Annotated in this window: 388 protein-coding genes and 3 riboswitches (1 of these 391 cut by a window edge); of the genes, 213 read left to right on the forward strand and 175 right to left on the reverse strand. The window is 64.4% G+C overall.

Annotation, left to right across the window (positions count from 1 at the left end):
- The first annotated feature begins 315 nt into the window (after nt 1-315).
- From ACKWRH_RS14165 to ACKWRH_RS14175, 3 genes are read left to right on the forward strand one after another with little or no spacing between them, the layout of a single operon-like run.
- On the forward strand, nt 316-1,494 hold the full coding sequence (locus ACKWRH_RS14165) for a polysaccharide biosynthesis/export family protein (protein ID WP_445221046.1): 1,179 nt from the start codon (nt 316-318) through the stop codon (nt 1,492-1,494).
- Nucleotides 1,495-1,553: 59 nt separating this feature from the next.
- The gene (locus ACKWRH_RS14170) at nt 1,554-2,072 is read left to right on the forward strand and encodes a hypothetical protein (RefSeq protein ID WP_445221047.1); all 519 of its coding nucleotides are present in this window, start codon (nt 1,554-1,556) and stop codon (nt 2,070-2,072) included.
- Entirely contained in the window at nt 2,072-2,926 is an 855-nt protein-coding gene (locus ACKWRH_RS14175) for a lytic transglycosylase domain-containing protein (RefSeq protein ID WP_445221048.1), read from the forward strand. Before ACKWRH_RS14170 ends, ACKWRH_RS14175 begins: the two co-directional genes overlap by 1 nt.
- A 48-nt stretch (nt 2,927-2,974) precedes the next feature.
- Here ACKWRH_RS14175 and ACKWRH_RS14180 read toward each other — a convergent pair whose 3' ends face one another.
- Both ACKWRH_RS14180 and ACKWRH_RS14185 read right to left on the reverse strand, forming a co-directional pair.
- The gene (locus ACKWRH_RS14180) at nt 2,975-3,238 is read right to left on the reverse strand and encodes a FecR/PupR family sigma factor regulator (protein ID WP_248882181.1); all 264 of its coding nucleotides are present in this window, start codon (nt 3,236-3,238) and stop codon (nt 2,975-2,977) included.
- A complete protein-coding gene (locus ACKWRH_RS14185; protein WP_445221049.1) occupies nt 3,189-3,848 on the reverse strand; it encodes an RNA polymerase sigma factor in 660 nt (219 codons plus the stop codon). Before ACKWRH_RS14185 ends, ACKWRH_RS14180 begins: the two co-directional genes overlap by 50 nt.
- A 309-nt stretch (nt 3,849-4,157) precedes the next feature.
- Between ACKWRH_RS14185 and ACKWRH_RS14190 the strand changes: the two genes are divergently transcribed.
- The 9 genes from ACKWRH_RS14190 (at nt 4,158) to ACKWRH_RS14230 (ending at nt 14,814) form a co-directional block, all read left to right on the forward strand.
- A complete protein-coding gene (locus ACKWRH_RS14190) occupies nt 4,158-5,951 on the forward strand; it encodes a ShlB/FhaC/HecB family hemolysin secretion/activation protein (RefSeq protein WP_445221050.1) in 1,794 nt (597 codons plus the stop codon).
- Nucleotides 5,952-7,892, forward strand: a complete 1,941-nt coding sequence (locus ACKWRH_RS14195) for a DUF2341 domain-containing protein (RefSeq protein WP_445221051.1) — start codon at nt 5,952-5,954, stop codon at nt 7,890-7,892.
- 4 nt (nt 7,893-7,896) lie between these two features.
- Nucleotides 7,897-8,301, forward strand: a complete 405-nt coding sequence (locus ACKWRH_RS14200) for an ExbD/TolR family protein (protein WP_027534659.1) — start codon at nt 7,897-7,899, stop codon at nt 8,299-8,301.
- A gap of 9 nt (nt 8,302-8,310) precedes the next feature.
- The gene (locus ACKWRH_RS14205) at nt 8,311-9,030 is read left to right on the forward strand and encodes an energy transducer TonB (RefSeq protein ID WP_445221052.1); all 720 of its coding nucleotides are present in this window, start codon (nt 8,311-8,313) and stop codon (nt 9,028-9,030) included.
- Between the two features lie 52 nt (nt 9,031-9,082).
- On the forward strand, nt 9,083-10,906 hold the full coding sequence (locus ACKWRH_RS14210; protein WP_445221053.1) for a putative porin: 1,824 nt from the start codon (nt 9,083-9,085) through the stop codon (nt 10,904-10,906).
- A gap of 2 nt (nt 10,907-10,908) precedes the next feature.
- A complete protein-coding gene (locus ACKWRH_RS14215; RefSeq protein WP_445221054.1) occupies nt 10,909-11,502 on the forward strand; it encodes a hypothetical protein in 594 nt (197 codons plus the stop codon).
- Nucleotides 11,499-12,527: a peptidylprolyl isomerase gene (locus ACKWRH_RS14220; protein ID WP_445221055.1), complete on the forward strand. Its 1,029-nt coding sequence runs from the start codon at nt 11,499-11,501 to the stop codon at nt 12,525-12,527. Before ACKWRH_RS14215 ends, ACKWRH_RS14220 begins: the two co-directional genes overlap by 4 nt.
- Before the next feature lie 208 nt (nt 12,528-12,735).
- The gene (locus ACKWRH_RS14225) at nt 12,736-14,187 is read left to right on the forward strand and encodes an undecaprenyl-phosphate glucose phosphotransferase (RefSeq protein WP_445221056.1); all 1,452 of its coding nucleotides are present in this window, start codon (nt 12,736-12,738) and stop codon (nt 14,185-14,187) included.
- A 264-nt stretch (nt 14,188-14,451) separates the two neighbouring features.
- The gene (locus ACKWRH_RS14230) at nt 14,452-14,814 is read left to right on the forward strand and encodes a helix-turn-helix domain-containing protein (RefSeq protein WP_445221057.1); all 363 of its coding nucleotides are present in this window, start codon (nt 14,452-14,454) and stop codon (nt 14,812-14,814) included.
- A gap of 41 nt (nt 14,815-14,855) precedes the next feature.
- On the opposite strand, the gene fcl is transcribed toward ACKWRH_RS14230, so the two are convergent.
- From fcl to ACKWRH_RS14245, 3 genes are all read right to left on the reverse strand, one after another.
- Nucleotides 14,856-15,833, reverse strand: coding sequence for a GDP-L-fucose synthase (gene fcl / locus ACKWRH_RS14235; RefSeq protein ID WP_445221058.1), 978 nt, complete (start codon nt 15,831-15,833; stop codon nt 14,856-14,858).
- Nucleotides 15,814-16,884 carry a GDP-mannose 4,6-dehydratase gene (gene gmd, locus ACKWRH_RS14240; protein WP_445221059.1) on the reverse strand — a complete coding sequence of 357 codons (1,071 nt, stop codon included), beginning with the start codon at nt 16,882-16,884 and terminating at the stop codon, nt 15,814-15,816. The genes fcl and gmd overlap by 20 nt, the downstream gene beginning before the upstream one ends.
- A 69-nt stretch (nt 16,885-16,953) precedes the next feature.
- A complete protein-coding gene (locus ACKWRH_RS14245; protein WP_445221060.1) occupies nt 16,954-19,272 on the reverse strand; it encodes a polysaccharide biosynthesis tyrosine autokinase in 2,319 nt (772 codons plus the stop codon).
- 912 nt (nt 19,273-20,184) lie between these two features.
- On the opposite strand from ACKWRH_RS14245, the gene ACKWRH_RS14250 reads away from it, so the two are divergent.
- Together ACKWRH_RS14250 and ACKWRH_RS14255 are read left to right on the forward strand one after the other, a co-directional pair.
- Nucleotides 20,185-21,639: a sensor histidine kinase gene (locus ACKWRH_RS14250; protein WP_445221061.1), complete on the forward strand. Its 1,455-nt coding sequence runs from the start codon at nt 20,185-20,187 to the stop codon at nt 21,637-21,639.
- On the forward strand, nt 21,636-24,623 hold the full coding sequence (locus ACKWRH_RS14255; protein WP_445221062.1) for a bifunctional [glutamine synthetase] adenylyltransferase/[glutamine synthetase]-adenylyl-L-tyrosine phosphorylase: 2,988 nt from the start codon (nt 21,636-21,638) through the stop codon (nt 24,621-24,623). The genes ACKWRH_RS14250 and ACKWRH_RS14255 overlap by 4 nt, the downstream gene beginning before the upstream one ends.
- On the opposite strand, the gene ACKWRH_RS14260 is transcribed toward ACKWRH_RS14255, so the two are convergent.
- Genes ACKWRH_RS14260 through ACKWRH_RS14280 form a run of 5 tightly spaced genes read right to left on the reverse strand, consistent with a single transcriptional unit; the run spans nt 24,580 to nt 30,548 of the window.
- Nucleotides 24,580-24,813 carry a formate dehydrogenase subunit delta gene (locus ACKWRH_RS14260; RefSeq protein WP_014496689.1) on the reverse strand — a complete coding sequence of 78 codons (234 nt, stop codon included), beginning with the start codon at nt 24,811-24,813 and terminating at the stop codon, nt 24,580-24,582. The genes ACKWRH_RS14255 and ACKWRH_RS14260 overlap by 44 nt on opposite strands.
- Complete coding sequence (fdhD, locus tag ACKWRH_RS14265; protein ID WP_445221063.1) at nt 24,803-25,630, reverse strand: formate dehydrogenase accessory sulfurtransferase FdhD; 828 nt, start codon at nt 25,628-25,630, stop codon at nt 24,803-24,805. Before fdhD (ACKWRH_RS14265) ends, ACKWRH_RS14260 begins: the two co-directional genes overlap by 11 nt.
- Nucleotides 25,631-25,634: 4 nt before the next feature.
- The gene (gene fdhF / locus ACKWRH_RS14270) at nt 25,635-28,508 is read right to left on the reverse strand and encodes a formate dehydrogenase subunit alpha (RefSeq protein ID WP_445221064.1); all 2,874 of its coding nucleotides are present in this window, start codon (nt 28,506-28,508) and stop codon (nt 25,635-25,637) included.
- 10 nt (nt 28,509-28,518) lie between these two features.
- The gene (locus ACKWRH_RS14275) at nt 28,519-30,075 is read right to left on the reverse strand and encodes a formate dehydrogenase beta subunit (protein ID WP_445221065.1); all 1,557 of its coding nucleotides are present in this window, start codon (nt 30,073-30,075) and stop codon (nt 28,519-28,521) included.
- Nucleotides 30,072-30,548 (reverse strand): formate dehydrogenase subunit gamma, encoded by a 477-nt coding sequence (locus tag ACKWRH_RS14280; protein WP_135215011.1) that lies wholly within the window; start codon nt 30,546-30,548, stop codon nt 30,072-30,074. The genes ACKWRH_RS14275 and ACKWRH_RS14280 overlap by 4 nt, the downstream gene beginning before the upstream one ends.
- Nucleotides 30,549-30,771: 223 nt before the next feature.
- Between ACKWRH_RS14280 and ACKWRH_RS14285 the strand changes: the two genes are divergently transcribed.
- Nucleotides 30,772-31,665: a LysR family transcriptional regulator gene (locus ACKWRH_RS14285; protein WP_014496684.1), complete on the forward strand. Its 894-nt coding sequence runs from the start codon at nt 30,772-30,774 to the stop codon at nt 31,663-31,665.
- A gap of 106 nt (nt 31,666-31,771) precedes the next feature.
- Here the strand turns inward: ACKWRH_RS14285 and ACKWRH_RS14290 are convergent, their stop codons facing one another.
- The 16 genes from ACKWRH_RS14290 to ACKWRH_RS14365 all read right to left on the reverse strand — a co-directional run bounded on the left by ACKWRH_RS14290 (nt 31,772) and on the right by ACKWRH_RS14365 (nt 50,968).
- Entirely contained in the window at nt 31,772-34,102 is a 2,331-nt protein-coding gene (locus ACKWRH_RS14290) for a PAS domain-containing sensor histidine kinase (RefSeq protein ID WP_445221066.1), read from the reverse strand.
- Between the two features lie 228 nt (nt 34,103-34,330).
- Nucleotides 34,331-35,704 (reverse strand): cation-efflux pump, encoded by a 1,374-nt coding sequence (locus tag ACKWRH_RS14295; RefSeq protein WP_445221067.1) that lies wholly within the window; start codon nt 35,702-35,704, stop codon nt 34,331-34,333.
- A gap of 249 nt (nt 35,705-35,953) precedes the next feature.
- On the reverse strand, nt 35,954-36,925 hold the full coding sequence (locus ACKWRH_RS14300; RefSeq protein WP_445221068.1) for a quinone oxidoreductase family protein: 972 nt from the start codon (nt 36,923-36,925) through the stop codon (nt 35,954-35,956).
- Nucleotides 36,926-36,950: 25 nt separating this feature from the next.
- The gene (locus ACKWRH_RS14305; RefSeq protein WP_445221069.1) at nt 36,951-37,946 is read right to left on the reverse strand and encodes an NAD(P)H-dependent flavin oxidoreductase; all 996 of its coding nucleotides are present in this window, start codon (nt 37,944-37,946) and stop codon (nt 36,951-36,953) included.
- 317 nt (nt 37,947-38,263) lie between these two features.
- Nucleotides 38,264-38,914, reverse strand: a complete 651-nt coding sequence (locus ACKWRH_RS14310) for a hypothetical protein (RefSeq protein WP_445221070.1) — start codon at nt 38,912-38,914, stop codon at nt 38,264-38,266.
- 50 nt (nt 38,915-38,964) lie between these two features.
- Nucleotides 38,965-39,156 (reverse strand): hypothetical protein, encoded by a 192-nt coding sequence (locus ACKWRH_RS14315; RefSeq protein ID WP_212482795.1) that lies wholly within the window; start codon nt 39,154-39,156, stop codon nt 38,965-38,967.
- 268 nt (nt 39,157-39,424) lie between these two features.
- Nucleotides 39,425-40,831 (reverse strand): hypothetical protein, encoded by a 1,407-nt coding sequence (locus tag ACKWRH_RS14320; RefSeq protein ID WP_445221071.1) that lies wholly within the window; start codon nt 40,829-40,831, stop codon nt 39,425-39,427.
- Nucleotides 40,832-41,377: 546 nt separating this feature from the next.
- Entirely contained in the window at nt 41,378-42,151 is a 774-nt protein-coding gene (locus tag ACKWRH_RS14325) for a fumarylacetoacetate hydrolase family protein (RefSeq protein WP_445221072.1), read from the reverse strand.
- 11 nt (nt 42,152-42,162) lie between these two features.
- Complete coding sequence (locus tag ACKWRH_RS14330) at nt 42,163-43,182, reverse strand: 2-dehydropantoate 2-reductase (protein ID WP_063984530.1); 1,020 nt, start codon at nt 43,180-43,182, stop codon at nt 42,163-42,165.
- A gap of 98 nt (nt 43,183-43,280) precedes the next feature.
- Complete coding sequence (locus ACKWRH_RS14335; protein WP_063984529.1) at nt 43,281-43,709, reverse strand: CBS domain-containing protein; 429 nt, start codon at nt 43,707-43,709, stop codon at nt 43,281-43,283.
- Between the two features lie 177 nt (nt 43,710-43,886).
- Nucleotides 43,887-45,224 (reverse strand): oxalate/formate MFS antiporter, encoded by a 1,338-nt coding sequence (gene oxlT, locus ACKWRH_RS14340; RefSeq protein WP_445221073.1) that lies wholly within the window; start codon nt 45,222-45,224, stop codon nt 43,887-43,889.
- Nucleotides 45,225-45,486: 262 nt separating this feature from the next.
- Nucleotides 45,487-46,782, reverse strand: a complete 1,296-nt coding sequence (oxlT, locus tag ACKWRH_RS14345; protein ID WP_445221074.1) for an oxalate/formate MFS antiporter — start codon at nt 46,780-46,782, stop codon at nt 45,487-45,489.
- 427 nt (nt 46,783-47,209) lie between these two features.
- Nucleotides 47,210-48,709, reverse strand: coding sequence for a tripartite tricarboxylate transporter permease (locus tag ACKWRH_RS14350; protein WP_445221075.1), 1,500 nt, complete (start codon nt 48,707-48,709; stop codon nt 47,210-47,212).
- A 58-nt stretch (nt 48,710-48,767) separates the two neighbouring features.
- Nucleotides 48,768-49,265 carry a tripartite tricarboxylate transporter TctB family protein gene (locus ACKWRH_RS14355; protein ID WP_445221076.1) on the reverse strand — a complete coding sequence of 166 codons (498 nt, stop codon included), beginning with the start codon at nt 49,263-49,265 and terminating at the stop codon, nt 48,768-48,770.
- 87 nt (nt 49,266-49,352) lie between these two features.
- Nucleotides 49,353-50,357: a Bug family tripartite tricarboxylate transporter substrate binding protein gene (locus ACKWRH_RS14360; protein ID WP_445221077.1), complete on the reverse strand. Its 1,005-nt coding sequence runs from the start codon at nt 50,355-50,357 to the stop codon at nt 49,353-49,355.
- 473 nt (nt 50,358-50,830) lie between these two features.
- Nucleotides 50,831-50,968 carry a hypothetical protein gene (locus tag ACKWRH_RS14365; protein ID WP_445221078.1) on the reverse strand — a complete coding sequence of 46 codons (138 nt, stop codon included), beginning with the start codon at nt 50,966-50,968 and terminating at the stop codon, nt 50,831-50,833.
- Nucleotides 50,969-51,321: 353 nt separating this feature from the next.
- Here ACKWRH_RS14365 and ACKWRH_RS14370 point away from each other — a divergent pair, with 353 nt between their 5' ends.
- Entirely contained in the window at nt 51,322-52,653 is a 1,332-nt protein-coding gene (locus ACKWRH_RS14370) for an Hsp70 family protein (RefSeq protein ID WP_445221079.1), read from the forward strand.
- Between the two features lie 169 nt (nt 52,654-52,822).
- On the opposite strand, the gene ACKWRH_RS14375 is transcribed toward ACKWRH_RS14370, so the two are convergent.
- Nucleotides 52,823-53,266 carry an SRPBCC family protein gene (locus ACKWRH_RS14375; protein WP_028151484.1) on the reverse strand — a complete coding sequence of 148 codons (444 nt, stop codon included), beginning with the start codon at nt 53,264-53,266 and terminating at the stop codon, nt 52,823-52,825.
- A 172-nt stretch (nt 53,267-53,438) separates the two neighbouring features.
- A complete protein-coding gene (locus ACKWRH_RS14380) occupies nt 53,439-53,876 on the reverse strand; it encodes a DUF2147 domain-containing protein (RefSeq protein ID WP_038941930.1) in 438 nt (145 codons plus the stop codon).
- Nucleotides 53,877-53,902: 26 nt separating this feature from the next.
- Here ACKWRH_RS14380 and ACKWRH_RS14385 point away from each other — a divergent pair, with 26 nt between their 5' ends.
- Nucleotides 53,903-54,583 (forward strand): DUF2975 domain-containing protein, encoded by a 681-nt coding sequence (locus tag ACKWRH_RS14385; protein ID WP_445221080.1) that lies wholly within the window; start codon nt 53,903-53,905, stop codon nt 54,581-54,583.
- An 11-nt stretch (nt 54,584-54,594) separates the two neighbouring features.
- Complete coding sequence (locus tag ACKWRH_RS14390) at nt 54,595-54,837, forward strand: helix-turn-helix domain-containing protein (RefSeq protein WP_445222397.1); 243 nt, start codon at nt 54,595-54,597, stop codon at nt 54,835-54,837.
- 150 nt (nt 54,838-54,987) lie between these two features.
- Here the strand turns inward: ACKWRH_RS14390 and ACKWRH_RS14395 are convergent, their stop codons facing one another.
- The gene (locus tag ACKWRH_RS14395) at nt 54,988-55,677 is read right to left on the reverse strand and encodes a hypothetical protein (RefSeq protein ID WP_445221081.1); all 690 of its coding nucleotides are present in this window, start codon (nt 55,675-55,677) and stop codon (nt 54,988-54,990) included.
- 536 nt (nt 55,678-56,213) lie between these two features.
- Between ACKWRH_RS14395 and ACKWRH_RS14400 the strand changes: the two genes are divergently transcribed.
- The 3 genes from ACKWRH_RS14400 to ACKWRH_RS14410 all read left to right on the forward strand — a co-directional run bounded on the left by ACKWRH_RS14400 (nt 56,214) and on the right by ACKWRH_RS14410 (nt 57,042).
- On the forward strand, nt 56,214-56,423 hold the full coding sequence (locus ACKWRH_RS14400) for a cold-shock protein (RefSeq protein ID WP_028151479.1): 210 nt from the start codon (nt 56,214-56,216) through the stop codon (nt 56,421-56,423).
- A gap of 97 nt (nt 56,424-56,520) precedes the next feature.
- A complete protein-coding gene (locus tag ACKWRH_RS14405) occupies nt 56,521-56,763 on the forward strand; it encodes a transcriptional regulator (RefSeq protein ID WP_445221082.1) in 243 nt (80 codons plus the stop codon).
- Nucleotides 56,764-56,808: 45 nt separating this feature from the next.
- Nucleotides 56,809-57,042, forward strand: coding sequence for a hypothetical protein (locus tag ACKWRH_RS14410; RefSeq protein ID WP_445221083.1), 234 nt, complete (start codon nt 56,809-56,811; stop codon nt 57,040-57,042).
- A gap of 225 nt (nt 57,043-57,267) precedes the next feature.
- Here the strand turns inward: ACKWRH_RS14410 and ACKWRH_RS14415 are convergent, their stop codons facing one another.
- Nucleotides 57,268-57,450, reverse strand: a complete 183-nt coding sequence (locus tag ACKWRH_RS14415; RefSeq protein ID WP_445221084.1) for a hypothetical protein — start codon at nt 57,448-57,450, stop codon at nt 57,268-57,270.
- Between the two features lie 305 nt (nt 57,451-57,755).
- Between ACKWRH_RS14415 and bioB the strand changes: the two genes are divergently transcribed.
- The gene (bioB, locus tag ACKWRH_RS14420) at nt 57,756-58,742 is read left to right on the forward strand and encodes a biotin synthase BioB (RefSeq protein ID WP_445222398.1); all 987 of its coding nucleotides are present in this window, start codon (nt 57,756-57,758) and stop codon (nt 58,740-58,742) included.
- Nucleotides 58,743-59,057: 315 nt separating this feature from the next.
- Here the strand turns inward: bioB and frc are convergent, their stop codons facing one another.
- The 3 genes from frc to ACKWRH_RS14435 form a co-directional block, all read right to left on the reverse strand.
- Nucleotides 59,058-60,335, reverse strand: a complete 1,278-nt coding sequence (gene frc, locus ACKWRH_RS14425; RefSeq protein ID WP_445221085.1) for a formyl-CoA transferase — start codon at nt 60,333-60,335, stop codon at nt 59,058-59,060.
- Nucleotides 60,336-60,481: 146 nt separating this feature from the next.
- Nucleotides 60,482-62,215 carry an oxalyl-CoA decarboxylase gene (gene oxc / locus ACKWRH_RS14430; RefSeq protein ID WP_039150953.1) on the reverse strand — a complete coding sequence of 578 codons (1,734 nt, stop codon included), beginning with the start codon at nt 62,213-62,215 and terminating at the stop codon, nt 60,482-60,484.
- A gap of 74 nt (nt 62,216-62,289) precedes the next feature.
- Complete coding sequence (locus ACKWRH_RS14435) at nt 62,290-62,985, reverse strand: GntR family transcriptional regulator (protein WP_162136472.1); 696 nt, start codon at nt 62,983-62,985, stop codon at nt 62,290-62,292.
- A gap of 348 nt (nt 62,986-63,333) precedes the next feature.
- On the opposite strand from ACKWRH_RS14435, the gene ACKWRH_RS14440 reads away from it, so the two are divergent.
- From ACKWRH_RS14440 to ACKWRH_RS14490, 11 genes are all read left to right on the forward strand, one after another.
- Nucleotides 63,334-65,463: an acetate--CoA ligase family protein gene (locus tag ACKWRH_RS14440; protein WP_014496657.1), complete on the forward strand. Its 2,130-nt coding sequence runs from the start codon at nt 63,334-63,336 to the stop codon at nt 65,461-65,463.
- Between the two features lie 176 nt (nt 65,464-65,639).
- Nucleotides 65,640-66,482 (forward strand): IclR family transcriptional regulator, encoded by an 843-nt coding sequence (locus ACKWRH_RS14445; RefSeq protein ID WP_445222399.1) that lies wholly within the window; start codon nt 65,640-65,642, stop codon nt 66,480-66,482.
- A 114-nt stretch (nt 66,483-66,596) separates the two neighbouring features.
- Nucleotides 66,597-67,565: a Bug family tripartite tricarboxylate transporter substrate binding protein gene (locus ACKWRH_RS14450; protein ID WP_445221086.1), complete on the forward strand. Its 969-nt coding sequence runs from the start codon at nt 66,597-66,599 to the stop codon at nt 67,563-67,565.
- Nucleotides 67,562-68,044 (forward strand): tripartite tricarboxylate transporter TctB family protein, encoded by a 483-nt coding sequence (locus ACKWRH_RS14455; protein WP_445221087.1) that lies wholly within the window; start codon nt 67,562-67,564, stop codon nt 68,042-68,044. The genes ACKWRH_RS14450 and ACKWRH_RS14455 overlap by 4 nt, the downstream gene beginning before the upstream one ends.
- Complete coding sequence (locus ACKWRH_RS14460; RefSeq protein ID WP_161535723.1) at nt 68,044-69,543, forward strand: tripartite tricarboxylate transporter permease; 1,500 nt, start codon at nt 68,044-68,046, stop codon at nt 69,541-69,543. Before ACKWRH_RS14455 ends, ACKWRH_RS14460 begins: the two co-directional genes overlap by 1 nt.
- Before the next feature lie 54 nt (nt 69,544-69,597).
- A complete protein-coding gene (locus ACKWRH_RS14465; RefSeq protein ID WP_445221088.1) occupies nt 69,598-70,398 on the forward strand; it encodes an NYN domain-containing protein in 801 nt (266 codons plus the stop codon).
- An 84-nt stretch (nt 70,399-70,482) separates the two neighbouring features.
- Nucleotides 70,483-72,285, forward strand: a complete 1,803-nt coding sequence (locus tag ACKWRH_RS14470) for an adenine deaminase (RefSeq protein ID WP_445221089.1) — start codon at nt 70,483-70,485, stop codon at nt 72,283-72,285.
- A 152-nt stretch (nt 72,286-72,437) separates the two neighbouring features.
- Nucleotides 72,438-74,228, forward strand: a complete 1,791-nt coding sequence (gene gcl / locus ACKWRH_RS14475) for a glyoxylate carboligase (protein WP_445221090.1) — start codon at nt 72,438-72,440, stop codon at nt 74,226-74,228.
- A gap of 11 nt (nt 74,229-74,239) precedes the next feature.
- Nucleotides 74,240-75,025 (forward strand): hydroxypyruvate isomerase, encoded by a 786-nt coding sequence (hyi, locus tag ACKWRH_RS14480; RefSeq protein ID WP_445221091.1) that lies wholly within the window; start codon nt 74,240-74,242, stop codon nt 75,023-75,025.
- Nucleotides 75,026-75,037: 12 nt separating this feature from the next.
- Nucleotides 75,038-75,925: a 2-hydroxy-3-oxopropionate reductase gene (locus tag ACKWRH_RS14485; protein ID WP_445221092.1), complete on the forward strand. Its 888-nt coding sequence runs from the start codon at nt 75,038-75,040 to the stop codon at nt 75,923-75,925.
- 113 nt (nt 75,926-76,038) lie between these two features.
- Complete coding sequence (locus ACKWRH_RS14490; protein WP_212094931.1) at nt 76,039-76,422, forward strand: DUF1236 domain-containing protein; 384 nt, start codon at nt 76,039-76,041, stop codon at nt 76,420-76,422.
- Between the two features lie 61 nt (nt 76,423-76,483).
- Here ACKWRH_RS14490 and ACKWRH_RS14495 read toward each other — a convergent pair whose 3' ends face one another.
- The 3 genes from ACKWRH_RS14495 to ACKWRH_RS14505 all read right to left on the reverse strand — a co-directional run bounded on the left by ACKWRH_RS14495 (nt 76,484) and on the right by ACKWRH_RS14505 (nt 78,110).
- Nucleotides 76,484-76,846, reverse strand: a complete 363-nt coding sequence (locus ACKWRH_RS14495; protein ID WP_445221093.1) for a VanZ family protein — start codon at nt 76,844-76,846, stop codon at nt 76,484-76,486.
- Between the two features lie 77 nt (nt 76,847-76,923).
- Entirely contained in the window at nt 76,924-77,532 is a 609-nt protein-coding gene (locus tag ACKWRH_RS14500) for a thiamine pyrophosphate-dependent enzyme (protein ID WP_445221094.1), read from the reverse strand.
- 11 nt (nt 77,533-77,543) lie between these two features.
- Nucleotides 77,544-78,110, reverse strand: a complete 567-nt coding sequence (locus tag ACKWRH_RS14505) for a thiamine pyrophosphate-binding protein (protein ID WP_445221095.1) — start codon at nt 78,108-78,110, stop codon at nt 77,544-77,546.
- Nucleotides 78,111-78,354: 244 nt separating this feature from the next.
- Here ACKWRH_RS14505 and ACKWRH_RS14510 point away from each other — a divergent pair, with 244 nt between their 5' ends.
- The 3 genes from ACKWRH_RS14510 to ACKWRH_RS14520 all read left to right on the forward strand — a co-directional run bounded on the left by ACKWRH_RS14510 (nt 78,355) and on the right by ACKWRH_RS14520 (nt 80,324).
- Nucleotides 78,355-79,404 (forward strand): hydroxyacid dehydrogenase, encoded by a 1,050-nt coding sequence (locus tag ACKWRH_RS14510; protein WP_445221096.1) that lies wholly within the window; start codon nt 78,355-78,357, stop codon nt 79,402-79,404.
- 116 nt (nt 79,405-79,520) lie between these two features.
- Complete coding sequence (locus ACKWRH_RS14515; RefSeq protein WP_445222400.1) at nt 79,521-79,970, forward strand: flagellar basal body rod protein FlgC; 450 nt, start codon at nt 79,521-79,523, stop codon at nt 79,968-79,970.
- 141 nt (nt 79,971-80,111) lie between these two features.
- On the forward strand, nt 80,112-80,324 hold the full coding sequence (locus tag ACKWRH_RS14520) for a hypothetical protein (RefSeq protein WP_282518698.1): 213 nt from the start codon (nt 80,112-80,114) through the stop codon (nt 80,322-80,324).
- A 3-nt stretch (nt 80,325-80,327) separates the two neighbouring features.
- Here the strand turns inward: ACKWRH_RS14520 and ACKWRH_RS14525 are convergent, their stop codons facing one another.
- From ACKWRH_RS14525 to ACKWRH_RS14550, 6 genes are all read right to left on the reverse strand, one after another.
- Nucleotides 80,328-80,906 carry a GNAT family N-acetyltransferase gene (locus tag ACKWRH_RS14525; protein WP_445221097.1) on the reverse strand — a complete coding sequence of 193 codons (579 nt, stop codon included), beginning with the start codon at nt 80,904-80,906 and terminating at the stop codon, nt 80,328-80,330.
- A gap of 6 nt (nt 80,907-80,912) precedes the next feature.
- A complete protein-coding gene (locus ACKWRH_RS14530; RefSeq protein ID WP_445221098.1) occupies nt 80,913-83,270 on the reverse strand; it encodes an Orn/Lys/Arg decarboxylase N-terminal domain-containing protein in 2,358 nt (785 codons plus the stop codon).
- A gap of 97 nt (nt 83,271-83,367) precedes the next feature.
- Entirely contained in the window at nt 83,368-85,572 is a 2,205-nt protein-coding gene (locus ACKWRH_RS14535; RefSeq protein WP_445221099.1) for a xanthine dehydrogenase family protein molybdopterin-binding subunit, read from the reverse strand.
- 6 nt (nt 85,573-85,578) lie between these two features.
- Nucleotides 85,579-86,595 carry an FAD binding domain-containing protein gene (locus ACKWRH_RS14540; RefSeq protein ID WP_445221100.1) on the reverse strand — a complete coding sequence of 339 codons (1,017 nt, stop codon included), beginning with the start codon at nt 86,593-86,595 and terminating at the stop codon, nt 85,579-85,581.
- Nucleotides 86,592-87,083 (reverse strand): (2Fe-2S)-binding protein, encoded by a 492-nt coding sequence (locus ACKWRH_RS14545; protein ID WP_445221101.1) that lies wholly within the window; start codon nt 87,081-87,083, stop codon nt 86,592-86,594. The genes ACKWRH_RS14540 and ACKWRH_RS14545 overlap by 4 nt, the downstream gene beginning before the upstream one ends.
- 144 nt (nt 87,084-87,227) lie before the next feature.
- Nucleotides 87,228-87,707 (reverse strand): Lrp/AsnC family transcriptional regulator, encoded by a 480-nt coding sequence (locus ACKWRH_RS14550; protein ID WP_028150288.1) that lies wholly within the window; start codon nt 87,705-87,707, stop codon nt 87,228-87,230.
- Nucleotides 87,708-87,848: 141 nt separating this feature from the next.
- Between ACKWRH_RS14550 and ald the strand changes: the two genes are divergently transcribed.
- Nucleotides 87,849-88,964 carry an alanine dehydrogenase gene (gene ald / locus ACKWRH_RS14555; RefSeq protein WP_445221102.1) on the forward strand — a complete coding sequence of 372 codons (1,116 nt, stop codon included), beginning with the start codon at nt 87,849-87,851 and terminating at the stop codon, nt 88,962-88,964.
- 3 nt (nt 88,965-88,967) lie between these two features.
- Here ald and ACKWRH_RS14560 read toward each other — a convergent pair whose 3' ends face one another.
- The 4 genes from ACKWRH_RS14560 to ACKWRH_RS14575 all read right to left on the reverse strand — a co-directional run bounded on the left by ACKWRH_RS14560 (nt 88,968) and on the right by ACKWRH_RS14575 (nt 93,835).
- Nucleotides 88,968-89,603, reverse strand: coding sequence for a 2-hydroxychromene-2-carboxylate isomerase (locus ACKWRH_RS14560; RefSeq protein ID WP_445221103.1), 636 nt, complete (start codon nt 89,601-89,603; stop codon nt 88,968-88,970).
- A gap of 193 nt (nt 89,604-89,796) precedes the next feature.
- Nucleotides 89,797-91,707 (reverse strand): flavin-containing monooxygenase, encoded by a 1,911-nt coding sequence (locus tag ACKWRH_RS14565; RefSeq protein WP_445221104.1) that lies wholly within the window; start codon nt 91,705-91,707, stop codon nt 89,797-89,799.
- Complete coding sequence (locus tag ACKWRH_RS14570) at nt 91,704-92,345, reverse strand: TetR/AcrR family transcriptional regulator (protein WP_445221105.1); 642 nt, start codon at nt 92,343-92,345, stop codon at nt 91,704-91,706. Before ACKWRH_RS14570 ends, ACKWRH_RS14565 begins: the two co-directional genes overlap by 4 nt.
- Nucleotides 92,342-93,835 carry an AMP-binding protein gene (locus tag ACKWRH_RS14575; protein WP_445221106.1) on the reverse strand — a complete coding sequence of 498 codons (1,494 nt, stop codon included), beginning with the start codon at nt 93,833-93,835 and terminating at the stop codon, nt 92,342-92,344. Before ACKWRH_RS14575 ends, ACKWRH_RS14570 begins: the two co-directional genes overlap by 4 nt.
- Nucleotides 93,836-94,008: 173 nt before the next feature.
- Between ACKWRH_RS14575 and ACKWRH_RS14580 the strand changes: the two genes are divergently transcribed.
- The 7 genes from ACKWRH_RS14580 (at nt 94,009) to ACKWRH_RS14610 (ending at nt 100,298) form a co-directional block, all read left to right on the forward strand.
- Nucleotides 94,009-95,268, forward strand: a complete 1,260-nt coding sequence (locus ACKWRH_RS14580; protein ID WP_445221107.1) for an ABC transporter substrate-binding protein — start codon at nt 94,009-94,011, stop codon at nt 95,266-95,268.
- A 90-nt stretch (nt 95,269-95,358) separates the two neighbouring features.
- A complete protein-coding gene (locus ACKWRH_RS14585; protein WP_445221108.1) occupies nt 95,359-96,261 on the forward strand; it encodes a branched-chain amino acid ABC transporter permease in 903 nt (300 codons plus the stop codon).
- Nucleotides 96,258-97,277: a branched-chain amino acid ABC transporter permease gene (locus ACKWRH_RS14590; protein ID WP_445221109.1), complete on the forward strand. Its 1,020-nt coding sequence runs from the start codon at nt 96,258-96,260 to the stop codon at nt 97,275-97,277. Before ACKWRH_RS14585 ends, ACKWRH_RS14590 begins: the two co-directional genes overlap by 4 nt.
- A gap of 2 nt (nt 97,278-97,279) precedes the next feature.
- A complete protein-coding gene (locus ACKWRH_RS14595) occupies nt 97,280-98,035 on the forward strand; it encodes an ABC transporter ATP-binding protein (RefSeq protein ID WP_445221110.1) in 756 nt (251 codons plus the stop codon).
- Entirely contained in the window at nt 98,032-98,745 is a 714-nt protein-coding gene (locus ACKWRH_RS14600; protein WP_445221111.1) for an ABC transporter ATP-binding protein, read from the forward strand. The genes ACKWRH_RS14595 and ACKWRH_RS14600 overlap by 4 nt, the downstream gene beginning before the upstream one ends.
- Before the next feature lie 165 nt (nt 98,746-98,910).
- Nucleotides 98,911-99,129: a hypothetical protein gene (locus tag ACKWRH_RS14605; RefSeq protein ID WP_063984492.1), complete on the forward strand. Its 219-nt coding sequence runs from the start codon at nt 98,911-98,913 to the stop codon at nt 99,127-99,129.
- Nucleotides 99,130-99,239: 110 nt separating this feature from the next.
- Nucleotides 99,240-100,298 carry a YeiH family protein gene (locus ACKWRH_RS14610; protein ID WP_445221112.1) on the forward strand — a complete coding sequence of 353 codons (1,059 nt, stop codon included), beginning with the start codon at nt 99,240-99,242 and terminating at the stop codon, nt 100,296-100,298.
- Nucleotides 100,299-100,428: 130 nt separating this feature from the next.
- On the opposite strand, the gene ACKWRH_RS14615 is transcribed toward ACKWRH_RS14610, so the two are convergent.
- The 5 genes from ACKWRH_RS14615 to ACKWRH_RS14635 all read right to left on the reverse strand — a co-directional run bounded on the left by ACKWRH_RS14615 (nt 100,429) and on the right by ACKWRH_RS14635 (nt 105,057).
- Nucleotides 100,429-101,301 (reverse strand): ABC transporter ATP-binding protein, encoded by an 873-nt coding sequence (locus ACKWRH_RS14615; RefSeq protein ID WP_445221113.1) that lies wholly within the window; start codon nt 101,299-101,301, stop codon nt 100,429-100,431.
- On the reverse strand, nt 101,298-102,209 hold the full coding sequence (locus ACKWRH_RS14620) for an ABC transporter permease (protein WP_445221114.1): 912 nt from the start codon (nt 102,207-102,209) through the stop codon (nt 101,298-101,300). Before ACKWRH_RS14620 ends, ACKWRH_RS14615 begins: the two co-directional genes overlap by 4 nt.
- Nucleotides 102,206-103,627, reverse strand: coding sequence for an ABC transporter substrate-binding protein (locus ACKWRH_RS14625; RefSeq protein WP_445221115.1), 1,422 nt, complete (start codon nt 103,625-103,627; stop codon nt 102,206-102,208). The genes ACKWRH_RS14620 and ACKWRH_RS14625 overlap by 4 nt, the downstream gene beginning before the upstream one ends.
- A 165-nt stretch (nt 103,628-103,792) precedes the next feature.
- Nucleotides 103,793-104,569 (reverse strand): Crp/Fnr family transcriptional regulator, encoded by a 777-nt coding sequence (locus tag ACKWRH_RS14630; protein ID WP_445221116.1) that lies wholly within the window; start codon nt 104,567-104,569, stop codon nt 103,793-103,795.
- 191 nt (nt 104,570-104,760) lie between these two features.
- Complete coding sequence (locus ACKWRH_RS14635) at nt 104,761-105,057, reverse strand: gamma-butyrobetaine hydroxylase-like domain-containing protein (protein ID WP_445222401.1); 297 nt, start codon at nt 105,055-105,057, stop codon at nt 104,761-104,763.
- A gap of 207 nt (nt 105,058-105,264) precedes the next feature.
- On the opposite strand from ACKWRH_RS14635, the gene ACKWRH_RS14640 reads away from it, so the two are divergent.
- From ACKWRH_RS14640 to mmsB, 16 genes are all read left to right on the forward strand, one after another.
- A complete protein-coding gene (locus ACKWRH_RS14640; RefSeq protein ID WP_445221117.1) occupies nt 105,265-106,038 on the forward strand; it encodes a ferredoxin--NADP reductase in 774 nt (257 codons plus the stop codon).
- A 100-nt stretch (nt 106,039-106,138) separates the two neighbouring features.
- Nucleotides 106,139-107,881: a fumarate reductase/succinate dehydrogenase flavoprotein subunit gene (locus ACKWRH_RS14645; protein ID WP_445221118.1), complete on the forward strand. Its 1,743-nt coding sequence runs from the start codon at nt 106,139-106,141 to the stop codon at nt 107,879-107,881.
- Between the two features lie 31 nt (nt 107,882-107,912).
- A complete protein-coding gene (locus tag ACKWRH_RS14650) occupies nt 107,913-108,146 on the forward strand; it encodes a 4Fe-4S dicluster domain-containing protein (protein ID WP_008141081.1) in 234 nt (77 codons plus the stop codon).
- Nucleotides 108,147-108,148: 2 nt separating this feature from the next.
- Entirely contained in the window at nt 108,149-109,126 is a 978-nt protein-coding gene (locus ACKWRH_RS14655; RefSeq protein WP_445221119.1) for a HEAT repeat domain-containing protein, read from the forward strand.
- Nucleotides 109,127-109,258: 132 nt separating this feature from the next.
- Nucleotides 109,259-110,431 (forward strand): fumarylacetoacetate hydrolase family protein, encoded by a 1,173-nt coding sequence (locus ACKWRH_RS14660; RefSeq protein WP_445221120.1) that lies wholly within the window; start codon nt 109,259-109,261, stop codon nt 110,429-110,431.
- 459 nt (nt 110,432-110,890) lie between these two features.
- Nucleotides 110,891-111,856 carry a galactofuranose ABC transporter, galactofuranose-binding protein YtfQ gene (ytfQ, locus tag ACKWRH_RS14665; RefSeq protein WP_445221121.1) on the forward strand — a complete coding sequence of 322 codons (966 nt, stop codon included), beginning with the start codon at nt 110,891-110,893 and terminating at the stop codon, nt 111,854-111,856.
- A gap of 116 nt (nt 111,857-111,972) precedes the next feature.
- Nucleotides 111,973-113,517, forward strand: coding sequence for a sugar ABC transporter ATP-binding protein (locus ACKWRH_RS14670; RefSeq protein ID WP_445221122.1), 1,545 nt, complete (start codon nt 111,973-111,975; stop codon nt 113,515-113,517).
- Nucleotides 113,514-114,506 (forward strand): ABC transporter permease, encoded by a 993-nt coding sequence (locus ACKWRH_RS14675; protein WP_445221123.1) that lies wholly within the window; start codon nt 113,514-113,516, stop codon nt 114,504-114,506. Before ACKWRH_RS14670 ends, ACKWRH_RS14675 begins: the two co-directional genes overlap by 4 nt.
- On the forward strand, nt 114,503-115,483 hold the full coding sequence (gene yjfF / locus ACKWRH_RS14680; protein ID WP_445221124.1) for a galactofuranose ABC transporter, permease protein YjfF: 981 nt from the start codon (nt 114,503-114,505) through the stop codon (nt 115,481-115,483). Before ACKWRH_RS14675 ends, yjfF begins: the two co-directional genes overlap by 4 nt.
- On the forward strand, nt 115,480-116,232 hold the full coding sequence (locus ACKWRH_RS14685; protein ID WP_014496607.1) for a FadR/GntR family transcriptional regulator: 753 nt from the start codon (nt 115,480-115,482) through the stop codon (nt 116,230-116,232). Before yjfF ends, ACKWRH_RS14685 begins: the two co-directional genes overlap by 4 nt.
- Complete coding sequence (locus ACKWRH_RS14690; protein ID WP_445221125.1) at nt 116,229-117,155, forward strand: Gfo/Idh/MocA family protein; 927 nt, start codon at nt 116,229-116,231, stop codon at nt 117,153-117,155. The genes ACKWRH_RS14685 and ACKWRH_RS14690 overlap by 4 nt, the downstream gene beginning before the upstream one ends.
- A gap of 2 nt (nt 117,156-117,157) precedes the next feature.
- Complete coding sequence (locus ACKWRH_RS14695) at nt 117,158-118,234, forward strand: aldose epimerase family protein (protein ID WP_445221126.1); 1,077 nt, start codon at nt 117,158-117,160, stop codon at nt 118,232-118,234.
- Nucleotides 118,234-119,112, forward strand: a complete 879-nt coding sequence (locus tag ACKWRH_RS14700; protein WP_445222402.1) for an SMP-30/gluconolactonase/LRE family protein — start codon at nt 118,234-118,236, stop codon at nt 119,110-119,112. Before ACKWRH_RS14695 ends, ACKWRH_RS14700 begins: the two co-directional genes overlap by 1 nt.
- Nucleotides 119,113-119,185: 73 nt before the next feature.
- On the forward strand, nt 119,186-120,259 hold the full coding sequence (gene chvE / locus ACKWRH_RS14705) for a multiple monosaccharide ABC transporter substrate-binding protein (protein ID WP_014496603.1): 1,074 nt from the start codon (nt 119,186-119,188) through the stop codon (nt 120,257-120,259).
- 219 nt (nt 120,260-120,478) lie between these two features.
- Nucleotides 120,479-122,056 (forward strand): multiple monosaccharide ABC transporter ATP-binding protein, encoded by a 1,578-nt coding sequence (mmsA, locus tag ACKWRH_RS14710; RefSeq protein ID WP_445221127.1) that lies wholly within the window; start codon nt 120,479-120,481, stop codon nt 122,054-122,056.
- On the forward strand, nt 122,053-123,243 hold the full coding sequence (gene mmsB, locus ACKWRH_RS14715; protein ID WP_085399414.1) for a multiple monosaccharide ABC transporter permease: 1,191 nt from the start codon (nt 122,053-122,055) through the stop codon (nt 123,241-123,243). Before mmsA ends, mmsB begins: the two co-directional genes overlap by 4 nt.
- A gap of 90 nt (nt 123,244-123,333) precedes the next feature.
- Here the strand turns inward: mmsB and ACKWRH_RS14720 are convergent, their stop codons facing one another.
- Nucleotides 123,334-123,501, reverse strand: a complete 168-nt coding sequence (locus tag ACKWRH_RS14720) for a hypothetical protein (protein WP_212482727.1) — start codon at nt 123,499-123,501, stop codon at nt 123,334-123,336.
- A 130-nt stretch (nt 123,502-123,631) separates the two neighbouring features.
- On the opposite strand from ACKWRH_RS14720, the gene ACKWRH_RS14725 reads away from it, so the two are divergent.
- The 15 genes from ACKWRH_RS14725 (at nt 123,632) to ACKWRH_RS14795 (ending at nt 138,818) form a co-directional block, all read left to right on the forward strand.
- On the forward strand, nt 123,632-124,207 hold the full coding sequence (locus ACKWRH_RS14725; RefSeq protein ID WP_445221128.1) for a cytochrome c oxidase subunit 3 family protein: 576 nt from the start codon (nt 123,632-123,634) through the stop codon (nt 124,205-124,207).
- 2 nt (nt 124,208-124,209) lie between these two features.
- Nucleotides 124,210-124,470, forward strand: coding sequence for a cytochrome C oxidase subunit IV family protein (locus tag ACKWRH_RS14730; protein WP_445222403.1), 261 nt, complete (start codon nt 124,210-124,212; stop codon nt 124,468-124,470).
- Nucleotides 124,471-124,578: 108 nt separating this feature from the next.
- On the forward strand, nt 124,579-125,031 hold the full coding sequence (locus ACKWRH_RS14735) for a c-type cytochrome (RefSeq protein WP_445221129.1): 453 nt from the start codon (nt 124,579-124,581) through the stop codon (nt 125,029-125,031).
- A 63-nt stretch (nt 125,032-125,094) separates the two neighbouring features.
- On the forward strand, nt 125,095-126,441 hold the full coding sequence (locus ACKWRH_RS14740) for a cbb3-type cytochrome c oxidase subunit I (RefSeq protein ID WP_445221130.1): 1,347 nt from the start codon (nt 125,095-125,097) through the stop codon (nt 126,439-126,441).
- A gap of 59 nt (nt 126,442-126,500) precedes the next feature.
- The gene (locus ACKWRH_RS14745) at nt 126,501-127,313 is read left to right on the forward strand and encodes a CbbQ/NirQ/NorQ/GpvN family protein (protein ID WP_445221131.1); all 813 of its coding nucleotides are present in this window, start codon (nt 126,501-126,503) and stop codon (nt 127,311-127,313) included.
- Between the two features lie 10 nt (nt 127,314-127,323).
- Nucleotides 127,324-129,240, forward strand: coding sequence for a nitric oxide reductase activation protein NorD (locus ACKWRH_RS14750; protein WP_445221132.1), 1,917 nt, complete (start codon nt 127,324-127,326; stop codon nt 129,238-129,240).
- Nucleotides 129,241-129,309: 69 nt separating this feature from the next.
- Entirely contained in the window at nt 129,310-129,972 is a 663-nt protein-coding gene (locus tag ACKWRH_RS14755) for an HAD family hydrolase (RefSeq protein WP_445221133.1), read from the forward strand.
- A 6-nt stretch (nt 129,973-129,978) separates the two neighbouring features.
- Nucleotides 129,979-130,929 carry a sugar-binding transcriptional regulator gene (locus ACKWRH_RS14760; protein ID WP_445221134.1) on the forward strand — a complete coding sequence of 317 codons (951 nt, stop codon included), beginning with the start codon at nt 129,979-129,981 and terminating at the stop codon, nt 130,927-130,929.
- A 370-nt stretch (nt 130,930-131,299) separates the two neighbouring features.
- On the forward strand, nt 131,300-132,553 hold the full coding sequence (locus tag ACKWRH_RS14765; RefSeq protein WP_445222404.1) for an ABC transporter substrate-binding protein: 1,254 nt from the start codon (nt 131,300-131,302) through the stop codon (nt 132,551-132,553).
- Between the two features lie 95 nt (nt 132,554-132,648).
- Nucleotides 132,649-133,521 carry a carbohydrate ABC transporter permease gene (locus ACKWRH_RS14770; protein WP_445221135.1) on the forward strand — a complete coding sequence of 291 codons (873 nt, stop codon included), beginning with the start codon at nt 132,649-132,651 and terminating at the stop codon, nt 133,519-133,521.
- A gap of 3 nt (nt 133,522-133,524) precedes the next feature.
- Nucleotides 133,525-134,355 (forward strand): carbohydrate ABC transporter permease, encoded by an 831-nt coding sequence (locus tag ACKWRH_RS14775; protein ID WP_282518647.1) that lies wholly within the window; start codon nt 133,525-133,527, stop codon nt 134,353-134,355.
- Nucleotides 134,356-134,370: 15 nt separating this feature from the next.
- Nucleotides 134,371-135,378 carry an ABC transporter ATP-binding protein gene (locus tag ACKWRH_RS14780; RefSeq protein WP_445221136.1) on the forward strand — a complete coding sequence of 336 codons (1,008 nt, stop codon included), beginning with the start codon at nt 134,371-134,373 and terminating at the stop codon, nt 135,376-135,378.
- A 40-nt stretch (nt 135,379-135,418) separates the two neighbouring features.
- On the forward strand, nt 135,419-136,192 hold the full coding sequence (locus tag ACKWRH_RS14785; protein ID WP_028155637.1) for an SDR family NAD(P)-dependent oxidoreductase: 774 nt from the start codon (nt 135,419-135,421) through the stop codon (nt 136,190-136,192).
- 38 nt (nt 136,193-136,230) lie between these two features.
- A complete protein-coding gene (locus ACKWRH_RS14790) occupies nt 136,231-137,877 on the forward strand; it encodes an FGGY-family carbohydrate kinase (protein ID WP_445221137.1) in 1,647 nt (548 codons plus the stop codon).
- Nucleotides 137,878-137,882: 5 nt separating this feature from the next.
- Nucleotides 137,883-138,818, forward strand: a complete 936-nt coding sequence (locus ACKWRH_RS14795) for a carbohydrate kinase family protein (protein ID WP_445221138.1) — start codon at nt 137,883-137,885, stop codon at nt 138,816-138,818.
- Between the two features lie 12 nt (nt 138,819-138,830).
- Here ACKWRH_RS14795 and ACKWRH_RS14800 read toward each other — a convergent pair whose 3' ends face one another.
- Entirely contained in the window at nt 138,831-139,718 is an 888-nt protein-coding gene (locus ACKWRH_RS14800; protein ID WP_063984460.1) for a LysR family transcriptional regulator, read from the reverse strand.
- A gap of 124 nt (nt 139,719-139,842) precedes the next feature.
- On the opposite strand from ACKWRH_RS14800, the gene ACKWRH_RS14805 reads away from it, so the two are divergent.
- From ACKWRH_RS14805 to ACKWRH_RS14835, 7 genes are all read left to right on the forward strand, one after another.
- Nucleotides 139,843-141,264: an amidase gene (locus tag ACKWRH_RS14805; protein ID WP_445221139.1), complete on the forward strand. Its 1,422-nt coding sequence runs from the start codon at nt 139,843-139,845 to the stop codon at nt 141,262-141,264.
- A gap of 84 nt (nt 141,265-141,348) precedes the next feature.
- A complete protein-coding gene (locus tag ACKWRH_RS14810) occupies nt 141,349-142,299 on the forward strand; it encodes an ABC transporter permease (RefSeq protein ID WP_445221140.1) in 951 nt (316 codons plus the stop codon).
- Nucleotides 142,296-143,189: an ABC transporter permease gene (locus ACKWRH_RS14815; protein WP_445221141.1), complete on the forward strand. Its 894-nt coding sequence runs from the start codon at nt 142,296-142,298 to the stop codon at nt 143,187-143,189. The genes ACKWRH_RS14810 and ACKWRH_RS14815 overlap by 4 nt, the downstream gene beginning before the upstream one ends.
- A gap of 2 nt (nt 143,190-143,191) precedes the next feature.
- Nucleotides 143,192-144,205, forward strand: a complete 1,014-nt coding sequence (locus tag ACKWRH_RS14820; RefSeq protein WP_445221142.1) for an ABC transporter ATP-binding protein — start codon at nt 143,192-143,194, stop codon at nt 144,203-144,205.
- Nucleotides 144,202-145,206, forward strand: a complete 1,005-nt coding sequence (locus ACKWRH_RS14825; protein WP_445221143.1) for an ABC transporter ATP-binding protein — start codon at nt 144,202-144,204, stop codon at nt 145,204-145,206. The genes ACKWRH_RS14820 and ACKWRH_RS14825 overlap by 4 nt, the downstream gene beginning before the upstream one ends.
- A gap of 54 nt (nt 145,207-145,260) precedes the next feature.
- The gene (locus ACKWRH_RS14830; protein ID WP_445221144.1) at nt 145,261-146,757 is read left to right on the forward strand and encodes an ABC transporter substrate-binding protein; all 1,497 of its coding nucleotides are present in this window, start codon (nt 145,261-145,263) and stop codon (nt 146,755-146,757) included.
- 279 nt (nt 146,758-147,036) lie between these two features.
- A complete protein-coding gene (locus ACKWRH_RS14835; protein ID WP_445221145.1) occupies nt 147,037-148,677 on the forward strand; it encodes an amidase family protein in 1,641 nt (546 codons plus the stop codon).
- A gap of 343 nt (nt 148,678-149,020) precedes the next feature.
- Here ACKWRH_RS14835 and ACKWRH_RS14840 read toward each other — a convergent pair whose 3' ends face one another.
- Together ACKWRH_RS14840 and ACKWRH_RS14845 are read right to left on the reverse strand one after the other, a co-directional pair.
- The gene (locus tag ACKWRH_RS14840; RefSeq protein WP_445222405.1) at nt 149,021-150,805 is read right to left on the reverse strand and encodes an adenylate/guanylate cyclase domain-containing protein; all 1,785 of its coding nucleotides are present in this window, start codon (nt 150,803-150,805) and stop codon (nt 149,021-149,023) included.
- A gap of 118 nt (nt 150,806-150,923) precedes the next feature.
- Complete coding sequence (locus ACKWRH_RS14845) at nt 150,924-151,889, reverse strand: helix-turn-helix domain-containing protein (protein WP_445221146.1); 966 nt, start codon at nt 151,887-151,889, stop codon at nt 150,924-150,926.
- Between the two features lie 371 nt (nt 151,890-152,260).
- Here ACKWRH_RS14845 and ACKWRH_RS14850 point away from each other — a divergent pair, with 371 nt between their 5' ends.
- Both ACKWRH_RS14850 and ACKWRH_RS14855 read left to right on the forward strand, forming a co-directional pair.
- Nucleotides 152,261-152,788: a cupin domain-containing protein gene (locus tag ACKWRH_RS14850; RefSeq protein WP_445221147.1), complete on the forward strand. Its 528-nt coding sequence runs from the start codon at nt 152,261-152,263 to the stop codon at nt 152,786-152,788.
- A 372-nt stretch (nt 152,789-153,160) separates the two neighbouring features.
- On the forward strand, nt 153,161-154,459 hold the full coding sequence (locus ACKWRH_RS14855) for a glycosyltransferase (protein ID WP_445221148.1): 1,299 nt from the start codon (nt 153,161-153,163) through the stop codon (nt 154,457-154,459).
- Nucleotides 154,460-154,516: 57 nt separating this feature from the next.
- On the opposite strand, the gene ACKWRH_RS14860 is transcribed toward ACKWRH_RS14855, so the two are convergent.
- Nucleotides 154,517-155,143 carry an alpha/beta hydrolase gene (locus ACKWRH_RS14860; RefSeq protein ID WP_445221149.1) on the reverse strand — a complete coding sequence of 209 codons (627 nt, stop codon included), beginning with the start codon at nt 155,141-155,143 and terminating at the stop codon, nt 154,517-154,519.
- Nucleotides 155,140-156,078, reverse strand: coding sequence for a ring-cleaving dioxygenase (locus ACKWRH_RS14865; RefSeq protein ID WP_445221150.1), 939 nt, complete (start codon nt 156,076-156,078; stop codon nt 155,140-155,142). The genes ACKWRH_RS14860 and ACKWRH_RS14865 overlap by 4 nt, the downstream gene beginning before the upstream one ends.
- 129 nt (nt 156,079-156,207) lie before the next feature.
- Between ACKWRH_RS14865 and ACKWRH_RS14870 the strand changes: the two genes are divergently transcribed.
- Nucleotides 156,208-157,104, forward strand: a complete 897-nt coding sequence (locus ACKWRH_RS14870) for a LysR substrate-binding domain-containing protein (RefSeq protein ID WP_445221151.1) — start codon at nt 156,208-156,210, stop codon at nt 157,102-157,104.
- Between the two features lie 444 nt (nt 157,105-157,548).
- Here the strand turns inward: ACKWRH_RS14870 and ACKWRH_RS14875 are convergent, their stop codons facing one another.
- Together ACKWRH_RS14875 and ACKWRH_RS14880 are read right to left on the reverse strand one after the other, a co-directional pair.
- Nucleotides 157,549-160,260 (reverse strand): ATP-binding protein, encoded by a 2,712-nt coding sequence (locus ACKWRH_RS14875; protein WP_445221152.1) that lies wholly within the window; start codon nt 160,258-160,260, stop codon nt 157,549-157,551.
- The gene (locus ACKWRH_RS14880) at nt 160,257-161,288 is read right to left on the reverse strand and encodes an ABC transporter substrate-binding protein (protein ID WP_445221153.1); all 1,032 of its coding nucleotides are present in this window, start codon (nt 161,286-161,288) and stop codon (nt 160,257-160,259) included. Before ACKWRH_RS14880 ends, ACKWRH_RS14875 begins: the two co-directional genes overlap by 4 nt.
- 295 nt (nt 161,289-161,583) lie before the next feature.
- Between ACKWRH_RS14880 and ACKWRH_RS14885 the strand changes: the two genes are divergently transcribed.
- From ACKWRH_RS14885 to ACKWRH_RS14895, 3 genes are all read left to right on the forward strand, one after another.
- Nucleotides 161,584-162,339 (forward strand): hypothetical protein, encoded by a 756-nt coding sequence (locus ACKWRH_RS14885; RefSeq protein WP_445221154.1) that lies wholly within the window; start codon nt 161,584-161,586, stop codon nt 162,337-162,339.
- Nucleotides 162,340-162,410: 71 nt separating this feature from the next.
- Complete coding sequence (locus tag ACKWRH_RS14890; protein ID WP_445221155.1) at nt 162,411-179,360, forward strand: leukotoxin LktA family filamentous adhesin; 16,950 nt, start codon at nt 162,411-162,413, stop codon at nt 179,358-179,360.
- An 11-nt stretch (nt 179,361-179,371) separates the two neighbouring features.
- A complete protein-coding gene (locus ACKWRH_RS14895) occupies nt 179,372-181,060 on the forward strand; it encodes a ShlB/FhaC/HecB family hemolysin secretion/activation protein (RefSeq protein ID WP_445221156.1) in 1,689 nt (562 codons plus the stop codon).
- 164 nt (nt 181,061-181,224) lie between these two features.
- On the opposite strand, the gene bluB is transcribed toward ACKWRH_RS14895, so the two are convergent.
- Genes bluB through cobU form a run of 3 tightly spaced genes read right to left on the reverse strand, consistent with a single transcriptional unit; the run spans nt 181,225 to nt 183,147 of the window.
- Nucleotides 181,225-181,857: a 5,6-dimethylbenzimidazole synthase gene (gene bluB, locus ACKWRH_RS14900; protein WP_445221157.1), complete on the reverse strand. Its 633-nt coding sequence runs from the start codon at nt 181,855-181,857 to the stop codon at nt 181,225-181,227.
- 4 nt (nt 181,858-181,861) lie between these two features.
- Entirely contained in the window at nt 181,862-182,644 is a 783-nt protein-coding gene (cobS, locus tag ACKWRH_RS14905; protein WP_445221158.1) for an adenosylcobinamide-GDP ribazoletransferase, read from the reverse strand.
- A complete protein-coding gene (gene cobU / locus ACKWRH_RS14910) occupies nt 182,641-183,147 on the reverse strand; it encodes a bifunctional adenosylcobinamide kinase/adenosylcobinamide-phosphate guanylyltransferase (RefSeq protein WP_445221159.1) in 507 nt (168 codons plus the stop codon). The genes cobS and cobU overlap by 4 nt, the downstream gene beginning before the upstream one ends.
- 121 nt (nt 183,148-183,268) lie before the next feature.
- On the opposite strand from cobU, the gene cbiB reads away from it, so the two are divergent.
- Together cbiB and cobD are read left to right on the forward strand one after the other, a co-directional pair.
- On the forward strand, nt 183,269-184,210 hold the full coding sequence (gene cbiB, locus ACKWRH_RS14915) for an adenosylcobinamide-phosphate synthase CbiB (protein ID WP_445221160.1): 942 nt from the start codon (nt 183,269-183,271) through the stop codon (nt 184,208-184,210).
- 11 nt (nt 184,211-184,221) lie between these two features.
- Nucleotides 184,222-185,187, forward strand: a complete 966-nt coding sequence (cobD, locus tag ACKWRH_RS14920; RefSeq protein ID WP_445221161.1) for a threonine-phosphate decarboxylase CobD — start codon at nt 184,222-184,224, stop codon at nt 185,185-185,187.
- Here cobD and ACKWRH_RS14925 read toward each other — a convergent pair.
- Both ACKWRH_RS14925 and cobO read right to left on the reverse strand, forming a co-directional pair.
- On the reverse strand, nt 185,176-186,624 hold the full coding sequence (locus ACKWRH_RS14925) for a cobyric acid synthase (protein WP_445221162.1): 1,449 nt from the start codon (nt 186,622-186,624) through the stop codon (nt 185,176-185,178). The two genes, cobD and ACKWRH_RS14925, sit on opposite strands and share 12 nt — an antisense overlap.
- A 39-nt stretch (nt 186,625-186,663) precedes the next feature.
- Complete coding sequence (cobO, locus tag ACKWRH_RS14930) at nt 186,664-187,299, reverse strand: cob(I)yrinic acid a,c-diamide adenosyltransferase (protein WP_445221163.1); 636 nt, start codon at nt 187,297-187,299, stop codon at nt 186,664-186,666.
- A gap of 40 nt (nt 187,300-187,339) precedes the next feature.
- Nucleotides 187,340-187,561, forward strand: a riboswitch (cobalamin riboswitch).
- Between the two features lie 96 nt (nt 187,562-187,657).
- Here cobO and ACKWRH_RS14935 point away from each other — a divergent pair.
- From ACKWRH_RS14935 to cobJ, 7 genes are read left to right on the forward strand one after another with little or no spacing between them, the layout of a single operon-like run.
- Nucleotides 187,658-188,032, forward strand: a complete 375-nt coding sequence (locus ACKWRH_RS14935) for a DUF1636 family protein (protein ID WP_445221164.1) — start codon at nt 187,658-187,660, stop codon at nt 188,030-188,032.
- On the forward strand, nt 188,029-189,078 hold the full coding sequence (gene cobW, locus ACKWRH_RS14940) for a cobalamin biosynthesis protein CobW (protein WP_445221165.1): 1,050 nt from the start codon (nt 188,029-188,031) through the stop codon (nt 189,076-189,078). The genes ACKWRH_RS14935 and cobW overlap by 4 nt, the downstream gene beginning before the upstream one ends.
- Nucleotides 189,078-192,326 (forward strand): cobaltochelatase subunit CobN, encoded by a 3,249-nt coding sequence (gene cobN / locus ACKWRH_RS14945; RefSeq protein WP_445221166.1) that lies wholly within the window; start codon nt 189,078-189,080, stop codon nt 192,324-192,326. Before cobW ends, cobN begins: the two co-directional genes overlap by 1 nt.
- A complete protein-coding gene (gene cobG, locus ACKWRH_RS14950) occupies nt 192,323-193,486 on the forward strand; it encodes a precorrin-3B synthase (protein ID WP_445221167.1) in 1,164 nt (387 codons plus the stop codon). The genes cobN and cobG overlap by 4 nt, the downstream gene beginning before the upstream one ends.
- Entirely contained in the window at nt 193,486-194,115 is a 630-nt protein-coding gene (locus ACKWRH_RS14955) for a precorrin-8X methylmutase (RefSeq protein WP_445221168.1), read from the forward strand. Before cobG ends, ACKWRH_RS14955 begins: the two co-directional genes overlap by 1 nt.
- A gap of 2 nt (nt 194,116-194,117) precedes the next feature.
- A complete protein-coding gene (locus ACKWRH_RS14960) occupies nt 194,118-194,849 on the forward strand; it encodes a precorrin-2 C(20)-methyltransferase (protein ID WP_445221169.1) in 732 nt (243 codons plus the stop codon).
- On the forward strand, nt 194,846-195,580 hold the full coding sequence (gene cobJ / locus ACKWRH_RS14965) for a precorrin-3B C(17)-methyltransferase (RefSeq protein ID WP_445221170.1): 735 nt from the start codon (nt 194,846-194,848) through the stop codon (nt 195,578-195,580). Before ACKWRH_RS14960 ends, cobJ begins: the two co-directional genes overlap by 4 nt.
- Here the strand turns inward: cobJ and ACKWRH_RS14970 are convergent.
- A complete protein-coding gene (locus ACKWRH_RS14970) occupies nt 195,556-196,302 on the reverse strand; it encodes a cobalt-precorrin-6A reductase (protein ID WP_445221171.1) in 747 nt (248 codons plus the stop codon). The genes cobJ and ACKWRH_RS14970 overlap by 25 nt on opposite strands.
- Before the next feature lie 10 nt (nt 196,303-196,312).
- Here ACKWRH_RS14970 and cbiT point away from each other — a divergent pair, with 10 nt between their 5' ends.
- The 8 genes from cbiT to cobT all read left to right on the forward strand — a co-directional run bounded on the left by cbiT (nt 196,313) and on the right by cobT (nt 203,507).
- Nucleotides 196,313-197,494 (forward strand): precorrin-6Y C5,15-methyltransferase (decarboxylating) subunit CbiT, encoded by a 1,182-nt coding sequence (gene cbiT / locus ACKWRH_RS14975; protein ID WP_445222406.1) that lies wholly within the window; start codon nt 196,313-196,315, stop codon nt 197,492-197,494.
- Nucleotides 197,491-197,859, forward strand: a complete 369-nt coding sequence (locus tag ACKWRH_RS14980) for a cobalamin biosynthesis protein (RefSeq protein ID WP_445221172.1) — start codon at nt 197,491-197,493, stop codon at nt 197,857-197,859. The genes cbiT and ACKWRH_RS14980 overlap by 4 nt, the downstream gene beginning before the upstream one ends.
- On the forward strand, nt 197,856-198,638 hold the full coding sequence (gene cobM, locus ACKWRH_RS14985; RefSeq protein ID WP_445221173.1) for a precorrin-4 C(11)-methyltransferase: 783 nt from the start codon (nt 197,856-197,858) through the stop codon (nt 198,636-198,638). Before ACKWRH_RS14980 ends, cobM begins: the two co-directional genes overlap by 4 nt.
- Nucleotides 198,638-199,948 carry a cobyrinate a,c-diamide synthase gene (locus ACKWRH_RS14990; protein WP_445221174.1) on the forward strand — a complete coding sequence of 437 codons (1,311 nt, stop codon included), beginning with the start codon at nt 198,638-198,640 and terminating at the stop codon, nt 199,946-199,948. The genes cobM and ACKWRH_RS14990 overlap by 1 nt, the downstream gene beginning before the upstream one ends.
- Nucleotides 199,945-200,676, forward strand: coding sequence for a uroporphyrinogen-III C-methyltransferase (gene cobA / locus ACKWRH_RS14995; protein ID WP_063984425.1), 732 nt, complete (start codon nt 199,945-199,947; stop codon nt 200,674-200,676). The genes ACKWRH_RS14990 and cobA overlap by 4 nt, the downstream gene beginning before the upstream one ends.
- 45 nt (nt 200,677-200,721) lie before the next feature.
- A riboswitch (cobalamin riboswitch) is annotated at nt 200,722-200,939 on the forward strand.
- Nucleotides 200,940-200,976: 37 nt separating this feature from the next.
- Nucleotides 200,977-201,654: an energy-coupling factor ABC transporter permease gene (locus tag ACKWRH_RS15000; RefSeq protein ID WP_445221175.1), complete on the forward strand. Its 678-nt coding sequence runs from the start codon at nt 200,977-200,979 to the stop codon at nt 201,652-201,654.
- A 40-nt stretch (nt 201,655-201,694) separates the two neighbouring features.
- Nucleotides 201,695-202,444: a precorrin-6A synthase (deacetylating) gene (gene cobF, locus ACKWRH_RS15005; protein WP_445222407.1), complete on the forward strand. Its 750-nt coding sequence runs from the start codon at nt 201,695-201,697 to the stop codon at nt 202,442-202,444.
- A 10-nt stretch (nt 202,445-202,454) separates the two neighbouring features.
- Complete coding sequence (gene cobT, locus ACKWRH_RS15010; protein WP_445221176.1) at nt 202,455-203,507, forward strand: nicotinate-nucleotide--dimethylbenzimidazole phosphoribosyltransferase; 1,053 nt, start codon at nt 202,455-202,457, stop codon at nt 203,505-203,507.
- Between the two features lie 6 nt (nt 203,508-203,513).
- Here the strand turns inward: cobT and ACKWRH_RS15015 are convergent, their stop codons facing one another.
- Entirely contained in the window at nt 203,514-204,086 is a 573-nt protein-coding gene (locus ACKWRH_RS15015; protein ID WP_445221177.1) for a histidine phosphatase family protein, read from the reverse strand.
- Nucleotides 204,087-204,157: 71 nt separating this feature from the next.
- Nucleotides 204,158-204,359, forward strand: a riboswitch (cobalamin riboswitch).
- A gap of 117 nt (nt 204,360-204,476) precedes the next feature.
- Here ACKWRH_RS15015 and ACKWRH_RS15020 point away from each other — a divergent pair.
- The 12 genes from ACKWRH_RS15020 (at nt 204,477) to ACKWRH_RS15075 (ending at nt 222,566) form a co-directional block, all read left to right on the forward strand.
- Entirely contained in the window at nt 204,477-206,825 is a 2,349-nt protein-coding gene (locus ACKWRH_RS15020) for a TonB-dependent receptor domain-containing protein (RefSeq protein WP_445221178.1), read from the forward strand.
- A 12-nt stretch (nt 206,826-206,837) separates the two neighbouring features.
- Complete coding sequence (locus tag ACKWRH_RS15025) at nt 206,838-208,259, forward strand: PepSY domain-containing protein (RefSeq protein WP_445221179.1); 1,422 nt, start codon at nt 206,838-206,840, stop codon at nt 208,257-208,259.
- A gap of 121 nt (nt 208,260-208,380) precedes the next feature.
- Nucleotides 208,381-209,121: a maleate cis-trans isomerase family protein gene (locus ACKWRH_RS15030; protein ID WP_445221180.1), complete on the forward strand. Its 741-nt coding sequence runs from the start codon at nt 208,381-208,383 to the stop codon at nt 209,119-209,121.
- An 11-nt stretch (nt 209,122-209,132) separates the two neighbouring features.
- On the forward strand, nt 209,133-210,542 hold the full coding sequence (gene hydA, locus ACKWRH_RS15035) for a dihydropyrimidinase (protein ID WP_445221181.1): 1,410 nt from the start codon (nt 209,133-209,135) through the stop codon (nt 210,540-210,542).
- Nucleotides 210,543-210,721: 179 nt separating this feature from the next.
- On the forward strand, nt 210,722-212,155 hold the full coding sequence (locus tag ACKWRH_RS15040; protein WP_038934240.1) for an NAD-dependent succinate-semialdehyde dehydrogenase: 1,434 nt from the start codon (nt 210,722-210,724) through the stop codon (nt 212,153-212,155).
- A 153-nt stretch (nt 212,156-212,308) separates the two neighbouring features.
- Complete coding sequence (gene pdxR / locus ACKWRH_RS15045) at nt 212,309-213,856, forward strand: MocR-like pyridoxine biosynthesis transcription factor PdxR (RefSeq protein WP_445221182.1); 1,548 nt, start codon at nt 212,309-212,311, stop codon at nt 213,854-213,856.
- 425 nt (nt 213,857-214,281) lie between these two features.
- The gene (locus tag ACKWRH_RS15050; protein WP_445221183.1) at nt 214,282-216,291 is read left to right on the forward strand and encodes a hydantoinase/oxoprolinase family protein; all 2,010 of its coding nucleotides are present in this window, start codon (nt 214,282-214,284) and stop codon (nt 216,289-216,291) included.
- Entirely contained in the window at nt 216,288-217,868 is a 1,581-nt protein-coding gene (locus ACKWRH_RS15055; protein ID WP_445221184.1) for a hydantoinase B/oxoprolinase family protein, read from the forward strand. The genes ACKWRH_RS15050 and ACKWRH_RS15055 overlap by 4 nt, the downstream gene beginning before the upstream one ends.
- A 10-nt stretch (nt 217,869-217,878) precedes the next feature.
- Nucleotides 217,879-219,174, forward strand: coding sequence for an aminotransferase class III-fold pyridoxal phosphate-dependent enzyme (locus tag ACKWRH_RS15060; RefSeq protein ID WP_445221185.1), 1,296 nt, complete (start codon nt 217,879-217,881; stop codon nt 219,172-219,174).
- A complete protein-coding gene (locus tag ACKWRH_RS15065) occupies nt 219,171-220,853 on the forward strand; it encodes a long-chain-fatty-acid--CoA ligase (RefSeq protein WP_445221186.1) in 1,683 nt (560 codons plus the stop codon). The genes ACKWRH_RS15060 and ACKWRH_RS15065 overlap by 4 nt, the downstream gene beginning before the upstream one ends.
- Before the next feature lie 106 nt (nt 220,854-220,959).
- Complete coding sequence (locus ACKWRH_RS15070) at nt 220,960-221,892, forward strand: N-carbamoyl-D-amino-acid hydrolase (protein ID WP_445221187.1); 933 nt, start codon at nt 220,960-220,962, stop codon at nt 221,890-221,892.
- 5 nt (nt 221,893-221,897) lie between these two features.
- Nucleotides 221,898-222,566 (forward strand): flavin reductase family protein, encoded by a 669-nt coding sequence (locus ACKWRH_RS15075; protein ID WP_445221188.1) that lies wholly within the window; start codon nt 221,898-221,900, stop codon nt 222,564-222,566.
- On the opposite strand, the gene ACKWRH_RS15080 is transcribed toward ACKWRH_RS15075, so the two are convergent.
- Nucleotides 222,563-223,225: an aspartate/glutamate racemase family protein gene (locus tag ACKWRH_RS15080; RefSeq protein ID WP_445221189.1), complete on the reverse strand. Its 663-nt coding sequence runs from the start codon at nt 223,223-223,225 to the stop codon at nt 222,563-222,565. The genes ACKWRH_RS15075 and ACKWRH_RS15080 overlap by 4 nt on opposite strands.
- A 56-nt stretch (nt 223,226-223,281) precedes the next feature.
- Here ACKWRH_RS15080 and hydA (ACKWRH_RS15085) point away from each other — a divergent pair, with 56 nt between their 5' ends.
- The 13 genes from hydA (ACKWRH_RS15085) (at nt 223,282) to ACKWRH_RS15145 (ending at nt 238,836) form a co-directional block, all read left to right on the forward strand.
- Nucleotides 223,282-224,751 carry a dihydropyrimidinase gene (gene hydA, locus ACKWRH_RS15085; RefSeq protein ID WP_445221190.1) on the forward strand — a complete coding sequence of 490 codons (1,470 nt, stop codon included), beginning with the start codon at nt 223,282-223,284 and terminating at the stop codon, nt 224,749-224,751.
- Between the two features lie 16 nt (nt 224,752-224,767).
- Nucleotides 224,768-225,742: an NAD-dependent epimerase/dehydratase family protein gene (locus tag ACKWRH_RS15090; RefSeq protein ID WP_445221191.1), complete on the forward strand. Its 975-nt coding sequence runs from the start codon at nt 224,768-224,770 to the stop codon at nt 225,740-225,742.
- 1 nt (nt 225,743) lies between these two features.
- Nucleotides 225,744-226,493 carry an SDR family oxidoreductase gene (locus tag ACKWRH_RS15095; protein WP_445221192.1) on the forward strand — a complete coding sequence of 250 codons (750 nt, stop codon included), beginning with the start codon at nt 225,744-225,746 and terminating at the stop codon, nt 226,491-226,493.
- Complete coding sequence (locus ACKWRH_RS15100) at nt 226,490-227,926, forward strand: NAD(P)-binding domain-containing protein (RefSeq protein ID WP_445221193.1); 1,437 nt, start codon at nt 226,490-226,492, stop codon at nt 227,924-227,926. Before ACKWRH_RS15095 ends, ACKWRH_RS15100 begins: the two co-directional genes overlap by 4 nt.
- Nucleotides 227,927-228,033: 107 nt before the next feature.
- Entirely contained in the window at nt 228,034-229,653 is a 1,620-nt protein-coding gene (locus ACKWRH_RS15105) for an ABC transporter substrate-binding protein (protein ID WP_445221194.1), read from the forward strand.
- 28 nt (nt 229,654-229,681) lie between these two features.
- The gene (locus ACKWRH_RS15110) at nt 229,682-230,716 is read left to right on the forward strand and encodes an ABC transporter permease (protein ID WP_445221195.1); all 1,035 of its coding nucleotides are present in this window, start codon (nt 229,682-229,684) and stop codon (nt 230,714-230,716) included.
- The gene (locus ACKWRH_RS15115; protein WP_445221196.1) at nt 230,713-231,561 is read left to right on the forward strand and encodes an ABC transporter permease; all 849 of its coding nucleotides are present in this window, start codon (nt 230,713-230,715) and stop codon (nt 231,559-231,561) included. Before ACKWRH_RS15110 ends, ACKWRH_RS15115 begins: the two co-directional genes overlap by 4 nt.
- Entirely contained in the window at nt 231,558-233,228 is a 1,671-nt protein-coding gene (gene nikE / locus ACKWRH_RS15120) for a nickel ABC transporter ATP-binding protein NikE (protein WP_445221197.1), read from the forward strand. The genes ACKWRH_RS15115 and nikE overlap by 4 nt, the downstream gene beginning before the upstream one ends.
- 141 nt (nt 233,229-233,369) lie before the next feature.
- Entirely contained in the window at nt 233,370-234,974 is a 1,605-nt protein-coding gene (locus ACKWRH_RS15125; protein ID WP_445221198.1) for an ABC transporter substrate-binding protein, read from the forward strand.
- Nucleotides 234,975-234,991: 17 nt separating this feature from the next.
- Nucleotides 234,992-235,933 carry an ABC transporter permease gene (locus ACKWRH_RS15130; RefSeq protein WP_028148437.1) on the forward strand — a complete coding sequence of 314 codons (942 nt, stop codon included), beginning with the start codon at nt 234,992-234,994 and terminating at the stop codon, nt 235,931-235,933.
- Nucleotides 235,930-236,853, forward strand: coding sequence for an ABC transporter permease (locus ACKWRH_RS15135; protein WP_445221199.1), 924 nt, complete (start codon nt 235,930-235,932; stop codon nt 236,851-236,853). The genes ACKWRH_RS15130 and ACKWRH_RS15135 overlap by 4 nt, the downstream gene beginning before the upstream one ends.
- Nucleotides 236,854-236,872: 19 nt before the next feature.
- On the forward strand, nt 236,873-237,862 hold the full coding sequence (locus tag ACKWRH_RS15140; RefSeq protein ID WP_028148435.1) for an ABC transporter ATP-binding protein: 990 nt from the start codon (nt 236,873-236,875) through the stop codon (nt 237,860-237,862).
- Entirely contained in the window at nt 237,859-238,836 is a 978-nt protein-coding gene (locus ACKWRH_RS15145) for an ABC transporter ATP-binding protein (RefSeq protein WP_445221200.1), read from the forward strand. Before ACKWRH_RS15140 ends, ACKWRH_RS15145 begins: the two co-directional genes overlap by 4 nt.
- 6 nt (nt 238,837-238,842) lie before the next feature.
- Here the strand turns inward: ACKWRH_RS15145 and ACKWRH_RS15150 are convergent, their stop codons facing one another.
- The 11 genes from ACKWRH_RS15150 to ACKWRH_RS15200 all read right to left on the reverse strand — a co-directional run bounded on the left by ACKWRH_RS15150 (nt 238,843) and on the right by ACKWRH_RS15200 (nt 249,703).
- Nucleotides 238,843-239,130: a YciI family protein gene (locus ACKWRH_RS15150; RefSeq protein WP_445221201.1), complete on the reverse strand. Its 288-nt coding sequence runs from the start codon at nt 239,128-239,130 to the stop codon at nt 238,843-238,845.
- 66 nt (nt 239,131-239,196) lie between these two features.
- Nucleotides 239,197-240,171, reverse strand: a complete 975-nt coding sequence (locus ACKWRH_RS15155; RefSeq protein ID WP_445221202.1) for a sugar ABC transporter substrate-binding protein — start codon at nt 240,169-240,171, stop codon at nt 239,197-239,199.
- A gap of 42 nt (nt 240,172-240,213) precedes the next feature.
- Entirely contained in the window at nt 240,214-241,191 is a 978-nt protein-coding gene (locus ACKWRH_RS15160; RefSeq protein ID WP_014496503.1) for an ABC transporter permease, read from the reverse strand.
- On the reverse strand, nt 241,188-242,138 hold the full coding sequence (locus ACKWRH_RS15165) for an ABC transporter permease (protein ID WP_445221203.1): 951 nt from the start codon (nt 242,136-242,138) through the stop codon (nt 241,188-241,190). The genes ACKWRH_RS15160 and ACKWRH_RS15165 overlap by 4 nt, the downstream gene beginning before the upstream one ends.
- On the reverse strand, nt 242,131-243,657 hold the full coding sequence (locus ACKWRH_RS15170; protein WP_445221204.1) for a sugar ABC transporter ATP-binding protein: 1,527 nt from the start codon (nt 243,655-243,657) through the stop codon (nt 242,131-242,133). The genes ACKWRH_RS15165 and ACKWRH_RS15170 overlap by 8 nt, the downstream gene beginning before the upstream one ends.
- On the reverse strand, nt 243,654-245,048 hold the full coding sequence (locus ACKWRH_RS15175) for an FAD-linked oxidase C-terminal domain-containing protein (protein WP_445221205.1): 1,395 nt from the start codon (nt 245,046-245,048) through the stop codon (nt 243,654-243,656). Before ACKWRH_RS15175 ends, ACKWRH_RS15170 begins: the two co-directional genes overlap by 4 nt.
- Before the next feature lie 54 nt (nt 245,049-245,102).
- On the reverse strand, nt 245,103-245,987 hold the full coding sequence (locus tag ACKWRH_RS15180; protein WP_445221206.1) for an intradiol ring-cleavage dioxygenase: 885 nt from the start codon (nt 245,985-245,987) through the stop codon (nt 245,103-245,105).
- 14 nt (nt 245,988-246,001) lie between these two features.
- Nucleotides 246,002-246,904, reverse strand: coding sequence for an NAD(P)-dependent oxidoreductase (locus tag ACKWRH_RS15185; RefSeq protein WP_445221207.1), 903 nt, complete (start codon nt 246,902-246,904; stop codon nt 246,002-246,004).
- A gap of 21 nt (nt 246,905-246,925) precedes the next feature.
- The gene (locus ACKWRH_RS15190; protein ID WP_445221208.1) at nt 246,926-248,299 is read right to left on the reverse strand and encodes an amidohydrolase family protein; all 1,374 of its coding nucleotides are present in this window, start codon (nt 248,297-248,299) and stop codon (nt 246,926-246,928) included.
- A gap of 4 nt (nt 248,300-248,303) precedes the next feature.
- Nucleotides 248,304-249,383 (reverse strand): maleylacetate reductase, encoded by a 1,080-nt coding sequence (locus ACKWRH_RS15195; protein WP_445221209.1) that lies wholly within the window; start codon nt 249,381-249,383, stop codon nt 248,304-248,306.
- The gene (locus ACKWRH_RS15200; protein WP_441268575.1) at nt 249,380-249,703 is read right to left on the reverse strand and encodes a Dabb family protein; all 324 of its coding nucleotides are present in this window, start codon (nt 249,701-249,703) and stop codon (nt 249,380-249,382) included. Before ACKWRH_RS15200 ends, ACKWRH_RS15195 begins: the two co-directional genes overlap by 4 nt.
- Nucleotides 249,704-249,811: 108 nt before the next feature.
- Between ACKWRH_RS15200 and ACKWRH_RS15205 the strand changes: the two genes are divergently transcribed.
- The 10 genes from ACKWRH_RS15205 to mdlC all read left to right on the forward strand — a co-directional run bounded on the left by ACKWRH_RS15205 (nt 249,812) and on the right by mdlC (nt 262,866).
- The gene (locus ACKWRH_RS15205) at nt 249,812-250,735 is read left to right on the forward strand and encodes a LysR family transcriptional regulator (RefSeq protein ID WP_028147172.1); all 924 of its coding nucleotides are present in this window, start codon (nt 249,812-249,814) and stop codon (nt 250,733-250,735) included.
- A 13-nt stretch (nt 250,736-250,748) separates the two neighbouring features.
- Nucleotides 250,749-252,194, forward strand: a complete 1,446-nt coding sequence (gene xylB, locus ACKWRH_RS15210; RefSeq protein ID WP_445221210.1) for a xylulokinase — start codon at nt 250,749-250,751, stop codon at nt 252,192-252,194.
- A gap of 130 nt (nt 252,195-252,324) precedes the next feature.
- Nucleotides 252,325-253,848, forward strand: a complete 1,524-nt coding sequence (locus ACKWRH_RS15215; RefSeq protein ID WP_445221211.1) for a sugar ABC transporter ATP-binding protein — start codon at nt 252,325-252,327, stop codon at nt 253,846-253,848.
- The gene (locus ACKWRH_RS15220; RefSeq protein WP_445221212.1) at nt 253,841-254,878 is read left to right on the forward strand and encodes an ABC transporter permease subunit; all 1,038 of its coding nucleotides are present in this window, start codon (nt 253,841-253,843) and stop codon (nt 254,876-254,878) included. The genes ACKWRH_RS15215 and ACKWRH_RS15220 overlap by 8 nt, the downstream gene beginning before the upstream one ends.
- A 121-nt stretch (nt 254,879-254,999) precedes the next feature.
- Entirely contained in the window at nt 255,000-255,947 is a 948-nt protein-coding gene (locus ACKWRH_RS15225) for an ABC transporter substrate-binding protein (RefSeq protein ID WP_445221213.1), read from the forward strand.
- A gap of 163 nt (nt 255,948-256,110) precedes the next feature.
- Nucleotides 256,111-256,578, forward strand: a complete 468-nt coding sequence (locus ACKWRH_RS15230; RefSeq protein ID WP_445221214.1) for a MarR family winged helix-turn-helix transcriptional regulator — start codon at nt 256,111-256,113, stop codon at nt 256,576-256,578.
- 46 nt (nt 256,579-256,624) lie between these two features.
- Entirely contained in the window at nt 256,625-258,334 is a 1,710-nt protein-coding gene (locus ACKWRH_RS15235) for an FAD-dependent oxidoreductase (RefSeq protein ID WP_445221215.1), read from the forward strand.
- A gap of 79 nt (nt 258,335-258,413) precedes the next feature.
- Nucleotides 258,414-259,739 (forward strand): MFS transporter, encoded by a 1,326-nt coding sequence (locus ACKWRH_RS15240; protein WP_445221216.1) that lies wholly within the window; start codon nt 258,414-258,416, stop codon nt 259,737-259,739.
- A 34-nt stretch (nt 259,740-259,773) separates the two neighbouring features.
- On the forward strand, nt 259,774-261,222 hold the full coding sequence (locus ACKWRH_RS15245) for an aldehyde dehydrogenase (RefSeq protein ID WP_445221217.1): 1,449 nt from the start codon (nt 259,774-259,776) through the stop codon (nt 261,220-261,222).
- Between the two features lie 36 nt (nt 261,223-261,258).
- The gene (gene mdlC, locus ACKWRH_RS15250; protein ID WP_445221218.1) at nt 261,259-262,866 is read left to right on the forward strand and encodes a benzoylformate decarboxylase; all 1,608 of its coding nucleotides are present in this window, start codon (nt 261,259-261,261) and stop codon (nt 262,864-262,866) included.
- Here the strand turns inward: mdlC and ACKWRH_RS15255 are convergent.
- From ACKWRH_RS15255 to ACKWRH_RS15265, 3 genes are all read right to left on the reverse strand, one after another.
- Entirely contained in the window at nt 262,863-264,392 is a 1,530-nt protein-coding gene (locus tag ACKWRH_RS15255) for a glucosamine inositolphosphorylceramide transferase family protein (RefSeq protein ID WP_445221219.1), read from the reverse strand. The genes mdlC and ACKWRH_RS15255 overlap by 4 nt on opposite strands.
- 29 nt (nt 264,393-264,421) lie before the next feature.
- Nucleotides 264,422-265,594 carry a glycosyltransferase family 4 protein gene (locus tag ACKWRH_RS15260; RefSeq protein WP_445221220.1) on the reverse strand — a complete coding sequence of 391 codons (1,173 nt, stop codon included), beginning with the start codon at nt 265,592-265,594 and terminating at the stop codon, nt 264,422-264,424.
- Between the two features lie 230 nt (nt 265,595-265,824).
- Nucleotides 265,825-267,171: a lipopolysaccharide biosynthesis protein gene (locus tag ACKWRH_RS15265; protein WP_445221221.1), complete on the reverse strand. Its 1,347-nt coding sequence runs from the start codon at nt 267,169-267,171 to the stop codon at nt 265,825-265,827.
- 472 nt (nt 267,172-267,643) lie between these two features.
- Between ACKWRH_RS15265 and ACKWRH_RS15270 the strand changes: the two genes are divergently transcribed.
- Complete coding sequence (locus tag ACKWRH_RS15270; protein ID WP_445221222.1) at nt 267,644-268,867, forward strand: FAD-dependent oxidoreductase; 1,224 nt, start codon at nt 267,644-267,646, stop codon at nt 268,865-268,867.
- A gap of 28 nt (nt 268,868-268,895) precedes the next feature.
- Here the strand turns inward: ACKWRH_RS15270 and ACKWRH_RS15275 are convergent, their stop codons facing one another.
- Entirely contained in the window at nt 268,896-270,032 is a 1,137-nt protein-coding gene (locus ACKWRH_RS15275; protein WP_445221223.1) for a GNAT family N-acetyltransferase, read from the reverse strand.
- A 230-nt stretch (nt 270,033-270,262) separates the two neighbouring features.
- Here ACKWRH_RS15275 and ACKWRH_RS15280 point away from each other — a divergent pair, with 230 nt between their 5' ends.
- Both ACKWRH_RS15280 and ACKWRH_RS15285 read left to right on the forward strand, forming a co-directional pair.
- Nucleotides 270,263-271,549 (forward strand): O-antigen ligase family protein, encoded by a 1,287-nt coding sequence (locus tag ACKWRH_RS15280; RefSeq protein ID WP_445221224.1) that lies wholly within the window; start codon nt 270,263-270,265, stop codon nt 271,547-271,549.
- 21 nt (nt 271,550-271,570) lie between these two features.
- Nucleotides 271,571-272,596 (forward strand): glycoside hydrolase family 5 protein, encoded by a 1,026-nt coding sequence (locus tag ACKWRH_RS15285; protein WP_445221225.1) that lies wholly within the window; start codon nt 271,571-271,573, stop codon nt 272,594-272,596.
- A gap of 53 nt (nt 272,597-272,649) precedes the next feature.
- Here the strand turns inward: ACKWRH_RS15285 and ACKWRH_RS15290 are convergent, their stop codons facing one another.
- Genes ACKWRH_RS15290 through ACKWRH_RS15310 form a run of 5 tightly spaced genes read right to left on the reverse strand, consistent with a single transcriptional unit; the run spans nt 272,650 to nt 278,726 of the window.
- A complete protein-coding gene (locus tag ACKWRH_RS15290) occupies nt 272,650-274,014 on the reverse strand; it encodes a four-carbon acid sugar kinase family protein (protein WP_445221226.1) in 1,365 nt (454 codons plus the stop codon).
- Complete coding sequence (locus ACKWRH_RS15295; RefSeq protein ID WP_445221227.1) at nt 274,011-275,219, reverse strand: ribulose-bisphosphate carboxylase large subunit family protein; 1,209 nt, start codon at nt 275,217-275,219, stop codon at nt 274,011-274,013. Before ACKWRH_RS15295 ends, ACKWRH_RS15290 begins: the two co-directional genes overlap by 4 nt.
- A gap of 15 nt (nt 275,220-275,234) precedes the next feature.
- Nucleotides 275,235-275,774, reverse strand: a complete 540-nt coding sequence (locus tag ACKWRH_RS15300; protein WP_445221228.1) for a VOC family protein — start codon at nt 275,772-275,774, stop codon at nt 275,235-275,237.
- Between the two features lie 19 nt (nt 275,775-275,793).
- A complete protein-coding gene (locus ACKWRH_RS15305) occupies nt 275,794-277,704 on the reverse strand; it encodes a TRAP transporter large permease (protein WP_445221229.1) in 1,911 nt (636 codons plus the stop codon).
- Between the two features lie 5 nt (nt 277,705-277,709).
- A complete protein-coding gene (locus tag ACKWRH_RS15310; protein ID WP_445221230.1) occupies nt 277,710-278,726 on the reverse strand; it encodes a TRAP transporter substrate-binding protein in 1,017 nt (338 codons plus the stop codon).
- A gap of 136 nt (nt 278,727-278,862) precedes the next feature.
- Here ACKWRH_RS15310 and ACKWRH_RS15315 point away from each other — a divergent pair, with 136 nt between their 5' ends.
- Complete coding sequence (locus ACKWRH_RS15315) at nt 278,863-279,918, forward strand: LacI family DNA-binding transcriptional regulator (protein ID WP_445221231.1); 1,056 nt, start codon at nt 278,863-278,865, stop codon at nt 279,916-279,918.
- Between the two features lie 295 nt (nt 279,919-280,213).
- Here the strand turns inward: ACKWRH_RS15315 and ACKWRH_RS15320 are convergent, their stop codons facing one another.
- Nucleotides 280,214-280,945, reverse strand: coding sequence for a DUF3750 domain-containing protein (locus tag ACKWRH_RS15320; protein WP_445221232.1), 732 nt, complete (start codon nt 280,943-280,945; stop codon nt 280,214-280,216).
- 121 nt (nt 280,946-281,066) lie between these two features.
- On the opposite strand from ACKWRH_RS15320, the gene ACKWRH_RS15325 reads away from it, so the two are divergent.
- Both ACKWRH_RS15325 and ACKWRH_RS15330 read left to right on the forward strand, forming a co-directional pair.
- On the forward strand, nt 281,067-281,327 hold the full coding sequence (locus tag ACKWRH_RS15325; RefSeq protein WP_071917581.1) for a hypothetical protein: 261 nt from the start codon (nt 281,067-281,069) through the stop codon (nt 281,325-281,327).
- A gap of 347 nt (nt 281,328-281,674) precedes the next feature.
- Nucleotides 281,675-284,779 (forward strand): DEAD/DEAH box helicase, encoded by a 3,105-nt coding sequence (locus ACKWRH_RS15330; protein ID WP_445221233.1) that lies wholly within the window; start codon nt 281,675-281,677, stop codon nt 284,777-284,779.
- A gap of 12 nt (nt 284,780-284,791) precedes the next feature.
- Here ACKWRH_RS15330 and ACKWRH_RS15335 read toward each other — a convergent pair whose 3' ends face one another.
- The 12 genes from ACKWRH_RS15335 to ACKWRH_RS15390 all read right to left on the reverse strand — a co-directional run bounded on the left by ACKWRH_RS15335 (nt 284,792) and on the right by ACKWRH_RS15390 (nt 296,880).
- Nucleotides 284,792-285,766, reverse strand: coding sequence for a tripartite tricarboxylate transporter substrate-binding protein (locus tag ACKWRH_RS15335; RefSeq protein ID WP_166097625.1), 975 nt, complete (start codon nt 285,764-285,766; stop codon nt 284,792-284,794).
- A 26-nt stretch (nt 285,767-285,792) separates the two neighbouring features.
- Nucleotides 285,793-286,506: a GntR family transcriptional regulator gene (locus ACKWRH_RS15340; RefSeq protein ID WP_445221234.1), complete on the reverse strand. Its 714-nt coding sequence runs from the start codon at nt 286,504-286,506 to the stop codon at nt 285,793-285,795.
- Between the two features lie 23 nt (nt 286,507-286,529).
- A complete protein-coding gene (locus tag ACKWRH_RS15345; protein ID WP_445221235.1) occupies nt 286,530-287,270 on the reverse strand; it encodes an SDR family oxidoreductase in 741 nt (246 codons plus the stop codon).
- 19 nt (nt 287,271-287,289) lie between these two features.
- Nucleotides 287,290-288,060 carry an SDR family oxidoreductase gene (locus tag ACKWRH_RS15350; protein ID WP_445222408.1) on the reverse strand — a complete coding sequence of 257 codons (771 nt, stop codon included), beginning with the start codon at nt 288,058-288,060 and terminating at the stop codon, nt 287,290-287,292.
- A gap of 15 nt (nt 288,061-288,075) precedes the next feature.
- Nucleotides 288,076-288,456 carry a carboxymuconolactone decarboxylase family protein gene (locus ACKWRH_RS15355; protein WP_445221236.1) on the reverse strand — a complete coding sequence of 127 codons (381 nt, stop codon included), beginning with the start codon at nt 288,454-288,456 and terminating at the stop codon, nt 288,076-288,078.
- 35 nt (nt 288,457-288,491) lie between these two features.
- Nucleotides 288,492-289,727, reverse strand: a complete 1,236-nt coding sequence (locus ACKWRH_RS15360) for an ABC transporter substrate-binding protein (protein WP_028155747.1) — start codon at nt 289,725-289,727, stop codon at nt 288,492-288,494.
- A 34-nt stretch (nt 289,728-289,761) separates the two neighbouring features.
- Nucleotides 289,762-291,012: an ABC transporter substrate-binding protein gene (locus tag ACKWRH_RS15365; protein WP_445221237.1), complete on the reverse strand. Its 1,251-nt coding sequence runs from the start codon at nt 291,010-291,012 to the stop codon at nt 289,762-289,764.
- Nucleotides 291,013-291,044: 32 nt separating this feature from the next.
- Nucleotides 291,045-291,752 carry an ABC transporter ATP-binding protein gene (locus ACKWRH_RS15370; RefSeq protein WP_445221238.1) on the reverse strand — a complete coding sequence of 236 codons (708 nt, stop codon included), beginning with the start codon at nt 291,750-291,752 and terminating at the stop codon, nt 291,045-291,047.
- A complete protein-coding gene (locus ACKWRH_RS15375) occupies nt 291,739-293,511 on the reverse strand; it encodes a branched-chain amino acid ABC transporter ATP-binding protein/permease (protein ID WP_445221239.1) in 1,773 nt (590 codons plus the stop codon). The genes ACKWRH_RS15370 and ACKWRH_RS15375 overlap by 14 nt, the downstream gene beginning before the upstream one ends.
- Nucleotides 293,512-293,513: 2 nt before the next feature.
- The gene (locus ACKWRH_RS15380) at nt 293,514-294,449 is read right to left on the reverse strand and encodes a branched-chain amino acid ABC transporter permease (RefSeq protein ID WP_445221240.1); all 936 of its coding nucleotides are present in this window, start codon (nt 294,447-294,449) and stop codon (nt 293,514-293,516) included.
- 112 nt (nt 294,450-294,561) lie between these two features.
- Nucleotides 294,562-295,956, reverse strand: a complete 1,395-nt coding sequence (locus ACKWRH_RS15385; protein ID WP_445221241.1) for an MmgE/PrpD family protein — start codon at nt 295,954-295,956, stop codon at nt 294,562-294,564.
- Between the two features lie 30 nt (nt 295,957-295,986).
- A complete protein-coding gene (locus ACKWRH_RS15390) occupies nt 295,987-296,880 on the reverse strand; it encodes an NAD(P)-dependent oxidoreductase (protein WP_445221242.1) in 894 nt (297 codons plus the stop codon).
- Nucleotides 296,881-297,180: 300 nt separating this feature from the next.
- On the opposite strand from ACKWRH_RS15390, the gene ACKWRH_RS15395 reads away from it, so the two are divergent.
- The 11 genes from ACKWRH_RS15395 to ACKWRH_RS15445 all read left to right on the forward strand — a co-directional run bounded on the left by ACKWRH_RS15395 (nt 297,181) and on the right by ACKWRH_RS15445 (nt 306,547).
- Complete coding sequence (locus ACKWRH_RS15395; protein WP_445221243.1) at nt 297,181-298,485, forward strand: MmgE/PrpD family protein; 1,305 nt, start codon at nt 297,181-297,183, stop codon at nt 298,483-298,485.
- A gap of 28 nt (nt 298,486-298,513) precedes the next feature.
- Entirely contained in the window at nt 298,514-298,900 is a 387-nt protein-coding gene (locus ACKWRH_RS15400) for a carboxymuconolactone decarboxylase family protein (protein WP_027575101.1), read from the forward strand.
- Between the two features lie 22 nt (nt 298,901-298,922).
- The gene (locus ACKWRH_RS15405; RefSeq protein WP_445221244.1) at nt 298,923-299,756 is read left to right on the forward strand and encodes an N-acyl homoserine lactonase family protein; all 834 of its coding nucleotides are present in this window, start codon (nt 298,923-298,925) and stop codon (nt 299,754-299,756) included.
- A 69-nt stretch (nt 299,757-299,825) separates the two neighbouring features.
- Complete coding sequence (locus tag ACKWRH_RS15410) at nt 299,826-300,554, forward strand: GntR family transcriptional regulator (RefSeq protein WP_445221245.1); 729 nt, start codon at nt 299,826-299,828, stop codon at nt 300,552-300,554.
- Nucleotides 300,555-300,606: 52 nt separating this feature from the next.
- A complete protein-coding gene (locus ACKWRH_RS15415) occupies nt 300,607-301,563 on the forward strand; it encodes an ABC transporter substrate-binding protein (protein ID WP_445221246.1) in 957 nt (318 codons plus the stop codon).
- 5 nt (nt 301,564-301,568) lie between these two features.
- Nucleotides 301,569-302,324: an ABC transporter permease gene (locus ACKWRH_RS15420; protein ID WP_445221247.1), complete on the forward strand. Its 756-nt coding sequence runs from the start codon at nt 301,569-301,571 to the stop codon at nt 302,322-302,324.
- The gene (locus ACKWRH_RS15425; RefSeq protein ID WP_041956016.1) at nt 302,303-303,109 is read left to right on the forward strand and encodes an ABC transporter ATP-binding protein; all 807 of its coding nucleotides are present in this window, start codon (nt 302,303-302,305) and stop codon (nt 303,107-303,109) included. The genes ACKWRH_RS15420 and ACKWRH_RS15425 overlap by 22 nt, the downstream gene beginning before the upstream one ends.
- A 7-nt stretch (nt 303,110-303,116) precedes the next feature.
- Nucleotides 303,117-303,926, forward strand: a complete 810-nt coding sequence (locus tag ACKWRH_RS15430; protein WP_445221248.1) for an ABC transporter permease — start codon at nt 303,117-303,119, stop codon at nt 303,924-303,926.
- Nucleotides 303,927-303,935: 9 nt separating this feature from the next.
- On the forward strand, nt 303,936-304,595 hold the full coding sequence (locus tag ACKWRH_RS15435) for a polysaccharide deacetylase family protein (RefSeq protein ID WP_445221249.1): 660 nt from the start codon (nt 303,936-303,938) through the stop codon (nt 304,593-304,595).
- A gap of 3 nt (nt 304,596-304,598) precedes the next feature.
- Entirely contained in the window at nt 304,599-305,468 is an 870-nt protein-coding gene (locus ACKWRH_RS15440; RefSeq protein WP_445221250.1) for a fumarylacetoacetate hydrolase family protein, read from the forward strand.
- Between the two features lie 35 nt (nt 305,469-305,503).
- On the forward strand, nt 305,504-306,547 hold the full coding sequence (locus ACKWRH_RS15445) for a 5-methyltetrahydropteroyltriglutamate--homocysteine methyltransferase (RefSeq protein ID WP_445221251.1): 1,044 nt from the start codon (nt 305,504-305,506) through the stop codon (nt 306,545-306,547).
- Nucleotides 306,548-306,705: 158 nt separating this feature from the next.
- On the opposite strand, the gene ACKWRH_RS15450 is transcribed toward ACKWRH_RS15445, so the two are convergent.
- Nucleotides 306,706-307,713, reverse strand: coding sequence for an alpha/beta fold hydrolase (locus ACKWRH_RS15450; protein WP_445222409.1), 1,008 nt, complete (start codon nt 307,711-307,713; stop codon nt 306,706-306,708).
- A gap of 296 nt (nt 307,714-308,009) precedes the next feature.
- Here ACKWRH_RS15450 and ACKWRH_RS15455 point away from each other — a divergent pair, with 296 nt between their 5' ends.
- Nucleotides 308,010-308,873, forward strand: coding sequence for an alpha/beta fold hydrolase (locus ACKWRH_RS15455; RefSeq protein ID WP_445221252.1), 864 nt, complete (start codon nt 308,010-308,012; stop codon nt 308,871-308,873).
- Nucleotides 308,874-308,978: 105 nt separating this feature from the next.
- On the opposite strand, the gene ACKWRH_RS15460 is transcribed toward ACKWRH_RS15455, so the two are convergent.
- Nucleotides 308,979-309,737 (reverse strand): SDR family NAD(P)-dependent oxidoreductase, encoded by a 759-nt coding sequence (locus ACKWRH_RS15460; RefSeq protein ID WP_445221253.1) that lies wholly within the window; start codon nt 309,735-309,737, stop codon nt 308,979-308,981.
- A gap of 166 nt (nt 309,738-309,903) precedes the next feature.
- On the opposite strand from ACKWRH_RS15460, the gene ACKWRH_RS15465 reads away from it, so the two are divergent.
- Genes ACKWRH_RS15465 through ACKWRH_RS15490 form a run of 6 tightly spaced genes read left to right on the forward strand, consistent with a single transcriptional unit; the run spans nt 309,904 to nt 315,769 of the window.
- Nucleotides 309,904-311,163 carry an extracellular solute-binding protein gene (locus tag ACKWRH_RS15465; protein ID WP_445221254.1) on the forward strand — a complete coding sequence of 420 codons (1,260 nt, stop codon included), beginning with the start codon at nt 309,904-309,906 and terminating at the stop codon, nt 311,161-311,163.
- Nucleotides 311,164-311,165: 2 nt separating this feature from the next.
- Complete coding sequence (locus ACKWRH_RS15470) at nt 311,166-312,107, forward strand: carbohydrate ABC transporter permease (protein WP_445221255.1); 942 nt, start codon at nt 311,166-311,168, stop codon at nt 312,105-312,107.
- A complete protein-coding gene (locus ACKWRH_RS15475; protein WP_085403202.1) occupies nt 312,100-312,948 on the forward strand; it encodes a carbohydrate ABC transporter permease in 849 nt (282 codons plus the stop codon). Before ACKWRH_RS15470 ends, ACKWRH_RS15475 begins: the two co-directional genes overlap by 8 nt.
- 22 nt (nt 312,949-312,970) lie before the next feature.
- Nucleotides 312,971-314,068 carry a Gfo/Idh/MocA family protein gene (locus ACKWRH_RS15480; RefSeq protein WP_445221256.1) on the forward strand — a complete coding sequence of 366 codons (1,098 nt, stop codon included), beginning with the start codon at nt 312,971-312,973 and terminating at the stop codon, nt 314,066-314,068.
- Between the two features lie 10 nt (nt 314,069-314,078).
- Entirely contained in the window at nt 314,079-314,723 is a 645-nt protein-coding gene (locus ACKWRH_RS15485) for a ThuA domain-containing protein (RefSeq protein ID WP_445221257.1), read from the forward strand.
- Nucleotides 314,720-315,769, forward strand: a complete 1,050-nt coding sequence (locus ACKWRH_RS15490) for a LacI family DNA-binding transcriptional regulator (RefSeq protein ID WP_445221258.1) — start codon at nt 314,720-314,722, stop codon at nt 315,767-315,769. The genes ACKWRH_RS15485 and ACKWRH_RS15490 overlap by 4 nt, the downstream gene beginning before the upstream one ends.
- Nucleotides 315,770-315,840: 71 nt before the next feature.
- Here the strand turns inward: ACKWRH_RS15490 and ACKWRH_RS15495 are convergent, their stop codons facing one another.
- From ACKWRH_RS15495 to ACKWRH_RS15590, 20 genes are all read right to left on the reverse strand, one after another.
- Nucleotides 315,841-316,467, reverse strand: coding sequence for an FMN-dependent NADH-azoreductase (locus ACKWRH_RS15495; RefSeq protein WP_039157148.1), 627 nt, complete (start codon nt 316,465-316,467; stop codon nt 315,841-315,843).
- 3 nt (nt 316,468-316,470) lie between these two features.
- Nucleotides 316,471-318,045, reverse strand: a complete 1,575-nt coding sequence (locus ACKWRH_RS15500; protein ID WP_445221259.1) for an isochorismatase family protein — start codon at nt 318,043-318,045, stop codon at nt 316,471-316,473.
- Between the two features lie 21 nt (nt 318,046-318,066).
- Complete coding sequence (locus ACKWRH_RS15505; RefSeq protein WP_028147221.1) at nt 318,067-318,915, reverse strand: N-acyl homoserine lactonase family protein; 849 nt, start codon at nt 318,913-318,915, stop codon at nt 318,067-318,069.
- Between the two features lie 30 nt (nt 318,916-318,945).
- Nucleotides 318,946-319,830, reverse strand: a complete 885-nt coding sequence (locus ACKWRH_RS15510) for an amidohydrolase family protein (RefSeq protein WP_445221260.1) — start codon at nt 319,828-319,830, stop codon at nt 318,946-318,948.
- Entirely contained in the window at nt 319,827-320,948 is a 1,122-nt protein-coding gene (locus tag ACKWRH_RS15515) for a vWA domain-containing protein (RefSeq protein ID WP_445221261.1), read from the reverse strand. Before ACKWRH_RS15515 ends, ACKWRH_RS15510 begins: the two co-directional genes overlap by 4 nt.
- The gene (locus tag ACKWRH_RS15520) at nt 320,945-321,826 is read right to left on the reverse strand and encodes an AAA family ATPase (RefSeq protein ID WP_028147224.1); all 882 of its coding nucleotides are present in this window, start codon (nt 321,824-321,826) and stop codon (nt 320,945-320,947) included. The genes ACKWRH_RS15515 and ACKWRH_RS15520 overlap by 4 nt, the downstream gene beginning before the upstream one ends.
- Nucleotides 321,827-321,834: 8 nt before the next feature.
- Entirely contained in the window at nt 321,835-322,857 is a 1,023-nt protein-coding gene (locus ACKWRH_RS15525; RefSeq protein ID WP_445221262.1) for a xanthine dehydrogenase family protein molybdopterin-binding subunit, read from the reverse strand.
- The gene (locus ACKWRH_RS15530) at nt 322,857-324,449 is read right to left on the reverse strand and encodes a xanthine dehydrogenase family protein molybdopterin-binding subunit (RefSeq protein ID WP_445221263.1); all 1,593 of its coding nucleotides are present in this window, start codon (nt 324,447-324,449) and stop codon (nt 322,857-322,859) included. The genes ACKWRH_RS15525 and ACKWRH_RS15530 overlap by 1 nt, the downstream gene beginning before the upstream one ends.
- Nucleotides 324,450-324,460: 11 nt before the next feature.
- Nucleotides 324,461-324,937 carry a (2Fe-2S)-binding protein gene (locus ACKWRH_RS15535; RefSeq protein ID WP_445221264.1) on the reverse strand — a complete coding sequence of 159 codons (477 nt, stop codon included), beginning with the start codon at nt 324,935-324,937 and terminating at the stop codon, nt 324,461-324,463.
- 6 nt (nt 324,938-324,943) lie between these two features.
- Nucleotides 324,944-325,762: an FAD binding domain-containing protein gene (locus tag ACKWRH_RS15540; protein WP_445221265.1), complete on the reverse strand. Its 819-nt coding sequence runs from the start codon at nt 325,760-325,762 to the stop codon at nt 324,944-324,946.
- Between the two features lie 2 nt (nt 325,763-325,764).
- A complete protein-coding gene (locus ACKWRH_RS15545) occupies nt 325,765-326,208 on the reverse strand; it encodes an SRPBCC family protein (protein WP_063986523.1) in 444 nt (147 codons plus the stop codon).
- A 5-nt stretch (nt 326,209-326,213) separates the two neighbouring features.
- Nucleotides 326,214-326,651 (reverse strand): SRPBCC family protein, encoded by a 438-nt coding sequence (locus ACKWRH_RS15550; protein WP_445221266.1) that lies wholly within the window; start codon nt 326,649-326,651, stop codon nt 326,214-326,216.
- A gap of 9 nt (nt 326,652-326,660) precedes the next feature.
- Nucleotides 326,661-329,573, reverse strand: a complete 2,913-nt coding sequence (locus ACKWRH_RS15555) for a flotillin domain-containing protein (protein WP_445221267.1) — start codon at nt 329,571-329,573, stop codon at nt 326,661-326,663.
- A 25-nt stretch (nt 329,574-329,598) separates the two neighbouring features.
- Complete coding sequence (locus tag ACKWRH_RS15560; RefSeq protein ID WP_445221268.1) at nt 329,599-330,432, reverse strand: phosphoenolpyruvate hydrolase family protein; 834 nt, start codon at nt 330,430-330,432, stop codon at nt 329,599-329,601.
- A 3-nt stretch (nt 330,433-330,435) separates the two neighbouring features.
- The gene (locus ACKWRH_RS15565; RefSeq protein ID WP_445221269.1) at nt 330,436-332,649 is read right to left on the reverse strand and encodes an ABC transporter permease; all 2,214 of its coding nucleotides are present in this window, start codon (nt 332,647-332,649) and stop codon (nt 330,436-330,438) included.
- Complete coding sequence (locus ACKWRH_RS15570) at nt 332,642-333,424, reverse strand: ABC transporter ATP-binding protein (protein WP_014496422.1); 783 nt, start codon at nt 333,422-333,424, stop codon at nt 332,642-332,644. Before ACKWRH_RS15570 ends, ACKWRH_RS15565 begins: the two co-directional genes overlap by 8 nt.
- Complete coding sequence (locus ACKWRH_RS15575; RefSeq protein ID WP_445221270.1) at nt 333,417-334,526, reverse strand: branched-chain amino acid ABC transporter permease; 1,110 nt, start codon at nt 334,524-334,526, stop codon at nt 333,417-333,419. Before ACKWRH_RS15575 ends, ACKWRH_RS15570 begins: the two co-directional genes overlap by 8 nt.
- Before the next feature lies 1 nt (nt 334,527).
- Complete coding sequence (locus ACKWRH_RS15580; RefSeq protein ID WP_445221271.1) at nt 334,528-335,538, reverse strand: branched-chain amino acid ABC transporter permease; 1,011 nt, start codon at nt 335,536-335,538, stop codon at nt 334,528-334,530.
- A 239-nt stretch (nt 335,539-335,777) separates the two neighbouring features.
- Nucleotides 335,778-336,605 carry a helix-turn-helix domain-containing protein gene (locus ACKWRH_RS15585; protein WP_445221272.1) on the reverse strand — a complete coding sequence of 276 codons (828 nt, stop codon included), beginning with the start codon at nt 336,603-336,605 and terminating at the stop codon, nt 335,778-335,780.
- A 137-nt stretch (nt 336,606-336,742) separates the two neighbouring features.
- Nucleotides 336,743-337,993 (reverse strand): ABC transporter substrate-binding protein, encoded by a 1,251-nt coding sequence (locus ACKWRH_RS15590; RefSeq protein ID WP_014496418.1) that lies wholly within the window; start codon nt 337,991-337,993, stop codon nt 336,743-336,745.
- A gap of 448 nt (nt 337,994-338,441) precedes the next feature.
- On the opposite strand from ACKWRH_RS15590, the gene ACKWRH_RS15595 reads away from it, so the two are divergent.
- Nucleotides 338,442-340,712 carry an MHYT domain-containing protein gene (locus tag ACKWRH_RS15595; protein WP_445221273.1) on the forward strand — a complete coding sequence of 757 codons (2,271 nt, stop codon included), beginning with the start codon at nt 338,442-338,444 and terminating at the stop codon, nt 340,710-340,712.
- 205 nt (nt 340,713-340,917) lie between these two features.
- Here ACKWRH_RS15595 and ACKWRH_RS15600 read toward each other — a convergent pair whose 3' ends face one another.
- A complete protein-coding gene (locus ACKWRH_RS15600; protein ID WP_445221274.1) occupies nt 340,918-341,469 on the reverse strand; it encodes a hypothetical protein in 552 nt (183 codons plus the stop codon).
- A gap of 1,019 nt (nt 341,470-342,488) precedes the next feature.
- Between ACKWRH_RS15600 and ACKWRH_RS15605 the strand changes: the two genes are divergently transcribed.
- From ACKWRH_RS15605 to ACKWRH_RS15615, 3 genes are all read left to right on the forward strand, one after another.
- Nucleotides 342,489-343,856 carry a calcium-binding protein gene (locus ACKWRH_RS15605; RefSeq protein WP_445221275.1) on the forward strand — a complete coding sequence of 456 codons (1,368 nt, stop codon included), beginning with the start codon at nt 342,489-342,491 and terminating at the stop codon, nt 343,854-343,856.
- A gap of 208 nt (nt 343,857-344,064) precedes the next feature.
- Nucleotides 344,065-345,906 carry a type I secretion system permease/ATPase gene (locus ACKWRH_RS15610; protein WP_445221276.1) on the forward strand — a complete coding sequence of 614 codons (1,842 nt, stop codon included), beginning with the start codon at nt 344,065-344,067 and terminating at the stop codon, nt 345,904-345,906.
- Nucleotides 345,906-347,426: an HlyD family type I secretion periplasmic adaptor subunit gene (locus tag ACKWRH_RS15615; protein WP_445221277.1), complete on the forward strand. Its 1,521-nt coding sequence runs from the start codon at nt 345,906-345,908 to the stop codon at nt 347,424-347,426. The genes ACKWRH_RS15610 and ACKWRH_RS15615 overlap by 1 nt, the downstream gene beginning before the upstream one ends.
- A 102-nt stretch (nt 347,427-347,528) precedes the next feature.
- Here the strand turns inward: ACKWRH_RS15615 and ACKWRH_RS15620 are convergent, their stop codons facing one another.
- The 4 genes from ACKWRH_RS15620 to ACKWRH_RS15635 all read right to left on the reverse strand — a co-directional run bounded on the left by ACKWRH_RS15620 (nt 347,529) and on the right by ACKWRH_RS15635 (nt 352,029).
- The gene (locus tag ACKWRH_RS15620; protein ID WP_445221278.1) at nt 347,529-348,215 is read right to left on the reverse strand and encodes a N5-glutamine methyltransferase family protein; all 687 of its coding nucleotides are present in this window, start codon (nt 348,213-348,215) and stop codon (nt 347,529-347,531) included.
- A gap of 61 nt (nt 348,216-348,276) precedes the next feature.
- Complete coding sequence (locus ACKWRH_RS15625; RefSeq protein ID WP_445221279.1) at nt 348,277-348,774, reverse strand: hypothetical protein; 498 nt, start codon at nt 348,772-348,774, stop codon at nt 348,277-348,279.
- A gap of 119 nt (nt 348,775-348,893) precedes the next feature.
- Nucleotides 348,894-349,916: a TAXI family TRAP transporter solute-binding subunit gene (locus tag ACKWRH_RS15630; protein WP_445222410.1), complete on the reverse strand. Its 1,023-nt coding sequence runs from the start codon at nt 349,914-349,916 to the stop codon at nt 348,894-348,896.
- Nucleotides 349,917-349,962: 46 nt separating this feature from the next.
- Nucleotides 349,963-352,029, reverse strand: a complete 2,067-nt coding sequence (locus ACKWRH_RS15635) for a hypothetical protein (protein WP_445221280.1) — start codon at nt 352,027-352,029, stop codon at nt 349,963-349,965.
- A gap of 415 nt (nt 352,030-352,444) precedes the next feature.
- On the opposite strand from ACKWRH_RS15635, the gene ACKWRH_RS15640 reads away from it, so the two are divergent.
- On the forward strand, nt 352,445-352,981 hold the full coding sequence (locus tag ACKWRH_RS15640; RefSeq protein WP_445221281.1) for a DsrE family protein: 537 nt from the start codon (nt 352,445-352,447) through the stop codon (nt 352,979-352,981).
- 128 nt (nt 352,982-353,109) lie between these two features.
- Here ACKWRH_RS15640 and ACKWRH_RS15645 read toward each other — a convergent pair whose 3' ends face one another.
- From ACKWRH_RS15645 to ACKWRH_RS15730, 18 genes are all read right to left on the reverse strand, one after another.
- Nucleotides 353,110-355,842: an AMP-binding protein gene (locus ACKWRH_RS15645; RefSeq protein WP_445221282.1), complete on the reverse strand. Its 2,733-nt coding sequence runs from the start codon at nt 355,840-355,842 to the stop codon at nt 353,110-353,112.
- A gap of 138 nt (nt 355,843-355,980) precedes the next feature.
- A complete protein-coding gene (locus ACKWRH_RS15650; RefSeq protein ID WP_445221283.1) occupies nt 355,981-357,864 on the reverse strand; it encodes a hypothetical protein in 1,884 nt (627 codons plus the stop codon).
- 11 nt (nt 357,865-357,875) lie between these two features.
- Nucleotides 357,876-359,864, reverse strand: coding sequence for an asparagine synthase (glutamine-hydrolyzing) (gene asnB, locus ACKWRH_RS15655; RefSeq protein ID WP_445221284.1), 1,989 nt, complete (start codon nt 359,862-359,864; stop codon nt 357,876-357,878).
- A 3-nt stretch (nt 359,865-359,867) separates the two neighbouring features.
- On the reverse strand, nt 359,868-361,124 hold the full coding sequence (locus ACKWRH_RS15660; protein ID WP_445221285.1) for an O-antigen ligase family protein: 1,257 nt from the start codon (nt 361,122-361,124) through the stop codon (nt 359,868-359,870).
- Nucleotides 361,121-362,344 (reverse strand): glycosyltransferase, encoded by a 1,224-nt coding sequence (locus tag ACKWRH_RS15665; protein ID WP_445221286.1) that lies wholly within the window; start codon nt 362,342-362,344, stop codon nt 361,121-361,123. Before ACKWRH_RS15665 ends, ACKWRH_RS15660 begins: the two co-directional genes overlap by 4 nt.
- Nucleotides 362,345-362,583: 239 nt before the next feature.
- Nucleotides 362,584-363,246 (reverse strand): helix-turn-helix transcriptional regulator, encoded by a 663-nt coding sequence (locus tag ACKWRH_RS15670; RefSeq protein WP_445221287.1) that lies wholly within the window; start codon nt 363,244-363,246, stop codon nt 362,584-362,586.
- Nucleotides 363,247-363,535: 289 nt separating this feature from the next.
- Nucleotides 363,536-364,807 (reverse strand): polysaccharide biosynthesis/export family protein, encoded by a 1,272-nt coding sequence (locus tag ACKWRH_RS15675; protein WP_445221288.1) that lies wholly within the window; start codon nt 364,805-364,807, stop codon nt 363,536-363,538.
- 67 nt (nt 364,808-364,874) lie between these two features.
- Nucleotides 364,875-365,915 carry an NAD-dependent epimerase/dehydratase family protein gene (locus tag ACKWRH_RS15680; RefSeq protein ID WP_445221289.1) on the reverse strand — a complete coding sequence of 347 codons (1,041 nt, stop codon included), beginning with the start codon at nt 365,913-365,915 and terminating at the stop codon, nt 364,875-364,877.
- A 12-nt stretch (nt 365,916-365,927) separates the two neighbouring features.
- Entirely contained in the window at nt 365,928-366,665 is a 738-nt protein-coding gene (locus tag ACKWRH_RS15685) for a sugar transferase (RefSeq protein WP_445221290.1), read from the reverse strand.
- Nucleotides 366,662-367,801, reverse strand: coding sequence for a DegT/DnrJ/EryC1/StrS family aminotransferase (locus ACKWRH_RS15690; protein ID WP_445221291.1), 1,140 nt, complete (start codon nt 367,799-367,801; stop codon nt 366,662-366,664). Before ACKWRH_RS15690 ends, ACKWRH_RS15685 begins: the two co-directional genes overlap by 4 nt.
- A gap of 45 nt (nt 367,802-367,846) precedes the next feature.
- Complete coding sequence (locus ACKWRH_RS15695) at nt 367,847-368,563, reverse strand: nucleotidyltransferase family protein (protein WP_347343440.1); 717 nt, start codon at nt 368,561-368,563, stop codon at nt 367,847-367,849.
- Between the two features lie 338 nt (nt 368,564-368,901).
- The gene (locus ACKWRH_RS15700) at nt 368,902-369,180 is read right to left on the reverse strand and encodes an acyl carrier protein (RefSeq protein ID WP_445221292.1); all 279 of its coding nucleotides are present in this window, start codon (nt 369,178-369,180) and stop codon (nt 368,902-368,904) included.
- A gap of 50 nt (nt 369,181-369,230) precedes the next feature.
- A complete protein-coding gene (locus ACKWRH_RS15705; RefSeq protein ID WP_445221293.1) occupies nt 369,231-370,793 on the reverse strand; it encodes a class I adenylate-forming enzyme family protein in 1,563 nt (520 codons plus the stop codon).
- Nucleotides 370,790-372,817, reverse strand: a complete 2,028-nt coding sequence (gene asnB, locus ACKWRH_RS15710; protein WP_445221294.1) for an asparagine synthase (glutamine-hydrolyzing) — start codon at nt 372,815-372,817, stop codon at nt 370,790-370,792. The genes ACKWRH_RS15705 and asnB (ACKWRH_RS15710) overlap by 4 nt, the downstream gene beginning before the upstream one ends.
- 5 nt (nt 372,818-372,822) lie before the next feature.
- A complete protein-coding gene (nadE, locus tag ACKWRH_RS15715; RefSeq protein ID WP_445221295.1) occupies nt 372,823-373,833 on the reverse strand; it encodes an NAD(+) synthase in 1,011 nt (336 codons plus the stop codon).
- Nucleotides 373,787-374,689 (reverse strand): thioesterase domain-containing protein, encoded by a 903-nt coding sequence (locus ACKWRH_RS15720; protein ID WP_445221296.1) that lies wholly within the window; start codon nt 374,687-374,689, stop codon nt 373,787-373,789. The genes nadE and ACKWRH_RS15720 overlap by 47 nt, the downstream gene beginning before the upstream one ends.
- A gap of 207 nt (nt 374,690-374,896) precedes the next feature.
- Nucleotides 374,897-376,201 carry a lipopolysaccharide biosynthesis protein gene (locus ACKWRH_RS15725; protein ID WP_445221297.1) on the reverse strand — a complete coding sequence of 435 codons (1,305 nt, stop codon included), beginning with the start codon at nt 376,199-376,201 and terminating at the stop codon, nt 374,897-374,899.
- A gap of 256 nt (nt 376,202-376,457) precedes the next feature.
- On the reverse strand, nt 376,458-377,363 hold the full coding sequence (locus ACKWRH_RS15730; RefSeq protein WP_445221298.1) for an FkbM family methyltransferase: 906 nt from the start codon (nt 377,361-377,363) through the stop codon (nt 376,458-376,460).
- Nucleotides 377,364-377,608: 245 nt separating this feature from the next.
- Here ACKWRH_RS15730 and ACKWRH_RS15735 point away from each other — a divergent pair, with 245 nt between their 5' ends.
- The gene (locus ACKWRH_RS15735) at nt 377,609-378,607 is read left to right on the forward strand and encodes a glycosyltransferase family 2 protein (protein WP_445221299.1); all 999 of its coding nucleotides are present in this window, start codon (nt 377,609-377,611) and stop codon (nt 378,605-378,607) included.
- A gap of 18 nt (nt 378,608-378,625) precedes the next feature.
- Here the strand turns inward: ACKWRH_RS15735 and ACKWRH_RS15740 are convergent, their stop codons facing one another.
- Both ACKWRH_RS15740 and ACKWRH_RS15745 read right to left on the reverse strand, forming a co-directional pair.
- On the reverse strand, nt 378,626-379,876 hold the full coding sequence (locus ACKWRH_RS15740; protein ID WP_445221300.1) for a hypothetical protein: 1,251 nt from the start codon (nt 379,874-379,876) through the stop codon (nt 378,626-378,628).
- Nucleotides 379,877-380,191: 315 nt separating this feature from the next.
- Complete coding sequence (locus tag ACKWRH_RS15745) at nt 380,192-380,998, reverse strand: LuxR C-terminal-related transcriptional regulator (RefSeq protein ID WP_445221301.1); 807 nt, start codon at nt 380,996-380,998, stop codon at nt 380,192-380,194.
- A gap of 589 nt (nt 380,999-381,587) precedes the next feature.
- Between ACKWRH_RS15745 and ACKWRH_RS15750 the strand changes: the two genes are divergently transcribed.
- Nucleotides 381,588-382,280: a LuxR C-terminal-related transcriptional regulator gene (locus tag ACKWRH_RS15750; protein ID WP_445221302.1), complete on the forward strand. Its 693-nt coding sequence runs from the start codon at nt 381,588-381,590 to the stop codon at nt 382,278-382,280.
- Nucleotides 382,281-382,394: 114 nt separating this feature from the next.
- Here the strand turns inward: ACKWRH_RS15750 and ACKWRH_RS15755 are convergent, their stop codons facing one another.
- Together ACKWRH_RS15755 and ACKWRH_RS15760 are read right to left on the reverse strand one after the other, a co-directional pair.
- Nucleotides 382,395-382,631 (reverse strand): DUF6894 family protein, encoded by a 237-nt coding sequence (locus ACKWRH_RS15755; protein WP_014496384.1) that lies wholly within the window; start codon nt 382,629-382,631, stop codon nt 382,395-382,397.
- 389 nt (nt 382,632-383,020) lie between these two features.
- Entirely contained in the window at nt 383,021-384,028 is a 1,008-nt protein-coding gene (locus ACKWRH_RS15760; protein ID WP_445221303.1) for an NAD-dependent epimerase, read from the reverse strand.
- Between the two features lie 376 nt (nt 384,029-384,404).
- On the opposite strand from ACKWRH_RS15760, the gene ACKWRH_RS15765 reads away from it, so the two are divergent.
- The 3 genes from ACKWRH_RS15765 to ACKWRH_RS15775 all read left to right on the forward strand — a co-directional run bounded on the left by ACKWRH_RS15765 (nt 384,405) and on the right by ACKWRH_RS15775 (nt 388,219).
- Nucleotides 384,405-385,409, forward strand: coding sequence for an aldo/keto reductase (locus ACKWRH_RS15765; protein ID WP_445221304.1), 1,005 nt, complete (start codon nt 384,405-384,407; stop codon nt 385,407-385,409).
- A 359-nt stretch (nt 385,410-385,768) separates the two neighbouring features.
- Complete coding sequence (gene glmS / locus ACKWRH_RS15770; RefSeq protein WP_445221305.1) at nt 385,769-387,592, forward strand: glutamine--fructose-6-phosphate transaminase (isomerizing); 1,824 nt, start codon at nt 385,769-385,771, stop codon at nt 387,590-387,592.
- 426 nt (nt 387,593-388,018) lie between these two features.
- Entirely contained in the window at nt 388,019-388,219 is a 201-nt protein-coding gene (locus ACKWRH_RS15775) for a hypothetical protein (protein ID WP_445221306.1), read from the forward strand.
- A 120-nt stretch (nt 388,220-388,339) separates the two neighbouring features.
- On the opposite strand, the gene ACKWRH_RS15780 is transcribed toward ACKWRH_RS15775, so the two are convergent.
- Both ACKWRH_RS15780 and ACKWRH_RS15785 read right to left on the reverse strand, forming a co-directional pair.
- Nucleotides 388,340-388,732, reverse strand: coding sequence for a hypothetical protein (locus ACKWRH_RS15780; RefSeq protein ID WP_445221307.1), 393 nt, complete (start codon nt 388,730-388,732; stop codon nt 388,340-388,342).
- 290 nt (nt 388,733-389,022) lie between these two features.
- Nucleotides 389,023-389,271: a hypothetical protein gene (locus ACKWRH_RS15785; RefSeq protein ID WP_445221308.1), complete on the reverse strand. Its 249-nt coding sequence runs from the start codon at nt 389,269-389,271 to the stop codon at nt 389,023-389,025.
- Between the two features lie 232 nt (nt 389,272-389,503).
- Here ACKWRH_RS15785 and ACKWRH_RS15790 point away from each other — a divergent pair, with 232 nt between their 5' ends.
- The 7 genes from ACKWRH_RS15790 (at nt 389,504) to ACKWRH_RS15820 (ending at nt 398,327) form a co-directional block, all read left to right on the forward strand.
- Nucleotides 389,504-389,689, forward strand: a complete 186-nt coding sequence (locus ACKWRH_RS15790; protein ID WP_445221309.1) for a hypothetical protein — start codon at nt 389,504-389,506, stop codon at nt 389,687-389,689.
- A 71-nt stretch (nt 389,690-389,760) separates the two neighbouring features.
- Nucleotides 389,761-390,441: a response regulator transcription factor gene (locus ACKWRH_RS15795; protein ID WP_014496376.1), complete on the forward strand. Its 681-nt coding sequence runs from the start codon at nt 389,761-389,763 to the stop codon at nt 390,439-390,441.
- 59 nt (nt 390,442-390,500) lie between these two features.
- A complete protein-coding gene (locus ACKWRH_RS15800; RefSeq protein WP_445221310.1) occupies nt 390,501-391,922 on the forward strand; it encodes an ATP-binding protein in 1,422 nt (473 codons plus the stop codon).
- A 146-nt stretch (nt 391,923-392,068) separates the two neighbouring features.
- The gene (gene rpoH, locus ACKWRH_RS15805; RefSeq protein WP_445221311.1) at nt 392,069-393,025 is read left to right on the forward strand and encodes an RNA polymerase sigma factor RpoH; all 957 of its coding nucleotides are present in this window, start codon (nt 392,069-392,071) and stop codon (nt 393,023-393,025) included.
- 139 nt (nt 393,026-393,164) lie between these two features.
- Nucleotides 393,165-396,347: an efflux RND transporter permease subunit gene (locus ACKWRH_RS15810; RefSeq protein ID WP_445221312.1), complete on the forward strand. Its 3,183-nt coding sequence runs from the start codon at nt 393,165-393,167 to the stop codon at nt 396,345-396,347.
- Entirely contained in the window at nt 396,344-397,615 is a 1,272-nt protein-coding gene (locus ACKWRH_RS15815) for an efflux RND transporter periplasmic adaptor subunit (protein ID WP_445221313.1), read from the forward strand. Before ACKWRH_RS15810 ends, ACKWRH_RS15815 begins: the two co-directional genes overlap by 4 nt.
- 10 nt (nt 397,616-397,625) lie before the next feature.
- The gene (locus tag ACKWRH_RS15820; RefSeq protein ID WP_445221314.1) at nt 397,626-398,327 is read left to right on the forward strand and encodes a hypothetical protein; all 702 of its coding nucleotides are present in this window, start codon (nt 397,626-397,628) and stop codon (nt 398,325-398,327) included.
- An 87-nt stretch (nt 398,328-398,414) separates the two neighbouring features.
- On the opposite strand, the gene ACKWRH_RS15825 is transcribed toward ACKWRH_RS15820, so the two are convergent.
- Together ACKWRH_RS15825 and ACKWRH_RS15830 are read right to left on the reverse strand one after the other, a co-directional pair.
- Entirely contained in the window at nt 398,415-399,623 is a 1,209-nt protein-coding gene (locus ACKWRH_RS15825; protein WP_445222411.1) for an ABC transporter substrate-binding protein, read from the reverse strand.
- Between the two features lie 79 nt (nt 399,624-399,702).
- Nucleotides 399,703-402,603: an ATP-binding protein gene (locus ACKWRH_RS15830; protein WP_445221315.1), complete on the reverse strand. Its 2,901-nt coding sequence runs from the start codon at nt 402,601-402,603 to the stop codon at nt 399,703-399,705.
- Between the two features lie 598 nt (nt 402,604-403,201).
- Here ACKWRH_RS15830 and ACKWRH_RS15835 point away from each other — a divergent pair.
- The gene (locus ACKWRH_RS15835) at nt 403,202-404,095 is read left to right on the forward strand and encodes a helix-turn-helix transcriptional regulator (protein ID WP_445221316.1); all 894 of its coding nucleotides are present in this window, start codon (nt 403,202-403,204) and stop codon (nt 404,093-404,095) included.
- A gap of 299 nt (nt 404,096-404,394) precedes the next feature.
- On the opposite strand, the gene ACKWRH_RS15840 is transcribed toward ACKWRH_RS15835, so the two are convergent.
- The 3 genes from ACKWRH_RS15840 to ACKWRH_RS15850 form a co-directional block, all read right to left on the reverse strand.
- Nucleotides 404,395-404,628: a hypothetical protein gene (locus ACKWRH_RS15840; RefSeq protein ID WP_445221317.1), complete on the reverse strand. Its 234-nt coding sequence runs from the start codon at nt 404,626-404,628 to the stop codon at nt 404,395-404,397.
- Nucleotides 404,629-404,781: 153 nt separating this feature from the next.
- Nucleotides 404,782-406,017, reverse strand: a complete 1,236-nt coding sequence (locus tag ACKWRH_RS15845; protein WP_445222412.1) for an ABC transporter substrate-binding protein — start codon at nt 406,015-406,017, stop codon at nt 404,782-404,784.
- A gap of 399 nt (nt 406,018-406,416) precedes the next feature.
- Nucleotides 406,417-406,659 (reverse strand): hypothetical protein, encoded by a 243-nt coding sequence (locus ACKWRH_RS15850; protein WP_445221318.1) that lies wholly within the window; start codon nt 406,657-406,659, stop codon nt 406,417-406,419.
- A gap of 313 nt (nt 406,660-406,972) precedes the next feature.
- Here ACKWRH_RS15850 and ACKWRH_RS15855 point away from each other — a divergent pair, with 313 nt between their 5' ends.
- Nucleotides 406,973-407,254: a hypothetical protein gene (locus ACKWRH_RS15855; RefSeq protein WP_445221319.1), complete on the forward strand. Its 282-nt coding sequence runs from the start codon at nt 406,973-406,975 to the stop codon at nt 407,252-407,254.
- A gap of 124 nt (nt 407,255-407,378) precedes the next feature.
- Nucleotides 407,379-410,234: an ATP-binding protein gene (locus ACKWRH_RS15860; protein WP_445221320.1), complete on the forward strand. Its 2,856-nt coding sequence runs from the start codon at nt 407,379-407,381 to the stop codon at nt 410,232-410,234.
- 359 nt (nt 410,235-410,593) lie between these two features.
- Here ACKWRH_RS15860 and ACKWRH_RS15865 read toward each other — a convergent pair whose 3' ends face one another.
- Together ACKWRH_RS15865 and ACKWRH_RS15870 are read right to left on the reverse strand one after the other, a co-directional pair.
- The gene (locus ACKWRH_RS15865; protein WP_445221321.1) at nt 410,594-413,497 is read right to left on the reverse strand and encodes an ATP-binding protein; all 2,904 of its coding nucleotides are present in this window, start codon (nt 413,495-413,497) and stop codon (nt 410,594-410,596) included.
- A 230-nt stretch (nt 413,498-413,727) separates the two neighbouring features.
- Entirely contained in the window at nt 413,728-414,621 is an 894-nt protein-coding gene (locus ACKWRH_RS15870) for an SDR family NAD(P)-dependent oxidoreductase (RefSeq protein WP_445221322.1), read from the reverse strand.
- Between the two features lie 358 nt (nt 414,622-414,979).
- On the opposite strand from ACKWRH_RS15870, the gene ACKWRH_RS15875 reads away from it, so the two are divergent.
- From ACKWRH_RS15875 to cydB, 13 genes are all read left to right on the forward strand, one after another.
- Nucleotides 414,980-416,032: a catalase family peroxidase gene (locus ACKWRH_RS15875; protein ID WP_445221323.1), complete on the forward strand. Its 1,053-nt coding sequence runs from the start codon at nt 414,980-414,982 to the stop codon at nt 416,030-416,032.
- Nucleotides 416,029-416,592, forward strand: a complete 564-nt coding sequence (locus ACKWRH_RS15880) for a cytochrome b (RefSeq protein ID WP_445221324.1) — start codon at nt 416,029-416,031, stop codon at nt 416,590-416,592. Before ACKWRH_RS15875 ends, ACKWRH_RS15880 begins: the two co-directional genes overlap by 4 nt.
- 123 nt (nt 416,593-416,715) lie before the next feature.
- Nucleotides 416,716-417,216 carry a Dps family protein gene (locus ACKWRH_RS15885; RefSeq protein ID WP_028153529.1) on the forward strand — a complete coding sequence of 167 codons (501 nt, stop codon included), beginning with the start codon at nt 416,716-416,718 and terminating at the stop codon, nt 417,214-417,216.
- A gap of 38 nt (nt 417,217-417,254) precedes the next feature.
- Nucleotides 417,255-417,878 carry a histidine kinase dimerization/phosphoacceptor domain -containing protein gene (locus ACKWRH_RS15890; RefSeq protein ID WP_445221325.1) on the forward strand — a complete coding sequence of 208 codons (624 nt, stop codon included), beginning with the start codon at nt 417,255-417,257 and terminating at the stop codon, nt 417,876-417,878.
- A gap of 138 nt (nt 417,879-418,016) precedes the next feature.
- A complete protein-coding gene (locus ACKWRH_RS15895) occupies nt 418,017-418,616 on the forward strand; it encodes an HdeD family acid-resistance protein (protein WP_445221326.1) in 600 nt (199 codons plus the stop codon).
- A 3-nt stretch (nt 418,617-418,619) separates the two neighbouring features.
- Complete coding sequence (fdhD, locus tag ACKWRH_RS15900; RefSeq protein WP_445221327.1) at nt 418,620-419,456, forward strand: formate dehydrogenase accessory sulfurtransferase FdhD; 837 nt, start codon at nt 418,620-418,622, stop codon at nt 419,454-419,456.
- 18 nt (nt 419,457-419,474) lie between these two features.
- Complete coding sequence (locus ACKWRH_RS15905; protein WP_445221328.1) at nt 419,475-420,140, forward strand: YoaK family protein; 666 nt, start codon at nt 419,475-419,477, stop codon at nt 420,138-420,140.
- Between the two features lie 163 nt (nt 420,141-420,303).
- Nucleotides 420,304-421,740 (forward strand): class II fumarate hydratase, encoded by a 1,437-nt coding sequence (fumC, locus tag ACKWRH_RS15910; RefSeq protein WP_445221329.1) that lies wholly within the window; start codon nt 420,304-420,306, stop codon nt 421,738-421,740.
- Between the two features lie 27 nt (nt 421,741-421,767).
- Nucleotides 421,768-422,181, forward strand: coding sequence for a hypothetical protein (locus ACKWRH_RS15915; RefSeq protein WP_445221330.1), 414 nt, complete (start codon nt 421,768-421,770; stop codon nt 422,179-422,181).
- Nucleotides 422,178-422,582 carry a hypothetical protein gene (locus ACKWRH_RS15920; RefSeq protein WP_445221331.1) on the forward strand — a complete coding sequence of 135 codons (405 nt, stop codon included), beginning with the start codon at nt 422,178-422,180 and terminating at the stop codon, nt 422,580-422,582. The genes ACKWRH_RS15915 and ACKWRH_RS15920 overlap by 4 nt, the downstream gene beginning before the upstream one ends.
- A 42-nt stretch (nt 422,583-422,624) precedes the next feature.
- Nucleotides 422,625-424,163: a malate dehydrogenase (quinone) gene (mqo, locus tag ACKWRH_RS15925; RefSeq protein ID WP_445221332.1), complete on the forward strand. Its 1,539-nt coding sequence runs from the start codon at nt 422,625-422,627 to the stop codon at nt 424,161-424,163.
- Between the two features lie 19 nt (nt 424,164-424,182).
- Nucleotides 424,183-425,592, forward strand: a complete 1,410-nt coding sequence (locus tag ACKWRH_RS15930) for a cytochrome ubiquinol oxidase subunit I (RefSeq protein ID WP_445221333.1) — start codon at nt 424,183-424,185, stop codon at nt 425,590-425,592.
- 2 nt (nt 425,593-425,594) lie between these two features.
- Complete coding sequence (gene cydB, locus ACKWRH_RS15935) at nt 425,595-426,581, forward strand: cytochrome d ubiquinol oxidase subunit II (protein ID WP_445221334.1); 987 nt, start codon at nt 425,595-425,597, stop codon at nt 426,579-426,581.
- Nucleotides 426,582-426,676: 95 nt separating this feature from the next.
- Here cydB and ACKWRH_RS15940 read toward each other — a convergent pair whose 3' ends face one another.
- Nucleotides 426,677-427,924 (reverse strand): oxalate decarboxylase family bicupin, encoded by a 1,248-nt coding sequence (locus ACKWRH_RS15940; protein WP_445221335.1) that lies wholly within the window; start codon nt 427,922-427,924, stop codon nt 426,677-426,679.
- Between the two features lie 248 nt (nt 427,925-428,172).
- Between ACKWRH_RS15940 and ACKWRH_RS15945 the strand changes: the two genes are divergently transcribed.
- Nucleotides 428,173-430,464 (forward strand): FdhF/YdeP family oxidoreductase, encoded by a 2,292-nt coding sequence (locus ACKWRH_RS15945; protein ID WP_445221336.1) that lies wholly within the window; start codon nt 428,173-428,175, stop codon nt 430,462-430,464.
- Between the two features lie 11 nt (nt 430,465-430,475).
- Here the strand turns inward: ACKWRH_RS15945 and ACKWRH_RS15950 are convergent, their stop codons facing one another.
- The 4 genes from ACKWRH_RS15950 to ACKWRH_RS15965 all read right to left on the reverse strand — a co-directional run bounded on the left by ACKWRH_RS15950 (nt 430,476) and on the right by ACKWRH_RS15965 (nt 437,294).
- On the reverse strand, nt 430,476-432,410 hold the full coding sequence (locus tag ACKWRH_RS15950) for an ATP-binding protein (RefSeq protein WP_445221337.1): 1,935 nt from the start codon (nt 432,408-432,410) through the stop codon (nt 430,476-430,478).
- Nucleotides 432,411-432,578: 168 nt separating this feature from the next.
- Nucleotides 432,579-432,995, reverse strand: a complete 417-nt coding sequence (locus tag ACKWRH_RS15955) for a thioesterase family protein (protein ID WP_445221338.1) — start codon at nt 432,993-432,995, stop codon at nt 432,579-432,581.
- Nucleotides 432,982-436,125: an efflux RND transporter permease subunit gene (locus tag ACKWRH_RS15960; protein WP_445221339.1), complete on the reverse strand. Its 3,144-nt coding sequence runs from the start codon at nt 436,123-436,125 to the stop codon at nt 432,982-432,984. Before ACKWRH_RS15960 ends, ACKWRH_RS15955 begins: the two co-directional genes overlap by 14 nt.
- Nucleotides 436,122-437,294 carry an efflux RND transporter periplasmic adaptor subunit gene (locus tag ACKWRH_RS15965; RefSeq protein WP_445221340.1) on the reverse strand — a complete coding sequence of 391 codons (1,173 nt, stop codon included), beginning with the start codon at nt 437,292-437,294 and terminating at the stop codon, nt 436,122-436,124. The genes ACKWRH_RS15960 and ACKWRH_RS15965 overlap by 4 nt, the downstream gene beginning before the upstream one ends.
- Nucleotides 437,295-437,317: 23 nt before the next feature.
- On the opposite strand from ACKWRH_RS15965, the gene ACKWRH_RS15970 reads away from it, so the two are divergent.
- Nucleotides 437,318-437,722, forward strand: a complete 405-nt coding sequence (locus ACKWRH_RS15970; RefSeq protein ID WP_445221341.1) for a hypothetical protein — start codon at nt 437,318-437,320, stop codon at nt 437,720-437,722.
- Between the two features lie 338 nt (nt 437,723-438,060).
- On the opposite strand, the gene ACKWRH_RS15975 is transcribed toward ACKWRH_RS15970, so the two are convergent.
- The gene (locus ACKWRH_RS15975; protein ID WP_445221342.1) at nt 438,061-438,402 is read right to left on the reverse strand and encodes a hypothetical protein; all 342 of its coding nucleotides are present in this window, start codon (nt 438,400-438,402) and stop codon (nt 438,061-438,063) included.
- 304 nt (nt 438,403-438,706) lie between these two features.
- Here ACKWRH_RS15975 and ACKWRH_RS15980 point away from each other — a divergent pair, with 304 nt between their 5' ends.
- The 10 genes from ACKWRH_RS15980 (at nt 438,707) to ACKWRH_RS16025 (ending at nt 446,883) form a co-directional block, all read left to right on the forward strand.
- On the forward strand, nt 438,707-439,492 hold the full coding sequence (locus ACKWRH_RS15980; protein ID WP_445221343.1) for an alpha/beta hydrolase: 786 nt from the start codon (nt 438,707-438,709) through the stop codon (nt 439,490-439,492).
- 94 nt (nt 439,493-439,586) lie between these two features.
- On the forward strand, nt 439,587-439,841 hold the full coding sequence (locus ACKWRH_RS15985; RefSeq protein ID WP_445221344.1) for a hypothetical protein: 255 nt from the start codon (nt 439,587-439,589) through the stop codon (nt 439,839-439,841).
- The gene (mdcA, locus tag ACKWRH_RS15990) at nt 439,838-441,484 is read left to right on the forward strand and encodes a malonate decarboxylase subunit alpha (protein WP_445221345.1); all 1,647 of its coding nucleotides are present in this window, start codon (nt 439,838-439,840) and stop codon (nt 441,482-441,484) included. The genes ACKWRH_RS15985 and mdcA overlap by 4 nt, the downstream gene beginning before the upstream one ends.
- Before the next feature lie 9 nt (nt 441,485-441,493).
- The gene (gene mdcC / locus ACKWRH_RS15995) at nt 441,494-441,811 is read left to right on the forward strand and encodes a malonate decarboxylase acyl carrier protein (RefSeq protein WP_445221346.1); all 318 of its coding nucleotides are present in this window, start codon (nt 441,494-441,496) and stop codon (nt 441,809-441,811) included.
- The gene (locus tag ACKWRH_RS16000) at nt 441,808-442,746 is read left to right on the forward strand and encodes a biotin-independent malonate decarboxylase subunit beta (RefSeq protein ID WP_445221347.1); all 939 of its coding nucleotides are present in this window, start codon (nt 441,808-441,810) and stop codon (nt 442,744-442,746) included. The genes mdcC and ACKWRH_RS16000 overlap by 4 nt, the downstream gene beginning before the upstream one ends.
- Nucleotides 442,733-443,455 (forward strand): biotin-independent malonate decarboxylase subunit gamma, encoded by a 723-nt coding sequence (gene mdcE / locus ACKWRH_RS16005; RefSeq protein ID WP_445221348.1) that lies wholly within the window; start codon nt 442,733-442,735, stop codon nt 443,453-443,455. The genes ACKWRH_RS16000 and mdcE overlap by 14 nt, the downstream gene beginning before the upstream one ends.
- Nucleotides 443,430-444,110, forward strand: a complete 681-nt coding sequence (gene mdcG, locus ACKWRH_RS16010) for a malonate decarboxylase holo-[acyl-carrier-protein] synthase (protein WP_445221349.1) — start codon at nt 443,430-443,432, stop codon at nt 444,108-444,110. The genes mdcE and mdcG overlap by 26 nt, the downstream gene beginning before the upstream one ends.
- Nucleotides 444,107-444,988, forward strand: coding sequence for a triphosphoribosyl-dephospho-CoA synthase MdcB (gene mdcB / locus ACKWRH_RS16015; RefSeq protein ID WP_445221350.1), 882 nt, complete (start codon nt 444,107-444,109; stop codon nt 444,986-444,988). Before mdcG ends, mdcB begins: the two co-directional genes overlap by 4 nt.
- Nucleotides 444,985-445,935: an AEC family transporter gene (locus tag ACKWRH_RS16020; RefSeq protein WP_445221351.1), complete on the forward strand. Its 951-nt coding sequence runs from the start codon at nt 444,985-444,987 to the stop codon at nt 445,933-445,935. The genes mdcB and ACKWRH_RS16020 overlap by 4 nt, the downstream gene beginning before the upstream one ends.
- A gap of 9 nt (nt 445,936-445,944) precedes the next feature.
- Nucleotides 445,945-446,883, forward strand: a complete 939-nt coding sequence (locus ACKWRH_RS16025) for a malonate decarboxylase subunit epsilon (protein WP_445221352.1) — start codon at nt 445,945-445,947, stop codon at nt 446,881-446,883.
- 195 nt (nt 446,884-447,078) lie between these two features.
- Here ACKWRH_RS16025 and ACKWRH_RS16030 read toward each other — a convergent pair whose 3' ends face one another.
- From ACKWRH_RS16030 to ACKWRH_RS16060, 7 genes are all read right to left on the reverse strand, one after another.
- A complete protein-coding gene (locus ACKWRH_RS16030; RefSeq protein ID WP_445222413.1) occupies nt 447,079-448,125 on the reverse strand; it encodes a helix-turn-helix domain-containing protein in 1,047 nt (348 codons plus the stop codon).
- 256 nt (nt 448,126-448,381) lie between these two features.
- Nucleotides 448,382-449,680 carry a biotin/lipoyl-binding protein gene (locus ACKWRH_RS16035; protein ID WP_445221353.1) on the reverse strand — a complete coding sequence of 433 codons (1,299 nt, stop codon included), beginning with the start codon at nt 449,678-449,680 and terminating at the stop codon, nt 448,382-448,384.
- Between the two features lie 10 nt (nt 449,681-449,690).
- Entirely contained in the window at nt 449,691-449,894 is a 204-nt protein-coding gene (locus ACKWRH_RS16040; protein WP_445221354.1) for a DUF1656 domain-containing protein, read from the reverse strand.
- Nucleotides 449,891-451,792 (reverse strand): FUSC family protein, encoded by a 1,902-nt coding sequence (locus ACKWRH_RS16045; protein ID WP_445221355.1) that lies wholly within the window; start codon nt 451,790-451,792, stop codon nt 449,891-449,893. The genes ACKWRH_RS16040 and ACKWRH_RS16045 overlap by 4 nt, the downstream gene beginning before the upstream one ends.
- A gap of 153 nt (nt 451,793-451,945) precedes the next feature.
- Nucleotides 451,946-452,326: a response regulator transcription factor gene (locus ACKWRH_RS16050; protein WP_038955794.1), complete on the reverse strand. Its 381-nt coding sequence runs from the start codon at nt 452,324-452,326 to the stop codon at nt 451,946-451,948.
- A 100-nt stretch (nt 452,327-452,426) separates the two neighbouring features.
- A complete protein-coding gene (locus tag ACKWRH_RS16055) occupies nt 452,427-453,098 on the reverse strand; it encodes a response regulator transcription factor (RefSeq protein ID WP_445221356.1) in 672 nt (223 codons plus the stop codon).
- Nucleotides 453,095-454,984, reverse strand: a complete 1,890-nt coding sequence (locus ACKWRH_RS16060) for a PAS domain-containing sensor histidine kinase (RefSeq protein WP_445221357.1) — start codon at nt 454,982-454,984, stop codon at nt 453,095-453,097. Before ACKWRH_RS16060 ends, ACKWRH_RS16055 begins: the two co-directional genes overlap by 4 nt.
- Nucleotides 454,985-455,435: 451 nt before the next feature.
- On the opposite strand from ACKWRH_RS16060, the gene ACKWRH_RS16065 reads away from it, so the two are divergent.
- From ACKWRH_RS16065 to ACKWRH_RS16075, 3 genes are all read left to right on the forward strand, one after another.
- Nucleotides 455,436-456,278: a helix-turn-helix domain-containing protein gene (locus ACKWRH_RS16065; RefSeq protein WP_445221358.1), complete on the forward strand. Its 843-nt coding sequence runs from the start codon at nt 455,436-455,438 to the stop codon at nt 456,276-456,278.
- On the forward strand, nt 456,275-456,484 hold the full coding sequence (locus tag ACKWRH_RS16070) for a hypothetical protein (protein ID WP_445221359.1): 210 nt from the start codon (nt 456,275-456,277) through the stop codon (nt 456,482-456,484). The genes ACKWRH_RS16065 and ACKWRH_RS16070 overlap by 4 nt, the downstream gene beginning before the upstream one ends.
- A gap of 69 nt (nt 456,485-456,553) precedes the next feature.
- Nucleotides 456,554-457,420, forward strand: coding sequence for a PhzF family phenazine biosynthesis protein (locus ACKWRH_RS16075; RefSeq protein WP_445221360.1), 867 nt, complete (start codon nt 456,554-456,556; stop codon nt 457,418-457,420).
- Nucleotides 457,421-457,578: 158 nt separating this feature from the next.
- Here the strand turns inward: ACKWRH_RS16075 and ACKWRH_RS16080 are convergent, their stop codons facing one another.
- The 3 genes from ACKWRH_RS16080 to ACKWRH_RS16090 all read right to left on the reverse strand — a co-directional run bounded on the left by ACKWRH_RS16080 (nt 457,579) and on the right by ACKWRH_RS16090 (nt 459,930).
- A complete protein-coding gene (locus ACKWRH_RS16080) occupies nt 457,579-457,872 on the reverse strand; it encodes a hypothetical protein (RefSeq protein ID WP_445221361.1) in 294 nt (97 codons plus the stop codon).
- Nucleotides 457,873-457,973: 101 nt separating this feature from the next.
- Nucleotides 457,974-458,924: a helix-turn-helix transcriptional regulator gene (locus ACKWRH_RS16085; RefSeq protein ID WP_445221362.1), complete on the reverse strand. Its 951-nt coding sequence runs from the start codon at nt 458,922-458,924 to the stop codon at nt 457,974-457,976.
- Nucleotides 458,925-458,976: 52 nt separating this feature from the next.
- Entirely contained in the window at nt 458,977-459,930 is a 954-nt protein-coding gene (locus ACKWRH_RS16090; RefSeq protein WP_445221363.1) for a helix-turn-helix domain-containing protein, read from the reverse strand.
- Nucleotides 459,931-460,378: 448 nt separating this feature from the next.
- Between ACKWRH_RS16090 and ACKWRH_RS16095 the strand changes: the two genes are divergently transcribed.
- Nucleotides 460,379-461,308 (forward strand): helix-turn-helix domain-containing protein, encoded by a 930-nt coding sequence (locus tag ACKWRH_RS16095; protein ID WP_445221364.1) that lies wholly within the window; start codon nt 460,379-460,381, stop codon nt 461,306-461,308.
- An 8-nt stretch (nt 461,309-461,316) separates the two neighbouring features.
- Here ACKWRH_RS16095 and ACKWRH_RS16100 read toward each other — a convergent pair whose 3' ends face one another.
- Nucleotides 461,317-461,373: the 3' end of a catalase gene (locus ACKWRH_RS16100; RefSeq protein WP_445221365.1), read on the reverse strand. Its footprint extends 867 nt past the window's final position; only the last 57 of its 924 coding nucleotides appear in the window; the start codon falls outside the window, past its right edge; it ends in the stop codon at nt 461,317-461,319.

The raw sequence follows: 461,373 nt of genomic DNA on the forward strand, positions 1-461,373 counted from the left end.
CGCTGATTTGAGCAATCGATGCACCCGAGCGACAGCTGCGGGGCGTTGACACGTTCGGTCGACCGATTTCGTCGGGTTCATCGGCCGCGCGCGAAACGCGCGGCGGCGTCCGCGGGATTTGTGGCCCGGAAGTCTCGTCGGTGCCGTGCGCGTTTTCGCAGATGCGTTGCGCCGAGCGTCTACTCAGCAGGAACCGCACATCACCTGCGCCGGCGGCGCGGGAGGCATGCTCCGCCGCGAGGCGTCCCGCAAGCCGGTCCAGGTGTGCGTCAGCTTGGTGTGAAACGAACGGTCATGCGATTTTGGAAGTTCTTGTTGATCGCATGCTGCCTGATCTCGTCGGCCGCGCTCGGCGGCTGTGGGTTCATTCCGATGTCGGGGCCGGCAAGTCTCGACATCAGGAACGAGAACACGACGGCGCTGCCGTTCGCCGTCGTCAAGCTCAATCCCGAGGTGCTGCAGGTGCTCGAGAAATTCGAGCCAAACGGACTATCCGGAAATCTCGCGGACACGCGTCCGCCGTCGAGCATCAAGTTCGGCATAGGCGACGTCATCAGCGTCACGATCTTCGAGGCCGCGGCGGGCGGGCTCTACGTGCCGCTGGAAGCCGGCGTACGCCCGGGTAATTTCGTGAATCTGCCCGATCAGGCCGTCGACAACGACGGGAACATCACGGTGCCCTATGCCGGCCGGATCCGCGCCGCGGGCCGCACCAATGTGCAGGTTCAGGAGGACATTCTTGCGCAGATCAAGAAACGTGCGATCGATCCGCAGGTCGTGGTGACGTCCAGCCAGCAGCGCTCCTCGCTCGTCAGCGTGTTCGGCGAGGTCAGGACGCCGGTGCGATTCCCCATGCCGTCGGCTGGCGCGCAGGACCGCATCACCGACGCGATCACGCGCGCGGGCGGCATCAGCGGCGCCGGCTGGGAGACGTGGGTCGTGCTGGAGCGCGGTGGAAAGCGCGCCACGGTACCGTTCGGCAATCTGGTCTATTTCCCGGCGAGCAACGTCTTCGTGCAGCCTGGAGACCGCCTTTATCTCTACCGTGAGCCGATGAAATTCATCGCGTTCGGCGCCACCGGCCAGCAGGGCGAGTTCAATTTCGATGCCTGGCGTATCAACCTGACGCAGGCGGTCGCGAAGGCGCGCGGCCTGCTCGATCTCCAGGCCGATCCGGCATCGGTCTTCCTCTATCGCCGTGAGCCGCGCGAGGTGGCGCAGCGCCTGGGCGTCGACTGCTCCAGGTTCGACGGCGATTCCGTGCCGATCGTCTTCAACGTCAACTTCCAGGATCCGGCCGGATATTTCATCGCCACCAAGCTATCGATGCGTCCGTTCGACGTGCTCTACGCCGCCAACGCTGCGCAAGTGGATGTCACGAAGGTTCTGACCTTCATCAACACGGCGCTCGTGACCGCAGAGAGCGGAGTGAGCCTGGTCAACAACATCCGCTTCCCGGGGCCGACATCCTCGACGACCACCGTCTTGCAGTGAAGCCGGTCGGGCATTCTGATGATGGAGGCGGAGGAGGCGCCTTGACGGCGGGGCCGCAAATGTTACTCATCGTGCAGGATACGATCCGACGATATCGAATTATGTTAATGCTCGCCCGCGGCCCGGCCAACGAACCTGCCGGCTGGTGGAGGAACAGGGCTATGAGCCGAGTTTTGTATTGGTCCGGGCGGACGGGGGGCCGCGCTGTCGCGGCCGGTCTCGTCGCGCTCGCGGCGGCTGGAGGTGCGGGGGCCCAATCAGCCAATCCGGGCAATCCGCCGGTAGAGCGGCAGGGCACAATCATCGGCGGGCAGGCGACGAAGCCCACATACGAGCGCTGCGTCGATGTGCAGATCGGAAACGAGAGCGCGTTCGGTTGCATCAATCAGCAGCTCAAACGCGAGGTCAACAAGGTCAATCCTTCGCTCAACCTGCCACCGGTCGACGCGCGCTCGTCCGACGTGCGTGTCGGCAACCCGAACGAGGCGGCCGTTCGCCAGCAATATGGCTCAAATTACGGTCGTTCGGCCGTTCCCTTTCGGCCATCCGCTCCCACCCTCGTGCCGCCGCACCGCTGATGCCTGGATCTCCCTCACATCTGCAAGCCAGTCGAAGCATACGCCGGTCGTGGCGGGTCGCAGCGCTGTGCCTGCTGATCGTCGCGAGCGGCGAGGGGCGCGCCCAGGAGCACAAGGACGGCAGTCAGGCCGAAATCGGCCACGTCGCGGCTTCCGTGGACGACGCGGATGATGGCGCAGTGGAGCCTTTGGCGCTGGAGCCGTTTGCACCGCGCCCGCTTACCGCCGCCGATTTTCCTCCCGCAAATCCGCTGCTTGCCAATTTCACGTACCGCACGAGCGCCATGTTCGGCCGCGACTGGCGCGCCGGCCGTGCCGAGTACCGGCAACTGGTCGAGCGCGAAGCGTCGGCTTTCGGCCTGCCGCCCGCGCTGGTCGATGCGGTGATGGCGGTCGAGAGCCGGTACAATCCCGCCGTGGTCGGCATGGACGGCGAAGTCGGGTTGATGCAGGTGATGCTGCCGACTGCGCGAATGATGGGTTTTGCCGGGACGCCGGCGGAGCTGGCTTCGCCCGAGGTCAACGTGCACTACGGCGTTCGCTATCTCGCCGGTGCCTGGCGCCGGGCCAACGGCGATCTCTGCACCGCCACGATGAAGTATCGCGCCGGCCATGGCGAAACGCGATTCTCGTATCTGTCGGTCGAGTATTGCACACGCGTCCGTGCGCATCTGGTGGCCAACGGCGTCGCCGTCGCCGGCTCCGTTCCACAACCGACGTTCGGACGGACTTCGGCGGGCGGCGCGCCCGCACGTGGTCGCGTCCTGACGGGAGGGAGCGCGATCAATTTCGCTGCTCTGAACACGCGCCTGCGCAGCGTAGCCGACCGCAAGACGCCGTCTGATTTGCATTGACAGGTTGCAGGAGCAGGACCCTGCGGCTCGCAGGTCGGGCCTGAGGCATCAGCTGCGTGCTTTGCCCTTCGGTGCGCGCCGCCGCCGGCTTGCCGGCGCGGGACGGCCGGTCGCAAGCGCCTGGCCGATGGCGCGCCAGCACTTTACCGCATCGCGGAAAGCATTTTCATGCGCGGCACTTCGCCCGCGCCAGTCCATGAGCTGTTCGGCATCTGCAAGCGTCGCCTCGCCCGACTTGAGGCGCATGATCCATGAAAGAGCTTCACGGATTAAGGGATCCAAGTGATCGACCTGATGGCTTCGCTTCGTCACGATCCAGCGCTTTCCCGCACACGCCGGCCGTGAGCGGATGCTCGCGATCGGCATATCTATGTACGTAAGACGAAGCTGGACGCTGAAAACCGAATTTGGTCCGCACGGGACGTTTGAGACGATCAGCGCAATGCTCGACCGCCTGCTTGAGGTCGGTCTCGACAGTGCGGACGGTGACGCCGAGAAGGGCGGCGATCTCTCGGTTCGGCATGCCGTCGATGCGCGAGAGCATCAGCACGCGTCGGCGGCGCTCGGGAAGCTCGGCGATTGCATGCCTGAGCAGATTGACCTCGGAGCGATCCTCGATCACGCGCGCGGCGTCGGGCCGGTCGTCGGGAATTTCGAGCAGGGCATCGACCTCGTCGACAGTGAGGCGGCGCTTCTCGGCACGGCGGCGGTCCGCAGCGATATTGAGCGCGATGCGGAATAGATAGGCCTTCGGGCTGCGCACCGGCCCAAGCTCGCGCATGCCTTCGAGACGGAGGTAGGTTTCGTTGAGCGCTTCGGAAGCAAGGTCCGAGGAGCCCAGTCGGCGCGTCAACCTGCGATCGAAGTCGACATACTCTGCGAGCAGAAGCGTCCGCAAGCTGCTGATGCTGTCGATGGTCATGCTACGCCCCACTTCACTCAGTCCCCAATTTGTGGCCGGACGGTAGTTAGGCCGCACAACGATAATGTGACGAACTGTTATCGAGTAACAGGCATCGAGTGATGGTGACGTTATGTTGCGTGAAATCATCACACGAGCGATCGAGTGGCGTCGCGAGCATCGTAAAAAAGTTTTCGCTGCGCCTGCGCACGCAACGTCTATCGGATAAGGCCCTCGCAGACCGGCGCGTCTCGGTCGGTTTCGGGCTGTCCGAAGGACGCTGCGGTCGCCGAAGGGCGTCCGCAATGCGAGCATGATATCGAGGCTGAGGTGAATTCGCGTCGTCTGTATCATAATGGCGCGCGCCGTCATGCGCCGCTGCCGCTGCGCGCTGTGCGGAGTGGCCGGTCTGATGCGGCATGTGCCTCGCGTCTCGCCATCTGCGGCCTGATCATCTGCGCGATCTGCACGAAGCCGGCCGCGGCGAAATCGGAGGCCGACGCGAGCAGGCCGGCTGCGGCGAAGCCTGCTGCCGCCGCGCCCGCCAGTGCGAAGCCCGGCACGAGTGGGGCGGAGGCGGCCAAGCCGGCAGCACCGGAAACCCGTTTCGATATCGACGAGTATCGTGTCGAGGGTGCGGACAATCTGCCGCAGATCGAGATCGAGGCTGCGGTCTATCCCTTCCTCGGTCCGGACAGGAGCTCGCAGGATGTCGAGAAGGCCCGCGCCGCGGTGGAGAAGGCCTATCACGACAAGGGCCTTCTGACCGTCAGCGTGGCCGTGCCGCAGCAGGATGCGCAACGCGGTTTCGTCGTGCTCAAGGTCACCGAGAACCGGGTCGGACGCCTCCGCGTCAAGGGCTCGCGTTATTTCGACCTCGACAACGTCAAGAGCGCCGCGCCGTCGCTCAAGGAAGGAACGTTGCCGAATTTTCAGGACGTGACGAAGGACATCGTCGCGCTGAACCGCTGGCCCGACCGGCGCGTCACGCCGGCGCTGCGAGCAGGCGTCGCGCCTGGCACCGTCGACGTCGATCTCAACATCGAGGACACGCTTCCGCTCCACGGCAGCATCGAGCTGAACAACAAGCAAAGCCCGAGCACCACGCCGCTGCGCACCAGCATCTCGATGCGCTACGACAATCTCTGGCAGCTCGGTCACTCCATGACCTGGACGTACCAGGTCTCGCCGATGAACCCGAAGGACGCCATGGTCGTGTCGGGTTCGTACCTGGCGCGGACCGAAATCGACTGGCTCAGCGTCCTCGTCTATGGCCTGACCTCGGACAGCTCGGTGGCGACCGTCGGCGGCTCGAACGTTGTTGGTCCCGGTCAGGTGGTCGGTGGGCGTGCGGTGCTGACGCTGCCGTCCAGAGGCGAACTGTTCCATACGCTGTCGCTCGGGGTCGACTACAAGGATTTCAAGCAGTCGCTCAAGCTCGGCTCCGATGCCTTCGACTCGCCCGTAACCTATGTGCCGCTCGTCGGCACCTATGGCGCAACCTGGCAGGGCGAAGGGCGGCTCACGCAGCTCAACGCAACGATCACGGCTAACTTGCGCGGCATCGGCTCCAGCCGTGACGAGTTCGACGCCAAGCGCTTCGACGCGACCGCGAGCTTCATCACGCTGCATGCCGACATCTCGCACACTCAGGATTTCGCCGGCGGGTTCCAGCTCTACGCGAAACTGCAGGGACAGGCGGCGGATCAGCCGCTGGTGTCCAGCGAGCAATTCAGCCTCGGCGGACAGGACACGGTGCGCGGCTATCTCGAATCCGAGGTGATCGGCGACTACGGCGTCGCCGGCACGCTGGAGCTGCGCACGCCCAATCTCGCACAATATCTCGAGCAGAAGCTGCCCAATCCGATCGGCGAAGCCATCAAGTACAACGCCTTCGACGAGGTACGCTTCTTCACGTTCGTCGACGGCGGCAACGTCAGGATCCATGAGCCGCTGGTCGATCAGCAGTCGCATTTCGACCTCGCAAGCTACGGCGTCGGGATGCGCATGAAGAGCCTGCGTTATCTCAACAGCATCGTTTTCGTCGGCATGCCGCTGACCAGCCAGCAGGTCACGGTCGCCAGTCATCCACGGTTCAGCTTTCGGGTCTGGGGAGAATTCTAGATGTCGCTCCTTCGCTTTGGATCACGCCCCGGACTTCGCCTGAGCGCGCCGGTGATGCTCGCGTTCGTCTTCCTCGCCGCATTGTGGCCGTCGCCCGCGGCGGCGTGGTGGAACGATCAGTGGACGCTGCGCAAGAAGATCACCATCGACACCGGTCCGTCCGGCGCAGGGATCAGCGATGCCATCGGCACCACGCCGATTCTCGTGCGTCTGCATGTCGGCAATTTTCGCTTCGGTGGGGCGAAGGAGGACGGCGGCGACCTTCGCTTCGTTGCCGGCGACGACAAGACGCCGCTCAAGCACCATGTCGAGAAATACGACTCGCTGCTCGGCGAAGCGCTGGTCTGGGTCGGCGTTCCCGACCTGAAGCCGGGTACGAAGAACGACATCTGGCTCTACTACGGAAACCAGAAGGCGCCGACCGCGGTCGACGCGAAGGGCACCTACGATCCCGACACCCTGCTGGTCTATCATTTCAACGACCGCTCGACGCCGGCGCAGGACATCACCGCCTGGGCGAACACCGCCCAGAACGCGGTCCCGGCCGCCGACGGCGCCATCATCGGGCAAGGCGCGCGCCTCGACGGGCAGACTGCGCTTACGCTTCCCGGCTCACCCTCGCTCGTGACCGCGGAAGGCGGCGAGCTGAGCTGGTCACTTTGGATCAAGATGACTGCGCCGCAGCCGGGGGCAGTGTTGTTCTCTCGTAACGAGGGCGCGAACGGGCTGACGGTTGGGTTGGACAACGGTGTGGCGTTCGTGGAGGTCACGAGCGGCGGCAATACGCAGCGTACTGCCGGCGGGACGGCGATCGCGGCCGGGACCTGGCACCAGGTCGCATTCACGGCGAAGGGCGCCCAGACCATCCTTTACGTCGACGGCAACCAGGTCGCGACGCTTGCTGCGGCCCTGCCCACCATGACCGCCGTGGCGCAACTCGGTCGCGCCGCTACCGCGGCAGCTCCCGCCGCGGATGCAGTCGCGCCCGCAGCCGACGCGGCTCAGGCGACGCCGCCCGCGGCCGCGCCTTCTGGCTCTGCCGCCGGCTTTGCCGGTGACGTCGACGAGCTTGCGATCGCGAAGGTCGCGCGTTCGGCCGGTTTCATCAAGCTGTCGGCGGTCGGGCAGGGGCCCGACCAGGCGAAGCTGATCTCCTTCAGCGTCGACGAGGAGAACGCGGGCTGGTTCAGCGGCGGCTATTTCGGCGTGATCCTGCGCTCGGTGACGCTGGACGGCTGGGTCGTCATCGGCCTGCTCGGGATCATGGCGTTGATCAGCTGGTACGTCATGGTCGATCGCATCTCGTATCTGAACCGCGTCTCTGCCGGCAACACGATCTTCCTCAAGCATTTTCGCGAGACCTCGACCGATATCGGCGGGCTGCTCCAGCTCGACAGCCAAGAGAATGATCCCAGCTTCGGCGGCGAGCTCGGCAAGAAGCAGCGCAAGGTGGTCCATGCCGCGCCGCTCTACCGCCTGTTCGCGGCCGGTGCGCAGGAGATCCGGCGCCGCTTTGCTGGCGGCGGTTACCGCCGGCTGTCGCCGCAGGCAATCCAGTCGATCCGCGCCGTGCTCGACAGCGGCTACGTGCGGGAGAGCCAGCGCCTCAATCGTCTGATGGTGATGCTGACCATCGCGATCTCGGGCGGTCCGTTCCTCGGCCTGCTCGGCACGGTGGTCGGCGTCATGATCACCTTCGCGGCGATCGCGGCCAGCGGCGACGTCAACGTCAATGCGATTGCGCCGGGTATCGCGGCCGCGCTGGTCGCCACCGTCGCAGGCCTCGGCGTCGCGATCCCCTCGCTGTTTGCCTACAACTACCTGACGATCCGCATCAAGGATGTCAGCAGCGAGATGCAGGTCTTCGTCGATGAGTTCATCACGCGGATCGCGGAGTCCTACGAATTGCCGGAAGAGCCGGTGAAGCAGGCGGCGGAGTGAGCCCATGCAAGTCCAGTCCGAAAGCAAGCCGTACGACGACATCAACATCACGCCGATGCTCGATCTCGCCTACGTGCTTCTGGTGATCTTCATCATCATGACCACGGCGACCGTGCAGGGCATGAAGGTGAACCTGCCGAAGGCGAGCGCGGCGCCGAGCCTCGCACAGCAGACCACCAAGGCGATCACGGTCGCCAACGACGGCAAGCTGTTCCTCGACACCATTCCCGTGACGCTGCCCGAGCTCGAGCAGCGCCTGGTGCAGCAGCGCGCGCTGACGCCGGAGTTTCCGATCGTCGTGCGCGGCGACAGCCAGACCCAGTACCAGAACGTCGTCGACGTGCTCGATCTGCTCGGCCGCCTCAACTTCACCCAGGTCGGCATGGCGACCAAGCCGTCGGCGCGATGAGACGGGACGATGGCGTGGGGCGACGACAGCAACGACGACGACGGCCCGCCGGCTTGGCGGCGCTATCTGCTGCTCGGCGGCTCGGCGCTGGTCGTGATCGCATTGGTGGTCGGAATCGTCATCATGGTGATGAGTGGCGACAAGGATCCGCCACGCAAGGTGAACGAGCTTCAGGTGACGATGGTGCTTCCACCGCCGCCGCCTCCGCCACCACCGCCGCCTCCGCCCGAGCAGCAGCCGGAGCAGCAGCCCGAGCAAAAGGTGATGGAGCAGACGCCGGTCAAGGATGTGGTCGAGGAGAAGCCGGTCGACATTCCAAAGGACGCGCCGCCCGATGCCGGACCGGATCCGACGCCGGGGCCGCCGGATCTCGGTCTCGGCACCGGGCCGGGCAGCGGCGGCTTTGCGCAGGGCAAGGGGCGCGGGGGTGGCGGAGGCGGCGGCAACAGCCGCTTCGGCTGGTACGCGAGCATGCTGCAGTCGCAGATCGACGCGGGACTGCAGGCGAATGAAAAATCTCGCGACGCCGCGTTCCGAACCGTCGCCAGGGTGTGGCTCGACAGTTCGGGCCGGGTCAGTCGCGTGCAGTTGTCGCCATTGACGGGCGACAGTGCGCTCGACGTGGCGATCCGTGACCAGGTGGTCGGCAACCTGCGCGCACGCGAGCCGCCGCCGAAGGACATGCCGATGCCGATGATCATCCGCCTCACGGGCCAGAACCGGGGGTGAGTGCGGTGAGACGAGTGACAGTGACTGAGTTGAGAGCAGAAGAGGTGATGTCATGTGGCGTGAAATGAAGACGCGAGAACTGGCAGCGACGGCAGCGGTGCTGCTTGCGCTCGCAGTCCCCGCCGCGGCGCAGGACGACGGGATGCCGCAGGGCAAACGTCCGACCGTCTCGCGCGACGCGCCGCCTTCATCGAACGCAACGGTCAACCTGATCAATCTGCTCGTGAAGCAGGGAACGCTGAGCGAGGAACAGGCCGCGGTCCTGGTCAAGCAGGCCGACGACGAAGCTTATGTCGCCCGGCAGGCGACGCGCGATGCCGCGGCCAAGGCGGAAGGCGCGGAGAAGAAGGCGACCAGCGCCGCCGATGCGACGTCACCGCCCGGCACCAAGCGCGTCACCTACGTGCCCGAGATCGTCAAGAAGCAGCTGCGCGAGGAGATCAGGGCCGAGGTGATGGACCGCGCCCACAAGGAGAATTGGGCGTCGCCTGGCAAGTATCCGGAATGGGCGCAGCGGATCAGGTTCTACGGCGACGTCCGCACACGGTATGAGGGGGTCCACTATCCGGCCGGCAACTATAACCTCTTCGAGAACTTCAACGCCATCAACACCGGCAATCCGTTTCTTGAAGATAACACCAACGCGTTCAATCAGTTTTTCTACCCGACTTACAACGCCTCGCAGGATCGCAACCGGTTTCGCTTTCGCGCCCGGCTCGGTGCCGATGTCGATCTGTTTGACGGCTTCACTGCGGGCTTGAGAATTTCCACCGGCGACAACAATTCTCCCGTTTCCACCAATCAGACATTTGGCGGCAACGGTGGCAATTTCTCGAAATACGCGCTCTGGCTTGACCGCGCTTTCATCAAGTACCAGCCGATGCAGGATCTCGTCGCCTCGGTCGGCCGGTTCGACAACCCGTTTTGGTCACCGACGGACCTGGTCTGGTACAGGGATCTCGGCTTCGACGGTTTCGCCATCCAGGCCAAGCAGGAAATCGCCGAAGGATTCACGCCCTTCTTCGCCGGCGGTGCATTCCCCGTATTCAACACCGACCTGAACGCGGGCCTCAACACGGCCGATCTGGCGGGCCCGGTCAAGCTCGCCAGCCGGGACAGATGGCTGTTCGGTGCGCAAGGCGGCTTCGGCGCGCGGATCGATCCCGACACGACGCTCACTCTGGCGGTCGCCTACTATGACTTCGCTAATTTGCGCGGCAAGCTGTCGAGCCCCTGCGTGGTCTATACCGCCAGCGATGTATGCGACACTGATCTGCTTCGTCCGTTGTTTGCGCAAAAGGGCAACACCTATATGCGGTTGCGCAACGTCCCCGTCGTCCTGCCGACCCTCGCGTTCCCCAGCGGATCGCTGGACTATCAATACTATGGTCTGGCCAGCGACTTCCGGCCGGTCGTCGCGAGCGCCCAGCTTGATCTCGCGCAGTTCAATCCGGTTCACGTCATCCTCGACGCCGAGTACGTCTGGAACACGGCATTCGATCGCAGCGCCGTCGCCGCTGTCGCCGTGTTTCCGAACAACTTCGCAGGGACGACGGACGGCAGCCCGAGCCCCTACAACGGCGGCAACCAGGGATGGCTTGCGCGCATGACCGTCGGCAACAAGGAGATCAAGCATCTCTGGGACTGGAACGCGCATGTCGGCTACAAATATCTAGAGTCCGACGCGATGGTGGATGCGTTCGTCGATTCCGACTTCGGCCTCGGCGGCACCAATCTCAAGGGCTATTTCATCGGCGGCAATGTCGGCCTCGGCGAGAACATCTGGGGCTCGGTGCGCTGGATGAGCGCGAACAACATCGCCGGCCTGCCGTACAAGGTCGACATCGTCCAGCTCGATCTCAACGCGAGGTTCTGATCATGAGGCTGTTACGTCTCACATCCGTTGCTGCATTGGCGCTGATGGTCGCCTCGGCCGCCCATGCCGACCAGGAAAGCGATCGCTTGCGCGAGGCGCTGCGCAGCGCCACCGCGCAGGCCCGCGCCGCCGAGGATCAGCGCGCCGCGGTCCAGGCCAAGCTGACTTCGGCCGAGCAGGAGCGCGACCGCCTGCGTAAGCAGATCGAGGGCTATCGCGCCCAGGTCAAGGAGGCCGAGCAGGCCTATCGCCAGGCGGTGAAGGACTTCAACGAGCGGATCGCCGAGCGCGACGATTCCCTGGAAAAATGGAAGGCCGCTTATGGCGAAGCAGCGAGCGTGGCACGCACCAAGGATGCGGAGCGCTCCAAGTTCGAGGGCGAGGCGACGACGTGGAAGGCGAGCGCCAAGGCCTGCGAGGCCAAGAATGTCCGTCTCGTCAGGATCGCCGACGATACCGTCAAGCAATACGAGAAGATGGATCCGCTGGAGAAGGTGATCCACCACGATCCCGTGATCGGGTTCAAGCGGGTCGAGCACCAGAACGCCGCCCAGGATCTTCGCGATCAGATCATCGAACAGAAGGCCAAGCCATGACCCGGAACGTTTTCAAGCTCGTGCTGCTCGCCGGTGCGCTCCACGCCGCGGCGTCATCGCCGGCACTCGCGCAAACGCGCAATCCGCCCCAGCCCGCAGCGCCGCGCGCAACGCCTGCGCCGGCCACTCCGGCGGCGGCGCAGCCAGTTCATGCGGCGCAGGACAATGCGGCCGTGAAGGGCAGCGAGATCATCGCCCGGGTCGGCGACAGCGACGTCACCGCGGAAGAAGTGCGCGCCACCATCCAGCTTCTCGATGCCCGCCAGCAGGCTGCGATGGCGCGTGATCCGGCGCTGCTGAGCCAGACGGTGCGCGCGATCCTCGCCAACCGCCTGGTGCTCAAGGAGGCCGCGGCCAAGAAGTGGGACCAGCAGCCGGCCGTCGTGACGCAGCTTGCGCGCGCACGCGACACCTTGATTGTCGAGAGCTACCTGCAATCGGTCACGGCGCTCGGCGACAGCTATCCGGGCGAGGCCGACATCAAGAGCGTCTACGAGGCGAACGCCAGCGCGTTCCTCGTTCCCCGCCGCTTCCGTCTGGCCCAGATCGTGGTCAACCTCGCCAAGGACGCCGACAGGGCCGCTGAGGACACCGCGCGCAAGAAGCTCGATGACATCGTGCGGAAGATCAAGCAGCCCGGCGCGGAGTTTGGTCCGATCGCGAAGGCATCCTCCGACGATGCGGCAACCGCGGGGCGAGAAGGGGAGATCGGCTGGGTCGCCGAGCCCGATATGCGCAGCGAGATCCGTGGGCAGGTCACCGGCCTGCCGAAGTCGGGCATTGCCGATCCGATCCGGCTCGAGGACGGCTGGCACGTCCTGAAGCTGCTCGACACCGAGGCGTCGCATACGCGGCCGCTGGCGGACGTGCGGGACGCCCTCGTGCAGCGGATGCGGGCCGAGCGCATCGAGGCCAACCGCCGCGCCTATGTGGCGGAGCTGCTGAAGCAGACCCCGCCCGTGGTCAACGAGATCGCGCTGTCCAGGCTGATCGAGCCCAAACCTGACGCTGCGCCGTCGCGCTAGTCGAACAATAACCTCAAGCGCGATGACGATTCAGCCTGATCTCATCGCGCTTGAGCACGCGGCGGATTGCAGATTCATGTCAATCGGATGACGAGGCGAAGGCGCCGTCATCCATGAATGATGCATTGGTTAATCGACCGTAAAAGTATCATAATTATGGTACAATGCTCGTGGTATCGGGATCGCGAACCGACCCCGGGGGCGAATTGTGACCGATCTGACCAATGCGGGTGAGCCGATATCGGCGTTCGAAGGCCGATCGCGGGTCCGTCTGGCGATCCCGTTCAGCTTCATCGAGCCCTTGTTCGCGGCCGTCGACTGCTCGATCATCGTCGCAGCGGGCGCCATCGGCGGCATTGCCTATCAGCGCGCGCTTGGAGGCACCGCCGACGGCTCCTTCTATGCCGGGCTCGGTCTGGTGGCGAGTTTCGCCTATGTCCTGGTCGCGCATTTCCTCGGTCTCTACCGGTTGAACCAGCTGCTGGACGACGAACTCGACGGCGGACGGGTCCTGGCCGGCTGGTGTCTCGCTGCTCTTGTCCTCGCGGTCGTGCTGTTTCTGTTCAAATCCGGCGGCGACGCATCGCGTGGCTCGGTCGTCTGCCTCTTCGCGATCGGCGGCGCCGGCCTTCTCGTCGCGCGCTGGCTGGGGAAACGACGCCTTCGCTCGGCGCTTGTCGCCGGCACGATCCGCGGCCGGCGTGTGGTGGTGATCGGAACGCAAGGCGAGCTGGCCCAGTTCGGGAGGAGCGAGCTGCTCGCCAGATTTGGCCTGCACGAGGTCGAGCGCATCATTTTGCCGAGGGACGAAGCGCCAAAACTCGCTGCTCCGGGGAGGCACGAAGACGAGCTGATGAAGCGCATACGGGAGGCCGCTGCCGAGGAGATCGTGCTGGCGCTGTCCTGGTCCGGTCCCCGGGACATTGAGGCCTTGCTCGACCGGTTGCGGGTCATTCCGCTTCCGGTGCGCCTGTTGCCCGATCGCGCGGTGTCGACCGTGCTGCGCCACCAGACGTCGATGCCTCAACGGCTCTACATGGTGGAGGTGCAGCCGGCGCCGCTGTCGGTTCTCGATCGCCTGACCAAGCGGCTGCTCGACATCATCGTGGCGGCGACGTCGCTGGTCGTGCTGTCCCCCGTACTGATCCTCGTCGCAGTCGCGATCAAGCTGGAGTCGAACGGACCGGTGATCTTCCGGCAGCGCCGCCATGGCTTCAACGGCAAGCCGTTCGTGATCTACAAGCTGCGCAGCATGAGCGTCCAGGAGGACGGCGGCACGGTCGTGCAGGCGACGAAGCAGGATCCGCGCGTGACCCGGGTCGGACGCCTGATCCGCCAGACCAGCATCGACGAACTGCCGCAACTCCTCAACGTGATCCAGGGCCATATGTCGATCGTCGGGCCGCGCCCGCACGCGCTGGTGCACGACTACGAGTACGGCAGCATGATCGCGAACTACGCGTTCCGCCATCACGTCAAGCCGGGTATTACCGGCTGGGCGCAGGTTCAAGGCTATCGCGGGGGCACGCCGCGGCTCGAGCTGATGGAACGGAGGGTTGCACTCGACTTATGGTATATTGATAATTGGAGCCTGATATTGGATATTCATATCATGCTGAAGACGGCATTCGAATTGATCCGGCCGCGTAACGCATATTGACCAGAAATTCCCGGCCGCAATCGCCTCGAAGCGGTGTCGTCGCAAAAGTTAACATTGGTACATTTGGGAATGACCTGTTCGATGGTGCGACCGGTTGGAGCGTGGGACCGCACTTTATGACGTCTTGTCGCATCGGCGGACGCATGCACTGACGGGTCTGCCGGCCGATAGCCGGTCCAGGATTTCTCGCCGGCCTATTGAAAACGTTCACGATTCGCGCTTACTAAGTCCGGACTGGCAAGATTCTGGCCGGAGAGGACCACGATGGTTGGCAAGAGGCATGCCTCGGAGGAGATTTCGGCCAAGCTGGCGCAAGCCAACGAACTTGCGGCCAAGGGAAAGACCCAGCGGGAAATATCGAAGGCGCTTGGCGTCAGCATCATGACCTACCACCGCTGGAAGAAGATGCCCGACTCGTCCGAGCCGGTTGGTGGTCGGCGCGGCGAGGCCGATGGCCGGCCGCTCGGTTCGGCCGACGCCAGCAGTGTGGACACAATCAAGCGGCTAGAGCTCGAGAACGCGCAATTGCGACGTCTTGTGACCGACATGCTGCTGGAAAAGCTGAAATACGAAGAGGAACTTCGGGCGCGTCAGGGAACGCGCTTGCGGCGCCCCGACAGCGGCTAGCGCCAGAACCGGCCTTTCGGCTGCCCTATAATCCTACTCGTCTAGCGCAAGACCTCAGACAGCTGGCGTATCGTGGCTGGATGGCTCGATAGGAACGCCTCGTATGCGCGCCTCACACCATCCTCGAGCGAGGTCGTGGCGCGCCAGCCGAGCTTGGCGAGACGACTGACGTCCAGCAATTTGCGCGGTGTGCCGTCGGGACGCGATGTGTCGAAACCGATCTCGCCGCCGTAGCCGACGATGTCGGCCACGACGCGCGCGAACTCGGCGATGGTGATGTCCTCGCCGGTGCCGATGTTGACCAGCTCCGCGCTCGAATAGGTCTTCATCAGGTGCACGCAGGCATCCGCCATGTCGTCGACATAGAGGAACTCGCGCCGCGGCGTGCCGGTGCCCCACACGATGACGCTCTTTGCTCCCGAAACCTTCGCCTCGTGGAAGCGGCGGATCAGGGCGGCGACGACGTGGCTCAATTCAGGGTGATAATTATCGCCGGGGCCGTACAGATTGGTCGGCATCACGCTGATGAAGTCGCTGCCATACTGGCTGCGATAGGCCTCCGCCATCTTGATGCCGGCGATCTTGGCGATCGCATAGGGCTCGTTGGTCGGCTCCAGCGGACCTGATAGCACCGAATCCTCGCGCAACGGCTGCGGCGCCAGCTTCGGATAGATGCAGGACGAGCCCAGAAACATCAGCTTCTCGGCGCCGTTCTGATGCGCGGCCTGGATCACGTTCGCGGCAATCGCGATGTTGTCGTAGATGAACTCGGCGCGCAGCGTGTCGTTGGCGACGATGCCGCCGACCTTGGCCGCGGCGAGGAAGATCACTTGCGGCCGCGTTTTCGCGAACCAGTCGAACACGGCGGCCTGGTTGCAGAGATCGACCTCGCGCCGGTCGACGGTGACGAGCCGCACGTCCTCCCGCGCCAGCCGGCGCAGCAGCGCGGCGCCGACCATGCCGCGATGGCCGGCGACATAGACGCTCTTGCCCCTCAGCTCAAACGGTGCGTTTGCCACTGGCCGCATCCCGTTTTGCCTCCGCCAGATCGCTTGCCATCATCTCCTCGACGAGCTGGGCGAAGCTGCGCTTCGGCGTCCAGCCGAGCACCTCGCGCGCCTTGCTGGCGTCGCCGACGAGGAGATCGACCTCGGTCGGACGGAAATAGGTCGGATCGATCTTCACCACAATCTTGCCGCTCGTCTCATCGACGCCGGTTTCCTCGACGCCCTTGCCGCGCCAGGCGATGCGGCGGCCGACATGGGCAAAGGACAGCTCGACCATCTCGCGCACCGAGCGCATCTCGCCGGTGGCGAGCACGAAGTCATCGGGCTTGTCGGCCTGCAGGATCCTGTGCATGCCCTCGACATAGTCCTTCGCATGGCCCCAGTCGCGCTTGGCTTCGAGATTGCCGAGATAGAGCGTCTGTTCCAGCCCGACCTCGATACGCGCGACGCCGCGGGTGATCTTGCGGGTCACAAAGGTCTCGCCGCGGATCGGGCTCTCATGGTTGAACAGGATGCCGTTGCTGGCGAACATGCCGTAGGCTTCGCGGTAGTTCACCGTGATCCAGTAGCCGTAGAGTTTTGCAACGCCGTAGGGCGAGCGCGGATAGAACGGCGTCGTCTCCTTCTGCGGGATCTCCTGCACCAGGCCGTAGAGCTCGGAGGTCGAGGCCTGGTAGAACCGCGTCTCCTTCTCCATGCCGAGGATGCGGATCGCTTCCAACAGGCGCAGCACGCCGATGGCGTCGGCGTTGGCGGTGTATTCCGGGCTCTCGAAGCTGACGGCGACGTGGCTCTGGGCGGCGAGATTGTAGATCTCGGTCGGCCGGATCTGCTGCACCAGGCGGATCAGATTGGTCGAATCCGTCATGTCGCCATAGTGCATCAGGAACGGCACGTTGCCGACATGCGGGTCCTGGTAGAGGTGATCGACGCGCGCCGTGTTGAACGAGGACGAACGCCGCTTGATGCCGTGCACGACATAGCCGAGCGACAGCAAATATTCGGCGAGATAGGCGCCGTCCTGACCGGTCACGCCGGTGATGAGAGCGATCCGCTTGCTCATCCGAGGGCTCGCACCCGCCGAAGCGGGGATCCGGCGCGGCGCCCTCTCGGCATCAATTCAACGGCACCTCTAGCTGCCACTTCTGTAGTATCCATTCTGATAAACACCCGGCTGCTCAAATTTTTCGAGAACCCTCAGATCGGCCTTGTTCAGCACCACGCCAAGCAGGCGATCGTGAAGGTCCGGCTCGGCCAGCAGATGGCGCCGCACCGCCTTGATCCTGGTGCTTCCCCATTCTACCACGAACACGAAGGAGTCGATCACCGGGACGATCGCACGCACGTCGACGACGGGTGCGATCGGCGGAAGGTCGACGATAACATAATCATAGCTTTCGCGCAGTCGATCAAGCAGGGTTCGAAATCCCTGCGACGCCAGCACCTCGTCGGAATGGACCGGAGCTTCGGTCAGCAGCAGAGGCAGCAGCGCCAGTCCCGTGGCGGCGTCTCGGCCCGTGGCCTGTGCGAGATCGATCTTGCCGCTCAGCACCTCCAGCCATCCGGCTGACGGCCGTGGCGTGAGCGAGCGGGCAAGCGTAGGATTGCGCAGGTCCGCGTCGATCAGGATCACGCGTCGACCGGCATCGGCCAACAACGACGCAAGGTTCGAGGCAACAGTGGACTTGCCTTCGCCCGCGACGGTCGAGGTGATGCCGATCAGCCTGTTCTCGCGGATGGTGGATTCCAGCCACGCTCTCATCTTGATTGCGCGAAACGCTTCGGTGAAGACCGAGATCGGATCGTCGACTGCGCGTCGCTTCAACGGATCGATGAATGCGTAATGGGGTGTATCCGCCGCCACGTTCTCCACGGTTTGCGGCGGCGGAGCCAGTCGACCGGCCTCTGCATCGAATCCGGTCGCGATCGATCGCGGAGGCGACGATGCTCGAGGTGCCTGTCCGGCCGCTAGCGGAATCACCGAAAGACAACGGACGCCCAATTCCTGTTCGGCCTGCGATCCCGTACGGAAGACGCCGTCGACCGCCTCGCGCCAGGCTGCAATTCCAAAGCTCGCCATCAGCCCCATCGTGAGCGCGATGGCAAGGACGAATGACGCCACCGGCTTGCTTTTCTTCTTCGGCGCGACGGCTGGACTGATCACGCGTGCATCGGTGATCGGAAACGACTGCTGCTGTATCGCCTCCATATAACGCTGCAGGAAAGTGTCGTAGAGCGTGTGATAGACCTTGGCGGAGCTTTCGAGCTCGGCCAATCCAAGCCGATCGCGGTTGGTGAGCTGGCCTTCGGATACCAGGCCGGCCAGCGACCGCTCCAGACTCTCTTCGCGCGTCTTGGCGATCTCGTAATCGCTCTTGTAGCTGCCAGCGATCCGTCCGAGCTCCCCGCGGATGTTTCGGCGCGTTTCCTCCATCTGGTCGCGCAGGTTGATCGCGGCCGCATGGTCCGCACCATATCTCGTCGAGATGTTGGCCTCGCGCGCAGACAGGTCGACATACTGATTGCGAAGCCGCGTAATGACCTCGTTTTTCAGGATATCTGCGACGGCGCCCTCGCTGACGTCCATTTTTCGGACTTGCTCGATCCGGTCGAGCCGGGCTTTGGCCTCGCTGGTGACGCCGCGCGCGGCGGCGAGCTGGCTGTTCAGTTCGAACAGCTGTTGTTCGCCGATGAGCCGGCTCGCGCTGCCGGCCGATACGTTCGGTCCGCCGAGGTCGACAATGTTGTTCTTTTCCTTGAACTCCAGGACGGCGCGATCGGCTGTCGCCGCCTTCGACTTCAGCTCGTTGATCCGGTCCTGGAGCCAGGCGCCTGCGCGGGTGACCGTTTGGTATTTTGCGCCGAGCTGGTCGTCGATATAGGCTTCCGCGATCGCGTTGGTGACCTTGGCCGCGGTCTCGGGGCTACGCGACGTGTATGAGATGTTCAGCGCATAAGTCTTGTCGCCCCGCGTGATGGAGCGATGAGCCAGAAACTCATCGAGCGCCCTCTGCTCACGATCTTCCACCGTGTCGGAGGAGGTGACGTTCGGACGCGAGAACAGGCTCCAGCCACCAGCGAATTCCGGATCGTCGGCGAGCTTGAGGCTCCTTACAACGTCGAGTCCCAGCTTGCGCGAAGCGAGAATTTCGACCTGGGAGCCCACCTGAAGCGTGTCGAGCGGAATATCTCCCTGCGGCTGCAATTGGTTCTGCAGGACCCGCAGCGTGCTGCTGTCGATCAAAAGCGTAGCGGTCGCGGTGTATTGCGAGGGAGTGAGCAGCAGATAGAGCAGGCCGATGGCCATTGCCACGGCAGGCACGATGAGAATGACCCGATACTGTCGCCGGGCCAGTCCGGACAGTTGGTCGATCAAGGCCGACATCGAGGACGAAGCTTCTTCCCGCCCACCGCTATAGTTGACGCGGGTTCTGTGCAACGGCATGTCCATCGTCGATCACATCCTCGGCGGGCGGGCGGTTGTCGGAGCAAAAAGGTGCGACCACGACCGCAGGGAAATTCCACCTGACCGGGACATCTCACCCTGTCTGGTCCCAAGGGCAGCGGGAGAGGCATTGATCGTCGCATAACTCTACCAGCTAGGAGTATCTCGACTCATGGTCTTGCCATGACCGAGCCCGGCCCGCCGAGTTGTGACGCCAGCCCCCGTAACGTTGATGGCTTTCTCTAGCGAACAAATAATACACATTTGCAACAGTTTGATATGAACTGATGTAGGTGAGTCGTTCGATATGTTATGTGTTATCGCGGCGGACGACGCCGGATGTCACGCGCCGTCCTTTCGCGTCGGCGTGTCGAGGAAATGATGCGTCGGCCGGGGCGGGTGCCGTTCCGTGATCTCGCAAGGTTCAGTGGCTTGCGGTCCAAGCCTCACGTCTTGCCGGGCCGCGTCTCGACGCGCGTCTCGACGCCATCGCACTTCAGGATGACTTTGTTGTTCGCGGGCATGGTTGGGCGCGCTGCTCAACGTCGGTGCGTCGCAGCCGCGCTATCACGTTCGCCGGTCCTGGCGAACGCCATTTGCCCCCCGTTTGCCGTCAAGGTCAGCGAAGCGGAAGGCCACACCCGATCGCCGCTCCCGCCCACGACCAGATGGCCCCGCCGTCCGCATGAACGCCAGCTTGCTGGGATTTAACTTGGTTCGAATGGATTGCCACTTTAACGTTCCGATTCCGCCGACCAGATAATTCGGAAGAGAGTGGTGCCAACTTGCCGCTTTTTCGCCAGAGGCGGCCGGGAGTCAGACGGCATAAGAAGCGGTAACTGCTTGAATCAAAAGGAAAATATGAGAAGGCGATGGCCAGTGATAGCACGCGCAGCGCTCTGATTGGGTACCTGATCCGTGACGGCATTCGGTAAACTCGTCCGCACCACGGCATTCCGGCTGACGCTGGTCTATCTGCTGCTGTTCGCGATGTTCGCGGCCTCGCTGCTCGGCTATTTCGCCTGGAATACGCGGCGGCTGATCACTGAAGAAATTACGCAGACGGTAAATTCCGAGACCTCGGAGATCAACGAGATCTACGGCCGTCGTGGCATGTACGGCCTCGTGCGGACGATCGAGTATCGCGCGCTGCGTCCGGGCGCCAACCTCTATCTCGTGACCACGCCGACCGGGCAGGCGGTCGCCGGCAATGTCGGCTCGCTGGCGCCCGGAGTGATGGCGACGCGCGGCTGGTCCGAGACCGCCTACCGGCGGATCGAGGATGCCGATGACCGCGACCATCGCGCGCTCGTGCGCGTCACCGAGCTGGAGAACGGCTTCCGGCTGTTGATCGGCCGCGATCTCGCCGAGCGACGGCGCTTGTTCGGTATCGTGGCCAAGGCGGCGCAATGGTCGGTCCTGATCGTCGTCGTGCTCGGCCTCGGCGGCGGCATCTTCGTCGCGCGCAGGGTATTGAGGCGCATCGACGCGATGACCGGCACCGCGCAGCGCATCATGACCGGTGATCTCAGCGGGCGCCTGCCGGTGGGGCGCAGCGGCGACGAACTCGATCGTCTTGCGGAAAACCTCAATGCCATGCTGGAGCGGATCGAGGCGCTGATGGCGGGGCTGAAGGAGGTCTCCGACAACATCGCCCACGACCTCAAGACTCCACTGACGCGTCTGCGCAACCGCGCCGAGGAGGCGCTGGCGAAATCGGGGAGCGAGACCGATTACCGAGCGGCGCTGGAGCGGACCATCGAGGAATCCGACGGCTTGATCCGCACCTTCAATGCGCTGTTGATGATCGCGCGCGCCGAGTCCGGCCAGGCGCGCGGCAACATGGATGATTTCGACGCCGCCGACGTCGCGGGCGGCATTCACGAACTCTACGAGCCGCTGGCCGAGGACGACGGCATGACCTTGAAGGTCAGGTGCGAGCCCACGCCGGTTCACGCCAACCGCGAATTGATCAGCCAGGCGCTCGCCAATTTGGTCGAGAACGCGATCAAGTACGGCAAGCCGGTCGCGCAGACCGGTGGAACCGTGGTCAGTATGGACTCTAGGCAGATCATCATCGAGGCGAGGCGCGAGGGCGACCAGGTGCTGCTCAGCGTCACCGATCGTGGCCCTGGTATCCCCGAAGCCGACCGCAAGCATGTCGTCGAGCGATTCGTGCGGCTTGAAGCCAGCCGCACGCTGCCGGGCTCCGGCCTCGGTCTCAGCCTTGCCGCCGCGGTTGCGACATTGCATGGCGGAGAATTGCGGCTGGGTGATGCCCAGCCTGGTCTCGTCGCCACGCTGGTGCTCCCGGCGCGTGCCGGCGACAGGGTTGCTCCGCCAATGCAGGATGTGCCACAGAAGGTGGCATGAACCACTCCGCGCCGGGAAACGCGGACAAGCATGGAGAGGGCCTCGCCGCGCGCTTCGCGGAGGCTCCCCATATTGCCGCTTCCACAACTGATGAACGACGTCTTGAAAACTGGCTGGCCGAGCTTGAGCCGGCTCAATCAGCCCGTCTCGAAGCCCTGCTGGTCCATCCCTTCGCGCGGGATATTTTGGCCGGCATTGCCGAATTCTCGCCCTATCTGTTTGATCTCGTCCGCGCCGACGCGCCGCGCCTGATCCGGCTGCTCGAATGCGATCCGGACGCGCATCTGGCCGCGCTCATCGCGGAGGCGAGGGACGCGGTCCTCGCGGCGACCGACGAAGCCGAGGTGATGCGGCGGCTTCGCAGGATGAAGGCGGAAGCAGCACTTCTCACCGCGCTGTGCGATATCGGTGGCGTCTGGCCGGTGATGCGGGTGACGGCGGCGCTGACCGATGTCGCGGTATCCTCGGTGCAGGCGGCGCTCGAGTATCAGCTGCGGCAGGAAGCCGCACGTGGAAAGATCCTGCCGCCCAATCCCGAAGCTCCGGAAGAGGGCAGCGGCCTGATCGTGCTCGCGATGGGCAAGATGGGGGCGGGCGAGCTGAACTATTCCAGCGATATCGACCTCATCGTGTTCTTCGATCCTGATGCCACGACGCTCGCGCCCGACATCGAGCCACAGCCGTTCTTCGTGCGGGTGACGCAGGGCATGGCGCGCATTCTCCAGCAGCGTACCTATGACGGCTACGTCTTCCGCGTCGACCTGCGCCTGCGTCCCGATCCGTCCTCGACGCAAGTGGCGATTTCGCGAGACGCCGCGCTGAACTATTACGAGCGGGAAGGGCGCACCTGGGAGCGTGCCGCGATGATCAAGGCGCGCGCCTGTGCCGGCGATGCCAAAGCGGGCGAGGCGCTGCTCGCCGAAATCGCGCCCTTCGTCTGGCGCAAGCATCTCGACTTCGCCGCGCTTGCCGACGTCCACGACATGAAGCGGCAGATGCAGACCTATCGCGGCCAGAGCGAGATCGCGGTCGAGGGGCACAACGTCAAGGTCGGGCGTGGTGGCATTCGCGAGATCGAGTTTTTCGCGCAAACGCAGCAGCTGATCGCCGGCGGTCGCCATCCGGAGTTGCGGGTGCGGCCGACGCTCGCTGCACTCGATATTCTCGCCTCCAGCAACTGGATCACCTCTGCCGCGCGTGACGAGTTGACCATTGCGTATGAATTCCTGCGCCGCGTCGAGCACCGCCTCCAGATGATCGCCGACGAGCAGACCCATGCGCTGCCGGAAGACAAGGAGGCGGTCGAGCGCTTTGCGCGCTTCTTCGGCTATCCGGATCGCGAAGCCTTTGCGCGCGATCTGTTGCGGCAGCTCCAGATCGTGCAGGGACACTACGAAAAACTGTTCGAGGGCGATGACCCGACCGGCACGGCAGAACTGCCGGCGCTCGACTACGGTGCAGGTCCTGACGATCCGCGCCTGCTGCAATATTTGACGACGCTCGGCTTCAAGAAGCCGGCTGCACTCGCGCAGACCATACGCGACTGGATCACCGGCGACTACCGCGTGTTCCGCAACGACCAGACACGAAGCGCTTTCGTCGAGTTCGTGCCGGCCCTGATCGACGGCCTCGCGCGGGCCGAGGAGCCGGATCGCGCTGTCGTGGCGTTCGATCAGTTCCTTGGGGCACTCCAGCTTGGCGGCCGGCTGATCACGCTGCTCGGCCAGAACCGCGATCTCGTCGCGCTCGTGGCGCTGGTGCTGGGCGCGGCGCCGCGGCTCGGCGAGATGCTGGCGCGGAAGCCGCAGCTCATGGACGGCCTGATCGATCCCAGATTCTTCGGCGCGATGCCGGACAAGCAGGAATTGTCGGCGCGATTGGCCGCGACGGTGCGCGACGCCGACTCCTATGAGGAGTTTCTCGACCGTCTCCGCTTGTTCGGGCAGGAGAGCCTGTTCCTGATCGGCACGCGCATTCTCTCCGGTACCGTCTCGGCGCAGCAGGCCAGCACGGCTTTCGCCGATGTCGCCGAAGGCACTGTCCACACCGTGCATGATCTTGTCGCCGAACGCTTCGCCGCCCAACACGGACGTATCAAGGATCAGGAGACCGCGATCGTCGCGATGGGCCGGCTCGGCAGCCGCGAGATGACGGCATCGTCCGATCTCGATCTGATCCTGCTGTACGATTTCGACAGCGACAATCCGGACTCCGACGGGCCAAAATCGCTTCAGGGCGCACACTACTTCGCGCGCTTCACCCAGCGCCTGATCAGCGCCTTCACCACGCGCACCAATTACGGCGTGCTCTACGAGATCGACATGCGGCTGCGCCCGTCGGGACGCGCCGGTCCGGTGGCATCGAGCCTCGTCTCATTCGCGGACTATCAGGCCAACGAGGCCTGGACCTGGGAGCACATGGCCCTGACCCGCGCCCGCGTGGTGTCGGCCTCGGACGAATTCCGCGGGCGGATCGAGCGCATCATCCGCGATGTCCTGACCCGCCGCCGTGATCGGGCGACCATTGCCAACGACGTCGCCGACATGCGGCGAGCCATCGCGCAGGAGAAGGGCGAGAGCGACCATTGGGATCTCAAATACGCCGCCGGCGGCATGGTCGATATCGACTTCATCGCGCAATATCTCCAGCTCGTGCACGCCCATGACAAGCCTGAAATTCTCGACGTCAGCACCCTTCAGGTTCTGGACAACGCCGCCAAGCTCGGCGTGCTCCCGCAATCGGAGGCGGAGATCCTGCGCGCGGCGGCGCGGCTCTATCACGACTTGACGCAGATTCTGCGGCTCTGCGTCAGCGACCGCTTCAAGCCCGATACCGCCGGCACTGACCTTCAGCGCGTGATGGCGCGCGCCGGCGATGCGCCCGACTTCTCGTCGCTGGAGGCACGCGTGAAGGAAACGCAGAGCGAGGTGAGGCGCGTATTTACGGCGCTGCTGGAAGGGACGTCGTCTGCTTCAGCGAGGTGAGCGCCTCGCGCACGTTCGGCTCCAGGCCTGCGCCGCCCGCGTCGAGATGGGCGAAGATCGCCCGCTTCATCCGGGGATCCCAGAACTTCTTGATGTGATCGGCGATCCCCGGCACGGCCTTGTCGTGGCCCTGACTGCGGAAGAACGTGCCGATCTGGTTGGCCATGTAGATCAAGCGGTCAGGCGACATCGGCAACCTCCGTGGCATGGCGGGCGACAACCCGGCCGCCATGCGAAAACACCTCGAACCCGTCCTGGCGGGCAATGGCGATCAATGTGATGCCGGCGGCTTCCGCCGTGCGCACCGCGAGCGCGGTCGGGGCAGAGACGGCGACCATCACCGGCGCGCCGATCGCGGCGGTCTTCTGCACCATCTCGACCGAGACGCGGCTGGTCAGCAGCACCATGCCGCCGCTCGCACCCGTGCGGCTGCGCGCCAGTGAACCGGCCAGCTTGTCGAGCGCGTTGTGGCGGCCGACGTCCTCGCGCAGCGCGATGATGCCGCCGGCAGGCGACCAGAACGCGGCGGCGTGGACGGCGCGGGTTTGCAAATTGATCGATTGCAGCGGCGCGATGGCCTGCATCGCCGTCATGATCTGCTCAGGCGTGAACGTCTGTCCCTGCGGGACGACGGCCGCAGGCCGCACGGCCTCGGCAATTGAATCGATGCCACAAATGCCGCAGCCGGTCGGGCCGGCAATGTGTCGCCGCCGCTCGCTGATGCGCGCGGCAACTTCCGGCGCCAGCCACATGCGCAGCTCGATGCCGTCGTCGAGGCGGACCACCTCGAGCGACTTGACGTCGTCGACCGACTTGATGATGCCTTCGTCCAGGCTGAAGCCGACCGCAAAATCTTCGAGGTTCTGCGGCGTCCCCATCATGACGGCATAGGTGCCGCCATTATAGGTCAGCGCCAGCGGCGTCTCCTCCGGGATCAGCCGCGCGCCTTCGGACGCGACACCGTCGCGCCAGATCTCGCGGTCGATGGCCTGGACCGGCACGTGCATGCCGTTACTCCGCGGCCTCGGCCGGCGCGATGCGGCGGGAGTGCTGCGCCTGCGCGTCATAGGCCTTCTGCCAGTCGGACGGGCCGTTCGACGGCGAGATCTGCACCGCCGTGACCTTGTATTCGGGGCAGTTGGTGGCCCAATCCGAATAGTCGGTGGTGATGACGTTGGCCTGCGTGTCCGGGTGATGGAAGGTGGTGTAGACGACGCCCGGTGAGACGCGGTCGGTGATCTCCGCGCGCAGCGTGGTTTCGCCCGCACGGCTCGCGAGCCGCACCCAGTCGCCGTCGCGCACGCCGCGCTGCTCGGCGTCGTGCGGATGAATCTCGAGCCGGTCCTCGGCATGCCAGACCACGTTCTCGGTGCGCCTTGTCTGCGCGCCGACATTGTACTGGCTGAGGATGCGGCCCGTGGTGAGCAGCAGCGGGAAGCGGGGGCCGGTGCGCTCGTCGGTCGCGACATATTCGGTGACGATGAACTTGCCCTTGCCGCGGACGAAGCCGCCGATATGCATCACCGGGGTGCCCTCCGGCGCCTTCTCGTTGCAGGGCCATTGCACCGAGCCGAGTTCGTCGAGCTTGGCGTAGGAGACGCCGGTAAACGTCGGCGTCAGTGCCGCGATCTCGTCCATGATCTCGGACGGATGGCTGTAGTTCATCTCGAAGCCCATGGCCTTGGCGAGGGCGATGGTGACCTCCCAGTCGGCCATGCCGTTCTTCGGTGACATCACCTTGCGGACGCGCTGGATGCGGCGCTCGGCGTTGGTGAAGGTGCCGTCCTTTTCGAGGAAGCTCGAGCCGGGCAGGAAGACATGGGCGTAGTTTGCGGTCTCGTTCAGGAAGAGGTCGTGAACGATGACGCATTCCATCGACGACAGCGCCGCCACCACGTGCTTGGTGTTGGGATCGGACTGGAGGATGTCCTCGCCCTGCACGTAGATGCCCATGAACGTGCCTTCGATCGCGGCATCGAACATGTTGGGAATGCGCAGGCCCGGCTCGGGGTTGAGCTTGACGTTCCACAGCGCCTCGAACTGGTCGCGCACGGCGTCGCCCGAGATGTGGCGATAGCCCGGCAGCTCGTGCGGGAACGAGCCCATGTCGCAGGAACCCTGCACGTTGTTCTGGCCGCGCAGCGGGTTCACGCCGACGCCGGGGCGGCCGATATTGCCGGTCGCCATCGCGAGATTGGCGATCGCGATCACGGTGGTCGAGCCCTGGCTGTGCTCGGTGACGCCGAGGCCGTAGTAGATCGCGCCATTGCCGCCGGTGGCGTAGATGCGCGCGGCTTCACGCAACACCTGCGGATCCACGCCGGTGAGGATCGCGGTGGCTTCCGGGCTGTGTTTCGGCTGGGCGACGAAGGCGGCCCATTCCTCGAACTCGGCCCAGTCGCAGCGCTCGCGCACGAAGGCTTCGTTGGCGAGGCCCTCGGTGACGATGACATGCGCCAGCGCGGTCACGACGGCAACGTTGGTGCCGGGCATCAGCGGCAGGTGCAGCGCCTTGACGTGCGGCGATTCCACCATCTCGGTCCGGCGCGGATCGATCACGATCAGCTTGGCGCCCTGGCGCAGCCGCTTCTTCAGGCGCGACGCGAACACCGGGTGAGCGGAGGCGGGATTTGCGCCGATGATGACCGCGACGTCGGTATCTTCCACCGAGTCGAAGTCCTGCGTGCCGGCCGACGTGCCGAAGGTCTGCGACAGGCCGTAGCCGGTCGGGGAGTGGCAGACGCGGGCGCAGGTATCGACATTGTTGTTGCCGAAGCCGCCGCGGATCAGCTTCTGCACCAGATAGGTTTCTTCGTTGGTGCAGCGGGACGAGGTGATGCCGCCGATGGCGTCACGGCCGTATTTCTTCTGGATGCCGCGCATCTTGGTAGCGGCAAACGAGAACGCCTCATCCCAGGACACTTCGCGCCAGGGATCCTCGATCCGCTCGCGGATCATCGGATTGAGGATACGCTCCTTGTGGTTGGTGTAGCCCCAGGCGAAGCGGCCCTTGACGCAGGAATGGCCGCGATTGGCCTTGCCGTCCTTGTACGGCACCATGCGCACGACTTCCTCGCCGCGCATCTCGGCCTTGAAGGCGCAGCCGACGCCGCAATAGGCGCAGGTGGTGACGACGGAGTGCTCCGGCTGGCCGATCTCGATCACCGACTTTTCCGTCAGCGTCGCGGTCGGGCAAGCCTGCACGCAGGCGCCGCAGGAGACGCATTCGGAGCCGAGGAAGCTCTCGCTCATGCCGGGCGAAACGCGGCTGTCGAAGCCGCGGCCCGAGATGGTCAGTGCGAAGGTGCCTTGCACTTCCTCGCAGGCGCGGACGCAGCGCGAGCAGACGATGCACTTCGACGGATCGTAGGTGAAATAGGGGTTGGACTCGTCCTTCGGCATCCAGGCGGCGTTGATCTCGCCATGGGATTTCGCGAAGACGTGGTTCTCGCCCTCATAGCCGTAGCGCACGTCGCGGAGGCCCACAGCGCCGGCCATGTCCTGCAATTCGCAATCGCCGTTGGCGCCGCAGGTGAGACAGTCGAGCGGATGGTCGGAGATGTAGAGCTCCATCACGCCCTTGCGCAGCTTCTTCAGCCGCTCGCTCTGGGTGTGCACGACGAGGCCGTTCATCGCTGGCGTGGTGCAGGAGGCCGGCGTGCCGGCGCGGCCCTCGATCTCGACGACGCAGAGACGGCAGGAGCCGAACGCGTCGACCATGTCGGTCGCGCAGAGTTTTGGGATCTGGTGGCCTGCATCCATCGCGGCCCGCATGATCGAGGTGCCCTCGGGCACCGTGACCTGGTTGCCGTCGATGGTCAGCGTCACCATCGTCGTCGATTTGGAGCGTGGCGTGCCGTAGTCGATTTCTTCGATCAGAGACATCGTCGTTCTCCTATTCCGCGGCCTGAAGCGTGGTCGGGGCCGGGACGAAATCTTCCCGGAAATGCTTCAATGCGCTGAGCACGGGGTAGGGCGTGAAGCCCCCGAGTGCGCAGAGCGAGCCGAATTTCATGGTGTTGCAGAGGTCTTCGACGAGCGCGAGATTTTCGCTCACGCGCTCGCCGCGGATGATCTTCTCGATGGTCTCGACGCCGCGGGTCGAGCCGATCCGGCAGGGCGTGCACTTGCCGCAGGATTCGACGGCGCAGAATTCCATGGCGAAGCGCGCCTGGTTGCGCATGTCGACGCTGTCGTCGAACACGACGATGCCGCCATGGCCGATCAGGCCGTCGCGTGCGGCGAAGGCTTCGTAGTCGAACGGGGTGTCGAACAGCGCGCGCGGGAAATAGGCGCCGAGCGGGCCGCCGACCTGCACCGCGCGGACCGGACGGCCCGTGAACGTGCCACCGCCAATGTCGTCGACGAGCTCGCCGAGCGTCACGCCGAACGCCGTTTCGAACAGGCCACCATGGCGGATGTTGCCGGCGAGCTGGATCGGCATCGTGCCGCGCGAACGGCCCATGCCGAAATCAGCGTAGGCCTTGGCACCTTCGGCGAGGATGAAGGGGATCGCCGCGAATGACAGCACGTTGTTGATGACGGTCGGCTTGCCGAACAGGCCGTGATGCGCGGGCAGTGGCGGCTTGGCGCGGACCAGGCCACGGCGGCCTTCGAGACTTTCCAGCAGCGAGGTCTCTTCGCCGCAAACGTATGCGCCGGCGCCGACCCGCACTTCGAGATCGAAGCTGTAGGTCGAGCCGCCGATCTTGTCGCCGAGGTAGCCGCCGCGCTTCGCCGCCTTGATGGCCGCGTTCATCGCTTCGACTGCGTGCGGGTATTCGCTGCGGATGTAGATATAGCCCTTGGTCGCGCCGACGGTGATGCCTGATGTCGTCATGCCCTCGATTACCAGGAAGGGGTCGCCTTCCATGATCATGCGGTCGGCGAAGGTGCCGCTGTCGCCTTCGTCGGCGTTGCAGACGATGAATTTGCGGTCGGCCTTCGCTTGCGCGACGGTCTTCCACTTGATGCCGGTCGGGAAGCCCGCACCGCCGCGGCCACGCAGGCCGGATGCGGTGACCTCGGCGAGGATCGCATCCGAGCCGAGCGCCAGCGCGCGCTCGAGGCCCTTGTAGCCGCCATGGGCGCGGTAGTCGTCGAGCGAGCGCGGATCGATCACGCCGCAGCGGGCGAAGGTGAGACGGGTCTGGCGCTTCAGCCAGGGGATCTCCTCGGTCGCGCCCAGCCGCAGCAGATGCGGTGTGTTGCTGGCGAGGGCATCGAGCAGGGAGGGCACATCGGCCTCGGTGACCGGGCCGAAGGCGATCCGGCCCTGCGGCGTTGCAACCTCGACCAGCGGCTCCAGCCAGTACATGCCGCGCGAGCCGGTCCTGACGATCTCGATCGCCACCCCGCGCTTGGCCGCAGCCTGTTCCAGCGCCAGCGCAACCTCGTCGGCGCCAACGGCCACCGCACCCGCGTCGCGTGAGACGAATAGACGCATGCTCATCGCTGGGCCTCCGCAACGAGTGCATCGAGGCGCTTCTCATCGAGCCGGCCAATGAGGCGGCCGTCGAGCATGGCGGACGGTGCGGTCGCGCACAGCCCGAGGCAGTAGATCGGCTCCAGCGTGACGCGATCATCGGCGGTGGTGTTGCCGAGGGGCACGCCAAGCTTCGCCTCGGCGCGCGCGGCGAGAGCATCGCCCCCCGCAGCCTGACACGCTTCCGCGCGACACAGCTTCAGCACATGACGCCCGGCCGGCTTGTGGCGGAAATCATGGTAGAATGTGAACACACCATGCACCTCGGCACGCGACAGATTCAGCGCCTGTGCCACCATGGGAATCGCCGCCTCCGGCACGTAGCCGAACGCCTCCTGAAGGGCGTGCAGGATGACCAGCGTCGCGCCCTCTTGCTTCGCATGTTCGGCGATGATCTCGGCGCCGCGCGTCTCGTCCCAAGGCTCGTAAACCGCTGTCATTCTTTGTTCTCAGATTGAGCGTCCCTGATCGCAAACTATTTGGAATCGTTCGAAGATCAATAAAGCTGTCTCATGCTGCGATTGCGAATTCTGATCGATCTGGAAACGCAATCGGACGATACGGAAATGCAATTAATCGCGTTCCGCTTGCCGGTTTTTCCGTGTTGGTAATGACCTGCCGTGCTAGCTTGCATGCCACGATGGCATCCGAGGGGACGACCGGTTGATCGACAAGCTTGAACTGCTGCTGGCGCTGGCGAAGGAGCGGCATTTCGGACGCGCGGCAGAAGTCTGCGGCGTGACGCAACCGACGATGTCGACCGGGCTCAAGCAGCTCGAGGAGATCCTCGGCGTGATGCTGGTCCAGCGCGGCTCCCGCTTCCAGGGTTTTACCCCCGAGGGCGAGCGGGCGCTGGATTGGGCGCGGCGGATCGTGGGCGATGCCCGCGCCATGCGTGACGAAATCAACGGGCTGAAGCATCAGCTCTCCGGCGAAATCCGCATCGCGGCGATCCCGACCGTGCTCGGCATGGTCGCCCAGCTGACGACGCCGTTCCGCGCCAAGCATCCCGAGGTGCGCTTCCGCATCCAGTCCACGACCTCATCCGAGGTGCTGGGGCTGCTCGAAAATCTCGAGGTCGATGCGGGGTTGACCTATATCGAGAACGAGCCGATCGGCAAGGTGCGCACCATTCCGCTCTACAACGAGAGCTATCGCCTGCTGACTGCGCCGGATGGAATGTTCGGTGATCGCGAGACGGTGACGTGGAAGGAGGTCGGGCAGGTGCCGCTGTGCCTGCTGACGCCCGACATGCAGAACCGGCGCATCATCGACCGCGCGCTCCGCTCGGTCGGCGCGGAGGCGACGCCGACCCTGACCTCGAACTCGCTGCTCGTGCTGTTCACGCATGTGAAGACGGGGCGCTGGGCGAGCGTGATGCCGGCCAAGCTCGCCGAGACGCTCGGCCTGTCCGACACGGTGCGCTCGATCCCGATCACCGATCCCGACGTCAATTACAGCATCGGCATGGTGATCCCGCAGCGCGATCCGATGACGCCGCTGATTGCGGCACTGGTCAACGTCGCGCGCGAAGTGGCGCCGTCGCTGCAATTGTAGGGACCAGAGCGTTTTCGAGCGAAGTGGATACCGGTTGGCGTGACGAAAACGCGTCAAAACAGGAATCTAGAGCTTCGGTTCTGATTCGATCAGAACCGATAATGCTCTAGGCCGCAGCCGACATCCCGGACGCCGCCTTGATCGCATCGCGCGGCAGGGTCACGCGGACGACGGTGCCCACGTCGATCTTCGAGCGCAGCCGCATCGAGCCGCCGTGGAGCTGCGCCAGTGAGCGCGCGATCGCAAGTCCAAGTCCGGAGCCGTGATAGGTCTTGGTGAGCTGGCTCTCGACCTGCTCGAACGGGCGGCCGAGCCGCGCCAGCGAATGCGGCGCGATTCCGATGCCGGTGTCGGCGATCATCAGCACGATCTTGTCGTCGAGCTCCCGGCTGCGCACCACGATGCGTCCGCCGTCGGGCGTGAACTTCACCGCATTGGAGAGCAGGTTGACGATGATCTGCTTGGTCGCGCGGCGGTCGGCAACGACCGAGATCGATTTCTCGATCCCGGCGTCGAGCGTCAGATGCTTGTCTTGTGCGCGGCCTGAGACGACACGGAGGGACTCTGCGAGCGTCTGTCCGAGGTCGAGCTCTTCCATGTCGAGCTTCATGCGGCCGGCTTCGATCTTGGACATGTCGAGGATGTCGTTGATGACTTCGAGCAGGTAATGGCCGCTGGTCAGGATGTCCTGGCAGTATTCCTGGTACTTCTCCGAGCCGAGCTCGCCGAACATGCCCGAGCCCATGATCTCGGAGAAGCCGATGATGGCGTTGAGCGGCGTGCGCAGCTCGTGGCTCATATTGGCGAGGAATTTCGACTTGGTCTGGTTGGCTTCCTCGGCGCGGGTCTTCTCGCGCTGATACTTCTCGGCGAGGTCGGCGAGCTCGTTGGTCTGGCGCTCGAGGGCGGCCTGGGAGCGCTTCAGGTCGATGACGGTGGCGCGCAGGCGCAGATCGTTGTCGACCAGCTTCTGCTCGTGCTCCTTGATGCGGGTGATGTCGGTGCCGACCGAGACGTAGCCGCCGTCCTTGGTGCGGCGTTCGCTGATGTGCAGCCAGCTGCCGTCGTCGAGCTGCGCCTCGAAGGTGCGCGCGCCCGGTCCCTGGCTGGCCGTCTCGTTGTGGCGGGTGCGCACCTCCGGCATGCGGCCGACTTCGAGCACGGTCTCGTAGGAGGTTCCGGGGATGACGGCGCTGTCGGGCAGCTTGTGCAAACGCTGGAAGTGCGAGTTGCAGAGCACGAGGCGGTCGCTCGCGTCCCACAGCACGAAGGCCTCCGGAATGGTCTCGATGGCGTCGCGCAGGCGGAGGTCGGCTTCGACGGTGCGTTCAGCGAGGCTCTTCTGCTCGGTGATGTCGACGGCGATCCCGATCAGGTGCACGCTGGAATCGGTCGCCCCGTGCGTCTTCTCGCAGCGGACGCGGAGCCAGATCCAGTGACCGTCGACGTGCTGCATGCGGAAGGTCTGGTCGATATGGTCGATCTTCCCGGAGATGAGCTGGTCGGCGATCTCGAATAGGTCGATGTCGTCGGACTTCACCAGCGCGTTGACCTCGCCGAAGGTGAGGAGCTCGTTACGACCGTCGAGGCCGAGCATCGAAAACATCGACTGCGACCAGAAGATCCGGCCGCGCGACAGATCCCAGTCCCACAGGCCGCAGCGGCCGCGGTTGAGCGCGGTGTCGATGCGGCCGCGCACGGCGTCGTTGATGAGGTCGCCCTCGCGGGCGCGGGTCGATTGCCAGTGGAAGGCGAAGCCGAGGATCAGGACCACGAAGCCGGTGGTCGCCGACAGCGTCACCGAGAGCGCGGCGTCCGAGCCCCAGATCGGCTCGTTGCGCTCCTGGATCACAGTGACGAGGCCCGGCAGCGACTTGATCTGCCGCGAGGTCACCATCGCGGCGTTGCCGTTCGGCAGCGTCATGTCGGAGACGTTGCTGTCGCGCGGCGGCGCCGCGAGCAATTGCGCCGTGGTGATCGCATCGAGCAGGCGGTCGTTGCCTGAGGGGTCGCGGTCGATCGGAATGCGGGCGAGGATGCGGCGGTCGACGCCGGCCGAGGTGACGACGACGTGGCGGCCGGAGGCCGTGCCCCAGGACGGGATCAGATCGGGCAGCAGCGTCGGCAGGTTCTCGATGTTCTTGAGCCGCTCCTGCCGCGTGGAGGTCAGGCGATCGATCCGTTCAGCGAGCAGGTCGGCCAGCGCCGAGATGTCGTGGCGGAGCACCTGCCGCTTCTGGCGCGTCTGATCGACGACCTGCACGAACGCGCCGAGGCAGATCGTGACCAGGAAGGCGATGATCAGCGTCGGCACGGCGCGGCGCAGCGCCGGCTCCGCGATCAGGAGCCGATGATAGGCAGGTTTCGCGATCGATTGCGCCAATCCCTTGATCGAATCGGATTGGACGCGCACGTTCGCGGCGTCTGCACGCGACATGCCTTCTGCCCCCTGGAAAACCTGCTTGCAACTTGAGTTCGGAAGCAGCCCCACGTCGCTTCCGAATCATGACCGATTTGAATCCAGTTTTCGCAGGCTGTCGAGAGTCAACGAATCGTTAACGCGAATTTATTCTTATCCAACGCGCAGTTTGTGCGTCGCGCGTCCGCAAACTTACGTGCGCGGCGAGTCCGAAACGAGAACGTGTGACTCCCCGCACATGTCGCGTCACGCCCGCGGCGGCTCGGCGTGGCTGATCACGCGCTTCACGCTCGGGAACGCGCGGCGGAGCGCGCGCTCGATCGCGTCGACATGCTCGTGCACCTTGATCACGCTCATCGAGGGCGTGGCACGGCAGTGGAAATTGACGATCTCGCCGGCGTCGGTGTTGCGGACACGCACGTTGTGGATGTCGTAGATCTCGCCGCCGGCGGCATATTCCGTCAGGGCGGAGGCGATGGCCCGCACCCGTTCCGGCCCGGCATCGACCCCGAACGGCAGTTCCGGTTCCAATGGCTCGATATGGACGTCGACCTCGACGTCGGCGCCGAACTCCTCCTGGATGCTGCGCTCCAGCGTGTTGGCGATGTCATGGGCGGCGTCGAGCTGCATCCCGGCGTCGACCTCGAGGTCGATGCCGACGATCAGCTTGGCGCCGAGGTCGTGCACTGTGACGTGGTGGACGGCGAGGCCGGAATTGTGTGCGATGACCATGATCCGGTCGCGCACGGTCTCGTTGTCGCGCGCGACGGGGACGGCGGTGAAGGTGAGGTCGGCCTCGCCGAATGCCCTGTCGACCGCCGCCTGCGCCTTGCGCTTGATCTCCTCGACGCGGTCGATCGGATAGGTCCGCGGCACCTTCGCGATGGTGTCGATGAACGTGGTCGCCCCCACCATGCGCAGCCGCAGCCGCTCGACGTCGATCACGCCGGGCACGCCGAGGATCGCGGCCGTGGCCTTCTCCTGCGCCCCCTCGGGGGCGCGATCGACCAGCGTCTGCACGGTCGAGCCGGCCATGCGCAGGCCGAGCAGGGCGATCATCACGGCGACGGCGGCGGCGGCCGCGGCGTCGCCCCACCAGAATCCGAGCGCGGCCAGGATCAGGCCGATGATCACGGCGAACGAGCCGAGCACGTCGGAGGCGAAATGCAGCGCGTCCGCCGCGAGCGCCTGGCTGCGCGTCTCCCGCGCGGCACGATGCAGGGCGCGGGCGCGCCACAGGTTCACGACGATGTCGATCACCAGCACCACGAACGGTACGGCCGAGATGGTCGGTGGCGGAGTTCCCTCGCGCAGGCGGCTGTAGGATTCGACCAGGATGCCCCCGGCCAGCACGTAGAGCAGGGCGGTGACACCGAGCGCGGAGATGCTCTCCAGCTTGCCGTGGCCGTAATGGTGCTCTTCGTCGGCCGGCTTGTCCGACACCCGCACCACCGCCCAGGTGATGATGGTCGCGACCAGGTCGATCGAGGAATGCAGGGCCTCGGAAATCAGCGCCAGCGAGCCGATCGCGATGCCGACCGCGAACTTGGCCGCCGCCATGCCGCCGCTGGCGAAGATCGAGATTGCGGCGACCGAGGTCTTGTTGTGGTGGGAGGTCATGGCGGGGGATTTAGCAGCCCACCGGTGAACATCAAGCGGCAGTCCACAGCTATAGTCGCGAGTGAGTTGCAGAAGCGAAGCTATTGCGAATGCTTCCGAATTGAATGCTCGCTCATGCCACGAGCTCGGTCTCGTAGGGTGGGCAAAGGCGCGCAGCGCCGTGCCCACCAGCAGGTGTCCCCAGTCAACCGCTTATGGTGGGCACGCTTCGCTTTGCCCACCCTACGGGACCAAGACCCGGAACGACGGTTACGGCACCGTCACGACGATCTTCCCGAGATGCTTGTTCGCCTCCATGTGCTCGAACGCCTTGTCGATGTCGTCGAACGTGTAGACCTTGTCGATCGGCAGCTGCAGCTTGCGCGACTCGACCGCGCCCCAGATGTCCTTGCGGACCTCGTCGAAGATTTCGCGGACCTCCTCGATGGTGCGGGTGCGGAAGGTGACGCCGACATAGTCGATCCGGCGCGCGGCATGCAGGTCGAAATTGAAGTCGGCATGGGTGCCGCCGAGCCGGCCGACATTGACGATGCGGCCCTTGACCTTGGTGGCGGCGAGGTTCTGGCTCGCGACCTTGCCCGAGACCTGGTCGACGATGAGGTCGACGCCTTCGCCGTTGGTCGCCTTCAGCACCTCGTCCACCCATTTGGGGTCGGAGGAGTCGACGGCGAGGTCGGCGCCATATTCCTTGAGCCGGCCGCGGCGATAAGCATCGGTCGACGAGCCGATCACGAGCCTGGCGCCCTTGAGCCGCGCGATCTGCATCGCCATCAGACCGACGCCGGAGCTCGCCCCCTGGATCAGCACGGCTTGGCCGGGCTGTACGCCGCCGACGGTGACGACCGCGTTGTGCATGGTCGCGAGCGCGACGGGCAGGGTGGCGGCTTCCTCGAAGTTCATGTTCGAGGGCGCGCGGAACAGCCGGCCGTGATCGGCCAGGGTGTATTCGGCAAATGCCGCGCCGCCCGAGCCCATGATGCGGTCGCCGACCTTCACGCCCTTGGCATCCGGTCCAAGCTCGGCGACTTCGCCGGCCCATTCCATGCCGAGCACGGTGCCGGCACCGCCGGCGGCGCCATGGGCGTGGCCCTTGCGCATGCCGGTGTCGGCGCGGTTCAGCCCGCAGGCGCGGACGCGGACCAGCACCTGCGTGCCTTTAGGCTTAGGTTGAGCGATGTCGGAAATCTGAGCCCCGTCAGGGCCGTAGATGTAAGCCTTCATGAATTACTCTCGCTTCTTGCAGTGATTATTCAGCGGCTTGTGCGCTCGGATGAGCGATCATGCCTTCGAGCCGGCTGCGAATGATGGCTTCGGCTTCGCGCACGATGCGCGAGACGAGTTCGGCGCAGCTCGGGATGTCCTGGATCAGGCCCTGCACCTGGCCGGCCGACCAGATGCCTTCGTCCGAATTGCCGGTCGCGTAGACCATCTTGCCGCGGGCACCGGCGACGAGCTCGCGGATGTCCTCGAACTTGGCGCCTTCCTTCTCCATCGCGACGACCTTGGTCGAGATCTCGTTCCTGGCGACGCGCGAGGTGTTGCGCATGGTGCGGAAGATCAGCTCGGTCTCGCGCTCGTCATTGGCGACGATCTTCTCCTTGATGAGCTGGTGGATCGGGCTTTCCTTGGTTGCCATGAAGCGGGTGCCCATGTTGATCCCCTCGGCGCCGAGCGCCAGGGCGGCGACGAGGCCTCGGGCATCGGCAAAGCCGCCCGAGGCGATTATCGGGATCTTGATCTTGTTGGCGGCGGCCGGGATCAGGATCAGACCGGGGGTGTCGTCCTCGCCGGGGTGGCCGGCGCATTCGAACCCGTCGATCGAGATGGCGTCGACGCCCATGCGCTCGGCCGAGAGCGCGTGGCGGACGCTGGTGCATTTGTGCACGACCTTGACACAGTGCTTCCTGAATTCGTCGACATGCTCCTGCGGCTTGTTGCCGGCGGTCTCGACCACGGTGATGCCGGCCTCGATGATGGCGGCGCGGTATTCGGCATAGGGCGGCGGCTTGATCGCGGGCAGGATGGTGAGGTTCACGCCAAAGGGCTTGTCGGTGAGGTCGCGGCAGCGCGCGATCTCCTTGGTCAGGTCTTCCGGAGTCGGCTGGGTCAGCGCCGTGATGAAGCCGAGCGCACCGGCGTTCGCGACGGCCGCGACCAGCTCGGCGCGTCCGACCCATTGCATGCCGCCCTGGACGATCGGGTGCTCGACGCCGACGAGCTTTGTGAACCGTGTCTGCAACATGATCTGTTTCCCCCGCCTCGCGTGGCGCCCTGTTATCGATTGATGGCGGCAGGATGCCGCCGGGGTCGGGAAATGTCTATTGCGCCGCCGTGCGGTGGGGGCGGGGCGATCATGCGGGGCGTGAGGGGATTCCGTAGGGCGGATAATCGAGGGGCGCCGTTGCCCGATGAGGCAAGCTCTTTCCTCAAACTCCACCGTCATACCCCGCGAGGGCGGGGTATCCAGTACGCCGCGGCTTCTTGGCTCTAGCCTCGCTGTCTCTGGAATACTGGATTGCCCGCTTTCGCGGGCAATGACACCGAGTATGGAGTGAACGGCTACTCCGCCGACAGCCGCACCATCTGGCGGCCGCCGTTCATTTCCTTGAGGCTGTTGACGAAGTTTTCCGGGCGCTGCCAGCGGTAGGGGACCTGCAGGCCCATGAACTCGGCGATGTCGCCGATGAAGCCGGTGCAGTTGGTGGTCTCGGCATTCCAGACCGGCGAGCTCGCCTGCAATTTCTTGATGTAGGCGAAGACGCGCTTGGCATCGGCTTCGTTCAGATAGACGCGATAGTTCGCGGTCAGATAGTCCGGATCGAGATCGCCGTAGCTCGCGCCGGTTTCGGCTGGCACCCAGGTGAGGTGACCGAGCACATAAGCCCAGGTGTCGCCGGCGGGCGTGAGGCCCGCGACTTCGACGGCGCGCTCGCTGGTCTTGCCGTACCAGACGAACGCATGGCCCCAGCTCGCCGCCGTCCGCGCTCGGAAGTCGACGTAGTAGGGACCTTTCTCCGCGCGCGCGACGGGGCGTCGCGTCGATTGCGGCGCCGGTCGTGATGCGGTGTCGGTCGTAGCAAGCGCATTTGCATCGGCAACGTGCTTGTTCGCTTCGTGGGCCGACGCCGAGGGTGTAGTGCATGCGATCATGGCCGCGAGGGCGAACCCCGCAAGGATGCAGGATCCCGATCGATCAGTTTTGTTCGTCACGCTGTGCCCCCTCGACTGCCGGCCGTTACACTGATGCAGCGATGCCGCTATCAGTAGCGCGCAGCGACCGGGCCGGGCGCCTTGCCGATCGGGGCCTTTCCAATCGGGCTCTTGCCAATCGGCATCTTGCCGATCGGCGCCTGCTCCGCAGGGTAGACGGGCTGGCGACGCGGCAGATCCGCGGCGTTCGCAGCCGTCACCAGAGCAAGCGTCGCACCCAGAGCAATTACAATCTTCTTCACAGTGATACCCCTAGAAGGTTTGGTCCAAACACGGCAGTACCGTGCCCCCAGACACGCTTCACAGAAGGACGTCGGAATGCGTCCAAGTTGCGGCGCGCGCGGGACAAGTTGGCGGCATTGATCGGGTGTGCGGAGATGTGATGTGTCTGGATGTTTCGGCGCGGCGTGATTGAGGCCCGCAGGATGGGTAGAGCAGTGAAACCCATCGGCCGGTTACGCGAGGACGGATGATGGGTTTCGCTTCGCTCGACCCTTCCTACGCAGCTAATCACCCGATTCGGTTCAGGCTGTTCCTGATCGTCGAGAAGATGCCGCCGATGTCCTTGCGCAAGGCATCGAGCGTGTTGAAATTGTCGAAGATGCGGGCGAGGCGGTCCTCGACTTCGCGCTTGCTCCTGGCGAGGGCATCGACACGTGAGGCGAGGGTGACGTCGCCGTTCACCTCGATCTCGCCGACGGCTTTCGCGAGGAGATCGCGGGTGGCGCCGACTTCGGCGATCATGGCCTCGATGCCGAACACCGGCGCCTTCAACGGAACGAGATCGGCCTGCGACTTCGACAACTCCGTCTTGAAGGCGTTCAGCGTCGCCAGCGTCTCCTGCAACGCGCCGAGGCGCTGGCGCGACTGGAGGACGAAATCGTTCAGCGCGTTCTGACGGTCCGCAAGCGTCTTGCCGTCGGGATCTGTCTCGACGTCGGCGAGCGAGCGTTCGAGCTGGGCCTGGCGCTGGCCGAGCTCCTCGAAGTCGAGCCGGATCGCTTTCAGGATGTTGAAGCTGTCGTCGATGCGGGCAAGGCGCTGCGCGATCTCGGTCTTGTTCTTCGAGAGCGTCTCGACGCGAGTGTCGAGCGGCGCCTCGCCGCCGGTCTCGAGCTCGTCGATGCTCTTGGCCAGCCGGTCATGGCTGAGGCCGAGCTCGCCGATCAGGGCATTGATGCCGGCGTCCGACGAGCGCAGCGGGACCAGCTCGGCATGGGATTTCGCCAGATCTTCCTTGTACTGGTTGAGGGTCACGAACGTGTCCCGGACCGCGTTCACCCGTGACAGCAGGGCCGATACGTCGCGCGCCACGTCTTTTAGGCGGTCGGCGAGGTTGTTCTTGCGGTCGTCGGTCTCGAGGTCGAGCAGGGAGCGTTCGAGCTGGTTCTGGCGGTCGCGGATCTCGGTGAAAACAGGCTCGACCGCGCGCCGCTGATCGGCGACCTTGCCGACCATTTCTCGCACCCCCTGCTGGCGCCGGCGGATCTCGGCGAGCTGGTCGTGCATGTCAGTGGATTCGTTGCGGCCCTGCTGGAGAAGCGCGCGTTGCTCAATCTCGCCCAGCTTGTCGTGGAGGGCTGAGACGGCCTCCCGGGGATCGCTTTCGATCAGGTGCTGGACGGTGGCGTCGAGGTGGTTTTGCAGGGCGTGGGCGACGACGACGTCCTCGCGGGTCTTCTTGAGGCGGTCGCGCAGGGTATTGAGGCGCTGGTCCTGACGCGAGAGCTGCCAGGCGGGGGCGCCGATCAGCGCCAGCCCGAACGTCACGATCGCGCCGGTTGCGATGCGCTGTGGCATCGGCAGATCCGCAAACAGGGCGGGCAAGTGCGCGACGTCATAACCAAACGCCTGCTGGGCGAGGATCACGATGGCGGCTAACAGGACAAACCAGGCAACCACGAAAAACAGCCACATCGTGACTTCCCACCCGGGACACATTCTCGCCATAGTTGCTATTGGAGAGCGGAACCGAGATCAAGGGGCGCGCGGATTGCCTGATGCGCCTAGTCGTGCGAATCCACGACTGGTTGTGCCAGCAGACGGTGGAAGGGCCTGCTGGAGTTGCCGAGTTTTCCCGAAGAAGCGAGGCCTGTAGTCCCCATGAGCGTGACGATATGCGGGACCGCGTCACGGACTGTCCCGGATGTCGCTCCGCTCATCAGGGTACGAGGTCGTGCTCGCTATCACTTGCCGAGGAAGTTCGAGCGCATCTTGTCGGCAAACCAGACCACGAAGATCGCGGCGAACGCGAGAGCAAAGTACAAGGCCGTCCACAAAAGCGCATAGCCGGCATTCGACATGGCGTCCTCCCAGGCATCAGAAATCGATTGCCGGAAAGGATAAAGGCAGCCGCGACGGCGCGATTTGCGCAGGATCAATTTTGCCGCGCTGCGGCGAAAATGGCCGGTGGGCCTTCATTCCGGGGCACGACAGAAGTTGCGCTCGGAACGACTGGGAGGGCTACAGCCGAAACTCGTTCGTCAGCTCGCCGATGCCGTCGATTGCGACGGTCACTATATTCACCGGCTCCTTCATCACGCCGACGCCGACCGAGGTGCCGACGGCGATGAGGTCGCCGGGGAGCAGGGTCATGTCGTGGGAGATCTTGCTGACCAGCTCCTGCGCGGTGAAGATCATGTCCGAGATCGGATAGTTCTGCCGCTCCGCCCCGTTGAGGATGGTGCGCACGGTGAGCTTGGCCGGATCGAGGCCGGTTACGATGACGGGGCCGAACGGGCCGTAATCATCGATGCCCTTGGCACGGGCCCATTGCGGGAAAGTGGGATCGCTGGTCAGGATGTCGTTGGCGGTGATGTCGTTGACGCAGGTGTAGCCGAAGATGAAGCTGTCCGCTTCCGCCGGCGAGACCCGGGCGCATGTCCTGCCGATGACGATGCCGAGCTCGCCCTCATAGGTGGTCTTGCCGTCGTAGTAGGAGGGGCGGCGGATCACGGCGCCCGGCGTCGTGATCGTGGTGGTCGCCTTCAGCAGATAGAGCGGCTCCGGCGGCTCGGGCTGGTTCAGCTTGGCGGCGAGCGCGTGGAAATTATTCCAGAGCGCGACGATCTTGCTGGGCGCGCAGGGCGCGAGCAGCTCGACCTCCGACAGCGCCAGCATCTTGCCGGTGGCCGCATGGCGGCCGAACATCTCGCCCTCATGCACGCTGATGCCTGATGAGGTCAGCGTGCCGAAACCGGTCGCACCGGCATGGCGGAAGCGCAGCCATTGTTTCATCTCGCCCGCCATCACGCCACCGCCAGTGCACGGGGATCGGCAGGCGCGGAGACGCCGTCATAGAGGCCGGCGATGCGGGCGCGCTGGGTCACCATCGCCAGCACCGAGTCGAGCGCGGGCGTGGCGATGCCGGTGAGGCGGCCCATCTCCTGCACCACGGTGACGAGCGGGTCGATCTCCATCGGACGGCCGCGCTCGAGATCCTGGAGCATCGAGGTCTTGTGCGCGCCGACCTTGCGGGCGCCCTCGATGCGGCGCTCGACGTCGACGCGGAACTTGACGCCAAACGTCTCGGCGATGCCTTGCGTCTCCACCATGATCGCGCGCGACAGCGCACGCGTGGAGGGATCGGTGCAGATCACGTCGAGCGTTGCATGGGTCAGCGCGCTGATCGGGTTGAAGCAGACATTGCCCCAGAGTTTCAGCCAGATCTCGTCGCGGATGCGGTCGAGCACCGGCGCTTTCAGCCCGGCGGCGACGAAGAGATCGGCGAGGCGCTGCACGTCCGAGGTGATTTCGCCGGAGGGCTCGCCGAGCGGAAAATTGTTGCCGTAGACGTGGCGGATCACGCCGGGCGCTTCGATCTCGGTGGCGGGATAGACGATGCAGCCGATGGCGCGCTCGGCGCCGATCTCGCGCCACTGCCGTCCGCCGGGGTCGATGCTCTCCAGCGTCGAATTCTCGTATTGGCCGCCGTGCTTGTAGAAATACCAATAGGGGATGCCGTTGACGGCGGTGACGATGCGGGTGTGCGGCCCGAGCAGCGGCTGCATCTTCTCGATCACGCCGGTGATCGAATGCGCCTTCAGCGTGATGATGATGTAGTCCTGCACGCCGAGTTCGGCGGGATCGTCGGTGCAGCGCGGATGCACGGTGTGCTTCTCCTCGCCCGCGAGCAGGGTCAGCCCGCGCTCGCGCATCGCGGCAAGGTGGGCGCCGCGTGCGACCAGGCTAACGTCGGCGCCAGCGCGTGCGAGCTGAACCCCGAGATATCCGCCGATCGCGCCGGCGCCGTAGATGCAGATCTTCATGAAATCCTCGCGGGTGTCCGGAATTTTGGGACGAAAGATCCGGTCCGGCTCGGAGAGGTCCGAGCCGGGGCCGGTAGTCGCAGGGGAAGTGTGACGCTTTAAGCTGCTGCTTGCGGCGAGCCGTTGATCGCTTCGTCAACGGCAGCTGCGATGTCGCGCATGCTGATGACGGAGACGAGACTGTAATCGTCGATGACAGGCAGGTGACGGATGTGATTGCGGTTCATCAGATGTCGGACGTGCTCGATCGTGTCTGAGGAGCTGCAGGACACGAGCTGCTGCACCGACACGAGCTGCGAGACCTTGACGTTGATGGCGTTGGCACCATGCTCGGCGACGGCGCGCACCACGTCACGCTCGGTGAACATGCCGACCGCGGTGTTGCCTTCGGAACGGACCACGTCCTTGACCACCAGCGCGCTGATGTTGTTGGCGCGCATCAGCTTGGCAGCGATACCCACCGTTTCGTTCATTCGCACCGTGACAACGCGCGGTGTTTTTTTGCGCAGAATGTCTCCGACCAGCATTGCAACCTCCCTAGGTGAATGACAGGGGAAGTGTGGTATACATAATGCCAATCGTCAAGCATTCGATTTGGCTGATCCGAAAATTCTTGCGGCAGCAATACTGACGTTTGTCATCGTGCCAAAAAGAAAGGGGCGCATCGCTGCGCCCCTTTCGACCGATTGAAAGGCGTGTGGTCGCTACGCTGTCTCGGTCTTGGCATTGCCGGTCTTGGCGTTACCCGTCGCGGCATTGGCGCTCTCGGCCTCCTTGCCGAGAATGAAGGAGCGGCGCAGCGGCTTGATCACGAACAGCGCCGTCAGCGCCGCCGTCGCGTTCAGCGCCACTGCGACCACGAACACGGCTTTCCAGCCGTATGCTGCCGAGATCACGCTGGCGAGCGGGACGAGCAGGGATGCCGTGCCCTTCGCGGTGTAGAGCATGCCGTTGTTGGTGGTTGCGTATTTCGAACCGAAGGTGTCGCCGCAGGTCGCGGGAAACAGCGAGTAGATCTCGCCGAACACGCCGAAGTAAACCGCGGTCGCGAGCACGAAGACGACAGGGATGTTTCCATAGGCCGACAGCGTCAGCAGCATCAGCGCCGCGGTGCCGAAGGCGATGAACATGGTGTGCTCGCGGCCAATTGTGTCGGAGACCCAGCCGAAGAAGGGACGTCCGAAACCGTCGAAGATGCGGTCGAGCGAGATCGCGAACGTCAATGCCGCCATCTGGAAGCCCGCGAGCGTCACCGGCGTGTCGGCGATCTTGAAGTCGTGCGCGATGGGGCCGATCTGTGCCGCGGTCATCAGGCCGCCGGAGGCGACCATGACGAAAACGAGATACATCACCCAGAAAATAGGAGTGCGCAGCACCTGCGGCGGGGTGAAGTCGATCTTGGTCTGCGGCAGGTTGAGCTGCTTCTTCTTCGGCGGGATCGAGATCCGCGGCGGCTGGATGAAGAAGGCGAGCACGAACACGATCAAGCCCTGGCCGATGCCGAAGGTGAGGAACGCGTGCTGGTAGCCGCTCGTTGCGATCATGGTCGCGATCGGCACAATGGTGAGCGCGGCGCCCGCGCCGAAGCCGGCGGCGGTCGCACCGGCGGCGAGGCCGCGGCGATCGGGGAACCATTTCAGCGCGTTGCCGACGCAGGTGCCGTACACCGCGCCGGCGCCCATGCCGCCGACGACCGCGGCGGCGTAAAGCAGGGCGAGCGAGTCAGCGTAGGAGTTGAGCACCCAGGACAGCGCGATCATGACGCCGCCGAACATGATGACGATGCGCGGACCGTATTTGTCGACGAACCAGGCCTCGATCGGCACCAGCCAGGTCTCAGTGACGACGAAGATGGTGAAAGCGAGCTGGATCGCGGCGCGTCCCCAATGGTGCGCCGCATCGATCGGATCGACGAACAGCGTCCAGCCATATTGCAGATTGGCGATCATCGCCATGCAGACGATGCCCATGGCGAGTTGGAACCAACGGAAACCGGTGCGAAGAGGCGCGGCTGTGACGGCGCCATCCGTGCTGGAAATCATCAATAACCTCCCAACGCGCCTGATTGAATGCGATATGGGATTGCAAGATGACCCAGTGTCGCAAATATTGTGGCTTATCGTCGCAAGCGCGCGGGGACATTGGTATACCATATTCCAGAAGGCAAGCCCTATCTTGTGACGCAGCGCAAGAAAAGTGCGCGGTTCCCTTCAGCTCAGCGGTAGCCAAGGCAGGTTCTGCAAAAACGAAAACGCCCGGCCGTGAGGCCGGGCGTCGTACTTGGTTTAGATCTGGTGGAGCGCGTCAGGCGGCGGCAGTCGATTTCGCGACCACGACCTTGCGCCAGGGCTTGAGCACCATGATCGCCAGCAGCGAAGCCAGGATGTTGGCGCCGGCCGCGATGATGAACACGCTGTCCCAGGTGCCCGACGATTGCTGCATGTAGTTGGCGATCGGGACAAGCAGCGCGGCCGTGCCCTTTGCGGTGTAGAGCAGGCCCGCATTGGTGGTCGCGAACTTGGCGCCGAACGTGTCGGTGCAGGTCGAGGGGAACAGCGAGTAGATCTCACCCCAGGCGAAGAACACGAAGCCCGACAGCAGCACGAACCAGACCGGATCGTGGCCCCAGAGGTAGAGCATCCAGATGCCGACGCCTTCCATGCCGAAGGCGATGAACATCGTGTTCTCGCGGCCGATCATGTCGGAGATCCAGCCGAAGAACGGACGCGTCAGGCCGTTGAGCACGCGGTCGATCGTGGCCGCGAACGTCACCGCCGTCATCGTCACCGCCATCAGCGTCACCGGAACGCTGTCGACCTTCCAGTCGACCGCGATCGGCTTGAGGTTCGCCGTCACCATCAGGCCGCCGGCACCGACGATCACGAACATGAAATACATCAGCCAGAAGATCGGCTGACGCAGCACCTCGGTCGGCTGGTAGTTGCGACGTGTCTGCACCAGCGCGGCGTTCGCCGACACGGCCGGCACCTGGCCTGGCTTCGGCGCCAGCAGGAAGAAGGCGAGGATGCAGATGATGATGCCTTGTCCGAGGCCGAAATAGAGGAAGGTGGTCTGGAAGCCACTGTCCTTGATCATGGCCTGGATCGGCGCGACGGTCAGCGCAGAGCCGGCGCCGAAGCCCGCGGCCGTGATGCCCGCAGCAAGGCCGCGCTTGTCCGGAAACCATTTCAGCGCGTTGCCGACGCAGGTGCCGTAGACGCCACCGGCGCCGATGCCCGCGATGATCATGCCGAGATAGTAGCCGTTGAGCGTGGTGGCCTGTGCGTTGATCGCCCAGCCGACGGCGCAGAGCACGCCGCCGACCAGCACGACGATGCGCGGACCGTATTTGTCGACGAACCATCCTTCGACCGGAACCAGCCAGGTCTCGAACAGCACGAACAACGTAAAGGCCCACTGGATCGACGCGCGATCCCAGCCGAACTTCTTCTGGATGTCGGGGACGAAGAACGTCCAGCCGTATTGATAATTGGCGATCATCACCATTGCGGCGACGCCCACCGCCAACTGCGTCCAGCGATAGGCATCACTGACGCGCGCGGCACTAGGGGCCACTGTTGAATGCACCATGTCCGTCATAAAAAACCCTCCCGAAGGCGCCGATCATTTTTATGTGTGCGCTGTCCCGCATCTTGGTATTCATTATGCCAAGATTCAACCGACGGACTGGAGGGTGCGGCGAAATATCGCGGGATCAGCTCACATGCACTTCGGCCGACAAATTGTAAAGCCCCGATGCGGCCGCGCGACAGCGGCAGTAGCGATCGTGCCCACTCAATTCATTGATTTCACGAGAATTTTTGCTTGCCGCGTGAAGCCGCAAACAGGCTGTGGGAAGCCGATTCACCACCGACTTCCAACTTGCACACGTCGATGCGCGCAGTCCCTCTCGCATGGATGCGCGGCCGTCAGATGACTGACGATTCCTGGAATTCTTTATTCCAGAAGTCCGGGGTGCGGCGGATTTGACGCGATTCTCGCGACAGCCTGACGCAGGCCGAGCGGGTCATGCCATCGACGTGCGCAGCCGGCTGTAGCCTTCCTGGATCGCGGACCAGAACAGGGCGACGAGACCAAGCGCCATGATCGTGCTGACGAGGCCGTTGGAGAAGAACACGCCGAGCGAGCCCTGCGATCCCAGCAGCGACTGGCGGAAGGCTTCCTCCGCCTTGTCGCCGAGCACGATGGCGAGCACCAGCGGCGCGAGCGGGTAGTTGCACTTCTTCAGGAGATAGCCGAGCACGCCGAACACCAGCATCAGCATCACGTCGAAGGTGCTGTTGTGCACCGAATAGGCGCCGATCGCGCAGAGCACCAGGATGAGCGGCGCGATGATGCCGAACGGCACGCGCAGGATCGCGGCAAAGAGCGGCACGCAGGTGAGCACGACGATGAGGCCGGCGAGATTGCCGAGATACATCGACGCGATCAGGCCCCAGACGAACTCCTTCTGCTCGACGAACAGCATCGGGCCGGGCTGCAGGCCCCAGATCAATAATCCGCCAAGCAGAACGGCGGCGGTCGGCGAGCCGGGCACGCCGAGCGACAGCATCGGCAGCAGTGCCGAGGTGCCCGCGGCATGCGCGGCTGTCTCTGGTGCGATCACGCCTTCGATCTCGCCCTTGCCGAAATTGTTGCCGCGTCGCGCCAGCCGCTTGGCGATGCCGTAGCTCATGAAGGATGCCGGCGTCGCACCAGCGGGTGTGACGCCCATCCAGCACCCGATCAGGCAGGAGCGCAGCGAGGTCATCCAGTAGGCGGGCAGCTCCCGCCAGGTCTGGAGCACGACCCGAAGGTTGATGCTCGCGTTGCCGCCGCGGAAAGCCAGCCCTTCCTCCATGGTCAGCAGGATCTCGCCGATGCCGAACAGGCCGATCACGGCGATCAGGAAGTCGAACCCGTTGAGCAGCTCGGTGACGCCGAAAGTCAGCCGCAACTGCCCCGTGATCGAATCCAGGCCAACCGCCGCGAGCGCAAAACCCATCATCATCGCCGCGATGGTCTTGAATGGCGGCTCCTTGCTTAAGCCCACGAAGCTGCAGAAGGCGAGGAAGTACACCGCGAACTTCTCCGCCGGCCCAAATCGCAGCGCGAAGCCCGCGACCAGCGGCGCGACCAGCGTGATCATGATGACGGCGAACAGCGCGCCGACGAAGGAGGAAGTGAAGGCGGCCGTCAGCGCTTCGCCGGGCTTGCCCTGTTGCGCCATGGGATAGCCGTCGAACGTGGTCGCCACGGACCAGGGCTCGCCGGGGATGTTGAACAGGATCGAGGTGATGGCACCGCCGAACAACGCGCCCCAATAGATGCAGGACAGCATGATGATCGCCGATGTTGGCGGCATGCTGAAGGTGAGGGGAAGCAGGATCGCCACGCCGTTGGCGCCCCCTAACCCCGGCAGCACGCCGATGATGACCCCGAGCGTGATGCCGATGATCATCAGCATGATGTTGTAGGGCTGCAGGGCGACCGCGAAGCCGTGAAACAGGTTGGCTAACTCTTCCATATCGATACGTCCTGCAGCAGTAACGGGATGACGGCGCGGCTCTTGCCGGCCAAGCCTTTTACAAGCCGAGCCATTCCTCGAGCGGACCCTTGGGAAGCGGGACCAGGAACCAGCGCTCGAAAACCAGATAGGTCACGACCGGCATGCCGATCGCCACGGCTGCGACCGTCAGCCAGCGATAGCCGCCGAGCCACCGCATGAACCAGGCGATGAACACCATCGACGCCACGTAGAGGCCGATGAACGGCATCGAGCCGACATAGATCGCGGTGGGTACGACGACGCTCATGACCCGGCGAAGCTGTCCCCATTCCGCGAACAGCCGGCCGTCGTCGTCGCGTTGCGCGCTCCAGAGGTTGATGGCGCTCGCGCCGACGATGGCGGCGCCGACATAGAAGGGGAAGAAGCCGGCGCGCGGACCCTCCGCACCCCAGTTGATGCCGGCCTTGATGCTGCCGAAGATCACGACCAGGCCGAAGACGCCGATCAGCAGCGCCATGCCGATTTCCAGCGTTTTGTGTGCCGGGCCAGATTCGGAGCCGGATTGTTCAGTCATGGGACCTCCAGGCGGAATCGCAAGTCTTTCGCGGTCACGGCCGACCGGAGGACGACCAGCGTCCTCGGCCGTCATCGATGTCGCGGATCAGTTTCCCGATGCGAGGAAACCGGCTTCCTTCATCAGGCCCTCGTGGCGCTTCTCTTCCGCCTCGATCCACTTGGCGTAGTCGGCTCCGGCCAGGAAGGTCGTGTTGAAGGCGCCGCTCTTCATGAAGTCCTGCCATTCCGGCGTCGCGCGGACCTTCTTGAATAGCTCGACGTAGTATTCGACCTGATCCTTCGTGGCTTTGGGCGACGTGAAAATGCCGCGCAGCATGACATATTCCATCGCGAGGCCCTGCGACTTGCAGGTCGGAATATCCTTCCAGGCCTTGCCGTCGGCGATCGGCTCGTCATAGGCCATCGGCTGGGCGTCGAAGACGCAGAGCGGACGAAGCTTGCCGCCGCGCCATTGCGCCACCGCCTCGATCGGATTGTTGACGGTCGAATCGACGTGATTGCCGACGAGCTGCACCGCGACCTCGCCGCCGCCCTTGTAGGGGATGTAGGTGAACTTCGCGTCGATCACCTTCTCGATGCCGACCGTGATGATCTGGTCTTCCTGCTTCGAGCCGGTGCCGCCCATCTTGAACGAGCCGCTCGGGGCCTTCTTCGCGGCGTCGACGTAGTCCTTGACGCTGGTGTACGGCTTCTCGGCGTTGACCCAGAGCACGAACTCGTCGAGCGCCAGCATTGCGACCGGGGTCAGGTCCTTCCAGTTGAACGGAATCCCCGTCGCCAGCGGCGTCGTGAACAGGTTCGACAGCGTGATGATGATCTTGTGGGGGTTGTTCGTCGACGTCTTCACGTCGAGGAAGCCTTCGCCGCCCGCGCCGCCGGCCTTGTTGATGACGACCAACGGCTGCTTCATCAGGTTGTGTTTGGTAACGATGCCCTGGATGGTGCGCGCCATCTGATCGGCGCCGCCGCCGGTGCCCGCGGGCACGATGAACTCCACCGGACGAACCGGCTCCCAGCCCGCAAGGCTTGCGGTGCTGCTCGCGCACGACATCGCGATTGCCGCCAAAGCGGCATTCAGAAATGGCTTCATCTGTTTCTCTCCCTGTCGAACCTCGAACGCAGCCGCTCTTTGTCGGCTTGCGTCAGCCCATCTCGATTCACATGCGTGGGGTCACCTTTTGTGGTCGATCTCCCATCGCAATCCCAAACGAAACTCTACGAGCAGGGACAAGGCGCGGCATCCGCTCCTTTCGGCTAAGGCTCCGTCAAGGATCACGGCAAGCGTGCCTCGCCCTCGGCCGGTTCCGTCCTGCGTTACGCTTCCCCGTCTTGCAGCTTTGATCGTGCAATCGTTCTGTGTTGCTGAATGGTATGCGAGATACCAGCAGGCAAACAATTGGATCGACGGGTCACATCGGCGGACCAATCGTCGCAGTTGCGTTCGCGAGCGAGGCGAGGGCTCAACAAGAAAATGGCCCCGACGGGCGGGGCCATTTGATCAAACGTAGCGTCTGCGGGACTTCCCAACCGGCGCGCCATTTCGGCTGCGCGAGGAGAGTCTTCTTAGAGGCCGAAACGCGGCAGGTCGCCGTTGTGGTTCGAGATCTCGGCGCTCGCCATCAGGAAGCGATCGACCGCAGCCATGAAACGGGCGAACAGCGAGGCGGAGGGGGCGAGGGCGACGGCAGCGATCTTGGACATCTGAATTCCTTTCTCGAGACGGTCAGTATTACTGTCTCATTTCGAAAGGCAATCTACGTATACCAGATGCCAGTGTCCATGCATGCCATTGCATAGCAGCATGCGCGCTCCCGCATTGCAGCATAATCATCCGTTAAAGAGGCCGATCCGGACTTAAAATTGCCCATCGGCGTGCGAAAGGGGTGGATCTGCTGGCAAAGAGGCCGGAAATCGTGTTGCGCCGGTGGTTCCACTTGCCAGCGATTGGCAGCATTTCGTGTCGTCCCCGACCGCGCTGCAACATTCAGGTCTTGGCAGGGCAATTCAAAGCCGTTAGTGGTCTGCCCCCTTCCAATCAACTGTCAGAGTGGTTCATGTCGAGCGCCTCGGCCGCCGTCTCGATCGGCATCGATTTTGGGACCAGCAATACGGTCGTAGCCCTCGCGGCGGACGACCGCCGGGTCGAGGCCATCCGCTTCGATCACGGCGGACAACGGCACAGTGTCTACGTGTCGGCCCTGTGCTTCTGGGAGGACCGGCCCGGAGCCGGAGCCCAGGCCGAGGGCGGCCCGTGGGCGATCGAGCAGTTCCTCGAAGGCCGCCACGTCTACCGCTTCCTCCAGTCGTTCAAGACCTTCGCTGCGAGCAGCAGCTTCAACACCACGCAGGTGTTCCGGCAGCGCTACAAGTTCGAGGATATTCTGGCGGCGTTCCTGCGAACGCTGGCGCGCCATGGCGGAGACAGGTTCGGCTTCGAGACGTCAACCATCACGGTCGGCCGCCCGGTGCGCTTCGCCGGTGGCAATCCCGACGAGGCGCTGGCGATGCAGCGCTATCGGGCCGCGTTCGAACGCCTGGGCGCCGGCCACGCGCGCTATGTCTACGAGCCCGTGGGCGCCGCGTTCTCCTTCGCCCGCCGGCTGGAGCGCGATGCCACCGTCCTGGTTGCGGATTTCGGCGGCGGCACCAGCGATTTCTCCGTGATGCGTTTCTCGCGCGTGGGCGGCGCCTTGCGTGCCGAGCCGCTTGGACACGCCGGCATCGGCATCGCAGGCGACACGTTCGATTACCGCATCGTCGACCACGTCGTCTCGCCGCGGCTCGGCAAGGGATCCAGCTTCCGCTCGTTCGACAAGGTGCTGCCGGTCCCCACCGGCCACTACACCAACCTCGCGCGCTGGCATCAGCTCGCGATGATGAAGAGCAATGGCGATCTGCGCGAACTCCGGGAGCTTGCGCGCTCCGCGCTGAAGCCTACTCTGCTCGAGGACTTCATCACCATCGTCGATCTCGACCTCGGCTTCTCGCTGTACCGCGCAGTGTCCGACGCCAAGGTGGCGCTGTCGGCGCAGGATCAGGTGGAATTCCGCTTCAAGGGCGGCGGGGTCGATATCGGCTCGACCATCACGCGGAAGAATTTCGACAGCTGGATTGCCGACGATATCGCCCGGCTAGGTGCAACAGTCGACAAGGTGCTGGGCGAGGCCGGCATCACCGCGCGCGAGGTGGAAAAGGTGTTTTTGACCGGCGGGACCTCGTTTGTGCCCGCCGTCCGAAAACTGTTCGCCGAACGGTTCGGCAACGAACGGCTGATGTCGGGCGACCAGTTCGAGTCGATCGCCTACGGCCTTGCGCTGATCGGACACAGCCCCGACCCCGATCGGTGGACCGCAAGCGGTGGGATTACGCCGAAGGCGGGCGCGTAGCCCAGCAACAGCCGCCATTGCTTGGCTGCTCGCAATGACGACGGAGAGCTGTCATCAGTGCCGTAGGGTGGGCAAAGGCGCGGAGCGCCGTGCCCACCATCTTTCCGAGGTTGAGAGAGCATCGGTGGGCACGCTGCGCTTTGCCCACCCTACGATACTGATGTCGCCGCTACTGGTTGATCTCCGGCTCCACGAGCCTTGCGAGGTTTCGCAACGATTCCTGCCAGCCGAGATAGCAGGCCTCGGGCGGGATGACGTCAGGGATGCCGGCCTGGGTGATGTCAACCTCGGTGCCGACCGAGACCTTCTTCAGCGTCACGGTCACCTGGATTTCGCCGGGCAGATTGGGGTCGTCGAATTTGTCGGTGTAGCGGAGACGTTCGCCCGCGACGAGTTCGAGATATTCGCCGCCGAAGGCGTGGCTGTTGCCCGTCGTGAAATTCCGGAACGACATCTTGAACGTGCCCCCGACCTTGGGCTCGAGGTGATGGACGGTGCAGGTAAAGCCGTTCGGCGGAAGCCATTTCGCCAGCGCATCCGCCTCGAGGAAGGCGCGATAGACTTTCTCCGGACTGGTCGAGAGAACGCGGTGCAGACGTACAGTGCTGGGCATGTTCCTTCATCCTCTTGCATTGATGGGCCCGACCTTGGCGTCTACTGCCCATTCATGTCTCAAGGACGACCGGGACGCCGCCGATCCGACATGGCATTGCAGATAAACGGGGGCCGCCGAAACCGGCGGCCTTCGATGTTGTCTTTGCAGTTGTTTTGGATCGGTTTGCCGCTCACCGCGTCCAGTCTTCACCTGCGCACAACGTTCCCATGCAGCCCCGGACGTTGAGATTGCCTGATGGCAGCAAGGTGACGGTGCTCGCATAGGTCTTTCCGTCGTCGGCATTGTAGATCCTGCCCGACCATTGATTGGCGCCGGCCGCCTGCATGTCGATGAACAGGGAGATGCCGACGATCTTCCGGCCGCGCAACGCAGGATCGGCGTTATGGTCGTCGAGCTGCGCCTTGCCCGTCTTCTTGTCGATCGGCTCCTTCAGCCAGACGACCCGGCCGCATAGCGCATTGCCGCAACGGCTCACCTTGATCCTCGCGTCGCCCGACTGTGTCAGCCAGACGCCGGCGGGACCGCTGGCTGTTGCGGCTTCGGCGTTTCCAAGCGGGGAGATGGACAACAGCGCTGCGAGCAGGTGCCGGACGAGGGTGGAACGCATGGGGGCTCCATATTGGATCAATTGTCATGAAATATTTCATGATAAACAATCAATATATCGCGCTTAAGGTTGATTCAATTGTGCGGAACATGCATATTGGGGGGACGGCAAGGGGCCTTGGATCTGCGGAGTGCCTGGACATGATTGCGGTGGGGACATCGGTACGCGAGGCCCGGCAGCGCTGGTTTCGACGTCTCGATCTGGCGTTCTGGGCGATCTGGGCGGCACTGCCGGTGGTGGTCTGGCTCGCCTATCGCGCAAACACCACGGCCTCTGCCTCGATCGCGGCGAGCCTTGGTCCCGAACAGGCGAAATGCGCAACCCTTGTCGCCAATCCACTCGAGATGTCGCGCCACGGTCAGCTGCTGTTCTGGACCTTATTTGCGCTTCAGCTCTCGTTCTTCGCCGTGTTGATCGGCATCCTTCACCGCATGGTGCATCGATTCGCGCGCGGCCGGATCTTCGTGTCCGAGACGCTTCAGGGAGTGTGGTGGATGGGGATCATTCTGGTGATCTGGCCGTTCATTGACCTGATCACCAGCAATGCGGTGGCTTATGCCTTGCATGAGATCGGCGATATCAAGTTCTTCCTGCCGTCCTACAACGTCGACATCGGCACGATCGCGGGCGGGGTGTTCCTGATGGCGCTGAAATTCGTCATTGAGCACGCCATCCTGCTGCAGTCCGAAAACGAACTGACGATCTGAGGTGAATGCTTGTGCCGATCGTCGTGAACCTCGATGTCATGCTTGCGAAGCGGAAGCGCCGCCTCGGTGACCTCGCCGACGCAATCGGCATTTCCATCCAGAACCTGTCGATCCTGAAGACGGGCAAGGCGAGGGCGATGCGCTTCTCGACCTTGGCCGCGATCTGCCGCGAGCTCGACTGTCAGCCCGGAGACATCCTCGAATATGTCGCGGGCGAGGAGGGCAGCGAAGAGGATGCAGGCGAGGGGAGCTGAGCTCACACCTGGCGTGCCTTGTCTGCCTTCGTGCTGCACGCGAGAACCTGAAACACATCCCATGTGCAACGGTTGGCCGTTTGCGTGCTCAATCGAAGCGAATTCGCTCGGTGCGAGATCTACCTCGCGGCCGGCAGGCCGACCGATCTGTCAGATCGTTGCCGCATCCTGCGGCGTCATCGTGAAGGCGAGCCGGTAGCGGCCGATCGTCGGATTGTCCTGCGCCCCCAGAGGGCCAAGCGCCACCGGCGAAAGTCGGTCGGCGGTCACCTGCTCGATCGCGTCGGCATCGTAACCCGACAGCAGCATGATCCAGTCGGCGGCCCCGTCCTTGCCGCGGATCTGCTGCTCGGTGGTGGGCGAGCTGGTCCGCGGCGTGTCGGTCAGGAGGAGGTGGGCGCCGGTCAGTCCCGGCATCTGCGCCAATTTGCCGAGCATCTCCGAGAGATGTGTCTGCAACTCCGCCTCGCGCCCGGCCTCCGGCGAAAGCCGGATGGTGGCGAGCGAGGTCGCGACGCCACCGCCAAAGCTGGCGGCGACGCGGCACTGGCTGCGGACCATGCCGAGATGGTGCGGCATCATCTTGCTCGACCATGGCGTCGGCGCGTTGAGCCGGTCGAGATATCCCTTCGACGTGAGCACCTCGTACCGCTCCAGCTCGTACAGCACGAAGAAGCCCTCGGTGTCCGTCGTGCTGGTCCAGCGCGATCCGCGCCGGAAGCCGGGAATGCTCATCCGCTCGGGAAAATGTTCGTGGGAATGCCAGTCGCCGAACTCCGCGCGCTGCTCGGGGCGGACGCTCCACCACATCGCGACGGCGGCCTTACCGAGCAGTGACATGCTGACCTCCCTGTTTTCCAGCACTTTGCCTTGACGCCAACGCCGGGAGCAAGTCGTTCGCGCTTCCAAGGTGCGATCTTCAATCCCTTCGCGGCGGTGCCGGCACGTGTGGCGCTTGGCAGCTTTCGGTGCCCACAGTCGATTGGCTGGAGGGAGAGTGGTGCGGTTCTTCCGAGAGCAGCTTGCTGGTGGCGTGCGGTGAGCACTCGATAGCGCGACATCGTGTCGACGCTCTCGGGTCTAACACAGTTAGCTGGCACCAAATCGCGGCTGCGAACACGCAACTCACCTTGCCTCAGGCGCCATTCGGGCTCGAATCCTCAAAGTTGAAAAAGTTCCACTGCTGCCCATGAGGCATTAAATCCCGCCAAGCCTTGCAAGTGGCGATGATGAGGTATACCTTGATGTTTGTTCGTTCAGCCGCTGTGCCTTGTTGAATGCGCCCGCGGGCTCCTTTTCCAGAGACATCGACGAATTGAATCGGTTCTGCGTGAGTGTCACGTGGAATGTGCGCGTATGCGCTTTGGAGAAGAATAATGACGACAGGTACCGTGAAGTGGTTCAACGGCCAAAAGGGCTTTGGATTCATTCAGCCCGACGATGGCGGCAACGATGTGTTCGTTCACATCAGCGCAGTCGAGCGGGCTGGTCTCTCAGGTCTCGCCGAGGGCCAGAAGGTCAACTTCGAGGCCAAGACCGACAAGATGCGAGGCAAGGTCAGCGCAGAGAATCTCTCGCTGGCCTAAGATACTGCGCCGTTTCACGGATGTACTGAAACGGCCACGCTGCCCGCTCGATCCCAGGGATTGAGCGGGTTTTGTCCGTTGTCGGAGTGGGTGAAGCATGAGCGGCAAGAAGTCGGCTGAACCGTCACCCCAAAGCATTGAGCGTTCCAACCGTCAGCGTTTGGCTGCCGAGGAGGGAACGCGAGCAATGGCGGACGTCGAGAGACAGGCCGTCGATGTTCGCAAGAACATGGCGCGGCTTCGCGAACTGCGCGAAGCCAAGGAAGCGGCCGATGCAACTCTTCAAGCATCGTTGCCGGCGCCAACCCTGACGAAGCGCAAGAGAAAGCTGACGCGATAGCCGATTTCAACTGCGTCGACGAAAATCTGGAGAGGGGCCGGTCACATGCCAAAGAGTGCGATCGTGCCCAGGGTCAAGTCGGACAGCGGCGGCACAATCACCTTCTTTCTCGCGCTTGGCGCGGGCCGGCAGATGTGCCGCCTTGCGACCACGTTCCAGACGCAGAAGCAGGCCTTCAGCTATCTTCAGAAATACCGGACGGAGTTCGAGCGCATCGCGCGGAGCCGGCTGGCCTCCGGGGAGCTCGAAGACGGGATCGTCGTGCTCTCGATGCTCTAAAGCATGATCCGAACCCGAAGGGCCGCGCTAGCGCAAAGTGCGAAGCGGTTTTCCGAAAAGATCATGCTCAAACAATAACCTAAAGTGCGATGACGATTCATTCCGATCTCATCGCGCTTTAGGTCAGGCGTTGCGCTTTAGGTCAGGCGTCGATTTCCACGCGACGTGCTCAGCGCCAGCCTCAATCGCGCGGATGCAGCATCGTAACCGGGTACGGAACGCGTCCTATTCAGAGTGGCCCTTCGGCTTGGCCTCGCGGGCCAATCGCTCCGCTTTCAGCCGCTCGCGATTCTCGTTGAAGGAGTGCTGGTCCTTCGCATAGTCATTCATCGGCTTCTGCGTTTTGACAGGCTTGAACGCCTTGTTGGCTTCACGCTTGGCCCGATCCGAGGATTGATCTCTCAACATTTCGACCTCGTTTTGATCAACAAGCTGTGACAGGACAAGTGCTGGCCGACGCCTCCCACCCGCAAACGCTGTGCGTGGGCTTGCTACCTTTCGGGGCGAGAAGAAGGCCAATTCTGCAGCGTTGCGCAGATGCTTTTGCGATGTGTTTCAGTCATTCGCCTTGGCGGCTGCGTTGCTCGTACGTCGGGATAGCACGCCGGCTTAGACAACAACGGCACGCCGCCGCTTATGTTCCAAGGACCCTGCGGACTGGCGCCAGGTTTGCGATAGTGCGATTGTCCCGCCGCAATGTCAGGAGATGTGCAATGCTCGGTGTGAACGACGGGGAGACAACCCCCGCGAAGGAAAGGCCGCAAAGGTCGCAAAGATGGACCGGTGAAGATGCATGGGCGGCTTACCAGCTTCCCTTCAACGATCTGCTCTTCCGTTCACAATCCGTACATCGGGAGCATTTTGACCCAAATCGCGTGCAGTTGAGCCGGCTGCTGAACATCAAGACAGGTGGTTGTCCGGAAGACTGCGGTTACTGCAGCCAGTCGTCGCATCATGCGACCGCTCTTGCAGCCTCCAAGTTGATGGAGGTCGGGAAGATCGTTGCCGAGGCACGCAAGGCAAAAGACAGCGGCGCGACGCGTTATTGCATGGGGGCGGCCTGGCGCAATCCGAAGCCGCGCGACATGGATGCCATTGTCGAGGTCGTCGGAGCCGTGAAGGAACTCGGGCTCGAGACCTGCATGACGCTCGGCATGCTCGACCGGGATCAGGCCGAGCGACTGAGTGCTGCCGGGCTTGATTACTACAATCACAATATCGATACCTCGGAGCGCTACTATCCGAGCGTTATCTCCACCCGCACATTCGCCGATCGTCTCGATACGCTGGAGCATGTCCGCGAGGCCGGCATGAAAGTGTGCTGCGGCGGAATTCTCGGCATGGGTGAGAGCGAACGGGACCGCGTCGACATGCTGGTTACACTCGCCAACCTCCCGGAATCGCCGGAGAGCGTGCCGATCAACATGCTGATCCCGATTCCGGGAACGCCGATGGCGAAGGCGACGCCGATAGGCCCGATCGAGTTCGTACGCATTGTCGCGCTGGCGCGTATCATGATGCCGGCCTCTTTCGTGCGACTCTCGGCGGGGCGGTCGGCGATGACCGACGAGATGCAGGCGCTGTGCTTCTTTGCCGGTGCAAACTCGATCTTTGTCGGCGACACGCTGTTGACTGCGGGCAATCCGCAGGACGAAGCCGATCGAAAGTTGTTCCGCAGGCTCGGACTGGAGGCGCTCTGACCTTTTTGCAAGCCGCTGAGCTTCTTTCCCGATCATGCCCTGGCCGTTAGGCAGTTTGCCCGACGAACACCCCTCGGCCGTTCTTCGCCGGGCAGGATATCGGCTTTGTCGGATCATGGCATAATGCCCCTGTTTTGCCCGACGTGTCAAAAGGCATTTCGTGAAATACGAAATCGTCTTGTGGCCAAGGGGTTAGCTACTGTGCATGGGGTTGTTTTTCTATTTTTTAGTCACAGCCGCGACCGCACGGCCTTCTGAAGCAAAAAGGGCCGCCCCTTCGGGCGGCCCTTTTGTCTTGGCTTAAATCAGATCCGCTTACTCAGCGGCCTGCTTCTGCGGCGGATCGAGCGCGCCGGACTTGTGGATGTCGGCGACCTGGTGATCGCTGAAACCGAGCACAGAGCGCAGGATCTCGTCGGTGTGCTCGCCGAGCAGCGGGGAGCGCTCCACCTCGCTCGGGCTATCCGACAGCTTGATCGGGTTGCCGACCGAGATGTACTTGCCGCGGGCCGGGTGATCGACCTCGACCACGGTGCCGGTGGCGCGCAGCGACTGGTCTTCGGCGATTTCCTTCATCGACAGGATCGGGCCGCAGGGGATGTCGTCCTTGTTGAGGATTTCCATCGCCTCGAATTTCGTCTTCGTCATCGTCCACTGTTCGATGCGGGCGAAGATCTCGTTGAGGCGCGGCAGGCGGACGGCCGGCTTGGAATAGTTCGGATCGGTCTTCCAGGTGGGCTCGCCGATCACGTCGCAGATCTTCTCCCAGACCGGGGCCTGGGTGATGAAGTAGATGTAGGCGTTGGGATCGGTCTCCCAGCCCTTGCACTTCAGGATGCGGCCGGGCTGGCCGCCGCCGGAATCGTTGCCGGCGCGCGGCACGGCGTCGCCGAACGGAATGCCTTCGCCGAACTGGCTGTATTCCTTCAGCGGACCATGCGCGAGGCGCTGCTGGTCGCGCAGCTTGACGCGGGCGAGGTTGAGCACGCCGTCCTGCATCGCGGCGGTGACCTTCTGGCCCTTGCCCGAATGCGTGCGCTGATAGAGCGCGGTGACGATGCCGAGCGCCAGATGCAGGCCGGTGCCGCTGTCGCCGATCTGCGCGCCGGTGACGAGCGGCAGGCCGTCGCGGAAGCCGGTGGTCGAGGCGGCGCCGCCGGTGCACTGCGCGACGTTCTCATAGACCTTGCAGTCTTCGTACGGTCCGGGGCCAAAGCCCTTGATCGAGGCGACGATCATCTTCGGGTTGATCGCCTGGATCTTCTCCCAGGGGAAGCCCATGCGGTCGAGCACGCCGGGGCCGAAGTTTTCGACCAGCACGTCGCACTTCTTGATCAGCTCGGTGAGGACTTCCTTGCCCTTGGGGTTCTTGGTGTCGAGCGTGATCGAGCGCTTGTTGTGGTTGAGCATGGTGAAATACAGGCTGTCCACGTTCGGGATGTCCTGCAACTGGCCGCGGGTGATGTCACCCACGCCCGGACGTTCCACCTTGATCACGTCGGCGCCGAACCATGCCAGCAGCTGCGTGCAGGTCGGCCCGGACTGGACGTGGGTGAAGTCGAGAATGCGAACGCCCTTGAGCGCTTTGGTCATCGTATTGCTCCGTACTCTGTGTCTGCCCCTGCACCCGGCAGGGAAAGGGTTGAAGGAGAGGAGGCTAAAGCGCGCTTGGCGCTTCAGCTCTTTTGTTTGGGCATGATCTTTTCGGAAAACCGCTGGGCGCCTTTCCGGATCACGCCTTACTTCTTCTTCTGCAGAACGCTCTGCGGATTGAGGTTGCCGATGCGGCCGCTCTCCGAGCCCGCGGCCGGATCGATCACCGCGTTGATGAGCGTCGGCTTGCCCGAGGCCATCGCCTCGTTGACGGCGCGCTTGAGCTCGTCGGGCGAGGTGGCATTCACGCCGACGCCGCCGAAGGCTTCCATCATCTTGTCGTAGCGCGCGCCCTTGACGAACACCGTCGTCGCCGGATCGGCGTTGACGCTGTTGACGTCGGTGCCGCGATAGATGCCGTCATTGTTGAAGATGACGACGCAGATCGGAAGGTTGTAGCGGCAGATGGTCTCGACCTCCATGCCGGAGAAGCCGAAGGCCGAGTCGCCTTCCACCGCCAGCACGGGGTGGCCGGTCTCGAGCGCAGCCGCGATCGCCTGGCCCATGCCGATGCCCATCACGCCCCAGGTGCCGACGTCGAGACGCTTGCGCGGCCTGTACATGTCGATGACGCCGCGGGCGAGGTCGAGCGTGTTGGCGCCCTCGTTGACGAGGATCGCCTCCGGATGATCCTTGATCACGTTCTTCAGCACGCCGAGTGCGCCGTGATAGTCCATCGGCGACTTGTTGTTCATGAGCTTCGGCGCCATCTTGGCGACGTTCTCTTCGCGCTTGGACGAAATCGCCTTGGTCCATTCGGCGGGCGGGGCGGTCCAGCCCGAAGCCATGGCCTGGTTGAACGCCGAGACGACCGAACCGATGTCGCCGACGACGGGCGCGACGATCTCGACGTTGGAGTCCATTTCCCTGGGCTCGATGTCGACCTGGATGAACTTCTTGGGCGCTTCGCCCCAGCTCTTGCCCTTGCCGTGCGAGAGCAGCCAGTTCAGCCGGGCGCCGATCAGCAGCACGACGTCGGATTCTTTCAGCACCGTGGAGCGCGCGGCGCCAGCGCATTGCGGATGCGTGTCGGGGAGGAGGCCTTTGGCCATGCTCATCGGCAGGAACGGCACGCCGCTCTTCTCGACGAACGACTTGATCTCTTCATCGGCCTGCGCGTAGGCCGCGCCCTTGCCGAGGATGATGAGTGGACGCTTGGCCGCCTTGAGCACGTCGAGCGCGCGCTTGATCGAAGCGGGCGAGGGGATCTGCGCGGGCGCGGCATCGATCACCTTGACCAGCGACTTCTGGCCGGCATCGGCGTTCATCACCTGGCCGAACAGCTTTGCCGGCAGGTCGAGATAGACGCCGCCCGGACGGCCCGAGACCGCGGCGCGGATGGCGCGGGCGAGACCGATGCCGATGTCCTGGGCGTGCAGCACGCGATAGGCCGCCTTGCACAGCGGCTTGGCGATCGCGAGCTGGTCCATCTCTTCGTAGTCGCCCTGCTGGAGGTCGACGATCTCGCGCTCGGAGGAGCCCGAGATCAGGATCATCGGGTAGCAGTTGGTGGTGGCGTGCGCGAGCGCGGTGAGACCGTTGAGGAAGCCGGGCGCCGACACCGTGAGGCAGACGCCGGGCTTCTTGGTGAGGTAGCCGGCAATGCCCGCGGCGTAGCCGGCGTTCTGCTCGTGGCGGAAGGAGATCACGCGAATGCCTTCGGCCTGCGCCATGCGGCCCAAATCCGTGATCGGGATGCCCGGCACATTATAGATGGTGTTGATGCCGTTCAGCTTGAGCGCGTCGATGACGAGATGAAAACCATCCGTCAGTTCCTGCTCGGTGCCCGGTGCTTCGGACTTGGTCGCGGTATTCAGCATGGGCCTTGTCTCCCTGGTCTCATATGCCGTTTTAGGCTTTGTGGACGAATGGCTCGCCCTTCTGGTGAACGTTGCTAGGTGAACAGTTCCTGACCGTGCGCTTCGACGTAAGCAGCGAGGCCAAGGGTGTGGTCGCGGGCGCGCTTCTCGGCGAGCTCGGTGTCGCGCGCTTCAAGTGCTTCGATCATGGCAAGATGCTCGGGCAGGGACGTCGCGGTGCGGTCCTTGCGTCCGATGGTGAGCTGGCGGTAGCCGCGCACGTGCAGCAGCAGATCGTTGGTGAGATCGACCAGCACCGGCGATTCCGACAGCGAGATCAGCGCCTGATGAAAGGCGATGTTGGCGCGCGAATATTCCTCGACGTGATCCTCGGGCAGGCGGTCCTTGCCGAAATCCTTGAAGTAGTCGCGCAGCGCCGTGATGTCCTTCTTGCGTGCGGTGGTGGTGATCAGGCGGGCCGCCATGCTCTCCAGCGCCGCCCAGGCGCGGATCATGTCGACGATCTCGCTCTTGGTCCTGCGCACCACCATGATGCCGCGGCGCGGAACGGTCTTCACGAAGCCGTCCTGCTCGAGCATCGCGATCGCTTCGCGGATCGGGGTGCGGCTGACACCCAGGCGTTCGGACAGCGCGCGCTCGTCGAGCATCACCGGCTCGGGCGTCGAGTAGATGTCCATCTTGAGGATGGCTTCCTTCAAGGCGTCATACGCCTTGTTCTTGAAGCTGCTCTCCGGGGCAATACGAACGATTGCGATATCTGCCTCGGTCATGTTCGGCAACGCCTTGGTTGGTTTCCGCAGTGACACGACGAATCTCCTCCAGTGGGAGTCGTCTTTTACAGGATTATTAACGGGAAAGTTTTTGGCATACCACATGCCAGAATGTCAAGCTGGCTATTTTTTGCGGCGTTCTAAGTCATGCAGCAGCTTGACAAGTTGGCTTCTGGCATACCAAATGCCATCGCCAGCCATTTTTGATCCAAAGCGGCGGAGTAATGTGGGCTTTATGCCACTCCGTTCCGCGACATGGAACAGAGCGCGGCGAATGGCAAGCATCACGGGCAGCCGCTACACGCGCGCGCTTTGAAAAGAACGAACTGAGGTCAAGGGAGAAGCCATATGTCCAATTCCAAAGATGCCGTCCGCAAAGTGCTCGACCAGGTCAAGGCGGACAACCGCACCAGCCTGACCGCGCCGGAAGGCAAGCTGGTCTGCGACGCCTACGGCATTCCGGTGCCGAAGGAGGGCGTGGCGAGGTCGGCGGGCGAGGCCGGCAAAATGGCCTCCTCGATGGGGTTCCCGGTGGTGATGAAGATCGTCTCGCCGGACATTCTCCACAAGACCGAAGCCGGCGGCGTCATTGTCGGCCTCAAGACGGCCGAGGATGCCGAGAAGGCCTACGAGACCATTCTCTCCAACGCCAAGAAGTACAAGTCCGATGCCAAGATCGAAGGCGTCCAGGTGCAGCAGATGCTGGCCGGCGGCACCGAAGTCATCGTCGGCTCGATCACCGACGGCTCGTTCGGCAAGCTGGTCGCCTTCGGCCTCGGCGGCGTGCTGGTCGAAGTCCTGAAGGACATTACCTTCCGCCTCGCGCCCGCGACCAAGGAAGACGCGCTCTCGATGCTCGACGGCATCCAGGCGCATGAGATTTTGAAGGGCGTTCGCGGCGGCGAGGCGGTGAACCGTACGGCGCTCGCCGACGTCATCGTCAAGGTCTCGCAGCTGGTCACCGATTTCCCCGAAATCGTCGAGCTCGATCTCAACCCGGTGTTCGCGACGGCCAAGGACGCGATCGCCGCCGACGTGCGCATCGTCGTCGACTTCGCCTATGTGCCGAAGCCCAAGCCGCGTCCGACCGAAGAGATCGTCGCGGCCATGAGCCGCATCATGCAGCCGAAGGCGGTCGCCGTGGTCGGCGCCTCCGCCGAGGACGGCAAGATCGGCAACTCCGTGATGAAGAACCTCATCAACGGCGGCTACAAGGGCGATATCTATCCGATCCATCCCAAGGCCGCCGAGATCCTCGGCTACAAGGCCTACAAGAGCGTGAAGGACGTTCCGGGTGTGATCGACACGGCGGTGTTCGCGATCCCCGCGAAGTTCGTGGCGGCGGCGCTCACCGAGTGCGGCGAGAAGAAAATCCCGGGTGCGGTGCTGATTCCGTCGGGCTTCGCTGAAGCCGGCGCGCCGGAGCTTCAGGCCGAGATCGTCGAGGTCGGCAAGAAGTACGACATCCGCCTGATGGGGCCGAACATTTACGGCTTCTATTATACGCCGGCCAATCTCTGCGCGACCTTCTGCACGGCTTACGACGTCAAGGGCCACGCGGCGCTGTCGTCGCAGTCGGGCGGCATCGGCATGGCCATCATCGGTTTCTCGCGCTCGGCCAAGATGGGCGTCTCGGCGATCGTCGGCCTCGGCAACAAGTCCGATATCGACGAGGACGATCTGCTCGCCTTCTTCGAGCAGGATCCGAACACGAACCTGATCGCGCAGCACTGCGAAGACCTCAAGGACGGCCGCGCCTTCGCGGAAGCCGCCAAGCGCGTCTCCAAGAAGAAGCCGGTCGTCGTGCTCAAGGCCGGCCGCACCTCGGCCGGCGCCAAGGCGGCCTCGTCGCATACCGGCGCACTCGCCGGTAACGACAAGATCTACGAGGATGTCCTGGCGCAGTCGGGCGTGATCCGCGCCCGCTCGCTGCGGCAGCTGCTCGAATTCGCCCGTGGCGTGCCGGTGCTGCCGACCCCGAAGGGCGAGAACGTGCTGATCATCACCGGTGCGGGCGGCTCGGGCGTGCTGCTGTCGGACTCCTGCGTCGACAACGGCCTGTCGCTGATGTCGATGCCGCCGGATCTGGATGCGGCTTTCCGCAAGTTCATCCCGCCGTTCGGTGCGGCCGGAAATCCTGTGGATATCACCGGCGGCGAGCCGCCGATCACCTACGTCAACACGGTGAAGCTCGGCCTGTCGGACGAGCGGATCCATTCGCTGATCCTCGGTTACTGGCACACCATCGTCACGCCACCGATGGTGTTCGCCCGCAACATGGTCGAGGTGAAGAAGGAGATGGAGGCCAAGGGCTTCGTGAAGCCGATCGTCGCCTCGCTCGCCGGCGACGTCGAGGTCGAGGAAGCCGCCGAATATCTCTACCAGAACGGCATCCCGGCCTACGCCTACTCCACCGAGCTGCCGGTCGAAGTGCTCGGCGCCAAGTACAAGTGGGCGCGCGGGGCAGGGCTGCTCTGAGTATGACGACCCTCGCCTCTCCCCGCTTGCGGGGAGGGGCCGGAATTTGCGCAGCAAATTCCGGGTGAGGGGGACTCTCCGCGAGTCTGACTGCTATCGTCCTTGCGGAGGCTCCGCTCACCCTGACTCTCTCCCCGCAAGCGCGGAGAGGGGAAGAAGAACGAATGCAGGTCGCGATGAGCAAGAACGTGATCCGGCGCAAATCGCTCGAGCCTCGATCGCCAACGGAGGCCGACCACGACGCGCGCGATGGCGGCGTGCAGTCCGTCGACCGCGCGCTGTCGATCCTCGAAACGCTGGCCGAAGACGACGAAGGCTATCGCCTCAGCGACCTCGCCGTGCGCACCGGCCTGTCGGCCTCGACCGTGCACCGTCTGCTGGCGACGCTGGAGAGCCGCCGCTTCGTGCAGTTCGACCGCGCCGAATCCAAATGGCATGTCGGCGTGCGCAGCTTCACGGTCGGCGCGAGCTTTGCCCGGCGGCGTAATTTCTCCACGCAGGCGATTCCTTACTTGCGCAAGCTGCGCGATCTCACCCGCGAGACCGCCAACCTCGCTGTCGTCGACGACGAGTTCATCATCGTGCTGACCCGCATGGAGAGCCGCGAGATCATGCGCTCGTTGACCCAGGTCGGCGGCCGCGTCGCCATGGTGACGTCAGGCGTCGGCAAGGCAGTGCTCGCGACTTATTCGGACGAGGACGTCGGCGCGGTCATCCGCCATCACGGCATGCCCCGCCTGACCGAGAAGTCGATCGTGCGGCCAGGCGACCTGTTCAAGGAGCTCGAGAAGATCCGCAAGCAGGGTTTTGCGCTCGACGATGAAGAAGCCTGTATGGGCCTGCGCTGTATTGCCGCAGTGGTCTACAACGACTGCGCCGAGCCGCTCGCGGCGATTTCCGTCTCGGGCATGACCAGCCGCCTGACCGACGACAGATTGCCGGAAATCGGCCAAATCGTGCGCGAAGTCGCCGGCGAATTGACCGTCGCGCTCGGCGGGGTGATGCCGAAATCTGGCTAACAAGGAACAGGGCCTGTCGCTGGACAGCATCGGCCGTTTTCGCTGATATGCGACCAAACGACACAATGCGGCAACCGATCAACGACGTCCGCACGAGCCCTGGAGAATGCCCCCATGTTCAAATTTCCCGCGCGCCTTGTCGGCGCAGCCGTCGCGCTGACCCTCGCGGCAGCTACGCCCGCCTTCGCCCAGCAGCTCGAGCTCAAGCTGATGGCGCCGGCGGCTCCGGGCGGTGGCTGGGACCAGACCGCGCGCTCGATGCAGCAGGCGCTGGTCGCTTCGGGCGTCGCGCGCAGCGTGCAGGTCACCAACGTTCCCGGCGCCGGCGGCAGCGTCGGCATCGCGCAGTTCGTCAATGGCGCCAAGGGCGACGGCAACCAGCTGATGGTCAACGGCTTCGTCATGGTGGGCGCGCTCGCCATGAACAAATCGCCTGTCACGCTCGAGCAGGTGACGCCGATCGCGCGCCTCACCGAGGAAATCCAGGTGATCGTGGTGCCCGCGAATTCGCCGATCAAGACCGCGCAGGATCTCGCCGCCGCGGTGAAGGCCGACATCGCCAAGGTGACCTTCGCCGGCGGCTCGGCCGGCGGCGTCGACCATGTCATGGCGGCGTTGTTTGCCGGCGCCGTCGGCGCCGATGCGAAGAAGATCAACTACATCCCGTTCTCCGGCGGCGGCGAATCGCTGGCGGCAATCCTCGGCGGCAAGGTCACCGCGGGCATTTCGGGGCTGAGCGAATATGAAGGGCAGATCAAGTCCGGCAAGCTGCGCGCGATCGGCGTGACCTCGGAGAAGCGCATCGCGGGCAGCGACATCCCGACCTTCAAGGAGCAGGGCATCGACCTCGTGATCGCCAACTGGCGTTCGGTGGTCGCGCCTCCCGGCATCACGCCTGAGCAGCGCAAGACGCTGAGCGATGCGATCGAGAAGATGGTGAAGTCGGACGCCTGGAAGGAGATCCTCAAGCAGAAGGGCTGGGAGGATGCCTATCTCGGCGGCGACGCCTTCGCCGACTTTCTGAAGAAGGAAACCGTGCGCGTCACCGACGTGCTGAAATCGGTCGGCCTGGTCAAGTCATGACCTCAGGCGATCCCTTCCTGCCGCGGCGCGTCGATCGCGCCGGCATCGTCATCGCTGTATTGCTCGCAGGTCTCGCCGCGGTGCTGGTCTGGGACGCGCGCGGGCTGCAATCCACTGCGATGTACGGGATGGGACCGGAGGCAATGCCGGTCGTGGTCGCCACCGGCCTTGCGCTGCTTGCGATCGGCAATTTCATCGACGCGCTGCGCGGCAATTTGCCGGCGCGCGAGAGCGCCGATTCCGTGCCTGTGATTCTGATCCTGGTTGGCCTTGCGCTGCTGATCGCCATCATCGGCTTCGGCGGCGGCTTCATCCTTGCGACATCGGCGTTGTTCGTGACGACGTCGGCAGCCTTCGGGCGCCGCGCCATCCTCGCCGACAGCATCATCGCCCTCGTGATGTCGACCCTCATTTATCTCGCGTTCGACCGGCTGCTGACGCTGAGCCTTCCGACCGGGCCCCTGGAGCGACTGCTGTGATGGACACCTTTGCCGCGCTGGCCCACGGCATGGCGGTCGCCGTCCAGCCGATGAACCTGCTCTATGCGCTGATCGGCGTGTTCCTCGGCACGGCCGTCGGCGTGCTGCCCGGCATCGGCCCGGCCCTGACGGTCGCGCTACTGCTGCCGGTGACCTACAAGCTCGACCCCGGTGGCTCGCTGATCATGTTCGCCGGCATCTATTACGGCGGCATGTATGGCGGATCGACCACTGCGATCCTGATCAATACGCCCGGCGAGAGCGCCTCGATGGCGACCGCGCTCGAGGGTAACAAGATGGCCAAGGCCGGCCGCGGCGGGCCGGCGCTCGCGACATCCGCGATCGGCTCCTTCGTCGCCGGCACCATCGCCACGATTGGCTTGGCCTTTCTCGCGCCGTGGCTGGTCGATTTCGCGGTGCGCTTCGGCCCCGAGGACTATTTCGCGCTGATGTGCGTCGCCTTCGTCACGGTGTCGGCGACCTTCGGCGATTCTCCGATCCGCGGCCTGACCAGCCTGTTCATCGGCTTGACGCTGGGGCTCGTCGGCATCGACAAGCTGACGGGTCAGGCGAGGCTTGCGTTCGGTGTTCCTGAATTGCTCGACGGCGTCGAGGTGACGACGCTTGCAGTCGGCCTGTTCGCGGTGGGCGAGGCGCTCTACGTCGCATCGCGCCGTCACCACACCGAGGAGAAGCTCGAGCCGGTGCGGGGCTCGCTGTGGATGACAAAGGAAGACTGGAAGCGCTCGTGGAAGCCGTGGCTGCGCGGCACCATGTTCGGCTTCCCGATCGGCGCGCTGCCCGCAGGCGGCGCGGAGATCCCGACCTTCCTGTCCTATTCCACCGAGAAGCGGCTCACAAAACATCCGGAAGAATTCGGCAAGGGCGCGATCGAAGGCGTTGCGGGACCGGAAGCCGCCAACAACGCCTCCGCCGCCGGCACGCTGGTGCCGCTGCTGACGCTGGGATTGCCGACCTCGGCGACGGCCGCGATGATGCTGGCGGGCTTCCAGCAATACGGCCTCAACCCGGGGCCGCTGCTGTTTGCCGAGCGGCCTGACCTGGTCTGGGGCCTGATCGCGAGCCTGTTCATCGCCAATTGCATGCTGCTGGTGCTCAATCTGCCGCTGGTCGGGCTGTGGGTGCGGTTGCTCGCGATCCCGCAGCCTTGGCTCTATGCCGGCATTCTCGTGTTCGCGACCATGGGCACCATCGCAGCAAAGCCGTCGGTGGTCGAATTGTCGATGCTGGCCGGCTTCGGCGTGCTCGGTTTCCTGATGCGCCGGTTCGACTTTCCCATCGCGCCTGTCGTCGTCGGCCTGATCCTCGGTCCGATCGCCGAGAGCCAGCTGCGCCGCGCGCTCGCGATCAGCCTCGGCGATCCCATGACGCTGCTCCAGAGCCCGATCTCGGCGACGCTGCTCGTCATCGCGCTGGTTGCGCTGCTGGCCCCGTTCGTGCTGAAGGGGATGGGGCGCTTCAAGGCGAACGAGGACTAGCCGTCCCGGCGCGCGCGTCCTCTAATGCTGCGTCCAGCTCGTTGAGGAAACGCCATGCCGTCGGAACTTCGCTCGCCCCGTCTCGCCGTCCTGATCGATGCCGACAACGCTTCTGCGAAGATCGCGGATGGGCTGTTCGAGGAGATTGCCAAGATCGGCGAGGCCAGCGTTCGCCGCATCTACGGCGACTTCTCCAATGCGCGGTCCAGGGGCTGGGCCGACATCCTGTCCAAGCACGCCATTATCCCGCAGCAGCAGTTCGCCTATACGACGGGAAAGAATGCCTCCGACATAACCCTGGTCATCGACGCGATGGACCTGCTTCACAGCGGCCGGTTCGACGGCTTCTGCCTGGTGTCATCCGACAGCGACTTTACCCGTCTGGCCGCCCGCATCCGTGAGCAGGGCGTCGACGTGTTCGGGTTCGGCGAGCAGAAAACGCCGGAAAGCTTCAGGCAGGCCTGCCGAAGGTTCGTCTACACCGAGAACCTGCTCGCGGTCCCGGCGACCACCCAGGATGCCGCATCAAGATCGACGTCGCTTCAGCCGCCCGATGCCGCCACGCCCATCATCAAGAAGGTCATCACCCAGATGGAGAGCGAGGACGGCTGGGTCGCGCTCGGTGAAGTCGGGCGGCAGCTCGCCAATCTGGCGTCCGATTTCGATCCGAGAACGTTCGGGTTCCGCAAGCTGAGCGACCTCGTGCGAAAGACGAATTCGTTCGAGATCGATGAGTCAAAGGGCCGCTCGATGCGGATCCGGGTGAAGCCCACTGCCGCAGCACCGCCGAGAAGGCGGAACCCGCGCAGACCTGCAAGGGCGGGAACGACGGGCAGTTCGGCGCCTAAGGCGTAAGCAGGGCCTGCCGTTATATTTGCGCTTGCCCGGTTTGGCGCAGGGCGTAACCATCACGCGGCCGTAACGCCACGCGAGGGCCCGATGACCAGACTTACCCGCTTCGCCGTCGCACCGCTGCATTCGATGACCCGGCGTCTGGCCGATGTCGCCTCCGCGCGCGCCGCACCGGATCTCGTGGTCACGGGGGCCCGGGTGCTTTCGACCTATTCGGAGCGCATCCATCCCGGTCGGGAGGTCTGGATCACCGGTGGCCGCGTCGCCGCGGTGAAGCCGGCCGGGGCGGCGAAGAAGGTCTGGCCCAACGTGCCGCTTTACGACGCCGCCGGCGGCATCATCGCGCCGGGGCTGGTCGATCCGCACATCCACATCGAATCCTCCATGGTGACGGCCTGCGCCTATGCCGAGGCTGCGCTCCTCAACGGCACCACCACGATCTTCTGCGACAGCCACGAGATCGGCAACGTCATGGATGTCGCCGGCGTCGAGGCGATGCTGGAGGACGCGCGCGAGGCGCCGCTCTCGATCTTTTTGACTGTGCCGAGCACGGTACCGGCCACGTCGGCGGAACTGGAGACCGCGGGCGGCGACCTCACGCCGGACAAGATCGCCGGCCTGTTCGACCGTTGGCCCGAAGCGGTCGCGCTCGGCGAGAAGATGGATTTTGTGCCTGTCACGATGGGCGACGAGCGCAGCCATGCCATCCTTGCCGCTGCCTTGAAGCGGGGACGGCCAGTATCGGGCCACGTCTACGGCCGAGAATTCGTCGCGGCCTATGCGGCGTCCGGCATCACCGACACCCATGAGGCGATCGATCGCGACATCGCCGACGATCTGCTCGACGCCGGCGTCTGGGTGTTCCTGCGCGGCGGTCCGCCGACCACGCCCTGGCATTCGCTGCCACAGGCGATCCGCACCATCACCGAACTCGGTGCGTCGCACAAACGTACGGCCGTGTGCACCGACGACCGTGATGCCGACGATCTTCTGCAGTTCGGTCTCGACTGGGTGGTGCGCGAGGCCGTAAAGGCGGGGATGTCGCCCGAGCAAGCCTGGTCGATGGGCTCGCTGCATGGCGCCACACGCTTCGGCATGGAAGGCGATATCGGCGGGCTCGGCGGCGGCCGCCGCGCCGATCTCGTGCTGATGGACGATCAGCTCAAGCCGCAATGCACCTGGTATGGCGGCGAGCTGGTGGTCGAGCACGGCAAGATCACAGAACTGCTCGATCAGGCGCTGTCGCAACGCTATCAATATCCGAAGGCGGCCTATGCGACGGTGAAGCTGCCAGAGAAGGTCAAGCTGACGCCGGAGCTGCCGGCCAAAGCCTGTACCGTCAACGCCATCAAGACCGCGCTGCCGGGCATTACGCTGATCCACGAGAAGGTCGCGATCGAGCCGGCCAAGGATTGGCCGTCGCTGTTTGAGCGCTACGGCCTGTGCTTCGTCACGGTGGTCGAGCGCCACGGCAAGTCGGCCGGCAATGTCGCCTACGGCCTGCTGAAGGATTTCGGCCTGAAGCGCGGCGCGGTCGCCTCCAGCGTCGGGCACGACAGCCATAACATCATCGTCGCCGGCACCAACGAGGGCGACATGCAGGCGGCGATATCTGCCATCAAGGCGGAGCAGGGCGGCGTTTGCGTCGTCGCCGACGGCAAGGTGAGGGCGCTGGTCCCGCTGCCGATCGCCGGCCTGCTCTCCGACAAACGGGTCACCGAGGTCGCCGAAGCGGTCAAGGTGCTGAAGAAGGAATGGGCCGAAGCCGGCTGCACCATCCCCTACATGGGCTTCAATTTGAATCCGCTATCGGTCATTCCGGAAATTCGCATCACCGACAAGGGCCTCGTGCTGGTGCCGCAGATGGAGCTCGCGCCACTGTTCGAGTGAGCGGCTTTCACGCCTATGTCGACCTAACCGCTTGAGACCGCCGCGATTTTTCCGCGGCTGCCGCATCGTGGAAAATAGAATCGATCTCGTTGAGATCGCATCTTGCACGCCTGATAATCGCGCTCGCTGACGCAACTCAAGCGAGGTCCGATATGGCGAAGATGCGAGCCGTCGATGCTGCCGTGCGAATTCTGGAGAAAGAGGGCATCTCGACTGCCTTCGGCGTTCCCGGGGCCGCGATCAATCCGCTGTACTCGGCGCTGAAGAAGCGCGGGTCGATCCGCCACATTCTCGCGCGCCATGTCGAGGGCGCCTCGCATATGGCCGAGGGCTATACGCGGGCGAAGGCCGGTAATATCGGCGTCTGCATCGGCACATCGGGGCCGGCCGGCACCGACATGATCACCGGACTCTATTCGGCGATCGCCGATTCCATTCCGATCCTCTGCATCACCGGGCAGGCGCCGCGCGCACGGCTCTACAAGGAAGACTTCCAGGCCGTCGACATCGAGTCGATCGCAAAGCCCGTGACCAAATGGGCTGTGACCGTGCGCGAGCCGGCGCTGGTGCCGCGTGTGTTCAGCCAGGCCTTTCACATCATGCGCTCGGGCCGGCCGGGTCCGGTGCTGATCGACATGCCGCTCGACGTGCAGCTGGCCGAGATCGAGTTCGACGACGAGACCTATGAGCCGCTGTCGGTCTACAAGCCCACCGCGACGCGCAAGCAGGTCGAGAAGGCGCTGGAGATGCTCAACGCCGCCGAGCGGCCGCTGATCGTCGCAGGCGGCGGTATCATCAACGCCGACGCCTCGGACCTGCTGGTGGAATTCGCCGAGATCGCCAACGTGCCGGTCGTTCCGACGCTGATGGCGTGGGGTGCGATCCCCGACGACCACGTGCTGATGGCCGGCATGGTCGGCCTTCAGACCAGCCACCGCTATGGCAATGCGACCATGCTGGAATCCGACTTCGTGCTCGGCATCGGCAACCGCTGGGCCAATCGCCACACCGGCTCGGTCGAGACCTACACCAAGGGTCGCACCTTCGTGCATGTCGACATCGAGCCGACCCAGATCGGGCGCGTGTTCAATCCCGATCTCGGCATCGTCTCGGACGCCAAGGCCGCGCTCGAGCTCTTCGTCGCCGTCGCCAGGGAGTGGCGCCGGTCAGGCAGGTTGCGCGAGCGCCAGGCGTGGCCCGCGGCCTGCCGCGATCGCAAGAAGACGATGCTGCGCAAGAGCCATTTCGACAACGTCCCGATCAAGCCGCAGCGCGTCTATGAGGAGATGAACAAGGCCTTCGGCCGCGACACCACCTATGTCACCGTGATCGGCTTGTCGCAGATCGCCGGCGCGCAGTTCTTGGGCGTCTACAAGCCGCGCAACTGGATCAATGCCGGGCAAGCCGGCCCGCTCGGCTGGACCCTGCCTGCCGCGCTCGGAGTGCGTGCGGCATGCCCGGATCGCGAGATCGTCGCGCTGTCCGGCGATTACGACTTCCAGTTCCTGATCGAGGAGCTCGCGGTCGGCGCGCAGTTCAATCTGCCCTACATCCACGTCGTCGTGAACAATTCCTATCTCGGCCTGATCCGCCAGGCGCAGCGCGGCTTCGACATGGATTACCACGTCCAGCTCTCCTTCGAGAACGTCAACGCACCGGAGCTCGGTGGCTACGGCGTCGACCATGTCGCGGTCGCCGAGGGCCTTGGCTGCAAGGCGATCCGCGTCACCGATCCCAAGGATACGCAGGCGGCGTTTGCGACCGCGCGTGAATTGATGGCCAAGCACCGCGTGCCTGTCGTGGTCGAGTTCATTCTCGAACGCGTCACCAACATCGCGATGGGCACGGAGATCGACAACATCGTCGAGTTCGAGGAGGTGCTGGACCTGCCGCTGGACGAGGTCGGGACCAAGCGGCCCGGCGTGCTGCAGCCGGCGGAATAGGGGAGAGCATCATGCCGAAATTTGCCGCCAACCTCACCATGCTCTTCAACGAGATGCCGTTTCCCGACCGCTTCGCCGCGGCGAAAGCGGCGGGCTTTGCCGGGGTCGAGTATCTCTTCCCGTACGATTTCGACAAGGCGCTGCTGCGCGAGCAGCTCGAGGCTCACGGCCTGACGCAGGTGCTGCACAACCTTCCAGCGGGAAACTGGGCAGCGGGCGAGCGCGGTATCGCGATCCTGCCCGATCGCGTCAGCGAATTTCGCGACGGCGTGTTCCGGGCCATCGACTACGCCAAGGCGCTCGATTGCGAGCAGCTCAATTGCCTCGTCGGCATCGCGCCTGCCGATGCCGACGCGCGCGAGCTCAACGAAACGCTTGTCGGCAACCTTCGCTTTGCCGCCTCGACGCTGGCGCGCGAGAACATCAAGCTCCTGGTCGAGCCGATCAACACGCTCGACATTCCCGGCTTCTACCTCAACGGCACCGAGCAGGCGGTTCAGCTGATCTCCGAGGTGCGGTCGAACAATCTGTTCATCCAGTACGACATCTACCACATGCAGATCATGGAGGGAGATCTCGCCCGGACCATGCAAGAATATCTCCCCCAAATTGCCCATATCCAGCTCGCCGACAATCCCGGTCGCCACGAGCCCGGCACCGGCGAGATCAACTATCCCTTCCTGTTCCGCCACCTCGACGCGATCGGCTATCGCGGCTGGATCGGCTGCGAATACAAGCCGCGCACCACGACGCTGGAAGGCCTGTCCTGGCACGCCGCGCAGACATTTGAGACCTGAGGAAACGTAGACATGATCGACATCGGCTTCATCGGACTTGGCACCATGGGACGGCCGATGGCCGGCCACCTTCTGGCCGCGGGCCATCGCGTGCTGCTCCACGACGTTACGCCCGTGTCGCCTGAGCTGATCGCGGCGGGCGGCATCGCCTGCAAGTCAGCCAAGGAGGTCGCGGAGGAGGCGGATGCGGTCATCATCATGGTGCCGGATACCCCGCATGTGGAGGCGGTGCTGTTCGGTAAGGACGGTGTCGCGAGCGGCATCTCCAAGGGCAAGATCGTCGTCGACATGAGCTCGATCTCGCCGCTGGCGACCAAGGAGTTTGCGAAGAAGATCGAGGCGCTGGGGGCGGACTATCTCGACGCGCCGGTGTCGGGCGGCGAGGTCGGGGCAAAGGCCGCGACCCTCACCATCATGGTCGGCGGGCCGGAGCGGGCCTTTGGCACCATGAAGCCGATCTTCGACAAGATGGGCAAGAACGTCACGCATGTCGGCGCCAATGGCGATGGCCAGACGACGAAGGTCGCCAACCAGATTATCGTCGCGCTGACGATCGAGGCGGTGAGCGAAGCGCTGCTGTTCGCATCCAAGGCGGGGGCCAATCCCGCTCTCGTGCGCAAGGCGCTGATGGGCGGCTTTGCCTCGTCACGGATTCTCGAAGTGCATGGCGAGCGCATGGTGAAGCGCAATTTCGAGCCGGGTTTCCGCATCGAGCTGCACCAGAAGGACCTCAACCTCGCGCTCGAAGGTGCGCGCGCGCTTGGCCTGTCGCTGCCGAGCACGGCATTGGCGCAGCAATTATTCTCGTCCTGCGCCGCGCATGGCGGCAAGGCCTGGGATCATTCCGCGATGGTGCGGGCACTGGAACTGATGGCGGGACACGAGATCGCCGCAGCGTAAGTGTTACGCAGTAACACTCTCCAGATTTGGCCTGTCTTTCGTCGTGCGGGAACCGGAACAATGGTCCGACCCCGCGGTTGACGGCGCATCAACAAACACTGGAGAGTGTGGACATGAAAACCCGTCTTGCGATTTCGCTGGCTGCCGTGTCGCTGCTGGCGTCGAGTGCAGCCTTTGCCCAGTCGACGACCGAACAGGGCGCCAGGGACGGCGCGCGCGCGGGTGGCGACATCGGCGGACCGATCGGCGCGATGGTCGGCGGCACCGTCGGTGCGGCCGTCGGCGCCGGCCTCGAAATTCCGAATGCCGTTCTCGGCGGAATTCCGCGCGACGACTCCGTCGTGATCCGCGAGCGCGTCGTCGTCGGCGAGCCGCTGCCCCCGACTGTGGTGCTGCGCCCCGTGCCGAACTACACCGAGTATCGCTACGCGGTTGTGAATGATCGCCGCGTCATCGTCGAACCGCGCACGCGCCGCGTCGTCAAGATCATCGACTGATCGATCAGAGCGTGAAGGCTTTGAAGAGCCGGGCCCCCGCGGAGCGTCACTCCGCGGGGCCTTAGTTCGTCAGGGCCGAATTGGCGCGGAAGCGCGCCATGATCCAATCGGTGACGGCGGCGAGCGCAAAGCCGATGCAGGCGGTGCCGGCATCGACCAAAAAATCTTCCAGCCGCGCATGTCGTCCCGGTGCCCAGAACTGCATCAGCTCGAGCACGCCGATCAGGACCACCGCGACGGCGGCGACGGCCCAGCGGCGATTCCGGTAGGCAAGGCCGAAGGCCAGTCCCACCAGGATGAAGGCGAGGGCGTGCTCGCCGTCCTGGCCGAGATCGGAATGGGGCCGCAGGCCGGGCGGGCCGAGGGTTGCGAAAGTGACGGCGGCCGCGAGCAGCCACGCAAAAAAGCGAACAAAAATAGGCATCCGGTGCCGATAGCACGGATTTGCAACGGCCTGTTACGGGGCAGGGATCAGATCGCCGTGTAGTTAATGACGAAACGTTAAAGTGGCTCGCGCACGCCGAGGCCGTGCATGAAGCGTTCCCGGATCTGAACGGGATCCCTGCGGGTGGTACCCACGCCCGGCTTGTCGTCGATGCGGACCGCGATCAGGCTCGGCTCGGAGGCGGACAGGGCCTCGTCGACCAGCCGCTCGAAATCCTCTTCGTCCGCGGCCCAGGCGCTGTTGGCAAGTCCCGAGCCTGTGGCTATGGCGACGATGTCGGCGACGCCAGCGGCCGGTGTCGGCTGCGCACCGGTGATCTGGTAGATGCCGTTGTCCATCACGATCATGATGAGGTTCTTCGGCTTCAACGCCGCAATCGTCGCGAGCGCGCCGAGCTGCATCAGTAGCGAGCCGTCGCCTTCGAGCGCGAAGACGCGGCGATCGGGCTGGGCCAGCGCGACGCCCAATGCAATCGGGAAAGCCAGCCCCATACTGCCGAGCATGTAGAAGTTCTGCGGGCGGTGGCCGGCGGCCCAGAGATCGAAATTGGTGTTGCCGATACCGCCGATCACCGCTTCCTCGTGCTTGAGCCTGGCGATCAGGCGCGAGGTGACATCGAAGCGGTTCATGACCTTGGTGTTGCGGTTGTCCAAATCTGTGCTCATTCTGGCCGGCCTCACTTGTCGAAAACCTTGCCGCCGGTGAGCAGCGGATTGAGGATTAGCGCCACCGGCGCCTGCGTGGTCACGGCCTGCTTGATCGAGCGGTCGGCGATGAACTCGAGCTCGTCGAGCCGGGTGATGGTGTGGTGCTCCAGCGCGAGTGAATCCAGCACCGGGCGCATGGTCCGGCAGACCAGCGATTGCCCGTAATTGAACTCGCCAAGCGTACCGCGCTCGGAGACGAACATGATCAGCGGGATCTGATAGGGCACCGCGAGCGAGGCCAGCACGTTGGCGAGCGTGGCGAAGCCGGAGGTCTGCATCAGCACCGCGCCGCGACGTCCGCCCATCCAGGCGCCGGAGACGATGCCGACGGCCTCCTCCTCGCGGGCTGTGGCAAAGGTGGTGAAGAAGGGGTCGGCGTGCAGGTTCCTGATCAGCGGCGTCAGCACGCGGTCGGGCACGTAAGGGATCAGGCTGATCTCGTTCCGCTTCAGGGTCTGCAGGACGATGCCGTGCCAGCTCCTGTCGCTGGCGCCTTGTGCCGCCTGGGGCGAGGTCTGCTGTTCCGCAAGCGCCATTGCGTTCTCCCTTGAGCCGCGCATGCTTCTTGGTTCTGGTCGTCGCGGCGGTCCGCCGAACTTGACGCAGGCAGCGGGATTGTCAACATGTCCGGGCCAGCACCGTGATCTGCGCCAGACGGCCTGTCGTGGCCGGCACCGCCATGTCATAAGCGGCGATAATGAAAAAACGGGAGGGACGCACGGACGGAGCGCGGGGTGCGCTGGCCTTGCGGGTCTCCTTGAGAGAGCCGGAAGGGTCCTGATGTCCGTCAATAGCAAACGCGTCTTCTACGTCAAATACCTGGCCAATCCGATCTATATCGACATCCTGAAGGCGCGGTCCGACGTCCGGCTCGATCGCATCGAGAACGAGAGCCCGGAAGATTTCTATGCCCCGATCCTGAATGCGGCGCATGTTTACCAAATCGGCGCCGCCCGCGACGAACTTGCCCCGCACTTCCATGTCGATGCCGCCTTCCTGAAGCGCACGCCGAATCTGTTGCTGGTCTCCAGCAATGGTGCCGGCTTCGATCCCGTCGACGTCGAGGCCTGCACCGATGCGGGCGTGCTGGTCGTCAACCAGTCCGGCGGCAACGCCCATTCGGTCGCCGAGCATGCGCTGGCGATGATGCTGACGTTGTCCAAGCGCATCATCCAGTCCGACCGCCGCCTGCGCCGCGAGCGCGACGTCAACCGCAACGAGCTCGTCGGCAACGAGGTCGAGCACAAGACCGTCGGCATCATCGGCCTCGGCAATGTCGGCCGCCGCATTGCCGCGCTGTGCAAGGGCCTGCTCGGCATGACGGTGCTGGCCTATGACCCGTATTTGTCGGCCGAGGTGATGGCCGAGCGGGGCGGGGAGAAGGTCGAGCTCGACGAGCTGCTGCGCCGCGCCGATTTCGTCTCGATCTCCTGCCCGCTGAACAAGAGCAGCCGCAACATGATCAGCGTGCGCGAATTCGCGCTGATGCAGCCGCATGCTTACTTTATCACCACGGCGCGCGGCTTCATCCACGACGAGGACGCGCTGCTCCAGGCCCTGCGCGACAAGCGCATCGCCGGCGCCGGCCTCGACGTCTGGTCGAAGGAGCCGCCGCCGCCCGAGCATCCGCTGCTCCAGCTCGACAACGTGCTGGCGAGCCCGCACACCGCGGGTGTCACGATCGAGGCGCGCCAGAACATGGGCCGCATCGCCGCCGAGCAGGTGCTGGAGACGCTCGACGGCAAACGCCCGCCGCGCATCATCAACCCCGAAGTCTGGCCGCGCTATGCCGAGCGCTTCAAGCAGGCGTTTGGCGTGATGCCGGGGTAGGGCGCGCGAAGGGCTATTGCACTCCAATCGTTGGTTACGAGGCTGAAAATAGAAAGCGGCGGATTTTACTGATGGCGTGAATGAACGCGTATGACTTGTCCTGTAGATCTGGGTTCATGAGCATACTTTCGATTGCGACATCCGGACTTTCTGCCGCGAGTTTGCGTGTGAACGTGGCCGCGAGCAATATCGCCAACGTTCAAACGACCGGCCCGCTACCTGCGTCAGCCGGATCGAGCACATCAACCAGTGCGGGCAGCTCGAGCATTGGCCCGACTTTTCCCGCGGCTTATGTGCCGTTGCGCGTCGATCAGGTCTCCCAATCGAGCGGATCGACGTTCGGCGGGACGATCGCAACCGTGTCGACGATTTCGCCGAGCTATACCGCACAATCCGACCCCGGCGCTCCCTTCGCAAACGAGGACGGCCTGGTCGCCGCGCCGAACGTCGATCTCGCCAACGAGTTCGTTCAAATGGCGGCCGCCAAGTACAGCTTCATTGCCAATGCGAAGGTCATCCAAGCCTACGCCGAGACAGAAGAGACCCTCCTCGATATCAAGACGTGATCGCTGACGGATTGTATCAACGCTTGCATTGTCGGCGGGAACCGTCACCGATCTTGATCCGCGTCAAAATCTCCTTTCCCGGTTCAGGCTAAATGGGATTAGAGTGCCGCCGGGGCAGCGCTGGCGCAGGCAGGAGGTCCCATGTCAACTTATGTCGTCAGGTTCATGAAGGACGTGCTCGGCCAGTACGGCCGGCAGATCGAGGTTTGCCAGGGTACGCTCGAAATCGACGCCACCGACGAGGACGAAGCCAGGGAGCGGGCGAAGGCGAGGTTTTGCAAGGACCAGGCGTTGCATCACTGGTCGCTGCATGCCGACCGGATCCAGGTCAGACCGGCTGACTTTCCCTCATAAGGTTTAACGACCCGGTGCCGTTAGCGTCGGCGGCGCGGTGACGCCCGCGCCGAGCGATCGCTGCACCATGACGGTGTCCGACCAGCGGCCGTGGCGATAGGCGACGCCGCAGAGCAGGCCGGCGCGCGCGAAGCCGAATTTTTCGTGCAGCGCCAGCGAGGGCGCGTTGTCGGCATCGATATAGCCGATCATCTGGCGGAAGCCGGCCGCCGCGCACGCATCGATCATTCCCTGGAGCAGCAGCCGTCCGACGCCGCGACCGAGATGCTCGTGATGGACGTAGATCGAATGCTTGGCGGTGTAGCGGTAGGCCGGACGCTTGCGGAACAGTACCGCATAGGCATAGCCGACCACCTCGCCGCGCCAGGTCGCGACCAGATGCGGCAGGCGTGTCTGCTTCAGGTTCTTGCGGCGGTCGCGCAGATCGTCCGGTTCGGGCGCGCCGGTTCCTTCGACGTCGCGCGGCACCCCATTGCGGACGTGATGGCGGTAGATCGCCAGCATCGCCTCGACATCGCTCTCCCGTGAGGGGCGGACCAGAACCGGTTCGTCATCTGTACGCGCAATCGCTGTTTCGTTCATCGGCACCTACTCGGCAACGACGTAAGTATAGAGGCCGATGCGGCCCTGCGCATCGATCTCCTTGTAGACGCCCTGGATTTCCACATCGAAGCCCGGAAACGTGTTGAAGCAGGTCTCGAACATTTTGAGATAATCGACCATGGGCTTGGCCCGCTCCGTCAGCCGCTCGCCGGGCACGATGGTGGCGATGCCGGGCGGGTAGACCACGAAGGGCGTGGTGGCGATGCGGCCCGCGATCGCCTCGATCGGCAAATAGTCCACGTCGTTCTTGAACAGATAGCGCGCGGCATCGCGGGGCGACATCGCGATCTCAGGCATGTGCTCGGGCATGAACTGCCGGGCCTGGAGGGCGCTGACGTCGGCGGCGCGGAAGAAGCGGTGCATGTCGCCGCAGAGATCGCGCAGCCGCACGCCGGCATAGCGCGCCTGACGCCGCTGGTAAAATTCAGGGATGACGTCGGCCAGCAACGCGTTGTCGTCATGCAGCCTTTTGAATGCGACAAGCCCGGAGATCAGCGTGCCGGCCTTGCTTGCCTCGACGCCAGGGGTGAGCAGGAAGAGCAGGGAGTTGAGGTCGTTCTTCTCAGGGACGATGCGGTTTTCGCGCAAGTACTGCGCGACCACAGGCGCGGGGATGCCGTGCTCGGCATAGGCGCCGGTGGTGCGATCGAAGCCGGGCGTCAGCAGCGTCAGCTTGTTCGGGTCGGTCATGGCAAAGCCTTCCGCGAGATCGGGAAAGCCGTGCCAGTTGGTATCTGGCGAGAGCTGCCACAGCGCCGGATTGGTGGCGAGCTCATCGGTGGAGAGGGTCTCCCAGGCGACATTGTGCGCGGCGCCGGGGCGGCTGACGTCGGGAATGGCGACGCGATCGGGAACGAAGGGCTCGAAGAACCAGCGGCGATCCGGATTTTGCTCCTTCTCCTCGAACTCCCGCCGCATCGCGCGGATCTTCTTGCGCAGCTCGATGCCGAGCCGGATCGTGTCGTCCCACAGCACCTCGCCCGAGCGGCCCTTCATCATCTGCGCGCCGACGTCGAGAGAGGCGAACAGCGGGTAGAACGGCGAGGTCGACGCGTGCTGCATGAAGCTCTCGTTGAAGCGGCGGTGTTCGACGCGCCGCTTCTGGCCGCGGATATGGCGGTCCTTGATGTGGATCTGGGAGGCCTGCGAGAAGCTCGCGAGCTGCTTGTGGGTGGATTGCGTCGCGATGATGCCGGGCGCTTCGGGAGGAAGGTTCGCCAGCCCCATGGCGAAGCGGCCGGCATAGAGCGGGTGGAACTTCATGAAGCCGGCCCAGGCCTCGTCGAACAGGATGTATTCGCAGAGATGGCCGATGCGCTTCAGGATCATCTCGGCGCTGTGGATCGAGCCGTCATAGGTGCACTGCTCGACCACGGCGACGCGGAACGGCCGCTCCTTGCGCCAGGCGTCCTTGTCCGTCACCAGCGGATGGTTCCGGATCGCCTCGCGCAGGGCCTTCTCGTCGAGCATGTCCCAGCGCATCGGGCCGATCAGGCCCCAGGCGTTGCGGATGGTCGGTACGTAGACCGGGACGCCGCCATTGATCATCAGCGCGCCGTGGTGGGCGGCCTTGTGATTGTTGCGGTCGAACAGAACGAGGTCGCCGTCGGTGACGAGGGCGCCGAGCGCGACCTTGTTCGAGGTCGAGGTGCCGTTGAGCACGAAATAGGTCTTCTCCGCGCCGAAGATCGCAGCTGCTTCCTTCTGCGCCCTGAGCGCCGGGCCCTCATGGGTGAGGAGGTCGCCGAGGTCGAGCACGGAATTGTCGAGGTCGTCGCGGAACACGGATTCGCCGAGATGCTCGACGAAGACCCGGCCGATCGGACTGCGGTTGTAGAACACGCCGCCATTGTGACCCGGACAGGTCCAGAGCTGGTTGCCTTCCTCGGCATAATCGACCAGTGCGCCGAAGAACGGCGTCTTCAGCGTCTCGGCATATTGCTTGAGCCGGCTGATCAAATTCTTGGCGATGAAGGTCGGCGTCTCCTCGGAGAGGAAGACATAGCCGTCGATGAAGTCGAGCACCTCGACCGGCAGGTCCTCGAAGCGCTTGCGCCGGATCAGGAGAATGATCGGGAAGTCGAGGCCGCGGCGACGCATCAGGTTGATCAGCGCCGAAGTCTTCCCCTCGAGGCCCTTCTTGCCCCAGTCCACCACCATGCAGCCGATCGCGGCGTCGGTCTGCACCGCGATCTCCGCGTCCTCCAGTCTGCGGGCCCTCACGACCTCGAAGCCGGAGCGCTGGATCTCCTCGATAATCTGGTTGAAGCGGATGCCTTCCAGATCGTCGGCGTCGAACACAGGTGCGGCGAACAGGAAGTTGAAGCGCTTGAAATAATCCATGGTGTGTCCCGAATCTACAGAGACTGGCAGGTCTCTGCACTTTCGATGACAGTTCTATGACAATCGCCCGCTCCAGCGGGGATCGTGTGACGGGCGATCAGTCCAGCAACTTGTCCAGCGTGATCGGGAAGCGCCGGATGCGCTTGCCGGTGGCATGATAGACTGCGTTCGCAATCGCCGCAGGCACGCCGACGATGCCGATTTCGCCAATGCCCTTGACGCCGAGCTTGTTGATCCGGTCGTCGGGTTCGTCGACGAAGATGACGTCGATGTCGTGAACGTCGGCATTCACGGGAATATGGTACTCGGCGATGTTCGCGTTCATGATCCGGCCGAAGCGGTGATCCATCACCGTCTCCTCGTGCAGCGCCATTCCGATGCCCCAGACCACGCCGCCCATGATCTGGCTGCGGCCGGTCTTGGTATTGAGGATCCGGCCGGCTGCGACGGCGCTCACGACGCGCGCGACGCGGATGACGCCCAATTCTTCGTCGACCTTGACCTCGGCGAAGACCGCCGAATGGGTGTTGCGCGCGTGCGACTTGTCCTCCGCGAAATTATTGAGCTTCTGCTTCTCGATCCGCTCGAGCTTGCCGTGGCGCATCGCATCGGCGATCGAGACGGCACGGGCCTTGTCGCCGGCCTTGGCGATCGTGCCGTCGACGAGGATCACGTCGGGCGCATCGACGCCGCCGAGGGGCGAGGCGGGCATCGCCTTGGCGAGCCGTGCGAGCTCCTGGCGAATGTCTTCGGCCGCGCCCAGCACGGCGTGCGCGGCCGACGCCGCCATCCAGGAACCGCCTTCGACGGGGGCCTGCGGCAAGGTCGAATCGGCAAGCCTCACGTCGATATTCTCGATCGGCAGCCCGAGGGCGTCAGCGGCCACCTGTGCCACGATGGTGTAGGTGCCGGTGCCGATATCAGACGCGGCGCAGGATACCTCGGCATGGCCGTTCGACGTCAGCACGATGCGGACGGCGACCGGCATCTGAAGCGCCTCCCACACTCCCGTCGCCATGCCCCAGCCGACCAGCTCCTTGCCGTCGCGCATGGAGCGCGGCGCAGGATCGCGCCGGGTCCAGCCGAAGGCTTCCGCGCCGCGGGCGTAGCATTCGCGCAGCTGCTTGCTGGTGTAGGGCAGGTCTTCGCTCTGGTCGCGGTCCGAGTAGCACTTCAGCCGCAGCTCGATCGGATCGAGCTTGAGCGCGACGGCCAGCTCGTCCATGGCGCATTCGAGCGCGCAGACGCCGGAGGCGGCGCCGGGCGCGCGCATGTCGCAGGGTGTGGAGACGTCGAGATCGACGAGCTTGTGGGAGAAGAGGCTGTTCGGGCTCTTGTACAGCTGTTCCGCCCAGCCGGTGTCATTGCGCGAAAAATCCTCGTAGCGCGAAGTCATGGCAGTGGCCTCGTGCGTGACGGCATCGAGCGTGCCGTCGGGCCTTGCGCCGAGGGCGACACGCTCGATGGTCATCGGCCGGTAGCCGAGTCCGTACATCTGCTGCCGTGTCAGGACGACACGAACGGATCGCTTGAGTTCGAGTGCGGCAAGCACAGCCAGCACCACCTGGTATTGCGGCCGCAATCCGGAGCCGAAGGCGCCGCCGACATAGGGGGAGACTACGCGGAGGTCATCGGGCTTCTTGTTGAACACACTGCATAGAAATTTGTGGACGTTCTGGACACCTTGCGTCTTGTCATAAACGGTAAGCCTGCCGCTGCCGTCGCGGACCACCGTGGTCGCATAGAGCTCCATCGGGTTGTGGTGCTCCGTCGGGAGGACGTAATCCGCCTGGTGCCGCACAGCGGCCCCAGCCAGCGCCGCGGCGGCGTCGCCGCGCGGCTTGTGCGGCCGATCCACTTTGCCGACCTTGCCATGTTCAGATTCGAGATCCGTCGCGAATGCTTCCCGGTCGTATTCAACACGCACGCGGGTCGCGGCGAATTTGGCGGTTTCCCAGTCATCCGCCACGACGAGCGCGATGGGCTGGCCATTGAACCTGATCATGTCGTCATAGAGCGGGCGGAAAGGCGAGCCCTTCTCCGGCGCCACCTCGTCCTTCCAGGCATCGTCATTGTCGGCGAGGGACGGACGATGCGCATGCGTAAGCACGTCGATCACGCCCTTCACTTGCAGCGCGTCGCTGGCGTCGAGGCGAGCGATGCGTCCGCGCGGAATCGTGGCCTCGACGACGAAGCCATGGAGGAGGCCGTCTGCGGGAAATTCGCCGGCATATTTGGCGGCTCCGGTGACCTTGGCGCGGCCGTCGACGCGGGACGTTGGTGTTCCGACATAGGCGTTCATCGGCCCTCACGCGATTTTCTTGTGAGCCTGTGATTGTGGCGTGGCGCTGGCGGCCTGTATCAGCGTACGCACGATGGCGCGGCGTGCGAGCTCGATCTTGAAGCGGTTATGTGCGCGGGCCGTTGCCCCCTGTAGCAGCAGATCGGCCGCGCGCGAGAAGTGGTCCGGCGACGCCGCCCGGCCGCGCAACGCCGCTTCGGCCTCAAGGCTGCGCCAGGGCTTGTGAGCCACGCCGCCGAGCGCCAGGCGGGCTTCGCTGATCGCGTTGCCATCCAGTTCGAGCGCGGCCGCGACCGAGACCAAAGCAAAAGCATAGGACAGCCGGTCGCGGATTTTCAGATAGCTGTAGTTGCGGGCAAAGCCGTGCTTGGGAAGTTCGACGGCCGCGATGATCTCGCCGGTGCCGAGATTTGTATCGACATGAGGTTTGTCCTCCGGGAGCCGATGGAAATCGGTCAATGCGACCGTGCGCTGGCCGGAGGGACCTGCGATGTGCACGAGCGCACCGAGCGCGACAAGTGCGACGCTCATGTCGGACGGGTTGGTCGCGATGCAGGACGCGCTCGCGCCGAGGATTGCGTGGTTGCGGTTGAGGCCGTCGATAGCCGAGCAGCCGCTGCCGGGCTCTCGCTTGTTGCACGGCGTCGCCGTATCATAAAAATAGGCGCAGCGCGTGCGCTGCATCAGGTTGCCGCCAACGGAAGCCATATTGCGCAATTGAGCGGAAGCGCCGGCGAGGATGGCGCCGGCGAGCAGGGGGTAGCGCTGCTCGACAAGCGGATGGTAGGCGAGGTCTGAATTCGGCACCAAGGCGCCGATCCGCAGCCCTCCGTCGGACGTCTCCTCGATGTCGCGGAGCGGCAGGCGGGAGATGTCGATCAGCCGCGAGGGCCGCTCGACATTTTCCTTCATCAGGTCGATCAGATTGGTGCCGCCGGCAATCAGCTTGGCGCCGGGGTCGGCGGCCAGCAGGCGGATCGCATCGGCGATGTCGGTGGCGCGGGAATACTGGAAGTTGTTCATGGCCGGCCCATTGCCTGCTGGATCGCGGCGACGATGTTCGGATAGGCGCCGCAGCGGCAGAGATTTCCGCTCATCAGCTCTCTGATCTCGTCGGCATCCCGGGCGCGGCCTTCGGCCAGAAGGCCCGCCGCCGAGCAAATCTGTCCCGGCGTGCAATAGCCGCACTGAAAGGCGTCGTGGTCGATGAACGCCTGTTGCACGGGATGAAGCGTTCCGTCCTTGGCAAGGCCTTCGATCGTCGTGATCTCGGCGCCGTCCTTCATGACGGCGAGCGTCAGGCAGGAATTGACGCGCCGTCCGTCGATCAGCACGGTGCAGGCGCCGCATTGGCCGTGATCGCAGCCCTTCTTGGTGCCGGTCAGCTCGAGATGGTCGCGCAGGGCATCAAGAAGCGTGGTCCAGGGCACGAGATCGAGCGTGTGGTCGACGCCATTGACGACGATATGAACTGGAATGCGTTCAGGAATCTCGTGCGTGACATCGCTCATGTCCTGCTCCCTGCGACGGCGACCGAGCCGAGACGTCAGCCGTGCTGACACGGAGGCACCGTTGGCTCCGCTTGCCAATGGCGTCCAACGGACAACCGGCCGCTTGGTTCCTTGCCGGGAATTATGGCGCCCGCGACAAAGTGGTCAGCGCTTGGCTTCGCCGAAGACCACCGTCGGCACCGCGCGGTTGACGATCTCGCGCAGCGCGAAGCTCGATTGGACCCGCGCCACGCGCGGCAGGCGCGACAGCTCGGTACGGTGGATGCGCTCGAAATCCTGGATGTCGCGGGCGAGCACGATCAGGATGTAATCGTCGGTGCCCGACATCAGGAAGCAGCGCACGACGGACGGGCATTTCACCACCTCCGCCTCGAACGCCTTCAGCGCCTCGTCGCTCTGGCTCTCCAGCGCAATGCGGACCAGCACCGTCGTGGTGAGGCCGAATTGCGCGAGATCGAGCGCGGCCTGGTAGGCCTGGATGTAGCCGTCGTCCTCCAGCGCCTTCTGCCGCCGCGCCAGCGCGGTGCTTGATAGCCCGACCTTCGTGGCGAGCTCGGTGTGGCTGGCCCGCGCATTGGTGGTGAGTTCCGCGAGGATGGCGAGATCTTTCCGGTCGAGGGCCAAGGTTTCGTTTCCAGCGTGAAAGGGCGTTTGCACGCCGGAAACCGGCGCGGGGAGGTCGAAGCTAGCGGATATTTGCACGAAACCAAACTGGCCCGATCGCTACGATGATGGGGTGAATCAGGACGTTGGAAGGAGCCCAAAATGCGCGTCGGTGTGCCCAAGGAGATCAAGGTGCAGGAATATCGCGTCGGGCTCACCCCAGGTGCGGTCCGCGAATATGTCGCGGCCGGGCACCAGGTGACGGTCGAGACCGGCGCCGGCAGCGGCATCGGCGCGTCCGACGAGGTGTACCAGCGGGCAGGGGCCGCGATCGCCGAGAATGCTCGCGACATCTTCGCCAGCTCCGACATGATCGTGAAGGTGAAGGAGCCGCAGAAAAGCGAATGGGCCCAGCTCCGCGAAAGCCAGATCCTCTTTACCTACCTCCATCTTGCGCCGGATCCCGAACAGGCCAAGGGCCTGCTCGCTTCCGGTTGCACTGCGGTCGCCTATGAGACCGTCACCGACGCGGCCGGTCACCTCCCCCTGCTTGCGCCGATGAGCGAAGTCGCCGGCCGCCTCGCCATCGAAGCCGCAGGCGCCGCGCTCAAGCGATCGGCCGGCGGCCGCGGGGTGCTGCTCGGCGGTGTGCCCGGCGTGCAGCCGGCGCGCGTCGTCGTGCTCGGCGGCGGCGTGGTGGGAACGCAGGCCGCGCGCATGGCGGCGGGGCTCGGCGCGGAAGTCACAGTGATCGACCGCTCGATTCCCCGTCTGCGCGAGTTGGACGATGTGTTTCTCGGGCGGGTGCGCACCCGCTTCTCGACCATCGAAGCGGTCGAGGACGAGGCGTTCGCCGCCGACGTCGTGATCGGGGCCGTGCTGGTGCCGGGCGCCAGTGCACCAAAGCTCGTCACGCGCGCGATGCTCAAGTCGATGCGGCCGGGCGCCGTGCTGGTCGACGTCGCGATCGACCAGGGCGGCTGCTTCGAGACCTCGCATCCGACCACGCACGCTGATCCGACCTATCAGGTCGACGGCATCGTGCATTATTGCGTCGCCAACATGCCGGGTGCGGTGCCGGTGACGTCGAGCCAGGGGCTGAACAACGCGACGCTGCCGTTCGGCCTGATGCTCGCGAACAAGGGCTTTGCCGCGGTCCTGGAAAATCCGCATTTGCGCAACGGACTGAACGTGCATCGTGGCCGCATAACCAACAAGGCGGTTGCCGAGAGCCTCGGGCTGGAATTTGCCCCGGTCGAGAGTGGCCTCGCCGCGTAACGGCTACACTGATTTGCGGTGGCGGCTGCCGAGCGCGGCTTCGATCGTTTCCGGACGCTCGATCCGATCGATCAGCATGTCGATGCGATCACCGCCCCAGAACAGCTCGCCGTTGAACACCATGGTCGGTACGCCGAACACGCCGAGTGCTTCGGCCTCGTCGATGATGCGGTCGTGCTCGGCGCGGGCAGGGCCGTTGACGTAGGCTTCAAACTCGCTCGCCAAGCCGCCGCACGCGGTGATGACGTCCGTGATTGCGGCGAGATCGTCGATCTCGAGCTCATGGCTCCAGAACCTGCGGAACACCGTGTCGTGATAAGGGCGGAAGAAGCCGTGCCGCTGTGCGAACAGCATTCCAACGCTGGAATAGAAGGCGTCATAGATCCGGCGCGGCCCCTTCATGACGAGCCCTTGCGCATTGGCATAGCGCCGCGCGTCCATATAAGCATAGCGCACCTTGCGCCAGAAATGCGGCGTGCGCTCCTCGACCGTCCCCATGAATTCGGCGACGCGCAGCGTATAGGGCAGCCATTCGAGCTCCACGCCGTGCGTCTCCTCGAGTTCGAACAGGCGCTTGTTGGCGACGAACGCGTAGGGGCTTTTGTAGTCGGTGTAGACGCGGACAAGCGGCTTGGGCATTGGCGTTTCCCTTCTTACGCGCGGCGCTGCCTGCGAGGAGGCGAGCGGCCGCCGCAAACTCCGTCATTGCGAGCGCAGCGAAGCAATCCAGACTGACTCCGCGGAAAGATTCTGGATTGCTTCGCTGCGCTCGCAATGACGACGTGGTGAGAGTGAGGCGCTCTCGCTACCGCTGGCTGGTAGCGACACTATTCTATCCCTTCGTCAGCCGATACTGACCCAGATCCGGATCATGCGTCATGCGCCAGTAGTCCACGAACCGCCAGGGCATCGCGGAAAACACGCGGCCGCTCGAATTGCGATAATAGGTGCTCATGCCGGGGTGGGTCCAGATCATCGCCTCGTGCTCGGCATCGACCTTGCGGACGTAGTCGTCGAGCACATCCTGACGGACGTCGATGGCGGCGACGTCCTGCTCGATCATGTCGGCAAGGCAGGCGGAAATATAGCGGCTCTGACATTCCGACTGGAAGATGACGCTGCCGCCATGGGCGGGGCCGGAGTTCGGGCCGAGCATGCAGAAGAAGTTCGGAAAGTCCGGCACGGTGAGGCCGAGGAACGCCGTCGGATTGTCGTTGGCCCAGGCCTCGCGTAGATCCTTGCCGCCGCGGCCGCTGATGTTGAGGCGTGCCGCCATCTCCGTCACCTTGAAACCGGTGGCGACGACGATGATGTCGGCGGGGCGATGCTCACCGTCAGCGGTGACGATGCCGTCGCGATCGAAATGATCGATCGTGTCGGTGACGAGCTCGACATTGTCCCGCGTGAGCGTCCTGAACCAGTTGTTGTCGAGCAGGATGCGCTTGCCATAGGGCGGATAGGTCGGCACGCATTTGGCGATCAGGTCGGGGCGGTCCTTCAGCTCGGTGAGGATGAAATCGGTCAGCTCCTGGCGATGCCGGTCATTGCCCTTGTTGACGGCGCGCTCCGGATGCGGCCAGGCCGGGTCCTTGCGCAGGAACGGCAGCAGACCGTCGCCATAGCGCCAGAACATGTTGAAGCGGTACCACTGCACATAGAACGGCAGATGCGCGAGCAGCCAGCGCGCGCCCTCGGTGATCAGATCGGAATAGCCCTTAACGGGCCGCGCCCATTGCGCGCTGCGCTGATAGACCGTGACGGACGCGACGCGGCCGGCGATCGACGGCACGAGCTGCATCGATGTCGCGCCGGTGCCGATCACGGCAACATGCTTGCCTTCGAGATTAATGTCGTCCGACCATAGAGCCGAATGCAGGATCGTTCCTTTGAACTCCTCCTCACCCTTGAAATGCGCCGACGAGGGATCGTTGAGCTGGCCGATGGCCGAGACCAGCGCGGTGGATTCGAAGGTTTCCTCGCCGTCTTTGGTCTTCAGCGTGGAAATCCAGCGCCGTTTAGTATCGTCCCAGCGCGACGCTGTCAGCTCGGTATTGACCCGCAGATGCTTACGGATGCCGTATTCCTCGGCGACCTTCAGCAGATAGCCAAGCAGCTCCTCGCGCTGGCAGAAATAGCGCGTCCATGCATTGCCCGAGCCGAACGAGTAGGAATAGGAGTGGTTCGGCGTATCGACGCCGCAGCCAGGGTAGCGGTTGATCCACCAGGTGCCGCCGAGCTCGGCGTTCTTCTCGACGATGGTGTAGGGGATGCCGAGATGGCCGAGTGCCACGCCGAGCGCGATGGCGCAGACGCCGGCGCCGACGATCAGGACATGCTGGCCGGCAAGCTTCTCGTCGGAAGGACGCAGCGTCCACTGCGGCTCGCGCGCCACAAAGCCCATCTCCTCGCGCATCAGGGGCGCGTATTCCGGCGCGACGTTCTCGCCGAGGCAGGCGCGCATCATCTTCAGCAGCAGCTCTTCGCGAGGATCGGTAATGACGGGTTTTGGCGTGCCGTCGGCAAACAGATTGACCACTGCGGCACGGATTTCGTCCTGGACCTCCCGGGGCACGCCGGCCTCGGGATCGGGAATGAGGCGGATGTCGCGCTTGGGCAGGTAGGGCGGCTCGAGCCAGCGCTCGTCGCCGGTCATGTGCACCAGCACCATCAGCAGGCAGCGGATATCGCCTTCGGCGATCGCGGAGACGATATCGAGCGGCTTTTGTGGAGATGCAATGTTCATGGTGTGTCCTGATCTCCGGATGCACTGAAGAGGCCGCGCGTCATCAGCTTGCGATAGGCGGAGATGACGTGGTCTGGCACGGCGGTGACGCCGTCGGCCGAATAGGAGTAGCGGCGGCTGAGATAGCCGCGCGAGCCCATCAGCATGTGGACGATCGCCTCGAATTCCTCGTCGCTGTAGTCCTCGATCGCGCCTGCCGCTCGCGCGCGACGCAAGATGCGGACATAGGCGACAGAGATGTTGTCGAGGTGTTTCTGGTAGCCGATGGGCGCGAAGAATTCGGCCTCGTTGAGGATGCGCAGGAACTCCGGCACCTCACGGATAAAGTCGAAGAAGGCGGAGAAGCGGGCGATCTCCTGCCGCGCGGCATCCGCCGTGCCGGTGCGGGCGCGGATGAACTCCACCATGTCGAGGCCGATCTTCGGCAGTAGCTGGTCGAGCAGCTCCTGCCGGTTCTCGAAATGATTGTAGAAGGTGCCTTGCGCGACGCCGGCTTCTTCCGTGATGCGGGCGACGGAGGCTTCGGCATAGCCATGCTTGCCGACGACCTTGGTCGCGGCGTCAAAGATCTTCTGCTTGGTCCAGGCGTTGCGCTCGACGCGGTTAAGCTTTGTGACCTTGGCATTCGCTTGCGTCATTCAGAGGTCTCCAGCTCGGCGCGCAGCACGCGCTTGAGGATCTTTCCCGAAGGGTTGCGGGGCAGGCTGTCACGGATGACGAGCTCCTTCGGCACCTTGAAGCTCGCCAGGCGCGCGCGGCAGTGCTCGGTGAGGGCAGGGAGTTCAAGGCTCGCGCCTTCGGCCAGCACGACGATCGCGACCGGCCGCTCGCCCCAGCGTGCATCGCGCAGGCCGATCACCGCGACTTCACGCACCTCGGGCAAATCGTAGATGACGCGCTCGACCTCGGAGGAGGCGATGTTCTCGCCGCCCGAGATGATCATGTCCTTCTTGCGGTCGGTCAGGTACAGGAAGCCTTCCTCGTCGAGATAGCCGACGTCGCCGCTGCGGAACCAGTCGCCGAAGAACGCGGATTCAGTCTTCTCCGGATCCTTCCAGTAGCCGCGCGTGATCTTCGGTCCGCGCAGGCAGATCTCGCCATTGGCGTTCGGCGGCAGCGTCTTGCCGTCCTCGTCGCGGATCTCGATCTCGACGTGGGCGATGGCGCGGCCCGTCGAGCCGATCTTCTCGATCTCGCGGCCGGCTTCCATGAAGGTGTCGCCGCCGACGGTCTCGGTGAGGCCATAGGCATCGATGTAGCGAGCATTGTGGAAGAATTCCGAGAACGCGCGGATGCGCAGCTCCGGCGTCTTCTCGCCGCCGCCGATTGCCCATCTCAGGCTGGAGACGTCGTAGCGATGGCGGGCGGGGCAGGTGAGCATCGCGGTGGTCATCACAGGCGCGAACCATGCCGCGTTGAGCTTGTCCTCCGCGATCGCCGCAATCGCGGTCTCCGGCTCGAAATTGCGTTCGATACGGATGAAGCCGCCATGCCAGAGCACGGCGATGCCGGGCAGGTCGAGCGCGCCGACGTGATAGAGCGGGCCGACGACGAGCAGCCGCGTCTCCGCACCGATACCGAGCGCGATCGTCTGATCAGCCGACTTCCAGTAGAAATTATCGTAAGTGAGCATCACGCCTTTGGGGCGGTCGGTGGTACCCGAGGTGTACATCAACCGCATCAGGTCGGACGGCGCGCGGACGTGCATCGGCGCGGGCGCGATCTCGCCCGCGAGGTGCGTGATCCTTTGCTGCGCGGCTTCATTCAGCACGACAACCTTCGCGCCCGCTGCATTCGCGGCGAGTTCTTCATCGACGATCAACAGCCGCGCGCCGGCATTGCCCGCGATGTAGCCGACCTCGTCGCGCGAGAGACGGAAGTTGATCGGCAAGAACACCGCGCCGAGATGGCTGGCGGCGAAGACGAGCTCCAGGAACGCCGCGCTGTTCTTCATCAGCACGGCCACGACGTCGCCCGCGTCGATGCCCTGCGCGGCGAGCCAGCCGGCCGCTTGCCGGATGCGCGCATCGAAATCGGCGTAGGAGATCTCCTCGCCGCGATATTTCAGCGCGGGCCGGTCCGGCGTGCGCCGGGCATGAAAGGTGATGAAGCTCGAAAGATTGATCATTTTGCGGGCTTTGCGCCGATTACCAGCCTCGTTGCCTTCTTTTATGAATTATGACTCGTAATTCATCTTTGGCTTGACGTCACCCCCCTGCCTCTGAAATTGTTGGGAACACGGAGACGAGACGATCTCCGGCAAGGGACCAGGAAACGCCGACCCGAAAGAGGGAGGGGAAAATGACGAGAACCCGCATGTCGGGCATCAGCCGCCGTTCAACGCTGGCGCTGATGGGCGCCGGCGCGATGAGTGTTGCCGCGCCGTGGGTGGCGCGCGCGCAAGCCAAGACCATCAAGGTCGGCATGCCGACGATTCTGTCGGGCCGCGTCGCGCAGCTCGGCACGTCGTCGCGCAATGCGGTGATGCTCGAGGTCGACAAGGTCAACGCCGCTGGCGGACTTGCCGGCCGCCAGATCGAGATGGTGATCCGCGACTCCAAGGGCCAGCCGCAGGAAGCCGCCCGCGTCGCGCGCGAGCTCGTCAACACCGATGGTTGCGAGTGGTTGATCGACGGCGAGGCGTCGTCCGGATCGTTTGCGGTTCACGAAGTGGCGCGCGATCTCGGTGTGCTCTGCGTCCACACCTGTTCGGAGGCGTCCTCGCTCACGGCCGATCCGAAGCAGCACATCCCGAACGCATTCCGTTGCGTGCGCCAGGGCATCCACGATTCCATCGTCGGCGGTAGCTATGCCGCCTCGATCGCGAAAGCCAAGGGTCTGAAGAAATGGGCGACCTGCTCGCCGGACTATGCCTATGGCCGCGACACCACCGGCGAGTTCACGCTTTACCTGAAGCGCTTCGCGCCCGACGTCGAAATCATCAGCGAGTCCTGGCCAAAACTGTTTCAGCCCGACTACACCGAAGTCGTGACGAAGATCCTCCAGGCCAAGCCGCAGGCGCTGTATTCCTGCCTCTGGGGCGGCGATCTCACCTCCTATATCGACCAGGCCAACATCTACGCGATGTTCGGCCAGATGGAGGTGTTCGCGGTCAACATGGCCGACTACACCGCGCTCACCGTGGTGAAGAACCTGCCCAAGGGCATCCACTCCGGCAACCGCTACATCAAGACCTTCCCGACCACGCCGGAGAACGCTGCCTGGGGCGATGCCTACAAGGCCAAGTACAACGAATATCCGACCAACTGGTCGTGGCAGAACGCGACGGCCGTGATGTTCCTCGCCGAGGCCGCGAAGAAGGCCAACTCCACCGACGGCAAGAAGATCGCGGAGGTATTGAAGGGCCTCACCATCAAGTGCCCTTTCGGCGCCGACGGCACCGTGACGATGCGCGGCGACGACCATACGCTGGTCGGCTACGCCATCGGCTGGGGCACCACGATCCCGCAGGAGCCCTACGTGCCCGAGGTCAAGGCCGGCGACTGGAAGACCATCTTCGAGCTCGAGGCCGAGTGGAAGAAAAGCAAGGGCTACACCTGATGTGACGCGCGGCGGGGACGGGCGACCGTCTCCGCCGTTTCTATTTGGCTCTCCGCGCCAAGTCCGGCGCGCCGTCATGAAAGTGCTCCCGTGGATCTCGACGCGCTCGCCGGCTGCCTCTCCAGTTCCGCCTGCCTGGTGACGCAAACCACCAGCGGCCTCATCATCGGCATGCTCCTGTTCCTGGTCGCAGTCGGGCTGACGCTGATCTTCGGCGTGCTCAAGGTCGTCAATTTCAGCCACGGCGCCTTCTACATGTTCGGCGCCTATTTCGCGATGACGGCCTATCAGCTCACCGGGAGCTTTGCGCTGGCGATGTTCGCGGGGGCGGCCGGCACCGCGCTTCTCGGCCTGATCTTCGAGCGCGTCTTCATGAGCCGCGTCTATGGCGCCGACGTGCTGATGCAGCTGCTCGTCTGCTACGCCTTCGTGCTGATCTTCGACGATGTCGTGCGCATCATCTGGGGGCCGGAATTCAAGTCAATGGGCATGCCCGCGGCATTCCAGGTGATGCCGCTGTTCATCGCGGGCGGCGTCGTGCCGCCTTACTACCTGCTGCTGATCGGCGTCGCGCTCGTCGCAGCGATCGTGCTTGGTATCGGATTGTCGCGCAGCCGGATCGGCAAGGTGATCCGGGCGGCGGCACATAATCCCGGCATGGTCTCGGCGCTAGGCATCAATACCGGCCTGATCTATGGCGGCGTGTTCGCACTCGGCGGCATGCTGGCGGGCCTTGCCGGCGCGCTCGCGGCGCCCGTGCGTTCGCTGACCCCCGGCATGGGATTTTCGGTGCTGATCGAATCCTTCATCGTCACCGTGATCGGCGGCATGGGTTCGATCCTGGGCGCTCTGATCGGCGCGCTGCTGCTCGGCCTTATCCGTTCCTTCGGCTCGCTCGGCTTTCCCCTGTTCACGGAAGGCCTGATGTACCTGTTCATGGTGATCGTGCTGGTCTCAAAACCCACCGGCCTGTTCGGCAAGGAGGCGGCATGACCGAGCTCGAGGCCGGACGCGCTGGGACGCTGGCGCCGGTGCGCAGCGGTGCAGCGCTGCAACGCTATCGCGACGTCCTGATCGCGTTGATCGCGTTCGCTGTGCTGGCGAGCCTGCCGCTGTTCACGGGCAGCAAGGCGCTGCTCGATTTCCTCATCCGCTGCTCGGCTTACGGCCTGTTCGCGACCTCGCTGAACCTGCTGGTCGGCTACACCGGCCTGACCTCGTTCGGCCACGGCATGTTCTTCGGCCTCGGCGCCTACAGTTTTGGCCTGATCATGCAGAAGCTGGGCGTGCCGATTCCCGTGGCCTTCGTCGCGACGCTGGCGATCACGGCGGCAATCGCCGCAATCATCGGCGCGATCTGCGTGCGGCTGAAGGAGATCTATTTCGCCTTCGTCACGCTCGCCTTCCAGATGTTGATTCACTCGACCATCCTGTCCTGGGCGTCCTTCACCGGCGGCGACCAGGGCCTGCGCGGCGGCATTCCGCGCCCCACCTTCCTCGGCATTAATCTCGCCAACCACGTCCATCTCTATGTCGCGAGCTGCGCGCTGCTGATCCTCGGCCTGCTCGCGATGCGCCAGATCGCGCAATCGCCGTTCGGTTACACCTTGCGCATGATCCGCGACAACGCCGCGCGCGCGAGCTTCCTCGGCATCGACGTCTGGCGGGCAAAGCTGACAGTCTTCGTGCTGGCGGCATTGTTCGCGTCGATGGGCGGCATGGTGATGGCGCTGTTCGTCTCCGGCGCCTATCCGGAATTCGCCTATTGGACGATCTCGGGCGAGGGCATCTTCATCAACATGCTCGGCGGCGTCTCGACCTTCCTGGGGCCGATGGTCGGCACCGTGCTGCTGCTTCTGCTCAACGACACCGTCACGCGCTTCACCGAGTACCACGGTATCGTGCTCGGCGTGGTCATCCTGTTCTTTGCGCTGGGCCTGCGCAAAGGCCTGCTGGATTTCGTCGCCGACTGGTTCGCGCACCGGCGTGACGCAGGCGAGAGGCGCTAGCGATGCTCGAGATCCGCAACCTCGCAAAATCCTTCGGCGGCGTGAAGGCGACCAACGACGTCACGCTCGACTTCCCCGACGGTTCGCTCACGGCGGTGATCGGACCGAACGGCGCGGGCAAGAGCACCTTCTTCAACCTGATTACCGGCGCCTTGAGACCGGATTCTGGTCAGGTCCTGCTCGACGGCATCGATCTCGCCGGCCGCTCGCCGCCGGAGATCGTGCGCCACGGCATTGGCCGCGCCTTCCAGGTCGCGAGCATCTTCAAATCGCTGACAGTGCAGGAGACCATGCTTGCCGCCGTCAGCGCCGACCAGCGCTCGTCGGCGGTGCTGCACAAGCGCTTTCCGTTGCCCGAGACGCGCGACCGTGCCGAGCATGTGATGGAGCTGCTGGGCTTGGCGAGCAAGCGCAACCGCACGGCCGCGACGCTGTCGCATGGCGACCAGAAGCTGCTCGACATCGCGCTTGCTCTGGTGCTCGAACCAAAGGTTCTGCTGCTGGACGAGCCGACTGCCGGCATGGGCCCGGAAGAGCGCTGGCGCATGATCGACAAGGTGCGCGAGCTCTGGGAGACGCAAAGGATCACCGTCGTCTTCATCGAGCACGACATGGACATCGTGTTCAAGATTGCCCCAAAAATCGTCGTGCTCTGCTACGGCCGTATTCTCGCGACCGGGACGCCCGACGAGATCCGCAACAACAGTGCCGTGATCGACGCCTATCTCGGCACCGAACATGCGGGAGCCGCCGCATGAGCGAAGCCATCATCGAAGTCGCCGATCTCGACGTCTACTACGGCACGAGCCAGATCCTGTTCGGCGTCGGCCTCTCGGTGCGGCAGGGCGAGACCATGGCGCTTTTGGGCCGCAATGGCGCGGGCAAATCGACGACCATGAAGGCGATCATGGGGCTGGCGCCGCCGCGTCGGGGCAGGATCAGCCTGCACGGCGCGGTGATCTCTGGCCAGAAGCCGCACCATATCGCGCGCGCCGGTCTCGGCTTCGTGCCGGAGGATCGCCAGATCTTTCCGGAGCACACGGTCGAGGACAATCTCGTCATCGGCAGGAAGCGCGGGCCGGAAGGCCAGGACGAGTGGCCGATCAAGCGCATCTACGACGTCTTCCCGCTGCTGGAGCCGCTGCGCCATCGCATCGCCGGGCGTCTCTCCGGCGGCGAGCAGCAGATGCTCGCGATCGCGCGCACGCTGATGGGCAACCCGGCGCTGTTGCTGCTCGATGAGCCGAGCGAGGGCCTCGCGCCGATCATCGTGCAGCGGATCGGCGAGCTGTTGCGGCAGCTCCGACAGCTCGGATCGACCGTGCTGATCGCCGAGCAGAACATGCATTTCTGCCTGGGGCTTGCTAGCCACGCAACGGTGATCGACAAGGGCCAGATCGTCTATGCTGCCGGGATCGACGAGCTGAAGGCCAACGACGCGATCCGACGCCGCTATCTGGCGCTGTAACCGGGTTCCGGACCGCCAAACCGGCCCAAAGAAGAAAACTATTGTCTCGGGTTCGTCGGACGGAAGGAGTTTCCCCGTCGAGGGCCAAAAACGCCAATCGCTTCCATTGCCGTTTGGGGCCGAAACGACGACATTCCATTCAGAATTTGATGGATTGGCGTAGCCATGGAACGCACTGGATTTGAGCCCTTCGGCGAGCAGCTGGTGTCCGCAACGGACACCCAGCCGCGATCGCGCGCGTCAAAGCTCCTGCTGCGGGCCGGCACCACGGTGTTCTGGTCGCTGGTCGCGGGGATCGTGCTCGCGCGTGCGGCCTTCTTCGAGCCGGGCGTCTATGACAGCTTCAGCCGCGTCGCCTCGCTCGCCAAAAGCCTGATCTTCTGAGCCGATTATTCCGGGCTGAGCATAGAACTTCCCTCGGCCCTGATATGCCGAAAACTTATTCCCCAATCGGACGGTACTGCGTATAAATATTTCTCCTCTGGGAGAGATTTGTGTCGCAGAATCAAGCATCCAACCCGGCCGACGCCAAGCCAACCACTGTCGTGAGCCGTATTGCGGCGCTGATTCCGGGAATCCTCCTGTGCATCGCCGTGGCCGGTATCTCGGCCTTGCTCGAACGGGCCGAGCTGGGTGTCTTCGAGCACCCCTATGTCGAAGCGCTGGTGATGGCGATCCTGCTCGGGATGGCGCTGCGCAGCTTCTGGAAACCGGCGCCGCGCTGGCAGGCCGGCATCGCCTTCAGCGCCAAACAGCTGCTCGAAGTTGCGGTCATGCTGCTGGGGGCCTCGATCAGCTTCGCCGCCATCGCGGCTTCCGGCGTGGCGCTGCTGGCATCGATCGCCGCGGTCGTCGTGATCGCGCTCTGCGTCTCCTTCGGCCTCAGTCGCATGCTGGGCCTGTCGACGCGGCTCTCGATCCTGATCGCCTGCGGCAATTCCATCTGCGGCAATTCCGCGATCGCCGCCGTGGCGCCGATCATCGGCGCCAACAACGACGAGATCGCGTCCTCGATTTCCTTTACGGCGATCCTCGGCGTGATGATGGTCCTCGGCCTGCCGCTGCTGATTCCGCTGCTGCAATTGTCGGCCACGCAATATGGCATCCTCGCAGGCCTCACCGTCTACGCGGTGCCGCAGGTGCTTGCGGCAACGGTCCCGGCCGGGCTCATCTCGACGCAGATCGGCACGCTGGTGAAGCTGATGCGCGTGTTGATGCTCGGGCCCGTCGTCGTCGGTCTCTCCCTGGTCGCCTCGCGCTGGCAGACCGGCGCCAAGAAATCCAATGTCGGCTTCTTCCGCCTGGTCCCGTGGTTCATCCTCGGCTTCCTTGCGCTGGCGACATTGCGTTCGCTGGAGATCGTGCCTGGCACAGTGGTGGGACCGGTGACGAAGATCACGAGCTTCCTCACCGTCGTCTCCATGGCCGCGCTGGGGCTGGGCGTCGATGTGAAGGTGCTGGCGAATGTCGGCGGCCGGGTGACGGCCGCCGTGACACTGTCGCTGATGCTGCTGCTCGGTATCAGCATCGCGCTGGTGCACTGGTTCAAGTGATTAAGTGAAACTGCCGTAGGGTGGGCAAAGGCGCGAAGCGCCGTGCCCACCATTCAATTCGGCACATGTACAAGATTGGTGGGCACGCTTCGCTTTGCCCACCCTACGAGATCGCGCTTCTTGGCGGCGCCTAAATCACATCCGCCAGCGAATGCCCATGCAGCTCGATGTTGAGCCCCTGCATGCCCATGTCGCTGATTTCGCCGCCCATCGCCTTCAGGCTCTCCTCGCGGATCAGTGACATCAGGCCGCGGCGGAGCGCCAGGAACTCCGACGACATCATCATCGACTGCTGCCGCGGCCGCTCCAGCGGGATCGGGATTTCCGCCTTGATCGAGCCGGGGCGGGCGGTCATGCAATAGACGCGGTCGGAGAGGAAGATGGCTTCATCGATGTCGTGGGTGACGAACAGCACCGAGATCTTCAGCCGTTGCCACATGTTGGTGAGGATCTGCTGCATGATCACGCGGGTCTGCGCGTCGAGGGCACCAAAGGGCTCGTCGAGCAGCAGCACCTTCGGTCCCGTCGCGAGTGCGCGAACGATGCCGACACGCTGCTTCATGCCGCCGGACAGCTTCTCCGGATAGTGCTTCTCGAACGCCTCGAGCCCCGCGAGTCCGAGCAGCGTGCGAGCGGCGCGCTCGCGCTGGGAGCGCGCCATGCCGCGCATCTTCAGGCCGAACTCGACGTTCTCCCGCACCGTCTTCCACGGAAACAGCGAATATTGCTGAAACACCATGCCGCGCTCGGCGCTGGGGCCGTTGACCCGCTCGCCGTCGACCGTGACGATTCCGGTGGTCGGCTTGAGGAAGCCCGCAACCGCATTGAGCAGCGTCGACTTTCCACAGCCGGAGGGCCCGACGATCGAGACGAACTCGCCGGGCTTCACATGAATCTGCGTGTCGGTGACGGCCTGCACCGGTCCCTCGATGCTCTCATAGCTGAGGGAGAAATTCCTGACCTCGATATGGCCCTGCGGTGCTTTGGTCAGGATTCCGTTCATTTTAGCCTCCACGGCATCACCAACTGCCCGGCGCCCCTGATAAGCAGGCTCGATCCCAGGCCAAGCACGCCGATCGCGATCATGCCGAGCGCGATGTCGGCATATTGGACCAGCGAATAGGCCTCCCAGGTGAAATAGCCGATGCCGTATTGGCCCGAGATCATCTCGGCGGCGATCAGCGACACCCAGGCCACGCCCATGCCGACGGTGAGGCCGGTGAAGATGTGCGGCATCGAAGCTGGAAAATACACCTCGCGGAAGATCGACCGTTCTCGCGCGCCGAGACATTGCGCGGCGCGCACCAGCACGGGATCGACGAGCGACATGCCATGCAGCGTGTTGACCAGGATCGGGAAGAACGCGCCGAGGAAGGTGATGAAGACGATGCTCTGCTCGTTGGTCGGCCAAAGCATGATCGCCATCGGCACCCAGGCGATTGCCGGGATCGGCCGCAGCACCTCGGCCACGGGGAAGATGATCTCGTGCACCAGCTTGAAGCGGCCCATGATCAGGCCGAGCGGCACGCCGACCACCGCCGCGAGCGAGAAGCCGAACAAGATGCGCCGGCAGCTCAAGAGGATGTGCAGCAGGAATTTAGGATCGTGGATCGCCTTGGTGAAGCTCGCATAGACCGCCAGCGGCGAGGGCACGTTGGTGAAGCGCACGAAGAACACGACGCGATAGGTCGTGAGCAGGTGCCAGACCAGCAGGAAGGCGAGCAGCGATATGATGCCGATCGCCGTCGCGCGTAGCCCCGCCCGATTGAGCCGGTACCAGCGCAGCGCGAGCGTGCCGAAGGAAGGCGGTGTCGCGGGCGGGGAAGGGGCGGGCACGGGGCCCGCCTCGGCGATTGCAGTTGCTGCCGGCATGTTGTCCTCGGGATGTCTGACGAGGGCGGGACTGCTCACGTCTTGCCTCCGCCGACCGCCGCCTTCACCGCGTCGTCGAAGCCGAGCACCTTGCCATTGATCTTGGCGGCGTAGGCTTCGGCGTCCTTCTTCAGGAGGAACGGCGCGACCTCGCCGTTGCCGACCGCGAAGAAGGCCTGGTCGGCGAACAGCTTGATTCCACGCGTGGTGTCGAAGACGTAGGCGACGTTGATCTTCTTGCCCCTGGCCTTGTAGTCGGAATAGGCCCCTAACGTGCACGCCGCGGACGCAAACGGCAGGATACCGGCATCGTCGACCCAGACCTCGCCGGCCTTGCGCGGGTCGGTGATCGGCTTCTTGCAGAAGGAATCTTCGCCTGTGATCTCGTAATTCCTGGTGCTCGCAAGCTGGGTGTCATAGTCGAGCTTCATCTCGGCATAGGCCTTGCGGATATAGGAATCATCCACCCACTTCTTCGGATCGAACTCCTTCATGCGGCCGAGATTCTGCAACACCTTGACGTCGGTCGCGGCTGCATCGATCAGCGCCGGCTTCACCGTGGGATCGGTGGTCATGTTGCCGCTGGGACCGAGGAAGATGTAGACGACTTCCTTGTTGATGCCGGTCCACTCCTGGATCTTTTCGGCGGCTAGCTTGGGATCGTCGCGCAGCCACTGGTTGGCGGCGATCAGCGCCTTGAAGTAGGCAACGACGACCTCAGGGTATTTCTCGGCGAAATCGGTGCGGACCACGATGCCGTGGAAGGTCGGCAGATTGGTCTCGACGCCGTCAAAAATCTTGCGCGCGAAGCCACGGAACGGCAGCAGCTCGGCGAAGGGGACAAAGTCGGCATGCGCGTCGATCTTCTTCTCCTGGAGATTGGTCGAACCGACCTCCGGGCTCTGGCTGACGAGCTGGAAGAAGTCGGAGGCGTAACCGCGGTCCTGCATCGCCTTCAGCACCATGCCGTGCGCGGCCGAGCCGAACGGCACGCTGACGAGCTTGCCCTTGAGATCGGCGAGATCGTAATAGGGCGAGTCCTTGTGGACGACGAGCCCGTTGCCGGAGCCGGACAGGCTGTAGGCGGCCACGCCCATCAGGCGGCTCTTGCTCTCCGGATTGCTCTCGAAGGTGAAGCCGTTCACGATCAGCGGATAGTCGCCCATCATGCCGATCTGGAGCTTGTTCGCCATCATCGCGTTGGTGACGGGCGGGCCGGAGGTGAAATTCTGCCACTCCAGCTCGAACTTGATGTTCGCGTACTTGCCGTCCTTCGGCAGATATTTCTCGAGGAGATGCAGCTGCCGGATGACGACGCCGGCGGTCACCGTGTTGGTCGTGGTGTCCTGCGTTCCGATGCCGAGGGTGACGGTTTCCGCCAGGGCCGGCTGCGCGATCAGAAGCGCCAGCGAGGTCACCGACATCGCGATCGAGAGTGTGGGAAGATGGCGGACCATTCTCATCCTCATTCGGTTGGATGTGCTGTGGTTGCCATGATTGGGTGAGGCCGCGGGCAGGGCAAATCCGGAGTGACCGCCGCAGTCGATTAGTTGCCGGGAAAAGCTGATTGCATACTCCTTGGGCAGTCCTGCACTATAAAGCCGCTTGCCTGTGCATCGGCGTTAGTCGGCGCCTTGGCCGCGCATCTCTTCGAGCACGTCGGGCCGGCAGACCACGATCTGTGAGCGCTTCGTCACCACGATTCCCTTCTCCTGCATGCGCTTCAGGCTGATGGTGACCCATTGCCTGGTGGCGCCGACCATGTGGGCGATGTCGGCATGGGTGAAGGCGGCCGCGATCACCCGGCCGTCGGCGTCCTCGACGCCGTAGAGCTCGACCAGATGCAGCAGGAGATGCGCGAGGCGCTGGGTGATCGAGCGCGTTCCCAGCATCTGCGCCAGCGCCGAATAGCATTTGCCCTTGAAGGTGAGGCCTTCAATGAGGCCGATGGCGAGGTTCGGGATCTCCACGGCAAGCGACCGCAGCTCCTTTCCGGGCAGGTGTACCACGCTGCAATTGCTGGATGCGACGCCGGACCATTGGTGCACGGTGCCTTCGAACACTTCGGGCCCACCGACGAAATTGCCGACATGCCAATAGGCCAGCGTGATCTCGCGTCCGAGCGGCGAGGTGTAGAACACGCGGATGCGGCCGCTCTCGATCAGCCAGATGCCGTCATGCTTGCCACCCTGGCTGAACAGCGTCTGGCCGCGGTTGAGCACCTTTCGCCGGCCTTGCTTCAGCACCAGCTCCCGCTCGCGCGGTGACAGCTTGTCCATCAGCGGCGGCGGTCCGCCGATCCATTGCTGGTTCTCGGTCAGCAGCAGCGACGAGCCGCCGGCAGGCCGGACCGTTGCGGGAACCGTCCCGCGAACCACATTGGCCGCCTGCAACATCATCCGCCTCCGGAACGTTCAAATCGTTCTAAAGAGGAGCAATGTCCGTGCCAGCTTTACTCCGCTGTCGTCGCCCGGCTTGACCGGGCGACCCAGTATTCCAGAGTCAGCAATGGGTTACGGAGAGGCCGCGGCGTACTCGATTCCCCGCTTTCGCGGGGAATGACAGTGGAGCAAGAGGAACGGTCCGGCGCCTACAGCCCCGCCAAGCTCAACAAATACGGCCTCGGGTAAATCCCCCTGTTATGCCCATCCGAGAACGAGATGTTCAGCCCGTAGCCGAGATCGCCGATCTCGGTGATGGCGATGCCGGGAAAGCGTTCGGGGAAGCGATCGTCGAAGCGGGCGCGAGTGCAGTGAGCGCATTTACAGGAGACACGGAGCTGCTCGGCAGTGATTCCGACCACATCGTCCTGCGTGGTGCGGACGACGAGCGTCGCGAGATCGGCGCTGGCTTCGTAGTCGGCCACAATCGGCGCCACCAAGGTCATGGTCATGACGAACCTCCAGCTTCCTTCTATGTCGGCGCGGCCGCGCCCGAATAGCAACTAATTGCCGGCGCGGACGCGTGGCCGTCTGCCTCCTCTTCAGTCACCGCCCACCAAATGTGAAACTAATCGACTGGGAATTTCACTTCCGAATTGCCGGACTCTGCTCTCTCCGAAACCTTGTGCGCCATCGATGGCTGAGGAGAGACCATGAGCGCATTTCAGAAGGAAACGGTTTTGTCGGTCCGGCACTGGACCGAGTCCCTGTTCAGCTTCACGGCGACGCGCGATCCGGGCTTCCGTTTCCAGAACGGCCAGTTCGCGATGATCGGGCTGGAAGTCGAGGGCAAGCCGTTGATGCGGGCCTACAGCATGGCGAGCGCCAATCACGAGGAGGCGCTCGAATTCTTCTCGATCAAGGTTCAGGACGGGCCGCTGACCTCGCGCCTCCAGAAGATCCGGGAGGGCGACATCATCCTGGTCGGCCGCAAGGCGACGGGCACGCTGATTACCGGCAACCTCATTCCGGGAAAGCGCCTGCTGCTGCTTTCGACCGGCACCGGCCTTGCGCCCTTCGCCAGCCTGATCAAGGACCCTGATGTCTACGAGAATTACGAGACCATCGTGCTCGCTCATGGTTGCCGCCAGGTCTCCGAGCTCGCCTATGGCGAGCACCTCGTCGACGGCCTGCGCAATCACGAATTCTTCGGTCCGCTGATCCGCGACAAGCTCGTCTACTACCCGACGGTGACCCGCGAGCCGTTCAAAAACCGCGGCCGCATCACCGACCTGATCGCCTCCAACCAGCTGTTCGACGACATCGGGCAGTCAGGCCTCGATATAGCGACCGATCGCATCATGCTGTGCGGCAGCCCGGCGATGCTCGAGGAACTCCCCGCGATGTTTGCCGCGCGCGGCTTTGTCGAAGGCAATCACAGCCAGCCCGGCCATTTCGTCATCGAAAAGGCCTTCGTCGAGCGCTGAGGCGCAAATCGCGTCCCGGCGACAACTAATTGCTATCGCCGGACGACCACCTGAACAAATCTGATGCGAAAGCGCCGGACCGGCGAACCAGGAGCAAGTGATGGCACTAGATGAGATCGTCGACGGACTTTCGGAGGTTTCCTGCGACGTGCTCGTCATCGGCGGCGGCACGGCCGGCCCGATGGCGGCGCTGAAGGCGAAGCTGAAGAACCCGAAGGCCAACGTCGTCTTGCTCGAGAAGGCCAACGTCAAACGCTCCGGCGCGATCTCGATGGGCATGGACGGGCTCAACAACGCCGTCATCCCCGGCTATGCGACGCCGGAGCAGTACACCAAGGAAATCACCATCGCCAACGACGGCATCGTCGACCAGAAGGCGGTCTATAAATACGCGCAGAACTGTTACAAGATCATCGAGGAGCTCGACAGCTTCGGCATCCGCTTCCTCAAGAACGAGAACGGCGACTACGCCGTCAAGAAGGTGCACCACATCGGCACCTATGTGCTGCCGATGCCGAACGGCGAGACGGTCAAGAAGGCGCTTTATCGTCAGCTTCGCCGCGCCCGCATCCTGATCTCCAACCGCTACATGGCGACGCGGCTGCTCAAATCCGCCGACGGCCGTATCGCCGGCGCGATCTCCGTCAACACCCGGACCGCCGAGATGCTGGTGATCAAGGCCAAGGCCGTCATCCTCTGCATGGGCGCCGCCGGCCGCCTGGGCCTGCCGACCTCCGGCTACATGTTCGGCACCTACGAGAACGCCGCCAATTCCGGCGACGGCTATGCCATGGCCTATCACGCCGGTGCCGCGCTCGCGAACCTCGAATGCTACCAGATCAATCCGCTGATCAAGGATTATAACGGCCCGGCTTGCGCTTACGTGGCCGGTCCCTTCGGTGCCTTCACCGCCAACAACGAGGGATCGCGCTTCATCGAATGCGACTACTGGTCGGGCCAGATGATGCTGGAATTCTACAATGAGCTGCTGTCCGGCAAGGGCCCGGTGTTCCTCCAGCTCAAGCATCTCCATCCCGATACCATCTCGGAGATCGAATCCACGCTGCACAAGGTGGAGCGTCCCACGCGCGGCCTGTTCCAGCAGGGGCGCGGGGTCGATTATCGCAGCGAGTCGATCGAGATGCACATCTCCGAGATCGGGTTCTGCTCCGGCCACAGCGCCTCCGGTGTATTCGTCGACGACAATGCGCGCACGACGGTGCCCGGCCTCTATGCCGCCGGCGATATGGCGAGCGTGCCGCACAATTACATGCTCGGCGCCTTCACCAACGGCTCGGTTGCCGGCATCGACGCGATGGAGTTCGCCGACAACCATGACTTTGCGGAGTTCGATGCGGCCGATGTCGCCAGGGAGCGCGACCGCGTGCTGGCGCCAACGAAGCGCGAGGACGGCATTCCACCGAACCAGGTCGAGTACAAGACCCGTCGCCTCGTCAACGACTATCTCCAGCCGCCGAAGGTCACGCGCAAATATGAGCTCGGCATGCTCCGCCTCGCCGAGACGCGACAGGACATGCAGGAGCACATGATCGCGCGCAACGCGCACGAGCTGCTTCGTGCGCTCGAAGTGCAGTCGATCATGGACTGCGCCGACATGGCGGTGCACGCCTCGTTGTACCGCGAGGAGAGCCGCTGGGGCCTCTACCACTGGCGCACCGATTTCCCGGAGAAGGACAACGAGAACTGGTTCTGCCACACGCTGCTCTCCAAGCAGAACGGCAAGATGACCAGCGAGAAGCGCGCCGTGGAGCCCTATGTCGTGCCGATCGCCGACGACGAGAAGGACCTCTACGACAAGCAGCGCATCCGCGCCTCCGCCTGATCCACCGCAACATCGCAACAGGAGACATAAAATGCCTCTCGCGTCCTATCAGACATCGGTTCCGGTGGTCGTCGACGACGCCAAATGCATCGCCGACAAGGGCTGCACCGTGTGCGTCGACGTCTGCCCGCTCGACGTGCTCCGCATCAGCGACATGACCGGCAAGGCCTACATGGCCTATGACGAGTGCTGGTATTGCATGCCCTGCGAGGCCGATTGCCCGACCGGCGCCGTCACCGTCAACATTCCCTATCTGTTGAGGTGATCATGTCGAGCCCGTTCGAATCCTATGACGACCTCGAAGACGCCGACGAGCGGCTGCAGGCCGCCGATCCCGCCGAGCGCCGTGTCGCCATCATCGCGCTCGGGCATTCCGGAGATCCCGCGGCGGTCGCCCATCTCGCCAACATGGTCGCCGATCCCGATGCCGGCGTGCGCCAGCAGGTCGCGATGGCGCTCGGCGAGTTCGACGGGCCCGATGCCGCGAGTGGGCTGGTCAAGCTGCTGGTCGATCCCGAAAGGATCGTGGCGGCGGCCGCGGCCGACAGCATGGCCGAGTTCAAGGATCCGGCCTGCGCCGAGATCATCCTGCCGCTGGTCAAGCACGCCCACGCCTTTGTCCGCATGGGCGCGCTGCGCGCGCTGAAGGAGCTGCGCTGCAAGGACACGCTGAAGCCGGCACTGGAAGCGCTCCTGGATCAAGATGCGGCCGTTCGCGTGCAGTCGATCGGCGTGATCGGCTTCCTCAAGCTGGAGGAATCCATCCCCGCGTTGACCGCGCTGATCAACGATCCCGACGCCCATGTGCGCCGCGCCGCAGTGAGCGCGCTGGCCTTCTCGCAACTGAAGCCCGCGGCCGAGACGATCACGCGCGGGCTGAAGGATTCGGACTGGATGGTACGCGAGATGGCTGCGGAGACGCTGGGCCTCAACGTCAACGGCTCGCTCGCGGCCGATCAGCTTGTAGGCTCGCTTGCCGATGAATTCTGGCAGGTGCGGCTGAAGGCGATCCGCAGCCTCGGCAAGATGAAGATCGAGCGCGCGGTACGCCCGATCGGCAATTGCATCAACCACGACCAGGCCAATTTGCGGAAGGAGGCGGCCGCCGCGCTCGGCGAGATCGCCCATCCCGACGGCGAGGCGTTCCTGGCCGTCATCGCCGACGACGCCGACCCTGATGTTCGCAAGAACGCGCGCTGGGCGCTCCAGCAGATCGCGGCGCGCAAAGCGCGAGCAGGCGCATAAGGGCCCGGGCAGGGGCATAGCGGCTCTTCGCTGCCGGTCTGGACTTCCCCTGCCAGACGTTTATTGGTCTTCGCCAATGGGATCGGCTGCTATTTCAGCGCGGCCGATCCGAGAAAGAGCGAGGACGTGGCCATGACGACACTGTCTGTAAAAGATCTTCTCCCCGAGGATGGAACGAAGGGGACGCTGGTCGGCCGCGTCTGGCTGCCGCAGGCGAACGGCCCGGCCGTTGTCGCCGTCCGTGGTGACGGCGTCTTCGACGTCACCGCCAGGTTTCCGACCGTCAGCGCGCTCTGCGAGGAAGACAATCCGGCCAAGGCGCTCGCCGCGATCAAGGGCGAGCGCATCGGCGATCTCGAAGCGATCGTGGCCAACACGGCGCCGGATGGCCGGGATCCGAAAAAGCCGTGGCTGCTTGCGCCCCTCGATCTCCAGACCCTGAAGGCCGCCGGCGTCACCTTCGCCATCTCGATGCTGGAGCGCGTCATCGAAGAGCGGGCCAAGGGCAATCCGGCCTCGGCCGAAGCGATCCGGAAAGAAGTGACGCGGCTGATCGGCGACGATCTGTCGAAGCTCAAGCCGGGCTCCGACCAGGCGATGCATTTGAAGCAGGTGCTGATCGATCAGAACGCCTGGAGCCAATATCTCGAAGTCGGCATCGGTCCGGATGCCGAGGTCTTCACCAAGGCGCCGACGCTGTCGTCAGTCGGCACCGGCATGGATGCCGGCCTGCATCCGAAATCGACCTGGAACAATCCCGAGCCCGAGCTCGTGCTGTTCGTCTCGAGCCGCGGCAAGATCGTCGGCGGCGCGCTCGGCAACGACGTCAATCTGCGCGACTTCGAGGGGCGTTCGGCGCTCTTGCTCTCAAAGGCCAAGGACAACAATGCCTCGTGCGCGATCGGGCCGCTGCTGCGCCTGTTCGACGACACCTTCACACTCGACGACGCCCGCAAGCTCGATATCAGCCTGAACGTGAAGGGCGCGGACGGTTTCGTCCTCGACGGCCATTCCTCGATCAGCATGATCAGTCGCGATCCGACGGACCTCGTCGAGCAGACGATCGGCAAGGTCCATCAATACCCCGACGGTTTCGTGCTGTTCCTCGGCACGATGTTCGCCCCCGTCAAGGATCGCGATGCGCCGGGGCAGGGGTTCACCCACAAGCGCGACGATATCGTCACGATCGCAGCGCCCCAACTCGGCAAGCTCGTCAACCGCATGCGCACCAGCGACGAGTGCGAGCCGTGGACGTTTGGAATCGGCGCGCTGATGAAGAACCTCGCGCAACGGAAGCTGATCTAGCTCCGCTGCCCTTCGCCTCTCCCCGCACGCGGGGAGGGGCCGGATTGCATCGAAGATGCAGTCCGGGTCAGGCGGACTCTCCGCGAGTCGATTTGGTCGACCTACGCCGAACTCTATCCACACCTTCATTGCGAGCGCAGCGAAGCAATCCAGAGTCCCTCGGCGGACAGATTCTGGATTGCTTCGCTGCGCTCGCAATGACGCGAAGGAGAGGTTGCGAACCGCACATACTCCTTCATCTCCCCGTTGCATCCACGGAACAAAATCGCGCTGGGCGTGTCATTGAACCGTCCTTCACGCCAAATCGAAATTCCACACTAATAGTCAAATAATATGACTAGTCGGAACTCATCTTCCGTGAAATAGTCCCTCCCGCCGCCTCAAGGGCCGGCCTGCGGGTGCCATGCTACCAATCGGCGCCCGAGATAACACAAGATGACTTCTTGGGAGACACGCCTGATGACCCTCAAAGCCCTCTTTGCGGCCAGCGCCACGGCCGCGTTGCTGCTCGCGCTGCCGGCCAGCGCCGCCGAGCTCACCATCGGCTTCTCGCAGATCGGATCGGAATCCGGCTGGCGCGCGGCCGAGACGTCGGTCTCCAAGCAGGAGGCTGCCAAGCGAAAGGTCAATCTTAAGATCGCCGACGCGCAGCAGAAGCAGGAGAACCAGATCAAGGCGATCCGCTCCTTTATCGCGCAGAACGTCGATGCGATCTTCCTTGCACCCGTGGTCTCGACCGGTTGGGACTCGGTGCTGAAGGAAGCCAAGGAGGCCAAGATCCCGGTCGTGCTGCTCGACCGCGACATCGATCCCTCCGGCAAGGAGCTCTATCTCACCGCCGTGACCTCCGACAGCGTGCATGAAGGCGAGGTTGCCGGCGACTGGCTGGCCAAGACCGTCGGCGGCAAGGCCTGCAACGTCGTCGAATTGCAGGGCACGGTCGGCGCCAGCGTCGCCGCCAACCGCAAGAAGGGCTTTGACACCGCCATCGCGAAGCATGCGAACCTCAAGGTGGTGCGCAGCCAGACCGGCGACTTCACCCGCGCCAAGGGCAAAGAGGTGATGGAGAGCTTCATCAAGGCCGAAGGGGGCGGCAAGTCGATCTGCGCCGTCTATGCGCACAATGACGACATGATGGTCGGCGCGATCCAGGCGATGAAGGAAGCCGGCCTCAAGCCGGGCAAGGAGATCCTCACCGTCTCGATCGATGCGGTCCCTGACATCTTCAAGGCCATGGCTGTCGGCGAAGCCAACGCCACAGTCGAGCTGACGCCGAACATGGCCGGCCCCGCGCTCGATGCCATCGCGGCCTTCAAGGACAAGGGCACCGTTCCGCCCAAGTGGATCCAGACCGACTCCAAGCTCTATACCGCGGCTGACGATCCGCAGAAGATCTACGACAGCAAGAAGGGCCTCGGTTACTGAGGCGGCGCCGCGCCGGACCGCTCCCCCGTGGTCCGGCGCCCCCTTCGAAACCATTGCGCGAACGAATAGGCTGGGTGTCCGCAGCATAAGCGGACGCCGGTGGGAGTGACGTCGTTATGGAGAACAGCCCCGATCCTGCTCCTTCCCTGCTGGAGGTGCGCGGGATCAGCAAAAGCTTCGGTGCTGTGCGTGCGTTGCAGGAGGTCGACTTCACGCTTCGCGCCGGCGAGATTCATGCGCTGCTCGGTGAGAACGGCGCAGGCAAGTCCACGCTGATCAAGGTGATCACCGGCGTATTCCCGCGCGATGCCGGTATCGTCCGGCTGGGCGTTGAAGAGGTCGCGCCGCGCTCGGCCAAGGCCGCGCTCCAGGCCGGTATCGCCACCGTCTACCAGGAGGTCAATCTGCTGCCGAATCTCTCGGTCGCGCAGAACCTGTTCCTCGACCGACAGCCGATGCGCTTCGGCATCGTGCGTGAAGGCGAGATGCGGCGTCGCGCCAAGGCGCTTCTCACGGACTTCGGCCTCGATATCGACGTCGCCGCGCCGCTCGGCAGCTATTCCGTCGCCATCCAGCACGTCACCGCGATTGCGCGCGCGGTCGATCTTTCCGCCCGCGTGCTGATCCTGGACGAGCCGACCGCGAGCCTCGACCGTCACGAGGTCGAGATTCTGTTCGGCATCATGCGTCAGCTCGCCAAGCGCGGCATCGGCATCGTGTTCGTCAGCCACTTCCTCGATCAGGTCTACGAGATCTCCGACCGCATCACGGTGTTGCGCAACGGCCGCCTGGTCGGTGAGCGCGAGACCGCCTCGCTGCCGCGGCTCGAGCTGATCCGGATGATGCTTGGCCGCGAGCTGGCCGAGACCACCAGCGCCCGCGCGTCGGCGGGAGAGCATCAGGCGCGCGAGGTCTGCGCGAGTTTCGCGAACTACGGCAAGGCCGGCTATGTCGCGCCGTTCAATCTCGAGCTGCGCCATGGCGAGGTCGTGGGTCTCGCCGGTCTGCTCGGCTCGGGCCGGACCGAAACGGCGCGGTTGGTGTTCGGTGCCGAGCGCGCGGAGGGCGGGCAGGCGAGGGTGGAGGGGGCGCCCGTGCGGCTGCAATCGCCGCGCGACGGCGTGCGCCACGGCTTTGGCTATTGCCCGGAAGAGCGCAAGACCGACGGCATCGTCGCCGAGCTCACCGTGCGGGAGAACATCGTGCTCGCGCTCCAGGCCAAGCGGGGCCTGCACCGGCCGTTGTCGCGCCGCGAGCAGGACGAGATCGCAGGCCGCTACGTCAGGATGCTCGACATTCGCCCGCCTGATCCGGAGCGCGCCGTGGGGCTGTTGTCCGGCGGCAATCAGCAGAAGGTGCTGCTGGCGCGCTGGCTCGCGACCTCGCCGCGCCTCCTGGTGCTGGACGAGCCGACCCGCGGCATCGACGTCGGCGCGCATGCTGAGATCATCCGCCTGATCCGCGAGCTCTGCGACGACGGGCTGGCGCTGCTCGTGATCTCCTCCGAGCTGGATGAGATCGTGACCTATTCCGACCGCGTGGTCGTGTTGCGCGACCGCGCCCATGTCGAGGAGCTCGCGGGCGAGGCGATCGACGTCGGCAACATCCTCGCGGCCATCGCCGCCGATGGCGCCGCTGTCGCGCATGAGGGCCGGGCATGACAGCGCTGTTGCCGCGCCGCGGCCTTGCCCAGATCCTCGCGCTGATCGTCATCCTGGCGATCGATCGCATCGTGTCGCCGCAATTCTTCGATCTGCGCCTCCAGGACGGCCGGCTGTTCGGCAGCCTGATCGATGTGCTCAACCGCGGCACGCCGGTGGCGCTGCTCTCGCTCGGCATGGTGCTGGTGATCGCGACGCGCGGCATCGATCTGTCGGTCGGTGCGGTCATGGCCATCTCGGGCGCGATCGCGGCGAGCCTTGCCGACACTCACAGCCTTGCCGTGGTCCTTGCGGCCGCGCTCGGCGCTGGCCTGATTTGCGGATTGTGGAACGGATTTCTCGTCGCGGTGCTCGGCATGCAGCCTATCGTGGCGACGCTGATCCTGATGGTGGCAGGACGCGGCATCGCGCAGCTCATTACTGAGGGGCGTATCGTGACCTTCTCCTCGCCGGATCTGGTCTGGCTTGGCAATGGCGCGGTGCTCGGCGTGCCGATGCCGGTCGCGATTGCCCTGGGCATGCTGATTCTCACCGGCGCGGTGGTGCGCGGCTCGGCGCTCGGACTGCTGATCGAGGCAACCGGCGGCAACGCGCGGGCGAGCGAGCTTGCCGGCGTCGGCACGCGCGCCATGATCCTGGCGGTCTATGTCTGGTGCGGCATCTGTGCCGCGCTCGCCGGCGTGATCGCGGCGGCCGACATCATGGGCGCGGATGCCAACAATGCCGGCCTCTGGCTCGAACTCGACGCCATCCTCGCGGTGGTGATCGGCGGGACCTCCCTGTTCGGCGGCCGCTTCAGCCTCGTGCTGGCCGTGCTCGGTGCGTTGATCATCCAGACCATGAACACCGGCATTCTGCTGTCGGGCTATCCACCGGAGTTCAATTTGCTGGTCAAAGCGGTGGTGGTGATGACGGTGCTGCTGCTGCAATCGCCGAAATTTTCGGGGATTGCCGGGATCGCCGCGCGGCTGCGGAGGGCCAAAGCATGAAAGGCCTGCCGCCCGTCCTCATCACCGCCATCGTGCTCGTTGCCGGCTTTGCGCTCTGCGCGGTGCAATTCCCCAACATCGCCTCGACCCGCGTGGTCGGCAATCTCCTCACCGACAACGCCTTCCTGGGCATCGTCGCCACCGGCATGACTTTCGTCATCATCTCCGGCGGCATCGACCTTTCGGTCGGCTCGGTGATCGGCTTCACCACCGTGTTCGTCGCGCTTGCGATCGAGCGCTGGGGCGTGCCGCCGCTGCTTGCCTTCGTCGCGATCCTCGCGCTCTCGGCGGCCTTCGGAGCGGCGATGGGCGCGGTGATCCATGTCTTCGATCTGCCGCCGTTCATCGTGACGCTGGCGGGAATGTTCCTGGCCCGTGGCGCGAGCTTCCTGCTCTCGACGGAATCGGTGCCGATCACCGCGCCTGTTTACTCCACGGTGTCGGACTTCGCGTTGCGGATGCCCGGCGGAGGGCGATTGACGGCGATCGCGATCATCATGCTCGTGATCGTGATCGGCGGCGCGCTGCTGCTGCATCTCACCCGGTTCGGCGCCAATGTCTATGCGCTCGGCGGCAGCCGGGCGACCGCGAGCCTGATGGGCGTTGCCGTCGGCAAGATGACGGTGAAGATCTACCTGCTGTCGAGCCTGCTCGCGGGCATCGCCGGCATCGTGTTCTCCTTCTATACCAGCGCCGGCTATTCGCTCTCCGCGGTCGGCGTCGAGCTCGACACCATCGCGGCCGTCGTGATCGGCGGCACGCTGCTCACGGGCGGGCAGGGCTCGGTGATCGGCACCTTCCTCGGCGTGCTGATCCAGGGCCTGATCCAGACCTACATCAATTTCGACGGAACGCTGTCGAGCTGGTGGACCAAGATCGCGACCGGCGTGCTACTGTTCGCCTTCATCGCCTTGCAGCAGGGGCTGGTCGCGCTCGCGCGGCGGCCGGCGGCGAAGCGCGCAGGAGCAGCCACATGACGTCGCGCATCGTCGTCATCCCGACGCGCCGGGCTCACTCCAACCATGCGGAAGTGGCCCGCTCGATCGGCGTCGACATCATCGCCGGCCGCTACGCCGAGGGAACGCGCCTGCCTGGTGATGCCGAGATGATTGCGATGTTCGGCGTGTCGCGGCCGGTGCTGCGCGAGAGCGTGAAGACCCTGGTCGCCAAGGGGCTGCTCACCACCAAGGCCCGCGTCGGCACCGTCGTACGCGAGCGCGCCGCCTGGAACATGTTCGACGCCGACGTGCTGGCCTGGCATCTGGACGCCGGCATCGACAAGCGCTTCCTCAACGACCTCGCCGAGATTCGCCTCGCGGTTGAGCCGCGCGCGGCCATGCTGGCTGCGGCGCAACGGTCCGAGGACGACCTCGCCGAACTCCGTCGTTGCATGGACCGCATGCGGTTTGAGGCTTCCGATTCCGTCGGCTTTGCCGACGCCGACCTCGCGCTCCATGTTGCGGTGGCGCGCGCTTCGGGCAATCTGTTCATGCGCTCGATCGGCCACGTCATCGAGGCCGCCTTGCGCGCCTCCTTCCTGCTCAGCGCACCGGTCGAGCCGGAGGACCGTGACACCGTGCTGCTCTGGCACCAGAAGATCGTCGATGGCATCGCCGCCGGCGACGCCCAGACCGCCTCGGAGGCGATGGTTTATGTCATTCACAACGGTATGCGCCGCCACGAGGCCGAGGCGTTGCCGTCCGCGGATACTGGAGAAAAAGCGTGACCGAACTTCGCATTGCCATCGTCGGCTTCGGCAAGATCGCGCGCGACCAGCATGTCGGTGCGATTGCCGCGACGGCGGGCGCGACGCTCGCGGCCGTCGCGAGCCGCAACGCATCGCTGCCGGGCGTGCCGCATTTTGCGACCATCGAGGAATTGCTGGAAAAGGGGCCGCCGATCGATGCCGTCTCGCTCTGCACGCCGCCGCAGGTTCGGCGTGCGCAGGCCGCCGCGGCGCTCGCTGCGGGCAAGCACGTGATGCTGGAGAAGCCGCCCGGCACCGGCGTCGCCGAGCTCGACCCGCTGATCGCGATGGCGGAGGAGGCCAAGCGAACGCTGTTTGCGACCTGGCATTCGCGTTATGCGCCCGCGGTCGAGCCGGCGCGCGCGTGGCTTGTCACGCGGCGGATCAAGTCCGTGCACATCAACTGGAAGGAAGACGTTCGCGTCTGGCATCCCGGACAAGGCTGGATCTGGGAGCCGGGCGGGCTCGGCGTGTTCGATCCCGGCATCAACGCGCTCTCGATCCTGACCCGTATTCTGCCCCGGCCGGTGTTCGTCACCGCGGCCGAGCTGGCCTTTCCAGCCAATTGCCAGGCCCCGATCGCCGCGAACCTGACGCTGACCGACATTGGCGGCCTGCCTGTGACCGCCGAGTTCGATTTCCGCCAGACCGGACCGCAGAGTTGGGATATCCTCGTCGAAACGGACCAGGGCCGAATGACGTTGTCTGGCGGCGGCCGGCGCATGGCGATCGACGGCGAGACCGTTGCCGAGGCGCCCGATCAGGAATATCGCGAGCTGTACGGGCGTTTCGTCAAGCTCACCGCGACCGGCGCGCGCGACGTCGACCTGGCGCCGCTGCGTCTCGTTGCCGATGCCTTCCTGCTCGGCAGGCGCAACATCGTCGAACCGTTTGTGGACTGAACATGGCTGGCTCAAAAATAACAAAAGACATCTTCGGAACGCTGCCGGACGGCCGCAACGTCGAGCGCATCGTGCTGCGCGGGGAGGGCGGGTTCGAAGCCCGCATCATCACCCATGGCGCAGTGATCCAGGCGCTCATCGCGCCGGACGCCAAAGGCGGTTACGACGACGTCGTGCTCGGCCATGACGCGTTCGCCGGTTATCTCGCCGAACGAAAATTCTTCGGTGCCACCGTCGGCCGCTACGCCAACCGCATTGCCAACGGACGATTTTCGCTGGACGGCGAAACGATGCAGCTTCCGGTCAACGACGGTCCGAATGCACTGCATGGCGGCCTCGACGGGTTCGATCGCAAGCTCTGGGAGATCGCCGGGATCGACGACGGTGCGGAGCCGGGCGTCACGCTCACCTATTCGAGTCCGCATGGCGAAGAAAACTATCCCGGCCGGCTCGACGTCCGCCTGACCTATCGCGTCACCGGCCCGGCAGAGCTGTCGTTGATGATGGAGGCGCGAACCGACCGGCCGACCATCGTCAACCTGACCAATCACAGCTTCTTCAATCTGGAAGGCGCGACCTCAGGCACGCCCATTCTCGACCACAAGCTGACGGTCGCGGCCGAGCATTTCCTCGCCATCGATCCCACCGCCATTCCGTTGCCTGAGCCGCCGCGCGCGGTGGCCGGAACGCCGTTCGACTTCCGCGACGGCGGGGCCGTCGGCGCGCGCATCCGCGAGAGCGATCAGCAATTGCGGAACGGCAGGGGCTACGACCATACCTACTGTCTCGGGCATGATGGCAAGCTTGCTTTCGCGGCCCGGCTGGAGGCTCCGCGTTCAGGGCGCATCATGGAGCTCCTGACCAATCAGCCCGGCCTTCAGGTCTATTCCGGCAACTATCTCGACGGCACGATTTCGGGCAAGGGCGGCAAGCTCATCCGGCAGTCGGATGCCATGTGTCTCGAGCCGCACATCTGGCCGGATGCGCCGAACCGGCCGGATTTCCCAAGCCCGCGCCTCAATCCCGGCGAGGTCTACCGCCATCACACGGTCTATCGCTTTGGAGTGAGGACGCCATGATGGAAGAGGTGCCGACCTCGGTTCTCTCGGACGATCCATGCCATCTCGGCGAGGGGCCGACCTATGATTTGAGCACCGACACGGCCTGGTGGTTCGATATCCGCGAGGGGCGGCTGTTCGAGGCTCATCTCGGCAGCGGCAGCATTCGCGTCCACGCGCTCGGCCGGATGGCGAGCGGTCTCGGGCGCATCGACGCCGAGCGCCAGTTGATCGTCGCCGTAGACGGCCTCTACGTCCGCAAGCTCGCCGACGGCGCGTTGACGCTGGTGTGTCCGCTTGAAGCGGACAATCCGGCGACGCGCTCCAACGATGCCCGTGTGCATCAGTCCGGCACGTTCTGGATCGGCACCATGGGCCGCAATGCGGAAGCAGGAGCAGGCGCGATCTACGCGTTCCATCGCGGCAAGATATCGATGCTGTTCCCTCGCATCACCATTCCCAATTCGATCTGCTTTTCACCGGACGGGGCGACCGGCTACTTCGCCGACACCGCGCGCGGCGTGCTCTACGCCGTTCCGCTTGATCCGGCGACCGGCTTGCCGCGAGGCGAGCCGGACGTTCTGTTGCGCCACACCGGCATCGGGGGCCTCGACGGCTCGGTGTGCGACGCCGACGGGCAGATCTGGAACGCCTGCTGGGGTGCGGGCCGGATCGATGTCTACTCTCCGAAAGGCGAGCGCCTGCGCTCGCTGCGCGTACCGGCAAAGCAGTCGAGCTGCCCGGCCTTCGTCGGCCCTGATCTGTCGCGCCTGCTCGTCACGTCGGCCTGGCAGGATATGGACGCGGCGGCGCGCGCCGCCGATCCGCAGGCTGGCTGCACTTTCCTGTTACAAGCATCTGCGCGCGGCCGCGCGGAGCCTGACGTCAAGCTCGCATAGGAGGCTCGAAGCCGCACACGACCAACGTTCTCGACGAAACGAAGATACAGTCTGACACCCAAGGGAGTAAAACATGCTGAAACTGAAGACGACATTCCTCGCGCTGGCGCTTGCCGGCGCAGCGACGATGGCCTCGGGCATCACCGCCTCCGCCCAGGACAAGGCAACGGTTGGCATTGCCATGCCGACCAAATCGTCGGCGCGCTGGATCGACGACGGCAACAACATGGTCAAGGTGCTGAAGGAGCGCGGCTACAACACCGACCTGCAATATGCCGAGGACGACATCCCGAACCAGCTCTCGCAGGTCGAGAACATGGTGACCAAGGGTGCGAAAGCGTTGGTGATCGCCGCGATCGACGGCACCACGCTGTCCGACGTGCTCAAGCAGGCGAAAGCAAAAGGCATCACCGTGATCGCCTATGACCGCCTGATCCGCGGCACGCCGAACGTCGACTATTACGCGACCTTCGACAATTTCCAGGTCGGAGTGCTCCAGGCGGAGTCGCTTGTCCAGGGGCTCGGCCTCAAGGACGGCAAGGGCCCGTTCAACATCGAGCTGTTCGGCGGCTCGCCCGACGACAACAACGCCTACTTTTTCTACAACGGCGCGATGAGCGTGCTGAAGCCGTACATCGACAGCGGCAAGCTCGTCGTCGTCTCCGGCCAGATGGGCATGGACAAGGTCGCGACCCTGCGTTGGGACGGCGCCACCGCCCAGGCGCGCATGGACAACCTGCTCAGCGCCTACTACGGCAACAAGAAGGTCAACGCGGTGCTGTCGCCGTATGACGGCCTCTCGATCGGCATCATCTCGTCGCTGAAGGGCGTGGGCTATGGCAGCGCCGGCCAGCCGATGCCGATCATCAGCGGCCAGGATGCCGAGGTGCCCTCGATCAAGGCGATGCTGCGCGGTGATCAGTACTCGACCATCTTCAAGGACACCCGCGATCTCGCCAAGGTGACCGCCGACATGGTCGACGCCGCACTCGCCGGCAAGCAGGTCACGGTCAACGACACCAAGACCTATGAAAACGGCGCCAAGACCGTACCCTCCTACCTGCTCAAGCCGGTCGTGGTGTACAAGGACAATTGGGAGAAGACTCTGGTCGACAGCGGCTACTACAAGAAGTCGCAGTTCCAGTAAGGCTCTTTTTTCTCCCTCTCCCCGTTCTTACGGGGAGAGGGGTGGGGTGAGGGGCTTTCTCCACGGGCAGTCGCCCTTGCGGAGATTCCCCCTCACCCGATCGCTTCGCGCATAGCCGAAGCTTTGCTTCGGCGTTCTTAAGAAACGGCCGCCAAAAGCGGCCTATGCTCTCCCCGCAAGCGGGGAGAGGTGAAGTCAGCGACTAAGGGACATGATCCGATGACCGCGATGCTGGAGATGCGCAATGTCAGCAAGAGCTTTGCCGGTGTGCAGGCGCTGCGCGACGTCAACTTCTCGGTTCACGCCGGACAGATCCACGCGCTCGTGGGCGAGAACGGCGCCGGCAAGTCGACACTGATGAAGGTGCTGAGCGGGGTCTATCCGCACGGCAGCTACGAGGGTACCATCGTTTTCGAGGGTGAGGAGCGCCGCTTCCGCGACATCAACGATTCCGAGGCGCTCGGCATCATCATCATCCACCAGGAGCTGGCGCTGATCCCGCTGATGTCGATCGCGGAGAACATCTTCCTGTCGCATCCGCCGTCAAAATTCGGCGTCATCGATCGCGACGAGGTCTACCGGCGCACCCGCGAGCTGCTGGCGCAGGTCGGCCTGAAGGAATCGCCGGATACGCTGATTACGGACCTCGGCGTCGGCAAGCAGCAGCTGGTCGAGATCGCGAAGGCACTGTCCAAGCGGGTCCGGATGCTGATCCTGGACGAGCCGACCGCGAGCCTCAACGAGGCCGACAGCGCCGCGCTGCTCGAACGCCTGATGGCCTTCCGCGAGCAGGGCATCGGCTCGATCCTGATCTCGCACAAGCTCAACGAGGTGGCCAAGGTCGCCGACCACATCACCGTGCTGCGCGACGGCCGCACCGTCGACAGCATCGACTGCCGCAGCGAGCCGATCCAGGAAGACCGCATCATCCGCAGCATGGTCAACCGCGATCTCGCCCATCGCTTTCCCGAGCGCAGCGCGAAGATCGGCGAGCCTGTCCTGACCGTCGAGAACTGGTCGGTCTATCACCCCATTCATCCCGAGCGGCAGGTGATCAAGAACGTCAATTTCGGCGTGAAGCGCGGCGAGGTCGTCGGCATTGCCGGGCTGATGGGGGCGGGCCGCACCGAGTTTGCCATGAGCCTGTTCGGCCGCTCCTGGGGTACCACTATCAGCGGCCGGATCCGGCTGGAGGGCAGGGAGATCGTGCTGCCGAGCGTCGCGGCCGCGATCGACGCCGGCCTTGCCTATGTCACCGAGGACCGCAAGCAGCTCGGCTTGATCCTGGCCGATGACGTCCGCAAAAACATCACGCTCGCCAGCCTCGACCAGGTCGCACCCGGCCGGGTGATCGACGACATCGCCGAGCTGAAGGTCGCCAGCGACTACCGGAGCCGCATGCGCATCCGCTGCTCCGACGTGTATCAGGAGACCGGCCAGCTCTCCGGCGGCAACCAGCAGAAAGTGGTGCTGTCGAAATGGCTGATGACCGATCCCAAGGTCTTGATCCTGGACGAGCCGACAAGGGGCATCGACGTCGGTGCCAAATACGAGATTTACTGTATCATCAACGAGCTTGCAGAGGCCGGGCGCGGCGTCGTGGTGATCTCCTCGGAGATGCCCGAGCTGCTCGGTATCTGCGATCGCATCTGCGTCATGAACGACGGCGCCTTCGTCGGGGAGTTCAAGGGCGCAGAGGCGACGCAGGAGAAGATCATGCGCGCCATCATGCGCAACGAACGAAGCAATGGAAACGGCGTGCCTGAGGCCGCGGAGATGGGAGGATTGCAGCCATGACCGACAAGACGGTTTCGCTGCCCGAGGAGCGCCGGCACGGCAGCTTCATCAAGAACAATTTGCGCAATTACGGCATGCTGATGTCGCTGATCGCGATCATGCTGTTCTTCCAGGTCATGACCGGCGGCACGCTGCTCCAGCCGCTCAACCTGACCAACCTGGTGCTGCAGAACAGCTACATCGTCATCATGGCGCTCGGCATGCTGCTCGTGATCGTCACCGGCCACATCGACCTCTCGGTCGGTTCGGTCGCGGGATTCGTCGGCGCGGTCGCCGCCCTGCTGATGGTGACGTACAAGGTCGACTATACGCTCGCCTTCATCGCCTGCCTCGTGGTCGGCGCGGCGATCGGCGCGGCGCAGGGCTATTGGGTCGCCTATTTCAAGATACCGTCTTTCATCGTGACCCTGGCCGGCATGCTCGTGTTCAAGGGACTTGCGCTGGCGGTGTTGCAGGGGCAGTCACTCGGGCCGTTTCCGCCGACCTTCCAGAAATTGTCCTCGGGCTTCATTCCGGAGTTCCTGCCCGAAGCCGGCACACTGCATCCGACCTCGATGCTGATCGGCGCGGTGCTGGCGCTGGGGCTGGTCTATGCCAGCGCCAAGAGCCGCGCGCGCGAGCAGTCGCACGGCATCGAGGTCGAGCCTTACGCGTTCTTCCTTGGCAAGAGCGTGGTGCTGGCCTGCGCCGTGCTCTACTTCACCTACCTGATCGCGACCTATCGCGGCCTGCCGAACGTGCTGGTGATCATGAGCGCCTTGATCGCGCTCTACGGCTTCGTCACCCGCCGCACCGTGATCGGCCGGCAGATCTATGCCGTCGGCGGCAACGCCAAGGCGGCAAGCCTGTCGGGCATCAAGACCGAGCGGCTGACCTTCCTCACCTTCGTCAACATGGGCGTGCTGGCCGCGCTCGCCGGCCTCGTCTTCGCTGCGCGGCTGAACACCGCAACGCCGAAAGCGGGCCTCGGCTTCGAGCTCGACGTCATCGCCGCTTGCTTCATCGGCGGCGCCTCGGCCTATGGCGGCGTCGGCCGCGTCGGGGGCGCCGTGGTCGGCGCCATGATCATGGGCGTCATGAACAACGGCATGTCCATCCTCGGCATCGGCATCGACTATCAGCAGGTCATCAAGGGCCTGGTGCTGCTCGGGGCGGTCTGCATCGACGTGTACAATCAGCGACGGTAGGTCCCGTAGGGTGGGCAAGGGCGCAATGCGCCGTGCCCACCATCTTTCTATGGTCATGACAGGTGGTGGGCACGCTTCGCTTTGCCCACCCTACGGCAGCGGTGACTGCGTCGTGAATAGCACCGCCGCGATCGCGACGGAGAGGCCCACCGCCGATACCGTTGCGACCGTCGACAACACTCCCATCCGCCTGAGCGTGATTGCGAAGGCGATGATGATGGGGGTCGCTGTCATGAGCCCGAGTTGTGCATCGCTCATCGTTGTCTACCACTCCGTGGAACACTGAGGTGGTTCTTACTGCGCCCCGGTGTCCGCCAGTTTGTCCGGCGACAAACTCGGATCGCGACGGCTGAGCTAAGTCTGCCCGGTGTCCTGATCCGGAAAGACGATGTCTACGACCGATTGCGAGCAACAGGGAACCGGCTGGGGAATTCTGGAAGATCTCCCTGGCGATCCCATGATCTGGGTGCTGATCTTCAGCGAGCTCGTCGCCTTCGGTCTGTTTCTCGGTGCCTTCACGGTCGCGCGCGCGATCCACCCCGCAGTGTTCGCGACGGGGCAGGCGGTGCTCGATTCGAATCTCGCTGGTCTCAACACCGTCGTGCTGGTGACCAGTGGCTGGGCTGCCGCCCGGGCTACGAAGGCCGCGCGGACCTGCGAGAAGCAGGCCTCGCGCCGGTGGCTCCTCACCGCCATGGCGCTCGGCGGCCTCTTCATCGCGATCAAACTGACCGAATATGCCGAAGAGATCGGTCGCGGGATCGGCCTGGAGACTAGCCCATTCTTCACGCTCTACTTCCTCCTGACCGGCTTTCATCTCCTGCACGTCTGTCTCGGCATCGTGATTCTCGCCGTGGTCTGCCGCCGCGCCGACATATCGGGCGTCGAGACGGGGGCCGCCTTCTGGCACATGGTCGATCTGGTCTGGATCGTGATGTTCCCAATTCTCTATCTGCTGCGGTGATGATGCCCGATCGCCTCGACATCACCTGGATCGCGCTGATCGGCCTCGCGCTGGCGACCATCCTGGTGCCACAGCTAGTGCCGCGACCGCTGCTCGGTGACGCTTTGTTGCTGATCTTCGCCGCCATCAAGGGTCGCCGCATTGCGCTTGATTTCATGGATCTCCGCGCGGCGCCGGCGCTCTGGCGCGGTCTGGTGAGCGCATGGATCCTCATCGTGGGGCTGTTTGCCTGGCTCGCCTCCGCCGTCGTCGCATTGATCTGACGCCAACGCAGCGTTGATTGCGCCCGGACAAAGACCCGTCGGCACCAATCGGCAAGATACAGCATCACTGCTTCCTCACGACTGGACTCACAACGGAAAGGACTGGCAATGGCTGAACGCCTGACCAAGTCGGCGGCTCGAAACGTCTTCTACGGCGGGTCGGCCTTCTTCTTCGCCATCTTCATCGGGCTGACGGCGCACAGCCACTACTATATGGCGACGACCTCGACGGACGCGACGACGCTGACATCGTCGGTCGCGCGCGGCAAGCATGTCTGGGAGAAGAACTCCTGCATCAACTGCCACACCTTGCTGGGCGAGGGCGCCTATTTCGCCCCCGAAGTCGGCAATGTCTGGGATCGCTGGGGCGGCAATGAGGATCCGGCCGGTGCGCGCGAGACGTTGAAGGCCTGGATGCAATCGCAGCCCTCGGGCGCGGAGGGCCGGCGCCAGATGCCGCAGTTCAACCTCACCGACCAGGAGCTCAACGATCTCGCCGACTTCCTGCAATGGACCAGCAAGATCAAGCGCCAGTCGTGGCCGCCGAACAAGGCCGGCTGACTTCCTCTTTCAAGGCCTTGCTTCTTCAATGACTTGCCTCTTTCAAGACAGAGAGAACCCGAAATGAAATATCAAACCCAGAAAGTCGCGATGCTGTATTTCTACGGCGCGCTGACGCTGTTCCTGGCGCAGGTCTTGTTCGGCCTGCTTGCCGGAACCATCTACGTCCTGCCCAACACGCTGTCGGTGCTGCTGCCGTTCAACATCGTCAGGATGATTCATACCAACGCGCTGATCGTGTGGTCGCTGATCGGCTTCATGGGCGCGACCTACTTCCTGCTACCGGAGGAAACCGAGACCGAGCTGTACAGCCCGCTGCTCGCAAAGATCCAGTTCTGGCTGTTCTTCGGCGCGGCAGGTGTGGCCGTGGTCGGCTATCTCTTCCACTACCACGAGGGCCGCGAGTTCCTCGAGCAGCCCTTCATCATCAAGGTCGGCATCGTGGTCGTCTGCCTGATGTTCCTGTTCAACGTGACGATGACGGCGCTCAAGGGACGCAAGACAACGGTCACCAACATCCTGCTGTTCGGCCTGTGGGGCGTTGCGATCTTCTTCCTGTTCGCCTTCTACAATCCGGCCAATCTCGCGGTCGACAAGATGTACTGGTGGTACGTCGTTCACCTCTGGGTCGAGGGCGTCTGGGAGCTGATCATGGCCTCCGTGCTCGCCTATCTGATGATCAAGCTCAACGGCATCGACCGCGAGGTGGTCGAGAAGTGGCTCTACGTCATCATCGGCCTTGCGCTGTTCTCGGGCATTCTCGGCACCGGCCACCACTTCTACTGGATCGGCGCGCCCGGTTACTGGCAGTGGATCGGCTCGCTGTTCTCCACGCTCGAGGTCGCGCCCTTCTTCACCATGGTGATCTTCACGGTGCAGATGACCTGGAAGGCCGGCCGCAAACATCCGAACCGCGCCGCGCTGCTGTGGTCGGTCGGCTGCTCGGTGATGGCGTTCCTCGGTGCCGGCGTTTGGGGTTTCCTGCACACGCTGTCCTCGGTGAACTACTACACCCACGGCACGCAGGTCACCGCCGCACATGGCCATCTCGCCTTCTTCGGCGCCTATGTGATGCTGAACCTGTCGGTGATGGCTTATGCGATCCCGCAGATCAAGGGACGTGCGCCCTATAACCAGTGGCTCAGCATGACCAGCTTCTGGATCATGTGCACGGCGATGATGACCATGACTTTCGCGTTGACCTTTGCCGGCGTGATTCAGGTCCATCTCCAGCGCGTGCTTGGCCAGAGTTACATGGACGTGCAGGACCAGCTTGCCTTCTTCTACTGGGTGCGGCTCGGCTCCGGCGTGTTCGTCGCGATCTCGGCATTGATGTTCGTCTGGGCGGTGCTGGTGCCCGGCCGCGAGAAGCAGGCGACTATCCCAGGCGCCCTGCAACCGGCCGAATAAACGCAAGGCGGCCGTGCAAGTCGCGGCCGCCGTTCCAGAATGATTTCCGGAGAAGAACCATGACAGCAGCACTTCACGCCCTGGCGACACCCGCGCTCGTGCTCCCGGCTTACGTTCCGAGCGGCAACGAATGCGCGCTGTTCGAGCACGCATGGCGGCATCAGCTCCCGGTCCTGTTGAAGGGACCGACCGGCTGCGGCAAGACGCGCTTCGTCGCCCACATGGCGGCGCGGCTGGGATTGCCGCTTCACACCGTCGCCTGCCACGACGATCTCACCGCCGCCGATCTTACCGGCCGCTACCTGCTGAGGGGCGGCGACACCTTATGGACCGACGGTCCGCTGACACGGGCGGTGCGGGACGGCGGCATCTGCTATCTCGACGAAGTCGTGGAGGCGCGCAAGGACGTCACGGTGGTGCTGCATCCGCTCACCGACGACCGCCGCATCCTGCCGCTGGAGCGGACCGGCGAGGAGCTGGTCGCGCCGAAGAGCTTCATGCTCGTGGGCTCCTACAATCCCGGTTACCAGACGCTGCTGAAGGCGTTGAAGCCGTCGACGCGTCAGCGCTTCGTTGCCGTCGAGTTCGGATTCCTGCCGCCGGAGCAGGAGATCGCCGTGGTCGCGGCCGAGAGCGGGCTCGCGCCCGACTATGTCAGGCCGCTGGTCCTGTTGGCCGGCCGGCTGCGCGCGCTGAAGGGGCACGACCTGGAGGAAGGCGTTTCGACCCGTCTCGTCGTCTATTGCGCCACCCTGATCGCGGCCGGAGCCTCGATTGCCGATGCCGTGCTGGCCGGCATGATCGAGCCGTTGACGGATGATGCGGACGTCAAGGCCGCACTGCTCGACGTCGCACGCGCCGTGATATCCTGAGGGTGATGCGATGCTCGATTTCCTCGAGCTTGAAGAAACCGTCGGCCGCGCCTGGCATCGTCTGGTCGGCGGCACCGCAAGCTATCCGGCCCATGCCGAATACGCGGTGTCGCTCGCGGAGGTGCGCAGCCGGATCGCGATCATGTTCCGCGCGCTTGGCGGCGAGACCGGCGTGCAGATCGCGAGCGCGAGTGCCCGCCGGACTGGGCATCGGCTTGGATGGCGGCAGCGCATCGGGCTCGGCGACGAGCGGCTCGAGCAACCCGGGCGTGATGCCGCGACGATCTTCCTGCCCGACAACATCGCGATCTTCGCCGATCGCCGGCTGAATGCTGCGCTATACCGGTGGCTGGCCGCGTGGTTTGCCTTTGCACCGGTCGACGCGATCGCGGAGGCCGATCCGCTGCGGCGCGATCTGCTGACGCTGCGCCGGACCAGCGAAGTCGCGGTGCTTGTGCTGACGGAATGTCCCGGCCTTGCCGAGGACTACGCACGGCTGGCCGCGGCCACGGCCATGGCGCGGCCGCACCGGCCATTGCCGCGCATCGAGCAGGACATGGAGCAGATCGTGCTTGCTCTGCTCGGCGCCGATACGCCGCCGGTGGGAAAGCTGTGGCCGGCGATGATGGGGACGGGACCGCTGCCGGGCAAGGCGCCGCCGGGCTATCATTCGATCCTGCCATGCCCGCTCTGGGGCGATTGCTGGACACGCGAGCTTTCACCGGCACATGCGGGTGACGACGAGAATGCGCCGGTTTCAGCGCCAGCGCCATCAGACGATCGCAAGCGTTTTGCCGTCCGTGAGCGCGAAGACGGTACCAATCGCCGCGATCCCTTCGTGCTCAATCGCTTTGAAAAGATCCTCGCGATGGCCGAGATGATCAATGTCGACCGTCCGGCTGACGACAGTGAGGACGAGGATGCGCGGAAGGCAGCCGACGATCTCGAGGAAATCACGCTCAGCCGCCGCAGCGGCAAGCCGGCGAGCCGGCTCAAATTCGATCTCGACCTGCCGCCGGAAGCCCTCGATGTATCGCGATTGAACGCGGAGCTGAGCTATCCCGAATGGGATTATCGCAGCGGCTCCTATCTGCCCGATCATTGCCGCGTGCTCGCGGGTGCGGCCTCCGAGCTGGGTGAGGGCTGGGCGCCTGATGACGCCATGCGCCGGCATATCCGCCAGGTGCGCCGCCGCTTCGAGGTGTTGCGGCCGCGTCATGAATTGATGCGCGCCCAAGCCGATGGCCACGACCTCGACCTCGACGCGCTCGTGCGTGCGCGGTGCGATCTCCGCGCCGGCAGCGGCGGCGGTCTCGATCGCATCCATGTCGCGATGCGCCCGCAGGGGCACGATCTCGCCGTCACGCTGCTGGTGGACGTTTCGCTCTCGACGGACGCCTGGGTCGACGGTTATCGGGTGCTCGACGTCGAGAAGGAGGCGCTGCTGGTGCTTGCGCACGGCCTGTCGGCCTGCGGCGATCACCACAGCATTCTCACCTTCACCTCGCGCCGGCGTTCCTGGGTGCGGCTCGAAACGGTCAAGGCCTTCGGCGAGCCGATGAGCAGCGCCGTGGAGCGCCGGATCGGCGCACTGAAGCCGGGCTATTACACGCGGATCGGTGCGGCGGTACGTCACGCCTCGGCCGAGCTGGCGCGCCAGCCGCAGCGCAAGAAGCTGCTGCTCGTTCTCACCGACGGCAAGCCGAACGACGTCGATCATTATGAGGGGCGCTTTGCGGTCGAGGACACCCGCAAATCCGTGCAGGAGGCGCGGCGGCTCGGCATCGCGGTCTTCGGCGTGACGGTCGATGCGACGGCGCAATCCTACGTCCCGACGCTGTTCGGCCGCAGCGGCTACGCAATCGTCGGCAATATCCGTCGGTTGCCTGCTGCGCTGCCGGCGATCTATCGACAGGTCGCCCATTGACCCCCGGACGCCATATGCCTCCCTCCGTGAACTATTGCTCAAAGCGTGGGTATATGATCGAATGGTCGGATGGACCGAAGCCGGCAAAGGCCCGATCTCGTCATCTTCGACTGCGACGGCGTGCTCGTCGACAGCGAACTCTTGAGCTGCCAGTGCCTGGCGGACGAGCTGTCCGGATTTGGGATATCGCTGACACTTGCGCAGGCGCTCGAGCTGTTTCTCGGACGAAGCACGAGCGCGGTCACGCAGCATTATCGCGAACTCGGCCAGGCGGTGCCGGCCGATTTTCCCGTCCGGCTGAAGTCGCGCGTACTGACCGCCTTCGAGAAGGCGCTCGATCCGATTCCCGATGCCGATGCCGTCCTGTCCGGCCTGCGGGTGCCGAATTGCGTGGCCTCATCGAGTGATCTCGACCGCGTCGCGCTATCGCTGAGGGTGACCGGTCTCGCGCCCCATTTCGGCGACCGGATCTACACGGCGCAGATGGTCACGCACGGCAAGCCCGCGCCGGATCTCTTTCTCCACGCGGCGGAGAAAATGGGCGCCCGACCTGCGCACACGCTGGTGATCGAGGACAGCGTCAGCGGCGTGCAAGCCGCGAAGGCTGCCGGCATGACCGTCTGGGGATTTGTCGGCGGCAGCCATTATCGCGGGCGCGACGGCCAGGCTATATTGTCCGGCGCCGGGGCCGATCGGGTCTTCGCGCACATGAGCGATTTCTGGGAGGCATAGGCCGCCATGGCCGTCGAGAACGAAAAGTCCAGGCTCGACGATGCCGCGCGTGCCGGCTGGCTCTATTTCATTGCCGGCCACACCCAGGACGAGATCGCAAAGATGCTCCAGGTCTCGCGGGCCTCCGCGCAGCGGCTGGTCTCGCTGTGCCTGGCCGAGCGTCTCATCACCTTCCGTCTCGAACATCCCATCGCCGCCTGCATGGAACTGGCGGGACGCCTGAAGGCGCGCTTTGATCTCAGCCATTGCGAGGTGGTGCCGGCCGATCCTGCCGCGCCGCAGGCCACAGCGGGCATCGCCGAGCGCTGCGCCAATCTGCTGGATTCGACGTTGCGTTCGGAAACGCCGGTCATCGTCGCGCTCGGCACGGGCAGGGCGGTGCGCGCCGCCGTCGAGCGCGTCACGCCGATCGACCGGCCCAACCACCAGATCGTCTCGCTGGTCGGCAACATCTCCGCCGACGGTTCGGCGAGCTTCTATGACACTGTCGGCCGGCTCGCCGACCGCACCGGCGCACGGCACTATCCGATGCCGCTGCCGTTCCTGATGTCGTCGGAGGACGAGCGCAACAAGATGGTGCGGATCGAACCGATCGCCAAGGTCAAGGCGGTCGCGGCCAAGGCTGACTTGCGCCTCGTCGGCATCGGTCAGATGGACCAGAAGGCGCAAATCCACATCGACGGCTTCGTCACCCGCGACGAATTGTTCGAGATGATGCGGCAGGGGGCGATCGGCGAAATCACCGGCTGGGCCTATGATGCCAAGGGCCGCCTGCTCAAGGCCGGCACCAACAAGCGCCTCACCAGCATTCCGCCGGAAGTGCCGGCCAAGACCACCACGATCGGCGCCGCGGTCGGTGCGGCCAAGGTGCCGGCGATCGCGGCCGCACTGAACGGGCACCTGATCAACGGCCTGATCACGGACGAGGCGACGGCAAGGGCGATTTTGGAGCGGTAGGCCTTCCGCCTCTCGAGATGCCACAGCTTGTGGACCGAGTGCTTCCACATCGCCATGGCCGGGCTCGACCCGGCCATCCACGTCTTCCGTGCGGCACAAAGAACGTGGATGCCCGGGACAAGCCCGGGCATGACGACCTTTCTCGGCTATGCGCCTGCAATCAATCGGTCTTGGTCAGCAACATCCCGCACCGCAGCACTCATAAGTTGCGGGAACGCCCGCACGCCTGCTTGACAAGCGCCGCACCCCGTCCGAACATACGCCCAACGCGTGGGCATATGCTCAGAATCGCGATCCTAGGGAGGTCACCGTGAAACACGTCCTCGGCGCCGTCTGCGGCGCGTCTTGCCTGTTGCTGGCCGTCCCTGTGATGGCCGAAACGACCCTGACCATCGCCACCGTCAACAACGGCGACATGATCCGCATGCAGGGGCTGACCAGCGAATTCACCAAGAAAAATCCAGACATCACCGTCAAATGGGTGACGCTGGAGGAGAACGTGCTGCGCCAACGCGTCACCACGGACATCGCCACCAAGGGCGGCCAGTTCGACGTTTTGACCATCGGCACCTATGAGGTTCCGATCTGGGCCAAGAAGGGCTGGCTGGTGCCGCTCGCCAATCTCGGCGCCGATTACGACATCGCCGACCTGCTGCCGAAGATCAAGGACGCGGTCTCCGTCGACGGCAAGCTCTACGCCGCGCCGTTCTATGGCGAGAGCTCAATGGTGATGTATCGCACCGATCTGTTCGAGAAGGCCGGCCTGAAGATGCCGGAAAAGCCGACCTGGGATTTCGTCATCGATGCCGCCAAGAAGCTTACTGACAAGGGCGCCGGCACCTACGGCATCTGTCTTCGCGGCAAGGCCGGGTGGGGCGAGAACATGGCGTTCCTGTCGGCCATGGCCAATTCCTACGGCGCGCGCTGGTTCGACGAAAAGTGGGAGCCGCAATTCAACACGCCGGAATGGAAGACGACGCTCACGACCTACGTCAATCTCATGAAGGACGCCGGCCCTCCCGGCGCGAGCGCCAACGGCTTCAACGAAAACCTGGCGCTGTTCAACGCCGGAAAATGCGCGATGTGGATTGATGCGACGGTCGCTGCGTCCTTCGTCACCAACCCGAAGGAGTCCCAGGTCGCCGACAAGGTCGGTTTTGCGCTCGCGCCCAACACGGGGCTCGGCAAGAACGCCAACTGGCTGTGGGCCTGGAGCCTTGCAGTTCCCGCCGGCTCGAAGAAGTCGGACGCGGCCGAGAAGTTCATCGCCTGGGCGACCAGCAAGGACTACACCAAGCTCGTGGCGTCGAGGGAGGGTTGGGCCAACGTGCCGCCGGGCACGCGCACCTCGCTCTACCAGAACGAGGACTATCTGAAAGTCGCGCCGTTCGCGAAGCTGACGCTGGCCTCGATCGACGCGGCTGATCCGAACAAGCCGACGGTCAAGCCCGTCCCTTACGTCGGCGTGCAGTACGCCGCGATCCCCGAATTCCAGGGCATCGGCACGCAGGTCGGTCAGCAATTCTCCGCCGCGCTTGCGGGATCGATGACGGTCGATGCCGCGCTGGCCGCGGCGCAGTCCGCCACCGAGCGCGAGATGAAGCGCGCCGGCTACATCAAGTGAACCCGAGCTCTTCCTCCTGAGCTCAAACTTGCGGCCATCCACTCAGTCAGCCCCGGATGGATGGCCGCCTTCTTCCCGCCAGCGGAGAAGCGTGGATGGCAACCCGGCAGACGCAGTTTCTTGCGCGCGCGCTCCTGACGCCTGCGGTCGGGCTGCTCTTCATCTGGATGATCGTTCCGCTGGCGCTGACGATCTATTTCTCGACCCTGCATTACAGCCTGCTCGATCCCGGCTCCGAGGCGTTCGTCGGCCTGGAGAATTTCCGCTACTTTCTCACCGATCCCGCCTTCCTCGCCTCGCTCCAGAACACGCTGGTGCTGGTCGGCTCGGTGCTGGCGCTGACGATCCTGCTCGGCATCCCCCTGGCGCTGCTGATGGACCAGCCCGTGATCGGCCGCAACATCGTGCGGCTGATGGTGATCGCGCCGTTCTTCGTGATGCCGACGGTGAGCGCGCTGGTCTGGAAGAACCTGCTGATGCACCCGGTCTCCGGCCTGTTCGCCTGGCTCGCCAAGCTGGTCGGATTGACGCCGATCGACTGGTTCACCGACGCGCCGCTGCTCGCGGTGATCCTGATCGTCGCCTGGCAATGGCTGCCGTTCGCGACGCTCATTTTGCTGACCGCGCTGCAATCGCTCGACGAGGAGCAGAAGGAGGCCGCCGAGATGGACGGCGCCAGCGCCGTCTCGACCTTCATCTACATCACGCTGCCGCACCTGGCGCGGCCCATCACCGTGGTGATCCTGATCGAGACCATCTTCCTGCTCACGGTGTTCGCGGAGATCTTCGTCACCACCGGCGGCGGACCGGGCCTGCAAACCACCAACATCGCCTTCCTGATCTATTCCCAGGCGCTGATCCAGTTCGACGTCGGCAGCGCCTCGGCAGGCGGCCTCGTTGCGGTCGTGATCGCCAACGTCGTCGCTTTCTTCCTCGTCCGCATCGTCGGCCGCAATCTGGAGGCTTGAAACATGGCGCGGATGGCGACGACGCAGCGGGTGGTGGTCTCGACGATCGGGGCGTGGTTCTTCGGCTTCCTGATCTTCTTCCCGATCCTCTGGATGGTGCTGGCGAGCTTCAAGACCGAGCTCGAAGCCTTCGCCATTCCCCCGTCCTTCCTGTTCTTCCACTGGACCACGGAAAACTACGCGACTGTGCAGGAGCGCAGCGACTATTTCCACCACGCGATGAACTCGATCATCATCGCCGGCGGCTCGACGCTCATTGCGATGCTGATCGCAATCCCCGCGGCCTGGTCGATGGCATTCTCGCCGACCAAGCGCACCAAGGACATCCTGCTCTGGATGCTCTCGACCAAGATGATGCCGCCGGTCGGCGTGCTGGTGCCGATCTATTTGATTTTCAAGACCTTCGGCCTGCTCGATTCCCGCATTGGCCTCGTCTTCATCCTCTGCCTCGGCAATTTGCCGATCGTGATCTGGATGCTGTTCACCTATTTCAAGGAGATCCCGCGCGACATCCTGGAAGCCGCGCGCATGGACGGCGCCACCATCGGCCGCGAGCTCGTCTACGTCTTGACGCCAATGGCGATCCCGGGGCTGGCGTCGACCATGCTGCTCAATCTGATCCTGGCTTGGAACGAAGCGTTCTGGACGCTGAACCTTTCAACCTCGAACGCCGCACCACTCACGACGTTCATCGCCTCCTATTCGAGCCCGGAAGGGCTGTTCTGGGCAAAGCTGTCGGCGGCCTCGACGCTGGCGATCGCGCCCATTCTCGTCCTCGGTTGGTTCAGCCAGAAGCAGCTCGTGCGCGGGCTCACCTTCGGCGCGGTGAAGTAAAGGGGCCGGCGGATCATGGGTCAGATCACACTTCAGAACGTGCAGAAATCCTTCGGGCCCGTGCACATCATCAAGGGCGCCGACCTGGACATCGCCGACGGCTCCTTCGTGGTGTTCGTAGGTCCCTCGGGCTGCGGCAAGACCACGCTGCTGCGGCTGATCGCCGGGCTCGAAGACGTCTCAGGCGGCAAGATACTGATCGACGGCAAGAACGTCGTCGACACGCCGCCGGCCAAGCGCGGGCTGTCGATGGTGTTTCAATCCTATGCGCTCTATCCGCACATGAGCGTACGCGGCAACATCGGTTTCGGCCTGAAGATGGCGGGCCTCTCCAAGGACGAAACCAACCGGAAGGTCGAGGCTGCTGCCGCGACGCTCAATCTCACGCCCTATCTCGACCGCAAGCCGCGTGAGCTCTCCGGCGGCCAGCGCCAGCGCGTCGCGATCGGCCGCGCGATCGTCCGAGAGCCGAAGGCGTTCCTGTTCGACGAACCGCTGTCCAACCTGGATGCGGCCTTGCGCGTGCAGATGCGGATAGAGGTCACGCGGCTCCAGAAGCAGCTCGGCACCACCGCGATTTACGTCACCCACGACCAGGTCGAGGCCATGACCATGGCCGACAAGATCGTCGTGCTCAACGGCGGCAAGATCGAGCAGTATGGCTCGCCGCTGGAGCTCTATGAGCGGCCCGCCAATCTCTTCGTCGCCGGCTTCATCGGCTCGCCGAAGATGAACTTCGTCACTGGCGAGCACGCCTTGCAGAAGGGTGCGGCGACGATCGGCGTGCGGCCGGAGCATCTCAAGATCGAGCGCGACGGAGCCGGCGGTTGGCAGGGAACGATCGCGGTCGCCGAGCATTTGGGCAGCGACACCTTCCTCTATGTCGATGCCGGACCGCTCGGCATGCTGACGGCGCGCTACATCGGCGAATTGAGCCTGCATGCCGGCGACCGCGTGTCGCTGGTACCGGATCCCGCGCGCATCCACCGCTTCGACGAGAGCGGCAACGCGCTTCGGGGCTGACAAGAAACGGCAATAAACGGCAAGAGACGGAAAGACCACCATGTACCTCGAAAAATTCAAGCTGAGCGGCAAGACCGCGTTCATCACCGGCGGCGGGCAAGGCATTGGCCTCGCCTGCGCGGAAGCGCTGGCCGAAGCCGGCGCGAAGGTCATCATCGGCGACCGCGACAGCAAGGTCGCCGACAGCGCGAAGGCCAGCCTGAAGACGAAGGGTTTTGACATCGAGACGGCGATCATGGACGTCACCGATACGAAGCGCGTGGCGGAGGTCGCGGCTGACCTCGTCGCCCGCCACGGCAAGGTCGACATCCTCGTCAACAATGCCGGCATCGCCCGCAGCGAGACGCCGGCCGAGACCGTCACCGACGAGCACTGGCTCAACGTCATCGACGTCAATCTCAACGGCACCTTCTGGTGCTGCCGCGAATTCGGCAAGCACATGCTGAAGGCCAAGAGCGGCGCCATCGTCAATGTCGGCTCGATGTCGGGCTTCATCGTCAACAAGCCTCAGGAGCAGTGCTTCTACAACGCCTCCAAGGCCGGCGTGCACCATTTGACCAAGTCGCTGGCCGCCGAATGGGGCGCCCGCGGCATCCGCGTCAACGCGGTGGCGCCGACCTATATCGACACGCCGCTCAATGCTTTCGTGAAAAGCACCCCGAAAATGTATGACGCCTGGATCGGCGGAACCCCGATGGCGCGGATGGGGCAGGTCGAGGAGATCGCCTCCGTCGTGCTGTTCCTGGCCTCGGAGGCCGCGAGCCTGATGACCGGCAGCATCGTGCTGGTGGATGGCGGCTACACTTGCTGGTAGGCTTGCGTCAAAACTGACGAGAGCGACCGGGAGCGACAATGCCGCGAGCGTATATCGGCGTCGACGTGGGGACCACGAGCACGCGGGCAGGGGTGTTTGACGAGGCCGGCACCCTCCTTGCCACCGCCAAGCATCCGATCCGGATCTGGCACGCGGCCGGCGACATCGTCGAACAGTCGTCTTCGGACATCTGGGAGGCCTGCGCCAAGTCGGTGCGAGCGGCGATGGCGGAAGCTGCCATCGCGCCCGACAGCGTCGGCGGCATCGGTTTCGACGCCACCTGTTCGCTGGTCGTCCTCGATCGGCAAGGCGAGCCGGTCACCGTCAGCGCCTCCGGCGACCGCCAGCGCAATGTCATCGTCTGGATGGACCATCGCGCCACGGCCGAGGCACGACTGATCAACGAGACCGGGGACGCGGTGCTGCGTTATGTCGGCGGCTCGATCTCGCCCGAGATGGAGATGCCGAAGCTGCTGTGGCTGAAGCGGCACATGCGCGCAAGTTTCGATGCCGCCGGTCATTTCTTCGATCTGGCAGATTATCTGACTTGGCGTGCGACCGGCTCGCTGCAGCGCTCGACCTGCACGGTCACCTGTAAGTGGAACTACCTCGCACACGACGGCGGCGGCTGGAGCGCGCCGTTCTTCAAGCGCATCGGCCTCTCCGATTTCGTCAGCGAGCAGTACGTCCGCATCGGCACCGAGATCGTCGCGCCTGGCACGCGGCTCGGCGAAGGCCTCACCCAAGCTGCGGCTGCGGAACTCGGGCTGTCGCCGGGCACGCCGGTTGGCGCGTCGCTGATCGATGCGCACGCCGGCGGCATCGGCGCGATCGGCGGGCGCGACGGATCGGGCGGAACGAGCGATGTCAGCGACCGTCTCGCCTACATCATGGGAACGTCGGCCTGCATCATGGCGACGACGAAGGAGCCGTGCTTCGTGCCGGGCGTGTGGGGACCTTACTACTCCGGCATGGTGCCGGACTTCTGGCTCAACGAGGGCGGCCAGTCGGCTGCGGGCGCGGCGATCGACCATCTCCTCAAGTCGCATCCGGGCCATGCCGAGGCGAGCGCGACGGCACGCAACGAGGGTATCGACCTCATCGAGTACCTCGAGCGGCGCATCATCGCGCGCGCCGGTGACGCCAGCCGTGCCGCGCTGCTCGCCCGCGACGTCCATGTGCTTCCCGAATTCATCGGCAACCGCTCGCCCTACGCCGACCCCGACACCCGCGCGGTGATCGCGGGCCTCGATCTCGACAGCGACGTTGGTGCGATGGAGCGGCTGTTCGTCGCCGGCCTCTGCGGTCTGGCTTATGGCCTCGCCGAGGTGATCGAGGCCTTTGCCGCGCATGGCGTCCATTCCAGTATCATGATCATGGGCGGCGGCGCGAGCCGCAGCCCGCTGGTGCGGCAGATCATGGCTGATACCACCGGTCTCACCGTCGCGCTGCCGCAAACGAAAGAACCCGTGCTGCTGGGCGCCGCGATGCTCGGCGCGGTGGCCGGCGGTGCCTATGCCTCGATCGGCGAGACCATGGCGAAGATGTCGGCGCTGGGGCGGAAGAGCGAGCCGACCGCGTCCGGCATGGCCGCGTTTCATGCTCGCAAGCGCGAGGTCTACAAGCTGCTGCGCGAGGTCGATCGCGGCAGCCGTGAAGCGATGCGCGAGGGTGCCGGAGGTTGAAACGGATGTTGATTGCCTGCGGCGATGCGCTGATCGATTTCGTCCCGACGCGAAACACCGAGGGGCGCGAGGCGGTGATGCCTGCGGTCGGCGGCTCCTGCCTCAACGTCGCGATCGGCATGGCGCGGCTCGGCGCGCCGACCGGATTCGTCGGCGGCATCTCGGCCGACATGTTCGGGCGCATGATCGCCGACCACGCCACCGCGTCGAACGTCGAGCTGGGGCTGGCCAGCCGCAGCGATCACCAGACCACGCTCGCCTTCGTGCGCATCGTCGCGGGCGAGTCGCACTACGCCTTCTACGATGCCGAAACCGCGACACGGAACTGGACCTACCGGCGCGGCACAATTCCGTTCGCGACGGTCGAGGTCATCCATGTCGGATCGACCACGCTGGTCAACGACCAGGGTGCGGCCGAGACGAAAGCCCTGATCGCGGACGCGCGCGCGTCGTCAACGATCTCCTTCGATCCGAACTGCAGGCCCAATCTGGTCAGGGACAAGCCGGCCTACCTTGCGCGCATGGCCGAGTTCGCAGGCCACGCCGATCTCATCAAGATGTCGGATGTCGATTTCGCGTATCTCTTCGGCGAGGAGCCCTATGAGCAGCGCGCGAAGGTGCTGTTGGGGCAGGGCACGAGCCTCGTCGTCATCACCCGCGGCAACAACGGCGCCATCGCCTGGCACGCGGGAGCAGGGCAGATCGAGGTCGCCGCGCCCAAGGTCGAGGTCGCCGACACCATCGGCGCCGGCGACAGCTTTCAGGCGGCATTGCTCTTTGCCTTACACAAGCAGGGCCGCATCGGCCGGCAGCAACTGAAGGACATCAGCGTGGAAGATCTTCACCGTGCGCTGTCCTTTGCGGCAAATTGCGCCGGCCTGACCTGTACCCGCCCGGGTGCCGATCCGCCGTGGAGCCATGAAGTCACGTGGGGCGTCTAGCGCGGCTCCGCATCACAGCCGTGCCACGACCTTCTCGGCGCATTTGAGGAAGGTGCGGATCAGTGGGCTCTGCGAATCCCGCCGCCAGCACACGGCGATATCGATGGAGTCGGCGGCATCCCGCAGCGGCCTGAACACGATGCCCTGCGGCGCGCCGAGCTTCGCGCAGGCCGGCAGGATCGCAAGCCCCTCGCCGGCGAGAACGAGGCTCATCGCCGAATGCACCGTCTCCACCCGGCTCGCGATCGGCATCACGATCTGATGCCGCCGCAGCAGGGCGGCGACCGCGGAGGAGGCGGGGTCTTGCTCCGGCGGCGGCAGCGCGATCAGCGGGCGGCCCTGGAGTCGCGCCATCGGCACTGCGCTCAGGCGCGCAAGTGGCGAGCGCTTCGGCATCGCCAGCATGAACGGTTGTGCGCCAATCCGCGCCACCTGGATCTCGGGATGGTGGATCGCCGGCATGCACAGCGCGACGGTGACGCTGCGGTCGAGCAGCCGCGCCTCGCGCGTCGAGGCGCTGAGCTCGGCGAAGTCGAGGTCGACGCCGGGAATGGATCGCCGCAGCTCGGGGATCAGGCGCGGCAGCATGGCGTTCGCCAGCACGAACATGTATCCGACCGAAATCCGCCCGCGGCTGCCGGCTGCGACCGCGCGCGCGGCTTCGACCCCGTCGGCCGCAAGCGCCAGCGCCTCGCCGGCGCGCACCAGCAGGGCCTGGCCCGCTTCCGTCAGATCCATGCCGCGCGTGCCGCGGCGGAACAGCGGCGCGCCAACCTCGGCCTCCAACTTGCGGATCTGGACCGACAGCGGCGGCTGCGCCATCCGCAGCCGTTCGGCGGCCTTGCCGACGCTGCGCGCCTCGGCCACGGCGACGAAGTAGCGAAGCCGGTGAAGATCCATTGGCATACCGAAATCGTATGGGTTGACCACTAAAATGGTATTGGACGCTGAGTTAACAGAAGTGTCATTCTCGCTGTCAATGCCATCGGCCAACGAGGGCCGGCTTCGGAGCGATGATTTGACGATGAACGGCGATCCCTGCCTGCTGTCCGCAACCGAACTGCGCGGCCTCATTGCCACGAAGAAGATTTCGCCTGTCGAGGTCACCCGCGCCGTGCTCGCGCGTGCCGAGGCGCTTCAGCCCGAGCTGAACTGTTTCATCACGCTCTGCGGCAACGAGGCGATGGTGCAGGCGCGTGCGGCCGAGCGCAAGGTGATGGTGGGCGAGCCGCTTGGCCTGCTGCATGGGCTTCCCGTCACCGTCAAGGACATCGTCAACACTGGCGGCGTTAAGACCACGTTCGGCGCCGTTCCCTACAAGGACAATGTGCCGGCCGAGGATGCCGTTGCGGTGGCAAAGCTCCGTGCGGAAGGCGCGATCCTGATCGGCAAGACCACGACGCCTGAATTCGGCAGCAAATGCCTGACCGACTCGCCCTTGTTCGGCCGCACCCGCAATGCGTGGAGTGCGGAGCGGTCCTCCGGTGGCTCCAGTGGCGGCGCGGCCGTGGCGGTGGCGAGCGGCATCGCGCCGCTTGCGATTGCGACCGACGGCGGCGGATCGACGCGAATTCCCGCCGCTTGCAACGGCGTGGTGGGGCTTAAGCAGAGCAACGGCGTGATCGCGCACAGCCAGGCGCTCGATGCCTTCGGCAACCAGACCTATGTCACGCCGACCACGCGCACCGTCGCCGATACCGCGCTGATGATGCAGGCGATGGCCGGCGAGAATTCCTGCGATCCCTGGTCGATCGGCGTGCCCGTGCCCGATTTCATCGGCACCGCCGCGCCGCGCGGCGATCTGCGCGGGCAAAGGATCTTGTTCTGTGCGTCGCCGCCCGGTCGCCCGGTGTCGTCAGATGTCGCGGCTAGCTTCACGGCGAGCCTCGATCGGCTGGCCGGTCTCGGTGCCGAGCTCGAGGAGTTCTCCGGCGAGGGGTTTGACATCGAGCCGATCTGGCGCGCCATCAACCACACCGTCTGGCGCACGCGCTTTGCCAAGCTGGTGGCCGAACACGGCGATGTCCTCAGCGAGGCCTTCGTCAAGCAGGTCGCGCTTGCGACCAATGTCAGCGGCGTCGCCTATCAGGAGGCGATGTTCGCGCGCACCGCGCTGTTCCGCCGCGTGCAATCCCTGCTTGCGCGCGGGCATCTGTTGGCGATGCCGACCCTCACCCGCACCGCGCTGCCGATCGACCAGGACCTGTTCGGCACCATCGAGATCGACGGCAAGCACTTCGATAGCGTCCGGCCGCACTGGTTCCCGTGGACCATGCCGTTCAATATGACCGGCCACCCCGCGATCAGCCTGCCCTGCGGCTTCGGCCGCGACGGCCTGCCGATCGGGCTTCAGCTCGTCGGTCGCTTCCGTGCTGATGCCGAATTGCTGCGGGTGAGCGCGCTGTTCGAGGCCTCGCACGATCTTCTGTCCCGCCGGCCCGGCTGAGGTGAGGCACATGCCGCAAAGGACTTGCCTCCGGCGCCCGGACATGTTGATCGTGCGGCGGATGAGCCCTGAAGCCGAGCGCGCATGAACGTATTCTTTCTTCGACGTCTGTTGACCTTGCTGGCGACGCTGGTCGGCGCATCCGTGATCATTTTCCTGGTGCTGGATGCGCTGCCGGGCAATGCCGCGCAGATGCTGATGGGCGCCGATGCGTCGGCCGACGCGGTGCGCGCGCTCACCGTCAAGCTCGGGCTCGACCAGCCGCTGGCGGTTCGCTATTTGCAATGGATCAAGGGGCTGCTCGTCGGCGATCTCGGGAATAGCTATGTGTATGGCACGCCGGTCGCGAGCCTGATCGCGGAGCGGCTGGTGCTGACCATTCCGCTCGCGATCATGTCGATGCTGATCACGGTGACGCTGGCGCTCTCGGCCGGCATCTACACCGCGGCCAACCACAATAAGCTCGGCGACGTCGGCGTGATGTCGCTGACGCAGGTGGGCATCGCGCTGCCGAACTTCTGGTTCGCGATCCTGCTGGTCCTGCTGTTCTCGGTGCGGTTGCAATGGCTCTCGGCGGGCGGCTTTCCCGGCTGGGAGGATGGCATCTGGCTCGGCATCAAGTCGCTGCTGCTGCCGGCGATCTCGCTCGCGGTGGTGCAGGCCGCGATCCTCGCGCGCGTCACGCGCTCGGCGGTGCTCGAAGTGCTGCGCGAAGACTTCGTCCGCACCGCGCGCGCGAAGGGTCTCGGCAAGCGCGAGGTGCTGTGGAGCCACGTGCTGCGCAACGCCATGATCCCCGTGATGACGGTGATGGGGCTGCAATTCGCCAACCTGCTCGCCGGCACCATCGTGATCGAGAACGTGTTCTACCTGCCGGGCCTCGGCCGCCTCATCTTCCAGTCGATCGCCAACCGCGACCTGATCGTGGTGCGCAATTGCGTGATGTTGCTTGCGGCCATGGTCGTCATCGTGAATTTCGTGGTCGACGTGCTCTACGCCTTCATCGATCCCCGCATCAAGGTCCACGATTTGTGAGCGCGCCACTGTCCACTTCGGTCGACGCCCCGATCGCAACGCGTCCGCTGCCGGCCCGCACCTTCTGGGCCCGCGCGCTGCGTCACCGCAGCTTTGTGCTGGGCGGCGCGCTGAGCCTGCTGGTACTCGCCTCGGCGCTGCTGTCGCTGGTGTGGACGCCGTATTCGCCCTACGAGATCGACATCGCCTCGAAGCTCCGACCGCCGTCGGCGGCGCACTGGCTCGGCACCGATTCCTTCGGCCGCGACATCGTCTCGCTGCTGCTCGCCGGCGCGCGCTCGACCATTCTCGTCGGAATCATCGCCGTGAGCATCGGTCTCACCTTCGGGGTCTGCCTCGGCCTGATCGCGTCGGCCAAGCGCGGCTGGACCGAAGAGATCATCATGCGCTTCTCCGATTTCACCTTCGCCTTTCCGGCGGTGCTCTCCGCGATCATGCTCGCCGCCGTCGTCGGGCCGGGCATGGTGACCTCGATCATCGCGATCGGCATTTTCCAGATCCCGACGCTGACCCGGCTGACGCGCGGCTCGGCCAACGCGATCTGGGCGCGCGAATTCGTGCTGGCCGCGCGCGCCTCGGGGAAGGGCAAATTCCGCATCACCATCGAGCATGTGCTGCCGAACATCCTGTCGATCCTGATCGTGCAGGTCACCATCCAGTTCGCGCTCGCGATCCTTGCCGAAGCCGCGCTGTCCTATCTCGGCCTCGGCACGCAGCCGCCGCAGCCGTCCTGGGGCCGCATGCTGAACGATGCGCAGACGCTGCTGTTCCAGTCGCCGATGCTCGCGGTCTATCCGGGCGCGGCGATCGCCATCGCGGTGCTCGGGCTCAATCTGCTCGGCGACGGACTGCGCGATCTGCTCGATCCGCGACTGGCGCGGGAGCGGTGACGATGGGGGAGCACTCAAACTTGCCGCTGATCGAGGTCGCCAATCTCGGCGTTCGCCTCAACACCAGCCGCGGACCGGCACAGGCCGTGCGCGGCGTCAGCTTCACCCTCAAGCGCGGCGAGACACTGGGTCTCGTCGGCGAATCCGGCTGCGGCAAGTCGGTGACGGCGCTGTCGCTGATGGGATTGCTGCCGGACAGTGCTGTCGTGACCGGCAGCATCAGGCTTGATGGCAGCGAGCTTGCCGGTCTGTCGGATGCGGTTTATTGCAAGCTGCGCGGCAACCGCATCAGCATGATCTTCCAGGAGCCGATGACGGCGCTCAATCCGATGCACACGATCGGCCATCAGGTTGCCGAGCCGCTGCGGCGTCACAAGAAGTATTCGACGGCGCAGGCGCGCAAAGAAGCGATCGCCTTGCTCGACCGCGTCGGACTGCCCGACCCCGCAAGGCGGATCGACGCCTATCCGCATCAGTTCTCCGGCGGTCAGCGCCAGCGCGTCACCATCGCCATGGCGCTGGCCTGCGAGCCCGACCTCCTGATCGCGGACGAGCCGACCACGGCGCTCGACGTCACCATCCAGGGCCAGATCCTCGACCTCATCGCCGATCTCGTCGAGGAGCGCGGCATGTCGATGATCCTGATCTCGCACGATCTCGGCGTCATCGCCGAGAACGTGCAGCGCATGATGGTGATGTATGGCGGCACGGTCGTCGAGAGCGGGCCGACCGATGAGGTGTTCCGCCGCATGGGCCATCCCTATACGCAGGGCCTGTTCCGCGCCCGGCCGAAGCTCGGCGCGCGCAAGGGGACGCGGCTGACGACGATCTCGGGCACGGTGCCCGAACTTGCGGACTTGCCCGCCGGCTGCACGTTCGGCGACCGCTGTCCGCTGGTCGAGAACAAGTGCCGCGTGGCGCTGCCGCCGACGGTCGAAGTCGGTCCCGGTCACGGCGTGCGCTGTGTGCGCACCGATGTCTCCATGGCCGCGAATGTCGGAGCGCTGCCCGCATGACCGCAGCGCCGCTTCTCGACGTCAAAAATCTCGAGCAGCGCTACACGCTGCCGCGTGAAAGCCTGTTCCGCGCGCCGGGCCAGGTGCGCGCGCTCAACGGCGTCAGCGTGCGGGTCGATGCCGGCAAGAGCCTCGGCGTCGTCGGCGAGTCCGGTTCGGGCAAGTCGACCTTCGCGCGGGTGGTGATGGCGCTGGAGCGGCCGACGTCGGGGCAGGTCGCGCTGCTCGGCCGCGATCTCAACCGCATCTCGCCGGACGAGCTGCGCCGCGCGCGCCGCGATTTCCAGATGGTGTTCCAGGATCCTTACGGATCGCTCGATCCGCGCCAGACCATCGCGCGCATTGTCGCCGAGCCGCTCACCGTGCTGGAAGATGCCGACCGCACCACTTTTCGCGCTCGCGTCTCCGCGGTGCTCCGCCAGGTCGGCCTGCGCGATGCCGACATGGACAAATATCCGCACGAATTTTCCGGCGGCCAGCGCCAGCGCATCGCGATCGCGCGCGCGCTGATCACCCAGCCGAAGCTGATCGTCGCCGACGAGCCGGTCTCCGCGCTCGACGTCTCCGTGCAGGCGCAGGTGCTGAATTTGATGCAGGACCTCCAGGAGCAGTTCGGCCTGAGCTACATCCTGATCAGCCACGATCTCGCCGTGGTCGACTATCTCTGCGACGAGGTCGCGGTGATGTATCTCGGCCGGATCGTCGAGCAGGGCAGGCCGGAGGACCTGTTCGAGCGCTGTGCCCATCCCTATACGCGGGCGCTATTGGATGCCGTGCCGCGGGCACGCGCCGGCGGCGGCCGGCGGCGGCGCGGGGCCCAGGCGATCGCCTCGCAATCGGCGACTGCTGCCGGATGCCCCTATGTCGCGCGCTGTCCGCTGGCCGACCAGCATTGCCGCGAGGTTCCGCCCTTGCTACGCAAGGTCGGCGATGTCCATCTCGCCGCCTGCCACAAGGCGGAGGCCGTGATGGCATTGCCGCACGCGGCCATGGAGGGTTAGTGTCCCGCATGGAATTGGCGTAGGCTAAGACAAGAGAGGGCCGGGGAGTTACGCATGCTCAAGAAATTATCGATCGTCGCATTTGCCGCTGCGCTTGTCGCAGCACCGCTGCCGGTGCTGGCGCAGAGCAAGAAGGACAGCGTCGTCATGGCGATGGCGCTGGAGCCGCCAGGGCTCGATCCCACCATCGCCGCCGCGGCCGCGATCGCAGAAGTGACGCTCTACAACATCTATGAGACGCTGACCAAGATCAACGAGGACGGCTCCGTCTCGCCCTTGCTGGCGGAGAGCTGGACCGCCTCGCCCGACCTGAAGACCTACACGTTCAAGCTGCGCAAGGGCGTCAAATTCCAGAACGGCGAGCCGTTCGATTCCGCGGCGGTGAAGTTCTCATTCGAGCGCAACGCGATCGCCACCAGCACCAACAAGGACAAGAGCCTGTTCCAGGCTTTCGAGAAGGTCGACGCGCCCGACGCCGACACGGTCGTGATCACGGTGAAATATTCCGAGCCGAACCTGCCGTTCCTGCTCGGGCAGGCGAGCGGTTCGATCGTCGAGCCGAAGAGCGCGCCGACCAACGGCACGCAGCCGGTCGGGACCGGGCCCTATCAGCTCGGGGCCTGGGCCAAGGGGTCCTCGCTCACGCTGAACAAATGGGCCGACTATCGCAACGCCGCCGCGATCAAGCTGTCGAAGGTGACGATCCGCTTCATCTCCGATCCGGCGGCGCAGACCGCGGCGCTGCTCTCGGGCGACGTCGATGCGTTCCCGCGCGTCGCGGCAGCGCGCGCCATCGGACAGTTCAAGGCCGATCCGCGCTTCAACGTGATGGTCGGCGGCTCCCGCGCCAAGACCATCGTCGGCATCAACGAGCGCAAGAAGCCGCTCGACGACGTCCGCGTGCGCCGCGCCATCCTCGCCGCGATCGACCGCAAGGCGATGATCGACGGAGCGGCTGACGGTTTCGGCACGCCGATCGGCAGCTTCTACGTGCCCGGCGCGCTCGGCTTCGTCGATACCACCGGCATCAACCCCTACGATCCCGAGAAGGCGAAGAAGCTGCTGACGGAAGCCGGCGTCACCACGCCGCTCGAGCTGTCGCTGAAGCTGCCGCCGCCATCTTACGCACGGCAGGGCGGCGAGATCCTCGCGGCGCAGCTCGCCAAGGTCGGCATCGTCGCCAAGATCGAGAACGTCGAATGGGCGCAGTGGCTGTCGCAGGTGTTCGCCGGCAACGGCCCGCACAATTTCGACCTCACCATCGTCAGTCATGTCGAGCCGTTCGACCTCGTCAAGATCACCGAGCCGGACTACTACCTCGGCTACAACAACGAGGCCTTCAACGCGCTCTACAAGCAGATCGTGTCGACGCCTGACGAGGCCGGCCGCGTAAAGCTGCTCGGCGATGCCCAGCGCATGCTGGCCACCGACGCGGTCGCCGGCTTCCTGTACCAGCCGCAGCTCATCACCATCACCAACAAGAAGCTGAAGGGCGTCTGGAAGGACGTCCCGCAGTTCGAGAACGACTTCTCGACCTGGTCCTGGGAGTAGGGCCAGCCTCGCCAAGTTCGAGCCTGTCGCTTCAAAGTTGACCTCTCCCCATCGGGGAGAGGTCAATCTATTTGGGCAACCCAAAACAAAAACCTAGAAAACAACCCCATGCACAGTAGCCGGGGTTAGATATTTCAATGACTTGCGTCATTGGCTTGCACGGTCCGCTCGATGGCTTGCATGAGCCATGCGATGCGGTTGACCCGTCGGGCAAAACACCGGCAATATATGATCATCGCGGCGTCATGGTTCGGGACGCGCCGTCAGGCGAGGCACGCCATGAAGAAGCCATCCCGCCGCGATGCCGGCATCGCCGCGGCTGTCGTCAGCGCTGAAGCACCGATCATCTTGAAGCTCGACAATGCGCCGATGAGCGATATCGCTCATGCCCTGGCCAGCGGGCAGGTCACTGCCACGGCGCTGACCAAATCCTATCTCGCGCGCATCGAGGCGTACGATCGCGGTGGACCCGCGCTCAACTCCGTGCGCGCGATCAATCCCGACGCGCTCGGGATCGCGGGCAAGCTCGACGACACCAAACCGTCGGCCAAGCGGCCGCTGGCAGGCATCCCGATCCTGGTGAAGGACAACATCGCGACCGGCGACGAGCAGCCGACGACCGCGGGCTCGCTGGCGCTGGAGAGCGCGCGCGCCAGGAGAGACGCGACCGTCGTCAAGCTGCTGCGCAAGGCCGGCGCGGTGATCCTGGGCAAGGCGAACCTGACGGAGTTCGCCAACATTGTCGCGGCCGACATGCCCTCGGGCTATTCGTCGCTCGGCGGTCAGGTGAAGAACCCTTACGCGCCGGCGCTGATGGGCGATCACGGCATTCCGGTCGTGCCGCCGGGCGGATCGAGCGCGGGCTCGGCCGTCGCCGTAGCGGCCGGCCTGTGCGCAGCCTCGATCGGCACCGAGACGTCGGGCTCGCTGCTGTATCCCGCCAGCCAAAACGGCCTCGTCACGGTGAAGCCAACCGTCGGGCTGGTGAGTCGGGCCGGGATCGTGCCGATCGCGCACAGCCAGGACACTGCAGGACCGATGACGCGCACGGTGCGCGACGCGGCGATGCTGTTGAACGTGCTGGCGGCCAAGGACCCGCTCGACCCGGCGACGGAGCGGCAGCGGCGGCCGGCCGATTACACTGCGGATCTCACCAACGATGCGATGAGGGGCGCACGCATCGGCGTGCCGAGCGAGCCCGGCGATCCGCTCAACGATCGCTATTACGGCAAGCTGCCGCCCAGGTCGGCTAAGGTGATGGCTGATGCCATCAAGGTGCTGGAGGATCTCGGCGCGATCATCGTGCGCGCCAACATGCCGACACTCGGCTGGATCGGCGGGCCGGGTACGAGCATGAATGTGCTCAACCGCAATCCCCTGAGTCGCAACAAGGGCAATCTGGCGACGCCGCCGATCGTCTTCCTCTATGAGCTGAAGCGCGATCTCAATTTTTACCTGAAGGATTGGGCGACGAACACAGAAATGAAGACCATGGCCGACATCGTGGCCTTCAACGAGGCTCATGCGGAGACGGCGCTGCGGTTCGGCCAGGACCTGTTCCTCGCCGCCAACATGACCAGGGGCGATCTGAGCGAGCGCGAGTACAAATCGGCACGGGCCATGGACCTGCTCTCCGCCAAGACGCGCGGCATGGACGCCTACATGAACCAGCACAAGCTCGACGCGGTGATGTTTCCCGGCGCCGCGGGCTGCGTGATATCAGCGAAGGCGGGCTATCCCAGCGTCATGGTGCCGGGCGGTTTCATCTCGGGGGCCGACGACAAGGACACGCCCGACTATCCGCTCGGCGTCGCCTTCGCGGGCCGTGCCTGGAGCGAGCACAAGCTGCTGCGCCTGGCATACGCCTATGAGCAGGCCTCCAACGCGCGCAAGCCGCCGCCCGGCTTGCCCGCGCTCTAGATTTCATTGGGCCGAGAGGATCAGGATTGCTGGCCTGCAGTGTTGGCTAATTCAAGCGACGTCGGTTGAGGACGGCTTTTGCCCGTAGCGGAAGTCCCTGCTCGCGCGTTAGGCCACGTTTCTGGCCAGTTCCGAAAGTTCAGAGTGACAAATTGCGCGACACGCCCAAGGCCTCGACGAGAAAATCGATGAACAGGCGGGCTCGCAGGGGGAGCTGCCGCCGCGAATGCGTGCAGGACGCAGACCGGCGTGGTGAACATCGGTATGTCCGGCAGCACGACATTCAATCGTCCGGCGGGTGGCGTTGCTCGATGCTGATTTCGGCTTGGACCCATACCGGACATCATCCCTCCGGTACCTCGGCCAAACGCATACCCTCATAGACGCGTTCGCGTCCGGCGAGGTGGGTGGGATTATCACTCGCTGCGCCGAGGCGGAACCGGCGGATGGTAAAGCTTGGATCAAGCGCAAGTCCTGCCTTGGCAGCGGCCCGCGCCTCATCCAGCGAGCCGAGCAGTGCCAGGACGGCGGCGAGCCCAAAATGCGTGATGGGATAATTTCGGTTGGCCTCGAGGCTTCGACGGAACCAAGCTACCGCTTCGGCGTCGGCATTGAGCTGCACTTTGGCGAAGCCGACCATCTGCAGCCACCGGAAGACAGAGATGTCGCGGGGAGAGAGGCGGAGTGCTTCGTTGACATGGGCCTCAGTCTCAGCGCCGCGACCGAGAGAATTCATGGCGAAACCGATGGCCGCGTGCGCGTTAGCCAGATTGCGATCCAACACCAACGCTCGCTCGCATTCGGCGATGCCTTGAGTCGCGCGGTTCGTAAAAATCTGGACTATCCCTAACATCATGTGGGCCAAGGCGTGGTTCGGCGCGAGAGACAGCGCCTTTGTCAACGTCGTCTCGGCTGCCGCGAGATGCGCGGCCCGGTCGTCGGCCAGGAAGATCGCTCCGATGGACGCATCCACCAACCCCACACCGACCATCGCTCCGATATTTCCAGGATCGAGCGCCAAGGCTCGTTCAAAAAAGCCGCGGGCTTGTGCCATCGATTCGGGCGTGATTCCCTTGTTCCACAAGGCCACGCCTCGGAAATAGAAGTCCATCGCATCGGGATGCAGCGAACGTTCCGCTCGGCGCGCCTCAACCGCGATAAGCTGGGCGTCCAGCGTATTGGCGAGCCTTGCTACGATTTCGTCCTGCGTATCGAAAAGGTCGGTGACGGGTTTGTCGAAGCGTTCGGCCCATAGATGCGCCCCGGTTTCAGCGTCAATCAGCTGCACATTTACTCGAAGCCGATTGCCGCCACGCTGCACGGAGCCCTCGAGCAAGTAGCGAACATTCAACTCGCGACCGATCTGTTTGAGATCAATCACTTTGTTCTTATAGGTAAAGGCGGTGTGTCGACCGATTACGAATGCGCCACTGATGCGCGACAGGTCCGTCGTGAGGTTCTCAGTCACGCCATCGACAAAATAGTCCTGCTCGGTATCGCCCCCGAGGTTCATGAAAGGCAGGACGACGATCGAAAGTCGTGGCGCTGGAAGCACGGTCGGTCTCGCGCGGTCGGCTTGCACCGGCGGGTTAGGTCCTTCTTGGAGCACCGCGTAGGCTCGCACTGGGCGCTCGATGTTTTTGAGGTTCTGCTCGCCAAGATCGGCAAACTCAACCTCGACCTTGTCTCGAATTTGATCGTAGGCGGCGGACGAGATGCAGATACCGCCGGGCTCAGCGATGCTCTCAAGCCGCGCAGCGATGTTAACGACGTCCCCGAAGATGTCATGAGGCTCAACGATTACGTCACCGATGTTGACACCCACACGGAAAGCAATACGCCTGTCTTCCGTGTCATCGATTGTAAGTTCCCCGATGCGGGTCTGAAACTGCACCGCAGTTCGGACGGCTTCGACAGCGCTCGGAAACTCCGCCAAGAAGCCATCGCCGATGTTCTTCACGATGCGGCCGCCGTGTTCGGCGATTGCCGGTGCGACAGCGTCCGCGAGGAGCGCCGTCACCTTGGCGTAGGTAGCCTCTTCATTCTCGTGCATCAGCCGCGAATAGCCAGCCACGTCAGCAGCCACTATCGCCGCCAACCTGCGCTCAACCCGGACTGGCGCCAACATCGCTTTGACTGAATGCCCGCCCAAGCTGATGACCGTTCCTGGGTCCTTCTGAGACATGCCGACCAAATCTCTGCGTTCGAGGGCGAACCGGAAAACACGTGCTTGCACCGAGGTCTTCTCAATTTGAACCAACTCGAGCATGCGCTTCCGACGCTACGCTTGGGCTGCACCCAAATCGAAGGCGGAACATTCGAGAGAAATGCGCGTAGTCGCGGAACCCGCAGGAGTAGGCGATCTCGCTAAGCATCTGGTGCGATTTGGTTGGCTGTCGTCTAATCAGAAGATGTGCCGCGTGATCCAAACGAAGCGACTGAATGAACCGGCTGCACGTTAGTCCGCGCGCCGTGAACAGCTTCTGGAGATAGCGCAATGAAATTCCCGCTTCGCTGGCCACATCGCGAAGGGAAAGGTCAGGATCTGAGAAATGGTTCCTGGCGATGCTGCAGACGCGCGTGAACAGCCTGTCAGTGTGAGAGGAATTAGGCAGCAAATCGGACCCGGCGAATAAGGCACCAAGCAGATCGTAGATTGCCAACTGGATGTAGGGCTCGGCCGCAGTGAATGAACTATCGTCTTCGCCAGGGGCGTCCGAAACGAGACGGAATAGGAGGCGACACGCGGGTGTTGCACCGTGCCAACATATCCCGCCGCCTGGTTCCAAACCCAAATGGGAAATCAGCCGCCGTCGTGGGATAGAAAGAGAAAGCCATCGGCAGGATGTGCTCCCAGAGATCAAACTCACTGGTCGGGCCACGTCGACAAGTCCAATGTCACCCACAGCAAGCTCCGCCACATGATCGTTCTGAATCAGTGTCGACCGACCGGATATCTGAAACACGACGTTGTAATAATCGCTGCTATTGAGGCGAGGGTCGCGGCGCATCCGTTCGAACCGGTTGATGTTGGGGCTGGCAAATGCAGTTTCGAGCGCAATCATTCCCCACATGCATGAGCCACGGACCGAACCCTCAAAAAGTTTGGATGCGACGCCCTGAGAACTGAAAACACCGATTGAGCGGATGCCGGTTAGCCATGTATCGTAATCCGATGTTGGCCCGATGAGAAATTCACTGCGGCTGGACATCTCGCTTTCCCTTTCGCAGCCAAGGAATGAGGCGACCTGTTTACCGCAAGTGCGCACAAGTCTGAATGCTGCAACAGCAGCACACAAAAATGTGTTCCCAGCCGTTTTAGGAAATGACGCGCTCCTGTTCGTTGAAAGAGTGCGCGTCACCGCATCGGAAAGGGCGCGCCAGCCACTTCACGCTCATTCCTCATTGTTCTAGATATCAACCGCTCGAGAGAGTGATTGGACCAGCACAGCAATCCTTGTGCCGATCTGACGGCGCTCTGGTGGCGATGGTGTCAAACTGCTGCGGTCAACAAGTCGAGCGTCATCTACAAGTGTCGCGTGCAGGTGTCGCGCCCGCAGCATCATGCAGGAGGTCTCTGACGATGTCTGACAATCCCAATCCGAATGATCGTCGCTCGACGAACGCAATCAATGCCCAAGAAGTGTTTTCCCCGCAGAAACATTTGCGTCCGATGAACGAGTATCTCACGGAGGTTTCCGATAATGCGGGAGACTACTGTCTCATCCGATGTACCCTGCCCGCGGGCACGGTGGTGCCGATGCATAGTCACGCCGATCGAGAGACGTTTTACGTGGTGTCCGGGAGCATAAATGCCCTTCACGGAGACCGCTGGGAGGAGCTTGGACCAGGCGATGTCTTCGATGTGCGAGACGGTGCCAAGCACGCTTGGAGAAACTCGTCGCAACTGGCTGCTTCGATCATATGCGTGACAACAACAAAGATGGCCCGGTTTCTGCAGGAGATATCGAGTTCAGCTGCCGGCTCTTTGCCGGAGGAGCAAGCGCGACGCTTCCTCAAGCTCGTGCAGGCAAACGGGTATTGGCTCGCGAGCCCGGAAGAGAACTCAGCGGTCGGATTGACCGTCAATTGGAGCGGGGGCGGTGACTGACTGCGGTTCCTTTCTCGTGCTGGATGCCATGAATTATTGCACTGAAGGGAGCGGCAACCGAAACGAGCGGCTAAGCACTATCGCAAGCGCGCGTCGGCGCACTTCCGGTCCTGGCCCTTAGCGGAGAAATCCGCGTTCTGAACCGATGGACTGCTCTTGCCCCCACCCGATGCGCCCTTAAGCGGCCATCCTCATTCTTACAGCTGTAACCATCTCCCCCTGAGGAGACATCGTTCGGTAGCGCGCGCCGCTCCATTCTTGGCGTGGCCGCGCGGATACAAGCGCGGCCAAGCATCTGTCCGGAAACCTGCATTGGGTTGCCCAGGATGGATTGCTCCAGCGAATGCGCCACCGCGACGAAAGGGTTCTCCGATGTCCTATAATTTTCTGCTGGCGTCGTGGGGGACCCTCGGGAATTTGAGCCCGCTATTGACTGCGGCGCGGAGGTTGCACCGGAATGGACATCATATCCGGGTGATGGCGGATCCGGCGATGCGCGCTGAAGTCGAGGCCTCCGGCTTTGCATTTGTAACATGGCGCCGCGCCCCAACCGGAAAGGCTGCGGATCCGGTGGATGTCTCGGATGTGAAAGACTTTCTACGCCAGGCCGTCTTTGATCCTGCCGCGCTCTATGCGGCCGATGTCCGGGATGAGATCGGCCGCATGCCGACGGATGCCGTTCTCGTGCTTGACGTGCTGTTTGGTGCTGCGCTCGGGGCGGAGGCGTCGGGCGTGCCTTTCGCTCTTCTGTCCCCTCATGTCAGCATTCGGCCCCTGCCGGGAATGCCGCCGGCGACCAGTGGATTGGGCCAACCGAAAACGCCGGAAGAGCGCGCCGAGGTCGACGCCGCCAATGCCAGGCTTTCCGAAACACTCAATGTGTTTCTACCTAGTCTCAACCGCGCTCGTGCCGATCTGGATCTTCCGCTTCTGGTAGATGTCTTCGATCTGTTCGATCGGGCCAACCGGCTTTTGCTCGCGACCAGTCGAGCGTTCGACTTTCAAGCTGACTCGCTGCCCGACAATTTCCGCTACGTCGGACCGCTGCTGGATGTACCGAACTGGTCAAAATCTCGGCAGACGGAGGCGTGGCGCGCGCCATGGTCGGCTCAGTCGGGTCGTCCTCGCGGGCTGATCGCATGCAGCACGGGCGCCCAAGGTCAGCGCGAAATGTTTCAGCGCATTATCGGCGCGATGGAAACAGTCGAGATCGATGCTCTTGCAACAGCCGGTCCCAATGTCGACGTCGCCGATCTCAAGGCTCCGAACAATGTGCATTTGGTCCGCGGCGCTCCCCATGACCTCGTCATGAAGGATGTTTCCGTGGTGATCTCGCAAGGCGGCCACGGAACGACCACGCGTTCACTCATCAACGGACTGCCGCAACTCATCCTGCCAATGGGGCGGGACCAGGCTGCCAACGCTGCGCGCGTCGAGGCGAAGGGGGCAGGGCTTCAGTTGCCTCCAACCGCCTCCGAAGCGGAAATTGCCGCGGCGGTGAACCGATTGATTGCAGAGCCGCAATTCAGGAAGGCGGCCCGTCTGCTCGGCGAGGCCATGAAAGTCGATATCGATCGGTCCGGCCTCGTCGACGAGATGGAGGCGATCGCCGCCACTGGCCGCGCGGCGAGACCGCAACCGAAGAAACAACCGCTTCGAAAGTCTGCCTGATGGTTCGCAATGCGAATGGGCGGCGCATCGTTCGTGAACGATGCGCCGCTCGCTGGTTCATGCCGCTTTGGCGTCGACGCTGCCGATCCAGTTGCGGGCGAGCGTGACGTCGGCCTGCGACAATTGATGGCCCGCCGGCAGGACCTTGTGGTCGACACGCGCTCCGGCTTCCGACAACAGCGCCGCAAGCTTTGCCGAATTGCTCGCCGGCACGATCGGATCGGCCTGCCCGGACAGCAGCAGGACAGGCTTGCCGCCAAGCTCTGGCTTCGGCGGATCCGACAGCGGCACCATGGCACGCAGCAGGATCGCGCCTGCCAGGACGTTCGGCTTCAGCAGCAACAACGCGGCTGCGATGTTGGCGCCGTTGGAGAAGCCGACTGCAACGGGAGCGGCAATGCCGTATTGCTGCCGCGCATCCGCGACGAAATCGGCGAGCTCCAGCGCGCGCCGGCGCACGTCGTCCTCGTCGAACACGCCCTCGGCGAGGCGACGGAAGAAGCGCGGCATGCCGTGCTCGAGCACGCGGCCACGCGGCGAGAGCAGGGCAGAGCCGGGCGAGATCATGTTGCCGAGCCCGAGCAGGTCGTTCTCGTCACCGCCGGTGCCGTGGAGCAGGAGCAGCGGAGGGGAGCCCGCCCTTGTCGCGGGCTCGAAACGATGGATGAATGGGCTCTCGGTCATGACGCGCTTTCTTCCAGGCTCGGCAGAACATTTTCGATCTGCTTGCGCTGCGCTTCGAGGAAGCTTGGCAGTTTCAGGTCACGTCCCAGCGTTGCGACCGGTTCATCGACAGCGAAGCCGGGGATATCGGTCGCGATCTCGAACAGCACGCCGCCGGGCTCGCGGAAGTAGATCGAGCGGAAGTAGTTGCGGTCCCTCTGCTCGGTCGGGTGCAGGCCGTGATTGCTCACGAGCTTTTGCGCCATCCGGCCCTGCTCGGCGTCATCGGCCGCGCGGAAGGCGATGTGGTGGACGGAGCCGCCGCCCTGATGTCCGCGCAGAAAGCCCTTGGCCTCGTAGATGTCGACGACGCTGCCTTCGGCATCGCCCGGCGCCTTGAAGCGGATCACCGAGCCCTCGCGTCCGGTCTCCTTGAAGCCGAACACGTCGGTGAGGACGGCAGCCGTCTTCGCCGCGCTGTCGAGCAGCAAGGTCACGCCGTGGAAGCCGCGGATCGCGTGCTCGGCCGGGACGTCGCCATTGCTCCAGCCGGGCTCGTTCTCGGCACTGGGGACACCCACAAGCGCGAGCGCCATGCCGTCAGGGTCGGTGAACGGCAGGACGGACTCGCCAAAACGCTTCTCCAGCGCCTCGTAGGCGATGCCCTTCTCGGTGAAGCGCTGCGTCCAGTAGCCGAGCGAGCGCTGCGGCACGCGGAAGGCGGTCTGATGGGTCTCGCCGACGCCGCGGCGGCCGGCGGGCACGCCGGCCCAGGGGAAGAAGGTCAGGATGGTGCCGGGGCGGCCGGTCTCGTCGCCGTAATAGAAATGATAGGTGCCGGGATCGTCGAAATTGACCGTCTTCTTGACGAAGCGCAGGCCGAGATCCCTTGTGTAAAAGCCGAAATTGCGGATGGGATCGCCGGCGATCGCGGTGACGTGGTGCAGTCCAGACATTGTCGTCCTCCAGAATTCGGGGAGCGGTCTTGCTCTAGGTGGAAATATCGTTCCGCTTTGGATTGGAGACAATCCATGCAAATATGACGTCTATGTCTACGATTTGGAAACAATCGGCGGGACCGGCCCTTGGATAAGGTGGCTAGCCTCCGGGCCTTCGTGAAGGTGGTCGAAAGCGGCAGTTTTGCCGAGGCGGGCCGGCAGCTGCGGCTGTCGCGCTCGGCGATCAGCAAATACATCGCCGACCTCGAGGAGAGCCTCGGCGTCCAGCTTCTGAACCGGACCACGCGCCACGCCAGTCCGACCGAGAACGGCCAGCGCTATTTCGAGCGCGCGGTCGTGATCCTCTCGGAGATCGAGGCCGCCGATCAGGCGGTGGCGCAGGCCCAGTCGGCGCCGCGCGGGTTGTTGCGCGTCAACGCGCCGATGTCGTTCGGCACGATGCGGCTCGGTCCTGTGCTGGCCGATTTCATGGCGCGCTATGGCGAGCTTCAGCTCCAGATCGTGCTCAGCGACGATCTGCTCGATCCCGTCCAGGACGGCTTTGACGTGACCTTGCGGATCGCGGAATTGGAATCCTCGAGTTTGATCGCGCGAAAAATCATGCCGGTGGCGCGGATGATCTGCGCTTCGCCCGATTATCTCGCGCGTCACGGCACGCCCAGGCATCCGCAGGACCTGCGCGAGCATGCCTCGCTCACCTACGGCTTCCTGCTGACCGGCAGTCAGTGGAAGCTCACAGGCAGCGACGGGGATCACTGGATCCAGCCGGCCTGGTCGCTCTGCGTCAACAATGCCGAAGTGCTGCGCGACGTCGCGATCAAGGGCAGGGGGCTCGCGCTGCTGCCCGAGTTCATCGCGGCTGACGCGTTGAAGAAGGGCGAGCTGCGGACGGTGCTGGACGACTATTCTGCGCCGCCGCTTGCGCTCTACGCGGTCTATCCGCCGACACGGCACTTGTCGGTGAAGGTGCGGCTGTTCATTGATTTTCTGGTTGAGCGTTTTAGCGGCGACGAGGCGCGTTGAGGCCAAGCGGCCGATGTCTGCCGGGCCCGGGAAGCGGGGCGTGAGGCGATATCCCCTTCGGGCCACAAGCCGACATTCTTGCGATGATTATCCGGCAAGCTTTTCAAGAAGCGCGTGGACAGCGAACGCAACGATTGGAAGCACGACGATCGCCGTCAAAAATCGTTGCTTCAGATATTGCCTTTGCTGATCATCCCTGGGGAAAACCTCCCAGATCAAGTGTTCCCATAAGCTCGTTCGAGGTGATGGCCTAACTCCCCGGACCCAAAGCGAGCCATGAACGATCGTTAGGCTGATGATCAGCGTCAACGCTAAAAACAGAAAACCCCTGGTCTGCAGCAATCTCGCCCCTCTCAGTCCCGCACAGGGTGGCTGCGCTAATTTGTCCGCGGCCTGTTTGAGCGCGTCCGCCAAGCTTGAGACAAGCGAGTTCGATGCGAGGTGTCAATGGCTGGAGATCTCAGTCTTCGGCCCCGCGCGCTGCTCGGCGGGTCGGAGCAATTCGTCGAGCGCGCTCATCGAGGCCTTCTGGAGCGCGACGAGCTCGCGCGCGGCACTCTGGCATTCGGGCGCGGACATCGAGGCTGCCGCCAGCTCGACGTCGCGGCTGCGCTCGAACAGGCGGACAAGGCCGAGCGCGCCGGCGGCGCTGCCGAGCTGGTGCGCGGATCGCGCGAGCTCGTTGTGATCGCCGGCCGCGGCGGCCTTGGCGATGTCCGTGATCAATTTGTCGCTGGTCTCTTGCAGCAAATGATGGAGCTTTGCGATTTGCGCGGGGCCGAGCAGCTCTCGCTGGTCGTCGAGGAAATGCCGGTCGATCAATGCGCCTGCAGCGAGTTGCGCGGCGGCCGGCTCATCCGGGGCGTCCTCGATCGCCTCGCGCAGCGCGTTGATCAGGATCGGCTTGCTGACGACCTTGGCGATGCCGGCGCCGGCGAGCCGCTCGCGGGCGCTGGTGGAGACGTCGGCGGTCACGGCGATGATGCGCGGCATTTTTGGCAGATCGAGCTTGCCGATCCGCGAGGCGGCCTCGACGCCGTCCATGTCGGGCATGTGCAGATCCATCAGGATGATGTCGAAAGCCTGATCGCGGGCAAGCGCAATGGCCGACGCGCCGTCTCTCGCAATCGTCGCGCGATGGCCGAGCCGGTTCAGGATCGCTTCGCCGACCTCGCAATTGACGGGATCGTCGTCGACTAGCAGCACGCGGAGCTGCCGCGATGGCGGCGGGACCGCGCCTTGCGCCACGCCGCTTGCGGCGCGGCCGAGCGGCACTTGAAGCGTGAACGTGCTGCCCGCGCCCGGCGTGCTCTCGACCGTCAGCTCGCCGCGCATCAGGCGCGTGAGCCGGCGCGCGATCGCAAGTCCGAGGCCGGTGCCGCCGAACCGCCGCGCGATGCTGTCGTCGGCCTGGACGAAATCGTCGAAGATGCGCTCGTGCATGTCGGGCGCGATGCCGATGCCGGTATCGCGAACGGTGATGCGCAGCAGGACATGATCGTCGCGTTGCTCGGCAGCCGCCGCGAGCGCAATCCCGCCGTGCGGGGTGAACTTGATGGCATTGCCGATCAGATTGAGCAGGATCCGGTTGAGCCGGACCGGATCGCCGTGCACGGATGTGTCGACCGTCGCATCGCAGGCGAGGTCGAAGGTCAGGCCCTTGCCGAAGGCTTGCGGACACATCAGCTCCGCGGCGGTCTCGATCAGCTGGTGGAGGCGGAAGTCGCGCGTCTCCAGCGTTTCGGTGCTGGCCTCCAGGCGGGCATATTCCAGGATGGCATCGACCAGCGCGATCAGCGTTTCGCCCGATGCCTCCGCGGTCGCGAGGTGGCGGCGCTGGGCCTCGCCGAGGCTGCCGTCGTCGAGCAGCTGCAGCACGCCCATGACGCCGTTCAGCGGCGTGCGGAGCTCGTGGCTGACGACGGCGAGGAAGCGCGACTTGGTCTCGTTGGCCAGCACGGCGGCCCTGCGCGCGCGCTCGGCCGCGTCATGCTCGGCCAGGGCGTGGTCGCGCGCCTTCTCGAGCTCGGAGGTGCGCTCGATCACCTTGCGCTCGAGCGTCGCGTAGGATTCGCGCAGGTGAGCGGCCATCCGGTTGAACTGGTCGCCGAGCGCTTCCAGCTCGTCGCCGGTCTTGATCGCGAGCCGCAGGCCGAGATCGCCGCTGCCGATCCGCCGCGCGCCCTGCGTCAGGATCTGGATCGGCACGGTCATGCGCCGGCTGAGCCAGAGGGACACCAGGACCGCGAAGGCGAGCAGGACGACCAGGAGAAACGTCGCGCGTCCGATCGATGCATAGATCGGGGCGTAGGCTTCGCTGAGCGGAAGCTCGACGAACACCAGCCAGCCGAGCGAGGGGACCGTCGCATAGGTCGAGAGCACGCGCTGGCCTGACAGATCCTCCTTGACCAGGCCGCCCGAGGGCGGCCCCACGCCGTCGAGCGCGGCGCGCACGTCCGCATGCCCGGAGAGATCGCTCCGTTGCAGCGCCGGCCACAGATCGGGATGCGCGATCAGGACTCCCATGCGGTCGACCACATAGGCCTTGCCGGTGTTGCCGACCCTGATCCCGGCGACGAGGTCCCAGATGAAGCGCAGATTGACGTCGGCCACGATCACATTGGGATTCCGCCCGGTCCCGCGGGTGGCGAGCGTCATGAACGGCTCGGTGTCGCCCAAGAAGTAGACCGGCCCGTAATAGGCCCGGCTTTCATTGGCGCCGCGGAAGGCCGGCGAGGCCGAGAGATCGGCCTTGCTGCCGACCCTGTCCGCGACACGGCGCGACACGCGCACCTGCTCGCGGCCCTGCGAATCGAGCTCGGCAATTTCCGCGATCGCGGGCGAGAGGCGCAGGAGCCGGATCGCGTTCAGGCGGTCGTCTTCGTTGCTCGACAGCTCCGGAGGCAGGCGCGAGAGCCATCTGATCTGGTTTTCGATCTGGCCGATGAACTGGCCGATCTGAATGGCCGCGCTTGCGGCCTGCTCGCGCTGGGTCGCCGCGAGCAGCTGCTTCTGCTCGCGATAGGAGAACCAGATGTCGAAGCCGGTGTTGATGGCGAGTGCGGCAAAGGCGAGGGCGACGATCGAGTAGAGATATTTTCGGAACAACCGGCCCGGAGGCGTCGGCAAATGTTCCTTGTCGATCGCCTCGTTCACTCGCGGATCTCGTCGGCGCGCGCCAGCAGCGTGAACGGAATGGTCAATCCGAGCGAGCGGGCGACCGTGCGGTTGATCAGCAGCTCGTATTTCCGCGGCGATTGCACCGGCAGATCCCCGGCCTTGGTGCCGCGCAGGATGAGATCGACGTAGTCGGCCGAGCGCACCTCCAGCGTCGGCCCGTAGCTCATCAGTCCGCCCGCATCCATGAAATAATGGAACGGATAGATCGTGGGGACGCGATGTTTGGCCGCCGCCGCCACGACCGCCTGACGGTGGATCACGAGGAAGCTGTCGACCAGCGCAACCATCGCCGCCTTGGGCGATTCGGAAAAGCGCCTGATGGTTTCGTCGATGTCCGTTGGCGCATTGACGGGCGCGGGGGCCACGGACACCCCTGAGGTCGCGGCCTCCTGCTCGATCGAGTCGAGGAAGAAGCGCCCGGCGCGCGGCGTGGTCGTCGGGTTGAAGAGGACGCCGACGCGCGCGAGATCCTGCACCGCCTCCCGGATGAGCTGAAGCCATTTGCCGCCCATTTCGGCGGTGCTGTTGGTGAAGCCGGTGACGTTGCCGCCGGGATGCGCGAGGCTTTCGACGAAGCCGTTGCCGACCGGATCGTTGGCGGTCGCGAAAACGATCGGGATGGTTTTGGTGGCGGCAAAGACTGCGGCGGTTTCGATGGTCGAGCCGGTCAGGATCACGTCCGGCTTGAGCTCGAGCAACTCCTGGACCGCGGTCTTGAGCTTGTCCGGTCCGCCGAAGGTCGAACGAAGTTCGAGGCGGAAGTTGACGCCTTCGACCCAGCCTCGCTGCCTCAAGCCGACGATGAGACCACCAAGGCGCGAGGTCGGGCTGTCGGTCATGCTCCGTCTGGTCAGTTCGTCGTCGAGCGGCAATCCCGTCAGCGAGGCAACGATCCGCATGCGATCTGACGTTGCGCCGAGCGCAATCCAGCCTGCGGCGGTTGTGCCCGCAAGGCGAATGAAGCCGCGGCGATCGAGCGCGAACGCGGAAGGCCGTTCGGTCATGGAGTTCTTTGCACGATGGTCTGTCCCAGCCGGATGCTTAACGCGAAAGGGCGGTGTCCACAATTGATGAAAAAATGCGCTTATGAATGTTCATTCGCAGCATTCGGCAGTCCGATACCGTATTCCTACCCGGCCAAAGAGTCGCTGTTTCGAGCTTTGTCTGCTCCGTGACGATCTGCAACGCATTGTGGCGTTGCAACATTTTCCGTCTCGTTGAGACGACGGTTCGGAGAAGTCGATTTCTGAGCGGCTGATTTTTTGAGGCGTTGTTTCAGGTTTGTTTCGAAGGTTTTCGATGCGCAAAATCTATCTTCTTCCGGCCCTCGTGGGCCTGCTGACCTCAGTTGCAGCCGGGCCGCTCGCGGCTCAGGGAGCGGTGCCGAAGCAGAAGGCTGCGCCGGCACCCAGAGCCGCCGCTGCCGGTGCGGCGCCAGCTACCGCCGCCGGTGCGCCGGTCGCTGCTGCGACCGAGACGCCGACCGCCGGTGCGGACGACAAGACGACCAAGGCGATCGACGGCTTCCGCTCCGCCAAATTCGGCATGAGCGAAGCCGACGTGCGCGCGGCGATGATCAAGGACTTCAACGCCAAGCCCGACGCCATCAAGGCGCAGGACAACGCGTCCGAGCTGACGCACAGCATCCTCATGTCCGTTCCCGAGCTGCTGCCGAACGGCGGGACTGCCGAGCTCTCTTATGTGTTCGGCTACAAGTCCAAGTCGCTGATCCAGATCGGCGCCGTCTGGTCGAAGGGGACCGACACGGCGATGACGCCGGAGAAGCTGTTCTCCAACGCCAACATCCTGCGCGCCCATTTCATGGGCGAAGGCTTCAAGCCCGATTCCATCGCGGTCAACATGCCGGTTGCCGGCGGCATCGTGATGTTCCGCGGCAGCGACGCCAAGGATCGCTCGGTGATCCTGCTTTTGCAGGGCACGTTCGAGAACAAGGAGAACAACCAGCGTGTGCTGACCCCGACCAGCCTGCTGCTGTTCTACGTGGCCGACGCCAAGAGCCCCGACATCTTCAAGCTGCCGCCTGGCCAGTTCTGATGCCGGACGACCTCACGACATTCTCCCACCCGGTTGTGGATCGGCGCGAATGCCGATGAAGAGGATCTGAAATGCGCGGACCATCTGCGACGCGACACAATGACGAGCTGACGACGCTGCGGGGGCTGGCGCGCTTCCGTTCGATGTCGCTGCTCTGCGCGATGCAGATGGTCTTCCTGCCGGTGTTCAGTGTCCGCCTGCAGGCGCAGACGGCGAACGTGATCGTTCCTGATGGACGCACCGGCACCAGCTTGCAGACATCAGGCGGCGTCACCAACGTCACAACGTCGACGATTTCGGGCAACAACGCCTTCAACTCGTTCTCGCAGTTCAGCGTCGGGCAGGGCAACACCGTCAATCTGCAACTGCCGACCGGCACCCAGAACCTGGTCAACATCGTTCGCGACGCCCCGGTCTACGTCAACGGCACGCTGAACTCCTATATGAACGGCTCGATCGGCGGTAACGTCTATTTCGCCGACCCCAAGGGGTTCGTGGTCGGCCGTTCCGGCACGGTGAATGTCGGCAGCCTCAACGTCTCGACGCCGACGCGCGAGTTCACCGACAGCCTGATCGGCGCGGGCGGGCAGATCAACCAGTCGGCGGTCGGCAATCTGATGGCGGGTTCGTTCCCGGTCTCGCCCGACGGCAACATCCGTATCTATGGCCGCATCAACGCGATCGACGGCGTGCGTCTGACCGGGCAGAACGTCTTTGTCGGCGGCGCCACCCAGCGCGACATCGCCAATCTCGATCACGCCGCGAAGTTTGCGGCCTCCGTGAACTCCAAGGGCCTGCGCAGCGCCAGCGCGATCACCGTGAGCAACGGCTCGATCCATATCGGCGCCGTCAACAACGCCAGGATCAACGGGCGCCTGACGGCGCAGAGCAAGACTGCGACGCCGAGCAACATCACGGTGCAAGCCGGCAACAACATCGATGTCGGCAAGAGAGCCAATCTCAACATCGCAAGCGCAAACGGTAATGCCGGCGAGATCCGCCTGAAGGCGGTGCAGAACCTGACGGTCGCGGGCGGAGCCAAGTTCGACGCCAGCGCGAAGATGGGCAATGCCGGTCTCGTCGATTTCAGCGCGAACGGGATCATCGACATCGGCCGAGGCATCAAGGTCAACCTCAGTGCGGACAACGGCAAGGCCGGCACGCTGCTGATCGACCCGACAGACGTGGTCGTCGGCGATACCGCCCAGGGCGACACCGGCGTGACGCTGTCGAACAGCTCGATCGTGAATGCGCTCGCCGGGCTCAGCGCCGGTGCCGACTACCTCATCCAGGCCGATCATTCCATCACGCTCGCCGCGCATGCGATGATCGATGCCCGCCGTCTCGATGGCTCCGGCCATTCGACCGGCAACGCCAACAACGTCATCATCGACGCGCCGAACATCGAGATCATGAACGGCGCGCAGATCCTGGCCCAGTCGGTCAATTTCGGCGGAACCACTTACGCCGACGGTAATGTGACGCTGAGGGCAACGGCGAGCGACATCAAGCTGTCAGGCCAGGCCACCGCCGCGACGGCGATCACGGTCGACGGCAAGATCACCGGCGGCATCATCTCGATCAGCGCGACCTCGACGGCCGTGTCGAGCTTCCTGAACGGTTCCGTGGCCGGTGATTTCGCGCTTGTCGGCTCGACGCTCGCCGCCTCGGTGCTCGGGCTCAATGGTGGTTATGTCGCGGCCAGCGCCTCGGCGGTCATCAACATCAACAGCCATGCCGACATCAACGGCCGCGGCGACGTCACCGTTTCCGCGCATGCCACGGAGACCGCCTCCGATCCGGCCGTCGCGTCCACCTTGCTCGGCAGCCTGACGCCGGTCGCGGCCGGTGTGGTCGTCGGCAAGATTGACGGCACCGCCACGACCAACGTGGCCTCGGGCGCGACGATCAACGCCGGCGGCAACCTCGAGATCAAGGCACTCAACGACGCGACCGTCGCCGTCTCTGCCCTCGCGGCGTCGACGAGCGCGCAGATCGTCCCGACGGTGGCCTATTCCACGGGAACGGTGACGACGACCGTCAATGTCGCGACCGGCGCGCACCTTGCGGCAGGCACGGTGAACAACGGCAGCACGCTGAAGGTGCGCGCGATCAACAACAACTCGTTCTCGACCAGCGCAACGTCGGTTGCGGCACCCGGGACGGGCGCGAGCGGCGCCGTCGGCGGGGCGTTGGCAATCAGCGACATCACGACGTCCGCGACCGCAACACTCGGCGCATCGCTCGGAACCGACATCAACAACCGGATGAATGGCTCCGTTCTGGTTGAGGCTACGTCCGACACCACGATCAATTCCACAATGGCTTCGTCGATCGCCGGGCTGCCCGCGCTGATCGCGGCGATTGAAAGAGGACTGCGCGCCGTCACCTCGCCGACGTCGATCATCAGGGACCACATGGGGTCGCTGATGCCGCTGAACTTCGATTTCAAGGTCGCAGCGGCGTTGTCGATCGCCAACAGCACCCAGAGCGCGACCGCTGCAATCGCGCAAAATCCGAGCGGCGGCGCGCCCAGCATTTATGCGAGCGGGAATGTCGCCGTTGCCAGCAATGTCATCGATCGCGGCGTTCGCAGCAACGCGACTTCAAGCGCGATCACGAAGGACCCGGTGTCCGGCGAGAGCACGGCAATCAGCGCGGCGGTTGCCTGGGGCAATTTCACCCACAATTCGAACGCCTATGTCGGCAATGGCACGCTGATCAACGCGGCCAATATCGCCGTCGATGCCACCACCGAACTGCCGATTACCAACACCTGGCTGAAGTGGGACGGGCTGGGTGCGGTTCTGAGTCATCTCAACGGCAATCTCGGCGTCGGCGGCAACATCCTGACGAGCTACGCCAATGCCACTGCGGATGCCGGCGACACGATCGGGATCGCCGGTTCGTTGAACCATTTCGTCGTGAACAACAACACGACGGCGTGGGTGGCCGGCAGCGCGAGCCTGACGGCGATCTGCGCGACCGCGGCCTGCGGCAGTGGCACCGGCTGGTCGGTCGGGATGGATAATGGCGACGTCCACACCTACAACGCCAGCCTCCAGGTCGCGGCCACCACCACCACGGCGTCGATCGACGCGGCCGGCAATGTCGGCACGCTCGGTTTCCTGTTCGGCAACACGTCGGGCGGCTCCTCGGTCGGCGGTGCGCTCAATCTCGTCCAGTTCAACACCAACACCATCGCCGGCGTTTCGGACCGCGCGACGCTGCGTGCGGCGGACGATATCGCCGTCAACGCGATCACCTCGGACAAGTTCGTCGCCGTCGCGCCGTCGTCCGGCAAGGCGGCCGGCACGCTGGCGCTGAACGGCATCACCTCGCTCGGTTTCCTGAACAACACGACGCATGCGTCGATCTCGAACCAGGCCACCGTCTATGCGCCGACCGTCGGCATCCTGGCGCAGCAGGACCTGTCGGTCGTGACGCTGTCCGGCGCGATGAGCTATAACGGCAGCGGCGGTTCAGCGGTTGGACTGTCGGTCGCCTATCTCGGCGCAAATACCGACACCTCCGCCTATGTCGGCGACAACCATTCCGATATCCGGCCGGGCGTGTTCAGCTCCAACGATCCGTTTGCCGGCACCAGCGGTGGAAGCGGGGCGGTCAATGTCGACAATCTGACGCTGAGCGCGACCACTTCGGGGCGCATCACCGCGGCCGCCGTCGCTGCAGCCGTCTCCGACCCGGCGTCGTCGAGCTTCTCCGACAAGGCGGGCGCCGCCGGCGCGGCCTCGACCGGAGGGGCCGCCGGGGTGGCGACGGCCGCGAGCAAGATCGGTTCGACTTCGGGATCGAGCACCAGCGGCTTCAGCCTCGATCTCGCCGGCAGTTCGTCGGTGAGCGACGTCTCGCTCGGCACCAGCGCCTACATCAAGAACACAACGGTCAACAAGTACACCACGACCGGCACTGTGGTGACCAATACGATCGTCCAGGCGCTCAACGACACCATGCTCAACAATGGTTCCGGCTCCGCGGCGCTCAATCTGGCCGGAGGGTCCGCCACGGGGGCTGCGATCGGCGGCGCGATCGCGTCGGCGATGTCGAACAACGCGACGCTCGCCTATATCTACGGCACCACCATGAACAATCAGAGTTCGGTGACGGTGCAGGCGCTCAATGGCGGCTCGGAGACCGTCGTCGCCATCGGCGTGGCGGGATCGAAATCCAATTCGGCGTCGCTGTCGGCCTCGGTCGGCATCATCACCGACAGCGCCAACGCTTATATCGAGAGCTCGACGATCACGGGGCAGGCGACCGGCGTCAACCGCGCGCTCGAGGTCGACGCCTACCAGACCACGAATATCGCGATCGGCGGCGGCTCACTCTATCTTTCGGGTGGCCAGGCTGGCGTCGGCATCGGATTGACCTACGCGTCGATTGCCGATCCCACCGGCGGAAACGCGACCGACGCGCACATCCGCACCACATCGATCTCGAATTACGACACCCTGCTGGTGATGGCCGACAGCGCCAGCGTGATTGCGGCCGGTGCGGCCTCGGGCGGGGGAGGGGCCAACGCCAACGGACTTGCCGGCGCGATCGTCGTCAGCGAGATCTCGCCCACCACGACCGCCTATATCAGCAGCGGGGCGACGGTGAACATCAATGTCGGCCGCGTCACGGTGCTGGCGGACAGCGGCGCCGTCTCGGCGCTGGACACGGCGCTCGGCAATCTCGTCAAGAAGTCGAACAACAATCTGCTCGCCTCCGACACCTGCACGGTCGCCGGCGGCACCGGCGGGCAGAACTGCATCGACTTCGGCGCGGCCGCGCTCAACGGCGGCACCGGCAACGGCCCGGGCGCCAGCATCGTCTCCATTGCGGGCCTCATCCAGGCCGGCAAGAACAATGTCGGCGCCTCGATCGTCTACAACACGATCGCGACGACGCACTCGGCCTATATCGCCAACGTCCTGATAACGGCCGGCAGCAACGGCAATGTCAGCGTGAGCGCGGTCGATTCCTCCAAGATCCAGGCGGTCACGATCGGCTTCGGTCTTGCGACCGGACAGTTTGCGGGCGTCGGCGGCACCACCATCAGCTCGATCGCCAACACCGTTTCGGCGGCGATCGGCAACAATTTGTCCAGCGCGACGCAATCGTCCGTCACGGCCAAGAACATCTCCGTCAACGCGACCGACAATTCCAGCATCACCGGGACCGCCGCCGTCGCGGGCGCTTCGACGCAGGGCAGCGCCGCGGGCCTCGCGCTCGTCAACAGCAGCATCGCCAACAATGTCAGCGCCACCGTCACCGGCTCCAAGCTGGTCGCCTCGGGCAATGTCGGGGTGGGCGCAAACTCGAACGCCAGCATCTCGACCGTCGCGGTCGGTATCGCGATGTCCTCGCAGGTCGGTCTTGCCGGCTCGGTCGCCACCAATCTGATGGGCACCAACGTCACCGCCAGCATCACCGCGGCCGGCACCAACGGCATCAACGGCGCCGACGTCACCGCCACTAACAATGTCGGCGTGATCGCCGGCAACAACGACAAGGCGGCGGTGTTCGCCGGCGCCGTCTCGATCAGCAAGGGCGCGGCCGGCGGTGCCGGCTCGCTGGTGACCAACCGGATCACCGGAACCACCGCCGCCTATATCGGCGGCGCAAACACCAAGGTCGACGCGCTCGGGACCAGCTCGACCGATACGCTGTCGGTCAACAACGGCACGCTCGTCCATGCGTTCGACCTCGGCACGGCGCATGCGCCGAGCGACAGCACGCCCGACCTCTCCGAGAACCAGGACACCGTGCGCGGCCTCGCCGTGGTCGCGAGCTCGCACCAGGCGGTCACGGCCAATGTCGCTTCGCTCGCCGCGAGCAGCGGCATCGCCATCATGATCAACCCGATCACCAATGTGATGAGCGGGGCGACGCGGGCCTATATCGACAGCGCGTCCATCGACACGCGCCTGAGCTCGTCGACGCTCAAGCCGCAGATCGAGGTCGCCGCGTCGAGCTTCTCCTATTCCGGCACGTTCGGCGCCGGCATCGTCCCGCCCACCGGCAACGGCGGCGGCGGCGCCACCATCATCTCTACGACGATGGCGCGCGATACCTACGCCTATATCACCAATGCCACGGTCGGCGGCGTCCAGTCGTCGAGCCCGACGGTCGGCGCGGTGACTGTGAAGGCCAATGCCGAGCAGGATGCGTCCTCGGTCGCGGTCGGCTTCAACACCGGCTCGGTCGGGCTGAACGTGTTCCAGGCGACGACGGAGGCCTATGTCGACGGCGGCGCGCTGACGGCGTCGTCGCTGACGGTGAACGCCAACAACAACACCGGCATCTTCTCCGCGAACGGCTCCGGCGCCTATGGCAGCCAGGCCGCGATCGGCGCGGCGTTCCTGGTCCAGGTCTCCTCCAATCGAACGCTCGCTTATGTCGGCGACGAGTACCATTACGAGGGCGGCAGTGCGCCGCACACGACCGCGCTCAATCTGAGCGGTGCGCTCGACGTCGAGGCCAACACCAAGAACCGTTTCGAGGCCTATGCGATCGGCGGCGCGCTCTCGACCGGGACGGCCGCGATCGCCGGCATGGCGAACATCGAGATCGCCAACAACACCACCATTGCCGGCGTCTACGACACCACGCTGCAGTCGGTGACGGGTGGCGCGGCCGGCGCCGTCACGATCAACGCCAACGAGGACGTGGCGATCAAGGAGATCGCAGGCGCGCTCGCGATCGGCGCCAGCGGGGCGGGCGTCGGCGTCGGTGCGGCGGCCAACGTCATCGTCTTCAAGAGCAAGACCACGGCGGAAAGCCGCAACAGCAATCTGAACTCGTCCGGCGCGATCAATGTCGGCGCGCTCAGCACCAAGGAAGTGCTGTCCTATGCGGTGACCGCCGGCATCGGCGGCAGCGTCGGCATCGGCGCGACGGTCGGCGTCATCATCATCGGCACCAACACGGCCGATCCGGACACGCAGGGGCAGCAGACCGGCCAGCTCAATCAGAACGGCAACGGCACCATCGCGGCCGTCAACAGCCGCACCAGCACCTCGCACGGCAGCGACGCGGTCGCGAGCGGCACGGCCGGCAGTCCGAACGGCGCGAACGTCACCTCGACCTACGACGTCAGCAGCGTGCTGACCGGCGGCAATGACGGCGTCACCGCGCAGATCGCGGGCGGCAACGTCACGGGCACCGAGGTCAATGTCGGCGCCACCAGCGCCAACGCCGCCAAGATGTACCTGCTCGGTGCCGGCTTCGCCAAGAACGTCGGTATCGGCGCCGGCATCGGCTACACCAGCGTCAGCAGCAGCGTGCTGGCCAATCTGAGCGCGATCGTTTCCGCGCCGACCGTCAACGTTGCGGCGGTCGTCAAGGACGCGAGCACCGGACCTTATGGCGGCAAGACCATCGACACCGAGGCGATCGCCGGCGGTGCGGCACTTTACTTCGGCGCGCAGGCGGCGGTGGCGGTCGGCAACGTCGCCAACACCGTGACGGCCCAGCTCGGCGGCCAGATCACCGGCACGGGCGGCAACGGCGTCGCCGTGATGGCGCTGGATTCGTCAACGCAGGTCGTCTTCACGGGCGGCGTCACCGGCGGCGCCGTGGCGGTCGGTGCTTCGGTCGCGTCCGCGGGACGATCGAGCTCGGTCGCGGCGAAGGTTCTCGACGACGCCGTCGTCAATAGCTCGACGCTGGCGGTTGGTGCGTCCGGCGCCGGCACCTTGACCACGACGGCAACGGCGCTCGGCGGCGGTATCGTCGCGGGCGTCGGTGCGGATGCGGAGGCCCACGAGAACTCGTCCGTGCTGGCAGAGATCGGCAGCGGTGCCGAGATCACGACGTCCGCAACCGGCGTCGGCACGCTGGTGTCGGCCTCGATCACGCCCAACCTGTCGAGCGAGGCGATCGGCGTTTCGGTCGGCGGCGGTGCCGTCGGCGTTGCCATCGCCAAGTCCACGGTCGGTGCCACGGTGACGGCCGATGTCGGCGACGACGTCAGCTTCTCGGGCGGTGCGCTCGCTGTGACCGCCATGGCGCTGGTTCCGACCGGTGGCACGACGACCTGGGCCAAGGCGCTAGCCGGCGGCGGCGGCTCGCTGATCGGCGCGCAGGGCAGCCTTGCCCAAGCGTCCGAGAACGCGACGGTGAACGCCTATGGCGGGACGGGGATTACGCTGCCCAACGCCAATGTGACCATCGCGGCTGAAAACGACAGCGCCCAGTACGCCGAGGCGACCGGCCTTTCGACCGGATTCCTGGCGATCGGCGCCACCGTCGCGCAGACGTCGTCGAGTGCCCACACCTATGCCTATCTGGGCGCGCCGGCGGACATGGATGCGCTGAACCACGGCGCGTACACGGGCATCCTCCGGATCACGGCGACCGGCACCGACACCAATGTCTCCTCCGCGTTGGTAGGTGCGGGCGGTACCTATGCCGGCGCGGCCGCAGTCGCCACGACCAGTTCGACCGCCGTGACCAACGCGCGGTTCGACGGCGGCACGAGCGACGACACGCTCTATTTCGGCGGCCTCCGCATCAATGCCATCCACACCACGAATTACGCCGCGAGCGGCGACGCCTACCAGGCGTCGACGGCCGGCGTGTCCGCCGGCAAGGCACAGAACGACGTCGACTCGACCACGACCGCCGAGATCGGAACGCATCTGATCATCAATTCGGCGGGCGGCAACATGGTCGTCATCGCCAACGACATCGTCAACCAGGGCGGCGGCGGCGCGCGTTCGGGCTCCGGCGGCTCGTTCTCCGGCGCGGCCGCGCTCAGCACCTCGACCGTCACCCAGACCGTCAACACCAATATCGGCGCCGGCACGGTGCTGAGCCTCAACGACGATCCGCTCACGTCGGCGGCGTTCATCAATATCGAGGCCTACAACACGCTGAACACCAACGACACGGCGAGCCTGGCCACGGCCAGCTTCTTCGCCGGCGGCGGCGCCGAATCCAACATGACCGCGAATGCCACGCTCGCGGTCAACATCAATGCCCGCGAGCTGTTCAGCGCCGGCAAGATCTATATCGGCACGGCCGCGAAGATGGCGGCGGCGAACAATGCCAATGCCAGCCTCTACGGCGCGATCGCGGGCGTCGGCGCCAGCACCAATACCTGGGTGCATGCCAACCAGTCCGTCAATGTCGGCGACGGCGCGAAGATCGTGGCCTGGCGCGACATCAACATCTATGCGGGCCTCGCCGGCGACGGCAGCGTCTTCAGCAGCGTTCAGGCGACGGCGACGACGGTCGTCTACAACAACACCGCCATCCCGATCTCCGCGCTCTACCGCGGCACGGCCAATGCCGACGACACCACCAGCCTGACGCTCGCCCCCACCTCGAGCGTGCTCGGCGCGCGCGACATCTATCTCGGCGCGACACAGGGGCAGGTCACCGCGGCCGGCAACGGCAGCAACTACAATCCGTATCTGGACATCTTCAGCGCCAAGAACAGCGACAACCACAGCCACACCAGCGGAACCGGCGATGTCGCGCTCAACGGGCTGGTGGTGGCGGGCATCAACAACGATCTGACCATCACGATCGACCTGGGTGCGAGCACGCCGACGCTGAGCACGACCAGCCCGTACTCGTCGCTGACGAACGGCACGTCGCCGGTCCTCGAATATGTCTCCGACGTCAATCACTTCAATCCGACGATGAGCTGGAACCACCAGACGGTCCAGTACACCGTCGTCGGCAACTTCAATCCGTACCAGCTGGTGGTCAACCAGCTGGCGACGCTGACAGGCCTGACCGCAGCGCAGGTCCGCTCGCAGCTCGCGGCGGCGACGCCGACGTCGCCCGCCACGATGTCGCCGTCCGGTACCGATCCGACCGGCGACGTCCAGCGCCAGATCGATACCCTGATCAAGCAGGCGCCGTTCACCTCCGACGCGCCCGGCAACGCCTTCGCGTTCGGCGACATGATGGTCTCGGCCGGCAACGTCTCGATCCTGGCTCAGAAGCTGACCGGAAACAGCGGCACGAACCCGGCCGCGCCGGCGGTGATCGCGCGCAGCTCGCCGTTGATCAAGATCGAGAACAAGGGCCTGGACTTCATGAGCCTGGCCAACCTCACGGTCACCGACGTGACCGGAGGAAACATCACCTATCGCCAGATCGACCATGTCGACCCGGATTCGCACTCCAACGTGACCTTCACCGCGATGCCGAGCGCGACGCCGGTCATCGACATCTCCGCGACCTACAACCGCCTCGATCCCGACAGCGGCCAGGGCATCGACCAGAACGGCAACGTGCTGACCCGCACGCCCGACATCTATTTCAACGGCGCCGTCAACAACGGCAACGGCCTGCTCAAGATCGTCAACAATCTCGGCAGCGTCGTCGCATCGCAGTCGCTCAGCGCCGCGACCGTCCAGATCGTGGTGCCCAAAGGCACCTTCACCTTCCTCGGCGGCCTCGGCAGCTTCTACGACAGCAGCAGCGCGGTCACCTCGCAATGGGAGACCACGGAAAACCGGCCGGAGGACGCGCTGACGGCGGTGATGACGGCGGCGACCTATCTCGGCGCCTACGGCGCCTACGAGTCCGCGCCGCATATCGGCTCGGGGGGCGATCACCCGTATTTCTATTATTGCTGCGCCAGCGGCAGTAGCGGCATCTATGCGCCGGTCGGCAACGCCGACGCCAGCACGATCTTCACGGCGCGCATGCTGATGACGTTTTACGACGGCGTCTCGCTCTACTCGTCGATCTTCCTGCCGGTGGGCTCGGGTGCGCCCGGCAACGGCAATCCCAACGCGGGCAGCGTGCCGAGCGTCGCCACGCTCCAGCAGATCGAGGGGCCGACCACTCAGGTCATCTCGACTGCGCCATGGGAGAAAACGACCTATGACGGGCGGAATGTCTACGCGGATAGCGGTCCGTACAAGACGCCGTTTAATTGTTCGGGATGCTCGGCCTTCTTCCAGGTCATCAACATCCAGCCGGATGCAATCACGCCGAAGACCGCAAATACGCCGGCGACGGCGACGGCCACCCGGACCATCACCGGCCAGGCGGTCATCATTTCGGCGTCGGTGATCAACATCAACGGCACCATCCAGGCCGGCTCGAGCAGCAATTACTCGGTCAACATCGGCGCCGATGCGTTGCAGCAGGTCACGAATCTCAAGAGCAACAGTGCCGCCTTTGCACAGGCCCAGGCCAACGCGCAGAACGGCAGCTATGTCGAAATCTCAGGGGCCAATCTGACCACGTCAGGCGCCGGCGATACCAAGATCGGCGTGAGATACAACGCTCTCACCGACCAGTTCATCCTGAACGGCGTGGTGCAGGGCGCGGGCGGTTACGTCTACCTGAACGGCAAGATCATCTCGACCTCGACCGACAGCACCCAGACCCAAGGCAACATCGAGATCAAGGGCGGTGCCGGCACGATCACGGTCAACAACACGACCGGGCTTGCGCTCGTCACCAACACCATCAACACCGGTGCCAGCGCCCAGAGCGTGGTCGAGATCGTCGACCAGCTCAAGGGCAAGACGACGTGGTGGGTCTACGATCCCAAGGCCGCGAGCAACCAGCAGGTGTCGCGCTACGAGGTCAACAGCGTCAATGCGGCCGCGATCGACCCGTCGATGCTCACGGCCAGGACCGGTACGGCAGGGATCCAGTACGCGACGAAGGAGAACATGCTCTATCAGTGGGTCGACACCGCGACGCTGGATCGTCCGACCACCAGCACGCAGTTCGACTACGGCTGGGCCTTCACGCCCAATCAGACCACCGGAGAGAACTGGACCCGTACCACCAGTCTGGTTTCGGGCACGCAGAGCACCAATTACCAGAAGGTCACCACCGCTACGGGCAGCTATCACTGGGCGGGGGGGACAAATCCGGACGGATCTCCCGTTGGACTCAACACCCACGTGGAAAAGTGCTGCGGCGCGGACGCCCAGTTCAACTGGTACCAGGCAATCTATGATCACCTGACGCTGACGCTGACCAACACGGTCAAGGCGTCGAACCCGATCAATATCAAGTTCACCGGCGGTGGCAGCAGCGACGTCGTGGTCAATTCGACCTCCGGCATCGTCATCAACGGGTCGATCAATAACCTCCAGGGCACCACGACGCTCGCCGCCACCGGTGCCAACTCGTCCATCACGGTCGGTGCGAATGCCAACAACCCGGTGATCTCGGGTACCAGCGTGACGCTTCGGGGTGACGGTGGCATCGGCTCGCTCGGCACCACCAAGGCCCCCGTGCAGGTGCAGATCTATGGCGGCAGCCTGACCGCCAGCTCGATCGACCGCGACATCGCGATCTCGGCGATCGGCGCGCTGTCGATCAACCAGGTGAAGGTGAATGCGGCGGGCGCCACGCCGCAAGGCAACGTCTTCCTGTCGGCGACCGGCGACATCAACTCGGCCTCGGCCTACAACGTCGCCACGCCCGTCGTGATCGGCAAGAACATCGAGATCAACTCCACCTCCGGTGCGATTGGCGCGACGAGTGCCGTCGTCAACGGCGCGTCGACCCTGACCAACATCAATCCGCTGGTGATCCAGGCGACCGGGACGGTCCAGGCGGGCGGCGCCGTCGACGGCGGCGTTCTCGACAGCGCCTCGGCGACCGGCACCTACATCGTCCAGTCCAAGGGCGACCTCCGCCTCGGCACGATCCAGTCGACCGGCGGCCCGGTGTTCCTGGAGGCTGCCGGCTCCGACGGTAACTCGGCCAGCATTCTGAACGGCCGGGCCGCGGTCGGTCTCACCCAGGCGCAGAGCCAGCATCTGCAGAGCGTCTGGACGAGCCTCGACCTGCTCAGCGGCAACGCCGCCACCAACGCCGTCAACAGCTACCAGTCGATGGTGACGTCGGCCTACAACGACTACTTCCAGCTCAAGAACATCGCGTTCCAGGACGGAAGCACCTACAACCCGACCTCGGTGGGGTTGACGGTGCTGCGGGCGCAGGTGGCTGCCAAGCTCGGCATCGATCCCGCCAACGTCTCGACGACGGACATGAAGGTCGAGGCCACAACGCGGTTCCTGCGGGACCAGTTCCTGCTCGGCAAGATCAGCACCGCCGAGCTCAAGAGCTCGCTGACCACATTGCTCGGAACCGCGCCCGCCGACCCGCTGGGGACGGTGTTCGGCAGCTCGCTCTCGACGACCCTGTTCACCAAGCTGTTTGACGGCGTGACAACGGATCAGCAGTTCCTGCCGACCAACGCCGCGCTCCAGGCCGCCCTGCAACCGGGCCACTTCAACTCGAACTACAGCTACACGCTCGCATCGACCGAGCGGGTCTATGGCATCATCACCGCGGGCTCGCAGTGGACGCAGAGCCAGCTCGCCTACACGGTGTCGTCGTCGGCCGTCGGCGCGGCGCCGCCGCCGATCGACGAGAACGTCGTGGCCAATGTCAGCGCCAACCAGATCATGCTCTACGCGCCGCGCGGCTCGGTCGGCAATTCGGCCGCGCCCCAGACCTTCACCTTCACCAGCGTCGATTCCTCGTCGCTGACGCCGGAGCAGAGGGGATTGCTCGCCACCGCCGGTCCAGGCCAGCTCACCGTCGGCGCGGTCACGGATCCGACGACCCATGTCACGACCTATACAGTCAGCCTGTCGCAGCAGAACCTCGTCGTCGTCGACAACCCGATCGCGATCTCGGCCAAGGCGCTGACCAATGTCTATCTCGGCAGCAAGAACAGCCTCGCGCTCGGCGGCGTCACCGCGAATTACGGCCCGATCACGGCCGCGCAGGCCAACGGCATCGAGGTGACCGGCCGCGGTGACGTCAAGCTTGACGCCGTGACCAGCATCTCCGCCAATGTCGGCGGGGCCGTGATCTCCGGTGATATCGCCAACCTGACCCTGATCGCCGAGCACGGCAATGTCGGTGCCCCCTCGGGAACCGCCGGAAGCAACCCCGCGACCAATACGAACGCGCTTCAGATCGCGTTCGCGGATCCGTCCAACGACCAGCTCGACCAGGTCTCATCGGCGCAGGGCATCTACGTGAAGCAGACCACCGGCGATCTCGTCCTCGGCAACATCGCCGCCGGCAATGCGATCCAGCTCGCCGCGACCGGCAGCATCTACGCCGAAGCCGGCTTCACCGACCGTTCGGCGATCCATATCCTGGGCACCGACCTCGACCTGCGCGCCGGCGGCAGCATCGGCTTCAACGGCTCGACCTTCCAGCCGCTGCAGGTGAACATCTCGGGCGCGGTGACCGGCTCGGCGGTCGGCGACCTCAGCCTCCTCGCCGTGACCGGCGACCTTGTGGTCGGCACCAGCGGCCCCTCCGGGACGTTGACGGCCGGCGGGGCGCTGACGCTGAACGCTGCGCGCGGCGCGCTCACCATCAATGCCGACATCACCAGCGGCGGCCTGATGCAACTGCTCTCCAACCGCGGCATGACATTCGCGGCCGGCACCAGCGCGGCGCCGGTGGTCGCGACCAGCAGCTCGGACGGCGTGACCCTGGTTGCAGCGACGCTGTCGATGGGCGCCTATTCGGCCATCAATGCGGCCAAGGTCATCACGATTGTCACGACGGGCGACGCGATCCTCGGCCAGCTCAACACGCCGCTGTCCTATGCCGCGGCCGGCAATGCACCGTCGATCATCGTCAGCGCCGGCGGCGTGGCGTCGGCCGGTGCGATCCTCGGTAATGGTGACGGCCAGACCACCTTCATGACCTCCGGAGCCGGCGCCAGCCTCGACCTCACGGCGTCCAACGGCATCGGCAGCGCGACGCGGCGGCTCAACTTCAATGCGTCGCTGTTGTCGGCAAGCACGTCCGATGGCGGCATCTATCTCCAGGCCTTGACCGGCATGGAAGCGACCCTGCTGTCGGCGCTGAAGGGCAACGTCGACCTGATCGGCACCCAAGCGCTCACGATCGACCGGGTGCTGGCAGGCACGGCGACCGGCGCCAGCGGCAAGTTCAACGCCGTCATCGACAATGGCAGTATCGTCATCGGCACGGTCGACAGCAGCGGCTCGCAGACGGTCCACGCCAGCCAGAACGTGACGTTCAAGTCGCTCACGGCCACCGGCTCTGCCAGTGACGTCGGCAACATCAATGTCACCGCCGACAACGGCTTCATCCTGGCGCAGACGGTGATGTCGGGCGGCGCGACCACGCTGGGTTCGGTCTCGGCCCATGGCTCGGCGACGCTGCTTGCGGCCACGACCATCACCGGCAACACGCTCGCCGCCGCGACCGGCTCGGGCCTGCTGACCGCCAGCGGCCCGATCAACTGGAACGTCCTCAACACCGGGACGACGCTGGGCGCGACCGCGGGGCAGGGCAGCATCACCTTCCAGACCGCGCAGAGCGGCGGCACGCAGACCATCCGCGCCCACGACAATGTGACGTTCAATGCGCTGACGACGACCGGCATCACCGGCGATGCCGGCAGCATCAACGTCACCGCTGACAACGGCTTCATCCTGGCGCAGACGGTGACGTCTGGCGGCGTGACGAGCCAGGGCTCGGTCTCGGCCAACGGCTCGGCGACGCTGCTTGCGGCGACGACCATCACCGGCAACACGCTCGCCGCCACGACCGGCTCGGGCCTGCTGACCGCGAGCGGTCCGGTCAACTGGAATGTCCTCAATGTCGGCACGACGCTGGGCGTGACGTCAAGCCAGGGCAGCATCACGCTCCAGACGGCGCAGAGCGGCGGCACGCAGACCGTCCACGCCCACGACAACGTCACCTTCAACGCGCTGACCACGACGGGCATCAACGGCGATGCCGGCAGCATCAACGTCAACGCGGATAACGGTTTCATCCTGGCGCAAACGGTGATGTCGGGCGGCGTGCCAATGCTGGGCTCGGTCTCCGCCAATGGCTCGGCGAGGCTGATCGCGGCGGGGACCAACACCGGTCATAACCTCACGGCCACGACCGGCAACGCAGTCCTGAGCGGCACCGTCGTTCGTTGGGATCATCTCAACGTGGGCGGCACGCTCGACGTCACCGCGACGGCCGGAGGGATCACCGTTGGCACCGCCGTCAGCGGCGGCACGCAGACCCTGCATGCCGTAAACGATATCGTCTTCAGCCAGCTCACCACGACCGGTATCCCGGGCGATGCCGGCGACGTCGACCTTCGCTCCGACGCGGGAGCGATCCGCGGCGGATCGATCTCCGCCAACGGCAATACGCGCTTTAGCTCGGTGGGTCCGCTCTCGCTCGACCGGATCAGCGGCGACGTCGTCAAGTTGAGCTCGACCGGTGACCTGACGATCCGCTCCATCACCGCGACGAAGGGGGTCAACCTCGCTGCGGCCACGATCAACGTCAACATCGAGCAGATCGGCTCGACGCCGCCGATCCCGCTGGTTATGAACGTGACCGGCTCCGACGGCGGCGCTGCGACCTCGGCCCACATCTCGATCGACGCGCCCAGCGTCATCTTCGACCAGTTCAAGGTGGTGGACGCCAATGTTCTGACCAATGCGCATGCGGTCACGATCCTGAACGGCTATGTCCCGGGCCAGCTCATGCTCACCACCGCGACCCAGCAGGTGTTCCTGAACAACCGGACGCTGGCGCCGATCAATGGGCCGACGCTCCAGCTTTACCAGCCGGGCGGCGTGTTCACGATGAGCCAGATCGGCAACGCCAATGTCAGCAACGCCTATGTGGTGTTCTACACCGACGGCGTCTCGGCGAGCGTCACCAACTATGGACCGGGCCACACCTGCTGCTACGACTTCACCGGCGCCAGCATGATGCGCAACATCCCGGTCGACGGCGAGGGCAAGGAGAGCATCGAGACCTGGCTCGCGAAGAAGGATGGCGGGACGTTCTATTTGCTCGGCCTCTCCGGCCAGGCGCGGCTCGATGCGCTGCTGACGCCGCGTCCGGTCGAAACCATCGGCTCCGGTCCCGCCGTCAACATCGAGGGACTGAACGACCTGCGCAAGCTGCGCCGTCAGGGGCAGCGCGTGGGTCGCCCGGGCTGGAAGGATGCGGCGGTCGAGACGGCGAAGCCGTCCGTTGGCCGTCTCGCACAGGCATGGTAACGAGATTCGGGATGCGGATTTGGGGGGTAGCGTTGGGGGTCGGGCTTGCAGCTTGCTGCATCGCCTACGCGCGCGCCCAGTCGATCAATCCCGGCGTCATCCAGAACGACATCGACCGGCAGCGCCGCCAGCTCGAACAGCAGAGTGCGCCGCCCAAGCTCACCGGTCCTGCGGTGATCGGCGGCGAGCGGGAGAAGTCCCAGCTCCTGAAGCCGGGCGGGCCGAAATTCCGCCTGCGCAAGGTCGAGTTCGATTCCTCGAAGTTCATCACGCCGGCGGAGCTCGACGAGATCGCGAAGAAATATGTCGGCAAGAACGTCGACATCGCCGCGCTGTTGCAGCTCGTTGCCGACATCAACGCCATCTACACCGAGCGCGGCATCGTCACGGGCATCGCGACGCTGCCGGATCAGGATGCCAAGGGCGGGGTCGTCCGCATCAAGCTGACCGAAGGCCGGCTCCAGAAGACGAGCATCGAGGGCAACAAGCAGACCCGCACCGACTACATCCTTCGGCGCGTTGGGGCGCCCGAAGGCGAGGTCCTCGACGTTCCAAAACTCAATCGCGACGTGATCTGGTTCAACCGGACCAACGACGTGCAGATCAAGGCGCTGCTCCAGCCCGGCACGAGCTTCGGTCTGACCGATCTCCAGTTCGCGGTGATCGAGCCGCCGGTCGACACCCTGCAGCTCTTCACCGACAACCAGGGCGTCGAGAACACCGGGCGTTGGGAGGGCGGCGCGTTCTACAAGCGCCACGGCCTGTTCGGCGTCGACGACCGCCTGACCTTCTACGGCGTCCGCGCCGACGGCAATCTCAACGGCAATGCCGCCTACAATATTCCGGTCAATCCCTGGGGCGGCCGCGTCGGCGTCAGCTACACCGAGGGCAAGATCAAGATCATCCAGGGGCCGTTCGTCGCGCTCGACGTCACCGGACGCTCGAGCCAGGCCGCGGTCAATTTCAGCCAACCGCTCTGGGTGACGCAGGACTGGCTGGTGCTGTTCAACGCCGCCGAGACCGAGGGCAAGACGGTGAGCCGCTTCGCCACGGTCGACGTGACCAACGACCATTACGACAAGGCCACTGCCGGGCTCTCCGTGACGAAGTCCGGCAACGCCTATTCGATCACGGTCTCACCGGCGGTGAACTACATCGAGTGGCAAGACCATGTGCTCAGCAACAACCGCACGTTCAACACCTACACCGGTTCGCTGATCGCAACCAGCGCGGCGGGGCCGGCGAATTTCAGCGCCAACGTGCTGGCGAGCTGGCAATACACGCAGGAAAAGCTGCTGCCGGGCGACCAGGTCTTCTCGATCGGCGGTCCCACCACCGTACGCGGCTATCCCTCCAACTCAGCTTCCGGCGACAGCGGCTATTATTTCAACGCCGAGCTGCACTACAACTGGTCGCAATGGCTGAAGGGCTTTGACACCTACATCTTCACCGACTGGGGTGCGGTGTATTCGACATTCCCTGGGGTTACCGAGTTGGGCTCGGTCGGCGTCGGCTTCTCATGGACCTACGCGTCGTTCATGACGTTCGAGGCGAATTACGCGACGCCGCTGAAGATGGCCGTCTCGACCCAGAACCATTACGAGGCCTACGGCCGCGTCATTATCCGGCCGTTGTTGATGTTCCAGAAACAGGAAAGCCCCGCGCCTGTGGCGGCGGTGGCCGGCAAGAGCAGGTCGTAGCGACAAGCCGCCTCTCTCTCCGTCGTCATTGCGAGGAGCGCTTGCGACGACGCAATCCAGAATCCCTCCGCGGAGACAGCCTGGATTGCTTCCGCCTTCGCCGAGGCTTCGGCGGACAAGTCGCTACGCTCGCGATGACGGAGGATGGAGCGGGGGCGCGCCGACTAACGCCGCAGCGTGAATTCCTCCGCGTCGCGCCGGTGTTCCCATTTCGCCTGCTCCAGCTCCGGCTGGTCGCATTCGGTCTCGGGATAGCCGATGCAGAGATAGGCGATGAACTTCCAGGTATTGGGCACGTCGAGAATGGCGTGAATGCGGGCGGGGTTCAGGATCGACACCCAGCCGATGCCGATGCCGTCGGCGCGCGCGGCGAGCCACATCGCGGTGATCGCGGCCACCACTGAATATTCCGTCGTCTCCGGCATGGTCGCGCGGCCGAGGCCGTGGCCGATGTCGCTCGCCTTGTCCGCGAACACGGCGAGGTGACCGGGCGCCTGTTCGAGACCGGACAGTTTCAGCGTGGCATAGCGCGCGGCGCGCTCACCGGCGTAGGCATTCAGCGCATCGGCGTTGCATGCCCTGAAGTCGTCGATCACGGCGCGGCGCCGCGCGGCATCATCGACGATGACGAAGCGCCAGGGCTGGCTCAGGCCGACCGAGGGCGAGAGGCAGGCGGTCTCGATCAGGCGATCGATGGCGCCGGCCGGCAGCGGATCGGCGCGGAAGCGGCGCACGTCGCGGCGCCACACGAACAGCTCGCGCAAGTGCTGACGGAAGGTGTCGTCGAACTCGACCATGGGATCAGCCTCCCATCCGGAAGGATGCCGCCACCAGCAGAATGAGGATCTCGCCGATCTGCTCGAATGCACCGAGAATGTCGCCGGTCTGCCCGCCGATCTGGCGGATGGCAAGCCGCGCCAGCATCAAGCCGGCGAGGGACAGCAGGATCAGGCTGACCAGCGCCTTGCCAGGCCCGAGCGCGAGCGCGAGGGCGAGCGTTCCAACAGCGAAGGCGATGGCGACGCTGCGCCCCGGCGGCGATCCTGCGCTTGCCGATAGTCCATCAGGCCGTGCCGGCGGGACCAGCGACATGAAAGCCGGCACGCCCGCGCGGGCAGCAGTGTGCGCGGCGCACAGCGCGAGCGCGACGGCCCAGGGATCGGCGATCGCCGCGAGCGCGCTCCAGCGCAGGCCGAACGACAGGATCAGCGCGCAGACGCCATAGGTGCCAATCCGGCTGTCGCGCATGATCTCGAGCTTGCGTTCCCGCGTCCGGCCGCCGCCGAGCCCGTCGGCGGTATCGGCAAGGCCATCCTCATGCAGCGCGCCGGTGATGAGTGCGGTCGTGACCAGCGTGAGCAGGGCGGCGAGGTTCGGTGTCAGTCCGAACCGGCTGGAAATCTTGTAGACCAAGGCGCCCGCGAGGCCGACCATCAGTCCCGCGACGGGGAGTGCCCAGGTCGATCGCGCGATGGCGCCGTCAGCCGCGGACTTCGACGATGCGACGGGGAGGATCGTCACGAACGATGCCGCCATCCTGAGATCGGTGACGATGTCCTTGAGAAGCTCGGCGCGCGGCATCATTTCAATTTCATCGGAAGGCCTGCGACGACGAACTCCACCTTATCGGCAACATCAGCGATGACCTGGTTCATGATCCCGGCGGCGTCGCGATAGAGGCGCGCCAGTGCGTTGTCGGGCACGATGCCGAGGCCGACCTCGTTGGTGACGAATACGACGGGGCTCTTCAAGCCGGGCACGGCGGCGGCAAGTGCGTCCACCTCGTCCTCCCAGTTGCGTCCGGCATGCATCAGGTTGGAGAGCCAGAGCGTCAGGCAGTCCACCAGCCGTGCGCCGCCGCCATCGGTTGCGAGCAGCGCGGGCACGAGATCGAGCGGTACTTCGCGCTCGATCCAGCCGGTTCCGCGTCGCGCGCGATGCCGGGCGATGCGTGCTTCCATCTCTGCATCGTGCGCCTCGGCCGTCGCGATGTAGATCGGTGGCTGGGCCGGAAAGCTACGTACAAGCGCTTCCGCGCGGGCGCTCTTGCCCGATCGTGCTCCGCCCGTGATCAAGATGACGGCCATCAAAGTCTCCTGTGGGCCTGACTAATCACCAAACGCGGCCAAAGACAAAGCCGAAATCAGGCGGGCAGGGGCTTGCGCTCCGCCTTCGCTTTGCGCAACAGGGGCGGGACAGGAGGCGTGCGTGGGTTTTGCGGGGGCGATGGCGGTGGCGATGGTGGTGGATGCCCTGCTGGGCTGGCCGTCTTGGCTGTTCGTGCGGGTCGGCCATCCCGTGACCTGGCTCGGCCGGCTGATCGGCGCCATCGACACCGCCTGGAATCGCGCGTCCGATCCGCCGACGCGTCGCCGCGCCGCGGGCGTGGCTGGAGCGCTTCTGGTGATCGCGCTCGCCGTCGCGATCGGCTGGGCGCTTCAGTCTTTGCTTCCCTTCGGCTGGATCGAGATCGTGCTGGTCGGCGTTCTGGCCTGGCCGCTGGTCGCGCTGCGCTCGCTGCATGACCATGTCGCCGCTGTTGCGACGCCCTTACACGCCGGCGACATCGCCGCTGCGCGCGAAGCGGTGTCGCGCATCGTCGGCCGCGATCCCGCGACCCTCGACGAAGCCGGCATCGCGCGTGCGGCGATCGAGAGCCTCGCCGAGAATGCCTCCGACGGCATCGTCGCGCCGGTGTTCTGGGGCGCGCTGTTCGGACTGCCCGGCATTTTGGGTTACAAGGCGATCAACACGCTGGACTCCATGATCGGTCATCGCAGCGAGCGCCACGAAGCTTTTGGCTGGGCCGCGGCACGCATCGACGATGTCGCGAACTTCATTCCGGCGCGCCTGACCGGGTTCTTGTTCGTCCTGTTGGCGTCGCGGCGATCGGAGGCGCTGTCGTGCATGACGCGCGATGCTCGCCGTCACCGCTCGCCCAATGCCGGCTGGCCGGAGGCGGCCATGGCCGGGGCGCTTGGTGTGCGGCTCAGCGGCCCCCGCATCTATCACGGCAGCATCACCAACGAGCCGTGGCTCAATGAAGATGCGCGCGATCCGCTTGCCGCGGACATCAGCCAGGGATTGACGATCTACCGCCGCGCCATGCTGCTGCTCGCCGGCGTGCTTGCGATCCTGGCCTTCGCGTGAAAGAACGGGGCATGCGCGAGCACGGTGGAAATCTCGATCTGGCCCAGCAGCGTTTTGGCGGGCGCGCGGAGGACTGGATCGATCTGTCGACCGGGATCAACCGGCTGCCTTATCCGGTAGGTGAGGTGAGTGCGCGTGCGTGGAGCGCGCTGCCGTCGCGCGCCGAGATCGAGGCGCTGCATCAGGCGGCACAGCATGCCTACCGCACGAGTGCACCAATTGTCGCGATGGGCGGTGCCCAGGCAGCCATTCAATTGCTTCCGCAACTCGCGCCAGCTGGCCGCGCGCGCATCCTCGCGCCGACCTACAATGAATATTCCGGGGTCTTGTCGATTGCGGGCTGGGATGTCCAGGAGGTCGGCGAGCTCGACGCACTGGCGGGCGCGGATCTCGCCGTCGTCGTCAATCCCAACAATCCCGATGGCCGGCGTTTTGCGCCAAAGGATTTGCTGGCGCTGCTGCCGCGCGTCGGCCGTCTCGTCATCGACGAGAGTTTTGCCGATGCTGCCCCGCAGCTGTCGCTCGCATCCGGAGCGGATCAGCCTGGACTGCTGGTCCTGCGCTCGTTCGGAAAGTTTTATGGTCTTGCCGGCCTGCGGCTTGGGTTTGCGCTCGGCCATGCGACCGATATCGCGAAGCTCGCGGCGGCGTCAGGTCCGTGGCCGGTGTCGGGAGTGGCGATCGTAATCGGCTGCCGCGCCTTGCGTGACGACGACTGGGCCGAGGCCACGTCCGCGCGGCTTGCGCGCGACTGTGTCCGCCTCGACGACATCGTGCATTCGCAAGGCTGGCGGCTCGTCGGTGGTGCGCCGCTGTTTCGTCTCTACGAGACGCCTGATGCGCTTGCTGCGCAGGAGAAACTGGCGCGTAGCCGGATCTGGTCGCGCGTGTTTGCGAAAGAGCCGGCATGGCTGCGCCTCGGGCTTCCGGGCAGCGAAGCCGAATGGACGCGCCTTGCCGAGGCGCTAGCGCGCTAGCGCGAGCAGGCCGCGGACGTCGAGATGCTGTTCGATGTGATCGGCGAGGGCGTCGAGCGCGCTCTCGACCCTGCTGTGATAAGGCTCGTCGCCCGCCGGAATGTCGAGCTTTGCGAGATACGCCCTGCGGAAATCGTCCGAGGTGAACAGGCCGTGCAAATAGCTGCCCTGCACGCGGCCATCGCGTGAGATCGCGCCTTCGGGCTCGCCGTTCAGTTTAGCAAACGGGCGCGCGCGATCCGGCCCATCGGTGCGGCCGATGTGGATTTCGTAAGCCTCGATCGGCTGGTCCGTGGCGGCATGCACGGCCGCGACGCGCGTCAGCGTCTTCTGCGGGCTCATCACTGTTTCCACGTCCAGAAGTCCGAGACCCGGCGTGTCGCCGGCGGGGCCTTCGATTCCATCAGGGTCGGCGACGCTGCGCCCGAGCATCTGATAGCCGCCGCAGAGGCCAAGCACATGGCCGCCCCGGCGGTGATGCGCCAGGAGATCGATGTCCCAGCCCTGCGCGCGCAGGAAGGCGAGATCGCCGCGGGTGGATTTCGAGCCGGGGATGATGACGAGGCGGACGTCGCCGGGAATCGCTTCGCCGGGGCGCACCATCACGAGATCGACGCCAGGTTCGAGTTTCAGCGGATCGAGATCGTCGAAATTGGCGATCCGCGACAGCGCGAGGCATGCGATCTTGCACTGGCCGGGCTTGCGCGCATCGCTCAAGCCCAGCGCGTCCTCGGCCGGCAGCTCGCCGGCGCGCGCGAACCAGGGCAGCACGCCAAGGCCGCGCCACGCGGTCTTCTGCTCGATCAGCTTGTAGCCGTCGTCGAACAGTGAGGGGTCGCCGCGGAACTTGTTGATGACGAAACCCTGGATCATCGCGGCATCGTCGGGGTCGATCACCGTCTTGATGCCGACGAGCTGGGCGATGACGCCGCCGCGGTCGATGTCGCCGACCAGCACGACCGGCACGTCGGCCTTGCGCGCAAAGCCCATATTGGCGATGTCGGCCTTGCGCAAATTCACCTCGGCCGGGCTGCCGGCGCCTTCGACCAGCACCAGATCGCCGCGCGCCTTCAGCCGCTCGAAGCTGTCCAGCACCGCGCCCATCAGCGACGGCTTCATCGCCGCATATTCACGCGCCCGCGCGGTCGCGATGCGCTTTCCCTGGACGATGATTTGTGCGCCGACATCGGTCTCGGGCTTCAGCAGCACCGGGTTCATGTCGGTGTGCGGCTCGACGCCGGCGGCCAGCGCCTGCAGCGCCTGGGCGCGACCGATCTCGCCGCCGTCGACAGTGACGGCCGCGTTGTTCGACATGTTCTGCGGCTTGAAGGGCAGCACGCGCAGGCCGCGCCGCGTGGAGGCGCGGGCGAGGCCGGCGACGATGAGCGACTTGCCCACGTCCGAGCCGGCCCCCTGGATCATCAATGCGCGCGCCATGGTGTTTTCAGAACTTGGTGTTTTCAGAACTTGGCGTCGTCAGAATTCGACGCCGGCTTGCGCCTTGATGCCGGAGCGGAAGGGGTGCTTCACCAGCGTCATCTCGGTGACGAGATCGGCGATCTCGATCAGCTCGTCCTTGGCGTTGCGCCCGGTGAGCACGACATGCGTCATCGGTGGCTTGTGCGTTTTCAGGAAGTCGACGACCTCGGCGATGTCGAGATAGTCGTAGCGCAGCGCGATGTTGATCTCGTCGAGCACGACCATGCGCAGATTGGAATCTGATATCAGCTCCTTGGCCTTCGCCCAGCCGGCCTGCGCCGCGGCGATGTCGCGGGCGCGGTCCTGTGTCTCCCAGGTGAAACCTTCGCCCATCGCATGGAACTGGCAGAGCTCGCCGAAATGGCCGGTGAGCAGGCGCCGCTCGCCGGTGTCCCAGGCGCCCTTGATGAACTGCACGACCGCGCAGGGGAAGCCGTGGGCGACGCAGCGGACGATCATGCCGAAAGCGGAGGAGGACTTGCCCTTGCCAGCGCCGGTGTGGACGATGATGAGGCCCTTTTCGCCGCTCTTGGTCGCCATGATCTTGTCGCGGGCGACCTTGATTTTCGCCATTTTCGCGGCGTGGCGGGCGTCGGCTTCCTCGGCCGTTTGGGTATCCGGTTCAGGCGTCATCTGACAGGGTCCTTCGGCTTGACAAGAGGCGGCCGGGGGCAAATGGTGGCCCGGCGTTGGTTCCTGTCCTATGACAGGCGAAGAGGGAATGCGATAGGGTCCGAATCGACAAGATTCGGGTCCAAACTGCAGCCGCCCCCGCGACCGTGACCGGAGAGATGCCCGAAGCCACTGATCCCCCAGGGGATCGGGAAGGCGGGGATCGAAGGGCCAAAAGCCCTGCTCCGCAAGCCGGGAGACCTGCCAGCGCGGACGAGTTTTGGACCGGCGGACGGGGTGTTCCGCGACGGGGAAACGGACCTTCGGGGGAATGGTCCGTGTGCCTCTTCGCCTCCCGCCGTTTATCCTGGAAGAGGCGATGAGCGTCACACTTCACGTCTGTATCACCTGCCGCGCCGGCCAGACGCTCGACGAGGGTGAGACGACGCCCGGCAAGCGCCTGCATGGCGCGATCCTCGATGCCGGCGTGCCCGAGGGCGTCAATGTGGTTCCCGTTGAATGCCTGTCGGCATGCAGCCAGGGTTGCTCGGTTGCGCTCAGCGCGCCCGGCCGCTGGTCCTATGTCTATGGCCGCCTGTCAGAGGCCCATGCGAGCGACGTGGTCGCGGGTGCTGCGGCTTATGCCGCCGCGCCCGACGGCCTCGTGCCCTGGCGCAGCCGTCCCGAAATCTTCCGCAAGCAATCGCTTGCTCGCATTCCCCCCATTGCCGTCGTGCCGGAGGCCGCCGAATGAACTCGCTCGCAAAAGTCCCTGTCACGGTGGTCACGGGTTTTCTCGGCTCCGGCAAGACCACGCTGATCCAGCATCTGCTCGCAAACCCTGACGGCAAGAAGCTCGCCGTGCTCGTCAACGAGTTCGGCAGCGAGGGTGTCGATGGCGAGATCCTGAAATCCTGCGCCGATGCGAATTGCCCGGAGGAGAATATCGTCGAGCTCGCCAATGGCTGCATCTGCTGCACCGTTGCGGACGATTTCATCCCGACCATGGAAAAGCTTTTGGCGCGGCCGGTGCGGCCCGATCACATCCTGATCGAGACCTCGGGCCTGGCGCTGCCGAAGCCGCTGTTGAAGGCGTTCGACTGGCCGGAGATCCGCTCGCGCATCACGGTCGACGGCGTGATCGCACTCGCCGATGCCGAGGCTGTCGCCGCCGGCCGTTTTGCGCCGGACCCGGCTGCGGTGGAAGCGCAGCGCGCGGCGGACGAAAATCTCGATCACGAGACGCCGCTGTCGGAAGTGTTCGAGGACCAGATCGCCTGCGCCGACATCGTGCTGCTGACCAAGGCCGATCTTGCCGGGGTCGCAGGGATCGAAGCCGCCAAGGCCGCCATCACCGCCGAGATGCCGCGCCGTGTGCCGATGCTATCCGTCACCGATGGCGCGATCGATGCGCGCGTGATCCTCGGCCTCGGCGCTGCCGCAGAGAACGATCTCGCCGCGCGCCCCTCGCATCACGACGGCGAGGAGGATCACGAGCACGACGATTTCGCCTCCGTCGTGATCGATCTTCCGGAGGTCAGCGACATCGACGCACTGGTCGCGTCGGTGCAGCGTCTTTCGCGCGAGCAGAACGTGCTGCGCGTCAAGGGCTATATCGCGGTCGTGGGCAAGCCGATGCGCCTGTTGCTGCAAGCGGTCGGCGAGCGCGTGCGCCACCAGTTCGACAAGCCCTGGGGCGCAGCTCTCAGGCAGTCGAAACTCGTCGTGATCGGCGAGCACGGCGACATCGACGAGGCCGCGATCAAGGCAGGACTTGGTCTTTCAGGATCTGGTATCTGATGCACGTCGTCTTCCGCGAGAGCCGCGGTCTCGAGGAGACCGCGACGCCAAGGGACATCGGCCAGGACCCGGCCGATCTCGTGGTGCTCTCGTACTCGGATTCCGATCTTGCCGCGTTCGCGGCCGGCTGGCGGCGCGGCCGCAACAGCCTGCCGTCGCTGCGGCTCGCCAATCTCGCGGAGCTGCGTCATCCGTTGTCGGTCGACACCTATATCGAGCGCACGCTGTCGCAGGCGCGCGGCATCCTGGTGCGCCTGATCGGCGGTGAGTCCTATTGGCCGTACGGGCTCGCGGCTCTGCAGCAGCTTGCGAAGGACCGCAATATCGTGCTGGCCGTGCTGCCGGCCGACGGCCGCGACGACACGCGGCTCGATGCCTACTCGACCCTGCCGGTTTCGACGCTGCGCCGGCTCAAGGTGCTCTGCGACACCGGTGGTCCCGTTGCAGCCCAGGCTGCGATTGCGCAGCTCGCGCTGGCCTCGGGTCTTTACGCGGGCCCGGTCGTCGGCGAGATGAACCTGCCCGAGATGGGCTTTTACGATCCCGCGCGTGGCGTCATCGCTGCGCCGATGGCAGGCGAGGGAAAGCCGCTCGCGCTCGTGACCTTCTATCGTTCCTACCTCACCGCCGCGGATACCGGGCCGGTCGACGCCCTGATCGCGGCGCTGCGCGAGCGCGGCTTTGACGCGTACGGCGTGTTCGTCACCTCGCTGAAGGCTCCGGGCGTTGCGGATTGGCTGCGGACCTATTTCGCGACGAATCCTCCGGCCGCGATCGTCAACGCGACGGCATTCTCGGCGATGGGCGACGATGGGACGACACCGTTCGATGCGGCATCGTGTCCCGTCTTCCAGGTCGCGCTCTCATCGGCACGGCGCGAGGACTGGGCGGAGTCGCTGCGCGGCCTGTCGCCCGGCGATCTCGCGATGCATGTGGTGCTGCCGGAGGTCGACGGCCGCCTGTTCGCGGGCGTGGTGAGTTTCAAATCGGCCGCGGAGCGTGATCCCGATCTGCAGTTTTCGCATCTGGCGCACCGGCCCGATGAGGAGCGCGTCAAGGCCGTCGCCGCGCGCGTTGCGGCCTGGAGGCGCCTCGCGGAGACGCCAGCCGCCGGGAAGCGGCTGGCGCTCGTGCTCTCGAACTATCCGGGCCGCCCGCATCAGATCGCGCATGCGGTTGGTCTTGATGCGCTTGCGTCGGTCGAGGCATTGCTGTCTGACCTGACAGAGGCCGGCTTCGATATTGCGCCGGTCCCCGCACTTGGCGAAACGTTGCTGAAGCAGCAACTGACCTGGAGCGTCGCCGATTACCGCGCCGCGCTCTCGCGTCTCCCGCAGGCATTGCAGGATGATCTCGCGCAAGCCTGGGGCGCGCCGGAGACCGATCCGAGCTGCCCCGACGGCGCGTTCCATTTCGCTGCGATCCGATGCGGCCAATCGATCATCGCGGTTCAGCCCGAGCGCGGCGATGCGACCACGCGCGATGCCGACTATCACGATCTCGCCCGCACGCCGCGCCATGCCTATGTCGCGTTCTATCTCTGGCTCCGCGGGCAGGCCATCGATGCCGTCGTGCACATGGGTGCGCATGGTACGCTGGAATGGCTGCCCGGAAAATCCGTCGCGCTGTCGTCCGCGTGCTGGCCCGAAGCGCTGATCGGCGATCTCCCTGTCATTTATCCCTTCATCGTCAACGATCCCGGCGAAGCTGCGCAGGCCAAGCGGCGCTTAGGGGCCGTCACCATCGGCCATCTGCCGCCGCCGCTGGAACAATCCGCGGTGCCGGAAGGCCTGCGTCGGCTCGAACGCCTGCTCGACGAATACTCGACCGCCGATGGGCTCGATCCCGCGCGCCGCCAGCGCCTGATTTCTGCGATCCGCGACGAAGCGCGCGCGGCGGGCCTTGAGGACGATCTTGGTCTGGATGCAGCGGCTGCGCCGGCCGAAGCCATTCCGCGGATCGATCGCTTCGTCTGCGATCTCAAGGAGAGCCAGTTCGGCGACGGGCTGCACGTGTTCGGACGCGGCACCTGCGCTGATGCGGAGCGCGATGCGTTGCGTGCCGCGCTCGCGGGGCAGCGCGTTGCGCCGGGGCCGTCGGGCTCGCCGTATCGCGGACGCCAGGACGTGCTGCCGACCGGACGCAATCTCTTTGCCGTCGATCCGCGCGCGGTGCCGACGCCGTCGGCGCATGCGCAAGGCATCAAGCTCGCGGAAGAGCTGCTGCGTCGCCATTTGCAGGACCACGGCGACTGGCCGAAAGGCCTCGTGGTCGATCTCTGGGGCTCGGCGACGATGCGGACCGCCGGCGAGGAGTTTGCCATGGCGCTGCATCTCGCCGGCCTTGCGCCGCGCTGGGACCACGCCTCCGGCCGCGTCACCGGCTACGACATCATCGCACCGGCCGAGCTCGGGCGCCCTCGCATCGACGTCACGCTGCGCGTGTCGGGCCTGTTCCGCGATGTCTTCTCCGGTCTCGCGCAATTGTTCGAGGCCGCCGCCGAGGCGCTCGCGAGCCGCGAGGAGGAGGGCGACGAGAATCCCTATCGCCATCGCGCCGCGCGTGTGTTCGCGCCGCGTCCCGGACAATACGGCGTCGGCCTCTCGGCGATCCCGGATGCCTTCACGGCCGAGACGCGCGACGCCGCCGGCGAGGCCTGGCTGTCGGCATCGTCCTGGGCGTTCTCCGCGGACGGTGCGATGCAGCCGGATCGGGCCGGCATCGAGACGCGGCTCGCATCCGCCGATGCTTTCGTGCACGTCCAGGACTTGCCGGAGACCGATCTTCTGCTTGCCGCCGACTATGCAGCGCATGAAGCCGGCATCGCGGCGGCCGCAGCGCATCTCGGTGCGGCAGGACCATCGCTCTATCACCTCGATACGACGCGGCCCGAGCAGCCGCATGCGCGGACGCTGACCGAGGAAATCTCCCGTGTCGTCCGTGCACGCGCGGCCAATCCGGCCTGGATCGCCGGCATGATGCGGCACGGTTTTCGCGGTGCCGCCGAGATCACCGCGACGCTGGAGCACATGGCCGCCTTCGCGCATCTGGCCGGTGCCGTGCCGCCGCATCTGTTCGATCTCTACTACGATGCGACGCTCGGCGACGCCGACGTCCGCACCTTCATGGCCCGCGATAATCCGGCGGCGCTCGCCGCGATGGAGACCTGCTTCACGCGCCTGCACGAAGCCTCGCTCTGGCGAACGCGCCGCAATTCGATCGCGGCTGCGCTGAAGGAGGCTTCATGAGTGCGACCGCGATCAAGGGCTGGTGTCCCGGCGCGTTGCGCCCGATGCAATCGGGCGACGGGCTCGTGGTTCGCGTGCGCCCGTTCGGCGGAAGGCTTGAAGCCGCGCAAGTCGCCGGGCTTGCCGAGCTCGCCGAACGCTACGGCAATGGTCTCATCGATGTGACGAGCCGGGCCAACCTCCAGATCAGAGGCGTCAGCGAACAGGGCCATCGCCGGCTGCTCGATGGACTCGCGTTGCTGCGGCTGCTCGACCCCGATACCGACATCGAAGCCCGGCGCAACATTCTGGTGACGCCGTTCTGGAACAGCGGTGACGAGACACAGGCGCTGGCCGCGGAGCTTGAAGAAGCGCTCGCGGACAGCGCGCTCGATCTTCCCACGAAGTTCGGCTTCGCCATCGACGACGGAAATTCGCGCGTACTCGCCGGCGATTCCGCCGACGTGCGCATCGAACGCGATCGCGGCGGCCGGCTCCTGGTGCGGGCCGATGGCGCAAGGCTGGGCCGCTTCGTCGCACGCGGAGAGGCCGTAAGCACGGCGCTCGCGCTCGCGAGCTGGTTCATCTCGTCCGGCGGCGCGAAGGGCGGGCGAGGGCGCATGGCAGCTCTTATTGCGGCCGGCGCGGTATTGCCTCAGTCGTTGAGCGGTGAAACCGAGCCTGCTCCGGTCATGGCGGCGTCACGACCCGGGCATTATCCGCACGGCGCCCTGGTCGGCATCGCGTTCGGGCAGATGCTTCACACGACGCTCCATCAGTTTTCCGGCTGCGGACATGCGCTGCGCATGACGCCATGGCGAATGGTGCTGAGCGAGGGCAAGCGCGAGATGCCGAGCGGGGCAGGCCTCATCACCGAGCCCTACGATCCGGCGTTGCGCGTGATTGCTTGTAGCGGCGCCCCGCGTTGCCGCGAGGCGCATGCCGACACCCGCGCGCTCGCTTCCGCCCTTGCGCCGCGCATCGCCCTCGATACGCGCCTTCACGTCTCCGGCTGCGCCAAGGGCTGCGCGCGTTCCGGCGCGTCCGCGGTGACGCTGGTTGCGACCAGCGCCGGATTCGACCTCGTCCGCGACGGCTCGACCCGCGATGAGCCGGTTCTGCGCGGCCTCAACGGTGCCGACATCGTCAGCGATCCCTCCATCCTGGTCGGAGGGCACTGATGCCACACACTTACGAGACCGACGGCGCTGCGATCTACCGGCAGTCCTTTGCGACCATCCGGGCCGAGGCGGATCTTGCCCGCTTCGCGCCCGACGAAGAGCAGGTCGTGGTGCGGATGATTCATGCCGCCGGCATGGTGGGCCTCGAGGCGCATATCCGCTTCACATCAGGCATGGTGACTGCCGCACGCGCGGCCTTGCAGAAGGGCGCGCCGATCCTGTGCGACGCGCGCATGGTCTCGGAAGGAATTACGCGCGCGAGACTGCCGGCGGCCAACGCCGTGATCTGCACGCTCGGCGACGAGGCCGTTCCCGCGCTCGCGCAGTCCATGCGCAACACGCGCTCGGCGGCGGCGCTGGAGTTGTGGCGACCGCATCTCGACGGCGCCATCGTTGCGATCGGTAACGCGCCGACCGCGCTGTTTCATCTCCTCAACATGCTCGAGGACCCGGGCTGCCCGCGGCCCGCGGCGATCATCGGCTGCCCGGTCGGCTTCGTCGGCGCGGCCGAATCCAAGGCCGCGCTGATGGCCGATCCGAAGGTCGCCGCGCTGACGGTCGAGGGTCGCCTCGGCGGCTCGGCGATCACGGTCGCCGCCGTGAATGCGCTCGCGAGCCGGAGCGAATAGCCATGGGACGCATCATCTGCTGCGGTCTCGGCCCCGGCGATCCTGATATGATGAGCGTGCGCGCCGACCGCACGGTGCGGGCTGCGAAGCACGTCGCCTATTTCCGCAAGAAGGGCCGGCTCGGTCAGGCGCGGCGTATCGTCGAGAGCATGTTGGCTTCCGACGTCACCGAATACGCAATGGAATATCCTGTTACGACGGAGCTCGCCTTCGATAGCCCGGAATATGTGCAGCTGCTCGCCGGCTTCTACGACGAATGGGCGGAACGGCTGGCGCGGCTTTCGCGCGCGGTCGATGTCGTCGTGCTCTGCGAGGGCGATCCTTACTTCTACGGCTCCTTCATGCATCTGCACACGCGCCTGCAAGGGCGCGTCGAGATCGAGGTGATCGCAGGCATTCCCGGCATGGTCGGCTGCTGGAACGGCGTCGGACAGCCGATCGCGCTCGGCGACGACGTGACGACGGTGTTGATGGGGACGCTTCCCGAAGACGAGCTCGAGCGCCGCATGCGCGATTCCGATGCGCTGGTCATCATGAAGACCGGCCGCAATCTTTCAAAGGTGCGCCGCGCGCTGGCATCCGCGGGCCGGCTGGGCGATGCCTGGCTCGTCGAGCGCGGCACCATGCCGGGCGAGCGCGTGGTGCGGCTCGCCGAGATCGATGCCGCCGACTGTCCTTACTTCGCGATCGTGCTCGTGCACGGCAAGGGCCGGCATCTGGACGCCGCCGAATGACGGGCACGCTGACCATCGCGGGCCTCGGGCCGGGCAGCGATGCGCTGGTGACGCCCGAGGTCTCCGCCGCCCTTGCCGCCGCCACCGACATTCTGGGCTATGCGCCCTATGTTGCGCGCGTGCCGCCGCGGGCAGGGCTCACACTGCATCCCTCCGACAATCGCGAAGAGCTCCAGCGCGCGAGCGAGGCCCTGCGGCTCGCAGCCGAAGGCGGGCAGGTCGTCGTCGTCTCCTCCGGCGATCCCGGCGTCTTCGCGATGGCGTCGGCCGTGTTCGAGGCCCTCGAACAGGCGCCGCAATGGCGTGAGCTTCCCATTCGCGTTTTGCCTGGCATCACAGCGATGCTGGCGGCGGCCGCGCGCGCCGGCGCGCCGCTCGGTCATGATTTCTGCGCGATCAATCTCTCGGACAATCTCAAGCCGTGGACGGTCATCGAGAAGCGCCTGCGGCTGGCCGCAGAAGCCGATTTTGCCATTGCGATGTACAATCCGCGCTCGGCAGGCCGGCCGGAGGGGTTTGGCCGCGCGCTTGCGGTTCTGAAAGCAGCCGGCTGCGGCGAGCGCCTCGTGATCTTCGCGCGCGCGATCAGCACGTCGGACGAGCGGATTGAAACTGTCGCGCTGAACGACGCGCGGCCCGAGATGGCCGACATGCGCACGCTGGTCATCGTCGGCAATTCGCAGACGCGCCGCGTCGGCCGCTGGGTCTATGCCCCGAGGCAGGCGCGATGACCGAGCCACTGCATGATCTCGGCCACGCTCTCAACCCGCAGCCGTTCGGGCAGTTCCGGCCGCGCGATCATGATCACGGGCAGGCCGAGCATGCGGGCCGCGTCGATCTTGGCGCGTGCGCCATCTCCGCCGGAGTTGCGGGCGACGATCCACGCGATGCCGCGCGTGCGCATCATTTCGAGCTCGCCGTCGAACGTGAACGGCCCGCGCGACGCGATCACGTCCGCAGCGAAGGGCAGCGGTGCTTCGGGCGGGTCGACGAAACGCAGTGTGTAGGCATGCTGCGGCTTCGTCGCGAACGGTGCGATGTGCTGGCGGCCGATGGCGAGGAATATTTTTGCCGGCGTCTCGGGCAGGGCGGCGGCTGCGGCGGTGACATCGGCGACTTCGGTCCAGTTGTCGCCGGGCGCCTTCGTCCAAGGCGCGCGTTCGAGGGCAATCAATGGCGTGCCGGTTTCCGCGCTGGCCTCGACCGCGTGGCGGCTCATCTCGGCCGCGAAGGGATGCGTGGCGTCGATCACATGCGTGATGCGCTCATGGCGAATGTAGTCGGCAAGCCCGCTCACGCCGCCGAAGCCACCGATGCGGGTCGGCAGCGGCTGATCGGCGGGCGTGCGGGTTCGGCCGCCATAGGAATACACGGCGTCGATGCGCGCGCGTGCGATTTCCGCGGCGAGCAAGCTCGCATCGGCGGTTCCGCCCAGAATGAGGGCGCGCGTCATGACTGATTCCTTGGCTGATCCCTGGCTGACCATCATCGGTATCGGCGAAGATGGCCTTGCCGGGCTGTCCGAGGCAAGCCGAAAGGCGCTTGCCACGGCAGAAACTGTTTTTGGTGGCGAGCGTCATCTCGCGCTTGCTGATGTGGGGGGGCGCGGTCGCTCGTGGCCGGTGCCGTTCGACGCAGACGTCGTGTTGAGCTGCCGCGGCCGGCCGACGGTGGTGCTCGCCTCCGGCGATCCATTCTGGCACGGCGCGGGTGCAAGTCTCGCCGAGAAGCTCGATGCCAGCGAGTGGATCGCGCATTCGGCGCCATCGACCTTCTCGCTTGCCGCCGCGCGGCTCGGTTGGCGCCTCGAAGCCATTGCCTGTCTCGGGCTTCATTCTGCACCTTTCGAGCGTCTCGTGCCGCATCTGGCGCCCGGTGCGCGCATCATTTGCCTTGTGCGTGACGGCAAGGCAGCCGGTGAGCTCGCGAAATGGCTGAGCGATCGCGGATGGGGCGCCTCGGCGTTCTGGACTCTCGCCGCGCTCGGCGGGGCGCGCGAAAGCACCGCTGAGCATCGTGCCGACAGCTTTGCGGGCGATCTCGCCGAAAACCTGGTCGCAGTAGCCGTCGAGGCGAGGGGCGGGCAAGGCATTCCCCGCAGCTCCGGCCTGTCCGACGATCTCTTCATGCATGACGGCCAGATCACCAAGCGGCCGGTGCGCGCGCTGGCGCTCTCGGCGCTGGCGCCGCGTCCCGGCGAGCGGCTGTGGGATATCGGCGCGGGTTCTGGCTCGATCTCAGTCGAATGGGCGCTGTGCGGCGGGACGGCGAGCGCCATCGAGGCGCGAGAGGATCGCGCCGCGAATATCCGCAGCAATGTTGCGGCGTTCGGATTGGCGCATCGGATCACCGTCATCACGGGGAGCGCGCCGAAAGCTCTTGCTGCGTTGGAAACACCGGATGCCGTCTTCATCGGCGGCGGCCTCGATATCGCGATGTTCGATGCGATCTGGTCGCGGCTCGCGCCGGGTGCGCGGCTCGTCGCGCATGCGGTGACGCTGGAGACTGAAGCGCTGCTCGGCGAACTGCACCAGCGCCACGGCGGCGAGCTGATGCGGGTCGAGATCGCACATGCTGGCCCGCTCGGCCGCTACAGGTCCTGGGAAGCGTCGCGGCCCGTGGTGCAGTGGAGTGCGGTTCGATGAAAGTCGCCGGACTCGGATTCAAGAAGGATGTTACGCTGGCTTCGCTGCGCGAGGCGCTGCTGGCAGCCGGTGGTTTCGAAGGCCTTGCGGCGGTCGCGACTGTCAGTGACAAGGCCGACGCGGAGCCGCTGAAGCAGCTTGCGCGTGAATGCGGCGTACCGATCAAGCCGGTTCCGGCGGACATGCTGGCGGGCATCGAGACGCCGACGCAGTCAAAACTCGTCGCGGAAAAGTTCGGCACGGGCTCGGTCGCCGAAGCCGCGGCGCTCGTTGCGGCTGGCCCCCGCGCGCGATTGATTGCGATGCGGGCGGTCTCGCGGGATCGCACCGCAACGGCGGCGATCGCGGAAGGAGACGGCGCATGACGGTGCACTTCATCGGTGCAGGACCGGGCGCTCCGGATTTGCTGACTTTGCGCGGACGCGACCTGATCGCGGCCTGTCCGGTCTGCCTCTATGCGGGCTCGCTGGTGCCCGAGGGCGTGCTGGCGCATTGCCCGCCCGGTGCGCGCATCGTCAACACCGCGCCGCTGTCGCTCGACGAGATCATCGCGGAGATTGCCGCCGCGCATGCCGGCGGCAAGGATGTTGCCCGCCTGCATTCCGGCGATCTCGCGATCTGGTCGGCGATGGGCGAGCAGCTCCGTCGCCTCCGCGCGCTCGGTATTCCCTACACAGTCACGCCGGGCGTGCCGTCCTTCTCGGCTGCGGCAGCTGCGCTGGAGACCGAGCTGACACTGCCCGGTCTTGCCCAGTCAGTCGTGCTGACGCGCACGCCGGGCCGCGCCAGCGCGATGCCTGAGGGCGAACAGCTCGCCGCGTTTGCCGCCACCGGCGCTGTGCTCGCGATCCATCTCTCGATCCATCTGCTCGACAAGGTCGTCGCCGAGCTGATGCCGCATTACGGCGCGGATTGCCCCGTCGCGATCGTCTGGCGTGCGAGCTGGCCGGATCAGCGCATCGTCCGCGCCACGCTGGCGACGCTCGATGCCGCCGTCGGCACCGAGATGGAGCGCACCGCGCTGATTCTGGTCGGCAAGACGCTTGGCGCTGCGGATTTTGACGAGAGCCGTCTCTATGCCGCCGATTACGATCGGCGCTATCGGCCGGTCGGCGCCGATCCGCGCTTTCCGGAGGCATCGTGATGGCGGCAGGGCTCGTCATCTCCGCGCCGGCCTCCGGCGTCGGCAAGACCACGCTGACGCTGGCGCTGGCGCGCGCCTGGCGCAATCGCGGATTGAACGTGCAGTGCTTCAAGAGCGGGCCTGACTATATCGATCCCGCCTTCCATGCCGCTGCGACGGGTCGCGTTTCCGTCAACGTCGATAGCTGGGCGATGGATCGCGGGACGATTGCTCATCTCGTCGGTCGCGGCACTGATGCCGATGTCGTGCTCGCGGAGGGCTCGATGGGCCTGTTCGACGGCGTCGCCGCGCGCGGCGTCTCCGGCACCGGCGCCACCGCCGACATTGCGGAGATGTTGGGCTGGCCGGTGCTGCTGGTGATCGATCCCTCCGGACAGGCGCAGACGGCGGCGGCGATCGCCGCAGGCCTTCGTGACTATCGCGCGGGTGTGCAGCTTGCCGGCGTGGTGCTCAATCGCGTCGCCAGCCCGCGGCATGAAGATCTCGTCCGGCGTGCGCTGAACGACGCCGGCATCGCCGTGTTCGGCGCGCTGCCGCGCCATGCCGAGATCAGCCTGCCGAAACGGCATCTCGGCCTGGTGCAGGCCGAAGAGCAGGCCGAGATCGGCAAGCTGATCGACGAAGCCGCGCGCTTCGTAGCCGAGCATGTCGATCTCGATGCGGTGCTGCGATCGGCAGCAAGCTGGTCGCCGCAACCGGCGGCAAACGGCATGAATGTGACGCCGCCCGGGCAGCGCATTGCGCTTGCCCGCGATGCCGCGTTCTCCTTCGTCTATCCGCACATGCTGGAGGCCTGGCGCGCGGCCGGCGCCGAGATCTCGACATTCTCGCCGCTTGCCGATGAAGCGCCCGATGCCAGCGCCGATGTCTGCTGGCTGCCCGGCGGCTATCCCGAACTGCACGCGGGGAAGATCGCGGCCAATGCCCGCTTTCGCAGCGGCTTGTGCGCCTTCGCTGACACACGGCCGGTGCACGGCGAATGCGGAGGCTATATGGTGCTGGGAACCGCTCTGACCGATGCCGACGGCATTCGCCATGAGATGACGGGCCTGCTCGGACTGGAGACGAGCTTTGCCAAGCGCCGCATGCATCTCGGCTATCGTCTCGCTTCGCTCGCCGCGCCGATGCCGGGCCATCAGGCCGGCGCGCGCCTGCGCGGCCACGAGTTCCACTATTCGACGATCCTCGCGCAGCCGGATACGCCGCTGGCGGTCGTGCACGATGCAACAGGCGCGGTCATCGCCGAGACCGGCTCGCGCCGCGGCCTTGCCACCGGCACGTTCTTCCATCTGATCGCGGAGGATCGGTGAGCGGTTTTGTCACTTTCATCTCGGCCGGCCCCGGCGACCCCGAGCTCCTCACGCTCAAAGGCGCCGCGCGGCTGCGCGATGCCGACGTCGTGCTCTACGACGACCTCGCCTCGGGCGCGATCCTCGATCTGGCCCGGCCCGGCGCCAATCTCGTCGCAGTCGGGAAGCGGGCAGGGCGGCCCTCGACCAAGCAGCACCACGTCAACCGCCTGCTGGTCGACTATGCCGCGGCCGGCGTCCGTGTGGTGCGGTTGAAGTCGGGCGATGCCGGTATCTTTGGCCGGCTCGAGGAGGAGCTGGAGGCGCTGCGCGAAGCCGGCATCGGCTACGAGATCATTCCCGGAATCACCTCGGCCTGTGTCGCCGCCGCGCAAGCCGGCATTCCCCTGACCCGGCGCCACACCTCGCGCCGGGTGCAATTCGTGACCGGGGCCGATGTCACCGGCGAGCTGCCGCAGAATTTGAACTGGGCGGCGCTGGCGGATCCCGAAGCGACCACCGTGGTCTATATGGGCCGGCGCACCTTTCCGGCGCTTGTCGCAAAATTGATCGAGCACGGCCTCGCCCCTGATACCCCGGCGCTGTTCGCCGAATCCCTCGGTCGTCCCGACGAGCGGCTGGTTCGCACCACCATTGCCGAACTGGCCGAGCAGCTTGCGCGGGGCGGCGCCGCCTCGACGGCCGCCGTGATCCTGTTCGGCGCGCTGGCGGGCGATTATCCGTCATGACCGTCCCGGCCGCCCTTCGCCCCTTGACGCCCGGCTGGCGAAAGGGGCACACAGGAGACGCATGGTGCTCGAGGCGGCGCAAACCGCCGGAGCATAATCGGGAATGGGGGTGGGCGGACAGTTGCGCCGCCCAAAACCCCAGCCGCCCCCGCGACTGTAAGCGGTGAGGGGCTCCGATCAGCCACTGGGCCGCGAGGCTCGGGAAGGCCGGAGAACCCCAGTGAACCGCGAGCCAGGAGACCGGCCGTGCATGTTTTGTGGCCAAGGCCGTCGGGTGTGACGGCAGGAAGGAACTGAACCATGCATATCGAACCCGGAGTCGTATCGGGCGCCAAGCTCGTGTTGAGTTACGCAACCGGCATCGCCGTCGGCGGCGTTGCGTTGAAGCTCGCGATCGAGACCGTGCGCGAGCAGGGCATCATGTCGTTCGCGGCGCGGACGCTCGCCACCACGGGCCTCGTGTTCGTCTTCTTCGAGATCCTGCCGCACTTCCCGGTCGGCGTGTCCGAGGTGCACTTCATCCTCGGCTCGACCCTGTTCCTGCTGTTTGGGGCTGCGCCCGCGGCCTTCGGCCTTGCGTTCGGACTGTTGTTCCAGGGCATCTTCTTCGAGCCGCCCGATCTGCCGCAATTCGGCATGAACGTCACCACGCTGCTGGTGCCGCTGTTCGGGATCCAGGCGATCGCCGCGCGGATCATTGCCCGCAACACCGCCTATGTCGATCTCAGCTATCGCCAGGCGCTGGCGCTTTCGACCACGTATCAGGCCGGTGTCATCGCCTGGGTCGCGTTCTGGGCGCTCTATGGCTCGGGCTTCGGTGCGACCAACCTCGTCAACATCGCGACCTTCGCGGCTTCTTATGCGCTCGTCATCGTGATCGAGCCGCTCGCCGATCTCGGCGTGCTGGCGCTGGCAAAATCGCTGCGCGGCGTCACCGCGCCCGGCCTCGTCACGCCGCGCCTGCACAACGCGGCTTAAGAGACAAGGGGCGGCCGCGATGGCCGCCCCTGCACGCGCGATGCTCACGCTCTCCCTGATAGGCATCGGTTGCGGTGATCCCGAGCAGCTCACGCGCGCCGCCGTTCAAGCCATCAACGCGGCCGATCTCATCCTGATCCCGCGCAAGGGCACGGCGAAGTCCGATCTCGCAGATTTGCGGCGGACGATCTGCGCGGATGTGCTCACCAACCAAACGACGCGCATTGCCGAGTTCGACCTTCCCGTGCGCGATGCCGGTGAAGCGGACTATCACAAGGGCGTGGACGATTGGCACGACGCTGTGGCCGCGGCCTGGTCGCGGACGATCGCGAGCCAGCTCGGTGATGATGGCAAGGTCGCGCTGCTGATCTGGGGCGATCCCTCGCTGTACGATTCCTCGCTGCGCATTGCGCGGCGGCTCGATCCCTTGCCTGATATCGAGGTCGTGCCCGGCATCACCTCGATCCAGGCGCTGTGCGCGGCGCATGCGCTGCCGCTCAACGACATCGGCGAGCCCTTTCTGGTCACCACGGGGCGCCGCTTGCGCGAGGGCGGCTGGCCGCAGGGCGTCGACACCGTGGTGGTGATGCTCGACGGCGGCACGGCATTCCAGTCGCTCGATCCAGCGGGGCTGCACATTTGGTGGGGCGCCTATCTCGGCATGCCCGATCAGATCGTCATGTCGGGCGTTGTGGCCGAGATCGGCCCGCACATCGTCGCCGCGCGACAGGATGCGCGCGCGCGGCACGGCTGGATCATGGACAGCTACATTCTCAAGCGCAGGCCGTAAGCGAGGCAGCATGCTCCCCGAATGGGTCTATCGAAAATGTCCTGAGGTCTCCGCCGCCCACCGCGAGGCGGCGCTCGCGCGTCAGGCGCAACTCACAAAACCGGCCGGCGCGCTCGGCCGGCTGGAGCAGCTTGCGGTCGAGCTTGCGGGCCTGCAGGCGACCGAGCAACCACGCGCCGCGCGGGTGCCGATCATCGTCTTCGCCGGCGATCACGGCATCGTCGCGCAGGGCGTGTCGGCCTATCCGCAAGGAGTGACCATCGCGATGATGGCGAATTTTGCCTCGGGCGGTGCCGCGATCTCGGTGCTGGCGCGCGAGCTTGGCTCAAACCTTGAGGTCGTGGACGCCGGCACGCTGGCGCAGGAGGCGATGGCAGGAATCGTCATTGACAAGCCGCGCAGCGGCACGCGCGATTTCAGCGTGGAAGCTGCGCTCACCCCCACGGAGCTGGCATTCGCCTTCGAAGTCGGACAGCGCGCAGTCGCGCGCGCGGCAGCCGGCAGGCCCGATCTCCTGATCTTCGGCGAGATGGGCATCGGCAATACCACGACGTCGGCGGCGATTGCGGCGAGCCTGCTCGGCATCAGTGCCGAGGAGATCGCGGGCAGCGGTACCGGCGTCGATGCGGCCGGCCGTGCGTACAAGGCGCGCGTGATCGACGCTGCGATCGCGCGGCATGGCGTTGCAGGCGCTTCGCCGGAAAAGATCCTGTGCGCCGTCGGGGGCCTCGAAATCGCGGCGATTTGCGGCGCCATCATTGCGGCTGCGCAAGCCCGTATTCCCGTGTTGATCGATGGCTTCATCGTATCGGTGGCGGCGCTGGCAGCGGTGCGGCTGAACCCGTCGTGCCAGCCATTCCTGCTGCCGTCGCATCAATCGGCGGAGCAGGGGCATCGGCTGGTGCTGCGTGCGCTGAACGTGCAGCCGCTGATCAGTCTCGATCTCAGGCTCGGCGAAGGATCGGGTGCGGCCATCGCGCTGCCGCTGGTGCGGCTCGCGTGCAGCCTTCACAACGGCATGGCGACCTTCGCGCAGGCCAACGTGCCGGATCGCCCCGCCTGATCCGGCTCAAGCCGCGCGCTGATTGACCGCGACGACGCGCCAGCCGGTCGCGAGCCGGTCGATCCGGGTCAGTGACAACGGATCGATCACGAAGCGCAGGGCCGCTTGTGGCGTCAGATCCAGCGCAATGCAGAGCGCGGCGCGGATGGTGCCGGAATGCACGACGAGCGTTGCCGAGCCAGCGCCGACTTGCGCGAGGCCCAGCCGGACGCGCGCGACCTGATCCTCAAAGCTTTCGCCGCCCGGCGGCCGCCCGTGCGCCGGATTGCTCCAGAACTGCGCATAGGCCTCGCCGCCGGTCGCCGCGAGCTCGTCATGCCGCCGGCCGGTCCAGTCGCCAAAATCCTGCTCACTGAATTCGGGCACCAACGCAGGTTCGAGTCCCAGCGCGCGCGCCGTCTCGACCGTGCGGCGCGCCGGGCTCGCCAAGCTCGCAGCATCTGACGGGAGCTTTCGCCGCAGCGCCTCCAGTTGCGCGCGATCGTCGAGATCGGCGGGCGCGTCGGCCGCGTGGATCGTCCCTTTGGCGCCGTCGACGGGCGCATGCCGCATCAGCCAGAGGAAGGTCTCGCCTTCCATGCCTATCTCCAAGGAAGTTGGTCGCTGTGGTAATAACGTCGCACCGGCACATTGACTCTGTCTTGTCGGTAATCCTAGATGGCTTTGACGGTTTCCCCGAGTGGGGATGAAAAGGGAATGCGGTGCGGGGATTTTGTCCCCAATGCCGCGGCTGCCCCCGCAACTGTAAGCGGCGAATCTTGCGTCACGAGCCACTGGGTATCTCGGTCCCGGGAAGGCGATGGAAGGTACTGACCCGCGAGCCAGGAGACCTGCCGTCAGCCGTGGTCACACGCGAAGATGTCGGTCGGGGAGTACAGACATTCGGCTTCATCGGAAGGCTCAAAGGCCGAAGGTGGGACCTTGGTTCGCTGTGACGTGCCACTGACGTCACACCGAGGTTCCAAAACCGTGCCTTCCATCCGTCTTGTACGACTGCGCCGCTTCCTGCTCGCTTCCGCTGCACTTACGTCGTTTGTCGGCGCCGATCTGCCTGCCGCCCTGGCGCAGCAGGCCCGTGAACCGCTGCCACCTGTCGAGGTATCCCCCGCCCAATCCCGCAAACAGGCCAAGCCCGCCGGCCGGGATGCACAAAGCGTCCGCCGTGTGGCGCCGCGTCGGCCCGCGACTGCATCCGCAGCGCCAAAGCCTGTCGTGCCTGCCGCAGCGGCGCAAACGCCGCTGAACACCAATGTGGTCGCCGATAGCGCCTCGCGCCTCGGCCTGACCGTGCGGCAGATACCCGCGACCGTCGAGGTGATCTCGGCCCAGACCATGCGCGAGCAGGGCTATCGCACCGTCTCCGAGGTGGCGCAGGGCGCGGTCGGCGTCACCTCCGGCGACAATCCGGCAGAGCCCGCGGCCTTCTCCATGCGCGGCTTTACCAACAGCCAGATCAACACGCTCTACAACGGCATCAAGATCGGTCCGCAGAACATGACCTCGCGGATCACGGATACGGCCAATCTCGAGGCCGTTGAATTCGTGAAAGGCCCGGCCTCGGTGATGTCGGGTGAGGGTGCCGCCGGCGGCGCGATCAATCTCGTCACCAAGCAACCGCACACCGGGGCGATCCGGAACGAGGCTGATTTCTCCTGGGACTCGCTGAACTCCTTCCGTGCGCACTACGGCTCCGGTGGCAGCGCCAATGTGCAGGGCCTCGACTACCGCTTCGATATCAGCCGTTCCTCGCTCAACGGCTTCGCCGACGACACCAACACCAAGACGCTGGATGTGTCTGGCCAGCTCAACTACCGCATCTCCGACAGCCTCAAGATCTGGGGCGCGATCGAGTATCGCGAGGACCGCTCGAAGGCCTATTGGGGCGCGCCGCTGGTACCGATCGCCTTCAGCGGCTCGCATGCGACGAGCGGCATTGTCTCCGGCAGCTACTTCAACAGGACCGACCTCGGGGCTGTCACGATCGACGACCGCACCTTCAACACCAATTACAACGTCCTCGACAACAAAAACGTGGCGCAGGAAGTGTGGCTGCGCGGCGGCTTCGAGCTGAAGCTGGCGCCTGACCTGACGCTGAAGAGTCAGGCCTATGGCTACGGCGCGGAGCGCACGTGGTTCAACAACGAGATCGAGGCGTTCGACTCCGTCAAGAACCAGGTGTATCGCGAGCGCTTCTATGTCGCGCACAGCCAGCGCCTCGTCGGCAACATCACGGACCTCACCTGGGATGCCAATATCGCAGGCTTCGACAACCGCTTCGTCACGACGCTGTCGTCGAGCTACCTCGACTTCGTCAGGCCGGGCGCGGCGAACTTCCCGTTCGATGATGTCTCGCTGGTCGATCCAGTCCGCGGCTATTATGGCCTGCTCACGACCAAGCAGCAGACCGCGCGTATCGACAACGAGGCGCTGTCGTTCGAGGACCGGCTGAAGCTCACGCGGACCTTCGCGCTGATTGGCGGCCTGCGCGTCGAGCATATCGGGCTTGACCGTAACTCGACTGACCAGTTCGGTCTGGTGAACGCGGGCTTCCCGTTCACGAAGGACTGGGCGCCGGTCACCGGCCGCATCGGCTATACTTGGGACGCCGTCCCCGGCCTGACCTTCTTCAGCCAGTATGCGACTGGCGCCGATATCTCGGCCAACAACATCTTCCTGCTAGGACCTACCCAGCCGCTCGATCTGACGACGGCGCGCACCTATGAGACCGGCGTCAAGCACCTGTTCTGGGACAGCCGGGCGGAGTGGTCGTTCTCGGCGTACGACATCCTGCGCAAGAACGTCTATGCCGCCGCCGGCGGCATGCAGCTCAACATCGCCGGGAGACAGGAGTCCAAGGGCGTCGAGCTCGCCGCCGCGGTGCGCCCGATTGAGCCGCTACGCCTCTGGGGCAACATTGCCTATGTCGATGCCCGTTATGCCGACTACAACTTCGTGGGCGGATCGTTCTCCGGCAATACGCCGCCGAACGTGCCGCGCATCGTGGCCAATGCCGGTGCGTCGTACCGGTTCTTCACGCCTTGGCCGGTGGAAGTCGGCATCACCGGCCGCCATGTCGGGGACCGCTACAACACCGACGCCAACGTCGTGACGATGAAGGCGTACACCGTCGCCGACGTCTATGCCTTCGTCGACATCCCCAGGACGGTGTTCAACGCTGTCGACCAGGCCCGCCTGACCTTCCGCGTGCGCAACATTACTGATAAGCGCTACGCGATCTGGGGCGATCCGTTCTATCCTGACCAGATCCTGCTCGGCGCGCCCAGGACCTACGAGCTCTCGGCCGCGTTCAAATGGTAGGGCGCTGACCACATGATGAACGCGATCGTCCTGCTACATCGCTGGCTCGGGATCGCGTTCTGCCTGCTGTTTGCGATGTGGTTCGCGAGCGGAATCGTGATGCACTTCGTTCCGTTTCCGTCATTGACGGAAGCGGAACGTTTGTCCGGGCTCGCGCCGGTGGCTGGCGGAGAGGTGAGGATCACCATCGCGGATGCTGTCGTTGCGAGCGGGATCGCGGACGCCACGCGCGTTCGCCTGCTCCAGCGGAGCGACGGGCCGGTCTATGTCGTGTCGAGCCCGTCGCGTGTGGGCGCGGTCCATGCCTCCGACGGACGCGATGCATCGGTGACGTCCGCCGACGTCTCGGTCGGTATCGCGCGGGATCATGCCCGGCAACGCGGGCTCGATGCCGCGCGGGCGGCGATGATGGTGGGCGCGGATTATGATCAATGGAGCGTACCCAACGGCTTTGATCGACACCGGCCTCTGTTGCGCGTCGCTCTTGGCGATGCGGCCGGAACCGAGGTCTATGTCTCCTCGCGCACCGGCGAAGTCGTGCTGGATACGACCCGCAGCGAGCGCGGATGGAATTTGGCCGGCAGCGTCCTGCACTGGATCTATCCGACGGTCCTGAGGAGCAACTGGTCCCTTTGGGATCAGGTGGTCTCGACATTGTCGCTGATGGCTTTTGTCGCGGCGACGCTCGGCGCGGTGCTCGGAATTATCAGGATCAGGATTCGAAGGCGCCGGGTTTCGTCGCCTTATCGTGGCTGGCACGCACTGCATCACGTCATTGGTCTCGTCGCGACCGTTTTCGTGCTGACCTGGAGCTTCAGTGGTTGGCTCTCGATGGATCACGGTCGGCTGTTCTCGCGCGGTGAGCTGACCCCGACCGAAGCAGGCGTGGTGTATGCCGCGCCGGACTGGACGACGGCCCCAACGTCCGGTCAGCCGTCGGCTCGCGAAGTCGAATGGTTCGCCGTCAACGGTGTTGTCTACCGGCGCGACCGGACCGGCCTCGCCAGTCAGACCTTGACCAAAACGGGGGAGGCGATCCGCAGCCGGCAGGTGGCATTCCTCGGCGAGAAGGATGTCCATGACCTGGCGACGCGCCTTGCGCCGGGCTGTGGCGTCCCGTCCGTTCTTGCCGACAATGACGACTATCCCGCGCACTCCGCCGTCCCCGGAGCGCCCGTCTATCGCTCCCGATGCGGCGACCTCTGGTTCGACATCGACGGCGCCGACGGCCGCGTGCTGCAAAGACTGGACGCCTCGCGGCGGGCCTATCGCTGGTTCTATAGCGGGCTTCACACGCTCGATTTTCCCGTTCTCATGGCGCACCCCCGTCTGCGCGATATCCTAGTCGTCGGGCTCTGCTTGCTCGGGCTGGCATTTTCCGTCACCGGCATCGTCATCGGCTGGCGGCGCTTGCGGTCGACCTTCGCGGCTTGAGCTGCGTATCGAACAAATCATATGCGCCATGCAAATTGCGGGTTGCGCGGGCGATTGCAGGCGCGGATGATCGTCCGAGGGGGCGCAGCGGTGCGCTCTCTCAATGGGGCGATCGTGATCGATGTCAATTCAGCGCAAGCGCCTCGGCATGATTACCCCGTCGTCCAACTCGGTGCTGGAGCCCGTCACCAACTCCATGCTGCATGGCGTGGCCAGCGTCACCGCTCATTTCTCGCGCTTCCGCGTTACCGAGATCGCGCTCGATGCCGCGGCGCTGAACCAGTTCGATGCCTCGGTGATGCTACCGGCGGCGGATCTGCTGGCGGATGCCAGGGTCGATGCCATTGCCTGGAACGGCACGTCGGCAAGTTGGCTCGGTATCGGCCGCGACCGGAGCCTGTGCGAGGCGATCGCGGCGCGGACCGGAATCCCGGCGACGACCTCCACGCTCGCCTGCATCGACGCCGTCCGCGTGCTCGGCGCCGGACGTGTTGGCCTGGTCTCGCCCTATACGGACGACGTGCAACGGCGGATCGGCGAAGTCTGGGCCGAGGAGCGGATCGCCCCTCACGCCGAGCGACATCTCGGCCTGCGCGATAACTTTTCCTTTGGTGAGGTCATGCCCGCGACGATCGCCGACATGGTCCGGGAGGTCGCGGCGGACGGCGCCGATGCCGTCGTCGTTCTCTGCACCAATCTCGACGGCGCCGCGCTGGCGGCTTCGCTCGAACGGGAGTTGGGCATCGCCGTACTGGACTCGGTCGCGGTCACGCTGTGGCGGACGCTCGAACTCGCCGGTGGCGACATCGCGGCCCTTGCGGCGTGGGGCCGGATCTTCCAGACATCAGCGATCATCAAGTGACGGAGACGCCCGTGACCCAGCTCGATCTCGCCATTCGCGGCGGCACCATCGTGACGGCCCGCGACGAGTTTCGCGCCGATATCGGCATTCGCGACGGACTCATCGTCAGCATCGCCGACCGTATTGAAGGTGCGGCGCGCGAGATCGACGCGACGGGTCTGCTGGCGCTGCCGGGCGGGATCGACAGCCACGTCCACATCTCCCAGGCCTCCGGCCCCGACGTGGTGATGGCCGACGATTTTGCCTCGGCAACGCGCGCGGCGGCAGCCGGCGGCAACACCATGGTGCTGCCCTTCGCGCTCCAGGAGAAGGGAACGTCGCTGCGCACCTGCGTCGAGAACTACCGCAAGCTCGCCGAGGGCGAGTGCTACATCGACACCGCCTTCCACCTCATCATCTCCGACCCCACCGCGGTCGTGCTCGGGCAGGAGCTGCCGGCCCTCGTCAAGGACGGCTACACCTCGTTCAAGGTGTTCATGACTTATGACGACCTCGTGCTGAGCGACCAGCAGCTGCTGGAAGTGTTCGATGTCGCGCGCCGCGAGGAGGCGCTGGTCATGGTCCATTGCGAGGGCTACGACGCCATCCGTTTCCTCACCACCAAGCTCGAACGCGAGGGCCATATCGCGCCCTATTATCACGGCGTGTCGCGCCCGCAGGCCGTCGAGCGCGAGGCGACGCATCGCGCCATCAGCCATGCCGAGGTGATCGGCGTTCCCATCATGATCGTCCACGTCTCCGGGCGCGAGGCGATGGAGCAGGTGCGCTGGGCCCAGCAGCGCGGACTGCCGGTGCATGCCGAGACCTGCCCGCAATACATCACGCTGACGGCCGACGACATGAAAGGCCTGAACATGGACATGTCAGGCGCGAAATACGTTTGCTCGCCGCCGCCACGTGATGCCGAGAGCCAGCGGGCGATCTGGGAGGGCATCACCACGGGTGTGTTCCAGACCTTCTCGTCCGATCACTGCCCGTTCCGCTACGACGATCCCAAGGGCAAGCTGACGCCGAATTCCCGGACCTCGTTCCGCTGGGTGCCGAACGGCATCCCCGGCGTCGAGACCCGGTTGCCGATCCTGTTTTCCGAAGGCGTCTCGAAGGGGCGGATCAGCTTGCAGAAATTCGTCGAGCTGACCGCGACCAATCATGCGCGGATCTACGGTCTCTATCCGCGCAAGGGCTCGATCGGCGTCGGCTTCGATGCCGACGTCGTTCTATGGGATCCCAAATTGAAGAAGCCGATCCGGCAGGCCGATTTGCACCATGGCGCGGACTATACGCCGTGGGAAGGCTTTGACATCACCGGCTGGCCCGTCACCACCATCGCGCGGGGCCGCGTGGTGTACGAGCAGGGCAGGATCGTCGGCGACAGGGGCGCGGGCGAGGTGCTCAGCCGCGGCAAGTCGAGCCTGGTGTGACGGAAAGATAATCGCATCGGGACGACGCCATGTCGCCTGTTGCGCATACCATCCTCGCGCTGCTGCGGCATCATTGATCCCTTTTCGCCGGCCGCCTTTCGGTGTAGCTCTGCGCCCACTTATGAGGCGGCGGGGCGCCAATGCTGATCGCCACCGAAATCATGCAGGAGACACCAGGGATGTACCCGAAAGTTCAGATGTTCATCGCCGGCGAGTGGACCGACGGCACTTCCGGCAAGTCGGAGGACATCCTCAACCCCGCCACCGGCCAGCCGATCGGCAAGACCCCGCACGCCTCGCGCCAGGACCTCGACCGCGCGCTGGAGGCCGCCAAGGCCGGCTTCGAGATCTGGCGCAAGACTTCGCCGTTCGACCGCTACAAGCTGATGCGCAAGGCCGCCGACATCATCCGCTCGCGCGCCGCCGAGATCGCACCCGTGATGACCATGGAGCAGGGCAAGCCGGTCGTGGAAGCGCAGGGCGAAACCATGCTCGCCGGCGACCTCATCGACTGGTTCTCGGAAGAAGCCCGCCGCGCCTATGGCCGCATCGTGCCGCCGCGGATGGGCAACGTCTCCCAGCTCGTGACCAAGGAGCCGGTCGGTCCGGTCGCCGCGTTCACGCCCTGGAATTTCCCGATCAACCAGGCGGTGCGCAAGATCTCGGCCGCGCTCGCCGCCGGCTGCTCGATCATCGTCAAGGGCCCGGAAGAAACCCCGGCAAGCTGCATGGAGCTGGTGCGCGCCTATGCCGACGCGGGCATTCCGGCCGGCGTCGTCCAGCTGGTGTTCGGCGTGCCGTCGGAAGTGTCCGAATATCTCATTCCGCACCCGATCATCCGCAAGATCAGTTTTACGGGCTCGACCGCAGTCGGCAAGCATCTGGCTGCACTCGCGGGCCTGCATATGAAGCGCGTCACCATGGAGCTTGGCGGCCACGCGCCGGCGATCGTGTTCGCGGACGCGGACCTCGACAACGCCGCCAAGATTCTCTCGGCCAACAAGTTCCGCAATGCCGGCCAGGTCTGCGTCTCGCCGACGCGCTTCCTGGTGCATGAGAGCGTCTATCAGCCCTTCGTCGACAAGTTCGTCGCCGCGGCCAAGAGCCTGAAGGTCGGCAACGGCCTCGACAAGGACACCCGCATGGGTCCGCTGGCGAACCCGCGCCGGGTCGATGCGATGGAAGGTCTTGTGTCCGACGCGGTCCAGCGCGGCGCCAAGGTCCAGGCCGGCGGCAAGCGCATCGGCAACGAAGGCTTCTTCTTCGAGCCGACTGTGATCACCGACGTGCCGCGCGATGCCCGCATCATGAACGAGGAGCCGTTCGGCCCGCTTGCCCCCATCACCTCCTTCCGCAGCTATGACGAGGTGGTGGCCGAGGCGAACCGCCTGCCTTACGGCCTCGCGGCCTATGCCTACACGACCTCGACCAAGACGATGCAGGCGATCGGCTCCGACATCGAGAGCGGCATGGTCTCGATCAACCACCACGGCCTCGCGCTGCCGGAAGTGCCGTTCGGCGGCATCAAGGATTCCGGCTACGGCTCCGAAGGCGGCCTCGAGGCGATCGAGGGTTACCTGAACACGAAGTTCGTGACCCAGGCGAGCGCGTAAGTAAGCGTCGCGTTGTCATTCCGGGGCGCGCGAAGCGCGAACCCGGAATCCATCGCGCCGCGCGTAAAGAGGGGAAACGGATTCCGGGCTCGCGCCAAGTGGCGCGCCCCGGAATGACGGTGGATAGGACCTGCGTTGCCTGACGGGCGAGACATGGACAACAGCCGTCACCCGAGCAAGCGCGTGTCCCTTGCCGGGATGCATATCGACCGGACGTCGACCGTGCCGCTGCATCTGCAGATCGCGGCGCACATCCGCGACGGCATTTTGCGTGGCGTCTTTCCGGCCGGAACGCAGTTCCTCGGCTCGCGCGAGATCGCGCGCGAATTGGGCTGCTCGCGCACGGTGGTGTTGACCGCCTGGGATCTGCTCTACGCCGAGGGCTATCTTGAATCGATGCCGCGCGGCAGCGTCATGGTGGCGTCCGTTACGACACCGCATGTGGAGCCTGCATCCGCGACGTCGCCTGCGGCCAAGCCCGCCCACATGTCGGAGCGTTGGCGCTCGCTGCTTGCCTTCGACTACGAGACCAACTGGCCCTCGGAATTCAGCCCGGGCGCGCCTGACATCTCGGCCTTCCCATTCAAGGAATGGTCGCGCCTGCTGCGCCAGACCTGGCTAAATCCAAGAGAGCAGGACTGTCTCGATCTTCCCTCGGAAGGCCATCCGCGCTTGCGGAGCGAGATCGCCAACTTCCTCGGCTCGGTGCGCGGGCTCGTCTGCTCGCCGGAAGAGATCGTCGTCACCTCAGGCACATCGGGCGCGCTTGATTTCTGCAGCCGGATGATCCTCGATCCCGGCGACGAGGTCTGGGTCGAGGAGCCCGGCTTCGTCGAGGCCCGCTGGGCGCTGACGGCCGCTGGCGCGAAGCTCGTTCCCATTCCGGTCGATGACAAGGGCCTCGTCGTCTCCGAAGGAATCCGGCGCGCACCGCGCGCGAAGCTGATCGTGGTCACGCCGTCGCATCAATATCCGCTCGGCGTCAGCATGGGGCTGGAGCGGCGGCTCGAGTTGCTCGACTGGGCCAACAAGAACGACGTCTGGGTGATCGAGGACGATTACAATTCGGAGTTCAGGCACCAGGACAGCATGATCGCCTCGTTGCGCTCGCTCGATCGCGAGGGGCGGGTAATCTATTTCGGTACCTTCTCGAAGATCATGATGCCGAATTTGCGGCTCGGCTACATCGTCGCCAACAGGCATTTCATCGAAGACTTTTCCAAGGGCCGCGCGCGCATCGATGTGCATACCTCCGGCATCGGTCAGCTCGCGTTGGCCGAGTTCATGCGGGAAGGGCACCTGCTGCGGCATTTGCGCGGGATGCGGCGGATCTACGCCGCGCGCCGGAAAGCGCTGATCGATGCGATCACATCGCTGATGCCTGACGATCTCACCGTATCCTCCGCCGTCACCGGATTGCACCTGGTGGCGTTGTTCACCGACGCGATGCAGGCGCGGATGAGCGACCGCGAGGCGGCCGCGGTCCTGAAGCAGGCCGGCATCCACGTCCAGCCGCTCTCGCAAAACTTTCTGGAGCAGCCGACGCGGCAGGGCCTGGTGTTCGGCTACGGGCGGCTGCGGGTCGAGGATGCCGCGCCGCTGCTTGCGAGAATCGCGGCTTGCATCGGCAGCGGTCGCCGCAGCGCACCATCCGACCGTGCAATTTCCTCTCTTACTGTTCGTACAATAAAGAGAAGCTGAGCCGACCGTCGTGCATAGCTCGTAGTCATGCGGCTATCCCGCATCGCCGTTCAATCGCCTGCAAATTAGACAGACGTTTTTAACTGCTCCGATTGCAGTGCAGCGGGCGTCACGATTTGCACGGAGAAATCCGTGGTGCGCTGCACGTTCGTCGCGTGGAACGGTTCGCGCTCGCGTGCTCTCTGTGCGGGCATGGCTGCACCAAAACGTGCAGCCGGTGTTGCACCGCATGATGTCGGTCCTGCGCTGGTCTAGTGGTTTGCGACAACTCTGGCCCTATCCCGAGCCTATTGCTCTGTCGCACGCTCGCAGGCGGTGGCATGACAGGGGATGATGATGAGCGCTCTCGGTTTGGCATTGGACGTTGCGATGGCCGGCAAGCACCCGGCGTCCGGTTCGGACGTCATCCGTAACTGACCCCGCACATGAGTTCTTCCGAAAATCACTGGGAAGTCGGCACCGATATCGGTGGCACCTTCACCGACATCATTGCTATCAGGCGCGACTCCGCGGAGGCGCGGATCGCAAAGGTGCCGTCGCGCCCCGACGCGCCGGTTCAGGCGATGCTGGAGGCGATCGAGGCGGTGGGCCTGCGCAAGAGCGAGGTCAAGCGCTTCGTCCACGGCACCACGCGCGTCACCAACGCCATCGTCGAGAACCGGCTGCCGAAGGTCGCGCTGGTCGCGACCGAAGGGTTCGCCGATGTGCTCGAGATCGCGCGCTATCGCCGCCGCGATCTCTATCGTCTCGACATTCCGCCGAAATCGCCGCCGCTGGTGCCGCCCGAACGATGTTTTGGGCTCGCCGAGCGCCTCGATCACGAGGGGCGGGTGCTCAAGGCGCTGGATGAGACCGAGATCGAGCGTCTGGTGGCCTGGCTGAAGCAGACCGGCGTGCAGAGCGTCGCCGTGGCGCTGCTTCACGCCTATGCCAATCCCGTCCACGAAAAGACGCTCGGCGAACGACTCAAAGGCGTCGTCGCCCACGTCTCGCTGTCGCACGAGGTCAATCCCGAGGCGCGCGAATACGAACGGACGTCGGCGACCGTGTTCAACGCGGCCGCGATGCCGATCGCGGTGGAGTATCTGAGCGAGCTGGAGCAGCGGTTGCCGATCGGCGCCGGCTTGCAGGTGTTTCATTCGGCCGGAGCCATGGTCCCGATCTCGGCCGTGAAGCGGCGGCCGCTGGTGATGGCGATGTCGGGGCCGGCGGCCGGCGTCTCTGCATCGGTCAGCATCGCGCGCCAGCTCGGCACATCGCGCATGCTCACCTTCGACATGGGCGGCACCACGACGGACGTCTGCCTGATCGTCGACGGTCAGGCCGAGATGACCGACGGCCGCATGCTCGGCGACAAGCCGCTGCGTCAGCCGATGCTTGCGGTCCATTCCATCGGGGCCGGCGGCGGATCGATTGTGCGAAACGGTCCCGGCGGCCTGACGGTCGGGCCGCAGAGCGCCGGCTCCGAGCCGGGGCCTGCCTGCTATGGCCGCGGCGGCCTTGAGCCGACCATCACCGACGCCAATGCCGTGCTCGGCTATCTCAATCCGGAGACCAAGCTTGGCGACCGCATCGGCATCGACATCACGGCCGCGGAACGCGTCATCGAGCCGATCGCGCGCGCCCTGGGGCTGAGCCGGACTGAAACCGCACTCGGCATCATCAAGGTCGCGAACGCGACGATGGCCCGCGCGCTTCGCCGCGTCACGGTCGAGCGCGGCATCGATGGCCGCGACTGCACGCTGCTCGCCTTTGGCGGCGGCGGCCCGATGCATGCCGCAGGCCTTGCCGATCTCTACGGGATTGCAGAGGTCGTGGTACCGAGCGCCTCGAGCGCATTCTCGGCGCTGGGCTGTCTCACCGCCGATTTCAGCTTCCTTCAGCAGCAGACGCTACGCGCCGCCCTCGATGGCATCGATCTCGCCCGCGTGTCGGAGCGGATCGGAACGCTGATTGAGGATGCTTCGGCGCCGCTGATCGCCAACGGTGTCGCCGTGGCGGAGATTCAGGTCGAGCTCGTGGCGCTGATGCGCTACGCGGCGCAGAATGATGCCATTCCAGTGCCGTGCACGCTGCCGCTCGACGTGACCAAGCTGAAGAAGGATTTTTTGACGCGGCATCACGAGCTGTTCGGCTACGCGACCAGCGAGCCCTGCGTCATCGAATCCGTGCGCGTGCAGGCGCGGCGCCCATCAACGACGGTGGTGAGCCGGCCGGCGACTGCGGTGAGGGCGGTGTCGTCAGGCAAGCGGGCCTGCTCATTCGACGGCCTCCACAATATCCCGACCGCGATCATCGATCGCGCCAAATTGACCGATGTCGTCAGCGGCCCCGCGATCATCGAAGACGCATGGTCAACGGTGGTGGTCCCGCCGGGCTGGCAAGCCAAACCCGATGCCGCCGGCAATTTGTTCCTGACGCGGAGGGCGGCATGAAGCTCGATCCGTTTGTCGTCGAGGTGATCAGGCACGGGCTCTCGGCCGCGGCCGAGGAAATGAGCCTGGTGATGACGCGCTCGGCGCGCTCGCCTTTGCTGCGTGAAGCCGGCGACCTGTCCTCCGCGATCACGGATGGCCGCGGCGGCCTGGTCGGGCAGGGCCGCGACATCCCGATCCATCTCGGCGCGATGGCCTACACGATCCCGGAACTCTTGAAGGTCGTGCCGGTCGAGAGCCTGAACGACGGCGACGTGGTGATCTACAATGTCGGCGCGCTCGGCGGCAATCATCTCAACGACGTCAAGGTCGTGCGTCCTGTCTTCGTCGACGGCGAAATCGTGGCCTTCGCGATCAGCCTTGCGCACTGGCCCGATATCGGCGGCACCTGGCCGGGCAGCTATTTTGCCAAGGCCATCGACACGTTCCAGGAGGCGATGCGGATTCCGCCAGTGCTGATCGCCACGTCAGCCGGCGTCAACACACCAATCGTGCAGTTGCTCAAGGCCAACGTTCGCGACCCTGATTCCTGCGAGGGCGATCTGCTCGCTCAGATCGCGGCAACCAAGGCCGGCGAGAAGCGCATCGTCGAGCTTTGCCGCGAGCACGGCAAGGCCGTCTTCACGGCGACGCAGTCGCGCCTGCACGATCTCTCCGAAATCGAGATGCGGGAAGCGCTTCGCGACCTGCCGGACGGCGTCTACGAGGGTGAAGATTATCTCGACGATGGCAGCATCAACAATGCACCTGCGCGCATCCACGTGAAAATCACTATTCGCGGCGACGAGGCGACCTTCGACCTCTCCGGAAGCTGCGATCGCGTTTCAAATTTCTGCAACACGACGCCGTTCATGGCGCGCTCGGCGGTCGCCTATGCGGCACGCATCATGAGCGGGCGCGACATGCACCAGAATGCGGGTGCGCTCCGGCCTCTGACCATCATCACGCGCCCGGGCTCGATCCTGGAGCCGGGCTGGATGGCGTCCGTGGCCGCCGGCAACCACGAGACGTCCATGCGCATCGTCGATGCGATTTTTCGCGCGATGCAGGACACCATCCCCGAACGACTGTCGGCCGGCGGCGCGACCACCGCAGGTGTTCTGTTCTTCGCCGAGCCGCGGCAAAACGGCTCGTGGAAGATGCTCTACGAGGTCCACGGCGGCGGCGAGGGTGCGCGGCATGATCGGGCCGGCATGTCGGCGACGCGCGTGCATCTGTCCAACACGTCGAACACGCCGGTCGAGGTGATCGAGGCGAACTACGCGATCCGCCTGGAGCAGCAGGCCATTCGCCGGCAGTCCGGCGGCGCGGGCGCCCATCGCGGCGGTGACGGCTCCGTTCGCACCTATCGCATCCTGGCACCCTCGATGCACCTGACCACCTGCATCGAGCGCATGGTGATTGCGCCGTTCGGCATGCAGGGCGGCGAATCCGGCAAGGCCTGCCGCATCTCGCTGATCAGGCAGGGCGCGAGCGTCGCCATCGACGGCAAATCGAACCTGGTGTTGCAGCAAGACGATCTCGTCACGATCGAGATGTGCGGCGGCGGCGGCTATGGCGCCGTGGCCGCAGAGTGAGGGGATTGCGATGAGCAGATTGTTGCGAACCGGGCTGAATGCGGGCGACAACGCGCCCATGGCCGTCGTCGGCGGCGAGGGCGTTTACTTTCATTTGTCGGACGGCCGCAAGCTGATCGACGGCAGCAACACCGGCGGTGGTCTCGGCCATCGCCATCCCGCGATGGTGGAGGCGATCCGCCGCGCGGCCGATACGCCGGTCGTGAACGAGGGCTGGACCTGGGTCGGCCGCGAACAGGCCGCGGACGATCTAATGGCCACCGCATTCAAAGGCGAAGACGACTGGGTCGGCGCGGTGCGCTTCTGCATCAGCGGCAGCGAGGCCAACGACATGGCGCTATCGCTCTGCCAGGCGCTGACGCAGCGCTCTGCGCTGGCGACGCGCGAGCGCGCCTATCACGGCATCACCGGCCTCTCCCGCGCCATGACGGTGCAGCCGCAATGGCACGGCGGCCTCGCGGTGCACGCGGGCGGCTCAAAACTGCCGGCGCCGATGGCACCGGTGCGGGTCCTCCCGGCGCCGGATGGCGCGATCTATGGCGCACCGGCCAACAACACCCCGCCGAGCGAATATCTGGCAGACGCCACGCGCCTGCTCTCGGACACGGCCGCGACGATCATCGACTACACCCAGGGTGGCATCTATTACGACGGCGCCTATCAGGACGAGGTTGCGAAGTGCGCGCGGGAGGCTGGCTCGTACTGGATTGCGGACGAGGTCGTCACCGGCGCAGGCCGCGCAGGACGCTGGTTCGCGTTCCAGGGCGCCCAAAGCTGCCCCGATATCGTGACGCTCGGAAAATCGCTCGGCGGCGGTGCGGCGGCGGTCGCGGCCGTCGTGGTGTCGAAAGACATCGTCGAGCGGCTCAAGGGCACGAGCTGGCAGAATTACGGCACGCTGCGCGGTCACCCGATCAGCATGGCCGCCGTCAGCGCCTATCTGAAGGTCGTCAGCGAAGAGAAAATCCTGGAGCGCGTAGCGAGCCTGGAAAAGCTGTTCACCCGCCGCCTGCTCGCGATCGCGCAAAAGCATCCGAGCGTGCAGCGCGTGGCGGGGCAGGGGCTGCACTGGACGGTGGAGCTGCACGGTCCGGATTGGCGCAGCTGGCATGCCGACACCACCGAGGTCCCGATCGCCTCGCGTGTCGCAGAGCGGGCGCTGGAGGCCGGTGCGGTGATCGGCACCAGCGGTGAGCAGACCTCGCTGTTCCTGGCGCCGCCGCTGGTCATCTCCGAGCATGAGGCCGAATTGCTTCTGGATGCGCTCGACCACGGCCTCGATATCGCAGACGAGGAGCACGGGTGAACGCAGACCCCGCGACACCTCATCGCTCGCCGGCCTGGCCGGCGAACGAGCCCTGGCATCTAGCGATGCCGGAGGGGACGCTGTACGACGCGCTGGCACGGGCCGCACGAGATCGTCCCTCGCATCCGGCGACGGTGTTTTACGGCGCGAGCCTGAGCTATGCCGAGCTGCGCGAGCGCGTCGATGTCATTGCTGGCTTTCTGCAACGAGCTTGCGGCGTGAAGCGCGGCGACCGCGTTATCATCGCGCTGCAGAATTCGCCGCAATATGTCATCGCCTACTACGCGGTGATGCGGGCGGACGCCGTGATCGTGCCGGTCAATCCGATGAATAAGACGGCTGAGATCGATTATCTCGCCGCCGACAGCGGCGCCAAGGTCGCGATCATCGGAAGCGAGCTCAACGACATATTTGCGCCGCTCGCGGGCGAAGCTATCACTCATACGATCGTCGCGCAGTATCGCGACGAGATCCCTGACGCGACGCCCTACACGTTGCCGTCCTGCGTGACTGAAGCGCCGTCGGAGGTGCCGCCATCGCCTGGCTGGCACGCCTGGTCATCTGCGATCGCGCAAGGCTTGCAGCCACGCGCAATGTCTGCGGGGCCGGACGATCTCATGATCCTGCCCTACACGTCGGGGACAACAGGCAAGCCCAAGGCCTGCATGCATACCCATCGCAGCGCGCTGTTCACGGCCGTCCTGCAAGCGCGCTGGTATGGAATGGGCGCCGATGACGTGATGACCGGCTTCATGCCGCTGTTTCACGTCGCGGGCATGCAGGGCTCGATGAATGCCGCGGTGGTGACGGGTGCGACGCTGCTGTTGATGGCGCGCTGGGACAAGGATCTGCTGCCGGATCTGTTCGAGACCTACGGCGTCACGTTCTGGAACGCCGCGCCGACCATGATCGTCGACGTGCTCGCAAGCGTCCGGTTCCGCGACCGGTGTTTTGCGAAATTGAGAGTGCTGACCGGCGGCGGCGCGGCAATGCCGACCGCGGTGGCCGAACGGCTCAAAGGCCGCTTCGGCCTCGATTTCGTCGAGGGTTACGGCATGACCGAGACGATGTCACCGACCCATCTCAATCCGATGGCGGCCCCGAAGCGCCAGTGCCTCGGCATTGCCGTGCACGAGACCGATGCGAGGGTCGTCGATCCCGAAAGCCTGATCGAGCTCGACGACAATGTCGTCGGCGAGATCGTCGTGCACGGACCGCAGGTGCTGCAAGGCTACTGGAACAGACCGCAGGCCAATGCTGAGTCCTTCATCGAGCTCTCGGGAAAGCGGTTCCTCCGCACCGGCGATCTCGGCTATCGCGATGCCGACGGCTATTTCTTCGCGGTCGACCGCCTGAAGCGGATGATCAATGTCAGCGGCTTCAAGGTGTGGCCGGCCGAGGTGGAGGCCGCGATGTACCAGAACCGCGCCATCCGGGAATGCTGCATCGTCTCGGCCCCCGACGACTACCGCGGCGAGACCGTCAAGGCGCTGGTGGTGCTGGACGAAGCCGCGCGCGCGACGATTTCGGCGGACGACATCGTCGGTTGGGCTCGCGGCGCGATGGCAAGCTACAAGGCGCCGCGCGCCGTCGTCTTCGTCGAGCAGCTGCCGCGCACCGCCAGCAACAAGATCAACTGGCGGCTTCTGCAGGATGCCGAATGGGGGCGGACGGCATGAAATCTGCTTGGCTGGAAAAACGGCGCAAGACCGCGTTATGCTGCGCGCGCCGGCACGCCCCTCAAGCTACGATCCCCAGCCTCACCAGGAAATCAGGAACTCGCTGATGCGTATCGTCACCGTTGCCGCCGCCCAGATGGGCCCGATCCAGAAGGCCGACAGCCGCGAGGCCGTGATCAAGCGCATGATCGCGCTGATGGACGAGGCCAAGGCGAAGGGCGCCGACCTGATCGTCTATCCGGAACTGGCGCTGACCACGTTCTTCCCGCGCTGGTATTCGGAGGACCGCGCAGAGGCCGATATCTGGTTCGAGCGCGAGATGCCGAATGCGGCGACGAAGCCGCTGTTCGAGCGTGCGGCGCAGCATCAGATGGCGATGAACTTCGGCTATGCCGAGCTGACGCCGGACGGGCATCACTTCAACACCGCTGTTCTCACCGACAAGTCCGGCAAGATCGTCGGAAAATATCGCAAGGTCCATCTGCCGGGCCATGTCGAATACGATACCAAGCGTTCGCACCAGCATCTCGAGAAGCGCTATTTCGAGCCGGGCGATCTCGGCTTCAACGTCTGGCGCGAGTTGGGCGGCATCATCGGCATGGCCATCTGCAACGACCGGCGCTGGCCCGAGACCTATCGCGTCATGGGCCTGCAGGGCGTCGAGATGGTGCTGATCGGCTACAACACGCCGTCGGTGAATGCCGAGAAGAGCGAGGAGGGCGTCGAGAAGCGGCTGTTTCACAACCGTCTCTCGGTGCAGGCCGGCGCCTATCAGAACGCGACCTGGGTGGTCGCGGTGGCCAAGGCGGGTGTCGAGGACGGCCATCCGCTGTTCGGCGGCAGCCTGATCGTCGATCCCGATGGCGAGATCGTCGCCGAGGCCAAGACGGAGGGCGACGAGGTCCTGGTTCACGCTTGCGACCTCGATGCCACGACGTTCGGCAAGTCCACGATCTTCAATTTTGCCCAGCACCGCCGCATCGAGCATTACGGCCTGATCACCAGCCAGACCGGCGCGGTGCCGCCGCCGGAGAAGTGACGCCGATGGCAGGCAACAGCACATCCGGCATTTCCTTAGCCGAGCTCGATCCGCGCGACCGCTACAAGCTGCTGTGCGGCGTGGTCGTGCCGCGGCCGATCGCGCTGGTGACGACGCTCGACCAGAACGGAGCGGTGAACGCCGCGCCGTTCAGCTTTTTCAACGTGTTCTCCGAAAGCCCCGCGCTGATCGTGCTCGGACTCCAGCACAAGCCGGATCACAGCCCGAAGGACACCACCCGCAACATCCATCGCGACGGCGAGTTCGTGGTTCACATGGTGGACGAGGCGCTGTCTGCCGCGATGAATGATTGCGCGGTCGATTTTCCCTCTGGCGACAGCGAGGTCGCGGCGACCGGGCTGGTCACAGTTCCCTCAGTCGATGTGAAGGTTCCGCGCCTTGCCGCAGCGCCGTTCGCGCTCGAATGCCGGCGCCATGTGGTGCTGACCTTCTCGCCCGATCGCGAGCTGTTGGTCGGCGAGGTGCTCAGGGTCCACGCCCGCGCGGGTCTTGTCGACGAGGCGAACATGTATGTCGATCTCGATGCCTACCGGCCGATCGGTCGCATGTTCGGAAATCTCTACACGACGCAGCGCGACACGTTTGCGCTTGCGCGCGAGAGCCATGCGCAATGGCTCGCGCGCCAGGACGCCAAAGAGCTGAAGGACGCCTAGTGAGCCGAGAACTGCACCGTACCCAGCGCCATGGTGACGGCCGCCTGTGTCGGGTCGATCACGGCAATGCCAAGCGCGTCTTCCAGCGGACGGCGATGGCGCGCCATGCCGGCGCAGCCCATCACAATGGCGCGGGCGCCGTCCTCGTCGCGCAGCGCGCGGCCGATTTCGATCATCTTCGCCAGCGTGCCTTCACCCGACGCGGTTTCGGCAACGCTCATGTTGAGCGGCCGCTCGCCGGCGAGGCGCTCGGTCAATCCCATCTGCCGGAGATAGCGCATGTGACGCGGAATCGAGCGCTGGGCGATCGCGATGACGCCGAAGGTTTCGGCGCGGGCCAGCGCCGTCAGCACTCCGCACTCGGCGATACCGAACACCGGCCGATCAGTGCCTTCGCGGCAGACCTGAAGCCCGGGATCGCTGTAGCAGGCGATGACGAAGGCGGCCGAGCTGTTGTCGCCTTCGACCAGCCGGCGCAGCGGCATCGCAACGCCGTCGACGTCGGCCTGGCTTTCAATGCCGAACGGGCCGTCGGCCAGCGACTGGCAGACCAGTTCCGGCCCACCCTCGAAACCGAGCGGCTTGAGCGCCTCCTCCAGCCCTTGCGTGACCGCAGGGTTGGAGTTCGGATTGATGACGAGAATGCGCGGCCGGGGCATGATGGTCTTTCCACGAAATTGCGATCACGTGCCGTAAGCCTATCACGGAGTGCCTCATGACTGAACCCACCTATGACCTGATCATCCGCGGCGGCCGCGTCGCCACCACAACCGATGTGTTCGAGGCCGATGTCGCCGTCTCCGGCGAGACCATCGCAGCGATCGGCCGGGGGCTCCCGGCGGCGAAACGCGAGATCGACGCGCGCGGCAAGCTGGTGCTGCCCGGCGGCGTCGACAGCCACGCCCATATCGAGCAGTTGTCCGCGGCCGGCATCATGAATGCCGACACCTTCGAGAGCGCGACCGTCTCTGCCGCCTTCGGCGGCACCACCACGGTGATCCCGTTCGCGGCCCAGCATGTCGGCATGAAGCTGCCGCAGGTGGTCGAGGATTATCACGCGCTGGCCAAGAAGGGCGCCGTGATCGACTACGCCTTTCACATGATCATCGCTGACGCGACCAAAGAGACGGTCGAGGAGCACATTCCGGCGCTGGTGAAGCAGGGCCATGGCTCGATCAAGATCTTCATGACCTATGACCGGCTCAAGGTCGACGACGAGCCGCTGCTCGACATCCTGCTCGCCGCGCGCCAGTCCGGCGCGATGTTGTGCGCCCATGCCGAAAATCACGGCATCATCGCCTGGATGGTGAAGCGCCTGCTTGCGCGCGGCTACACCATGCCGAAATATCACGCCGTCAGCCACGCCCGCGTCTCGGAGGCGGAAGCCTTCACCCGGTTGATCGGCATGGCGGCGCTGATCGACCAGCCGATCATGATCTTCCATGTGTCCACGGCCGAAGGCGCCAAGGTCATCCGCGACTCGCGCGGGCAGGGGTTGAAGGTCTTCGCCGAGACCTGTCCGCAATATCTGTTCCTCACGGCAAACGATCTCGACAAGCCGGGCGCCGAGGGCGCGAAGTGGATGTGCAGCCCGCCGCCGCGCACGCATTCCGACCAGGAAGCGCTGTGGCAGGCGCTGTCGCTCGGCGATCTCCAGACCATCTCGTCCGATCATGCGCCGTATCGCTACGACGAGACCGGCAAGCTGCGCGCCGGCCCCAATCCGAACTTCAAGCAGGTCGCGAACGGCCTGCCCGGGCTGGAACTGCGGCTGCCGCTGCTGTTCGACGCGATGGTGTCGAAGGGGCGGCTCGGCCTTGAAAAGTTCGTGGAATTGACCTCGACGGCGCCGGCCAAGATCTACAATCTGCATCCGCGCAAGGGCTCGATCGCGATCGGCGCCGATGCCGATATCGCGATCTGGGACCCCAACCGCGAGACCGTGATCGCCGACGAGATGATGCACGACCTCGCCGGCTACACGCCGTTCGCGGGCCGCAAGCTGAAGGGCTGGCCGGTTAGCGTTCTCTCGCGCGGGCGGGTGATCATCGACGGCAACAAGTGTCTCGTGTCCGCCGGCAGCGGGAAATTCCTGGCGCGGAGCGGCGGCGAGGCGGCAAAGCCGACGGGGCGGCTCGTCGCCGACATGGATCCCGAGCGGAATTTTGGAGCAAAACTGCTGTGACGGTGGATCGCGCGCGATGAAGATCGTCATCTTCGGCGGCACCGGCTTTGTCGGCCTCAATCTGGCGGAGGTGCTGCTCGCGCGCGGCCATGACGTCACCCTGTATGACCGCGCAGAGTTGCCGCCATCTGCGCGGCGATCTCTTGCTGACTACGGCGCACGGCTCACCGCCGTGCAGGGCGATATCACCGACGCACGCGCCATCGACGGCCTCATTGCCGGCGGCTGCGATGCGATCGTGCTCGGTGCTGCCATCACGGCGGGTGACGAGCTCGAGCGAGCGTCAACCGCGCGCGTTCTCGAAATCAACGTGATGGCGCAGATCCCGATCCTGCTCTCTGCGATACGTCATCGCGTTCGCCGTGTCGTCAATCTCTCGTCGGCGTCGGCCTATGGCACATCCGGTGGGCGGGTCGACATGCTGGACGAGGAGACGCCCTGCGATCCCGTCTCGTTCTATGCGATCAGCAAGTTCACCTCGGAGCGCTCGGTCGCCCGCCATGCCGAGCTCTTCGGCGGCGATTTCCTGAGCGTGCGGTTGACTGCGGTGTTCGGGCCGTGGGAGCGCCCCGGTTCAGTGCGCGATACACCGAGCCTCCAGTATCAGATCCTGGCCGCGTTCGCTCGCGGTGAGCCGGCGATCATGCCGGAGCCGGGTATGCGAGACTGGACCTACGCGCCGGACGCGGCCGAAGCTGTCGCAATTTTGGTCGAAGCCGAGCGCCCTCGTCATCGGCTGTACAACATTTCGAACGGCGGGGCGTGGCCTGCATTGAAATGGGGCGAGGCGTTCGCGGCGTTGCACCCCGGCCTGGAGTGCCGGCTCGCGGCGCCTGGAGAGAAAACGGTCATCAAGCTGCACGGGCCAGCGCGAGCGCCGCTGTCGGTGACGCGGATGGTGGACGAATTCGGCTGGCGCGCGCGGTTCGGCTGTGCCCAGTCCGCCGCGGCGATGAGCGCCTGGTTGACCCGGCACAAGGAGTGGATCTGAGATGCGGCTGCAGGGGCGCACGGCCATCATCACCGGAGCAGGGTCGGGCATCGGTCGCGCCAGCGCTAGGTTGTTTGCGGAGGAAGGGGCGCATCTCGCCCTCGTCGATCGCGATGCCGCGGGCCTTCAGGAGACGTTGAGCCTGGTCGGAGAGGCGACGACGCATGTCGGCGATGTCGGCGATGCCGGTTTCGCCGAGGGCGTTGTCAGCGATGTCGTGGCGCGGCTCGGCCGTCTCGATATCCTCATGACCGCGGCGGGCTTCTCCTGCGGCGGGACCGTGCTGACGACGAGCCCGGAAGACTGGGACGCAGTGTTCCGCGCCAATGTCGGCGGCACCTGGCTGTGGGCGCGGGCGGCGGTGCCGCAGATGCAGCGGCAGAAGGGCGGCTCGATCATCACGCTGGCATCGCAGCTTGCGATCGCCGGCGGCAAGGGCAACAGTGCCTATATCGCAGCCAAGGGCGCGATCGTCAGCCTGACGCGGACCATGGCGGTGGATTTCGCGACCGACGGCATCCGCGTCAACGCGATTGCGCCCGGCGCGATCGACACGCCGATGCTTCGCCGCAGCTTTGCCCGGCACGCCAATTCGGACGAGGTGCGCGAAGCCTCGCGCAATCGCCACGCCATGAGGCGGTTCGGTCAGGCGGAAGAAATCGCGCAGACCGCGCTGCATCTGGCCAGCGATGCGTCCTCCTTCACGACCGGCACGGTGATGGTGGTCGACGGAGGTTGGCTCGCGGCATGAGTGAGGCCTTGACCGAGCTTGAAGCCGACGTTCGCGCCGATCTTGCCAGGATCGCGCATCCCGGCGCCGCGTGGCTCGAGCCGAAGACGGGACCGGACGGCAAGCCCGCGCTCGACGTGCTGATCGTCGGCGCCGGCCAATCAGGCATTGCCATCGGCTTCGGCCTGATGCGCTCGCGCGTCAGCAACATCCTGCTGCTCGACAAGGTCGAGGAGGGGAAGGAAGGCCCGTGGCTCACCTATGCCCGCATGCCGACGCTGCGCAGCCCGAAGGACTATACGGGACCTGATCTCGATATCCCGAGCCTGACCTATCAGTCCTGGCACGAGGCCCGCTTCGGCAAGGAAAGCTGGCAGGCGCTGAACCTGATCCAGAGAGAGCATTGGGCCGACTATCTGCTCTGGCTGCGACGCACGATCGGTCTACCCGTGCGCAACGGCCGCGAGCTTCTGGAGATCGCGCCTGCGTCCGACGGTCTGCTCGCCGCGCGCGTGAGGCGCGCCGATGGCGTCGAGACGCTCTATGCCCGCAAGATCGTGCTGGCGACGGGGCAGGAGGGAATGGGCGACTGGGTCATTCCGGAGCCGCTTCGTCAGTTGCCGGCGAGTTCGGTCGCGACCGTTGCCGATGACATCGACTTCGAAAACCTGCGCGGCAAGCGTGTCGCCGTGATCGGCGCGGGCGCGTCCGCCTTTGACAATGCGGCGACCGCGCTGGAGGCGGGCGCGGCCGAAGTCCATCTGCTCTGCCGCCGCGCACAGATCCAGGTAATCCAGCCCTATCGCTGGCTCACCTTTCGCGGCTTCCTGCGCCATCTCAGCGATCTCGATGATGCCTGGCGCTGGCGCTTCATGCGCAAGATCCTCGAGATGCGCGAAGGCTTTCCGCAACCGACCTACGATCGCTGCGCGCGTCACGCCAATTTCTCATTGCATGAAGGCGCGCCGGTCGAGGGCACCAGGCGGACCGATGGCGGTGTCGAATTGCACACGCCACGCGGCACGGTCACGGCTGATTTCGTCATCTGCGGTACCGGCATCGACATGAACTTTGCCGGCCGCGGCGAGCTGCGCCGCTTTGCCGGCAATATCGCGACCTGGGCCGATCGCTACCAGCCGCCTGCGAGCGAGCACAACGCGCGGCTCGGTCGCTTTCCCTATCTCGCCGGCGATTACGCCTTCACCGAGCGTATGCCGGGCGAGACGCCGTGGATCTCCGACATCCATCTGTTCGCCATCGCCTCCACCATGAGCTTTGGTCCGTCGGGATCGTCGATCAACGCGATGACGACGGCCGTTCCCAAGCTGGTCGATGGCCTGACGCGCGGCCTGTTTCGCGCCGATGTTGAACGTCACTGGGCTTCGCTCAGCGCCTATGACGTGCCGCAGGCCGTGGTTGCGCGGCCCGCGCGAACAATGGAGGAATCGCGATGATCATCCATGCACCGCCGAGACGAAGCGCCTCTGCGGAATTGGCGCGCAACTTGCTTCTTTCTTGACCTGCCTTGCTGGCGTTCTTGCCGAAATTTTGGGGAAAACGAATGCGTTTTGTGTCTTTCAGGCCCGCGGCCTCAGTCCTCGCCACCACTGCGCTGTTGCTCATTGCCACCGCGCCTTCGCAGGCACAGACCAGGGCGGAGACGTTGCGCTATGTCACCGGCTCGGCCGTCAATACGCTCGATCCCAACATCCCCGGATCGACGCGCGAATCCTTCGCGCTGAGCATGAGCACCTATGATCGGCTGGTGGCGTTCGGCCGCAAGCAGCTCAACGGCAAATGGGTGTTCGACCTCGACACGATCACCGGCGAGCTCGCCGAATCCTACGACGTCAGCCCCGATGGCTTGAAGCTGACCTTCCGCCTGCGCAAGGATGCCAAGTTCCAGGATGGTTCGCCCGTCACGGCGGAGGACGTGAAATGGTCGCTCGATCGCTGCGTCACCGCGCCGATCCTCGGCAAGGCCCAGCTGCTGACGGGATCATTGACGTCGGCCGACCAGTTCAAAGTGATCGATCCCCTCACCATCGAGGTGACGCTGCCAAAGCCCGACAAGCTCGCGCTGCCCAATCTCGCGACCGTCTATCCCATGATCATCAACTCGAAGATGGCAAAGGAGCACGCGACGGCGGATGATCCCTGGGCCACCGCATGGCTGAAGGAGCACACCGCCGGCAGTGGCGCCTATGTGGTCGAGACCTTCAAGCCGGGCGAGCAGGTCATCATCAAACGGGATGAGGCCTGGAATCGCGGCTCGGCCAACAAGCCCGCGTTCTTCAAGCGTGTGATCATTCAGTCGGTGCCGGAGCCGGCCACCCGCGCCAATCTCGTCGAGCGCGGCGATGCCGACCTCGTCGTCGATCTCCAGGCCAGCGACGTGCAGTCGCTCGAGGCCAAGGGCAAGCTCAAGGTGGTCTCGACCCCGCAGTACAATGCGATCACCTATGTCTCGATGAACAACCAGATGCCGCCCTTCGACAACGTCAATGTCCGCCGCGCCGTCGCTTACGCGCTGCCCTATGACGACATGTTCAAAGCCGCTCTGTTCGGCCGCGGCGCGCCGCTGTTCGGCGCGAGCTGGCCGGACGGCAAGCCGCTGAACGGCATCTATCCGTTCCAGCAGCCGGTGAAGCTCGACCTCGACAAGGCCAGGGAATATCTCAAGGCGGCGGGGCTCCCCGAGGGTTTCTCGACCACCTTCAGCTTCAACGTCGGCCAGTCCTCGACCGCGGAGCCGATGGCCGCACTGGTGAAGGAGTCACTCGGCAAGATCGGGATCAAGGTCGACATCCAGAAACTGCCGGACGCGCAGATGTCGACGCAGATCAACGAGAAGAAGCTTCCCTTCTATACCGAGGGCATCGTAGCGTGGTTGCCGTCGACCGATTACTTCTACCGCAACTTCTACACCGGCAATCAGCGCTGGAATTACAGCTCGATCAACAACCCGGATCTTGCCGCAATCGCGCAGGACGCGCGCTTCGAGCCGGATAAGGCCAAGTATGAGGACGCCGGTCGCAAGCTCAACGCGATGCATGTCGACCTGATGCCGCAGATCATGCTGTGGCAGCCGAACCAGGATGCGGTGATGGCGTCGTCGGTCGAAGGGTACACCTACGAGTTCCACCGCCAGGTCGACTATCGCGACGTCAGCCGCAAGTGACATCGGACAACGAGAGGAGCTCTCAGAGGTGACGACCGGACTTGGCGCAACCATGGTGCGGGCGGGCAGGCGGCTGTTGTCGTCGCTGCCGGCGTTGTTCGGTGTGCTGGTCTTCACCTTTCTCCTGATGCGCGTGCTGCCCGGCGACCCCGCGGTGTTCTTCGCCTCGGGGCCCAATGCCGGCAAGGAGGAGATCGAGCAGATCCGCAAGCAGATGGGGCTCGACAGGTCGGTGCCGGAGCAACTCGTATTCTATCTCTCCGACATCGGCCACGGCAATCTCGGCCGTTCCATGATGACGGGGCAGCCGGTGCTGAAGGACCTGCGCGAACGGCTGCCGGCCTCGCTGGAGCTCACCTTCACGGCGCTCCTGATCGCGCTGATCGCTGCGGTGCCGCTTGGCGTGGTCGCGGCCTTGAAGCCCGGCTCGATCGTCGATCACGGCGTGCGGCTGTTCTGCGCGCTCGGCGTCTGCGTGCCGACGTTCGTCTCGGGCCTGCTGCTGATCTATGTCTTCTACTACCTGCTCGGGCTGGCGCCTGATCCGACCGGGCGGATCGACGTCTTTACTTCGCTGCCGCCGCAGCGGACCGGTTTCCTGTCGATCGATTTCCTGCTGACTGGAGATGTCGAGGGCTGGTGGGCGGCCTGCAAGCAGTTGATCCTGCCGGCGGTGAGCATGGCCCTGTTCGTGATCGCGCCGCTGGCGCGCATCACGCGCGCCTCGATGCTGGTCTCGCTCGGCAGCGATTTCGTGCGCACCGCGCGCTCGGTCGGATTGTCCTGGCGCAAGGTGGTCGTCACTTATGCGCTGCGGAACGCGATCCTGCCCGTCATCACCATCGCCGGCATCGTGTTCTCGACCATGCTGGGCGCCAATGTCCTGGTGGAGAAAGTCTTCTCCTGGCCGGGCGTCGCTTCCTACGCGCTCGATGCGCTCCTATCCTCCGACTATGCGCCGGTGCAGGGGTTCGTGCTGCTGATGGCCAGCCTGTTCGTGCTGGTCAATCTCGTGGTCGACATCTGCTACGGCATCGCCGATCCCAGGGTGTCGATCGAATGACCAGCGCAACTCTCCGCCATTCGGTCTGGATTCTGCGCGGCAATCCGCTCACCGCCGTTGCCGCGGCCGGCGTTGCGCTGTTCGTCCTGATTGCGATCTTCGGGTCGTGGATAGTGCCCTATGATCCCGTGGTCTCCAATGTCTCGGAGGCTCTTTTGCCGCCGAGCGCGGCGCATCTCGCCGGCACCGACCAGCTCGGACGCGACGTCTTCAGCCGCCTCATCATCGCCGCGCGCCTCGATCTTGCCATTGCCGTCTCCGCGGTCGGCATCTCCTTCGTGATCGGCGCCGTCGTCGGTGCGTTCTGCGGCTATGCCGGCGGCAAGCTCGATCGCGGTGTCGGCCGCTTCGTCGATGTGATGATGGCCTTTCCGCTGTTCGTGCTGGCGATGGCGATGGTCGCCGCCCTGGGCAACCGGATCGAGAACATCGTGATCGCGACCGCGATCATCAATCTTCCGTTCTACATCCGCTTCGCGCGCGCCGAGGTCAATGTCCGCCGCAATGTCGGCTGGGTGGAGGCCGCGCGCGCCTGCGGTGAGAGCCATTTCTCGGTGGTGCTGCGCTTCCTGCTGCCGAACATTCTGCCGGCAATGGCGGTGCAGATCTCGCTCAATCTCGGCTGGGCCATTCTCAATGCCGCCGGCCTGTCCTTCATCGGTCTCGGCGTCAAGCCGCCGACGCCCGAATGGGGCATCATGGTCGCTGAAGGGGCGCGCTTCATCTCGACCGGGCGATGGTGGCTGGTGGCCTTTCCTGGCCTTGCGCTGATGATGGCCGTGCTGTGCTTCAATCTCCTCGGCGACGGGATGCGGGACATTCTCGATCCGCGGATGCGCACATGAGCGAGGAGCTCCTAGGGATCAACGACCTCCACGTCTCGTTCTCGACGCGGCGCGGCTTGGTCGAGGCCGTGCGCGGCGTGACGCTCACGGTCGGGAAGGGCGAGATGCTCGGCCTCGTCGGCGAGAGCGGCTCGGGCAAGTCGGTCACCGGCTTCGCGACGACGCGGCTGCTCGATGCGGCCGGGCGCGTCACCGGCGGCAAGATCCTGTTTCGCGGGCAGGACGTCACAAAACTCAGGGGCGATGACCTCCGTCAGCTCCAGGGAGCCGCGATGTCGATGATCTTCCAGAATCCGCGCGCGGCGCTCAATCCGATCCGCGCGATCGGCCTGCAGATCGCGGATGCGATCCTCACGCATAAGAAGATATCGAAGGACGCCGCGCGCGCCGAGGCGCTCGATCTGCTGCGCGCGGTCCAGATCCGCGACCCCGAGACGCGGATGAACGCCTATCCGCACGAGCTGTCCGGCGGCATGTGCCAGCGCGTGATGATCGCGATTGCCATCTCGTGCAATCCTGCGCTGCTGATCGCCGACGAGCCGACCACCGGCCTCGACGTCACGACCCAGAAGGTGGTGATGGATCTGCTCGCAGATATTGCCGCCGCGCGCGGCATGGCGACGATCCTGATCACGCACGATCTCGGCCTCGCCGCGCGCTATTGCCGCCGCATCGCCGTGATGGAGCGCGGCCGCATCGTCGAGGAAGCGAGCCCCAAAAAGCTCTTCAGCACACCGCAGCACGCCTATACCCGCCGCCTCGTTGCGGCATCGCCGACCGCGACGTCGCGGATCGAGGACCTCGTGACGGAGGAGGAGCGGGAGCGGCACGCTACGATCGTCAGCAAGCCGAGGCAACAGCTCCCGCACGGGACGCCGCCGCTCCTCGAGGTGCGCAAGCTCGCCAAGCGTTTTGACCAGGGCTCCGCGGCGGTCGCGGATTTCTCGATGACGATGGCCGGCGGCGAGAGCGTCGGGCTCGTCGGCGAGTCCGGCTCCGGCAAGAGCACGACGTCGCGGATGATCTGCCGCCTGATCGACCCGAGCGAAGGCGATATCGTGTTCGACGGGCAGTCGATCGGCCACGTCGCCTCACGCGACTTCCACCGTTCGCCCTTGCGCAAAGACATCCAGATGGTCTTCCAGGACCCGAACGAGAGCCTCAACCCGCGTTTCACGGCGTTCGACTGCATCGCCCATCCCCTGATGCGGCTCGACGGCATGCGTGCGGGCGATGCGCTGCGCAAGCGTGTGGAAGAGTGCGCGGAGCGGGTGGGATTGCCGCTCGATCTGCTGCCGCGCTTTCCGCACCAGCTCTCCGGCGGCCAGAAGGCCCGCGTCGGCATTGCCCGCGCCATCGCTTGCCGGCCGCGGCTGCTGGTGCTGGACGAGCCGACCGCCGCGCTCGACGTCTCGGTGCAGGCGGTGGTGCTACAACTGCTCGACCGCTTGCGACGCGAGAATGACATCGCGCTGCTGTTCGTCAGCCACGATCTGAATGTCGTGCGCATGCTCTGCGACCGCACCATCGTGCTGCGCAACGGCGGCATCGTGGAGCAGGGGGAGAGTCGGGCGCTGTTCGACAATCCGAAAACCGACTACACGCGCAAGCTGGTCGAGGCGATTCCGCATATCGAGACCGGACCGGCGCTGGCGGCCGCGCTTTGAAGCCTGAACCGGTCGAAATCCCGATGAGATCCCGCTGGCGAAGGCCCGGCTAGTGGCATACCATTTGCACGCCAACGGGTTCTGGTTTCACCTGCCTTTGGCCAACGATGGCCGGCATCACGGCACAACTGGGAGGATTTCATGGATCGCAGGACCGTATTGAAGGGACTGGCCGGCGCGGGCGGTCTGGCATTGTCGGGTGGCCTCTCGGCGCCGGCGATCGCACAAGGCGCCTCTGCGCGCACCCTGCGCTTCGTGCCGCAAGCCAACCTCGCCAATTTCGATCCCATCTGGGGCACGCAATATGTTGTGCGTAACGCGGCGGCGCTGGTCTGGGACACGCTCTACGGCGTCGATGCCAAGCTCCAGCCGCAGCGTCAGATGGTCGAGTCCGAGGAGACAACCGACGACGGCAAGACCTGGACGTTCAAGCTGCGCCCGGGTCTCAAATTCCACGATGGCGAGCCGGTGCTCAGCAAGGACGTCGTCGCCAGCCTGACGCGCTGGGCCGCACGCGATCCGATGGGCCTGATGATCCTGGCGATCCAGCAGGAACTAACCCCGGTCGACGATCGCACCTTCAAATGGGTGCTGAAGCAGCCTTTCCCGAAGATGCTGTACGCGCTGGCCAAGAACAACGCACCGTGCTCGTTCATCATGCCTGAGCGCATCGCCAAGACCGATCCATTCAAGCAGATCAACGAATATGTCGGCTCGGGTCCGATGAAGTTCGCCAAGAGCGAATGGGTGCCCGGCGCCAAGTCGGTGTTCGAGAAGTTCACCGACTACGTGCCGCGACAGGAGAAGGCGTCGTGGCTTGCCGGCGGCAAGAACATCCTGGTCGATCGCGTCGAGTGGCTGGTGATGCCGGATCCGGCCACCGCTGCCGCCGCCTTGCAGAACGGTGAGGTCGACTGGTGGGAGAACCCGATCTCCGATCTCGTGCCCGTGCTGAAGAAGAACAAGAACATCAGCGTCGATATCGGCGATCCCCTCGGCAATATCGGCTCCTTCCGCATGAACCATCTGCACCCACCCTTCAACAACGTGAAGGCACGGCGCGCGGTGCTGATGGCGTTGAGCCAGGAAGACTATATGCGTGCACTGGTCGGCGACGACGATACGTTGTGGAAGCCGCTGCCCGGCTTCTTTACGCCGGACACGCCGCTCTACACCGAGTTGGGCGGCGAGATCCTGAAAGGAAAGCGCGATTTCGATGCGGCCAAGAAGCTGCTCACCGAGAGCGGCTATTCCGGCCAGCCGGTCACATGCGTGGTCGCGCAGGACCAGTCGATCACGAAGGCGCAGGGCGACGTCACCGCGGATCTGCTCAAGAAGCTTGGCATGAATGTCGATTTCGTCGCGACCGATTGGGGCACGGTGGGCGCGCGCCGCGCGATGAAGACACCGCCGGGGCAGGGCGGCTGGAATATGTTCCACAGCTGGCACGCCGGCGCCGATTGCATCAATCCGGCCGCCTACACCGCCATCCGCGCCAATGGCGACAAGGCCTGGTTCGGCTGGCCCAACAGCCCGAATACCGAGAAGGAAATCACGGCCTGGTTCGACGCCAAGAATCTCGAGGAGGAGAAGGCCGCGATCGGGCAGGTCAACAAGGCGGCGCTCGAGGATGTCGTCTACGCGCCGACCGGCTTCTTCCTGACCTACACGGCATGGCGCAAGAACGTCTCCGGCATCACCAAGGGGCCGCTGCCGTTCTTCTGGAACGTGTCGAAATCCGCATGATGGTACGCTGAAGCCAGATGCTCTCTTACATCCTCCGTCGCATCGTCTCGACCTTGCCGGTGATGGCAATCGTCGCGCTGTTCGTGTTCAGCCTGCTCTATATCGCGCCGGGTGATCCCGCCGTGGTGATCGCGGGCGATCAGGCGAGCCCGGAGGATGTGGAGCGCATTCGCCAGGGCCTCGGCCTCGACCGTCCCTTCCTGATCCAGTTCGGAAGCTGGGTCTGGCGCATCCTGCACGGCGATCTCGGCACCTCGATCTTCACCAACCTTCCGGTCTCCGCGATGATCGGACAGCGTCTCGGACCGACGCTGTCGCTGATGACCGTTACGTTGCTGCTCACGATAGTGGTCGCCGTGCCGCTCGGCGTGGTGGCGGCATGGAAGGCCGGCAGCTTCATCGACCGCGCCATCATGGCGTTCGCCGTGTTCGGCTTCTCGCTGCCCGTGTTCGTCGTCGGCTATGTCCTTGCCTACATCTTCGCGCTGGAGCTCGAATGGCTTCCGGTGCAGGGCTACACGCCGCTCACGGAGGGCTTCTGGCCGTGGCTGCAAAACCTGATCCTGCCCTCGATCGCGCTCGGCTGCGTCTACATCGCGCTGATCGCGCGCATCACGCGCGCCACGATGCTTGAAGTCTTGCAGCAGGACTATATCCGCACCGCGCGCGCCAAGGGCCTCGGGCAGGGCGGTATCCTCTTCGTTCACGCGCTGAAGAATGCAGCGGTCCCGATCGTGACCGTGATCGGAATCGGCATTGCGCTCCTGATCGGCGGTGCGGTCGTCACGGAAAGCGTGTTCGCGATTCCCGGCCTCGGCCGGCTCACGATCGACGCGATCCTGCGGCGCGACTATCCCGTCATCCAGGGCATCGTGCTTCTGTTCAGCTTCGTCTACGTCCTCGTCAATCTGATGATCGACGTCGTCTATACGCTCGTTGACCCGAGGATCCGCTATTGACCGATACGACCGTCAATCCGCAAGCGCTGCCGGCCGGCTTCGTTCTCGCGCCGCAACTGCCTGAAATCCTGCGGCCGGTCACGATCCGGCGCGGCTTCATCGGCCTCTTGCGCGACCATCCCACCGTCGCGATCGGCGGTGCGCTGCTGCTGACGCTGGTTCTGATCGCGATCTTCGCGCCCTATCTCGGGACGGTCGATCCGACAGCACTTGCGCCCGCCAAACGCACGCGGGGGCCGTCGGCCGCTTTCTGGTTCGGCACCGACGTGCTCGGCCGCGACATCTATTCGCGCGTGCTCTTTGGCGCGCGGGTCTCGCTCACGGTCGGCCTGTCGGTTGCGATCCTCGCATCCGCGGCGGGCCTCGCCATCGGCATCGTCTCCGGCTTCATCCGCTGGGCGGATGGCATCTTGATGCGCTTCATGGACGGCCTGATGTCGATCCCGCCGATCCTGCTCGCAATCGCGCTGATGGCACTGACGCGCGGCAGCGTCGGCAACGTCATCCTGGCCATCACCATCGCCGAGATCCCGCGGGTTTCCCGTCTTGTCCGTAGTGTGGTGCTGTCGCTGCGCGAGCAGCCCTATGTGGACGCCGCGGTCGCCTGCGGCACGCGCACGCCGATGATCATCCTGCGCCACATCCTGCCCAACACTCTGGCGCCGATGCTGGTTCAGGCGACTTACATCTGCGCCAGCGCCATGATCACGGAGGCGATTCTGTCCTTCATCGGGGCGGGCACGCCGCCGACCATTCCGTCCTGGGGCAACATTATGGCCGAGGGGCGCGCGCTGTGGCAGGTCAAGCCCTATATCGTGTTCTTCCCGGCGGCGTTCCTCTCCGTCACCGTGCTCGCCGTGAACCTGCTCGGCGACGGCCTTCGCGATGCGCTCGATCCGCGCATGGCCAAGAGCCTCTGATGTCGAGAGGTTGATCGCGATGGCTTTGCTCGAAGTCGAGAACCTCCAGACCCACTTTCGCACGCCCGGCGGCATCAACCGCGCGGTCGACGGCGTGTCCTTTCATGTCAACGAAGGCGAGACGCTCGCCATCGTCGGCGAATCCGGCTGCGGCAAGTCGGTGACCTCGATGTCGCTGATGCGGCTGATTCCGGAGCCGCCGGGCAGGATCGCGGGTGCCGTTCGTTTTGCGGGCAGGGACCTGCTGCAACTGTCCGATCGCGAGATGCGCGCGATCCGCGGCAACGACATCTCGATGATCTTTCAGGAGCCGATGACGAGCCTCAACCCGGTTCTGACGGTCGGCCGCCAGATCCGCGAGACGCTGATGATCCATCAGGGCCTGGACAAACAGGCCGCCGAGGCGCATGCGATCGAGATGCTGACGCTGGTCGGCATTCCCGAGCCGAAGCGGCGCGTGCGGGAATATCCGCACCAGCTCTCCGGCGGCATGCGCCAGCGCGTGATGATCGCGATCGCGCTGGCCTGCAATCCGAAGCTCCTGATCGCGGACGAGCCGACCACCGCGCTCGACGTGACCATCCAGGCACAGATCCTGAAGCTGATGCTCGATCTCAAGCGCCGGGTCGGTGCGGCGATCATCCTGATCACCCACGATCTTGGCGTCGTCGCCGAGATCGCCGAGCGCGTCATGGTGATGTATGCCGGCCGCAAGGTCGAGGAGGCGCCCGTGGCCGAGCTGTTCCGCTCGCCCCGTCATCCCTATACGCAAGGCCTGCTCGGCGCAGTGCCGCGGCTCGGCTCCTCGCTAACAGGCACCGCGAGGCGGCTGGCCGAAATCCCGGGGCAGGTGCCTGATCTGCGCAAGCCCATCATCGGCTGCGTCTTCGCAGGCCGCTGCGCGCTCGCAACCGATCTCTGCCGCCAATATGCGCCGGGGCTCGAAGAGAAGGCGCCTCGTCACGTCGCCGCCTGCCACTACGCCGCCAAGGGGGCCATCGCGGCATGAGCCCTCCGTTGCTCCAGGTCAACGACCTCAAGAAGCACTTTCCGGTCAACAAGGGGCTGTTCGGCCGCAAGTCCGAATGGGTCTATGCGGTTGACGGCGTGTCCTTCGAGATCGCGAAGGGCGAGACGCTGTCGCTGGTCGGCGAGTCCGGTTGCGGCAAGTCGACGGTCGGCCGCGCCATCCTGCGGCTGTTCGACATCACCGCGGGCCAGGTGATCCTCGACGGCCAGCGCATCGACGACGCCCACCCGAGCACGATGCGCCAGATGCGCCGCCGCGTGCAGGTGGTGTTCCAGGATCCGTTCTCGAGCCTCAATCCGCGTATGCGCGTGCGCGACATCCTGGCCGAGCCGATCCGCAATTTCGGCCTCGCCAAGTCGGCAGCCGATCTCGAAACGCGCGTGACGGCGCTGATGGACACCGTGCGGCTGCCACGCGAGGCGCTCAATCGCCGGCCGCACGAATTCTCCGGCGGCCAGCGCCAGCGCATCGGTATCGCGCGGGCGCTCGCAGCCGAGCCCGAGCTGATCGTCTGCGACGAGGCGGTCTCCGCGCTCGACGTCTCGGTCAAGGCGCAGATCGTCAATCTCTTGCAGGACCTCCAGCGTGAGTTCGGCCTGGCGCTGCTGTTCATCAGCCATGACCTCGCCATCGTCGAGCACATGACCCATCGTGTCGCGGTGATGTATCTCGGCAAGATCGTCGAGGTGGCGCCGCGCCGCGAGATCTTTGCGGCGCCAAGACACCCCTACACCAAGGCGTTGCTCTCGGCGGTGCCGCTGCCCGAGCCCGGCGCCCAGCGCAATCCCATCATCCTCAAGGGGGATGTGCCGAGCCCGATCAATCCTCCGAAGGGGTGTCGTTTCCACACCCGTTGCCCCTACGTCTTCGATCGCTGCCGGACGGAGGAGCCGACGCTGCGTTCGACCGGCCCCGAGCAATGGGTGGCCTGTCACCTCGAAGAGGCGCCGTAGCCTCCTTCAACCCTGGCGGCGCAGGAAGCCCGTGATCGTGACCTTCTCCCAAATGCCGGCGGCGGCAAAGGGATCGGCGCGGTTGAAGGCTTCGACCTCGGCGCGGCCGGGCGCCTCGATCAGGAACAGGCTGCCGATCATGTTCGCGCCGTCGTCGGAGATGAGCGGCCCCGACATCACGATCTTGACGCCGAAGCGCGATGTGTCGCTCAGGAAGGCCTTGTGGGCGTCGTAATTGGCGAGCCGGGTCGGCAGCGCGCCGGTACGGTCGAGGGCGTGAATGGCGAACAGCATGGTGGTCTCCGTCTTTTTGGGACGGCCGCGAGATGCGGCCGTCCATGCTCGTCTTGAAAGGCTAACCTACTTGGCGCCGAGCTTGCCGGCGTCCTCGAAGGTCGGGCAGGTCCGTTGCTCCAGCGGCACGTCGAACGGCTGGTAATTGTCCTTGGTGATGACGGTCGGCTTCAGCACGATCTCGGCGATGACAGGCTGGTTGCGCAAGTTGCGGATCGCCATCATGGTGCCGAGGCACCCTTGCGCAAATCCGTTGTAGTCGCCGCTCGCAAGCAGCTTGCCGGACTTGATCGCGTCGATCGCCTCCTTGGTGCCGTTGATGCCGATCACCTGCGCCTTGCGGTTGGCACCGTCGAGCGCCTCGATCGCGCCGACCGCCATGGCATCATTGGCCGCCAGCACGCCGTCGATCTGCGAGTTCGACTGCATCAGGTTTTCCATGACCTGGAGCGCCTGCAGCCGCTGGTAGTTGCCGGGCTGCGAGGCCAGCAGCTTGGCGCCCGAATTCTCCTTCAGCGCGTCATTGAAGCCGCGGACGCGGTCGACATTGGTCAGCGAGCCCTTCACGCCCTCGATGATGACGATGTTGCCCTTGCCGCCCAGCGTCTTGAGCAGGAAGCGCGCGGTTTCCAGCCCGAGGCTGTAATCGTCGGCGCCGACGAAGGAGAGGAACTTGCCGCCGGCAGAGCGGTCGGTGATGTTGACGACCGGGATCTTGGCCTCGTTGATCTTCTCGACGCCCGGCACCATCGCCTTGTAGTCGACCGGCGTGAAGACGATTGCGCTCGGCTTCTTCACCACGACGTCCTCGATCTGGCTGAGCTGCTCGGGGATCGAGTCCGGCTTGGTCGGGATGTATTGCAGCGTCTTCGCGTTCAGCGCTTTCGCCATGTTGTCGGCACCGACCCGCACCGTCTGGAAGAACGGATTGGTCTGGTTCTTGGTGAACACGGCGATGGTCTCGCCGTCTGCACGCACGTCGGTGGTGAACGCGGCCGCCATCAGCAGCGGCAGCGCCAAATAGCCCAGTTTCTGTTTCATGTTGCCTCCATCCCTCATTTTGCTTGTTGGATTTCTAAGAGCTCATTGCGCGCGGCGGCGGGTCTTCATGTCGAGCCAGACCGCGAGAATGACGATGATGCCGGTGACGAGCGGCTGCCAGTTGGCACTGACCGACAGCAGGTTCATGCCGTTCAGCACCAGCGTCAGGATCAACGCGCCGATGAAGGTGCCGAACACGGTGCCGACACCGCCGAACAGCGAGGTGCCGCCGATCAGCACGGCTGCGATCGCGGGCAGCGTCAGGCTTTCGCCGATGTCGGCCTCAGCCGAATTGAGCCGCGACAGGAAGATGATCGAGGCGAGCCCCGCCATGGTGCCCGAGACCGCGTAGACCAGCAGCAGGCGCCGTGCGACCGGAATGCCGGAGAGGCGGGCGGCGACCGGATTGGCGCCGATCGCATAGATCTCCTGGCCCCAGATCGTTCGCTGCGCAAACAGCGTTCCGATCCCGAGGAACACTAACAGCAGGTAGACCGGGATCGGCAGGCCGAACAGATAGCCGCTGCCGATCTGGCGGAAGCCTGCCGGGAAGCCGTGCAGGGTCTCGCCCGCCATGTACCAGTAGGTGAGGCCGTTCAGCACCCAGAGCATGCCATAGGTGGCGATGAAGGAGGGGATGCGCAGCGCAGTAACCATGATGCCGTTGAGGAGACCAACGATGCCGCCGCAGGCAAGGCCGGTGAGGATGCCAAGCGCCGGCGAACCGGTCTTGTGGATCACTGTGCCGGCGATGCAGGCGGACAGCGCGACATTGGCGCCGACGGAGAGATCGAGGCCGGCGGTGAGCACGACCAGCGTCAGTCCCGACGCGATGAAGAAGGTCAGGCTCGCTTGTCTCAGCACGTTGAGGATGTTGCCGAGGCTCAGGAAGGAGTCGCTGAGCACGGCGAGCACCGCGCAGATCAGCAGCGCCGCGAGCAGGCGGTAGAACACCTGGATCGCGTCCTGCGACAGGAACGAGCGGGGCGGCGAGAGGGCCTCTTTGGAGATGTCGGTCATGCGCGGCTCCGCAGGCCGTCGAGGAAGAGGGCGACGATGACGAGGACGCCGACGCTTGCGACCTGCACCGAGGAGGGCATCGAGATCAGGTTGAGCCCGTTGCGCAGCACGCCGACCGCGATCACGCCGAGCAACGTGCCGAGCAGCCAGCCATTGCCGCGCTCGAACGAGGTGCCGCCGACCGCGACCGCGGCGATGGCGTCGAACTCGAGACCGAGGCCCGCGGTCGGGTGGCCGGAATTCATGCGCGCGGTCATCAGCAGGCCGGCAATGCCGGCCATGGCGCCGCCGATTGCGTAGACCGCGATCAGCAGCTTGTTCGGCGAGAGGCCGGCATAGCGCAGCGCCTCGCGGTTGCCGCCGAGCGCGAAGATGTAGGTGCCGAAGCGGGTGTGGTAGAGCAGCCCGTGGAAGGCCGCGTAGGTCACCAGCGCCATCACGATGGGCACGGGCACGCCGAGAAGCGTGGCCGAATAGATGTCGCGCACGCTGTGGGGGATGCCGACCACGCTCTGGCCATCGCTGACGATCAGCGACAGGCCCTGCGCCATGCCGAGCGTGCCCAACGTCGCGACGAAGGGCGGAATGCCGACGATGGCGACCAGCCAGCCGTTGGCGAAGCCGAAGGCTGCGCCGACAAGAAGCCCGGCACCGAGGCCGAGCAGCATCGACTTGGTTGCGAGCGACACGATGGCGACGCAGAGCGAGGTCAGCGTCAGCACCGCGCCCATCGATAGGTCCAGCCCCTCGGTCATGATGATCAAGGTCATCGGCAGCGCCAGCATGGTCAGGATGGTCGACTGCACCAGCACGTTGGAGAGGTTGGCGACCGAGAGGAAGCCGGGCGCGATGGCGCTGAACAAGGCGATCAGCAGCACGAGCACGATGGCAACGCCGGGAATGCGCTGCAACGGATTGGATTGTGAGACGACCGCGGCTTCACGCATGATGCATCCCCAGTCGCACGATGTTCTCCTCGGTCAGTTCGCTGCGGGTCAGGTGTCCGGCGATGCGGCCCTCGCGCATCACATAGGCGCGGTCGCAGACATGGCAGATCTCGACCTGCTCGGACGAGATCATCAAGGCCGCCGCGCCTTCGGCGACCAGCCGGTCGATCAGCGCAAAAATCTCGGACTTGGCGCCGATGTCGATGCCCCGCGTCGGCTCGTCGAAGATGAAGAGCTTTGAGCCGGCCGCCAGCCACTTGCCGATCACGACCTTCTGCTGGTTGCCGCCCGAGAGCAGGCCGACAGTCTGGCGCGCGCTTGGCGTTGCGATGCGGAGCTGCCGGATCAGGCCGTCGGACGTGCGCTGTGCGCTGCGCTGGTCGAACAGGCCGCTCGGGAACAGCTTTCGCAGCGCCGACACCACCAGATTGTCACTCACCGACCGCAGCAAGGCGAGGCCTTCGCTCTTGCGGCTCTCCGGGATCAGCGCGATGCCGCGGCGGGCGGCAAGGTCAGGCTCGCCGGAGATGGCCTTGCCGTCGAAAATGATCTCGCCTGACGTCACGGCATCGGCGCCGAAGATGGCGCGGGCGACCTCGCTGCGGCCGGAACCGACCAGGCCGCACAGGCCGACGATCTCGCCCCGGCGCACCTCGATGTTGATATCGGAGATGCCGGTCGACGAGCTCAAGCCCTTGACCTCGAGCAGCAGCTCGCCGGGCTTGTCGGCAAAGTTGCGCGGATAGGTCATGTCGACGTTGCGGCCGACCATCATGCGAACGAGCTGGTCCGGCGTGACGTCAGCGGGGCGAACGCCGTCGATGCGACGGCCGTCGCGCAGCACCGTGATGCGGTCGCCGAGTGCGAACACCTCGGCCATGCGGTGAGAGATATAGACGATCGAGACGCCGTCCGCCTTCAGTCGCGCGATCAGGGCGAACAGCAGCTCGGTCTCGCGGTCGGACAGCGCCGCGGTCGGCTCGTCCATGACCAGGATGCGCGCGTTCTGGCTGATCGCCTTCGCGATCTCGACCATCTGCTGCTGCGCCACCCCTAACTTGTCGATGGTTGTGGAGGGATCGATCTCGAACCCGATCGTGCCGAGCACGCGCCTGGCGTCGGCCAGGATCTTGCGGCGGTCGATGGTGCCGGGAATGCGGCCCTTCGGCTCGCGGCCGAGGAAGATGTTCTGGGCGATATCGAGATGGGGGACCAGCGAGAATTCCTGGAAGATCACGGCAATGCCGAGCTTCTGCGCATCCGCGGTCGAAGAGATCGCGACCTTGTCGCCCTTGTAGTAGAACTCGCCGGCATCGGCGCGGTAGGCGCCGCACAGCACCTTCATCAGGCTCGACTTGCCGGCGCCGTTCTCCCCCAACAGCATATGGACTTCGCCGGGGTAGATGGCAAAGGAGACATCATCCAGCGCCTTGACGCCGGGAAACTCCTTGCTGATGCCACGCAGCTCCAGCAGTGGCGTAGGGGAGGCGGGCTCGATGGCCAATGCGGCGCTGCTCATGGGTGCACTCGGCTCGCAAAAATCTTTCCGGGATTCATCAGTCCATTAGGATCGAGCGCGGTCTTGATCGATCGCATCACATCGACGGCCTCGCCGAGCTCATCAGTGAGATAATCGATCTTGCCGAGCCCGATGCCGTGCTCGCCGGTGCAGGTGCCGTCCATGGCGATGGCGCGCGCGACCATGCGGGCCTGCAGCGCCTTGGCGCCTTCGGCCTCGTCCGGCTTGGCCGGGTCGATCAGGATCAGCATGTGGAAATTGCCGTCGCCGACATGGCCGACGATCGGGGCGGTGAAACCGTGCTCGTCCGCGTCGCGCCTGGTCTCGGTCAGGCATTCGGCCAGCCGAGAGATCGGCACGCAGACATCGGTGATCACGGCGCGTGCGCCGGGCCGCAAGCCCAGGCCCGCATAAAGCGTGTTGTCGCGGGCGTGCCAGAGCCGGCTGCGGTCTTCCTGCGCCTTCGTCCAGGCAAAACCATGGCCACCATGGTCAGCGGCGATCGCCTGCGCGGCTTCGGCCTGCTCGGCGACGGACGTCTCGGAGCCGTGGAATTCGAAGAACAAGGTGGGGGCCTCGCGATAGCCGAGCTTCGCGTAGGCGTTGATGCCGCGCATCATGACGTCGTCGAGCAGCTCGATGCGTGCCACGGGGATCGCGGACTGAATCACGGAGATCGCGGTGTCCACGGCATCGTGCAAGGTGTCGAAGCTGCAAACCGCGGCCGAGATCGCCTGCGGAACGGGATGCACCTTCAAAGTGACTTCGGTGATGACGCCAAGCGTGCCTTCCGCGCCGACGAACATCCGCGTCAGGTCATAGCCGGCGGCCGATTTGCGCGCGCGCCTTGCGGTCCGGATCACGCGCCCGTCGGCCAGCACCACCTCCAGCGCCATGACATTGTCCTTCATGGTGCCGTAGCGCACTGCCATGGTGCCGGACGCACGCGTGGACGTCATGCCGCCGATCGAGGCGTCGGCGCCGGGGTCGATCGGAAAGAAAAGTCCGGTGCCGCGCAGCTCCGCATTGAGCTGCTTTCGGGTGATGCCGGGCTGTACGACGACGTCCATGTCGCTGTCATGCACCGTCAGCATCTTGTTCATGCGTGCGAAGTCGAAGCAGACGCCACCCGCGACCGAAGCCGCATTGCCTTCGAGCGAGGTGCCCGCGCCGAACGGGACGATCGGCATGCCGGCGCTGGCGCAGAGCGTCACGATGTCCGCGACCTCCTGCGTGGTTTCCGGGAAGACGACGATGTCGGGCGGTAAATTGCGATAGTGCGATTCGCTCTGCCCGTGCTGATCGAGCACGCCGCGCGCAACGCTCGCGCGCGGGCCGATCATGCCGGTGAGGCGATCGGCCAATATGCTCGTGCTGACCCGCGGTCCCATCCTTAGCTCCCGTCTGCTCCCTGTTGCCGGACTCTTGCTGGTCCGTCGTTTAGCCTAGGCGGCTCTCGCGTTGCTCGCGACCTGCTTCAGGCCGAAATCGTAATTGAGGTGGAAATAGTCGCGCTCCACCATGCGACCATCCGGCGCACGGCCGGCAGGATGGCCAGTGAATTCGCGGATCAGGCTGTCCTTGACGCCGAACACCACGTCGCTGTCGAGATATTTGTCACCGGCGACGAACACATGGGTCACGAGCTGCTCGAAGCCGGGCGCCGAGATCATGAAATGGACATGGGCGGGGCGCCAGGGATGGCGGCCCTGCACCTCCAGCATCTCGCCGACAGGGCCGTCATGCGGGATCGGATAGGCGGCCGGCTTGATCGACCAGAAATGGAAACGGCCATTGGCGTCGGTATGAAAGCGCGCGCGCATCGCGAGATCGCCGATGTCGTCGAGCTGCTGCACGTCGTAATAGCCGTCGTCGTCGGAATGCCAGACATCCACGATGGCCCCCGCAAGCGGTTGTCCGTCGACGGTCGAGACCGAGCCGGTGACCAGCATCGGATCGCCTTCCATCGGCCCCGAGATATCCGCGCCGCTATCCTTCTCCGGCGCGGCCTGGACGAAGAACGGGCCGAGCACCGTCGTCTCGGTCGCGCCTTCCGGCACGGGATGGTTGATCGCGTCGACCAGCATGGAGACGCCGAGCGTGTCGGACAGCAGGATGAATTCCTGGCGCTTGTCGTCGCACATGTGCCCGGTGCGGGTCAGGAAATCGATGCCGTATTCCCATTCCTTCTGGGTCGGACGGATCTCGCGGACGAAGGCATGAAGGTGGCGCACCAGCGCCTCGCTGACCTCTTTGATGCGTGGATCGGTCGCGTCCTTGATCCGCTCCAGCACCGCGTCGGTGATCGTATTCTCGTTGAAATTGCGCATCGGTGTCTCCGCGATCAGAGTTTGGGTTCGCCAAGCCCGGACAGACGTTCCAGGTGCTTGACGGTCGCGATGAAGTCGGTGTCGCCGTCACCCTGCGCGACCAGTGAGCCATAGGTCTCGCGCACCTGCGCGGCGAGCTGCAAGGGTACGCCGACGGCATGGCCGGCGCCTAAGATGAGATCGAGATCCTTGGCCATCTGCTTGCAGGAGAAGGTGGACTCGAAGTCGCGCGTCCGCAGGGGCGCGGTCTTGTACTTCACCATCGGCGAGGCCACAGCGCTGTCGTCGAGCACCTTCAAAATGTCCTGCCAGGCGATGCCGCCCTTGCGGGCGAGCGCGAGGCTCTCCGCCATCATCGCGGCCGATACCGCGATCATCAGATTGACCGAGAGTTTTGCGTAGCGCGCTTCCTCGGCCGGCCCGAGATAGGTCTGGGCGCGGGTGAAAGCAGCGAACAGAGACTTGGCGGTGTCGAAGGCATCCTTCGGCCCGGAGACGAAGCAGGTCAGGGCGCCGGTATGAACGATGCTGGCGTTGCCGGAGACCGGCGAACGCAGATAGGCAATGCCGCCGGCTTGAGAAGCGGCCGCAACTTCGGTGGAGGCCTCGACGCTCACGGTGCTGGTCTCGATCAGAACAGATCCAGTAGTCATCGCGGCGATCAGACCGGCGGGGCCGAGCAACGCGCCGCGCAAGGCGACGTCATCCGGCAGGGACGTGATGACCGCCGCCATGCCGCTCACGGCCTCGGCCGGCGAAGCGGCAATCGAAATGCCTTGCGCGCGCGCCTCGTTGATCCGGGCTGCGCTCTGATCGAACGCTGTCACGGCGTAGCCGGCCTTGGCGACGAGCGCCGACATCGGCAGGCCCATCTTGCCGATCCCGATGAAAGCGACATTCCTTGAAGCGTCGGTCATTGATCTCATCCATTGGCGCCTTCAGGCGGCGCGTCCCTGTCGTTCGATGTCCTGCACCAGCCGCCGGCCGGATTGAGTCAGCAACTCTTTCTTCGCGTCCAGCCCGTCAACCAAAAGCCGGCCATCCCGCTTCTTCCAGGCGCCGCCGATCATGACTGCCTCGATATTGGTGAGGCTCGTCTGCATCACGACGGTCGCGACAGGATCGTGCACCGGGACAAGGTTGAGATCGGATGCGTTGATGACGACGAGATCAGCGAGCTTGCCCGGCGTCAGCGAGCCGATCTGGCGATCGCGGCCCAGCATGCGCGCGCCTTCGGTCGTGATCCAGCGCAGCGCCTCGCGGACGGGAATCGTGGTGGTCGCCGGAATGGTGCCGCTCACTTGACGCGACTCCGCATTGTCGAGCGCCCGCTGCATCGACAGCGCGACGCGCGCGACGGAGAAGAGATCGCCGGCCAGCACGGATTCCAGGTCGATCCCGATGGTCGGGCGCACGCCGCGCTTGAGCAGCCGCCCGGTAATCGGAAAGCCGTGGCCCTGGATCATCTCGTTCTCCGGCGTCACCGAGAAGGACACGCCGAGGTCGACCATCTTGTCGAGGAGGTCGTCGGGCAGATCGTTGCCATGAACGATGTTGATGCCGGCGCCGACGAGGCCGGCCTCGATCAGCTTCTCCCAGCCGCCGGGCGTCTTGGCCGGACCGCCGCCCTGATGCATGGATGCGATCAGGTTGAGCTCGCGCGCCAGGCGGAAGTCGTGCATGGCGACGTCGAGCGTCGAATAGTGCGGTCCGAGAATCGCAAGCCCGAGCGTGACGAGGCCATCGCGGTCGGCGAGGGGACCGGCCAGCAGCCGCTCGACCTCGCGGCGCGGATGCGGAATCTCGGAGAAGTGCGGCTCGCCCGGCTTCGGCTCGGGTTTTGGCGAGCCGTGGAAGTAGGCGGCGCGGATGCCGCTCTCGATCAGCCCGCGCACGGCGGCATCGGTATGGTCAGGCGTCGGATTGTTGTGGCACCAATCGACCAGCGTGGTGGTGCCGCAATTGATCTGGTTCAGCGCACCGACGAGGGTCGCAATGTGGATGTCGTCGGGCCGGAACACGGTCGCGAGCCCGGCATGCATGCGACGGAAATATTCCAGCAGCGTCCAGTTGGCTGCATAGCCGCGCAACGCGGTTTGCCAGGTATGCATATGCGCGTTGATCAGGCCGGGGATGACGATGCGCCCGGTGCCGTCCACGATCTCGGTTTCGGAAGCGCCGCTGCCGAGGTCGATCGATGGGCGCACGTCGACGATGCGGTTGCCCTCGACCAGCACATCGCCGGTGTTGAGGTCGCCAATCGCCTCATCCATGCTGATGATGACAGCGGATTTGATCAGCGTGCGCCGCATCGGTTCAGGCCGCCGCTTTGATGGTAACAGGCGGCTCGCCGGCCCAGGCGCGGGCGATCAGCTCGCGGATGGCATTGCGCTGGAGCGGGCGCGGGTTCCAGTAGGCGTTGGTGACGGCGAGATCGGCGGCCTTGTCGATGCCGCTTTCGGGCATGCCGATGTCGCGCAACGCCAGCTTCGCGCCCAGCCGCTTCGCGAGGTCGTAGAGCCCCTGGGACGCGTCGGCCGCCCCGACCGCGCGCGAGATCCGCGCCATCGCATCGGGCACCGCCGGTGCGTTGTAGGCCAGCGCATGCGGCAGCACGATGGTGTGGGTTTCGGCATGCGGCAGATCGAAGGTGCCGCCGAGCGTGTGGCAGAGCTTGTGATGCAGCGCCATGCCGACCGTGCCGAGGCAGACGCCGCACAGCCAGGCGCCGTAGAGTGCCTCAGTGCGAGCCTCGCGGTCATCGCTTTTGGCTGCAATCGCGGGCAGGGCGCGCGCGATCGCGCGGATGCCTTCCTCCGCCATCAGCGATGTCACGGGATTGGTGTCGCGCGCATAGAGCGCTTCAACCGCATGCGCGATCGCGTTGATGCCGGATGTCGCAGCCAGGCTCGCCGGCAGCGTCAGGGTGAGGTCGACATCGTAGATCACGGTCTCCGGCAGCACGGCGGCGTCGCGCACCGTCGTCTTCAGGCCATTCTCGGTCTGGCCGACGATCGGCGTCATCTCCGAGCCGGCATAGGTGGTGGGAATGCAGAGCTGGTTGATTCCGGTGCGCAGGGCCAGCGCCTTGCCGAGACCGGTGGTCGAGCCGCCGCCGAGCGAGACGACGCAATCGGCCTCGCATGCCTTCATCGCCGCGAGCGCGCGCTCGGTGACGTCGATCGGGGTATGCATGGTCGCGCCGGGAAAGATGCCGGCATAAAGCGAACCGAGCGCGGCCCCCAAGCTCTTGCCTTGCGCCTCCTGCTGCGGCGTCGTCAGCACCAGCGCGCGCTTGCCGCCGAGCCGCTCGATCTCGGGTTTGGCGGAGGCGAGCGTTCCGCTGCCGAACACGACGCGGCAGGGCAGGTTTTCAAAGGTGAACGAACCGATCATGCGCCGGTCTCTTTGATGGGATAATCGACCTGGAAGCGTCCGATCCGCAAGTCGCCCAGCGCCTCGCGGACGCGCAAATGTTCCGGGTGGGTGGCATAGGCGGCGAGTGCGGCCTGGTCGGCAAATTCGGAGAACAGCACCACGTCGCAGGCGTAATCGACATCGCTGACGTCAACGCCGACCTCGATGTGGGTGAGGCCGTCGATCCGGCCGCGCAGGCCCTCGAACAGGGTCTTGACCTTCACCCGGGCGGCGGACCGCTCCTCGGGGGTCTCCCCGCGCAGCCGCCACATCACGATGTGCCTGATCGGGCCCGACATTTCCAAGTTTCCTCGCCTGCTATCTTGCTTGTGTTCTGGCCATTTTGACTTGCGGGATACGGAAATAAAGGTCAATATTTGTAAGTCTCTTTTTCTAAAAGTGGAAAAATGGATCGCCTGCTACAATTGGAGGTGTTCTCCAAGACGGCCGAGCTCGGCAGCCTGTCAAAAGCCGCCGAGGCCTTGCGCATGTCGAATGCGGCGGCGAGCCGCCATCTCAGCGCGCTCGAGGAGCGCCTTGCGGTCAGGCTGATCGAGCGCAACACACGCAGGCTGTGGTTGACGGAGGCGGGGCAGGAGCTGCTGGAGCGCTCCAGCCGGGTGCTGAGCGAACTGGCGGAGGCCGAGGACATCGTCAGCGATCGCGCGCTGTCGCCGCAGGGCACGCTGCGGGTCACGAGCTCGCTGTCTTTCGCGGTGATCTACCTGGCGCCGATGCTGCCGGCCTTCCGCGCGCGCTATCCGAAGCTCAACATGCAGATTACGACCGCCAACCGCTATCCTGATTTCATCGAGGCCGGCATCGACGTCGCGATCCGGACGCGCGAGCAGGAGCCGGATTCGAACATCATCGTCCGTCGCATCGGCCAGATGCGGCGCGTGCTTGCCGCCGCCCCTTCCTATCTCGCAAGCGCCGGCGAGCCGGAGCAGCCCGCCGATCTCGCGCGTCACAACATGCTGGTCTACAATCTCGCGAACGATCCCTATTCACTGCGCCTGCGCAAAAGCCATGGCGCGCAGACCGTCCGCATCACGCCGACGCTCGACAGCAATGACGGCCAGGTCATTCGCGGCGCGGCGCTGGCAGGGCTCGGCATCCTCATCCAGCCGCTCTACATCGTTCAAAGCGACATCGCGGCGGGCCGTCTCGTCCCGGTGCTGGTGGATTGGGAGCTGCCGCTGCTCACCATGAACATCGCCTACCAGAACCGCGCCGGGCTGCCCGCCAAGATCAGGGCCTTTTCCGACTTCCTCGTCACCCACATCCGCGAGCATTCGGAGCCGGGCATCTGGATGGACGCGACGAAGTGAGCGGGTAGCAGCCATGTATCTCGGCATCGATCTCGGCACCTCGGCGGTCAAGACCGTTCTCGTCGACAGCGCCCAGCGCGTGATTGCAAGCGAGAGCCGGCCGTTGACGACCGACTCGCCGCTATCAGGCTATTTCGAGCAGGACCCCGCGCAGTGGATCGATGCAACCTTCGCCACGCTGGATGCCTTGAAGGCGACGCATGCTGGCGAGTTGGCGGCCGTCGAGGGCATTGGACTGTCCGGCCAGATGCATGGCGCCACGCTGCTCGACGCGAGCTCGAGACCGTTGCGGCCCTGCATCCTCTGGAACGACGGTCGCTCCGCCGCCGAGTGTCGTGTCCTGGAACGACGCTGGCCCGCCTTGCGCGCGACGTCGGGCAACAAGGCGATGCCGGGATTCACCGCGCCCAAGCTGCTCTGGATCGCGGCGCACGAGCCTGAAATCTTTGCGGCGACGAAACTCGTTCTGATGCCAAAGGCCTATCTGCGCCTGGTGCTGAGCGGCGAGGCCATCGAGGACGTCTCGGATGCATCGGGATCGCTGTGGCTCGACGCCGCGCGCCGGGACTGGTCGGACGCAGCACTGGCAGCGACTGGCCTATCGCGCGATCACATGCCGCGTCTGGTCGAGGGATGCGCGCCCGCGACAACGCTGCGCGGCGAGCTGGCGCGGCGCTGGGGCATGAGCGGGCAGCCGGTGATCGCGGGCGGTGCCGGCGACAATCCGGCAGGCGCCGTCGGCATCGGCGCGATCCGGCCGGGAACCGCGTTCGTGTCCCTGGGAACCTCGGGGGCCTTACTGGCACCGACCAGCAGAATCGCCGCCAACCCGGACCGCGCGGTGCATACGTTCTGCCATGCCATTTCCGACATGTGGATTCAGGCCGGCGCGATCCTCTCGGCCGCCTCCTGCCTGGCCTGGATCGCGCGCCTGTTCGGCGCCACCGAGGCCGAGTTGCTGGCGCCGCTTGGATTGCGCCCGCAGGCGCCGTCGCCGGTGAGCTTCCTGCCTTATCTGGCGGGTGAGCGGACACCGCACGATGATCCCGCCGTGCGCGGAATGCTGGATGGTTTGAGCCATGGCACCGATCGCGGGTCGATCGTGCAGGCGGTGCTCGAGGGCGTTGGCTTCGCGCTTGCCGATTGCCGCGACGCGCTCGCGGATGCCGGCATTGCGATGACGGAAGCCGACGCCATTGGCGGTGGTTCACGGTCCCGGTTCTGGCTCTCGGTGCTGGCAAACGTGCTGGATGTTCCGATCCATCGCTTTGCCGGAGGCGAGACCGGCGCGGCGTTCGGTGCGGCAAGATTGGGGCGGCTTGCTGTCACCGGTGAGGCGATCGCCGCCGTGTGCACGCGGCCGCAACGCATCGAGACGTTCGAACCCGACGCTGGACTGGTCGATGCTTATGCCGAGCGGCTTCCCGCGTGGCGCGAACTGTATCGGCCGCGCCACTAGCGTCGCCTCGACGTTGCATTCCCGTGTGTTCGGTATTGCTCTGTGCCGCGGCCTTTTGTTTAATGCGTGAACCGCGCTGACAAAATGATTGAGACGCGGGTAGGAAACGCATTGTGCGTCGGGAGGCACGATGAACGATCCGATCCTCGAGATGCGTGGTGTCTCAAAATCCTTCTTTGGCATCAAGGCGCTGCGTTCCGTCGATCTCACCGTCTATGCCGGCGAAATTCATGCCCTGATGGGTGAGAACGGCGCCGGAAAGTCGACGCTGATGAAGATCTTGTCCGGTGCCTACAGGCCCGATCCCGGCGGCGAGATCCGCATCGAAGGAAGCCCGGTACGGATCGAAGGTCCGCTCGGCGGCCGCGCGGCGGGCATCTCCATCATCTACCAGGAGCTGTCGTTGGCTCCCAATCTCAGTGTTGCCGAGAATATCTATCTCGGCCGGGAGCTATCGCGGGCAGGTTTGCTGGCACGCGGCGCCATGCGCGAGGGCGTCGGCCCCATCCTGAAACGGCTGGGCGCGGACTTCCTGCCGTCGACGCTGGTGGCGCACCTCTCCATGGGCCAGCGGCAACTGGTCGAGATCGCGCGTGCGCTGCACGTCAGATCAAAAATCCTGATCATGGATGAGCCGACCACCGCGTTGTCCGCCGGCGAGAGCGCGCGGCTGTTCGCGCTGATCCGCCAGCTTCGCGCCGAGGGGCTTGCCATAATCTACATCTCGCACCGCATGGACGAGGTCTACGCGCTCGGCGACCGCGTCACCGTGCTGCGCGACGGCCGGCTGGTCGGGGCGCTCGACAAGCAGGACATCCGCGCCGACACCATCGTTCGGCTGATGGTCGGGCGTGACGTCTCCTCCTTCTACAAGAAGGATCATGATCCGGAGGCGGGGCGGGGGCATCCCGTGCTCGCAGCGATCGACATGGCCGATGGCCGGCGCGTCAAAGGGTGCTCGCTGACCGTGCATGCGGGCGAGGTGGTCGGCCTCGCCGGCCTGATCGGCGCGGGTCGCACCGAGCTTGCGCATCTCATCATTGGCGCGGCGCCCAAGACCTCCGGCCGTGTCGAGCTGGAAGGACGCCCGGTCGATATCCGCACGCCGGGTGAGGCGCTCGACATCGGCGTTGCCTATCTGACCGAGGACCGCAAGGCGCTCGGCCTGTTCCTGGACATGTCGTGCCTGGACAACATCAACCTCGCGGTGCTCGGCCGGGATGCCCGGATCGGTTACATCCTCGATCGCGACAAGGGCCGTAATCGCGCCAACAGGGCGTTCGCGGCGCTCGGCATTCGCGCTGCCGATATCAACGTCACCGTTGGCGCATTGTCCGGCGGCAACCAGCAGAAGGTGCTGCTGTCGCGCCTGCTTGCGACCACGCCAAAGGTCCTGATCCTCGATGAGCCGACGCGCGGCGTGGATGTCGGCGCCAAGTCCGAGATCTATTCGATCATCGACAATCTTGCCAAATCCGGCACCGCGATCCTCGTCATCTCGTCCGACCTGCCCGAGATCATCGGCATCTGCGACCGCGTCGTCGTCATGCGGGCAGGGCATATCGCCGGTGAAATCGCGCGTGGCGCGACGTCGCCCCTGAACCAGGAAGACATCATGGCGCTCGCCACGGGGATGGAGCAACTCGATGCATGACGGCTCTCCAAAGACGGACACCGCCGCCGCCGCGGGCCTCGCGGCCGCGCAGGAGACGAAGCGTCAGCGCATCAGGCTTCTGATCCGCGCCGCCGGCATGCTGCCGGTGCTGCTGATCTTGTGCGGCGGCTTCCATTTTCTGTCGGAGGGCCGCTTCTTCACCGGACAAAATCTCGGCATCGTGTTGCAGCAGGCCGCGGTGAACACCGTGCTCGCCGCAGGCATGACCTTCGTCATCCTCACCGGCGGCATCGACCTCTCCGTCGGCTCGATCCTGGCGGCGTCCGCGATGGCCGGGTTGACGCTCTCCAAGCTGCCGGAGCTCGGGATGCTGTGGCTGCCGGCCGCGCTGCTCACGGGCCTCGGCTTCGGCGTCGTCAACGGCGCGCTCATTGCACTCCTCCGCCTGCCGCCTTTCATCGTCACGCTCGGCTCTCTCACCGCCGTACGCGGCCTGGCGCGACTGCTCGGGGCCGACACCACCGTCTTCAATCCTTCGATTCCCTATGCCTTCATCGGCAACGGCTCGCTGACGCTCGTTCCCGGCGTGGCGTCGATCCCGTGGCTCTCGGTGATCGCCTTGCTCGTCATCCTCGTCTCGTGGCTGGTGCTGCGCCGGACGGTGCTCGGCGTGCACATCTATGCGGTGGGCGGCAATGAAAGCGCGGCGCGGCTCGCCGGCATCAAGGTCTGGGCCGTGCTGATCTTCGTCTACGGCGTCTCGGGATTCTTTGCCGGGCTCGGCGGCGCCATGCAGGCGGCGCGGCTCTATGCGGCCAACGGTCTTCAGCTCGGTCAGTCCTACGAGCTCGATGCGATCACCGCCGTGATCCTGGGCGGCACCTCGTTCGTCGGCGGCATCGGCTCGATCTGGGGCACGCTGGTCGGCGCGCTGATCATCGCCGTCCTGTCGAACGGCCTGATCCTCGTCGGCGTCTCGGACATCTGGCAATATGTCATCAAGGGCCTGGTGATCATCGGCGCCGTGGCGCTGGACCGCTACCGGCTGCAAGGCTCCGCCAGAACGTGAAAAGGCTCCGCCAGAACCTGAAAGGGTTCGGCGCGCACCTGAGTGCGCATGGTGATGCGAGGTTCCGCTGCGGCAACTGGTCTGCCGTTCCGGATAAGAATACAGACCAGGGAGGAAGCCAATGTTGAAGACGATCACGCTCGCCGGCGCCGCGATGGCGCTTGCCCTAAGCACCGCGCCATCCTTCGCCAAGGAACTCAAGTCGATCGGCGTGTCGCTGGGGTCGATGGGCAACCCGTTCTTCGTCGCGCTGTCGAAGGGCGCCGAGTTCGAGGCCAGGAAGACCAATCCCAACGTGAAGATCACGACGGTCGGCTTCGAATACGACCTCGGCAAGCAGGTCACCCAGATCGACAATTTCATTGCCGCCGGCGTCGACCTGATCCTGTTGAATCCCGGCGATCCCAAGGCGATCGGGCCGGCGATCAAGAAGGCGCAGGCGGCGGGCATCGTGGTCGTCGCGGTCGACACCGCGGCCGAAGGCGCCGACGCCACCATAACCACGAACAACGTGCAGGCCGGCGAGATCTCATGCCAGTACATCGTCGACAAGCTAGGGGGCAAGGGCGACGTCATCATCGAGAACGGGCCGCAGGTCTCGGCCGTGATCGACCGCGTCGTCGGTTGCAAGAACGTTCTCTCGAAGAATCCCGGCATCAAGGTATTGTCCAGCGACCAGGACGGCAAAGGCTCGCGTGAAGGCGGTCTCACCGTCGCGCAGGGCTATCTGACGCGCTTTTCCAAGATCGACGCCATCTTCGCCATCAACGATCCGCAGGCGATCGGCACCGATCTCGCAGCGCGCCAGCAAGGCCGCAGCGGCATTGTCATCACCGCGGTCGATGGCGCGCCCGACATCGAGGCCGCGCTCAAGGATCCGGCAGCGCCGCAGGTCCAGGCTTCCGCTTCGCAGGACCCGTTCTTCATGGCGCGGCGCGCGGTGCAGGTGGGCGTCGGCATTCTCAATGGCCAGAAGCCGGCCTCGACCGTCGAGCTCCTGCCCTCGAAGCTCGTGACCAGGGACAACGTCGCCGAGTACAAGGGCTGGACCTCGGATCGTTCTCAGTAGAACGCCGCTTCCGGCGGGAGCGGTCGAAACACGAGACGACGGGCGGCGTTGTGATCCAAGCCGCCCGTCGTGCCACGGTCGCGGGATCGGCCGTACGAGCGCGCGGGGGGCCTGTTGTGTTAGCTTCGCACAATCTCGCTCGGTCGATTCGGAAGCACATCCCGTGAAAGCCAGGACATCCGGCACCGCATGGCGGCATGCCAACATCGGTCGCCTGCTCAACAACGCAGTGCGGCGTTTCGAAGGGCGCGTGCTCGAACTGATGAGCGAGAAGGGGCATGACGAAACGCGGATCGCGCATGTCGGCCTCACGCGCAATCTCGACGTCGAGGGGACCAGGCTGACGGAGCTCGCCCGCCGCGCGTCCATGAGCAAGCAGGCGATGGGCGAGCTGGTCGATCAATGCGCCGAGCTCGGCCTCGTCGATCGCATCGCCGATCCGACCGATCGGCGCGCACGCATCGTCATCTTCACGCCGGCCGGGCGCAAATGGCTGGATGCGTTCCGCGACGCGGTCGACGTCGCCGAGCAGGAGATGCGCGCCGAGCTCGGCAAGGCCACGATGGACGCAATCCTGAAGGGACTGGCGGTCTACGGCGCGCAGTTCGACACGCTCGACGATCCAAAATAGTCAGGCTACTTGACGATATCGTCAGGCTACCTTACCATGCAGGATAATGCTGGTAGGGAGAAGCGTCTTGGAAACACGTCTGACGGCCTCGGTGCTCATCGCGGGCGGGGGGCCATGCGGGCTGATGCTGGCCAACGAACTCGGCCGCCGCGGCGTGTCCGCGATCCTGGTCGACGAAAAGCCGGGCACCGCATTCAATCCGCAAGCCAATGCGACGCAGGCGCGCTCGATGGAGCATTATCGCCGGCTGGGATTCGCGGACGAGATCAGGCGCGAAGGTTTGCCTGCCGATTATCCGACCGACGTCGCATATTTCACCCGCTATACCGGCTTCGAGCTGGCGCGATTTCGGTTGCCGTCGTCGTCGCGTGCGAGCGAACTCGTCAAGGGCATGTCCGGCTCCTGGAGCGCGGCCGAGCTACCGCATCGGGTCTCGCAGAAATATGTCGAGGCAGTGCTGCGCCGCCACGCCGAACGGCTTCCCGGAATTCAGCTCAACTACGGTCATCGTCTCGTCGGCTACACCGAGAACGATGAGGGCATCGTCGGCGAAATCGAACGCCTCGACAATGGTCGCCGCTTTCAGGTTCGAGCCGACTTCCTGGTCGGCGCTGACGGGCCGCGCTCGATGGTCCGGCAATCGCTCGGCATCGTCTACGGCGGCGAGACCGGAACGCAACGCGATTTCATGGGCGGCCGCATGCTGGCGGTCTACCTCCGCTCGCCCGGCTTCTACGCAAGCATCCCGCACGCGAAGGCGTGGATGTACAATTGTTTCAACGGTGATCGCCGTGCCTTCATGGCATCCGTGAACGGCCGCGACGAATTCGCGTTCCACACCCAGCTCCAGCCGGGCGAAGACGAAAATGCGATCACGATCAACGAGGCCAAGGCCGCGTTCCAGCGTGCCTGCGGCGCGCCGATCGCGTGCGAGGTGCTGTCGTTCCTGACCTGGACCGCCGGTCACGCGCTGGTCGCGAACGGGATGCAGCGGGGCAGGGTGTTCCTTGGCGGCGATGCGGCGCATCTGTTCACGCCGACCGGCGGGCTCGGCTACAACACCGCGATCGAGGATGCCGTCAATCTCGGCTGGAAGCTCGCAAGCGTCGTCAAGGGCGTGAGCCCGGCCGGGCTGCTCGACAGCTACGAGGTCGAGCGGCGGCCGGTGGCGCTTCGCAACACCGACTATGCCCGGCGCTTCGCCGACTCCCTTGGTCTCTTCGCTCCCGCGCCGGAGATCGAGGATGCCACGGACGAGGGCAGCGAGGCGCGGCGGGAAGCAGGGGTCTACCTCGAACGGCACGCCCGCGCTGAATTCAACATCCCCGGCGTCACCTTTGGCGGACGTTACGATGGCTCGCCGATCATCGTCTCCGACGGCAGCAAGCCACCGCCCGATGCCGCAAACGTCTACGTTCCGAGCGCCTGCCCCGGCGGTCGCGCGCCGCATGCGTGGCTGGAAGACGGTGCGTCCTTGTACGACCTGTTCGGGTTCGAGTGGACGCTGCTCCAGTTCGGCGAGGTCGCGTCGGCTCACGCCGCGGCCACCGATGCCGTCCGCACGCTCGGGGTCGATTTGAAGCTCGTCACGCTGCCGGAATCCTTGCGCGATCTCTATGACGCCGACCTTGCCTTGATACGTCCCGACCAGATCGTGGCCTGGCGCGGCAGCGCATCACAGGCCGGAACGCTCGGATCTGTCCTGGCCCGCGCGCTTGGGCGTGGCGCGCACAGCGGCGCACGGCTGGCAAGCTGATCGATTCCCGCGGCCGCATCGAACTTGCGGCAAGACGGCCAACAACAACAAGACGACAACGACACCGGAGGAGGAAAACGTGACGACAAGCGCATTGGAGGATTACGACGATCGTGCCGCCACCACCGTTGCTGGCGGGCTGACGGCGAGCAGCCGCCGGCGCATCCTGATCGCCGGCACCATCGGCACCGCGATCGAGTGGTACGATTTCTTCATCTACGGCCTGATTGCGCCGCTGGTGTTCGATCAGCTGTTCTTTCCGAAGTTCGACCAGCTCACGGCGACCATTGCGGTGTTCGCGACGTTCTCGGTCGGATTTCTGGCGCGTCCGCTCGGCGGACTGGTATTCGGCCATTTCGGCGACCGCCTCGGCCGCAAGTCCGTCCTGCTGTGCACGCTGCTCATGATGGGACTTGCGACCATGTCGATCGGACTGTTGCCGACCTATGCCAGTGTGGGCGTAGCCGCAACCATCGCGCTCGTCGTGCTGCGCTTCCTCCAGGGTTTTGCGCTCGGCGGCGAGTCGACCGCGGCGATCCTCATGGCGATCGAGACGGCGCCCGGCCACCAGCGCGGCTTCTCGGCTGCGGTAATCCAGGCCGCAGGGCCCGTCGGCGTCGTGCTCGCCTCGTTTGCGGCGCTGGCGATCTCGCGGCTGCCGGAGGCGGACCTGCTGTCATGGGGCTGGCGCGTGCCGTTCCTGATCAGCGCCGTGCTCGTCGCGCTCGGCGTCTACATGCGTCTGCGCATCGAGGAGAGCGCGACATTCCGCGAGGCCGAGGTGACTGAAGCCGCGCCGGCGGTCGAGGCGGTGAGGGAGCACTGGCGGCCGATCCTCATCGTGTTTTTCGCCGAGATGGCGCAGACGTCCTATTTCTATCTGACGGCCATATTCACCATCTCCTTCGCGACGCGCCAACTCGGTGTCCAGAAGGACGTGATCACGCAGGCGGTGCTGTTCGCCAATCTCGTCGGGCTCGTGGCGATGCCGCTTGTCGGCGCCTGGTCCGACCGGATCGGACGAAAGCGTCTGTTCCTGGCAGGCGTCGTGCTCGCGGCCATCTCGATGTTTGCGTTCTACGGCGTGGTCGCGAGCCGTGACACCCTGCTGGTGACGGGCGCGGTGATCCTGGCCGCGGGCATCATCCATCCCCTGATGTTCGGCAGCGAAGGAAGCTATTTCCCGGAGCTGTTTCCAACCCGCATCCGCTTCACCGGTGTGTCGATCGGAAAGCAGCTCGGCACGGTGCTCGGCGGCGGCATCGCGCCGCTCGTCGCCACCAGCCTGTTTGCGCAGACGGGGTCCACCTATGCCATCACCGGATATTACGTCGCGCTCGCGCTCGCGGCGATGATCGCGCTCGGCTTCGCGCACGAAACCAGCAAATCGCGGCTGCTCGGCTAGGCCCGGCACCATTACCAACATCAGGGAGATTCTCATGGACGTCAGTCTTCTCATCAACGGCCAGGATCAAGCCGCTTCCAGCGGCAAGGTGTTCGAACGCCGCAATCCGCTGTCGCAAGAGGTCGCAAGCCGCGCAGCAGCCGCGACGGTTTCCGATGCCGATGCCGCGGTGGCGGCGGCTTCCGCCGCGCTTGCCGCATGGTCGGGGCTCGGCCCGAATGCGAGGCGCGCTCTACTCCTGAAGGCAGCCGATGCGCTTGACGCCAAGCGCGATGCCTTCATCAGGATCATGATGGCCGAGATCGGCACGACGGAGGTCTGGTCAGCCTTCAACGTCAAGCTCGCGGCCGGCATGCTGCGCGAAGCGGCGTCGCTGACGACGCAAGTCGCAGGCGAGGTGATCCCGTCCGACAAGCCGGGGTGCCTCGCCATGTTGGTTCGTCAGCCGGCCGGCGTATGCCTCGGCATCGCGCCGTGGAATGCTCCGATCATTCTCGGCGTTCGCGCCGTTGCGACGCCGCTCGCCTGCGGCAACACGGTGGTGTTGAAGGCGTCCGAGATCTGCCCGGGAACGCACCGGCTGATCGGAGAGGTGTTCGGGGACGCGGGCTTTCCGCCCGGCGTCGTGAACGTCGTGACCAATGCGCCGGCCGATGCGCCCGCTTTGGTCGAACGCCTCATCGCCAATCCCGCCGTGCGGCGGATCAATTTCACCGGCTCCACCCGCGTCGGCCGCGTCATTGCCGAGTTCGCCGGACGCCATCTCAAGCCGGTGCTGCTGGAGCTTGGCGGAAAGGCGCCGCTGGTCGTGCTCGACGATGCCGACCTCGACGCCGCCGTCGCGGCCGTGGCGTTCGGCGCCTTCATCAACCAGGGCCAGGTCTGCATGTCGACGGAGCGGGTGATCGTCGACGAGGCGGTGGCCGCTTCCTTTGTCGAGAAGCTCGCGAAGAAGGCGGGCGCGCTTCCGGCCGGCGATCCGCGCTCAGGCCCGGTGGTCGTCGGCTCGATGATCGACGAGGCGCCGGCGAAGCACGTCGTTGCGCTGATCGATGACGCCATCGGCAAGGGGGCCGTCAAGCTCGCGGGCGGCGAGCGCGTCGGCACGGTCGTCCCGGCGACCGTGCTCGACCGCGTCGTATCAGGCATGCGGATCTACACCGAGGAGAGCTTTGGTCCCGTCGTTTCGGTGATCCGCGCCCGCGGTGTGGACGACGCGGTCCGGCTCGCCAACGACACCGAGTATGGCCTCTCGGCCGCGGTGTTCGGCCGCGACGTCGCACGTGCGCTGACGGTGGCGCAACGTATCGAAAGCGGCATCTGTCACGTCAATGGCCCGACTGTGCATGACGAGGCGCAGATGCCGTTCGGCGGTGTGAAGGGATCTGGCTACGGCCGCTTCGGCGGGCAGGCGGGAATCGCCGAGTTCACCGATCTGCGCTGGATCACCATCGAGACGCAGCCTCAGCACTACCCCTTCTGATTGCGCCCGAAGCGAAGCACGCAAGGAAAGCGGCCAATGAACTCAAAAGTCCTGACGGTTCGGGAAGCGACCCTCGGTGTGCTTCGCTCCTTCGGCGTCGATCGCGTCTTCGGCAATCCCGGCTCGACCGAGCTTGCCTTCCTGGGCGACTGGCCCGATGACATCGACTACGTGCTCGGTTTGCAGGAAGCCTGCGTCGTCGGCATGGCGGATGGCTATGCGCAAGCCACGGGACGGCCGGCCTTCGTCAATCTGCACTCGGCGGCCGGGCTCGGTCATGCGCTCGGCAATCTCTTCACGGCGTTTCGCAACAAGACGCCGATGGTCGTGACTGCGGGACAGCAGGCGCGCAGCCTGTTGCGGATGCGACCCTATCTCTTCGCCGAGGACGCCGCACAGTTTCCAAAGCCCTATGTGAAATGGAGCGCGGAACCCGCGCGCGCCGAGGATGTCCCGGCGGCGATTGCGCAGGCCTTCCTCACCGCCACGCAGCATCCGCGCGGTCCGACCTTCGTGTCCGTGCCGTCGGATGATTGGGCGCGTCCTGCGTCGCTTCCGCCGGTCCGTCACATCGCAACGGAGTTTGCGCCGGATCCCGCGGCAATCGTTCGGCTCGGCGCGACGATTGGAGCCGCCAAAAGACCTGTTTTCGTTGTCGGGCCCGAAATCGATCGCAACGGCTGTGTCGATGCGATGGTCGCCGTGGCGGAACAGGTGAGGGCGGCCGTCTGGGCAAGTCCGATGTCCAGCCGTTCGAGCTTTCCGGAATTGCATCCGCAATTCGCAGGTTTCCTGCCGGCCGCACCTGGAGGGCTCGCCCGCGCCCTGCGCGGCGCCGATCTGATCGTCGTGGTCGGCGCGCCCGTGTTCACCTTCCATGTCGAAGGACAATGCGAATTGCTCGACGACGGAACGCCGGTCTGGCAGATCACCGACGATCCGACCGAAGCCGCCTCCGCTTCTGTCGGTGACACCATCATCGGCACGCTCCCGAAAGCGCTGGCTGCACTCAAGTCGGCGCTGCCGGACGTCGCGGAGCGCGAGGTGCCGGCCGCGCGGGCGCGGCCCGCCGCTCCTGTCGCGCAAAATCCGATTCCTCCGGCGTATGCGCTTGCGCGGCTGTCGGCGCTGATGCCGCACGATGCGATCGTGGTCGAGGAGGCGCCGTCGCATCGTCCGGCCATTCAACAGTTCCTGCCGCGGCCTGGGGCCGACAGTTTTTACACGATGGCGAGCGGCGGGCTTGGTTACAGCCTGCCGGCCGCCGTCGGCGTGGCGTTAGCCCGGCCCGGCCGCCGCATCGTCGCGCTAATCGGCGACGGATCGGCGATGTACTGCGTCCAGGCGATCTGGACCGCGGCGCAACGGGGACTGCCGATCACCTTCGTGATCATGAACAATTCAGGCTATGGCGCGATGCGCGCCTTCAGCCAGCTCATGCAGGCACATCGCCCGCCCGGAATCGATTTGCCCGGGCTCGATTTCGTGGCGCTCGCCAAAGGGATGGGGTGCCCGGGGCGGCGGGTAACCGACGCCGGCGACCTCGACCGCATCCTGAGCGAAGCGTTGGCATCGCGTGGTCCCGCGCTGGTCGATATCGCAGTCGACGACGCCACGACGGACCTGTTCAGCCATCCGCGCTAGCAGGCGGTGTGAGGACTGGTTCGCGGGGGCAAGACGACCGATGGAAATCTGCTTGCGAAGGCGCGGGTCTTGGGTTGAACACGCGATCCGTCGATCACCTCGAGCCGGCCGCAGCGGTTCAGCGTGTGCAGCTTTCTGCCGGGCCATGCCGGTCCGGGCCTGAGGGAGTGGCGGACGACCTGCTTGAACGTCGTCGGAGACAGTTCGACCACTTCCGCGAGACCGAGCGCGGCGCCATATCCGTCAGCGCAATCCTGCACCGGCCGCCACAATTTGCCATCGATGGTGACGAAGTTCCCCGCGGGTCGCGCACTTGCGCGATCAATCAGGACCGGATTGCTGGCATGGGGCAACCAGGGGCCGAGCAGGTGTTCGGCATAATAGATCGCAAGCGAATCCGAATAGCCGCCGGTTCCGTCTCGCCAGGCTCCGAACAAATAGTTCAGACCGTTGTGCTGCGTGATCGTCACATCGGCCAGTTCGAGGCCTGACAGCAGCGTGGCGTGCCGCTCCCATTTGTCTGGAAACCGAACGCATCTGTAGAGCGCGACGTCCCCGTGGAGCGAACTCTCCGGGATCATCCACAACTCGCCATTGTCCTCGATCAGGAACGGATAGGACAGGTGCCAGGGCTCCTCCAGCACGGGCACGACCTCGCCGACCGGGCCGGCGTCGCCGAACTCGACTGCCGAAATAATGCCCTTTCCAACCCGATGATCGAGATCTTCGAAGTAGACGAATGTTCGTCCTTTCCAGGTGATCGGGAAGGGATCGGCGTAGAAATGGTTTCCGGGATCGGCGAGAACGTTCCAGCCAGGCCCGGAGAGATCTCCCGTCTGCCAGACGCCCGCGCCATCGTTGAAGCGCCATCCGACATGCCAATGCGGGGCATAGCAGCAGAGGCGGTAGATCTCCTTGGCGATCGATACGGCGAGGCCGCGCACGACATAGTCCGCCGGCCGCCGGCCGTTGCCGGCCCGGGCCGCGCGTGCCAGCTGCGGCACGATACGCGGCCGTCCCGACAGGATGGCCGCCACCATGGTCAGGGTTCGCGCCATGACCGTTTCGAGCCCACCGCTCAAACCGGCGGCGATTTCTGCGGAGGGATGGCCGCGATCAAGCCGCGCACCGTCGACCTCGTTGACGATCTCGATGACGGGCAGGTCGCCGGCGAGAATCGCGGCGAGCGCAGCGTTCTCGCCTGCGGTGCCATTGAACAGCGGGCGGAGGTAGAGCCGGGCGGGGCTGTTCGGATCGCGCGGAGCACCGGTGAAATCGACGATCACGTCGGCGGTCCCGGTGTGCGCCGGTTCCGGATTGATCGTCAGTCGGTCGGCGCCGCTGTGCCTGCCCTTATGCAGCACCACGCGCTCGAGCTCGAACAGGGCGTTGAGCCCCGCGGGTCGTGGCTCCGCCGTTGCGGTCCATGCGATTTGAACCGGCACGTCCCGGCCGTCGATCGACAGCGTCTGGCGGTGCATCCACCGCCGCGCATGCTCACGTTCGCAGCGAAACTCGATAATCATGTCGAGCCAACCTATTCCAACGCATCGGCTCAGATGACCTGGTTGAGGATTTGAACGTATTCCTCAACCATCGCATCGACCGAATAGCGCAACCTCAGGCCTTTGGCGTTCCTTTGCAGTTCGTCGCTCAGTGCTTGGTCGGTGAGAAGTCTGGAGACGCCAGCCGACAGCTTCGCTTGATCTGAAGCATCGACAAAGAGGGCCGTGGGCTTGCCCTCGAAGGACAGCACCTCGCGCAGCACGGGAAGATCCGTGACGACCGAGGGAACGCCGGCGTTGGCGGCTTCGACGGCGGCAAGGCCGAAGGTCTCGGCCTGCGTCGGAAACACGAATATGTCGAGACAGGCGAGAAAATCCGCGATCTGGCGTGGCGCGATTTCGCCGAGCAGATGCAATCGGTCCGAGACGTTCAGCTCGTCCGCGAGCTGCCGCAGTCGTGCCTCGTCGGCGCCCTGGCCGGCGAGTGCAAGGTGCCACGACGGCTCGTCCGGCAACAGACGTATCGCCGCATCGAGCCGCTTGTGTGGATGCAGCCTCGCCGCGCAGCCGAGCAGGACACGGTCCGGCGGCAGGTTGAATTTCTGCCGCGCGGCGCCCTTCGGCACGATGAGGGACTTGTCCTCGAAGCCGTGCGGGACATGCACCATGCGCGACCGATAGGCCTGCGGGTAGCGCGAATACTCGCGCTCCATGTCCTTTGAGTTCAGCGTGATGCGGTCGAAGAAGCCGACGCTGCCCATGACGATGTCGGCCGTGCGGATCGGCCAGCTCATCGACAGCGCGGATGAAACCTGATTGGCGACGACAGGGGCGCGACTAACGAGGCGCGTCACGCCCGCGCCGATGACGTTGCCGAAATGCTGGAAGGTCAGGACGGCGTCGGGCCGCGTGGCTCTGATATGACCGCCAAGCGTCCACAGCATTCGCAGCAGCGCAACCGGATTGCCCGGCCGGCTCGATGCGCAATAGAACGTCTCGGGCGGCTCGTCGAACGAATCCGATTTACGGAAGAAAAACAGGTTGGAGACGCGATGGCCGCGCGCGGAGAGGCCGGCGCCGAGAAGCCTGGAGATCTCCTGCGCGCCCGCGTTTTCGGCCTGGGTCTGTACGAGAAGGACGTGCAGCTTTCGTTCGCTGCCGTTCAGCCGCGCGAGTTCTGTCGCGGTCGTCTCGCCCAAATTGTTCGGCTGGTAGTGGAGCACGGATCCCGACCCGCTAAAGAAACGAAATCTTCACCTTCTTAACCCCGTACCTATCATGCAGGCATCGGGCAGACACCGACTAGCAACAAACGGAGTTAATGCGCGAGCCGCCGATTGCCGCGTTCTCGTGGGAATTCTGCCGGTTTCCGGATGGTGCGCAGCGAGCGCGTTAACCAACGGAACCTGCGCGCGCCGTCGCGGATCAACCAGGCCGATCGTACGGTTGACGCCTATTCGGCGGAGTCGGCGCCACGAACCGCATAGCGGCCGCGCCGCCACGCCGAGAAGCGCAACAGCACCAGAACCGAAGGATCGACCCCGGTCCGCCGCCGACACAAGATGTTGAGCGCGATGGTCGTGAGTGCCAGCGACACGGTGGCCGCTATTGCCGCGCCAAGCACGCCGAGCCAGGGGATCAGGACGAGGAATCCGACCAGTCTCAATGCGACATTTGCGGCGACGACGGGAACGTAGATGCGTTCATGGCCGGTCAACTGCAGGATCGCCGCCGACGGACCGCCCGCGGCCTGGATGGCCGTTCCGATCGCGAGCACGATCAGCACCGAGTGCTGCTCGGTGAAATGAGGCCCGAACAGGTTGAGGAGATAGGGGCCGCCGATCCAGATCAGGGCGAGGCCTGCGACCACGCAAAGCGCGGTCACTTCGGCCATGAGCTGCAGCGTCCGCTCGAATTCCTGGTGATTTTTGCTGAAGTAGAGCGAAGGCAGCCGGCGCGCGCCGAACGAGTACAGCGCGGCGGAGAGCATGGCGAAGATGTTGGCGAGGCGCGACGCCGCGAAGTAGATGCCGGCGGTCGCCGGATCCAGCATCCAGTAGACCAGAATGACGTCGAAATACTGGTTCGCGACTTCAAGGATGGACGCAAGCCAGAAATGCAGCGCGCTCGATCGCCAGCGTGATGCTTCGGAATTCGCTGCTGTGGCGCGCAAATCCGGCAGCACCCGTACAATCGCAATGATCTGTGCGACGAGGCCCACCGACATAGCAATCGTCATTGCGGCGATCAGCTCGGCGGGATCGAGCTGCCGATGCCCGAACAGCATGGCGAGCAGAAACAGGACGACGATGACCCGCCAGAAGAACTCGCGGTTGCCTTCGCCCATGAGAATGCTGACCAGCGAGCGTGCGATCTGGCTGCCGAGCATCAATCCGGCACTCACGGCGGTGTAGGCCGAGACGGCGAGGATCAGCAGCCACAAATCTCCTCTGAAGTGCGCAACCAACGCAACTGCGGCGATCGCGATCAGCATCGCGACGGCGGTAATCCTGAAGCTGGAGAGCAAGAGGCCCTTGGTGAGGTCGGGCCTGTCGCCGACCTCATACTCGTTCAGGAATCGCACCAGCAATGCTTCCTGACCAACCAGTCCTACGACCGCGGCGATCTGGGCAACCGAAAGCCAGGTCGCAAAGATGCCGAATCCGTCGGGCGTCATCGTTCGCGCTGCCAGCGAGAACAACGCAAACGCGAGCGCGCCGCTGCCAACCTTCAGGAGGATGGTCCCGACGACACCGCGCGTGACGTCACGCCGCAGAAATTGAACAATGGTAGAGATCATCGAGGATACGGGGCGTCCCCCGGAGATACGCGTTGCAATGGCAGCGCGAGCCTAGCATGCCGGAAAATTGCGAGTGTTAATGCGCGATCTCCGCAGCCCGTCGCCCTTGGTCGACGAAGGTCGCATGCTGCTGCTTCACCGTGGAACAGCGGCGTCCCCGATGTCCCGGATTGAGCAGACATCGGCTCGATCGAAAATCGACGCGATGCCGCCTCGGCGCACGATAAGACGCGAAGCCGGCCGGCCTGCGGCTGTTCGAGCATTGGAATGGCCTCTCAGGAATGGATTCGGACTGCGGATCTGAAGTGAGAGCAGGATTTCGAGGTCGTTCTGAGCAAGGCGCGTGCCGGGACGGATGTGTCCGGCGACCCATTAACCTCAATTGCCGGAAATGATCGCGTTTGGCTCTGCGATACGACATCAGGCGAGGGAATTGCACATGGAACCACCGTTAACCGTGGAGCCCTAAACCATGACGACGGATAGACCCGTGACCGAGCCGAGCGATGCAGCTGCGACTGCGGCCATCGTCGCAGACATCGCGATCATCGGTGGCGGCCTTGCGGGATCGCTCGCCGCGTCCGTGCTTGCGCGGGCGGGGCATCGCGTCGCACTCGTCGACAAGCGCGCGGTGCATCCGGACGAATTCCGGGTCGAGAAGCTCGGTGGCCAGCAGCTGGAGATGTTCCGCAAGCTGGGTTTCCTCCATGCGCTCGAGAACGTCGCCTGCCAGTATGACCGGGTGCTCAATATCCGGGAAGGCAAGGTCGTCGATGTCAGCATCGGCCAGGCTTACGGGTTTTCCTACGCCGGCCTCGTTGCCATGGCGCGCGGCCAGCTGCCTGATCCGTCCAATCTGATCGTCGACGAAGTCACCGCAATCAAACCCAGCGACGATGTCCAGCATATCGAGCTTGCGTCCGGACGATGCCTTGAGGCGCGGCTCGTCGTGCTCGCCACAGGCATGGCGGGAGCTCTCGGCTACAAGCTCGGCATCAAGCGGCGCGTGCTGGCCGAGCGTCATTCAGTGTCGTTCGGCTTCACGATCGCCCGCCGCGATGGCACGCCGTTCGATTTCGAGGCGCTGACCTGTTACGGCGAGCGCACCGCTGACGGCATCGACTATCTCAGCCTGTTCCCGGTGCCATCAGGCATGCGGGCCAATCTGTTCATGTTTCGCGACCCGACCGATCCGATCATGCGCGAGCTGCGCCGCGAACCGGAAGCGACCGTCCTGCGGCTGCTGCCGGGACTGCGGCCCTACCTCGGTGATTTCCACGTGACCGACAAGGTGCAGAACTGGGTGATGGATCTGACCGTGGTGGAGGGACACCTTCAGCCCGGAATCGTCCTCATCGGCGATGCGTTCCAGACCAATTGTCCCGCCGCCGGCACGGGCGTCGCCCGTCTGCTGGTGGACGTCGATCGCCTTTGCACGGAGTATGCGCCGCGCTGGCTCGCAAGCGCCGGCATGGGCACGGAGAAGATCTCGCAGTTCTACTCCGATCCCGACAAGCTCGCGGCAGACCAGCGGTCGCTGAAAATGGCGCGCTTCCGCCAGGCCCTGACGTCCCGCAACGATATCGAATGGGATGTGCGGCGCCGGTTGCACTTCCTGCGGCGCAGTCTCACGCATCGTGTCGATCAGATGCGCCCGGGCTGGCTCGGACGCGTCCGCGGCACGCTCCGCGCCTGAGTTCTGCGCCCCCTCGCTTGCGCTTCGGTTAGCGCGTGGGCGTCGGGGTGCGGGCCGGCAGTAGCCTGAAATCCGACAGCCGCTTGGCCGCCAGTTTGAGCCAGGGAGCCTGCTTCAGCGCGAACAGGCTGATGGCGCCTGCGGTGCTGCCGGCCTGCGTGACCATCCACATCGGCGAAGGCTGGCCGCCGAACAATTTCTTGTACGGCTCGTCGCCGATCGTGAAGTCGAGCATCTGATCGCCGCGCTCGATGCAATCCCTCGCCACTTGCTCGAACATCAGAGAGCCCAGGGATTGGCTCTTGTACCCGTCGATATCGAAGGCGCTCATGATGACGAGGAAGCTGCCGCGATGGCACAGTCCGAGCACGGCGGCGATCACGTTGCCGTCCATCTTCATGGCATAGAGCCGGACGAACGAGCCGAGACCACGGGCCGCCACGTCGGAATAGAAGCTGTAATATTCGGGGCGCTGGAGCAGGTCGCCGTCGCCCTGGGCCTGAAAGCGCGGGCCGCGATATTGCTTCATCGCGTCCATCGCCTCGGAGATCGAGGCGCTGTCGTCGCAGCACGAGAAGCTCAATGCTCCCTTCTTCTGGAGCTGGCGATATTTCTTGGCGAGCTCCTTCTGATAGGAGCGATCCAGCGCGCTGGCACGCCATTGCTCGAACGGGGCGACGAGAACGGTCGCGTAGGCGTTCGTCTCCATCGAGACGCGGCGTGGTGCGCCCAGGAGGCTCTCGATCGGAAGCCGTCCGTCGGGCAGCTTGGTCATGCGGAGCAGGTCGAACGGGCGGACGAGGCGCCTGATCTCTGCGCAGGCCGCTTCGTCCTCCAGCAGGCTGGCAAACACCTCGGGACTGCAGACCGGCGCCAGATAGTCGGATACGCGCAGATCGGCGAATTCGATGGTGCGGATCGGCCCGCGGCGGATTCGGAGCAGGGGCAGCACCATCGCCAGCGCCCCCGTCGTACGGCGGCGGACCACGACGACCAGCGGCGTCGCGCCTGCATGGGATGCGAGCCTGGCGTAGAGGCTGTCCAGCCAGAGCGGATGCTGAAACGCGGTCGCGGCGGAGCTGTCGAACAGCGCCGCGTATTCCGGAGACAGGAAGTCGAACGCCTGCTCGATGGCGATATCGAATGTATTGCTCGGCTTATTCATGCGTGACCACGGAAACCAGATAACCCGGAGAAGTCGATCGGGCCGGATCCCGCGCTTGTATAGCAGGGTCGTGACGGCCGAGGCACCAGCGGGGTGTGATTTGCATTAACGCATCGAGCAGGGGCCGTATCGTTATCGATCCCCGAAGTTTCGAGATTTCGTGATGCCGGCGCTCGGGAGATCAACCCGCAGTAGTAGATAATTAACCAAGCTTAAGGGAAAGTCACCTCATGGCAATCCTGCAGACCGAGAGAGACACCGAGGCACTCACGAGCGCGATCTGGAAGACGCGCAGTGCCGGCGTGGAGAAGATTGCCAGGCTCGTCATCTGCCTATCGATCACCGTCAATGTCGTCGCGTCGATGGGGACATTCAATACGGCGATACTGCCGGCGGGACTGACTTATCTGCAACAGGCGGTCGCTCTGTTGATGTGGAGCGTCCTGATCTACGCAAGCGCATTCGTGCGCCCGCGCCTGCAGCTGGCGTTCAACCCCGATCTGATCGCGCTCCTCGCATTCTACACGTTCGCGGTCGTCTCGGTGTTGTGGACCACTCTGAATGCCGCAGCCATCATGAAGAGCGCCGCTCTTGCAATGACGACGTTTGGTGCGTTCTGCATGATCACGCGGATCGATATCGACGATGTCGTGAAGGCGACGTCCTCCGGGCTCTTCATATTGGTCGCCGCATCGGCGCTCTGCGCACTCGCCGTGCCCGATATCGGAGTAGATCATAGCTGGATGCACAATGGTCAATGGCAGGGCGTCTATGAATCGAAGCAGACGCTGGGCTTTGTCGGCGCATATCTGATGTTTTTCTCCTGCTACCGGAAGATGACGGGGCAGGGGTGGCTGCCGTTCCTCGCCGCGTTCCTGCTGGCGTCGACCTGCGTCCTCGCGTCGGAATCGCGCGGCGCCGGTGCTGTCGCCCTGGCGGCTTGTGCGCTGCTCGTGACGTCGATGTGGTCGGTCGGCTGCATGAGGCTCTATGCGATCCTGCCGTTCGTCATGTGCGCTATGGCCGGCCTCCTGATCGTCTATTTTTACGCGACGGGATACGACGCCATCCACATTGGCGATGCGACCGTCAATTTTACCGAGCGGACCTTCATCTGGCACTACGCGATAAGCCATTTCGACGATGCGCCGCTGCTCGGCTTCGGAATCAACGGCTTCTGGACGATCCCGTCGATCTACGATTATTTCGAGCAGAACCACGGTTGGGTGCTCGACAACTATCATAGCGGCTATATCGCGATTCTGATGGAAACGGGGTTTCTGGGCTACGTGCTTTTCGCCGCGAGTGTTCTTCTGTTCTCGAACAAGGTTCTCTATTTGATTTTCACACGATCGATCCACCGGGCGCACTGTGCCCTCATCATCGGATTTGTCGCCCTCAGCTTTCAGACCAATTTCACCGAGACGACGTTCCTTCGCTCGACCATGTTCACGTCGGTGCTCCTGGTGGCGTTCCTCCTTGCAACGTGCAGGCCGGTGCCGGAGACCGATTTCTAACCCTTACGGAATGGAAGCAGGATGACCGCCCCCCGCGCTCGCTGGTCGAGAAGCTTAAATCTTGCCGCAGCGGCTTTTGTCTTCGCATCGCTCTGCTCCGACGCCCATGGCGCCGGGCAGGTCGCGCCTCGCGATGCGGCAAAATTGGGACGCGGGATCAACATTCTCGGTTATGACGGAATCTGGGAGGGCGGTCAGAACGCGCCGTTCCGTCTGGACAATTTGACGGCGATCAGGAAGGCCGGATTCTCGCACGTCAGGATCAATTTCTTCGGCTTCAAGTTCATGGATCGCGGGAATGTGCTGGATGAGGCCGTGCTGAGAAGGCTTGATGCCGTCATCGAGGAAATCCTCGCCAGGAACCTCGTTCCCATCGTCGACGAACACGACACCCATGTCTGTCAGCGTGATGTCTCCGAATGCGGCGAGAAGCTCAGGGCATTCTGGCGGCAGATCGCCGAGCGCTATGCCGGAAGATATCCCAGGCTCGTCTTCGAAGTCTTGAACGAGCCGGGGGGACAGATGACGTCCGCCGGCTGGAATTCGCTCCTCAACGAATGTATCGGCATCATCCGCCGCACCAACTCCGAGCGGCGGGTCATTGCTGCGGTTCTCAACACAGACGAGATTCCCATCGACGATCTGGCTCTCCCTGCCGACGACAGGAACCTCATCGTCACCTTTCATTATTACGCGCCGATACGCTTCACGCATCAGGGTGCGCCATGGTCCGAGACGTTCGCGCGCATCGGGCCGTTGGATTGGGGCAGTCCGGACGACGAAGCCAAGGCGGCCGCTGATTTCGAGAAGGTCGGCCGGTGGTCGGAGAGAGAGAAACGCCCGGTTTATCTCGGCGAGTTCGGGGTATACGAACGGGCTCCATCCGAGAGTCGCCAGAGATACCTGTCGTTCGTGGCGCGCAGCGCCGACAGACGTGGCTGGGCATGGGCCTATTGGCAGTTCGACCATGATTTCGCGGCCTTTGACAGCGCCCGTCAGGCCTGGAAGCCCGACATCCTGCGTGCCCTGATCCCGCCGGCCCGTTGAGGCCGCGGTTCACGGCCAATATCGGCCAGATCACGATCGCCCAGCGGTGACGGCTAACCGCCGTCTCTGGCCCGGCAGAACAGATCGATCCCGCCGACCTGTCCGCCCTTGAGCGCGATCTCGATGCTCGCATGCGCGCGATCCGACGATGCGCGGTTGAGTGGCGCGCCTTCCGCGAGAGGGGCGATCGCGGTCAGCGCATAGATGCCCATTGCCTGCAGCGCATGGCCGGACGTGTCGCCGCCGGCGACCACGGCGCGAGGGAGCCGCGCGGTTTCCAGAATGGAGCCCAGCGCCTGGCCGAGCCCCGCGCCGATACGCTCGTTCACTGCGCTCGCCATTGCGCCGCTCGCCTTGATGGCCGCGTTGAGCGCACCGATGGCGGGATCGTCGGGGCCGCTTGCGGTGATCAGGAGCGCATCGCGCCCCGACGCGAGTGCCGCGAGCGCACGCGCGACAGCGCGGCCGATCTCCCTGGTCCATTCGGTCGCGTCGACGGCGCGCGTCGCGTCGAGCCGCTCGATATCGAAGCCGTTGTCCGCGGCATGCGCGATCTGCGCGGCGGTGACGGGCGAGCAGGAGCCGGAGACGCACGCGATGCGCTCGACGCCGGCAAGGCGCAGATCGGGCTTGCTGTCGGGAATCAGGCCCGCCGACCGCCAATAGGCGACCAGGGCCTGCTCGACTCCTTGCGAACCGGCGACAAAGAGGCGCTCGCCGCGATATTCCCAGATCAGGCGGCCGGCTTCGATCAGCGATGCCTGGTCGAGCACGTCGAGCGAGATGATCTCGGTGCCGGCGCCCCTCGCGCGCATGAGCGCCAGATCCGCGCCGCCATTGGCCATGGTGACGAAGTCGATCAGTCCGATCGATCGCGCCGTCTGTTTTGCAAGATGCCGGCCGAGATCGGACTCGTCCATCGGCGTCACCGGATGACGCGACATGGTCGGGTGCCGGTCGAGACGATGGCTGACGCCATTCACGGCCGCGAACAGATGGCCGAACATCTGATAGCGGCCCATCGCCGGCGATCCCACGAGGAGCGGATGCCAGGCGCCGCCGAGCTGCGGCACCGCGAGATCGATCGCACGCCCGATCGAGCCGATCTGCGGCGAGGAATCGAAGGTCGAGCACACCTTGTAGTGCGCGATCGGCGCGCCGATCCCTGCGAGCACCGCGAAAGCCGGCGGAAGGTTTCGCTCCATCCAGGCCGGATCCTTCGCGCGCGCCGTGCCGGCGATGCCGATGCCGCGGTACTGCCTGGCGGACGCGAGACGTTCGGGCGTCGGAGTCTCGAGGAACAGGATTGTCGGCAGGCCCGCGAAGGTGAGAGCCTCCATCGCCGCGGACGAGCCGGTGTAATCGTCGCCATAGAAGGCGACGAGTGGACCGTCGGGCAGGGCGGACGCGCCGCTCACGGCTGCGGACTCGCCATCGCGGCGTCCCATGCTGCGCGCAAATCGGCAACGCCGGCGGCCGGTCCATCGGGATGGGCCAGAATGCCGCCGCCTGCTGCGAAGATCAGGTCCGTCGAGCCGAGTGCGCGCCAGGTCGGCGCGGCCTGCGCCGGCGTCTGGCCCGACGAGAACACGGGCATCGCGATGCACGGCTCGTGCGCGAACATCGGCGTCAGCGCCGCCTTTGCGGATTTGACTACGCTGTCATCGGTCTCGCTGAACTTGTTGCCGATGCCGTTGACGTGCATGTGGTCGGCGCCGGCCAGCCGCCAGATCTTGTGCCACGCCGTATAATCCCAGCCGAGCGCGGGATGACGGTTCAGCGCGCCCCAGCCATTGCGATGCGCATGAACGGGAAGCTGTGTGTGGCGGCCGATCTCGACCATGCCTGTGAGCCCGACCGAGTTGATGCTCGCCATCACGCAGGTGCCGCCCTCGCTGAGCACCAGATCGTGCCGGCGGCGCATCTGGTCGATCTCGCCGGTCAGGTTGAAGGCGATCATGACCTTCTTGCCGGTTCGATCAGCGTGGTCGTTGACGACGCGCATCACGGCGCGCACGCGTTCGTCGAACGGGCAATAGGCGCCGTCCGATTGCAGCTCGTCGTCCTTGATGAAGTCGATGCCGGCCTCGCACAACGTCCCGACGAGAGAGGCCGTCTCGGCCGGGCTGAGCCCGATGCTCGGCTTGATGATGGTGCCGATCAGAGGACGGCCGCTGACGCCGGTCAGCTCGCGCGTGCCGGCGACACCGAACTTCGGCCCGGGATAGGCGGCGGCAAACGCGAGCGGCAGGCGCAGGTCGAGCAGGCGCAGGCCGGTCAGCTGGCGCAGCTCCCAGAGATTGCCGGCGATCGCCGTGACCAGATTGGGCAGTGACGCGCCGATATTGTCGAGCGGCCATGACAACGTCACGCGCGCGCGATTCCAGGGGCCATCGGGGTTGATCGGGCGGGCGACCGGGAGCGATGGCGCGGAGATCGCATCAAGCAACTCGATGCTCTCGACTCGGGCGGCCGCACGCGCTTTCAGCTCCGGCGTTTCGCCGGGCACCGCAACGAACGTGCCGCTCGACTGCTCGCCCGCCATGGTTTCCGCGGCAAGACGCGGATCTTCAGGCGTTTCGATCAGATAGTCGGCTTCGATGCGAACGGGATTTTGCGTCACGGGAGCGCAGACAATCTAGAGCTTGGTAAGATCGGGGAAGGGACGCACGGGGTCGCGTCCGTCCCAGTCCTTCGATGCCGCACGGATCAGGTCGAACATCTTCCCCTTGGGTCCCGCGACCTCAGACAGTTCGATCACCGTTCCCGGATGATATTCCGTGTCGAAATAGACGAAGCGTCCGCGCGCGCCGACTTCGCCGCTCATGACCGGCTTGAAACCCTCGGCTTCGAGACGGGAGAGATCGGCGTCGTAGTCTTCGGTCCAGTAGGCGACGTGCTGCAGACCCTTATGTCCGGCTTTCAGGAAGTCGGCATACATCGACGGCGCATCGTTGCGGATCTGGATCAGCTCCATCTGCAGCGGACCGGAATTGGCCAGCGCCACCGAATTGTGCGGCTCATAGGCCTTGCCGCGATAGTGGTAGTTCACGATTGGAACCCGCGGATTATAGAACCACGGCCCGATGCCGAGCTCGCGGCTCCAATAATCCATGGCCTTCTCGATGTCGTCAACGACGTAGCCGGCTTGCCGGATCTCACCAAAAAAACGGCTCATTGCATGATTCCCATGATCTTCAGAATTTGAGGAAGCCGATCGACAGCCACGGCACGGCCGCGACGATAGCGAGGCCGATGAAGAGGGCTGCGACATAGCCCCAGATGTGCTTGAGGCCTTCGTCCGGCGATATCTTGCTGATCGCGCAGGCGCCGTAATAGCCGACACCGAACGGCGGCGCGAACAGGCCGATGCCCATCGCGAGAATCACGACCATCGCATAGTGCACTTCATGCACGCCGGCCTGCTTCGCGATCGGAAACAGCAGGGGACCGAACAGCACGATGGCCGGAATGCCTTCGAGCACGCTGCCGAGCACGACGAAGGCCACGATCGAGATCGCGAGGAAGCCGTAGGCGCCGCCGGGGATCGCCGCCATCGCCTTCGCCAGCTGTTGCGAGAAGCCGGATTGCGTCAGTCCCCAGGCCATCGCCGTGGCGCAGCCGATGATGAAGATGATCGCGCCGGTCAGCGAGGCCGTCTCGACCAGCATGGATTTCAGCCGCCGCCAGGGAAACTGGCGGTAGACCACAAGGCCCATCAGCACGGCATAGGCGATGCCGATGGTCGAGACCTCCGTGGCAGTGGCAACGCCTTCGACCACGGCAGTGCGGATCACGAAGGGCAGCAGGATGGCGGGCAGAGCGACCATTGTGAGTTTTGCGATCTCGCGCCTCGAGGCACGCCGCACATGGGGCAGATCCTCATGCCGGTAGCGCCGCCACACCACCACGCAGAGGGCGGTGCCCACGACCAGGGCCGGCAGCAGCCCGCCCGTGAACAGCGCCGCGATCGAGACACCGGTCACGGAGCCGATGGTGATCAGCACGATGCTCGGCGGAATGGTCTCGGTCTGCGCGCCGGTGGCCGACAGCAGCGCGACGAGGTCGCCGGGCTTGGCGCCGCGCCGCTGCATCTCCGGCAGCAGCACCGGCGCGATCGCGGCCATGTCGGCGATCTTCGAGCCGGAGATGCCGGAGACCAGATACATGGCCCCGATCAGCACGTAGGACAGTCCGCCCCTGACATGTCCGAGCAGGCTTGCCAGAAACTGGATCATCGCCCGCGCCATGCCGGTCATCTCGATCAACGCGCCGAGGAAAATGAAGAGCGGCACCGCGAGCAGGATCAGGTGCGACATGCCCTCATCGAGACGGCCGACCATCACCATCATCGGTACGCTGGTTGTCAGCGCCAGGTAGCCGAAGGTCGCGAGCGCAAAGGAGAAGGCGATCGGTACGCCGGCGAACACGTTGGCTGCGACCACGCCGACGAAGAAAATGATGAGGTTGTAGCGTCCGAGCGGGGCGAGCAGCGGTCCGGCAAGCCAGAATGCGGCAATCAGGACGGCGGCGGTGATGAGGGCTGCGACGATCAACGCGGGGCGGTGATGCGTCGCGAGTCGGATCATGGCGATGACGGCCATCAGGGTCATCCCGACGGGAATTGCGGCTGCGCGCCAGGCATTGCTGATCTCCAGCGCCGGGGTGACGATGACCTGTTCCTCGCTCGCATAATCGAAGGCGGGATGCAGGATCAGCGCCAGCAGGGCTAGCGGCGCCACCGCCGCGATCGTGTCGAGAAAGGCGCGCGCGCCCGGGCCGACATGGCTGACGAGCCCTGTCATGCGCATGTGCTCACCTCGGCGCAGCGCGATCACCGCGCCCAGCATCGAGAGCCAGAGAAACAGGATCGAGGCCAGTTCGTCCGACCAGATCAGCGGGCTGTGGAAGACGTATCGCATGATGACGCCGGCGAGCATGATGCCGATCTCGACCAGCACGACACCGGCCGCGGCGGTCTCGACCACCGCACCGAGCCAGCGGTCGACGGTGCCCAAGGCGCTCGCAAGCTTGCGCGTGCCCGCATCGGAAGCAGGGTGCGCGGCCGCCGCCAGATAGTCCGTCATCTGATGCTCTGCGATCGTCATCGCGCTCAGGCCAGCTTGCCGACGGCGCCTTCGAGCAGCGCCCAGACTTCGTCGCCGAAGCGGCCCTTCCATTCGCCGTAGAAGCCCCCGTCGCGCAATTTGGCGCGGAACGAGTCCGGCGAAGGCTTGGTGAAGTTCATTCCCTTGCTCTGGAGGTCGGTCTGCACGGTCGCGTTGAAGGCCTTGATGTCCTCGCGCTGCTTCAAGCCGGCATCGTTGATGGCGTTGCTGACGATAGTCCTGAGATCGGCGGGAAGGGCGTTGAAGGCGCGGGCGTTGGCGATGAACCAGAAGCCGTCCCAGATGTGGTTGCTGATGGCGCAGTACTTCTGCACCTCGTAGAGCTTTGCCACCTGGATGATCGGCAGCGGATTTTCCTGCGCGTCGACGATGCGTGTCTGCAGCGACGAATAGACCTCGCTGAATTGCAGGCTGGTCGGCGAGGACGACAGCGCCTTGAACATGGAGATGCTGAGCGGAGACACGGGCACCCGGATCTTGAGGCCGTCCATGTCCTTGGCGCTCTCGATCGGCTTGGCGCCGCTGGTGATCTGGCGAAAACCGTTGTCCCACATCTTCTCGAAGGTATGGAGGCCGACCTTGGCCATGGCGGCACGGATATGCGCGCCAAGCCCGCCGTCCATCGCTTTCCAGACCTGATCGTAATCGGCAAAGGCAAAGCCGACCGCGTTGATCGCGGCGACCGGCACCAGGGTCGCGACCACGAGCGCGGAGGGCGTGAAGAAGTTCAGCGCGCCGCTGCGCACCTGGGCGAGCATGTCGGTGTCGCCGCCGAGCTGGTTGTTCGGGAAGATGACGATCTCGACCCGGCCATTGCTCTCCTTGGCGACGCGGTCGGCGGCTTCCTGGGCGCGGATGTTGAGGGGATGCGTCAGCGGCAGGTTGTTGCCGTATTTCAGCGAGAACTCGGCCGCCCGGGCCGGGCGCGAGAGACCGCCGATCAGGCCCGCGGCGGGGAGGGCGGACAGGGCTTGCAGGGCGCGCCGACGGGTCAGGGACATGGGCTTCTCCTCCAACAGCGATTTGATGTTATTTGATGTTTCTGCGACAATGTTGATGCGAAAATTGCGACTTAGAGCTACCATGTCAAACGATAAGGATGATGGTTTTTGATGTATTCGATGGTTGGGCCTCGGAATGAATAAACCGGTGGCTCCTTCGCTGAGCCGCATCGTTGACGTGGCGCGCCGGGCCGGCGTCTCCACGGCGACGGTCGACCGCGTGCTGAATCGCCGGCCCGGTGTGCGGGCGATTACGCAGCAGCGGGTGCTCGCCGCCGCATCCGAGCTCGACTACATGCCGGCCGAGAACCTCCTGGCGGCGATGCGGCCCAAGCCGATGCGGCTGCTGTTCCTGCTGCCGGACGGCACCAACCGCTTCCTGTCCACGCTCGGGCAGCTCATCGCGCATTCCGACGGCCGGCTCGCGCCCTTCAACGTTCATTGTCAGGTCGACACCATCAAGAGCTTCAATCCCGACCTGCTGGCACGCCAGCTCTGGCGGTCCCGCGACAAGGCCGACGGCATCGCTTTCATGGCGCTCGAGCATCCGGTCGTGCGGGAGGCCGTCGATAGGCTTGCGGAGCACGGTGTGCCGACGGTGACGCTGATCTCGGACATCCTGAACGCGCGCCGCGCGGCCTATATCGGACTGGACAATCGCTCGATCGGACGCACCGCCGGCTATCTGATCGCGCGCTTTCTGGGCGAGCGTCCGGCCAACGTCGCGATGATCGCGGGCAGCCGCAGCTACCGCGCGCACGAAGAACGCGAAATGGGCTTTCTGCACGTCTTCGAAGAACTGTTCCCGGCCATCAAGGTCGTGGGTTTGCGCGAAGGCCACGATGACGCCGACCGCAACTATCGCCAGACGCGCATGCTGCTAGGCCAGCATCCGGATCTTGCCGGAATCTACAACATCGGCGGCGCCGCCGATGGTGTCGCTCGCGCCCTGAAGGAAATGAACCGGGCGCGCGACGTGGTCTTCATAGGCCATGGTCTGACCTCGGATACGCGCAGCTTTCTGCTCGATGGGACGATGGATGCCGTCATCACTCAAAATCAGCTCAACACGATGATGAGCTGTGTCGGCATCTTCGATAATTTGCGCGCCGGCCGCAGCGCTATGCACGGCATCGAGGCACCGCGCAGCGAGATCATCTTTCGCGAAAATATTCCGGCACTTGGGGGCTAGGATTCAAGGAGGCTTGCTGGACCCATGGTCGGCCTGGTCGAGCGCATCCATGGCCTGATTGCCACGATACAATTTTGCCAGTGTTTTGCCCGACGAGTCAAATGACCGGCGTCTGAAGAAATCGGGCTCGTCGAGCAGCTCAACGTGCGTTGCAGGAGAGATGCCTCTCGCTCTGCGCGCGCAAGGCAATTCACCCAAGCCTCATCTCGACTTAAGCCGCACCACCGCGACCAACCGGCCAAGGGCGGTTCTACTGTGCATGGGGTTGTTTTTCAGTTTTTTGATGGCGGGCGCTCTACAGGCCAGCCGCGACGCCCAGGCGGCCGATGCCGGGGAGCTTGAGCGCCGGCCGCCGGATGTCGATGCCCAGCACCGCGCCGAAGAAATTGATCTCGAACCCTTCGACCCAGCCGATCGTCATGCCGAGGTAACCCGACAGCGAGGCGTAGGCGCCGGTGCGGGAAGGGGTGATGCCGGCCCAGCGTCCGCTGTACGGATAGTCCTTGCCGACTGCGGTGGGTGGAAGGACAGCACGAAGCTCGGGAACGGCGTCCAGCGCCGCCTGCACGAAGGTGTTGGAATTCGGTCCGGGCCAGGCGCTGTAATCGCCATAGGCGCGGAACTTGTAGGTCTCGACGACGTGGCGGATCTTGGGGATCAGCGCTTCTGCCCGCGCGCCGTCGACCGCCACGACGGTTTCGGGCATGGCACCGAACCAGCGGCCGTCGGGTGCAAATCCGTTGCTCCGGATCGGGTCGCCCCACGCCGTGTAGTCGTATCGGCTGTAGGTGCTGGCACCTTTCTCCTTGACGACGATCCAGCTGTGGACGGCGAAAATGCTGCGCCACCGCACCGTGCGCGCGGCAAAGACCCGGATCAGCGCGTCCGGATTGGCGGATGCCGGCGGCAGCAAGCCGGCGCTCGAGCGATCCGCCGTCTGCCAATTGCCCCGGCCATCGCCAAACACATAATAGCGCCCGGTCGACAGCCCGATCGGCACGAGGATCAGCAGCAGGAAGAGAATCAAGAGTTTCCTCAAGGGCGGACACGGTCAGGCAGGGCGATGCGATTAATATAGTTCGCCCGGCGGGTCGCGCCAGCACGCTTCCGCTCTTGCATTTGGGAGGTGCGCCCCCATGTTCCCGATTATGATGAAACTGTCCCTCATCGAAGACCAGGCCATCCAGGCGCGAATCGCGGGCATCGCGGGCGCCGAGACGTTCGATCGCATCTTCGCCGGCATCCGATTCGACGAGATCGACGGCAATCTGCTGTTCGCCATTGCCAGGGACGAAGACTGCGCGAGCGAGATCGAAGACGAATTTTCGCATCATCTCGCGGTGGTTGCGACTCAGGTTCTCGGACAGAGCGTCGACGTGGTCGTGGTGCTGCCGAAGGTCCTGCAATAGGCCTTATTTTGGCGTGCAGGCCGGTCGTCCAGGCTTCCGTCTCTGCTTTTCAACGCAATCGCGAAATTGTAATGACGTCATTGGGCGCCTAGGCCCGATGTGCGTTATCGACCGAGCTCACGGGAGGGCTCGTCGGCGCACGCCTCTATTTGTGAAACAAAGTTGGATACAAATTGGCGCCTACCAGGAAAGCCCGGGCTGCGACCGGCGCGAAAAAGACAAAGGCCAAGAGCTCTAAAAGCAAGAGCTCTAAAAGCCAGAGCCCGAAAAGCCAGAGCTCAAGGAGCAAGGGCTCGAAAGGCAAGAGCTCGTCGCGTTCTACGGTCTCGTCCTCATCGCCGCTCGGCATGCTGGCGCTGCATCTGCGCGAGCAGTGGGAGAAGTCCGGCCGCGACGGCCTCGTCTTCCTCTGCGACAATGAGAACAGGGCGGAGCGGCTGGGCGGCGTGATCCACGCGCTCGACCCTTCGGTCGACGTGCTGGTGTTCCCGCGGCTGAACAATCTGCCATTCGATGGTCTGGAGCCGTCGCGCGAGATCGCGGGCAGGCGGAGCTCGGTGTTGCGGCGCCTCGCCAAGGCAAGGAAGCCGGTCTTCCTCGTATCGACCGCAGAAGCCATTATGGAGCGGCTGCCGTTGCCAGCGAGCTGGTCAAAGACCAGCCTCAGCCTGAAAGTGGGCGCGGCCTATTCGGAAGCCGAGCTGGAGCGCCGTCTGGAAGCTCTCGGCTACGACCTCGACGAAGAGGCGGAATATCCGGGCGGCGTCCTGTTCCACGGCAAGACGTTCGAAGTGTTTCCCGCGGGCGCACTTGGTCCTTTCAGGATCGAACATTCCGACGGCGTTATCCGTAAGATCGTTGCCGTCGATCCGGTCGAGCATGAGGTCGTCTACGAGACCAGGGAATTGCTGATCGATCCGATGTCCGAACAGATTGCGCTCGGGGGCAAGCGCGGGCAGCGGGCGACGCTGCCGGATTATTGCGCTCGCGCGCGGTGGATCGTGGATGCCGGCGTGCTGGGCCATGCCGATATCTGGCTGGGCACCATCGAGGAGGCCGCTGGCCGCAGGGATGCGGAGCGCGAGTATGTCGGACGGGCGGACTGGAAGCGGCTGAAGAAGCGCATCAGCGTGCTTCCGCAAAAATCGGCCTTCACGCCGACGCCCGATTTCTCGAAGGCCTCTTCGCCAAGAAAGATCCTCCGCGCATTTATTGACGACATGCAACGCGCCGGGTCGCGGGTGCTTTTCGTCGCGGCCGTCGAGGATGACCTTCGCGCGATGGAGCGGATGAGCGGCATCAAGGCGGAGCGCTGTGCCGATTGGAGCGAGGCGACAGAGGGACGGGATCGCGAAACGGCGTTCCTGGCCGACTTCGATGCCGGCTTCGTAGGGGCCGGCCGCAAGCCTCTCGTCATCGTCACCGCGTCCGACGTGCTCGGCAGCAGAGCCCATCATCCGCAGCCGATGGCGAGAGCCTGGACGGCCGCGTTCGATCATCCCGACGTTCCGGAGCGCGGCGCGGCGGTGGTCCATTTGCAGCGTGGGCTCGCTCTGCTCGACGGCTTGCAGACCCTCGCTATGGGGACGGGATCGCGGCGCGAGATGGTCAGGCTTGCGTTCGCGGGAGACAACGCCGTTCTCGTGCCGCCGGCCGATCTTGCCTTGATCTGGCCGTATGCGGCCGAGCCCGGCAAGCTGGCGCGGGACAAGGCGGACGGAAGCACATGGTGGGCGCGGCGGACCGAGGCCGAGGCGGAGATTCAGGTCGCCGCCAAGGCGCTCGCAAAGCACATCAGCCAGCGCCACCGCCGCCGCGCGCCGAAACTGGTCGCACCCGGGCCGCTCTATGAAAGGTTCGTTGCGCGTTTTCCGTATTTCCCGACCGTCGATCAGGCGAAGGCCATTCAGGACGTGCTCGATGATCTCGCGGCAGGTCATCCCATGGACAGGGTGGTGTGCGGCGACGTCGGATTTGGAAAGACCGAGGTTGCGCTGCGCGCGGCAGCCGCCGTGGCGCTGTCCGGGAAACAGGTGGCGATCGCGGTGCCGACCACGGTCCTGGCGCGGCAGCATGTCGAAACCTTCCGCAAGCGCTTCGGTCCTCTCGGTATCGACGTCGGAAGCCTGTCGCGAGCGACCACCGGCCCGGAGACGCGAGGGATCAAGGAGGGCTTGCGAAGCGGCAGGCTGAAAGTCGTTGTCGGCACGCAGGCGCTCTCTGCAAAGGATGTGAAGTTCGCCGATCTCGGTCTCGTCATCATCGACGAAGAGCAGCACTTCGGAGCGGCGGAGAAGGCGAAGCTTTCAGGGCTGGCAAAGAATGCCCATACGCTCTGGATGAGCGCAACGCCCATCCCGCGCACGCTCGCTGCTGGTCTTGCGGGCTTCCGGGATCTCAGCGTGATCGCAACGCCGCCGGTTCACCGGCTTCCGATCGTGACCAAGATCGCTCCGCTTTCCGATGCGGCCATTGCCGGAGCACTGCTCCGCGAGCGGCGGCGGCATGGACAGAGTTTTCTGATCTGCCCGCGCATCCAGGATCTGGAGCCGATGCTGGCGCGCGTGCAATCATTGGCGCCCGACCTCCGCATCGTCTGCCTTCATGGCAAGATGCCCGTCGACGACCTCGACGACCGCATGATGAGTTTCGTCGATGGCGAAGCGGACGTCCTCCTGGCGACCAACATCGTGGAAAGCGGCCTCGATATCCCGCGCGCGAATACCATCGTGGTGTGCTGGCCCGAAAAGTTCGGTCTCGCACAGCTCCATCAGCTCAGGGGGCGGGTGGGACGCGGCGGAACGCGCGCCTTCGCCTATCTGCTGACGGAGTCGACCTCGGAACAGTCCGAGAAGCGCTTGGCCGTCCTCGAGGAATTCAGCAAGCCCGGCGCCGGCTTTGCCATCAGCGAGCGCGACCTGGACCTCAGGGGCGCCGGCGATCTGTTTTCCGAACAGCAGTCCGGGCACGTGCAGGTGTTCGGACCGGTGCTCTACAGTCATCTCCTGAAGCTCGCCTCGGAAAGAGTGAGCGACTCGGGCGCCTTTCTGTGGGTGCCCGATCTCAATCTGCCTGTCGGCGACATGTTGCCCGAAGGTTATGTGCAATCGGAAGCAATGCGGCTCGAGATCTATGGTCGCGCCGCCAGATGCCGGAGCGACGACGATCTGGAAGACCTGGAGGAGGAGACCTCGCGCCGTTTCGGCAGGCTCCCGCCGGAGGCGCGCGATTTCTTTGCGGCCGCCAGGCTCCGGATCGATTGCAAGCGGCGTGGCATCGTCAGGCTCGATGTCGGGCCCGAGGCCGTCGCCGCGACTTTCCTCCCCGGGCGGCTGCGGAAATCCAGAGCGCGATCGCTCCAGCGCGACGGCGATCGCGTCGTCTGCGCCGCCCGCGGGCATGCGGATCCGTTCGGCCGGATCGAGGAATTCCTGGAGCTTCTGGACGAGTGAAGCAGGCGGGGTCTACTGCGGCTCGATTCCGGCTGCCTTGATGATCCGGCCCCATTTGGCGATCTCCGCCTTCAGGAAGGCTTCGAGCGCAGCCGGCGTCGCACGCTCGGCCTCGACCGGAGCCATGCTGAGCTCGGCGAAGCGGCTGATCAAAGCAGGGTCTTTGAGCGCCGTCTGCAGCGCGCCGACGAGCTGGTCGACCACGGGCTTCGGCGTGCCGCGCGGCGCGTAAAGGCCATACCAGGTCGTCACATCGAATTCGGGAACGCCCGCTTCGGCCGAGGTCGGCACGCCAGGCAGTGTCGCGACCCGCGTCTTGCTGGTGATCGCGTAGCCCTTGATCGTGTTCGACTGGATGTAGGGCGTCGGTCCCGTCGCCGGATCGCAATAGACGTCGATATGGCCGGCGATGACGTCGTTCAGCGCGGGCCCGCCGCCCTTGTAGTAGATTTGCGAGAGTTTCGTATCGGTGGTGCTCATGAACATCAGGCCGCAGAGCTGCGAGGCTGAGCCGAGACCGACATTGCCGAAGGTCATCTTGTCGCCCTCGCTGCGGATGCGCGCGATCATCTCGCCGAGATCCTTGGCCGGGAAGTTCGGCCGGGCCACAAGGATCATTGGTACGTCCGTGACGAGCCCGATCATGGCGAAGTCGCCGACGGGATCGAACGGCAGCTTTGCGTAGAGCGCGGGCGCAGTAGCCTGGCCGACATGCATCAGGAGCAGCGTGTAGCCATCAGGCGCGGCCTTGGCGACGCGGTTGGTGCCGAGTGTGCCGCCGGCGCCGACGACATTCTCGATGACGATGGACTGCTTCAGCGTCGCGCTCATGGCGTTGCCGAGAATTCGTGCGATGACGTCGCCGGGGCCGCCGGCGGAGAACGGCACGATCATCGTGACCGGGCGGGTGGGGTAGTCGTCTGCGATTGCCGCGCCGCAGGGCGAGAGCAGGAGACACAGGATCAGCGATCGTACCAGAGACAACATCGAACACTCCCTGAATTCTTGTTTTTCTAGTCGTCGGAAGGCGTCGCCTCCTTGGCGGCGTTTCGTTCAATCATGTCGAGCGCGGCCACCGCAGCCGCATTGATGTGATCGACGCAGCAGCGCTCGGCGAGATCCGGATCGCCGTTCCGGATCGCGCGCCAGATCGCGGTGACCTCGCGCAGGCTCTTGTTGATCCGTTTCGGCTGCGACATCGAGGTGATCCGCAACAGTTGGATCCGGTCGTGCAGCGGCTTGAGCATGCGCTCGATGAAGGCGTTGCGGCAGCCGCCGATCAGCGCGGCGTAGAAGTCGGTCTTGGCTTCGAGGCTCCCGACGAGATCCTGCTTGGCTGCGGCCGCCTTCAGCCGCGTCAGGGCTTCCCCGATCCGCCGAGCCACTTCCGGATCGTGGAGTCTGGCGCATTCGCGGCCGGCGAATCCTTCGAGCACCGCGCGCGCCGCGTAGAGCTGCCGGGCTTCTTCGAGGCTGATCGTGGAGACCACGGGGCCGCGGTGCGGGACGATGTTGACCAGGCCGTCGGCTTCGAGGGCACGCAGCGCTTCGCGGATCGAGGGCCGGCTGACGCCCATCATCTCGCAGAGCTCGCGCTCGACCAGGCGCTGGCCCGGCTTGAGCGTTCCGGACATGATCGCCTCGCGCAGCTTTTGCGCGACCATCGCCCGGACGGTCGGGACGTCCTCGATGCGGAGTGTCGACTGCAATTCGCTACGTCTTTCCATGTCCGGACCCTGGTTGGGAAAAGTCAGTACCGGTTTACAGGCAGAATCATCATTTCGGCAATTTGAACGTGCGCGGGCTGGTCCAGGGCGAAGACGATCGAACGGGCAATATCGGCAGGCTCGAGCGCCATCCTGAACTGGTCGAAATAGTCCTTTTCCTTCTGCCTGTCGCCGCGGTAGCGGGTCAGGATGATGTTGGTCCGGGTCAGGCCGGGTTGGAGCTCGGTGACCCGGATCGCGGTTTCCGCCAGCTCGCCCCGCAGCGTCTCGGTGAACATGTGCACGCCCGCCTTGCTGGTGCTGTAGGCGGCCATATCGGGGACGATGCGGACGGCGTTGATCGAGCTGATGTTGACGACATGGCCGGCGTTGCGCTTGACCATGTCGGGCAGGATCGCGCGCGTGACGCGCATCAGGCCGATCAGATTGGTCTGGATGATGTTGGACCAGTCGTCGGCGGAGCCGGCATCGAACCGCGTCCGTCCGCCGATATCGTGCCCGGCGTTGTTGATGAGGACGTCGACCGGCCTGAACTGCGCGGGAATGGCGTCCGGCAGGCGATCCACGGCCTGCCCATCGCTAATGTCGAGCTGGATCGGAAACACCGCGTTGCCCGCCGTGGACGCGAGTTCCTCAAGCGCCTTGGCGTCGCGATCGACCAGCACGACGCGGCGGCCGCTTTCCAGCAAGGCCTTGGTGATGGCGCGTCCCATGCCGCCGGCGGCACCCGTCAGCACGACGCTCTGGCCCGATTGTTCAGTCATCGCAACACTCCCAATGCCTTCATGCGACCGACCAGCCGCCGTCGATGGGCAGGCTGGCGCCGGTGATGTCGTTTGCGGCAGGTCCACAGAGAAAGACGACCATGGCGGCGACCGCATTCATCTCGATGAAACGCTGCGTCGGCTGGCGCTCGCCGAGATATTCCTTGGTCACGTCGTCGACCGGACGGCCGCTGTTCGACGCGATCGTTGCGATCTTGTTCAGGATCGCGGGCGTTGGCAGCGTGCCCGGGCAGAGCGTGTTGCAGGTGATGCCGCTTCGCGCGGTCTCGATCGCCACGGCGCGGGTTATGCCCAAAATCGCAGTCTTGGTGGTGACGTAGTCGATGCGGTCCTCGACCGCGCGCGTCGAATAGATCGAGCCCATGTTGATGATCCGACCCCAGCCGCGCTGCTTCATGGCCGGCAGCGCCAGGCGGATCAAATGGAATGGCGCCGACAGGTTGACGGCCAGCGCCTGCTCCCAGCGATCGGGCGGAAACTGCTCGATCGCGGAGAAGTGCCTGACCACGGCGTTGTTGACCAAAATATCGATGGCGCCGCAGCGGGCGAGCAGATCGGCCGTCATGGCCTCGATCGCCTCGCGCTGGGCGAGATCGACGCCGGCCGCGATGACTTCGACACCGAAGCGGGCGCGGAGAGCATCCGCGGCCTGCTTCGGCGCGACGAGATCATGAAGGACGATATTGGCGCCCGCGCCGGCAAGGCCTTCCGCGACCGCGAGGCCAAGGCCCGCGGTCGCGCCGGTCACGAGTGCCCATTTGCCCTTCATCGTCGTCACGCTCCGCTATTTCTTGTCGAGCTCGGCGAAGACTTCTTTCGCGTTCCGGAACGCATCCACGCCGGCCGGCACGCCGCAATAGATCGCGACCTGCATGAACACCTCGCGGATTTCCTCGCGGGTTGCGCCGTTGGCGAGCGCACCCCGGACATGGGTCTTCAGTTCGTGCGGGCGGTTGAGCGCACAAAGCATCGCCAGATTGAGGAAGCTGCGGGTCTTGAGCGTCAGGCCTTCGCGCCCCCAGACGTAGCCCCAGCAATACTCCGTGGTGAGGTCCTGCATCGGGCGATTGAACTCGTCCGCGGCTGCGATCGCCTTGTCGACGAACTCGTTGCCGAGCACGCTCTTGCGGATTTCGAGCCCGCGGTCGTAGGTCGCCTTGTCCATGTTGTTCTCCGTTTCTCTTTCGGACGTTGTCTAGGTCAGTTCTTCGGCCAGAACGGCTGCGCCAGCGCGAGCTGGGGCGGGAACACCGTCACCGGCACGCCGGACTGCCACTGCACGATGGTCATGCCGGCGCCGACGCGGCGGCCCTTCTCGTCGAACTTGATCTCGCCCAGCGGATAGTATTTCGAGGGGCCGGCATCCATGGTGCGCAGCGCCTCGCCGACGGCAACGCGGTCGGCCTTGCCGGCCTTCTCGAGCGCGTCCTTGATGACCCACATGTCGCCATAGGTGGAGATCGCGTTCTGCGTCATCCACGGCTCCTTGTAGCGGGTCTTCAATTCGGCGATCAGGGCCTCGTGGCCCTTGGCGCCCCAGCTCGCGACGCAGGTCAGAACGCCCTGGAGCAGTTCAGGGCTGACGGTTTGCAGCATGTCCGGCTCGGCGATCGCGATGCCGAACGAGATCGTCGGAATCTTGCCCTGGCCGAGGCCGAACTCGTTCATCTTCTCGAGCAGCAGCTTTGCGTCCGAGATCACCGTCGGCAGGAAGAACAGCAGGTCGGGTTTCGCCGAACGGATTTTCTGCACCAGCGACGTCGCATCAGCCAGCGGCGGCGTGAACGTCTCGTCGACGATCAGCTGCAGCTGGTTCTCCGCCAGCAGGCCTTCGCGCATCGCCTTTGCGGAGGCGATCGAGGCCCCCGTGTTGTCGGTCAGGATCGCGACCGTCTTTGGCCGCTTGCCGGAGGCGGTCTCCGCCAGCTTGATGATCTGCGGCAACGCCTGCCGTGCCTGCGAACCTGCGGTGGCCGCGGTCTGGAACACGTATTTGAAGCCGCGGTCGGTGATCAGGTCGGAATAGGAGAGGGTGAGAACGGGCAGGCTGGCGCGCTCGGTGACTTCGGTCACCGCGAGCGTGAACGAGGACAGGTATGCGCCGCTGGCCGCAACCAGATCGGTCTCCTGCGCGACCATGCGCTGGGCGGCGTTCTTGGCCTTTTCCGTGGTGTCGCCGGAATCGAGCACAACCAGCTTCAGCTTGGCGCCGCCGAGCGCCTTGATGCCGCCTTGCGCGTTGATGTGGTCGACCGCCATCTCGGCGCCCTCACGCATCACCGTTCCCGGGCGGGCATAGAGTCCGGAGATCGGCACCAGCAGGCCGACCTTCACCTCGGAAGGTTGCTGCGCCCAGGCGCGGGATGCGATCAGCGTGCCGGAGGCACCGGCAAGCAATGTTCGCCGCGAGATCGTGATTTTGCTCTTTGCAGTCATGACAATTCTCCTCCCTGAAAAATCTCGCGACGCTTTATGATTTCTTCGGCCAGAACGGCTGTGCCTGCGCGAGTTCGGGCGGATAGACGGTGACAGGCACGCCCGATTGCCATTGCACGATGACGACGCCGGCGCCGACGCGACGGCCCTTCTCGTCGAATTTGAGCTGGCCGCCCGGATAGTATTTCGACGGGCCGGCATCCATGGTGCGGAAGGCCTGTGCGACCGAATTGCGGTCGGCCTTGCCGGCCTTCTCCAGTGCTTCCTTCATCAGCCACATGTCGCCGTAGGTTGAGATGACGTTCTGCGTCATCCAGGGCTCCTTGTATTTGGCCTTGAGCTCAGCGATCAGCGCCTCGTGACCCTTCGAGCCCCAGTTGGCGACGATGGTCATGATGCCCTGCACGGTCTCCGGGCTCACGCTCTGGAGCATGTCGGGCTCGGCGATGGTGATGCTGAAGGACACCGTCGGGATCTTGCCCTGGCCGAGGCCGAACTCGCTGATCTTCTCCAGCCCGAGCTTGGCATCCGACACCGCATTCGGCATGAACAGCAGCAGGTCTGGCTTGGCCGAGCGGACCTTCTGGATCAGCGGGGTGGCATCAGACAGCGGCGGGGTCCAGACTTCCTCGACGACGAGTTGCAGGCCTTCCTGTGCGAGCAGTTTTTCCTTGAGCGCCTTGGCGGTGGCGACGGATGTCGCGGTGTTGTCCATCAACATCGCCACGGTCTTCGACTTCTTGCCCGAAGCGTTCTCGGCGAGCTTCATCAGCGTCGGCAGGCCGAGCTCGGACTGGCGGCTCGCGGTCGCGGCGGTCTGGAAGATGTATTTGAAGCCGCGGTCGGTCAGCAGGTCCGAATAGGACAGCGTCAGCACCGGCAGTTCGGCGCGCTCGGTGACCTCGGTGACGGCGAGGGTGAAGGAGGAGAGATAAGAGCCGGTGGCGGCGACGAGATCGGGTTCCTGCGCCACCATGCGCTGCGCCGCGTTCTTGGCCTTCTCGGTGGTGTCGCCGCAGTCGATCACCACCAGCTTCAGCTTGGCGCCGCCGAGCGCCTTGATGCCTCCTTGCGCGTTGATGTGCTCGATGCCCATCTCGGCGCCCATTTTCATCACTTGGCCGGGGCGGGTGTAGATGCCCGACAGCGGGACGATCAGTCCGACCTTGACCTCGGCCGGCGCCTGCGCACGTGCCACGCCGGCGAGGCCGACGGCTGCGGCGCCCGACAGCACGGTCCGGCGCGTCAGTCCTTTTGATATCCTGCCCTTCGATGTCTTGTTCATTTGTTGTCTCCCTGCTCTTTGTTTTTTGTTCGTCACATGCCGAGATAGGCTTTGCGCACGCGATCATCGGCGCGCAGCGTGTCGTTGTTACCTTCGAGCACGACGTGTCCGGCTTCGAGGACGTAGCCGTGGTCGGCGGACTCCAGCGCTTCCGCCACGCGCTGCTCGACCAGCAGCATGGTCAGCCCGGACTGGCGCCGGATATCGATCAGCCGCTCGAAGATGAAGTCCGCGGTCGACGGCGCGAGCCCCATCGAAGGCTCGTCCAGCATCAGCAGCTTCGGCGAGGAGGCGAGGCCGCGACCGATCGCGAGCATCTGCTGCTGGCCGCCGGACATCGTACCCGCGAATTGGTTGCGGCGTTCCTTCAACACCGGCAGCCATTCGAAGATGCGCTCGATGTTGGTTTGCCAGTCGCGCCGGCCGCTTTCGGTCATGGCGCCCATTTCGAGGTTCTCCATCACCGTCAGCGACGGGAAGACCTGGCGGCCCTCGGGGACATGGGCGATGCCGAGATGGGCGCGCTGCGGCGGCGGCACGGCAAGAAGGTCGACGCCGTCGAACGTAATTGCCCCGCCGCTCGGCTTCACGATGCCGGAGATCGTCTTGAACAGGGTGGTCTTGCCGGCGCCGTTAGGCCCGACGATCGCAACGAACTGGCCGGCGCCGACATTGATCGACACGTCGTTCAGGACGGGCTTGGCCGAATAGCCCGCGCTCAGTCCCTCAATTCGCAGCATGGCCCACCCACTTCTTGCCGAGATAGGCCTCGATCACCCGGTTGTCGCGCGTCACCACTTCCGGCAGGCCCTCGGTGATGACGGCGCCGTGGTCGAGCACGAGGAATCTGTCGACCAGGCGGACCATCGCCTGCATGGTGTGCTCGATGATGGCGATGGTCATGCCGTCGCGTGCGAGCTGCTGGATCACGGCGACGACCTCGTCCGCCTCGCCGTGGCCAAGGCCCGCGAGCGTCTCGTCGAGCAGCAGGATGCGGGGCTGGCCGGCGATCGCGCGGGCGAGCTCCATCAGCCGCAGCTCCTTGGTCGAGAGTTCGCCGGCGACACGGTTGGCTACGGCGGAGAGCCCGACGCGGGCGACCGCGTCGGTGGCAAGCTTGCGTGCCTCCGCGTCGGAGCCGGCGCGCACATAGGCCCCCACCACGACATTGTCGAGGATCGACATGCGCAGGAATGGCCGCATCACCTGGAAGGTGCGGCCGATGCCGGCCTCGCAGATCGTGTGCGGGCGCTGGCCGGACATGTTGCGGCCGCCGATCAGCACCTCGCCCTGGCTTGGCTTCAGGAAGCCGTTGAGGAGGTTGAACAGCGTGGTCTTGCCGGCGCCGTTGGGACCGATAATGCCGAGGATCTCGTTCTTATGCAGCTTGAAGCTGACGTCCTGAACGGCTTTGAGTCCGCCAAAGGAACGCGAGAGGTCGCGAACCTCGAGCACCACTTCGCCGGTGGCCGCACGCTGCCGCGCGGCGGGCTTCAGCGCCGTGACGTTGGCGACGGCCGTTTCCGAAGTGACGCTAGCCGTGGCCTTGGATGCATTTCGCTTGCGCAGGAGATCGCGCAGTTTCCAGAACAGGCCTTCCGGTGCGAGCAAGATGACGCAGACGATAGCAAGGCCGAAGATGACGCCCTGAATGCCGGGGATGCGTGCACCGGCCTCGGCGTGCAGGATCTCGGCGAGCGGGATCAGGATCACGGAGCCGATGACCGGCCCCCAGACCGTGCCGACGCCGCCGAACATCGCGACCGTCAATGCCTGCGCTGACACCAGCATGCCGAACACCGATTGCGGGGTCACGACCAGCAGCACCTGCACATAGAACCCGCCGATGGCGGCGGCGATCGCGCCGCTCAGCGTGATCGCGCGCAGCTTCCAGGCCAGCGTGTTGATTCCGGCCGCTTCTGCCGCAGCCTCGTTCTGCTTGATCGCGAGCAGCGCCATGCCGAAGCGGGATCGCTCGATCACCTGCGTCAGCACGATGGTGGCAAGCATGATGGCCAGCCCCAGCAGCGTGTAGATGTGGGGATCGGAGAACTGCATATAGGCGATCGGCGCGTCGCGCTTGATCGGAAGCGTCACCTCCTGGAAGCCGAGCCACTCGAACACGTAGAGAATGGCGAGCGGGTAGGCGAGCATCGCGAGCGCAAAGTAGTGGCCCTGCAGACGGAAGGTCGGAAATCCGATCAGCAGCCCGGCGATGCCGCCAAGCATGGCGGCGACCGGGATCAGCAGCCAGGGGGAGATATCAAAATAAATCTGCCCGAGCGCGGTGGCGTAGGCGCCGATCCCAAAGAAAGCGGCGTGGCCGAACGAGATCAGCCCGGTGTAGCCGCTCAGCAGGTTCCAGGACAGGCCGAACACCGCCCACACCGGCACCAGCGTCAGGATGAGCTGGTAGTAGGAGTTGGTGACGCCGAGTGAGATCCCGGCGTAAGCGAGCGTGAAGAGCAGGGGAGGCAGCAGTGAACGCATCCGGAGCATGGTCACGTCCTCTCGACCATGCGCCCGAAGAAACCTTGCGGACGGAAGAAGATGATGAGGAGGAACACGGCGAAGATCGCGGCATTCTGCAATTGCGTCGGCAGGATCAGCGTCGACATCTGCTGCACGAGGCCGATCGTCATGCCGCCCCAGAAGGCACCGATGATGCTGCCCATGCCGCCGAGCACGACGCCGGCATACATGACGATGACATATTCGAGGCCGACGAAGGGATGGAACGGATAGTTGGTCGCGAGCAGGCCGCCGGCAATCGCGGTGATGCCGCAGCCGAGCGCGAAGGCGGTGCGATGCGCACGGTCGACGTCGATGCCCATGTAAGTCGCGGCGCTCGGATTGTCGGCAGCGGCGCGGAGCGACTTGCCGATCCGGGTCCGCGTGATCAGCAGCGAAAGCAGAATCATGATCGCGAGCGAAACGATCGCATCGATGCTGCGCGCCTTGTTGAGGAAGATGCTGATGTCGAAGAAGGGAACGAACTCCCAGGCCGAGCTCGACAGCGGCGTGCGGATCGAGGCCAGCACCGATCCGAAGACGATGAGGCCGCCGTTCTGCAGGATCAGCGCGATGCCGAGCGTGAGGATGAGCTGGGCGTAATGGCCTTCGCCTTCCAGTGAGGCGGTGCGCGTGCCCGAGACGCGCGAGATCAGGGCCAGATGCACGAAATAGCCGAACACGGCGAGCACGGGGCCAGCCAGCAGGATGGCCACGAACGGCCCAACCGTGTTGCCGAACAGCGCCTGGATGCCGGCGGCGGTGAAGAGATAGAAGGCGGCATACATGCCGAGCATCATGAAGTCGCCATGGGCGAAGTTGATGACGCGCATGACTCCGAAGATCAGGCCGAGCCCGACGCACATCAGGCCGTAGACGGCGCCAATCAAAAGGCCCGCAGCGAGCGCTTGAAAGAAGCCTTCCATCAGCCCCGTCTCCGCGCGGCGCGTGCGCCGGCTTGCTGGCGATTGTGTGCCGTCGGCACTGCTAGGCTGGTCTCCCGGTCGACCATGTTTCCCCCGTATTGTTTGGCATTTCTTATGATGCCGATCGTAAACCTCGTTCCGGCGCATCCAGACGACACTGCGCGGCGATGACGCCGGCATTGCCGAGCTGCTCGCAACCGTCGATGAGTTGCTCGAGCCGGTGCGCGCGGTCCTCGCCGAGGACTCTGGTTGCGGCGGCGCGGAAGCGCGCACGAATATCCGAAGGCGTTGCGGCGATGACGTCGGGCAAAGCATGCCGGATGATCCGGCCGCCGCGCAGCTGCACGGTCACCTCCGCGCCCTGCTTGCCGGGGAAGGCGGCGGTGAAGCCGGGATCTGCCCTGAGATCGGTGACAGCGACCAGGCGGACGATGTCGGCATCATCGAGTTCGGAATAGTTCTCTTCCTCGATCTCGCCCCGCGTCAGCGTCGCAGCGACGCCGAAGGGAATGCTCATCTTGGCCTGAAGCGCGTTGCGGTAGGGGCCCATGGAGTCGCAGCCGGGATAGCGAACCGCGGCATCGGGTGCGCGAATGACGACGCGGTCGATCTCCTCAGTGCTGGCGAGCTCGTGCGAGACGCGGAGCGCTGCTTGGACCGCGGTCTGCGCAAAATTGCAGGCCGGGACCGGCTTGTTGTAGACGGCCATGATCTCGCTCTCGCCATCCGGGAAGAGCGTGATGCCGTCGGGCGCGGCCTGGCGTCGATAGGCGGCGAACAGGCCGGCTTCGCCCTCCAATATGGTTTCCGAACCGAAAGCGCCGGCGGCCGCAAGGCCGATGGCCTTGATGGCGTTGCTGGCCGCAAAGCCCGGATGAAAATACATGTCGGAGCCGCCGGCATGCGGCCACTCGTTCAGCCCGCTGGATGTATTGGCCGCGATCGCGATGGCGCTGCTTGCCTGGTCCTCGGACAGGCCGAGCGCAAAGCTTCCCGCGAGCGCCGCGCCCGGCGGCGCCACGAGGCCAGTCGGGCGATAGAGGCGCGCGAGGTCGGAGGTCAGGAGCGCGCGGCCGATCCGGGCGCCGGTCTCATAGCCGATGATGGCGGCCGAGAGCAGTCTGGCTCCGTGCAGCGGCGCCTGCTCCGAGAGGGCGAGCAGCGTCGACCAGATCACGACGCCGTGGTGCGCAATGCTGGCCGCATGCATGTCCTCGCGGACGAGGCCGTGCCCCATCACAGCATTGGCAAAGGCGGCGTCGGCCGCTGATGAGGTTTGTGAGGTGCCGATGATCGTCGCATTGCCGCCGGCCTGCGCGATCGCAACCGCCTGACGGCTCCAGGGATGATGGCCGGCCTCGAAAGCGCAGGACAAAAAGTCCAGCAGGCAGAGCTTTGCCTTCGCGACGACCTCCGGCCCGAAATCTCCAAGATCAAGCGCAAGCACGCTTCGCGCCATCTGGCGCGCGAGCGAGACCTTGCCTGATCCGGTCGGGCCGATCATCATCGCAATCGCTCTCCCTGAAGGCCTGCGTGATCAGCCGCGCATCTCGACCCCGGCCCATTCCTCGAGCACCTTGGCGATCGAGGTGAAGTCGGACGACGCGCCATACTTGGCGTTGGTGATCGCGAGCATCTGCCGCACCACCGCGCCGCAGACCATCGGCACGCCCATGGCCTCGGCCTCGTCGACGCAGAGACGGACGTCCTTGTAGGAGAGGCCGGTGGCGAAGCCGAAATCGAACGTGCCGGGCAGCACCGCGCGGGGGAATTTATCTTCGGACGCGCTGTTGCGGCCGCTGCTGGCGTTGATGATGTCGATCAGCACCTTGGCGTTGACGCCGCCCTTGACGCCCATCGCGACGGCTTCGGACGTGATGACCAGCGCCGCGGCCGCCATCAGATTGTTGGCGAGCTTGGCCGTCTGTGCCACGCCGGGCTTGTCGCCGGTGTAGAACAGCTTGCCGAAGTTCTTCAGGATCGGCTGCACGGTCTCGTAGGTCGCCTGCGGGCAGGATACCATGACGGCCAGCGTGCCGTTGACGGCGCCCTTGATGCCGCCGCTCACGGGCGCATCGACCAGCGTCATGCCTCTGGCCTTCAGGCCTTCCGCAACGATCTTTGCGGCGCCGGGACCCGAGGTCGAGAGATCGATGACGATCTTCGCGCGGCTGCCGCTGCTGATGCCGTCTTGTCCGAGCGTGACCGCCTTGACGATGTCGGGTGTCGGGAGGCTGGCGAGCACGATATCGGCGCGCGAGGCGACGTCGGCCGGCGATTTGCCGAGCTGTGCGCCGCGATTGACCAGCGGCTGGGTCGCTTCAGCTTGCGTGTCGTATATGACGAGCGAATAGCCCGCGTCGATCAATCGCCCCGCCATGGGGCCGCCCATGCGGCCCGTGCCGATTACGCCGAGAATCTCTCCCGCCATCGTCTACTCCCTGTCGCGCAACCCGTGACGGGCGCGCCTTCTTGATCTCTTTCTTCGACCGGTGTTGCCGGCCGCCGTCGTCGTGGCTGCGGGATCCCGCGCCAACGGGCCAGATTGTTATGATTGTCAGACAAGCTGTCAAGCATAACATTTGGGGTCGACAGTTTGCCGCGGATCATCATAAGGTCCGGGAAAACGAGGAAGACGCCCCGCGTGCCGCAAGACCAGGTTCAACAAGACCCAATTCCAGGTGTGAGCAGGACTCTCGCTGACTTTGTCGCATCCTCGTCATGGGCGGACGTGGAGGCGCAGAGCCTTGAGGCGCGACGATCGATCCTCAATTTCTTTGCGACCGCGCTCGGCTCCGCACGCGATCCAGTGGTCACGGCCGCGATGCGCACGCTGTCGCCGTTCAGCGGCGCCGCGACGTCGACAATCATCGGCCATTCGGAGTCCATGGACGCGCTGTGCGCGTCGTTCCTCAATGCCATCTCGGCGAATCTGCTCGACTTCGACGACACGCATCCCGAAACGATCATCCATCCGGCCGCGCCGGTCGCCGCGCCGATATTGGCGCTGGCAGAGACGCGCAAGCTGACGGGGCGCGCGGTGCTGACCGCGTTCATCCTTGGAGTGGATGTGGAGTGCCGCATCGGCAATGCAGTCTCGCCGCGCCATTACGCCCGTGGCTGGCACATCACCTCGACCTGCGGGATTTTTGGCGCTGCGGCGGCGTGCGCGAAGCTGTTGGGGCTGCCAGCGGAAGGGATCGCGAACGCCATTGGACTTGCGGCGAGCCAGTCGGCCGGCAATGTCGAGAATCTGCCAAGCGCCGCCAAGAATGTCAGCGTGGGCAATGCGGCACGTAACGGGTTGTTCGCCGCGCTGCTCGCGCAGCAGGGCTATGAGGCTGCGCCGCGCGCCATCGATGGTCCGCTCGGCTGGGCGCGCACCATGGGGGATGAGCCGGATCTCGCCCGCATGCTCGATGGCCTCGGCAAGACCTGGGAGATCGCGAAGAACACCTACAAGCCCTATCCGGCGGGCATCGTGTTCCATTCGGTCATCGACGCCTGCCTGCTGTTGCGCGAACGGATTGGCCGACGCGTTGATCAGATCGAATCGGTGACAGTGCAGGGCTCGGCACTGCTGCTCGCGCGCGGTGATCGCCCCGTGAACAACGAGCGCGATGCGCGCGTCAGCATCCATCATTGCGTGGCTTGCGGACTGTTGCTCGGCGCGGCCGGGGTGACCGAGTTCGCGCAGGAGACCGTGGTCCGGCCCGATATCGCGCGGCTGCGGCAGAAGGTGAGGGCGGAGCTTGATGCTCGGATGCCCGATGGCGCTGCGCGCGTCACCTTGCGCCTGTCGTCTGGTGAAATTCTCACAGAGACCGTGACGTCGCCGCGCGGCAGCCAGGCTGCGCCGCTTTCAGACCGCGAGATCGAAGAGAAGCTGCGCGAAGGCGTGAGGACCGGTCGAAGTGACTGGGACGCGGACCGCGTCATCGATGCAGTCTGGCGGCTCAACGCGGCGGACGGCGTCGCCGCGCTGCTGCAATCACTGCGGCCGCCATCGGCGTCGCGCCAAACAATTTCCAACTAGAATCTCTCAAGACCGGAAAGGGACGATCATGAGCAAGACCGAACTGTTCGAAAAGGGCCTCAAAGTTCGTAAAGAGGTGCTCGGCGAGGACTACGTCAACAAGTCGATCGCCGGTGCCGACGAGTTCACGCGCACGATGGCGGAGTGGTCGACCGAATTCTGCTGGGGGGCGCTGTGGACGCGGCCCGGCGTCGACCGCCGCACGCGCTCGATCGTCAATCTGGCGATGCTGGGCGCGCTGAACCGCCCGCACGAGCTGAAGCTGCACGTCAAGGGCGCCCTGAAGAACGGCCTGACCAAGGAGGAGATCAAGGAGATACTGCTCCAGGTCGCGGTCTATTGCGGCGTGCCCGCCGGCATCGACGCCTTCCGCAACGCGCGCGAGGCCTTCAACGAGGTCGATGCGGGATCCTGAGCCCGCTTGATTGGAAGCTCTCATGGCTGACCCGGAATACGAGCTCTTCGCCATCCGCTATGCAACGCGGGATGCCCAGCGGAGCGAGCACTTCATCGGCGGCGATCCGCATGACGGGCCGATGCCGATGGACTATTTCATGTGGCTGGCGAGGGGAGGTGGTCGCACCTTCGTCATCGACACCGGGTTCAACGCCGAAGTCGCAAACCAGCGCAGGCGAACATTCCTGCGCTGCCCGGTGGAGACGCTTGCCGCGTTCGATATCGACGTGGCCGACGTCAAGGATGTGATCCTCACGCATCTGCACTACGATCACGCCGGCAATTTCGACCGGTTTCCCAATGCGCAGTTTCATCTTCAGGAGCGCGAACTCGCCTATGCCACAGGGCGCTATATGCAGTATCCGAGGCTGTCGCATTCCTTCGAGGTCGAGGACGTCTGCGGGATCGTGCGGCTGAACTATGCGCGCCGGGTGCTGTTCTACGACGGCGACGCCGAGATCGCGCCGGGACTGACGGTTCATGCGGCCGGCGGGCATTCAGCCGGTCTTCAGTTCGTCCGCGTCAACACGCGCCGCGGCCGGGTCGTGCTCGCCTCCGACGTCAGTCACTTCTACGAGAACATGACGAGCGAGCGTCCTTTCACGACGGCATTTCATGTCGGTGACATGCTGGTGGGCTTTGACAAGCTGCGAACCGCAGCGCCGGACGCGGACCACATTGTTCCCGGCCACGATCCGCTCGTCATGAAGCTCTACCCGGCGCCGAGCCCGGATTTGGAGGGCGTAGCGGTCCGTCTCGACCTGGCGCCGTCCAGGGCCGCGCATTCCCAGGACGTTGGGCAGGGCGCAACGTAACCTAAGCGGGAAAAAATCGATTTTCGATTTTCTGTTGACCCGCGGCCGCCGCCTTGCAATCATCCGACCATGGGTCCGCTTCAGTTCCAGTTGTCCGGAAGCCCCGGGGATGGTCCGCGCAGCCTGACGTCGGCGCTGCACGAACGTCTGCGTGCCGACATCCTGGCGACGCGGCTGCCTCCGGGCCAGAAGCTGCATATCGCGGGGCTCGCCAAACAGTTTTCCGTGAGCCTCGCCGCCGTGCGCGAGGCGCTGTCGCGACTTGTCGCGGACGGGCTCGTGCAGGCGTCGGACCAGCGTGGCTTTCGCGTGAGCCCGGTGTCGCTCGCCGATCTTGCCGACGTGACGCAGACCCGGATCGACATCGAGGGGCTTGCGCTCCGTCGCTCGATCGAACGGGGCGATGCGGCCTGGCTCGAATCGGTGAAATCCGCCTGGGCGGATTTGAAGGCCGTTCCCCATCGCTATCCCGACGATCCGACCGTGCACTATGAGGAGTGGGTGGTCCGTCACCGCATCTTCCATCGTGCGTTGGTCAACGCGTGCGGCTCGCCATGGCTGCTCGGCTTCCGCGACGTGCTGCACGAGCAGAGCGAGCGATATCGCCGCCTCTCGATCCGCCGAGAGGTCGGTGGCAAGCCGCGCAACGTCGAAGCCGAACACAAGGCGATCGTCGCCGCCGTGATCAGGCGCGATGCGGATGCGGCAGTTCGCGCCTTGTCAAAGCACTTCGGCACCACCAAAGAATTCGTCGAGCTCGCCGCCTCTCGCATTGCGGAGGTGAGCCGTACGACCTGACGATCCGGAAAAATCCGGCACACAAAAAGCAGAGACCGGGAGGAAGCCAATAATGAAGATCAATCACGCGCTGATGTCGCTGATCACCGCCGCAATTCTGGCGGGCCCTGCGAGCGCCGCCGACACCATCCGCGTCGGCCTGCCCACGAAGACTTATTGGCCGACGACGATCGCCGAAACGGCGGTGCGGCAGAAACTGTTCGAGAAGGAAGGCATCCAGGCCGAGCTGACCATTTACCGCAGCGGCGCGGAGACGTTCGAAGGCATGGCTGCGGGCGCGGCCGACATCATTCTCGATCCGCCGTCGCTGGTCTCCGCCGGACGCAAGAAGGGCGTGATGTCACGGATCGTCGCCAATGCCGCGATGGGCAATTTCGGCTGGCAATTGATGGTCCCGACCAAGTCGACGCTCGACGTCAAGGACCTCAACGGCAAGAAGGTGGCGATCACCGCGGCCGGCTCCGGCTCCGACCTGCTCGCGCTGTGGACCATCCAGGACAAGAAGATCGACTTTACGCGCGTTCCCGTCGGCGGCGGTGGCTTGGTGCCGAACCTGCTGGCCGGCAATGTCGAGGCGGCCGTGGTCTATTCGCCGCTGAGCTTCCAGATCTCGAAGTCCGGCGAGGCCAAGTCCATCCTCGATTACGCGACCGCGGTTCCGCCGAACCTCACCGCGGGCTGGATCGTGCTCGACAAATTCGCCGAGGCCAGGCCCCAGATGGTGCAGAAGGCGGTGAACGCCCTCTACGGCGCGGTCGCGTTCATGCGCGCCAACCGCGATGTCACGGTCAAGCTGATTGCGGAGCTCTATGAAATGCCGCCGGAGATCGCGGGCCTTGAGTACGACAACACGATCATGAAGCTCGAGACCAGCGGCGACATGGGCGCGGCCAACGTCAATGCGGCCGTGCAGCTCTCGCTCGATCTCGCCAAGCTCGGCGGGCTCAAGGACATCGTGCCGGTCGAGGACGTGATCTCGGCCAAGTTCAAGCCGGTTCCGACCAAGTAGTCACGATGCAAAGCAGGTTCGTCATCAACCTTGCGCGGATCGCGATCATCATCGCGGTCCTGGCGCTGTGGGAGGTGCTGTCGCGCACCGGCATCGTCAATCCGCGCCTGCTGCCGTCGGCGTCCGATACCTTTGTGACGCTCGGCGATCTCCTGCAACGCGCGGCGGTGCAGAAGGATCTGATGGTGACCGCGACCGAGGTGCTGGCCGCGTTCGCGCTGGCCGTGCCGTTCGGTGCGGTGATCGGCTTTCTGGTCGCGGAGAACCGCTACTTCGCGGACGTCGCCAAGCCACTTTTGTTCTTCGCCTTCAGCATCCCGAAATCGATTTTCCTGCCGATGTTCATCCTGGTGTTCGGCGTCGGTTTTGCCCAGAAGGTGGGATTCGGCTTCTTCTCGACGATCTTCATCGTGATCATGTCGACCACCACGGCGGTGGAATCGGTCAAGGTAGAGCATTTGACGGTGGCGCGCTCCTATGGCGCAACGCCATGGCAGACAGCGTTCCGGATTTATCTGCCGAGCATGCTGCCGGTGCTGCTGGAGGCCTTGCGGATCTCCATGATCTTCAACCTCACCGGCGTGATTTTGGCGGAGATGTACGCCTCGCGCGACGGCATCGGTCACCAGATCGCGACCTGGGGCGAGAACTTCCAGATGAAGCAGCTCCTCGCCGGCGTCGTGATGGTCGCCGCGATCGCCATGACCTTCAACGAACTTGTCAGATGGGTGGAAACGCGATGCAGCCATTGGCGAACGTGACCCCGTTGAAGCCCGCCGCGCGGGCCGGTGCGATCGAGGTAAAGAACGTCGGTCAGGTCTTCAAGACCAGATCGCAGGACGTCGTCGCGCTGGAGGACGTCTCGCTCGAGGTCAAGCCCGGCCGCTTCGTCGTGCTGGTCGGCCCGAGCGGCTGCGGCAAGTCGACCCTTCTGATGATGATGGCGGGTCTGCGCCAGCAGACCTCCGGCACGATCACCATCAGCGGCGCGCCGATCCTGCAGCCCGACCCCGACCGGGTCGGCGTGGTGTTCCAGGAGGCGAGCCTGTTTCCGTGGCTGACGGCGGAAGACAATGTCGAGTTTCCGCTGGCGCTGCGCGGCGTGCCCAAGGCGGAGCGCCGCGCCAAGGCACAGGATGCGCTCAAGCTGGTTGGCCTCGACGGCTTCGGCAGGCGTCATCCCCACGAATTGTCCGGCGGCATGAAGCAGCGTGTCTCGATCGCGCGCGGGCTGGTGCAGGACCCCCCGGTGCTGCTGATGGACGAGCCGTTCGCCGCCCTCGACGAGCAGACGCGCATGACCATGGGCGACGAGCTGCTGCGGATCTGGGCTGCGACCGGCAAGACGGTCGTTTTCGTCACGCACAGCCTCACTGAGGCCGTCTATCTCGCCGACGAGGTGATCGTGATGTCGGCGCGGCCGGGCCGCATCGTCGACCATCTCCAGGTCCAGTTGCCGCGGCCGCGCACCTACGAGATGCTGAGCGGCGACGCCTTTGGCGCGCTACGCGACCGCATCTGGCGGCACATCCGCAAATCGGCGTGAGGCGGAGATGAGCGCCAGAATAAGCGCGAAGACGCTGCGATATCTGATCGTGACCGGGCTGATTGCGCTGTGGGAGCTGCTGCCGCGCACCGGCCTCATTCCCGAGCTGTTCCTGCCGTCCCTGTCGTCGACGCTGATCGCCGGATGGACCGATGCTGCCGAATACGGTCATGCGCTCGCGGTGACGCTCTACGAGGTCGTGGTCTCCATGGCATTCGCTTGCGGCGGCGGCATCCTGCTCGGCGCCATCGTCGGCAGCCTGCCGCGTCCGCGCGTCCTGATCATGCCGATGGTGTCGAGTCTGTATGCGGTGCCGCTCGTGATCCTTTATCCCGTCTTCACGGTGTGGCTCGGCATCGGCTCGGAGTCCAAGATCGCGTTCGCCTCGATCTATGGTTTCCTGCCGACAATGCTCGCCACCGCCGCCGGCATCCAGACCATCGACCCGCAGCTCCTGCTGGCCGCGCGCAGCATGGGCGCCACGCTGAGCCAGCGGTTGATCCGCGTCATCATCCCCGCGGCGATTCCGACGGTGCTGTCGGGCCTGCGTGTCGGCGGCGCGCTGGTCATCGTCGGCGTCGTCGTCTCGGAGATGCTGATCTCATCGGCCGGCATCGGCTATCTGATCTCGCGCTACCGCACGATCCTCGACAGCCCGCACGTGTTCGCAGGCGTGCTGCTGGTGCTGTTCCTTGCCATCGCCTTCAACGCCGCGATCCGCTGGATCGAGCGCAAGGCGGCGATCTGGCAGACCGGCACACGGGCCGGTCAGGCCAACGACGAGATCGCGTCGGGCGCGATGCAGCCGGCAACCTGAGGTACTGGCGTGTACGATTTGACCCTGACATTCGACAACGGCCCCGATCCCGATGTGACGCCGCGCGTGCTCGACATTCTCGCCGAGCGCGGCATCAAGACCACCTTCTTCGTCATCGGCGAGAAGCTCGCTGACCCCGCGCGGCGCGGCCTTGCGGCGCGTGCGCACGGGGAGGGCCACTGGATCGGCAATCACACGTTTACGCACACCATTCCGCTCGGTGAGCAGGCGGATCGCGAGGCGGCAGAGAACGAAATCGGGCGCACGCAGTCTGCGATCTCCGATCTCGCGCATCCCCGGCGCTGGTTCCGGCCGTTCGGTGGCGGCGGCAATCTCGATGCGCGGCTGCTGAAACCCTCCGTCGTGGACTATCTCGCCCGCAACAAGCACAGCTGCGTGCTCTGGAATGCGATCCCGCGCGACTGGGACGACCCCGACGGCTGGACCGAGCGCGCGCTCGACCAGTGCAGCCGGCAGCCCTGGACGCTGATGGTGCTGCACGATCTCCCGACCGGCGCGATGGACCGTCTCGAACGGTTCCTTGACGCTGCCGAGGCGGCCGGCGCCCGGTTCCGCCAGGACTTCCCGCCGCAATGCGTTCCGATCCGCAACGGCGAGATTGCGCTTCCGATCAACGACTATGTTTCCTCCATCGAAGAGAGTGTTTGACTGATGAAAGTTGCAAGCTTCACGATCGCCGGCACCGCGAGCTATGGCATCGTCACCGACAAGGGCGTCATCGATGCCGGCAAGCGCCTGAAGGCATATCCGACGCTGAAGGCGCTGCTGGCCAACGGATCGCTCGACGAACTAAAGAAGCTTTCCGGTGAGAAGCCCGACCACGCGCTGCAGGATGTCGCGCTGCTGCCGACGGTACCCGATCCCGACAAGATCTTCTGCATCGGCGTCAACTACGCCACGCATCTGGCCGAGAGCGGTCATCCAACGCCGGCGCATCCGATGATCTTCACCCGCTTCGCCAACAGCCAGGTCGGCCATGGCCAGCCGATGATCCGGCCGCTGGAATCCGAACGTTTCGACTATGAGGGTGAGATGGCCGTCATCATCGGCAAGGCCGGCCGCCGCATCTCGCGCGATGCCGCGCTCGGCCATGTCGCCGGCTATGCCTGCTACAACGACGGCAGCATCCGCGACTGGCAGCGCCACACCTCGCAATTCGCGCCCGGCAAGAACTTTGCCGGCACCGGCGGCTTCGGGCCCTGGATGGTGACGACCGACGAATTGGCCGATGTCACCAAGCAGACGCTGATCACCCGGCTCAACGGTGTCGAGGTGCAGAAGGCCCCGATCTCCGATCTCGTTTTCGACGTGCAGGCCTTGATTGCTTACTGCTCGACGTTCACCGAGCTTGCGCCCGGCGATGTCATCGTCACAGGCACGACCGGCGGCGTCGGCGCCTATCGCACGCCGCCGCTGTGGATGAAGGGCGGCGACGTCGTGGAGATCGAGATCTCCGGCATCGGCATCCTGCGCAATCCCGTCAAGGACGAGGGATCAGCCACGGCGACGCGCGCGGCCTGAGAGCCGCGCGCTATAACAATAAGAAGGAGAATCCCATGCCCATGCCAACGCATCTCCTGCCGACCACGGTGGTCGGCAGCTATCCGCAGCCGGAATGGCTGGTGAATCGCGCCATGCTGTCGAAGGTGGTGCCGCGCACGCGCCTGCACGACATGTGGCGGTTGCCGGCGGAGCATCTGGAGGAGGCGCAGGACGATGCGACCATCGTCGCGATCCGCGACATGGAGCGCGCCGGTATCGACATCGTGACCGATGGCGAAATCCGCCGCGAGAGCTACTCCAACCGCTTTGCCACCGCGCTCGACGGCATCGACGGCGACAATCCCGCGATGATCGTGGCGCGTACCGGCAACACCCAGACCCCGGTGCCGCGCGTCGTGGGTCCCGTGAAACGGAAGGGACCGGTCGAGCTGCACGACATGCAGTTCCTGCGTGAGAACACCGACCGTGCCGCCAAGATCACGTTGCCGGGCCCGTTCACCATGAGCCAGCAGGCCAAGAACGAGTTCTACAAGGACGAGGAGGAGCTCGCGATTGCGCTGGCCGAGGCCGTCAATGCCGAGGCGCTCGATCTGCAAAAGGCCGGCGCGGATGTGATCCAGCTCGACGAGCCCTGGGTGCGCAACAATCCGGAGCTTGCCAAGCGCTACGCCGTCAAGGCGATCAACCGGGCGCTGAAGGGCATCACGGTGCCGACCGTCGTGCATCTCTGCTTCGGCTATGCCGCGGTCGTGCCGGGCTCGAACAAGCCGGCCGGCTATTCCTTCCTCGCCGAGCTCGACGACACCATTGCCGACCAGATCTCGATCGAGGCCGCACAGCCGAAGCTCGACCTCGGCGTGCTCAAGGACCTGTCGTCGAAGAAGATCATGCTCGGGGTGCTCGACCTCGCCGATCCCGCGATCGAGAGCGTCGATACTGTTGCCGCTCGTATCCGCAACGGCCTGAAATATGTCTCGCCGGACCGCCTGGTCCCGGCGCCCGATTGCGGCATGAAGTACATGCCGCGCGCAACCGCGTTCGGAAAATTGAAGGCGATGTGCGATGCGGCGGCCATGGTCCGGCGGGAGATCGGCTGAACAAAGCCGGGCGGGCGAGGATGGTTCGTTCGCCCGCCATCGCCTGGCTGTGGCCCAGTTTGGTCGAAATCTACGGTCGCTCAAAGACCAGTTTCACAACGTTGAACATTCGTCCTCGTTGGCGAGGGGCGACATCGCCGCGGAGGTGAAGCCGCCGTTCAGGCCGACAGGAATTTGGTTAGAAGCTCCGTTGTGTCGGTGGGGTTTTCCTCGGGAAAGAAGTGACCGCCGTTGACGGCCCGACCCTGTACGTTGTCGGCCCACTTCTTCCAAATTCCCAATGCGCCGCCATTCTGCTCGTAGAACGTATCGAGCGGCCCGCCGGAAGCCCACAGGTGCAGCATAGGGCACTTGATGCGCCGGCCTTCCTTCTGGTCCGCCTTGTCATGCTCGATATCCAGGGTTGCGGCCGCGCGGTACTCTTCGCAGATCGCATGCACCCGAGCCGGATCGCGGTAGGTCTCGATGTATTCCGCTCTCACTTCGGGGCCGAATGAGCCCTGGCCGAAGGGATTGTCGAATACCGCGTCCGGCGCACCGATCAGGTATTTTTCGGGAAGCGGTGCCTTCTGCGAGAGGAGGCTCCATGGCCAATAGGTCATGGCGAACTTTGCGTCGGCGTGGCCCCAGGCTTCCGAGATCGGCAGCACGTCAAACACTGCGAGACGTTGCACCTTCTCCGGGTGATCGAGCGCAAGGCGGTAGGAAACGCGACCGCCGCGATCGTGTCCGACCAGATCGAATTTGGAAAAGCCGAGCTTATCCATCACGGCGACAAGTTCATTCGCCATCGCCCGCTTTGAATAGGGATAGTGATCCTCCGCGGAAGCGGGAACGCCGCTGCGGCCATATCCACGAAGATCGACGCAGATGACCGTGCGATCGCGGGCGAGATGCGGCGCCACATGACGCCACATCAGGCTGGTTCGCGGAAATCCATGGACCATGAGCAGTGGGGATCCGCTCCCGTAACGCCTGATGAAAATGGTGTTGTCGTCGGTCTTGATCTCCTTTGTCTCGAAGTGATCGGAAGCGTTCGAGGTGGAGTTGCTTGGGGATTGGCCGGCCGCGCGTCGCGGTAGAAGCGCCAGTGATAGAGCGGCGCTCGATGCAGCGGTCATCACCTGGACGAAGGTGCGGCGCTCGATCTTTGTCTTTTCTGTCATCCCTGAGGTCCTTCGAGGTTCGCGCGACGCTCCTGGCAAACGCCCCTCAGTGACGGCGCGGTGAGACATCTTAGCACCTCCGTGGAAGCACGCTTTCGCAGGATTAGCGTCTCTGAACCGTTCGTGCTGATGATTTCGGTCATCCGGCTGGCGCGATGGGGCAGAGGCGGGGGCAGTCGGGAAGTGATCGCTGGAATGATCCTCCACCTGTAACCAATTTGGTCGCGTCGCCGAATAGCGGAGGTCAGGGTAAGCGGAGGTGCGTCGACGCAAGCCGCCAGAGCAATGGAGGATTCATGTCGGACGAAATCAACCACGATCGCCGGCGTTTCGTTGGTGCTGTAGCAACGACTGTTGCGGCAGCACAATTCGGCGTGATCGCGCCGGCGGTTGCAAATGCCCGAGCGAGCAAGAAGGTCGCCCGCGACGTCAGCAGAAGATCGGAAGCTGCGGGGACGGACGCCACCGTCGTTCTCGTCCACGGCGCCTGGGCCGACGGTTCAAGCTGGGCGCACGTCATTACGCTGCTGCAGTCCGAGGGACTGAAGACGATGGCGGCGCCGATTCCGCTCACATCGCTATCAGATGATGTTGCGGCGCTTGAACGAGCGCTCGAGCGGACCGACGGGCCGGTTGTCCTTGTCGCGCATGCCTATGCCGGCGCGGTGATTGGTGCGGTCACGCAGGAGAGAGTGCGGTCGCTGGTCTTCATTTCGGCCCTCTCTCCCGACGAAGGCGAAACAGTCGCGCAGATATTCTATCGCGACAAGCCGTCGCCGGAGGCGCCGAAACTCACCCCCGACAGTCATGGTTTGCTCTGGATGCCGAACGATCGGTTTGGCGCGGCCTGGTGCCAGCATGCCCGACCTGAGCAGGCTGCGCTCCTTGCTGCGATCCAGCGTCCCATTGCCGTCGCGGCAATCCAGGAAAAGGCTCCGAAAGCCGCATGGAAGGCAAAGCCGTCGTGGTACCTGGTCGCCGAGGAGGATCGAATGATCAATCCGGCGACACAGCTATTCCTGGCACGACGGATGGGTGCGCAGGTTCGCTCCGAGAAAGTCGATCATGCTTCGCCGATCACCGCGCCGAAGCTGGTCACCGGAATGATACGAGAGGCCGTCACAAACTCACGTCCGAGCGTCACGCAGCAACACGGCTGAAACTGTCGCGATCGGTGCGATATAGCGTGCTGGACGGAGTCACCCGCTGACTCTCAATCAGCCGGGGGCAGGTTCGAGCCCTGGTCCGCCCACCCTCAAAGCATCTCAAACCCAGCCGCCATCGACGATGTAGTGCTGAGCGGTGCAGGCGGAGGCCTCGTCGGAGGCGAGGAAGACGGTGAATTTCGCGACCTCGTCCGGCACCAGCCGGCGCTTGAGGCACTGTCGCTGCTGCAGTTCGATCTCGCCCGCCGGCGTCATCCATTTTTCGAGCTGGCGCTCGGTCATGATCCAGCCCGGCGCTATCGCGTTCACGCGGATATTGTAGGGACCGTAATCGCGCGCGAGGGAGCGCGTCAGACCGACCACGCCCGACTTGCTGGCCGTGTACGCCGCCATGCCGCCTTGACCGGCCATCCACGACACCGAGCCGAAGTTGATGATGGCGCCGGCATTCGCCGCCTTCATGTCCGGCAGCACGGCTTGCGCGGCGAAGAACTGGTGTTTCAAATTCACCGCGATGCGGTCGTCCCAGTATTCCGGCGTCATCTCCTCGGTGTTGTGCCGTTCGTCATGAGCGGCATTGTTGACGAGGATATTGATCGCGCCGTGTGCTTTGCGCGCCTCGACGACGCCGGCGCGCAACGCGGCGATGTCAGTCAGGTCGACGCGCTGGAAATGCGCAGCCAGACCCTGATCCGAAAGTTCGCGTGCCAGGCGTTGGCCCTCGTCCACCTTGATGTCGAAGAACACGACATTGGATTTCTGCTGCGCAAAGCGCCGCACGATCGCAGCGCCAATTCCCGCTGCGCCACCGGTGACGAGAACGACCTTGCCGGCAAGGTCGGAATAAACGGCGGTCATGGGCACCTCTCGGCTTGCTGAATGGCGAAGCGACTCTCCGCCCAATGCTCCCGCAGACCTTAGCCATTCCTCGCGTGAGGTGCATAGATCAGAATTTTAGTTGCGTACCTCAAAAATCGAAGGCAGGATTGCAGCCAAAGAATAAGAGCCGGTTGGGAGGAACGTGATGAGACTGCTCGGGAAGCTGGGACTCGCCGCCGCCGCATGCCTGCTTTGGGCCAACTCCGCCGCGGCCGACACGACGGTCAAGTGGCTGCACATCGAGGCCAATCCGGCCCAGGTGAAGATCTGGGAGGAGGTTGCGCGGGCCTATGAGGCATCGCATCCCGGCGTCAAGGTCGAGATGCAGTTCCTCGAGAACGAGGCCTACAAGGCCAAGCTGCCGACCATCCTGCAATCCAAGGACCGGCCGAACATCATCTACAGCTGGGCCGGCGGCGTCCTGAAGACGCAGATCGAGGCTGGCGTCCTCGACGACGTCACCGATCAGGTGAAGGGCTACACCGACAGCCTCACGCCGGCGGCGCTTGCCGCCTTCACGGCCAACGGCCGCGTTTATGGTCTTCCGACTGCGCTGTCGCAGGTCGGCTTCCTCTGCAACAAGGAGCTGATGGCGAAAGCCAAGGTCGATCCTGCCGCCATCAAGAGCTGGGACGATCTGCTCGCCGCGGTGAAGACGTTGAAGGCAGCGGGCGTGACGCCGATCGTGGTCGGCGGCGCCGACAAATGGCCGCTGCACTTCTATTGGACGCATCTTGCTGTGCGCGTCGGCGGTAAGCCGGCCTTCGACGCTGCATTGCGCGGCGAGAATGGCGGCTTCGCCGGCGAGACCTTCCAGAAGTCCGGCGAGTTGTTCAAGCAGCTGGTCGATCTGCAGCCGTTCCAGAACGGCTTCCTCGGCTTCAAGAACCCGCAGGCGGTCGGCTACTTCGGCGATGGCAAGGCGGCGATGACGCTCGCCATCAGCACGGTCTATCATTTGCAGCGCGCGCTTGCCGCCGACAAGGTCGGATTGAGCGAAGACAAGATCTGCTGGTTCGACTTCCCGGTCGTGGCGGGTGGCAAGGGCGCGCCAACCGATACGCTCGGCGGAATCACCGGCTGGCTGATCACCAAGGGGTCACCGAAGGAGGCCGTCGATTTCCTGAAATACTTCGTCTCCAGGGACGTGCAGACGCGGCTTGCTGCGGGCAACTTCATCATCCCGGTGGTGCAGGGCGCGGATGCCGATCTCAACAACGCCTTCATGAAGTTCATCGCGGCCAATCTGGCGAAGTCGAACTATCACCAGAACTTCTATGACCAGAGCCTCGGCCCCTCGGTCGGCCGCGTCGTCAACGACGTCACCGCCGAGATCGCCGGCGGCAGCATGAGCCCGCAAGACGCGGCCAAGGCGATCGAGGCGGCTTGGAAGCAGGGTAACTGACGGTGGCACGCCGGGCCGCGAGCGTGTCGGCGATGGACGTTGCCGGTGAGCTGGTCCCGCAGGTCGCTGAGCGCGGCCCGAGTTGGGACGGCAGGCTGACGGTCCTGATCCTGTTCCTGCCGCCGGCGCTGCTGTTGTTCACGCTGTTCGTGGTGCTGCCGATTGGCGAGGCGGCCTGGTACTCGGCCTTCAACTGGAACGGGTTCGGCAGGCCGACCAACTGGATCGGCTTCGACAATTACCGTTTCGTGTTGGAGACACGCGCCTTCTGGCTCGCGCTGCGCAACAACGGGCTGATCATCGCTGTGTCGCTCGCCGTCCAGCTGCCGCTTGCGCTCACGCTGGCCTTGATGCTCGCCGAACGCTTTCGCGGGGCGGTGGCGCTGCGCATGCTGTTCTTCATGCCTTATATCCTGGCCGAGATCGCGACCGGACTGATCTTCAGCTTCGTCTACGACGGCGATTACGGCCTTGTCGCCTCGATCTGGCGTACCTTCGGCGCCAAGCCTCCGCATCTGCTGGCCTCGACCGATACGGCAATGCTGGCCGTGCTGATCGTCGTCGTCTGGAAGTACTTCGGTTTCCACATGATGCTGTTCATCGCGGCGCTCCAGGGCCTCGACAAGAGCCTGATCGAAGCCGCGCGCATCGACGGCGCGACGCGTTCGCAAGCCCTGCGACACGTGGTCATCCCCTTGCTCTATCCGACGATTCGGCTCTCGGTGTTCTTCGCCATCGTCGGCTCGCTGCAGCTGTTCGACCTCGTCATGCCGCTGACGCGCGGGGGGCCCGCGGACTCCTCGAACACGATGGTGAGTTTCCTCTACAACAACGGTATCTCCCGCATGCGGGTCGGCTATGGCAGCGCCATCGGTGTCATTCTGTTCATGATCTGCGTGACCTTTGCCTTCACGTACAAGCGATGGTTCATGCGGGATGAGTAGCACCGAGACCAATCGTACGCCGTTCGATCCTGCCGTGCTGTTCAAGGCGGTGTTCCTCGCCGTCGTTGCCGTTTTCGTGCTGGTGCCGCTGCTTGCAACCTTGCTCGGCGGCTTCAAATCGCTCGGCGAACTGCGCGTCAATCCGTTCGGCCTGCCACGTCACTGGGAGTGGCAGAACTATGCCGACATCCTGTTCTCCGCGCGCTACTGGCAGCTCTTGCGCAACTCGCTGATCATCTCGACGCTCACGGTGACCCTGACCCTGATCGTCGCCTCGATGGCGGCGTTCACCTTCGCCCATGTCAGGTTCTACGGCTCATCGATGCTGCTGAGCTACCTGACGCTCGGCCTGCTCTTTCCGGCCGCGACCGCGGTGTTGCCGCTGTTCATCAAGGTGCGCGATCTCGGGCTGCTCGACACCTATTTTGGCGTGGCACTGCCGCAGGTGGCCTTCAGCCTCGCGATGAGCGTGTTGCTGCTGCGGCGTTTCTTCAAGGACATTCCCTATGAACTGCTCGAGGCTGCGCTGGTCGACGGCTGCAGCTACATCAAATTCTTCCGCTATGTGACGCTGCCGTTGTCGCGACCGATCCTGGCGACCGTCGGGACCATCACTTTCGTCAACAGCTGGAATGCCTATCTGCTGCCGCTGGTGATGCTCAACACCGATGCGCTCTATCCCTGGCCGCTCGGCATCATGGTCTATCAGGGCGAGTATTCGTCCGAGTGGCACCTGATCCTGGCCTTCATCACGCTCACCATCCTGCCGACGATCATTCTCTTTCTCCTGGCGCAGAAGCACATCGTCGCCGGCCTCACCGCAGGCGCGGTCAAGGGATGAACGATACCTCACGGAGATCACAATGAGAAAAGTCGGAATCGGAATCATCGGCTGCGGCAATATCAGCACCGCCTATCTGAAGGCGGCCCAGCGCTTTCCTGTCATGGAAATCAAGGCGCTCGCCGATATGCGCAGCGATGCGGCAGAGCGGCAGGGCGCCGCGTTCGGGCTGCCGGCGATGCGGGTCGATCAACTGCTCAAGCGAGAGGATGTCGAGATTGTCATCAATCTCACGGTGCCACTCGCCCACACCGACGTCAGCCTCGCGGTGCTGAACGCCGGGAAGCACGTTCATTCCGAGAAGCCGCTCGGCATCGACGTTGCGGAAGCCCGCAAGGTGATGGATCTCGCCGCGCAGAAGGACCTTCGCGTCGGCTGCGCGCCCGACACGTTCCTTGGCGGTGGGCACCAGACCGCGCGCAAGCTGATCGACGATGGCGCGATAGGCACGCCGGTCGCGGGCAGCGTCTTCTTCGGCTGTCCCGGCCATGAGCGCTGGCACCCGTCACCGGGATTCTATTACCTTCGCGGCGGAGGGCCGATGCTCGACATGGGGCCGTACTACATCACGGATCTCGCGCAGCTGCTTGGCCCGGTCGCGAGCGTGATGGGCTCGACCGCGCGCCCGAAATCCGAACGGTTGGTCACCAGCCAGCCGATGAACGGCACCTTGATCCCGGTCGAGGTTTCGACCCATGTCGCCGGCACGCTCGAATTCGAGAGCGGGGCGGTCGTCTCGATCGCGATGAGCTTCGACGTACCGAAGCACCGGCACGCGCCGATCGAGATCTATGGTGACAAGGGCAGCATGCTGGTGCCGGACCCGAACCGGTTCGGCGGCGAGGTGCAGGTCGCGAAGACTGGCGGTGAATGGGAGCCGGTGCCGCTGACCCACGGTCATGTCGACGGCGAGTTTCGTTCCATCGGTGTCGCCGACATGGCCTCCGCGATCCTGAACAACCGCCCGCATCGCGCCAGCGGCGCGCTCGCTTTCCATGTGCTCGAGGTGATGGAGGCATTCCAGACCTCCGCCGACGAAGGACGCCGCGTCAAGATCGGGAGCTGCGTCGAGCGGCCGGCAATGCTGCCGGCCGGACGTGAAATCGGACAGATCGACTGAGGGAATGACCATGCGCAAGGCAATGATTGTATGGGGCGGCTGGCCGGGACACGATCCCGATCTCTGCGCCTCGATGATCCGCGGCTGGCTGAAGTCGGAAGGCTTCGAGGTCCGGGTCGAGACCACGACGGCGGCGTTCGCCGATCCCGCGATCCACGATCTGTCGCTGATCATCCCGATCTACACCATGTCGAAGATCGAGAAGGCGGAAGCGCTCAATCTCTGCGCAGCGGTGCGTGGCGGCGTCGGGCTGGCCGGGCATCATGGCGGCATGTGCGATGCGTTCCGCGAGTCCGTCGACTACCAGTTCCTGTGCGGCGGGCAGTGGGTCGCGCATCCCGGCAACATCATCGACTACAAGGTCGACTTGACGAAGCCGGATGACCCCATCATGAAGGGGCTGAAGAGTTTCGAGCATCGTTCCGAGCAGTACTACATGCATGTCGACCCCGCCAACGAGGTTTTGGCGACCACGACCTTCACCGGCGAGCACGCGCCCTGGATCGACGGCGTGGTGATGCCTCTGGTCTGGAAGAAGCGATACGGCGCGGGCAGGGTATTCTACTCCTCGCTCGGCCACCGCGCTTACGAGCTCGACGTACCGGAGATCCGAACGTTGATGACTCGCGGCATGCTGTGGGCCGCGCGGGAATGACAGCCGGTGCGACGCAGCCGGCGGTTCGCGCCACGCTGGAGGACGTCGCGCGTGCGGCGGGCGTTTCGCTCGCAACCGTCGACCGCGTCGTCAACCGGCGTGAGGGCGTGCGCGCCAAGACCGTCGCACGTGTCGAGGCCGCGGTGGCAAAACTCGGCTATCGAGGCGATGTCGCGGCCGCGCGCCTCGCCCGCGGGCAGACGTTCCGCTTCGCCTTCGTGCTGCCGAGCGGCAGCAACAGCTTCATGACCAACCTGGCCGAGCAGGTCCAGCGCACCGCGGACTGGCTCGCCGGCCACCGCGGCTTCATCGATATCCTCCATGTCGACGTGTTCGATCCGGATGTGCTCGCCGGTGCGCTGGAAAACCTGTCGCCGGCCTATCAGGGCGTCGCCGTCATCGCACTGGACCATCCCAGGGTGCGCGCCGCGATCGACGAGCTCGCCGCGCGCGGGGTCGCCGTGGTGACCCTTGTGTCGGACGCGCCGAGCTCGCGCCGGCTCCATTATGTCGGCATCGACAACCCGGCCGCGGGGCGAACTGCGGCAACGTTGATGGGACGTTTCCTCGCCGGCCGCGAGGGGAAGGTTGCCGTGATCGCGGGATCGCTGTCGCTGCGCGATCACACCGAGCGGCAGTTCGGCTTCCACCAGATCCTGTCCAGCGAGTATCCGAGCCTGCTCGCGCTGCCGGTGATCGAAGGCCGCGACGACAGCGAGCGCACGCGGGAGCTCACGGCCGCGCTGCTGGCGCGCCACGCCGATCTCCGCGGCATCTACTGCTGCGGCGCCGGGAACCGCGGCATCGCCAATGCGCTGGAGGCCCTGGGCCGCGCGCGTGAAGTGGTCTGGATCACGCACGAGCTGACCCAGTACACGCGGCGTTTCCTGGTCCGCGGCACGCTCGATGCCATCATCAACCAGGATCCTGGTCACGAGGCGCGGTCTGCGGCGCGAGTTCTGCTCGCGCATTGTTCGGGTGAGCCCATCAGCCGCGACCAGGAGCGCATCCGCATCGATATTTTTCTGCGGGACAACCTGCCGTGATTAGCGTTCGCAGGTGATGCGCAGCTTGCTTCGATAGGTGTCGCGAAGCGCCGCAGCGGCCTCAACGGTGCTCAGAAGTTCGCTGCCATTGCGGCGAGGTGCTGATGGGCTCTTTCGCGGGCAGCCTCGATGGGCTGTTGCGGCCCGGTGGTTGGCCCGATCGGCACGAAACGGACATTGCTGATACCGATAAAGCGCAAAATTTCCCGCAGGTAAGGCGTTGCCATGTCGATGCGCCCGCGGTTCATTCCAGTGGCGAAATCGCTGCCGCTGGCGAGGATCACCGTGGTTGGCCGGTCCTTCAGCAGCGGGAGATATCCCAGGGAGGGATCGAACCGAAAGGTGAGCCCGGGCTGGACGATGACATCGAACCATTGCTTGAGCTTGTAGGGAATGCTGAAGTTCCACATCGGCGTCGAGATCAGCACCCGATCGGCCAGTGAAAACCGCAGCGCCATCCGCTCGGCCTCGGCAAAGCTGTCGCGCTGCGCGTCGTTGAAGGGCTGCGCCTTCATGCGCGCATATTTGGCCTCGACGATGGGACCCGCGAATTCGGGCAGCCGCTCGCGCCAGAGATCCACGACGTCGATATCCCAGTCCGGACGGGCCTGCCGAAACCCGTCAAGAAAGACGCGCGCGCCGGCGCTCGACTCGGAGTCGGCACGGGGCGAGCAGGAGAGGTGCAAAAGCTTTGCCACCACTCATCCCAGCGCTCTGATGACGGCATCCGCCCGGGTGACGACGGCGACGTTCTGCATGGCAAAGTTGATCGAGGCGGAGTGCCAGTCGGCATTCATGGTCGAGCAGCAGTCTTCCGGCACGATCATGAAATAGCCCTTGTCGGCGCCGGTGCGCGCGGTGTGCTCGACCGACATGTTGGTCCATGCGCCGGTGTTGATGATCATGTCGCGCCCGGTGGCTTTCAGGATCGTCTCCAGCCGGGTGCCCTCCCAGGCGCTCATCCGCATCTTCTCGACGACGAAATCGCCGGGCCGCGGCTCGAGGCCGGAGACCGGGGCGGCGCCCCAGCTGCCGCGCACCATCGCCTTGCTGTCGACGAGGCCCTCGAACAGCGGTGCGTTCAGCGTCACGCCGGGCGCGCCGGGCTCGACCACGAACCAGACGTGGATGATGGCGACGCCGCGCGCGCGAGCTGTCTCCGCCAAGCGCCGGACGTTCTCGACCACATGCTGTTGCTTCGCATGACCCGGTGCGCCTGACTCGGCGAACGCGCCGCCATCCATGATGACGTCGTTCTGAAGATCCTGAATGATCATGGCGCAGCGGCTCGGATCGAGCCGCATCTCGCCGTCGGCGAGGATGGGCGCTGCAGAGGCGGAGCCGGCGCTTGCGCCGCCGCTGCCGCGTTTGCCGCTCATATAGGGTTCATGGCGTGGGCCGGCCTTGGTCGGGATGGCATAGACCGAATGCGTCGACGTCAGATAGAGCGTACGGAAATCCGGGCCACCCCAGGCTAGGTTGGCGACGAGCTCAGGCACGCGGACTTTCCCCAGCAGCTCGCCGCGCGATGAATAGACCCAGACGCCGCCGGGCGCGGTGACCCAGACATTGCCATGCTGGTCGCACTTCATGCCGTCGGGCAGGCCCGGCTCCAGCTCGGAGCGGATGCCGCTCGCGAACACGCGCGCGTTCGACAGTGAGCCGTCGCCGTTGACATCGAACACGCCGATCAGCGCCTGCACGGTATCGTTGACATAGAGCAGTTTCTCGTCGGGCGAGAAGCACAGCCCGTTCGGCTGGTCGAACAAATTGCGGTCCACCACGAGCTTCGGCTCGCCGCCGGGCATGACGCGATAGACGCCCTGGAAGCCGAGCTGGCGCGGCCGCTCGACACCATAGACCGGCATGCGGCCATACCAGGGATCGGAGAAATAGATGGCACCGGAGGAGTGCACGCAGACGTCGTTGGGGCTGTTGAGCTCCTGTCCCTGGAAGTGCGAGGCCAGCACCTCGCGTCGCCCGTCCGGCCGCTCACGGATCAGCGACGAGGTCGCGTGCTCGCAGACGATCAGATTGAGCTCGGCATCATAGGTCATGCCATTGCACTTGTTCGACGGGCGCTTGACCTCCGCGACGCCGCGCCGCGCATCCCAGCGCCGCCGCACGTCGCCCGGCATGTCCGAGAACAGGAGATAGTGATCGACCGGATGCCAGATCGGCCCCTCCGTGAAGTCAAAACCCGTTCCGACCTGCGCGACCGGCGCGTAGGGGTCGATCAGGCTTTCGAATTCGGAGCGCAAGGTGACATGCGTCATCGGTCGATATCCTCAGGTCCGTCAGGCAGGGAACCAGTTGCGCGCAGGCAGCGACTGCACGATCGGTCCGGGGACCTGGTCGTGCAGCCGTCCGACGACCATGCCGCCCTCGATCTTGGCCGGCCTGTCGTGCACCGGCAGCAGATAGCGCGAATTGCTGAGCAGCTTCTTGATCGACGCCTTCTCGGCCCGCTTGCTGGTGCCGTGGTTTCCCGTCGTCCGCGGCTCCCAGTCGTGGATCTCGTTGAATGGCGTGACGATCTGGTCGTTGAAGTCGTAGATCACGTCGCCGCAGATCGTCGCGATGCCGTCGGCAGTCTCGACGATGACGTTCATCGATCCCTCGGTATGTGCATTGGCCGCATCGCAATAGACGCCGGGCATCAATTCGATAGGACCTGTGATCTCGAGGTCGAGGAAGCGCAGCGCACTCTTGGTGTGCAGTCGGTCGATGAGATGCTTGATGTCGGGCGCCGGATATTGCGGATGCATCAAGCCGGAGACGGAATATTCGAGTTCTTTCCGGTTGAGGACGACGGTCGTATTCATCGGAAACAGATCGTCCTTGCCGGCGTGGTCGATGTGCAGATGGGTGTGGCAGACGAAGCGGACGTCGCCCATGCGTACGCCGTGGCGGGCGAGCTGGTTCTCGATCATGTGCTCGTGGTATTGCAGGCCGCGCATCCCCAGCGTTTCCATGATCTGGTTGGAGCGGTAGCCGGTATCGACCACGACCGGATATTTGCCGCCGAGGATCAAAAAGCCGAGGGTGAGGACGCGGCGAGTGCGGCCGCAGTCGCGGCCGAGGACCAGAAAGCTGGATTCCAGCTCGATATCGCCATAGTCCAGGATCTTGATCTCCAGCGCCATTCGTTTCCCTCCCTGTTCGGTTCTTGTCTGTCAAAGCCGATAGACGCGCGTCGCCGTCGTCCTGAAAACTGCGTCCTGCTGCTCGGTCGTCAGCCTCGCGCTTGCGGCACGAAAGGCGTCGACGAGCTCCCGATAGCTGGTCCACAATTTCTCGATCGGAAAATTGGAGCCGAACAGACAGCGCTCCGCGCCGAAAATGGCGACGGTATCGGTAAGGACGGCCGCGATGTGCGCGGGATCGTTGCGATGGATGAAGGTGCCGAGCCCGGAGAGCTTTGAGACCACGTTCGGACAGGCCGCGAGCCGGGCCATCCCGGCGCGCCAGGCGGCCCGGCCCGCGGGCGAAATGTCCTCCAGCATGCCGGCATGCTGGAGGATGAAGGTCATCCTGGGGCAGGACTCGGCGAGTTGCGCTGCATCCGGCATCTGCGGCGTGAAGACCTGGAGGTCAAAGCTCCAGCCGTAGTCGGCCAGGTGCGCGATGTTGCGGCGGACCATGGGATCGACGCAGAGATCGGGCTTGGCCACGAAGCGATAGAGCGGATTTTCGTGCCAGTGCAGCTGCATGCGCACGCCGCGCACGAGCGGATAGCGCTTCAGGCGATCGAGTTGCGGGCGCACGTCGTCGACGGCGAAGTCGGCGTAGGCGACGATGGCATGCGGCCAGCCGTGCTCGTCGGCAGTCTGCTGGAGCCAGGCTGCTTCGTCCTCGAAACGGTCGTTGGCCCAGTTGGTCTGGACATAGACCGAACGGGTGACGCCGGTGCCCTTGAGGTCGTCGAGATATTCCCGGATCGGATAATCGCGACGGATCGGCTCGTAGGGTCCAAAGATGCGCGGCTGCATCGGGCCGGTCAGCCAGGGCAGGTCGGCCTGTCGCCAGATGTGATGATGGCCGTCGACAATGTCGTTCACGCCGCTATCCTCCGTCCCAACGTCAGAATGTGCGCGACAATCGACGCGCTTGAACCGCCATCCACGAGATCATCGACGAAGCGCTGGATGGCCACCAGCGCCTCGGTCTGCGGGCGGAAGTCCGGGCCCGTCGCGAGCGGCGTCAGCCAGCTCACGCGCCAGGCGCGCCGCGACAGCTTTGCGACCGCGTCGCGCAACGCATCGACTTCGCCGCGCTCCAGCCCGTCCGACACGACGACGACGGCCGCGCCTCGCGCGTAACCGCCGAACCGCGGCACCGCGAGGAACGCTTGCAGTGCGTCGCCGATGCGGGTGCCGCCGTCCCAGTCGCTGACGAGGTGCGCCGCCGCGTTCAGCGCCTGCTCGCGACGCTTGAGACGCAACGGGCGGGTGACGCGGGTCAGCCGCGTGCCGAAGGTGAAGACCTCGGCATTGGGCGCGGCCTGCACCAGCGTGTGCGCGAGCTTCATGTTCTCCTCGGTGCGCGTCTTCATCGAGCCGGAGACGTCGATCAGCAGCAGGAGCTTTCGCCGGCGCTGGCGCCGCTTCAGGTGCCCGAGCCGCAGGATCTCGCCGTCGCTCCGCACGCTGTCGCGCAGGGTTCGACGAAGGTCGGCAAACGGCCCGCGGCGGGCACGCATGCGCCGGTGGCCGCGCCGTTGCGGCAGGCGCCGGGGAGCCTCGCGCGCCAGGCGGCGGAGCGCGTCGGTGGCGGAGAGCTGGGCGAAGCGGCGCTCCACCAGCGCCTCGGTGCGCGTCGCGGCGAGGCCGGATTCGTTGGCATCGTCGGAGAGCAGGGGTTCCTGTTCGCCGCGGCCCTCTTCCTGGAGCCGGACGGTCTCGTCGTCCTCGCCGTCATCGACGTGTTCGATGGCTGCGCTGCCGCGGAAGTGCAGGTCGAACAGCCGATCGAAGGTCGTGCGGCGCTCGGGTGGCGGGGCGAGCGTGGCCAGCGCCGATTGCCTGATGTCGTTGAGGTCGCGCGGCCCGAGCAGCTCGATCGCGGCGAGATAGGAGGTGGTCTGCTCGGGCGCGACGGCGAAGCCGTTAGCGCGCAGCAGCGCGACGAAGGAGACGAAGATGCGGGCAGCGCGCGGAAGCTCCGGCTCGGTGCTCATGCGGTTGCCTCCGCGAGCATGACGTCGAGCCGTGGCGAGATGAAGTGCAGGTCTTCCTCGTCTTTCAGCGCCACGCCGATTGAGCGTTTGAAGGCGTCGGGCCAGCGCGCACCGCCCTTGTGAAGCAGCGTCGCCGCTTCGGCCCAGTCGACCGCTTCCGCGATGCCCGGTGCCTTGCTGAGCGGCTCGCGGCGCAATTTGCCGACGGCCGCGACGACGGCCCGCGCGGTCGCCTCGGCGACGCTGGAGGCCCGCAGCATCACGATACGCGCCTCCCGCTCTTCGGTGGGATAGTCGATCCAGTGATAGACACAGCGGCGGCGCAGGGCTTCGTGCAGGTCGCGCGTCCGATTCGAGGTCAGCACGACCACAGGACGTTCGGCCGCGCGCACTGTGCCGCGTTCCGGGATCGAAATCTGGAAGTCCGAGAGAAATTCGAGCAGGAACGCCTCGAATTCCTGGTCGGCGCGGTCGATCTCATCGATCAGCAGCACGGTCGAATCGGGCGCGCGGAGCGTCGCCAGCATCGGCCGCTCAATCAGAAACGTCTCGCCATAGATGTCGATGCTCTCGTCGCCAGCCTGGCGGATCGCGAGCATCTGCCGTGGATAGTTCCACTCGTAGAGCGCGGCCGAGGCGTCGATGCCCTCGTAGCATTGCAGGCGGATGAGGCGGCGGCCGAGGACGGCGGCGATGGCTTTCGCGGCCTCGGTCTTGCCGACGCCGGGGGCGCCTTCGAGCAGGAGCGGTTTGCCGAGGGCAAGGCCGAGATAGGCTGCGGTCGCGAGCCCTTCATCGGCGAGGTAATAGGCTGCCCGAAGCGCCTTCTCCAGCGCCTCGGGGTTGTCGATGCCAACGATGTTGCTGCGAACTGCCATGGCCAGTCTCAGCGTCGCGCCTGTGGCCGCGCGCCGCCCTGGGTCTTGATCGCGCGCAGCACCTTTTCCGGCGTAATCGGCAGATCGTCGATGCGTACACCGACGGCGTTGAAAATCGCATTCGCGACAGCCGGCAGCACGGGATTGGCGCACATTTCGCCCGGTCCTTTGGCGCCGAACGGGCCATCTGGCGCGGGACGCTCCAGCACCGCAATATCGTGCGGGCAAATGTCGCCCGGGCCGGGCATCAGATATTCGACGAAGTCGCGGGGGCCGTGGACGGGGTCGGGATAGTGAGGCTCCGTCGTCTCGTACAGCGCGTGGCTGATGCCCATCCAGGCGCCGCCCACCAGCTGCTGCTCGACCAGGCGCGGATTGAGCGCGCGGCCGAGCTCGTAGGCGGAGTCCATGCGGACCATCGCGACTTCACCGGTCTCGTCGTCGACCTCGACCTCCGCCACGAGACAGGCATGGGCGTAGCAGGTCGCCGGCGACATCTCGCCGGTTTCGGGGTCGACGTTGGACAGAGGCACGAGGAATATGCCGCGGCCGGAGATGGTCTTGCCCTGCTTGAACTGGGCGGCGATGGCGACGTCCTTGGTCGAGATCGAGCGATGCGGCGCACCCTTGACGTGGATGTTGCCGCGTCCGTCCGTTTCGAGATCGGTGGCGTTGACCTCGAGCTCCTCGGCGGCCGCCTCCATCATCACGCCGCGTGCCTCGCGCGCCGCGGCCATCACGGCATTGCCGACGCGATGGGTGCCGCGCGAGGCGAAGGAGCCCATGCAATGCGGACCGGTGTCGGAATCCGCGGTATCGACATAGACGTCCTCGACGGGAACGCCCAGCGTCTCCGCGCAGATCTGACGCGTCACCGACTTCATGCCCTGGCCGAGGTCGATGGACGACAGCGCCACCGTGAACTTGCCGCTCGGGTTGGAATGAACCAACGCCTGGCTGGGATCGCCGCCGAGATTCATGCCGATGGGATAGTTGATCGACGCCATGCCGCGTCCGCGATGCCGGGTCATCAGCGCCTCCTGGTGCCGAACACGGAGGAGAAGCGGGGCGCGCCATGCGAGGGCGCGGCCGGCCGCGGTGGAGGTGGCGACGGCGCAGGGGGCGGCGGCTCGCGCGGTGGTTCGCGGGTGACGGTGGGCGGGAGCCGGTCATAGCTCGTGCGCTGCTGGACTGGTGCGACCGGCCGGCCGCGCGAATCCGTCGACGTCGGCGGGATCACGGCGCGGCTGCCGCCGCCATCCTTGCGCGACGACGCTCGCTTGAACTCCTCGCGGATCGGCCATTTCGCCTTCTCGGCGGCGACCTGGACGCATTCGATCAGCGCGGTGTTCTTGGCTTCGCGCCGATGCGCCTTCATGTCGCCGTCGCGATACGCATTGAGTATCCGGAACTCCATCGGATCCATGCCGACGAGGTTCGCCAGCTTGTCCATCTGACACTCGATCGCGAAATCCATCGCGGTGACGCCGAAACCGCGCATCGCCGTCGCGGGCGTCCGGTTGGTGAAGACGCAATAGACGTCGCCACAGACGTTCGGGATCGTATAGGGCCCGGGCAGATGCGCGGCGCATTTCACGGCGGCGTAGCTGGACAGCCGCGTATAGGCGCCGCTGTCGAAATAGGCGCGGATCTTGCGTGCGACGATGCGGCCGTCGCGCATCACGCCGTCCTTGATGTAGATGCGCTCGGCGCCGCGGGGCGGGCCGTACTGCATCTCCTCCTCGCGCCCGAACACGTAGCGGACGGGACGCCCGGTCAGCATCGCGCCCAGGATCGCGAGCGGCTCCGTCAGCGTATCCACCTTGCCGCCAAAGCCGCCGCCGACCGTGCCGCCGATGAAGTGAAAGGTGTTGGAAGGCAAGTCCAGGATCTTGGCGCAAGTGTCGACCGAGAAGAACAGCGCCTGCGTCGAGGTGTAGACGACGTAGCGGCCGTTGGTGTCGGGCGCGGCGATCGCGCCATTGGTTTCGGTCGGCGCGTGCTCGATCGGAGACATCTGGTAGCGTTGCTCCAGCACGTGGTCGGCCGTCGCGAGCGCGGCGTCGGCATCTCCGAAGCGCAGCTTCTGGTGATCATGGACGTCGTGATAGATGAAGGCATTCTTCGGATAGGCCTCGTTGACCACAGGCGCGCCGGCTTTGAGTGCGTCCTCGACGTCGAGCACGACCGGCAGCGGCGCGTAGTCGATCCGCACCTTTGCGATGGCCTCGAACGCCTCGCGCTCGCTGTCCGCGACGATGGCGACGACCGGCTCGCCCTTGTAGCGGACCTTGTCCGCCGCCAGCGTAGGCTCGTCGTCCTTGCCGAAGTTGATAAGGCTGAGAAGCGTGTTGAGATTGCGCGGCACGTCGGTGCCGCGGATGATCCGGCGTACGCCGGACGAGCGTTCGGCTTCCGTGGTGTCGATATGGCGCAACCGCGCATGCGCCTGCGTCGAGCGGACCACCTTCAGATGTAGCATGCCCTGAAGCTTGTGGTCGTTGAAATAGCTCGACGTGCCCGTGACATGGCCGAGCATGTCCTGGCGCTGCGTGCCCTTGCCGATCTCATTGAGATTGTCGTCGCGCTCGTCGGCGAAAATGTCCTTGCGCAGTTCCAGCATGACAAGATCCTTTAGGCGCTGGCCCGGCCGCCCGAAGCGGCAAGGATGGCATCGATGATGGGTTCGTAGCCGGTGCAGCGGCAGATGTTGCCGGAGATCGCCTCGACGACCTCGGCGCGGCTAGGCTGCGGATTGCGATCGAGCAGCGCCTTTGCGGCCATCAGCATGCCCGGCGTGCAATAGCCGCATTGGGCGGCAAAATTGTCGGCGAAGGCGCGCTGGAGCGGATGCAGGTTCGGGCCCTGCTTGAGACCGTCGAGCGTCTCGACCGACCGGCCGGCGACGGTTTCCGCCAGCGTCAGGCATGACAGGTGCAACTCGCCGTCGATCAGCACACTGCAGGTGCCACAGCCGCCCTGGCCGCAGCCGAATTTCGGCGTCATATCGCCGATCAGTTCGCGCAGAGCGACCAGCAGATTGGTGCCGCCATCGACGAAGATCGCGACGTCGCGGCCGTTATGACAAAATTGCAGGGCGGTCTTGGCCATGACGAGCTATTCCTGACCCGAGAGGAGACGGCGCAGATGTACGCCGGCGATCTCGCGGCGATACCAGGCGCTGCCGAGCGCGTTGTCGAAGGGTGAGGTGCCCTCGGTGACGGCTGACGCCGCGGCCCCGATGGTCGCGGCATCCAGCGGGCGTCCCTCGAGCACACGCTCGGCGGCGCGTGCCCGAATCTGGGTCGGCGCCATCGAGCCCAGCGCGATCCGTGCCCCGGCGATCCGGCCGCCGCTGATCGGCAGATGGGCTGCGAGCGTAATGACGGAGCCGCCCTTTGGCTTGATACGGGCGACCTTGTGGTAGCGGAAGGCGTCCGCGCTCACCGGCCGTGCGCAGGACACCGAGAGCACCAGCGTGCCGGCCTGCCGCTCGCGCGACTGCAAGAACTCTTCGATGGCGATGTCGCGCGTGCCAAAGCCGCCCTGCACGGCGACGGTCGCATCGAGCGCAAGCAGCGCCACCGCGAAGTCGCCATAAGGACTTGGCGCGAACAGGTTGCCCCCGACCGTGCCCATGTTGCGCACCGCAGGTCCGCCGATCGAGCGGGCAGGGGCGTGCAGGAAGCCGAGGTCGCGCTCGGCGAGGATTTTTGCGAAGGTGATGCCGGCCCCGAGCGTCACGCGCGGGCCCGACGCGTCGATCCGGGTCAGGGCTTGGTCGCTGGCGCGGATGACGGTCGAGACGGAGACGTCACCCTCGTTCAGCGCCCGCATCACCAGCGTGCCGCCGCCGAGATAGCGTGCGCCGCGATCTGCCGACAGCGCGCCGGCCGCTTCGCTAGTGCTGGCAAAAGTCTTGACTGTCACGGCCATTGCTATGCCGCCTCCTTCAGGTGCCGGCGGATCGCCTCGAAGCCGGCTTGGTAGATGTCTTCCGCGACCATGTGGACGATGCGATCGCGGTCCTCCGGCCTGGTGCTGAAGCGCGACTCCCAGTGCCAGAAGGTGCGATCGCCGTCGGTCACCGGCAGCAGGCGGACGTGCGCCACGTAGTTGAACATCGGCACCGGCGTATCGAGCAGGCAGTAGCTGAAGGTCTGCTCGAGATCGGAGAGCGCCAGCAATTGCTCGCGCAGCTCCGATCCGTCCTGCAGCTTGAAGCGCCTGACACAACCGATTTTGTCAGGGGAGTGCGCGCGCTCGATCGTGGAGGTCGCGACCGCCGGATGCCAGCGATCGTGTCCATTGAAGTCGCGCAGCACATCCCACACCGCATCGGTGGGCGCATCCAGGATCGTGCTCTTGACGATATGCGGCACGGAGTTCACCCCCCGAACTGGCGCTTGAGGGCGTCGAAGCCGCCCTGGAATACGCCGCCGCCGATATTGCCGACGAGCTCCGCTTCCCGTTCGGGTACGCAGTCGAACTCGGCGGTCCACTCCATGAAGGTCTGGTCCCCGTCGGTGACCGGCGTCAGCCGCAGGGTCGCGACGTAGTTCTCCACGCCCATGGGGGATTCCAGGATCGAATAGGTGCAGAACATGTCGTAGTCGGACAGGCCGAGCAACTTCTCGCGGATGCGGTCGCCGTTGCGCAGGCGAAAATCCCTGACACAGCCGATCTTGTCCGAGGGCTCGCCGCCCTCGATGCGGCTTTCCGCGATCGCGGGATGCCAGTTCGGCATGCCGTTGAAGTCGCGCACCCGTGCCCAGACGCGATCGTTGCGCGCATTGACGACGGTTGAGACATAGACGCGGGCCATGATGCGACCTCAGCTCTTCTTCCGGGGGCTGCGCTCCGCGGGCGGTTCGCCCTCGGTCGAGGGCGAGGGAGCTGCAGCCGGCTTCTCGCCGCCTCCGCCTCCACCGCCGCCCTTGCGGGCGGACTCCTTGATGCCTTGCATGTCGCGCGCCTCGCGGATCAGGCCCGGCATCTTGGCGAGGCTGCCGCCCTCGACGCCGATATCCGCCAGAAGCGAATCGATCAGCGGCGCCTGGACGCGGTAGCGCAGCGCCGAGTCGATCACCTCGTCGGTGGCGCTGCGGCCGCCATTGCCGCCATGGCCGTTGCCGTTGAGGCCGTCGACCTGGAGGATGCGGATGCCCTCGATCTTCTCCATCGGCTTGACGCTCTCGCGCACGATGCCTTCGATCCGGTCGAGCAGCTTCCTGCGGAACAGCGAGTAGCGAGCCTGGTCGGTCAGCACGTTCTCGGCCTCGTTGAGCAGCCGCTGCGCCTCGGCCTCGACGGCCGCGCGCACGCGCTCGGCCTCGGCGGCAATCCGGGTCTCCTCGGCCTGCTTCTCGGCGATCACGATTTCCACGCTCTTGCGACGCCTTGCGATCTCGTTTTCGCGCGCGGTGATGACGCGCTCGGTGGCCTCCGTCGCATGCATCCGCGCTTCCTCGGCCGAGGCCCTGGCTGCGGACTCCTCCAGCGACTTCAGGTGGATCGCGATCGCCTTCTCCATCAGAACGGTCTCGACCTCCTTCTCGCGGTTGACTTCGAGCTTGCGCAGCTCGCGCTCGCGGCCGATGCGGGCTTCATCCAGGCCGCGATCCGACGAAATGCGGGCACGCTCGACCTCTTCGCGCGCGGCGATCTCGGCTTCCTGCAGCGACTGGACGCGGGCGACCTCGAGCTGCTCGATCGAGCGGCGGCGTTCGATCCGCGCCGCCTCCAGCGCCTGCTCGCGTGAGACGTCGGTGGTCTCGACGTCCTTGCGTGCGACGATCTCGGCCTGCTTGACCTGACGGTCGGCGTCGATGCGTTCGGAACGCTTGGTGGAGAGCGCGATGACGCGGTCCTCGTCCGCGATCTCGATCGCCTTCTTCTGCTCGATATTGAGCACTTCGCGCTTCTTGGACGAATTGATCCGCTCGGACTCCAGCGCGAGATCGACGCCGATGCGCTGGCGCTCGATCGCGTCGCGCCGCTTGAGGTCGGCCGCCTCGACTGCGGCGGTGCGCTCGATCTCCAGCGCCTTGGTCTCCCTGTCGGCCTGGATCCGCTCGGCCGCGATGGCCTTCTCCTGCGCGATGCGCGCGGCCTCGATCGCCTCGCGGGAGGCGATGTCGGCTTCCTCGACGGCGCGGTTGCGGGCGATCTCGAGCGAACGAACTCGCTCCTCCTGGGCGATGCGGGAGGCTTCGGTGGCTTCGCGCGCGCTGATGCCGGCGACATCGAGTGCCTGGTTACGTTCGATCTCCAATTGCCGCGTATTCTGCTCAGCGGCGATGCGCTCTGCGGAAAGCGTCCGCTCGCGAGCGATGCGCGCGGCCTCGACCGCGCGCTGGGCCTCGATCTCGGCTTCCTGGATCGTGCGCACCTGCTGGATCTCAAGCGCGCGGGTGCGCTCGTCTGACGCGATGCGCTCGACATTGACAATCATGGTCTGGGCGATGCGGGCCTTTTCGGTCGCTTCGCGGGCGGCGATCTCGGCCTCGTCCACGGCGCGGGTCCGCTCGATCTCGCGGCGCCGTGTCTCTTCTTCATTGGCAATACGGGCGTCGGTCACCACCCGGTCCTGCTGGATACGCGCTTTCTCGATCGCCTCGCGGGCGGCGATCTCGGCTTCCTCGATCGTACGCATCCGCTCGATTTCGCGCTGGCGCACCTCGCGCTCGGAGGCGATGCGGCTGGTGTCGATCGAGCGCTGGTTGGCGATCCGGGTCTTCTCGACCTCCTCGCGGGCGAGCAGTTCCTTCTCTTCGATGGTGCGGGCGCGCTCGATCTCCCGCTGGCGGGTCTCGCGCTCGGACGCGATGCGGGCTTCCGCGATCGCCTGGTCGTTGGCGATGCGTGCCTTCTCGATGGTCTCCCGCGCGGAAATCTGCGCTTGCTCGGCTTCGGTCTCGCGGAGGGCCCGCTCACGCGCGACCTCGGTGCGTTGCAGGGCGCGGCGCATCTCGATGTCACGCTCCTGCTCGAGGCGAGCCGTCTCGCTTTCGCGCTCGATCTCAAGGGCCTGTCGCTCGGCCTCCAGATTCCGGGAGCGGATCTTGATCATCGAATCCTGCTCGATGTCGTTGCGCAGCTTGCGCTTGGCCTCGATGTCCTCCATCAGGCGTGTCAGACCTTCGGCGTCGAAGCGGTTCGAAGGATTGAAGAATTCGAGATCGGTCTGGTCGAGATCGGTGATCGCGACGGACTCCAGCTCGAGTCCGTTCTGAGCGAGGGCCTCAGCCGCGTTCGCCTTGACGCGGGCCACATACTCGCCGCGTTGCTCGTGCATCTGCTCCAGGGTCATCTCCGAGGCAATCGAACGGATCGCGGAGATGAATTTACCGGCGAGGAGGGCGTGGAGCTGCTCGGGCTCCATGGTGCGGCGGCCGAGCGTGGCGGCGGCGATGGACACGGCTTCGCGGGTGGCCTGAACGCGGACATAGAAGTCGGCCTCGATGTCGACGCGCATGCGGTCACGGGTGATCACGGCGTCCTGCCGGGAGCGCACGATGCCCATCGGCTGCACGTTCATGTTGACGGGTGTGTAGTCGTGGATGAAGGGCAGCACGAAGGCGCCGCCGTTGATCACGACGCGCTCACCAAGCAGGCCGGTCCGGACGAATGAGGTCTCCTTGGACGAGCGATGGTAGAGCCAGTTCACGATGTAGACGCCAACCACGATCACCACGATGGCGACGATCAGCCAGAGGATCAATTCACCGACCAGAGTCCCTGACATATTTTCCTCCCTCGACCTTCCGGCGTTATCGCGCGCCGATCGCCTTGAATTTGCGTACCTGATCCGTCAGCGCCCGCTCGACCGGCAGCCGCTCCATCGAGGAGGCGCCGTAAAAGCCGTGGCAATAGCGGGTGTTCTTCATGATAAAATCGGCGTCGTCCGGATCGGCGATCGGTCCGCCATGGGCGAGCACCAGAATGTCCGGATTGACGCTGAGCGCGGCGGAGGCCCAGGTGTCGATGCGCGCGGGGCAATCCTTGAGCTTGGGCGCAGTCTGCGCGCCGATGGTGCCCCCGGTCGTGAGGCCGAGGTGACAGACGATGATATCCGCGCCCGCGATCGCCATCGCGGCGGCTTCCTTCTCGGTAAAGACGTAAGGCGTCGTCAGCAGGTCCTTCTCGCGCGCCCTGGCGATCATGTCGATCTCGAGCGCGTAGGACATACCGGTCTCTTCGAGATTGGCGCGGAACACTCCGTCGATCAGGCCGACGGTCGGAAAGTTCTGCACGCCGGCGAAACCGAGCGCCTTCAACTGGTCCAGGAAAGCGTCCATGTCGCGGAACGGATCGGTGCCATTGACGCCAGCTAGCACTGGCGTTTTGGTCACGACGGGCAGCACTTCGCCGGCCATCTCCAGCACGATGGCGTTGGCGTCGCCATAAGCCATCAATCCCGCAAGCGAGCCGCGGCCGGCCATGCGATAACGGCCGGAATTGTAGATGACGATGAGATCGACGCCACCGGCTTCCTCGCACTTGGCCGACAGGCCGGTGCCGGCGCCGCCGCCGATGATGGGCTCGCCGCGCTTTGCCATGTCGCGGAAGCGTTTCAACAGTTCTGCGCGTTCAAACCGGGCCATCGGTCACCTCGCTAGTCTCCGGCGCGCCCCGGTGCGGCCGAACAAGGTCCGGAACGCGCTGACAATGGTGGAGGCGAACTCGGGATCGTTGATGTTCTTGGGGACGCGGATGAGCTGACGGTTGGCGGTCTGCCGCACGTTCCGCTCCAGCGCACGGAACAGCGCTGCATCGGCATCGGGCTCCCAGAACGGCTGTCCCCGCGCGTCGAGCGCGGAGACGCCGCCCTCGGGCAGGAAGAAGCGCACCGGGCCGTCCATCTGGTTGAGCCGATCGGCGATCCACCGGCCCATGCGTTCGTTTTCGTCCGCGGTGGTCCGCATCAGGGTGACCTGCGGGTTGTGGACGTGGAATTTGCGGCCGCGGTAGCGCTCTGGAATGGTGTCCGGGGCGCCGAAATTCACCATGTCGAGCGCGCCCACCGAGCCGACATAGGGTAGGCGGCTGCGGATGATCGCACCGAAGCGGTCGTCGGTCGCCGGGAATACGCCACCCATCAGGAGATCGCAGATTTCCGTGGTGGTGAGATCGATGACGCCGGCGATCTGCCCGGAATCGACGAGTTTCTCCATTGAGCGGCCGCCGACGCCGGTGGCGTGGAAGACGAGGCACTCGAAATCCTCGCGCAGATCGGCCGCGATCTTCTGCACCGCCGGCGTGGTGACGCCGAACATGGTGATGCCGACCGACGGCAATCCGCCGTCGCCGTGATCCTTCCGCGCGTGCTGATCGAGGCGCGCCCTGACCATGCCGGCCAGCGCATGGGCGCCATTGGCGAGCACGGCACGCGAGATCGAGTTGAGGCCCTGCACGTCGGTGACCGAATGCATCATGGTAATGTCGGCGGGGCCGACATAGGGCCCGACGTCGCCGGAGGCGACGGAGGAGATGATCAGCTTGGGCACCCCAACCGGAAGAGTCCGCATCCCCGGCGCGACCAGTGACGCTGCGCCCGAACCGCCCGCCGAAATGACGCCGGCAATATTGCTCTGGCGACGCAGCCAACTGGCGAAGGCCTCGGCCATCGCGGTGACGGCGGCGCCGCGGTCGGGTCCGAACACCGCCGATCCGCCACGCCCATGGTTCAAGGCGATCTCCTGGGCGGAGACGTCGCTGGTTGCGTGCCGGCCGCTGGTGGAGACATCGACCAGTCGTGTGCGCAGTCCGCTCCCGGCGATGATGTCGCGGATGAAGCGAAGCTCCGTGCCCTTGGTGTCGAGCGTGCCGACGACGAGCACGACCGGGGGTCCCTGCGTTTGCGCCGCGACCGGCTCGCGCCGGCGCCGGGCGGTCTCGTCGAGACGCGCCACCGGTGTCGAGAGCGTGCGGGCAGCGGCCTCGATGCGGGCGATCGGGACCGGCTGTGACCATCGGGTGGGCGGCGTCGGGTTGGAGATGTAGACGCGGATGGGGCTGCCCTGACGGGACGGCTGGGGCGCGGCCTTCGCCCCGGTGCCTGCCGTCGGCATGTCGATGGCGGGCGCGAGCTCGGCGTGGAGGCCGACGCCGAGCAGGCGCTGCTGCAACTCCCGGTCCGCGGCAAGGCGCACGGAATCGATAATGCGGTTGATGCGGCCGTTGACCATGATCGCGACGTTGCGCGAGACGGCCGTGGCCACACCGATGTTCTGCTCGATCACGAGCACGGACATGTCGCCGTCCTCGCCAAGCCGTACCAGCATCTCCTCGACCTGGGCGACGATGACGGGCGCAAGCCCCTCGGTCGGCTCGTCCATGATCAGGAGCTGCGGATTGGTGAGCAGCGCGCGGGAGATCGCCAGCATCTGCTGCTCGCCGCCGGAGAGCTGGCCGCCGCCATGATCCTTGCGCTCGGCCAATCGCGGAAAGGTCTCGTAGATGCGCTCGACCGTCCACGCCCCGCGCCGCAGGCCCGCTGCAAGCTGAAGATGCTCGTCGACGCTGAGCGAGCGCCACAGCCTCCGGCCCTGCGGCACGTAGCCGACGCCGAGCCGGGCTATGTGGGCGGGCGGCCGCCGGGTGATGTCGTCGCCGCGGACGCGGATCGAGCCGCCGCTGACCGGGACCAGCCCCATGATCGCCTTACACAGCGTGGTCTTGCCCATGCCGTTGCGACCGACCACCGAGAATACGCCGGCTTCGAGCGTCAGGTCCACGCCCTGCAGCGCATGCGAATGCCCGTAGTAGACGTCGAGGCCGCGGACCTCGAGCGCGGCGGCGGAGCGGCGGGCCTCACTCATGGCCACCTCCGAGGTAAAGCTCCTGCACCTCGGGATCGGACTGGATCTCCTGCGGCAGGCCTTCCTTGAAGATGCGCCCGTTGTGCATCATCGTGACGCTCTCAACGACGCGCAGGGCGACGTCCATGTCGTGCTCGATGATGATGTAGCCGATATGCGCCGGCAGCGAGGTCAGTATCTCCACCAGCTCGGCACGCTCGGTCGGAGACAGGCCCGCGGCCGGCTCGTCGAACAACACGAAGCGCGGCGCGCCGGCGAGCGCGAGTGCGATCTCGAGCTGGCGCTGCTGGCCATGCGCAAGCTCGGCGACGCGCTGGTCCTTCACGCCCGTGAGATGGACAGCCTGCACGAGATTGTCGGCCGCGCTCATCAGCGCGTCGTTCTGTCCGGGGCGCAGGAACGAGAAGCGGCCGCGCGAGACGCCGCGGCAGGCGAGGTAGACGTTGTCCTGGACGGTGAGACCGGGAAAGAGCGCGGAGATCTGGTAGGTCCGGCGCAGGCCGCGGCGGATGCGCTCGTAGGGCGGGAAGTGGGTGACGTCCTCGCCGAAGAAACGGATGGTGCCGGAGGAGGGCGGGAAATCGCCGGTGATGCAGTTGAACAGGGTGGTTTTTCCGGCACCATTCGAGCCGAGCACGGCGCGCCGCTCGCCGGGGCGCACTGTAATGGTGACGTCGGTGAGCGCGGCCAGCGCGCCGAACAGGCGCGTCACGCCGCGAAGCTCCAGCGCCGCGCCGGCGCCGACGGCTGAGAGGCGTTGCGCGACGCTATCCATGACCGGATCCTTGACCAGATCCTCGGCCGTGACGTCCGCTTGAACGGGCCGCGCCGGATCGCTGGCGCTGTCGCCAGCTCTGCCAGAGCCCGATCACGCCGTCCGAGGACCAGAAGACGATGGCGAGGAAACCGAGGCCGATCAGCAGCCGGAAGCGGTTGCCGTCGAGCCCGAGCTTGACCAGGAAGTCGAGCGCGAAGGTGCGTAGCAGCACGAAGATCAGCGCGCCGATGAAGGGACCGATGGGACGCGTGATGCCGCCGACGACGGCGATGATGAGGATATCGATGCAGGCGCCGACGCTGACGGATCCGGGCGAGATCTGCCGGTAGTTCCAGACCTGAAGCACGCCGGCCAGCGCCGCGACAAAGGACGCGAAGGCGTAGGCGGCGACGCGGTGCGCATTGACGTTGAAGCCGAGCGCCGCCATGCGGCGGGGATTGTCACGCACACCTTGCAGCGCCAGGCCGAACGGTGCGCGGGAGATGTATTCAACGGCGAAGTAGCACAGCGCAGCAACCGCGAGCACGATGTAATAGAAGGGAATGTCGGCGCGCCAGTTGACGCCCCAGAAATGCGGCGTTGCAACAGTGTTGATGCCGGTATGGCCGTTGAAGATCGCCCAGTTCTGGTTGGTGAAATAATAGAAGGCCGCGCCGATCGCGAGCGTGATCATGATGGTGTAGATGCCCTCGGTGCGCACCGCCAGCGCGCCGCCAAGCGTGCCGAACAGGGTCGCGAGCGCGAGCGCCATCGGGACTGCAAGCCACCACGGCCAACCCAGGCTGATATTGGCGTTGCCGCTGACGCCGAACACCGCGACCATATAGGCGGAGAAGCCTGCGATGGTGAGCTGCATCAGGCTGACCATGCCGCCGTAGCCGGCGAGGAACATCAGGCTCAGCGCCATGATTCCGAGGATCAGCGTGGTCGCAAAGATCTCGATCAGGAAGAAGCCGTTGGCGATCAGCGGCATGATCAGGAGAATGGCCGCGACAATCCAGGCTGCAGGATTGTTGATCTCCGGCCATCCGCGCAACGCGGGGCGCTGCGCGGCTGCGGCGGGACGAACGGTGACGCGGGCGTCGTGGGCGAGCGACATCTCAGCGCCTCGCCACCAGGCCTTGCGGCCGGACTGCCAGTACCAGCACCATGATCAGGAAGGTCACGACGATGGCGTAGGTCGGGATGTAGACCGAACCGAGCTGTTCGGCGAGGCCGATGATCAGCGCGCCGAGCGCGGCACCGGGGATCGAGCCCATGCCGCCGACGATGACGACGACGAGCGAGGCAAGCAGGAAGCGGATGTCTTCGCCGGGCGAGAGAGACTGGAAGGTGCCGCCGACGACGCCGGCGATGCCGGCAAGCCCGGCACCGAGCGCAAAGACCAGCACGAAGACGAGCTGGATCCGCACTCCGGTCGCGGCAAGGATGTCGCGATCGTCGACGCCGGCGCGGATGATCATGCCGATGCGTGTGCGGTTGAGCGCGAGCCACATCGCCAGGCCGATCACGACGGAGGCGGCGAAGATCACCAGCCGGACCAGGGGATAGCGGAGATAGACCGGCTCGCCCGAGGATTTCACCGCAGTGATCAGCGGCAGCTCGATAGGGCCGATCAGCCAGTTCGGCGTCTGGATCTGATAGAAGTCGCCGCCGCAAGCCCACAGCATCAGGTCGGCGAAGACGATCGAGAGCCCGATCGTCACCATGGTCTGCCGCAAGTCCTGGCCCTCCATGCGGCGGAAGACGATGAGCTGAAGCAGGACGCCGACCAGCGCCGTCAGGATGAAGGCGGCGATGAAGCTGAGGAGCCAGGAGCCGGTCGAGGCGCTGATGGCGTAGCCGACATAGCCGCCGAACAAATACAGCGAGCCGTGCGCGAGGTTGACGTTGCGCATCAGGCCGAAGATCAGCGTGAAACCGCTGGCGACCAGGAAGTAGAGGCCGCCGAGCGTGATGCCGTTGAACACGGCGTTCAGGAAGACCCGCTTGCGGCCGATCGCCTCTTCAAGTCCGGGCGGCCACACCGCCAAGGTCAGCCACAGTGCAAGCGCGATCGCGATGATCACGATCAGGGCCCAGGCCGGATGACGTTCGACGAAGCGCGTCATGTCAACTGCCTCATCCCGGCCTCGCGCCCCGGCAAGCGGGAAGAGGGAGCGATCAGGCCGCGTCGACCTTGCCCTGCCTCATGTTTTGAACGCTGGTCGAACAGCCTTGCGTAGGCTGCGTACCTCGCCATGGACGTGCGTCCTCCCGGACTTGCGATCCTCTTTTCGGGATCGCGTTCCGACCATCTTAGCGAGGGCACAAGGGGAGCGTTTGATCGTCAGTATCTTTTCGCGCGCGGTCAGGCCCGCAAAACCTTGGCGGCGCGGCGGTAATCGGTCGGCGCCATCCCGACATTGGCGGTGAAGAAGCGTGTGAAGCCGCTTTGCGAGGAGAAGCCGAGGTCGAAGCCGATGTCGGCGATCGGTGCTTCGCCGGCGACGAGGGCTTCCAGCGCCTGTTCCATGATCAGGGTGTTGAGGTAGAGATGCGGCGTGACGCCGGTCTGGGTGCGGAATAGTCGGTAGAAATGCGGGCGCGACAGGCCGGATTCGCGCGCGATCGTGTCGAGCTCCATTTCGGCGCCCGGACTTTCGGACATCAGCTTGATGCATTTGCGCACGCGGAAGTCGGTGACGGCGCCGGCCGCGCGCGCGTCGCGCGCGATCTCGGCCTGCTGCCAACTTTCGTCGTAGCAGATGTCGATCAGCCGCCGCAGTTCGGCATCGAGGCTGGAGAGTGACGGTGCGCCGCACACAAGCGCGGCGGTTCGTCTGATGTGCTTGTCGAGTGCGACCGTGCGCTTGAACTGGGTGCGGCCGAAACGCAGGCGGTCGGCGCCGGGCGCATCGGGCGCGAACCACTCCGGATTGACGTAGAGCACGAAGAAGATCGCGCCACCGTCGAGATCGGACGGCAGGAAATTGTGAGGCTCCCAGGGATTGACCGCAACGATGGAGCTTTCCGTAAGGTCGTAGTGCCCGTCACAGACGTCGATGCATGCGGACAGGCCGCCAACATGGAAGATCAGATGACCTTCGCGATGTGCGTGCACGTTGAAAGGGCGATTCAACTGATAGACCGTCGCGCGACCGAACCGGCCGTGAAAGACGGCAAGCGCCCGGCTCATGCCTTCCCTCCCGAATGTTCTTTTCTTTTCAGTCAGCGTTCAACAACCGGGGCGAGATTGCAAGAGCGCAAGATATCGCGCCTGCAAATCGCTCCCGGTTGCCGGAGAGGTATGCGAAACGAGCGACGGTGAATGCGTCAGTACTTCTTACATTCCGGGACCGTACGGCTCGGCAGTCCGATCTTGGCGAACACCGCCGGATCGTAACCGAGCGTCTGGTTCACGTTCGGGATCACCTTCACGACCTTGCTGAACAGCGCGCCCTTGCCGTCATCGACGACCTCGGTGACGAAGTTGGTGCCGATCGCCTGGCGGTTGGCGTCAAGCTTGATCTTGCCGTTCGGCGCGTCGATCTCGATCTTCGCCAGCGCCTCCTTGTATTTGGCCTGGTTATTGGAAAGATCGCCATTGACCTCGCGCAGCGCGAGGATCAGCGCCATCGTCGAACCGTAATAGTTGGTCGCAAGAAGCGACGGGCTCGGGAAGCGCTTGTTGGGCGGAAACGCGTCTTGATACGCCTTCACGAACTTCTGCCAGCCCGGATCCTCCCAGGTGTCGGCCTGGCCGCTCGCCGCGATGGTGCCGACCAGCGCATTCTTGGCGTTGCCTTTCGAGGACAGGATGGTCTGGTCGATCATGATGGAGCCACCCATCAGATGCGCCTTGCCGCCGGCCTGCTGGTATTGGTTCAGGAAGTTGACGGCATCCGCACCACCGAGGCCGAGATAGATCGCATCAACGTCGTCGGGCAGCGCCGCGATGACGGAGGCAAAATCCTTGGTGCCGAGCGGCACCCATTGCCGGTTGGTGACCTGGCCGCCGGCGCCGCAGAATTCGAGCACGAGCCCGAACACCTGGGTGTAGATGAAGGAATAGTCCTCGCCGACGGTCGCGATCTTGCGATATTTCTTGGTTTCATAGGCGTATTTGCCGAGGCCCACCTGCCACTGCGCGCCGTCCATGTTGTAGCGGAAGAAGTTCGGAGCGGGATCGACATAGGTGGTTTCTTGCGCGCCGGAGGCGGCGTTGATGAAAGTCAGCTCCGGATGCGTCTTGGCGAAGTTCTTGACCGCAATGCCCTCGTCGCCGGAGAGCGGCGACAACAGGATCTGCACCTTGTCCTGCTCGATCAGCTTGCGCACGGCGCGCACCGCGGAATCCGGCGTCGCGTCGGTCGAAGCAACGATGAATTCAAGCTCTTTGTCGCCGACCTTCTTGCCAAGCACATTGAGCGCCGTCTGGTGGCCGCGCATGCCGTCCTCGCCGAGCACCGTGTAGGTGCCTTCCAGCGTTGCCGTGACGCCGACCTTGATCTTTTCCTGGGCGATTGCCGCGCCTGAAAGAAAAAGGCTGCTTAGCGCGATCAGTCCCACACTGCATTTCAACATTGCATTCCTCCCTCTATGGCCAAATTTTTCGCTGAATTGGCGCGGCGCCGTGGCTCCCGAAAGGCGCCCGGCTGTTGAACGAAGGCTAACCGAAGTCGGATACAGTGCACGTATGGGCGCATCGTGCGGCTTGACGGGCAGTCTCATTTTGAATGTTGCGGCGCAATTGGCTTCGCGGTGCAATAGGTGGCCGGCTTGCCCAATTTGCAGGACGGCGCGTGAGGGGCACGATCCTGCGCTGGGTCCGTGCATGGAGCCTGACCCAGCACAGGCCTGGTCCGGTTCAAATCCCCAAGGGAATGTGGGGCGGGAACAGCCCCCGACGGCTGGATCCAGCTAGAATTTGCCGACAGGGTGCCACGGATCGCGGCCGGCTGGGCCCCGATCCCGCCGCCGCTATTCAACCTAGGGTGAATTTGCCCCGGATTTCCATTACCATCGGGTGGAAATGAATCACCATACGGCCTCTCACGATCCCGTTCTTGTGGCGCTGTCGATCCTGATCGCCGCGCTCGCCTCCTACACAGCGCTCGACCTCGCGACCCGGATGCGTGCCGCGTCCGGGCGGGCTCGTCCGGCTTGGCTTGCAGCCGCGGCCACCGCCATGGGCGGCGGCATTTGGTCCATGCATTTCGTCGGCATGCTGGCTTTCAGGCTGCCTGGGGTCGAGATCTCCTACGATCCATTCCTCACCTTTCTATCGCTAGTCGTCCCCATCGTTGTCGCGGCCGCGGCCTTTGCCGTGGTCGGAAGACGCCCGCAGGCGCTCCTGGTGTCCGGCTTGGCGATGGGGCTCGGCATATCCGGCATGCACTATACGGGCATGGGCGCGATGAGAATGGCGGCATCCGTCGCGTACGATCCTCGGTGGGTCGTGCTCTCGGTCCTGATCGCGATGTGCGCTTCGGTCGTGGCGCTCTGGCTTGCCTTTCGCAAGACAAATGCGACGCAGCGGCTGTTTGCAGGACTTGTCATGGGTCTCGCGATCTCCGGCATGCATTACGCGGCTATGGAAGGTGCCTCGTTCGTGCCTGCGAACACCGTGGCGGGACACGCTGGACATTTCGTGGGTCGGGCGCCGCTGGCATTTCTGCTCGCCGGCGCCACCATCCTGATCCTGAGCATTGGGATTGCCGCTGCCGTCTACGATCGGGTGTCGGCGGAGCGCGCCCAACGCGAGGCCAGCGCGCTGAGGCGAAGTGAAGAACGCTTTCGGCTCCTGGTGGAGGGCATCGCCGATCACGCCATGTTCATGATCGAGCCGAATGGGTCCGTGGGAAGCTGGAATCTCGGGGCGCGTCGGCTGATGGGTTATGGCGACGACATCGTAGGGACCAGCTACGCGATCCTTCATACCGACGAAGACCGCGCGTCCGGGGTGCCAGCACGTGCTCTCCTGGAGGCGGAGCGGTACGGCAAGTCAGCAGTGGAAGCCTGGCGCGTGCGCCGGGACGGCAGCCGTTTCTGGGCGGAGGCAACCCTGGTCGCGGTACGGAACGAAAGCGGCTTGATCACTGGGTTTGCCAAGATCGTGCGCGACATCAGCGAGAGAAGGCGGGCACAGGAAGCGCTGGATCGGGCACGCGAAGCGCTGACGCTGTCGCAGAAAATGGAGACCATCGGTCAACTTACCGGCGGCGTGGCCCACGATTTTAACAACCTGCTCGCCGCCGTTCTCGGCAGCCTTGAGCTCCTGAAAAAACGCCTGCAAACAGACGATCCGAAGATACAGCGTCTCGTGGACAACGCGATGCAAGGCGCGCAGCGGGGCGCTCTGCTAACCCAGCGCTTGCTCGCCTTCGCTCGCAAGCAGGATCTCAAGCCGGTTGTCGTCGATATCGCCGCACTGGTGCGGGGCATGGCGTCACTGCTGAAATTCGAGGCAGGCGTCCGTATCGACACACTCTTTCCGCTGGACCTGCCAAACGTGAAGATTGACGCCAACCAGCTCGAACTGGCCATCCTCAATCTCGCGGTAAACGCGCGTGATGCGATGCCGGCCGGCGGCCTGATAACCATCTCCGCCAGGGATGAGCAGCACGAAGCTGGCGCTCCCCGCTACGTGGCGCTCTCGGTGAGCGACACCGGCTGCGGCATGGACGAGGAAACGATCAAGCACGCTCAGGAGCCGTTCTTTACGACGAAGGGCATCGGCAAAGGCACCGGGCTCGGACTATCGATGGTTCACGGCCTCGCCGAGCAGTCCGGCGGCAGGCTCGTCCTGAAGAGCCGCCTTGGAGTGGGCACGACGGCCGAGATCTGGCTGCCGGTAGCTGAGGAGGAGGCCGCATTGCCAGCACCGCGCGCGGAGGCTCCGGCACCCATGCTTCGGGCCGACCGCCGGCTTTCCGTGCTTCTGGTCGACGACGATCCTCTCGTGCTCGAGAATACGGCGGCAATGCTGGAGGATCTCGGGCATGCGGTGGTCGAGGCACGCTCGGGCGAAGAGGCATTGGATCTCCTCCGCCGCACGCAGACCATCGAACTCGTCGTCACCGACTATGCGATGCCGATCATGACCGGCCTGCAGCTTGCTGAAGCCGTGGTCGTGGAGCGTCCCGGTACGGTCATCCTCCTGAGCACCGGGTATGCGGAGCTTCCCATCGACGCGCGTTCCAATCTGCATCGCCTGTCGAAGCCGTTCGATCAGGCCGCCCTTGAGAAGGCTATCCAGGGAGCGATGCGAGAGCGGGAGCGCGCGAGATCTGTCGTCGCCTGACGGTGTCTGACTGACGGCCGCCGATCGGCGCCGCCAGCACATTTGCCTCCAGCTCCCCGACCAACCAATATGATTGCGTGGAGCCATCAGGTCGTATTTCGACCGGGGATAATAACAGCGCCTCAGCGACGAGAGGTTGCCGCTGTCCCGGTGAAAGCGTGCCGGTGCTTGGCAACCGTGTTGCCGATTCGATAAAGGGCTAAATTCAAATCAGCGTCGCGCGCGGATTCACAACCGTGTACCCGCTCAAAGAACGCGCGTGTATTCTCGTTGTGTGTCCACCTGAGTTGCCGTCGTACGCCATCCAAACGTCGCCCCCGATGTGCTGCTCGAGGACGAAAACGTGCCCTCGTCTTGCCGCGACCATTCCTGGTGCTGGCGATGTACGCGGAAATCTCAGCCAGTTTGACGCGAGATTCAATTCCGGAACGATACGACCAAACAGGCGCAGGGCTGCGGCACAACCGCAGAATGAGGACGGGCAGCCCGCGGGGCGGCCGCCAACGATCCGAGTGCTGACGGGGCTATCAAGCGCCGCATTATTTGTATTGGCGACGACGGTGAGTTGTTTGGTTCGGCGTATCCGCAATGAGTCTCGCACCTCTCTTCGCTGGTTCGAGATTTGCGCGTAGTTCGAAAAGTCGCATGGCATGGTGACGTTGCATTCGGAGGCGTGCTGTATGCGATAGGGACGTGCATCTGAATTGAGCGAGGTGATCACAACGAGGCAGCACGCAGAAATTACTTGCTTGAACATTGCAGGCTCCGGGATTGATGGATCCTGCCCCGAGCAGCGAGCAACTAACAAAGATTGGCTGAAATGGGTCAAAAGAGCGGCCTAATGCTGGAGCAGAGGCCGGCTATACTTCTGGAGTAACTCGAAACGCGTCGTTGAAGAACACCTTTGCCGCAAGTGGGCCGTGGACGCGGCGCCCGCTTCACGTGTTGATCATGGCCACGTAGTCCACGTGAAGAGTAATTGGTCCCTTCGATCCGTCCAGAATGACGCGGAGGCTCTTCGGATAGTATCCGGCCCCAACCACGGTCCCGGTCTTTCCAGCTAAGCGAGGACCGGCTGCCGGCTTTACCTGAATTCGTGAACCTGGCGGAAACTTGAGGTTCGTTTGGGCCGACCCTGACATGACGTCCTCGGCAGCAAATGAGCTGATTCTACTCAAAAAATCGCCTGCGCGCGGCACAGCGAACGGGTGGGACAAATTCGCTTCGCGCGCGCTATCAAAAAGAGCTCTCCAGCCACGGTGCTAAAGAGCGGCAAGGCAACCCAGCGCCCAATACTTCCGCGATCCGCAATTGCCCCCGCAAACGAGTTCAGCTTCGGTGCCGCAATACCGGCTTACAGGAGCGCGGATCCGCTAGGATTTTCTCTCTACCTGCGCCACGCCCTTTACTGAACAACGGAAACGCTTCGATGAGAACATCCATCATCGGAGGTAATCCACGGACATCAATTCGGTTTGCCGACATTGAACAATTTCGTCGACGTTGTGCCAGATTCAACATTGATCTTCTCGGCCTCGATTGGCCGCATATCGTTGAATCGTCTTTCAAAACAAGTTTTCCCGCGGATCCGGCGGTCAGCGCTGGCGCGTTGCTGTGCAAACTTTCAGCACAATAATCCCTTGGTTACGCCCAATGGAACGGAGATTCCTGCCTCAAACGTAAACATACGTTCACCTCGGTGGGACGCACGATCGGTTGTCGGGCGCTCAGACCTACAGGTCACTGGGGGCTTTCAACACAGACAGGGGAATATCATTGGCAACATTACACTACGCTGCGGGCGGGGGTCTGGACTCGCAAGGTAACTTCGCACCAGCTGAAGCTGGCTTTAATCTCGCAGATGTCCAGTATGTCGATCAGGTGAATGCACTGCCCGACGGTGTGCAGGGTCTGGTCTGGCTCGATCAGTACCACGGCGTGACTCAGGACTTTATCGACCAGGTGACGCCGTTCCTCAACAATCCGAAAGTGTTCGGCTTCTACCTTGTGGATGAGCCCGATCTGACCGGGGAGTGGGGACCGCAAGCCGATCCCGCGGATCTCAAGGCTGAATCCGACTGGATTCATCAGCACGATCCCGGGGCCAAGACGTTCACCGTCCTGATGAACACTGGATCATCGGACGATCCGAACTACATGAACAGCTACAACCAGGCGAACACCCACATCGACTACTTCGGTCTTGATTGGTATCCGGTGTGGACGGACCGTCCGAACGTCGACCTCAGCACGATCGACAAGTACGTCTCTGCCGCTGAGCAAGCCGGAATCCCGCTCGACTCCATCGTTCCGGTTTATCAGGCGTTCGGCGGCGGCGGCTGGTCCACCGAAACCGGCAGCAAGGTCGCTGTGCCGACTGCCGCGCAAGAGCAGGCAATGATCGATCATTGGGCGGACCTCGTGCCCAATCCGGCCTTTGACTATGCTTACGCGTGGGGATCGCAGAATGGCGACACTGCGCTCGAGAATTTGCCGGAACTGCAGCAGGTGTTCCTTGCGCACAATACGAGCCATGGCACGGGGGGCGCGACCGCTCCGCCTGTTACCGATCCTGTTACCGATCCGGTGACCGACACGCCGCCGCCGGTGGACGCTGGCGGTAGCACCGGCACGGACGGCAACACGCCGCCGGTTGGGGACGCTGGCGGTAGCACCGGCACGGGCGGCAACACGCCGCCGGTTGCGGACGGTGGCGGTAGCACCGGCACGGACGGCTCCACGCCGCCGGTTGCCGATGCTGGCGGTAGCACCGGCGGCACCCCTCCCGTGTCGGGCTCGGACGGAACGACCGATCCGTCAGACGGTGGTTCGACGGATACTGGCGGCTGGGGTGGTCATCACCACGGCGGCGGCTGGTGGGGCGGTTCGTCCTGGCAGGCCGGCAACGGCGGTGGCGGGCACAACCACAACGGTGGTGGGCTCGATTTCTCGCAGTGGCTCAATGCCGGCACGTCGTCGCCCTCATTCGGCGATCATTCCTGGTGGCGGGGTCACAATGCGACGTCGAACACGACTGCGGATGCCGATTCGGGGCAGACGGATACGCCGGACACAGGCTCGTTCGTATCGCATCTGTTTGATCTGATGTCTCACCACAACGATCATCACGGGTGGCACTCGTAAGCTCGTAGGTCGTCTACATCAACAAGGACCTGCGCGCGGTGCGCCGCGCGCAGGTCCGCTCTGGGGAGTTCCTCGCGACCACGGGGTCGGTCGAGAGGCGGGGTGCCATTCCGCGCACGGCGGAATGCTGGAATGCGGGCGTCTTGACGCTCGATCGCATGCAATTTTTTCAACCGTTTACCGCCGCCCGGCCAAGGGCGGCCCGGATATGCACATGCACGCTTCGGCAAAACAGTCTGCGCTCGCGGATGCCTTCCGTCGGATACGTCCCGGCCTGCTCGCGGCCGGCGGACTATCCATTTTCATCAATCTGCTGGTGTTCGTGTCGCCGATCTACACCATGCAGATCTACGATCGGGTGCTGACGAGCCGAAACGGGATGACGCTGCTGCTGCTCTCGCTCATCGCGCTCGTGCTGTTCATCAGCTACGCGACGCTGGAGCATTTTCGCAGCCGGGTTCTCGTGCAAACCGGATTGCGCTTCGACCGGTTCGTCTCGGGCGAGACGTTCGAGACCGCGCTCGGACAGGCGCTGAGCACGAGCAGCTCGCATCACGTTCAGCTGCTGCGCGATGTCGACACCTTGCGTGAGGTGCTGTCGGGCGGCGTCATCACGTCGCTGATGGATGTGCCGTGGACGCCGATCTTCCTCGCGATGTGTTTCCTGCTTCATCCGCTGATCGGCCTGGTCGCCCTGATCGGCGCGATCATCATCCTGACGCTCGCCTTCCTCAACGAGCGTGTTACGAAGGCGCCGCTGAATGCAGCCGCATCGAAGAACCTTCACGCACTGGACCGGTTGACGTCCTCGCTGCGCAACGCAGAAGCGATCCGCGCGCTTGGAATGGGACCCGCGGTCCGCGGCGCCTGGGCTGAAACTCATGGTCAGGCGCTGCTGGAAAGCGCGACGGCCGGAGAGCGGGGCGGGACCTTGCTCGCCATCTCCAAATTCCTGCGCATGGCGATTCAGGTAGCCATCATGGGAGTGGGCGCGTATCTCGCGATCCAGCAAGAGATTTCGGGCGGCGTTCTGTTCGCCGCTTCGCTGATCATGGGACGCGCGCTCGCGCCCGTCGAGGCTGCGGTGTCGCAATGGAAGGCGCTGGTTGCCGCGCGCACATCATATGCCCGGTTGGATCGCGCGCTTGCGAACCGCGCGACTGAGCGACAGCCGACACGGCTGCCGCCCCTGGTCGGCGAAATCTCCGTCGAGGCGGCGACGGTGCTCGTCCCCGGATCGCAATTGCCGGCCATCGCCGACGTCTCGTTCCGGCTGGCCCCTGGCGAAGTCGTCGCCGTGGTCGGCCAGTCCGGCTCCGGAAAATCGTCGTTGGCGCGGGCCCTGGTCGGCGCCTGGCCGCTGGTGCACGGCTGCGTCCGCATCGACGGCAACGACGTCAGGCATTTCGATGCCAATTTCCTTGGACAGAACCTCGGCTACCTTCCGCAGGACGTCGAACTGTTCGCCGGTACCGTGCGCGACAACATTGCACGTTTCCGCGACGACGCCTCCGACGAGGCGGTCGTCGAGGCAGCGCAGCTGGCGTCCGCGCACATGATGATCCAGCGTCTTCCCAAGGGCTATGACACCGTGATCGGGGATAATGGCGCAGGTCTTTCTGGCGGACAGCGGCAGCGCATCGGGCTCGCGCGCGCACTGTTCGGCAAGCCGGTGCTGGTTGTGCTCGACGAGCCGAACGCAAATCTCGATGGCGACGGTGATCGCGCGCTGGCCGATGCTATCCAGCGATTGAGGCAGAGCAAGGTGACGATCGTGATCATCAATCACCGCCCGAACCTGCTCGCCGCGGTCGACAAGATCGTGTTCATGCATGAGGGACGGCTCGGGCAAATCGGCACGCGCGAGGAGATGCTGCCTGCGTTGCTCGGCAAAACGGTTGCGCCGCTGCGGCGTGACGTGCGCGAGCCCGCTGAACATCATCGCGCCGATCGTCATCACCATGCTGACGGCAGCCATCGAACCGATGGCGCTCACCGTCAGCCACAGCTTTCAAATCAAGTGCGTCAGGCGCACGCGACGAGGCAATAATGGACAAGCTATTGCAGCGGGGAACGGACGCTCTTCACGACGAACTGGCGGAGCTTCTGAAGCAGTTCAACAGAACCGATAAAGCGGCGCAGGAGCCGCGACCTCCGAGCAAGCTCCTTGCGAAGGCGGAGACGACGACAAGGTCGCTGGTCGATCTTGCCAAGCTGGTCGATCTTGCCAAGGCGAAACTGCCGACCTTGTGGCCCCGGGGGGCAGTGGGCAACGATGAGGATCCGTCGGGCGATTGGCAGACCCCCGCGCGGCGAGGCTTCCTGGTCGTCTTTCTGACCTTCGGCGTATTTGGCGGCTGGACCGCCCTCGCATCGATCGACGGTGCCGTGGTGGCCCCCGGCTCCGTCGTTGTCGAGAGCGACCGTAAGGTGGTGCAGCATCTCGAGGGTGGCATCGTCCAGAACCTGTTGGTCACGGGCGATTCTCATGTCGCGGAAGGTCAGGTCCTGTTGCGGCTCGATCCGACCCAAGAGCGGGCCAAGGAAGAGATCGCTCGCTCGGCGGTTTACTCGGCAGTTGCCGAGGAGGCACGTCTGCAGGCGGAAGCCGAAGGAAAGGACAGCATCACGTTTCCGGCCGAGCTGCTCCAGAAGACGTCCGATCCGAGCGCGATACGCGCAATGGGTGACCAGAAGCGGCGCTTCGATGAACGTCGCGCTGCGCGAAAGATCGAGATCTCGATCCTCGAGGAACGTATCGCGCAGGCGCAGCGGCAGATCCAGGGGAACACCGCGCAAAACAAGGGCGCGCGCGCGCAGTTCGACAGCGTGAGTCAGGAATACACCAAGCTCAAGCCGCTCGTTGATCAGGGTATCGTACCGTTCGCGCGCGTGGCCACGCTGGAGCGCTCCAGAGCCGATCTCGAGGGCAAGATCGGCGCATACGAAGCGGATATCGCTCGCTATGGCCGCATCATCGACGAGTCGCGGCTCCAGATCGATCAGGTCGGGCAGAAGGTGCTGGAAGAAGCGACCGGCAAGCTCGCCGACACGCGCGCCCAGCTTGCTGATGCGCGCGAGAAGCTGCGCGTCGCGGTCGACGTCCTGGCCCGGATGGAAGTACGCGCACCGCGATCGGGGCGGATCGTGAACCTCAAGCTTCACACGATCGGTGCCGTGATCAAGGCGGGCGACGTGCTGATGGAGATCGTGCCGGACAACGACGTTCTCGTGGTGGCCGCAAGGGTGTCGGCGCTTGATATCAACCACGTCCAGCTCGGCCTTCCGACGGAGGTGCGGCTTCCCTCGTTCAAGGCGCGCTCCACCCCGATCGCTGTCGGCGAGGTTCTTTCGATCTCGGCCGACGCCACGCGCGACGATGTCACCCATCAGCCCTATTACGAGGTGAAAGTCTCGGTCCAGGTGACGCAATTCCCCGACAAAGTCCGGGAAAAGCTCAAGCCGGGCATGATGGCCGACGTCCTGATCGCAACCGGAGAACGTACAATTCTTGCTTATCTGACCCAGCCGATCACGGACGCGATCCGGCGCGGGATGCGGGAGAGCTGAGTACGTGTTGGCTTTGGCTGACCGGCCCGTGCAAGGGCCGCCGGGTCCAGAGGGCCACGCTGCAATGCCAACGACCATTGTGGGGGAAGTGCTCGAACCCGGCTATCCCTTCGCGCAGGCCATGACGACGCGACCGGCGCCCGCGTCGTCCAAGACCACGCGGACATTCTCGTAAGCGTCGTTGCGTTCGAGCAGGGTTGCCACTTGCCGGTCCTGGCCGCGGCCCACCTCGAACAACAGCAGTCCTCCCGGCCGCAAGTAGCGAGGTGCGTCTTTTGTAACGCGCATATGGATGCTCAGTCCGTAGGGCCCGGCGGCGAATGCCTCGCGCGGCTCGTCCGTGAGCAGAGAAGCGCGATCGCCTTTGAGCCGGGCTTCCGAGATATAGGGTGGGTTGCAGACGATCATATCGATGGTTCGCTCGAGTTGCAGCCCTGCGAGAGCTTCGAACAGATCACCCTGGAGCACGGTGATGCGGGACTCGGCCCCTTGGCTCGCGGCATTGCGTTGCGCGAGCTCGACACATCCGTCAGTCAGGTCGCTCGCCCAGACGCGAGCGTCGGGAATATTGACCGAGATCGCGCATGCCAGATTGCCGGCGCCGCAGCACATGTCGACGATCCGCGGCGAGGGGAGGTGTGCTCGGCGCAGTGCGTCAACCGCGGTCCTGCCAAGCAATTCCGTCTCCGGCCGGGGCACCAGCGCGCCGGGAGCAACCAGCAGTTCGATTCCCATGAACCGGGTACGTCCTCGCTCGTAAGCCTCGGCTACATTGATCGTCTCGCTCATCGCATTCACACCTCACGCGTGACGTCTGCCCTGTCAGCCCTTCAGCCCGACTTGCGGCTCTTCAGCTGGGTGGCCAGGTGCAGACCTTTGCAAATCGCCGGCGAACGGCGTCCAGACCCGTCAGTTCAAATGTTTCCTCGTAGGGCGCAGCCGTTCCAGCATACACTTTGGTCAGAAGCCGGCCTACTGCTGGCATGGAGTTTATGAAGCGGGCGGCGTCGCCCGGAAAGGCGAGACTTCGTCCGCCATCAGCAACCCTCCAGCGTTGATCGACAGGAGGTTGATCATTGATCTGGAATACGACCCTGATGTCGGCGCCTGGAGTTTTGGTCCAGGAACTCGCCGCGGAGAGCAACACCTCGGTCCGATTGGCGCGACAATGAATGGCGAGCGACGAGGGCCCATCCTTCGCGCCGGCTCGCGCGGTGGTACGGGCGGCGATCTGCGGCTTGTGGTCCACCGGTGATGTCGTTTCGCTCAAGACCCAGTTCGGAGTTTGCGGCGGGGCTTGGAAGGACTGCTCAGGTGCTTCCCCAATCTGCTCGTCGACGCATGTCATGTGCTCCATTCCCTGAAACCGCGCACATGCCCTCGAACGATCTGGCGTGTCGCCGGCTTGCGCGCAGCTTAGATGACCGATACCCGCGAGCAAGACGGCCGCAAGGGTACCGGTTCGCTTCATCGCGATAATCCGACGGTCGCGCTGGGCGAGCGATCGAGCCATTCCTGCGCCGGACCAAACCGGGCCAGCGTGGGGACGCTGGCGCGGAGATTCACGTCCTTCCATTTTGTATCGAAGCCAGCGGATTGCAGCCGGTCGAGCCGTCCGAACAGGTGGTCAACAAAGCGCACCATGCGCCGATAGCGATCGGTCTGCGGCTGCCAGTTGTAGGCGGCAAGAATCGTCGGGACGGCAATGGTCGCGATCCGCTTGCCCTCCGGCACGAGGTTTGGATAGTCCTTTGGATCGAGAGACGACGGAAGATAATAGTCTTCAAATCTGGGGTCGTATTCGATCGGCAGGAACTTGAAGCCGTCATCCCAACGTCCTTTCAGGAAGGCGTCGACCGGCTTTGATGTGATGAAGACGACCGCTGCGATTTCGCCGCTCTTCATCTGCTGCAATGCGACCTGGTGGGGAATGAACATCTTTTCGACGTTCAGTCCCAGCCGGCTGAAGATCAGCGGACCAGAATATGCGGCTGCCGTACCCTGGGTGTTGAAGTTGACTTTCTTTCCCTTGAGGTCGTCGAGCGACTTGATCTCGGGACGCACGAAGACGTGCAACTCGGCCGGGAAGAGGTTGAGAACATAGACGATGCGCTTTTCGATCGACGGAACCTGCGCTTTGTACTCGTCAAGGGCATCCATGTTGATGATCGCGGCATCAACGCCCTTGAGATAGAGCAGCGAATTGACGTTCTCGGTCGCACCGGTCGTCACGATCGGAATGACGTGAAGCTTGTCCTCCTCGTTGGCGACGCGTGCGATCTCTGCGGCGAGTCGAAGCGGTGCGCCCTCGATAAGTCCTCCGGCGAGTCCCACCGTCCATGCATTGATACGTTCCTTTGCGGCCGTATCAGCATTCCGTGGCGCGGTCGGCGCCGGCGGGTCGCGCGGCGAGCGAGATTGGGCGTTGGCAGCAAGCTGCAGGCCGACCAGTGCCAATGTGACCGCGAACGCGAGCTTACTCAATGACATGGGCCTCTCCACTCTCTGGTCTGGCTTCCGGGGTTCGCTCCAGCAGCTATTTGAGCCCCTTGATCCGTCCTTCTGCATCTCGAATGCCGCCAGCCTGGGCTCGTTCATACAGCTCGCGCGCCTTCGCGGAATCGCCGGCGACGCCGCGAGCGTCCCAGGATTGCAGCACGTGAGGATCGTAAGTCTCGGCCAGCATAAAGGCTGCTTGCGCGCTGCCATGTCCAAGCACGTATTCCAGCAAGCCGCGGGCACCGTTGATGTCGGACTGCCGCAACAATGCGCTGGCGCGCGCGAGCAGTCGTTCCTCGTTCGCAAGCGGGCGCGGTGCTCCGCTCGCGGCGGCCTGTCGCTCCACCGAAGCCATGGCCTTCGAATCGGCGCCGGGCCGGGCAGTCCCCTTTGTGATCTGCGCGCTCGGTGGCATCGGGCCGGAGGCTGACGGTGCGGGCGGAGGCGAAGTAGCGGGCTGGAGGCTGCTCTGGCTCGGTGCTCGGCCGGTGGTCTCACGCGCGGGTGCCGCCACAATCGTGGAAGCATTCCATGCGGCCAGATGATCCCGGACGGATGCGAACGTTGGGAGCATTGCCGCGCCGCTGCCCGGTTGCTCCTTTTCGCGCTTGGCTGCGGCCTTTGCTGCGGCCTCGGCGGCTCGTGCAGCGTCTGACGTTTCAGCCCGCGCCAGGTCGCGTTGATCCTTCAGCGACGCCGCCTCGCGCGCGAGAGCGTCCGCGCGGCCGCGCTGCTGTTCGACCTCGCGTTTCAGTGCCAGTTTTTGCTCGGCGTCTGCAGCTCGGGCCGTAACCAACTCAGAGCTCGCGGTTTGGGCTGCACGGAGTTCAGCCTGAATGGACTGCAGCTGACGGTCCGCGCTCTCAGCTCTGTCCCGCTGCTTCTCGACCTCTCGTTTCAGTGCCGGCTTTTGCTCGGCGTCTGCAGTTCGGGCCGCAGCCAACTCAGAGCTCGCGGTTTGCGCTGTACGGAGTTCAGCCTGAAGGGGCTGCAGCTGACGGTCCGCGCTCTCAGCTCTGTCCCGCTGCTTCTCGACCTCTCGTTTCAGTGCCAGTTTTTGCTCAGCGTCTGCAGCTCGGGCCGCAGCCAACTCAGAGCTCGCGGTTTGCGCTGCACGGAGTTCAGCCTGAAGGGACTGCAGCTGACGGTCCGCGCTCTCAGCTCTGCCCCGCTGCTTCTCGATCTCGCGCGTCAGCGCCAGCTTTTGATCGACGTCTGCAGCGCCGACCTTCGCGGTCTCGGAGGCCGCGCTCCGAAGGGGGCCGAGTTCGCTGATCAGGGCTTCTGTCTTGTCCTGCTCCTGCTTTAGTTCGCGCTCGAGAGCCTGCCTTTGTGCGGCCTCCGCCGCGGCAGACTTCGTGGCTTCGGTTTCTGCGTTGCGCGCAGCCTCAAGCTCCGAGCGAAGCGAGGCAAGCTGGAGGGCAAAGCGCTTGGCCCCATTCCGTCGGTCGACCGGACGCTCCTGCTTCGGCTCGGGTTCGGGCGCCTGCATAGCCTTTGAAGCCGCAACCCTTGCGACGTCGAGCTCCGCCTTCAGGAAGGAGATCTCACGTGACAGGTTCTCGGTCTTTTCCCGCTCCTGTTCGAGCGCCTGCGTTTGCTGAATACCAATCTCTATGGCGCGGACAGTGTGCGTCTGGGTCTGCCGCGCCGCGTCGAGCTCCACTCGAGCCGCAGCCAATTCGCGCGCAAGCTTGCTCGCTCGTTGCCGCTCCTGATCCAGCAGCAGGTTCTGGTTGAGCCGTTCCGTCTCGGAAGCTGCTTGCGCCGCATTTGACGCCGAGGGCGGCGTAGACGTCATTTCCTGCGCAGTGGCATCGGCACCCGCGCGGGGCTGCTCGGTCGCGGTCCTCGCTCCGCGCGATCCGGTCGCGGCGGGCCTGCTTCCAGCGGGCTGTGTCGCGGCGGGTCGCGCCTCGTCCGCGCGTTGGACGAGCTTCAGCCTTTGTTTGATCCCGTCGATCTGCTCCGGTCCGGGCGTGCATATGCACGGATCGAGCATCGCCGGAGTGCCATAGGAGACGCCACGGTCGCCGTGGTCCTGGGATTTGGCATCGGCAGTTCCAGTCAGAACCGGCAGAAAGCAGGTGATCAGAACCACCATGAGCCGGCCGGCTCTGTCGCATGCACGCGAGCCGTCAGCGATGTCGAACGATCCGTGTCCGCGGAACGCAAATTGTCGGTGCCTGGGTCGGCGCGCAGCTATGGTCAGCGCGACGGCTGTTCCTTTCGACAGGTCGAATCCGTATACCCCCATTTCGACGCCCAACTGCTTGGTAGGGATCATTATGCTTGGTAGGGATCATGATGCTTGGTAGCGATCATGGCATGTCGTTTATGACGGCGCTTTCATCGACGCGATGTCGATGTCGCAGTTGCGGTAGCCAAAACGGAGTAGTGCGCCGGCGATGGGAATTAAGTAGATCGGACCGAGCCTTGCCCAAAGCTGCTTGCCCCCACGGTTGCGCTTAAATAGCTTGCGACGTGCACGCTTCGTCACACACGCAGGAAGCACAGTCATGAGCAGATCATTTGCCATTTTTGCCGGCGTGGCGGCTGTCGGACTGGTTCTCATTAGCGGCATCGAAACCCGCGGTTCTGCGCAATCCACCCTCTCCACCAAGAATCCCGGCACTACCGCCAGGAACGCAAATGCCAAGATGGGTGCTGCGACACCTCGGAAGCAGCCGCCGCATCGACTTGTCGTCCATGTCGACGTCAACGATCCGGCCGTCATGAATCTCGCTCTCAACAACGTCAGCAACGTCGTTCAGCACTACGGCGACCTCAGTCAAAAAGTCGAAGTCGAAGTCGTCGCATACGGGCCAGGACTGCACATGCTGCGAGACGATACCTCGCCTGTGAAGGGGCGCATCAAAATGATGAGCGAAACAACGCCCGAGCTTACGTTCTCGGCCTGCGGAAATACACGAGAGAACATGACGAAGAATGAGGGCAAAGAAGTGCCTCTCATCACGCAAGCGAAGGTCACCAAATCCGGGGTTGTTCGCCTGATGGAGCTTCAGGAGCAAGGCTGGAGCTACCTGCGGCCCTGATGATCGTAAGCGGCACTCCCAAGCGCGAGACGGCGGGTTCGAGCCAGGTTTGAGCCGAACCCGCGTGATCTCTCCGTGCTGTCCTGTGGTGGGCAGGACCGGCCCCTCAAAAAGCGTTGTGTTGTGGATCAGGGGCAGGACGCCCCGATCGCGCGCTCGATGACGGGTCGATTGACCGAGAGGTGGGGCTCGACCACCAGATCAAGATGTCCACCGGCGATCGGAATCACGTCCAGTTCTTCAAACAGGGAGTCCCATCCGAGGCGCGGCGTCACGCCAGGCCGATGACAGGCAAAGACAGTTCCTTTGATGGCTAGACGAGGCTTGGTATCCTCGACCCAGCGTCCGAACGCGCGCATCCGGAGAATCTCCTCGAGCTCGAGCCTGAGCATGAAGCGCGTGTTTGCCAGGCGAGGCCATGTAACGGCGTCGATGAGCCTGCAGAATCGAGCCTCCTGGCCCAAGCGAGCGGCGAACTTCGCCACCGAGCGGCAGAACATACGATAGATCGTCACTCGATGGGATCGAATCCGCTGCAGCGTGCGAGAGAAAGCTTCTCGGTGATTTGCTCTGCGTGGGCCGACATTGGTGTCGAGGATGCCCAGGAATTTGACTGCACGGCCTTGTTCGATCAACCGGCTTGCGACTTCGAAGGCGACGCCGCCGCCCAGGGAATAGCCGATCATTCGGACGTCGCCGCGTGGTTGGGCTGCATTGATCTGTTCGACGGCCATCGCGGCCATCTCCTGCACGGAATCGCGTCCCGCGAGGCTCCAGCTCAGATCTGGATAGCGAATCGGAATCACCCGGGCGACCTTACCGAGCTGAGCGCCAAATGCGGCCATGCTCGGGCCATAGCCCATGGAGCCGGGCAGTATGACAAGACCTGGGAGAATCTGGTCGCTTGGACGCTGCCGCGCCGGTGGATCCACCGTCGCGATAGCCCGGATCATGTCTTCAGCGCTCATATCGACCGTAAACGCTTCCATGCTGACTTCGCGGCCGATGAGGTCTTCGATATCCATGACGCAGCGCAGGAGCTTTAGGGAATCACCGCCGGCCTCATCCCAGCGTCCGGCGGCTTCCGGCACGCCGAGGATGCTGCTCCACACCTGCTGCACGATCCTGTTGGCCTCGGCCATTCCTTGCATCGTCGGCACAGGCGCGGGCGAGGTCGTTTTGCTCTCGAGATCGAGCAATTTCAGCTTGGCGTGATCGATCTTACCTCCGGGAAGGCGCGGCATCTCCTGTATCTCGTGCAGCCTGGTCGGATGCAAAGCCGCAGGAACTGCCTGCCGGATGCTGTTTCGAACGTCGGTCCGGAAGTGCGCTTTTTGTGGATCGGCCGGTGATGCAAACAGGACCAATTCGTTCGCATCCGTCACGACGGCGACAGCGTCCTTCACATAGGTGAGCTTGCGCAACGCACTCTCGAGCTCGGCCGGCTCGACACGCTGGCCATTGATCTTGAGCTGGCGTCCCTTCCGTCCGACGATCCGCATCAGTCCGTGCGTATCCACGATGACGAGGTCGCCGGTCTGATAGATGCGAGACTTTGGGTCATCCGGGGAGGGCGATGCCGGAGAAAGCCGCCCGTCTTCCCAGTATCCGAGCATGACGTACCTGCTCTTGATCACCAGTTCGCCGACTTCACCGTGCGGGACGGGCTTCCCACTTTCGTCGACCACGGCGTACGATATGCCGGGAAGCAGGTAGCCAACAGGAACGCTGACGCCGTCCTCTCGCCATTGCTTGGGAAGAAACCACTGAGTGCCGGTGGTTTCCGTCGACAGATAGCTGACCTGGATGAAGCAACCCGGTGGTATCGCTCGCCGAACGAGCGCGATATCGGTCCACAGGACCTTCTCCCCGCCGATGCGGATCATGCGAAGCGAGTCGAGATCGCCTGGCCGGCTTGCGTTGATCAGTGCACGCACCAGGGCAGGTACAACGTATGTAATCGTCACCTGTTGCGTGGTGATCTGGCGAAGAACGCCGCGCAATCCGAGCGCCTCGACGTCGACGATGTGCAGTCTCGCCCCCGTCAACAAAGCCGACAGCATCTCCCGGCAACCAGCGATCGTGGTGGGGCCGCTCAGAGGCATGAAGACGTCTGCCGCACTTATGTGGCAGGCGTCCACATATTGCTGAACGCGCTGGAGCAGGTTGCGTTGGCTGTTGACGACCCCCTTCGGAGCTCCGGTGCTGCCGGAGGTATAGAGCACTACGGCAGGCGCATCGACCGAAACCTGAGGGAGCGTTGAAGTTGCTGCGGAAGGGTCGCTGGCGCCGGCGACGTCGAGCCAGCGCAGGCCGTGCTGTTGGATCCACCCGGCGGAGCTGTCGCCGTCTTGCCCGATCAGCACGGAAATCCGGGCGGCCGCGGCGATAGCCGTGAGCCGCTGAACTGGATCGCGGGGATTGAGTGGGACGAGGACGCGTCCGGCTGCCATGCATGCCAGCATGGCGATCGGCTGCCAGGCCGAGCTGCGCAACAGCCATCCGACGGCTTCCTGCTCCGGGATCAGCGCGCTGATCGCCTGGGCCAAGGTCAAGACGCGGGACAACAGCTGCGCGTAGGTGAAGCTGTGATTGCCGTCGCTGATTGCGACCCTGTCGGCGAACTTCGCCGTCACCGCAATCAGGTGTTCGATGGCGGGGACGCAGGCAAAGCCGGCTTCCAGGGGATCGAATGATCGATCGACCGGACCGTTCAGATCGAGAGGGACCCCCACGGGGCTCAGCCAGCTCAGCGTCGCTGGAGCTTGCTGAACGGTCGAGGGCAGGTGCGCGTCAAGGGCGTCACATGGATCACCCGACGGATCGCCAGATATCTGAAGCCGCATCACCGTACCCGTCATTTTTCTGTCCCAACGTATTTAATCAGGCTTGGGCACGCATACTTCAAATGAAGGATGCCGATTTCGCAGCCACCGTCTGGTCGATCGGCTGGCTGCCATATCGAAAGACCCGGGTGATTAACCCAAGCCGCCTGGGGATCATTGCCGTGGTCTCAGGCCAGATTCGGCGTGGTCGGAAACATTGATTACAGGTTCGATGCTTGTCCACCGTACCGCCGTTGTTTTGAAGCGGCGATAGTAATGCATCAAAGTCGATGCTGATGACGGCTCAAGATCCGAGGGCGCGAGCTCGGACGGTACTCCGTGTGTCAGGACACACCAGAGCTTGACACGAGCATCGAGCTCCGACGTCCCGGCAAACCGGGTCAAAGTGCTCCGTACGACGTCGCGGCTCGTGCTTCCGGCGCGGACGGCAAGTAGAACGTGATCCGCCCAGGAGGCGAGGAGGCGCACTTCCGGTGCATCATCCAGCGATGGTGCATTGATGACGACGAGATCGTAGGTGTTCCTGAAGTGCTCGAACAGCGAGGCGACCTTCGGACCCGCCAGCGGCCCCAGGCGACTGCCCTCGGACAATCTTGACGATATGTAGTCGATTCCGAGCTCCGGGATGTGCTGGACGGCCTTCGCGGCCGCTCCGTCGTGCGCCAACAGCTTGAAGAGATCTGAAGCCTCACCGCCGACGCGCCGGGGCAATTGAGAGAAATCTAGGAACAGAACGCGCTGTCCGAGTTGCGCCGCGCAAAAGCCGAAACTCCAGGCGATCGCGCTCTTGCCTTCACCGTGCAAGCTCGATGTCACCAGGATGACATGCGGCGTCTGTGGCGAGACCGGATCGGCGGCCATGAGGGATACGACGGTCGAGCGAACGGCCCTGTTATGCGACACAGCCGATTGCTCTACGAAGCGCTGCGGCGAGATGCTCAGCTCCGGCGGGATCGAGGGGATCAACCCGACGCACGGGATGTCCAATGCTTCCGCAGCTTCCGCCTCTGTGTGCAGACTTCGATCGAAGTGCTTTAGGATGATCGCGACGAGACATGCGAGGAGAGCGAAGATAATCGTGATCGGTGGAACAAGGAGAAACGGGTTCAACGAGCTCGGAAAGTCGGGTGGCGAGGCGTCCGCGATGACGGTCACATCTGGCTCGGCGACCACGCCCTTCGTGGTGAGATCCTGCCGCTTTCGTATCAGTGTTTCATATTGCTGCGCCAGGGTGGTGATTTTCCACTCCAACGCGGCGGCGGCCTGTGCGGCTGCCGGTGATGACGAGGTCTGACCTGAGTGACTGGCGTCCCATTCCGCCTTCGCCGTCGACAATTCGCGCTGAACATTCGCCGATTGTGCTGCGATAGCGTCCAGAGCCTGGAGCTCCACAGCCCGCTTTTGCCGGACTAGCTCGTCAGCGTAGGATCGGGCGACCAGGTTTGCGACATCTGCGGCCCGCTGTGGATCGCGGTGGCTGGCAATGACGCTGATAACTCTGGACCGGCGCTCCTGGCTGACCTTCAGGCGCCCTTTCAATGCTGCCACTGCCGCGCCGTCGCTCGGTTGGTCTTTCCGGAAGGAGAGGAACCCCTTTATCTTTGACAAGGCAGTGCGGAGCACCGAACCGTTCTCGTTGGCCGGGTTGTCGAGCATCCTCAGTGCCGGCAGGAGCCGCCGCAGATACGCATCGGATGACATGACCGTTACGTGCGTATCGATCGTCGGGTCGTCCGAACCGCCAGTCGGCGAGGAATTGCCGGGTGCACCGGCATTGTCGGCCGCTCCGCCACTTCGAGCGCTCACGACAAGCTGTGCCGTTGCGAGATAGGTGGGCGACATAAAAATACTACCGAGCACCGCGAGCAGCGCGCCCGCGCCGATCATTTTGACGATGAAGAGCTTGTATCGCTTGATGCTCTCGAAGACATGCTTGAATGCCGCGATGGCGTCATCGGGAGGTGACTCGTCGCCTTTTGACCGGCCCTGGGACAGGACAGTCACCGGCAGAATCCGTTTATTTGTGAACGCTTCCATCGCCTGCTCCTCTACTGCGCCGGTTCCATCACGCCTGCTGTTCGCGAAGGCCCGGAGGTAACTGCTGAGTCGAGCCAGGACTGCAGCATCAAGACAGCCCACAGCGGCCGTGAGAAATCGCGACGACCGCTAAGATGTTGAAGCCAGCACTCCTGCACGCGGGAAACGTCCAGGAGATGCTGGTTGCGAAGACGCGACTCCGAAAGGAGGTCCGACGCCCACGAACGAAGAGGTCCCTTCAGCCAGGAGCCGATCGGCACGTCAAAGCCCTGTTTCGGTCGCTCGAAGAGGTGGCGCGGCAGGTAGCGGCCAAGGACCTGGCGCAGGAGCCATTTTCCCTGACCATGACGCACCTTCGCCGAGTTCGGCAGCGCCCAGCTGAACTCGACCACGCGATGATCCAGAAGCGGGCAGCGTGCCTCCAGGCTCGTGGCCATGCTCGCGCGATCGAGCTTCACGAGAATATCGCTCGGGAGATATCCAAGCATATCCCGAACGATAAAATCAGACAGCAGATCGTCGAGCGGCGGGATCGAGTCCGGCTCCGGGCCTGCCTGGGTTCGCGTCAACTGCAGTTCGGAGAGCCGCGTCGACCGACGGTACATCTCGCCGACGTCGTTGCTGCCAATAAGGTCTGCCAGACGGTTGATCCGGTCGCCGTGTGTCATCCGCTGCAACCAACCTGGAAGACGAAGTGTCTCGACGACGCTTTCGCGCATGCCGCGCCCGAGCAGCGCCACACCGCTCGCGGCCATGGTCCGGATCGATCGGTTGGAGTTCAGCAGAGGCGCTAAACGGGCGGAAAGTACGTGCCTGGAATACCCTCCGAAGCACTCGTCACCCCCGTCGCCCGAAAGCGCAACGGTGACGTCCTGCCGTGCAAGTCGAGATAGAAGCAGCGTCGGGATCTGCGATTCATCGGCAAACGGTTCGTCCCAGATGGTTGGAAGTTCGGGGATGACCGCTCTGGCGTCCGCGGAGGTGAGACGTAGCTCGGTATGGCTGGTGCCGAGGTGCCGCGCCACGGCCGCAGCGTTAGCCGTTTCATCAAAGGCGCGCTCACCGAATCCGATCGTAAAGGTCCGTACCGGGCGCGCCGATTGGGCCTGCATCAGGGCCACGACGGTCGAACTGTCTATTCCGCCCGACAGGAACAACCCGACCGGAACGTCGGCAACCATTCGGTCGGCGACCGCGGCCTTGAGCAGATCGCAAGCCTGGGAGATGAGCTGCTCGTCATCCGCAGTGGCCAGCGCTGCGCGGCCCGCGTGCGCGACATCGGCCAGCGACCACCAGGAGCGCGCGCGTTCTTGTAGCGCTGCGGCATCCCGGCAGACCGAGAGGTCCTCGGCACGGATCGATAGGGCGCCCCCGGGTGGAATCTTGAAAACGCCTCGCCATATGCACTGGTCTTCCGGCAACCATCCGCGCGATAGAAACTCCGCAACCGCGCCCGGGTCGATCTCCTCGTGAAAGTCGGGGAATGCCGCGATGGCCTTCAACTCCGACGCGAACACCACCGCATTAGACGTCCGCGCGACGTAGAGCGGCTTTTTCCCCATTCGATCGCGGGCCAGGTGCAGCGTGCGGTTCCTTCGATCCCACAGGCCGATTGCGAACATGCCATTGCAGCGCTGGAGGGCCTTCTCCAGTCCCCATTTCTCGATCAGGCCCAGCAAGACCTCCGTATCGCTATTGCCGATGAAACGCTTGCCTGCGCACTCGAGCTCTTGCCGTAATGGCTTGTAGTTGTAGATCTCGCCGTTGAACGTAATGACGAAGCGGCCGTCGCTCGAAAGCATTGGCTGCCGGCCCGCATCGGAGAGATCGATGATGGACAGCCTGCGATGCCCGAACGCAACGCCGGCGTCACGATCGCTCCAGAACCCGTCCGCATCAGGACCGCGGTGGCGCAGGCGAGCCGTCATCGGCCCGATCGCAGCCAGGTCGGCGGATCGAGAAGCACGCGGCGTCTGAAGTATTCCTGTAATTCCACACATTGCTTAACTTCCAACTCGCGCATGCGCCAATGAGCGCCGATCCGAGCCCAGGATGAGGCCCAGCGTGACGGCAAACCACACGGTCGGGTGCCGCAGAATGAAATGGCTGATGCTGAAGACAGCGAGTGCAAAGATCAGGACAGCCAACGCGTCGAGCCGTGCGCGAAGCAGGAGCGCAAACGTACCGACAAGCAGGCTCACAATGGCGATCACGCCAGGCAGTCCGCCTTGGGTGAACACGTCCAGGAGGGTGCTGTGAGCTTCCACCGGGAGTGCCACGCCCTTGTCCGTGATTCCGGTTGGCTTCTCCAGATGCGGCCCGGGCCCAAGGCCAAGCGAACCGGACTCCAGTCCGGCGTGCAAGGCATCTTGCCAAAGACTTAGCCGCAGATTGGCGGTTGCCTTCGTTGCCTCACCGCCACGATCCTTCATCATGCCGGCGGCCAACCCCTCGACATCATTCGCCGTTGCCACCCCGTAGGGAAGCAGTGAGAGCGAAAGCGGAATTATGGCCACAACGACGATCGCTGCAGCTGCGAAACGCAGACTCCATCGATGTTCGGGGGATGTCAGCCAGCTTCGCAAGCGTAGCGCAACGAGCAGCGGTATCGACAGCGACATCGAGATAAGAAAGGTATCGCTCTTCGTCAGCCGGCCGACGACGAATGTTACGATGCAGCTAAACACTGCGACGATCCGGCCAAACCGCTTGGCCGTCAGAGCCATGTGAAGCGAGAGTGGTGTCAAAACCGCACAGTAGATTGCAAGCTGGTTTGGATTCTCCGACCACCCGCGGAACCGGTCCCAATACCATGGATCGACCGACGAGATGCTGAGGTAGCCCCAGCCCAACGCAAGTTGCACGGCCACGGCGACGATCCAGAATCCGATCAGGAACCACAGCGATTGGCGCAGGGTATCCTCGGGTCTCAATGTAGCAGCCACCAGGCAAGTGAGGGCCGCCACGAGGAGATATGCGAAGATGTCGTGCACGACGAGCTCTGGGTCGACGATCTCCGGGCGCAGCAATGCAAGGAAGCCCCCGAAACTCTGAATCAAGACAAAGCAGCTCCAGAATGCAACGAGCCAGAGCAGGGCTTGCGGGTTGTAAATTCTTGAACCGACCAAGAGATGCAGGGATGCGAGACCGAGCCAGAGGACGAGGCAGGCTTCTCCGATGCCCAGGGGGAAGCTGGGAAGACGCAGCTGCGAGGCTGTCCCAAGCACGAGGCCAAGCGCAAGAAGGGCACTGCCGATCATTGTATTTCACTGCTGCTGTGCGCCGCAGCCCGCCAGCCACTGGAATAGCTGCGGGAAAGCAGCTGCGTGTAAAGCTCGGCATAGCGATCGGCGACGACGTTTAGGTCGAACTCCTTGCGCACCACGTTGATCGAGCGTTGCCCCATCGTCTTGGCACGCGCGGAATCCTGAAGAAGGTCGAGAATTGAGGCCGCGAGCGCGCGCGGGTCGCGCGGCGCTACAAGTTTGCCGTTCCAGTCCTCGCGGACCACGTCATCGCACCCCGGCATGCGGGAGGCGACGATTGGCACGCCAGCCAATCCGGCTTCCAATAGAACACGGGGAATGCCTTCACGATACTCGGTCGGAAAGGCAAAGAGGTCGGCGATACCCAGAAGCGCGGGAATATCCGATCTGGCGCCGGTCGCAATCACATATGGTGCGTGCGCCTCGATCAACGCCTGACCTACGGCGAACGGACCCTCGCTTTCGCGCGGACCGACGAGCAGAAAGCGGACATTCGGACGGACCTCATGCACGAGCTTCGCCGCTTCGAGGAGCGTTGTGATTCCTTTTTGGATAGTTAATCGGCTTACTGTCAGGACAATCTCGGCATCGCCCACCCCGAGTTCGACGCGCAGCTCGGCAGGCGAGGCCGTTCGCGCTTGCGCCGCTTCGAAAGCGCCGACATCGATCCCCGAGCTTCCGATGATGACAGATGAGCTCTTTCCAAGCAGGCGGTGTCGTTGAAAGAAGCTGCTGTCGGCCTTGTTCTGGAAAACCGTTGCTGCGGTCCAGCAGGCAGCAAGGCGTTGCATCGCCAGATAGACGGGGCGGAAGGCCAAGGCTCTCAGTTCTGTCGACGAGAATACCCATCCCATTCCGTTGATCGTGCGCACAACCGGTACGGAGCCGCGAAGCGCCAGCGGCGCAAACAGGTTGGGCTTGGTATCAAACGTCTGGATCACGTCGGGCCGAGCGCTCTTGACGAGCCGCGCCAGCTGACCCATGGCCGCGCGATCGGCAAAGCCGACGCCAAATCTGTCGAACTGATATTGATGATACGGGATTCCGGTCTTCGCGAATGCAGATGATGCACCAGTGCCGGCCGCGCTCACGCGCAGGCCGCGGTTCTGCAGAGCCGCAAGGAACGGGATACGCAGAGCGTGATCCTCGCCTCCTACGCAAAGCAAGTGCAGCGCCATGTTGGTTCCTTCCAGCCCTTTGAGCAATCCCGCCAAGAGGTTGATCTTTGCGGAGGCCCCCGGTTTTCCCGGCGAAAGTTTGACAGGATCAGGTTAGGACGTGGCCGCGGCCTGTCTTCATTCATTCGCATGACAGCGGAAGTGAGCGGTTGGCGGACGTGCTCGAACAGGGCTGAAATGACGACGCGGCGCGAGTGCATGTTTGCCGAACGCGCCGCGAAGCACGTCGATGTCCGACTAGTCGAGACAACGCGACACTGTAGTCCGCGTCCACGCTAGGGCAGGACGGCGAGGCGGCCCAGCAACGCGATCAGGTCTGCTTGCCGGCGTGTCTGTGTTTTGACAAACAGGGAAGCCAACTGGGAGCGTACTGTCGTTCGACTCAATCGTCGCGAACGAGCAATGTCGATCAGGTTGTTGCCTCGCGCCAACTCGAGAGCAAGCTGGGTTTCGGCAGCGGTGAATCCAAACAACCGCTGCAGCGTCCGCGGCGAAGGCTCCGGATGCGCGTCGAGATCCAGCAGGATCAATGCGATGGTCTCGTCGGACCACGCATTCGCGACCTGGTTGATCAGTGCGGTAAATCCTTCCTTGGTGGATGTCGCCAACCAGGAAGTCGAGCCTGCCGGAAACTGTGCGCCGGCGCGGTGGACCAGTTGCTTGACGGCGCCATAGAGCGTTTCGTGGCTCGCATCGACGCGCGCTTCGCGTTCCAATATTGCGCGGCCGGCCGGACTGAGTTCGATGACCTTGCCGCGTCTGAGCAAGACCTGTCCGCAGCCGATCCGCGCGAGCACCCCGCGCAAGCCGTCCTGCTTGGGGTTCTGGGCTTCAGAGTGAGCAGATGAAACGGGACTGGAAATATTGAATATTGGTTCAGAAGAATGACGCTGTAGAGCAATGGTAGACCTTGGCAATGCTTGGCTTAAGTTCAGCATTTTATTCCCCCGGCCGCGCTGACCCGATGGAGTGAACGTGCCACAAAGATTCCAAACTTCTGCCAAGCTTGGCAACGTTGAATGGGGGGTAACCCCGCGGCCGTCGGAGGGGGGGAAAGTCGCCGATCTTCCGGGCATCGACCCGGTTGTGATCAACGAAGAGGTAGCAAGGGGCGGTGAAGGGGTAGCAAGGCGGGTTTAAGCCTCGCGGGAGCAGCCATGGAGGTATGCGGAGGCTACTCCCGAAGGAGCGCCTCGTTTACTCTTAAGGGAGTACCTCTGTTCGTGCTCAGTTCGAGAAGGCCGGCGCAGGGCGCAATGTGACTTCGATCACATCGCCGGGCTCCACGTCGAAGTCGACGGATGCGGGTATCCTGTCCCACTGTTGACCGAGCCGCCGTACGACGACAACGTCGGGATTGAGTTCGCCCGAATTGACGGGGATGGCACCTGAGCCGCCGATGGGCTGCAGTTTTTGACTGAGCGCCTGCATTCTCACGCGCAAGTCCGCCAATCGAACGTTCGAGTCCTTCTGCTCCCTGAGCAGATTGATCGTGCGCTGGCTGGTGACACGTCCCGCTTGCCGCACGAAGTCCTCACGCTGACGCTGGAGCCGCATGAGTTCGACGCTCGTCTGCAGGCGTCGGGTCGACGACAGCAACAGGGCGCGCCGGCTTTCGCTGACACGAGGACTTGCCAGCAGGCCCGAGCCGAACGCCTTCATGACCCGTTCGAGCTCCTCTTCGTCGGCCTGCACGCCCTTCTCTTCACCTTCCTGTTGCTTCTTGAGCGTAGCGAACTGCGCGTCCGTTTGCTTTACGGCGTCGTCCAGGAAGCGTTGCTCCGTGCGGTAGTCGCTTTGCGAGGTCTTCAGAGAGTCCTTCTCGGCTTGAACGACCGAACCGATCACGCTCGCGGGCAGCGAAATGTCGCTTGGAGGCGTGGCGTCGAACGTGTCGCGGCCATCAAGCTCCGCGCCGGTTCGGACGATATGGAAATATTCCTTGGTGTATTCGGTGGCGAGAGACTGGTAGTCCCGTACAAGATCCGCAGGGTCGGTGGCGCCGGGCTGCATGCCACGCGACCGCAACAGGCTGAAACCGCCGGCCACTGCCACGGCCTGGCGCACGGTCATTGAAGCCCGATACGTCTGCTGTCCGGGCGTGAGGACGTCGCCGGAAACATAGACCGGCCGATATTCCACGACGCTTGCCATGACGTCGCCGGGCTTGACCACGAATGCCTGGTCGCGTCCGTCGGTCAGGCGTTGACGCAGTATCCGTGCCTGCAGCAGCGTCTCGATGCGGTTCTGCATCTGCGCCGGGGTCAGGCCGGCAACTTCAACCGTCCCCCCTCCCGGAAGCGGGATGGTGCCGTCGATCTGGATCTGCGTGCGGTTGCGTTGATCGGGGAGGCCACCGATCGAAATCTCGATGGTATCGCCCGGTCCGAGCTTGTATGGCGCGGCAAGGGATAGCCCGCTTGTCGCGAAAAACAGAACCGCTGCGCATGGACCCAGCAGGAGGGTGGAAGAGGACCTGCTTTGCTTCTTGCATTTCATGGACGAACTCCCGATGCAACCGAGCCTTCGTCGCTCGCGACTTAGGGATACCGATAGAAGATCCTTCTCAGCCGGCTATCTTCAAATCCGGTATGCGGGCGGTCGGAAGAAAGATCTCGTAGTTTCCGAAGAAGTGCCTCTGCTCCTCGACGTGGTCGAACAGGCCCTGGCTCAAGGCAGCGAGGATTTCGCTGATCCCTTGCTGAACGCTGATTTCAGGCGTGAAATTCAGGACCCGGCGGATCTTGTCGAAATTCACGCGGTAATTTCGGGGATCGGCGCCGCGCTCCTGATAGGTCACCTTCGATCGCGGAATGTGCCTCATGATCTCCTCAACGACCATCAGCTTGGTGAAGTTGTTTTCCTCGCAGCCCACATTGAAGACTTCGAAGGCGACCTTGCTGGTGGGCGCGCGGAGCACTTCCTCGATCGCGCGGGCAAAATCACGAACATGGCAGTAGGGACGCCAGGTCTTGGGATCGAATACCAGCAATTCTTTTCCCAGGTGCAGTTCACGCACAAATTCGTTCACCGTGAGATCGAAGCGCATTCGCGAGGAAAGACCAAAGGCCGTGGCAAAGCGGAGAACCGTTGGATGGAATCCAGCCTTTCCCTTGAGACCCAGGATCTTCTGCTCCATCTCCACCTTGTGCTTGGCGTAGAGGGAGAGTGGTGCGAGCGGGTAATTCTCGTCGACGGCCTTGTCTTCTTCCACTAGCCCATAGTTCGAGCAGGTGGACACGAAGATGAGCCGATCGACCGGATGGTGTTGCATCGCGTCGATGAATGACGCGACGCCATTCCGATTGATGGCGTGACTTTCGTCGGGGTACTTGCTCGTGATCGGATCGCCGACAAGCCCGGCCAAGATAACGACGTCATCCACACCCTTCAATGCTTGATTGGCGAAACGGGGATCGCGAATGTCGCCTTGCATGAATTCGTATTGCGGAACGCTCAGATAAGGCCAGGCACAGCTCTCGTTCTTGTAGATGAGCTGATCCAGGCAGCGGACGTGCCAACCTTTTCTCAGGAGATGGCCCGTGATCACTGAGCCCACGTAACCAGCACCACCTACCAGAAGCACAGTTCGCTTTTCAGTCGCCATTTGATCACCCGTCTACTTTTGAAATGAGTTCGCACCGACAGATCCGCCAGTTGGCGCTATGCCGCTCTGGCCGTCCGGTCGGGGTCTTCGCATGCGGTTGAGAAGCGGCTCCCCCACGGCGATCCAGACGGCCTGAACGATCCACCGGAGATCGGACGTGACGGTTCGATTGGAATAATATGCCAGGTCGATCTTCGCCTTGGCGGGAAACAGAACCTCCCGATAGAAATCCGCCACATTGCCGTCCGGCGGGAACATCTCATTTTCATGCCGGAAGAGAACCTGGCACGGCCCGACGAGGCCTGGCCGGTGTTCCAGAATCTTTTCGAATCCGTTCCTGAAACAGTCGGCAAATACGAGGGTCTCGGGTCGCGGGCCGACGAAAGACATGTCACCCCGCAGGATGTTCCAGAGCTGCGGTAGCTCATCCAGCTTGAATGCAGCCAGCAGCCCGCCGATCGTCGTCATGCGGTTGTCGTTCACCATCGTGAGCGGACTTCCGCGATCGTCGCAATCGGCTCTGAACTTCCGGAACTTGTACATGCGGAACGGCGCCCCGTTCAGCCCGAGACGAAGTTGCGAATACAGTATCGGTCGTCCGCCTTCGATCCAGACCGCAAGCGCAATGACCAACAGGATTGGCAACGAGACGAATATGGCCATCCCGGCGCAGAGGATATCGACGAGGCGCCGCAAGCGCACGGCCGGAGCTGCCGGCCCAGCGCATCCCGCATTGACCGTTTCGCTCATGCCTGTTCGACCTCCGCGGGACAGGTTGCCCGAAGTCCATCTGCGAGGCTGTCTGCCACGTGATCGACGTCGGCGGGAGTCATCGCGGGATGGAGCGGCAAAGTGAGCTCACGTCCGCAAAAATCCTCAGTGTTGGGTAGGCTGATGCCCGGATACTGATCCTGGTAGAACGTCAACCGATGCACCGGGGGATAGTGAATGGTCGTCTGAACGCCGCGCTTGCTGAGCTGCTCGATCAGGGGCTGCCGCGCGCTTGCCGTGGGGAGAACGACCGGCATGAGATGGTGGGCCGATACCCACGACGCGTTGAATGGCACCAGTACCGAGGGGCAACGCTCGGCGAGTCGCCGCCGATAGTGCAGCGACAGATGCCGCCTGGTGTCGTTCCAACCTGCCAACTTACGCAGCTGCACCAGGCCGACCGCGGCGCGCAACTCGTCCATGCGGTAGTTGAATCCAAGAAGCGTCACGTCGTATTCGGGGCTGCGGCTGATGAGGCGCTGGCGCGTGTTTGTGGTCATGCCATGCGACCTGGCGCGCTTGATCATGTCGTTCAAGATCCGGTGACGCGTTATGATTGCGCCGCCTTCAGCAGTCGTCATGTTCTTGTTGCCGTAGAAGGAAAACGCGGCTGCATCGCCAAACGTGCCGACCCCCTTGACGCCGGGCGCATGCGCGGCGTCCTCGATCAGGAGCAGACCCTTGCTGCGAGCTAAGGCCTGCCACTCCTCTCGATCAGCGAGGTAGCCCCCAAAATGCATGAGGATCACCGCTTTCGTCCGCGAAGTGCACTTGCGGAGCGCGTCGGCCGCGGACATCAGGGGAACGGCCCCGGATTGGACATCGACGAACACGGGTCGTGCTCCGACGTAGAGCACGGCATTGGCCGTGGCGACGAACGTGAGAGATGGAACGAGGACTTCGTCGCCGGGGCCGACTCCGAGCGCATGCAGGATGAGGTGAAGTGCGGCCGTGCATGATCCGACTGCAATCGAGTCCTCGGCGTCATGCATGCGTGCAAACGTCTGCTCGAACTCCCGTACGCGATCCCCCATGGTGATCCAGCCGCTATCGATCGCGGCGACAAGAGCTTCCTTCTCGTCAATTCCAAGGGACGGTTCTGATACCAACAGCATGTGTTCCTCTTCCCGTTCATTCCTCGTGCGAAGGGTGACGCTGCGTCACGCAGCCGCAGTTGCGAATGCAGGCGATTGCTCGTCCCACGCAATGTCCTGGGCTTTCAGGAAGTCCTCGACCCGGCCAATGTCGAGCCATAGGCCAGTGTGCTTGAAGACGTTGACGCGGGCTTCTTCCTCGAGCATCTGGAACATCAGGTCGTCGAATCCGAAGGGGACGCCCGACGGAATGCGCTCGAGGACGCCTGGATTCATGCAGTAGATTCCCATGCTGACGAGGTTCGTCAGCTCCGGCTTCTCGCGAAATCCGGTCACGCGTCCGTCGATTTCATCAATCACACCGAAGTCCATCTTCGTGCTCCGAACGGAGGTTCCGATGGTGATGTTGGCATCGGATTTTCGGTGATTGTGGATCAGCTGGTTCAGGTTCAGGTCTGTCAGGACGTCACCGTTGAGGACCAGGAACGGCTCGTTGAGCTGTTCTCGCAGCAATGACAGCGGACCGATCGTGCCGAGCGGCTCAAGCTCCTGCGTGTAGGTGATCTGCATGTTCCACTGGCTGCCGTCACCACAGACGCTGCGGATCAGATGGCCCAGATAACCGGTGGTGACGAAGACTTCTCCGATTCCGTTCCGTCTCAACCATTTGAGAACGAGCTCGAGGACGGGACGCGCGCCGATTGGCATGAGAGGTTTTGGCAAAATGGACGTATGTGGACGAAGTCGAGTTCCTCTGCCGCCGCACTGAACTACCGCTTTCATCTGAACCTCCATGTACTCAAAAAAATACGCTTCAAAAAAAACGAGATATGCTTCTCAGGAAAAAGGTAGGAGCAAACCATGCCTGCGTCTTCGTTCATTTGCATGAGAGCGTTGGAATCGGACGGCAGAGGAAGGCCGGCGGGTTGTCCACGCAGTTGTGCAGTCGAGGCGTACCCTCCGGAAGACACGGTATTCGCCTTGACTAAGGAGCTCACCCGGAAGGGTTCGCGAAGGGCGAAAAACGCCGCACTCGGCGGCCGGGGGAAGCCCCGGAGTGCCAAGCCGCGATCGAGTCACAGGACGGCTCGTTTCCTCTGCTTTCCGAACGCGCCGGTCGGTCAGGTATCGGCGGCCAAGTTAACCTTGCTGGCGATGTAACGTGCCATACCCCGAATTGAATCGAGATTCTCGGGCAGGATCTCATTGTCGTCGACGGCGATGCCGAAGGTCGTCTCGATGAACCCGACCACCTCGAGCACTCCGGTCGAATCGATGATCCCCTGGTCGAGCAGGGAAGCGTCGTCGTTCAGCGCCGCGACGTCGCTGATGTAGAAATTCGATGTCAGAAAAGCGCGGATCTGCTCCTTGCAGCGGTCGGGTGCCAAGACCAGTGTCATTGCGTTGGTGCTCCATATGAAAGCGGGTGCGTCGATTGGTCGTCCACAAGCTATCCTGTGATGAGCTCTCTCTTGTTGATCTTGCCCGTATCCGTGCGCGCCAGTTCCGGCACGATAACGACGTACTTGGGGACCATGAAACTCTCGAGGCGCTTGTGACACTCCCGCTGGATCTGCTTGGCGTCGATCGGCCGCACCTGGTCGATGACCACGAATGCCTTGATCGCGTGACCGAGCAGATCGTCGGGAACGCCGACGACTGCCGCTTCCCTTATGCCGGGAATGTCCAGCAAAGCGCTCTCCACCTCCTTGGGCGCGACCTTCTCGCCGCGAGATTTGATGACCTCGTCGCTCCGGCTGACGAAGTACAGATATCCGTCGGCGTCCATCTGACAGTAGTCGCCGGTGTAAAGCACCTGCTCGCCGGCAAGCGGTCCGGGCTTGAGTTTCTTCGCAGTAGCTTCGGGCTTTCGCCAATAGCCCTTCATGACGGTCGCACCGCGGATCACCAGCTGTCCGGCGATGCCGGGGCCGACCCGTTGATCACGCTCGTCGACGATCCACATTTCGGTATTTGGGATGGCAATTCCTACGCTCGACGGCTTCCGATCGAGATCCTCCGGCGGCAGGTAGGTGCAGCGTTTGCATTCGGTAAGACCGTACATGGAGTAGATGCGTGCGCCGGGGAACGTGTGTCTCAGCTGCGCCAGGTGCCGGACCGGCAGTGCGGCACCGGTGCTCGTCACGTAGCGAATGCTGGATAGATCGTAACTCTTCAAAGACTCAAGCTGCAGCAGAGTCGAGAACATCGTCGGCACGCCGGGAAAACCCGTCACTCTCTCTTCTGCAATACGCCGAAGCGTCTCGGCGGGGAAAGCAAACGAGCGCTCGAGAACAAGGCGTGCTCCGGCGCGTACGGCCATGATCATCTGATACAGGCCGTAGTCGAACGCGAGCGGCAGAGCGTTGAGGATGACCTCATCGTCACGGACGTCCAGATATGACGCAACCGACGTACACGCTGTCATCATGTTCCGGTGCGTCAGCATCACCCCTTTGGGCTCGCCGGTCGAGCCCGAGGTATAGACAATGGCGGCGAGATCGATATCGATGCAGCGGCGCGCGGGTGCTGCGTCGTGCTCGGTGGCCGTTACACTGTTCCATCGCACGGCATGCGGCAGTGCGTTCAAATCGGCGTCGTCGATAGGGCCGGACACGATCACGCGGCGCAAGGACGGGCAATGTCGTGCAGGTTCGCGCAACGTCGCATAGAGGCGCGTTTGCGTAATGAACGCAGTCGGCTGACAGTCATTGAGGAGATAGCCGAGCTTGTCGGGTTTCGTTAGAGGATTGATGAGGCATACGATCGCGTTGGCCTTGAGGACGGCCCAGAAACTGACGGCTGCCTCGACGGTGTTGTCGGCAAAGATCATCACACGGTCGCCGCGCTCGACGCCGGCCTCGACCAGGTGGTGCGCGACCGCATTCGACCACGCCTCGAGCTGGTCGTAGGTGGCCCGATGACCGTCGCAGACGAGCGCGACCTTGGCGCCGTTTTGGTGGGCCGAGTTGATCAGGTAATCGTGCAGGAGCGGCACAGGATTGTTGATCATGCGTAAACTCCCGGTACGTCCTGGTGGTCGACGTCCACGCTGAGCTCGAGGCGGTGCGGTGCTTCCGGCCGCTCCGCGACGAACTGCTGGAACAGGAGCTGAGTGGACAGGACGCCGACGAGCGCCATGTTGTCGAAGTTGGACAGGTCGCCATCGCCGGCGTGTGCATGGGCTTGGCACTTGGCGCGCAGGCGTTCGACCGCCACCGGGTCGAAGATGTTGGCGGCGCGGACCCTTGCGCTTGAAAGCGCTTCGTCGACATAAGGGGGGGCATCCCTGTCGACGAAGCAGAGCGCGTTGGGGGTCCGGTAGGGCTGTTTCTTGCGTGTGACGATCTCTGGTGGAGCCTGCGACTGCGTGACGCGCTTAAGGACGTGCTTCTCATCGAGGATACGAAGTTTGCAGGCGTCAGGAAGGGAGTTCGCGAGTTCGACGACGTCGTCGTCAAGGAATGGAAAGCGTCCCTCGACCGAGTGCGCCATCAGCATCCGGTCTCCCTGGGAGGAGAGCAGGTATCCGGCCAGGAGCGTCTTGGTCTCCAGGTACTGGTCTTGTGCGAGCGGCGTCCAGCGGGAAAAATCCGGCGGCAGACGATCGAGCAATTCGGTCACCGGGTCGGCGCGCGAAGTCGCCGCGCGCATGTCTTCAGAGAAAAGGCGCTTGATCGCGCTGGTGCTGCGCCAACGCGGAGAGTGAGCAAAGCCGGGCGCATCTGGGGCGGAAATGCCGTGTCCGAAGAACTTTAGCGCGATGGCCTGCATGTGGACTGGCGATCGCGAGATGTAGGGATAGAGCCGGCTCAGGAGGGCGGCGCGCCGCGTTGAGGTCGGCTGGCGGCCCCAGAAGCGGCGGATCTTGCCTTCGCGAAACACATCATAGCCGGCGAACATTTCATCTGCGCCTTCCCCGGTCAGCACGACCTTGATGCCGCGCTCGCGCACGAGCTTTGAGAGCAGGAACAGCGGTGCAGGGGCGGTCCTCAGGATTGGCCGCTCAGTGTGATAGATGACCTTGGGAAATACCTCGGCGATATCCTGCCGCGAGACCATGAGCTCGTGGTGCTCGCTCGCAATCGTGCGTGCCATGAGGCGCTGATAGGAGGTCTCGTCATACTCAGCGTCGGCGAAGCGCACGGAAAACGTCTGGAAGCGCCTGCCTGCAAACCGGCTTCCCAATGCCGCAACAAGCGAACTGTCGAGGCCACCGGAGAGATAACTTCCCACGGGGACGTCGGACCGCACCATTCGCAGCGCCGTAGCCGCCTCCAGTGCGCTACGCACAGCATCGATCACATCGTCATTGCAGCCGGCGGACGGAAGGCGATGCTCGTCGGACCGGGTCGCATAGCACGGAGTCCAGAATGCGCGGTCCCGGACCGCGCCGCGCACGTAACTGCGGACGTGTCCCGGTTCAATTTCCGTGATCCCCTGAAACACGCTTTGCGGCGGCACGCTGCTCCAGAAGGTGAAGGTCTGGTCGATGCCCGCCGGATCGAACGCTCGAGGGATTGCCGGATTTGCCGCGAAGATGGCCTTGATCTCACTGGCGAAGTAGAGTTGGCCTTGATGGTTGCAGATATAGAGCGGACAGATTCCGGTCCGGTCACGGGACAAGACGAGGCGGCCGACGGAGGCGTCCCAGATGGCAAGGGCCCATTGCCCGTTCATCCGTTCGAATGCTGCCTCGCCCCAGGCGCGATAGGCCTGAATCACGACCTCCGTGTCGCTGCGGGTGCGGAAGCGATGGCCGAGCGAGATCAGCTGCTCGCGCAGCTCGACATAGTTGAAGATCTCGCCGTTGAACACGATCCAGGCGGGCCCGCCGGGATCGGAGAGAGGTTGTTGCCCGCCCGCTATGTCGATGATCGAGAGCCGGGCGTGCGCCAGGCCTGCGCGTTGGTCCCGGTAGAGGCCTCGCTCGTCTGGCCCGCGATGTGCGAGCGCCCCGACCATCCGCAAAAGCGCTTTCCGCGAAGGGCTCGGAGCGTTCGCACTCAGCGCCACGATGCCGGCGATGCCGCACATGCCGTCTAGTCCTCGATTACTGCATCAACGAGCAGAGGCGGGGTGTGGAGATAGCGCGTCGCCCGACGCTTGGAGGTGATGTCCTTGAAGACCTTCTGCACCTGCGCTGTGGCTATACCTACGGCCTCGGCCACGTTGTCGGCGGAAATGCCGTGGTTGACCGCATACATGCAAACATCGGTCAATCGATAGGGGGCAGCGAAATAGAACTCCTCCTGGCTCTGCGGCAGCGAGAATGTGTCGGACGTCGGCGGCCGTCGCCTGATCTCGTCGTCGATGCCAAGGTATTCGGCCAGTTGGTAGACCTGGCTCTTGTAGAGATGCGCAATCGGCATGACGTCCGCATCCCCGTCGCCCTGCTTCACGAAGAAGCCTTGATCGTGCTCGAGCCGGTTTGGCGTACCTATGACGGCATATTTCAGGCGGTCCGCGTGATAGTACTCGGTCATCTTGCGGACCCGTTGCTTGTAGTTGGTTGCAGCAACGATCTGCAGGTAGACCTCGGGCGGAAGGCGCACGGTGGAGGTTTCGCCGTCCGGGCCTTGTACGGTCAGACGGGTGATGTTGATGCCGGCGCTCTCCGAACCCGAGCCGAGTACCAGCTTGCATTTCCAGTCGGTTCCGTACTCGGGTACGACGGCTTGGATCGCCTCTCGCTGCCGGCGGTATGCGCCCAATGCTTCGAGCGCCGGTGCGATGTCTTCGACGACCGTCGTGAGGCGCAGTTGCGTGGCAACGGCCCGGCCGAGCCTCAGCGAATCGGACGACGAATCGCGCTCGGGCATCAGCAGACCGAGGACCTTCGTATTTCCAAATGCGCGCGCACAGAGCGCTGCGACCACGGAGCTGTCGATGCCGCCGGAAAGTCCGACGATGGCTCCGCGTCGGCCAAGCACGCCAAGGACACGGTCGCGCAAGAACGCGACGATGCGCGCGACCTCCAATGGCGCATCCAGGACCAGGGCGTCTTTACTGAACGCGGGTTCGGTTTGGCTGTGGGCTGCTTGCAGGGTCACGTGAACAATCCGCCTCTCTCTGGGGAAACTCGGTCGGTGAGTAGGTTTGCGACAGCGCCTTCTGGACGAGGTGCAAGTTCATCGCGAGGTAAGGCGGCATGACCAGATCGGTGTGAGTGCCTGCGCTTGGGACGACATCGATTTGGGCAAACGCACGATCCCATCCCAGAGTTTGCGGCATCTTCTTTCGCTGGCATCGGAACAGAACGGCGGAGAACGGCAGCATCGATTTCGGCTCCGCCAACCAGCGGAAGTAGGCCTTCGCGCGCATGACTTCCTGCAATTCCTGCTTGAGCCTGAAAGACGTGAGATCGAACTGCCCCTTCGCGCGGCGATCTAGCATCCGGGCCAGGTTAGCTTCATGGCCGATCGCAACGGTTGCCTTGGCGAGGGCCCGGCAGACCATCCGGGGCGCGGTGACCCGGTTGTTGCGGATTCGACGGATCGTGCGGGTCAACGTCTCCCATGCAGAACTGCGCTCGCCCATGAGGCTGGTGTCGAGAATTCCGAAGAACTTCACCGAGCGGCCGGCGGCAAACATTCGCGTCGCGACCTCGAAAGCGACTGCCCCACCGAGGGAATGACCGAGAAGTCTGATGTGGCCCCGCGGCTGGATGCGATTGATCTGCTCCACGGCAGCAGCAGCCATATCGCAAACGCTGTCCTGACCCTGCAATATCTTGCCGAGATCCGGGTAGCGGATCGGAACGACATGCGCAATTTCGCGAATTGAGGCTGCCAGGGCGGCGAGGCTGGCTCCATAACCAAGCGAGCCGGGCAGTAGGAAAAGCACGGGCGGCGCCGCCGCCACAATGCTCGAGGGCGGAGAAGCCAAATCCTCGCCTGTATCAATCAATGGCCGTAGTTTCATTGGAATGCAACCGACCGACCGAGCTCCGAAATTGGAGTATGAAGACGTTGAAAATCCTCTCATCATTCATTTGCATGAAGCACATGGTCGCGCCCGAGAAATTGGTTATTTTCGCCCCAGTGCATCTGTCGTCCATGTCCCGCCTCCTCGAGCGGACGCGAAATTCGGGGCGTGCTCTTTCGACCCTCTGGGTCACACAGGCCCATTGATCGGTGCGCCCGACGTCCGCGCGCCGCCAGGCCCATTCAAGAGAAACAGCGCCACGATAATTCCCAGGGCGTAGCCGGTAGCTCCTCCGGCGGCCATCATGTAGATCACCTGCAACGGGTCGAGGCCGAGGTGAGCACCGATGAGAAGCGGGGCAAACACGAACACGGCCCGGACCAGATCAACCAGCAGACGCAGTTCCTGACGACGAAAAAGAGTCGGAACTTCCTGAATGGGCGTCGACAAGGCCTGTGCGGCGCACATAAGCGCCAGGGCGCCCATGATCTGACCCGTAGGTATCCAGGATTCTCCGAGCAGCGGAACGACGACGTAGGGGGAGACAAATCCAAGGCCGAGCACCGGCAGAACGATCAGGCCGGCCGCAACGACCAACAGGCCGCATGCGGTGCCGAGCAGATGATGACGATCGAAGTCTTTGCTGGCCTCGGCGACGAAGACATTGCTGAGCGGCAAGGCGATCAGGGTGACCGGACCGGTCACGAGACGGGCGGCGACGCCAAAATGCCCGGCGAATGCGGTACCGAATAGCGAGCCTATGAAGATTGCGGGGAGATTGATGATCGCGAATCCCGCAAGGGCCGAGGGCAGCTCGAACAGGGGAAACTTGTACTCTCGCCGCGCCGTCGCCGCGACCGAGCCCCACGAGGCTTGCGCGATGCGGCGGATGTCCTCCCATTTCAGGAGCCGGACACAGAGAAATGCGATCAACACAGCCTGGCTCAGGATGTGGGCTCGGATCATTGCGTCGTCCCCGAGGTGCGCGAGGCCGAAGCTCACCTGGAGCAGTGCCATCGACGCCGGGAGGATGAGGCGGCCCATGCCGAAATCACGCATATGATTGAACCGCAAGCACCAGCAGTTCATTGCGTCGGCAACGCCGACCGCAGCCATCCCGATGGGTACGAGGTAGGTAAGATGTTGCAGTCGTCCCGGCACCACGTCCGACAGCAGGTATCCCGCGGTGAGCACAACGGAGGTCGTGAAGCAGACCGCCACGAGTGTGAGCTTGAGCGCGACCAGCGCGTGAGCTCTGTCCTCAACCACATACAGAGACGTGCTGAAGCGAAGTCCGGCTATCGCGCCGACGATGTTTACGATTGAGAGATAGATCGTGAAGATTCCGAAATCCTCCGGCGAATAGAGCCGGGTGAGGATGGGAATGGCCGCTACGAGCATGAGCTGGCCGGTGAGTGCTAGGGCGGAGACACCCGCCGCTGCACGAACAAGGGCCCCTGTCCGCGTCGGACCGGTAGCCGGTTTCGCGGCCATGAAAAACTTCCTAGATCTAGAATTCATCTCAAAAAAAGCAAAATCGTCGAGACAGCGCGATCTACTTCGGTTCGATCGTAGAATGGAGCGGGGTGTGCGCCATCATTCGTTCGCATGACGTTGACTGATGTGTCCCGGAATCGAAGGAGGGTTTGCATGAATAGCTCGCGCTTGCGGAATAGACGACGCATGGAGCCCGATCGTGGGGCCAAAACCCGGCTGTGATGCGCGTGGCTTGTGGGCGAATGATGGATGTTCACGCAAGCCGCGCCGACGGGAGACGCCGATCTACAGGCGATGGGGACGTGAGCTGTGCAAGCCGAAGGCCGGTCCGCGCGAGCAGGTCCGACAAGGCGGATGGTCTAACGGCGATCAGGTTATCGTCGTCCGGTCCCGGTATGTCAGGAGACGCCGGCTCGAGTCGTCCCGCCCTGAGATGGAAGAGCTCAAACCCGTGATCGGTCAGTCGGTCATACAGCTCCGCACGCGAGGTGCCGGCCCGCCGAAGGTTGAGCTCAGAATCCTCTATGTACAGACATCGGCAATTGGAAATGGTCTGGGCGGCGCCCTTGAGAAGATCGACTTCGAACCCTTCGACATCGACCTTCAGAAGATCGACCACCCGGTCTCCGACGATCGAATCGAGGGTTCGTACTGGAACTCGGAGCGCCGCGCTGCCGGCCGGAGGAGTAGCGCATGCGAAGTTCATGTCGTCACTCCGAAAGTCCGTGAAGACGAGCTCGCCTTCCGTGCTGCCGATCGCCGTGTTGTGGACCTCGACGGTCAATCCGTTCAGGCGAATGTTGCCCAGCAGATATTTGCAGATGCGCGGATGTGCTTCGATGGCGATGACTCGTCCGGACCGGGCAACGCGCATGGCGGCCGCGAGACTCAGCTGTCCTACATTCGCGCCGACATCGACGAAGGTTTCTCCGGGTTGCAGGTAAGATCCGACGAAGTCGGCGTCTTCGGCACGAAGGTTCCGCTTGCGCCAGAGTCCCGCGGACATGGAGCTGGGATAGAAACGCATTCTGTATCCGGCGGGAAAGCCGAAGGTGATAAAGCGGCACAATCCGCTCACCCACAGTCCGCGCGATAGCAGAAACCGAGCCTTGTCGGGCTCCTCTCGAATTCGAGCGAGCAGTTGATGCAATTTGCGCAAGGGTCCACCCATCTCTAGCGGTTAGCTGCTCGGCAGAGCGTAGGCCGACCGGAGCGTCCGGCCATCCTTCATTTGCATGACGATGATCATTCCGAGGCGCGAAGTTTCGCGGTCAGCTCGGTTGGCAGAAACACGGCGGCGCCGGGAGATTTAGAATCGACCGATGGATACCATCATGCAAATGAAGGATGGCTGGGCGTTCCAGTCAGCATACCGTTCATCGAACTGAGCTTGAGGGAAAAGCGATGAACCTGTTGCAGCCCGACGGGTCGGAAGGCATTCGAGATCCGGACGCCCGCCCCATGATTTCGGTGGCCATACCAACCTTCCGTCGACCGGATATGATACGCCGTGCGATTGAAAGCGTGCTGCAGCAGAATTACTCCGACTGGGAAATGGTGATCAGCGACGACGAAGGTCCAAAAGGCGTTAGTTGGAGCATTCTGTCTGAGTACGCGCGGAGCGATTCACGTATTCGGGTGGTCGAGAACCACCGAGGACGGGGCCAGGTTGAGAATACGAACAGCGCGATGCTCGCATGTCGCGGCCATTGGATCAAAGTCTTGCATGACGACGACTGGCTCGTGCCGGGATCGCTCGAGACTTTTGCGGAATTGGCGAGGACGTATCCCGCCGCTGCGTTCATGACCTCCACATCTCATCTCGTTCAGGATGAAGGCATAAAATACCGCCGGGGAGAGCAGGTCACGCTGTATTCGAGCCAGCAGTGCCTGACTGACCTCTATTTGGTCGGCAAGACCCGGGTGCTGGGGATTGTGCCGTCGACCCTGCTGATCAGCAGCGAGGTCATCCAGGCGGGTTGCTTGATGCGAAACTACAAGTCGATCAGGTGGGGAGTGGACCAGCTGTTCTTCGTCGACCTCGCCTGTCATGGCGACATGGTGGCGATCGACGACGGCCTGATCTTCTACGATATGACGGATCACGACAACATTACCGCTTCCAAATCGTTCACTCAGATCGATGAGGAGACCCTTGATCTCAAGAATCTGACCTGGAGCCTGGTCGAGGACAAGCAAGGGCTACCAGACCCCGAGACGGTCGTGCGTGCATTGCGGGTTGCGAGATTGCGCGGAAGATTTCGCCACCAGTCCTGGGGGGCAACGATCCGGGACGCGCTCCAGATCCTGCGTCCCTCGGTTATCAAGGCAGCAAACAAGGCGATCCGGGCGCGAGCGCGTACATCGGCAGCGGGCTCACTGGCTCGTGTGGGTCACGCCTGACGGAGCCGCCGCTGATCATTATCGGGACAAGGCGCTGGTCCGATCAGGGGCATCGAGACGTGTTACGAAGTCGAACACGGGGCCGCCCGCTACCCCCCAATTACTCGACCAGATCACCTGGGAACCGTCGGGCGACGGCGAGCCGTGAGTCTCGCTCCAGTAGTCGTGCGGGACGTTGCGTGTGTACGCAATGCGTCGGAATTCGCCACTGCCGTCAATTCGCAGAGCAATGACTTCCCGAGCGAAGGGCGCAAACTTTGGTAGCTGGGCGATCTCGGCTGGATCGCCGCCATAGCTTAGAATCACCCAGCCGGGCCAGTGGATCGCGCGCGTGGAAGCATGCGAGGCCTCTCCACGCGGAGCAAGGGCAGTAACCACGCCGTCATCCAGCCGGCGCTTGATCACCTGGTATATGTCGGGATCAGATTTGCTGATTCCGACGTATACCTCGCGTCCGTCAGCGTCCACGGCCATGTCGCCATGACTCGGACGATGATGTTCGGTCCAGCTTTGCACCAGATCGCCTGCGACGGTAAAGATGAATGCCTCATCCTTTCCGTCGACCCATCGGCTGCATCTGATGTAGCTGCCCAAGGCAGATATCTCGCAAACGCCGTCTCGCCCGGGCAGTTTTCCCACTTCGATATCCGGAAACTTCTGTCGGCTCACGAGGTCGAACGCGAACGCGACGACGACGCCGTCGGCGCGCGTGCCTCGCACGGCGATGCGCCGGCCGTCCTGAGAGGGATTGCCCTTGCCCGGTCCGAACTGAAGGCTGCGATAGCCCTCGGCCATCAGCATGATCTCTTCGGCGTTGGTTCGCGGCGTCCAGAGCGAGATCTTGCGCCCGATCACGCATATCATGCGCTCGGGATCGCGCGGGTGCCATTCGCACTCGTCTTCGCGTTGCCGGCGGAACAGCGGAACGTACGTCCGTCCGTCCAGAAAGCAGAGCCCGTTACAGCCGTTGGCGATCAGAAGCAGAGTCTGGTCAGCGTTCCAGGCCTGCGCGCTCGAATATCGGTGTGTGCAATAGGCTCGCTGACAGGCCAGGCCAGCGCCCAAGGGCCCCGGGGTCGTTATCCGGACGATCGTGGCGCCGGTGTCGGGGTCGGTGACCGGAACGAGATAGTCGGGCAAGTTCATGCTGCTGGCAGTCGAGAGCTTGGTCTTTGCAACAAGCGTCTGTGCGGCGGCGATGCCCGCCAATGCAAGCACGACGACCACGGCGCCGGCCAGGCCAATTCGCGTGTAGAGGGACGGAGACATCCGTATCATGCTCCATGGCAAGCAGGGGGCTCGGATCATCCAGGTGGGCAAGCGACCGATATGAGGTTCGAGGCTTGCCTGTCACCAGGTTCCTGCGGCGACCAGAAATACTGGTTCGACGATGCGTTCTAGCTGCTCGGTCCCAGCGCGCATCATTTGAATGCAGGAGACGCCCCGCGAAATGTTGCCGATCCACGGGAAGGTTCTGATCCTTTCGATCGATAGATCAGTCCGGCGCAATTAGCCGGGCGGCGCTTATAGGCGCCGCCCGGAATTTGTTGAAGGCTTGATGGGGCGTCAGGCCGATCGGCCAGGCTAGTCCGGCTCCGAGGCGCCCATTTCGTGACGTCCGCGGTCGCTTGGCACAAGGCTGAGCGTAGGTTCCCGATCGATTGACAACGGCAGCGCGTGACCATTCGAGACCCGCACCAGTGATCCGTTGTTCATTCCCCAAATTGCGGCCTGCGTCCTGTTCTGGACCCGTATCTTGCGCAGGATCGCCTTGACGTGAACCTTCACGGTCGCCTCGGCAATATCGATCTTTCGCGCAATGCACTTGTTTGAATTGCCCTCGATCAGATAGGAGAGAATCGCCCGCTCTCGCGGAGACAGATGAGGTGCTATCCGTTCTTCGGCCGCAACGAGGAGATTTGATCGCTCTTCGATCGCTGGCTGAAGTTGAGGCTCGCGATCGAGACCGCTATCGAGCACGAATGACAGGAAAGCCGGTGGAAACACCGTCTCGCCCATCGTCACGAGTTCGATGGACTTGATGAAAGCGTCGCATGAATTGACGTCGACGAAATAGCCGCTGGCGCCGGCCTTGTAGGCCGCGATCAACTCATCCGGCCGGTAGTGGTCCGAAACGATCGCTACGCGCGCATCCGGATAGTGCTCTCTTACAAATCCGATGTGCTTCATGGCTGCATCGAATTCGCCGGTGCTGTGGATAATCACAAACAGGAGCTGTTGATGTGCCTGGAGTGTGCTTGTTACTTCATCGGTGCTCGAGGCCGAGACCGCAATTTGAAAATCTGCAGCATGCAGTATTTGAGAAATTCCCTCTCGCAGCAAAATATTTCGTCCGATCAAAACAACTTTGCAGGATTGCCGCCTCCTCATCTTACCCTCCGCAACCAACGCAATGACACAACTTGAATGAAAAACACGCAGGAAAAGGAACAAGCGTCGTAAAGCCCGTTTTTTCCGATTTACAGAAGCCGGGCGCCGTTTAGTTAATAATTGCTGAAGGTTAGATTCGATCTTTCGATCTTGCCTATATACCTTTCGTTATAGGCCGATGGGTCCCCCAGCTGTTGGTGAACGGCCGTCGGAGATTGACTTGGGGGCGAAAGAGAATACTGATTCAACCTTTGAATGTTCGCCGTGAGCGGGTGAATCCGGTCGTGAAAGCCTTGCTCTATCGCGATGCTTTTCGAACTTGCCAAGTGGCACATGGATAGACCGCTCGCCAGCGGTTGTGAGCCGAGACCACCGGGTTCATACGGCCCTTTGATCCGGCGAACTTGATGTATATTGCGATCAGAGACTCGTGCGGTTATTTGCCTCATAGGTCCGCTTGGCCAAATGATACTTTAGGGAATTGCTCGAAGTTTATTTGTTGGTGATCAATTAATGTTGGAGCGGCAAGGGCGGGGGCCTGTTGCTTCAATCGCGGGAATTTTGGGGGCGGCAGGTTAGGGAGCGCCCGATGCGTCGTGCGACTGTAGTGATTGCAGACCGACATCCAATGGTTTTGCAGGGTCTCGCAAGTGTTCTTGGTTCAGAATCCGATTTTGAGGTCGTTGCATCCTGCGGTGATGCTGCGAGCTGCATCCAGGCAATTTTGACGCTTGCGCCCGACATAGCGATCATGGACGCGGCAATGCCAGAGCTGACCGCGCTGATGAACAATTCGCTCAGCCATTCGGACAGCCGACCAACGCGTTTTGTGTTCTTCGCGCCCAGCGAGGACTGCGATCTTGTGTTGGCGGGCGCCCCGGCCGGGTACAGTGTCCTTCTGAAGGAGATGACGGGCCAAGCCGTGGTGCAAGGCTTGCGCGACATTGCCAACGGCCAAACCGTCGTTCCGTTGTCGCCCGCGGATCAGGTCGCGCCTCGCGAGCAGAGTCCGAATCCGGAAAGCGCGCTCGCGGTGCTCACCGAGCGCGAGCGGCAGATCATGCGCCTGGTTTCTCGTGGTCTGTCCAACAAGGAAATTGGCCGCCGGCTCCACATTGCAGACGGCACCATCAAGGTTCACCTCCACAACATTTTCCAGAAGCTTGAAATCGGCAATCGCACCGCGCTTGCTGCCCTCGCCATCTCGCAGGATGACCGCGCCAATTCAGCGCAGGACAAACCGGCGCACGCTGGATCGGATCCGGTGGCCGGGGAGCGCTAAAGCATCATCTCACGCCGTTTGCAGTGCGATATGCGGTCATTTCGCCGAAGCGCAGCCGAACAGTTATCGCGCTGTCGGGTTGCGCAGGCGCCGGCAAGCCGCGTTCTGGGTCGCTTATCCCTCGACGGAGAACTGAAGAACGAACAGCGATCGGCCGCCAAGCTCGGGGCTGTCGCTGACTTCCACCTGCCAGGAAATGTAATGCAGGAGGGGGTCCATCACGTCGTGCTTGAGGATCTCGCCGCTCAGTTCGATCGCAGTAGTCCGTGCCGCGGAGATGTCGGGGAGATCAAGTCCGACATCGTCGAGCACTGAATGACCGTCGTGGATATGAAAGAAATACCGCGGCATGGATGTCTCCGGACAACGCGAACATTCCGATGACTGCTGCGAGCCCCCGCATCACGGTCGAGACTTCGCATCGCAGGGGGGCGCATAGCAAGCGGCTATTCTAGGAGGGCCCAATCATCATTGATGGGTACTCCGACGTTGATCCGTATGACCACGAATTCAGAATGAACAATTGCTTCTCGAGGACTACGATGATGTTGCGTCGACGGAGCCCACTTCGGCGCAGCGTTGCGGCCCCGGCCCTGCGAATCCCCAATGCCCCCGCCGGGGCCGCGCTCTTTTCGCAAGTCCCGCCTGGTCGTCCATCACCGCCGCGCAGAAGTTGCAACCGATACTCCGATCAGTCGGGAGCGGACGGTTTGACTTTTGGGGAGATGATCTCGAAAAAGTCATATCTGGTAGTAGTCGCGATACCAGCGGACGAAATTGGATATGCCGGTTTCGATAGGGGTGGAGGGCGAAAACCCGGTATCGCGCATGAGATCGCCAACGTCGGCAAACGTTTCCGGAACATCCCCAGGCTGCATAGGCAGCATTTCCTTCGCTGTGGTTCGTCCGAGCTCCTTCTCGATCAATTCAAGGACGTGCATCAGCGCTTCCGGACGGTTATTGCCGACATTGTAGAGCTTGGCCGGTGCGCCCGCCGCATCGGCGTTGTCCTCCGGAGCGCGCTCGATCAGGCGCGAGACGACGCGCGTGACGTCGTCGACATAGGTGAAGTCGCGCCGCATCCTGCCATGGTTGAAGAGCTTGATCGGCCTGCCTTTGACGATCGCGTCGGCGAACAGGAATATCGCCATGTCGGGCCGGCCCCACGGGCCGTAGATCGTAAAGAACCGTAAGCCGGTGACCGGGAGTCGGTACAGGTGGCTGTAGGAGTGGGCCATCAGCTCGTTGGCTCTCTTCGTCGCGGCATAGAAGCTGACGGGGTGGTCGGCCTTATGCCGGGTCGAAAATGGCAGCTCGGCATTGGCGCCGTACACGGACGATGATGATGCGTAGATCAAATGACCACAGGCGTTATGCCGGCAGCCTTCGAGGACGTTGAGGAATCCCTCAAGATTGGCGTCGACATAGGCGTGCGGCTGATCGATCGAATGCCGGACGCCGGCCTGAGCAGCTAGATGGATGACTCTCGCAAAACGATGTTTTGCGAACAACTCGGCCATCGTCGACCGATCTCCGAGATCAATCTGCACGAAGGAGAAACGCGGATCGCGGCGCAGAATGTCGAGACGCGCGCGCTTCAGGGCGGGATCGTAGTAGCTATTGATGTTGTCCAATCCGACGACCCGGCGTCCCTCGTCGAGCAGCCGACGGGCAACATGAAAACCGATGAAGCCAGCTGCTCCGGTCACCAGAACGTCGTCGGCAACTTGTTCTGAGCGAGATGACATTCGCTGTCCAAGTTAGATGGAGTTTCGAACGGCGAAGAAGGCGCCACCGATCGCAGCAAGTTAACTCTCAATCGCGCAGCATCTCGATGGCGCAAATGAGCGCACCTGACGATGGCGGCCGAGCCGAGCTGCCAGCAGCCGCTCGAACGGATTACTCCGTGCATCCTCGCCACTGTCTCAAATTCCAGGGGCGTAGCGTATGTAATGTCAGAGCGAACCCCGTCATCATCCATTTGCATGAAGATGAAGCCAGGCAAAACTGCAGAGTTGTTCCAGCGGCGGGCTTGCCCGACGTGGCCGTCGGCTTGGAAGTATGCGCTGTCGAACGATTGACGTCAGTGACTTGAGCGCAACGGCGTGGTCAGGGGTGTTTGCGATGAAGATGGTCCGTGTTGATGCTCTCGGCGCGAATGTATCGAGCATCGGTTTCGGCTGCGCGTCGCTCGGGGGGCGCGTTGGGGCTCGCAGGGGGATCGAGGGGCTCGAGCGCGCATACGACGCCGGAATAACCTGGTACGACGTGGCACCTTCGTATGGCGATGGGATGGCCGAGTCGATTTTGGGCCAATTCGCATCCAGGAGGCGCGGCAGCGTTCAAATCTGCACAAAGGTCGGGATGCGCCCGCGTGATACCTCTGCCGTTATGCGGATCCTGAAGCCGATGGCGCGCGCTGCTCTTGCGGTGTTTCCCGGGATCCAACCGCGCCTCTCCGCAATGAAGTCAAAGCCCTTCAAAGTGCCGCTATCGGCCGAGCTCATCAGGACGAGCATCGAAGACAGCTTGAGGCGACTTCGCACGGATTATGTAGATGTGCTTGCTCTGCACCGTCCCACCCGCGAAGAGGTCGTTCGCGAAGACATCATTCGAGCGGTGGAGCGCGTCGTCCAGGACGGGAAGGCGCGCGCAATATCGATTGCGGGCAATAACGAGGGCGGAATTGATGGCCTTCATGACGCGCTGCCATACCGGCTGATACAGATCGCCAATAATCCGTTCGAGCCGAATCTTCAGAGATCGACGGAGATTGGGCGGCGCAGGACGTTTGTCACATATGGATCATTTTCGAGCGTCGATCCGCTTGTCGCAAGGCTGGGATTGGAGAAGGAAATACTGAACGGCCTTCACGAGATGGGATACCGGGGCGACCTCACCGAGATCGCCGCTGCCTTTGTCGTGGATTATGCGCTGGCAACGAACTCGGCAGGAGTCTCACTATTTTCGATGTTTCGGAAAGAGCATCTCGCGTTCAATCTGCGCCGGTCAACGCAACTCCCAGCGCTTCATCAGCTCAATCGCATCGCCGCCGAGCTCTCGAACGGGCCGGGGCAAACCGAACGAATTTGCCACGCAGCGAATGACCGGCGCGTCGAGAGATGCTGATGGCGGCTCGGGCGGTGTCTGCTGCCACGATGGGACATGCATGTGCCGGTCGGTGTAGCGATCAAGTGCAGAGCCTATGGGCATGAGGTCTACTCCGTCATCATCATACAATCGGCGGCTGCGTGTGCTAGAATTGAGGTCCCACGATACTACTCGCCAATGTTGTCGACGATATTCGACAGGCGCGCGGGCGGCCGGGAGGCGGCTAGCTTGAGCGTCTCGCTGAAGCATGCGCAGCAGGGCAGGCCAAAGGCGAGGGCGCCAGGCCCCTGCCGTCGCACTAAGGAGGTTGGCCCCAATCGCGGTTGCGCTGGGCGGCGCGCTTCGTGGGGCCGTTGGTAGATGCTCGGAGAGAGGCCATGTGCGGAATTGTTGGTGTCGTCGGGCGGGGCCCAGCCTCTGCTCTCCTGTTAGATGCGCTGAAGCGGCTTGAATATCGAGGATATGACTCGGCCGGTATCGCCACTCTCGAGGACGGTTCGCTGACGCGACGTCGTGCAGTCGGAAAGCTCGCGAACCTCAAGAGTAGGCTCGACTCGGAGCCGCTTGCCGGGCGGATTGGAATTGGTCACACGCGCTGGGCGACGCACGGCCGTCCCGATGAGACGAATGCGCATCCTCACATGGTTGACGGTGTGGCGATCGTGCACAATGGGATCATCGAAAACCATCGGGAGTTGCGCAATGATCTCAAGGCGGCCGGTGCGCATTTTGCGACCGAAACCGACTCCGAAGTGGTTGCGCATCTCGTCAGCCGCGAGCGGAAGAACGGATGCGAACCGGTTGCAGCGGTGCGCAAGGTGCTCCCGCGCTTGAACGGAACGTTCGCGCTCGCCTTCCTGTTCGAGGGGCACGACAATCTCCTGATCGGTGCCCGAAAGGGCTCGCCGCTTGCCGTCGGCTACGGGTGCGGCGAAATGTTCCTGGGTTCGGATGCGATGGCGCTCGCACCTCTGACTGACATTGTCGCCTACCTAGAGGACGGCGATCTCGCCGTCGTGACCCGGGAGCAGATCGAGTTTATCGACGTGAACGGCGCGCATCTGCGCCGAGCGTCGGCCAAAATCGCCGGTGCGGCCGTGATTGTTCACAAGGGCGAGCATCGCCACTTCATGGCAAAGGAGATTCACGAACAGCCGGACGTGGTCGGGCAGACGCTTGCACAATACATCGCGCCCAACGGGACAATCAGGCTGCCGGCGGGCGTGGATGTGGACTTCGGGACAGTCGATCGCGTCTCGATTGTAGCTTGCGGCACCGCCTTCTACGCCGGTCTGATCGCGAGGTACTGGTTCGAGCGCTACGCCAAGCTCCCGGTCGAAATCGATATTGCATCGGAGTTCCGCTATCGCGACGTTCCATTTGGCGCGGGCAATTTGGCAATTTTCGTCTCGCAATCCGGCGAAACGGCCGACACGCTCGCCTCGTTGGAGTTCGCCAAGACCCACGGCCAGCGCGTTCTCTCGGTCGTCAATGTGCAAACCTCGACGATGGCTCGTTCGAGCCACATCGTGATGCCCACATTGGCCGGTCCGGAAATAGGGGTCGCATCCACGAAGGCGTTCACGTGTCAGCTGGCAACGTTGCTCTGCATTGCAATTGCGGCCGGTCGCAGTCGCGGGGTGCTCTCGGCCGAAGATGAGCGCTCACTCGTCCGAGCCCTTGCCGAGATCCCAAACTGTATGGCCCGCGCACTCGAACTGGAGCCGAAAGTCCATGAGCTCGCGCGCGAGATCGCCAGGGCCAGAGACGCTCTGTTCATAGGCCGGGGCACCAATTATCCGCTGGCATTGGAGGGAGCCCTCAAGCTCAAGGAAGTCACTTACATCCACGCAGAGGGCTATGCGGCTGGTGAACTCAAACATGGACCGATCGCGCTGATCGACAAGGGCCTGCCGGTCATCGTCATTGCACCGTGCGACGCGACGTTCGAAAAGACCATGTCGAACATGCAGGAGGTGATCGCTCGTGGGGGCCGCATCATCCTCCTGACCGACCAGAAAGGTGCTTCACTCGCCGCATCCAGTGGTTGCTCGATCCTGGCCTTGCCGGACATGCCCCAGATCGTGGCGCCGCTGGCTCTCGCAGTGCCACTGCAGCTCCTTGCCTATCATAGTGCCGCGATTATGGGGACCGACGTAGACCAGCCGCGGAATCTCGCGAAGTCGGTGACCGTCGAATAGGCGGCCCGGTCGCGCCACTTCCGTTGCGCTTCCGCTTCAGAAAGAGGTGCTGTCGGAATCAGGATGCCGGTCTGACAGGCGTGGACGCTCCGAAATGGGTGCCTCTTTCGACCAGTCCTCGTTCTCGGCCGCTCGGCGTAGAATCTGGCGACCTTCGGGCCGAGGTTAAGCACCGACGTCCGTAGGGCAGGCGGCCCCGCTATATTGTAACCGCGTTGGCGGGGCCGCTGTTGCTAACCAGCCGCCTTGCGCGCGCTCCGCGGCCGGGGTTCTCGCAGACTCCTCGGCATCGGGCCGCAAAGTCAGCCCGGTCAGGGAGTAGTCCTTTCGGGTTATTGGAAGACCGTTCCGCTTCGAGATAGCTTCAGACAAGCCCGTCCGGTCGACGAGCTCGTTTGGCATCTTACGTGCGCTTGGCGAGGGATCATGTCGGTTTTGACGGGGACGGCCGCCGCGGACATTCGACGCGGTGATATGATTAAGGTCATCAAGGGGAGGCTGTTCCCGGCGCTCCTTTACGAGCAATATGAGGGCGGCGCCGCCGAAGATATTCCCGAGGGCGCCCGTGCCTATTGCCTCAAAGACAAAGTCTGGCGAACGATGCCTCCGGGCTTCCGCCCCTCCTAGAGCTTATTGGCGAAGCAGCATCGCAAAATGGCCGAGCCAGGCTCGGCCAAGTCGCGAGCGGGTCGGGGCCGCAACCTCCGCGGTAGGTCTGGACCGACGGCGGAGCGCTGTGCGCGCAGACTAGCTGCAGCTCAGCGGCAACGGCTGGTCGGGGTGCAACTCGTACCAATCGTAGCAATCTGGATAGGCGCCGTAGAATCCGTATCCGGGTCGATAGTGACCAAAGCGGTGAAACGCATGCTGGCGCAGGCCGATGCCGCCGGCGCCGGCACGACCGCCGAATCCGAGATGTGCGCCGCCAAAGCCTCCCTCATGCGCCATGCCGCCGAAATGCGCGCCGCCGCCGAAACCCATATGTCCGCCGCCAAAGCCACCACCGCCAAAACCGCCGTGGCCGCCGCCAAAGCCACCACCGTGGCCCCCGCCGCCGCCACCGCCATGCGCGTCGGCCGCGCCGATGGCCAGGGTCGAGGCAAGCGCCGCCGTTGCCAAAATCATGATTGCTCGTTTCATGGGACACTCCTTTCGTGTCGATCTGCCTGGTCATCCATGCAGTCCGCTTCCGCGTCGTGCCGTCGCCAAAGCTCCTGATGACAAGGCTCGTGATGAAAGGAGAGGTAGGAGCGATGCGCGGCAATCCCACTAAATTCGACTTCAGGAACGAGGCGCGCCGGTAGGGAAGGTCATCCTGCCGCGAGGGGCCGCGGCCCACAGAAGGGGCGGGCCGAACGTTCCAGCCCGCCCCCGTCGTTCGATGAGGAGCGGCCGACCGAGGCGCCCGGCCGGCCAAGGAAATGCCGCGATCAGAAGCTGCCCGTGCCGGGCTCGCAAGGCACGTTGCTGCCGGTCCACGGCGCCGTCGCGAAAGCGCCGACGCGTGGCGCGGGAACGCAGACGTGGCCTCCCTGCTGATAGAAGGGCGCGCCCGATGCGACCGTATCGGTTGTCATCGCGGGCTGTCGCATGACGGCATGGTGCTCGCGAGCCATGACGGGTCCCCCGAGCACGGCGGCTGCAATCAATCCCGTCGACAAGAGTTTGAGAGTGGTCATTTCGGCTTCTCCTTTGATGAGATCAGGCCGACCAAGCGGCTCCCCATCAACGTATGGACGGCCCGGCGTTGTCCAAATGCACGAATTGCTCACCGGATTTCAACGGCCTGTGAGCCGACGCGGCGCTGCAAGCACGATCGTGCGAATGCGCAACATCCGTTGCCTTGAGAGTAACGAGGAGCGCATCGCAGGCATATGTTCATGAAGGCGCAGTTCAGAATGGAGGCGGAAGATGATCACGACGACAGCGAGGCGTATGGCCATCGCGCTGGCCCTGTTGGCGACGGGCACGGCACGCTTCCTGAATCGCTATTTAGTGGTGCCCCATTCTCCGCAGGACTATCTCGTCAGACAACGAGTGGCCTATGGCAGGCTGGCGCGGCGCCGCGCGTTCAGAGCGGGCGGGCATCGAACATGACGCCCCCGACCGCCGAGCCCGTGCTCCTCCGCCGCAGGCCGAAACGCCTCGCAGAACGTGGGAGCAGGATCATGACGCGGATTCTTCTGATCGAAGATGATGCCGAAACCGCCGAGGTGATCGTCGCCGAACTCGCCGATCGCGGTTTCGAGGTTCAATGGGCCCCTGACGGCGTCGACGGTCTCGATCGAGCGCGCGCAGCGTGTCCGGATGCCATGATCGTCGATCGCATGCTGCCCGGGATGGATGGACTGACCGTCATCGAGGCCTTGCGCAAGGATCGGGTCGGGACGCCGGTGCTGGTTCTGAGTGCGCTCGGCGCCGTGGACGATCGGGTACGCGGATTGCGCATGGGGGGAGACGACTATCTCACCAAGCCGTTCGCAATCATCGAGCTCGTCGCACGGATAGAGGCATTGCTGCGCCGTCCGATGGACAGCCGCGAGACCACGTTGCATGTCGGGCCGCTGGAACTCGACCTGATCGAGCGGACCGCGCGACGGGACGAGCGCGAGATCGATCTGTTGCCGCGTGAGTTCCGCCTGCTCGAATACATGATGCGCCGGAGCGATCAGTTGCTCACGCGCGCGATGCTGCTCGAAGAAGTATGGAACTACAAGTTCGTTCCGGCAACAACGAATCTGATCGACGTGCATATGGGCCGGCTGCGCCACAAGGTCGACGGTCCCGGCGATACGCAGCTCATCCACAATGTTCGCGGCTCCGGCTTCATTCTGCGTTCGCGCGCATAGAGACGCGAAACCCAGGGGCTCGCGGAGCACATCTCGGACGAATATCGAGTGCCGGTTCGATGCGCCAGATTCAGTTCATCCGTTCGAACACGTTCCTCTGGGCCCTGGCGGTGGCGGCCGCATTTGCGCTGTTCGTGGTCGGGCTGTTCGCGTTCACCTATTGGAAGCTCGACGACTATCTGATCGCACGATCCGACCGCATGATCACGACCCGGATCAACTTCATCGCCGATTTGCCGTCGGTGCGCCGCATCGGAGCGATCTCCGATCATCTCGAGCAGGATTCCAGAGGCGTGCAGTACGCGGGACTTTTCGATGGTGCAGGCACCCGGCTTGCCGGCAACATCGACAGCTTGCCGCGCGCGCTCGATCTCGGCGGAGCGGCGCAGGGTGTGCGGCTCGACCTCATTGAGAAATCGGCGGTCCACGGACCGGTCATCAGGGTCGTGGGCAGGCGTCTTGAGAACGGCGATGTCCTGGTGATGGGACGGAACGTCGATGAGACGCGCGAAATCTCGAGTGTCGTAGGGCAGGCGCTCGCGCTCGGCCTGCTGCCGGCGTTCTGCCTCTGTCTGCTGGCCGGAGCGTGGCTGAGCGTTCGCGCCCAGAGACGCGTGGAAGAGGTGAACCAGCGGGTGCAGCGGATCGTGGCGGGGGAGTTGCGTGAGCGGCTTCCGGAAGACAATTCCGACGATCCGTTCGCGCGGCTGGCCAGGATCGTCAACGGCATGCTCGCCGAGATGGAGACCATGATCAACGCGCTTGCCGGTGTCGGCAACGATATCGCCCATGATCTCAGGACGCCGCTCACGCGCGCACGCCTGGCGCTGGAGCGCGGCCGAACGCATGCGACCACTCTGGAGCAGCTCCAGGAGGTCACGGACAAGGCAATGGCCGGGATCGATCAGTCGCTCTCGATCGTCACCGCCTTGCTGCGCCTCACCGAGATCGAGAACAGCCGCCGCACCGCCGGCTTCGGTAACGTTGCGCTCGACGAGATCCTGCGCGAGGTGTGCGACGTCTATGAGCCTATCGCCGAAGACAAGGGCATCTGGCTTGGCGTCGTCATCGATCGCAACGTGCAGGTGTGGGGCGACCGGGACCTGTTGTTCGAAGCGATGGCCAATCTCGTGGACAATGCCGTCAAGTTCACGCCGCCCGGCGGCCAGGTGAGGCTCGAACTGGTGTCGGAAGACGACACGGCGCTCGTGCGCGTAACTGACACCGGCCCCGGCATCAGCACGCGGGAGCGCGAAGCGGTGCTGCGGCGCTTCTATCGTTCCGACAAGATGCGCAATACGCCGGGGGTTGGGCTGGGACTGAGCCTGGTGGCTGCCATCGTCAAGCTGCATGGCTTTCGATTGATCATCGGTCCGGCTCCCGGCGGACGGATCGAGATCCTTGCCTGGACCGGTAGGGCGAGCAAAGCCGCCGCATGCCGGTCCCGGACCCCAACTCTCGCAACCGTCGATCAGATGTGATGCCCCTCATGATGCGTGATCTTCTCGATGCCAGGACATGCCGAATGTCTGAAGGCGAATTCAGGTTTGTTACGCTCAATTCAGTGGCCTCCGCCTTCGCAGGCTTCCTAGAGTCCGCTCGCCGGTTTCGTATGTGGGAGTGACAGATGCAGATCCGCCACGAAGTAGCGAGGAATAGTGCCATGGCTGTCGCGGCCGGAGCCCCATCGCCCCCTTTCCTCAGCGCCTATTCCGCGGCCATCAAGCGCTATGAACTGCTTGAGCCCGGTCACGAGCAGCAGCTTGCACGCCGCTGGCAGGAGATGCGGGACCGCGGCGCTGTGAACGCGCTCGTCACGAGCCATCTCCGGCTCGCAGCTAAAGTGGCGCGCGGCTACAAGGGGTACGGTCTGCCCTTGGCCGATGTGATTGCGGAGGCAAATCTCGGCCTCGTCATCGCGGCGTCACGTTTCGAACCCGACCGCGGTGCGCGGTTCTCCACCTATGCGGTTTGGTGGATCAAGGCCTCGGTTCACGAATACATCCTGCGCTCCTGGTCTCTGGTCAGGATCGGCACGACGGCAGCGCAGAAGAAGCTGTTCTTCAAGCTCCGTAGCGAGATGAGGAAAGCCGCGGGCGGCGCGGTGGCGGCGCTCACGCCCGATGTCGCCGAAACGATCGCGGAAAGGCTCGACGTCACGGCGCGTGAGGTGATCGAGATGGATTCCCGACTGAACGGTGACATGTCGCTGAACGCGCGCGTTGGCGACGACGAGCAAGGAACCGAGTGGGAAGCGTTGCTGGTCGATCAGGGGATCGACGCGGAGACGGTGCTCGCCGATCATGAACAGACGGAGCGCCGTACCAACGCCCTGCGCGTTGCGCTGGGCATGCTCACGGCGCGCGAGCGTCATATTCTGGAGGCGAGGCGGCTGGCGGAATGCCCGGTTACGCTGGACCAGCTCGGATTTGAGCTATCGATCTCCAGCGAGCGGGTTCGGCAGATCGAGATCCGCGCCTTTGCCAAGGTCAGGCGAGCCGCGATTCTTGCCGTGCAGGATGCGGCACGCAAGCGCTCTAACCGCGCCTCGGGCTCAAGGCCGCGGGAGCTCACCGCTCCATGAGCGATCGAGAAGCGGTGATGCCGGTACGAATGATGTCTGTCCTGCCGCGGAGCATCTGAATTCGTTTTCATTTGAACGGATGCTCTCCCGTCCTCATCTGTTCAATGATCCCGCGCAACTTGCTTCAGGCAGAATCACCATGGGAATTGTTCGCTTCGCGCTGCGGTTTCCGCACACGTTCTATGTGCTTGCGGCGCTGATCCTGTTCCTCGGCGGCATCGCGATTTGGTCGATGCCGACGGACATTTTTCCGGAGATCCGCATCCCCGTCGTCACGGTGGTGTGGAGCTACACGGGCCTGTCGACGCCTGAGATGGAGCAGCGCGTCAGCACCTACAGCCAGTATTCGATCAGCGCCAATGTCAGCGGCATCAAGAACATCGAGGCGCAAACCCTCAACGGCCTGTCGGTTCAGAAGATCTACTTCCAGCCGGACGTCAATCTCGACCTCGCGATCTCGCAGATCGTCTCGGCAACCAACGCCATCCGCGCCCTGATGCCGCCGGGCATTCAACCGCCGATCATCGTGCAGTTCAATGCATCGAGCGTGCCGGTGCTACAGCTCAGCCTCGAGTCCAATAGTCTGAACGAGCAGCAATTATACGATTTCGGCATCTACCGTGTCCGGCAGCAATTGGCGCCTGTTCCGGGCGTGACGCTGCCCACGCCTGCCGGCGGCAAGTACCGCCAGATCATGGTCGACATCGATCCGAACAAGCTCCTGTCGCGTGGATTGACGCCGCTCGACATCGTCAATGCGGTGAACACCCAAAATCTGACGCTGCCCACCGGCACGACGAAAATCGGCGACACCCAGTACACCGTTCGAACCAACGCCACGCCGGCCTCGATCAAGGATCTCAACATGATCCCGGTCAAGTTCGTGAACGGGGCCACGATCTTCCTGAAGGATGTGGCCCAGGTCCGGGACGGCTCCCAGGTCCAGCAGAACATCGTGCGCGAGGACGGTCATCGCGCCGTGCTGCTCAGCGTGATCAAGAACGGAAATGCATCGACGCTCGCTGTCGTCAACGGGGTGAAGAAGGCGTTGAGTTCGATTCGCGCGGCGGCTCCTGCAGGGCTGAAGATCAACGAGCTGTTCGATCAGTCGGTCTTCGTCACCCATTCGGTCGATGGCGTGCTGCGCGAGGGCGCGATTGCGGCCGGCCTCACGGCGCTGATGATCCTGCTGTTTCTGGGATCGTGGCGATCGACACTGGTTGTCTTGATCTCGATCCCGCTGGCGATGCTGTCTTCGCTGGTCGTGCTGTATTGTCTCGGCGAGACCTTGAACACGATGACGCTCGGCGGGCTTGCACTCGCGGTCGGCATTCTGGTCGACGATTCCACGGTGACGATCGAGAACACGCACCGGCTCTGGACCGAGGAAGGCATGCCGTTGCCCGATGCGACGCTGCACGGGGCGGCTGAAATCGCGGTACCGACGCTCGTCTCCACGCTCGCCATCAGCTGTGTGTTCACCTCGGTCGTCTTTCTGGAAGGGCCGGCCAAATACCTCTTCACCCCGCTGGGCCTGGCGGTGGTGTTCGCGATGCTGGCGTCGTATGCGTTGTCGCGAACGCTGACGCCGATCACCATCGGCCTGCTGCTGAAAGGCGAACGGCGCCATGGCGAGGGCGGAAGCCCCTCGGGCATCTTCGGTCGCGCTTCGGCGATGTTCGAGCGCGGGTTCGAACGTCTGCGCAACGGTTACTCCGACCTGCTGTTGACGTTGCTTCGGCATCGCGTCGTGGTGCCGATCGTCGCGGTGCTGGTGCTGGCGCTCGGGGCCACCATGTTCATCTATGTCGGCAGGGACTTCTATCCCCTGATCGACGGCGGCCAGATCCAGCTCCACGTTCGCGCGCCTGCGGGCACCCGCATCGAGAAGACGGAAGCGATCTTCCAGGCGGTCGAAGACAAGATCCGCGAAGTGATTCCGGAGCGGGACCGGGCGCTGATCGTCGACAATATCGGGCTTCCGGCGCGTCCCTACAATCTCGCATTCACCGACGGCTCGACGATCGGTGTGAACGACGGCACCATTCTCGTGTCGCTCAAGGACGGACACAAGCCGACCGCGGACTACGTCAGGAAACTGCGCCAGGTGCTGCCGGCGGCATTCCCGGAGGATACGTTCTATTTCCAGGCGGCCGACATCGTGACGCAGATCCTGAACTTCGGTCTTCCGGCGCAGATCGATGTCCGCACGGTTGGTTATGGCGCCAACAATCTGGCCGTGGCCAAGGAGCTGCAGAAGAGCCTCGCGGCGATCCCCGGGGTCGTCGATGCGCACCTGCAGCAGGAAGTCGATGCTCCGGCGTTCTATGCCGACATCGACCGCACCCGGGCCGCGCAGCTGGGGCTCAATGCCAGCACGGTGGCGACCGATATCAATGTCAGCCTCAGCTCGTCGGTTCAGGTCTCGCCGAACTTCTGGACCGATCCGACGTCGGGCATCCCGTATTATCTGGCCGTGCAGACGCCCGAATACAGGGCCAATTCGCTGAACGCACTGGGAAATACCCCGGTGTCGGCCTCGCTTGCCGCGAGCGGGCAGACGGTGCCCGGCCTCCTCAGCAATGTCGCGACGTTCAAGCGGGGGAGTGTCCCCACCAATTCGAACCAGGCCAACGTCCAGCCGGTGTTTGAAGTCTATGCGAGCGTCCAGGGTCGCGATCTCGGCGGCGTCGCGGCCGATATCAACAAGGTCACCTCCACACTCCAGAAGCAGCTCCAGCCGGGTAATTCGATCCAGGTCCTGGGACAGATCCAGAGCATGAATCAGTCGTTTCGCAATCTCGGAATCGGCCTGCTGTTTGCCGCCATCCTGGTCTACCTGCTGATGGTCGTGAACTACCAGAACTTCGGCGATCCCTTCGTCGTCATCATGGCGCTGCCGGCGACCTTGTGCGGCATCCTGACGATGCTGTTCATTACCGGAACGACACTGAACGTGCCTTCGCTAATGGGGGCGATCATGGCGGTCGGTGTCGCCTCCGCGAATTCGATCCTGCTCGTAACGTTCGCGCGTGATGAGCAATTGAAGGGGCATTCCGCGTTCCAGGCGGCGCTGAGCGCGGGCCGCACCAGGATCCGGCCGGTCCTGATGACTGCTGCCGCGATGATCGTGGGCATGATCCCGATGGCGCTCGGAGGTCCGGGCGAGGAGCAGAACGCCGCGCTCGCGCGCGCGGTGATCGGCGGACTGCTGTTCGCGACCCCGACGACATTGCTGATCGTGCCGTACCTCTTTGCCATGCTGCGCAAAGGTAACGATGGCAAGCCTCACCACGGCGTATTCGAGGAGCAACCGGAATGAGCGACGTTCGTGTGCGGACCAATGACGAAGAGGCGAGGGACCCGCCCGATGCGGAGAGCCGCCGCGTCGTCGAGCTCCCGGGCAAGGCCGCGCCGTCCGGACGCCGTTACGGCGGCGCGCTGCTCGGAGGAGGGATGCTTCTGCTGCTCGTGGGCGGCCTCGGCATTGGCGGCTGGCGGCACTATCAGGCGGCGCGTGAGGTCGCTGCAGTGGCGGAGCAGGTGAGAACCGCCGTTCCGGAAGTGCGGGTGGCGGCGGTCCGGCCCAGCGGGGACCTGATGAAGGTTACCTTGCCGGCGACGACGACCGCGTTCGAGGCAGCCAATATCTTCGCGCGGACCAGTGGCTACATCGAAAAGCGCTATGTCGATATTGGCGATCGGGTCAAGAAAGGCGATCTTCTCGCGGAAATCACCGCTCCGGAGCTCGACCAGCAGATCGCCCAGGCCCAGGCGACGCTGGCCCAAAACCAGGCCGCCTTGCAGCAGGCGCAAGCGAGCCGGGAGCTTGCCGACGTCACCAACGCCCGGGACAGCAATCTGGTCAAGCAAGGCTGGCTGACGGCACAGCAGGGGGACAACGATCGTCTCACCCTGCGTGCACAGCAGGCGGCCGTGGGCGTCGCCCAGTCGAACATCACAGCGCAGGAGGCCCAGATTCGAGTCCTCCAGCAGGAGAAGGCCTATCAGCGCGTGGTGGCGCCGTTCGACGGCGTGATCACACAGCGCAACGTGGACAATGGCAGCCTGGTCCAGGCTGGGTCGACCTTCATGTTCACGCTGATGCATTCCAACGTGATCCGAACCCAGGTCTTCGTGCCGCAGGACGAGGCCTTCGGGGTCGCGCCGGGCGTCGACGCGGATATTCGCGTCCCCGAAATTCCGGGGCGGACGTTTCCGGGGAAAGTCACGCGCATCGCAAGCGCATTGCAGCCGGGAAGCCGGACTCTGCTGACCGAGATCGACGTGCCCAATCCGGACGGTGCCTTAAGTCCCGGCATCTACTGCACGGTCGAGCTGTCGATCCCGCGCAAGACGCCGTCGATGACAGTCTCGTCCGATGCGCTCGTCTTCGATCAGAACGGTCTTCATGTCGCGGTCGTGCGGAATGGCACCGTTCATCTGCAGCACGTCTCGATCGCGCGGGACTTCGGTACCACGGTTGAAGTGCGCGAGGGCCTCCAGCCCGGCGACCAGGTCGTGCTCAATCCGGCGGTGAACCTGGCGGATGGTAGCAAGGTCACCATTCGCAAGGTCGAGGTCAGTTAGGAGCACAGAGATGATCCGGATCGTGCTCGCAACAATGATCGCGCTGCTGTTGGGCTGTTCTTCGAGTGAGGCGCAAGTCTCAACGATGGGCACCACGGCGATGGGCCTTCCAACCGTACCGGGGGCGATCGTCACCTCGCCGCTCAATAGTCCGGGTCCGTTTTCCGCAACAACTGAGCCTGGCGCTCCCGACACGACGCTGGCGCCTGTTCCGCTCGCCTCGGATCCGACGACGCCGGGTACGGTCGTCGTCTGCGCCACGCCATCGACGTCTCCGATGCCGGTGCCGGCGACCCCGATCGTATCGAGCATCGGCTCGTCAGCGTCAGGCATCGGCGCTCCGCTATTGCCGGTCGCAGGGCAATCCGGCAGCTCCACCGGAACGATTTCCGCAGCGGCCCCGGCGGGAACGGGGACGACGGTCGCATGCAGTTCGACGCCGGGAGGGCTCGCGGCGAGCGCTGCGACCTTGCCGCTCTCGATCCCGCAAGTGCCGGCCAGTCTCGCGCCCGGCACGATCCAGGCGGACACCAGCGCCGCCGGCGGCACCGGCATCGATCCAAATGCCGCTGTCATGCCGAGCCCGAACAGCACGGTCTGCGCGGAAGGCGTCTCGATGAACCTCGCAGCGCCTGCGACCGTGTTGCCGGCCAACGCCTCAGGCGCGGCGCCGACGCCGGGAGTGTCGCCGATCTTGCCGCCGGGATGCTGAGGCGACGCCGCTACAGGACTCTCGTCGCACCGCGTGCGGATCGGGGGACGCCACTTCGGCTGGCATAGCCTTGACCGTACCAGCGCTTCACGTTGCCGGGCGTAGCTTCAAGACTTCGGCGTCGGGCGGCAGCATCGTTCCACCGTCCCGATATTTCCAGTCCACCATCACGCCCTTGTTGCCCCGTACAGTGGTGCGGCCGACGAAGGTCCCCATGGTGCTCTGACGGTCGATGGAACGCCAAATCGCCGGGCCGAACGGCGTTTCGAAGCCGACGTTGCCAAAGCCGTCGGCCATCGCCTCGGTATCGAATTTCCCGAGCTTCGCGATCGGTGCCACGATGGAGCTGATCAAGGCGTGACCGACCACGGATCCCATCGTGGGAGCCTCGCCATATCGTGCGGAATAGGCCGAGACGAAGGCGTTGTTGGCGTGATCCAAAACCTCGGTCACCGGATAGCCGGTCACGATCCATCCTTCCGGTGCGTCCTGCCCGAGGGGAAGAAGGTATTCGGGTTCGCCGGTCGTGAACGACACGACGTGTCGCCCTTCGAACAGGCCACGATCATTGCCTTGCCGGACAAATCTGGCGAGATCGGGTCCGAAGGTGACGTTGAGGATCGCTTCGGGTCTCTGCTGCGCGAGGGCGTTGACGACCACGCCGGCATCAATGGCACCCAGCGGCGGCCACTGACTGTTGATGAACTCGACGTCGGGACGACGGCGGCGCAGAAGCTGCGTGAACCATCTTACGGCCGACTGCCCGTATTCGTAGTTCGGGGCGATCGTCGCCCATCTCGTCGCCCTTAATTGAGCTGCCTCCTCCACCAGCATGGCTGCCAGCATGTATGTCGAGGGGCGGAGCCGGTAACAATATCGATGTCCCTGCTCCCAAACGAGGGCGTCGGTGAGCGGTTCGCTCGCCACGAAGAGGATCCGGTTTTGCCGGGCGAAGTCGCTGATCGCCAGTCCGACATTCGACAGATATGTGCCTGCCAGAAGATCGACGTCATTCCGCCGCACCAGTTCTTCGGCGGCACGCAGCGCGACGCTCGGCTTGCCTTCGTCGTCCCGGCTGATGACCTGCAGTTCTCGCCCGAGGAGGCCCCCGCTTGCATTCAGCTGTTCGACCGCCAACTGCCAGCCGCGACGATAGGGCAGGGTAAACGCGGGCGCGCTGCTATAGGAGTTGATCTCGCCGATCCTGATCGGTCTCGTGCCCTGGGCGCGGATGATGCCGGGCGAAAACACCGACGCGCCAACACCGCCTAAGACCTGTCGTCGAGAGATGCTCATCTGGTACGATCCGGAGGATTGAGTGTGAGGGCTGGTCCAGCGCCGCAGGACATGCCGTCCCGGTCGATAGATCAGCAACCTAGTGGCAGGTGCAGGACGCGGGACCGTCGTCGCCGCATGTCGAAATCGAGATGCCCGGACTTGCTGCGAGACCGCGCGCAAAGGCGAGCGCGGGAAGATCGACCTCCCGATCGAACAGAGCGCTGACCGGACCGACCAGATCGAGCGCGGTCTGCTGGCGGTCCGACGCCGCCATGATCCTTGCCCAGGCTGCCGCGACTTTCAGCTCGTAGAAGCGGCATTGCTGCTCTCTGGCAACGGACAGGCCCTCGGAGAACAGGACTTCCGAGCGGGACCGATCTGACGAGCCGTCGGCAAGCAGGATCTCGCCCTTGATCCGCAGCAGATCAGCAAGGCACCACAATTGCTGGCCTTGCCGGGAGATAGTCAGGGCATCTTCCACGGCGGCCAGGGCCTGCGCGGTCTCGCCGGCCGCGAACAGTCCTTCGGCGAGCGATCCGAGAAATTCGGGATTGCGCATCAGCCAGCCGTTCTCGGCCCGCGCTTTCAGTCCGCTGCGCAGCAGCTCTATTCCATCGTGATGTCTGCCTTGCAGGACGAACAACTGCCCCTTCAGGCAGGACGTCCAGCTCGTCCAGAAAGCTATTCCCTCGCGCGTGACGAGCTCGAGGAGAGACGCTATCGCCTGATCGGCAGTGGCGACATCATGCGTCATCAGCGCAATGGGGCACACGGCGTTCCGCAGCGCGTAAGCGATCGCGAGCTTGTCCTTCTCACGCTGTGCCTCCTCGAGGCATTCCGCGGCCAGGGATCTGCTCTGGGCGATCTTTCCCTGGAGCAGCAGCACGCGGGCTAACATGGCCTTTGCCAGGACGCTCTGGTTGAGCAGGAACCACATCTGGTTCGTGCCGTCCTTCAATCCATGAGCCGAGTGGTCCAGGGACAGGGTCAATTCGCGTCGAGCTTCCTCCTGCGCGCCGTAAAAATGGGTGGCGGCGCCGATCAGGCGGCGGCCTACCGTCTCGTTGGCGGGGTTTCCCGTGCGAAGAGCGATCTCCAGATATCGCTCTCCGACGTTCTTGGCCGCGTCGTATTGGCCCGAGTTGAGATTGTAGCTCCACAGCGTCCAAACAGCCTTGAGCTGAAGCTCGAGATCGGACAGCTCTTCGCCGAGCGCAAGGCCGATGTTCAGGGCCGCTTTCATGCGATCCGCCGAGCCAGTCGTATTGAGAAGCGCGAACCCCAGCGCGACATAGAGCTGCGCCTTGAGCCTTGGATTGCAGGTCAGCTCTCCGTCGAGATGGGCGAGAGCGTGCTCGATCCGGGTCGAGCATTCCATGAAGGACAGCAGTTGCATCCATACCGGCACAAAGCCGGCCGTAAGCTCTACGCCGAGCGCGGCATCGCCGCCGGGTGCGAACGCCCAGTCGAGCGCCGCATGCACGTTTCCAATTTCCTGGGCAAGGCGGGTGAGATCGTCGGGGGCAGGGGAGGCATCGCCAAGTGGCATCATGAGCTGCCTGAGGAAGCCCGCATGCCGTCTGCTGGCCTGCTCGCACAGCCCTGCTTCTGCCAGCTTCTCCAGGGCGTAAGCGCGGGTGGTCTCCAGCAGACGCCACCGCCCTTCGAAGGAGGGATCGAGCGAGACCAGCGATTTTCCGACCAGATTGAACAGTGTTTCGATGACGTCCGACCGGGACAACGTGTCGTCCATCATTGCAATCGCGGCATCGAGTGTGAACCCTGCCGGAAACACCGCGAGCCAGCACAACAGCCTTTGCTCGTCGGGCGACAACAGATCGTAGCTCCAGTCCAGTGTCGCTCGCAGGGTCTGGTGCCGCGGCAGTTGGTCCCTGCGGCCGCCGCTCAGCAACTCCAGTCGCCTGTCCAGGCGAAGCAAGACGGTGTCTACCCCAAGATTCGCGGCCTGAGCCGCGGCGAATTCCAGCGCGAGCGGAATTCCGTCGAGCCGGCGACAGATGGCAGCCACTTTCAGCAGATCGTCCGCGCCCGGAGCGAAGTTCGCGCGTAGCGCCCGTGTGCGAGCGACGAAGAGCTGCACGGCGCTTGCCTGCAACAGCAAACCGGGATCACGCAAACCAGAGTCCGGAACCGACAGCGGCGGGATGGCCGCGACGTATTCGCCATCGATGCGGAGGCCTTCCCGACTGGTCGAAAGAATGGTGACATTGGGACAATAGCGAAGTGCAGCACTCGCGATCTGCGCAGCGACGTCGATGACATGCTCGCAATTGTCCAAGATGAGAAGCAGACGCCGTGACCCGATGGCCTGGGCGATGCAGGCGGCCGAAACCTCCTTGTCACTCAAGGCCAGCTTGAGCGCACGGGCGGTGGTCGATGTTGCAAGTGCCGGATCATGCAAGGTCGCGAACTCGACCAGCGCCACCGAACCATCGAATGAGGATGCGACCCGGCGCGCAAGTTCGATGGCCAGCTTTGTTTTCCCGATGCCTCCCGGGCCGACCAAAGTCACGGCCCGATATGCGAACATCAGTTCGGCAATTTCGCTCAGGCAATCCTCGCGCCCGATAAGAGGAGCGCGCGTGTTCGGCAGGTTGTTCGAAAAGGAATCGATGGCCGGGACGGATACCGATGTCGCTGCGGGCTGATCCAAATGACCGCTTCGCCAGGTCCCGGCGAGGGTATATCCACGGCCCGAGATCGTCTTGAGGAGATCGCGATCTTTGCCAAGCGCCTTGCGGACGGCGGAGATATGGACCTGTAGCGTGTTGTCCTCGACGGCCAGGCCTGACCAGACACTTCCGATCAGATCATCCTTGGTCACCAGGTGACCGGCGCAACCCGCCAGTTTCTCGAGAATCTCGAATGCGCGGCTTCCGATCGGGACCGTGATGTTGTCGCACCTCAGCTCTCTCCGCTGGCAATCGATGAGCCAGTTACCGAAAGAGTAGGTTCGTACAGCGGGCGAAGGCGACATAAGGGGGGTCCGTGATCAGCTTCACTGCCGCAATCTAGGAGAGTGACGAGACCCCCAAAGATCACCGCCCCTGGCAAGATTCTGAAAGCGTCAGTATGCCTTGGTGTCCTACAGGGGAGGCCGTTGGGGTGTCAAGACGACCTTCTCAGTAGGCGGCTGTTCGCCATTCTCGATGCATGCGTCGAAAACGCTCGTTGCCTGCTACACGAATTCGTGAGGACGAATGGGAGTGCCAAAATGGGAGGGCGGGCCGGAAGGAGCGTGCGGCGCATCCCGACAGGACCACACACAGGCAGGGGATTTCGCGTCGCGACGGTTCAGAAGCTCGGCAGCCTGGTTGGTCTCTTCGTTATGAGCGGTCGAAGCAACACCTGTTCACATCGCGAGCTGCAGGATATCGCGCGGCATCTCGGTTGAAAGGATGGCACGACGCATCGCTTCGACGGTGTCGGCATGTCGGCGAAGGAGAGCCTGAAGTTTCCTGATTTTGCGCCTCTTAACTCGCGATCGGGCCATACCTTGCTACCTTACTCTTCGATCGATGCGCTTCGCCGGAATGGGGCGTCATCGTTTGGATTATCCAGGCCAGAGTAAGATCATGTCTCAGCCAATATCGTCACGACAACCGAAGCATGGTTACACCCAGGCTTCCACCACCGCGGACGAAATAGATTTCCGCTCGGCCATCGCAATGGCGTCGATTGCGCCGCTTCCGAAGGTCGTCGCGCCTGCCACCGTTTCGCGCAGGGACGATCCGTCCCCCCTTGATGCAACGACGATTGCCTTCGAGCGGCTCGGTTTGGTTATTGCGATCGAGGGGCAGCCACGGCGCAGCTCCAGCATATCCCCGTGTAATCCGGCGCGCGGCACCGGCTGGCTGCGCGTCGACATCCCGTGGCAACGCGCACCCATGACGACACCTAACTCTGTGACAACGGCGCCCATCGGTAACGACGACGATCCGGTCGTTCAGCGCCTGTCCGAGGCGCTCGTCGCGGTGGAGCGATTGAAGGCCACCGATAGCGCCCTTTGTGTCGACGCCCTGCGATTTGCCGTCATTGCCCGACTTCTTGCCTTGCGGTCCGAAGCGCAGCCGAGGTTCGACGAGCGAGCCCGCGTCGGCCAATGCACTTCTGAAAGGCCGGTCCAGGGGTTGCAGAGGTGGCGGCTCAAGCGGGTGCTCGACTATGTCGAGACTCACTTCCGCAAGAAAATCGTGCTGGCGGATCTTGCCGCGGCCGCCGGCCTGAGCCGGATGCATTTCGCCGCCCAGTTCCGCGCCGCGACGGGTTGCAGGCCTCACGAATATATCTTGCGGCACCGGATACAGCGCTCCAAGGATCTGCTGCGGGACTGCGAGATGCCGATTGTTGAGGTCGCGCTCACAGTGGGTTTTCAGAGCCAGGCCCACTTCACGACAACGTTCAGGCGCTTCGCGGGTGACACGCCGAGTCGATGGCGAGATGCCGCTGCGGCTGGATTCGATCTTTGATGCCCTTGCCTCGAGCGATTAGGCCTCTGCCCCCGTGGGGGCCTGAGATGCAATGGCGAGGTTGGTGAATTCCGCGATGGAGCTGGCATCGCTCTCGGATCCGCGGCAGATGCCGGGCTACGCTATTGGTGCGGATCAATGCGCCTCGGATATGGCCGGTCGGAAGAACGGGGCTTCATAGGGCCGCCATTCTTCCTCCAGTCACGTCCGTGAGGCGGAAGCCAAGCGCCGAGATGAACCTCTTCAAGTCAGCGCTGACGATTGCCTCGCGGCAAGGGGGCTCGCCCCGGTTGGGGTGCTCAATAGCCCGACTTGGGCTCGCACGGAGGCCGACGCCAGGGGTCGCTCGCGTATGCACCAACGTCGGGAGCGCGAACACAGTTGCGCTTGGACGTCACCGGAACGCGCTGAACCGACGCATAGGCGTCGGCATTGGTCCGGCGCGCTTGGTTGTTGCCTTCGCGAGCCATCGCGGGGGAGGCGATCATGGCCGAAACCATCAGTCCGGCCGACAAGAGCTTCAGTGTAGTCATTGCACGTCTCCTTGACAAAGCGACGCCGGGAACGCCTCGGCTCGCCTGCCAGACATGTGTACGCATGCGTGGGATGAGCAGTATCAATTGAACGATCATTTTCGCCTTTGCACGAAGTCGTCGCCCGCGCTTCATCTTGAAAGCGATTGCTCGCTAGTCGGGCGAAAGCGTTATCTGGTCCGCATGGCCATTCATGAGCGGACCGAACCATTCCCACTTCTCGCCGGTGAAGCGCATCATTTGGAGTTGCTCGATCGGGTGAAAGTCCGTCGGCGATGTCTTGACCCGGACGCCGGGAATATAAGCTGCACCCTCGATATCGAGGTCCGTCGCCACCTGCATGATCCTCTCGCGCGTGAGATCGTCGCCACAGCGCCTCAGCACCTCAACGAGCGCGCTCGACATATTGAATGCCACCAGCGGGCCGCTTTCGGATCGATCTGCGTCCGGATAGTATTTCGCCATGAACGCGCGAAAGTGCTGCATGGCCGGGTATGAGTCCCACTGCGGGTCGGTCACGTCCATTTGGTACCCGGCACTCAAGACTCCCTTCGCGTTGTCCAGTCCTGCGAGCTTCAGCACAGAGCCGACCGAAACCGAGACGTTGGTCATGATGTGGACGGGATGCCAGTCCAGCTCGGCGAGCTTCCTGATCGCCTGAGCCGCGAATTTTGGCGTGGCGACATTGATGAAAATGTCGGGGGCGGCCGCCTTGATAGCCACGATCTGCGAGTCGATTGTCGGTTCGCTGATTTCATATGGCAGGCTCGCAACCACCATTTGCGGGTACCTGTCTTGCAGCACGTCCTTCAGGCCAGCCAGATAATCGCGTCCGAAGTCGTCGTTCTGGTAGAGGACGCCGATCCTGGCGCCAGGGTGATGCGCCAGGATATAGTCCGCGTAGATGCGTGCCTCGGTTCGGTAGCTCGGTAGCCAGCCGATCGTCCACGGAAAATGGACGGGATCAGCCCAGCGAGATGCTCCCGATATGGCGAACAATTGCGGCACGTGGCGATTGTTCATGTACCTTTGAATGGCGGCGTTGCTCGCGGTACCGAAGGGGGCGAAGATCGCGAGTACTTCGTCGCCCTCGACGAGCCGCCGTGCCTGCTCGACCGCTCGGGACGGATTGTAGCCATCGTCGTAGGAGATGAACTCGACTGTCCGGCCGTTGATGCCGCCATTGTCGTTGACCATGCGAAAATACGCACTCATCGTCCTGCCGATGATGCCGTAAGCCGATGCCGGGCCGCTATAGGGCATGATGTTGCCGATCCTGATCTCGGTGTCGCTCGCGCCGGGATCGTATCGCTGTTGCGCAGAGGCGCTGGCTGCGCCGGCCGCAAATATGACGGCGACGACTGCTAGTGTTCGAAGGCGCCTCGCAATGTCCCGACTCAAATGGCCACTTCCACCGTTGATCAAGCGATGCCTCCATAGCGCTGCTGGTCATCGTGCCTGCCGGGCGGCGGCATAGCGCCAATGGAGGGCCTGCTCGTCCAACAGTCGATCGCCGGAGTGTAGCGCGGGACCCGCCGCGAGCCGGATTACAGAAGCTGAAGAACTGTGAAGTTTTACAATGGTGTGCGTAGGATTGGCCCGTCACCGGCGCCCGATCCGGGGTGCCTTTTACGCCGTCCCGCCGTCGTGGCGAACAAACGTTCGGAGCCGATGATATCGATCGAGGATCCGGACCGGCGGGGTGCGCCGGATGGCACGGTCGCACTCCGAGCAAGGTTACAGACAGGCATGGTTACGCGGCAATTTGCTTTTGCGTGTTGCCGCCGTTCACCGATGCCCGTGGCGGTTGTAAATGTGGCCCGCTCCGAACACCGGAGCCGCGCCACCGGGCCGCTTGAGGCCCATTCGTCCCGCCGGCGTCAATGCGCCGCCATTCAGCACGTCGCGATCGGGATACATTGATGCAAATGCGGCGGGCTCCTGATCGGCATAGGACCAGGCCGCCGAGGCGGACGATATCGTTGCAGTTGAGAGCAGCGCTGCCGCGATCAGGGTTTTGAATGCAGTCATAGCGAATCTCCATTGCTCGTGATGTGCGGAGAGTCGCTTGGCGATGGTTGCTGCTCGGCTGGTCGCGTTTCCGGAATTGTTTTCTTTACCGGGCTGTATAGGCAGTCCGGCCAGAAAACCCCGCTTGCTGTGCATCACTCCTGCGAGAAGATGACGGGAATATCAGGCAGGGCGCGCGGTTACCAAGGTCTGATGCGTCTCCGAAGCCGAATTCTGTCAAGGTTGTCATAGTTGCTCGCGCGATCGTGCATGGTTGATTCGTGTGCGACGCCCAGTTCTAGGTGCAGGTCATACAACATGAGGAGTGTGAGCCATGAGGCTGCTCTGGTTTCTCTGTGTCGTCGCCAGCCTTATGCTCTCGGGCGTTGCATCTGCCCGCGGCGGCATGGGATCCCACATGTCGATGGAGAGCGGTGGCGCGCTCGGTACGAGCGCTGCTGCGCCGGGAACGAACTCGCTCGGTACCGCGCTCCCGTCATCGGAGGGAGTTGGTCACGCGACGAAGGGGCCGCTGCTCGGCTCGGATGCGACCATCGACAAGGAGGACGCACGGGTCGAGAAGATGCTGGAAGGATCCATCTGTCGCGGCTGCTGACGTGCGAGCATTGCGATATTTGCGGCGAGTGTCTGGCGGCCTTGGGCGCCGGACGAGTTGTGTATTTTGAAAGCGTTGGTGATACGCTGGGCGCAAGATCAAGCAACCGCCTGGGGCTATGCCGATGATGGCCGAGCCAAGCCAGCGCCCCGTCTACGCCTGCGCTGAATGGGAGATCGATCTTGCCAGACGTGAACTGCGCTCGATGGGAGAGTCCGTTCCTCTGGGCGGTCGTGCCTTTGAGATCCTTGCGGAATTGGCTCAGGCCGAAGGCGGGCTGGTTACCAAGAATGACCTGACGGAGCGTGTCTGGCGCGGCGTCTTCGTCGAGGAGAGTGCACTTCGGGTCCATATCGCGGCGATCCGGAAGGCCTTTGGTTCGGATCGTGACATGCTGGCGACAACGGTCGGCCGGGGCTATCGCCTGCTGGGTTCATGGCGGACCCGGCAGATGGATGCCCCGCTACAATCTGCCGCACCCCAGCCACTGCCGTCGACCAACATTCCCAATGCATCATTCATTCTCATCGGGCGCACCACCGCGCTCGCGCGTTTGTGGGAGCTTCTGTCGGCTTATCGCGTCGTGAGCCTCGTCGGGCCTGGCGGGATTGGCAAGACGGCACTTGCGCTACAAGCCGCCAGGACGCCGCCAGCCGGCGTTGCGGCCGACCGGTTGCTGGTCGAATTGGCCTCGCTGCCCGATCCCAAGCTCGTGTGCTCGGCCGTCGCCAGCATGCTCGGTATCAAGCTCGAAGGGGAGGAGATCACCCCGGATTCCATCGCGCGCGCGATTGGCGCCAGGCAGTTGTTGCTCATTCTCGACAATTGCGAGCACGTCGTTGATACCGTGGCCCAACTGGCCGAGACGATCGTCAGCCACTGTTCCGGAACGACCGTCCTGGCGACAAGTCGCGAAGCGCTGCGCATTGATGGCGAGCAGGTCTATCGCGTTCCGCCCCTGGGTGTACCGCCCGAAGTCCGGCTCGGGTCTGACGCCGCATCGGCCTACACGGCGGTGGAATTGTTCACGACTAGAGCGAAAGCGCTGGGCTCCAGCTTCGCGCTCGACGAAGAGAACCTCGATGCCGTCGCAGCCATCTGCCGCCGGCTGGATGGCATTCCGCTTGCGATCGAGTTCGCGGCGGCGCGTGCTGTGATGCTTAGTCCGCCGAAGATCGCGGCACTTCTCGACGATAGGTTCAAATTTCTGACGACCGGCCGGCGTACTGCGTTGCCCAGGCAGCAAACGCTTCGTGCGACGCTCGACTGGAGCTACGATCTACTGCCGGACGCCGAGGCGCGAGTCCTGCGGCGGCTCGGCGTGTTTGCCGGAGAATTTCTGCTCGATGCCGTGATCGCGGTCGCCGGCGAAGGAATGGGCGATGTCACCGCGGAGCTTGCCAATCTGGTGGCCAAGTCGCTCGTCCTTGCGGATATTCGCGGCGAGCGCCCGTACTATCGCCTGCTGGACACCACGCGCGCCTATGCGCTGGAAAAGCTTCACGCCAGCGGCGAATTTCACAGCATAGCGCGCCGCCAGGCCGGATACTATTGCGGGTTCTTTGCGAATGCAGAAGCTGACAGCGAAGTGAGGCCGCAGGCGGAGTGGCTTGGCTTCTATGGCCAGCACATCGACAATGTACGATCCAGCCTCGATTGGGCTTTCTCGCCCGACGGAGATGCGCAGATCGGAGCGGCACTGACCGCAGGGGCAGTTCCGCTATGGGTACAATTGTCGCTCCTCGCCGAGTGCCGCGAGCGGACCGAACTGGCGTTGGCCGGCCTCGACGACAGCGCCGCGGGCGCATTGCGGCTCCGCATGCAATTGTCGGCCGCACTTGGCTGGTCACTGATGTACGGCGTTGGCAGGGCTAGAGAGGCCGGTCCGGCCTGGGCTGCGACCTTGCAGCTTGCCGAGCAGCGCGGCGACAGCGACTATCTGTTGCGGGCGCTTTGGGGGCTCTGCATCGATCAATTCAACAACGGCGAGTTCCGCAAGGCGTTGGAATTCGCGCACCGCTTCGCGGATATCGTGGCCGATTCCCAAAATTCCGTCGACCGGATGATGGGCGATCGGCTGCTCGCCACCACGCTGCACTACCTCGGCGACCAGCGGTTGGCGCATCATCACATAGGGCGGACCTTGTCTCGCCTTTCCGATCTGGCGGCGAAGCCTCAGGTGATCCGTTTCAGGTTCGACCTGCGAGCCTCGGCGCGCTATTTCCAGGCGCGCATCCTGTGGCTTCTCGGGTTCGCGGATCAGGCACTGAGCGTCGTCGAGCGCAATGTCGAGGAGGGGCGTGCGAGTGGTCATGCCCTGACCTTCTGCAGCGTACTCGGCCAGGGTGCCTGTCCGATTGCTTTCCTGGCCGGCGATCTCGATTCGGCGGAAGGCTATTGCACCATGCTGCTGGAGCATACCGAACGTCATCCGATCCGTCTGTGGAACGTGTGGGCGCGCGCCTTCAGGGGCATGGTGATGGCGCGACGTGGCGATGTCGCCGCCGGAGTGACGTTGCTGCGCAAGGCGCTCGAGCTGGCGGGCGAGGCGCGTTTCCTGCCGCGCTTCCTGCTTCCTCTCGGCGAACTGGCGGCATGTCTCGGAGAGGTCGGCGAAGTATCGCTGGGGCTCGCGACCGTGGACGAGGCGCTTGCGCGCTGCGAGGCGAGGGATGAGCGGTGGTACGCGGCCGAGCTCTGGCGCATCAGGGGCGAGTTGCTTCGGCATCCCGGCGAGCGTCGCTCGGCTATCGCCGCCGAGCAGTGCTTCGACAAGGCGTTCGAGGTGGCGCGCGGGCAAGGTGCGCTGTTCTGGGAGCTGAGGGCGGCCATCAGCCTCGCACGGTTGAGGGCTAGTCAGGGCCGTCCCGCCGATGCGCACCAAATCCTGGCTCTTGTGTACGGCCAATTCACCGAAGGTTTCGAGACCGCGGATCTCGGGCTCGCGAGAGCGATGATGACGGAGTTTTCGACCTCATAGGGCTGACGCGCGGTGCTACAGGATGCCCCGGGGGCGGCGTCCGATACATGTCGTCGGACGCAGGTGCGGCCTCGGCGAGCGCCGCATCCCCCGTGCTCCAGAACGTTTCGCAAGGTATTCGCCGGGCCGCTGGTTGCCGCAGGGAAGAGGCGCGAGTGGCTTCGAAGTCCCATTGCTGACCCAGCATGCCATCGTTCCTCGATGAGATCTTTCCACTCCGCGCGTCTCTATCGAGACTGCACGGCATAGCTACGGACCGCGCGACGTCGGCCGCAAGAGTTGCGATCCCACCTCAGATAACGGCAGGTCGTGTCTCAGGCAGGTTCGTGTGTCAGCATGTGGTTCTGCCGCAAAGCCAATTAGCTCGCGGCGAGCGAGCCCGAAGGCTGAGACGCCAATTCTGCAAGTAGCTCCCTTGCCATCTTCAGGGGGCGTGTACCGAATCCCTCGGTAAATCGCCCGTAGATTGGCGCAAGAATGTCTTGCGCTTCTCTCCGGCGGCCTTGCCGCTGCCATAACCTTGCAAGGCTGATCGCTGTACGCAGCTCATAGCCAAGCGCCTCCTGATGCCGGGCCAAATCAAGCGATTGCACGAGGTTTCGTTCCGCCTGCAGGAAGTCCGGGCAGGGCTTGCGCATCAGCACTTCCGCCCTTGCCCGCATCATGTCGGGCATGTCCATCAGAAAATTACAATGCTGGCCCTCGGCAATCGCCTGGTCAATTGTCTCCAGCGCTTCATCGCCGTGACCTGTCGCTGCGAGAGCTTCCGCGAGCGGCATGCGCAGCCCGGCTACTGCGCCGAAACGCCGGCTCTGCAGCTTCTCGATCGAGTCTTTCAGTATAGCAAGCCCGATACCGGTCTCGTTACGTGCCAGCAGCGCAATCCCCTTCAGTGCTTCGCCGACCATCTGGAAGGTGGCGAGGTTGAGCTTGCGTGCCTCCGCGACGAGCCTGTCAACCAGTTCTTCGCAATCCTCAGTGTCTCTATTCCAATAAAAGACACCGAACGCCCAGGGCAGCGCTCTGCAAAGCATGATTGGATTGTTCACGGCGATCACGTCGGAAATGGCTCGTCGCACTGTTCCCGCGGCCTGATCGGGATATCCCTGAAGCCAGAGCACGCGAGCAAGGGTGATTTGTGCGCGTCTCGGATAATCGAGCGTCAAACCGCTATGGACGTCGCCTTCCAGGTTCGGATGCAGCAATGCGGCGTCGATGTAGGTGCGGGAGGCGGAAAACTCACCAAGATACTGGCAGGAGATGCCGAGCAACAGGCGCATGCGCGCCACCGCAACGGAATCGCCGCTCGCAAGGGCAATGGCTTCACCGCGCCTCGCTGTGTCCAGTGCGTCGTCATAGTGACCGACCAGCAATTGGAGCAAATGCAGCCGCCCGGTCAGTCCGATCTGCCCGGGGACGTCGCCGATTTTCTCGGCCAACTCGAGCGCCCGGTTGAGGCAACCGACGCCCAGTTCGTCGATCTGCCCGGTGAGCATGCGGGCCGACCCGAGCGCAGCATGAAGTGCGAGGTCGTGCCTGACGCTTGCGCCCGTTCCATTCAGCTCCTTGATTGCGCGCGCTACCCAGAGCTGGCATTCAGCCAAAAGCGACAGCTTAAAAAACACGGGTATCGATGCGGCAGTGAGGGCTACGCCGATTCCGCGGTCTCCCGGATCCGAGAAGCACCATGTCAATGCTCCGCGGATGTTGCCGAATTGATCGGCAATCGCCGAAAGATCTTTGTCTGGCTCGTCGGCCGTCTTTTGCAGCAAATCCCGAAAGTAGGAGGCGTGGCGTAGCGGCACCATTTCGGCGGCGGTGCTGGCGGCGAGCTTCTCCTGCGCGTAGGCCCGCGTCGCGTCCGCGAGCCTGTAGCGAATCGATTGCGAGCCCTGGTTCAGGGTAAGCATCGATTTGGCCACGAGGTTGTCGAGCGCAGCCATGGTCGTGTCGTCGCCGGTCGCATCGCTGCCGGCGATCGCTCGGGCCGCTTCGGCGGTGAAGCTGCCGACGAACACGGATAGCTGGCTGAGAACCACCCGTTCGGGCTCGGATAGAAGATCGTAGCTCCACTCGATGGTTGCGCGAAGCGTCCGGTGCCGGGGCAGCGCCGTGCGTCGTCCTTCCCACAGAAGATTGAAGTGTTTGTCGAGGAGTTGGACCATGGCCTTGACGCCGTATGCCGTCACATGGCCGGCGGTGAGCTCGATCGCGAGCGGGATGCCGTTGAGCCGACGGCAGAGGTTGCCGACGTCGGACGCGTTCGCATCCGTCAACCCGAACTCACCTCCAGCTGCGGCCGCGCGCTCCACGAAGAGCTTTACGGAGGGGTAGGCAATCGCGCTCTCGGCCGTCAGAACGGCATTTTCCGGCGGGCTTGTCAGAGGCGAGAGGCGATATGTGTGCTCGCCTTCGACCCGCAGCAGCTCCCGGCTCGTGGCCATGATGTGCAGCTGCGGTGCCTCCTGGTAGAGCCGTTCGGCCAGCGTCGCCGCGGCGTCGACGACATGCTCGCAGCAATCCAGAATGAGCAGCATCCGCCGGTCGCGCAGGAATGCCACAAGGCTGTTTGAGGGATTGTCCGATCGCGCCCGCAGCCCGAGCGAAGATGCTGCAATGGCCGGCACCAGAGCGGCATCGCGGGTCTCGCCGAGACTGACGAAGTGAACCTGGCCGGCGAATTCCGCGAGAAGGGCGTGGCCCGCGGAAACGGCGACCGTCGTCTTGCCGATGCCGCCCGGGCCGACGACCGTGATGAAACGCTGGGCTTTGAGCCTTTCCGATAGATCCTCGATGGTTTGCTCGCGGCCCACCATCTGCCAGGGATGTGCCGGCAGGTTGTGCGCGCGAACAGGCTTGGTCGGTGCAGGTTGGTTCTGCGCCGGGCTAGCGGCCGAACCGACGAAACAATAGCCCTGTCCTGATACCGTGCTCAGATATTTCGCGCCGGCATTGCCGTCCCCGAGCGCCTTGCGGAGTGCTGCGATATGGACGCGCAGGCTGTTGTCATCGACGCTGGAGCCTGGCCATGTCCTGGCTATCAGATCGCCCTTGCTGACGACTTCGCCCGCATGCCGGATCAGTGTCAGCAGCAGGTCAAATGCGCGAGCCGACAGTTGGACCGGATTGCCATCTTTCTCGATCCGTCTCTGCGAGGCGTCCAGACGAAACGGCCCAAAGACGAAAATCTCTTGAGCGGAGCTCTCCTGGAGAGAGGGTCCGGTCGTGGCTGTTGTGGTGTTGCTCTGCCAGCGGGGGACCATTTTGAAATATCAAATCCGACGACCGACTCGTCGCACTCTATGACTTGAACTCGGGCCGATACGTGTGACCGCGGTGGCAGCTGCAAACGTAACATCCGGCAGTATCGCGGTAAAGGATCACCGATGGATGTCGCTGATCACTTTCGTCCGGAGGGAAGGGAACTCCGGGAAGAGTCCTGATTTTTCAGGAAACGACCGTCGATTGGGGAAATCTCCGCCAATGGCTGATCTCATCGGATCAACACCGGCTTGAGAATATCCTCCAGGCCGATCCGAAGGAAAAGTTCCGTGCGAGCGCGGTCGGCGACGGCGTCGACGGCTGCCGCCCCATCATCATCCGGGCCGAAATGAACTTTCAGCGGACGTTGTCCGAACGGCATGTTCACGACATTCGCAACTGTGCTTGCGACATCTTGTGGAGCCGTATCCTTCGGCGAAAGCTGCGCGAGTCCCGCAAGCGCGATTTCACTCAAATCGGCGGTTGGACCGTCCGCGTATTCTTCTGCCCGAACAGTATCCTGCGGCCGGCCGGAGCGGACATAGTGGCCGGGTCCGAGAGCGCTGGGAACGATGATGGTCGTCTCGACGCCCCAGCGTGCGAGCTCGCCGGCGTAACTGAGTGCCAGGGAATCCAGGGCGGCTTCCGTTGAAGCACAGGCGCCGAGGAACGGAACCGAGCTGCCGCGCGCGCTGCTTGACGTGATCCATATCAGCAAGCCCTGACCCTGCTTGCGCAATTGTGGCAACGCTGCGCGATTGAGGCGCTGTGCGATCAGGACGTTGGTATCGTAGAGCTCGGCAAGCTGCTCCGGCGTGAAGGCTTCTGCGGGGCCGTAAACGACTTGCCGGGCATTGTGCACGACCACGTCGAGGCGGCTGTTTTCGGCGACGATGGTCTCAACGGCCGAGGTCACTGAGGATTCCGAAGAGACGTCGAACTCGATCGTGCGGAGATCGGGGCCGGCCTGGCCGGGATTTGATCCAGCCTCCTCGATCCCTTGCGCAATAGGGCCACTCATTTCCCGGCTTGAAACGTAGACCGTGTGGCCTGCCTGCATCAGTTGCCGGCAGGTGGTTCGTCCGATGCTGTTTGCAGCACCCGTGACGATGATCACTTTGCTCATTCGATTCCCAATCGCAACCCAGCCTCTGCGGCGCTGGCGGCCCCGTCGCGACACGGTCCATCGTTCGGGAGTCGACCGCCGCCATCGTGCGAAGCGCATCTGAAATAGAGCGGGGCGCAGGGTGGGTCTTTTCGGGCATCACGATCGATTGTCAAATTGCACGAAAAATTTCGAGAATGCCCGAAGCCGGATCCGGGTCCGGCGAACGCCGAAGACAGCTCAGGCGTGCCTTCGCGAAATTGGCGGTGGGTTCGAAAAGATCGGGCCCTGGTCGCCCGCTACAAGGAAGCTGCGTCGCTCGAAAGAGTGCCGCGCGCAGCCGATCGCCAGGCGGTCCGGGCATCGCAAAGGAGACCGAATGAATCAGGGCAAGCGACCGCGTTCGGGGCTTGGATCCCTCGTCCTGATTGCAGCCGTGCTCGGCGGCGGCGCGGCTGCCTTCGCATACACCGCGGGATGGCTCTCGCCGGGGCGTCTGACGCCGGAACGGATGATCGCGGCGCTGACGCCTCCGAGCGGCCCGCCGCTCGGGCACCGGCGAAATCATGCCAAGGGAATCTGCTTCACCGGGACGTTCGAGGCGAATGGAAACGGCACGGAGCTCTCCCGGGCCAAGGTCTTCGTGCAGGGGCGCTATCCGGCCCTGGGCCGCTTCAATCTCGGCACAGCCGATCCGAACGCGGTCGATGCGACCGTGCGCGTCCGCGGCCTGGGACTGCAGATCGCGGCGGCAGACGGCGAAGAGTGGCGCATGGCGATGATCAACCCGCCGTTCTTTGCGGTTTCCACGCCGCAGGCGTTTCACGAGCTGCTGATTGCATCCGGCAAGAAGGATCCGGAGGCGATGAAGAGTTTCATCCGGGCAAATCCGGAATTTGCTGCCTTCGCAGCCTGGGCCAAGACAGCGCCCTGGACCACGAGCTATGCGGAGGATTTCTACAACGGCCTCAACAGCTTCATCTTCACGGACGCGAAGGGCGGCGAGCGGGCGGTGCGATGGTCGCTGGTGCCGATGGCGAAGGGCGTGCCGGTCTCGCAAGCCGATCTGGAAAAACGCGGCCCGGATTTTCTCGAGCAGGAGATCGTGGACCGGGTTCGCACGGCTGGCCCGCAACGCTGGACCATGGTCATGACCGTCGCCGATCCCGGTGATCCGACCGCGGACCCGAGCAAGGCCTGGCCGGAGAACCGTCGCAAGGTGGAGGTCGGAACGCTGATCGTGCAGCGGATCGAGCCGGAACGCGATGGACCGTGCCGCGACATCAATTTCGATCCGACGGTCCTGCCGCAGGGAATCCGGGTGTCGGACGATCCGTTCCCGGCTGCACGCTCATCGGTCTACCGCAAATCATACGATCTGCGCGCGGCCGAAGCCAGGGACTATCCGCGAACCGAGACCGCCAAGCCATGACCAGCGCTCCTCATCGTTTTGCCCCGATCCAGCGCGCTCTGCACTGGCTGATGGCAGTCTGCATCCTCGCCATGCTGTTCATTGGCGTCGGCATGGTCTCCACGGTCGCGCCGAAATATCTGCCGCTCATCCTGGTCCACAAGACGATCGGCTTCACCCTGCTGGTTCTCGTTCTGATCAGGCTAGCGTTGCGACTGTATTACGGTGCGCCGCCATTGCCGGCCGATCTTTCGAGACCCATGAAGTTTGGAGCAAGATTGTCGCATCAGCTCCTGTATGGCCTCATGATCGTCATGCCGTTGCTCGGTCTCGGCATGCTCTGGGCTGCGGCCTATCCGGTCGTCCTGTATGGCGGAATCCGAATTCCCGCGCTGCTGCCGCAGAGCGACCTGATGCACACGCTGCTCTGGAATGCCCACGTCTATCTGGGTTTCGCGTTTTTTGCCCTCGTGCTGCTGCATGTGGCGGCGGGGCTATTCCACGCATTGATCCGCCGCGATGGCGTATTCGGCTCGATGTCGCTTCTGCCGCTGCGGGACAGGGTGACACAAGCGAAATGAACCCGCTGCGCGCAGGCAGGCGCTCCTCGCAGGCGTGCGATCCAAAAAGGATCTTTCGCGCTGGAAAGATTCCTCGTGCACCGCGCGGCTAGATGTTTCCAACCTCCAACAAGGATGCCGACCATGACCAAAGCAGACCTCCAAAGCCCGACGGATCTCGGAGCGAATGCGAACCGGGACGTTCCAGCCGCGCTGAGAGCGCTGCTTGCCGACGTTTTTGCGCTCTACCTGAAGACCAAGAACTTCCACTGGCACGTGTCGGGCAGCCACTTTCGCGACTACCACCTTATGCTCGACGAGCAGGCCGACCAGATCTTTGCCATGACTGACGACATCGCCGAACGCGCACGCAAGATCGGCGGCACGACGCTGCGCTCGATCGGCCACATCGCGCGCGAGCAGCGCATTCTCGACAACGATGCCGACTATGTCGACCCGCAGGACATGCTCGCCGAGCTGCGCAGCGACAACCAGCAGCTAACGCGGGAAATGCGCCGGGTCCACGAGCTCTGCGACGAATACGGCGATGTCGCCACCGCGAGCGTCCTGGAAAACTGGATCGACGAGACGGAGCGGCGCATCTGGTTCCTCTATGAGACCGGCCGAAGCGGCCAGAATTCGTAAGTGCAAAACACGCCGTTGGGCCGGGAGGCTGGTGAAGGATGAGCAGCCTCTCGGAACTCCTGCCGGATGGCGGCGTCAAGGCGGAGCGCCTGCTGCTGCGTGAGCTTGCGCATCGGATCGACGACGAACTTGCCTCGGCCATTGATCTGGTGGCGCAGGCGGCCGATCGTTGCGACGGCACGGAAGCGAGGGCGACCCTCGTTTCCGTGCAGGATCGGCTGGAAGGTCATGCACAACTTCACCATGCGCTGCAAATGCCGCAGTTCACCACCACGGTCGATCTGGCGGCTTATCTTCAGCAATTGTGCCGGTCGATCAGCCGATCGAGCCTCGAAGACAAGGGTATTGCGCTCTCGCTGCTGCTGCATCCGCTGCAGATGAGCTCCGAGCGCTGCTGGCTGCTGGGGATGATCGTCTTCGAATTGATCACCGGTGCGGTGCGCCACGCGTCCCACTGCGGAGCGGGCGCCATTCGTCTCGAAGTATGGCTCACGGCGACGTCGGTTGCGTGCAGCGTCATGGACAATGGCTCGTCCGACGAGAACAGGTCCCGGGAAGAGGACTGCTCCATCGTTGAGACGCTCGCGGCGCGTCTGCACGGGACCGTCGACATCCGCAGCGGCCCCGACGGGTTCAGGACCGTCGTGACCATCCCGCGCTAGTCGCGACCTCGCGCAACGATCCGTATCGTGCGGATCAAATAATATCGCGGCGTCCTCGAAAGATGACCTGGGACAGATCTCGATACGCTTGCTCCAATTCATGATCTGCGGATCGGTCGTGCGAACAAGGGTCAAGCCATGACGGACATGTCGAATTCGAAGGCCTCGCTCGGATGGGCCATCCACGCCATCACCGGAAAATGGGGCTGGTTCGTTGCGTTGGGTGTCGGCGAACTGATCCTCGGTGGTGTTGCATCTGCCAATCTGATGGCGGCGAACCTCGCGTCCGTACTGGTCATCGGCGCCACCATGGCGGTCGCCGGAATTTTCCAGATCGTGCAAGCGTTTTCGGTGCGCGGCTTGCGGGGATTCCTGCTTTGGCTGCTGGCGGGGATCGTCTATGCGGCCGCCGGCGCCATCATACTCTACGATCCGATCCTGGCTTCGTTCACGCTGTCTCTCGCAGTGTGTGCCTTCCTGGTCATAGCCGGGGTGATAAGGATCTGGGCCGGGTTCCATATGCGGCCGGCTGCGGGCTGGCGTTGGATCGTGGCCGCAGGCGTCCTGACCTTCTGCGTCGGTGTCATGCTGGTTGCGGCCTGGCCCGCCATCGGTTTGTGGCTGCTTGGTGTGATGCTGGTCGTCGACCTGATCTTCCAGGGATGGGGATTCATCGCATTCGGGATCGCGCTCAAGAGCCGTGCGTCCCGCCATTCGTCCCAGCCGGCGACGGTATGAGTCATGGCGAAAGGCTCGACATTCACGCGGCATTGGGAGATTGCCTGGCGCGGCGGTCAGACGAAGTCGACCTCGCGGCTGGTTGCCGAGGAGACCGCGATCGCGCTCACCTATAACGGCTCGACCCATGCGGTGATGATGGGTACGCCAGGAGATCTGGAGGATTTCGGTATCGGCTTCAGCCTCACCGAGGCCATCGTCGAACGCGCGAGCGAGATCAGCAGCATCGAGCTGATCCCGAACGATCTCGGCGTCGAGGTTCGGATGTGGCTCGAGGGCGACCGCGCGGCATCCCTGGCTGCACGGCGCCGAACCATCAGCGGCCCCGTTGGCTGCGGGCTATGCGGTATCGAGAGCCTCGAACAGGCTCGCCGCGCGCCGGCGCGGGTGAAGAGCCGGGGCATCGTTTTTCACGCGCGCGACCTGCTGGGCGCCATGCAGGCCCTTTCTCCGCACCAAATCCTGAATCAGCAAACGCGGGCCGTCCACGCGGCGGCCTTCTGGCATCCGCGGGACGGCATCGGCCGGGTCAGAGAGGACGTCGGCCGGCACAATGCGCTCGACAAGCTCGCCGGCGCGATCGTACGCGAGGGAAGATCGGCGTCCGATGGCGCGATACTTCTGACGAGCCGCGTTTCGGTCGAGATGGTGCAGAAAGCGGCGATGCTCGGCGCACCGGTCATCGTGGCCATATCGGCACCCACCGCACTCGCGATCAAGACCGCGGATGAAGCAGGGATCACGCTGCTCGCGATCGCGCGCGATGACGGATACGGCGTATTCACGCACCCGCGTCGCGTTCTGCTGCCGGATGAGGCCGCAACGCACGCCGGCTGCTGACCTCGCGGGCCGGCGCACATGGCGATGCAAGCCGTATCTCCGGAATCGGTCGCCGAGACCGGGAGCGTCGACGATGCTCCGGAGCGATCGGCTCTCGTGGCGTCTCTTCTGAGCATGACGGGCGGCTTTCTCGACGCCTTTACATGGCTCTCGCTCGGCGGCGTGTTTGCAAGCTCGCAAACCGGCAATGTCGTCTTTCTCGGCATGGACGCCATGTCCGGGCAATGGCGGCAGGCAACCCATCACCTTCTTCCGCTTGCCGCCTTTCTGCTCGGCGCATCGCTGGCAATCCGCCTCAAGGCGCCGCTGCTCTGCCTCGCCGGAGAGATCGTCTGCCTGGTCGCAGTGATGCTGTTGCTTCATCGGGTTCCGGACATGATCACGATCCTCGGAATCTCCTTCGGCGCCGCGCTGCAGTCGGCAAGCTTCAGGCAGGTCGAGCGCTGGAAATATCTCTCCGTCACCGTCACCGGCAACATGCTCCGTGCCCTTGATCAATCAGTTGCGCCCGATCGCGATGCGGCGCGCGGCACCGCAATCATGCTTCTGGTCTGCCTGATGTTCCTGGCGGGGGCCGCCATCGGGACCTGCGTGACGAAATGGCTGCACGCCTGGAGCCTTGTCCTGCCGATCGCATCGTCGGTGTGTGTTCTTTGGCTCTGCCGGTCACAGCTGCGAAGCTGAACCGTCGATCGAAGTCCGGTAATTCGCTCATTGATGGTGCGGAGCGCGGACCATGCCATTCGACAAAAGGACGTTCATTCAAGGAAGCGTGCGCGTCATGCGGTGCGTACACTTTCTAACAGCGCCGAGATGGCCTTTCGACGTCAACTGCCAAGAGGCACGGATGAGCAACCTTCGCAAAGAGACGGACAGCCTGGGTGAAGTGGATGTTGCCGCGGACAAGCTCTGGGGGGCGCAGACGCAACGATCGCTCGAGCATTTCAGCATCGGCAAGGACCTGATGCCGCGCGAAATGATCCAGTCCTACGCGATCCTGAAGAAGGCGGCCGCGAACGCCAATTGCGCCGGCGGCCGTCTCGACGGCAAGCTCCACAAGCTGATCGCGCATGTCTGCGACGAGATCCTCTCCGGCCAGCATCAGGACATGTTTCCGCTTCACGTCTGGATGACCGGCAGCGGAACGCAGTTCAACATGAACGTGAACGAGGTGATCTCGAACCGATGCTGCCAGCTCGCGGGCACGCCGCTCGGGAGCAAGCACCCGGTTCACCCGAACGATCACGTCAATATGTCGCAATCCTCGAACGACAGCTTCCCCTCGGCCATGTACATCGCAGCCGCGATGAACGTGACCGGGCGGCTCGTTCCGGCGGTCGAGGCGTTGCACGATGCAATCGCGGCAAAATCGAGCCAGTGGGACGATGTCGTCAAGATCGGCCGAACCCACATGCAGGACGCGACCCCCCTGACGCTTGGGCAGGAATGGTCTGGGTACGCCGGCATGCTCGCCGACGATCTGGCCCGTATCGACGACGCGCTCAAGGGTGTCTTCCGGCTCGCCCTGGGCGGCACCGCCGTCGGCACCGGCATCAATGCCGCGCCAGGCTTCGCCGAGGCCGTCGCCGCGGAAATCGCGCGGCTGACGGGGCTGCCCTTCGTCAGCGCACCGAACAAGTTTGCCGTCCAGGGGGCGCACGACGCGCTGGTGCAGCTATCCGGGACGCTCCGCACGCTCGCGGGGTCGCTCTACAAGATCGCGAACGACATCCGTCTGATGTCCTGCGGCCCGCGCGCGGGCTTTGCCGAATTGGTGATCCCCGAGAACGAGCCGGGTTCGTCGATCATGCCGGGCAAGGTCAATCCGACACAGGCCGAAGCGCTGACGATGATCGCCGTGCAGGTGATGGCGAACGACGTCGCCGTCGGGTTCGGCGGCGCCGGCGGCTATCTGGAAATGAATGTTTACAAGCCGCTGATCATCCACAACATCGCGCAGTCCGTCACCATCCTGACCGATGGTTGCACCAACTTCCGCACCTTCCTCGTCGAGGGCACCGAGCCGAACCACAGGAAGATCAAGGAGAATGTTGAGAGATCGCTGATGCTCGTGACGGCGCTGGCGCCCGTGATCGGCTACGACAAGGCGTCGCGGATCGCGCACTATGCGATGGACAACGATCTCACGCTGAAGTCGGCGGCGCTCAAGCTCGGCTTCGTGACCGAGCCGGAGTTCGACCGCATCGTGGATCCCGCCAAGATGGTCAAGCCCTATGTGGCCGAGATCAAGGTGCCGCTCGCAATCGGTGCGAAGGCCGGCTGAAGAGGGGCGGCGACAATGATCCGGTGCGTGAGACTCTGGACGGGTGCGGACGGCAAGTCGCACTTCGAGGAAGGCGCCGTCGAACTCGCGCGCGGGGCGAGGGGCGATGCGCTCAGCGCAAAGCTTCGGATAGATGCCGCCTCGTTCCACGAAACGGCAGCAGATCCGAAACTCGGCTGGCATTCGGACGCGGCGCGGCAGCTCGTCATGTCCTTGAGCGGGACGCTACGGTTCGAAACGGCGGACGGAAGCTTCACGCTGCGCCCGGGCGATGTCCTGTTCACGGAAGATACCAGCGGGACGGGCCACAATTGGACCATGACGGACGCGGCGCCGTGGCGCCGCCTCTACACGGTTCTCGAGCCGGACGCCGAGGTGCCGTTCCGGTCTGAACAACGCCGCACAGGCGACGCAACCACAATGCAGGGAGAGACACGATGATCCGCTGTGTGCGTCTATGGACCGGAGAGGACAACAACTCACATTTCGAGGAAGGCTTCCTCGAGCTGGAGCCGGGACAGCGCGGCGACTTCCTGACCGGAAAAATCGATGCCGTCAGCATCTCCTTTCAGGAAACGGAATCGGGCGGCGCGTTCGCCTGGCACACCGCGCCGATCCGGCAGCTGGTGATCACGCTGAGCGGAACGCTCGATTTCCAGACGCGTGACGGCCATCATTTCCTGCTCCACCCCGGCAACATCCTGCTGGCCGAAGACACTGCCGGCTCGGGGCATAGCTGGAAATTGACCGACGATTCGTCCTGGCGCCGCGCCTACGTGATCCTGCGGCCGGGAGCGGACGTACCGTTCCGCGCCAAGGCGCGGCAATCGGTACGGGCCTGATCGAGCCATCCAAAGCAGCAACATCCGACGAAGGAAATAGCCATGTCAGCAGCTTCCGACCGCGAAACCGATGTCGTCCTCATTGGCGCCGGCATCATGAGCGCGACCCTCGGCGTCTTTCTCAAGGAGCTCGAGCCCTCCCTGTCGATCCAGATCTTGGAGACTCTCGGAGATTGCGCGCAGGAAAGCTCCGACGCCTGGAACAACGCCGGAACCGGTCACGCGGCGAATTGCGAGATGAACTACACCCCGCAGCGGCCCGACGGCAGCATCGACATCTCCAAGGCGCTCCAGGTCAACGTGGAGTTCGATCTGTCCCGACAGTTCTGGTCCTACCTGATCGGGCGCGGAGCGATCGCAGATCCGCAGGCATTCATCCATCCGGTGCCGCATATGAGCTTCGTGCACGGCGCGGAGAACGTCGAATTTCTCCAGAAGCGGTTCAAGGCGATGTCTGCCCATCATTGCTATGAGGGGATGGAGCATACCGAGGATCCCAAGAAGATTGCCGAATGGGCGCCGCTGGTGATGGACGGTCGGAGTGGCGACGAGGCCGTTGCCGCGACGCGGATCGTCACCGGCACCGACGTCGATTACGGCTCGTTGACGCATCTTCTGGTCAAGCATCTGGTCAGCCAGCCGGGCTGCGCGGTCCACTACAACAGCTGCGTCACCGGTCTTGACCGGGAGCAGGGCGGCCGGTGGCGTGTCGAAGTGCGGGACACCGCGAGCGGCGAGACGCGGTCGGTGCGTGCAAAGTTCGTCTTCATCGGTGCGGGCGGCGGTGCGCTGCCGCTGCTGGAGAAATCCGGTATCCCGGAGGGGCGCGGCTATGGCGGTTTCCCGGTCAGCGGGATCTGGCTGCGCTGCGACGATCCCGAGATCAACAAGCGTCACCATGCCAAGGTCTACGGCAAGGCCGCGGTCGGTTCGCCGCCGATGTCGGTGCCGCATCTCGATACGCGGGTGATCGGCGGCCAGCACTCATTGCTGTTCGGTCCCTATGCCGGCTTCTCGAGCAAATTCCTCAAGCACGGCTCGCTGCTGGATCTCTTCGAGTCCATTCGTCCCGCCAACGTCAAGCCGCTGCTTTCGGTGGCGCGCGACAATTTCGATCTCACCGAATACCTGGTCGGGCAGGTGCTGCAATCCGAGGGACACCGGCTCGCGGCGCTCGACGAATATTTCCCGAAGGCCGACCCGAAGGACTGGAGGCTGCAGGTCGCGGGCCAGCGGGTCCAGATTATCAAGCCCAATGTCAAGCGTGGTGGGTTGCTCGAGTTCGGGACCGAGCTGGTCGGCGCGGACGACGATTCGCTGGTCGCCCTGCTCGGTGCTTCACCGGGGGCTTCCACCGCCGCGTTCATTGCCATCAGTGTGCTGGAGAAGTGCTTCGCCGGGGAGCTGACGGCAAGCGCGTGGCTGCCCAAGCTGAAGCAGATCATCCCGTCCTATGGCGTGTCGCTGATCGACGATGCGGATTTCTGTCGCCAGATTCGTGCAGCGACCGCCGCGGTCCTCAAGGTCGACAACATTCCGCAGCCGGCCGCACGCGCGCCGGCGGCCGCTAAGCGGGCGTGAACGAACGGGAGAATGTCCGATGGACCCGACGGCGCTCCTTCTGTCGCGGCTGCAATTCGCCTTCACCATCTCGTTCCACATCATCTTCCCGGCGTTCACGATCGGGCTTGCCGCCTGGCTCACCGTGCTCGAAGCGATGCACCAGTACAGTGGCAAGCCCGTCTACCGGACCTTGTTCGCGTTCTGGCTGAAGATCTTCGGCGTGGCGTTCGGCATGGGCGTCGTGTCGGGCGTGGTGATGGCGTTCCAGTTCGGAACGAACTGGAGCGTGCTCTCGAAGATGTCGGGCCCGATCCAGGGCCCGCTGCTCTCCTACGAGACGTTCACCGCCTTCATGCTGGAGGCGGGTTTTTTCGGCATCCTCATCTTCGGTCGCTCCCGGGTGCCGCCCTGGTTCTACCTGTTCTCCACCGCGATGGTCGCGCTCGGGACGACGCTTTCGGCGTTCTGGATCATGGTCAACAACAGCTGGATGCAGGTGCCGACCGGCTACGTCCTGCAGAACGACCAGTTCGTGCCTGATGACTGGGCGCAGATCATCTTCAATCGCGTGGTCTGGGTCCGGTTTCCGCATATGCTGCTCGCGTCCTACCTGACCGGCGCGTTCTGCGTGGCGGCAACCGGCGCGTGGTATCTGCTGCGGCGGACCTATCGCCCCGAAGCCCATGTCATGCTTCGGATGGGCCTTGCGCTTGCGGCGGTGCTGCTGCCGGTCCAGCTCTTCATCGGGCATCTCGTCGGCGACTATGTCCACGATTACCAGCCGGCCAAGTTCGCCGCGATCGAGGCGCGCTGGCATGACGAGCAACCGGCCTCCGAGGTGCTGATCGCGATCCCGGATTCGAGCACCGAGTCGAACAAATACGCGATATCGATTCCCGTGCTCGGAAGCATCATCGGCAGCATGAGCCTGACGTCGAAGGAGGTCGGCCTCACCAGCTTCGCGCCGCAGGACCGGCCGCCGGTGCTGATACCGTTCTTTGCCTTCCGTATCATGGTTGGCTGCGGCTTCGTGATGCTGGGGCTGGCCTGGCTCGGGACTTATCTCGGCCTCAAGCATCGGCTCGATCGGAACCGCCTGCTGCTGTGGGGCATCTTCCTCAGCTTCCCGTTGCCGTGGGTCGCGATCCTCACCGGCTGGTACACCGCGGAAGTGGGGCGCCAGCCTTGGACGGTCTATGGCGTGTTGCGGACTGCAGACGCCGTGACGCCGTTCCTGACCGCGTCGGCTGCGATGACTTCCTTGATCCTGTTCGTCGCGGTCTATGCCTTCATCTTCTCGTTCGGGACGTATTACATCTATCGGCTCCTGCGGGCCGGCCCGGCGGGACTCGGCGGCAAGCCGCTCCACGTTCCCGTGCCCAATCGGCCGATGTCGCTCGCCGATCAGGTGCCGGCCGCACGCAGCTATCTCGGGGCGGGAGAATAGCCATGGTGATGTACTGGGTTGCCCTTCTTGCCATCAGCATTCTGATCTATCTCCTCCTCGACGGGTTCGATCTTGGCGTCGGCATGCTGTTCAGCGTGGCCGGCGGCGAGTCGCAACGGGATGCCATGCTGAGCACGGTCGCTCCGGTCTGGGACGGCAATGAAACCTGGCTGATCGTCACGGGCGTGATCATGTGGGGCTCGTTTCCCGTGGTCTACGCCATGGTGATGTCGGCCTTCTATATCCCTGTTCTCGTGATGCTGCTCGGATTGATCCTGCGCGGCGTAGCGTTCGAGTTTCGCGGCAAGGCGCTCAGTTCGCGCTGGGTCTGGGACGTCAGCTTCGTCGTGGGCTCGTTTGCCGCCAGCTTCATGCAGGGCGCGATGGTTGGCGCTCTGGTCGAAGGACTCCAATTCTCCAACGGCGATTATACCGGCGGAACGCTCGGCTGGCTGACCGCATTTTCCGCCCTGTGCGGGATCGGGCTCTGCTTCGGCTATTCGCTGCTCGGTGCCTGCTGGCTGGTGAGGAAGTGCGATGGTCCCGTTCGGGATGTCGCACGGCGTCAGATCCCGCCGCTGGCGATCGGCGTCCTGGTCTTCCTGGTCATCGTCTTTGCGTATGCACTTGTCGAACATCTTCCGATTCTGCAGCGCTGGACCGACCGGCCCTATCTGTTCGTGTTTCCCGTGATCGGTGCCGGTGCGGCCGCGGTGCTGGCCAAGAGCATCCTGCGCCATGACGACTATTGGCCGTTCCATACGGTCGCCTTGATCTTCGTCGCGGCTTTCGCCACGCTCGCCCTGTCGTTCTGGCCCTACATGATTCCGTTCGTCGTCACGATCGACGAGGCCGCGGCGCCTCATGCAAGTCTTGCATTCATGTTCTGGGGCGCCGGTCTGTTCGTATTCCCGTTGATGCTGCTCTATGTGGCGATCGGCTATCGCGTCTTCCGCGGCAAGGCGGCCCCCGCTGCCGATCACTACTGACGGCCGCACGCTCGAAGTTGCCGTGAGCTGTCACGCATAAAAAGAAAGGCGCCGGTTTCGGCGCCTTTCTCGTTCAGAACTCCTGCGGGCCTGGTTCAGGATCTTGGCATGACGCCGGGGCTGTTGTCCGGCCATTGCGCGATCAGCTTCTCGTCGATGTTGAAGTGCTGGGCGACCAGCTTGGGTGGCGTGTGCGTCAGCCAGTTGGAGAGCGACACCTCCTCGTAGCGGGGGGCGCGAAACACGCCGACGAACTGCAGCTCGGTGTCGCCGACGTTCTCGACATAGTGGCCGAGATTGCGCCGGACATAGCCGATGTCGCCTGCCGCGAAGTCCGTCGTCAGCGCATTGGGGCCGGTGTCGAATACCGTCATCCGCGCATTGCCCTTGATATAGTACTGCCACTCGTCGGCATTCGGATGCCAGTGCATCTCCCTGACAGCCCCCGGCGGCATCGACACCAGCGCCGAAGCGACGGTGGTGGCAACCTTGAAGGTGGTGCTGTCGGCGACGCGGATGCTGCCGGCGGAGCTCTCCTTCACCGGGGCCGAACTGCCGAGCGAATGGACGAACGGATAGGGCGGCGCTTCGGCATGTTTGGCGACAGCGGCGCGATCGGCGGCAAGATCGCCGGGCAAGGTCCCCTGGAAGATCCAGCGGTTGTGCAGCGGGATCTTTGCGAACGCGTCGGCCGGAACACCGAAGTTCTTCGCCAGCACCTCGGGCGGCGTGTGGGCGAACCAGTCGGTCACCAGGAGCGTGTTGAATTCATTGGCGTGGCCGTCGTCGAAACAGATCACGAACTCGCAACCATCGGGGCCCAGGCCCTGCAGCGAATGCGGTGCGCCCGCCGGAAAATACCAGAGGTCGCCGACTTTGAGGTCGCCGACATAGGGGCGCCCCTGCGTGTCGAGCACGGTGACGCGGCAGGAGCCGTAGGTCAGGATCGCCCATTCGGCAGCCTGGTGCCAATGCAGCTCGCGGATGCCGCCGGCGGACAGCCGCATGTTCACGCCGGAGATCTCCTTCGAGATGGCGAAATCCTCGACCGTGACCTGACGGGCCCAGCCGCCATTCTGGATGCGCCTCGGCGCATTGTTGAACGAGGCCCAATCCATCGGCAGGCCGCCGACGTCCGTCGGGGGCGGGGTTTGGGCTGAGGGGAAGTGCTTGGCAAGCTCCGGATCTTGAGGACCGGGATCGGACAGGCTTCCGGGGCTCTTGGCGTTCACGGCGCCTTGCGGCGGCTCGTCCGGATTGCCGAAAGTTGCGGCCTGCGCGCTGGAGCCGACCATGGCGGCGCCTGCCGCGGACATGGCCAGCAAATCACGTCTTGAGAACATCTTGGGTCGCTCCTGAAAAATGTCGAAAGCCCTCCGTAGCGACGGGGCTCCAACTGACAAACCTAGTTTCCGGTCGCCGTTTCAGCTTCCGTGAACGCGCTCTTTTTGTCGGAATGCACTGGCTGGTGCGGCCGGCCGACGGGCTCCGAACGTGTGCAATTGCGAAATTCGGCTTCGTTTTGAAAAGACGGCTCTGCCCGCGCGATCCTTAACTGGCCCCGAGAATTGCCACATCGAGAGATATCGAGATGACCACGAAATCGGTTCGTCCCTACCGTGAACCCGCCGGCGGCTGGGGCGCGCTCAAGGCGCTCAGCGAGGCGCTTCTGGTGCAGCGGGCGCCGCTGAAGGGCGCAGCCACGCTCAGCAGGATGAATCAGCCGGAGGGTTTTGATTGCCCCGGCTGCGCCTGGCCGGATCCGAAGCACACCTCGTCATTCGAGTTTTGCGAGAACGGCGGCAAGGCGATCGCCTGGGAGACGACATCGAAGCGCTGCACGCCCGAATTCTTTGCCGAGCATACCGTCACGGAGCTCGCGAGCTGGAACGATTACGATCTCGAAATGGTCGGTCGGCTCACCCATCCGATGGCCTATGACACCGCATCCGACCGCTATCTCCCGGTGCAGTGGAGCGATGCGTTCGCCATGATCGGCCGCGAGCTGAATGCGCTGCCGGATCCGAACATGGCGGAGTTCTATACGTCCGGGCGAACCTCGAACGAAGCCGCGTTCCTCTATCAGCTCTTCGTGCGCGAGTACGGCACCAACAACTTTCCCGACTGTTCGAACATGTGCCACGAGGCGACCAGTGTCGGCCTGCCGGAATCGCTCGGCGTCGGCAAGGGCACCGTGCTGCTGGAGGATTTCGACAAGGCCGATTGCATCTTCATCTTCGGCCAGAATCCGGGCACCAATAGCCCGCGGATGATGACCAGCCTGCGCAACGCGGCCCGCCGAGGCGCCTCGATCATCTCGTTCAACCCGTTCCGCGAGCGTGCGCTGGAGCGCTTCCAGGCGCCGCAGAGCCCGGTGGAGATGATGACGCTGTCGTCGACGACGATCAGCTCGAAGCTTTTCCAGGTGCGTGTCGGTGGCGACGTCGCCGTCCTCAAGGGGATCATGAAGATCCTCGTCGAAACGGACGAGGCCGCCCGTGCGGCCGAGCAGCCGGAGATCCTGGACTGGGATTTCATTCGTGGGCACACCGCCGGCATCGAAGCGCTGATCGACGATCTCAAGCGAACGCCATGGCCCGATATCGAACGCCAGTCCGGCCTGACGCGCGAGGACCTGGAATATGCTGCCGGCGCCTATATGAAGGCGGAGCGCGCCATCCTTGTCTACGGCATGGGCATTACCCAGCACCAGCGTGGTGCGCACAACGTGCAGCAGATCGCCAACCTTGCGCTCTTGCGCGGCAATGTGGGACGCGACGGCGCCGGCGTTTGTCCGGTTCGCGGTCATTCGAACGTGCAGGGTGACCGAACCGTGGGGATCACGGAAATCCCCAAGGCGGATTTCCTCGAGCGCCTCGAGCACCGCTTCGGCTTCAAGCCGCCGAGCGCGCCGGGACACAACGTCGTGACGGCATTGGAGGCAATGATCCGCGGCGAAGTGAAGGTCTTTTTCGCGATGGGCGGCAATTTTGCCGCAGCCATACCCGACTGGCAGGCGACGCAGGCCGCGCTGCGTAAGCTCGATCTGACCGTCCACGTCTCCACGAAGCTCAACCGCAGCCATCTGATCCATGGCCGCGCCGCCCTGATCCTGCCGTGCCTCGGGCGAACCGAGATCGATATTCAGGAAACGGGGCCGCAGTCGATCACGGTCGAGGATTCGATGTCGATGGTCCACGCCTCGGGCGGTCGCAACAAGCCGGCATCCGAGCATCTTCTCAGCGAGGTCGCGATCATCGCAGGCCTCGCCAAGGCGACGCTCGGCGAGCGCACGGTGGTCGATTGGGACGGCTTTGTGGGCGACTACGATCGCATCCGGGATGCGATCGAGGCCGTCTTCCCTATCTTCGAGAGCTACAATGCCCGTATCCGCATTCCCGGCGGCTTCCATCTGACCTCGACCGCGCGGGAGCGGATCTGGGCAACGCCGTCCGGCAAGGCCAATTTCCTGGTGTTTGAGGGCTGCGGCGAGGACCCGCCGCAGGCCGATCCGGATTTCCTGTGGCTCAGCACGATACGCAGCCACGACCAGTACAACACGACGCTCTACTCGTTGTCGGACCGCTATCGCGGCGTCTTTGGCCAGCGCGACGTGGTTTTCCTCAACGAATATGAACTGAAGAAGCGCGGGCTCGCGGACGGCGATCGCGTCGACCTGATCACGGAGTCGACCGATGGCGCCGAGCGGATCGTGCGCGACTTCCGCGTGGTGGCGTATTCGTTTCCGACCGGCTGCTGTGCCGCCTACTATCCGGAAACCAATCCGCTGGTGCCACTCTATGCCCGCGATCCCCTCAGCTTCACGCCGTCATTCAAGGGCATCCCGATCCGCCTGGTGCGCTCGGCCGCTCCGGCGCAATAGAGCAGGTCGGGTCAGGCGTCGGCGTCCCGACCGGATGGCGGCAATGACGCCGGCGTCGCGATCGGCAGCGTAAACCAGAACCGGGCGCCGCGATCGGTGCCAAGGCCTTCGGCGTCGATCCGGCCGCCATGCGCTTCGACGATGGACCGGCAGATCGGCAGTCCCATGCCCATGCCGGACTCCTTGGTCGTGAAAAAGCTTTCGAACAGCCGGCCGGCATGTTCGTCGGAGATGCCGGGACCGTTGTCCTCCACAGAGCAGCGCAGGGTCGTCGCGTCCTGCGCGGCAGTGGTGATGACGATCCTGCCATGGTCGCGTCCCGCCTGCGCCATCGCCTGCACGGCGTTGATGGCCAGATTGACGATCACCTGCTGGAGCTGGGTGCGGTCGCCGATCACGAGTGCAGCTTCCGTATGAGGCCGATGCAGGATCGTTACGCCGCGGGATTCCATCTCGTGGCGCAGGAACAGAAGCGCCTCGCGAATGACATCGTCAAGCGACAGAACGGCACGCTCCGGCGCCTTGCGCGAGGCCATCCCGTGAACGCGCGCCACGATGTTCGCGGCCCGCCTCGTATCCGTGACCATATTTTCGATTGTGCTGCGGACCTCGGCCATGTCGGGAATGGGCCTGTTCAGCCAGCGCAGCCCGGCAGCGGCGTTGGTCGCGATGGCGGCCAAAGGCTGGTTGACTTCGTGCGCGATGGAGGCGGTGAGCTCGCCGAGCATCGAGACGCGCGCCGCATGCGCGAACTCCGCCTGCACCTGCCGAAGCCTCTCCTGGGCACGGACGCGTTGCGAGATGTCGATCGTGGCGACCAGGCTTATTTCGAGATCATTGATTGGACCGACGCGGGCCGTGGTGAAGAGAACGTCGACGACGCGGCCGTCCCACGTCACCATCTTGGTTTCTTCCTCGAAGTTCGTTTCACCGCGAAAGCGGGACTCCATGGCCCGCCGAAACGTATCAGGGCGTGCCTTCCAGGTGTCGGACATGGAACGCCCGACATAGCCGTCGACGCCTCCTCCGAACATCTGGATGGCCCGTTCGTTGGCTTCCTGAAACGAGAGCGCGTCCATGCAGGTCCGGAGAAAGTCGGGATGGCTGTCGAAATAGCTGCCGAGATCCTTGATGCCCTCGGCTCGGAGTTTTCGGAACAGCACCACCAGTCTGCTGGCGTCGAGCTGACGGAGGGCGATCGGCATGCGGCCGAACAGGTGGCGGTAGCGCTGCTCGCTCCGCTCCAGCTCGGTGTGGTCCTTCTTCTGAGCGGTGATATCCATGACCGCGCCGACGAATTGAAACTGTCCGCGATCCTCTGACGTTCCACGGGCGACCACGCGAATGTGCCTGATCGAGCCATCGCTCAGGATCAGCCGATGTTCCAGGGAAAAGTCGTTCCCGTCGCTCGTGGCGCGGTCGAGCGTCTCGCGTACGGCATTGAGATCGTCGGGATGCGTACGCTTCAGGATGGTGTCGAGCGACGGCGGCAAGGTCGGCTCGAGATCGAAGATCCTGAACGTCTCTTCGGACCAGAACAGCTCGCCGCTGGCGACGTTCCAGCCAAAGCTGCCGGTGTGGCTGAGCTTCTGGGCCTCGGCGAGATAGGCGACCTGACGCCGCCGCAAGACATCCTCTCGCTCGAGCCGGTGCTGCCGCCTGACCAGGCTCGCGATCGCAAGCAGCGACAATACGACAACCACGACCAGCAGGGCGAGGGCGCTGGTGGTGAGGTCGATTCCGAGCAGGAAGCAAGTGAATGACAACACGCCGAGCGCGGCGCCTCCCAGGATCCAAAGGGCGGGATGGGCGTACCGCGAATGGTCGGGCCACGATGCGCGACAGACCATCCCCGTGTGCCGGACCGTGGCGGGTTCCTTGCCCTCGTGAGCGAGTCCGGACTGGGCCAGCAGATTGAAGAGGTCCAAGAGATACTCGCCGGGCATGAGACCAATTCCCGAGCCCGGATGTCCGGACGCGAGATGCAAGCGATGTACCGCACCGTGGAAAGCCGGTCTTTTGCTTTTTCGCGGACCCTTTGTCAAAACGCACGGCGCCACCATGCGAGCCTGCGCGCAGATCCGGGATGTTGCCGCGGGAGGGATTCCGCGATCCTAAGCCAACGCCACGGTGGGCCTCGTCACCCCGAATCGCCTTTCGAACTCGGCGACCTCGACAACGCCGCGCCGATGGGTCCCGTCGCCGATCTTGCGGCCGCCGTCCCAGGCCTCGACTTCGAACAGGACACTCCTGGCTTCGACGGCGACGACCCGTGCGACCGCGCGCACGGTGCGGCCGACCGGCGTCGCCGCCAGATGACGGACGTCGACCATCATCCCGACGCTGACATAGCCGGCCGGCAGGGACGGCTGGATCGCCGATCCCGCCGCCATCTCCATGTGCAAGATCATCATCGGCGTGCCGTAGACTTCAGGCATTCGCGGGACCACGTGGCCGACCGTCATCTCCGCCGTGACGGTCACCAGCTTTTCCGCAGTCATGCCGACGCTTACTTGATCAAGCGGATTCATGGCCCAATCCGGCATCTGCTTCGCTCGCGGAGGGGGCGGGTGTCTCGACCGCATGCGGCTTGCGGTTGGTGAGCCAATAGCCGAGCCGGTCGAGGTAGAGATAGACCACGGGCGTGGTGTAGAGCGTTAGGATCTGCGAGAGCATCAAGCCGCCGACGATCGTATAGCCGAGCGGCTGGCGCAGTTCGGCGCCGGTGCCGTTGCCGAGCATCAGAGGCACACCGCCGAGTAGCGCGGCCATGGTCGTCATCAGGATCGGACGGAAGCGGAGCGTGCAGGCCTGGTAGATCGCCTCCTCAGGGCTCAGCCCTTGCTTGCGCTCCACCTCGAGGGCGAAGTCGACCAGCATGATGCCATTCTTCTTGACGATGCCGATCAGCAGGATGATGCCGATGATGGCGATGACGCTGAGATCCATGTGGACCGCCAGCAGCAGCAGCAGCGCGCCGATGCCGGCGGAAGGCAGCGTCGACAGGATCGTGATCGGATGGATCAGGCTCTCATAGAGGACGCCGAGGATGATGTAGATCACGATCAGCGCCGCCCCGATCAGCAACGGTGTGCCGGACAGGGAAGACTGGAAGGCTTGCGCGTTGCCCTGGAACGAGGTCGACAGCGAGGCGGGCTTGCCGGTGTCCTTTTCGATCTTCTGGATCGCCGTCACCGCATCGCCCAGCGCTACGCCGGGCCGCAGGTTGAACGAGATCGTGACGGAGGGAAACAGGCCCTGGTGATTGATCAGAATCGGCGCCGGCATGATGACGCTGTGGACCAGCGTGCTCAGGGGGACCTGTTGGCCGGTCGCAGAGTTGAGATAGATGTCCTTGAGCGCGTCGGGCCCGTACTGGAAGGCTGGATCGACCTCCATCACGACGTGGTACTGGTTCAGCGAGGTGAACATGGTGGAGACGATTCGCTGACCGAACGCGTCGTCGAGGGTGTTGTCGATCGTCGTGGGCAGGATGCCGAAGCTCGAGGCGACTTCGCGATTGACGGTGACCTGCAGTCTCGGGCCGGCATTGGCCTGGTCGCTTGCGACGTCGGTGATGAGGTCGAGCGCGCGGAGCTTCTCCAGGAAGATTGCCGACCAGTGGGTGAGCTCGTTGGAATCGGCGTCCGTCAGCGTGAACTGATACTGTGTCTTCGACAGGCGTGCGCCGATCGTGATGTCCTGGGCCGACTGCATGTAAAGCTTGATGCCCTGGATATGGGCGAGCCGGGGTTCCAGCCGCGCGATCACCTGGTCGGCGCTTGCCTTGCGTTCGGGCTTCGGCTTCAGGACGATGAAGATACGTCCCTGGTTGAGGGTCGCCGTCGGCCCGCCTGGACCGATATAGCTGGCCACCGATTGAATCGCCGGATCCTTCGACAGGACGTCGACGATCGCCTGCTGGCGTTCGGACATGGCGGGGAAGGAGATGTCCTGGGCGGCCTCGGTGATGCCGACGATCTGTCCGGTGTCCTGTTGCGGGAAGAAGCCCTTCGGGATGATCACATAGAGATAGCCGGTCAGCGCGATGGTCGAGAGCATCACGAGCAGCGTCGCGAAGCGATGGCGCAGCACGACGCGCAGGCCGCGCGCGTACAGCGCAAGCAGGCCATCGAAGCCGCGCTCGAACAGGAGGTAGAGCCGGCCGTGCTTTCTCCGCGATTCGTCCTTCAGGAGGCGCGCGCACATCATCGGGGTCAAAGTGAGCGAGATGACCAGCGACAGCAGCAGCGATGCGGTGATCGTGACGGCGAATTCCTGGAACAGTTTTCCGACGTAGCCGCCCATCAGGAACAGCGGGAGGAACACCGCGATCAGCGACAGGGTGATGGAGACGATCGTGAAGCCGATCTCGCTGGAGCCTTTGAGCGCCGCCTCCATCGGGGTCATGCCTTGCTCGAGATGGCGCACGATGTTCTCGATCACCACCACGGCATCGTCGACCACGAATCCGACCGCGATCGACAGGGCCATCAGCGAGAGGTTGTCGAGGCTGTAGCCGAGCACATAGAGGATCGCGAAGGTGCCGATCAGCGCCAGGGGAACAGTGATCGCCGGGATGACGGTGGCCCAGAAATTCCGCAGGAACAGGAATATCACCATCACCACCAGGGCGACGGTCAACATCAGCGTGAATTGCACATCGGAAACCGCGGCGCGAATCGTGGCGGTGCGGTCGGCGGCGATCGTCACCTTGATCGCCGGCGGAACGGAGGCCTGCAGCTGCGGCAGCAGCTTCTTGATGCGATCGACGGTTTCGATGACGTTGGCGCCGGGGACGCGCTGGACGGCCAGGATGACGGCGGGGTCCTTGCCGTACCAGCCAGCCAGCAGGTCGTTTTCGGGCGCCTCGATCGCCGAGCCGATATCGCGCAGCCGCACCGGCGAGCCGTTGCGATAGGCGATGATGAGGTTTTCATAGGCGGCGGGCTTCAGCAACTGGTCGTTGGTATTCAGCGTATAGGTCACGCGCGGGCTGTTGAGCGTGCCCTTGGGCAGGTCGACATTGGCGCCGGCGATCACGGTGCGGACGTCTTCGAGGCCGATGCCGCGGGCGGCCAGCGCCTGCGGATTGACGCGGATGCGGATCGCGGGCTTCTGCTGGCCGCCGATACCGACCAGGCCCACGCCTGGCACTTGAGAAATCTTGGGCAGCAGGATGTTTTCCGCGTAGGCATCCACCGTGGTCATCGGCAGCGAGTCCGACGTCAGCGCGATCAGCATGATCGGCGTTTCCGCCGGATTCACCTTCCTGATCGTCGGCGGGTAGGGGATGTTCTGCGGCAGGAACGGGCTCGCGGCATTGATCGCGGAGAGAACGTCGACCGCCGCGCTGTCCACCGTGCGCGATAGCTCGAACTGCACCGTGAGCTGGGCGACGCCGAGTGCGCTGGACGAGGTGAGCTGCGTGACGCCGGGGATCTGGCTGAGCTGCTGTTCGAGTGGCGTGGCGACCGACGAGGCGATGGTTCCGGGGTCGGCGCCGGGCAGTTGGGCCGAGATCTGGATCGTCGGGTAATTGACGTTCGGCAGCGCGCCGACCGGCAACAGAGGATAGGCCGCGAGGCCGCACAGCAGCAGGCCCGCCATCAGCAGAGCGGTTCCAATCGGCCGCAGGATGAAGGGCGCGGACAGATTCATGGGAGCGCGTCCTGCACGGAGCTTTGCAGGTCGGCTTCGCGCGCGGCCTTGCCGTGCAGTTCCCGAACTTGGCTTCCTTCCGTCAGCCGATACTGACCGTCGACGACGACGGTATCACCTGATTTCAGTCCCTGGTCGATCAGGGCCTGCCCCTCGCTGATCTGCGCGACGTGAACGGGACGCAAGGAAGCGGTCTGGTCCGGAGAGACGACATAGACATAGCTGCCGTTCGGGCCCTGCTGGATTGCGGAGCCGGCGACCGTCAGCGCGTCCTTTTGAATCTTCAGCAGCAGCCGGGCATTCACCAGCTGTCCCGGCCACAGCCGGTGATCGTGATTGGCGAATTCGGCCTTGAGCTGGACGGTGCCGGTCGTCCCTGCGATCTCGTTGTTGACGAGCAGCAGCGTGCCTTCGCCGAGCTTCATCTTGTTGTCCTGGCTGTAGGCGATGACTTTCAACTGGCCTTTTGCAGTGTGCTCCTGGATCACGGGCAGATCCGTCTGCGGAAGGGTGAATAGCAGCGAAATCGGCTCGATCTGGGTGACCACGACGAGACCGTTCGGGTCGGTCGGATGAATCACGTTGCCGACATCGATCTGGCGGACGCCGGTGATGCCGGGAATGGCCGATGTCAGGCGCGTATAGCTAAGCTGGACGTTGGCCTCGTCGATCTGCGCCTGGTCCGCTTTCACGGCGGCCTTGAGTTGCGCCACCTGCGCGGTCTGCGTGTCGATCAGCTGCGGGGTCGCATAGCCCTTGTCGCCGAGTTTATTGTAGCGGGAGAGATTAGCTTCGGCATTCGCGAGCTGCGCCTGATCTCGATCGCGATTGGCCGTCAGCTGCTCGATCTGGGCCTCGTAGGGACGCGGGTCGATCTGGGCGAGCAGATCGCCGGCCTTGACGGTCTGTCCCTCGGTGAAGGCGATCTTGACGATCTGTCCCTGAATCTGGCTGCGCACGACATCGGTGTTGTAGGCGATCACGGTGCCGATGCCGCGCAGATAGATCGGAACGTCCTTGCCGGTGACCGCGGCGGTGACCACCGGTACGGCCGCGGGCACTGGCGCGGTGGCGACGACCGGCTTCCGGTCCGCGGCGAAGAACCATAGGCCGGCTCCGACGAGGATCGCGGCGAGAGCGACAAGCGCGATGGCGAGATTTCGTTTCATGAGTGCGTCCTGGATGTCAGGGATTGCTTGAACCGCTGATCGAAGGCGTGCCGTCCGTTGCGGCAGGGCCTTGCACTGGGACGGACGGACTGATTCCGGCGCCGCCGAGCTCGGTGGCTCCGAGCGGTATCCCGACGCGTCCGACCGTCGATGCTGAAGGCAGGGGAGACGCCGCCGTGATGCTGCCGTTGCAGGTGACGGATGAGCCTCCGGACAGTCCGCCGCCGTCGAACAAGGCTCCGGACGAGGCCGTATTGCCGGATCCGGCGCAACCCGCCGTGCTTTGCGCCGGATTAAGCGGCGAAATGCCGGGCGTCGCGATCTCGGTCGATCCTAGTGGAACGCCGATGGGCCGCGTGGATTGCGGATTGAGCGGCGACGTCGCCAGCATGCCGGTGGAAGGCTGCATTCCCGGCATGGTCGTTTGAGCGGACGTCGCAGCCGGGACGAGCCAAAGCATGCCGGCCGTGAGCGCCACGGCGGGTGGCATCAGGGTGAACCGGCGCGATCCGGATCTTCCCGAGCCGGCGTCGTTCGATGAGTGCTGCTCTCGCATGGAAGATGCTCCGGCTGAATGCTGTCGAGCACTAGAAAGATGCGGAACGGCGGGGTATTTCCAGAACGCACGTCCCGCTGCCCGGCAGCACGACGACAATGGGCATTTGACGCGTCGCGAGCGGGCATTCGTCTTCGTGCGGCCGCATCGCCGAGTTGCCTCGCCGATAACAGCGCCGCTGGCCGGCTTTGGTTTCGGTCTGCTTTTTCGCTATTTCAGAATGTCCCGCACGTGCGCGAGTTCGCGGCTGCAGGTGCCTGTGTCGGCGTTTTGATCAGCGGTACGCGCGCGATCAAGCGAGTCTAGCGCATCCGTGAAAACGGCTCCGCGGCCGCCCTCGGCCTCTGCAATCGAGCGAGGCGTCGGTTGATGGCTGCGCAGCGCGCTGAGGCTCTCCCGCTGCCAGCCGTGGGCGCCCGCGTCTTTTTCTATGGCCTGATCCAGCTGGATCTGGGTCTGCGCGATGTCGTCCGCACAAGTGCCTGCGCGCGCGGGCGAAGCTGCGCACAACAGGATGAGAAGCGCGATCTGGAAATTTGCCGTGGATGTCATGTGTCCGATCCCATGCATGGAGTTCAAACAGCGTCAGATTCGACCTCTTGAATGACAAAGTCGATCGTTCGTCTTTCGTGTATGAACGCCGGCCGTTCACAGTGACGAGAGGTCCGTACGCCTGACATATGAGCCGCGTTTGAAATGCGTGCCTTAGCTAGGCAGCGTCCCGAGGATGCACGAGTGTCCATTGTCTCGATCGGCATGTCCCGACGTGCGAAGTGGCAAGGGCCGTTGTTTGCCGAAATACGTGGGCATGCGTCGACACTACTGTCGCACCATTCCAACCCGGAGTGATCCCGACATGAAACACCTGAACGCTGGCCTCGCCTTCGCTGCCGCTCTCTCCCTGTTCGCGACCGTCGCCCCGGCGCGCGCTGAACCCCCGAAGAACATTGTCCTGGTGCACGGCGCCTGGGTCGACGCGTCCGGCTGGAAGCCGGTCTACGAGATCCTGGTCAAGGAAGGATTCCGCGTCACCATGGTGCAGGAGCCCGAGACGTCGTTCGCCGATGACGTCACGGCGGCGAAACGGATTCTCGATCTCCAGGGCGGCCCGACGCTTCTCGTCGGCCACAGCTACGGCGGTTCGATCATCACCGAAGCCGGCGTCCATCCCAACGTGGTCGGTCTGGTCTACGTTGCCGCGCATGCGCCCGACGTCGGCGAGGACGAATCGGCGCTGGGCAAGAAGACGCCGAGCGTGCTTGGAAAGACCGAAGGCGCCATCAAGGTCACCCCCGACAAGTTCACCTATCTCGATCCCGTGGAGTTCCCCAAGCTGTTCGCGCCGGATCTGCCCCGCGAGCGGGCCGAGTTTTCCGCACGCTCCCAGGTGCTGGCCGCGACCCAGGTGTTCAGCACGCCGCTGACGGCGGCTGCGTGGAAGACCAAGCCGAGCTGGGGCATCGTCGCCGGCAACGACCAGATCATCAATCCGGATCTCGAGCGCTGGTATTACGAGCGCGCCAAGAGCCAAACCACCGTGATCCCGGGCGCGAGCCACTCGGTCTACGAGTCGCATCCGAAGGAAGTGGCGGCGGTCATCACCCGTGCCGCTCGCAGCATCGATCAACCAGCCACCCGCTGACCCGTTTTGCCGGTCCTGACGCACGGCCGGCAGAAGGAAGGACGGCGGGAGAGACAGCACTCCCGCCGGCCCGACTGCCCCTCCGGAGAATTCCATGAGCATGATCGAGACGACCGGCACGATCCTGGACTGGGACGTGACGACGGCGAAGCGGGCTGGACTGAGCCGCGATCTGCCGTCCGGCAATCCGGACCTGATGTGGGTCGCAAACTGTTCGACTCTGATCTACGGCGAGTGGGACGCGGTCCTTGTCAAACTCTACGAGGCGATGCTCGCGCTTCATCCCGACCGTGCCAATCCGGGATCGCTCTGGAGCGGAGCCAACGCCGCAAAGGGGCCAAGGTCATGACGAGCTGGCAGAACAACCGCGCCGCGCGCGATGCCCGCATTGCGGCCGGTGCCGGACTTGCCCACGGCAAGGTCGTGGAAGCGTCCGAGGCAACGCGTCTGCTGGAGGCCGTGATCCGGCCGGGTGACCGGATTTGCCTCGAAGGCGACAACCAGAAGCAGGCGGATCTCTTGAGCCGCGCGCTGCTGGCGGTCGATCTGTCCAAGGTCAACGATCTGCACATGGTGCAGTCAGGCGTGGTTCTGCCCGAACATCTGGACCTGTTCGACCGCGGGGTCGCGAAGCGTCTGGACTATGCCTATTCCGGGCCGCAATCGGCACGCATCGCGCGCATGCTGTTCGGCGGCAAGATCGAGCTGGGAGCGGTTCACACCTATCTCGAACTGTTCGCGCGCTACTTCATCGATCTCACTCCGCACGTCGCCCTGATCGCCGCCGTCAGCGCCGACCGTGACGGCAATCTCTACACCGGTCCGAACACCGAGGACACGCCCACCGTGGTGGAGGCAACGGCGTTCAAGGACGGCGTCGTAATCGCCCAGGTCAACGAGATCGTCGAGACGGTTCCGCGGGTCGATATCCCGGCGGACCGCGTCCATTTCGTCGTCAAGTCGGACAAGCCGTTCTTCGTCGAGCCGCTGTTCACGCGCGATCCGGCGGCGATCACCGAGGGGCAGATCCTGACCGCGATGCTCGCGATCAAGGGCATCTACGCGCCCTATGGCGTGCAGCGGATCAATCACGGTATCGGCTTCAGCACGGCTGCGATCGAGCTTCTGCTGCCGACGTTCGGCGAGAGACTGGGCCTGAAGGGCAGGATCGCAACCCACTTCGCCTTGAATCCGCATCCCGCGCTCATTCCCGCGATCGAGTCCGGTTGGGTCCGGCAAATCCACTCTTTCGGCTCGGAGGTTGGGATGGACGATTACATCCGGGCACGATCCGACGTCTATTTCACCGGCCCCGACGGCTCGTTGCGCTCCAACCGCGCGTTTTGTCAGACCGCCGGGCTCTATGCCTGCGACTTGTTCATCGGCTCCACGCTGCAGATCGATCTCCAGGGAAATTCCTCGACCGTCACCACCTCGCGCATCGCCGGGTTCGGCGGCGCGCCGAACATGGGCTCGGATGCGCGCGGGCGCAGGCATCCGAGCGAACCCTGGCTGAAGGCCGGCGCGGAGGCCGATCCCGACGGGCCGGCGCCGCTGCGTCGGGGCCGCAAGCTGGTGGTGCAGATTGGCGAGACCTTCGGCGACAAGAACGTCCCGTTGTTCGTCGAGAAGCTCGATGCGATCGAGCTCGCCGAGAAGCTGAACCTTGAACTCGCTCCCGTAATGATCTACGGCGATGACGTCACGCACATCGTCACTGAGGAGGGCGTGGCGAACCTCCTGTTGTGCCGTACGGCGCAAGAGCGCGAGCAGGCGATCCGCGGCGTCGCCGGATACACCGATGTCGGTCGCGGGCGGGATCGCAGCATGGTCGCGCAGCTGCGCGAGCGCGGCGTGATCCGGCGGCCGGAAGATATCGGCATCAATCCTCTCGATGCGGATCGCAACATGCTGGCGGCGCGCTCGATCAAGGATCTGGTGCGCTGGTCGGGCGGGCTCTACGCGCCGCCGTCGAAATTCAGGAACTGGTGAGGACAGGCCATGGAAGATCTTAGCTTTCATCATCCGGTTCGCGAGCGCGCGGGCGGCATCAGGCAGAGCGCGATCGTAGGCGTGGTCGCCTCGGGCAATCTGGAAGTGCTGGTGGAGCGCGTCCTGCCGGATGCGGAATGCGCGGTCGAGATCAAAACCGCGGCGATGGGCTTCGGCGAAGTCTGGACCGCCGTCATTGGCGATTTCGTCGAGCGCTATTCGCCCGGCGGGCTGAAATTCTCGATCAATGATGGCGGCGCGCGTCCCGACACGGTCTCGCTTCGGCTGGCCCAGGCGGTGCGACTGATCGCGGGGAGCGACCGATGACCGCGCCGCTCCCGCACGTCGCCCCGGCTGAACGGGCCCGCAGTACAAGCTTCAACGAGGCGTCGGCGCGGACCAGGCTTGATCTGCTGCTTGATGCCGGCAGCCTGGTCGAGTTCATCGGGCCGGAACAGCGCGAGGTCAGTCCGCATCTGGAGATATTCGGCCTTCCCGAGCAGTTCGATGACGGCATCGTCGTTGGCCATGGCCGGCTCGGCGGCGCGCCGGTTTTCGTCGCCGCGCAGGAAGGACGCTTCATGGGCGGCGCCTTCGGCGAGGTGCACGGCGCCAAACTGACGGGTCTGCTCCGCGCAGCGCGCGAGATCGGATCGATCCCCGTTCTGATCCTGCTCGATACCGGCGGGGTCCGGTTGCAGGAGGCCAATGCCGGTGAGCTCGCCATCGCCGAGATCATGCGCGCGGTGATCGAGGCGCGCAGCGCCGGCGTGAAGGTCATCGGCCTGATCGGCGGGCGCTCCGGCTGCTATGGCGGCGGCGGTCTGATCGCAGGTTGTTGCTCCGCGCTCGCCGTGTCCGAGGCGGGACGGATCGCGGTTTCGGGCCCCGAGGTGATCGAGACCAACCGCGGCGTCGAGGAGTTCGACTCCCGTGACCGTGCCCTGGTCTGGCGCACCATGGGCGGCAAGCACCGGCGGCTGCTCGGCGCAGCCGACGTCTTCGCCGATGACACCGTGCAGGATTTTCGCGAAGCCGCACTCGAGCTGATCGGGTTGATTGGCCCCTTCGGCCTCGACCAGCTCAGGGCGGAGCAGGGGCGTCTGGCCGACAGGTTGCGCCGCTTCGGCGCTTGCCAGGACGCCGTCGATGTCTGGACGGTGGAAGGTGTTGCGCATGCGGAAACGGTGCCGGAATTGCCGGCTGACCAGTTCATTGCGCTCGCTAACAAGATCGGGAGGAGCAGCCGTGACGCTCGATGACATTCTCGCCTCGTTATTCCCCGAGGGCCATGAGGTCAGGAACGACAATGGCGTCATTGCCGGCGCGGCGACGCTGCGGTCCGGTGGCAGGATACTCGTGATTGGTGTTGCGGATCGGACTGCACTCGGCGTCGACGAGGCGGTCAGACTTTCCGCGCACGTCCTGGAGTCGATCGACCGGGGGAGCGGACCGATCCTGGTGCTCGTCGACAGCGACAGCCAGCGCATGAGCAAGCGTGACGAGCTGCTCGGGCTCAACGAATTCCTCGCACATGTGGCGAAAGTGCTGATCCATGCGGACATGCACGGCCGCCCCACCATCGGTCTTCTCTACGGCCACTCGGCAGCGGGTGCCCTGCTTGCGACGGGCCTTGCGACGCGCGTGCTGGTCGGATTGCCCGGCGCCTCTCCCGCGGTGATGGATCTGCCGTCGATGGCGAAGGTCACCAAATTGTCGATGACCGCTCTTGAGGAGAAAGCCAAATCGACGCCGGTGTTCGCGCCGGGGCTCTCCAATCTCGAGCAGATGGGTGCCGTTCAAATGACATGGAGCGACGCCACCTCACTCGCAGACCAGCTGGAGGCACTGCTCGCCGACATGCCGGCTGCGCGGGATCGAAGGGATGCGCTCGGCAAGGAGCGTGGTGGCCGGCCGAAGGCCGCCGATATCGCGGAGCGCGTTCGTGACCTTGCCCTGCAAATCCGGTGAACCGCCGGCCGGTCGCCACGACCTCGTCTTTGTCAGCCCGCAGGGTTGGCGCGCGATGATCGGGATGCGCGGCGATCTCGCAGCCGACCCGCTGGTTTCGCGCTGGTCCGAAATGGGATGGCCGACGATCAGGCGGCGCGCTCTACCGAGTGAAGCGACCGGCCTTGCGCTCGGCCTGCCGTTGCCTCCCTCCGCCGGCAAGAAGCGGCTGTCGTTTCTCGCGGATATCGACCACATCACCTCGGTCGCGAGGCCGCCCGCGCTGCGGCAAGCGCGCGCCTCGGCGCCGCGCAACTGGTGGCCGACGCTCGATCGGCTCGACGGGCTCGCGCTTCGTCATTCGGTGGACGTGCGCGTGTTCGGCAGCCTCGCATGGCAATCGCTGACCGGGCTCGACTACGTGACCGCTCGTTCCGACCTCGATGTCCTGTTCGCGTTCCCCCGGGAAACAGATCTGGATCGGCTCGCCGCCGACGTGGCCGCGATCGAGACCGATGCGCCGATGCGGCTCGATGGTGAATTGATGCGCGCGGATGGTGCAGCGGTGAACTGGCGCGAATTCCATGCCGGCACGGACCAGCTTCTGGTCAAGACCATCGGGTGCGTGGCCCTGCTCGACAGGGATCGATTCATTTCGGGAGCGATGGGATCATGATCACAGCGGCCGCGCGAAACATCGAACCGCTTGCTGCCAGCCGGGGGCAGATGCCGTCCGGTATCTGGGCCATCGGCGGCTTCGCTGCCGATTGCCTCGCCATGGAGCTGGAAACCTGGCCCAAACCGGGGCTCGTGAGCCATGTCGACAATGGTAGTCACGTCGACATGGATGCCGGCACGTTTCGTCGCAGCGCTGCGGCCATCAGGCCTTACCTTCAAAGTCTTGCCGAAGCGGGCGCGCTCGGCTGCGGCATGGGAGTGCTGCGGGTCATCGGCCTGGAGGCCGAACGGGCGATGCTCGAGGCGACCGCGGGCGTCAATACGCATCGCGGCGCGATCTTCGGTCTTGGCCTGTTGTGCGCGGCGGCCGGTGCGAGGGCCGGCGGGCTGGTCGATCCGGCGCTTTCGCTCGGCGACGTCGTGGCGCGCCTCTGGGGCGCCAGCATACTGCACGGTCCGGTGTTGCTGCACAGCCATGGCAGCGCTGCTCGCCGCCGCTTTCGCGCGGGCGGAGCCCGTATCGAGGCGGCGAGCGGGTTTCCCAGCGTCTACCGGATCGGCTTGCCGGCCTTGCGGAGAACATTGCCTGCCACGCCCGAGGATGCGGAAGCGGCTCGGGTCGAAGCGTGCTTTGCCCTGATTGCGTCCGTGGAAGACACGAATCTGCTGCATCGTGGCGGACTCGAGGGGCTTCGCTTTGCGCGTCGCGCGGCACGTCGCTTCATCGACGCCGGCGGCGTGCGCGCTCCCGGCTGGCGCGTCAGCGCGCGATGGATCCATGAAAGCTTCGTCGCCCGTCGTCTCAGTCCCGGTGGCTCGGCTGACCTGCTTGCGATGTCGCTCTTCGTCGATGCCCACGACGCGCCGGGGCCATGATGTCCAATGCAATCCTGATGGCGCTGGTGCCCGTGTTCTTCGTCTTGCTGCTGGGATACACCGCCGGGAGGTTTCATGTCGTCGACAATCTCCATGTCGATGCTCTCAACGCACTCGTGATGGATTTCGCTGTGCCGGCGTCGCTGTTCGCCGCGACCGCCTCGGCGTCGCGCAGCGAGATGATCGAGCAGGTTCCGCTCTTTCTGGTGCTCGGCATAACGATGTCGTTGCTCTATGCCGTCTGGTATCTTGCCGCGCGCAGGTTGTTCAAGGTGTCGCGGCCCGATGCGTCGATTCAGGCACTCACGGTGGGCTTTCCAAATCTTGCCGGCGTCGGTCTTCCAATCCTGACATCCGTCGCGGGACAGGCGGGCGCCGTTCCGGTCGCCGTCGCATTGGCAACCGGTTCGGTCCTCATCAGCCCGGTGACCCTGATCATGGCGGAAATGGACGCCGCCAGGGCTCGTGGCGAGGAAATGGCGGCGCGGCAGATGCTGATGGCAGTGGGGCGTGCGATCACCAAGCCGGTCGTGCTCGCGCCCGTGTTCGGCATCCTGTTTTCGGTATCGGATCTGAGCCTCGACGCGCTCGCTCATGCCTGCCTCGCCCTGATCGGGAGTTCGGCCGCCGGCGTCGCGCTGTTCCTCACCGGAGCCATCCTGTCGGCACAGTCGTTCCGCCTGAACTGGAAGGTCGCGGCTGCAACCGTGGCCGCGGACATGGTTCGGCCGCTCGCGGCCGTTGCAGTCACTCACGTCTTTCCAATCGCTCCCGACACAGCGAGGACGGCCATTCTGCTCGCCGCGGTGCCGTCTGGCTTTTTCGGCATCCTTTTTGCGGTCAACTACCGGCTGGACTCGGCAGCGGTCGGATCGATGGTCATTTCGAGCACCGGATTCAGCGTCGCGACCATGGCGGTCGCGATCGCCGTTCTCTTTCCGCACTAGGCGGTAATCATGGCACTTGCGATCCTGTGCTCGGGTCAAGGCGGACAGCATCGGGACATGTTCGCCCTGACGGGCGATGCGCCGGAAGCGACGCACCTGTTTGCACACGCGGCAACGTTGCTGGGCGGCTCGGATCCGCGCGATTTCGTGCGCAGCGAATCTGACGAGGCTCTGCATCGCAACCGGTCCGGCCAGATTTTATGCACGTTGCAGGCACTGGCCGCCGCTGCCGGGCTCAGGGACATCATTCCACATGGCGCCATCATCGCAGGCTACAGCGTCGGTGAGGTGGCGGCATGGGGCGTGGGAGATTTGTTCGAACCGGTCCTCACGCTCGACCTCGCAGTGCGCCGCGCTGAAGCGATGGACGCCGCCACCTGCGCCGGTGACGGGCTGATCTTTGTTCGTGGTCTTTCACATGACGATGTGACCTGCCTTTGCGAGCGCCACGGCGCGGCGATCGCCATCGTCAATCCAGGCGATGCCTTCGTGATCGGTGGTGGCCGGAAGGCATTGAACGGGATTGCCGGAGAGGCGAGGGCGATGCGTGCCACAAGGATCGTCGATCTGCCGGTTGGAGTTGCCTCCCACACCGGACGGCTCGCCGAGGCGTCGATCGTGTTTCGCGAAGTCTTGCGGTCGGCGCCGGTGGCGTTCCCGCCGGCCGCCGGCGCGCGCATCCTGAGCGGCGTTGATGGCGGTTCGGTCGTCTCCGCCGAGACGGGCCACGACAAGCTCGCCGCGCAGATCTCGCAAACCGTGCAGTGGGGAAATTGCCTGCAAAGCTGTCTCGAAGCGGGCGCCACGGCATTTCTCGAATTTGGACCTGGACATGCACTGAGCCGGATGGTTGCGAGCATCGAGCCGGGCCTTCCGGTGCGGTCGCTGGACGATTTCAGGAGTCTTCAGGGCGTGCGTGATTGGCTTGCGCGGCATCTCAGCGACTGAAATGGCAGCAGCTTCGCTTCGAAATCGGACGGACGGCGCTCCGGATCGGCGTGCGGCGAGGTCAAAAAAAGGGGGCCGTCCTTGTGGGAAGGACGGCCCAATGCTCGCATGCCAGGGAGGAGATGGCTCGAGCCGTGACTTGGGGGACTCAGTCACTAACACTGCCAGCATCGCCGGTCCGGCGTGCAAAGTATTTCACGTCCCCACGCTGTTTCTCATTTCGCATGATTCACGAAGGTCCGCCGGCAGGACATGAGACGCCGGCTCGCGTGACGGAACCGGGTCGCATTCAGCGAGCCTGGGTGACGCCAATGCGTTCCGGCTGGTGCATCGCCAACGTGCAGGTGTATCGCCTGTCAGACGTTTGAAGACGGTCGAGAAATGCGCCTGCGTGCAGAAACCGACGGCCAGCGCCGCCTCGACCAGCGGCGTCTCGGTATTCGACAAGAGAGATTTTGCATGCTCGATGCGCTGTTGCAGGAGATACTCGCGCGGCCGGTATCCAGTCGCGGCGCGAAACTGCGCGGCAAAGTGCATCCGGGACAATCCCGCGACGCCGGCGAGGTCGGACAAGCTGATGGAGTGGTCGAAGCGCGCCCTGACATACTCCTCGACGCGTCGGAGCCGCCATTTCGGCAAGGCGTTGACTTTCGTGCGCGGGGGCTCGCGCCGAGCGACGTGCATCGCCAGCGTCTGGGCGATGCAGCACGCAAATTCGCGATCGGCCGAATGGCCTTGTTCGGTCAGCGCCTTTGCGAGCTGCTCGGCGAACGGGTCACGCAACAGAACGAGATCGTTCAGGCATTCGGGCGCGAGCGGCTCCGTTCCCTGCTGCGGAGATGGAAAGCAATTGGCCGAGATGTGGAAGTGCAGGAAATCGCACGGCGCAAGAAACTGCGCGCGGAGCGGCTTCGACGGCGCGCCGACATAGAGCGTGCCTGCCGGCATGGCGCCGTCGAAAATGGTCTGACTGCCTCTGGTCAGCTTGAGACGTGTGCTCTTCAGGGCGATCGAGAAGAAGTACCGGTCGGGAGGCGTCGTTGCATCCTCGCGCCTGACGGCCGTCTGCGCATAGGTAAAGCGCGAGATCGTGATGTCCTCGCGCGCGACGCCCGCGCGTTGCTCGGGCTGGCGCCATTTTCGTTCGTGGGGGAATGCGCGTGCCCCCTGAGAGAAATCCGGTTCGCGGGCGCCGGGTTGATGTGTCAATCGGGCGCCGGCCGCTTGCATATCGGTGAGCATCGTTCGTCCCGTCTTTTGGATTCCGCTGCCGCCGTGACGGCTGCTGAATGCCATTGATTGACGCTCGAACGATATGTCTGATGCCGCCACAAGGCCCGTTAGAGTTGCTGAAATCGTGTGAGATTTTGCGAAAGCTGCAGGTGCGTCGGAACGTCGCGAAACTCCGAATTCAGCAAGAAGAATCAAAGGCCTGCGCTGTGAGTTCCGATGTTGCGGCGCGATGCAGCTCTCTTCAGATCGGGCGATCTGACCGTATTCAGGGAAGGCGTGGCGAGGCATCGATGCCCGGGGCGAGGCCGGGCGCGATCTTCTCCGCCGGCGGAATTGCGGGCACCCGCGCGTAGGGAAGCGTTGTCACCTCGGGAGGCTGCTGGGATGGGGATTGGAGGCAGTTGGGGCGGGGCGGATCTCCTGCGCCGAACACATCGAACATTGGGTCCACGAGGGTCGTGCGGAGCCGATGAGACCAGGTCTGGCGATCGACCGCATCGGGCTGCCGGATCGTCACCGTGGCCGTCATGCCGGAGACCAGCGGCACGCCCGGCGGCACCGTGTCGATGGCGACGCGAACCGGTATGCGCTGCGCAAGCCGCACCCAGGTGTAGATCGGGTCCACGTTGGGCAAACCTTGCGTGCCCGCCGCGGCGTTTGACGGGCTGATGCCGCGGGTCACGGTTTTCACATGTCCCAGGATCGGCTTGGAATAGCCGACGAGCTGTGCCTCGACGCGATCGCCGACGCAGACATGCGCCATCTTGGTTTCCTCGAAATAGCCGTCGATCCAGAAGCTGTTGGAATCGATGATGGAGACGTTGGTGACGCCGGTCAGCGCATAGTCGCCGACGCGCAGCAGGAGATTGGTGACATAGCCGTCGACGGGGCTGAGCACATTGGTGCGCTTCAGGTTCAATTCCGCCTGTGCAAGCTGGTGAGCGGCCGCTGCGTAGGCGGCCTTCGCCTGCGAGGCATTGCCGGCGAAGATCTGCTGCTCCTCTGGCGTCGTCGCGAGGTCGGACAGATGCCGGCGCCGGTCGAACTCGGCCTGCTTCACCTCCAGGTCCGCCGCCCGCTGGTCGACGAGGGCCTCGCCGATGCGGACGGCTACGTCGAAGTCGAAGGGATCGATGACGTAGAGCACGTCACCCTTGTGGACGAACTGGTTGTCGGCCACCCGCAGCTCCACGATTTTGCCTGCAATCTGCGGCGCGACATTGGCGACCTGCACGCGCACGCTGCCATTGCGCGTCCAGGGCGCGGTGACATAGTGCTGCCAGGTTGCAACCGATATCAGGATGGCGACCAGGGCGATGGCAAGGGTGGCGAAATGCTTGCCGACGCCGGCCATGAACCGCCCGGCGGCTTTGCGCAGCGACCGTGTCAATGGCGTCGCCTGACGGGAAGCTTCGCCGTCGTTCGCGGCGCGGTCGCTGGTCGCGCGCGCGCCGGCCTCCGTCAGGCTGGAACACGCGACGGCGTCGGCTGCGTCCGCCCGTGGTTCGGCTGAAGATTCGGGGTGGGGCGGAAAGGCAGGATCTCGAGGCAGAGCCGCGTCCATGACTTTCTCCTTAGCAGAAGAGCGCGAGCAGGCCGAAGATCGACACGTAGAGGCAGAGCTCGGCCAGCGACGGGTTGCTGAAGATTCTTGTAAATCCGACGAGACGCAGCACCGGGCGGAGCAGCAGGAATGCGAGCAGCGCCGTTGCCGCATAGGACACGATCGGGGCGATCAGCACGCCTCCCACGACGAGTTCACGATAAGTATTCGTCACGGATGCGTCCCTTGGCCGGAACCGGCGAAACTCCGCCATGGTTCGAGGACGATGCTGGCCGGAACGAGCGCGGCGAGCACCGGCTCGACAGACAGGTTGCCTTGGGCAGCCGTCTGGCGCAGCGCCTCGGCGGCAGTCAGGATTGCGCCTCTATCGCGTAGGGTGAGCGCGGCTCGCGCGGCGCGCACCGCTCCGCCCAGTGAGGTCTCGGCCAGTCGGTCCAGTTCGGCACGGCACCGTCGCAGCACCACCGCCTCGTCGAAGCAGCGCAGCGCTTCCGCGACAACCCGAGGGGGAGGTGCCGTGGGGCCGTTCGTCGTCAGGATCTGCTCGATCCGAGCTGCATCTCGAAACGCGGCTTCCTCCGGCGCGAGATGCCGGGCTCGCCCGGATTCGAGGCGGCTCAGCTCGCGATGGGCGTCGTCCAGCAGCAGCCGGATCCTCCGTTCGCCGGACAAGGACGGCAGCAGGAGCTGCGCCGCGAAGACCAGAACCGAGGAAAGCTGGGCAAACAGGCACGTCACAAGGAATACGTCGGGGTCGTAGCTCTGCGGATTGCTCGGTGCGAGAATAACAAGCGTGAAAACGAGGGAGAGCCGGCCGAGCGGCGGGAGGACGCCGCTCGGCAGCGTGATCAGGAGCGCTGCGCCGATCACGAGAGGCGCAAGGCCGATCGCCAGCAGTTGAAACTCGGATACGCCGTTGAAGACGAGGTATTTCAGGATGCCGGCCAGCAGGCATGCGATCGGCATGGCAAAAATCGCCAGTGTCGTGAAGGCGCGCGGATCCGGAGCCGTCGCGCGCAGGCCGATGATGACTGCAGTAAGCGAGAGGCAGAGCGCGGTGGTCGGCCATCCCGCCATCACGAAGATGATTGCAATGAGGATGAAGTGGATCGCGGCCCTGACGCCGGCTTCCGCTGCAATACGAGGCGAGCGGTAAAGCGGCGCGCGCCATTGCCGGCGTGGATAGTTCCCGGCCCGCAGTGCCTCAAGGCTGTCGCGCACGTCTGCATTCCTGCGGATGATCTCATCGCGCAGATAGGTCCGGCAGATCGCGATCAGGCCGGAGGCGCCGGGGTCTCGGTCGTCCCGAGACGTCGCGGATGTGGCCGGCAGCGCGGCAAGCGTACGGGCGAGCGCGAGCTCGCTCACGAGGCCCACCATCGCGGAGCGTGCGGCTGCAGTTCTGGCCGGGCCGCTGATCGACTCCGTGACGAGGCTCGCGATCTCCGGATGCAGGGCCGCGACATCGCGCAACATGTCCGCGGCAGCCGTCGCGGATGAAGCTTCACCGCGGACGGCGTGTTGCGCGTACTCCGTGACCCGGCGATGCAGTGTTTCGAGGCGGCTCGCCAGAACCGGATGATAGTCCGGCGCGGAGAGTACCTCGTTGACCAGAGCGACCGCGAGGACGCCGATGGCGATGGCGGCGCCCCGGGCGACGCCGGTCGGAAACACTTGCAACGGGCTGTCGATCTGCTGAATGGCAATCAGGGCAACGGTGATGCAGCTGAGAGCCGCTGCATAAGCGCGATTGCCGTCCAGCATCCCGGCGACGTAGACGCAAAGTCCGACCCAGATCCCCAACACTGCAGGCAGGAGCGCGCCGGTTTGGGAAAAGGTGCCGGCGATGGCGATCGATGCGATCACGCCGATAGCGGTTGCTAGCAGCCGGTAACCCGCCTTTTCCATGCCCTGCGCGCGCGTCGGCAGCGCCAGGATTGCCACGGTGATGGCTGCCGACGTGGGGGATTCGAGCTCGAGCCAGAAGCTCACATAGAGCGCGAGAAGCATTGCCAGCAGCACGCGCAGCGCGAACGCCCAGGAACTCACCGGGAAGCCGGCGAAGACCCGCGGGCGGATGTCATCGGCAGCGCTGGTGGCGTCCCCTGGCAATTGTGCTCCCTCCGTGCTCGGCAAAGCGTGCGGCCTGCCGGCGTCGCGAAATCGAAGGGGAGCATGAGCTGCGGCGGCCGGTATTTTCGGTCCGCCAACCTGCTTTCGGGAACGCACGCCGGGAAGGCGCAGTTTGCCCGAACCGGGGCCCGACTATTGCGGCGCGTGGCCCGCCAGGGCCTCTTCGAGGCGGCGGATGATCTCGTCGCCGCTGGACGGCTTGCCGAGATAGCAGTGCGCGCCAGCCGCCATGACGCGCTGGCGCACGGGTTCGCTGGGGAAAGCGGTCATGAAAATGATCGGGAAATGGCGGCCGGAGGCAACCAGGCGCGCCTGCAATTCATCGCCGGTAATGACCGGCATCTGAACGTCGGCGATCATGCAGGCCGGATCTTCTCCCGCCGGTTCCCGCAGGAAGGCGACGCCGGACTCGTAGGCGTGGGCTTCATAGCCGAGCGAACGCACCAGGCTCGCCAGCGACGCGCGCACGCCTTCGTCGTCGTCCACGATCGCAATCACCGGGGTTTTGGCCATTCGCACACATCCTGGCCGCTGTGTTCCGCAGGGAGGATATCTCCCATTGGGCGGCCGAAAGCGCCTTATGCACCGTGCGGCAGTCCCGCCGAAATTATACTCAGGTTTGGTCCGTAGTCTTTCGGTTCTGGGAAATCCCGAGCGCTTCGGCCTTGCGCACGAGGTCGGCCAGCGACCGGACCTCCATCTTGCGCATGACGTTGCCGCGGTGGATCTTGACGGTGATCTCGCTGAGGCCGATCAGGCCTGCCACCTGCTTGTTCATCAAGCCGGCGGTCACATGGCCCATCACCTCGCGCTCGCGCGCCGTCAGGCTCTCATACTGGATGCGGATATCTTCCTTCGTCGCGGCTTCCGCGCGGCGCTGCGCATCGCGCTCGAGCGCTGCCGTCACGGCGTCGAGCATGTCCTGATCGCGAAACGGCTTGGACAGGAAATCCACGGCGCCAGCCTTCATGGCGCGCACTGACATTGGGATGTCCCCATGACCGGTCATGAAGATGATCGGATATCGGATGCCCTGGCGGGTCAGTTGTCCCTGGAGATCGAGGCCGCTCACGCCCGGGAGCCGGACGTCCAGCACGATGCAGGCCGGTTTGTCGGGCATGACGCCGCCAAGCAGCTCGGCCGGTGAGCCGAACAGGCGTGTCTCGAGGCCGACGGATCGGAACAGGCTGTCGAGCGAAGCACGAATGCTCGCGTCGTCATCAACGATGATGACGACTGAACTGGAGGATTGGGTCGGCGGTTGCACTTGGTTTGGTTGCGTCATGGCAAGGCGTGTTCTTGGCTGTGTTCTTGGCTAAATGGCAGTGTCAGGTGGAATGTCGCGCCCGAGCCCGGAGAACTCTCCACGGACAATCGGCCGCCGTGAGCTTCCACCGTCGTTCGGCAGATCGCAAGTCCCATGCCCATGCCGCCGCCCTTGGTGGTGAAGAACGGATCAAACAGGCGCGACAGGTCGTCAGGCTGGATGCCTGGGCCGCTGTCCTCGACCGTGATGTCAAGGTTTTCACCGTCCACGGTTCCGGCGCGCAGCGTGACGGTGCGGGAACCAGGCCGGCCTGACATGGCCTGGCCGGCATTGATCAGAAGATTGACCAGGACTTGCTGAAGCTGGATCCGGTCGCCGCGAACAGGCGGCAGGCCATGCTCCGTCTTGACGATGAGGGCGACGTCCTCCTTGGCGAGCTCGCGCGCGATCAGGAGGGTCGCTTCCTCGACGATCTCGTCGATCTGCAGCAGATCCTGCTGAGGCGGGGCCTTCTTCAGGAAAGTCCGGATGCGGGTCACGATCTCGCTGGCGCGGCGGCCCTGAGCAACGACGTGACCGATCGTCGTCGCAACCTCCTTGAGATCGGGCACGTCGCGGCGCAGCCACCGCAAACCAGCCTCGCCGCTGGTGACGATCGCTGCCAGAGGCTGATTCACCTCGTGGGCAATGGACGCGCTGAGCTCGCCGAGGGTGGCGACGCGCGCGGCATGCGCCAGCTCCGCCTGCGCTGCGAGCAGCGCATCCTGTGCCTGCTTGCGCTCGGTGATGTCGATGACGAAGGCGAGCACGTTGCGATCTCCGTCGGGCTCGGCCGGAAAGGTGATTGTAAACAGGACGGGAACCCTGCGTCCGTCGAGGCTCACGAGATCGGTTTCGCCTTCGTGGAACCGCTCTCCTTCCGCGAATGCGACCAGCGCGCCGAGGAAACTGCGGTCGTTCTCGCCCAGAAGCCTGTCCACGTTCGCCATGAAGGCCGCAGAGCCGTTTGCTCCTGCCATCTTCTGGAGGGCCGGATTGACGTCAGTGATTCCAGCGAGCCGGCGGGCATGCCGCACGAATTCAGGATTTCGTGCAAGATAGTCCCGCAAGGTGGCGCCTCCGGTCTCCAGCGAATTCAGCGCGGTCCGCACTGCGCTCCAGTCCTCTTCGACGACGCCGACTCGGCTTGCGTCGAACATCCGGCGGTATCGCTGCTCGCTCTGCACCAGCGCGTTGTGTGCCGCTACGCGGTCCGTGACATCGGTGTGGGTTTCAAGGACTCCAACGGGTTTGCCGAGATGGTCGTGCTGGAGCGCCCACCTCGCATCGACGGTGAGGACGCCGCCGGCCTTCGTCCGCTGCTCCAGCCTGCCTTCCCATCGGCCGATGTCGAGCAGGCCGGCCTCGATGGCCTCTCGCCGGTCGGGATATTCGGTTCTCAGTAGCGCGTCGGCGAGTTGCCCGAGCGCCTCGTCGGCCGACCAGCCGTAGGCCTGTTCCGCGGCCCTGTTCCAGAACGTGATCACGCCGCTGCGATCCCTGACGAAGATCATGTCATGCGAGAGATTGAGCAGGCGCGCCTGCGCCGCGAGGCGCTTCGTCGCCGCGTGATTCTGGAGCGCCAGCAAGGTCGTGATTCCGATGGCGGAGAGGCTCACCAGCCCACGAAGGGCAGGCGAGGCGATCGCCTCCAGATCGTGTGACAGCAGATAGGCGGTTATGGTCAGGACGCTGCAGCCGACAGCGGCGACGATGATGTCGTTACGCCGGTGCGTTCTCGCCGCGAGCAGGATCGCAACGACGTAGAGAACTGCGACCGCGCCCTCGAGCGGCGTCAGCACATCGACCAGGAAAACCGTGAAAGCGAGGACGGCAGACCAGAACCGCAAGCCGGCGCGGCTCATCGATGAACCCGTGGCCCGATCAAGACTGGTCATCGTCGCTGGTGGTCGCTCTGCTCATTTTCGGTCACGTTGATGCCGCGATTTGATCGGGCCGACAACATGCGGCAACATGATTTTCGTGCTCTCTTGAAAGACGTTGCCGCGGTTCGATCCCGCGCGCGTGCCGATGAGGCACATTCCTCGGCAAAACGGGGTTTTGCGTGACTTTCCGACCGTTGGCGAGCGCGTCAACTTACCGCAGGGCTATACCAGCTCCTCCATCGCTCCGAACGGGACGCCCGTGCGGCCGGCGACGCCGCGGTCATACCTAGGTATGACGCGATCAACCCGAGAACCTAATTGGTGCACCCGCGCGTAGAATGGAGCGCGGGGACCGCCGAACTACTCTGCTCCCACATTCGGACGAGCCATTGGGTCTCGCCGGATCGAAAACGGGACAAGGAGTTCGACGATGTCGCTGCAGATGTCACACCCGCCAGGCGCGAAGGATCATGTCGTCGGCTCGATCGGCGTCTCGGCCATCGATGGTCGGCAGTCTGGGCTTGCGGAACGTCCGGATCGCGCCGGCGAAAAGGCGATGACGCTTTCCCTCGTTCACCTCGATGTGGCCCTGGCCATCGAGACTCGCCCGCCGGGTGTGCGGCGATCCGCCGGCGACGGGCCCAGCTACAGGGTATCGGCGAAACGCCTCGCGCGCGTCTCCGTCGAGACCGATCGGGAGGCCGCTGCAGGCGAGTTCCCGGACCCGGTGATGCGAAGCCTCTCCGATGCGCTCGCGGCAACCGAAGCGGCCCATCATCCTCACTCCGCCATCCTTGCGGACGCCTTGCGTCTTGCCATCCTGACCCGCAGGGCCAGCCGGCCGACGGCGCTCGAGCGCAACGAGACCGATCAGGCGGACGACGAGCGCTGCCGGTCTGTGCGGTCGTTGCAGAAATGGCGCCTCAAGCGCGTGCTGCAATATGTCGACGAGAATCTGACTGGCAAGATCACCTTGCAGGATCTGGCGGCGGTCGCCGGCCTCAGCCGCATGCATTTTGCGGCGCAGTTCCGGGTCGCCGTCGGCATGCGGCCTCACGACTATCTGCTGCATCGGCGGATCGAACGCGCTCAGGAATTGCTGAGGCGCGCCGACGTCTCGCTCGTCGATGTTGCCTTGACCGTCGGATTCCAGACTCAGGCGCATTTCACGACGGTATTCAAGCGTTTCGCCGGCGACACGCCTTATCAATGGAGGAGCGCTTATCTTGCGCAATTCCTGCCGCTGCCTCGCGCCGAAGCGGGGCCGTCATGAGCAGTGTTGGCATTGAGGCCCTGATGCTGCCGCTGGCCGGCATTCACCTGGCGATGGCGCAACATGAACTCACGGGCGTGCTGGAGATCGCCCGTGCTCTCGGCAACTCCTATCGCCTGGCATCTTCAGATCCGGGATCCGGCGCTCTCTATGGCCGGTTCATTTTCGATTTCTGCCGAACCATCGTCACGGTGCTCGCGCGATAGCCTCCAGCCCTTTACAAGCGGGGCAGGTCAAGCGTTAACACAGCGATGGCAAACCGCAGAGCGAGAGTCATGAGAGCCTACAAAGTTGTCGACGCCTTCTCCTTCAAACCCTTCCTGGGAAATCCCGTCGCAGTCGTCCTTGATGCCGAGGGGCTGGCGACGGCCGAAATGCAGGCAATTGCCCGCTGGACGAACCTGTCGGAAACGACATTTCTCTTGCCGCCCACGAGTTCCGAGGCGGACTACCGCCTGCGCATTTTTACCCCCCGCAGCGAACTGCCGTTTGCCGGGCATCCGACGCTCGGCAGCGCCCATGCCGTGTTGGAGGCGGGCCGCGTGATGCCCCCGGGCGGTCGTCTCGTCCAGGAATGCGGTGTCGGGCTGGTGCGGATTGCCGTGGAGGGCGACGGCGCGGAGAGGCGTCTGACGCTCGCGTTGCCGCCAGCGAAGGTAACGGCTCTTTCTGCCGAAGACGTCGACGAATTGGAAGCTGTCATCGGGCATCGGATCGTTCGCGAGGTGGCTCCCGCGATCGTGGATGTCGGGGCCGTTTGGGTCGTCGCGCAACTTGCCGACGCAGACAGGATTCTCGCACTGACCCCGGACTTCCAGCGCTCGGCCGCCTTCGAGAAGCGGCTGGGTGTGACGGGGCTCTCGCTTTTTGGCCGTCATGCTGGTGGCGAGGCGGCTATCGAGGTGCGGTCGTTTGCACCATCATGCGGCGTCGAGGAGGACCCGGTATGCGGCAGTGGAAACGGCGCCATCGCCGTGTTCCATCGCGACCGCGGTCTCCTCGCGGCCGGGACGAGCTACATGGCGGCGCAGGGGCGCTGCGTCGGGCGCGATGGTCGCATCGCCTTGGCGATCGAGGCGGACGGCGAGATCAGCGTTGGCGGCGCTTGCGTTACGTGCGTGGATGGCAGGATTGCCGGTTGAGTCATGGGTCGCTGGTTGATGGCAAGCCATACAGGCCGGAGAATCTGACCGGCGGCCTGAGCTGCGCGCCTGACAAGCAGAGTTGGAGCGAGGCCAGGCAGGCCTTGCTCGACTAGATGTCGTTGCCGGGCCGCGACGTGAAGTGAGATCGCGAATTTTCAGGGAGAGGGGCAGCTTGGCATCGAAGCCATCAGCGGCGGCCAGCGGTGACGAAAGAGAATTGGCTCAATGGCGTTCGGGCGCCAGTCGGCGTACGGAAGCCGGCCGCCATCCCTGTCGATGATGGACATCACCGGACTCGCGTTGTGTACGGACTGCGCCGGTATTTCCACTTCCTCGCCGGTTGCCGCGGTAAAGCGAACGGCCAATGAAAGTCCGTACATGATGGCGCTTGCGGCCATCCTTCGTCGCGGCACGAGTTTGACCGGACTAACGAAGTTCTTCCAGGTCATTATTCGTCTCCGTCTATTGGATCGAGGGTACCCTGATCATTTAGCGGAGCGGACCTGCAGTTGCGCCAGAGCGATTGCTCTGCCTGCAGAGTGATTGCTGCTTAGCGCATGCGACGTCGCCAATCGCTCGGCGTTTCTCCCGTCAGTCGCCTGAACGCGGCGGCAAAGGCGGTTTGAGAAGCATAGCCAAGCTCAGCCGCCACCGTGGCGATCGGGATGTCGGTGTCGCGGAGGGTGTTCATGGCCTGCTCGAGCCGGTGCTGGCGCAGCCAGCTATGCGGCGAAAGACCGGTGCTTTCCTTGAAAGCACGACAGAAGTGGAAGCGAGACAGGCCGGCGTCCGAAGCGAGCGCCGCAAGAGAGACGTCGGAATCGCTGTCCGACCGCAAGCGTTCGATCGCGCGTCGCAGAGCTTGCGGAGCCAGCCCGCCTATGATCGGCTCGATGGCGGTTGGCTCGCCGATGTGCGCGGCCAGGATGCGCGTGGCCAGGATGTCGGTCAGCCGCTGCCTGAAGAGTGCGTCCAGGACCGCGTTGCCCTCCAACACATCCGCCCCACTCATCAGCAGTCCGGATGTGACAGGGTCGAGATGCCCGGTTCGCTCCAGAAGATCACCGGGAATCGGCGCGTCGGCTTCGCGGGCGACCCGTTCGAGCGTTGCGTGCGGAAGATACAGCTGGACGACATCGACAGGACCGGGAATATCCCATCTGGCGCTCGAACCAGCCGGAATGATCGTCACGACTCCGGAACGGGCCGTTCCAATCGCAACCGATTTTCCGGCGCGTCGCTCCAGGCGCTGAACGCCTGTGGGGTAAGTCATGATGACGTGGTCGGTCATGGGCTCGACGACGTCGTGCAGAGCGCCGTGCTTCCAATGCGCGATGCCGCCATTGGAGGGGTCCGAAGCCATCTGGAGCGGCGCGGTCTTCAGGATGCGCGCCATCTCCACATCGGCGGCCCGCCGCTCGACGATCGGCGAGTCGCTGTGGCGCGCACCGGGTGCGGCAAGCAGAGCCCCCAAAGGATCGTGCAGGATGGGCTTGTCCATGGAGTTAGTCTCGCGTTCGGAAGGCACTTCGGGACCTGCGGAGCGATTGCTGCTAACGCACGCGTCGTCGCCAATCGCTCGGCGTTTCGCCGTTCAATCGCTTGAACGCCGCGGCGAAGGCCGTTTGCGAGGCATAACCAAGCTCTGCCGCGACCAGGGCGATCGATGCGTCGGTATCGCGAAGCATGTTCATGGCTTGCTCGAGCCGGTATTGGCGCAGCCAGGCGTGAGGCGAGAGCCCGGTGCTTTCCTTGAATGCGCGGCAGAAATGGAAGCGCGACAGACCGGCATCGGAGGCGAGCGCATCGAGGGAGACGTCGGCATCGCTGTCCGAGCGCAAGCGTTCGACGGCACGGGCCAGGACCTTGGGCGAAAGCCCACCGATGGTCGGCTGGAATGGGGCTCGCGAGCCGGTATGGGCAACCAGGAGACGCATCGACAAGAGGTCGATCAACTGATGCCTGAACAGCGTGTCCAGGGCCCCATTGCTCTCCAGCGTATTGACCGCGCTCAGGATCAACCGGGATGTAATGGGATCAGGATGCGCCGTTCGTTCCAGGAGATCGCTCGATGTGCCGCTCGCGGCTTCGTCGGCGACGCGTTTCAGCGTTGCGTGAGGGAGATAAAGCTGAACGACGTCGACGGGCTTCGGAATATCCCATCGGGAGCTCGATCCTTCGGGAATGATGATCACAACCCCGCGACGAAACGTCCCAATGGCAACGGACCGTCCTGACCGCCGCTCCATGTGCTGCATCGCGCCGTTGTAGGCCATGATGACGTGGTGGCTCATGGGCTCGACGACGTCGTGCAACGGTTCGTGTTTCCAGTGGGCGATCCCGGCACCGGAGGAGTCCAATGCCACGCGAAATGGTTCGGTGTGGAGCACGCGCGCCATCTCGGCATCAGCGGCGCGCCGCCCGGTCGTCGACGACTGGCCTTGGCTTGGCTCGGATGCGGCCGGAGGATTTTCACGCGCAGAATTGTGCGAGATCGGTTTGCTCATTGGAGGTGCTCGTTTCAGGGGCCTTGCACTCGCGTCGCTGGGCGCGATTTGCGCGCCCGGCGTGAAGCCATCGCTTCTTTTGCGCCCGTACTGGTGCCGCAGCGCGCAGCGAACTCTCGGTGTGGGTTTCTAGCCACGTAGGACTACGGGGTCTTTCCTGAAATCGCGGTGCTTGTCCTGATTCTGCTCAAAGCGCTCGGACGCGACATCTTGTGATCGGCGGTCCCCGGACGACTGCGGAGAATCAAGCTCACGATTTGCGCATTAGATATTGAAATCGCTTCTGAAAATGGCTTTGCCGCAATCGAGGCGGCGGCCCGTCGCAATCGCAAATCACTCCGCGACGCAACTGGACCGCCGCACTCCGAAGCGGATAATGCTACCGACCTCCAGGGCGACGGCAGTCAGATGGGTTGCCTGGTCAGAATTCCACGGATGGGTCGATCGAATGGCACTGGCGGGCACCTTCGGACAGAGGGTCAAGCGGCAGTTGAGCCTGGCGGATGCACCGCCTTCGCTGATCACGCGGTCGCGGCGAGGCGTCGACGTTGCGGTCACCGAAACCCTGAACAGTGAGCCGGTCGAGGGGCTTTCCGGCTCGCTTGCCGACGACGCCTATCTCGTCAGCCTGAAGCTGCAGGATTATCCTAACTGCGAGCTCTGGGAGCACGGCAAGTGCTTCACGAAGACGGACGTCAGGGCCGGTACGACATATCTGTACGATCTCCGGCACGATCCGCGCTTCGTCATCGATAAGCCGTTCCATTCCATCCATTTCTATCTTCCCCGTCTGACGCTCGACGGAATCGCGCGAGAAGCTCGCACGCCGCCCATTGGCGACCTCGCGTGCCGGTATGGTTTCGGCCATGACGACGCCATCATGCGCCATGTCGGCGCCCTGATGTTGGAAGGACTGCGTCGCCCGGCGGAGGCCAACCAGCTCTTCATCGACCACATGATGCTCGCGTTCACGGCCCACATTGCCCAGACCTATGGCGGATCGCAGCGCGTCGCGGATGCGGCTCGGGGTGGTCTTTCCCCATGGCAGGTGCGGCGAGCCTGCGAAAGGCTCGACTCGGATCTTGGTGGGACGCTTTCACTGCAACAGATCGCGGCCGAGTTCGATCTTTCGGTGAGCCATTTTTCCCGCGCGTTTCGAATCTCGACCGGCCTTCCGCCTCACCAGTGGCTGCTCCGCCAGCGTGTCAAGGCGGCAAAGCAGTTGATGACCCTGCGCGACCTGCCGCTGTCCGAGATTGCGATCTCGGTCGGGTTCGCCAATCAAAGCCATTTGACGAAGGTGTTCTCGGCGCAGGTGGGCGTCAGCCCGGCGGCATGGCGCCGCGAAGCGCTTGGCATCAGGGACAGCGAGACGTGATCGTCCGATCAGCGGCGCTGCGCCAGTGAATTGGCGTAGGCGGCGCGGCGCGCCGCGAAGATCTC

The sequence above is a fragment of the Bradyrhizobium sp. Pa8 genome (assembly GCF_052588265.1).

Bases quoted from the DNA above. Each gene is read 5' to 3' on its own strand.
- ACKWRH_RS14170 (WP_445221047.1), top strand. From the start codon at position 1,554: ATGTTACTCATCGTGCAGGATACGATCCGACGATATCGAATTATGTTA.
- ACKWRH_RS14175 (WP_445221048.1), top strand. From the start codon at position 2,072: ATGCCTGGATCTCCCTCACATCTGCAAGCCAGTCGAAGCATACGCCGG.
- ACKWRH_RS14185 (WP_445221049.1), bottom strand. From the start codon at position 3,848: ATGACCATCGACAGCATCAGCAGCTTGCGGACGCTTCTGCTCGCAGAG.
- ACKWRH_RS14195 (WP_445221051.1), top strand. From the start codon at position 5,952: ATGTCGCTCCTTCGCTTTGGATCACGCCCCGGACTTCGCCTGAGCGCG.
- ACKWRH_RS14200 (WP_027534659.1), top strand. From the start codon at position 7,897: ATGCAAGTCCAGTCCGAAAGCAAGCCGTACGACGACATCAACATCACG.
- ACKWRH_RS14205 (WP_445221052.1), top strand. From the start codon at position 8,311: ATGGCGTGGGGCGACGACAGCAACGACGACGACGGCCCGCCGGCTTGG.
- ACKWRH_RS14210 (WP_445221053.1), top strand. From the start codon at position 9,083: ATGTGGCGTGAAATGAAGACGCGAGAACTGGCAGCGACGGCAGCGGTG.
- ACKWRH_RS14215 (WP_445221054.1), top strand. From the start codon at position 10,909: ATGAGGCTGTTACGTCTCACATCCGTTGCTGCATTGGCGCTGATGGTC.
- ACKWRH_RS14220 (WP_445221055.1), top strand. From the start codon at position 11,499: ATGACCCGGAACGTTTTCAAGCTCGTGCTGCTCGCCGGTGCGCTCCAC.
- ACKWRH_RS14230 (WP_445221057.1), top strand. From the start codon at position 14,452: ATGGTTGGCAAGAGGCATGCCTCGGAGGAGATTTCGGCCAAGCTGGCG.
- gmd (WP_445221059.1), bottom strand. From the start codon at position 16,884: ATGAGCAAGCGGATCGCTCTCATCACCGGCGTGACCGGTCAGGACGGC.
- ACKWRH_RS14245 (WP_445221060.1), bottom strand. From the start codon at position 19,272: ATGGACATGCCGTTGCACAGAACCCGCGTCAACTATAGCGGTGGGCGG.
- ACKWRH_RS14255 (WP_445221062.1), top strand. From the start codon at position 21,636: ATGAACCACTCCGCGCCGGGAAACGCGGACAAGCATGGAGAGGGCCTC.
- ACKWRH_RS14260 (WP_014496689.1), bottom strand. From the start codon at position 24,813: ATGTCGCCTGACCGCTTGATCTACATGGCCAACCAGATCGGCACGTTC.
- fdhD (WP_445221063.1), bottom strand. From the start codon at position 25,630: ATGCACGTGCCGGTCCAGGCCATCGACCGCGAGATCTGGCGCGACGGT.
- fdhF (WP_445221064.1), bottom strand. From the start codon at position 28,508: ATGTCTCTGATCGAAGAAATCGACTACGGCACGCCACGCTCCAAATCG.
- ACKWRH_RS14275 (WP_445221065.1), bottom strand. From the start codon at position 30,075: ATGAGCATGCGTCTATTCGTCTCACGCGACGCGGGTGCGGTGGCCGTT.
- ACKWRH_RS14280 (WP_135215011.1), bottom strand. From the start codon at position 30,548: ATGACAGCGGTTTACGAGCCTTGGGACGAGACGCGCGGCGCCGAGATC.
- ACKWRH_RS14290 (WP_445221066.1), bottom strand. From the start codon at position 34,102: ATGTCGCGTGCAGACGCCGCGAACGTGCGCGTCCAATCCGATTCGATC.
- ACKWRH_RS14295 (WP_445221067.1), bottom strand. From the start codon at position 35,704: ATGACCTCCCACCACAACAAGACCTCGGTCGCCGCAATCTCGATCTTC.
- ACKWRH_RS14300 (WP_445221068.1), bottom strand. From the start codon at position 36,925: ATGAAGGCTTACATCTACGGCCCTGACGGGGCTCAGATTTCCGACATC.
- ACKWRH_RS14305 (WP_445221069.1), bottom strand. From the start codon at position 37,946: ATGTTGCAGACACGGTTCACAAAGCTCGTCGGCGTCGAGCACCCGATC.
- ACKWRH_RS14320 (WP_445221071.1), bottom strand. From the start codon at position 40,831: ATGTGGCTGTTTTTCGTGGTTGCCTGGTTTGTCCTGTTAGCCGCCATC.
- ACKWRH_RS14325 (WP_445221072.1), bottom strand. From the start codon at position 42,151: ATGAAACAATGGCTGCGCTTCCGCCATGCCGGTGCGACCGGTTTCGGC.
- ACKWRH_RS14330 (WP_063984530.1), bottom strand. From the start codon at position 43,182: ATGAAGATCTGCATCTACGGCGCCGGCGCGATCGGCGGATATCTCGGG.
- ACKWRH_RS14335 (WP_063984529.1), bottom strand. From the start codon at position 43,709: ATGCTGGTCGGAGACATTCTGCGCAAAAAAACACCGCGCGTTGTCACG.
- oxlT (WP_445221073.1), bottom strand. From the start codon at position 45,224: ATGATTTCCAGCACGGATGGCGCCGTCACAGCCGCGCCTCTTCGCACC.
- oxlT (WP_445221074.1), bottom strand. From the start codon at position 46,782: ATGACGGACATGGTGCATTCAACAGTGGCCCCTAGTGCCGCGCGCGTC.
- ACKWRH_RS14350 (WP_445221075.1), bottom strand. From the start codon at position 48,709: ATGGAAGAGTTAGCCAACCTGTTTCACGGCTTCGCGGTCGCCCTGCAG.
- ACKWRH_RS14355 (WP_445221076.1), bottom strand. From the start codon at position 49,265: ATGACTGAACAATCCGGCTCCGAATCTGGCCCGGCACACAAAACGCTG.
- ACKWRH_RS14360 (WP_445221077.1), bottom strand. From the start codon at position 50,357: ATGAAGCCATTTCTGAATGCCGCTTTGGCGGCAATCGCGATGTCGTGC.
- ACKWRH_RS14365 (WP_445221078.1), bottom strand. From the start codon at position 50,968: ATGTCCAAGATCGCTGCCGTCGCCCTCGCCCCCTCCGCCTCGCTGTTC.
- ACKWRH_RS14370 (WP_445221079.1), top strand. From the start codon at position 51,322: ATGTCGAGCGCCTCGGCCGCCGTCTCGATCGGCATCGATTTTGGGACC.
- ACKWRH_RS14375 (WP_028151484.1), bottom strand. From the start codon at position 53,266: ATGCCCAGCACTGTACGTCTGCACCGCGTTCTCTCGACCAGTCCGGAG.
- ACKWRH_RS14380 (WP_038941930.1), bottom strand. From the start codon at position 53,876: ATGCGTTCCACCCTCGTCCGGCACCTGCTCGCAGCGCTGTTGTCCATC.
- ACKWRH_RS14385 (WP_445221080.1), top strand. From the start codon at position 53,903: ATGAAATATTTCATGATAAACAATCAATATATCGCGCTTAAGGTTGAT.
- ACKWRH_RS14395 (WP_445221081.1), bottom strand. From the start codon at position 55,677: ATGTCACTGCTCGGTAAGGCCGCCGTCGCGATGTGGTGGAGCGTCCGC.
- ACKWRH_RS14400 (WP_028151479.1), top strand. From the start codon at position 56,214: ATGACGACAGGTACCGTGAAGTGGTTCAACGGCCAAAAGGGCTTTGGA.
- ACKWRH_RS14405 (WP_445221082.1), top strand. From the start codon at position 56,521: ATGAGCGGCAAGAAGTCGGCTGAACCGTCACCCCAAAGCATTGAGCGT.
- ACKWRH_RS14410 (WP_445221083.1), top strand. From the start codon at position 56,809: ATGCCAAAGAGTGCGATCGTGCCCAGGGTCAAGTCGGACAGCGGCGGC.
- ACKWRH_RS14415 (WP_445221084.1), bottom strand. From the start codon at position 57,450: ATGTTGAGAGATCAATCCTCGGATCGGGCCAAGCGTGAAGCCAACAAG.
- bioB (WP_445222398.1), top strand. From the start codon at position 57,756: ATGCTCGGTGTGAACGACGGGGAGACAACCCCCGCGAAGGAAAGGCCG.
- frc (WP_445221085.1), bottom strand. From the start codon at position 60,335: ATGACCAAAGCGCTCAAGGGCGTTCGCATTCTCGACTTCACCCACGTC.
- oxc (WP_039150953.1), bottom strand. From the start codon at position 62,215: ATGCTGAATACCGCGACCAAGTCCGAAGCACCGGGCACCGAGCAGGAA.
- ACKWRH_RS14435 (WP_162136472.1), bottom strand. From the start codon at position 62,985: ATGACCGAGGCAGATATCGCAATCGTTCGTATTGCCCCGGAGAGCAGC.
- ACKWRH_RS14440 (WP_014496657.1), top strand. From the start codon at position 63,334: ATGTCCAATTCCAAAGATGCCGTCCGCAAAGTGCTCGACCAGGTCAAG.
- ACKWRH_RS14445 (WP_445222399.1), top strand. From the start codon at position 65,640: ATGAGCAAGAACGTGATCCGGCGCAAATCGCTCGAGCCTCGATCGCCA.
- ACKWRH_RS14450 (WP_445221086.1), top strand. From the start codon at position 66,597: ATGTTCAAATTTCCCGCGCGCCTTGTCGGCGCAGCCGTCGCGCTGACC.
- ACKWRH_RS14455 (WP_445221087.1), top strand. From the start codon at position 67,562: ATGACCTCAGGCGATCCCTTCCTGCCGCGGCGCGTCGATCGCGCCGGC.
- ACKWRH_RS14460 (WP_161535723.1), top strand. From the start codon at position 68,044: ATGGACACCTTTGCCGCGCTGGCCCACGGCATGGCGGTCGCCGTCCAG.
- ACKWRH_RS14465 (WP_445221088.1), top strand. From the start codon at position 69,598: ATGCCGTCGGAACTTCGCTCGCCCCGTCTCGCCGTCCTGATCGATGCC.
- ACKWRH_RS14470 (WP_445221089.1), top strand. From the start codon at position 70,483: ATGACCAGACTTACCCGCTTCGCCGTCGCACCGCTGCATTCGATGACC.
- gcl (WP_445221090.1), top strand. From the start codon at position 72,438: ATGGCGAAGATGCGAGCCGTCGATGCTGCCGTGCGAATTCTGGAGAAA.
- hyi (WP_445221091.1), top strand. From the start codon at position 74,240: ATGCCGAAATTTGCCGCCAACCTCACCATGCTCTTCAACGAGATGCCG.
- ACKWRH_RS14485 (WP_445221092.1), top strand. From the start codon at position 75,038: ATGATCGACATCGGCTTCATCGGACTTGGCACCATGGGACGGCCGATG.
- ACKWRH_RS14490 (WP_212094931.1), top strand. From the start codon at position 76,039: ATGAAAACCCGTCTTGCGATTTCGCTGGCTGCCGTGTCGCTGCTGGCG.
- ACKWRH_RS14495 (WP_445221093.1), bottom strand. From the start codon at position 76,846: ATGCCTATTTTTGTTCGCTTTTTTGCGTGGCTGCTCGCGGCCGCCGTC.
- ACKWRH_RS14500 (WP_445221094.1), bottom strand. From the start codon at position 77,532: ATGAGCACAGATTTGGACAACCGCAACACCAAGGTCATGAACCGCTTC.
- ACKWRH_RS14505 (WP_445221095.1), bottom strand. From the start codon at position 78,110: ATGGCGCTTGCGGAACAGCAGACCTCGCCCCAGGCGGCACAAGGCGCC.
- ACKWRH_RS14510 (WP_445221096.1), top strand. From the start codon at position 78,355: ATGTCCGTCAATAGCAAACGCGTCTTCTACGTCAAATACCTGGCCAAT.
- ACKWRH_RS14515 (WP_445222400.1), top strand. From the start codon at position 79,521: ATGAGCATACTTTCGATTGCGACATCCGGACTTTCTGCCGCGAGTTTG.
- ACKWRH_RS14520 (WP_282518698.1), top strand. From the start codon at position 80,112: ATGTCAACTTATGTCGTCAGGTTCATGAAGGACGTGCTCGGCCAGTAC.
- ACKWRH_RS14525 (WP_445221097.1), bottom strand. From the start codon at position 80,906: ATGAACGAAACAGCGATTGCGCGTACAGATGACGAACCGGTTCTGGTC.
- ACKWRH_RS14530 (WP_445221098.1), bottom strand. From the start codon at position 83,270: ATGGATTATTTCAAGCGCTTCAACTTCCTGTTCGCCGCACCTGTGTTC.
- ACKWRH_RS14535 (WP_445221099.1), bottom strand. From the start codon at position 85,572: ATGAACGCCTATGTCGGAACACCAACGTCCCGCGTCGACGGCCGCGCC.
- ACKWRH_RS14540 (WP_445221100.1), bottom strand. From the start codon at position 86,595: ATGAACAACTTCCAGTATTCCCGCGCCACCGACATCGCCGATGCGATC.
- ACKWRH_RS14545 (WP_445221101.1), bottom strand. From the start codon at position 87,083: ATGAGCGATGTCACGCACGAGATTCCTGAACGCATTCCAGTTCATATC.
- ald (WP_445221102.1), top strand. From the start codon at position 87,849: ATGCGCGTCGGTGTGCCCAAGGAGATCAAGGTGCAGGAATATCGCGTC.
- ACKWRH_RS14560 (WP_445221103.1), bottom strand. From the start codon at position 89,603: ATGCCCAAGCCGCTTGTCCGCGTCTACACCGACTACAAAAGCCCCTAC.
- ACKWRH_RS14565 (WP_445221104.1), bottom strand. From the start codon at position 91,707: ATGAACATTGCATCTCCACAAAAGCCGCTCGATATCGTCTCCGCGATC.
- ACKWRH_RS14570 (WP_445221105.1), bottom strand. From the start codon at position 92,345: ATGACGCAAGCGAATGCCAAGGTCACAAAGCTTAACCGCGTCGAGCGC.
- ACKWRH_RS14575 (WP_445221106.1), bottom strand. From the start codon at position 93,835: ATGATCAATCTTTCGAGCTTCATCACCTTTCATGCCCGGCGCACGCCG.
- ACKWRH_RS14580 (WP_445221107.1), top strand. From the start codon at position 94,009: ATGACGAGAACCCGCATGTCGGGCATCAGCCGCCGTTCAACGCTGGCG.
- ACKWRH_RS14590 (WP_445221109.1), top strand. From the start codon at position 96,258: ATGACCGAGCTCGAGGCCGGACGCGCTGGGACGCTGGCGCCGGTGCGC.
- ACKWRH_RS14595 (WP_445221110.1), top strand. From the start codon at position 97,280: ATGCTCGAGATCCGCAACCTCGCAAAATCCTTCGGCGGCGTGAAGGCG.
- ACKWRH_RS14600 (WP_445221111.1), top strand. From the start codon at position 98,032: ATGAGCGAAGCCATCATCGAAGTCGCCGATCTCGACGTCTACTACGGC.
- ACKWRH_RS14605 (WP_063984492.1), top strand. From the start codon at position 98,911: ATGGAACGCACTGGATTTGAGCCCTTCGGCGAGCAGCTGGTGTCCGCA.
- ACKWRH_RS14615 (WP_445221113.1), bottom strand. From the start codon at position 101,301: ATGAACGGAATCCTGACCAAAGCACCGCAGGGCCATATCGAGGTCAGG.
- ACKWRH_RS14625 (WP_445221115.1), bottom strand. From the start codon at position 103,627: ATGGTCCGCCATCTTCCCACACTCTCGATCGCGATGTCGGTGACCTCG.
- ACKWRH_RS14630 (WP_445221116.1), bottom strand. From the start codon at position 104,569: ATGATGTTGCAGGCGGCCAATGTGGTTCGCGGGACGGTTCCCGCAACG.
- ACKWRH_RS14635 (WP_445222401.1), bottom strand. From the start codon at position 105,057: ATGACCTTGGTGGCGCCGATTGTGGCCGACTACGAAGCCAGCGCCGAT.
- ACKWRH_RS14640 (WP_445221117.1), top strand. From the start codon at position 105,265: ATGAGCGCATTTCAGAAGGAAACGGTTTTGTCGGTCCGGCACTGGACC.
- ACKWRH_RS14645 (WP_445221118.1), top strand. From the start codon at position 106,139: ATGGCACTAGATGAGATCGTCGACGGACTTTCGGAGGTTTCCTGCGAC.
- ACKWRH_RS14650 (WP_008141081.1), top strand. From the start codon at position 107,913: ATGCCTCTCGCGTCCTATCAGACATCGGTTCCGGTGGTCGTCGACGAC.
- ACKWRH_RS14655 (WP_445221119.1), top strand. From the start codon at position 108,149: ATGTCGAGCCCGTTCGAATCCTATGACGACCTCGAAGACGCCGACGAG.
- ACKWRH_RS14660 (WP_445221120.1), top strand. From the start codon at position 109,259: ATGACGACACTGTCTGTAAAAGATCTTCTCCCCGAGGATGGAACGAAG.
- ytfQ (WP_445221121.1), top strand. From the start codon at position 110,891: ATGACCCTCAAAGCCCTCTTTGCGGCCAGCGCCACGGCCGCGTTGCTG.
- ACKWRH_RS14670 (WP_445221122.1), top strand. From the start codon at position 111,973: ATGGAGAACAGCCCCGATCCTGCTCCTTCCCTGCTGGAGGTGCGCGGG.
- ACKWRH_RS14675 (WP_445221123.1), top strand. From the start codon at position 113,514: ATGACAGCGCTGTTGCCGCGCCGCGGCCTTGCCCAGATCCTCGCGCTG.
- yjfF (WP_445221124.1), top strand. From the start codon at position 114,503: ATGAAAGGCCTGCCGCCCGTCCTCATCACCGCCATCGTGCTCGTTGCC.
- ACKWRH_RS14685 (WP_014496607.1), top strand. From the start codon at position 115,480: ATGACGTCGCGCATCGTCGTCATCCCGACGCGCCGGGCTCACTCCAAC.
- ACKWRH_RS14695 (WP_445221126.1), top strand. From the start codon at position 117,158: ATGGCTGGCTCAAAAATAACAAAAGACATCTTCGGAACGCTGCCGGAC.
- ACKWRH_RS14700 (WP_445222402.1), top strand. From the start codon at position 118,234: ATGGAAGAGGTGCCGACCTCGGTTCTCTCGGACGATCCATGCCATCTC.
- chvE (WP_014496603.1), top strand. From the start codon at position 119,186: ATGCTGAAACTGAAGACGACATTCCTCGCGCTGGCGCTTGCCGGCGCA.
- mmsA (WP_445221127.1), top strand. From the start codon at position 120,479: ATGACCGCGATGCTGGAGATGCGCAATGTCAGCAAGAGCTTTGCCGGT.
- mmsB (WP_085399414.1), top strand. From the start codon at position 122,053: ATGACCGACAAGACGGTTTCGCTGCCCGAGGAGCGCCGGCACGGCAGC.
- ACKWRH_RS14720 (WP_212482727.1), bottom strand. From the start codon at position 123,501: ATGAGCGATGCACAACTCGGGCTCATGACAGCGACCCCCATCATCATC.
- ACKWRH_RS14725 (WP_445221128.1), top strand. From the start codon at position 123,632: ATGTCTACGACCGATTGCGAGCAACAGGGAACCGGCTGGGGAATTCTG.
- ACKWRH_RS14730 (WP_445222403.1), top strand. From the start codon at position 124,210: ATGCCCGATCGCCTCGACATCACCTGGATCGCGCTGATCGGCCTCGCG.
- ACKWRH_RS14735 (WP_445221129.1), top strand. From the start codon at position 124,579: ATGGCTGAACGCCTGACCAAGTCGGCGGCTCGAAACGTCTTCTACGGC.
- ACKWRH_RS14740 (WP_445221130.1), top strand. From the start codon at position 125,095: ATGAAATATCAAACCCAGAAAGTCGCGATGCTGTATTTCTACGGCGCG.
- ACKWRH_RS14745 (WP_445221131.1), top strand. From the start codon at position 126,501: ATGACAGCAGCACTTCACGCCCTGGCGACACCCGCGCTCGTGCTCCCG.
- ACKWRH_RS14750 (WP_445221132.1), top strand. From the start codon at position 127,324: ATGCTCGATTTCCTCGAGCTTGAAGAAACCGTCGGCCGCGCCTGGCAT.
- ACKWRH_RS14755 (WP_445221133.1), top strand. From the start codon at position 129,310: ATGGACCGAAGCCGGCAAAGGCCCGATCTCGTCATCTTCGACTGCGAC.
- ACKWRH_RS14760 (WP_445221134.1), top strand. From the start codon at position 129,979: ATGGCCGTCGAGAACGAAAAGTCCAGGCTCGACGATGCCGCGCGTGCC.
- ACKWRH_RS14765 (WP_445222404.1), top strand. From the start codon at position 131,300: ATGGCCGAAACGACCCTGACCATCGCCACCGTCAACAACGGCGACATG.
- ACKWRH_RS14770 (WP_445221135.1), top strand. From the start codon at position 132,649: ATGGCAACCCGGCAGACGCAGTTTCTTGCGCGCGCGCTCCTGACGCCT.
- ACKWRH_RS14775 (WP_282518647.1), top strand. From the start codon at position 133,525: ATGGCGCGGATGGCGACGACGCAGCGGGTGGTGGTCTCGACGATCGGG.
- ACKWRH_RS14780 (WP_445221136.1), top strand. From the start codon at position 134,371: ATGGGTCAGATCACACTTCAGAACGTGCAGAAATCCTTCGGGCCCGTG.
- ACKWRH_RS14785 (WP_028155637.1), top strand. From the start codon at position 135,419: ATGTACCTCGAAAAATTCAAGCTGAGCGGCAAGACCGCGTTCATCACC.
- ACKWRH_RS14790 (WP_445221137.1), top strand. From the start codon at position 136,231: ATGCCGCGAGCGTATATCGGCGTCGACGTGGGGACCACGAGCACGCGG.
- ACKWRH_RS14795 (WP_445221138.1), top strand. From the start codon at position 137,883: ATGTTGATTGCCTGCGGCGATGCGCTGATCGATTTCGTCCCGACGCGA.
- ACKWRH_RS14800 (WP_063984460.1), bottom strand. From the start codon at position 139,718: ATGGATCTTCACCGGCTTCGCTACTTCGTCGCCGTGGCCGAGGCGCGC.
- ACKWRH_RS14805 (WP_445221139.1), top strand. From the start codon at position 139,843: ATGAACGGCGATCCCTGCCTGCTGTCCGCAACCGAACTGCGCGGCCTC.
- ACKWRH_RS14810 (WP_445221140.1), top strand. From the start codon at position 141,349: ATGAACGTATTCTTTCTTCGACGTCTGTTGACCTTGCTGGCGACGCTG.
- ACKWRH_RS14820 (WP_445221142.1), top strand. From the start codon at position 143,192: ATGGGGGAGCACTCAAACTTGCCGCTGATCGAGGTCGCCAATCTCGGC.
- ACKWRH_RS14825 (WP_445221143.1), top strand. From the start codon at position 144,202: ATGACCGCAGCGCCGCTTCTCGACGTCAAAAATCTCGAGCAGCGCTAC.
- ACKWRH_RS14830 (WP_445221144.1), top strand. From the start codon at position 145,261: ATGCTCAAGAAATTATCGATCGTCGCATTTGCCGCTGCGCTTGTCGCA.
- ACKWRH_RS14835 (WP_445221145.1), top strand. From the start codon at position 147,037: ATGAAGAAGCCATCCCGCCGCGATGCCGGCATCGCCGCGGCTGTCGTC.
- ACKWRH_RS14840 (WP_445222405.1), bottom strand. From the start codon at position 150,805: ATGTTGGCGCCAGTCCGGGTTGAGCGCAGGTTGGCGGCGATAGTGGCT.
- ACKWRH_RS14845 (WP_445221146.1), bottom strand. From the start codon at position 151,889: ATGTCCAGCCGCAGTGAATTTCTCATCGGGCCAACATCGGATTACGAT.
- ACKWRH_RS14850 (WP_445221147.1), top strand. From the start codon at position 152,261: ATGTCTGACAATCCCAATCCGAATGATCGTCGCTCGACGAACGCAATC.
- ACKWRH_RS14855 (WP_445221148.1), top strand. From the start codon at position 153,161: ATGTCCTATAATTTTCTGCTGGCGTCGTGGGGGACCCTCGGGAATTTG.
- ACKWRH_RS14860 (WP_445221149.1), bottom strand. From the start codon at position 155,143: ATGACCGAGAGCCCATTCATCCATCGTTTCGAGCCCGCGACAAGGGCG.
- ACKWRH_RS14865 (WP_445221150.1), bottom strand. From the start codon at position 156,078: ATGTCTGGACTGCACCACGTCACCGCGATCGCCGGCGATCCCATCCGC.
- ACKWRH_RS14880 (WP_445221153.1), bottom strand. From the start codon at position 161,288: ATGACCGAACGGCCTTCCGCGTTCGCGCTCGATCGCCGCGGCTTCATT.
- ACKWRH_RS14885 (WP_445221154.1), top strand. From the start codon at position 161,584: ATGCGCAAAATCTATCTTCTTCCGGCCCTCGTGGGCCTGCTGACCTCA.
- ACKWRH_RS14890 (WP_445221155.1), top strand. From the start codon at position 162,411: ATGCGCGGACCATCTGCGACGCGACACAATGACGAGCTGACGACGCTG.
- ACKWRH_RS14895 (WP_445221156.1), top strand. From the start codon at position 179,372: ATGCGGATTTGGGGGGTAGCGTTGGGGGTCGGGCTTGCAGCTTGCTGC.
- bluB (WP_445221157.1), bottom strand. From the start codon at position 181,857: ATGGTCGAGTTCGACGACACCTTCCGTCAGCACTTGCGCGAGCTGTTC.
- cobS (WP_445221158.1), bottom strand. From the start codon at position 182,644: ATGATGCCGCGCGCCGAGCTTCTCAAGGACATCGTCACCGATCTCAGG.
- cobU (WP_445221159.1), bottom strand. From the start codon at position 183,147: ATGGCCGTCATCTTGATCACGGGCGGAGCACGATCGGGCAAGAGCGCC.
- cobD (WP_445221161.1), top strand. From the start codon at position 184,222: ATGCGCGAGCACGGTGGAAATCTCGATCTGGCCCAGCAGCGTTTTGGC.
- ACKWRH_RS14925 (WP_445221162.1), bottom strand. From the start codon at position 186,624: ATGGCGCGCGCATTGATGATCCAGGGGGCCGGCTCGGACGTGGGCAAG.
- cobO (WP_445221163.1), bottom strand. From the start codon at position 187,299: ATGACGCCTGAACCGGATACCCAAACGGCCGAGGAAGCCGACGCCCGC.
- ACKWRH_RS14935 (WP_445221164.1), top strand. From the start codon at position 187,658: ATGAGCGTCACACTTCACGTCTGTATCACCTGCCGCGCCGGCCAGACG.
- cobW (WP_445221165.1), top strand. From the start codon at position 188,029: ATGAACTCGCTCGCAAAAGTCCCTGTCACGGTGGTCACGGGTTTTCTC.
- cobN (WP_445221166.1), top strand. From the start codon at position 189,078: ATGCACGTCGTCTTCCGCGAGAGCCGCGGTCTCGAGGAGACCGCGACG.
- cobG (WP_445221167.1), top strand. From the start codon at position 192,323: ATGAGTGCGACCGCGATCAAGGGCTGGTGTCCCGGCGCGTTGCGCCCG.
- ACKWRH_RS14955 (WP_445221168.1), top strand. From the start codon at position 193,486: ATGCCACACACTTACGAGACCGACGGCGCTGCGATCTACCGGCAGTCC.
- ACKWRH_RS14960 (WP_445221169.1), top strand. From the start codon at position 194,118: ATGGGACGCATCATCTGCTGCGGTCTCGGCCCCGGCGATCCTGATATG.
- cobJ (WP_445221170.1), top strand. From the start codon at position 194,846: ATGACGGGCACGCTGACCATCGCGGGCCTCGGGCCGGGCAGCGATGCG.
- ACKWRH_RS14970 (WP_445221171.1), bottom strand. From the start codon at position 196,302: ATGACGCGCGCCCTCATTCTGGGCGGAACCGCCGATGCGAGCTTGCTC.
- ACKWRH_RS14980 (WP_445221172.1), top strand. From the start codon at position 197,491: ATGAAAGTCGCCGGACTCGGATTCAAGAAGGATGTTACGCTGGCTTCG.
- cobM (WP_445221173.1), top strand. From the start codon at position 197,856: ATGACGGTGCACTTCATCGGTGCAGGACCGGGCGCTCCGGATTTGCTG.
- ACKWRH_RS14990 (WP_445221174.1), top strand. From the start codon at position 198,638: ATGGCGGCAGGGCTCGTCATCTCCGCGCCGGCCTCCGGCGTCGGCAAG.
- ACKWRH_RS15000 (WP_445221175.1), top strand. From the start codon at position 200,977: ATGCATATCGAACCCGGAGTCGTATCGGGCGCCAAGCTCGTGTTGAGT.
- cobF (WP_445222407.1), top strand. From the start codon at position 201,695: ATGCTCACGCTCTCCCTGATAGGCATCGGTTGCGGTGATCCCGAGCAG.
- cobT (WP_445221176.1), top strand. From the start codon at position 202,455: ATGCTCCCCGAATGGGTCTATCGAAAATGTCCTGAGGTCTCCGCCGCC.
- ACKWRH_RS15015 (WP_445221177.1), bottom strand. From the start codon at position 204,086: ATGGAAGGCGAGACCTTCCTCTGGCTGATGCGGCATGCGCCCGTCGAC.
- ACKWRH_RS15025 (WP_445221179.1), top strand. From the start codon at position 206,838: ATGATGAACGCGATCGTCCTGCTACATCGCTGGCTCGGGATCGCGTTC.
- ACKWRH_RS15030 (WP_445221180.1), top strand. From the start codon at position 208,381: ATGTCAATTCAGCGCAAGCGCCTCGGCATGATTACCCCGTCGTCCAAC.
- ACKWRH_RS15040 (WP_038934240.1), top strand. From the start codon at position 210,722: ATGTACCCGAAAGTTCAGATGTTCATCGCCGGCGAGTGGACCGACGGC.
- pdxR (WP_445221182.1), top strand. From the start codon at position 212,309: ATGGACAACAGCCGTCACCCGAGCAAGCGCGTGTCCCTTGCCGGGATG.
- ACKWRH_RS15050 (WP_445221183.1), top strand. From the start codon at position 214,282: ATGAGTTCTTCCGAAAATCACTGGGAAGTCGGCACCGATATCGGTGGC.
- ACKWRH_RS15055 (WP_445221184.1), top strand. From the start codon at position 216,288: ATGAAGCTCGATCCGTTTGTCGTCGAGGTGATCAGGCACGGGCTCTCG.
- ACKWRH_RS15060 (WP_445221185.1), top strand. From the start codon at position 217,879: ATGAGCAGATTGTTGCGAACCGGGCTGAATGCGGGCGACAACGCGCCC.
- ACKWRH_RS15070 (WP_445221187.1), top strand. From the start codon at position 220,960: ATGCGTATCGTCACCGTTGCCGCCGCCCAGATGGGCCCGATCCAGAAG.
- ACKWRH_RS15075 (WP_445221188.1), top strand. From the start codon at position 221,898: ATGGCAGGCAACAGCACATCCGGCATTTCCTTAGCCGAGCTCGATCCG.
- ACKWRH_RS15080 (WP_445221189.1), bottom strand. From the start codon at position 223,225: ATGCCCCGGCCGCGCATTCTCGTCATCAATCCGAACTCCAACCCTGCG.
- hydA (WP_445221190.1), top strand. From the start codon at position 223,282: ATGACTGAACCCACCTATGACCTGATCATCCGCGGCGGCCGCGTCGCC.
- ACKWRH_RS15090 (WP_445221191.1), top strand. From the start codon at position 224,768: ATGAAGATCGTCATCTTCGGCGGCACCGGCTTTGTCGGCCTCAATCTG.
- ACKWRH_RS15095 (WP_445221192.1), top strand. From the start codon at position 225,744: ATGCGGCTGCAGGGGCGCACGGCCATCATCACCGGAGCAGGGTCGGGC.
- ACKWRH_RS15100 (WP_445221193.1), top strand. From the start codon at position 226,490: ATGAGTGAGGCCTTGACCGAGCTTGAAGCCGACGTTCGCGCCGATCTT.
- ACKWRH_RS15105 (WP_445221194.1), top strand. From the start codon at position 228,034: ATGCGTTTTGTGTCTTTCAGGCCCGCGGCCTCAGTCCTCGCCACCACT.
- ACKWRH_RS15115 (WP_445221196.1), top strand. From the start codon at position 230,713: ATGACCAGCGCAACTCTCCGCCATTCGGTCTGGATTCTGCGCGGCAAT.
- nikE (WP_445221197.1), top strand. From the start codon at position 231,558: ATGAGCGAGGAGCTCCTAGGGATCAACGACCTCCACGTCTCGTTCTCG.
- ACKWRH_RS15125 (WP_445221198.1), top strand. From the start codon at position 233,370: ATGGATCGCAGGACCGTATTGAAGGGACTGGCCGGCGCGGGCGGTCTG.
- ACKWRH_RS15130 (WP_028148437.1), top strand. From the start codon at position 234,992: ATGCTCTCTTACATCCTCCGTCGCATCGTCTCGACCTTGCCGGTGATG.
- ACKWRH_RS15140 (WP_028148435.1), top strand. From the start codon at position 236,873: ATGGCTTTGCTCGAAGTCGAGAACCTCCAGACCCACTTTCGCACGCCC.
- ACKWRH_RS15145 (WP_445221200.1), top strand. From the start codon at position 237,859: ATGAGCCCTCCGTTGCTCCAGGTCAACGACCTCAAGAAGCACTTTCCG.
- ACKWRH_RS15150 (WP_445221201.1), bottom strand. From the start codon at position 239,130: ATGCTGTTCGCCATTCACGCCCTCGACCGTACCGGCGCGCTGCCGACC.
- ACKWRH_RS15155 (WP_445221202.1), bottom strand. From the start codon at position 240,171: ATGAAACAGAAACTGGGCTATTTGGCGCTGCCGCTGCTGATGGCGGCC.
- ACKWRH_RS15160 (WP_014496503.1), bottom strand. From the start codon at position 241,191: ATGACCGACATCTCCAAAGAGGCCCTCTCGCCGCCCCGCTCGTTCCTG.
- ACKWRH_RS15165 (WP_445221203.1), bottom strand. From the start codon at position 242,138: ATGCGTGAAGCCGCGGTCGTCTCACAATCCAATCCGTTGCAGCGCATT.
- ACKWRH_RS15170 (WP_445221204.1), bottom strand. From the start codon at position 243,657: ATGAGCAGCGCCGCATTGGCCATCGAGCCCGCCTCCCCTACGCCACTG.
- ACKWRH_RS15175 (WP_445221205.1), bottom strand. From the start codon at position 245,048: ATGGGACCGCGGGTCAGCACGAGCATATTGGCCGATCGCCTCACCGGC.
- ACKWRH_RS15180 (WP_445221206.1), bottom strand. From the start codon at position 245,987: ATGCGCAATTTCAACGAGAATACGATCACCGACGCGGTGCTGGAGCGG.
- ACKWRH_RS15185 (WP_445221207.1), bottom strand. From the start codon at position 246,904: ATGACCGACGCTTCAAGGAATGTCGCTTTCATCGGGATCGGCAAGATG.
- ACKWRH_RS15190 (WP_445221208.1), bottom strand. From the start codon at position 248,299: ATGCGGCGCACGCTGATCAAATCCGCTGTCATCATCAGCATGGATGAG.
- ACKWRH_RS15195 (WP_445221209.1), bottom strand. From the start codon at position 249,383: ATGATCGGTTCGTTCACCTTTGAAAACCTGCCCTGCCGCGTCGTGTTC.
- ACKWRH_RS15200 (WP_441268575.1), bottom strand. From the start codon at position 249,703: ATGTCGGGCCCGATCAGGCACATCGTGATGTGGCGGCTGCGCGGGGAG.
- ACKWRH_RS15205 (WP_028147172.1), top strand. From the start codon at position 249,812: ATGGATCGCCTGCTACAATTGGAGGTGTTCTCCAAGACGGCCGAGCTC.
- xylB (WP_445221210.1), top strand. From the start codon at position 250,749: ATGTATCTCGGCATCGATCTCGGCACCTCGGCGGTCAAGACCGTTCTC.
- ACKWRH_RS15215 (WP_445221211.1), top strand. From the start codon at position 252,325: ATGAACGATCCGATCCTCGAGATGCGTGGTGTCTCAAAATCCTTCTTT.
- ACKWRH_RS15220 (WP_445221212.1), top strand. From the start codon at position 253,841: ATGCATGACGGCTCTCCAAAGACGGACACCGCCGCCGCCGCGGGCCTC.
- ACKWRH_RS15225 (WP_445221213.1), top strand. From the start codon at position 255,000: ATGTTGAAGACGATCACGCTCGCCGGCGCCGCGATGGCGCTTGCCCTA.
- ACKWRH_RS15235 (WP_445221215.1), top strand. From the start codon at position 256,625: ATGCTGGTAGGGAGAAGCGTCTTGGAAACACGTCTGACGGCCTCGGTG.
- ACKWRH_RS15245 (WP_445221217.1), top strand. From the start codon at position 259,774: ATGGACGTCAGTCTTCTCATCAACGGCCAGGATCAAGCCGCTTCCAGC.
- mdlC (WP_445221218.1), top strand. From the start codon at position 261,259: ATGAACTCAAAAGTCCTGACGGTTCGGGAAGCGACCCTCGGTGTGCTT.
- ACKWRH_RS15255 (WP_445221219.1), bottom strand. From the start codon at position 264,392: ATGATTATCGAGTTTCGCTGCGAACGTGAGCATGCGCGGCGGTGGATG.
- ACKWRH_RS15265 (WP_445221221.1), bottom strand. From the start codon at position 267,171: ATGATCTCTACCATTGTTCAATTTCTGCGGCGTGACGTCACGCGCGGT.
- ACKWRH_RS15270 (WP_445221222.1), top strand. From the start codon at position 267,644: ATGACGACGGATAGACCCGTGACCGAGCCGAGCGATGCAGCTGCGACT.
- ACKWRH_RS15275 (WP_445221223.1), bottom strand. From the start codon at position 270,032: ATGAATAAGCCGAGCAATACATTCGATATCGCCATCGAGCAGGCGTTC.
- ACKWRH_RS15280 (WP_445221224.1), top strand. From the start codon at position 270,263: ATGGCAATCCTGCAGACCGAGAGAGACACCGAGGCACTCACGAGCGCG.
- ACKWRH_RS15285 (WP_445221225.1), top strand. From the start codon at position 271,571: ATGACCGCCCCCCGCGCTCGCTGGTCGAGAAGCTTAAATCTTGCCGCA.
- ACKWRH_RS15300 (WP_445221228.1), bottom strand. From the start codon at position 275,774: ATGAGCCGTTTTTTTGGTGAGATCCGGCAAGCCGGCTACGTCGTTGAC.
- ACKWRH_RS15305 (WP_445221229.1), bottom strand. From the start codon at position 277,704: ATGACGATCGCAGAGCATCAGATGACGGACTATCTGGCGGCGGCCGCG.
- ACKWRH_RS15310 (WP_445221230.1), bottom strand. From the start codon at position 278,726: ATGTCCCTGACCCGTCGGCGCGCCCTGCAAGCCCTGTCCGCCCTCCCC.
- ACKWRH_RS15315 (WP_445221231.1), top strand. From the start codon at position 278,863: ATGAATAAACCGGTGGCTCCTTCGCTGAGCCGCATCGTTGACGTGGCG.
- ACKWRH_RS15325 (WP_071917581.1), top strand. From the start codon at position 281,067: ATGATGAAACTGTCCCTCATCGAAGACCAGGCCATCCAGGCGCGAATC.
- ACKWRH_RS15330 (WP_445221233.1), top strand. From the start codon at position 281,675: ATGCTGGCGCTGCATCTGCGCGAGCAGTGGGAGAAGTCCGGCCGCGAC.
- ACKWRH_RS15335 (WP_166097625.1), bottom strand. From the start codon at position 285,766: ATGTTGTCTCTGGTACGATCGCTGATCCTGTGTCTCCTGCTCTCGCCC.
- ACKWRH_RS15340 (WP_445221234.1), bottom strand. From the start codon at position 286,506: ATGGAAAGACGTAGCGAATTGCAGTCGACACTCCGCATCGAGGACGTC.
- ACKWRH_RS15345 (WP_445221235.1), bottom strand. From the start codon at position 287,270: ATGACTGAACAATCGGGCCAGAGCGTCGTGCTGACGGGTGCCGCCGGC.
- ACKWRH_RS15350 (WP_445222408.1), bottom strand. From the start codon at position 288,060: ATGAAGGGCAAATGGGCACTCGTGACCGGCGCGACCGCGGGCCTTGGC.
- ACKWRH_RS15355 (WP_445221236.1), bottom strand. From the start codon at position 288,456: ATGGACAAGGCGACCTACGACCGCGGGCTCGAAATCCGCAAGAGCGTG.
- ACKWRH_RS15360 (WP_028155747.1), bottom strand. From the start codon at position 289,727: ATGACTGCAAAGAGCAAAATCACGATCTCGCGGCGAACATTGCTTGCC.
- ACKWRH_RS15365 (WP_445221237.1), bottom strand. From the start codon at position 291,012: ATGAACAAGACATCGAAGGGCAGGATATCAAAAGGACTGACGCGCCGG.
- ACKWRH_RS15370 (WP_445221238.1), bottom strand. From the start codon at position 291,752: ATGCTGCGAATTGAGGGACTGAGCGCGGGCTATTCGGCCAAGCCCGTC.
- ACKWRH_RS15375 (WP_445221239.1), bottom strand. From the start codon at position 293,511: ATGCTCCGGATGCGTTCACTGCTGCCTCCCCTGCTCTTCACGCTCGCT.
- ACKWRH_RS15380 (WP_445221240.1), bottom strand. From the start codon at position 294,449: ATGGAAGGCTTCTTTCAAGCGCTCGCTGCGGGCCTTTTGATTGGCGCC.
- ACKWRH_RS15385 (WP_445221241.1), bottom strand. From the start codon at position 295,956: ATGATGATCGGCCCGACCGGATCAGGCAAGGTCTCGCTCGCGCGCCAG.
- ACKWRH_RS15390 (WP_445221242.1), bottom strand. From the start codon at position 296,880: ATGGCGGGAGAGATTCTCGGCGTAATCGGCACGGGCCGCATGGGCGGC.
- ACKWRH_RS15400 (WP_027575101.1), top strand. From the start codon at position 298,514: ATGAGCAAGACCGAACTGTTCGAAAAGGGCCTCAAAGTTCGTAAAGAG.
- ACKWRH_RS15405 (WP_445221244.1), top strand. From the start codon at position 298,923: ATGGCTGACCCGGAATACGAGCTCTTCGCCATCCGCTATGCAACGCGG.
- ACKWRH_RS15410 (WP_445221245.1), top strand. From the start codon at position 299,826: ATGGGTCCGCTTCAGTTCCAGTTGTCCGGAAGCCCCGGGGATGGTCCG.
- ACKWRH_RS15415 (WP_445221246.1), top strand. From the start codon at position 300,607: ATGAAGATCAATCACGCGCTGATGTCGCTGATCACCGCCGCAATTCTG.
- ACKWRH_RS15420 (WP_445221247.1), top strand. From the start codon at position 301,569: ATGCAAAGCAGGTTCGTCATCAACCTTGCGCGGATCGCGATCATCATC.
- ACKWRH_RS15425 (WP_041956016.1), top strand. From the start codon at position 302,303: ATGCAGCCATTGGCGAACGTGACCCCGTTGAAGCCCGCCGCGCGGGCC.
- ACKWRH_RS15430 (WP_445221248.1), top strand. From the start codon at position 303,117: ATGAGCGCCAGAATAAGCGCGAAGACGCTGCGATATCTGATCGTGACC.
- ACKWRH_RS15440 (WP_445221250.1), top strand. From the start codon at position 304,599: ATGAAAGTTGCAAGCTTCACGATCGCCGGCACCGCGAGCTATGGCATC.
- ACKWRH_RS15445 (WP_445221251.1), top strand. From the start codon at position 305,504: ATGCCCATGCCAACGCATCTCCTGCCGACCACGGTGGTCGGCAGCTAT.
- ACKWRH_RS15450 (WP_445222409.1), bottom strand. From the start codon at position 307,713: ATGACAGAAAAGACAAAGATCGAGCGCCGCACCTTCGTCCAGGTGATG.
- ACKWRH_RS15455 (WP_445221252.1), top strand. From the start codon at position 308,010: ATGTCGGACGAAATCAACCACGATCGCCGGCGTTTCGTTGGTGCTGTA.
- ACKWRH_RS15460 (WP_445221253.1), bottom strand. From the start codon at position 309,737: ATGACCGCCGTTTATTCCGACCTTGCCGGCAAGGTCGTTCTCGTCACC.
- ACKWRH_RS15465 (WP_445221254.1), top strand. From the start codon at position 309,904: ATGAGACTGCTCGGGAAGCTGGGACTCGCCGCCGCCGCATGCCTGCTT.
- ACKWRH_RS15475 (WP_085403202.1), top strand. From the start codon at position 312,100: ATGAGTAGCACCGAGACCAATCGTACGCCGTTCGATCCTGCCGTGCTG.
- ACKWRH_RS15480 (WP_445221256.1), top strand. From the start codon at position 312,971: ATGAGAAAAGTCGGAATCGGAATCATCGGCTGCGGCAATATCAGCACC.
- ACKWRH_RS15485 (WP_445221257.1), top strand. From the start codon at position 314,079: ATGCGCAAGGCAATGATTGTATGGGGCGGCTGGCCGGGACACGATCCC.
- ACKWRH_RS15490 (WP_445221258.1), top strand. From the start codon at position 314,720: ATGACAGCCGGTGCGACGCAGCCGGCGGTTCGCGCCACGCTGGAGGAC.
- ACKWRH_RS15500 (WP_445221259.1), bottom strand. From the start codon at position 318,045: ATGACGCATGTCACCTTGCGCTCCGAATTCGAAAGCCTGATCGACCCC.
- ACKWRH_RS15505 (WP_028147221.1), bottom strand. From the start codon at position 318,915: ATGGCGCTGGAGATCAAGATCCTGGACTATGGCGATATCGAGCTGGAA.
- ACKWRH_RS15515 (WP_445221261.1), bottom strand. From the start codon at position 320,948: ATGAGCACCGAGCCGGAGCTTCCGCGCGCTGCCCGCATCTTCGTCTCC.
- ACKWRH_RS15520 (WP_028147224.1), bottom strand. From the start codon at position 321,826: ATGGCAGTTCGCAGCAACATCGTTGGCATCGACAACCCCGAGGCGCTG.
- ACKWRH_RS15525 (WP_445221262.1), bottom strand. From the start codon at position 322,857: ATGACCCGGCATCGCGGACGCGGCATGGCGTCGATCAACTATCCCATC.
- ACKWRH_RS15530 (WP_445221263.1), bottom strand. From the start codon at position 324,449: ATGCTGGAACTGCGCAAGGACATTTTCGCCGACGAGCGCGACGACAAT.
- ACKWRH_RS15535 (WP_445221264.1), bottom strand. From the start codon at position 324,937: ATGGCCAAGACCGCCCTGCAATTTTGTCATAACGGCCGCGACGTCGCG.
- ACKWRH_RS15540 (WP_445221265.1), bottom strand. From the start codon at position 325,762: ATGGCCGTGACAGTCAAGACTTTTGCCAGCACTAGCGAAGCGGCCGGC.
- ACKWRH_RS15550 (WP_445221266.1), bottom strand. From the start codon at position 326,651: ATGGCCCGCGTCTATGTCTCAACCGTCGTCAATGCGCGCAACGATCGC.
- ACKWRH_RS15555 (WP_445221267.1), bottom strand. From the start codon at position 329,573: ATGTCAGGGACTCTGGTCGGTGAATTGATCCTCTGGCTGATCGTCGCC.
- ACKWRH_RS15560 (WP_445221268.1), bottom strand. From the start codon at position 330,432: ATGGCCCGGTTTGAACGCGCAGAACTGTTGAAACGCTTCCGCGACATG.
- ACKWRH_RS15565 (WP_445221269.1), bottom strand. From the start codon at position 332,649: ATGAGTGAGGCCCGCCGCTCCGCCGCCGCGCTCGAGGTCCGCGGCCTC.
- ACKWRH_RS15570 (WP_014496422.1), bottom strand. From the start codon at position 333,424: ATGGATAGCGTCGCGCAACGCCTCTCAGCCGTCGGCGCCGGCGCGGCG.
- ACKWRH_RS15575 (WP_445221270.1), bottom strand. From the start codon at position 334,526: ATGTCGCTCGCCCACGACGCCCGCGTCACCGTTCGTCCCGCCGCAGCC.
- ACKWRH_RS15580 (WP_445221271.1), bottom strand. From the start codon at position 335,538: ATGACGCGCTTCGTCGAACGTCATCCGGCCTGGGCCCTGATCGTGATC.
- ACKWRH_RS15585 (WP_445221272.1), bottom strand. From the start codon at position 336,605: ATGAGCCGGGCGCTTGCCGTCTTTCACGGCCGGTTCGGTCGCGCGACG.
- ACKWRH_RS15590 (WP_014496418.1), bottom strand. From the start codon at position 337,993: ATGTTGAAATGCAGTGTGGGACTGATCGCGCTAAGCAGCCTTTTTCTT.
- ACKWRH_RS15595 (WP_445221273.1), top strand. From the start codon at position 338,442: ATGAATCACCATACGGCCTCTCACGATCCCGTTCTTGTGGCGCTGTCG.
- ACKWRH_RS15600 (WP_445221274.1), bottom strand. From the start codon at position 341,469: ATGTTCAAGCAAGTAATTTCTGCGTGCTGCCTCGTTGTGATCACCTCG.
- ACKWRH_RS15610 (WP_445221276.1), top strand. From the start codon at position 344,065: ATGCACATGCACGCTTCGGCAAAACAGTCTGCGCTCGCGGATGCCTTC.
- ACKWRH_RS15615 (WP_445221277.1), top strand. From the start codon at position 345,906: ATGGACAAGCTATTGCAGCGGGGAACGGACGCTCTTCACGACGAACTG.
- ACKWRH_RS15620 (WP_445221278.1), bottom strand. From the start codon at position 348,215: ATGAGCGAGACGATCAATGTAGCCGAGGCTTACGAGCGAGGACGTACC.
- ACKWRH_RS15625 (WP_445221279.1), bottom strand. From the start codon at position 348,774: ATGACATGCGTCGACGAGCAGATTGGGGAAGCACCTGAGCAGTCCTTC.
- ACKWRH_RS15630 (WP_445222410.1), bottom strand. From the start codon at position 349,916: ATGTCATTGAGTAAGCTCGCGTTCGCGGTCACATTGGCACTGGTCGGC.
- ACKWRH_RS15635 (WP_445221280.1), bottom strand. From the start codon at position 352,029: ATGGTGGTTCTGATCACCTGCTTTCTGCCGGTTCTGACTGGAACTGCC.
- ACKWRH_RS15640 (WP_445221281.1), top strand. From the start codon at position 352,445: ATGAGCAGATCATTTGCCATTTTTGCCGGCGTGGCGGCTGTCGGACTG.
- ACKWRH_RS15645 (WP_445221282.1), bottom strand. From the start codon at position 355,842: ATGACGGGTACGGTGATGCGGCTTCAGATATCTGGCGATCCGTCGGGT.
- ACKWRH_RS15650 (WP_445221283.1), bottom strand. From the start codon at position 357,864: ATGGAAGCGTTCACAAATAAACGGATTCTGCCGGTGACTGTCCTGTCC.
- asnB (WP_445221284.1), bottom strand. From the start codon at position 359,864: ATGTGTGGAATTACAGGAATACTTCAGACGCCGCGTGCTTCTCGATCC.
- ACKWRH_RS15660 (WP_445221285.1), bottom strand. From the start codon at position 361,124: ATGATCGGCAGTGCCCTTCTTGCGCTTGGCCTCGTGCTTGGGACAGCC.
- ACKWRH_RS15670 (WP_445221287.1), bottom strand. From the start codon at position 363,246: ATGCTGAACTTAAGCCAAGCATTGCCAAGGTCTACCATTGCTCTACAG.
- ACKWRH_RS15675 (WP_445221288.1), bottom strand. From the start codon at position 364,807: ATGAAATGCAAGAAGCAAAGCAGGTCCTCTTCCACCCTCCTGCTGGGT.
- ACKWRH_RS15680 (WP_445221289.1), bottom strand. From the start codon at position 365,915: ATGGCGACTGAAAAGCGAACTGTGCTTCTGGTAGGTGGTGCTGGTTAC.
- ACKWRH_RS15685 (WP_445221290.1), bottom strand. From the start codon at position 366,665: ATGAGCGAAACGGTCAATGCGGGATGCGCTGGGCCGGCAGCTCCGGCC.
- ACKWRH_RS15690 (WP_445221291.1), bottom strand. From the start codon at position 367,801: ATGCTGTTGGTATCAGAACCGTCCCTTGGAATTGACGAGAAGGAAGCT.
- ACKWRH_RS15695 (WP_347343440.1), bottom strand. From the start codon at position 368,563: ATGAAAGCGGTAGTTCAGTGCGGCGGCAGAGGAACTCGACTTCGTCCA.
- ACKWRH_RS15700 (WP_445221292.1), bottom strand. From the start codon at position 369,180: ATGACACTGGTCTTGGCACCCGACCGCTGCAAGGAGCAGATCCGCGCT.
- ACKWRH_RS15705 (WP_445221293.1), bottom strand. From the start codon at position 370,793: ATGATCAACAATCCTGTGCCGCTCCTGCACGATTACCTGATCAACTCG.
- asnB (WP_445221294.1), bottom strand. From the start codon at position 372,817: ATGTGCGGCATCGCCGGCATCGTGGCGCTGAGTGCGAACGCTCCGAGC.
- ACKWRH_RS15725 (WP_445221297.1), bottom strand. From the start codon at position 376,201: ATGGCCGCGAAACCGGCTACCGGTCCGACGCGGACAGGGGCCCTTGTT.
- ACKWRH_RS15735 (WP_445221299.1), top strand. From the start codon at position 377,609: ATGAACCTGTTGCAGCCCGACGGGTCGGAAGGCATTCGAGATCCGGAC.
- ACKWRH_RS15740 (WP_445221300.1), bottom strand. From the start codon at position 379,876: ATGTCTCCGTCCCTCTACACGCGAATTGGCCTGGCCGGCGCCGTGGTC.
- ACKWRH_RS15745 (WP_445221301.1), bottom strand. From the start codon at position 380,998: ATGAGGAGGCGGCAATCCTGCAAAGTTGTTTTGATCGGACGAAATATT.
- ACKWRH_RS15750 (WP_445221302.1), top strand. From the start codon at position 381,588: ATGCGTCGTGCGACTGTAGTGATTGCAGACCGACATCCAATGGTTTTG.
- ACKWRH_RS15755 (WP_014496384.1), bottom strand. From the start codon at position 382,631: ATGCCGCGGTATTTCTTTCATATCCACGACGGTCATTCAGTGCTCGAC.
- ACKWRH_RS15760 (WP_445221303.1), bottom strand. From the start codon at position 384,028: ATGTCATCTCGCTCAGAACAAGTTGCCGACGACGTTCTGGTGACCGGA.
- ACKWRH_RS15765 (WP_445221304.1), top strand. From the start codon at position 384,405: ATGAAGATGGTCCGTGTTGATGCTCTCGGCGCGAATGTATCGAGCATC.
- glmS (WP_445221305.1), top strand. From the start codon at position 385,769: ATGTGCGGAATTGTTGGTGTCGTCGGGCGGGGCCCAGCCTCTGCTCTC.
- ACKWRH_RS15775 (WP_445221306.1), top strand. From the start codon at position 388,019: ATGTCGGTTTTGACGGGGACGGCCGCCGCGGACATTCGACGCGGTGAT.
- ACKWRH_RS15780 (WP_445221307.1), bottom strand. From the start codon at position 388,732: ATGAAACGAGCAATCATGATTTTGGCAACGGCGGCGCTTGCCTCGACC.
- ACKWRH_RS15785 (WP_445221308.1), bottom strand. From the start codon at position 389,271: ATGACCACTCTCAAACTCTTGTCGACGGGATTGATTGCAGCCGCCGTG.
- ACKWRH_RS15790 (WP_445221309.1), top strand. From the start codon at position 389,504: ATGATCACGACGACAGCGAGGCGTATGGCCATCGCGCTGGCCCTGTTG.
- ACKWRH_RS15795 (WP_014496376.1), top strand. From the start codon at position 389,761: ATGACGCGGATTCTTCTGATCGAAGATGATGCCGAAACCGCCGAGGTG.
- ACKWRH_RS15800 (WP_445221310.1), top strand. From the start codon at position 390,501: ATGCGCCAGATTCAGTTCATCCGTTCGAACACGTTCCTCTGGGCCCTG.
- rpoH (WP_445221311.1), top strand. From the start codon at position 392,069: ATGCAGATCCGCCACGAAGTAGCGAGGAATAGTGCCATGGCTGTCGCG.
- ACKWRH_RS15810 (WP_445221312.1), top strand. From the start codon at position 393,165: ATGGGAATTGTTCGCTTCGCGCTGCGGTTTCCGCACACGTTCTATGTG.
- ACKWRH_RS15815 (WP_445221313.1), top strand. From the start codon at position 396,344: ATGAGCGACGTTCGTGTGCGGACCAATGACGAAGAGGCGAGGGACCCG.
- ACKWRH_RS15820 (WP_445221314.1), top strand. From the start codon at position 397,626: ATGATCCGGATCGTGCTCGCAACAATGATCGCGCTGCTGTTGGGCTGT.
- ACKWRH_RS15825 (WP_445222411.1), bottom strand. From the start codon at position 399,623: ATGAGCATCTCTCGACGACAGGTCTTAGGCGGTGTTGGCGCGTCGGTG.
- ACKWRH_RS15830 (WP_445221315.1), bottom strand. From the start codon at position 402,603: ATGTCGCCTTCGCCCGCTGTACGAACCTACTCTTTCGGTAACTGGCTC.
- ACKWRH_RS15835 (WP_445221316.1), top strand. From the start codon at position 403,202: ATGTCTCAGCCAATATCGTCACGACAACCGAAGCATGGTTACACCCAG.
- ACKWRH_RS15840 (WP_445221317.1), bottom strand. From the start codon at position 404,628: ATGACTACACTGAAGCTCTTGTCGGCCGGACTGATGGTTTCGGCCATG.
- ACKWRH_RS15850 (WP_445221318.1), bottom strand. From the start codon at position 406,659: ATGACTGCATTCAAAACCCTGATCGCGGCAGCGCTGCTCTCAACTGCA.
- ACKWRH_RS15855 (WP_445221319.1), top strand. From the start codon at position 406,973: ATGAGGCTGCTCTGGTTTCTCTGTGTCGTCGCCAGCCTTATGCTCTCG.
- ACKWRH_RS15860 (WP_445221320.1), top strand. From the start codon at position 407,379: ATGATGGCCGAGCCAAGCCAGCGCCCCGTCTACGCCTGCGCTGAATGG.
- ACKWRH_RS15865 (WP_445221321.1), bottom strand. From the start codon at position 413,497: ATGGTCCCCCGCTGGCAGAGCAACACCACAACAGCCACGACCGGACCC.
- ACKWRH_RS15870 (WP_445221322.1), bottom strand. From the start codon at position 414,621: ATGAGCAAAGTGATCATCGTCACGGGTGCTGCAAACAGCATCGGACGA.
- ACKWRH_RS15875 (WP_445221323.1), top strand. From the start codon at position 414,980: ATGAATCAGGGCAAGCGACCGCGTTCGGGGCTTGGATCCCTCGTCCTG.
- ACKWRH_RS15880 (WP_445221324.1), top strand. From the start codon at position 416,029: ATGACCAGCGCTCCTCATCGTTTTGCCCCGATCCAGCGCGCTCTGCAC.
- ACKWRH_RS15885 (WP_028153529.1), top strand. From the start codon at position 416,716: ATGACCAAAGCAGACCTCCAAAGCCCGACGGATCTCGGAGCGAATGCG.
- ACKWRH_RS15890 (WP_445221325.1), top strand. From the start codon at position 417,255: ATGAGCAGCCTCTCGGAACTCCTGCCGGATGGCGGCGTCAAGGCGGAG.
- ACKWRH_RS15895 (WP_445221326.1), top strand. From the start codon at position 418,017: ATGACGGACATGTCGAATTCGAAGGCCTCGCTCGGATGGGCCATCCAC.
- fdhD (WP_445221327.1), top strand. From the start codon at position 418,620: ATGGCGAAAGGCTCGACATTCACGCGGCATTGGGAGATTGCCTGGCGC.
- ACKWRH_RS15905 (WP_445221328.1), top strand. From the start codon at position 419,475: ATGGCGATGCAAGCCGTATCTCCGGAATCGGTCGCCGAGACCGGGAGC.
- fumC (WP_445221329.1), top strand. From the start codon at position 420,304: ATGAGCAACCTTCGCAAAGAGACGGACAGCCTGGGTGAAGTGGATGTT.
- ACKWRH_RS15920 (WP_445221331.1), top strand. From the start codon at position 422,178: ATGATCCGCTGTGTGCGTCTATGGACCGGAGAGGACAACAACTCACAT.
- mqo (WP_445221332.1), top strand. From the start codon at position 422,625: ATGTCAGCAGCTTCCGACCGCGAAACCGATGTCGTCCTCATTGGCGCC.
- ACKWRH_RS15930 (WP_445221333.1), top strand. From the start codon at position 424,183: ATGGACCCGACGGCGCTCCTTCTGTCGCGGCTGCAATTCGCCTTCACC.
- cydB (WP_445221334.1), top strand. From the start codon at position 425,595: ATGGTGATGTACTGGGTTGCCCTTCTTGCCATCAGCATTCTGATCTAT.
- ACKWRH_RS15940 (WP_445221335.1), bottom strand. From the start codon at position 427,924: ATGTTCTCAAGACGTGATTTGCTGGCCATGTCCGCGGCAGGCGCCGCC.
- ACKWRH_RS15945 (WP_445221336.1), top strand. From the start codon at position 428,173: ATGACCACGAAATCGGTTCGTCCCTACCGTGAACCCGCCGGCGGCTGG.
- ACKWRH_RS15950 (WP_445221337.1), bottom strand. From the start codon at position 432,410: ATGCCCGGCGAGTATCTCTTGGACCTCTTCAATCTGCTGGCCCAGTCC.
- ACKWRH_RS15955 (WP_445221338.1), bottom strand. From the start codon at position 432,995: ATGAATCCGCTTGATCAAGTAAGCGTCGGCATGACTGCGGAAAAGCTG.
- ACKWRH_RS15960 (WP_445221339.1), bottom strand. From the start codon at position 436,125: ATGAATCTGTCCGCGCCCTTCATCCTGCGGCCGATTGGAACCGCTCTG.
- ACKWRH_RS15965 (WP_445221340.1), bottom strand. From the start codon at position 437,294: ATGAAACGAAATCTCGCCATCGCGCTTGTCGCTCTCGCCGCGATCCTC.
- ACKWRH_RS15975 (WP_445221342.1), bottom strand. From the start codon at position 438,402: ATGACATCCACGGCAAATTTCCAGATCGCGCTTCTCATCCTGTTGTGC.
- ACKWRH_RS15980 (WP_445221343.1), top strand. From the start codon at position 438,707: ATGAAACACCTGAACGCTGGCCTCGCCTTCGCTGCCGCTCTCTCCCTG.
- ACKWRH_RS15985 (WP_445221344.1), top strand. From the start codon at position 439,587: ATGAGCATGATCGAGACGACCGGCACGATCCTGGACTGGGACGTGACG.
- mdcA (WP_445221345.1), top strand. From the start codon at position 439,838: ATGACGAGCTGGCAGAACAACCGCGCCGCGCGCGATGCCCGCATTGCG.
- mdcC (WP_445221346.1), top strand. From the start codon at position 441,494: ATGGAAGATCTTAGCTTTCATCATCCGGTTCGCGAGCGCGCGGGCGGC.
- ACKWRH_RS16000 (WP_445221347.1), top strand. From the start codon at position 441,808: ATGACCGCGCCGCTCCCGCACGTCGCCCCGGCTGAACGGGCCCGCAGT.
- mdcB (WP_445221350.1), top strand. From the start codon at position 444,107: ATGATCACAGCGGCCGCGCGAAACATCGAACCGCTTGCTGCCAGCCGG.
- ACKWRH_RS16020 (WP_445221351.1), top strand. From the start codon at position 444,985: ATGATGTCCAATGCAATCCTGATGGCGCTGGTGCCCGTGTTCTTCGTC.
- ACKWRH_RS16025 (WP_445221352.1), top strand. From the start codon at position 445,945: ATGGCACTTGCGATCCTGTGCTCGGGTCAAGGCGGACAGCATCGGGAC.
- ACKWRH_RS16030 (WP_445222413.1), bottom strand. From the start codon at position 448,125: ATGCTCACCGATATGCAAGCGGCCGGCGCCCGATTGACACATCAACCC.
- ACKWRH_RS16035 (WP_445221353.1), bottom strand. From the start codon at position 449,680: ATGGACGCGGCTCTGCCTCGAGATCCTGCCTTTCCGCCCCACCCCGAA.
- ACKWRH_RS16050 (WP_038955794.1), bottom strand. From the start codon at position 452,326: ATGGCCAAAACCCCGGTGATTGCGATCGTGGACGACGACGAAGGCGTG.
- ACKWRH_RS16055 (WP_445221356.1), bottom strand. From the start codon at position 453,098: ATGACGCAACCAAACCAAGTGCAACCGCCGACCCAATCCTCCAGTTCA.
- ACKWRH_RS16060 (WP_445221357.1), bottom strand. From the start codon at position 454,984: ATGAGCCGCGCCGGCTTGCGGTTCTGGTCTGCCGTCCTCGCTTTCACG.
- ACKWRH_RS16065 (WP_445221358.1), top strand. From the start codon at position 455,436: ATGTCGCTGCAGATGTCACACCCGCCAGGCGCGAAGGATCATGTCGTC.
- ACKWRH_RS16070 (WP_445221359.1), top strand. From the start codon at position 456,275: ATGAGCAGTGTTGGCATTGAGGCCCTGATGCTGCCGCTGGCCGGCATT.
- ACKWRH_RS16075 (WP_445221360.1), top strand. From the start codon at position 456,554: ATGAGAGCCTACAAAGTTGTCGACGCCTTCTCCTTCAAACCCTTCCTG.
- ACKWRH_RS16080 (WP_445221361.1), bottom strand. From the start codon at position 457,872: ATGACCTGGAAGAACTTCGTTAGTCCGGTCAAACTCGTGCCGCGACGA.
- ACKWRH_RS16085 (WP_445221362.1), bottom strand. From the start codon at position 458,924: ATGGACAAGCCCATCCTGCACGATCCTTTGGGGGCTCTGCTTGCCGCA.
- ACKWRH_RS16090 (WP_445221363.1), bottom strand. From the start codon at position 459,930: ATGAGCAAACCGATCTCGCACAATTCTGCGCGTGAAAATCCTCCGGCC.
- ACKWRH_RS16095 (WP_445221364.1), top strand. From the start codon at position 460,379: ATGGCACTGGCGGGCACCTTCGGACAGAGGGTCAAGCGGCAGTTGAGC.